At 38.5% G+C, this 461373-nt stretch carries 413 protein-coding genes, 9 pseudogenes and 2 other annotated features (2 of these 424 running past the window's edge); of the genes and pseudogenes, 65 read left to right on the forward strand and 357 right to left on the reverse strand.

The genetic code is table 11. From position 1 onward, the window contains the following. The 75 genes from MHH70_RS06310 to recG form a co-directional block, all read right to left on the reverse strand. A protein-coding gene (locus MHH70_RS06310; RefSeq protein WP_066170136.1) for a proline--tRNA ligase crosses the window boundary here: on the reverse strand, positions 1–1673 show its 5' portion. The gene continues 37 nt to the left of window position 1, outside the view; only the first 1673 of its 1710 coding nucleotides appear in the window; it begins with the start codon at positions 1671–1673; its stop codon lies off the left edge, out of view. Positions 1674–2029: 356 nt separating this feature from the next. After that, the gene (gene rseP, locus MHH70_RS06315) at positions 2030–3298 is read right to left on the reverse strand and encodes an RIP metalloprotease RseP (protein WP_107942299.1); all 1269 of its coding nucleotides are present in this window, start codon (positions 3296–3298) and stop codon (positions 2030–2032) included. 140 nt (positions 3299–3438) lie between these two features. Then, positions 3439–4584 (reverse strand): 1-deoxy-D-xylulose-5-phosphate reductoisomerase, encoded by a 1146-nt coding sequence (dxr, locus tag MHH70_RS06320; protein WP_342472840.1) that lies wholly within the window; start codon positions 4582–4584, stop codon positions 3439–3441. 18 nt (positions 4585–4602) lie between these two features. After that, positions 4603–5397: a phosphatidate cytidylyltransferase gene (locus MHH70_RS06325; protein WP_066170126.1), complete on the reverse strand. Its 795-nt coding sequence runs from the start codon at positions 5395–5397 to the stop codon at positions 4603–4605. Beyond that, positions 5397–6182, reverse strand: a complete 786-nt coding sequence (locus MHH70_RS06330) for an isoprenyl transferase (RefSeq protein ID WP_066170123.1) — start codon at positions 6180–6182, stop codon at positions 5397–5399. Before MHH70_RS06330 ends, MHH70_RS06325 begins: the two co-directional genes overlap by 1 nt. Positions 6183–6773: 591 nt before the next feature. Continuing rightward, on the reverse strand, positions 6774–7331 hold the full coding sequence (gene frr / locus MHH70_RS06335; protein ID WP_066170121.1) for a ribosome recycling factor: 558 nt from the start codon (positions 7329–7331) through the stop codon (positions 6774–6776). Continuing rightward, positions 7331–8056 carry a UMP kinase gene (gene pyrH, locus MHH70_RS06340; protein ID WP_066170118.1) on the reverse strand — a complete coding sequence of 242 codons (726 nt, stop codon included), beginning with the start codon at positions 8054–8056 and terminating at the stop codon, positions 7331–7333. Before pyrH ends, frr begins: the two co-directional genes overlap by 1 nt. Before the next feature lie 129 nt (positions 8057–8185). After that, a complete protein-coding gene (gene tsf, locus MHH70_RS06345) occupies positions 8186–9067 on the reverse strand; it encodes a translation elongation factor Ts (RefSeq protein WP_107942296.1) in 882 nt (293 codons plus the stop codon). A 102-nt stretch (positions 9068–9169) separates the two neighbouring features. Further along, entirely contained in the window at positions 9170–9898 is a 729-nt protein-coding gene (gene rpsB, locus MHH70_RS06350; RefSeq protein WP_066170113.1) for a 30S ribosomal protein S2, read from the reverse strand. Positions 9899–10320: 422 nt separating this feature from the next. Then, on the reverse strand, positions 10321–10881 hold the full coding sequence (locus tag MHH70_RS06355; RefSeq protein WP_235616005.1) for a hypothetical protein: 561 nt from the start codon (positions 10879–10881) through the stop codon (positions 10321–10323). Positions 10882–10889: 8 nt separating this feature from the next. Continuing rightward, positions 10890–11192, reverse strand: coding sequence for an RNA polymerase subunit sigma (locus MHH70_RS06360; RefSeq protein WP_066170104.1), 303 nt, complete (start codon positions 11190–11192; stop codon positions 10890–10892). 11 nt (positions 11193–11203) lie between these two features. Beyond that, a complete protein-coding gene (locus MHH70_RS06365) occupies positions 11204–11962 on the reverse strand; it encodes a FliA/WhiG family RNA polymerase sigma factor (RefSeq protein ID WP_107943076.1) in 759 nt (252 codons plus the stop codon). 252 nt (positions 11963–12214) lie between these two features. After that, a complete protein-coding gene (locus tag MHH70_RS06370; protein WP_066170095.1) occupies positions 12215–12592 on the reverse strand; it encodes a hypothetical protein in 378 nt (125 codons plus the stop codon). Further along, positions 12592–13089, reverse strand: a complete 498-nt coding sequence (locus MHH70_RS06375; protein WP_066170092.1) for a chemotaxis protein CheD — start codon at positions 13087–13089, stop codon at positions 12592–12594. Before MHH70_RS06375 ends, MHH70_RS06370 begins: the two co-directional genes overlap by 1 nt. Next, positions 13090–13722, reverse strand: coding sequence for a chemotaxis protein CheC (locus tag MHH70_RS06380; protein WP_066170089.1), 633 nt, complete (start codon positions 13720–13722; stop codon positions 13090–13092). It abuts the gene before it with no gap. Between the two features lie 56 nt (positions 13723–13778). Then, a complete protein-coding gene (locus MHH70_RS06385; protein ID WP_066170082.1) occupies positions 13779–14225 on the reverse strand; it encodes a chemotaxis protein CheW in 447 nt (148 codons plus the stop codon). Between the two features lie 24 nt (positions 14226–14249). Next, complete coding sequence (locus MHH70_RS06390; protein ID WP_107942295.1) at positions 14250–16292, reverse strand: chemotaxis protein CheA; 2043 nt, start codon at positions 16290–16292, stop codon at positions 14250–14252. Between the two features lie 17 nt (positions 16293–16309). Then, positions 16310–17437, reverse strand: a complete 1128-nt coding sequence (locus tag MHH70_RS06395; protein ID WP_268807848.1) for a chemotaxis response regulator protein-glutamate methylesterase — start codon at positions 17435–17437, stop codon at positions 16310–16312. After that, complete coding sequence (locus MHH70_RS06400; protein WP_066170077.1) at positions 17438–18310, reverse strand: MinD/ParA family protein; 873 nt, start codon at positions 18308–18310, stop codon at positions 17438–17440. Beyond that, positions 18307–19485: a flagellar biosynthesis protein FlhF gene (flhF, locus tag MHH70_RS06405; RefSeq protein WP_342472844.1), complete on the reverse strand. Its 1179-nt coding sequence runs from the start codon at positions 19483–19485 to the stop codon at positions 18307–18309. Before flhF ends, MHH70_RS06400 begins: the two co-directional genes overlap by 4 nt. Further along, a complete protein-coding gene (flhA, locus tag MHH70_RS06410; protein WP_342472845.1) occupies positions 19482–21515 on the reverse strand; it encodes a flagellar biosynthesis protein FlhA in 2034 nt (677 codons plus the stop codon). The genes flhF and flhA overlap by 4 nt, the downstream gene beginning before the upstream one ends. 14 nt (positions 21516–21529) lie before the next feature. After that, positions 21530–22618 (reverse strand): flagellar biosynthesis protein FlhB, encoded by a 1089-nt coding sequence (gene flhB, locus MHH70_RS06415; RefSeq protein ID WP_066170072.1) that lies wholly within the window; start codon positions 22616–22618, stop codon positions 21530–21532. 1 nt (position 22619) lies between these two features. Continuing rightward, positions 22620–23396, reverse strand: coding sequence for a flagellar biosynthetic protein FliR (gene fliR, locus MHH70_RS06420; protein ID WP_342472846.1), 777 nt, complete (start codon positions 23394–23396; stop codon positions 22620–22622). A gap of 3 nt (positions 23397–23399) precedes the next feature. Further along, the gene (gene fliQ / locus MHH70_RS06425) at positions 23400–23669 is read right to left on the reverse strand and encodes a flagellar biosynthesis protein FliQ (protein WP_066170064.1); all 270 of its coding nucleotides are present in this window, start codon (positions 23667–23669) and stop codon (positions 23400–23402) included. A gap of 13 nt (positions 23670–23682) precedes the next feature. Continuing rightward, positions 23683–24348, reverse strand: coding sequence for a flagellar type III secretion system pore protein FliP (gene fliP, locus MHH70_RS06430; RefSeq protein ID WP_066170061.1), 666 nt, complete (start codon positions 24346–24348; stop codon positions 23683–23685). Beyond that, positions 24345–25007 carry a flagellar biosynthetic protein FliO gene (locus MHH70_RS06435; RefSeq protein WP_342472847.1) on the reverse strand — a complete coding sequence of 221 codons (663 nt, stop codon included), beginning with the start codon at positions 25005–25007 and terminating at the stop codon, positions 24345–24347. Before MHH70_RS06435 ends, fliP begins: the two co-directional genes overlap by 4 nt. A gap of 4 nt (positions 25008–25011) precedes the next feature. Continuing rightward, positions 25012–25374, reverse strand: a complete 363-nt coding sequence (locus tag MHH70_RS06440; protein ID WP_066170053.1) for a response regulator — start codon at positions 25372–25374, stop codon at positions 25012–25014. Positions 25375–25395: 21 nt separating this feature from the next. Beyond that, the gene (gene fliY, locus MHH70_RS06445) at positions 25396–26637 is read right to left on the reverse strand and encodes a flagellar motor switch phosphatase FliY (RefSeq protein WP_342472848.1); all 1242 of its coding nucleotides are present in this window, start codon (positions 26635–26637) and stop codon (positions 25396–25398) included. After that, the gene (fliM, locus tag MHH70_RS06450; RefSeq protein WP_342472849.1) at positions 26630–27625 is read right to left on the reverse strand and encodes a flagellar motor switch protein FliM; all 996 of its coding nucleotides are present in this window, start codon (positions 27623–27625) and stop codon (positions 26630–26632) included. Before fliM ends, fliY begins: the two co-directional genes overlap by 8 nt. Positions 27626–27791: 166 nt before the next feature. Next, positions 27792–28220: a flagellar basal body-associated protein FliL gene (fliL, locus tag MHH70_RS06455; RefSeq protein WP_066170046.1), complete on the reverse strand. Its 429-nt coding sequence runs from the start codon at positions 28218–28220 to the stop codon at positions 27792–27794. Then, the gene (locus MHH70_RS06460; protein ID WP_066170043.1) at positions 28210–28431 is read right to left on the reverse strand and encodes a flagellar FlbD family protein; all 222 of its coding nucleotides are present in this window, start codon (positions 28429–28431) and stop codon (positions 28210–28212) included. Before MHH70_RS06460 ends, fliL begins: the two co-directional genes overlap by 11 nt. A 398-nt stretch (positions 28432–28829) precedes the next feature. After that, positions 28830–29804, reverse strand: coding sequence for a flagellar basal body rod protein FlgG (gene flgG, locus MHH70_RS06465; protein ID WP_066170041.1), 975 nt, complete (start codon positions 29802–29804; stop codon positions 28830–28832). Positions 29805–29908: 104 nt separating this feature from the next. After that, positions 29909–30283: a TIGR02530 family flagellar biosynthesis protein gene (locus MHH70_RS06470; RefSeq protein ID WP_107942290.1), complete on the reverse strand. Its 375-nt coding sequence runs from the start codon at positions 30281–30283 to the stop codon at positions 29909–29911. Between the two features lie 13 nt (positions 30284–30296). Next, positions 30297–31010, reverse strand: a complete 714-nt coding sequence (gene flgD / locus MHH70_RS06475) for a flagellar hook assembly protein FlgD (RefSeq protein WP_107942289.1) — start codon at positions 31008–31010, stop codon at positions 30297–30299. 3 nt (positions 31011–31013) lie between these two features. Continuing rightward, the gene (locus tag MHH70_RS06480; RefSeq protein WP_342472850.1) at positions 31014–32222 is read right to left on the reverse strand and encodes a flagellar hook-length control protein FliK; all 1209 of its coding nucleotides are present in this window, start codon (positions 32220–32222) and stop codon (positions 31014–31016) included. A gap of 20 nt (positions 32223–32242) precedes the next feature. Then, positions 32243–32845 carry a hypothetical protein gene (locus MHH70_RS06485; RefSeq protein ID WP_342472851.1) on the reverse strand — a complete coding sequence of 201 codons (603 nt, stop codon included), beginning with the start codon at positions 32843–32845 and terminating at the stop codon, positions 32243–32245. A gap of 4 nt (positions 32846–32849) precedes the next feature. Further along, complete coding sequence (fliJ, locus tag MHH70_RS06490) at positions 32850–33299, reverse strand: flagellar export protein FliJ (protein ID WP_201261918.1); 450 nt, start codon at positions 33297–33299, stop codon at positions 32850–32852. After that, positions 33296–34624, reverse strand: a complete 1329-nt coding sequence (gene fliI / locus MHH70_RS06495; RefSeq protein ID WP_342472853.1) for a flagellar protein export ATPase FliI — start codon at positions 34622–34624, stop codon at positions 33296–33298. Before fliI ends, fliJ begins: the two co-directional genes overlap by 4 nt. 5 nt (positions 34625–34629) lie before the next feature. Further along, a complete protein-coding gene (gene fliH / locus MHH70_RS06500) occupies positions 34630–35430 on the reverse strand; it encodes a flagellar assembly protein FliH (RefSeq protein WP_342472854.1) in 801 nt (266 codons plus the stop codon). Continuing rightward, positions 35414–36427 carry a flagellar motor switch protein FliG gene (gene fliG / locus MHH70_RS06505; protein ID WP_066170017.1) on the reverse strand — a complete coding sequence of 338 codons (1014 nt, stop codon included), beginning with the start codon at positions 36425–36427 and terminating at the stop codon, positions 35414–35416. The genes fliH and fliG overlap by 17 nt, the downstream gene beginning before the upstream one ends. A gap of 14 nt (positions 36428–36441) precedes the next feature. Continuing rightward, a complete protein-coding gene (gene fliF / locus MHH70_RS06510; RefSeq protein ID WP_342472855.1) occupies positions 36442–38037 on the reverse strand; it encodes a flagellar basal-body MS-ring/collar protein FliF in 1596 nt (531 codons plus the stop codon). Between the two features lie 280 nt (positions 38038–38317). Then, positions 38318–38623, reverse strand: coding sequence for a flagellar hook-basal body complex protein FliE (gene fliE, locus MHH70_RS06515; RefSeq protein WP_066170012.1), 306 nt, complete (start codon positions 38621–38623; stop codon positions 38318–38320). Positions 38624–38649: 26 nt separating this feature from the next. After that, positions 38650–39111 carry a flagellar basal body rod protein FlgC gene (gene flgC, locus MHH70_RS06520; RefSeq protein ID WP_066170009.1) on the reverse strand — a complete coding sequence of 154 codons (462 nt, stop codon included), beginning with the start codon at positions 39109–39111 and terminating at the stop codon, positions 38650–38652. Positions 39112–39113: 2 nt separating this feature from the next. Continuing rightward, a complete protein-coding gene (gene flgB / locus MHH70_RS06525) occupies positions 39114–39506 on the reverse strand; it encodes a flagellar basal body rod protein FlgB (RefSeq protein WP_342472856.1) in 393 nt (130 codons plus the stop codon). A gap of 349 nt (positions 39507–39855) precedes the next feature. Beyond that, positions 39856–40635: a GTP-sensing pleiotropic transcriptional regulator CodY gene (codY, locus tag MHH70_RS06530; protein WP_066170004.1), complete on the reverse strand. Its 780-nt coding sequence runs from the start codon at positions 40633–40635 to the stop codon at positions 39856–39858. Between the two features lie 107 nt (positions 40636–40742). Beyond that, positions 40743–42131, reverse strand: coding sequence for an ATP-dependent protease ATPase subunit HslU (gene hslU, locus MHH70_RS06535; RefSeq protein ID WP_107942284.1), 1389 nt, complete (start codon positions 42129–42131; stop codon positions 40743–40745). Continuing rightward, entirely contained in the window at positions 42128–42670 is a 543-nt protein-coding gene (gene hslV, locus MHH70_RS06540; RefSeq protein ID WP_066169998.1) for an ATP-dependent protease subunit HslV, read from the reverse strand. The genes hslU and hslV overlap by 4 nt, the downstream gene beginning before the upstream one ends. 12 nt (positions 42671–42682) lie before the next feature. After that, entirely contained in the window at positions 42683–43585 is a 903-nt protein-coding gene (xerC, locus tag MHH70_RS06545) for a tyrosine recombinase XerC (protein WP_066169995.1), read from the reverse strand. 164 nt (positions 43586–43749) lie between these two features. Next, a complete protein-coding gene (gene trmFO, locus MHH70_RS06550; RefSeq protein WP_066169993.1) occupies positions 43750–45063 on the reverse strand; it encodes an FADH(2)-oxidizing methylenetetrahydrofolate--tRNA-(uracil(54)-C(5))-methyltransferase TrmFO in 1314 nt (437 codons plus the stop codon). A 16-nt stretch (positions 45064–45079) separates the two neighbouring features. Further along, positions 45080–47164, reverse strand: coding sequence for a type I DNA topoisomerase (gene topA / locus MHH70_RS06555; RefSeq protein WP_342472859.1), 2085 nt, complete (start codon positions 47162–47164; stop codon positions 45080–45082). 273 nt (positions 47165–47437) lie between these two features. Then, positions 47438–48331: a DNA-processing protein DprA gene (gene dprA / locus MHH70_RS06560; protein ID WP_342472861.1), complete on the reverse strand. Its 894-nt coding sequence runs from the start codon at positions 48329–48331 to the stop codon at positions 47438–47440. A gap of 477 nt (positions 48332–48808) precedes the next feature. Continuing rightward, positions 48809–49711: a succinate--CoA ligase subunit alpha gene (gene sucD, locus MHH70_RS06565; RefSeq protein ID WP_066169986.1), complete on the reverse strand. Its 903-nt coding sequence runs from the start codon at positions 49709–49711 to the stop codon at positions 48809–48811. An 18-nt stretch (positions 49712–49729) separates the two neighbouring features. Then, a complete protein-coding gene (gene sucC / locus MHH70_RS06570) occupies positions 49730–50890 on the reverse strand; it encodes an ADP-forming succinate--CoA ligase subunit beta (RefSeq protein ID WP_066169983.1) in 1161 nt (386 codons plus the stop codon). A gap of 170 nt (positions 50891–51060) precedes the next feature. Further along, complete coding sequence (locus MHH70_RS06575) at positions 51061–51354, reverse strand: EscU/YscU/HrcU family type III secretion system export apparatus switch protein (RefSeq protein ID WP_066169980.1); 294 nt, start codon at positions 51352–51354, stop codon at positions 51061–51063. After that, positions 51351–53237: a hypothetical protein gene (locus tag MHH70_RS06580; protein ID WP_342472862.1), complete on the reverse strand. Its 1887-nt coding sequence runs from the start codon at positions 53235–53237 to the stop codon at positions 51351–51353. Before MHH70_RS06580 ends, MHH70_RS06575 begins: the two co-directional genes overlap by 4 nt. A 4-nt stretch (positions 53238–53241) precedes the next feature. Continuing rightward, positions 53242–53997 (reverse strand): ribonuclease HII, encoded by a 756-nt coding sequence (locus tag MHH70_RS06585; protein ID WP_342472863.1) that lies wholly within the window; start codon positions 53995–53997, stop codon positions 53242–53244. Positions 53998–54143: 146 nt separating this feature from the next. Further along, the gene (locus tag MHH70_RS06590) at positions 54144–57194 is read right to left on the reverse strand and encodes an S-layer homology domain-containing protein (RefSeq protein ID WP_342472864.1); all 3051 of its coding nucleotides are present in this window, start codon (positions 57192–57194) and stop codon (positions 54144–54146) included. A 123-nt stretch (positions 57195–57317) separates the two neighbouring features. Further along, positions 57318–58196 carry a ribosome biogenesis GTPase YlqF gene (gene ylqF, locus MHH70_RS06595; protein WP_342472865.1) on the reverse strand — a complete coding sequence of 293 codons (879 nt, stop codon included), beginning with the start codon at positions 58194–58196 and terminating at the stop codon, positions 57318–57320. A gap of 363 nt (positions 58197–58559) precedes the next feature. Then, the gene (lepB, locus tag MHH70_RS06600; RefSeq protein WP_107942278.1) at positions 58560–59123 is read right to left on the reverse strand and encodes a signal peptidase I; all 564 of its coding nucleotides are present in this window, start codon (positions 59121–59123) and stop codon (positions 58560–58562) included. 124 nt (positions 59124–59247) lie between these two features. Beyond that, on the reverse strand, positions 59248–59592 hold the full coding sequence (gene rplS, locus MHH70_RS06605; protein WP_066169967.1) for a 50S ribosomal protein L19: 345 nt from the start codon (positions 59590–59592) through the stop codon (positions 59248–59250). Between the two features lie 175 nt (positions 59593–59767). Continuing rightward, positions 59768–60496 (reverse strand): tRNA (guanosine(37)-N1)-methyltransferase TrmD, encoded by a 729-nt coding sequence (gene trmD / locus MHH70_RS06610; RefSeq protein ID WP_107943073.1) that lies wholly within the window; start codon positions 60494–60496, stop codon positions 59768–59770. Next, complete coding sequence (gene rimM / locus MHH70_RS06615) at positions 60496–61011, reverse strand: ribosome maturation factor RimM (protein WP_342472866.1); 516 nt, start codon at positions 61009–61011, stop codon at positions 60496–60498. The genes trmD and rimM overlap by 1 nt, the downstream gene beginning before the upstream one ends. 114 nt (positions 61012–61125) lie before the next feature. Then, positions 61126–61362, reverse strand: coding sequence for a KH domain-containing protein (locus MHH70_RS06620; RefSeq protein ID WP_066169962.1), 237 nt, complete (start codon positions 61360–61362; stop codon positions 61126–61128). Between the two features lie 16 nt (positions 61363–61378). Beyond that, positions 61379–61651: a 30S ribosomal protein S16 gene (gene rpsP, locus MHH70_RS06625; protein WP_066169959.1), complete on the reverse strand. Its 273-nt coding sequence runs from the start codon at positions 61649–61651 to the stop codon at positions 61379–61381. A 93-nt stretch (positions 61652–61744) separates the two neighbouring features. Then, positions 61745–63103 carry a signal recognition particle protein gene (ffh, locus tag MHH70_RS06630; RefSeq protein ID WP_066169956.1) on the reverse strand — a complete coding sequence of 453 codons (1359 nt, stop codon included), beginning with the start codon at positions 63101–63103 and terminating at the stop codon, positions 61745–61747. 13 nt (positions 63104–63116) lie between these two features. Further along, positions 63117–63449, reverse strand: coding sequence for a putative DNA-binding protein (locus MHH70_RS06635; RefSeq protein WP_342472868.1), 333 nt, complete (start codon positions 63447–63449; stop codon positions 63117–63119). 284 nt (positions 63450–63733) lie between these two features. After that, the gene (gene ftsY, locus MHH70_RS06640) at positions 63734–64945 is read right to left on the reverse strand and encodes a signal recognition particle-docking protein FtsY (RefSeq protein WP_066169950.1); all 1212 of its coding nucleotides are present in this window, start codon (positions 64943–64945) and stop codon (positions 63734–63736) included. Between the two features lie 2 nt (positions 64946–64947). Next, entirely contained in the window at positions 64948–68520 is a 3573-nt protein-coding gene (gene smc, locus MHH70_RS06645) for a chromosome segregation protein SMC (protein ID WP_342472869.1), read from the reverse strand. 1 nt (position 68521) lies between these two features. Next, a complete protein-coding gene (rnc, locus tag MHH70_RS06650) occupies positions 68522–69283 on the reverse strand; it encodes a ribonuclease III (RefSeq protein WP_066169944.1) in 762 nt (253 codons plus the stop codon). A gap of 155 nt (positions 69284–69438) precedes the next feature. Next, positions 69439–69675, reverse strand: coding sequence for an acyl carrier protein (gene acpP, locus MHH70_RS06655; protein WP_042471856.1), 237 nt, complete (start codon positions 69673–69675; stop codon positions 69439–69441). Between the two features lie 136 nt (positions 69676–69811). Further along, positions 69812–70555: a 3-oxoacyl-[acyl-carrier-protein] reductase gene (gene fabG, locus MHH70_RS06660; RefSeq protein WP_342472872.1), complete on the reverse strand. Its 744-nt coding sequence runs from the start codon at positions 70553–70555 to the stop codon at positions 69812–69814. Beyond that, complete coding sequence (gene fabD / locus MHH70_RS06665; protein WP_342472873.1) at positions 70555–71499, reverse strand: ACP S-malonyltransferase; 945 nt, start codon at positions 71497–71499, stop codon at positions 70555–70557. The genes fabG and fabD overlap by 1 nt, the downstream gene beginning before the upstream one ends. Next, positions 71499–72503: a phosphate acyltransferase PlsX gene (gene plsX / locus MHH70_RS06670; protein WP_107942273.1), complete on the reverse strand. Its 1005-nt coding sequence runs from the start codon at positions 72501–72503 to the stop codon at positions 71499–71501. Before plsX ends, fabD begins: the two co-directional genes overlap by 1 nt. Beyond that, complete coding sequence (gene fapR / locus MHH70_RS06675) at positions 72500–73078, reverse strand: transcription factor FapR (RefSeq protein WP_066169932.1); 579 nt, start codon at positions 73076–73078, stop codon at positions 72500–72502. The genes plsX and fapR overlap by 4 nt, the downstream gene beginning before the upstream one ends. A 93-nt stretch (positions 73079–73171) precedes the next feature. After that, entirely contained in the window at positions 73172–75214 is a 2043-nt protein-coding gene (recG, locus tag MHH70_RS06680) for an ATP-dependent DNA helicase RecG (protein ID WP_342472874.1), read from the reverse strand. A gap of 379 nt (positions 75215–75593) precedes the next feature. Between recG and MHH70_RS06685 the strand changes: the two genes are divergently transcribed. Next, a complete protein-coding gene (locus tag MHH70_RS06685) occupies positions 75594–75968 on the forward strand; it encodes a hypothetical protein (protein ID WP_066169924.1) in 375 nt (124 codons plus the stop codon). Between the two features lie 193 nt (positions 75969–76161). On the opposite strand, the gene sdaAA is transcribed toward MHH70_RS06685, so the two are convergent. From sdaAA to MHH70_RS06705, 4 genes are all read right to left on the reverse strand, one after another. Next, positions 76162–77058: an L-serine ammonia-lyase, iron-sulfur-dependent, subunit alpha gene (sdaAA, locus tag MHH70_RS06690; RefSeq protein WP_066169921.1), complete on the reverse strand. Its 897-nt coding sequence runs from the start codon at positions 77056–77058 to the stop codon at positions 76162–76164. 12 nt (positions 77059–77070) lie between these two features. Continuing rightward, positions 77071–77733, reverse strand: a complete 663-nt coding sequence (sdaAB, locus tag MHH70_RS06695) for an L-serine ammonia-lyase, iron-sulfur-dependent subunit beta (RefSeq protein ID WP_066169918.1) — start codon at positions 77731–77733, stop codon at positions 77071–77073. Positions 77734–78013: 280 nt separating this feature from the next. After that, positions 78014–79657 carry a DAK2 domain-containing protein gene (locus MHH70_RS06700; protein ID WP_342472876.1) on the reverse strand — a complete coding sequence of 548 codons (1644 nt, stop codon included), beginning with the start codon at positions 79655–79657 and terminating at the stop codon, positions 78014–78016. Between the two features lie 18 nt (positions 79658–79675). Next, positions 79676–80038, reverse strand: a complete 363-nt coding sequence (locus tag MHH70_RS06705) for an Asp23/Gls24 family envelope stress response protein (RefSeq protein WP_066169912.1) — start codon at positions 80036–80038, stop codon at positions 79676–79678. Positions 80039–80365: 327 nt separating this feature from the next. Between MHH70_RS06705 and rpmB the strand changes: the two genes are divergently transcribed. Beyond that, on the forward strand, positions 80366–80554 hold the full coding sequence (gene rpmB, locus MHH70_RS06710) for a 50S ribosomal protein L28 (RefSeq protein ID WP_004227417.1): 189 nt from the start codon (positions 80366–80368) through the stop codon (positions 80552–80554). Positions 80555–80768: 214 nt separating this feature from the next. Here rpmB and MHH70_RS06715 read toward each other — a convergent pair whose 3' ends face one another. The 14 genes and pseudogenes from MHH70_RS06715 to MHH70_RS06780 all read right to left on the reverse strand — a co-directional run bounded on the left by MHH70_RS06715 (position 80769) and on the right by MHH70_RS06780 (position 94766). Continuing rightward, positions 80769–81416, reverse strand: a complete 648-nt coding sequence (locus tag MHH70_RS06715; RefSeq protein ID WP_066169909.1) for a thiamine diphosphokinase — start codon at positions 81414–81416, stop codon at positions 80769–80771. Continuing rightward, on the reverse strand, positions 81413–82081 hold the full coding sequence (gene rpe, locus MHH70_RS06720) for a ribulose-phosphate 3-epimerase (RefSeq protein ID WP_342472877.1): 669 nt from the start codon (positions 82079–82081) through the stop codon (positions 81413–81415). Before rpe ends, MHH70_RS06715 begins: the two co-directional genes overlap by 4 nt. Positions 82082–82083: 2 nt before the next feature. Next, positions 82084–82965: a ribosome small subunit-dependent GTPase A gene (gene rsgA, locus MHH70_RS06725; RefSeq protein ID WP_066169903.1), complete on the reverse strand. Its 882-nt coding sequence runs from the start codon at positions 82963–82965 to the stop codon at positions 82084–82086. 324 nt (positions 82966–83289) lie between these two features. Further along, on the reverse strand, positions 83290–85251 hold the full coding sequence (pknB, locus tag MHH70_RS06730; RefSeq protein WP_107942267.1) for a Stk1 family PASTA domain-containing Ser/Thr kinase: 1962 nt from the start codon (positions 85249–85251) through the stop codon (positions 83290–83292). Positions 85252–85254: 3 nt separating this feature from the next. Beyond that, complete coding sequence (locus tag MHH70_RS06735) at positions 85255–86004, reverse strand: Stp1/IreP family PP2C-type Ser/Thr phosphatase (protein WP_066170309.1); 750 nt, start codon at positions 86002–86004, stop codon at positions 85255–85257. Positions 86005–86013: 9 nt separating this feature from the next. After that, positions 86014–87153, reverse strand: coding sequence for a 23S rRNA (adenine(2503)-C(2))-methyltransferase RlmN (rlmN, locus tag MHH70_RS06740; protein WP_066169897.1), 1140 nt, complete (start codon positions 87151–87153; stop codon positions 86014–86016). A gap of 5 nt (positions 87154–87158) precedes the next feature. Next, a complete protein-coding gene (gene rsmB / locus MHH70_RS06745) occupies positions 87159–88517 on the reverse strand; it encodes a 16S rRNA (cytosine(967)-C(5))-methyltransferase RsmB (protein ID WP_342472878.1) in 1359 nt (452 codons plus the stop codon). After that, positions 88514–89455 (reverse strand): methionyl-tRNA formyltransferase, encoded by a 942-nt coding sequence (gene fmt / locus MHH70_RS06750; RefSeq protein ID WP_066169887.1) that lies wholly within the window; start codon positions 89453–89455, stop codon positions 88514–88516. The genes rsmB and fmt overlap by 4 nt, the downstream gene beginning before the upstream one ends. A 1-nt stretch (position 89456) precedes the next feature. Continuing rightward, positions 89457–89951 (reverse strand): peptide deformylase, encoded by a 495-nt coding sequence (def, locus tag MHH70_RS06755; RefSeq protein ID WP_066169884.1) that lies wholly within the window; start codon positions 89949–89951, stop codon positions 89457–89459. Between the two features lie 17 nt (positions 89952–89968). Beyond that, positions 89969–92383, reverse strand: coding sequence for a primosomal protein N' (gene priA / locus MHH70_RS06760; protein ID WP_342472881.1), 2415 nt, complete (start codon positions 92381–92383; stop codon positions 89969–89971). Between the two features lie 41 nt (positions 92384–92424). After that, positions 92425–92946, reverse strand: a pseudogene (gene coaBC, locus MHH70_RS06765) (bifunctional phosphopantothenoylcysteine decarboxylase/phosphopantothenate--cysteine ligase CoaBC); the annotation flags it as partial. 76 nt (positions 92947–93022) lie between these two features. Then, complete coding sequence (rpoZ, locus tag MHH70_RS06770) at positions 93023–93247, reverse strand: DNA-directed RNA polymerase subunit omega (RefSeq protein WP_066169878.1); 225 nt, start codon at positions 93245–93247, stop codon at positions 93023–93025. 3 nt (positions 93248–93250) lie between these two features. Continuing rightward, a complete protein-coding gene (gene gmk, locus MHH70_RS06775; RefSeq protein WP_107942262.1) occupies positions 93251–93868 on the reverse strand; it encodes a guanylate kinase in 618 nt (205 codons plus the stop codon). 22 nt (positions 93869–93890) lie between these two features. Then, positions 93891–94766, reverse strand: coding sequence for a YicC/YloC family endoribonuclease (locus MHH70_RS06780; protein WP_066169871.1), 876 nt, complete (start codon positions 94764–94766; stop codon positions 93891–93893). A gap of 155 nt (positions 94767–94921) precedes the next feature. Between MHH70_RS06780 and MHH70_RS06785 the strand changes: the two genes are divergently transcribed. From MHH70_RS06785 to MHH70_RS06795, 3 genes are all read left to right on the forward strand, one after another. Next, positions 94922–96595, forward strand: coding sequence for an NFACT RNA binding domain-containing protein (locus MHH70_RS06785; RefSeq protein WP_342472882.1), 1674 nt, complete (start codon positions 94922–94924; stop codon positions 96593–96595). Positions 96596–96862: 267 nt separating this feature from the next. Continuing rightward, positions 96863–97003: a hypothetical protein gene (locus MHH70_RS06790; protein ID WP_161956376.1), complete on the forward strand. Its 141-nt coding sequence runs from the start codon at positions 96863–96865 to the stop codon at positions 97001–97003. 113 nt (positions 97004–97116) lie between these two features. Next, the gene (locus MHH70_RS06795; RefSeq protein WP_107942260.1) at positions 97117–97896 is read left to right on the forward strand and encodes a methyltransferase domain-containing protein; all 780 of its coding nucleotides are present in this window, start codon (positions 97117–97119) and stop codon (positions 97894–97896) included. 541 nt (positions 97897–98437) lie between these two features. On the opposite strand, the gene pyrE is transcribed toward MHH70_RS06795, so the two are convergent. The 12 genes from pyrE to lspA form a co-directional block, all read right to left on the reverse strand. After that, positions 98438–99067: an orotate phosphoribosyltransferase gene (pyrE, locus tag MHH70_RS06800; RefSeq protein WP_066169862.1), complete on the reverse strand. Its 630-nt coding sequence runs from the start codon at positions 99065–99067 to the stop codon at positions 98438–98440. 1 nt (position 99068) lies between these two features. Beyond that, the gene (pyrF, locus tag MHH70_RS06805) at positions 99069–99776 is read right to left on the reverse strand and encodes an orotidine-5'-phosphate decarboxylase (protein WP_342472885.1); all 708 of its coding nucleotides are present in this window, start codon (positions 99774–99776) and stop codon (positions 99069–99071) included. Next, positions 99776–100687 (reverse strand): dihydroorotate dehydrogenase, encoded by a 912-nt coding sequence (locus MHH70_RS06810; protein ID WP_066169855.1) that lies wholly within the window; start codon positions 100685–100687, stop codon positions 99776–99778. The genes pyrF and MHH70_RS06810 overlap by 1 nt, the downstream gene beginning before the upstream one ends. Further along, a complete protein-coding gene (locus MHH70_RS06815) occupies positions 100684–101457 on the reverse strand; it encodes a dihydroorotate dehydrogenase electron transfer subunit (RefSeq protein WP_066169853.1) in 774 nt (257 codons plus the stop codon). The genes MHH70_RS06810 and MHH70_RS06815 overlap by 4 nt, the downstream gene beginning before the upstream one ends. A gap of 2 nt (positions 101458–101459) precedes the next feature. Further along, entirely contained in the window at positions 101460–104654 is a 3195-nt protein-coding gene (gene carB / locus MHH70_RS06820) for a carbamoyl-phosphate synthase large subunit (protein ID WP_342472886.1), read from the reverse strand. After that, entirely contained in the window at positions 104647–105741 is a 1095-nt protein-coding gene (locus MHH70_RS06825; protein ID WP_342472887.1) for a carbamoyl phosphate synthase small subunit, read from the reverse strand. Before MHH70_RS06825 ends, carB begins: the two co-directional genes overlap by 8 nt. A 2-nt stretch (positions 105742–105743) precedes the next feature. Next, the gene (locus tag MHH70_RS06830) at positions 105744–107018 is read right to left on the reverse strand and encodes a dihydroorotase (RefSeq protein ID WP_066169844.1); all 1275 of its coding nucleotides are present in this window, start codon (positions 107016–107018) and stop codon (positions 105744–105746) included. Between the two features lies 1 nt (position 107019). Next, positions 107020–107898: an aspartate carbamoyltransferase catalytic subunit gene (locus MHH70_RS06835; protein ID WP_107942253.1), complete on the reverse strand. Its 879-nt coding sequence runs from the start codon at positions 107896–107898 to the stop codon at positions 107020–107022. A gap of 100 nt (positions 107899–107998) precedes the next feature. Beyond that, a complete protein-coding gene (locus MHH70_RS06840; protein WP_107942252.1) occupies positions 107999–109333 on the reverse strand; it encodes a solute carrier family 23 protein in 1335 nt (444 codons plus the stop codon). Between the two features lie 19 nt (positions 109334–109352). After that, positions 109353–109895 (reverse strand): bifunctional pyr operon transcriptional regulator/uracil phosphoribosyltransferase PyrR, encoded by a 543-nt coding sequence (pyrR, locus tag MHH70_RS06845; protein WP_066169837.1) that lies wholly within the window; start codon positions 109893–109895, stop codon positions 109353–109355. A 218-nt stretch (positions 109896–110113) separates the two neighbouring features. Continuing rightward, a complete protein-coding gene (locus MHH70_RS06850; protein WP_342472888.1) occupies positions 110114–111019 on the reverse strand; it encodes an RluA family pseudouridine synthase in 906 nt (301 codons plus the stop codon). Then, positions 111016–111495: a signal peptidase II gene (gene lspA / locus MHH70_RS06855; protein WP_066169831.1), complete on the reverse strand. Its 480-nt coding sequence runs from the start codon at positions 111493–111495 to the stop codon at positions 111016–111018. Before lspA ends, MHH70_RS06850 begins: the two co-directional genes overlap by 4 nt. A 524-nt stretch (positions 111496–112019) precedes the next feature. Between lspA and MHH70_RS06860 the strand changes: the two genes are divergently transcribed. After that, a complete protein-coding gene (locus tag MHH70_RS06860) occupies positions 112020–113102 on the forward strand; it encodes a 3-oxoacyl-[acyl-carrier-protein] synthase III C-terminal domain-containing protein (RefSeq protein ID WP_342472889.1) in 1083 nt (360 codons plus the stop codon). Positions 113103–113104: 2 nt separating this feature from the next. After that, complete coding sequence (locus tag MHH70_RS06865; RefSeq protein ID WP_342472890.1) at positions 113105–113626, forward strand: isoprenylcysteine carboxylmethyltransferase family protein; 522 nt, start codon at positions 113105–113107, stop codon at positions 113624–113626. Positions 113627–113799: 173 nt separating this feature from the next. Here the strand turns inward: MHH70_RS06865 and MHH70_RS06870 are convergent, their stop codons facing one another. The 36 genes from MHH70_RS06870 to MHH70_RS07045 all read right to left on the reverse strand — a co-directional run bounded on the left by MHH70_RS06870 (position 113800) and on the right by MHH70_RS07045 (position 151154). Beyond that, positions 113800–115029 carry an HDOD domain-containing protein gene (locus MHH70_RS06870; RefSeq protein ID WP_342472891.1) on the reverse strand — a complete coding sequence of 410 codons (1230 nt, stop codon included), beginning with the start codon at positions 115027–115029 and terminating at the stop codon, positions 113800–113802. A 367-nt stretch (positions 115030–115396) separates the two neighbouring features. After that, positions 115397–116626 (reverse strand): HDOD domain-containing protein, encoded by a 1230-nt coding sequence (locus MHH70_RS06875; RefSeq protein WP_066169821.1) that lies wholly within the window; start codon positions 116624–116626, stop codon positions 115397–115399. Between the two features lie 358 nt (positions 116627–116984). Next, the gene (ileS, locus tag MHH70_RS06880) at positions 116985–119744 is read right to left on the reverse strand and encodes an isoleucine--tRNA ligase (RefSeq protein ID WP_342472892.1); all 2760 of its coding nucleotides are present in this window, start codon (positions 119742–119744) and stop codon (positions 116985–116987) included. 46 nt (positions 119745–119790) lie between these two features. Next, positions 119791–120015 (reverse strand) — a binding site (T-box leader). A gap of 175 nt (positions 120016–120190) precedes the next feature. After that, on the reverse strand, positions 120191–120712 hold the full coding sequence (locus MHH70_RS06885; RefSeq protein WP_066169815.1) for a DivIVA domain-containing protein: 522 nt from the start codon (positions 120710–120712) through the stop codon (positions 120191–120193). Positions 120713–120804: 92 nt separating this feature from the next. Beyond that, entirely contained in the window at positions 120805–121593 is a 789-nt protein-coding gene (locus MHH70_RS06890) for an RNA-binding protein (RefSeq protein ID WP_066170305.1), read from the reverse strand. 445 nt (positions 121594–122038) lie between these two features. Further along, positions 122039–122299: a YggT family protein gene (locus MHH70_RS06895; protein ID WP_066169813.1), complete on the reverse strand. Its 261-nt coding sequence runs from the start codon at positions 122297–122299 to the stop codon at positions 122039–122041. A 19-nt stretch (positions 122300–122318) separates the two neighbouring features. Further along, complete coding sequence (locus MHH70_RS06900; RefSeq protein WP_066169811.1) at positions 122319–122813, reverse strand: cell division protein SepF; 495 nt, start codon at positions 122811–122813, stop codon at positions 122319–122321. A 16-nt stretch (positions 122814–122829) separates the two neighbouring features. Continuing rightward, the gene (locus MHH70_RS06905; protein ID WP_342472894.1) at positions 122830–123498 is read right to left on the reverse strand and encodes a YggS family pyridoxal phosphate-dependent enzyme; all 669 of its coding nucleotides are present in this window, start codon (positions 123496–123498) and stop codon (positions 122830–122832) included. A gap of 308 nt (positions 123499–123806) precedes the next feature. Further along, positions 123807–124046 carry a sporulation protein gene (locus tag MHH70_RS06910; protein WP_066169803.1) on the reverse strand — a complete coding sequence of 80 codons (240 nt, stop codon included), beginning with the start codon at positions 124044–124046 and terminating at the stop codon, positions 123807–123809. A 195-nt stretch (positions 124047–124241) separates the two neighbouring features. Beyond that, positions 124242–125018 (reverse strand): RNA polymerase sporulation sigma factor SigG, encoded by a 777-nt coding sequence (sigG, locus tag MHH70_RS06915; protein ID WP_066169800.1) that lies wholly within the window; start codon positions 125016–125018, stop codon positions 124242–124244. A 91-nt stretch (positions 125019–125109) separates the two neighbouring features. Beyond that, complete coding sequence (gene sigE / locus MHH70_RS06920) at positions 125110–125814, reverse strand: RNA polymerase sporulation sigma factor SigE (protein ID WP_066170302.1); 705 nt, start codon at positions 125812–125814, stop codon at positions 125110–125112. A 16-nt stretch (positions 125815–125830) separates the two neighbouring features. After that, a complete protein-coding gene (locus tag MHH70_RS06925; protein WP_066169797.1) occupies positions 125831–126655 on the reverse strand; it encodes a sigma-E processing peptidase SpoIIGA in 825 nt (274 codons plus the stop codon). 364 nt (positions 126656–127019) lie between these two features. Beyond that, positions 127020–128207, reverse strand: a complete 1188-nt coding sequence (locus MHH70_RS06930; RefSeq protein WP_342472895.1) for an IS256 family transposase — start codon at positions 128205–128207, stop codon at positions 127020–127022. A gap of 351 nt (positions 128208–128558) precedes the next feature. Beyond that, entirely contained in the window at positions 128559–129695 is a 1137-nt protein-coding gene (gene ftsZ, locus MHH70_RS06935; protein WP_066169794.1) for a cell division protein FtsZ, read from the reverse strand. A gap of 87 nt (positions 129696–129782) precedes the next feature. Next, positions 129783–131075, reverse strand: coding sequence for a cell division protein FtsA (gene ftsA, locus MHH70_RS06940; protein WP_066169791.1), 1293 nt, complete (start codon positions 131073–131075; stop codon positions 129783–129785). A gap of 89 nt (positions 131076–131164) precedes the next feature. Beyond that, on the reverse strand, positions 131165–131542 hold the full coding sequence (locus MHH70_RS06945) for a small basic family protein (RefSeq protein WP_066169788.1): 378 nt from the start codon (positions 131540–131542) through the stop codon (positions 131165–131167). Between the two features lie 3 nt (positions 131543–131545). Then, entirely contained in the window at positions 131546–132265 is a 720-nt protein-coding gene (locus MHH70_RS06950; RefSeq protein ID WP_066169786.1) for a DUF881 domain-containing protein, read from the reverse strand. Between the two features lie 12 nt (positions 132266–132277). Then, positions 132278–133006: a DUF881 domain-containing protein gene (locus tag MHH70_RS06955; protein ID WP_066169784.1), complete on the reverse strand. Its 729-nt coding sequence runs from the start codon at positions 133004–133006 to the stop codon at positions 132278–132280. Beyond that, a complete protein-coding gene (locus tag MHH70_RS06960; protein ID WP_066169782.1) occupies positions 132984–133805 on the reverse strand; it encodes an FtsQ-type POTRA domain-containing protein in 822 nt (273 codons plus the stop codon). The genes MHH70_RS06955 and MHH70_RS06960 overlap by 23 nt, the downstream gene beginning before the upstream one ends. Beyond that, positions 133802–134902 carry a putative lipid II flippase FtsW gene (gene ftsW / locus MHH70_RS06965; protein ID WP_066169777.1) on the reverse strand — a complete coding sequence of 367 codons (1101 nt, stop codon included), beginning with the start codon at positions 134900–134902 and terminating at the stop codon, positions 133802–133804. The genes MHH70_RS06960 and ftsW overlap by 4 nt, the downstream gene beginning before the upstream one ends. Positions 134903–134919: 17 nt before the next feature. Continuing rightward, positions 134920–136272, reverse strand: coding sequence for a UDP-N-acetylmuramoyl-L-alanine--D-glutamate ligase (murD, locus tag MHH70_RS06970; RefSeq protein WP_342472896.1), 1353 nt, complete (start codon positions 136270–136272; stop codon positions 134920–134922). Next, positions 136269–137243: a phospho-N-acetylmuramoyl-pentapeptide-transferase gene (mraY, locus tag MHH70_RS06975; protein ID WP_066169769.1), complete on the reverse strand. Its 975-nt coding sequence runs from the start codon at positions 137241–137243 to the stop codon at positions 136269–136271. Before mraY ends, murD begins: the two co-directional genes overlap by 4 nt. A 21-nt stretch (positions 137244–137264) precedes the next feature. Then, positions 137265–139193, reverse strand: coding sequence for a stage V sporulation protein D (locus tag MHH70_RS06980; RefSeq protein WP_342472897.1), 1929 nt, complete (start codon positions 139191–139193; stop codon positions 137265–137267). An 85-nt stretch (positions 139194–139278) separates the two neighbouring features. After that, on the reverse strand, positions 139279–141486 hold the full coding sequence (locus MHH70_RS06985; protein ID WP_342472899.1) for a penicillin-binding protein: 2208 nt from the start codon (positions 141484–141486) through the stop codon (positions 139279–139281). Continuing rightward, positions 141483–141869 (reverse strand): cell division protein FtsL, encoded by a 387-nt coding sequence (ftsL, locus tag MHH70_RS06990; RefSeq protein ID WP_066169761.1) that lies wholly within the window; start codon positions 141867–141869, stop codon positions 141483–141485. The genes MHH70_RS06985 and ftsL overlap by 4 nt, the downstream gene beginning before the upstream one ends. A gap of 23 nt (positions 141870–141892) precedes the next feature. Continuing rightward, positions 141893–142831 carry a 16S rRNA (cytosine(1402)-N(4))-methyltransferase RsmH gene (rsmH, locus tag MHH70_RS06995; protein WP_107942237.1) on the reverse strand — a complete coding sequence of 313 codons (939 nt, stop codon included), beginning with the start codon at positions 142829–142831 and terminating at the stop codon, positions 141893–141895. Between the two features lie 21 nt (positions 142832–142852). Further along, complete coding sequence (mraZ, locus tag MHH70_RS07000; protein WP_066169755.1) at positions 142853–143284, reverse strand: division/cell wall cluster transcriptional repressor MraZ; 432 nt, start codon at positions 143282–143284, stop codon at positions 142853–142855. 176 nt (positions 143285–143460) lie between these two features. Then, entirely contained in the window at positions 143461–145077 is a 1617-nt protein-coding gene (bshC, locus tag MHH70_RS07005; protein WP_342472900.1) for a bacillithiol biosynthesis cysteine-adding enzyme BshC, read from the reverse strand. Between the two features lie 190 nt (positions 145078–145267). Further along, the gene (locus tag MHH70_RS07010; protein ID WP_066169750.1) at positions 145268–145657 is read right to left on the reverse strand and encodes a DUF3397 family protein; all 390 of its coding nucleotides are present in this window, start codon (positions 145655–145657) and stop codon (positions 145268–145270) included. After that, complete coding sequence (locus MHH70_RS07015; protein ID WP_342472901.1) at positions 145654–146559, reverse strand: 2-dehydropantoate 2-reductase; 906 nt, start codon at positions 146557–146559, stop codon at positions 145654–145656. The genes MHH70_RS07010 and MHH70_RS07015 overlap by 4 nt, the downstream gene beginning before the upstream one ends. 93 nt (positions 146560–146652) lie before the next feature. After that, entirely contained in the window at positions 146653–148188 is a 1536-nt protein-coding gene (locus tag MHH70_RS07020) for an acyl-CoA carboxylase subunit beta (RefSeq protein ID WP_066169740.1), read from the reverse strand. A 21-nt stretch (positions 148189–148209) separates the two neighbouring features. Next, entirely contained in the window at positions 148210–148422 is a 213-nt protein-coding gene (locus MHH70_RS07025; RefSeq protein ID WP_066169737.1) for an acetyl-CoA carboxylase biotin carboxyl carrier protein subunit, read from the reverse strand. Positions 148423–148672: 250 nt separating this feature from the next. Next, on the reverse strand, positions 148673–149050 hold the full coding sequence (locus MHH70_RS07030) for a transcriptional regulator (RefSeq protein WP_066169734.1): 378 nt from the start codon (positions 149048–149050) through the stop codon (positions 148673–148675). 459 nt (positions 149051–149509) lie between these two features. Then, entirely contained in the window at positions 149510–150274 is a 765-nt protein-coding gene (locus MHH70_RS07035; RefSeq protein WP_342472902.1) for an enoyl-CoA hydratase/isomerase family protein, read from the reverse strand. Positions 150275–150423: 149 nt separating this feature from the next. Next, a complete protein-coding gene (rpmF, locus tag MHH70_RS07040) occupies positions 150424–150597 on the reverse strand; it encodes a 50S ribosomal protein L32 (protein ID WP_066169728.1) in 174 nt (57 codons plus the stop codon). 23 nt (positions 150598–150620) lie between these two features. Beyond that, entirely contained in the window at positions 150621–151154 is a 534-nt protein-coding gene (locus MHH70_RS07045; RefSeq protein ID WP_107942233.1) for a YceD family protein, read from the reverse strand. Between the two features lie 207 nt (positions 151155–151361). Between MHH70_RS07045 and MHH70_RS07050 the strand changes: the two genes are divergently transcribed. Beyond that, positions 151362–152561 carry a nucleotidyltransferase gene (locus MHH70_RS07050; RefSeq protein WP_342472904.1) on the forward strand — a complete coding sequence of 400 codons (1200 nt, stop codon included), beginning with the start codon at positions 151362–151364 and terminating at the stop codon, positions 152559–152561. Between the two features lie 228 nt (positions 152562–152789). On the opposite strand, the gene MHH70_RS07055 is transcribed toward MHH70_RS07050, so the two are convergent. Then, the gene (locus tag MHH70_RS07055; protein ID WP_342472905.1) at positions 152790–153827 is read right to left on the reverse strand and encodes a SepM family pheromone-processing serine protease; all 1038 of its coding nucleotides are present in this window, start codon (positions 153825–153827) and stop codon (positions 152790–152792) included. Between the two features lie 42 nt (positions 153828–153869). On the opposite strand from MHH70_RS07055, the gene MHH70_RS07060 reads away from it, so the two are divergent. Both MHH70_RS07060 and MHH70_RS07065 read left to right on the forward strand, forming a co-directional pair. Further along, a complete protein-coding gene (locus MHH70_RS07060) occupies positions 153870–154814 on the forward strand; it encodes a hypothetical protein (protein ID WP_066169715.1) in 945 nt (314 codons plus the stop codon). Positions 154815–155178: 364 nt separating this feature from the next. Next, positions 155179–155763 (forward strand): annotated as a pseudogene (locus MHH70_RS07065) (transposase); the annotation flags it as partial. 349 nt (positions 155764–156112) lie between these two features. On the opposite strand, the gene coaD reads toward MHH70_RS07065, so the two are convergent. From coaD to MHH70_RS07080, 3 genes are read right to left on the reverse strand one after another with little or no spacing between them, the layout of a single operon-like run. Beyond that, positions 156113–156598: a pantetheine-phosphate adenylyltransferase gene (gene coaD, locus MHH70_RS07070; RefSeq protein WP_201261917.1), complete on the reverse strand. Its 486-nt coding sequence runs from the start codon at positions 156596–156598 to the stop codon at positions 156113–156115. Then, complete coding sequence (gene rsmD, locus MHH70_RS07075; RefSeq protein ID WP_066169706.1) at positions 156594–157169, reverse strand: 16S rRNA (guanine(966)-N(2))-methyltransferase RsmD; 576 nt, start codon at positions 157167–157169, stop codon at positions 156594–156596. Before rsmD ends, coaD begins: the two co-directional genes overlap by 5 nt. Positions 157170–157226: 57 nt before the next feature. Next, complete coding sequence (locus tag MHH70_RS07080; RefSeq protein WP_342472906.1) at positions 157227–158654, reverse strand: RNA polymerase II; 1428 nt, start codon at positions 158652–158654, stop codon at positions 157227–157229. A gap of 55 nt (positions 158655–158709) precedes the next feature. On the opposite strand from MHH70_RS07080, the gene MHH70_RS07085 reads away from it, so the two are divergent. After that, on the forward strand, positions 158710–159105 hold the full coding sequence (locus MHH70_RS07085) for a methylthioribose kinase (RefSeq protein ID WP_342472907.1): 396 nt from the start codon (positions 158710–158712) through the stop codon (positions 159103–159105). On the opposite strand, the gene MHH70_RS07090 is transcribed toward MHH70_RS07085, so the two are convergent. Further along, positions 159100–159372 carry a YlbG family protein gene (locus MHH70_RS07090; RefSeq protein WP_066169696.1) on the reverse strand — a complete coding sequence of 91 codons (273 nt, stop codon included), beginning with the start codon at positions 159370–159372 and terminating at the stop codon, positions 159100–159102. The genes MHH70_RS07085 and MHH70_RS07090 overlap by 6 nt on opposite strands. Before the next feature lie 387 nt (positions 159373–159759). Between MHH70_RS07090 and MHH70_RS07095 the strand changes: the two genes are divergently transcribed. Then, positions 159760–160665 (forward strand): glycerophosphodiester phosphodiesterase family protein, encoded by a 906-nt coding sequence (locus MHH70_RS07095; protein WP_342472908.1) that lies wholly within the window; start codon positions 159760–159762, stop codon positions 160663–160665. A gap of 284 nt (positions 160666–160949) precedes the next feature. On the opposite strand, the gene MHH70_RS07100 is transcribed toward MHH70_RS07095, so the two are convergent. The 4 genes from MHH70_RS07100 to MHH70_RS07115 all read right to left on the reverse strand — a co-directional run bounded on the left by MHH70_RS07100 (position 160950) and on the right by MHH70_RS07115 (position 165205). Beyond that, entirely contained in the window at positions 160950–161396 is a 447-nt protein-coding gene (locus tag MHH70_RS07100; RefSeq protein ID WP_066169689.1) for a YlbF family regulator, read from the reverse strand. Between the two features lie 76 nt (positions 161397–161472). Next, on the reverse strand, positions 161473–162435 hold the full coding sequence (locus MHH70_RS07105) for a D-glycerate dehydrogenase (RefSeq protein ID WP_342472909.1): 963 nt from the start codon (positions 162433–162435) through the stop codon (positions 161473–161475). Positions 162436–162623: 188 nt separating this feature from the next. After that, positions 162624–164081 (reverse strand): UDP-N-acetylmuramoyl-L-alanyl-D-glutamate--2,6-diaminopimelate ligase, encoded by a 1458-nt coding sequence (locus MHH70_RS07110; RefSeq protein ID WP_066169684.1) that lies wholly within the window; start codon positions 164079–164081, stop codon positions 162624–162626. A gap of 47 nt (positions 164082–164128) precedes the next feature. Then, complete coding sequence (locus MHH70_RS07115) at positions 164129–165205, reverse strand: CAP-associated domain-containing protein (protein WP_342472911.1); 1077 nt, start codon at positions 165203–165205, stop codon at positions 164129–164131. A gap of 380 nt (positions 165206–165585) precedes the next feature. Between MHH70_RS07115 and MHH70_RS07120 the strand changes: the two genes are divergently transcribed. After that, complete coding sequence (locus MHH70_RS07120; protein ID WP_066169678.1) at positions 165586–165942, forward strand: YugN family protein; 357 nt, start codon at positions 165586–165588, stop codon at positions 165940–165942. A gap of 140 nt (positions 165943–166082) precedes the next feature. Here the strand turns inward: MHH70_RS07120 and MHH70_RS07125 are convergent, their stop codons facing one another. Then, a complete protein-coding gene (locus tag MHH70_RS07125; protein WP_342472912.1) occupies positions 166083–167006 on the reverse strand; it encodes a DMT family transporter in 924 nt (307 codons plus the stop codon). Positions 167007–167459: 453 nt separating this feature from the next. Here MHH70_RS07125 and MHH70_RS07130 point away from each other — a divergent pair, with 453 nt between their 5' ends. Then, positions 167460–167939, forward strand: coding sequence for an Lrp/AsnC family transcriptional regulator (locus MHH70_RS07130; RefSeq protein ID WP_066169673.1), 480 nt, complete (start codon positions 167460–167462; stop codon positions 167937–167939). Between the two features lie 228 nt (positions 167940–168167). Here the strand turns inward: MHH70_RS07130 and ctaG are convergent, their stop codons facing one another. From ctaG to coxB, 5 genes are all read right to left on the reverse strand, one after another. After that, entirely contained in the window at positions 168168–169082 is a 915-nt protein-coding gene (gene ctaG / locus MHH70_RS07135) for a cytochrome c oxidase assembly factor CtaG (protein WP_066169671.1), read from the reverse strand. A 179-nt stretch (positions 169083–169261) separates the two neighbouring features. Further along, complete coding sequence (locus tag MHH70_RS07140; protein WP_066169666.1) at positions 169262–169603, reverse strand: cytochrome C oxidase subunit IV family protein; 342 nt, start codon at positions 169601–169603, stop codon at positions 169262–169264. Position 169604: 1 nt separating this feature from the next. Further along, positions 169605–170240 (reverse strand): cytochrome (ubi)quinol oxidase subunit III, encoded by a 636-nt coding sequence (locus MHH70_RS07145; protein ID WP_066169663.1) that lies wholly within the window; start codon positions 170238–170240, stop codon positions 169605–169607. Continuing rightward, entirely contained in the window at positions 170240–172180 is a 1941-nt protein-coding gene (locus MHH70_RS07150) for a cytochrome c oxidase subunit I (RefSeq protein WP_066169660.1), read from the reverse strand. The genes MHH70_RS07145 and MHH70_RS07150 overlap by 1 nt, the downstream gene beginning before the upstream one ends. Before the next feature lie 36 nt (positions 172181–172216). Next, positions 172217–173284 (reverse strand): cytochrome c oxidase subunit II, encoded by a 1068-nt coding sequence (gene coxB / locus MHH70_RS07155; RefSeq protein ID WP_107942224.1) that lies wholly within the window; start codon positions 173282–173284, stop codon positions 172217–172219. Between the two features lie 799 nt (positions 173285–174083). Between coxB and MHH70_RS07160 the strand changes: the two genes are divergently transcribed. Beyond that, a complete protein-coding gene (locus MHH70_RS07160) occupies positions 174084–175007 on the forward strand; it encodes a heme A synthase (protein WP_342472913.1) in 924 nt (307 codons plus the stop codon). A 334-nt stretch (positions 175008–175341) separates the two neighbouring features. Here MHH70_RS07160 and pyc read toward each other — a convergent pair whose 3' ends face one another. Genes pyc through MHH70_RS07175 form a run of 3 tightly spaced genes read right to left on the reverse strand, consistent with a single transcriptional unit; the run spans position 175342 to position 180302 of the window. Continuing rightward, positions 175342–178776 (reverse strand): pyruvate carboxylase, encoded by a 3435-nt coding sequence (gene pyc, locus MHH70_RS07165; RefSeq protein ID WP_342472914.1) that lies wholly within the window; start codon positions 178774–178776, stop codon positions 175342–175344. Between the two features lie 15 nt (positions 178777–178791). After that, positions 178792–179964, reverse strand: coding sequence for an FtsW/RodA/SpoVE family cell cycle protein (locus MHH70_RS07170; protein ID WP_066169651.1), 1173 nt, complete (start codon positions 179962–179964; stop codon positions 178792–178794). Between the two features lie 56 nt (positions 179965–180020). Beyond that, a complete protein-coding gene (locus MHH70_RS07175; RefSeq protein ID WP_066169650.1) occupies positions 180021–180302 on the reverse strand; it encodes a YlaN family protein in 282 nt (93 codons plus the stop codon). A 260-nt stretch (positions 180303–180562) separates the two neighbouring features. Between MHH70_RS07175 and MHH70_RS07180 the strand changes: the two genes are divergently transcribed. Further along, a complete protein-coding gene (locus MHH70_RS07180; protein ID WP_066169647.1) occupies positions 180563–181060 on the forward strand; it encodes a hypothetical protein in 498 nt (165 codons plus the stop codon). Between the two features lie 14 nt (positions 181061–181074). Further along, complete coding sequence (locus tag MHH70_RS07185) at positions 181075–181278, forward strand: YlaI family protein (protein ID WP_066169644.1); 204 nt, start codon at positions 181075–181077, stop codon at positions 181276–181278. 88 nt (positions 181279–181366) lie between these two features. On the opposite strand, the gene MHH70_RS07190 is transcribed toward MHH70_RS07185, so the two are convergent. From MHH70_RS07190 to MHH70_RS07200, 3 genes are read right to left on the reverse strand one after another with little or no spacing between them, the layout of a single operon-like run. Beyond that, positions 181367–182212 (reverse strand): ABC transporter permease, encoded by an 846-nt coding sequence (locus tag MHH70_RS07190; RefSeq protein ID WP_066169642.1) that lies wholly within the window; start codon positions 182210–182212, stop codon positions 181367–181369. Further along, positions 182148–182918 (reverse strand): ABC transporter ATP-binding protein, encoded by a 771-nt coding sequence (locus MHH70_RS07195; RefSeq protein ID WP_342472915.1) that lies wholly within the window; start codon positions 182916–182918, stop codon positions 182148–182150. The genes MHH70_RS07190 and MHH70_RS07195 overlap by 65 nt, the downstream gene beginning before the upstream one ends. 1 nt (position 182919) lies before the next feature. After that, on the reverse strand, positions 182920–183882 hold the full coding sequence (locus MHH70_RS07200) for an ABC transporter substrate-binding protein (RefSeq protein WP_342473170.1): 963 nt from the start codon (positions 183880–183882) through the stop codon (positions 182920–182922). Positions 183883–184628: 746 nt separating this feature from the next. On the opposite strand from MHH70_RS07200, the gene MHH70_RS07205 reads away from it, so the two are divergent. Continuing rightward, positions 184629–185138, forward strand: coding sequence for a DUF3231 family protein (locus MHH70_RS07205; RefSeq protein WP_342472916.1), 510 nt, complete (start codon positions 184629–184631; stop codon positions 185136–185138). Positions 185139–185436: 298 nt separating this feature from the next. Here the strand turns inward: MHH70_RS07205 and MHH70_RS07210 are convergent, their stop codons facing one another. Both MHH70_RS07210 and typA read right to left on the reverse strand, forming a co-directional pair. Continuing rightward, positions 185437–185760, reverse strand: a complete 324-nt coding sequence (locus MHH70_RS07210; protein ID WP_107943069.1) for a YlaH-like family protein — start codon at positions 185758–185760, stop codon at positions 185437–185439. 113 nt (positions 185761–185873) lie between these two features. Continuing rightward, a complete protein-coding gene (gene typA, locus MHH70_RS07215; protein WP_342472917.1) occupies positions 185874–187721 on the reverse strand; it encodes a translational GTPase TypA in 1848 nt (615 codons plus the stop codon). 122 nt (positions 187722–187843) lie between these two features. Here typA and MHH70_RS07220 point away from each other — a divergent pair, with 122 nt between their 5' ends. After that, positions 187844–188059, forward strand: coding sequence for a DUF5325 family protein (locus MHH70_RS07220; RefSeq protein ID WP_066169629.1), 216 nt, complete (start codon positions 187844–187846; stop codon positions 188057–188059). A gap of 126 nt (positions 188060–188185) precedes the next feature. On the opposite strand, the gene MHH70_RS07225 is transcribed toward MHH70_RS07220, so the two are convergent. Together MHH70_RS07225 and MHH70_RS07230 are read right to left on the reverse strand one after the other, a co-directional pair. Then, entirely contained in the window at positions 188186–188977 is a 792-nt protein-coding gene (locus MHH70_RS07225; protein WP_342472919.1) for an inositol monophosphatase family protein, read from the reverse strand. A 116-nt stretch (positions 188978–189093) separates the two neighbouring features. Continuing rightward, positions 189094–189291 (reverse strand): hypothetical protein, encoded by a 198-nt coding sequence (locus tag MHH70_RS07230; RefSeq protein WP_066169624.1) that lies wholly within the window; start codon positions 189289–189291, stop codon positions 189094–189096. A gap of 97 nt (positions 189292–189388) precedes the next feature. Between MHH70_RS07230 and MHH70_RS07235 the strand changes: the two genes are divergently transcribed. Then, positions 189389–190006, forward strand: a complete 618-nt coding sequence (locus MHH70_RS07235) for a DUF1054 domain-containing protein (RefSeq protein WP_066169621.1) — start codon at positions 189389–189391, stop codon at positions 190004–190006. A 418-nt stretch (positions 190007–190424) separates the two neighbouring features. Here the strand turns inward: MHH70_RS07235 and MHH70_RS07240 are convergent, their stop codons facing one another. Next, positions 190425–191906, reverse strand: coding sequence for a DASS family sodium-coupled anion symporter (locus MHH70_RS07240; RefSeq protein WP_342472922.1), 1482 nt, complete (start codon positions 191904–191906; stop codon positions 190425–190427). A gap of 326 nt (positions 191907–192232) precedes the next feature. Beyond that, complete coding sequence (locus MHH70_RS07245; protein WP_342472923.1) at positions 192233–193051, reverse strand: SDR family oxidoreductase; 819 nt, start codon at positions 193049–193051, stop codon at positions 192233–192235. A 101-nt stretch (positions 193052–193152) separates the two neighbouring features. Between MHH70_RS07245 and MHH70_RS07250 the strand changes: the two genes are divergently transcribed. Then, a complete protein-coding gene (locus MHH70_RS07250) occupies positions 193153–193671 on the forward strand; it encodes a TetR/AcrR family transcriptional regulator C-terminal domain-containing protein (RefSeq protein ID WP_107942212.1) in 519 nt (172 codons plus the stop codon). Between the two features lie 346 nt (positions 193672–194017). On the opposite strand, the gene MHH70_RS07255 is transcribed toward MHH70_RS07250, so the two are convergent. From MHH70_RS07255 to MHH70_RS07285, 7 genes are all read right to left on the reverse strand, one after another. Further along, positions 194018–194452, reverse strand: coding sequence for a GNAT family N-acetyltransferase (locus tag MHH70_RS07255; protein ID WP_342472924.1), 435 nt, complete (start codon positions 194450–194452; stop codon positions 194018–194020). Between the two features lie 79 nt (positions 194453–194531). Continuing rightward, complete coding sequence (locus tag MHH70_RS07260; RefSeq protein WP_066169608.1) at positions 194532–194684, reverse strand: YpzG family protein; 153 nt, start codon at positions 194682–194684, stop codon at positions 194532–194534. A gap of 47 nt (positions 194685–194731) precedes the next feature. Next, a complete protein-coding gene (locus MHH70_RS07265) occupies positions 194732–195004 on the reverse strand; it encodes a UPF0223 family protein (protein WP_066169604.1) in 273 nt (90 codons plus the stop codon). A 20-nt stretch (positions 195005–195024) separates the two neighbouring features. Further along, entirely contained in the window at positions 195025–195984 is a 960-nt protein-coding gene (locus tag MHH70_RS07270; RefSeq protein WP_066169601.1) for a nitronate monooxygenase family protein, read from the reverse strand. 30 nt (positions 195985–196014) lie between these two features. Further along, the gene (locus MHH70_RS07275; RefSeq protein WP_066170296.1) at positions 196015–196704 is read right to left on the reverse strand and encodes an LrgB family protein; all 690 of its coding nucleotides are present in this window, start codon (positions 196702–196704) and stop codon (positions 196015–196017) included. After that, complete coding sequence (locus MHH70_RS07280; protein WP_107942209.1) at positions 196667–197071, reverse strand: CidA/LrgA family protein; 405 nt, start codon at positions 197069–197071, stop codon at positions 196667–196669. Before MHH70_RS07280 ends, MHH70_RS07275 begins: the two co-directional genes overlap by 38 nt. Before the next feature lie 132 nt (positions 197072–197203). Then, positions 197204–197986 (reverse strand): SDR family oxidoreductase, encoded by a 783-nt coding sequence (locus MHH70_RS07285; RefSeq protein ID WP_342472925.1) that lies wholly within the window; start codon positions 197984–197986, stop codon positions 197204–197206. A gap of 199 nt (positions 197987–198185) precedes the next feature. Between MHH70_RS07285 and MHH70_RS07290 the strand changes: the two genes are divergently transcribed. The 3 genes from MHH70_RS07290 to MHH70_RS07300 are packed head-to-tail and all read left to right on the forward strand — an operon-like array spanning position 198186 to position 200007. After that, positions 198186–198608 (forward strand): MarR family transcriptional regulator, encoded by a 423-nt coding sequence (locus MHH70_RS07290; RefSeq protein ID WP_066169595.1) that lies wholly within the window; start codon positions 198186–198188, stop codon positions 198606–198608. 17 nt (positions 198609–198625) lie between these two features. After that, the gene (locus MHH70_RS07295; RefSeq protein WP_342472926.1) at positions 198626–199792 is read left to right on the forward strand and encodes an MFS transporter; all 1167 of its coding nucleotides are present in this window, start codon (positions 198626–198628) and stop codon (positions 199790–199792) included. 50 nt (positions 199793–199842) lie between these two features. Further along, positions 199843–200007: a hypothetical protein gene (locus MHH70_RS07300; protein ID WP_161485107.1), complete on the forward strand. Its 165-nt coding sequence runs from the start codon at positions 199843–199845 to the stop codon at positions 200005–200007. A 77-nt stretch (positions 200008–200084) separates the two neighbouring features. Here the strand turns inward: MHH70_RS07300 and lpdA (MHH70_RS07305) are convergent, their stop codons facing one another. Genes lpdA (MHH70_RS07305) through pdhA form a run of 4 tightly spaced genes read right to left on the reverse strand, consistent with a single transcriptional unit; the run spans position 200085 to position 204921 of the window. Next, positions 200085–201497: a dihydrolipoyl dehydrogenase gene (gene lpdA, locus MHH70_RS07305; RefSeq protein ID WP_066169592.1), complete on the reverse strand. Its 1413-nt coding sequence runs from the start codon at positions 201495–201497 to the stop codon at positions 200085–200087. Positions 201498–201500: 3 nt separating this feature from the next. Continuing rightward, the gene (locus MHH70_RS07310) at positions 201501–202805 is read right to left on the reverse strand and encodes a dihydrolipoamide acetyltransferase family protein (RefSeq protein ID WP_342472927.1); all 1305 of its coding nucleotides are present in this window, start codon (positions 202803–202805) and stop codon (positions 201501–201503) included. A gap of 19 nt (positions 202806–202824) precedes the next feature. Continuing rightward, positions 202825–203802, reverse strand: a complete 978-nt coding sequence (locus MHH70_RS07315) for an alpha-ketoacid dehydrogenase subunit beta (protein ID WP_066169589.1) — start codon at positions 203800–203802, stop codon at positions 202825–202827. A 3-nt stretch (positions 203803–203805) separates the two neighbouring features. Continuing rightward, positions 203806–204921 carry a pyruvate dehydrogenase (acetyl-transferring) E1 component subunit alpha gene (pdhA, locus tag MHH70_RS07320; protein ID WP_066169588.1) on the reverse strand — a complete coding sequence of 372 codons (1116 nt, stop codon included), beginning with the start codon at positions 204919–204921 and terminating at the stop codon, positions 203806–203808. A 518-nt stretch (positions 204922–205439) separates the two neighbouring features. Here pdhA and def (MHH70_RS07325) point away from each other — a divergent pair. Both def (MHH70_RS07325) and MHH70_RS07330 read left to right on the forward strand, forming a co-directional pair. Beyond that, complete coding sequence (gene def, locus MHH70_RS07325; RefSeq protein ID WP_342472928.1) at positions 205440–205997, forward strand: peptide deformylase; 558 nt, start codon at positions 205440–205442, stop codon at positions 205995–205997. A 333-nt stretch (positions 205998–206330) separates the two neighbouring features. Beyond that, the gene (locus MHH70_RS07330; RefSeq protein ID WP_342472929.1) at positions 206331–211448 is read left to right on the forward strand and encodes an ATP-binding protein; all 5118 of its coding nucleotides are present in this window, start codon (positions 206331–206333) and stop codon (positions 211446–211448) included. Positions 211449–211719: 271 nt separating this feature from the next. Here MHH70_RS07330 and MHH70_RS07335 read toward each other — a convergent pair whose 3' ends face one another. Together MHH70_RS07335 and MHH70_RS07340 are read right to left on the reverse strand one after the other, a co-directional pair. Beyond that, positions 211720–212415, reverse strand: a complete 696-nt coding sequence (locus MHH70_RS07335) for a response regulator transcription factor (protein WP_066169583.1) — start codon at positions 212413–212415, stop codon at positions 211720–211722. A gap of 229 nt (positions 212416–212644) precedes the next feature. Further along, complete coding sequence (locus MHH70_RS07340; protein ID WP_066169581.1) at positions 212645–213415, reverse strand: Cof-type HAD-IIB family hydrolase; 771 nt, start codon at positions 213413–213415, stop codon at positions 212645–212647. A gap of 559 nt (positions 213416–213974) precedes the next feature. Between MHH70_RS07340 and MHH70_RS07345 the strand changes: the two genes are divergently transcribed. The 3 genes from MHH70_RS07345 (at position 213975) to MHH70_RS07355 (ending at position 216346) form a co-directional block, all read left to right on the forward strand. Continuing rightward, positions 213975–214184, forward strand: a complete 210-nt coding sequence (locus MHH70_RS07345) for a DNA-directed RNA polymerase subunit epsilon (protein WP_066169580.1) — start codon at positions 213975–213977, stop codon at positions 214182–214184. A 5-nt stretch (positions 214185–214189) separates the two neighbouring features. Then, positions 214190–215857 carry a ribonuclease J1 gene (gene rnjA, locus MHH70_RS07350; RefSeq protein ID WP_066169578.1) on the forward strand — a complete coding sequence of 556 codons (1668 nt, stop codon included), beginning with the start codon at positions 214190–214192 and terminating at the stop codon, positions 215855–215857. Positions 215858–216142: 285 nt separating this feature from the next. Next, the gene (locus MHH70_RS07355) at positions 216143–216346 is read left to right on the forward strand and encodes a hypothetical protein (RefSeq protein WP_066169576.1); all 204 of its coding nucleotides are present in this window, start codon (positions 216143–216145) and stop codon (positions 216344–216346) included. Positions 216347–216438: 92 nt separating this feature from the next. On the opposite strand, the gene MHH70_RS07360 is transcribed toward MHH70_RS07355, so the two are convergent. Then, a complete protein-coding gene (locus tag MHH70_RS07360; RefSeq protein ID WP_066169575.1) occupies positions 216439–217095 on the reverse strand; it encodes a TrkA family potassium uptake protein in 657 nt (218 codons plus the stop codon). Between the two features lie 61 nt (positions 217096–217156). Beyond that, positions 217157–217591, reverse strand: a complete 435-nt coding sequence (locus tag MHH70_RS07365) for a redoxin domain-containing protein (RefSeq protein WP_066169572.1) — start codon at positions 217589–217591, stop codon at positions 217157–217159. A 371-nt stretch (positions 217592–217962) separates the two neighbouring features. Between MHH70_RS07365 and MHH70_RS07370 the strand changes: the two genes are divergently transcribed. Genes MHH70_RS07370 through MHH70_RS07390 form a run of 5 tightly spaced genes read left to right on the forward strand, consistent with a single transcriptional unit; the run spans position 217963 to position 222300 of the window. Next, complete coding sequence (locus tag MHH70_RS07370) at positions 217963–218508, forward strand: XRE family transcriptional regulator (RefSeq protein ID WP_066169569.1); 546 nt, start codon at positions 217963–217965, stop codon at positions 218506–218508. Between the two features lie 15 nt (positions 218509–218523). Next, positions 218524–219630 carry an ABC transporter ATP-binding protein gene (locus MHH70_RS07375; RefSeq protein WP_066169566.1) on the forward strand — a complete coding sequence of 369 codons (1107 nt, stop codon included), beginning with the start codon at positions 218524–218526 and terminating at the stop codon, positions 219628–219630. After that, the gene (locus tag MHH70_RS07380) at positions 219620–220426 is read left to right on the forward strand and encodes an ABC transporter permease (RefSeq protein WP_066169564.1); all 807 of its coding nucleotides are present in this window, start codon (positions 219620–219622) and stop codon (positions 220424–220426) included. Before MHH70_RS07375 ends, MHH70_RS07380 begins: the two co-directional genes overlap by 11 nt. Next, positions 220426–221220, forward strand: coding sequence for an ABC transporter permease (locus tag MHH70_RS07385; protein WP_066170293.1), 795 nt, complete (start codon positions 220426–220428; stop codon positions 221218–221220). Before MHH70_RS07380 ends, MHH70_RS07385 begins: the two co-directional genes overlap by 1 nt. A gap of 3 nt (positions 221221–221223) precedes the next feature. Further along, positions 221224–222300 carry an ABC transporter substrate-binding protein gene (locus tag MHH70_RS07390; protein WP_342472932.1) on the forward strand — a complete coding sequence of 359 codons (1077 nt, stop codon included), beginning with the start codon at positions 221224–221226 and terminating at the stop codon, positions 222298–222300. Between the two features lie 46 nt (positions 222301–222346). Here MHH70_RS07390 and MHH70_RS07395 read toward each other — a convergent pair whose 3' ends face one another. Then, positions 222347–226852: an S-layer homology domain-containing protein gene (locus MHH70_RS07395; protein ID WP_342472934.1), complete on the reverse strand. Its 4506-nt coding sequence runs from the start codon at positions 226850–226852 to the stop codon at positions 222347–222349. 206 nt (positions 226853–227058) lie between these two features. Between MHH70_RS07395 and MHH70_RS07400 the strand changes: the two genes are divergently transcribed. The 3 genes from MHH70_RS07400 (at position 227059) to MHH70_RS07410 (ending at position 229299) form a co-directional block, all read left to right on the forward strand. Continuing rightward, positions 227059–228246 carry an MFS transporter gene (locus MHH70_RS07400; protein ID WP_066169556.1) on the forward strand — a complete coding sequence of 396 codons (1188 nt, stop codon included), beginning with the start codon at positions 227059–227061 and terminating at the stop codon, positions 228244–228246. Between the two features lie 168 nt (positions 228247–228414). Beyond that, positions 228415–228747, forward strand: coding sequence for a redox protein (locus MHH70_RS07405; protein WP_342472936.1), 333 nt, complete (start codon positions 228415–228417; stop codon positions 228745–228747). 39 nt (positions 228748–228786) lie between these two features. Next, positions 228787–229299, forward strand: coding sequence for a hypothetical protein (locus MHH70_RS07410; protein WP_342472937.1), 513 nt, complete (start codon positions 228787–228789; stop codon positions 229297–229299). A gap of 223 nt (positions 229300–229522) precedes the next feature. Here MHH70_RS07410 and MHH70_RS07415 read toward each other — a convergent pair whose 3' ends face one another. From MHH70_RS07415 to MHH70_RS07550, 28 genes are all read right to left on the reverse strand, one after another. Further along, positions 229523–232117 carry a VWA domain-containing protein gene (locus tag MHH70_RS07415; RefSeq protein ID WP_342472938.1) on the reverse strand — a complete coding sequence of 865 codons (2595 nt, stop codon included), beginning with the start codon at positions 232115–232117 and terminating at the stop codon, positions 229523–229525. After that, positions 232101–233846, reverse strand: a complete 1746-nt coding sequence (locus tag MHH70_RS07420) for a VWA domain-containing protein (RefSeq protein WP_342472939.1) — start codon at positions 233844–233846, stop codon at positions 232101–232103. The genes MHH70_RS07415 and MHH70_RS07420 overlap by 17 nt, the downstream gene beginning before the upstream one ends. A gap of 10 nt (positions 233847–233856) precedes the next feature. Then, on the reverse strand, positions 233857–234732 hold the full coding sequence (locus MHH70_RS07425) for a DUF58 domain-containing protein (RefSeq protein ID WP_342472941.1): 876 nt from the start codon (positions 234730–234732) through the stop codon (positions 233857–233859). Beyond that, positions 234729–235724 (reverse strand): MoxR family ATPase, encoded by a 996-nt coding sequence (locus MHH70_RS07430; protein WP_107942195.1) that lies wholly within the window; start codon positions 235722–235724, stop codon positions 234729–234731. Before MHH70_RS07430 ends, MHH70_RS07425 begins: the two co-directional genes overlap by 4 nt. Before the next feature lie 11 nt (positions 235725–235735). Beyond that, on the reverse strand, positions 235736–237154 hold the full coding sequence (locus MHH70_RS07435; RefSeq protein WP_342472942.1) for a hypothetical protein: 1419 nt from the start codon (positions 237152–237154) through the stop codon (positions 235736–235738). Positions 237155–237166: 12 nt separating this feature from the next. Then, positions 237167–238012, reverse strand: coding sequence for an ABC transporter permease (locus tag MHH70_RS07440; protein ID WP_082799091.1), 846 nt, complete (start codon positions 238010–238012; stop codon positions 237167–237169). Next, on the reverse strand, positions 238009–238944 hold the full coding sequence (locus MHH70_RS07445) for an ABC transporter ATP-binding protein (RefSeq protein ID WP_066169538.1): 936 nt from the start codon (positions 238942–238944) through the stop codon (positions 238009–238011). The genes MHH70_RS07440 and MHH70_RS07445 overlap by 4 nt, the downstream gene beginning before the upstream one ends. Beyond that, positions 238944–241343: a hypothetical protein gene (locus MHH70_RS07450; protein WP_342472945.1), complete on the reverse strand. Its 2400-nt coding sequence runs from the start codon at positions 241341–241343 to the stop codon at positions 238944–238946. Before MHH70_RS07450 ends, MHH70_RS07445 begins: the two co-directional genes overlap by 1 nt. Positions 241344–241783: 440 nt before the next feature. Beyond that, positions 241784–242650, reverse strand: a complete 867-nt coding sequence (locus MHH70_RS07455; protein WP_342472946.1) for an ABC transporter ATP-binding protein — start codon at positions 242648–242650, stop codon at positions 241784–241786. Continuing rightward, positions 242650–245121, reverse strand: a complete 2472-nt coding sequence (locus MHH70_RS07460; RefSeq protein ID WP_342472947.1) for a hypothetical protein — start codon at positions 245119–245121, stop codon at positions 242650–242652. The genes MHH70_RS07455 and MHH70_RS07460 overlap by 1 nt, the downstream gene beginning before the upstream one ends. A 109-nt stretch (positions 245122–245230) precedes the next feature. Beyond that, entirely contained in the window at positions 245231–245542 is a 312-nt protein-coding gene (locus MHH70_RS07465; protein WP_342472948.1) for a hypothetical protein, read from the reverse strand. A gap of 344 nt (positions 245543–245886) precedes the next feature. Next, positions 245887–246774, reverse strand: a complete 888-nt coding sequence (locus MHH70_RS07470; protein WP_066169532.1) for a LysR family transcriptional regulator — start codon at positions 246772–246774, stop codon at positions 245887–245889. A 78-nt stretch (positions 246775–246852) separates the two neighbouring features. Beyond that, complete coding sequence (gene cbpB, locus MHH70_RS07475) at positions 246853–247296, reverse strand: cyclic-di-AMP-binding protein CbpB (RefSeq protein ID WP_066169530.1); 444 nt, start codon at positions 247294–247296, stop codon at positions 246853–246855. 160 nt (positions 247297–247456) lie between these two features. Then, on the reverse strand, positions 247457–247699 hold the full coding sequence (locus tag MHH70_RS07480; protein WP_066169527.1) for a short-chain dehydrogenase: 243 nt from the start codon (positions 247697–247699) through the stop codon (positions 247457–247459). Positions 247700–247789: 90 nt separating this feature from the next. Further along, positions 247790–248557 (reverse strand): 2,4-dienoyl-CoA reductase, encoded by a 768-nt coding sequence (gene fadH, locus MHH70_RS07485; protein WP_342472950.1) that lies wholly within the window; start codon positions 248555–248557, stop codon positions 247790–247792. 448 nt (positions 248558–249005) lie between these two features. After that, entirely contained in the window at positions 249006–250649 is a 1644-nt protein-coding gene (locus tag MHH70_RS07490) for a bifunctional diguanylate cyclase/phosphodiesterase (RefSeq protein WP_342472951.1), read from the reverse strand. A 42-nt stretch (positions 250650–250691) separates the two neighbouring features. Beyond that, positions 250692–252836, reverse strand: a complete 2145-nt coding sequence (locus MHH70_RS07495) for an RNA degradosome polyphosphate kinase (protein ID WP_342473171.1) — start codon at positions 252834–252836, stop codon at positions 250692–250694. Positions 252837–252862: 26 nt separating this feature from the next. Continuing rightward, positions 252863–254407: a Ppx/GppA family phosphatase gene (locus MHH70_RS07500; RefSeq protein ID WP_342472952.1), complete on the reverse strand. Its 1545-nt coding sequence runs from the start codon at positions 254405–254407 to the stop codon at positions 252863–252865. 472 nt (positions 254408–254879) lie between these two features. After that, positions 254880–255782, reverse strand: a complete 903-nt coding sequence (locus MHH70_RS07505; RefSeq protein ID WP_066169515.1) for a chemotaxis protein — start codon at positions 255780–255782, stop codon at positions 254880–254882. Positions 255783–256126: 344 nt separating this feature from the next. Next, positions 256127–257692, reverse strand: a complete 1566-nt coding sequence (locus MHH70_RS07510) for an IS66 family transposase (protein WP_342472954.1) — start codon at positions 257690–257692, stop codon at positions 256127–256129. Positions 257693–257754: 62 nt separating this feature from the next. Then, positions 257755–258108, reverse strand: a complete 354-nt coding sequence (tnpB, locus tag MHH70_RS07515) for an IS66 family insertion sequence element accessory protein TnpB (RefSeq protein ID WP_342472955.1) — start codon at positions 258106–258108, stop codon at positions 257755–257757. 266 nt (positions 258109–258374) lie between these two features. Then, positions 258375–259760: a gluconate:H+ symporter gene (locus MHH70_RS07520; protein WP_107942187.1), complete on the reverse strand. Its 1386-nt coding sequence runs from the start codon at positions 259758–259760 to the stop codon at positions 258375–258377. 114 nt (positions 259761–259874) lie between these two features. Next, entirely contained in the window at positions 259875–260888 is a 1014-nt protein-coding gene (pdxA, locus tag MHH70_RS07525; protein ID WP_342472956.1) for a 4-hydroxythreonine-4-phosphate dehydrogenase PdxA, read from the reverse strand. Between the two features lie 312 nt (positions 260889–261200). Then, a complete protein-coding gene (locus MHH70_RS07530) occupies positions 261201–262493 on the reverse strand; it encodes a four-carbon acid sugar kinase family protein (protein WP_342472957.1) in 1293 nt (430 codons plus the stop codon). Beyond that, positions 262487–263260, reverse strand: coding sequence for a DeoR/GlpR family DNA-binding transcription regulator (locus tag MHH70_RS07535; protein ID WP_107942185.1), 774 nt, complete (start codon positions 263258–263260; stop codon positions 262487–262489). Before MHH70_RS07535 ends, MHH70_RS07530 begins: the two co-directional genes overlap by 7 nt. A 371-nt stretch (positions 263261–263631) precedes the next feature. Further along, positions 263632–264504, reverse strand: coding sequence for an NAD(P)-dependent oxidoreductase (locus MHH70_RS07540; protein WP_342472958.1), 873 nt, complete (start codon positions 264502–264504; stop codon positions 263632–263634). Positions 264505–264850: 346 nt separating this feature from the next. Then, a complete protein-coding gene (locus tag MHH70_RS07545; RefSeq protein WP_066169505.1) occupies positions 264851–265036 on the reverse strand; it encodes an aspartyl-phosphate phosphatase Spo0E family protein in 186 nt (61 codons plus the stop codon). A 36-nt stretch (positions 265037–265072) separates the two neighbouring features. Then, complete coding sequence (locus MHH70_RS07550) at positions 265073–265261, reverse strand: hypothetical protein (protein WP_066169503.1); 189 nt, start codon at positions 265259–265261, stop codon at positions 265073–265075. A 235-nt stretch (positions 265262–265496) separates the two neighbouring features. On the opposite strand from MHH70_RS07550, the gene MHH70_RS07555 reads away from it, so the two are divergent. The 3 genes from MHH70_RS07555 (at position 265497) to MHH70_RS07565 (ending at position 267250) form a co-directional block, all read left to right on the forward strand. Further along, a complete protein-coding gene (locus tag MHH70_RS07555; RefSeq protein WP_066169499.1) occupies positions 265497–265673 on the forward strand; it encodes a DUF2187 family protein in 177 nt (58 codons plus the stop codon). A 211-nt stretch (positions 265674–265884) separates the two neighbouring features. Further along, complete coding sequence (locus MHH70_RS07560) at positions 265885–266496, forward strand: type II CAAX endopeptidase family protein (RefSeq protein ID WP_066169498.1); 612 nt, start codon at positions 265885–265887, stop codon at positions 266494–266496. A gap of 64 nt (positions 266497–266560) precedes the next feature. Then, on the forward strand, positions 266561–267250 hold the full coding sequence (locus MHH70_RS07565) for a hypothetical protein (RefSeq protein ID WP_342472961.1): 690 nt from the start codon (positions 266561–266563) through the stop codon (positions 267248–267250). A 248-nt stretch (positions 267251–267498) separates the two neighbouring features. Here MHH70_RS07565 and MHH70_RS07570 read toward each other — a convergent pair whose 3' ends face one another. Next, entirely contained in the window at positions 267499–267945 is a 447-nt protein-coding gene (locus MHH70_RS07570) for a MarR family transcriptional regulator (protein ID WP_066169493.1), read from the reverse strand. 385 nt (positions 267946–268330) lie between these two features. Further along, complete coding sequence (locus tag MHH70_RS07575; RefSeq protein ID WP_066169490.1) at positions 268331–269734, reverse strand: ATP-binding protein; 1404 nt, start codon at positions 269732–269734, stop codon at positions 268331–268333. Between the two features lie 472 nt (positions 269735–270206). On the opposite strand from MHH70_RS07575, the gene MHH70_RS07580 reads away from it, so the two are divergent. Next, positions 270207–271946 (forward strand): B12-binding domain-containing radical SAM protein, encoded by a 1740-nt coding sequence (locus MHH70_RS07580; protein WP_107942181.1) that lies wholly within the window; start codon positions 270207–270209, stop codon positions 271944–271946. 210 nt (positions 271947–272156) lie between these two features. Here MHH70_RS07580 and MHH70_RS07585 read toward each other — a convergent pair. The 23 genes and pseudogenes from MHH70_RS07585 to MHH70_RS07695 form a co-directional block, all read right to left on the reverse strand. Further along, a pseudogene (locus MHH70_RS07585) lies at positions 272157–272741 on the reverse strand (transposase); the annotation flags it as partial. A 305-nt stretch (positions 272742–273046) separates the two neighbouring features. Beyond that, the gene (locus MHH70_RS07590) at positions 273047–274396 is read right to left on the reverse strand and encodes a TrkH family potassium uptake protein (protein ID WP_066169486.1); all 1350 of its coding nucleotides are present in this window, start codon (positions 274394–274396) and stop codon (positions 273047–273049) included. A gap of 207 nt (positions 274397–274603) precedes the next feature. Beyond that, complete coding sequence (locus tag MHH70_RS07595) at positions 274604–275368, reverse strand: TerC family protein (RefSeq protein WP_066169483.1); 765 nt, start codon at positions 275366–275368, stop codon at positions 274604–274606. A gap of 277 nt (positions 275369–275645) precedes the next feature. Beyond that, a complete protein-coding gene (locus MHH70_RS07600) occupies positions 275646–278714 on the reverse strand; it encodes an efflux RND transporter permease subunit (RefSeq protein WP_342472962.1) in 3069 nt (1022 codons plus the stop codon). A 155-nt stretch (positions 278715–278869) separates the two neighbouring features. Then, the gene (locus MHH70_RS07605; protein ID WP_342472963.1) at positions 278870–279880 is read right to left on the reverse strand and encodes an ABC transporter permease; all 1011 of its coding nucleotides are present in this window, start codon (positions 279878–279880) and stop codon (positions 278870–278872) included. Beyond that, positions 279853–281379 carry a sugar ABC transporter ATP-binding protein gene (locus tag MHH70_RS07610; protein ID WP_342472964.1) on the reverse strand — a complete coding sequence of 509 codons (1527 nt, stop codon included), beginning with the start codon at positions 281377–281379 and terminating at the stop codon, positions 279853–279855. Before MHH70_RS07610 ends, MHH70_RS07605 begins: the two co-directional genes overlap by 28 nt. 16 nt (positions 281380–281395) lie before the next feature. After that, positions 281396–282385, reverse strand: coding sequence for a substrate-binding domain-containing protein (locus tag MHH70_RS07615; protein WP_342472965.1), 990 nt, complete (start codon positions 282383–282385; stop codon positions 281396–281398). A gap of 20 nt (positions 282386–282405) precedes the next feature. Beyond that, entirely contained in the window at positions 282406–283482 is a 1077-nt protein-coding gene (locus tag MHH70_RS07620) for a Gfo/Idh/MocA family oxidoreductase (protein ID WP_342472966.1), read from the reverse strand. 13 nt (positions 283483–283495) lie between these two features. After that, positions 283496–283819, reverse strand: a complete 324-nt coding sequence (locus MHH70_RS07625; protein ID WP_342472967.1) for an L-rhamnose mutarotase — start codon at positions 283817–283819, stop codon at positions 283496–283498. Continuing rightward, positions 283816–284658, reverse strand: coding sequence for an amidohydrolase family protein (locus MHH70_RS07630; RefSeq protein WP_342472968.1), 843 nt, complete (start codon positions 284656–284658; stop codon positions 283816–283818). Before MHH70_RS07630 ends, MHH70_RS07625 begins: the two co-directional genes overlap by 4 nt. Before the next feature lie 12 nt (positions 284659–284670). Continuing rightward, on the reverse strand, positions 284671–285450 hold the full coding sequence (locus tag MHH70_RS07635) for an SDR family NAD(P)-dependent oxidoreductase (protein WP_342472969.1): 780 nt from the start codon (positions 285448–285450) through the stop codon (positions 284671–284673). A 13-nt stretch (positions 285451–285463) separates the two neighbouring features. Then, complete coding sequence (locus tag MHH70_RS07640) at positions 285464–286675, reverse strand: dihydrolipoamide acetyltransferase family protein (protein WP_342472970.1); 1212 nt, start codon at positions 286673–286675, stop codon at positions 285464–285466. Positions 286676–286691: 16 nt separating this feature from the next. Beyond that, entirely contained in the window at positions 286692–288080 is a 1389-nt protein-coding gene (lpdA, locus tag MHH70_RS07645) for a dihydrolipoyl dehydrogenase (protein ID WP_342472971.1), read from the reverse strand. Between the two features lie 11 nt (positions 288081–288091). Further along, positions 288092–288550, reverse strand: a complete 459-nt coding sequence (locus tag MHH70_RS07650) for a VOC family protein (protein ID WP_107942177.1) — start codon at positions 288548–288550, stop codon at positions 288092–288094. Beyond that, a complete protein-coding gene (locus tag MHH70_RS07655; protein WP_342472972.1) occupies positions 288547–289551 on the reverse strand; it encodes an alpha-ketoacid dehydrogenase subunit beta in 1005 nt (334 codons plus the stop codon). The genes MHH70_RS07650 and MHH70_RS07655 overlap by 4 nt, the downstream gene beginning before the upstream one ends. Then, positions 289541–290533, reverse strand: a complete 993-nt coding sequence (locus tag MHH70_RS07660) for a thiamine pyrophosphate-dependent dehydrogenase E1 component subunit alpha (protein WP_066166030.1) — start codon at positions 290531–290533, stop codon at positions 289541–289543. The genes MHH70_RS07655 and MHH70_RS07660 overlap by 11 nt, the downstream gene beginning before the upstream one ends. Positions 290534–290549: 16 nt before the next feature. After that, positions 290550–290738, reverse strand: a complete 189-nt coding sequence (locus MHH70_RS07665) for a tautomerase family protein (protein WP_066166032.1) — start codon at positions 290736–290738, stop codon at positions 290550–290552. A 1-nt stretch (position 290739) separates the two neighbouring features. Next, positions 290740–292086, reverse strand: coding sequence for an adenylosuccinate lyase (gene purB / locus MHH70_RS07670; RefSeq protein ID WP_066166035.1), 1347 nt, complete (start codon positions 292084–292086; stop codon positions 290740–290742). Positions 292087–292088: 2 nt separating this feature from the next. After that, positions 292089–293087 carry a LacI family DNA-binding transcriptional regulator gene (locus MHH70_RS07675; RefSeq protein ID WP_342472974.1) on the reverse strand — a complete coding sequence of 333 codons (999 nt, stop codon included), beginning with the start codon at positions 293085–293087 and terminating at the stop codon, positions 292089–292091. A gap of 307 nt (positions 293088–293394) precedes the next feature. Further along, positions 293395–294966, reverse strand: coding sequence for a peptide chain release factor 3 (locus MHH70_RS07680; protein WP_107942173.1), 1572 nt, complete (start codon positions 294964–294966; stop codon positions 293395–293397). Positions 294967–295444: 478 nt separating this feature from the next. Next, on the reverse strand, positions 295445–296026 hold the full coding sequence (locus MHH70_RS07685) for a VanZ family protein (RefSeq protein ID WP_066166044.1): 582 nt from the start codon (positions 296024–296026) through the stop codon (positions 295445–295447). Positions 296027–296348: 322 nt separating this feature from the next. Then, positions 296349–297818, reverse strand: coding sequence for a UDP-N-acetylmuramoyl-L-alanyl-D-glutamate--2,6-diaminopimelate ligase (locus MHH70_RS07690; RefSeq protein ID WP_066166047.1), 1470 nt, complete (start codon positions 297816–297818; stop codon positions 296349–296351). A gap of 3 nt (positions 297819–297821) precedes the next feature. Further along, positions 297822–298883, reverse strand: coding sequence for a M42 family metallopeptidase (locus MHH70_RS07695; RefSeq protein WP_107942172.1), 1062 nt, complete (start codon positions 298881–298883; stop codon positions 297822–297824). A gap of 196 nt (positions 298884–299079) precedes the next feature. Between MHH70_RS07695 and MHH70_RS07700 the strand changes: the two genes are divergently transcribed. After that, on the forward strand, positions 299080–300642 hold the full coding sequence (locus tag MHH70_RS07700; RefSeq protein WP_342472976.1) for a PAS domain S-box protein: 1563 nt from the start codon (positions 299080–299082) through the stop codon (positions 300640–300642). A gap of 637 nt (positions 300643–301279) precedes the next feature. Here MHH70_RS07700 and MHH70_RS07705 read toward each other — a convergent pair. Continuing rightward, positions 301280–302668, reverse strand: a complete 1389-nt coding sequence (locus MHH70_RS07705) for an aldehyde dehydrogenase (RefSeq protein WP_342472977.1) — start codon at positions 302666–302668, stop codon at positions 301280–301282. A gap of 192 nt (positions 302669–302860) precedes the next feature. Between MHH70_RS07705 and MHH70_RS07710 the strand changes: the two genes are divergently transcribed. Together MHH70_RS07710 and MHH70_RS07715 are read left to right on the forward strand one after the other, a co-directional pair. After that, the gene (locus MHH70_RS07710; protein WP_195891646.1) at positions 302861–303010 is read left to right on the forward strand and encodes a hypothetical protein; all 150 of its coding nucleotides are present in this window, start codon (positions 302861–302863) and stop codon (positions 303008–303010) included. Positions 303011–303303: 293 nt separating this feature from the next. Further along, the gene (locus MHH70_RS07715) at positions 303304–303783 is read left to right on the forward strand and encodes a hypothetical protein (protein ID WP_066166065.1); all 480 of its coding nucleotides are present in this window, start codon (positions 303304–303306) and stop codon (positions 303781–303783) included. A 125-nt stretch (positions 303784–303908) separates the two neighbouring features. Here the strand turns inward: MHH70_RS07715 and MHH70_RS07720 are convergent, their stop codons facing one another. The 9 genes from MHH70_RS07720 to MHH70_RS07760 all read right to left on the reverse strand — a co-directional run bounded on the left by MHH70_RS07720 (position 303909) and on the right by MHH70_RS07760 (position 312203). Further along, a complete protein-coding gene (locus tag MHH70_RS07720; protein ID WP_066166068.1) occupies positions 303909–304433 on the reverse strand; it encodes a YceI family protein in 525 nt (174 codons plus the stop codon). A 221-nt stretch (positions 304434–304654) separates the two neighbouring features. Continuing rightward, entirely contained in the window at positions 304655–305392 is a 738-nt protein-coding gene (srtB, locus tag MHH70_RS07725; RefSeq protein ID WP_107942167.1) for a class B sortase, read from the reverse strand. Positions 305393–305404: 12 nt separating this feature from the next. Further along, positions 305405–306175 (reverse strand): ABC transporter ATP-binding protein, encoded by a 771-nt coding sequence (locus MHH70_RS07730; protein ID WP_342472978.1) that lies wholly within the window; start codon positions 306173–306175, stop codon positions 305405–305407. A gap of 4 nt (positions 306176–306179) precedes the next feature. Beyond that, complete coding sequence (locus MHH70_RS07735) at positions 306180–307145, reverse strand: iron ABC transporter permease (RefSeq protein WP_066166077.1); 966 nt, start codon at positions 307143–307145, stop codon at positions 306180–306182. Positions 307146–307157: 12 nt separating this feature from the next. Beyond that, the gene (gene isdE / locus MHH70_RS07740; RefSeq protein WP_342472979.1) at positions 307158–308054 is read right to left on the reverse strand and encodes a heme ABC transporter substrate-binding protein IsdE; all 897 of its coding nucleotides are present in this window, start codon (positions 308052–308054) and stop codon (positions 307158–307160) included. A 128-nt stretch (positions 308055–308182) separates the two neighbouring features. Further along, positions 308183–309937, reverse strand: coding sequence for an NEAT domain-containing protein (locus MHH70_RS07745; protein WP_107942164.1), 1755 nt, complete (start codon positions 309935–309937; stop codon positions 308183–308185). Positions 309938–309953: 16 nt separating this feature from the next. Beyond that, a complete protein-coding gene (isdC, locus tag MHH70_RS07750) occupies positions 309954–310610 on the reverse strand; it encodes a heme uptake protein IsdC (RefSeq protein WP_235616001.1) in 657 nt (218 codons plus the stop codon). 179 nt (positions 310611–310789) lie between these two features. Then, positions 310790–311440, reverse strand: a complete 651-nt coding sequence (locus tag MHH70_RS07755; RefSeq protein WP_107942163.1) for a thermonuclease family protein — start codon at positions 311438–311440, stop codon at positions 310790–310792. 181 nt (positions 311441–311621) lie between these two features. After that, complete coding sequence (locus MHH70_RS07760) at positions 311622–312203, reverse strand: phosphatidylglycerophosphatase A (RefSeq protein ID WP_066166086.1); 582 nt, start codon at positions 312201–312203, stop codon at positions 311622–311624. Positions 312204–312307: 104 nt separating this feature from the next. Here MHH70_RS07760 and MHH70_RS07765 point away from each other — a divergent pair, with 104 nt between their 5' ends. The 3 genes from MHH70_RS07765 (at position 312308) to MHH70_RS07775 (ending at position 314059) form a co-directional block, all read left to right on the forward strand. Beyond that, positions 312308–313027: an alpha/beta hydrolase-fold protein gene (locus tag MHH70_RS07765; protein WP_107942162.1), complete on the forward strand. Its 720-nt coding sequence runs from the start codon at positions 312308–312310 to the stop codon at positions 313025–313027. Positions 313028–313113: 86 nt separating this feature from the next. Further along, the gene (locus MHH70_RS07770; protein WP_066166211.1) at positions 313114–313626 is read left to right on the forward strand and encodes a 2'-5' RNA ligase family protein; all 513 of its coding nucleotides are present in this window, start codon (positions 313114–313116) and stop codon (positions 313624–313626) included. Between the two features lie 4 nt (positions 313627–313630). After that, on the forward strand, positions 313631–314059 hold the full coding sequence (locus MHH70_RS07775) for a GNAT family N-acetyltransferase (RefSeq protein WP_066166208.1): 429 nt from the start codon (positions 313631–313633) through the stop codon (positions 314057–314059). 165 nt (positions 314060–314224) lie between these two features. On the opposite strand, the gene MHH70_RS07780 is transcribed toward MHH70_RS07775, so the two are convergent. From MHH70_RS07780 to MHH70_RS07805, 6 genes are all read right to left on the reverse strand, one after another. After that, complete coding sequence (locus tag MHH70_RS07780) at positions 314225–314473, reverse strand: stage VI sporulation protein F (protein WP_066166205.1); 249 nt, start codon at positions 314471–314473, stop codon at positions 314225–314227. Between the two features lie 12 nt (positions 314474–314485). After that, the gene (locus MHH70_RS07785) at positions 314486–314623 is read right to left on the reverse strand and encodes a YjcZ family sporulation protein (RefSeq protein ID WP_066166202.1); all 138 of its coding nucleotides are present in this window, start codon (positions 314621–314623) and stop codon (positions 314486–314488) included. A 65-nt stretch (positions 314624–314688) separates the two neighbouring features. Then, positions 314689–315051, reverse strand: a complete 363-nt coding sequence (gene spoVAE / locus MHH70_RS07790) for a stage V sporulation protein AE (RefSeq protein WP_066166199.1) — start codon at positions 315049–315051, stop codon at positions 314689–314691. Positions 315052–315060: 9 nt separating this feature from the next. After that, positions 315061–316056, reverse strand: coding sequence for a stage V sporulation protein AD (locus MHH70_RS07795; RefSeq protein ID WP_107942161.1), 996 nt, complete (start codon positions 316054–316056; stop codon positions 315061–315063). Further along, the gene (gene spoVAC, locus MHH70_RS07800) at positions 316050–316505 is read right to left on the reverse strand and encodes a stage V sporulation protein AC (RefSeq protein WP_066166193.1); all 456 of its coding nucleotides are present in this window, start codon (positions 316503–316505) and stop codon (positions 316050–316052) included. Before spoVAC ends, MHH70_RS07795 begins: the two co-directional genes overlap by 7 nt. Then, positions 316505–316903: a YhcN/YlaJ family sporulation lipoprotein gene (locus MHH70_RS07805; protein ID WP_066166190.1), complete on the reverse strand. Its 399-nt coding sequence runs from the start codon at positions 316901–316903 to the stop codon at positions 316505–316507. Before MHH70_RS07805 ends, spoVAC begins: the two co-directional genes overlap by 1 nt. A 357-nt stretch (positions 316904–317260) precedes the next feature. Here MHH70_RS07805 and MHH70_RS07810 point away from each other — a divergent pair, with 357 nt between their 5' ends. Further along, on the forward strand, positions 317261–317761 hold the full coding sequence (locus MHH70_RS07810) for a CotY/CotZ family spore coat protein (RefSeq protein WP_066166187.1): 501 nt from the start codon (positions 317261–317263) through the stop codon (positions 317759–317761). A gap of 88 nt (positions 317762–317849) precedes the next feature. On the opposite strand, the gene MHH70_RS07815 is transcribed toward MHH70_RS07810, so the two are convergent. The 6 genes from MHH70_RS07815 to MHH70_RS07840 form a co-directional block, all read right to left on the reverse strand. Then, the gene (locus MHH70_RS07815) at positions 317850–318185 is read right to left on the reverse strand and encodes a hypothetical protein (protein ID WP_342472982.1); all 336 of its coding nucleotides are present in this window, start codon (positions 318183–318185) and stop codon (positions 317850–317852) included. 48 nt (positions 318186–318233) lie between these two features. Continuing rightward, positions 318234–319610: a magnesium transporter gene (gene mgtE, locus MHH70_RS07820; RefSeq protein ID WP_066166181.1), complete on the reverse strand. Its 1377-nt coding sequence runs from the start codon at positions 319608–319610 to the stop codon at positions 318234–318236. Positions 319611–320071: 461 nt separating this feature from the next. Then, complete coding sequence (locus MHH70_RS07825) at positions 320072–320983, reverse strand: RluA family pseudouridine synthase (protein WP_342472983.1); 912 nt, start codon at positions 320981–320983, stop codon at positions 320072–320074. Positions 320984–320994: 11 nt separating this feature from the next. Beyond that, positions 320995–321792 carry an NAD kinase gene (locus MHH70_RS07830; protein ID WP_066166175.1) on the reverse strand — a complete coding sequence of 266 codons (798 nt, stop codon included), beginning with the start codon at positions 321790–321792 and terminating at the stop codon, positions 320995–320997. Further along, complete coding sequence (locus tag MHH70_RS07835) at positions 321789–322463, reverse strand: GTP pyrophosphokinase family protein (protein ID WP_066166172.1); 675 nt, start codon at positions 322461–322463, stop codon at positions 321789–321791. Before MHH70_RS07835 ends, MHH70_RS07830 begins: the two co-directional genes overlap by 4 nt. A 726-nt stretch (positions 322464–323189) precedes the next feature. Continuing rightward, the gene (locus MHH70_RS07840) at positions 323190–323573 is read right to left on the reverse strand and encodes a hypothetical protein (RefSeq protein ID WP_066166237.1); all 384 of its coding nucleotides are present in this window, start codon (positions 323571–323573) and stop codon (positions 323190–323192) included. A gap of 397 nt (positions 323574–323970) precedes the next feature. On the opposite strand from MHH70_RS07840, the gene MHH70_RS07845 reads away from it, so the two are divergent. The 4 genes from MHH70_RS07845 to MHH70_RS07860 all read left to right on the forward strand — a co-directional run bounded on the left by MHH70_RS07845 (position 323971) and on the right by MHH70_RS07860 (position 326989). Next, a complete protein-coding gene (locus tag MHH70_RS07845) occupies positions 323971–324558 on the forward strand; it encodes a CYTH domain-containing protein (protein ID WP_342472984.1) in 588 nt (195 codons plus the stop codon). A gap of 64 nt (positions 324559–324622) precedes the next feature. After that, a complete protein-coding gene (locus MHH70_RS07850) occupies positions 324623–325321 on the forward strand; it encodes a lytic transglycosylase domain-containing protein (protein WP_342472985.1) in 699 nt (232 codons plus the stop codon). Positions 325322–325787: 466 nt separating this feature from the next. Further along, positions 325788–326186: a globin gene (locus MHH70_RS07855; RefSeq protein ID WP_066166165.1), complete on the forward strand. Its 399-nt coding sequence runs from the start codon at positions 325788–325790 to the stop codon at positions 326184–326186. Further along, on the forward strand, positions 326183–326989 hold the full coding sequence (locus tag MHH70_RS07860) for a DsbA family protein (RefSeq protein WP_342472986.1): 807 nt from the start codon (positions 326183–326185) through the stop codon (positions 326987–326989). The genes MHH70_RS07855 and MHH70_RS07860 overlap by 4 nt, the downstream gene beginning before the upstream one ends. Positions 326990–327049: 60 nt before the next feature. On the opposite strand, the gene MHH70_RS07865 is transcribed toward MHH70_RS07860, so the two are convergent. The 12 genes and pseudogenes from MHH70_RS07865 to spxA all read right to left on the reverse strand — a co-directional run bounded on the left by MHH70_RS07865 (position 327050) and on the right by spxA (position 342678). After that, positions 327050–327880 (reverse strand): EcsC family protein, encoded by an 831-nt coding sequence (locus MHH70_RS07865; protein ID WP_342472987.1) that lies wholly within the window; start codon positions 327878–327880, stop codon positions 327050–327052. Between the two features lie 1029 nt (positions 327881–328909). Further along, positions 328910–330718: an oligoendopeptidase F gene (gene pepF / locus MHH70_RS07870; protein ID WP_342472988.1), complete on the reverse strand. Its 1809-nt coding sequence runs from the start codon at positions 330716–330718 to the stop codon at positions 328910–328912. Between the two features lie 185 nt (positions 330719–330903). After that, positions 330904–332520, reverse strand: a complete 1617-nt coding sequence (locus MHH70_RS07875; RefSeq protein ID WP_342472989.1) for an ABC transporter ATP-binding protein — start codon at positions 332518–332520, stop codon at positions 330904–330906. Continuing rightward, a complete protein-coding gene (gene lanKC / locus MHH70_RS07880) occupies positions 332513–335152 on the reverse strand; it encodes a class III lanthionine synthetase LanKC (RefSeq protein WP_342472990.1) in 2640 nt (879 codons plus the stop codon). Before lanKC ends, MHH70_RS07875 begins: the two co-directional genes overlap by 8 nt. Before the next feature lie 89 nt (positions 335153–335241). Then, the gene (locus MHH70_RS07885; RefSeq protein WP_342472992.1) at positions 335242–335373 is read right to left on the reverse strand and encodes a hypothetical protein; all 132 of its coding nucleotides are present in this window, start codon (positions 335371–335373) and stop codon (positions 335242–335244) included. A 125-nt stretch (positions 335374–335498) separates the two neighbouring features. Then, positions 335499–335630 carry a hypothetical protein gene (locus tag MHH70_RS07890; protein ID WP_342472992.1) on the reverse strand — a complete coding sequence of 44 codons (132 nt, stop codon included), beginning with the start codon at positions 335628–335630 and terminating at the stop codon, positions 335499–335501. A gap of 83 nt (positions 335631–335713) precedes the next feature. Next, complete coding sequence (locus tag MHH70_RS07895) at positions 335714–336574, reverse strand: helix-turn-helix domain-containing protein (protein ID WP_342472993.1); 861 nt, start codon at positions 336572–336574, stop codon at positions 335714–335716. Positions 336575–336846: 272 nt separating this feature from the next. Next, positions 336847–337423: pseudogene (locus tag MHH70_RS07900) on the reverse strand (transposase); the annotation flags it as partial. Positions 337424–337632: 209 nt separating this feature from the next. After that, a pseudogene (locus tag MHH70_RS07905) lies at positions 337633–338770 on the reverse strand (IS3 family transposase). Between the two features lie 992 nt (positions 338771–339762). Then, complete coding sequence (locus tag MHH70_RS07910; RefSeq protein ID WP_342472994.1) at positions 339763–340881, reverse strand: competence protein CoiA family protein; 1119 nt, start codon at positions 340879–340881, stop codon at positions 339763–339765. Positions 340882–341059: 178 nt separating this feature from the next. Beyond that, complete coding sequence (gene mecA / locus MHH70_RS07915; RefSeq protein WP_066166151.1) at positions 341060–341710, reverse strand: adaptor protein MecA; 651 nt, start codon at positions 341708–341710, stop codon at positions 341060–341062. Positions 341711–342279: 569 nt separating this feature from the next. Beyond that, entirely contained in the window at positions 342280–342678 is a 399-nt protein-coding gene (spxA, locus tag MHH70_RS07920) for a transcriptional regulator SpxA (RefSeq protein ID WP_066166148.1), read from the reverse strand. 551 nt (positions 342679–343229) lie between these two features. Then, positions 343230–343548 (forward strand) — a binding site (T-box leader). A 59-nt stretch (positions 343549–343607) separates the two neighbouring features. Between spxA and trpS the strand changes: the two genes are divergently transcribed. Next, positions 343608–344597, forward strand: a complete 990-nt coding sequence (gene trpS / locus MHH70_RS07925) for a tryptophan--tRNA ligase (protein WP_342472995.1) — start codon at positions 343608–343610, stop codon at positions 344595–344597. Positions 344598–345048: 451 nt separating this feature from the next. Here the strand turns inward: trpS and fabF are convergent, their stop codons facing one another. Beyond that, complete coding sequence (gene fabF / locus MHH70_RS07930) at positions 345049–346287, reverse strand: beta-ketoacyl-ACP synthase II (protein ID WP_066165173.1); 1239 nt, start codon at positions 346285–346287, stop codon at positions 345049–345051. Between the two features lie 19 nt (positions 346288–346306). After that, a complete protein-coding gene (locus MHH70_RS07935; RefSeq protein ID WP_066165170.1) occupies positions 346307–347245 on the reverse strand; it encodes a beta-ketoacyl-ACP synthase III in 939 nt (312 codons plus the stop codon). A gap of 207 nt (positions 347246–347452) precedes the next feature. Between MHH70_RS07935 and MHH70_RS07940 the strand changes: the two genes are divergently transcribed. Further along, on the forward strand, positions 347453–347644 hold the full coding sequence (locus MHH70_RS07940) for a YjzD family protein (protein ID WP_066165167.1): 192 nt from the start codon (positions 347453–347455) through the stop codon (positions 347642–347644). A gap of 58 nt (positions 347645–347702) precedes the next feature. Here MHH70_RS07940 and MHH70_RS07945 read toward each other — a convergent pair whose 3' ends face one another. Continuing rightward, positions 347703–349823: an AAA family ATPase gene (locus MHH70_RS07945; protein WP_107942153.1), complete on the reverse strand. Its 2121-nt coding sequence runs from the start codon at positions 349821–349823 to the stop codon at positions 347703–347705. Positions 349824–350098: 275 nt separating this feature from the next. On the opposite strand from MHH70_RS07945, the gene MHH70_RS07950 reads away from it, so the two are divergent. Beyond that, positions 350099–350791 (forward strand): Crp/Fnr family transcriptional regulator, encoded by a 693-nt coding sequence (locus MHH70_RS07950; protein ID WP_107942152.1) that lies wholly within the window; start codon positions 350099–350101, stop codon positions 350789–350791. 527 nt (positions 350792–351318) lie between these two features. On the opposite strand, the gene MHH70_RS07955 is transcribed toward MHH70_RS07950, so the two are convergent. Continuing rightward, positions 351319–351627, reverse strand: coding sequence for a metal-sulfur cluster assembly factor (locus tag MHH70_RS07955; protein ID WP_066165213.1), 309 nt, complete (start codon positions 351625–351627; stop codon positions 351319–351321). Between the two features lie 55 nt (positions 351628–351682). After that, positions 351683–352435, reverse strand: coding sequence for a prolyl oligopeptidase family serine peptidase (locus tag MHH70_RS07960; RefSeq protein ID WP_342472997.1), 753 nt, complete (start codon positions 352433–352435; stop codon positions 351683–351685). A gap of 251 nt (positions 352436–352686) precedes the next feature. Here MHH70_RS07960 and MHH70_RS07965 point away from each other — a divergent pair, with 251 nt between their 5' ends. Beyond that, a complete protein-coding gene (locus MHH70_RS07965; protein WP_107942150.1) occupies positions 352687–353493 on the forward strand; it encodes a Cof-type HAD-IIB family hydrolase in 807 nt (268 codons plus the stop codon). Between the two features lie 102 nt (positions 353494–353595). Here the strand turns inward: MHH70_RS07965 and MHH70_RS07970 are convergent, their stop codons facing one another. The 22 genes from MHH70_RS07970 to MHH70_RS08075 all read right to left on the reverse strand — a co-directional run bounded on the left by MHH70_RS07970 (position 353596) and on the right by MHH70_RS08075 (position 387690). After that, a complete protein-coding gene (locus MHH70_RS07970) occupies positions 353596–355431 on the reverse strand; it encodes an oligopeptide ABC transporter substrate-binding protein (RefSeq protein ID WP_066165156.1) in 1836 nt (611 codons plus the stop codon). Between the two features lie 358 nt (positions 355432–355789). Next, the gene (locus MHH70_RS07975) at positions 355790–356635 is read right to left on the reverse strand and encodes an ABC transporter permease (protein ID WP_082798990.1); all 846 of its coding nucleotides are present in this window, start codon (positions 356633–356635) and stop codon (positions 355790–355792) included. Positions 356636–356728: 93 nt separating this feature from the next. Continuing rightward, positions 356729–357691, reverse strand: coding sequence for an oligopeptide ABC transporter permease (gene opp4B, locus MHH70_RS07980; RefSeq protein WP_066165150.1), 963 nt, complete (start codon positions 357689–357691; stop codon positions 356729–356731). Between the two features lies 1 nt (position 357692). Continuing rightward, positions 357693–358643, reverse strand: a complete 951-nt coding sequence (locus MHH70_RS07985; RefSeq protein WP_342472998.1) for an ATP-binding cassette domain-containing protein — start codon at positions 358641–358643, stop codon at positions 357693–357695. Next, positions 358643–359653, reverse strand: a complete 1011-nt coding sequence (locus MHH70_RS07990; protein WP_066165144.1) for an ABC transporter ATP-binding protein — start codon at positions 359651–359653, stop codon at positions 358643–358645. The genes MHH70_RS07985 and MHH70_RS07990 overlap by 1 nt, the downstream gene beginning before the upstream one ends. 700 nt (positions 359654–360353) lie before the next feature. Then, positions 360354–361826: an alpha-amylase family glycosyl hydrolase gene (locus MHH70_RS07995; protein ID WP_342473000.1), complete on the reverse strand. Its 1473-nt coding sequence runs from the start codon at positions 361824–361826 to the stop codon at positions 360354–360356. Between the two features lie 176 nt (positions 361827–362002). Next, entirely contained in the window at positions 362003–362371 is a 369-nt protein-coding gene (locus MHH70_RS08000; protein WP_066165138.1) for a YisL family protein, read from the reverse strand. A gap of 237 nt (positions 362372–362608) precedes the next feature. Next, a complete protein-coding gene (locus MHH70_RS08005; RefSeq protein WP_107942147.1) occupies positions 362609–363511 on the reverse strand; it encodes a fumarylacetoacetate hydrolase family protein in 903 nt (300 codons plus the stop codon). A 314-nt stretch (positions 363512–363825) separates the two neighbouring features. After that, the gene (locus tag MHH70_RS08010) at positions 363826–365016 is read right to left on the reverse strand and encodes a DUF418 domain-containing protein (protein ID WP_342473001.1); all 1191 of its coding nucleotides are present in this window, start codon (positions 365014–365016) and stop codon (positions 363826–363828) included. A 199-nt stretch (positions 365017–365215) separates the two neighbouring features. Then, positions 365216–368908 carry a helicase-exonuclease AddAB subunit AddA gene (gene addA / locus MHH70_RS08015; protein WP_342473002.1) on the reverse strand — a complete coding sequence of 1231 codons (3693 nt, stop codon included), beginning with the start codon at positions 368906–368908 and terminating at the stop codon, positions 365216–365218. Next, positions 368877–372437 carry a helicase-exonuclease AddAB subunit AddB gene (gene addB / locus MHH70_RS08020; RefSeq protein WP_342473003.1) on the reverse strand — a complete coding sequence of 1187 codons (3561 nt, stop codon included), beginning with the start codon at positions 372435–372437 and terminating at the stop codon, positions 368877–368879. Before addB ends, addA begins: the two co-directional genes overlap by 32 nt. Before the next feature lie 106 nt (positions 372438–372543). Beyond that, on the reverse strand, positions 372544–373164 hold the full coding sequence (locus MHH70_RS08025; protein ID WP_066165126.1) for a TVP38/TMEM64 family protein: 621 nt from the start codon (positions 373162–373164) through the stop codon (positions 372544–372546). Between the two features lie 253 nt (positions 373165–373417). Beyond that, entirely contained in the window at positions 373418–374587 is a 1170-nt protein-coding gene (locus MHH70_RS08030; RefSeq protein WP_154098177.1) for a PDZ domain-containing protein, read from the reverse strand. A gap of 788 nt (positions 374588–375375) precedes the next feature. Then, entirely contained in the window at positions 375376–376797 is a 1422-nt protein-coding gene (locus tag MHH70_RS08035; protein WP_066165123.1) for a S41 family peptidase, read from the reverse strand. A 60-nt stretch (positions 376798–376857) separates the two neighbouring features. After that, positions 376858–377421, reverse strand: a complete 564-nt coding sequence (locus MHH70_RS08040; RefSeq protein WP_342473004.1) for a redoxin domain-containing protein — start codon at positions 377419–377421, stop codon at positions 376858–376860. Positions 377422–377632: 211 nt separating this feature from the next. Further along, complete coding sequence (locus MHH70_RS08045; protein WP_066165117.1) at positions 377633–378886, reverse strand: peptidoglycan DD-metalloendopeptidase family protein; 1254 nt, start codon at positions 378884–378886, stop codon at positions 377633–377635. 123 nt (positions 378887–379009) lie between these two features. Continuing rightward, a complete protein-coding gene (ftsX, locus tag MHH70_RS08050; RefSeq protein ID WP_066165205.1) occupies positions 379010–379906 on the reverse strand; it encodes a permease-like cell division protein FtsX in 897 nt (298 codons plus the stop codon). After that, positions 379896–380582 (reverse strand): cell division ATP-binding protein FtsE, encoded by a 687-nt coding sequence (ftsE, locus tag MHH70_RS08055; RefSeq protein WP_066165112.1) that lies wholly within the window; start codon positions 380580–380582, stop codon positions 379896–379898. Before ftsE ends, ftsX begins: the two co-directional genes overlap by 11 nt. Positions 380583–380987: 405 nt before the next feature. Then, positions 380988–382187, reverse strand: a complete 1200-nt coding sequence (locus MHH70_RS08060; RefSeq protein WP_066165109.1) for a DUF4097 family beta strand repeat-containing protein — start codon at positions 382185–382187, stop codon at positions 380988–380990. Between the two features lie 113 nt (positions 382188–382300). Further along, on the reverse strand, positions 382301–385171 hold the full coding sequence (gene uvrA, locus MHH70_RS08065) for an excinuclease ABC subunit UvrA (RefSeq protein WP_066165106.1): 2871 nt from the start codon (positions 385169–385171) through the stop codon (positions 382301–382303). 6 nt (positions 385172–385177) lie between these two features. Next, a complete protein-coding gene (gene uvrB / locus MHH70_RS08070) occupies positions 385178–387160 on the reverse strand; it encodes an excinuclease ABC subunit UvrB (RefSeq protein ID WP_066165103.1) in 1983 nt (660 codons plus the stop codon). 269 nt (positions 387161–387429) lie between these two features. Continuing rightward, the gene (locus MHH70_RS08075; protein WP_066165100.1) at positions 387430–387690 is read right to left on the reverse strand and encodes an IDEAL domain-containing protein; all 261 of its coding nucleotides are present in this window, start codon (positions 387688–387690) and stop codon (positions 387430–387432) included. Positions 387691–387886: 196 nt separating this feature from the next. On the opposite strand from MHH70_RS08075, the gene MHH70_RS08080 reads away from it, so the two are divergent. Beyond that, on the forward strand, positions 387887–388378 hold the full coding sequence (locus MHH70_RS08080; RefSeq protein ID WP_066165097.1) for a competence protein ComK: 492 nt from the start codon (positions 387887–387889) through the stop codon (positions 388376–388378). 88 nt (positions 388379–388466) lie between these two features. On the opposite strand, the gene prfB is transcribed toward MHH70_RS08080, so the two are convergent. The 11 genes from prfB to MHH70_RS08135 form a co-directional block, all read right to left on the reverse strand. Continuing rightward, a protein-coding gene (gene prfB / locus MHH70_RS08085) for a peptide chain release factor 2 (protein WP_342473174.1) occupies positions 388467–389571 on the reverse strand; the annotation gives its coding sequence in 2 pieces (ribosomal slippage) (positions 388467–389498 and positions 389500–389571; 1104 coding nt in all). A 144-nt stretch (positions 389572–389715) separates the two neighbouring features. Next, positions 389716–392223: a preprotein translocase subunit SecA gene (secA, locus tag MHH70_RS08090; RefSeq protein WP_066165091.1), complete on the reverse strand. Its 2508-nt coding sequence runs from the start codon at positions 392221–392223 to the stop codon at positions 389716–389718. Between the two features lie 586 nt (positions 392224–392809). Further along, positions 392810–393274 carry a nuclease-related domain-containing protein gene (locus tag MHH70_RS08095; RefSeq protein ID WP_342473176.1) on the reverse strand — a complete coding sequence of 155 codons (465 nt, stop codon included), beginning with the start codon at positions 393272–393274 and terminating at the stop codon, positions 392810–392812. 227 nt (positions 393275–393501) lie between these two features. Further along, on the reverse strand, positions 393502–394047 hold the full coding sequence (gene raiA, locus MHH70_RS08100) for a ribosome-associated translation inhibitor RaiA (protein ID WP_066165085.1): 546 nt from the start codon (positions 394045–394047) through the stop codon (positions 393502–393504). A gap of 130 nt (positions 394048–394177) precedes the next feature. After that, positions 394178–394573 carry a PilZ domain-containing protein gene (locus MHH70_RS08105; protein WP_107942137.1) on the reverse strand — a complete coding sequence of 132 codons (396 nt, stop codon included), beginning with the start codon at positions 394571–394573 and terminating at the stop codon, positions 394178–394180. 203 nt (positions 394574–394776) lie between these two features. Then, on the reverse strand, positions 394777–395181 hold the full coding sequence (gene fliS, locus MHH70_RS08110; RefSeq protein WP_342473006.1) for a flagellar export chaperone FliS: 405 nt from the start codon (positions 395179–395181) through the stop codon (positions 394777–394779). Positions 395182–395340: 159 nt separating this feature from the next. Next, positions 395341–395886 (reverse strand): competence protein ComK, encoded by a 546-nt coding sequence (locus MHH70_RS08115; protein WP_066165076.1) that lies wholly within the window; start codon positions 395884–395886, stop codon positions 395341–395343. Between the two features lie 732 nt (positions 395887–396618). Next, positions 396619–397023: a flagellar export chaperone FliS gene (gene fliS, locus MHH70_RS08120; RefSeq protein WP_107942136.1), complete on the reverse strand. Its 405-nt coding sequence runs from the start codon at positions 397021–397023 to the stop codon at positions 396619–396621. A gap of 83 nt (positions 397024–397106) precedes the next feature. After that, on the reverse strand, positions 397107–397469 hold the full coding sequence (locus tag MHH70_RS08125; protein WP_342473007.1) for a flagellar protein FliT: 363 nt from the start codon (positions 397467–397469) through the stop codon (positions 397107–397109). Positions 397470–397486: 17 nt separating this feature from the next. Then, a complete protein-coding gene (locus tag MHH70_RS08130) occupies positions 397487–399091 on the reverse strand; it encodes a flagellar hook-associated protein 2 (protein ID WP_342473008.1) in 1605 nt (534 codons plus the stop codon). 20 nt (positions 399092–399111) lie between these two features. After that, positions 399112–399507, reverse strand: a complete 396-nt coding sequence (locus tag MHH70_RS08135) for a flagellar protein FlaG (RefSeq protein WP_342473010.1) — start codon at positions 399505–399507, stop codon at positions 399112–399114. A 138-nt stretch (positions 399508–399645) separates the two neighbouring features. Between MHH70_RS08135 and MHH70_RS08140 the strand changes: the two genes are divergently transcribed. Next, positions 399646–400128, forward strand: a complete 483-nt coding sequence (locus MHH70_RS08140; protein WP_342473011.1) for a hypothetical protein — start codon at positions 399646–399648, stop codon at positions 400126–400128. Positions 400129–400177: 49 nt separating this feature from the next. Here the strand turns inward: MHH70_RS08140 and MHH70_RS08145 are convergent. The 35 genes and pseudogenes from MHH70_RS08145 to MHH70_RS08315 form a co-directional block, all read right to left on the reverse strand. Further along, positions 400178–401772: pseudogene (locus MHH70_RS08145) on the reverse strand (IS66 family transposase). Between the two features lie 47 nt (positions 401773–401819). Next, positions 401820–402176: an IS66 family insertion sequence element accessory protein TnpB gene (gene tnpB, locus MHH70_RS08150; RefSeq protein ID WP_342473013.1), complete on the reverse strand. Its 357-nt coding sequence runs from the start codon at positions 402174–402176 to the stop codon at positions 401820–401822. Continuing rightward, on the reverse strand, positions 402166–402489 hold the full coding sequence (locus MHH70_RS08155; RefSeq protein WP_342473015.1) for a hypothetical protein: 324 nt from the start codon (positions 402487–402489) through the stop codon (positions 402166–402168). The genes tnpB (MHH70_RS08150) and MHH70_RS08155 overlap by 11 nt, the downstream gene beginning before the upstream one ends. Positions 402490–402590: 101 nt before the next feature. Then, positions 402591–402921: pseudogene (locus MHH70_RS08160) on the reverse strand (transposase); the annotation flags it as partial. Between the two features lie 295 nt (positions 402922–403216). Further along, positions 403217–404041 (reverse strand): SDR family oxidoreductase, encoded by an 825-nt coding sequence (locus tag MHH70_RS08165; RefSeq protein WP_342473016.1) that lies wholly within the window; start codon positions 404039–404041, stop codon positions 403217–403219. Between the two features lie 3 nt (positions 404042–404044). After that, positions 404045–404986 carry a Gfo/Idh/MocA family oxidoreductase gene (locus MHH70_RS08170; RefSeq protein WP_342473017.1) on the reverse strand — a complete coding sequence of 314 codons (942 nt, stop codon included), beginning with the start codon at positions 404984–404986 and terminating at the stop codon, positions 404045–404047. Beyond that, complete coding sequence (locus MHH70_RS08175) at positions 404980–405765, reverse strand: SDR family oxidoreductase (RefSeq protein ID WP_342473018.1); 786 nt, start codon at positions 405763–405765, stop codon at positions 404980–404982. Before MHH70_RS08175 ends, MHH70_RS08170 begins: the two co-directional genes overlap by 7 nt. A gap of 2 nt (positions 405766–405767) precedes the next feature. After that, positions 405768–406481, reverse strand: coding sequence for an acylneuraminate cytidylyltransferase family protein (locus MHH70_RS08180; RefSeq protein ID WP_342473019.1), 714 nt, complete (start codon positions 406479–406481; stop codon positions 405768–405770). After that, positions 406482–407522 (reverse strand): nucleotidyltransferase family protein, encoded by a 1041-nt coding sequence (locus MHH70_RS08185; RefSeq protein WP_342473021.1) that lies wholly within the window; start codon positions 407520–407522, stop codon positions 406482–406484. It lies immediately after the preceding gene. A gap of 5 nt (positions 407523–407527) precedes the next feature. Next, positions 407528–408151 (reverse strand): acetyltransferase, encoded by a 624-nt coding sequence (locus MHH70_RS08190; RefSeq protein ID WP_342473022.1) that lies wholly within the window; start codon positions 408149–408151, stop codon positions 407528–407530. Next, the gene (gene neuB, locus MHH70_RS08195; RefSeq protein WP_342473023.1) at positions 408144–409211 is read right to left on the reverse strand and encodes an N-acetylneuraminate synthase; all 1068 of its coding nucleotides are present in this window, start codon (positions 409209–409211) and stop codon (positions 408144–408146) included. Before neuB ends, MHH70_RS08190 begins: the two co-directional genes overlap by 8 nt. Continuing rightward, complete coding sequence (locus MHH70_RS08200; protein ID WP_342473024.1) at positions 409208–409876, reverse strand: PIG-L deacetylase family protein; 669 nt, start codon at positions 409874–409876, stop codon at positions 409208–409210. Before MHH70_RS08200 ends, neuB begins: the two co-directional genes overlap by 4 nt. Then, positions 409873–410754 carry a formyltransferase family protein gene (locus MHH70_RS08205; protein WP_342473025.1) on the reverse strand — a complete coding sequence of 294 codons (882 nt, stop codon included), beginning with the start codon at positions 410752–410754 and terminating at the stop codon, positions 409873–409875. The genes MHH70_RS08200 and MHH70_RS08205 overlap by 4 nt, the downstream gene beginning before the upstream one ends. A gap of 10 nt (positions 410755–410764) precedes the next feature. Next, positions 410765–411919 carry a UDP-N-acetylglucosamine 2-epimerase gene (gene neuC / locus MHH70_RS08210; protein ID WP_342473026.1) on the reverse strand — a complete coding sequence of 385 codons (1155 nt, stop codon included), beginning with the start codon at positions 411917–411919 and terminating at the stop codon, positions 410765–410767. Next, entirely contained in the window at positions 411920–413074 is a 1155-nt protein-coding gene (locus MHH70_RS08215) for a LegC family aminotransferase (RefSeq protein WP_342473027.1), read from the reverse strand. Then, a complete protein-coding gene (locus MHH70_RS08220; RefSeq protein WP_342473028.1) occupies positions 413071–414066 on the reverse strand; it encodes an NAD-dependent 4,6-dehydratase LegB in 996 nt (331 codons plus the stop codon). The genes MHH70_RS08215 and MHH70_RS08220 overlap by 4 nt, the downstream gene beginning before the upstream one ends. Next, on the reverse strand, positions 414066–415904 hold the full coding sequence (locus MHH70_RS08225; RefSeq protein ID WP_342473029.1) for a 6-hydroxymethylpterin diphosphokinase MptE-like protein: 1839 nt from the start codon (positions 415902–415904) through the stop codon (positions 414066–414068). The genes MHH70_RS08220 and MHH70_RS08225 overlap by 1 nt, the downstream gene beginning before the upstream one ends. Position 415905: 1 nt before the next feature. After that, positions 415906–416262: a hypothetical protein gene (locus MHH70_RS08230; protein ID WP_342473030.1), complete on the reverse strand. Its 357-nt coding sequence runs from the start codon at positions 416260–416262 to the stop codon at positions 415906–415908. Positions 416263–416367: 105 nt separating this feature from the next. Then, positions 416368–417534, reverse strand: coding sequence for a flagellin (locus MHH70_RS08235; protein WP_342473031.1), 1167 nt, complete (start codon positions 417532–417534; stop codon positions 416368–416370). Between the two features lie 178 nt (positions 417535–417712). Next, positions 417713–418474, reverse strand: coding sequence for a DUF3226 domain-containing protein (locus MHH70_RS08240; RefSeq protein ID WP_342473032.1), 762 nt, complete (start codon positions 418472–418474; stop codon positions 417713–417715). Between the two features lies 1 nt (position 418475). After that, positions 418476–419558 (reverse strand): AAA family ATPase, encoded by a 1083-nt coding sequence (locus tag MHH70_RS08245; RefSeq protein WP_342473033.1) that lies wholly within the window; start codon positions 419556–419558, stop codon positions 418476–418478. A gap of 113 nt (positions 419559–419671) precedes the next feature. After that, the gene (gene csrA / locus MHH70_RS08250) at positions 419672–419890 is read right to left on the reverse strand and encodes a carbon storage regulator CsrA (RefSeq protein WP_342473034.1); all 219 of its coding nucleotides are present in this window, start codon (positions 419888–419890) and stop codon (positions 419672–419674) included. Then, entirely contained in the window at positions 419891–420334 is a 444-nt protein-coding gene (fliW, locus tag MHH70_RS08255; protein ID WP_342473035.1) for a flagellar assembly protein FliW, read from the reverse strand. Positions 420335–420351: 17 nt separating this feature from the next. Continuing rightward, a complete protein-coding gene (locus MHH70_RS08260; RefSeq protein WP_342473036.1) occupies positions 420352–420918 on the reverse strand; it encodes a DUF6470 family protein in 567 nt (188 codons plus the stop codon). A gap of 60 nt (positions 420919–420978) precedes the next feature. After that, positions 420979–421890 (reverse strand): flagellar hook-associated protein FlgL, encoded by a 912-nt coding sequence (gene flgL, locus MHH70_RS08265; RefSeq protein WP_342473037.1) that lies wholly within the window; start codon positions 421888–421890, stop codon positions 420979–420981. Between the two features lie 34 nt (positions 421891–421924). Continuing rightward, on the reverse strand, positions 421925–423496 hold the full coding sequence (gene flgK / locus MHH70_RS08270; RefSeq protein ID WP_066165034.1) for a flagellar hook-associated protein FlgK: 1572 nt from the start codon (positions 423494–423496) through the stop codon (positions 421925–421927). A gap of 150 nt (positions 423497–423646) precedes the next feature. Continuing rightward, entirely contained in the window at positions 423647–424141 is a 495-nt protein-coding gene (locus MHH70_RS08275; RefSeq protein WP_066165032.1) for a flagellar protein FlgN, read from the reverse strand. A 32-nt stretch (positions 424142–424173) separates the two neighbouring features. Beyond that, positions 424174–424434 carry a flagellar biosynthesis anti-sigma factor FlgM gene (gene flgM, locus MHH70_RS08280; protein ID WP_066165030.1) on the reverse strand — a complete coding sequence of 87 codons (261 nt, stop codon included), beginning with the start codon at positions 424432–424434 and terminating at the stop codon, positions 424174–424176. Between the two features lie 413 nt (positions 424435–424847). Continuing rightward, positions 424848–425261 (reverse strand): TIGR03826 family flagellar region protein, encoded by a 414-nt coding sequence (locus MHH70_RS08285; RefSeq protein WP_066165027.1) that lies wholly within the window; start codon positions 425259–425261, stop codon positions 424848–424850. 99 nt (positions 425262–425360) lie between these two features. Beyond that, a complete protein-coding gene (locus tag MHH70_RS08290; protein WP_342473039.1) occupies positions 425361–425963 on the reverse strand; it encodes a phosphoribosyltransferase family protein in 603 nt (200 codons plus the stop codon). Further along, positions 425956–427377 (reverse strand): DEAD/DEAH box helicase, encoded by a 1422-nt coding sequence (locus tag MHH70_RS08295; protein WP_342473040.1) that lies wholly within the window; start codon positions 427375–427377, stop codon positions 425956–425958. Before MHH70_RS08295 ends, MHH70_RS08290 begins: the two co-directional genes overlap by 8 nt. Positions 427378–427418: 41 nt before the next feature. Next, positions 427419–428261 carry a DegV family protein gene (locus MHH70_RS08300; protein ID WP_066165021.1) on the reverse strand — a complete coding sequence of 281 codons (843 nt, stop codon included), beginning with the start codon at positions 428259–428261 and terminating at the stop codon, positions 427419–427421. Positions 428262–428536: 275 nt separating this feature from the next. Then, complete coding sequence (locus tag MHH70_RS08305) at positions 428537–429058, reverse strand: nuclear transport factor 2 family protein (RefSeq protein ID WP_342473041.1); 522 nt, start codon at positions 429056–429058, stop codon at positions 428537–428539. Between the two features lie 718 nt (positions 429059–429776). After that, positions 429777–430451, reverse strand: a complete 675-nt coding sequence (locus MHH70_RS08310; protein WP_066165014.1) for a response regulator transcription factor — start codon at positions 430449–430451, stop codon at positions 429777–429779. Positions 430452–430481: 30 nt separating this feature from the next. Continuing rightward, on the reverse strand, positions 430482–431636 hold the full coding sequence (locus tag MHH70_RS08315) for a sensor histidine kinase (protein WP_342473043.1): 1155 nt from the start codon (positions 431634–431636) through the stop codon (positions 430482–430484). 309 nt (positions 431637–431945) lie between these two features. On the opposite strand from MHH70_RS08315, the gene MHH70_RS08320 reads away from it, so the two are divergent. Continuing rightward, entirely contained in the window at positions 431946–432578 is a 633-nt protein-coding gene (locus tag MHH70_RS08320; protein WP_342473044.1) for a YigZ family protein, read from the forward strand. A gap of 140 nt (positions 432579–432718) precedes the next feature. Beyond that, positions 432719–433786 (forward strand): LCP family protein, encoded by a 1068-nt coding sequence (locus MHH70_RS08325; protein ID WP_342473045.1) that lies wholly within the window; start codon positions 432719–432721, stop codon positions 433784–433786. A gap of 195 nt (positions 433787–433981) precedes the next feature. Here MHH70_RS08325 and MHH70_RS08330 read toward each other — a convergent pair whose 3' ends face one another. Continuing rightward, positions 433982–435025, reverse strand: a complete 1044-nt coding sequence (locus MHH70_RS08330; RefSeq protein ID WP_066165005.1) for an MraY family glycosyltransferase — start codon at positions 435023–435025, stop codon at positions 433982–433984. 467 nt (positions 435026–435492) lie between these two features. Here MHH70_RS08330 and secA2 point away from each other — a divergent pair, with 467 nt between their 5' ends. Continuing rightward, positions 435493–437862: an accessory Sec system translocase SecA2 gene (gene secA2 / locus MHH70_RS08335; RefSeq protein ID WP_066165002.1), complete on the forward strand. Its 2370-nt coding sequence runs from the start codon at positions 435493–435495 to the stop codon at positions 437860–437862. A gap of 2 nt (positions 437863–437864) precedes the next feature. Next, entirely contained in the window at positions 437865–438773 is a 909-nt protein-coding gene (locus MHH70_RS08340; RefSeq protein ID WP_342473046.1) for an accessory Sec system S-layer assembly protein, read from the forward strand. Positions 438774–439109: 336 nt separating this feature from the next. Here the strand turns inward: MHH70_RS08340 and MHH70_RS08345 are convergent, their stop codons facing one another. From MHH70_RS08345 to MHH70_RS08355, 3 genes are all read right to left on the reverse strand, one after another. Next, positions 439110–439598 carry a C40 family peptidase gene (locus MHH70_RS08345; RefSeq protein WP_066164996.1) on the reverse strand — a complete coding sequence of 163 codons (489 nt, stop codon included), beginning with the start codon at positions 439596–439598 and terminating at the stop codon, positions 439110–439112. Positions 439599–440043: 445 nt separating this feature from the next. After that, positions 440044–440901, reverse strand: coding sequence for a LysM peptidoglycan-binding domain-containing protein (locus MHH70_RS08350; protein WP_342473047.1), 858 nt, complete (start codon positions 440899–440901; stop codon positions 440044–440046). Between the two features lie 226 nt (positions 440902–441127). Continuing rightward, on the reverse strand, positions 441128–441316 hold the full coding sequence (locus tag MHH70_RS08355) for a hypothetical protein (protein ID WP_342473048.1): 189 nt from the start codon (positions 441314–441316) through the stop codon (positions 441128–441130). A gap of 320 nt (positions 441317–441636) precedes the next feature. Here MHH70_RS08355 and brnQ point away from each other — a divergent pair, with 320 nt between their 5' ends. Further along, positions 441637–442959, forward strand: a complete 1323-nt coding sequence (gene brnQ, locus MHH70_RS08360) for a branched-chain amino acid transport system II carrier protein (RefSeq protein WP_342473049.1) — start codon at positions 441637–441639, stop codon at positions 442957–442959. Positions 442960–442986: 27 nt separating this feature from the next. Further along, positions 442987–444330, forward strand: coding sequence for a S41 family peptidase (locus MHH70_RS08365; RefSeq protein ID WP_342473050.1), 1344 nt, complete (start codon positions 442987–442989; stop codon positions 444328–444330). A gap of 268 nt (positions 444331–444598) precedes the next feature. Here the strand turns inward: MHH70_RS08365 and MHH70_RS08370 are convergent, their stop codons facing one another. The 8 genes and pseudogenes from MHH70_RS08370 to MHH70_RS08405 all read right to left on the reverse strand — a co-directional run bounded on the left by MHH70_RS08370 (position 444599) and on the right by MHH70_RS08405 (position 457453). Then, a complete protein-coding gene (locus tag MHH70_RS08370) occupies positions 444599–446113 on the reverse strand; it encodes a lipid II flippase MurJ (RefSeq protein WP_342473051.1) in 1515 nt (504 codons plus the stop codon). A gap of 161 nt (positions 446114–446274) precedes the next feature. Beyond that, positions 446275–447362, reverse strand: a pseudogene (gene tnpB / locus MHH70_RS08375) (IS200/IS605 family element RNA-guided endonuclease TnpB). 3 nt (positions 447363–447365) lie between these two features. After that, positions 447366–447539 (reverse strand): annotated as a pseudogene (locus MHH70_RS08380) (transposase); the annotation flags it as partial. A gap of 15 nt (positions 447540–447554) precedes the next feature. Then, positions 447555–448652 carry a glycosyltransferase gene (locus MHH70_RS08385; RefSeq protein ID WP_342473052.1) on the reverse strand — a complete coding sequence of 366 codons (1098 nt, stop codon included), beginning with the start codon at positions 448650–448652 and terminating at the stop codon, positions 447555–447557. Further along, positions 448649–449791 (reverse strand): polysaccharide pyruvyl transferase family protein, encoded by a 1143-nt coding sequence (locus MHH70_RS08390; RefSeq protein WP_107942096.1) that lies wholly within the window; start codon positions 449789–449791, stop codon positions 448649–448651. The genes MHH70_RS08385 and MHH70_RS08390 overlap by 4 nt, the downstream gene beginning before the upstream one ends. A gap of 446 nt (positions 449792–450237) precedes the next feature. Continuing rightward, positions 450238–452340 carry a methyl-accepting chemotaxis protein gene (locus MHH70_RS08395; RefSeq protein ID WP_066168418.1) on the reverse strand — a complete coding sequence of 701 codons (2103 nt, stop codon included), beginning with the start codon at positions 452338–452340 and terminating at the stop codon, positions 450238–450240. Positions 452341–452576: 236 nt separating this feature from the next. Beyond that, positions 452577–455327 carry an S-layer homology domain-containing protein gene (locus tag MHH70_RS08400; RefSeq protein ID WP_066168416.1) on the reverse strand — a complete coding sequence of 917 codons (2751 nt, stop codon included), beginning with the start codon at positions 455325–455327 and terminating at the stop codon, positions 452577–452579. Positions 455328–455965: 638 nt separating this feature from the next. Next, positions 455966–457453, reverse strand: a complete 1488-nt coding sequence (locus tag MHH70_RS08405; protein ID WP_235615998.1) for an O-antigen ligase family protein — start codon at positions 457451–457453, stop codon at positions 455966–455968. 259 nt (positions 457454–457712) lie between these two features. On the opposite strand from MHH70_RS08405, the gene MHH70_RS08410 reads away from it, so the two are divergent. Then, positions 457713–459704 (forward strand): S-layer homology domain-containing protein, encoded by a 1992-nt coding sequence (locus tag MHH70_RS08410; RefSeq protein WP_342473053.1) that lies wholly within the window; start codon positions 457713–457715, stop codon positions 459702–459704. Positions 459705–460229: 525 nt separating this feature from the next. Here MHH70_RS08410 and MHH70_RS08415 read toward each other — a convergent pair. After that, a protein-coding gene (locus tag MHH70_RS08415) for an N-acetylmuramoyl-L-alanine amidase (RefSeq protein WP_342473054.1) crosses the window boundary here: on the reverse strand, positions 460230–461373 show its 3' portion. 875 nt of this gene lie beyond the right edge of the window; the window shows 1144 of its 2019 coding nt (coding positions 876–2019); the start codon falls outside the window, past its right edge — the gene reads right to left on this strand; its stop codon occupies positions 460230–460232.

A 461373-nucleotide genomic window follows, 5' to 3' on the forward strand; every position in this document is an offset into this window, starting at 1 on the left:
ACAACCTCTTCCTTCGCCCATTCAAATGTTTCACCTGTCGCACGTACCTTTACTTCCACGATGCCCTCTGAAGCTTTTTTGCCAATTGTAATTCGAATCGGTAAGCCTATTAAATCTGCATCAGCAAACTTTACACCTGGTCGCTCTTGGCGATCATCGAATAGTATGTCATAACGGTATGATTTTAAAATACTGTAAAGCTCATCTGCCAACTGGCTTTGCGTCTCGTCCTTCAAGTTAACAGGGACTAAATGTACATCATATGGCGCAAGCTGATTTGGCCAGATAAAGCCATTGTCATCTTGGAATTGCTCTGCCACAGCAGCTAGTATACGTGATACACCAATGCCGTAGCAGCCCATAATAAATGGCTGTGCCTTCCCTTGTTCATCTAAAAACGTGCCGTCCATTTTAGCCGAATAAGTTGTGCCTAGCTTGAAAATATGTCCTACTTCAATACCTTCAGCAAATTTAATTGTACCATGACCGTCTGGTGATGGGTCTCCCTCTTGAATAAAACGAATATCTTCATAGCTATTAATAGCGAAATCACGCTCTGGATTGACATTTGTATAGTGGAAGCCATCATCGTTCGCACCCGCTACACCATTGCGAATCGTTTTTATCGCATGGTCTGCAATAACCTTTACTTCAACAGGTAGTTTAATCGGTCCGATTGAGCCTGGCGTACAATTCAATAAGTTTTTAATATCCGCTTCTTCTGCTAATTCTACAGAGGTAGCACCTAAAGCATTTTTCAATTTAATATCATTAATTTCGTGGTCACCACGAGCTAACACAACAACAAGTTCCCCATCCACATTAAACACTAATGATTTAATGCAGTTTGCTGCATCAACAGAAAGGAAGTTACTTACCTCTTCAATCGTCTTCGCATTTGGTGTCGCCACTTTTTCAAGCTCTTTTTGTGCGACACTACTCGCTTTATAATCTACGATTACTTCTGCCATTTCGATATTGGCAGCATAGTCTGATGAATCTGAATAAGCAATTGTATCTTCACCAATTTTCGATAATACCATAAATTCATGTGTGCCTTTACCACCAATTGAGCCTGCATCTGCAATAACTGCACGGAAATTCAAACCAAGACGTGTAAAAATATTTGAATAAGCACGATACATATCCTCATACGTTTCATCTAAGCTCTCTCTTGATGCATGGAATGAATAGGCATCCTTCATAATAAATTCGCGACCGCGTAATAAACCAAAGCGTGGACGCTTTTCATCGCGGAATTTTGTTTGAATTTGGTATAGCGTAATTGGAAGTTTTTTATACGATTTAATTTCATCACGCACTAATGTTGTAATTACCTCTTCATGCGTTGGACCTAGTGCGAAATCACGTTCATGGCGGTCTTTCAAACGCATTAATTCTGGACCATACGCTTCCCAGCGACCGGATTCTTGCCAAAGCTCTGCTGGTTGTAATGATGGCATTAGTAGTTCAATTGAATTGATTGCTTCCATCTCTTCACGAATAATTTGTTCAATTTTTGTCAATACACGCTTCGCTAATGGTAAATAGGAATAAACACCACTCGCATTTTGACGAATAAAGCCTGCACGTAATAATGCCTTATGTGATTGGACATCCGCATCTGCTGGCGTTTCCCGCAATGTTGGAATGAATGTTAAACTTTGTTTCATATATAGTTCCACCTTTAAATTAATTATATAGATAGCTTAAACAAATTTTGCTTTAGATGCTACTATTTCAATTACACCTCTGCGTAATTGCGTCTAGATTTTTTCGAGCTAGCTCAAAAATTCCTCTTCAAAATCTGTAACATCCGCCGGAGGCTGAACTTCTTTCAGCGGGTATTTACACGCCCATTGCTATGAGCCTAATGAATTCATTCATCTCGCCGCCTATAGGTGCTTGAGATTTCTGAAGCTATACCTGTTGCCTTGCTATCGGGACAAATAAGATTTGTCGCTACGTTCTCAGTAAAAAGTAATTTACTTGCGCGGTTACTCGTCGCAGTAAACATTGATGAAAGATGTTAAAAGAAAAACTTCTGAATATCGTTCCATGTTACGACAATCATTAAAATCATCAGTAACACGATGCCAACAAAATGCACAAGCCCTTCCTTTTGACGATCAATCGGTTTCCCGCGCAATGCCTCAAAACCGAAGAATAATAACCGTCCGCCGTCAAGTGCTGGTAGCGGCAATAAATTCATAATTCCTAAGTTCATGCTCAGTGCTCCCGCCCAAAACATTAAATTAAATATGCCGTAGGATGTCGCTTCCTCCGTATATTTATAAATACCAACAGGACCTGACAGCTCATCAATCGACAATTGTGCTGTCACAAGCTTAATAACAGCTTTAAAAATCATTGTCGCTGTTTCATATGTCAGCTCTCCCGCGTAGGCTACAGCCTTTATCGGAGATTTTTCATAAGCTCGTGCCGCATAAATACCAATTTGTCCAACTTTTTCACCTTGGTCATTTTGTACAATTCTCGGTGTTAATTCAAAAGTTAATAGTTGACCGTCACGATTCACTTCCATTTGCATAGGTTGTCCCATTTTCGCTTGGATTGCTTGTGACAGCTCTTCCCATGTTGAAATACTTTTGCCATCAATTGCTGTTACAACATCGTTACGTTCTAAGCCAACAGCACTCGCTACACCGTCGTCTGCAACTTGTGCAATTTTCGGCAGCGATTCGTTTGTAGGCACACCTTGTAAAAGCCCCATCATTAAAAACAGGAAAAAGGCTAAAATAAAATTAAATAACGGTCCTGCAAAAATAGCCATTGAGCGCTGTCCGACCGTTTTCGCATTAAATGTACGGTCATAAGGAGCAATCATTGTTTCTTTGCCATTTTCCACAATCGTCGCCGTACGTGAAACATTGTAGCGCACTAGATTTTCATCCTCATCGTAGCCTTCAATCCATAGCTCATGCTCTAAATCTGCACGCTCAACTTCCATAAATAAAATATTCGGATGCTGGCTATTTTGATTTAAAACAATCTTCTCAACGACATTATCTTCATTCATTAATAAGCCAACACGATAGCCCGGCTGTAATTCAACCGAATCTAAATCATCGCCAGCCATACGAACATATCCACCTATTGGAAGTAGGCGTAACGTATAAACAGTTTCGCCTTTCGTCATACCAAAGATTTTTGGCCCCATCCCAATGGCAAATTCTCGTACCATAATTCCTGCGCGCTTAGCGAATAGGAAATGTCCTAGCTCATGGAAAAATACGAGCGAGCCAAAAATTACGATAAATGCAATAGCAGTTTGCATAATTACCCACCTTCATAAGCTTTTTATTAATTACTCCACAAATGTAGCTTTTCCTTTGTTGCTTCTCAATGCTAGTAGCATAAGCATATTTTTATGCTATGTTAAAACTCGGCGAAAAACATACTCATTATAGATTCATTCTATTTTACCATGTCTATAACCGTTTTTCTCGTTTCACTATCTACATGTAAAATTGTCTCCAAATCTGGTAGCATTATATTATTATGTGCAAGCATTACACGTTCAATAAGCTCCTCGATTTGTAAAAATGTTATTTTTTCTTGTAAAAACAACGAAACAGCTGCTTCATTTGCAGCGTTCATCGCTGTTAACATCGTTCCACCAGCACGCCCTGCATCATATGCGAGCTGCAATGCTTTAAAGCGCTCAAAATCAATCTCTTTAAATGATAATTGCCCAATTTGTGCTAAATTTAAACGCTGTCCACCTTGCACTGGTACACGCTCTGGATAGCTAAGCGCATATTGGATTGGCACGCGCATATCCGGCGTACCAAGCTGTGCAATAACGCTCGTATCATGGTATTCCACTAATGAATGAATAATGCTCTCGCGATGCAATAATACATCAATTTTATCGTATGACATGTCGAACAAAACATGTGCTTCAATCACTTCAAGCCCTTTATTCATCATCGTGGCAGAATCAATCGTAATTTTAGCACCCATTGACCAATTGGGATGATTTAAAGCATCCTTTACTGTCACATGCTGCAACTCTTCACGACTACGGTCGCGGAATGAGCCGCCTGAAGCGGTCAAAATTAAACGCTCAATATTGTTAGGATTTTCACCATTCATAGATTGGAATAAAGCGGAATGCTCGCTATCAACAGGTAAAATCGGCGCATTATATTTACGCGCCTCTGCCATTACTAGATGCCCTGCTGTAACAAGTGTTTCCTTATTCGCAATGGCAATCGTTTTCCCCATGCGAATCGCTGCTAAAGTAGCTTCTAAGCCAACGCTACCTAATACGGCATTAAGTAATACCGCTGTTTCTGGATGTGTGGCTACTTCCACAAGCCCTTTTGCACCATAGGTAATCTCAATATGTGGATATTCCTGTTGTAAGCGACGTGCATCCTCGGCATCTTGAACAGATACAAGCTGTGGCTGCAATTCATTTATAATTTGCTTTGTTGCCTCTATGTTTCGTCCTGAAGATACTGCAACAAGCTGAAAAGTCTCTTTTTGTGCTTTTAAAATATCAATCGTTTGTAAACCAATAGAGCCTGTTGCTCCTAATAAGCTAATTTTTTTCAACTTCTTTACTTCCCTTCATTAGTTAACGAAATGCAGCAAGTTTAATAATGGTAAAACGAATAATAAGCTATCAAAGCGGTCTAAAATGCCACCATGACCAGGTAAAATTGTACCTGAATCCTTAACATCATAATGTCGTTTAATAGCAGACTCTACTAAGTCACCCATTTGTCCGAATATCGAGCTAATAATGACAATGATGATTAATAAAAGCCATGAAATAGTAAACGGCACAATTAGCTGCATAATGATTGCCGCAATAACGGCAACTGCTATACCACCTAAAAAGCCTTCCACCGTTTTATTCGGGGATATTTCTGGCCATAGCTTATTTTTCCCGAAGCGACGACCAATAAAATATGCGCCAGAATCGGTTGTCCAAACAATAAGCAAGGCAAAAATAACAAATACTAATCCTGCTTCACGCGTTTCGATAAAATAATAAAAGCCAATGCCAACATATAATGTGCTTAAAATAACAAAGGCTACATCATCAAATGTAAAATGATTTTTCACAATAACCGAATAAACAAGCAATAAAATAACACCAATAATAAGAAGTTCAAATTTTGTATAGCTTGTTATTTCAAGCACTTTTTCCGCTACATTTTTCGGTAGCAAAATGGTAAACAATGTGAGTGCTCCTAATATTCCCGGTACAGAAAAAACCGCAATCCCTTTCATCTTTAAAATCTCATATAATCCTACTGCTGCCATTGCATAAACTAATAAAGCGAATGGCCATTGCCCATAAACGACGAAAGGTATAAATAACGCCGCTGCAATAACTGCTGTTATGATTCGTTGCTTCACTACTGCTCTTCTCCTTTCAGCCCGCCATACCGTCTATTTCGTTGCTGATACTGCTGGACTGCCTTTAATAAGCATTGCTCATCAAAATCTGGCCATAGCGTATCTGTAAATAAAAATTCAGTATAGGCTAGCTGCCACAACATAAAATTGCTTAAACGCACTTCTCCACTTGTGCGAATCAATAAATCTGGCTCAGGTAAATGGGAAGTCATTAGATTAGCACTAATATGCTCTTCTGTTACCTCATCAATTGTTAGCTTGCCTGCTGCCACTTCCTGCATAATATGCTTCATTGCTAGCACAAGCTCTGCACGACTACCATAATTCATCGCAAAATTTAAAATTAAGCCCGTATTATGCTTTGTTGTATTGATTGCATGGTGTAAAGCCTTCTGCGTATGCATAGGCAAGCTTTCCACATCTCCAATCATTTGCACTCGAATATTGCGCTCCATCAGCTCTGGTAAAAAGGAATTAAGAAATTGTTCGGGTAGCCCCATTAAAAACTCAACTTCCGATTTAGGGCGCTTCCAATTTTCCGTTGAAAAAGCGTATAATGTTAAAATATCCACACCTAAATCACAAGCATAGCGCGTAATTTTCCGCACAGTTTTCATTCCTTCATGATGTCCGGCAATTCTCGGCATCGCACGCTTTTTCGCCCATCTACCATTGCCGTCCATAATAATCGCAATATGCGAAGGAACCTCTGCATCAATTAAGCTCTTGCTATTATATTCGATTTCATTTTTATTTATTTTTTTTCCTAACAGCTTTTTAAACATAGCCTATTCCTCCAACTACTTGCATATCGGACCTATTTTATCGTATTCAGACATCATGATAGTATTGCATACACCTGCGGCACTCTATCTTGATTCAGCTTTTCCCACTACAGATGGCAAATTAAATGCCTACTTTGATTCAATCGTAATTAAATATTCATTGAATTAAGATATAGTTGTGGCAGATGTCATATATTTTGAAAAACAACTACTTACGCAAGCTCGAAAAAATCTAGACTAGAGTTAGTATAGGCATAATTGATTAAAGTAATAGAACAATCAATTATATCTCTAATATATTTTAACATACGCGTCTCATAATATAAGGTGTTTTATTATTAATTTCTTTGACATATGTCAACCTATTCGCCCTCGTTAGTAATTGCCATATTCCACCGGTCATAGCATGGAAATTTCCTAATTACGCCTTCCACCACAACATGTATTCATTATCTTTTGATAGTATGTAAATAATTTATGATTCAGCCTCTTCTTTTACCACTCATTGAATTAAGCAAAGGTCTATCCATCAAGATAAAAAAGACGTCCTGTTTGAAAGGACGCCTTAATTCACTTAAAGTTCTATCGTCATTATACAGATAAAATTTCTTGTTCTTTTTCTTTTGTTACATCGTCGATTTTTGTGATAAATTCGTCTGTTAGCTTTTGAATATCATCATTATAGCCGCGCAGATCATCCTCTGTAATTTCGCCGCCTTTTTCAAGCTTTTTCAATTCATCATTCGCATCACGACGAACGTTACGAACTGCGATTTTTGCATCCTCAGCTTCCTTTTTCACTTGCTTCACAAGCTCTTTACGACGTTCTTCTGTTAATGCAGGAATTGCTAAACGAATAACCGTTCCGTCATTTGTTGGTGTAATACCAATATCTGACTTCATAATTGCCTTTTCTATTTCACCTAATGCTGTTTTATCATAAGGTGAAATCACTAAAAGACGAGCTTCTGGTACTGAAATCCCCGCTAATTGGTTAATTGGTGTTGGGGCACCATAGTAATCGATAGAAATGCGGTCTAATAATGATGCGTTGGCACGTCCAGCACGAATAGATGCTAGTTCACGTGAATATGCGCTCAATGATTTTTCCATTTTATCTTTTGCTTGTTCTAAAACTTGCTTTGCCATTATGAATTCCTCCTAACAACAGTTCCAATTTTTTCGCCCGTGACAGCACGTTTAATATTTCCTTCTTCCATTAATGAGAATACTATTAATGGAATGTCGTTGTCCATACATAAAGTAGACGCTGTTGAATCCATTACTTGTAACCCTTGTTGAATTACATCTAAGTATGATAACTCATCGTATTTTACTGCGTTTGGATCCGTTTTTGGATCCGCTGAGTAAATGCCATCCACATTATTTTTCCCCATTAATATCGCTTCTGCATCGATTTCAGCAGCACGCAATGCAGCTGTTGTATCTGTAGAGAAGAATGGGTTACCTGTTCCTGCTGCAAAAATAACAACGCGCTTTTTCTCAAGATGACGTACAGCTTTACGACGAATGTATGGTTCAGCAACCTGTGTCATCACAATTGATGATTGTACACGTGTTTCGATGCCTAATTTCTCTAATGCATCTTGTAATGCTAAAGAGTTCATAACAGTTGCCAACATGCCCATATAGTCAGCAGCAGCGCGGTCCATTCCCATTTCGCTACCTACTTTGCCACGCCAAATGTTTCCTCCGCCTACTACTACTGCCACTTCTACACCAAGATCCACTACTTGCTTCACTTCAGCTGCAACATCTTTAATTATTTTTGGCGCTAATCCAAAGCCCGCTTCTCCAGCTAACGCTTCACCGCTTAGTTTAATTACTACACGTTTGTATTTTGGCACACTCATAGTAAACCTCCGTCACTTGTATGTTTAAAATATAGTTAAATTTGTTAATTCACTTGAATTTTGCTTGAAAAAGAGGGAACACGCTAGTGCTGTGCTCCCTAAATGTAGTTCTCAATTTGAGATATAAGATTAGTTACCTTTAACTTGGTTCATTACTTCTTCAGCAAAGTTATCTTCGCGTTTTTCAATACCTTCACCTACAGCATAACGAGTGAATGCAGTTACATTACCACCAGTTGATTTTACGAAGTCACGAACTTTTTGGTCTGAGTTTTTAACGAAAGTTTGGTCAAGTAAGCAAACGTCTTCGAAGTATTTGCCAAGGCGACCTTCTACCATTTTTGCTACGATGTTTTCTGGTTTACCTTCGTTTAGAGCTTGTTCAGTTAATACTTTGCGCTCACGCTCAACTTCTTCAGCAGAAACTTCGTCACGAGATACGTAAGTTGGGTTAATTGCAGCGATATGCATTGCGATATCCTTTGCAGCTACAGCGTCTGTAGAGCCTTCTAAAGTAACTAATACACCGATGCGACCACCCATGTGTAAGTATGCGCCAAATGCATCAGCATCTGTTTTAGTTTTGATTTCAAAACGACGTAAAGAGATTTTTTCTCCAATTGTAGCTGTAGCTTGAGAAATTTGATCAACGATTTTAACACCGTCTTTTTCAAGGTCGAAAGCAGCTTCTACTGATGCTGGTTTCGCAGCTAATAATTGCTCCGCTAAGCTAGCAACTAGGTCTTGGAACTTGTCGTTTTTCGCAACGAAATCTGTTTCAGCATTAACTTCAAGAAGAATTGCTTCGTTGCCATTTTCTAAAATATAAGTAGTGCCTTCCGCAGCGATACGGTCAGCTTTTTTACCAGCAGCCGCTAAACCTTTTTCACGTAAGAAATCGATTGCCGCTTCTAAGTTACCATCTGTTTCTACTAACGCTTTTTTACAGTCCATCATACCAGCGCCAGTTTTTTCACGTAATTCTTTAACTAATTGTGCAGTGATTGCCATTTTAAGTGTGCCTCCTCGAAATAGATAAAATTAATATTGTATTCTCAAAAAAAGGTGATAAGAGGGATCAGCCACTTATCACCATTGTGTAAAAAGGAATAATTACTCAGCAGCTACTGTTTCTTCTTCAACAGCTGGAGCTTCTGATTCACCTTGTTTAGACTCGATTAGCGCGTCAGCCATTTTTGCAGTTAATAATTTAACAGCGCGAATAGCGTCATCGTTCGCAGGGATTACATAGTCGATTTCATCTGGATCACAGTTTGTATCAACAATACCTACTAGAGGGATGTTTAATTTACGAGCTTCCGCAACAGCAATACGCTCTTTACGTGGGTCTACTACAAACATTACATCTGGAATAGCTGACATATCACGGATACCGCCTAAGAATTTAACTAGACGCTCATGCTCTTTTTTAATTTGAATAACTTCTTTTTTAGGAAGAACTTCGAAGATACCATCTTCTTCCATTTTTTCGATTTCTTTCATACGTGCGACACGTTTTTGAATTGTACCGAAGTTTGTTAAAGTACCACCTAACCAACGCTGGTTGATGTAGTAGTTACCTGAACGCTCAGCTTCTTCTTTAATCGCTTCTTGCGCTTGTTTTTTAGTACCAACGAAAAGTACTTTTCCGCCTTCTTCGCCAACTTGACGCATGAAGTCATAAGCCTCTTCTAATTTTTTAACTGTTTTTTGTAAATCGATAATATAAATACCGTTACGCTCAACAAAAATGTATTTTTTCATTTTTGGGTTCCAACGGCGTGTTTGGTGACCGAAATGTACACCAGCTTCAAGTAATTGTTTCATTGAAATTACTGACATGTTTAGTTCCTCCTAATTGTTTGGTTTTTTCCCTCCGTATTTGTCATCTGCAACAAGTAACTCTATAATATAGAGCACCACTTACTACATCAAAATACGTGTGTATTGTTAACACCGCTATAAAATATAGCATACTTTTGGACAGCTTGCAACTAATTAATAAAAGAGTGGTTCCTATTATTGTTTTGCCAGAAAACTATCCACAATGCAAAATTCTATAAAGTGAACCTTCAATCAGTGGGGGTTTTCTTCATCCCCCCACTGATTGGTAGTTTCACCAATCGGGTTTTTACAGGCTGTTGGATCCCCCACTTAAACATCTTGATTTTATCTGTTGTTTTGAAGTGAGGGTCTTACAGCCTGTTAATACGGGATAAATTTCTTAACAAAAAAAGTCTGACAAGCAGTGCTTTGCATGCTTGTCAGACGCTCTCCCCCTGATGAAATTTAATAAGGAGTTCGATTTCTGTTTTGCCTTTTTGAGCTTGTTTGGCGATTTCTTCAACAGATTGCCCGTTTTTATACATAGCAATAATTTGTTGCTCTGGTGTCAATGGCTCTCGTTTTGCTGCCGGTGCTTCATGTTTTTCAGGCTCCTTTGCCTTGTGCTGCCTATAGACACTTGCTGCAATATTTTTAGGGACAAAGGCTTTCTTTTCGATTTGCACTTGCTCCTTCAAAATATTTTCAGACAGCGGCTCATTCCTTATCTCCAACGTTGATGCAACTTCTTGTGTAGCTTGCTGGGCGCTTGGCATCACGTTTTTTGCCTCGTTTAATTCGCGCAGCAAGCGATCATTTTCCTCACGCATTTCAATTAAATAAACACCGATAGCATCGTCCATTTCCTGCATTAATTGATCTTGTCTAATTTCTAAATCTTTAAATTTAGCCACTTTATTATTCAGGATGATAATTAAATAAAAAATAATAAGCTGTGAAATAATAAGCCCTATCAATAAAACACTAATAACTGAATTCATACTTTCTCCTATCCGCTATAGTCAATAAAGTTTCCTTTAAACGGGTGATGTGCTTTTTCTTTTTCCTCTTTTGTTTGCTTTTTCTTTTTTTGCTGCTCAGCATTTGCCTCATTATGGCTTTCTTCGTCTGAAATGGCATCTAAATTTTCAGTATCATTCACTGTTTTTTGCTTTCGCTCTAATTCTTTTTTTAGTGCTTCATTGGCATGCATTTGTTGAAGTATATTATTTTGATGCTGCTGGTCAGCCATTTTCCCAGCATCAAAAGTTTTAGGAATTGCGATTTGTAATTCCACACCCTTTAAACTCATGCTAATCACTCCTATGAATTAATGACTTCTGACGATAAAAACTTCCTTAGCTTAAATAACGCCTTTGAGTGAATTTGTGATATTCGAGAAGTTGATAATTCGAGCATTTCGCCAATTTCTGTGAGCGTCATTTCTTCGGTATAAAATAAGCTCAGCACAAGCTGCTCTTTTTCATTAAGCTTTTCAATATTGCGCCCTAAATCGGCTAGAAGCTCGTTATGCACAACTTCCTGCTCTGGTGTACGCGTATCATCATCGCGTATAACAAATGTTTTTCCTTCTACCTCTTCTTGATCTTGCTGCTCATTAATCGACAACACATTTGAGAAAAAGTGCTCTTGCACCGTTTGATAGATTTCTTCAATTGGTAATTGCATATGCTCTGCTAATTCCTCTGGTGTGGCATGACGCATTAGCTTTTGCTCAAGTGCCTCAATTTGCGCCTCAAGCCTCTTGGCTTTTTCTCGGGCTGAGCGCGGTAGCCAGTCTTCCTTGCGTAAACCGTCTATAATCGCGCCTCTTACACGAAAGGACGCATATGTGTCAAACTTTAAATCTCTCTTTATATCAAACTTATTTAAAGCATCGAATAACCCCATCATGCCTAGACTATATAAGTCATCTCTCGAAACATTTTTAGGTAACCCAGCCCCGATACGCTGCACATGATAAGATACAAGCGGTTTATATTTTTTTATTAATTGATTGCCAGCTTCTACATCTCGCTCCATCGTCCAGCTATGCCAAAGATTTTGCTCATCATTTACCATCGGTTGTGTCACACGTATCCACCTCTCTTTGAAATCAATCGTGCCTCTGTCAACTTATTCAAGCGAATTGCCATAGATTTTATGTCGCTACAGTGAGAGCTGTGTCACTGTGTCGACATAAAGTATTATTATAATGATTATAACAAATTTATTCATATTTTTCATATGTACGTTAGACACATTTTAACAAAAAAAGAACTGTTCAGAAAATCTTTAATGCTTCTAAACAGTTCTATATTTCTTGATTTAGCATTAAGAAGAAGGGCTCTTTACCATTTCATCTTCCCTATGCATCATTGTGCGCACAACTTGTGCGATATCCTCTGTACTTTCATCAGCAAATTCGACTGTTGATGTAGCATTTTGCTGTACAAATGGTTGCTCCTCAGAAGTGGTGATTTCAGCAACTTCATCATGTTCTTCGCTAAAGACAATTTCTTCTGGTGTATAAAAAATATAGCCTAAGACATATCGCAGCGGGAATACGATGATAAAGCCAATCGCCGCTACACCCAATGACATTCCGATTGTTGGGATTGGTGTCGCTAATGGATTTTGAATTGCATAGACGAAATACGCCGTAAAACTAAATAGCGCAACCCAACAGTTAATTAAAATCGAACCAAGCATTATATTTCACTCACCCCTCGGTTCACTGTACGAATATTTAACATGCTCGTAACAGGGTTAAATTCAATTGTTCGACCACTGTTTCCACCTGTGTCCTCTGCAATAAGAGGAATTTTATATTTGCTCAGTTCATTTTTCACAGCTTCTACATTACGCGGTCCAATACGCATCGAGCTTTTATCAGACGTGAATTGGAACATTTGTGCACCACCGGCGATTTTAGCCTTTAGTTTAAATGTTTGAACGCCCTCAGCTTTTAGCAAATCTAATAACGCCTTAATACCTGTGTCAGCAAATTTTGCTACATTTGTTGCATCTACTTTACCTAAACTCGAATCAGGAAGCATAACATGAATTAAACCAGCGATTTGTTTTGTTTCGTCATAAATCACGACACCGACACACGACCCTAAGCCAGATGTGCGAATTGTGTGGGGAGCCTTTACTACATCCATTTGTGCAATACCTACTTTAACAATTGTGTTAGACACTAGCATCTACGATACACCTAACACCTTGAAAATTGTTGCAAACGAATCTGGGTCTGGTAACAAGAAAAAATGGCCATGTACAGCTTCGTCGAGTGCAATATCTTCTTCAAAAATGGATGTGTTAATAACGATAACATGGTCGCTTACTTGAGATAACTCGATTAAACCTGTACTAATAATAGCGCCGAACATATCAACACTTAATCCCGGTACAGTCGGATAGATTTTTAACTTCGTGAAATCTGATAAAGCCGATAAATAAGAGCCCGATAAAATATTGCCCATTTCCTGCATAGCTGACAATGCAAGCTCTGACACAGGGGTCTTGTAAAAATCAAATGTCTCATCATGAATTAAGCGACGAATAAAACGGTTCGCCTGCTCAATTGGTAAGATGAAAAACATACTGCCCTCAATATCCCCTTCGATTCTTAAAAAAACACCAACTACAACTGTTTCAGAGCCTCCTGCTAGCTCCATCATATGTTCAAAGGTTACCATTTCGACTTTAGGTACTTGCATATCAATTTTTTTATTTAATAAATCTGATAGAGCAGTCGCTCCGTGTGCAGCACCGATATTCCCGATTTCCTTTAATACATCTAAATGTAGTGAAGTAATTTTTTGATTAAAATTCATCTCATATCCCTACTTTAGTAGCCTCTAAACAGCTGAGGCTATTTAGAGGCATCATTTTAGCTTAATGGATTTAATACTCTGTCTAAATGCAATAAAATTAACAAGCGATTGTCCAGCTTTGCAACGCCTGAAATAAACTCTTCTTCCAAAGAACCAACTACCTCTGGCTGCTGTTCGATAGAGCCTGCTGCAATATCTAAAACGTCATTTGCCGAATCAACAACAAAGCCTACTTCCATATCTTCTAGCGTAATTATAATAATACGTGCTGCGTCTTCCTCTCCAACAATCGGCAAATTAAAGCGCTCGCGTAAATCGATAATCGGTGTTACAACACCACGTAAATTAATAACTCCCTTTACGTAGGATGGCGTTTTAGGCACTCGCGTAATATGCATTAACTTTTCAATTCCTTGCACATGTGATACCGGAATCGCATACTCTTTATCTGCTAATTGAAAAACAATTACTTTAATATATTCTTGTTCAACAGCATTTGTCATAGTTTACACCTCTTCTTATCCTTATCACTTCATTAGCGCATTACAATCAACAATTAATGCTACTTTTCCGTTTCCTAAAATTGTTGCACCTGAAATCGCAAAAATATTTGTTAAGTAATTTCCTAAAGATTTTAATACAATTTCTTGCTGACCAATAAAGGAATCTACAACTAAACCAGCAAGCTTTTCCCCTTTACGGACAATTACTACTGAATAAAATTCATCGTCCTGCGCTTCTGTACGAGGCACTTCAAAGATTTCATCTAAGAACACAAGCGGTACGACTTTACCGCGGAAATCAATTACTTTTTGATTATGTGCATTTAAAATTTCCGAATGGCGAATAATCGATGTTTCAATAATTGACGATAAAGGAATCGCATAAATTTCTTTTTCGATTTCTACAAGCATGACAGAAATAATCGATAATGTTAAAGGTAGCTGGATTGAGAATGTTGAGCCAACACCTTCAGTAGAGTCAATTGAAATATTTCCTCCTAATGACTCAATTGTTGTTTTCACCACATCCAGCCCTACGCCACGACCAGAAATGTCAGAAATCACATCTGCTGTCGAGAATCCAGAAGCTAGTATAAGCTCATTAATTTGTTTATCCGATAATGTTTTAGCCGTCTCTGCTGTTACAACTCCTTTAGCAAGAGCCTTTGCTAAAACCTTTTCTTGATTAATGCCCGCGCCATCGTCCTCGATTTCAATGAATACATAGTTTCCACTATGGAAAGCACGAAGTTGCACAGTACCTTCCTCTGGCTTTCCTTTCGCCATACGCATTTCTGGACTTTCGATTCCATGGTCAAGGGAATTACGAATTAAATGTACGAGTGGATCACCAATTTCATCGATAACTGTACGGTCTAATTCTGTTTCTGCCCCAATAATTTCCAAATTGATTTTTTTATTTAGGTCACGTGACAGTTGGCGCACCATTTTCGGGAAGCGGTTAAATACTGTTTCCACTTGCACCATGCGCATTGTTAATACAATATTTTGTAAATCGCCCATTACCCGACTCATACGCTCTACTGTTTCATTTAATTCAGGGTGATTGACTTCTGCCGAAATAGATTGCAGTCGACCTCGATCAATCACAAGCTCCTCAAATAAATTCATTAAAATATCGAGACGCTCAATATTTACGCGAATCATTTTGTTGGAAACATGACTACCTGATTTGCTATTCGATGATGGCGCCTTGTTATTTGTTGCCACCGGCTCTGCTGCAACTTTTACTATTTCCTGCTGCTCCTGTGGCGCTTCCTCCGCTACTTCTAGCTTTTTCTCTGACTTTAAAACATTTTCATTGAGAGGAATGACGATTACTTCTTCTACTTCTGAAACTTTCATTAGTTTCTTTTGTAAATCATCAGCTTGTTCCTTTGAAATATAGGCAATTTGGAATGTTTGATCAAACTGTTCTTCTTCCAAATTATCGACAGTTGGAACAGATTTAATGACATCACCATTTTTCTCTAAAATCTCAAAAACCATAAAGACACGTGCAGCTTTTAATAGACAGTCTTCACGCAATGTGACAGAAATTTCGTATGCAAAATGGTCTTGTTCAATTGATTGTGCCAACACTGTTTTTTCAAAATCATCATATGTTAATTTTGACTCATGCTGAACAATTGTCGCAGCTGTTTCTTCCGCTGCCTTTGCTAGCTCTTCACCTGCTTCAATGCGTTTTAACTGCGCTACTGTAGCTTGTACATCGCGCTTGCCGTCTCCGCCTTCCGCGATATCCATTACCATCTCTTCTAAATGATCAACAGATTCAAAAACGATGTCTAAAATTTCTGGCGTTACTTTAATTTTCTCATTGCGAATTGCATCTAAAACATTTTCCATTTTATGTGTCAAGTCTGCTAAGTCCTCGAAGCCCATTGTTGCAGACATACCCTTCAATGTATGGGCAGAACGGAAAATTTCATTCACAATTGATAAATCTTCTGGATTTTTTTCTAATTCTAATAAATGCTCACTGCACGCCTGTAAATGCTCTTTGCTCTCTTCGATGAACATTTCTAAATATTGATTCACTTCCATTATATGAAGGCACCCCTTTAATACATATATTTCATAATCGTTTGCGCGATATGATCTACGTCTACCACTTCATCAACAAGCTGCGTTTCTACCGCTGCTTTTGGCATACCATAAACGATACACGTATCAGCAGACTCAGCAATTGCCCTTACATTACCTGATTTTTTTAATGCTTTTAAACCATTCGCACCATCCTGTCCCATACCAGTCATAATAACTGCGATTTTATCCATATCATGACAGCTACTAACATCTTCAAACATGACATCCACTGATGGGCGATGTCCCGACCTCGGTGGCTCTGTTTGATCGAGAACGATAGCGTAAGTTGTTCCTATTTTTCGAAGCTTTAAATGGTAGCCTCCAGGCGCGATATAGGCAACGCCATCTTTTAAAATATCGCCTTGCTCTGCTTCTTTTACATGAATACTACTTAGTTGATCTAAACGATTGGCCAAAGATTTCGTGAAGCCTGCTGGCATATGTTGTACAATTAAAATTGGTGCATTAACATTTTCAGGAATTTTCGTAATCACTTCTTGTAATGCACGGGGTCCTCCTGTGGATGTACCAATTAAAATAATTTTTTTAGACGTTTTGCTCCATTCTCTTTTATTTGGAATGGGTGACGTGACTGGTTGCTGCTTTTTTATGTGCGGAATATTAAATGGCCTTTCCGCTTTAAAAGGCTCTGTTTTTCGAGCTACTTCTAGCGGTCTTTTTAGCTTCGTTACAGAAATATTGGCTGCCGATTCTACTTTCTGAACTAATTCCTCTTTAATTTTATGTAAATCGAGAGAAATCGTACCACTAGTTTTTGCGACAAAATCTACAGCACCATACTCCATTGCTATCAATGTATTTTCTGTTCCTTGCTTTGTTGTACTTGAGAGCATGACTACAGGAACTGGACAAATACTCATAATTTCTCTTAATGCATCTAACCCATTCATTTCAGGCATTTCTACATCCATCGTGACAACATTTGGCTGTAGTTTCTGTATTTTTTCAATCGCATCTTTTCCATTGCGCGCTGTTCCCACCACTTCAATATTTAAGTTACCATCAAAAAAGTCGCCAACTAGCTTTCTCATAAAAGCCGAGTCATCCACAATCAGCAACTTTTTTTTACTTGAGAATCCCAACTAATCACGCCCTTTCGAAAAAATACTTCTCAGTTTTGTTAACAAATTATTCGAATGTTTCGGTGCATGTATTTCTTCTGTTGTTTCCTGTAGAAAACGCTGGACAATTTGCTGCATCGTTTTCGAAATTGGAGCGTTCGGATATAAAATAGTAAACGGTACCTGCTCCCTAACAGCTTTTCTTACAACAGGGTCCTCTGGCAGTGAGCCAAGCGGTATTGTTTCTTTTGACATGAACTTTTGCATAGCTCCATTTAGCCGCCCTAGCGTTTCTTGCCCTTCTTCCTTAGACATTACGCGATTACATAATATATAAAATGTTTTTTCGCTGTCCTTTAGATGAATAAATTTCATCATCGAGTAGGCATCCATAATAGCGGTTGGTTCTGCTGTAGAAATAACGATTATTTCATCAATAGATGTTAGCAAGTCAAGCGACCAGTTTGTTGCACCAGCACCCATATCGAATAAAATATAATCGAAGGATTGCTGAAGCTGTCTAAAGGCTGAAATAAGCGCCTCAAACATCGCGTCAGACCATTCAACAAGCGCCGACATACCTGAGCCTCCAGAAATGTAACGTACCTCATTTGGCCCTGCAAACATCACTTGGTCAAGCGTTACACTACCTTGCAAATAATCTTTTAAACTATATTCTGTCGTTTTCCCAAAAAGAATATGAATGTTTCCCATACCGATATCCATATCTAAAATGACGACGTTTTTTCCTTCTTTCGCTAATAATGCCGCAAAATTCGTTGTAAAATTACTTTTTCCTACACCGCCTTTACCGCTTACAATCGCTATTGATTTTCCTAAAGCACCCTGACTTTCTAACATTTTCATTCGCAAAATTTCAGCCTGATCTCTCATTTAATTTCTCCTTGAAAGAACAACTCAAATAATTTTTCTAAACTTGGCTCCTCTATATCCTCTGGTACTTCTTGCCCATTTGTATAGTAAGCAAGTCCTTTCTTATATTTAATCATTAAATTGAACATTGTGCCAATAGAATTTGTTTCATCCAGCTTCGTAAAAATGAATTTTTCGACATGAATTTGATTAAACTGCTGAATGATTGTTTCTAAGTCTTGTTCTTTCGATGTTAGTGATAGTACTAAAAATGTTTGTACCTCATCACCGAAATTAATAAGGCGCTGCAAATCAGTAATATACCTTGCTTCTTTATAATTTCGCCCTGCTGTATCGATAAACACTAAATCTAAATGGGCAAACTTCTCAATCGCTGCTTTATAATCTTCAGCGCTGTAAACAATTTCAATCGGCACTTGTAACAAGCCTGCATATGTTTTCAATTGTTCAATTGCTGCGATTCGGTACGTATCCGTCGTAATAAAACCGACCTTTTTTTTCTTTTCGAGCACAGCTCGAGCAGCCATTTTTGCAATCGTTGTCGTCTTTCCTACACCTGTAGGTCCAAGCACATTAATATATTTACGGTCATAAGAAACAGCACCTATTTCAATACCTCTTAATTGCCGCTCTAAAATACGCTTTGTCGCTTCTTGGAAATCATCAAAGTCAATAGTAACAAGATTTTCTGTATGAACAAAAAGCTCATCACTAACTTGTGTGATGAGCTCTTCATTCAGCTCTTGCTGTTTCAAATAGTCGATAAAGTGCAAGAGTTCATCGGGATATTTTGACTGAATGGATTGTCGATGTAAAGATTGCATAATTAATTTTAAGTCTGCAATTTCCTTTTTTAATTCGTTTGTCATTGTAGAGTCTTCTTCTGCAGATGCTTTTTTAGAAATAGCCTGCTCTTGTTCTTTCATTATAGATGGTGCAGCAGCCTCTATTATCGGCTTCAAAGATTGCAAGTCTTGTAAAGGTGGAAAAACGGGCTTCGCTTCCACCTTATCAACTCCTGCCACAACTTCAAAGCTTTTCTTTTTCACTAGACCAAAAAACTTTTTATTGACGACGACCTTTGAATTTAAAATTACAGCATCATCACCGAGCTCAGCCCGAATCAATTTCATGGCTTCCGCAATTGATGGGGCATTATATTTCTTCATCTTCATTCAACATTCACCACTCCAACACTTTGAATTTCCACAGCGGCATCAAGCTCATTGTAGCTTAAAATAGGGATTTGCGGGAAATAACGTTCCGTTAATTGACGCAAATACATACGCACTCCCGGTGAGCATAAAATTAACGGGGATTGCTCCATATAGGAAACCCGCTCTACTTCTTTAGCAATCGTTTCAAGCACTAGCTGAGAGTCATGCGGGTCCATCGCTAAATAATTGCCGTGGTCTGTTTGTTGAATACTGTCTGCGATTAGCTTCTCTACTTTCGCCGAAACAGTAATTACTTTAAGTGCTGGTTGACCGTTGACGTATTGCGTCGTAATTTGTCTTGCAAGTGCTTGTCTTACATATTCAGTTAAAATATCTGTATCACTCGTTAGCTTTGAATAGTCTGCTAATGTTTCAAAAATAATTGGTAAATTACGAATGGATACATTTTCACGCAATAATTTGCTAAGCACCTTTTGAATTTCTCCAATAGACAATGGGGCAGGTGTTAGTTCTTCTACTAAAATAGCATGTGTTTCACGTAAATGATCAATTAATTGCTTCGTTTCTTGACGTCCAAGTAATTCGTAAGCATTTGCTCGAATCATTTCCGTCAAATGCGTTGAAACAACGCTTGGTGGATCAACAACTGTATAGCCAAGCATTTCGGCCTCTTCCTTCACCTGCTCTGTAATCCATTTTGCAGGTAGACCAAAGGAAGGCTCGATTGTATCAATGCCATCGATGCTATCATCATCGCCAGGACTCATTGCTAAAAAGTGGTCTAATAGAAGCTCTCCGCGCGCCATTTCATTGCCTTTTATTTTAATGCGATATTCATTCGGCTGTAACTGTATATTATCACGAATTCGTACAACAGGGATAACAATACCTAGCTCTAAGGCAAGCTGACGACGTATCATAACAACGCGGTCTAATAAATCTCCGCCCTGTACCGCATCAACAAGTGGAATTAAGCCATAGCCAAACTCAAATTCAATCGGGTCAACACTTAATAAACTAACGACATTTTCAGGACTTTTCATCGTATCCGTTGCTACTTCTTCCTCCAACTCGAGCAATTCTTCAGGGCTTTCTTCTTTTTTATGATCCATTAACCAAGCACCGATTGCTAAAGCTGCTGCAATTGGAATCGTAATCCAAAATGGAATAGGTGTGAATAGACCAAGTAGGAAAATAGTTGCACCCGCTACATAAAGCAGCTTCGATTGTGCAAATAGTTGCTTTGTAATATCTTCTCCAAGATTACCATCTGATGCTGCACGCGTTACAACAATACCTGTTGCAGTTGAAATTAATAGTGCTGGGATTTGCGATACAAGACCATCTCCGACAGTTAAAATCGAGAATTTATTGGCTGCCTCCGAAAAGCTTAAATCTAAGCTGACAATCCCTATAATCATACCGAATAATAGGTTAATAAATACCATAATAATAGAGGCGATTGCATCTCCTTTTACGAACTTAGTGGCACCATCCATCGCTCCGTAAAAATCCGATTCTCCTGCTACTTTATCGCGGCGTTCACGCGCTTCTTTTTCAGAAATAATACCAGCGTTTAAATCGGCATCAATGCTCATTTGCTTACCAGGCATCGCATCTAATGTAAAACGTGCTGCTACTTCAGCTACACGCTCCGCCCCTTTTGTAATAACAATAAATTGGATAATTACTAACAACATGAAAATAACTAAACCAACTAAAATATTTCCACCTGTTACGAAATTACCAAATGTATCAACAACATCCCCTGCATCCCCGTTTGCTAAAATTGCTCGCGTAGTAGATACACTTAATCCTAAACGGAATAATGTCAGTAATAAAATAACGGACGGAAAAATGGAGAAGTCTAAAGCTTCCTTCATATTCATTGCTGTTAATAATACGAGTAAAGCTAGCGTAATATTAATAATAATTAGAAAGCTTAATAACCATGTAGGTAGAGGGATAATGAGCATCGCTACTACTAAAATAACCGCAGCTAAAACCCCTATATCGCGAATTTTCATTACTTTCCCTCCTGCTAAATTTTGCGTTTAATACGATACACATACGCTAAAATTTCTGCTACTGCTTTAAAAAACTCTTCTGGTACGGCATCACCAATTTCAACTTGGTCATACATCGCACGCGCTAGTGGTCGATTTTCCACCATTATGACATCATGTTCCTTGGCAATCATTTTAATTTTTTGAGCAACAAAATCTGTCCCTTTTGCAATTACACGCGGTGCATCCATACTATTCTCATCATACTTTAAAGCAATAGCGTAGTGCGTCGGGTTTGTAATAACAACGTCAGCCGACGGTATTTCTTGCATCATGCGGCGCATCGCCATTTCACGTTGGCGCTGCTTAATTTTTGACTTAATCAAGGGGTCACCCTCGCTATTTTTATATTCATCTTTAATGTCCTGCTTTGACATTTTTAATTGCTTTTCATATTCATATTTTTCATAAAAATAATCTAGAATCGCAATAAGTATTAACATTAGTGCAGCGGCAAGTCCCATAATGCCTGTCAAATAGGCAACTGTACCCAAAATTTCCCATGGGCTTTTAAAAGCGAGCGATAAAACATTTTCTAAATTCATCCAAATAATAGTTGTCGTTACAGTGCCAATAAATGCAACTTTCAACAACGATTTAATTAAATTAATAATCGCTCGTGTCGAAATAATTTTCTTTATTCCCTTTATAGGGTCCATTTTTTTTAAATCTAATTTTAATGTTTCTGTTGTAAATAGAAGTCCAAATTGAAAATAGTTAGCTCCAATACCCGCAACCATCGCAACTACCATAATTGGCAAAACAAGCATCGCCATTTCTTTTAATGATTCAAAATACATCTCCATCACTGTATCAACTGTCATCGTATCGATTAGTAGATTACGTCCAAAAGCTTGATTCAAGAAGTCTATTAAACCGCTAAACATGAACGGAGCCGCAATGAATAAAAAAGCAAATGTTATAAGTAATAAAAAAGCGGCAGTTACATCTTGGCTTTTTAATACTTGCCCCTTTTTTCTAGCATCTTGACGTTTTTTAGGCGTCGCTTTCTCCGTTTTTTCACCTGCAAAAAATTGGAGGTCCAGTGTAATATAAAGTTTCATGTTAGCCACCACCTAAAAGAACCATTAAATCTCGTAAGTGCACAATCATCATTTCAATCAACTTTTGCATAACGCCTACCATTACACCCATCGTAATGACTAAAATGATAAAACCCACTGCAATTTTAATTGGGAAACCAACGACGAAAATATTCATTTGCGGTACAGTTTTCCCTGTAATTCCAAGTGCCACTGTAACTAAAAATAGTGTTGCAATTATTGGAGCTGACATTTGAAAGGCGATTGCAAATACAGCCACAAACATTTTAATAATAAAATCCACAGTCGACTCACTGCCGAAACTAGGGAAAAATTGATTCATCGGCATAAATTGATAGCTGTAATAAATACCATCTAACAGCAAATGATGTCCATTTATAGCTAGCATTGTTAAAAGCGCTAGGAAGTTAAAAAATTGACCCATTAATGGACTTTGAGTACCTGTTTGTGGATCAATAATATTGGCCATTGCAAAGCCCATTTGGAAATCAATGAAGCCACCGGCAATTTGGACTGCTGACATAATGATATAGGCGGTTAACCCTAGCATTAATCCAATAATAGCTTCTTTTAATACGAGTAATATGTAATAACCATCAAATGCAATTGCCTCGTTTGGAAATGCGTAATACATAATTAACGATAACGCAAACGCTAGAGCAATTCTCATTTGAGGCGGTATTGTACGATATGAAAATAACGGGACTGATACAAAAAAGGCAGATACACGAACGAACATCAATAGCAAAACGGTTATTTGAGGAACTAATTCTACCATCTTCTATCCTATGTAACGAACCAAATTATTTAAAATCTCATGAAAAAAGTTTGTCATCTGTGAAATCATAAACGGACCAAAAAAGACAATTGCTACTAACACGGCAACAATTTTTGGTACGAACGCTAATGTTTGCTCCTGAATGGATGTCGTCGCTTGAAAAATACTCACCATTAGCCCTGTCGCTAATGCAATAAGAAGTAGCGGTCCCGACGTAACAAGGACAACAAAAATTGCTCGCTCTGCAATTGAAATGACCATTTCCTGTGTCATTATGTATCATCCCCTAAAAACTTTGAAGTAATGATTTCATTACTAGATACCAGCCATCTACTAATACGAATAGCAAAATTTTAAATGGCAATGAAATCATAACGGGCGGTAACATCATCATCCCCATCGACATAAGTGTACTTGCGACAACCATATCAATAACTAAAAACGGAATGAAAATCATAAAGCCCATTTGAAATGCTGTTTTTATTTCACTTAATGCATAGGCAGGCACGAGCATTGTCAGCGGTATTTCCTCAATTGTTGTTGGTCGCTCTGCTTGATTGTATGCAATAAATAATTCTAAATCCTTTTGCCTCGTATGCTTAGCCATAAATTCCTTAAAAGGTATAGCGGCGCGATCATAGGCCTCTTCCAAATCAATTTCCTCGTTAAATAATGGTTGCAATGCTTGATCATTTACCTCCTGAAAGGTAGGTGCCATAACAAAAAATGTTAAAAATAATGCTAACCCTATAATCACTTGGTTTGGAGGCATTTGCTGTGTGGCTAATGCCGTTCTAGTAAAAGAGAGCACAATGACGATACGAGTAAAGGAAGTCATTAAAATTAAAATACTAGGTGCTAAGGACAGCACTGTTAATAAAAGAAGTAGTTTGACTGACGTTGAGACATTTGCTGGATCAAAATCAGAGAATGCAGTAATTAATGCCATCATTGCTTATCATGCTCCTTTTCTTTCCATTGCTCTAGTCCATTACTACGTTCTTTTTTTATTTCTGATAATCTTTTATCGAATATATTGCCAAAGCTTTCTACTTGTTGTTCCGTTTTTTGCTTCTGCTCTGATTTTTTCGTAAACAGCTCAACAATATGTGGTACTGTTGGCATCGTCAGTTGCTTATCTTCATACTGCGCCAAAATTTGCTCAATTTCTTCTTCATCTGAAAGCTCTTTTAATAGTTGAACATTGTCACCGACACCAATCATATAAAGATGGTTGCCTACTTGAATAATTTGAACGGATTTTTGTGCGCCAACCGAAAGTCCACCAACATTGCGAACAACACTATTTTGTTGGTATTTTACATTGCGTTTATTTAAAAATCTAAGCACACCTATCAATAAAGCAAGAACCAAAATAAGCGCAAACAATACTTTCATATAGCTCCATAAACTGAAAGAGCCAGATGCCGAGGCATTTTCATCTGTAACGGCATCTGTTTCAGCATCAATATCATCGGAAGATGGACTGTTCTTCAAATGATCAATAACATAGCCATCTTGCGCAGCGTATGCTTCAGTTGGTGAAAAAACGGCAATCAATACAAGCAGCATAACAAAAAAATACGCATGTAATGATTTATTTTTTAGCATTCTATTAACCTAAAGCTTTTTGGATTGCTTCAATTACTCGGTCAGCTTGGAATGGCTTTACGATGAAATCTTTAGCACCAGCTTGAATCGCATCAATTACCATCGCTTGCTGTCCCATCGCAGAGCACATTATTACAATAGCATTTGGGTCTGTCCCTTTAATTGCTTTTAGTGCCGCGATACCGTCCATTTCTGGCATTGTAATATCCATCGTTACTAAATCAGGACGTAATTCGCTGTATTTTTCGACTGCTTGTGCACCATCCGCTGCCTCGCCTACTACCTCATAGCCATTTTTCGTTAAAATATCTTTAATCATCATACGCATGAAAGCAGCATCATCAACAATTAAAATCTTTTTAGACATAATCAATTCCTCCAGTTTAAACTATCGTAAATTATTCAAGCGGTCAGCTTGACTTAAAATATCTGTAATACGAACACCGAAATTCTCATCAATAACAACAACTTCGCCTTTCGCAATTAAGCGACTATTTACTAAAATATCAACAGGCTCTCCTGCTAACTTGTCTAGCTCGATAATCGAGCCACTTGAAAGGTCTAAAATTTCTTTTACTGAACGCTTTGTTCTTCCAAGCTCTACAGTCACTTGCAATGGAATATCTAACAGCATATTTAAATTACGTGATTCTTGCTGTGATAAATTTGCTTGCTCAAAGCTTGCAAATTGTGCCGTTTGTACATTCACCTGCTGCTGTGGAGGCATTTGATATACAGGCTGCTGATACATTGGTGGCTGTTGATATGCCGGCTGTTCGTACATAGGTTGCTGATACACCGGCTGCTGCTGTTGTACAGGTGGCTGTTGCATTTGTTGCTGTACTTGCTGCTGCACCGGTTCGGAAGCAGGCTGTGTCGGCTGCGCTACAGCTTCCACTGCAGCTGATGCTTCCTCCTCATCAGTTTCCCCCATTAATGACTTTACTATTTTCTTACTAAAATTTAAAGGTAATAGTTGCATAATATTCGAATCGATTAATTCACCGATACGCAATCTAAAGGAAACGCGTACAAGGAAATCATCGTCCGGTATATTGTCTTTTCCTTCATCTTGAGCAATGTTCATTAAATCAATGGAAGGCGGTGAAATGTCTACTTTCTGATTAAAGATTGTTGACATCGATGTTGCTGCAGAGCCCATCATTTGATTCATTGCTTCCTGTACGGCACTTAATTGGATTTCTCCTAGCTCAGGCTTCGGATTTAAGCCGTCTCCACCAAGCATTAAGTCGGCAATAATTGCAGCATCTGACTGTTTAATAACGAGTAGATTAACACCTTTTAATCCAATCGTATATTCTACTTGAATTGCAACATATGGATGCGGGAATTCCTCATCTAATCTATTGCGATTAATCATTGAAATGCTAGGTGTTGTAATGTCTACTTTTTGACCAAGCAATGCAGATAACGCAGTTGCTGAACTACCAAAAGAAATATTACCTATTTCACCTAATGCATCCTGTTCCATTGGACTCAGATGGTCTTCTATTCTAACCTCATCAGCTAATACTGTTGCAGCATCCTCCGATGTATCTTTTTGATTTTCTAAAGTTTCACCTCTTAACAAGGCTTCAATCTCTTCTTGGGAGAGCATTTCATCACTCATCTTCGTCTCCTCCTTCCATAGGATCAATAATTTGAACAGCCATCTTTTTACCTAGTTTACCAGGTTGTATCGTGAATTTCGGCGTATTGCCAACTTTCAGTACGAGATGTTCATCAATTTTCTGTTCTAATGGTATAACATCACCAAGTTGCATCGTTAAGAAATCTTCTACTGAAATCGTTGTATTTCCAAGCTCCGCTACAACTGGTAACGCAGATTGCTTCACGCGTGATTGTAAAAAATCCATTTGCTCTGGTGAGTTTTGCTTCCTATTTGTCTGCATCCAATAGCGCACTGATAAATTAGGCACAATCGGTTCAAGTACAACGTGAGGCAGACAAATATTAATCATCCCTGTCGTCTCACCAATAACCGTATTTAGTGATATGACAACAACCGTTTCGTTCGGTGAAATCATTTGCAAAAATTGCGGATTTACTTCTAACTCAACAAGCATCGGGTCGATTTCTACAATACTTTCCCACGCCTCACGCATGTTATCAAACGAACGTTCAAATAAATTCGTCATAATTTTTTGTTCAATTTCTGTTAAATTATCGACATTGCTATGACTTGAACCTGCTCCCCCCATTAAACGGTCTAACATCGAGTAAGCGATGTTTGGATTAATCTCCATTAAAATATTACCATCTAACGGCGGTACTTCAAATACATTTATTAATGTCATATTCGGTATTGAGCGAACAAATTCTTCAAAAGGTATTTGGTCAACAGACACAACTGTTATTTGAACATAGGTTCTTAATTGTGCTGAAAACGATGTCGTTAATAATCTAGCAAAGTTTTCATGTATTCGGGTCAAACTTCGGATTTGATCTTTTGAAAAACGAAGTGCGCGTTTAAAGTCATAAATTTTCACTTTTTTCGTTTCATCTTCTTTTTTCATATCATCCGCTGACATTTCTCCTGTTGAAATCGCAGATAACAGCGCATCAATTTCAGATTGGGATAATACATCTCCTGCCATTTGCCCACCTCCATTTCAAAAGATGTTTCTAGTATGTTTATTCGGCAGTTATCTTTCGTTTTTAGCAACTGCCCTACCATAGGTAACGAGGGCGTTGCTATGTTTTAGAAATTAGTTGCAGCTAGTACTTTACTTATAAGTATGCTAGATTGCAAGTTAGCCAGCTCTACTGACTTATGAAAGAGGTTATATATACTTGTTGAACTGTACCCTCTTGCATAAATTCATTAATTTTCGTCTCTAGCGTATTTTCAAATGCTATTTTACCTTGCTTTCCTTCTAATTCTTTTAGCTCCATAGCCGATAGCTCTTGGATAGCGATGTTATTCACTTGAAATAGGCGCTTTTCTAATTCCGTTGCAGCCTCTTTGCTATCTGTTTGAATTTTTAGCTGCATAATAACAATGCGTTTATCAGCCAAATTCGTCCTAATTTCAGGAACATCTACGGACGCTTCTAAAATTTCATCAATTGTCGGCTCTGTATTTTGCGTTCCTTTATTTGCCTGTACATAAACGACAAACAGGATTGCTCCTACTAATATTATTGCTACTAAAATAATAATCATAATCGTTAACAGCTTATTATTCTTCATTCTCTTCACCTCGTAGATGCGGATTAGATAATATTTGTATATGTTGATAAAAGGTTTTTACCTTTTGGCGCACCTGCTCCTCTTTTTCTAAAACGATTAATTTACTGCCAGTTGTTAATGTAATCGTCGTATCCGGAAAGGATTCGACGGTTTCTATGTATAATGCATTTAACGTAAATGTTTTGCCATTTAGACGCGTCAGTTCAATCATTGAATTAGGGCCGGTCGAACGAAGTGCCGGCCCGACCCTCCCTTACAATGAATTATAATCAATCAAATTATCAGGCGTGTTGATTAGCTTTTTTTACAAGCAAGCCTAGTCACTCGTTGATTTCCGCTACGGAGGACACTTTCCTCGGGGTGCAGCTTTAACTAATTAATTTCGGTCAATGCCGAAATAAACGGATTTTCAGCACGAGGCCAATACGATGTTGGTCATGAAGACGTTGCTCCCTTGTCGTGGCGACCTTAGCCTCCCTATCTTTGTGTCCCGATGGAGTCCACCCCCTTCGTTCCAATCAACGAGTGTATGCCTAAGAGAAGGCATTTCTTCTAAAGAATACACGCTAATTAATAGACAATGTTTACATAATCAACACATCTGTCAAATTATCGTTTTAAATTTACAAGCTCTTGTAAAATTTCATCTGATGTCGTAATAATACGTGTATTCGCTTGGAAACCACGCTGCGCTACAATCATTTCTGTAAACTCTTCTGATAAATCAACATTCGACATTTCTAAAGAACCTGACACAACAGCTCCAATACCCGCTACTGTTCCTACTTGCGCGTATAATTCACCAGAGTTAGCTGTTTTTTGATAGTAGTTTGCGCCAACTTTCTCTAAACCACCAGCATTTGGGAATTTACCAAGGATTAATGTACCTGCATACATTAAATCTCCTTTATAGTCAACATAAGAGATTGTTCCATCTTTCCCGATACTAATATTTTGAGCAGTTGTAGGAATACGAATTGTTCCAATATCCCCCTCTTCAGGGTTTAAAGTCGCATCCTCTGGATCATATAAGTTTGCTCCTTCATCGCCAGATACAGCTGGTCTGTCGTCTAATAGTATCCCTTCATCTCCATCAGCATCAACAGAATATTCTTCCGCTCTAACACCAACTAAATATTTCCCGTCAGCATTTACTAAATAGCCGTTACGGTCCATATAGAAATTCCCTGCACGTGTAAATAAAATATTGCTAAATGCGTCTTCCCCTGTTTCCTCAATGATTCCTTCATCGTTTGGTGCAGTTGCATCTGCCACTAAGAAGAAACCATCTCCTCCAATTGAGAAGTCTAACGTACGTCCTGTATTTTGACGCGAGCCTTCTGTATGAATCGTATCAATTGCAGCAAGCTCTGAGCCTAAGCCTACTTGTTTTGGATTGACACCCCCGATAGTGTTCGTTGGACCTGAAGCACTACCTATACTTTGTGACATTAAATCTTTAAAAATTACGCGACCTTTTTTAAAGCCATGTGTATTTACGTTGGCAATATTGTTGCCAATTACGTCTAACTTTGTTTGGAAGTTTCTTAAGCCTGAAATACCCGAATACATCGAACGTAACATATTGTTTTGTTCTCCCTTCGTCTTATCAAATTCGTTTGTATTTTTTAGTGTGATACTACATCAGTCAGTCAGTAGCATCCAATAGGCCTCCTAAAAGGTCCAGCCTATAAAATAATTGTACCATCAATATTTGTGAAAATTTGTGCTTTCGCCTCTAAGCGGTCCATCGCTGTAATAACCGTCGCATTTTGGGAGCTGACAATAAGCGCTGCCTGCTCTATCAATACTAAAGGCTGCTTTACCCCTTTTTCATGTGCCTCAAATACTTTATCCGTTACTTGCTGCCACTCTGAATCCGAGATAATAATTCCACGCTCTTGCATGCGTTCTGTTGCATGCTTGCTAATTTTTAATTGCTGTCCATTGACTGCCGACTGTAAGTGCTCCATAAAGGATGTCGGTGCAGTTTGTTTTGCTCGCTGTGCTGGCTGTATCGGTGGATGATACGGAATGCGCTGAATTGAATTTATCTGCTTCATGTGCCCCACCACCTTACTCGTTATCAGCAGGCGATTCAGAATTTTCAGTTGGCTCTGTTGATTCTGTCTCATCATTTACTACTTCAAACTGATCTTGCGTTAAGCGAGTGCCATCACTTAACAAATAAAGAATTGAGCCATTTTTCATTGTGATTGCTTCAATAATTGCCTCAAGATTTTGTCCATCTACTTCATAACGAACGATTTGACCAATCAATTTGCTCGCTTCTGCAAATGGATTACCAGCTCCGGAAGTCGAATCCTTCCCGACAATCGAAGAAATATTACCGGCTGAAATCGTTTTGCCATCTTCTAGTACGAATTGTGGTTGGCCATCGACGAATTTCAACTCAACAATTGTTCCTACGCCCTCATTGGCAATTGGCATACCTTTTTCATCTAATTCTTCAGTCAACTCATGCCATTTTACCTCTTTACCAATAAAAGTAGTATAGGACATTAATTGTGTTTGTTGTTGTGATTCCACTAATACCTCTATTGCTTTTGTCATATTCTGCATCTGTTCTAGAGATGAGAACTGAGCCATTTGAGCTATAAACTCACGGTCACTCATTGGATTTGTTGGGTCTTGGTTTTGTAGCTGTGTAATTAATAGCTGCAAAAAAGCATCTTTACCTAACGTGCTATTGCCTGTTTCCTTTGTTGGCGGGTTGTAGCTCGAATGATAATAACTTTCTGGAATTCCAGTTGTGCTTGTATTTGTCATTCCTTACACCTCCTCGCTTAAAAATTCACTAAATGATTTTTTATCATCATCATCTTCATCGTTTTGTGTTTCTTGTTCTTCGTTTTGCTGTTGTTTAAAGAAGTTATTAAAGAAGCTTTGGTCACGCATATTGCGTTCTGCATCTTGTAGGGCTTGCGAAACATCAATACGCTCCATTTGAATGTTTTGTGCCGCAAATGCCGTCTTTAATTGTTGTAGATTCGAATCAAGTAATTCTTTTCCAACCGCTGTAGATGCAAGTAATCGCGCTGTTAGCATACCGTCTTTTTGCATAATTTCAATACGAATAGAGCCTAAATTTTCTGGATAAAGCTTTAGCATCAATCGCATCGTACCTTGCGTATTTGACAATTGACTGCGATTAATTAAATTTTGTATTTCTTTTAGTAAGGCTTCAGATTGTGCTGGACGCTCCGCTGGTAACGTTAATGTTACTGTTTTAACTGCTGTAGATGCTGGCTGTGATGCAATAGATGTCGGCTGTGAATTTTCTACTTCTTGCTTAATCACTTGCTGAAATACAACTGTTTTAGGTGCTTCCTGCACAGTTTGTTGTTGCGTTTGCGCTGCTTGCTGTAACTGTGGAGCGATTTGCTGGAACGCTTCCTTTACTTGTGCCAGCAGCCATTCTTGGTTATATACTGTATCTACTTTAGCGCCAATTACTTCCGCTAATTTCAATACAGCTAACACTTTTTCAGCCTGCTGTGGCGCTACTTGATGCTCACCTTGCAATGCTGACATGATTTGTGCTACTAAATTTGGTGCTTGCTCAATAAAAGTCCAAACATCCTCAATTTGTGCTTCCTCTCCAAGTAACTGTTGGACAATCATCATTAGCTCGTCTTTTTCAATATCTAAAGCTGCTGCCAAATCGTCTAAATTCATCATGCTTTCAACCGCTATAGCCTCACCTTCCACCTCAACAAATAAAAGTGCCTCGTCGTGGGGAATGCCCAATATTTCTAGTACGGATTCAAGTGAATCAGCTTTCATAAGCTGCTCAACTGCGCCCAGGTCCGTTTGAGCTGTAGTTGATGATGTCATTGTTGGTTGATTCGACGCTGCCAAAATTTCATTAAAGACCGAACCAAATTTTTCATTGCTAAGTTGGCCATTGGTAGCTGCTGACGCTGCCTGCTTTGGCATTGTCACTTTTGGAGACAATTGCTGAACCATTGCGATATTCATTTTTTTCCCCCCCTTTCAAATCATTGCTGTGCTAGTAATTCCGTATAGCGTGCTGCGTCTGCTGCTGGCATTTTTGTGAAAATAGCTGACAAAATATCCGGCTTCAAATTTGACATAATTCGCAGTGCCTCTTCATCGTTCATTTCTATTAAAATTGAGGCCGCTGCTTTTGCAGACATTTTTTCAAAAGTAGATAAAATTTCTTGGAAGTCCTTTTTCACTTCTTCTTGCTCGCGTTTTAGTTTATCGATTTCAAATAATAAACGCTCCTGCTCAATTAATAATTCTTCATTTTTTTCATTCGAAGCATCAATTTCGGATTGCAGTCGTGCCGTAATTGCTTCTTTTTCTTGCAGCTCTGCCTGCAATGCTACTATTTTTTGTTCTGTCATTGATGTGTTTTCTATTACTTCCTCTTTGTCTGTGTCAAGGAATGGAATTTTTTCTTTCATACTATCTGCGAATTGGAAAACATTCGTGTTCGTGAAATATGCTACGATTAATACAATCGTAATCGTAAACAACAATGGGATAATAAACAGCATAAAGAATTTTTGAAAAAATCCCGGTTTCTTGTCATCACGCTCTTCTTCATTTATGTTTTCAATCTGTTTTTTCGCCATGACATCACCTGATTTCCCTCTTGTTATACGCAAGCGATGATAGTTCATCTAACTGCTTTGCCTCGATGCGATTTTGTTCTTCTCTAAAGGCATCAAAATCTTTTTCACGCATTTTTTCAAACTTGCGTACTTCTAAATTTTTTTCCAGTAATTTTTGCTCATGCCAATTCATTTTTGAACGTGCTTGTACAACTTTTTCTTGGACATCCGCTATCGTTTTTTCCATGCTATCAATAAAGTTTGCATAATGGCTAATTTCATCTATCGAAGCGCCGATTGTTAAACGCTCCTGCTGAAAAGAAATTAAATCCTCTTTTTTCTTTAATAAGTCATACAGCCTTGTCGCTACTTCTTCAAAGACACGCACGGACTCCTTGTAAGCAATTTCTGATTCGTTTTTTTCCTGCTCACGCACTACTAATATTTTTTCGAATCGATATGTGTATTGCATTATGACGATACACCACCATTTGCTAAAGTAATTAATTCATTTACAGCTTGCTCTATTGACACATAATCCTTATAGCCTTGCTTTAAATAGGTTGTAATGAGCGGTTCATATTGGATTGCTTCGTCGATTTCACGCGACGTGCCTCGCTTATATGCGCCAATATTAATTAAATCCTCTGATTTCGCATACGTATAATACAATTCTCGTAAGCGCTCCGCTGCTTTTACATGCTCAGGCTCTGAAATATGGTTCATTAGTCGACTAACACTTTTTAACACATTAATGGCAGGATATTGCCCTTTATTTGCTAATGTACGGTCTAAAACAATATGACCGTCTAAAATACCACGTACTGTATCGGCAATTGGTTCATTCATGTCATCACCATCTACTAGCACCGTATAAAAGGCTGTAATAGACCCTTTTAAATTTGTCCCTGTCCGCTCTAATAAAGAAGGTAAAATAGCGAATACAGAAGGGGTATAGCCACGTGTTGCGGGTGGCTCTCCAACTGCTAAACCTACTTCACGCTGCGCCATCGCGACACGCGTTACCGAATCCATCATCAGCATGACATTCATCCCTCGATCTCGGAAATATTCCGCAATTGCTGTAGCTGTAAATGCTGCTTTTATACGCATCAATGCGGGTTGGTCACTTGTTGCCGCAACAACAATTGAACGACTTAATCCTTCTGGACCTAAGTCTCGCTCTATAAATTCTCGAACTTCACGCCCACGCTCGCCGACTAAAGCAATAACGTTTAAGTCAGCCTTTGTATTTCGGGCAATCATACCGAGCAATGTACTTTTTCCGACACCGGAACCTGCAAAAATCCCTACACGCTGCCCAGTGCCAATTGTCAACATACCATCAATGGCCTTTACACCAACTTCCATTCGTTCGCTAATTGGCGGACGTGTCATTGGGTTAGGAGGCTGTCGTTCTGTTTGTACTGATACAAGCCCTTTTGGCAATGTATAGCCATCGTATGGATTGCCCATCGAATCTAGTACTTTACCAATTAGCTCTGGACCCACTTTTATTTCTAACGGCTTGCTTGTCCCTTCCACTAAACAGCCGATTGAAATCTCACGCAATGAGGAGAATGGCATTAGGACAACAATTTCATCCCTGAAGCCTACTACTTCAGCTAATATTGTTTGCTGCCCATGCTGCACCGTTTGGACATGTATTTTACAGACATCCCCTATGGAGCTCTCTGGGCCTCGTGACTCAATCATTAAGCCTACTACTCTCGTTACTCGTCCAAATTTTTTGAATGTATTGAGATTGGGTATATGTTCAATTAATTGAGCCGTCTTCATCCATATCAGTCCTTGCTTGTTAAAATTTCATTTAGTTTCAAACGTAGTTCATTCAACTGTTCATCAATTGACACAACGATACGTCCGTGATTCGTTTCGATATAGCTTTCGGTATTTTCCAAGTCTTCATTCACAAAAAATAATAAAGGAACATCTGGCGGGAACATTTCAGCTAATTCATCACGATTTTTCGTAATTAGCTGATAATATGCTGGTGCTACATAAATTTTTATTTCCTTCATTTCCCGCGCCTCTTTTAAGCCGCGTTTTATGATTTCAGTAAATAATTCATTATCTCGTTCTAATGCCACACCAATAATGCGTTCAGCCGCAGTTAAAGCTAGTTCAAGCACAACAAACTCTTGATCATCGATATACTTTTCCGCATTTTGCTGCGCTTGTTCAATCGTCTTGTTGGCAATTTGCAGCGAATGCTCCATTGCTGCATTTGCTTTTTGAATACCTTCCTCATAGCCAGCAGCAAAACCCTCCTCATGGGCCTGCTGCTCTAGCATAAGCTTCTCTTCCTGCCAAATTTGCTTCAATTGCTCAATGGCTTGCAATTGTTCGTCACGATATTGCTCTAGCTGTTGACGTTCCAATTCAATTTGTTGTCTTGCCTCTTCTAAATACATTTCTCGCTCTGCATGAATATCTTCTAATGTTAGATTTTCGAGCTCTTCGATTTCGTTGTTTGCTTGAAAAACGGTCGGTTGAAAAAAATCCTTTATTTCAATTTTAACACCTTGCTCCGCTTCAGTTGACTGTGCTTGTATAGAGCGAATAATTCTAGACAATGACGTCATCCCCTCCACCACGAGCTATAATGATTTCTCCTGCGTCTTCTAAACGTCTAATAACAGCAACGATGCGAGACTGTGCATCCTCTACATCTCTTAAACGCACCGGTCCCATAATTTCCATTTCTTCTTTAAATGTATCTGCCATACGCTGTGACATATTGCGGAAAATAATATCTTTTACTTCATCAGATGATACTTTCATCGATAATAGTAAATCTTCATTTTCACAGTCGCGAATAACACGTTGAATTGAGCGATTATCAAGCGTAACAATGTCCTCGAATACGAACATGCGCTTCTTGATTTCCTCTGCCAGCTCTGGATCTTGAATTTCGAGTGCATCCAAGATTGTTTTTTCTGTTTGGCGATCAACCCCGCTAAGCACCTCAACAACTGCGTCAACGCCACCTGTTTCAGTGTAATCCTGCGTCACAGTAGAGGATAGCTTACGCTCTAAAACAGATTCAATTTCACTAATTACTTCGGGTGATGTCGAATCCATTACGGCAATACGCTTAGCGATATCTGCCTGAACTTCCTGCGGTAATGACGATAAGATGACACCTGCCTGCCCAGGCTCTAAATAAGATAAAATTAACGCAATCGTTTGTGGATGCTCATTTTGAATAAAGTTAAAAATTTGAGCTGGGTCTGCTTTGCGCGCGAAATCAAATGGTCTTACTTGTAATGATGACGTTAGGCGGTTTAAAATGGCCTGCGCTTGATCGCTACCCAACGCTTTTTCTAAAACTGTTTTTGCGTAGCCAATACCACCCTGTGTAATATAATCTTGCGCTAATGCGATATTATGGAATTCCTCAATAATCTCTTCTTTGACATTTGCTTCTACTTTTTTCACACTTGAAATTTCTAATGTTAAGCGTTCAATCTCTTCCTCGCTTAAATGCTTATATACTGAAGCTGACACCTCTGGTCCCAGTGAAATTAAAAGTAGGGCAGCTTTTTGCTTTCCTGTTAATTCCTTATCTCTCTTAGACATAGCCAACCCCCTAATTAATCCTCAGCAATCCAGCTACGCAACAACTTAGCAAAATCATCTGGCTTGTCTTTCGCCATTTTTTCTAATTGCTTACGACGTACTGTAGCTTCTGTTTCTTTTTCTTCTGCAATATCTTCAACAATGATTTTTTCCTGCTGTTCACCAATTGCTGATAGCTCCTCTTCCTCTCTACGCTTACGTGAACGTAGAATAAAGAATACGAGCAGTAAAATTGCAACTAATAACACCCCACCAATTACCCAAATCCACCAAGGAATGGCAGTTGCTTCTGTATCTGCCGCTACATCCTTACCGAAGAACGGTTGTACAGATACAACAATTTTATTAGCGATTGCTTCGTTCGTTAAGTCACCAGCAGCCTCTTTATCAAGCGTTGTACGAACAATCGACGTTAAAAATTGCTCGATATCTGCACGTGCCTCTTCTGATAATGAGGATAAGTCCTCTGGGTTCGGTGGCTCCACCATCACCTGAATACCAATATCACGAATTTTATAGGGACTCTCATGAATTTCTTTACGAATGCGATTGACGTCATTGTTAATTGTTTCTTCCATTCGTTCATACTCACCATCGCCAACAGCACCCTCTACATAATCAGTGAAATTATCTGTCACTTGACCTGCTTCAGGTGTTCCTGTAGCCGTAGCCCCCGAACCTGTATAGGTTTCTGTAATACGTTGGGCACTAATCGCAATTCCCGACATATTTTCTTCATCAACAGGTAGCACTAAGTTTTCTTGTCGATTTTCCTGTTTAAAGTCAATATCTGTCGTGACAGATACAAGCACTTTATCCTGCCCCATTAATGTGCCGAGCATATTTTGAACTTGACGCTGCAAGTCACGCTCAATTGTTTTCTTTATTTGCATCTGTCCATCAACAGTAGCTACAGAGCCAGCGCCAGATACCGCAGCATCCAAATCGTAATGCTCTGCATACTGATTCGTAATTTGAATATTATCTGTCGTTAAATTCGGAATGCTCTTTTCTACTAAACTATATAATGTTTTAATTTGAGCATCTGTAAACTGCTGCCCCGGTGCTGTTTCTAGCATGACCGCAGCCTTTGCTTCTCCTAGCCCATCCTGCAAAAAGACACCTTGCTTTGGCATGGAAATTTGTACGACAGCATTATTGACACCATCAAACTGTTTTAATAAATTCGCAATTTCGGTTTGCGTTGCAGCAAGCTTTAAAACATCGAACTCATTTTCCGTCATCCCGAATCCTGCGTTTTCTGCAAAAAACGAGGTGCTAATGCCACCTGATTGCGGAAAGCCTTGATTTGCTAATGATACTTTCAATGAATCAGCTTGCTTTGCTGGCACTAAAATATTAGTGCCACCCGCTGCGATTTCGTATGTAACTCCTTGCGCATCTAAAACATCTTTAATTTTTCCAACTTCGGACTGTGATAGGTTCGTATACATCGGAACCATTTCTGTACGTGTTGAAAAATATGTAAGCACACTTGCAAATACAATGATTGCAACAAGTGCGCCGAACATTGCACCTTTTTGTTTTTTTGTACGACTCGACCAAAAATTGGTCGAATCGCTTTTTATTTTTGTCAGTCGTTCATTCATTATGAATCCTCCGGTAATAGTGAATGCTATAATTAATTACACCTTGGCTGGCTAATCTTTAGGCAGATTTTTCGAGCGCGGGTTAGAACCAACTCTTTATAATCTACGACATTCGCCAGAGGCTTTAGCTTGATTCAGCGAGACTTTAAGTACCAGCTAAATAAAGAATGTGCTATTCTCGTAGCCATAGAAGTTGAAACCTTATGTACCTGATGCCTCGCTTTTTTGGCACAAAAAATTCTGCTGAATCAAAATAAATTCGCTTCGCTGTAACCGTTCATTATACACTCATTCGCATAATTTCTTGGTATGCCTCAACCGCTTTATTACGAATTTCAATTGTCGCATTTAGTGTAATGCTCGCCTTTTGTGCAGTAATCATTACCTCGTGTAAATCCACATTGCCACCATTAATCAACTTATTTGTCATCGTGTCAGATTGGATTTGTTGTTCATTCACTTGTGCAATGGCTTCTTTCAATGTTGCAGCAAAGTTTTGCTGTGCTTCATAAGGTGTTGCAGTAAGCTTATTTGTTTCTTGTAAGCCTTGCGTTGGAGTAAGCATCGATATAGAATTAATCGCCATATTTTATCACCTTTCCTTCCAATACGTTATTTACCTATTTCTAAAGCTTTTGTCAACATCGATTTATTGGCATTGAATACTGTTATGTTTGCTTCATAGGAGCGTGTTGCCGAGATTAAATCGACCATTTCTTTTAACGGATCTACATTCGCCATTCTTACATAGCCATTTTCGTCTGCGTCGATATGTGTCGGATCATAGACAAGCTTAAATGGCGTTTCGTTATCCTCTTTAATTTGTGATACTTTCACACCATTTCCGACACCTTGCTTCGTCGTTTTCCCCATCGCTACATTTAGGAAGTTGGAAAATTGCCCTTCTTGTGCTGTTAAAGTAACTGTTTTACGGCGGTACGGCTCCCATTCACCATTTACTTGTTTAGCGCGTGTCGTATCCATATTAGCCATATTGGAAGAAATAACATCCATACGGAGGCGTTGTGCGGTTAAAGCGGAGGCCGTTGTATTCATGCTGTGAAAAATTGTCATACTTATTTCCCTCCTTTAATGACTGTATTTAATGTATTTAGCTTTCCGTTCACGCGGTCTATAAGCGCGTTGTAGTAAATTGTATTTTCAGCTAATTTCGCTTGCTCTGCATCCATATTTACACCATTGCCATTATGACGAGCACGTAAATTTGCGTAATCAAATACACCTGATTCAAATTGCTTAAACTGAAAATCATAATGACGAATATCATTTTTATTTGCGGCAATTGTTGCATGCCTTGCATTCTCTAGCATGCTTTTAAAGCTTACATCTTTCGCCTTATAATTTGGCGTATCGACATTCGCTATATTATTAGCGATTGTTTTATGTTTTAAAGTTGCATATGAAAGACCGTTTTCTAAATTGCGAATTGTTCCTCCGAATAAATCCAAGCCATTCACCTCTTTTATATATATAGGGTATTCGTCACATTTCGATATAGGTGTTATTAGTTTAATTGTAATTAAGTTAATCCATAGTGTCTATTGTCTTTTAGCTTTTTTAGATAGTCTATAAGAACTATTTTGTTCCATTTTCTCCTCTCCCTTGTCGAAGATTAGAAATGGAATTTATTTGAAAATGATATTTTATTGTCAAGGTTCTACAAATTTTATCAAAAAACACATTATGTATCGCTTACCTCTTAACGAAATCTAAACCAAAAAACCCATTTTTTGTACCAGACTGTTTGGACTAAGTGAAAAAAAGGTCTTATGGGTTTGCCACAAGACCTTTTTACATTTACTTCATTTTGATTTCAGCTAATGCTACTAAAAATTTATCATTTAACACTTTAATATAAGTGCCTTTCATCCCAAGTGAACGAGATTCGATTACTCCAGCAGACTCTAACTTACGTAATGCGTTAACAATAACCGAACGCGTAATCCCCACACGGTCTGCAATTTTTGAAGCTACAAGTAACCCTTCATGACCATCTAACTCCTCAAAAATATGCTCAATTGCTTCAAGCTCAGAGTATGATAATGAATTAATCGCCATTTGTACAACAGCTTTCGAGCGAGCCTCTTCCTCAATAACCTCAGCTTTTTCACGTAAAATTTCCATGCCAACTACAGTTGCACCGTACTCCGCTAAAATTAAGTCATCATCGTTAAATTCATCGTTAATACGAGCAAGAATTAGTGTGCCTAGGCGCTCACCACCGCCAATAATCGGCACAATTGTCGTTAAGCCAGAAGCAAATAAATCTTTATTTTCAACTGGGAATGCCGTATGTTGATTGTTAATATCTAAGTTTGGCGACGTTTCTGTGATGTTAAAAAGGTTTTGCGTATATTCTTCTGGGAATTGACGCTCTGCAAACATTTTCTTCATGCGCTCATTTTCGATTTGTTGATGGATTGATAGACCTAAAAGCTTGCCTTTACGACTAACAATAAAGACGTTAGAATCGATAATATCGCCTAATGTATCTGCCATTTCTTTGAAATTTACTGGCTTACCAGCAGATGCTTGTAGCAGTGCATTAATTTTTCTTGTTTTTGATAATAAATTCATTTTTTATAGTCCTCCTAAGGCTATTTCTCTATTTACGTAATATTCTAAAGGTTTTTATAATTTATAGCAATTATCTATATTGTAAAGTTCTTTACAGCAATTGTTATCTATAAAATAAATTGTGACAAGTCTTTATTTTTTACGATATTGCCTAATTTCTGATCGACATAGGCTGGTGTTATCTCAATATGCGCTGGTGCAATTTCTGATGCTTCGAAGGAGAGCTCTTCTAATAGGCGCTCTAAAATTGTATGCAAACGTCTAGCACCAATATTATCCGTTTCTTGATTTACTTCCGTTGCAATTTCGGCTATGCGATCGATTGCATCCTCCGAAAAGTCAATCGTGACAGCTTCCGTTTCTAAAAGGGCTTTATATTGTAAAATAAGCGATTGGTCTGGCTCCTGTAAAATACGTACAAAGTCAGCCTTTGTCAGCTTCTCAAGTTCTACACGAATTGGGAAGCGCCCTTGTAGCTCAGGTATTAAATCGCTCGGTTTGGACATATGGAATGCACCAGCCGCTACAAATAAAATATAATCCGTTTTTACAGGACCATATTTTGTTGTTACTGTAGAGCCTTCAACGATTGGTAAAATATCACGTTGCACTCCCTCACGTGAAACATTCGCTGAGGAACCGCTATCCTTACTCGCAATTTTATCAATTTCATCAATAAAGATAATACCTGTCTGCTCAGCACGATGAATTGCTTCGGCAGTTAACTCATCCGTATCAATTAATTTGTTTGCCTCCTCTAACGCTAAAATGCGACGTGCGTCTTTTACCTGCACCTTTCGCTTCTTCGTTTTCTTAGGCATTAAATTGGTCAACATATCTTGCATGCCACTCATCTGCATTTCCATACCAGGCATATCAAGTAACGGTGCTGCCTGCTCAGTTACTTCGATTGTTACCCATTGATTTTCAAGCTTCCCCTCTGCTAAATCTGCTGCAATTTGACTACGGCGTGAGCGAACTTCCGCTTCTTCCGTCGAATTTTCATCTTCCGCCTGCTCTGGCTTTTGTCCAAAAAGCATTTCCCATGGGTTTTGCTGCGCTTTCGCTTTCTTTTTTGAAGGTGCAAGCAATTTAACAATTGCTTGATTTGCTAGCTTTTCTGCCTCATCTTGAACTGTAGCAAGCATTTCTTCTTTGACAAGACGCAAAGAAGCTTCAACTAAATCGCGAACCATTGATTCTACATCGCGACCTACATAGCCTACTTCTGTAAATTTCGTCGCCTCTACTTTAATAAACGGCGCTTTCGTTAATTTGGCAATGCGCCTTGCGATTTCAGTTTTCCCAACACCTGTTGGACCAATCATTAAAATGTTCTTTGGGATAATTTCATTTTTCATTTCATCATTCAACAAAGAGCGACGATAGCGATTACGAAGCGCAATAGCTACTGCACGCTTTGCCTCATTTTGTCCAACGATGTATCGATTCAAGTGCTCAGTAATTTGTCTTGGCGTTAAATTAGTCGTCATTATAGCGCCTCCACGATAATATTATGGTTTGTAAATACACAAATATCAGCTGCTGTCGTTAAAGCTGCTTCCGCTATTTGCTGTGCCGTTAAATGCTCACCTGCATGCTTTTTCAAGGCACGCCCTGCTGATAATGCATAGTTGCCGCCTGAACCAATTGCTAAAATGCCATCGTCAGGCTCGATGACCTCACCTGTGCCAGATACTAGAAGTAAGGTTGACTGGTCCATGACGAGAAGCATCGCCTCTAATTGACGCAACATTTTATCACCACGCCACTGCTTCGCTACTTCGACAGCTGCACGCTGTAAATTGCCGTTATACTCATTAAGCTTACCTTCAAACATCTCAAACAAAGTAAAAGCATCAGCCACTGAACCAGCGAAGCCTGCTAGCACCTTGCCATTAAACAGACGTCTGACCTTTCTTGCTGTATGTTTCATCACAACAGCATTTCCTAGTGTTACTTGACCATCTCCAGCCATTGCACAGCCACCATTATGGTGAATGGCAAAAATCGTTGTGGCATGTATTTGCCCCATATTGATTCCTCCTTAAGCTCTAGGATGTGTATTCATATAGGTGCTGCGTAAATGCTCCTTCGTTACATGCGTATACACTTGTGTCGAAGAAAGGTGCGCATGCCCTAATAATTCCTGCACAGTACGCATATCTGCACCATTGTTTAGTAAATGTGTGGCAAATGAATGCCTAAGCATATGTGGATAGAGCTTCGTATGCAGGCTTGCTTTATTCACCATTTCATTTAATATGTGACGTACACCCCGAGGAGTAAGTTCGCCACCTCTCATATTCACAAAAACAGAAGAATGATTCATATTTTTCATTATATGCGGTCGTGCTTCTTCAATGTAAGTTTGTAGTGCTCTATGAGCATATTCACCAAATGGTACGATACGCTCCTTACGTCCTTTTCCCATGACGCGAATAATTGAATAATGAAAATCGATATGTCCTATCTCCAATGCTGTGCATTCACTTACCCGAATACCTGTTGCATAAAGCAGTTCCAATAAGGCGATATTGCGGAGCGATTGAAAATCTTGGCCTTGATTTGCTTCAAATAATTGTGTTAGCTCTTCCTCATAAAAAAAGTTTGGAAGTCGTTCCTCTTTTTTCGGGTGGTACAATGAGCGAAAAGATGAATCATCCAAATTAAATTCTCGATGTAAATAGCGAAAAAAGGAACGAATCGAAGATATTTTTCTTGAAATAGAAGCCCTCGCTTTTTTTTCTTCGTAGAGCTTTGTCACGTATAATCTTGCATGAATATATTCTACATCTTGTAAATTGTCGATGCCTTCTGTCTGTAAAAATGTTAAAAAATGCTGAATATCCGCTTCATACTCCCGCACTGTGTGGACAGAGAAATTTTTTTCAATTTGCACATAGCGAATGAATTGGTGTAGTAATTCATTTTGCTGAGAACTTGACATAACGTAGCCTCCTTCGAGCGGAGCAAATTAATTACATACTGACACTATACCTTAACTAAAAAATTAGCAAGTAAAATGTGCATGAATTTTAAAAAATCAATACATTTTGTCAATTGCATAGATAAAGCCCTTCAAATTATACAATTCAAAGGGCTTTTTCACAATTAGATTGTTTTCGAGTTCACAAAATTACGAATTGTTTCCAATGCGCGATTGGCATGACGCTCTGCACGCTCCGCCTTTGCTTTAATGCGTTCACCTAAATCTGGGAACAAGCCAAAATTAACATTCATCGGCTGGAAGTTTTTTGAATCAGCTTCCGTAATATAGCGTGCCATTGAACCAAGCGCTGTTTCCTCAGGGAAGTATAATAGCTCCTCCCCCTTTGCTAAACGTGCCGCATTAATACCTGCAATTAAACCGCTACCTGCTGATTCAACATAGCCTTCTACTCCAGTCATTTGACCTGCAAAGAAAATATTTGGCTGCGCCTTTAATTGATATGTTTTCGTCAACACTTTTGGAGAGTTGATAAATGTGTTGCGGTGCATCACACCATAACGTACAATTTCAACATTTTCCAAGCCAGGAATGAGCTGTAGCACTTCCTTTTGCGGACCCCATTTCAAATGTGTTTGGAAGCCAACAATATTGTATAAAGTACCTGCTGCATCATCTTGGCGTAATTGAACAACAGCATATGGGCGCTTACCTGTTTTCGGATCTTCTAGACCGACTGGTTTCATCGGACCAAAGAGCATCGTCTTCTCACCGCGCGCTGCCATTACCTCGATAGGCATACAGCCTTCGAAATAGATTTCTTTTTCAAATTCCTTTAACGGTACAACTTCCGCTTCAATCAACGCTTGACGGAAACGCTCAAATTCTTCCTTTGTCATCGGGCAATTTAAGTATGCCGCCTCGCCTTTATCATAACGCGATTTCAAATATACTTTATCCATATCAATTGAATCTTTTTCGATAATTGGTGCTGCCGCATCATAAAAATATAAATAATCCTCGCCTGTTAAAGCTTGAATCTTTTCCGCTAATGCTGGTGATGTCAATGGCCCTGTCGCAATAATTGTAATACCTTCAGGGATCTCTGTTACTTCCTCTTGAATCACTTCTACTAGAGGATGATTTTTAACAGCATCTGTTACATAGCCAGCAAACTCATGACGGTCTACTGCAAGTGCACCGCCAGCTGGTACAGAGCAGCCATCCGCCGCTTTCATAATAACTGAATCAAGTATACGCATTTCCTCTTTAATAACGCCTACCGCATTTGTTAAAGTATTCGCACGTAAAGAGTTGGAGCATACAAGCTCTGCAAATTTATCGGTATGGTGAGCAGGTGTTTGCTTCACTGGACGCATTTCGTAAAGGCGTACTTTCACACCGCGCTTTGCTATTTGCCATGCTGCTTCACTACCAGCTAAGCCCGCACCAATAACGTTTACAATTTTTTCTGACATATTACTTACCAACTTTCTATTGTGATGGTGTTTCCTCATAATCACAATCTGTATTCGTACACTGAATTTGTACACCTTTTTTCAGTTTCTTTTCAACTAATAAGGAGCTGCATTTTGGACATGGTCGATTAATTGGCTTATCCCACGAAACGAATTCACATTCAGGATAACGATTGCAACCGTAAAATAATCGCTTCGTTTTGCTTTTACGCTCGACAATCTCGCCTTCCTGGCATGTAGGGCATTTCACACCAATTGGCTTCATAATTGCCTTTGTATTACGGCAATCTGGGAAGTTTGAGCAAGCCATAAATTTGCCATAGCGTCCAAGCTTGTATACCATCGGGGCTCCACATTTATCGCAATCTTCTCCTGCTGGCTCATCCTTAATTTCGATTTTTTCCATTGCTTCATCAGCATGCTTTACACTTTTTTCGAAATCTTTATAGAACGCATCAATTACCTGTACCCAGTTCGTAATCCCTTCCTCTACACCGTCAAGATCCTGCTCCATTTTTGCCGTAAATTCAATGTTGATAATTTCCGGGAAAAATTCAAGTACAAGCTGGTGAACGATTTCTCCAAGCTCAGTAGGTACAAAACGCTTCGCGTCAAGCTGTACATAGCCACGCTTTTGGATTGTATCTAACGTAGGCGCATATGTGGAAGGTCGTCCTATGCCTAATTCCTCTAAAGTTTTAACTAAGCGAGCCTCAGAGTAGCGAGGTGGTGGCTGTGTAAAATGCTGTTTCGGTTCAATTTCTAAAGCCTTTACTTCATCGCCCACTTCCATCTCTGGCAGAAGCTTTGTTGTTTCTTCTGTTTGGTCATCTGTACCTTCTATATAAAGCTTCATAAAGCCTGGGAATTTCACGTGCGAGCCATTCGCTCGGAATTTCACATCACCGTTTAATAAATCAACGGAAACGGTATCTAAAATAGCAGGGGCCATTTGACTAGCGATAAAACGCTCCCAAATCAAGCGATATAAACGTAGCTGGTCACGGCTTAAGACAGCTTTTAAATCATCTGGCGTGCGCATCGTACTCGTCGGACGTATCGCCTCATGCGCATCCTGTGCATTCGATTGCTTTTTCGCCTGTTTCGATCCCGTTGCAATATATTCTTTACCGTATTTCGTGTCGATATATTGCACTGCCTCCGTCTTTGCAGTTTCTGAAATACGCGTCGAATCTGTACGCATATACGTAATTAGACCGACTGTACCCTCTTTTTTACCAATGTCAATACCCTCATATAGTTGCTGTGCTAGCATCATCGTTTTCTTTGCACGGAAATTCAGCTTACGCGCTGCTTCTTGTTGTAATGAAGAGGTTGTAAAAGCAGGTGCGGCATTGCGTCTGCGCTCCTTTTTAATCACATCTGTGACTGTGAAGTACTCACCCTTTATATTTTTCAATATTTCCTTCACTTGCTCTTCGTTTGTAAGCTTAATTTTCTCCGCTCCAGTCCCATAATAAAGCGCATCAAATTGCTTTTTACTTTTTTCGAACATACCCTCGATTGTCCAATATTCTTCTGGAACAAAATGAGTGATTTCATGTTCTCTGTCGATAATTAAACGTAATGCAACAGACTGTACACGCCCAGCAGATAAGCCTTTCTTTACTTTCTTCCACAAAATGGGGCTAATATTATAGCCAACAAGACGGTCTAAAATACGTCGTGCCTGTTGTGCATCCACTAAGTCCATATCAATAGGGCGCGGGTTTTTAAAGGATTCCAAAATAGCATCCTTTGTAATTTCATTGAAAACGACGCGGCAATCCGATTCGATATCGATATTTAAAGCTGTTGCTAAATGCCAAGCAATCGCTTCTCCTTCGCGGTCGGGGTCAGATGCGAGATAAATTTTCTTCACTTTTTTTGCTGCCGTTTTTAATTCTTGTAAAACAGGTCCTTTACCACGAATGGTAATGTACTTAGGTGTGTAGTTATTATCCGTATCAATTCCTGTTTGACTACGCGGTAAATCGCGTACATGTCCTATAGAAGCTTTTACTTTATATTTTTTTCCTAAGTATCGTTCAATTGTTTTTGCCTTTGCAGGCGATTCCACTATTACTAAATAATCTGCCATTCATTTCTTTCCCCCTTAGAGAGGTTACTCATTTTATATTTAATACGCCATGGCGTCTCCATTACCTTTTTATTGGCGTCAAGTTTATTATAGCTTTGCTGAAATAAAGCTCTCGTTTACTGCATCTATTTGAAGGAGCAGACTTTTCTAGCCCAATCGAGCAGCCTGAAACTCCATGTAACCGAAGCTTAATTGATTGCACAAAATTTTGTGAACTACAAAGCATACCTGTTGCAAAATGTATAACAGATTGAGAGAGATTGCAACTTTTTTTCAATATTTCATTTGAAACATTTGTAACTCTTCAACAATTTGCTGTCCATTCCATACTGGAATTGCACCTTCTTTTAATAAATTATTCGTTCCTTTTGATTGCTCTGAATGAATGGGTCCTGGTACAACGAAAACATCTTTGCCATGCTCCAACGCATGGTCTGTTGTAATAAGAGTGCCACTTTTCATCGCTGCCTCAGTTACTACTAAAGCACAGCTCAAGCCACTAATTATTCGATTACGCATCGGGAAATGCCATTTCTTTGGTCCCATATACGGTGGGTATTCTGTCAATAATAGATGCTCGCTCACTATTTTAGCCGCAAGATTTTTATTTTCCTTTGGATATAGATGGGCAAAACCATGTCCTACGACAGCGATTGTACTACCGCCTAATTCAATTGTCATCTGATGTGCTAATGTATCTGCTCCTTTTGCAAGTCCACTCACTATTACATATTGCTCAGCAATTAAAGGTGGCAATATCGATTGTAGAGCAATTGACGAATAATTTGTCGAATTGCGTGATCCAATACAAGCAATTTTTTGACGCTGCAATAAATCAATATGCCCTTGTACATAGATGACTGTAGGAGCATCGCTAAGCTGCAACAGACTTTTCGGATAATTCTCACTCGTAAAAGGTATTGCATGCATATTATGCTGCTCATAATACACTTTAAAGGGTGTATTTGCAGCTTTATTATAATTTACTTTTAATATTTGAGCTGTTTGTAGTTGGATTTGAAGTATTTGTGCAAGCTCTTTTGCCGAAATGAATTGCAATTCGTGCAATGTCTGTATTGCACATAATAGGCGCTGAAGTTTATTTAATGGCAGGGGATAAACATAATGCAACGCTAATAATTGCTGTATTTCTTTTTGATTTAGCATGTCATCGCTCCTTCAAGCAGTGAAGTACTATGACCGCATAGCAATGTTTAGGGACGTTTCGTCTGAGTTTTATCAAAATTAATCACAGTAGGCAACCTGTTATAAAAGATAAATACTGAATCTAACAGATTTTTGAATTTATAACCAATTTTTCACTGCATTAAAGAATGAGTTAGATTTTGCAAACAGCCCCTAAAATATAGCGTATGGGGATACAGCTATATTAAGAAAAGTGTAGCTTAAATCTACAAGAAAAGCCATAAAATTGAGTACTTATCACCTTTACAAACTACATTCCTTTTATCAATTACACCTTGGCGTAATTGCGTCGGGATTTTAAATTGTACTTGCACATCTGTACCTGTCGCTACGCTTTCGGTATAAAAAACATTGCTGAATGGTTCGATTTTTAATAAAACACAAACAAAGCGTCCGAAAAGCGTGCTAAGCACTGTTTTTTCGGACGCCCCTATTCAATTAGTGTGTTTTACACTTCTCGTATAGACCTTTTTCTTTAATTACACGAATTAATGTTTCACCGATAACAGATGGTGTATCTGCTACTTCAATACCCGCTGCATTCATTGCTTTAATTTTTTCTGCAGCTGTACCTTTACCACCTGAGATAATCGCACCAGCATGTCCCATACGTTTACCTGGAGGTGCTGTTTGACCACCGATAAAGCCTACAACTGGCTTTGTCATGTTTGCTTTTACCCACTCAGCCGCTTCTTCCTCAGCCGTACCACCGATTTCCCCAATCATTACAACTGCATATGTCTCTGGGTCATCATTGAACGCTGATAATACGTCGATAAAGTTTGTCCCATTTACAGGGTCGCCACCGATACCAACAGCTGTTGTTTGACCGATACCTGCTTGTGACAATTGGTGTACAGCTTCATATGTTAATGTACCTGAGCGTGATACAACGCCAACATGTCCTTTTGTATGAATGTAGCCAGGCATAATTCCGATTTTACATTCATCAGATGTAATAACACCTGGGCAGTTTGGCCCTATTAGGCGTGTCTTTTTGCCTTCCATATAGCGCTTTACATTTACCATATCAAGAACAGGGATGTGCTCTGTAATACAAATTGCCATATCTAAGTCAGCGTCAACTGCTTCCATAATAGCATCTGCCGCAAATGGTGCTGGTACGTATATAACAGATACGTTCGCTCCAGTAGCTTTAACCGCTTCTTCAACAGTGTTGAAAACTGGAACTCCTTCTACTTCTAAGCCGCCTTTACCCGGTGTTACACCAGCTACGATTTTTGTACCGTATTCAAGCATTTGCTTCGTATGGAAAAGTGCAGTTTCACCCGTAATCCCTTGTACGATTACTTTCGTGTCTTTATTAATATAAACACTCATTAATTCTCCCTACCTTCCTTAGCCTACAAGTCCTACGATTTTTTGTGCGCCATCAGCCATAGAGTCTGCAGCGACAATATTTAAACCAGATTCATTTAATAATTTTTTACCAAGCTCTACGTTTGTACCTTCTAAACGCACTACTAATGGAATTGTTAACCCTACTTGTTTCGTCGCTTCAATAACACCCTCTGCGATAACGTCACACTTCATAATACCACCGAAAATGTTAACGAAAATTCCTTTTACATTCTCGTCAGATAGGATAATTTTAAACGCTTCTGTTACTTTTTCTGCTGTAGCGCCGCCCCCTACATCTAGGAAGTTTGCTGGTTGACCGCCGTAATAGCTAATCGTATCCATTGTCGCCATCGCTAAACCAGCACCGTTCACCATACAGCCGATGTTACCATCTAATGAAATATAGCTTAAGTCATATTTAGAGGCTTCGATTTCTTTTGGATCTTCCTCATCAAAATCGCGTAATTCAACGATATCTTTATGTCGATATAATGCGTTTGCATCGAAGTTGAATTTCGCATCAAGTGCTACAACTTCATCATCACCTGTTACAACTAACGGGTTGATTTCAACGATTGATGCATCTTTTTCTACAAATGCTTGATATAAACCTAGCATTAATTTAACCGCTTTATTCACTAATTTCGTTGGAATATTCATGTTGAATGCCATACGACGTGCTTGGAATCCTTGTAAGCCTACAACTGGATCAATAATTTCTTTGAAGATTTTTTCAGGTGTATTTTCTGCCACTTCTTCAATATCCATACCGCCTTCTTCAGAACCCATTAAAGTTACGCGAGAAGTAGCACGGTCAAGCACTAAGCCTAAGTAATATTCCTTGCGAATATCTGATCCTTCTTCAATGTAAAGTCGTTTTACTTCTTTACCTTCTGGACCTGTTTGGTGTGTTACTAATATTTTACCAAGTAGTTCTTTCGAGTAAGTACGCACTTCTTCAAGATTTTTTGCGATTTTTACACCGCCAGCCTTACCGCGACCACCTGCGTGAATTTGTGCTTTAACAACTGTTACGTTAGCGCCTAGCTCTTTTGCTACTTTCACAGCTTCATCTGGAGAAAACGCTACTTTCCCTTTCGGCACAGCAACGCCATACTTTCTCAAGATTTCCTTCCCTTGATACTCATGGATATTCATAATCCATCCTCCTATCAGACAATTTGGATATTATTTTAATTACCATCATCTATTCTATACAAACATTCTGACAATGTCTATAATTGTCTTTAATGCGGAATTTTCAATCAATTATACTGTATTATTCTCGAAATATTATTTGTATTTGTTATAAGACAGCAAAAATGCTACTAACTGCGTCGTTTTAACTCATTATGCTCACGGTCCAGATGATAAATAAAGGCGAATACTTCTGCCACAGCCTGATATAATTGCTCTGGTATCGTTTCGTTTAAATCAAGCTGCCCTAATAATTCGACAAGATTCGGGTCCTCATGAATTGGCACATTATGCAACGAGGCTTGCTCTAAAATATTTTCTGCAATTTTCCCTTTCCCTTTTGCAACAACCTTCGGACCAGCACTTTCAGATGGGTTATAAGTTAGAGCAATTGCTTCTTTTCTAACATATTTCCTTTCACTCATACGCGAATATCCACCCCACTACGCTCCTCAACTTGCTCTTTTATAGTTTGTCCAGCTTGCTCTTGTAGCGCGCTTTCAAACTGCTTTATAAATACACCAGACAATTGATAGTCCTTGCTAGCCAAGCCTTCTTTCAAGGATTTTTTTAGTGGTTCTGCTAATGGCGTTAACCCCAAGTTATCATTAAAAAGCGTCACCGTGACGATGCGATTTTGTACCTGCATATCGATTACCGTTTCTTGCAATGATTCCATATGCAAATAAAAGAGAACACGTGCGTAATTAGCATCAATTTTACCATCCTCTTTCATACGACCGTTCCACTGCAATGTTGCATCCATTCGCTTTCCAAAAAACTCTAGGGGCACTTGCATAACAAGCTGATGCTGATGTCCATTTTCACCCGATAATAACTGCATACCGTTCATGCGTGTCATCACCATTTCTGCTGCATCGCGCAATGCGGGTGGCGTTGTCATATCCTGAATAAGCGCTAATAGCTGCGGCTTTAACTGTCCTGCAATAGCCTGCATATCCGTTGCCTTATTTTGCAGTGCTGCCTCATAGCTTATACCTAGTCCCTTTAAAACTGTTTTCATCGCCTGTTCCATCGCCTTGCTATCAATAGCTGATTGAAGCTGGGCATCAGCTTGTGTTAGCTGTGACTGAATCACAGGCTGCGACATATTTTTTGCCTCCTGTACAATATTGCGCAGCAACAACTCTTGACTATGCGCTGTGAGCTCGGGCTTTATCATCGAAAGTATTTGCTCCTTCGTTGATAAGCCTTGCTCATTATTCGTAAAAAGCTGCGCTGTCGTATTATTCGCATAAGCTTTGAGTAGCTCTGTTTGCAGTTGCTGAGCAAAGGTTGTTAGTGCTTGCTGGCTTTGTGGTAGCTGTGAAAAGCGCGTAACAAGCTGCTGTAAATGCTCTTTTTGCGCTGTCATTAGTAGGCTGTCCCCTGCGATAAAAGCGCGTACCTGCTCCGCAATTGCAGCACTTTGCTCAGGTTTTACTTGTACAATTTGCGTTAATAACTGCCCTGCGCTATTTAAGGGGGCTTGCCCTTGTGCCTGTTGTCCTTGCCAATTAGCAAGAGTCGCATTTTGCGGTACAACGCTCGCTTGCTTGAGTAGCTGTAAAAACTGCAATCGCTCACTAATATTTGCTGTTGTATCGCTTAGTAATTGCACTGCACGCGCTAGCATTGTACCGCCTAGTTCGACATCAAAGGGCTTAGCAATTGCCTGCAACTGCTGTATAACAGATGTTTTTAATTGTTCATTGCCTGCTGTTGAAGTCGACAATTGCTGTAATAAATTTTGTAATGCTGTCGACATACCGTCTGTTTTTGCTCCTTGCACTAATGCCTGAAAAACTTGATTTGTAAAGGGCATTTTCAATTCAACCATGCGTTGCATCGCCAAAAGAGCATCCTGCTTCGACACACCTTCTGGCAAGCTTTTCATCCATTGCTCGGCCTGTATAAGCTGTTCCTTTGAAATCGGAATTTGCTGCTTCATAAAATAGCTTAGCACTTGCTGCATATCCGCTGTTTTTGGTAAATTCATTGTTTCTAACAACTGTGCCATTTGTTGTGTTGGTGTTAAAGTGGAGGACATCGGATTCGATACGACTTTTAGCTCCGTTTGTGTCCCACTCGTATTTGTCACCTGAAAGAAGTGCGCGTCACCAACTTTCAATGGCACTTCTAATTTCGCTATTAATTTATTATTACCCACCTGTATTTCTGCCATTTGGTCAGGATAAAGTTGTTTAATTGTACCGTGAAATATTTGTCCTTGCTTTAATGTGAGCGGCTGATTCGTTGCTGTTATTTGCGCTTGTTGCGCAATTGGATTAAATGATGTAGATGTCATACAATCACCCTTTCATCATAGATTTTATCGGCTCAAAGCTTACACGATGGTGAATGGTAGGTCCATATTTGGCAAGCGCCTCTAGATGCTGCTTCGTTCCATAGCCTGCATGCTGCCCGAATCCATATTGTGGGAATTCCTTTGCCAGCTCCTCCATATAATCATCACGCGCTGTTTTAGCTAATATAGAAGCAGCTGCAATCGCTAAGCTTTTTGCATCCCCTTTAATAATAGACTGTTGTGGTACAGTAATTGGCAATGTCATCGCATCCGCTATTACAAAATTTGGCTTCATTTTTAACGCTAATACACTGCTCGCCATCGATTGCTTCGTTGCCTCATAAATATTGAGTGTATCAATCATTTGGGCACTTTGAAAATGGATGCTGTAGCTAAGCGCATGTTCCTTCACTAATATACTCATACGTGCTCTCGCTTCTTTCGTTAATTGCTTTGAGTCATTTAAACCGAGTAAAGCCTGACAATTTTCAGGTAAAATAACGGCTGCCGTAACAACTGGACCAGCAAGTGGCCCACGTCCTGCCTCGTCTACACCTGCAACGAGTTGTCCAAACTGCGCATCAAAGGCAATCTTTGCATCATGTGTTTGCTGTAGTAGCTGCTGCTTATCCATGCGCTTTAAAAATTGCTGCCATGCTTTTTGCACACCTGCCCGCTCATCATATTGGATTGCCTTCATCCACGGCTCTTGCTTTGTGGCTGCTTTCAAAGCAACTGTAATTTCCTTAATCGTCTGCATATTTCATAACCTCGTCTCTACTACGTATATCGGCTTATTTTTCTTATTATAAAACAAAATCAATTACACTGCGGCGAACTTGCTCAATTAAAATAAAGGGCTTGTGAGGAAATGCTACACCTCACAAGCCCTTCTCTTTTTCAAAACTACTCTTCTTGAAACTGGGTTATCCGATATAAAAATGCGGCAAATTGGGCACGTGTTACAGGCTCGCCTGGTCGGAAATTCCCATTATCGCCAAATGCGATGCCTTCACGTTCTAACACTGCAATATAGCCTGCACTCCAATGCTGGCTGTCCACATCCGCAAATGAGCTTGTACCCTCTGGAGTTAAACCTAGCACACCAGCGAGCACCTTCGCTAGCTGTGCGCGTGTCATTTTTTCTGCTGGCAAAAATTCACCATTTTTCCCATCTATAATGCCTGCCTGTTGTAAGACAGTAATTTCTTTATAGTAGGGATGGGTTGGTGACACATCTGAAAAATGAATGGCTGTTCGCACTTTTTCAAATGCAAATGCCCTTGTTAGTAATGCCGTTACATGCATACGACTAATTGCCTCATTCGGACGGAAAGTACCGTCTTCATAGCCTTGAATAATGCCAAGTGCTACTAACTCATGCACAATTTCATTTGCCCAATGGCTTTCCATATCGCTAAATACCATGCTAGGTAGTGGCGACTCTTGCGCTGTTTCAGATTCCTCTTGCGGCAATTTTATCCACTTCGCATAAAGCTCGATATTTTCTCGAACAAGCGTCTCCTCTTCCCATCGTTTTGTTAATGCTTTATCTTGATACCAGCCATCAAAACGATAGCCCTCCCTTGTTGGTACAGGTAAATCGCTTATCTTTGTATTATAAGTAATTTCAATTGGTTCAAGTATTGTTCCATCATTCGTGTGCAAAATGATTTTTACCGTTGATGGAGGTGAATAGCTGCCTCGGATTGGCGGTACATCCTTTGATTTCACCTGTATTTTTACTATATTGCTAATTATTGCTGCTGTTTTAGTACCTGTTGCATTATTATCTGTATTTGTCACAATACAGTAATAATAGACTTCTTCTTCCACATTTGTTGGTGCTAAATATGTTGCATTTGTAGCACCGTTTATTAATGTGCTATTGTTCGTGTCATTTGTTGTACTGCTATACCATTGATAACTCAAGGAGACGCCTCCACTTGCCACTACACTCAATATAGCAGCCTCTCCTCTATTCACTATTTGATTTGCTGGCTGCGTAATAATGCTAGGTGTTGTCGCATTTGTTAAAGCATTTACTTGCACCTTTGCTACATCACTAGTCGTTGTTGTTATTTGATTGCCTGTTGCACTGCTGTCCGTGTTCGTTACAACGCTGTAGTAATAGGTAATTCCCTCTGTATTTGTTGGTGCTAAATAACTTGCATTTATTGCTCCGTTTATTGGCATCCCCTTATTTGCAACATTTGTTGCGCTACTATACCATTGGTAGCTGAGTGATGCACCTCCACTTGCTATTACACTTAATATAGCAGGCTCTCCTATATTTACAGTTTGATTTGCTGGTTGCAGCATAACGCTTAGTTTTTCTGCATGAGTTAAGGCATTTACTTGCACCTTTACTACATCACTAATCTCCGTTGCTGTCTTTTGACCAGTCGCATTGTTATCTGTATTCGTCACAATGCAGTAGTAATAGGTTGTTCCCTCTATACTTGTCGGTGCTTCATAGCGGGGATTTGTTGCTCCATCTATTAGCACACCATCGTTCGGGTCATTTGTTGTAGCGCTATACCATTGATAACTCAATGTTCCGCTACCATTTGTCGTTGCATCTACATGAAGCAATGGAGGGGCACTTCCCTCTAGAATTATTGCTCCACTTGGTTGCTTAGTAATCATTGGTGGGGCTACGTTTATTTTGGCTATAACTTCCATCTTAGCCGGATTACTCACTGCTGTTTTACCGCCGTTTCGATTTGCTACAACAGCGTAATAATAGGTAGTACCCTCCACTCCTGTTGGTACAATATAAGTTGGACTTGTTGCGCCATCTATAATTGTACCAGTTGTGTTATTATTTATTGAGTTACTATACCATTGATAGTTCAATGGCCCACCATCGCTAACAGTCGCTCCTACATTTATTGTCGGATTTGCATCATCTACTGTAACTGTTGCCCCTACAGGATGTAAATCAATAACTGGTGTAGCTAAATTGTTAGTAGAAAACGAGATAAGATGTTGAACTTTCCCAGGGTTTGTATAGCTTTCACTAAGCAGCCCTCCGCCTCTATCTTCAGATAATATAAAGCTAATTTGGTAATTATCAGTTGGTCTAATCTGTGAATTAATTATCTCAATATTTTTCCAAATTTGTTGCATTGTATTTATATTATTAAAAAGCTTCTTAGTTTGACCGACAGTTCTTGTAATAAATATATCATCTTCTAGCACTTCTTCTGTAATAAATACCTCCATACTAAAATCCCCTGAAATTTTTGATAGAAAGGAAGTATCCAATAATATTTTTCCATTCTCAACCTTCACAGTGGCATTTGTAATTTCTGCAAATTCCTGCTCCCCACCGTCAATGATTAATTGTATCCAGTCTACAGTGAGCGCCCAACCCGTATTAACATTGCCTGTGGCTTTATAATAATGATGGATTGTTAGCCCAGCATAATTATCCCCCTGCGCAATTCGGCTCCATTCATTCGCCTGAAAGGGCAGAACTGTGGTACTCCATTTATTATTTTCACCAACAAGTGTGCCAAGATACGATTGACTAGGTATTTCCCTTTTGTAAATGTCTGTGAGGGAAATCCATGGAAATGGTGTATAATTTGGACCAAGTACTATATCAGATGGATTACTTGAAAAATAAACTCGATTCCACTCACCAGTACTAGTTATTTGCGGCCTATATTCATCTACATCATAGGCGCGAATAAGTAGGTGAGCGTTTTTTTGCGGTAAATTTGTAACATTTTCAATTTTAACTTCAATTGGATATTTTGAATCAACATTTGAATTAGCATTTTTTAATTCAATATCTAAATCACCATCTGCCACACTATCAGCATTTCCCCCTCCCCAATTATCTGTGTCAGTAAAGTAAGTTGAACCAGTTGCATTTGCTGGGGTGGTTATTCCTAGCAGCGTGCCTATTACTAAAATGCCAACTATAAAAAAGAATTTTTTTCGCATTCTTGACTATCCTCTCTATATTTCATTTTTATATAAATCCAATATATACAACCAAGGTTAAAATTAGGTTAAAAAATAAAAATAGACGGCTATCGAAAAAAGTCACCTCGATAGCCGTCTATTTTATTGTTCTATAAATGCATCTTTCTCTAATTGCTCGTCCACAAAATCAAATGTTAACTTTCCTAAATGCTGGCTGCGAATGTCGCGCACAATTAGCTCAGCTACTTGGTCGTAATCAATTTCGCCACCTTGTCCGAATACACGACGCAGTTTTCCGATGTGGTCGAATGTTTCGACTAAGTCCTCATGTACAAAGGATAGCCCATAGCGTTCCTCCATACGTGTAGGATAGTGTAATGCTAAAAAGCGCAGGCCGTATACTGCTAAGTCTTCCATATTGGTAATCGTATCTTTAATGGCTCCTGTTAATGCTAGCTTATAACCAATTTCTTGATCTTCAAATTTCGGCCATAAAATGCCGGGGGTATCAAGCAGCTCTAGCTCTTTCGCTACTTTAATCCATTGCTGTGCCTTTGTAACACCCGGTGTATTACCCGTTTTGGCAATATTCTTCTTAGCTAAGCGATTGATGAGCGTTGATTTCCCTACGTTTGGAATGCCGACAATCATCGCACGAATAGCACGTGGCTTCATACCCTTCGCCTTCATGCGCGCCCATTTATCCGCTAAAATAGCTTGGGCAGCCTTTGTTACAGATTGTAGCCCTTTCCCTTCAAGCGAATTAATCGCCACTGCCTTATAGCCATGCTCTTCAAAGTATTGCAGCCATTTGCGCGTTTCAGTTTCATCTGCCATATCCTGCTTATTTAAAATTAATAGGCGTGGCTTTTGATGAATGACTTGGTCAATCATCGGATTGCGCGACGATAGCGGGAGCCTTGCATCGACTAGCTCAAACACGATATCGACAAGCTTTAAATTTTCAGACACCTCGCGGCGAGCCTTCGCCATATGCCCTGGAAACCATTGAATTGTCACAATAAATCCTCCTACCTTAAAAGGGGCTATCCAACAAATGTAACTCATCTTTTATACAGCTTATAAAGTGAAACTTCAATCAGTGGGGGTTTTCCTCATCCCCACTAAATGTTAGTTGAATCAATCGGGCTTTTACGGGCAGTTGAGCTCCCTCTTATCCTTAAGCCGGTTTTCACTTAAGTCTTGAGGTAGATGTCTTACTGCTCTTTAATGCAGGATAAATCCAACAAACTGTTACATTCAGCGTTTACAACCTTTTAAAACAAATTACCTACTTTTCTATGTGATGATTATTTTAATCAAACACAACTGAAACGTCCAAAAAGCGTGCGAGACACTGCTTTTTGGACGCCCTATGCCCTATTATTTCACTATCTTTATATCGCTTACAGGCCAAAAAATAATGCTTGTATTACCGATAATTTCCTTTTGATTGACAATGCCAATATGACGACTATCTTTACTAAAACGACGGTTATCACCCATCACGAATACATGACCATCTGGAATGACATCTAAATTTGGGTCAATATCTTGCAACTTAAAATTCCCTGTCAAATTACCTTCCACAATTTCGGCTTTATATTGATCTAAATATGGCTCGTCGATCGGTTCACCATTTATATATAGCTGATCATCCTTGTATTCAACATGATCGCCCGGCAGTCCAATCACACGTTTTATATAGTCCTTTTGCTCTGGTGCATGAAATACAACGATATCAAAACGATCAGGGCTACCGATTTTATAGCCTATTTTATTCACAATCATTCGATCGCCATTTTCAAGGGTTGGCATCATCGAATCTCCATCTACAACGATTGGTGTGAATAAAAAATAGCGAATAATAGCTGCAACAGCAAATGCGATGAGCAGCGCTTTTGCCCATTCAAAGAGCTCATTTTTTTCTTTTTTTGTTTGTTCCAAGCGAATATCCCCCTCGTTCTTCCATATTCATTGTATACGAAATTGTAATGACAAGCAAAAAAATCTACCGCTTGACGAAAAGAAAGAGAGCTTGTCGTAACAAGCCCCCTTCTTTAAATAAATATTAGCGACGTTCTTTAATACGAGCTGCTTTACCACGTAATTCACGTAAGTAGTAAAGTTTCGCACGACGTACTTTACCACGACGAGCAACTTCTAATTTAGCAATTTTTGGTGTGTGTACTGGGAAAGTACGCTCAACACCTACACCGTAAGAAATTTTACGAACAGTGAAAGTTTCGCTAATTCCGCCACCACGACGTTTAATTACTACGCCTTCAAATAATTGGATACGCTCACGTGTACCCTCGACAACTTTTACGTGTACCTTAACTGTGTCACCAGGACGGAATGAAGGTAAATCTGAACGAAGTTGTTCTTTTGTGATTTCTGCAATAATGTTTGTCATTGTTTTCTCTCCTTGGACAGATGCTCATGCACGCTCATTTTTGGCCACAGCGGAACACCGTAATTCAGTGCTTACTTAAAAGCACAGATTGAATATTATCATAAATTATTTCTACTTGCAAGCATTTTTACTTTACTGCATATGAATAAATAGATTCAATGTGTGAAGATTCGTTTTACAATTCACTTTTTAATTTTTCTAGTATTTTTCGCTGCTTGTCTGTTAATTCTAATGTTTCTAGTAAATCGGGACGGCGTAACAATGTTCGCTTTAAAGACTGTTCTTCACGCCACTCTTCAATTTTCCCGTGATTTCCAGATGTTAATACTTCCGGTACTGTCATGCCTCTAAAATCGGCTGGACGCGTATAATGTGGGTGCTCTAGCAAGCCTGTTGAAAATGAATCTAATATATGAGAATCCGCCTTTCCTAAAACACCTGGTAATAATCGGACTACTGCATCAATGACAGTCATGGCAGGAAGTTCGCCACCTGTTAAAACAAAGTCGCCGATAGATATTTCATCCGTTACTAAAAATTCGCGTATACGCTCATCATAGCCTTCGTAATGACCACATAAAAAGACAAGTTCCTCTTCCTGTGCTAGCTCCTCTGCCTTCTTTTGTGTGAAGCGTTCACCTTGTGGACACATTAAAATAACACGCGGCTTGCGCCCGGCTGTAATTTCCTCAACCGCTTGGAACATTGGCTCAGGCTTCAGCACCATACCTGCGCCACCACCATATGGATAGTCGTCCACCTGCTTATGACGATTATCGCTAAAATCACGGATATCGGAGACAGCAAGTGTAACAGCATCTTTTTCCTGCGCTTTTTTCAAAATAGATGTATTAAACACGCCCTCAAACATTCCTGGAAACAGGCTCAGCACATGAATCTTCATCATAATAAACCTTCCATCACATGGATAATAATTTTTTTATTATCAATATCAATTTCTTTTACAACATCCTCAATATAGGGAATGTAATGCATTTTTTTAGGGCCCTTCACTTCCCATACGTCGTTTGCGCCTGTTTCTAAAATATCTGTAATAACGCCGACACGCTCGCCATCTTCAGAAAATACTTCGCAATCTTTAATTTCAAAGTAGTAATATTCATTTTCTTCAAGCTCATCATCTTCAAGCTGGTCCATCGTCACTTTTAATAAGCCTTCTTTAAATGGCTCAACTAAATTAATATTGTTCATGCCCTCAAATGTTAATAAAATAAAGTTTTTATGGCGGCGAACACTTTCCACTGTCACCCAAATCGGACGCTTCTCATCCTTTTTAAACACCGCTAGTTTGCTGCCAACAGCAAAGCGCGTATCCTCAAAATCCGTCGTGGAAATAACACGAACTTCCCCGCGGATACCATGTGTATTAACGATGCGTCCTACATTAAACCATTCCATGTTTGTACACCTCTTATATAGTCTATCTTCGCTCATTATATAACAAAAAAGAGGAGGGAACTAGTGCGCTCCCTCCTCCTTTTTTATGTAGGCTAGCCAAATGCTTGGTCAGCCTTAATCATCCAATATATCGACGTAAGTCTTTTTCTTACGGTGACTGCCCGCCGCTGAATAAACAATTGTTCGAATCGCCTTTGCGACACGTCCTTGTTTGCCTATGACTTTTCCTCGATCCTCTGGATGAACAAAAAGCTTATAAACAATTCGATTGGTATTTTCATCCGTCTCAATACGGACTTCTTCTGGGTAATCGACTAACGGTTTAACGATTGTTTCAATCAGTTGCTGCATATCATGTCACCTCAGATTATTTACTGAATTTTTGGTTATGGAATTTTTCCATAATGCCTTGCTCTGAGAACAAGTTACGAACAGTGTCAGATGGTTTTGCACCATCAGCTAACCATTTAAGAGCTTTCTCTTCATCGATAGCTACAGTAGCTGGAACTGTAAGTGGGTTGTAAGTACCTACTGTTTCAATTTGACGACCGTCACGTGGTGAACGAGCATCTGCAACTACGATACGATAGAAAGGAGATTTTTTAGCTCCCATACGTTTTAAGCGAATTTTAACTGCCATTTTAATAGCACCTCCGAATAAGTTTCACACAAGATAGTATATTATCAATGTTTGTGTTGTTTGTAAAGTGTTTTTTCTTAACACCTAAAAATTTTATTTGAACAATGAGTCTAAACCAGGTAATTTCATCTTTTTCTTTCCTTTTCCAGATGCCATCCCTGTCATTTGCTTCATCATTTTTTTCATATCCTCAAATTGTTTCAATAAGCGATTCACTTCTTGAATTGACGTACCTGACCCTTGTGCAATACGCTTTTTGCGACTTGAATTAATAATTTCAGGATTTGTTTTTTCAGCCGGTGTCATCGAGTAAATGATTGCTTCAATGCGCCCCATTTGCTTTTCATCGACTTGTACATTGTCCATTCCTTTTACTTTATTCATGCCAGGAATCATTTTTAATAATTCATCAAGTGGACCCATTTTTTTCAGTGCCTGTATTTGTTCGATGAAATCGTCGAATGTAAAGCTTTGCGTTAAAAACTTTTCTTCTAGCTCCTTCGCTTTTTCCATATCGACATTTGCCTGTGCTTTTTCAATTAATGATAGCACATCACCCATCCCTAAAATACGGCTTGCCATACGCTCTGGATGGAATGATTCAAGCGCGTCCATCTTTTCACCCATACCGACAAATTTAATCGGCTTCTCTGTCACAGCACGAATCGATAACGCTGCACCACCACGTGTGTCACCATCAAGCTTTGTTAACACAACGCCGGTAATACCTACAGCTTCATTAAAGCTCTCTGCAACATTCACAGCATCCTGCCCTGTCATCGCATCTACAACTAAAAAGACTTCGTCTGGCTCTTTTAATGCACGAATATCCTTTAACTCCTGCATTAGCTCCTCATCGATATGCAAACGTCCTGCTGTATCGATAATAACAACATCTAAATGTTCTTCTTTCGCATGAGCCAATGCTTGTCGCGCAATTTCCACAGGTGAAACATCCGTCCCTAATGAAAAGACAGGTAATGCTAGCTGTTTCCCTAATGTTTGAAGCTGTTGCACGGCTGCCGGACGATAAACGTCAGCTGCTACTAAAAGCGGCTTACGATTATACTTTTTACGCAAAACATTTGCAAGCTTACCAGTTGTCGTCGTTTTACCAGCACCTTGCAAGCCAACCATCATAATGACAGTCGGTGGTCTTGAATTAAATTTGATTGGGCTTTGCTCGCCCCCCATCAGCTCTGTTAATTCATCCTGTACGATTTTAATAACTTGCTGGCCTGGTGTTAAGCTTTTCATTACTTCCGAACCGACAGCACGCTCACTTACTTTTTTTACGAATTCTTTTACAACCTTCAAGTTTACGTCCGCTTCAATTAATGCCATTCGGACTTCGCGCATCATTTCTTTTACGTCTTGCTCCGTTACTTTCCCTTTACCTGTAATCTTTTGAATCGTTCCTTGGAGCCGTTCTGCTAATCCTTCAAACGCCATTCGCCGTTGCCCCCTAATCCACTTCTTTCAGTTGTTCAATCAGTGTTAATTGTTCTTCAAGCGTCGTCTCCTGCTGTAGCGCCTTTGTCAGTTGTTCAAGTACTTTTTGACGCTCTTGAAACTTCTCCAACAACTGTAGTTTATCCTCATATTCTTCAAGCATCGCTTCAGTGCGACGTATATTATCATAAACTGCTTGACGAGACACTTCATACGACTCTGCAATTTCGCCTAAGGAGTGATCGTCTAAATAATACAGTTCCATATAACTGCGCTGTTTATCTGTCAATAATGCTTGATAAAAGTCGAAGAGAAAATTCATGCGTGTTGTTTTTTCCAGTAGCATTTTACTCTCTCCATTCATAATTTCTCTCTTGTATCATATGATGTTTCTCAATGTCCGTCAAGGAAAATCCCTTTATATCGCATACTTCAAGCGGGTTTATTAGCTGGCACTCGTGCATTCCGATTTTATTCCATGTTTTCGGAGATTTATTCCACGTTTTTTCGGTTTTCTTCTACGTTTTCAGCAGTTTATTCCATGTTTCTCTCATTTTCAAAGAGTGTTCTCTCTATCTATTAATGAGCAAATATTTTACCAAAACACCATCCGTTAGCGTCCGACTCTGCTTACTCTTCGATTTGCTCTAGTTCTTTCTCCAAGCCTTCTGCAAATAGCCCATATACATAGCGCTCTGCATCGAAAGGTTGGAGGTCATCCATTTTTTCACCCAAGCCTACATATTTCACAGGGATATGTAGCTTGTTGCGAATCGCTAAGACAATACCGCCCTTTGCTGTACCATCTAGCTTTGTTAAGACGATACCTGTTACATTTGTAACATCCTTAAACATTTGTGCCTGTACAAGCGCGTTTTGACCTGTTGTTGCATCTAATGCTAGCAATACTTCATGTGGTGCATTTGGAATTTCACGTGAAATAACACGGTGTACTTTTTCTAGCTCATTCATTAAGTTTACTTTATTTTGCAAACGCCCCGCTGTATCGCAAATTAAAACGTCCGCATGGCGGTTTTTGGCTGCGCGAATCGCATCATACATCACGGCTGCTGGGTCTGAGCCCTCCGCTTGTTTAATCACTTCACAGCCTACGCGGTCGCCCCATACTTGTAACTGGTCAATCGCCCCGGCACGGAACGTATCGCCCGCTGCAAGCATCACCGTTTTTCCTTCTGATTTTAATCGGTGTGCAAGCTTACCAATTGTCGTCGTTTTTCCGACACCGTTTACACCGACAAATAAAATAACTGTTAGCTCACCTTTTGGCTGCATCTGAATCGTCGTTAAATTCTCTTCACCCGCTTCATAAATTTCTACAAGCTTCTCAGAAATTACCGCTTGAATGCCCGCTGTATCTTTAATGTTTTTACGCTGTACTTCAAAGCGTAGCTTATCCATCAATTCCATCACTGTTTCAAAGCCAACATCTGCCTGTAACAGCACATCCTCTAATTCCTCGAAGAAGTCCTCGTCTACTTTACGGTAGCGTGCTACCAAATCATTTACTTTTGAAGTAAAGGAATTACGTGTTTTTTCAAGGCCTGCTTTAAATTTTTGTGTAATTGACCATGCTGATGGTTTTTCCTCTTCGACAGGCTGTTCTTCTGCGTCCTCCACAATCGCCAGTGGCTGTTCCACGATTATTTCAGGCTCCACAGCTGTTTGTTCTACCGTTTCCATTACTTCAGATGGTTGTTCATTTTCTATAACCTCGGCAACAGCCTGCTCTTCGCTTTGCTCTTCTAGCTGCTGTCGTTCCTTTAGCTGTTCTTCCTCAGCGCCGCCTATTAATTTTTCCTTTAATCGTTTAAAAAAACTCATCTTTATGTCCCGCTCCTTTGTTCTACTAATTCAACCTCTTCTAGCTTCACCGATACAAGTTTCGAAACACCCGATTCCTGCATCGTAATACCGTATAATACGTCTGCACCTTCCATTGTGCCTTTTCGGTGGGTAATCACGATAAATTGCGTTTGCTCGCTAAATTTTTTTAAATATTGACTATAGCGCATCACGTTCGATTCATCAAGAGCTGCCTCCACTTCATCTAAAATACAAAACGGCACAGGGCGCGTTTTTAAAATGGCGAATAGTAGAGCAATTGCTGTGAGTGCACGTTCTCCCCCAGATAAAAGGCTTAAAGTTTGCAATTTTTTCCCGGGTGGCTGTGCAACAATATCAATACCTGTTTCAAGTATATTATTTTCATCAAATAATATTAAGTCTGCTTGCCCACCACCGAATAATTCGCGGAATACAATTTTAAATTGCGCACGAATCGCTGTAAATGTGCTCGCGAAGCGCATCTTCATTTCCTCATCCATTTCCTTAATCGCTTCCTGCAATGTTTCTTGTGCTTCCACTAAGTCATTGCGTTGCTCTGTTAAAAATGAATGGCGCTCCTGCACTCGCTCATACTCCTCAATAGCCGCTATATTCACCGGTCCGAGCTCCTCGATTGACAGCTTTAATAAACGCACTGTTCGACGCATCTGCTCAATATCATCAATCGCTATCGCAGCCTCTTGTGCCTCTTCATAGCTTAACTCGTATTGCTCCTCTAATTGCTGTTCTAGTGTTTCTAACTCGTATTGTGTACGGTTGCGTTTTAATTCCAATGTGCGCAACGCATCAACAAAGCCTTTATGAACTCTTGATAGTTCTTGTAAGCTTTGCTCAAGGATTGTCGATTGCTGTTGATAAGCAGTCCTTGCCTCACGCTCTGTTTGAATAACATTTGTTAAGTCTTGCTTCTTCACAGTCCAATCAATGACTGCCTGTTCAATTTCCTCTATTGTTGGGCCAGCTCCCTCTTCGGATTGTAGCCATTTTATTTCTCGGGAAATATTTTCGCATTGTTGCTGTATTTTCGAACGCTTTAACGCAATGTCAGCTGCTGTTGCTTGCAATTGTGTTAGCTGTTCGCCAGCTACTGCTAGCTCTGAACGTTTTTGTGCTGATTGCTCCCGCAAAGCGTCCTTTTGTGTATCACTATAAACCTTCGCCTCTGTCAACTGCTCTACCTGCTCATTAATCTTTGCAAGTTCTATTGTAATTTGCTGCAAGCGCTCCTGTGCTTGATGCTGTTGTTGAGCTAGCTGCTCTTTACGTGTTGCTGCTGAACTGTGCTCCGAGGAAGACAAGGCAACTGTTTGTTGTAAATTTTTCTCTTGTACTTCGAGCTCTACAATTTTTGTTTTATGTTGCTGCAAAGCACTTTGCAAGCTGTTTTGAGTTAGCTTAATAGCATCTGCCTGCTCAGCTAATGTCGTCACTTGCGCTTTCAATTTAGCAACCGTTTGCTCTGCTGTTACAATATTTTTTTCAAGCTCTGAAAGCTTTTCGACAAGTGTATCGAGTTCTAACTTACGAGAAAATACAGATGATTGCTGCTTCATTGCTCCACCTGTTAACGAGCCACCCGCATTGACGATGTCGCCCTCTAAAGTAACTACTCGGTATTTATAATTGCATAGTCGCGCAATTTGACTAGCACCTTGTAAATGCTTTGCTACAATAACGTTACCTAGTAAGTTTTGGATAATTATTTGGTTCGAAATGTTATATTGCACTAATTCATCTGCAAAGGAAATAAATGCTGGGTGCTCCGCCACTTGTGGCAATTGCTCTGCATAAATTTTACGTGACCTCATAACAGTTTTTGGTAAAAATGTTGCTCGCCCAGCTCTGCGCTGCTTGAGCCAGCTAATCGCTTGCTGTGCGTGCTGCTCGTTTTCTGTCACGATATGCTGAGATGCTGCCCCTAATGCCGTTTCAATTGCGGCAGTGTATTGCCCTTCAATTTGGAGTAATTCAGCAACTGCACCGACAATGCCAGTTAACTGCCCACCCTCACGTGCCAATAAAATTTCTTTAACTCCCTGGAAGAAGCCCGAGAAATCAGCTTCTAGCTCCGCTAACGTTTCCTTACGTGCCTTTAATTGCTGATGGTGCTGGTACGCTTTGTAAAGCAATGCTTGCTTCTCATCAAGCTGATTCGTCGCTGAGCTGATTTCCATTTCTAGCGCTTCGAGCTGTGTCATTTGCCCATTATATTTAGCATCTAATTGTGTTAATTGCTCAATTTCGTTCTGCTTCAATGTCTGCACTTGCTGAAGCTCTTTTTCAGCTTCCTCTGAACGCCCTGTCATACGTAAGGCCGTTTCTTGATGCTGTGTTAATTGCTGCTCAAGATGCTTTAATTCGTTTTTAGTCGTTGCCTCTTCATTTAACAAATCAATATAATGATTTTTTGCCTGCTCAATATCCGCCTCTATTTCTGCTACAGATTTCGTTAATGATTGCTCTAGCTGTTTAATGGCTTGTTTGAGCTGTTGAACCTGCTTTTGCTTTAAAATGAATTGCTCTTTATTAGCTGATTCCTGCTGTATGAGCTGTTGCTCTTCCTCATTAGTCTGTACCAAAGATAATTGCAATTGCTGTAAGTGCTTCTCCGCATTTTGGCGCTTTTCATTGACAAGTGCCTTACGCCCTTCCCAGCGTTCTACTTCCGTACTTGCCTCAATCAATTGCTCCTGCGACTGGTCAAGCGCCTCATCAATTAGCTTTAATTGCGTGCGTATATCTCGCAATTGCTTATTTTTTTCTGCCATTTCACCTGCATGCTGCTGCTCGGTTTGTGCTAATTTTGTATATTCAATATCTGCTACCTGCAATGAACGGTAGCATTCCGTTAAATCATGAGCAATCAGCGCGATATCTGCATCCTTTAATTCTGCGGTCATGCGCAAATAATCCTTAGCAGCCGAGGCTTGCATTTGCAACGGCTCTAAGCGACTATTTAGCTCATGTAAAATATCTAATACTCTGTGTAAGTTTTCATCTGTTTCAACAAGTTTAAATTCTGCCTTTTTTTTGCGTAGCTTGTACTTTAATACACCTGCCGCTTCTTCGAAAATGAGGCGACGGTCCTCTGGTCGACTATTTAAAATTTCGTCTACTCGTCCTTGCGAAATAATAGAAAATGCTTCTTTTCCTAGCCCAGAGTCCATAAACAAGTCCGTAATATCCTTCAGGCGACACTGCTGGTTATTAAGCAAATATTCACTCTCACCTGAACGATACACACGTCTCGTTACACTTATTTCTGTATACGGTACAGCAATTCGCTCGTCTTGATTGTCCAAAACTAATGTTACTTCCGCAAAATTCAATGGTTTTCTTGAATCACTTCCCGAGAAAATGACATCCTCCATTTTTGCGCCGCGCAGCGACTTTGCAGATTGCTCACCTAGCACCCAGCGAATAGCATCTGTCACATTACTTTTGCCGCTTCCATTTGGACCAACGACAGCCGTTACACCTGGTACAAAATCAACGCCTATACGCTCAGCAAAAGATTTAAAACCAATTACTTCAAGTCGCTTCAGAAACACTTTATGCATCCTCCTGCTCTAGCTGTTTAAATGCATTCATGGCACTTTGCGCAGCTTGCTGTTCCGCCTCTTTTTTCGATTTCCCGCGTCCAATCCCAAGCTCCTGATCATTCAATAGCACGCGAGAAATGAAAGTACGATTATGGGCTGGCCCCTTTTCATCAACAATTTCATAGTGGAGTGGTCCATTGTTTGTTTGCTGAACCATTTCCTGAAGCTGACTTTTAAAATCCATCACATGCGAAAAAGCACCGACTTCTATTTTAGGAAATACGACACGCTCTAAAAATGCGACAACATTGTCTAAGCCTTGGTCTAAATAAAGAGCGCCAACGAATGACTCAAAAACGTCTGCTAATAATGCTGGACGCTCCCGCCCTCCTGTTAGCTCCTCACCTTTACCTAATAAAACAAACTGACCAAATTGCAGTTCATTCGCGAAAACAACCAGTGACGGCTCACATACTATTGAGGCACGAAGCTTTGTTAGTTCTCCCTCACTCATTTGAGGGTATTTTTCGAATAAATATTTAGATACGGAAAGCTCTAATACGGCATCTCCTAAAAATTCTAAGCGTTCGTTGTCTGTGTATAGCTTGCGTCGATGTTCATTCACATAGGATGAATGGGTAAATGCTTGGTACAATAATGCTGTGTTGTGAAATGAAATACTTAACTGCTGCTGTAAAGCCTGAAATTGATTTTTTACTTTTTCTGAAAATATGCCTGCCTTGTGCTGGCTTCCTTTTTTTCTAATCGTCATGCACATTCTGCCTTCCTAGTAGTTTCTAACTTTAAGTGTACAATGGAATAGCGGTTTTTTCAAAGGTGTAGCCGTAATTATTTTATTCAGCCTTCAAAAAGAAAAAGAGGCTGTGTTTATCGCCTATTTATGCGACAAACACACCTCTATATTCATTAGTTAACTTTGCTCTCAATATAGCTGATCGCATCACCAACTGTTGCGATTTTTTCAGCATCTTCATCAGAAATTTCCATGTCGAACTCATCTTCTAATTCCATTACAAGCTCAACTACATCTAATGAATCTGCGCCTAAATCGTCGCGGAAAGAAGCTTCTAATTTTACTTCGCTCTCTTCAACGCCTAGACGATCAACTACTACTTTTGTTACACGCTCTAAAACTGTAGACACATCGGTCACCTCCCCTCAAAGATATGCAGCAACCCCTTACTCAACCGTTCCGCTCTCAGCATAAAAAAATGTGCTTCTGCGGTTACTCGTCGCAATAAATATTGCTGAATCCAGATAAAAAATTGCTTATTTTCCACTACATTACCATGCCACCATCAATATGCAATGTTTGTCCTGTAATATAACCCGCTGCGTCTGAAGCGAAAAATACAACAGCCTTTGCAATGTCCTCTGGCTGCCCAAGCTTCGCTAAAGGAATTTGTGCAAGCATCGCTGCTTTTAATTCTTCTGGCAGCTCATCTGTCATTTCCGTCGTGATAAAGCCCGGTGCAATGGCATTCACTAAAATATTACGGCTTGCTAACTCCTTCGCCGTCGTTTTCGTTAAGCCTATAACACCTGCTTTTGCTGCAACATAATTTGCTTGTCCTGCGTTGCCAGCTACGCCTACGATAGATGAAATATTAATAATGCGTCCACTACGCTGTTTCATCATTTGACGTGTTACAGCTTTCGTACATAAAAAGACGCCTTTTAAATTCGTGTTCATCACATCATCCCATTCGTCTTCTTTCATACGCATTAGCAAATTGTCACGCGTAATTCCTGCGTTATTTACTAATATATCAATTGAGCCGAATGTTTCCAATGTTTTATTCATTAATTGAGTGACTGATTCTGCATCCGCTACATTTGCCTGTACTGCAATCGCCTCGCCGCCAGCTGCTTGAATTTGCTCTACTACTTGTAGTGCACGCGCTTCACTACCACTATAATTGACAACTACCTTTGCACCTTGCTTTGCTAACTCTAGCGCAATTGCTTGACCGATACCGCGTGACGCACCTGTCACAACAGCCGTTTTATTTTGTAATGTCATTATGCCCACCCCTTTGCCGCATCTAATAATGCTTGTAATGATTGTTCATCATATACACAATGTACCTCTGCTGCGCGGTCAATTTTCTTGACTAAGCCTGATAACACTTTGCCGGGTCCGCATTCTACAAAAACAGTAACGCCTTGCTCTAATAGTGTACGCACATTTTGCTCCCATAGAACTGGGCTCACAACTTGCTCAACCATTTCGCGGCGAATTGCTGCCTCCTCCGTTAAAAGTGCCGATGTTACATTGCTAACTACAGGAATTGCTGGCTGTTGAATCGTAAGCTGCTCAACTGTTCGTGCTAGCTTATCCGCTGCTGGCTGCATTAAGCTTGAATGGAATGGTCCGCTCACGACAAGAGGGATTGCACGCTTTGCCCCAGCCTCCTTTGCTGCAGCACAGGCTTTTTCAACACCTGCTTTTGTACCCGAAATAACAATTTGCCCAGGACAGTTTAAATTTGCTAATTGTACGGCATCGCCCGCTACCGATACAGCCTCACATACCGTTTTTAAAGCCGACGCCTCTAAACCAAGAATCGCCGCCATTGCACCTTGTCCTGCTGGCACTGCTTCATCCATATAAAGGCCACGTTTATGTACTGTCGCCACTGCCTCATCAAATGTCATTACTCCCGCAGCAACAAATGCGCTATATTCTCCTAATGAGTGCCCGGCTGTATAGTCTGGGCGAATGCCAACTTCCATAATTTTATTAGCAATCATCACACCTGTTGTCAATAATGCAGGCTGTGCATGATATGTTAATGTTAGCTCCTCCTGCGGGCCATTTAACATTAAATTTGTCAAAGAAAAACCAAGCACCTCATCCGCACGCTCATAAAGCGCCTTACTCGCTGCTGTCGTTTCAACAAATTCTGCCCCCATCCCTACTTGCTGCGAGCCTTGTCCAGGAAAAATAAAAGCGATTTTTGTCATTAGTCGTTCTCCTTTACTTGTTGCTGTTTTGCAATTGCGTCCTTAATTGTTGCACAAACATCATGTTCCACCATCATATGGGCTTGTCGAATTGCGCTATAAATCGCTTTCGCATTTGATGAGCCATGTGCCTTTATGACAGGTGCCTGTAAACCAAAAAGCGCGGCACCACCATATTCTGTATAATCCATTTTATCCTTTAGTGACTTTAAATCATTTTTCACGAGCATTGCTGCAAATTTTGATTTCGTTGTCGCCATAAGCGCTTCCTTGAGCATTGAAAAGATTGTGCCTGCTGTTCCTTCCAATGATTTCAAAACCATATTACCAGTAAAGCCGTCCGTTACGACAACATCAGCTACACCATTCAATAACTCACGCGCCTCCACATTGCCTTCAAAGTTTAACTCTGTTTCTTTTAATAGAGTGAAAGCCGCCTTTGTTAAATCATTTCCTTTATTATCTTCTGTTCCTATATTCAATAAGCCAACACGCGGTGCTTTTTGTGAGCGTACTTTTTTGACATAAATATCGCCCATAATCGCGTACTGCTGCAAGTGCTCAGGCTTGGCCTCTGCATTGGCTCCTAAATCTAGCATTAAAAAACCATTGCCATCAACTGTTGGCAATGTTGTCGCTAAAGCGGGACGAGCAACTCCCTCTATGCGTCCCACCTTATATAAGCCACCAGCCATTAATGCACCTGTATTTCCTGCTGATAGACAAGCATCTGCCTCGTTCGTTACAACAGCATCAAGAATTTTCGCCATAGAGGAATCTTTTTTACGACGAACAGCACGCGCTGGGTCGTCATCTCCCTCCACTACTTCTGAGCAATGAATTACTTTAAGACGTGGGTGCTCTTTTAAATAGGGTGCCATCTTTTCTTTTTGACCATATAATTGAATTTCAATTGTTGGGAAGTCCTCTAATGCAAGAAATACCCCATCAATAATTGACTGTGGAGCATTGTCGCCACCCATACCATCTATTGCTAATTTCATGTTGTTTCACCTACACCTTTCGTACGGTACATTTCAAACTCACCTAGAAATACAATTTCATTTTCTACTGTCGACTGCACATCGACATATGTACGATTTTTCACCTTATCCTCAGCACGTACGGTTGCCTTCGTCACAACACGGTCACCCGCTTTTACAGGTTTAACAAACGCAACATTCGATTTAACAGTAAGTGCCAATTCATCATTAATAACAGCTACTGCTAATGAATTTGCCTGTGCAAACAAATGATGTCCTCGTGCGATGCCGTTGCGCTGAAAAACGTGCTCCTCCTTCACATCGAAAATGGAAAGTGCGCGTTTATCTAATTCTATATCTATAATTTCCCCAATGACTTCGTCTAATGGTAAAGATTTCACTTCATTTTCATAGTTTTTAGCTGCTACATCTTTAATGCGCTCTCGCAGCTCTGGAATTGCCAACTCCATGCGATCTAAACGAATCGTTTGTACACTAACACTAAACTTAGCAGCTAACTGATCATCTGTGACGAATGGGTTATCTGCAATTGTTTCGACTAATAATTGTTGGCGTTCCTTTTTCGTTCTTTTCATCGTCACTTGTCACCTACCCATTAGTATTAGAACTTGGTACTAATACCAGTATACATTTTCAAAAATAAGAACGCAACCATTTTTCTTTTCTCGCTAATCAATCCGCTCACCATATAACACACCGCGCGCTTCCAATCTGTTACGCAGCGGCTTATATTCCCCTTCCGTCCAAAATGCCTCGCTATGCACTAGGCGCTCGGCATCCTGTCTCGCTACATCGAGCGCTCGATAATCATGCGCTAAATCTGCCATTTTAAACTCAGGTAAGCCACTCTGCTTTTTGCCAAAGAAATCCCCAGGCCCTCTCAATTCTAAATCCTTTTCAGCCAATTTAAAGCCATCATTCGTTTCTGTCATAGAACGCATGCGCTCCTGCCCCTCATCCGATTTCGGGTCAGCGATTAACACACAATAAGATTGATGCTCTCCACGTCCAACACGCCCACGCAGCTGGTGTAACTGAGCTAAACCGAAGCGCTCTGCATCGTAGATTGTCATAAAGCTAGCATTTGGCACATTGACACCGACTTCAACAACCGTTGTCGAAACAAGTACATCTATCTCACCATTGCTAAATGCCCGCATGATTTCATCCTTTTCAGTAGAGGTAAGTCGTCCATGCATTAAACCAACAGTAAAACGCCCTGCAAAATAGGCTGTCAGCTGATTATAGGCATCTACTGCGTTTTGAACGTCTAACTTATCTGACTCCTCAATTAACGGACAAATAACATAAGCCTGCCGTCCATTCTCAAGCTCCGTTTGCATTTTTTTTAACACTGAGCCGAGCTGCTCCTCCTTAAGCCAATGCGTTTCAATCTCCTTACGCCCTGCTGGCAATTCATCAATAACCGATACGTCCATCTCACCAAACACTGTAATCGCTAAAGTACGTGGAATTGGCGTCGCCGTCATAAATAGCACATCAGGATGCTCCCCTTTATCACGCAATATACGACGTTGCTCCACACCGAAGCGATGTTGCTCATCCGTAATGACAAAACCTAATTTATGAAAAGTTACATCAGGCTGTATTAAAGCGTGCGTTCCAATTAAAATATCTATTTCTCCTGCCGCTAATTGCTCTAGTAAAATGCGGCGCTCCTTCGTTTTTGTTGAACCTGACAAAATCGCAACGCGCACACCAACTGGTTCAAACCACTCTTGTAGTGACTGTGCATGCTGTTCAGCTAAAATTTCTGTTGGCGCCATTAATGCTCCTTGATAACCTGCTGTCACCGCTGCATATAAACCAATTGCTGCTACAACTGTTTTTCCAGAGCCTACATCTCCTTGCAAGAGGCGATTCATGCGCTGCGCTAACTTTAAGTCTTTGCATATCTCATTTACTACACGCTTTTGTGCAGAAGTAAGCTCATACGGCAATGTTTGAATAAAAGCGCGAAGCTTTTCAATGTCGTAATTAATTTCAAGCCCTCGCTCCGCCTCTTTTCGACTTTTACGTAATGCTTGAATACCTAACTGAAACTCCAATAGCTCCTCATAAACAAAGCGGCGCCGAGCTTGCTTCGCATGCGCTGCATCCTTTGGAAAATGCACGCCCTCCAAAGCTTCATGAACGTCAAGTAGCTGGTATTGTGAACGCAAATTTTGAGGTAAACTATCTTCAATATCTGTCGCTAAATCAAGCGCCTGTCGCATATATTTACGAAAGCGCTTTTGCTGGATTAAGCCACGTAAGCTATACACAGGCTCAAAATCAATCTGCTCCGTTTTCGGTCCAAATGTTACAGTGGAGCCGACAATAACTTGGCGCCCTCGATCCCATTTGCCTGTTACAGTGACAATAGTTCCCGGTAGCAATCTTTGACGCAAATAACCTTGATTAAAAAATACCGCCTTTACTAAATGTCGTCCTGCGCGTACTGCAACAGTTAAGCGCTGCTTATTTTTCCCTAGAAACATGACAGAGGGCATCGATTCGACCGTTGCCTCAATCGTTACGCGCTCATTATGCGGCGTTTCTGCCAAATCCTTCAGCCGAAAATCCTCGTGTCGATACGGGAAGGTCCAAATTAAATCGCCGACCGTTTCAATATGCAGTGACTGCAAATGTTCCGCTGTTTCCTTGCCAATGCCTTTCAGTGTTGATACAGGGTCGTTAAAGCTTGTCAAATCGCATCCCTCCTTCACTTAGTGAGTTGTTAAATAAGACGTGTTGATTAACCTTTATTCCACAGAGAATACCTAGCAATTCGCTGTTTTCCTTGACGTGTGGACGCTTTCCTCTGATACTGCTTCAACTAATTTATATCGGCGAATGCCGAAATAAATGGATTTCAGCTTGAGTGACCACAGGATGAGGTGCTCTTAGACCGAGTTCCTTTACGCCGCCCTCCACTTCAATTAACGAGTATTTGCCCAATAAGAAGCATTCCTCCATATAAAACACGTCTATTAATAGATAATTTTCATATAATCAACACGTTTATTGTTAAATATTTTCATCGTTCTATATAATTATTATACTACATACAAACAAAAGGAGATTCCAATGAACGACACTTCCCAACACATCGCAACGACCGTTTGGCATATAGATGTCGCTACATGCCAAACGATTCGTAATAGCGATAAAAAACTTGCTGCCATTACTTCAACTGACGGCACTCACCATATGCTAAAAGGTGAACGATACAATAATGATAATATGCAAAAAATTTGCTCCTTTGCAAATGAGCTGTCTGCAATTTTACCTGTCACAACATACTTAAAAACAGGTACAGGTGGCTATACTTTTGCAGAACAAAATATGATTTGTACGCTTGAGCATACACTTTCAGGAACAGCTATTGATTGTTTAACCGATTTGCATATTTTAAATGAAACATTACATATTTTACACAATCCTATTTCTAGCACTCTATAAGATTTCGGAAATTACTGAAAAAGTTCATTTTATTTTGACAACACATTTTCAAAGAAGTTCACTTTAATCGCATGCGTATACATCTCACTAAAACATGCTCGCGGCTGTGCAAGATTTTTTGGCAACAACTAGCTGTTTTTTGCACTAAAAAAGCTTTCGGGAAAACTAGTCTCTCCGAAAGCTTTTTAAATTTTTATTGTCCTTGCACAACTGCACCGCCAAAAATTTTGGCTGCTAGTGCTTTGCCTGTAGGCGTCGCAGCTAGTCCACCACGAGCCGTTTCTTTTAAGTCTGGATTCATCGATTCACCGATACGATACATAGCACCAATTACCTCATCACAAGGGATGCGGCTTGTAACACCAGCTAATGCCATATCTGCCGCAACAATTGCATTCGATGCCCCCATCGCATTACGTTTCACACATGGCACTTCAACTAAGCCCGCAACTGGGTCGCAAACAAGCCCTAGCATATTTTTCAAGGTAATTGCGAAGCCTTCTGCACATTGCTGCGCTGTACCTCCTGCCATTTCTACAATAGCTGCTGCTGCCATACCAGCCGCTGAACCAACCTCTGCCTGACAGCCACCAGCCGCTCCTGAAATTGAAGCATTATTCGCTACAACAAAACCAAATGCTCCTGATGTGAATAAATAACGAATCATTTGCTCACGAGTCGGATTTAATTTATGTTGAATGGCAAATAATGTACCCGGCACAACACCTGCTGAACCCGCTGTCGGAGTTGCGCAAATTGTACCCATTGCAGCATTTACCTCGTTTGTTGCAACCGCTTTACTTACCGCATCTAGTAATAAATCCCCAGCTAACGATTTACCAGAGGCAATATATTTTTGCAATAGTACCGCGTCGCCTCCTGTTAAGCCTGTAACAGAATGCACCCCCTGTAAGCCGCGCTCTACAGCCTCCTCCATTACCGTCAAATTGCGGTCCATTTGTGCCATAATATCGTCACGCGAACGCCCTGTCATAAGCATTTCCTGCTCAATCATAATTTCAGAGATGAGCTTTCCTTCTTGCTCTGCACGTTCTACTAATTCGCGTACATTTTGAAATAATACGTCCATTTTGCTCACTCCTTAGTTATTAATTCTTGATACCTTTGTAATATGCGGAATATATGAAATTTGCTCTAGCACACGGTCTTCGATATTTTGGTCAACTTCAATTACCATTAACGCAGTTAAACCACGTTCAATACGTGATACTTCCATATGTCCGATGTTAACATCGTGCATTGCTAAGCAATTAGCAACATTGGCAATGCAGCCCGCACGATCATCATGCACAACTAAAATTGCAGGCATACCACCTGTTAGACGAAGTTTGAAACCGTTTACTTCACTAATTTCAATTTTCCCTCCGCCAATCGAAATGCCTTCCACACTCATTTCGTTGTCATCATCCCCCATAACAATGCGCGTTGTGTTCGGATGCTCTTTATGCGCCTCCTCTGGAATAAATTCAAAGGTTAAACCCGCTTTTTTCGCATCCTCAAATGCCGTTTTAATACGCTCATCATACGTATCATAATCTAATAAACCACCAACAATCGCCACATCTGTTCCGTGCCCACGATACGTCTCTGCAAATGAGCCATACAAATGAATTTTCGCCCATTTTGGCTGGCGGCCGAATAAATCCCTTGCTACACGTCCAATTCTCGCCGCGCCTGCTGTATGTGAGGATGAAGGGCCAATCATGACAGGACCGATAATATCAAAAACGGAAGTAAATTTCATAACCGTTCCTCCTAAAAAAATGTGTTGTTTACTATGTAGTGTAACAGAATTATGACATAGACACAAAATATACTTATTTTCATGACACTATTTTTAAAAACGTCGGAAATCAATATGTTATTTTAAGCTTATGAGCGAATTTTTCTGGTTTATGAGCGAATTTGCATCTCTTATGAGCGATTTCACACGTTTTATGAGCGAATCAGGACTTTTCAACTATAATAAAAAACCGATTTCTTCTTAATATTTAAAGAAGAAATCGGTTTTTCGATGTTCTGTTCTATTCTACTGACAAAATAAATGGATATAGCGCTTGCTTACCTTCAACAATTTCCACTTCTGCATCGGGGTAACTTTCCTCGATAAATGCTGCTAATTGTGAAGCATTATCTGCTGTTGCGTCTTCACCGTAAATAATTGTGATGATTTCTGCATCTTCGTCAACAAGTGATATGACAACAGTTTGTGCCGCTTCCATTAGTGTCGGTGTCGATAAAACAATTTTGCCTTCTGCCAATGCCATAAAGTCGTCCTTGCGAATTTCTACACCGTCAATTGATGTGTCGCGCACCGCAAATGTGACTTGACCTGTTTTAACATGTGCAAAGCTCTCTGTCATATTCGCTTGATTTTCCTCGACAGTGCTTTCTGGATTGAACGCTAAAATAGCCGCCATCCCCTGAGGAATTGTTTTTGTTGGTACGACCGCCGCTTCAATATCTAACAGCTCTACGGCTTGCTCCGCTGCCATAATGATATTTTTATTGTTCGGTAAAATGACAACACGCTCTGCACCGATTTCCTTCACTGCTTTAACGATATCCTCTGTCGAAGGATTCATTGTTTGCCCGCCTTCAATAACATAGGATGCGCCGATTGAACGCAGTAAGTTAGCTACACCTTCCCCCATTGCAATCGTTACAACAGCGTAAGGATGCTGCTGGGCTTTTGGCGCTGTCGCAACCGACGCTTCACCTACAATTGCAGAATGTTGCTCCCGCATATTATCAACTTTAATTTTAATTAAGCTACCATATTTTTGACCTGCCGCGAGAACCGCACCCGGGGTTTCTGAGTGAATATGCACCTTCGCAATTTCGTCATCAGAAATGACAAGCAAGGAGTCTCCCATTGGATTTAGCTCTTGACGGAATTGCTCCTCATTAAATGGCTCTTTATCCGCTTCAAAGCGCACCATAATTTCCGTACAATAGCCGAATTCGATATCTTCTGTATTCATAAAGTCCTGCACACGATGATGCTCCGCATTAATTAAGTCATCTAAAGAAGATTCATTTTTTTGTGGTAGTGGCTCGCCTTTGAGAGATGCAAGGAAACCTTCGTAAACGAATAGCAAGCCTTGTCCACCGCTATCCACAACACCTACTTCCTTCAATACAGGAAGCAGCTCCGGCGTACGTGCAAGAGAAGCCTTCGCTTCTGCTACAAGCGCTTCCATTACAATAATGATATCATCTTCATCCTGCGCTACTTCAACAGCTTTTGCTGCCGCTTCACGAGCTACCGTTAAAATCGTCCCCTCAACAGGCTTCATTACGGCCTTATACGCTGTATCTACACCCGCTTGGAAAGCATCAGCAAAATTGATTGCATCAATTTCCTGCTCATTTTCAATTGCTTTGCTAAAGCCGCGGAATAATTGCGATAAAATAACACCTGAGTTACCGCGTGCTCCCATTAATAAACCTTTTGCTAACCCTTGCGCTGTTTTTCCGATATGCGCCTGCGCTTGTGCTTCTGTTTCCTTCGCACCTGATGACATAGATAAATTCATGTTCGTTCCTGTATCGCCATCTGGCACTGGGAATACATTTAACGAATCTACATAAGCCGCATTTTGGTATAAATGATGCGCACCCATTTGTACCATTTCTGCGAATTTTATTCCGCCTAAAGACTTCATTAGATTGATTTCCTCCTCTTACACATTCATCACGCGAACGCCTTGCACGAAAATATTAACCGACTTCACGCTCATACCCAATGTTTTATTTACTGTATATTTGACTGTTGACTGAACTTGGTAAGCAATTTCAGAAATTTTTGTACCGTAGCTTACGATAATATACATATCAATATGTAAATCTTCGCCTTCTTGACGAACTATCACACCTTTTGTAAAGTTCTCTTTACGTAAAATATCTGTTAATCCATCTCGAATTTGATGCTTGCTTGCCATCCCAACGATTCCATAGCATTCTACCGCTGCTCCACCTGCGATTTGTGCAATCACATCGTTCGCAATATCGATTTGTCCGAATTCATTGTGGATTTCTATTGACATAAATACGCCCCCTAAGCACTTTTAGACTACTCTTTATTGTACTACATAAACAATAATTATAAAAGAAAACGCAGTGATTCGTCTAGTGTGCTTTATATAAAGTGCTTCAAAAAGTAAGTCTAATAGTTAGAAAATCGACATTTTATCAGCTATGAATACAAATGTAAACTTATCTACAAACAAATTTTCAGGTGTAAAGGTTTTTTTCTTGAAAGGTTGTTGAAAAATTGTTGCACTCGCATAGAGTCTATGTTAAATTAATATGGTATGTGAAATATCGAACTGAAATAAATTGCTTTCAGATTCAACTGTAGGGAGGGAATTTACATGCCAAAACAATGTGTTATTACTGGCCGTAAAGCTCGTACAGGCAACAACCGTTCACACGCAATGAACGCTAACAAACGTACTTGGGGTGCTAACCTTCAAAAGGTTCGTATCTTAGTTGACGGTAAGCCAAAGCGCGTATGGGTTTCTGCTCGTGCATTAAAATCAGGTAAAATTGAGCGCGTGTAATCGCGATAAAAAACATCGACTACAAAAGTGGTCGATGTTTTTTGTTATACATACAAAAATGCAAAAGGGCTATAGGGAAAGACAGACTTGCACCTGCTTTCCCTATAGCCCTTTAATTTTTCTTCTCTCTCTTAAATAACTTTATACACGCACGTGTCATTGAGCTAATAAACTTCGGTAACTGAAATGTATATACCTTCACACTCGCTCCCCCTTAATCGGCACTTCTTATCATTAAACATATGCCAGAGGTAAAGGTAATATGCGCCTCGCCTATAATCTCATTGCTTGTAAAGCGCGATGACCATAAGCTAATTTCTTCATTCGTTGTTTCATATTTCACACCGCGCAATGTTACATTTTGCACAGCTTCGCCATAGGCAAAAAAAGATAAATAAGGATAATCTAAATTGTCTTGAATTGTGTGTGTGCCTGGCACCAAAAAGCGTAGCTGATTATGAAGATTATGAATCTCAAAAACAATATGCGGGTATGTCTGCTGAAGCCTACACACCGTCCTTAGTACCGCCTCGTAATGATCTAGACGCCCACCTGTGACACCTGTTAGTACGATTTTTTCTGGCTTATAGGTAATAGCTTTTAGCAAGGCTAAATCCGTATCTGTTTCATCCTTTTCGGCAGCGTATATTTCAATTGGCACGCCTGCCTGTGTCAATTTTTGACGCTCGCTTACTGTGATAGAGTCTAAATCTCCGACAATTACGGCTGGCTGAATCCCTCGTTCTAATAAACGATAAGCTCCGCGGTCAGCACCAATAAAAATAGTGTCCTCTTCATCCATAAAAGGCTCAAATGAACAAAGCTCCTCGCTTGGTCCACCTGAGCAAATTACGGCAATCATCGCACGTATGCCGCTTCACCGGCTGCTTTAATTTGTTGTAATGCAGCTGCGCGGTCCTCTTGATTATAAATAGCAGAGCCTGCTACAAAAATATTGGCACCAGCCTCAGCACACGGAACGATTGTTTCTGCTGTTATACCACCGTCGATTTCGATATCGATTGTTAAGCCGCGCTCCTTAATAATTTTTGATAGCGCTGCAATTTTAGGCACAACAGATGAAATAAACTTTTGTCCGCCAAAGCCTGGATTAACTGTCATAAACAATACCATATCAATATCCTCTAAAACGTGTTGAATTGATTCGATTGGCGTATGTGGGTTTAATACAACCCCGGGCTTCACACCATATGAACGGATTAGCTGAATTGTGCGATGCAAATGGCGACACGCTTCTACATGGACCGTAATATAATCTGCGCCCGCTTTCGCAAACTGTTCGATGTATTGGTCTGGGTTTTCAATCATTAAATGAACATCGAGCGGTAATGATGTCAAAGGGCGAATCGCATCAAGTACGATAGAGCCAAATGAAATATTCGGAACAAAGTGGCCATCCATTACATCAATATGAATAAGCTCTGCGCCAGCAGCCTCCACTTCCTTTACCTCTTGTCCTAATTTCGCGAAATTCGCAGCTAAAATAGATGGTGCAATTTTAATCATCTTTAATACCTCGGCTTTCGTTCCATAATTTCTTGTAAAAATTGTTCATAGTGCTCATAGCGATATGGGCGAATTTCTCCTGTTTCAAGTGCTTTCTTAATTGCACATTTTGGCTCTTTCATATGTAAGCAGCCACGGAATTTACACTGCTCACTTAATCGTAAAAATTCAGGGAAGCATGCTGTTAATTCCTCTTTGTCAATCATGTCAAAATCAAAGGAGCTAAATCCAGGGGTATCCGCAAGCAAGCCATTCCCAACTTCAATTAATTCGACATGACGTGTTGTATGCTTCCCCCGCCCTAAGCTTTGTGAAATTTCGTTCGTTTTTAGTTGTAATTCAGGCAGCAATGTATTTAATAACGTCGACTTGCCAACACCGGATTGTCCTGCTAAAACGCTTACTTTTTCTTCTAACAACGGATACAATCTGTCCATGAGCGAACCGTCATTTTGATACGTCGTTAAAACAGTATAGCCTATCGCTTCATAGTCAGCAATTAATAGTTGAAGCTGCTCCGCTTCATCTCCTGCTAGCAAATCCGTTTTCGTTAAGCAAATAACAGGCTGAACGGAAAATGATTCTAACACAACTAAGAAGCGGTCTAATAATAATGTATTAAAATCAGGCTCCTTGACAGAAAAAACTAAGATTGCTTGGTCGATATTAGCAATTGGCGGTCGCACAAGCTCATTTTTTCGAGGGTGAATTTTCATAATATAGCCGTCTGATTCACCCTCCTTTGTATAATCAACAATATCTCCGACGAGCGGAGATTCGCCGCGATTGCGAAACACGCCGCGCCCACGACATTGAATTAACTCTTCATCTTGATAAACATAGTAATAGCCACTTAATGCTTTACGAATTTGGCCTTGCGCCATCAAATGCCTCCTTTATTCCGTAGTAATAGCCTATAAAGTGAAAATTCAATCAGTAAGGGTTTTCCTCACCCCCACTGATTGTGAGTTGAACCAATCAGGCTTTTACGGGCAGTTCATCTTCAACTTATCCTTAAGACCATTTTCACTTAAGCCTTGAAATGGGCGTCTTACTGCCCATCAATGCGGGATAAAAATTCATTTTCAGTCAATATTCTCTTGTGAGAGTAGAAGAAGCATACCTTTTTCAGCTTCAAGTAGCTACCATCTTAAAAGTCGGCTCCTTTCGCTGAAGATAAGGCAATACAATTTAATCTAAAAGCTAGATTAGTTCGGTAAACTATCGAATGGTATCGTTCTTTCGGCAATTTTGAATGAATCACGATCTATGCGGTAAGCAGCAGAGCTTCCTTCCTCAATCGTTAGCTCAATACGATAGCTCGTCGACTCCGTAATCGTTAATGTGTCGTACAGCTCGGACATCGAATTATTTTTGTCTTGAATATAAATATGGACGATTTGCTCCGTTCGCTCCTCCTCGCCCTCTTCATTGAATGTCGGCTCATAAGGGATATTTATGGATTCCGTAAAGAATTTTTCCTTTTTAGCAGGTGGTCCTTTTGATAGAACGACCTCTAGTGTTCCACCTTCCACTATCTCCTCTCCCTCTTTCGGGGTATGGGAGATTACACTACCAGCCGGAATCGTTTCAGACGTTTCCTCCCCAACGACACGCCATTGTATATTATGGCGCTTTGTATATTCTTCAAGTGCCGCACGTGAGAAGGTAGCAAGATTGTCTATGCTAATCATTTTTTTCCCTTCGCTAATAACAAGTGTAACCGTTGTTTCTCCTACAATAATTTCCTCGCCAGCTTGTGGCTCCTGACGAATAATCGTCCCTGCCTCGACCTCACTATTTTCATATTCCAATTTGTAATCCTTAAAATTTTCAAGCAATGTAGTTACTTGCGAAAGCTTTTGGTCTACGTAGTTGGCCATTTTGGAAGTTTCTGCCCCTTGGCTAACGATTAGCTTTATTTCCGTACCTTTTACTTTCAAAGTACCCGTTCTTGGATTTGTTTCAATAATTGTATCTTTTTCGATTTCCTCATGATTTCGCTCTTCGATTTCACCAACGACGAAGCCTAAATTTTCAAGCTCTTGCGTTGCTTCCTCAACTGTCATACCAATTATCTCTTTCGGAATTTCAACTTTTTTCGGCTTCATGAAATAAATTGCAGCAACTGCTATTATAGCTAACAGGGCAATGCTAGCTGCAATTAGCGGCCACTTCTTCCTCTTTTTTGGCGGCGATTGCTGCTCTAAAGGAGGTGATTTTTTCACGGTCTTCATCTGCTTCGTTTCTGCAATATCATGCACCGGCATTTTTTCATCTTTAATAATCGGTAAAATTTTCGTTGCATCATTATCAAAAGGTAAAATAAATTTAGGTTCATGAATGCGCTCTGCTGATAGACATGTTTCTAAATCCTGCTCCATTTCCTCAGCATTCGCATAGCGATGATTTGAATCTTTTGCCGTAGCCTTTAACACAATATTTTCCACGCTTTGTGGAATCGAACCATCAAATGCACGAACAGAAGGTGTTTCCGCCTGCAAATGCTTCAAGGCAATAGCTACCGCTGATTCACCTGAAAACGGTAATTCCCCTGTTAATAGCTCGTAAAATACAATACCGAGTGCATAAATATCGGATTTTTCTGTTGCTATACCGCCACGCGCCTGTTCTGGGGATAAATAATGTACCGTTCCAATCACTGAATTCGTCTGCGTGTAGCTCGTTGCACTTAAGGTTGTCGCAATTCCGAAATCTGTAATTTTTACATTTCCATCTAAATCCATCAAAATATTTTGCGGCTTAATATCGCGATGAATAATGCCATTTTCATGTGCATGTGCAATCGCTGATGTAAGCTGCTTCATAATATGAACGCTTCGTGCAGGCGATAAAGGCGAAAACTCCTGTATGTATTGCTTTAGCGTTTTGCCCTTAATATATTCCATGACAATATAATGCATATCGCCATCTTCGCCAACATCATAAATGCTAACAATATTGGAGTGTGTAAGGCTTGTTGCCGAAAGTGCTTCACGCTGAAATCGGCGATGTAATTCTTCTTCATTTGTAAAATCATAACGCAAAATTTTAATCGCTACATCGCGGTTTAAAATCATATCGTGGGCCAAATAAACATTGGACATCCCACCACCGCCAATTAGTTCTATAATTTTATAACGATCACTAATTCTTTTGCCGATAATCATCCCTTACACCTCCCTATCCTCTAGCGTCAACAAAATAAGTGAAATATTATCCTCGCCGCCTAGCTCATTTGCAAGCTGTACAAGCTTTTTCCCCTTTTCCTGTAAGACGAGCGGCAACGTAATTAATGCTGCCATTTCATGTAGGCTAAGCTTATCACTTAAACCATCTGAGCAAATAAGTAAATAGGAATCCTGCTGCAGCTCCATGCTATAAAAATCAGCTTGAATTGTTAGCTCTGTACCTAAAGCTCTTAAAATAAAGTTTTTTTGCGGATGGTGCTGTGCTTCTTCCTCGCTAATTTCACCATTATCTACTAATACATTGACATAGGAATGGTCACGTGTAATGAGCTCGCCATCCTCCGTCGTAAAATGGTAGACGCGACTATCACCGATATGAGCAATTGTGCAGTGAGCACCATCAATCACAACGGCGATAAGTGTTGTCCCCATCCCTTTACAGCCTTCATGTGATAATGAATAATGATAAATGTCTTCGTTTATTTGTGATATTACGTTATTTAACCATTGCTGCCTCGCCTCTTCTGTCGCTAATTCGGCAGCTTCCACCTGTAAAAATACACGCTGTAATGCGGTAATTGCCATTTCACTAGCTACATCACCTGCATTATGTCCGCCCATACCGTCAGCTAAAACCGCTAGCTTATACTGATCTAGACGTTCACAAAAAGCTACTCGATCCTCATTTTCCGAACGCTTTAAGCCAACATCACTTTCAACTGTAAAGTTCACATTTTCCACCTACTTTGTTTCTTGTGCTCGCTCCTTTGCACGCAGCTGTCCGCAGGCTGCATCAATATCCGAGCCATGTTCGCGACGAATTGTCACGTTAATTCCGTGCTTCTTTAATGTTTTTTCAAAATCAAAAATTTGATTGCGTGGTGTTCTTACATAATTGCGCTCAGGAACATAGTTAACAGGGATTAAGTTGACATGACATTTTATCCCTTTGATTAACTTCGCTAACTCCTCTGCATGCTCAATAGAATCATTTTCTCCACCGAATAAACCATACTCGAAGCTGACACGACGCCCTGTTTTCTTCGTATAATAACGAATTGACTCCATTAATTGTTCCAGCTTATAGGCACGCGCAATTGGCATGAGCTTTTGACGTAATTCTTGGTTCGGTGCATGTAGTGAAAGTGCAAAATTGATTTGTAGCTGCTCGTTTGCAAAATCATAAATTTTCGGCACAATACCTGATGTCGATACAGTAATATGGCGCGCACCGATATTCAATCCTTTTTCATCATTAATTACTTTTAAGAAGTTCATCATCGCCTCGTAATTATCAAATGGTTCCCCAATCCCCATAATTACGATATGACTAACACGCTCGTCTACTTCATCCAAAGCCTGCTGTACTTTCACCACTTGCTCCACAATTTCGCCCGCAAGTAAATGGCGCTTTAAACCGCCTAAAGTAGAAGCACAAAACGTACAGCCGATGCGACAGCCCACTTGTGTCGTTACACAAACGGAATTACCATAATCATGGCGCATTAATACCGTTTCAATTGAATAGCCATCTTGTAGCTGGAATAAAAATTTGATTGTTCCATCTTTTGATTCCTGTTGAATAATTGTTTCCAAAGTCGTCAAGGCAAACTGTGCGTCTAATTTCTCACGCAATATCTTTGACAAATTCGACATTTCCTCAAATGTTTTTACACGCTTATGATATAACCAATCATAAATTTGCCCTGCGCGAAATGCTTTTTCTCCATTATTAACTAACCACTCTTGCAACTGTTCAGGACGCAATGAATAAATCGATTCCTTTAATTGTGGCTTTTCTTTTTTCTCACGGCGTGTGGGTTTTTCTTCTGCTTCCTCGACTAAGTCTAAAATGCGCTCATCGAATTTGTTTTGGTCCATAAAATTTATTTTGTCTCCTTTTTTACGAAGGCAGCGACGAAAAAGCCGTCACTATCCATATGTTGTGGGAATACCTGAAGCATTCCTTCCCGCTGCTCGTGAACAAGCTGCTGCGGTAAATTTTCCAATACAATAGCCTCCATATTCAGATGTTCTTTTAAAAAGGCTTGTACCGTTCCTTCATTTTCTTCTTGATTAATTGTACATGTACTATAAACTAAGCGACCTTCTGGCTTTAACAACTCTACAGCATTCGCTAAAATCGCAAGTTGAATCGCTTGTAAATTGGCAAAATCCTCTATTTTCTTCGTATATTTAATATCTGGTTTACGACGCATAACCCCTAACCCAGAGCATGGTGCATCGACTAAAATTGCATCGAAGCTGCCCTTTTGTAAAGTATTTGCCGCTTTGCGCCCATCTAACGGTGCCGTTTGCACAATATCAATACTTAAGCGTGCTGTATTTTCATCAATTAATTCAAGCTTATGCGGATGCAAATCTAAGGCAAGAATCGCCCCTTCATTATGCATTTTTTCCGCTAAATGCGTCGTTTTGCCACCAGGTGCTGCACACATATCTAAAACGCGCATACCTGGCTGTGGATTTAGCACATTTGCTGGTAACATAGAGCTTTCATCTTGAATCGTAATAAGCCCTTGTTTAAAAGCAGTTGTACGCGCCGCTTGCCCACCTGTAATTGTTAAACATTCAGGTAAAAATGCGCTTTGCAAAACAGTCAGCCCTTCTTGCTCTAAAGCAGCAATCGCTTTTTCAGGTGTTGCCTTTATTGTGTTGACACGCACTGTCTGCTTTGCGGGTAAATTATTATGCGTAAGCATAGCTGTTGTTCGTTCTATACCATATGCTGCAATATAACGCTCTACTAGCCACTGCGGATGGCTTGTTGCAATCGCAAGACGCTCTACCTCGTCCGCTATTTCCTCCGTTGAGCGCACGCCTTGACGTATAATCGAGCGTAGTACGCCATTGACCATTGAAGCAATGCCTTTATGCCCACGTCTTTTAGCAATTTCCACAGCCTCATTCACTGCGGCATGTGGCGGAATACGTGTTAAATAATGCATTTGGAATAGCGATAGGCGTAGTAACCATTGTACCCATACTTCCACTTTACCACGCACAAATGGGGCTAAATAATAGTCCAATGTTAATTTATGCTGTAGTGTACCATACGTAATTTCAGTTAATAACGCACGGTCCTTCGCCTCTATTTTATATTTCTCAATTGTTTGGTGTAATAATAGATTGCTGTATGCTTGGTTTTTATCGACCGCTAATAAAATACTTAAAGCTGCATCACGTACATTACCATTCCAAATTTGCTGCTTTTTCTTCGTCATTCAAAACGGTCTCCAATCTGCAATTTTGCCCCTGTGCCGCGCAAATACTCCTCTGCACTTAAACGTTTTTTCCCCGCCGGTTGCAAATCATAAACAGCAATTGAACCGCCTTCACCAGTCGCAATTTCAAAATAATCCTTAGCGATATGCACAACCTCACCCGGTGCAGCTTGGTGCTTCCGAGTACCAATTTGCGCCCACCAAATTTTCACATTGCTCTCTTCAAGGGTTGTGTAGGCAACTGGCCATGGATGTAGACCACGCACTTGATTGTATATCGTACGTGCATTTTGCTGCCAATCAATGCGCTCCTGCTCTCGGTTAATATTATGCGCGTAGGTTACCTTTGTTTCATCTTGTACTATACGATTATTTGTACCATCAACAAGAGAAGGTAATGTTTGCTTTAATAAATCACGTCCAACGATGCTTAGCTTGTCAAACATGCTTCCTGTATGGTCCGTTTCCTCAATAGCAATTGCCTGCTGGCTAATCATATCGCCTGCATCCAACTTTTCAGCCATATACATAATCGTTACACCTGCTTCTTTTTGTCCGTCGATAATAGCTTGATGGATTGGTGCTCCTCCCCTATATGCAGGTAGCAATGAAGCATGCACATTAACACAGCCTAGGCGCGGCGCATCAAGCAGCGCTTTTGGTAAAATTTGCCCAAATGCTGCAGTGATAACTAAGTCTGGTGCTAGTGCTAAAATTTGCTCTAGCTCCTGTGAGGCACGTAGCTTTTCAGGCTGAATAACCGGCAAGCCTAAACGCAGCGCCTCTTCTTTCACTGGTGGTGGTGTTAATACCTTTTTACGACCAACTGGGCGATCTGGCTGTGTAACAACGGCTAGCACATGATAGCCCTCCTCATGGAGCATGCGTAAAATCGGCACGGAGAAGGCAGGTGTTCCCATAAAAACAATCGATGTCATATTATTCCTCCTCATCCTCTTCCGCATACATTTCTTCTATTTCTTCCGCCGTTAGCACACGCGTTATTTTTGAATCAAATAAAATACCATCTAAATGGTCTATTTCATGTAAAATAGCACGCGCCTCAAAATCCTCTGCCTCCAGTTCATAAATACGCCCTTCACGGTCAGCGGCTTCGATTTTCACATACGTAGGTCTGTTGACCATTGCGAATAAATCGGGAAAACTTAGGCAACCTTCCACATCTTCCTCCTGCCCTTTCGTTTCTAAAACAATCGGGTTAATCATTTCTAAAATGTCTTCACCTAATTCCACGATTGCCACACGTAAACCAACATTAATTTGCGGTGCTGCAATACCAACACCGTCATATTCCACCATTGTGTCATATAAATCATCTAATAGCTGGATGATTTCTTCATTAATCACATCGACTTCCTTCGTAGGCGTCGTTAAAATTGCTGAGGGGCTTTTTACTACCTCTTTAATAGCCATATTTCGTTCCTTCTTTCTTAAATGACGACTGGATCAAGGTCTACGATAAGCTGTATGCCCTTCTTGCTCCAGTCTGTTCGATATATTTTGATCAATTGCAATAATGTATCAATTAAATTCGGTTCTATTTTGTATTTTATCAAACATTGATAGCGATATCTATTGTTGATACGGCTAATGCTAGCGGTTGTTGGACCGATAATAGCAACACCAAAAGATAAATTTGAACGCAAATAATCCGCTACTCGCCCAGCATATTCAGCCGCCAACATGACATCCTCATGCGACACTTGGACGAGCGCTAAATAATAATACGGTGGATAGCCCGCTTGATGACGCGCATGCATTTCTCGCGTATAAAACGGCTCGTACTGCTGCTCTTTCGCTAGTTCAATTGCATAATGCTCAGGTGTATACGTTTGGATAATTACTTCGCCTGGTAAATCATGACGCCCCGCTCGACCACTTACCTGTGTTAAAAGTTGGAATGTGCGCTCACTTGCGCGGTAATCAGGTAAATGCAAGGACGTATCGGCACTTAACACCCCAACAAGCGTTATATTAGGAAAATCAAGTCCTTTGGCAATCATTTGCGTACCAAGTAGAATATTTGCCTGCCCGCTCGCAAAAACGTCCAACAGCTGCTCATGTGCTCCTTTATGCGATGTTGTATCGACATCCATGCGCACAATTTTTGCCTCTGGAAAGAGCTTATAAATTTCCTCCTCGACTTTTTGCGTCCCTGTTCCGAAAAAACGAATATGCTCACTTTGACATTGTGGGCAGCTTTGCGGTACATACTCATCATAGCCACAATAATGACATTTTAATTTTTCATTATAGCGATGATACGTTAATGAAATATCGCAATTTGGACATTGCACAACTGTGCCGCAATCTCTGCATAGCACAAAGCTTGAATAACCACGACGATTTAAAAATAAAACAATTTGCTCTTGCCGTATTAATCTATCACGCATCGCTTCGATTAGGCTCGTTGAAAACATCGAGCGATTGCCTTGCTTCAATTCCTCACGCATATCGACAACTTCCACACTCGGCAAGGCCTGCTGCTTTGCTCGCTGTCGCAACGTTAGCAATGTATAGACGCCTTTTTTCGCCCTTGCGAACGATTCAAGCGCTGGTGTAGCACTGCCTAAAATAACAGGGCAGTGATGAAATTTGCTGCGCCAAATTGCCACATCACGTGCATGATAGCGAGGGGCATCCTCCTGCTTGTACGTTGATTCATGCTCCTCGTCTAAAATAATAAGCCCAACATTTTGAAAGGGGGCAAAAATTGCCGAGCGTGCACCTACAACAACCTTCACTTTACCTTGTTGAATTTTGCGCCATTCATCGTATTTCTCCCCGACAGATAGCCCGCTATGTAGTACAGCAACTAGCTCACCGAAGCGCGAGCGAAAGCGGTCTGTCATCTGTGGCGTTAGTGAAATTTCAGGCACGAGCATAATCGCCTCTTTGCCATCCTGTAACGCCTGCCAAATCGCCTGCAAATACACCTCAGTTTTCCCACTACCTGTTACACCGTGTAATAGAAAGGTTTCATTATGACGTCTTTCCATAGCTGCTGTAATCTGATTTAATGCTTTCTGTTGTTCATCTGTTAACTGTAAGGCGGTCGTCTGCCCTACATCCTTTGTAAAGGGGTCGCGATACACCTCTTCTTGAATATATTGTGCAGCACCACTTTCGATAAGTGCCTGTAAAACACTTGCTGTTACACCGACCTGCTCATAAATTGCATCAGGGGAAAACACTTCACCACAATGTGTCTGCATCCACTGTACTAATTGGATTTGCTTCTTTGCTCGCTTTGATAATTGCTGTTCAATTTTTGTTAAATAAGCAACATCAGCATGAATTTGCACTTTGCGAATTTCTTTAATATTTCCTTGTTGCCTTACTTCATTTTCAAGGCGCACCTGTTGCTGTTTTATCGCCTGCTTCAACTCTTTTAGCAGCCCTTGCTTGTCAAATTGCTTAAAATTCACTTTTGATGACTTTTGGAAAAGTGCTGCTATGAAAGGAGATAGCGCTTCAAGCGGCGCTTGTAAATGAACCATTTTTTCATATTTCGCTCTTAAAGCCGACGGCAGCATTACTTGCAATGCGTCAATTTCATAGCAAATTGTTTCTTTTTTTAACCACTTTGCTAATGCTAGCATTTCTTCTGTTAGCACAGGCTCCATATCTAATACTTGCGCCACTGGCTTGATTTTATCTAACGGTACATCTGTCTCACTTCCAAGCTCAACAACAAAGCCGAGCACATTGCGCGGTCCAAATGGTACTTTGACACGACAGCCACATTCGATTAAATCGTACCAATCAGCCGGCACGATATAATCGAATGGACGGTCGACAGGGTATGCTGCCACATCTACAATTACTTTCGCAATACGTGCCATTACTGCTCTTCTCTTTCATTTTGCGCGGCAAAATGCGCAAGCACAAGCGCTGTAATTTTTTCTGGCTCCTCCAAACGTCCTTTACCGATATAGCCGCACGCTAAAAATCCTTCCGAAGGTTCAATAAACTGATAGCCATCTTCGTGAAGTTGCTGGATATTACGTTTAACCGCTGGATGGTCGTACATATGGACATTCATTGCGGGCGCAATCCACACAGAGGCTGTTGTCGCTAGCAAAGTTGTTGTAACCATATCATCTGCGATACCGTTTGCTAGCTTTCCAATAACATTGGCTGTTGCAGGCGCGACAAGCACAAGGTCAGCCCAATCAGCCAAATCAATATGGGCAATAACACTCGAATCCTTTTCATCAAATGTATCAAAAAAAACATCATTTTTAGACATTACTTGGAAGCTTAACGGATTGACAAATTGCCTTGCCGACGCAGTCATAATAACTTTTACATTCATTCCTGCCTGCGCTAGCTTACTTACGAGAGCAACCGCCTTATAAACAGCAATTCCACCTGTCACACATAGTAAAATATTTTTTTTGCTCATTGATTTCCCACCCTTTCAAACGATAAGCTCCCAAAGAACATTTCCTCGGGAGCTAAATAGTAGTTTTTAAGTAGTTTTAGATTTCATCCTCGTAAACAGTTGAAGCATCCTGTGCCTCTTTGCGTAAAACACCTGCTGCTACTTCTTCTAATGCACGTCCTACTGGCTTATACGATACGTATTTACCAAGCTTCTCGCCACCTTGCTCTTGCATTTGGCGTGCTCGCTTTGAAGCTAAGCTCACAAGCGAATATTTTGAATCGATTTCTTTTTTTAACGCATCTACTGATGGGTATAACATAGATTATTCTCCTCTCAACATTGACAAGTATATTTTTTCGACGCGCTCACGTCTACAATGCTCTGCTTTAATAATAGCATTAATTTTATCACATGCATTTTGAACTTCATCATTTTCTACAACATAATCATAAAGGCTCATCATTTCCAGCTCTTCTCGCGCTGTGGCAATACGCTTGGCAATAATATCCTCCGTTTCTGTTCCTCGTCCAACTAGTCGCTCCTTTAATTCTGAAAGACTTGGCGGCGCTAAAAAAATGAATAACGCATCGGGAGCTTTCGTGCGAATTTGCGCTGCTCCTTGCACCTCAATTTCTAAAAATACATCTCGCCCCGCAGCGAGCGTATCATTTACGTAAGTAAGTGGCGTGCCGTAGTAATTGCTGACAAACTCAGCATGCTCTAGTAACCCCCCCTGTTCAATCAACGCTTCGAACTCCTCGCGCGTTTTAAAAAAATAGTCTACACCGTCTACTTCTCCTTCGCGAGGCTGACGTGTCGTCATTGAAATCGAATATTCATAATTTGTATTCGCTTGTGAAAATAGCTCTTTACGAACCGTTCCTTTTCCGACACCAGAAGGGCCGGACAATACGATTAATAAGCCGCGTTGTTTTTTCATTGATTATTAAATCTCCCTTTAGCTATTCAATATTTTGAACTTGCTCACGCATTTTCTCTAAAATGGCCTTCGCTTGCACGACTGCAATCGAGCTCTCGGAGGACTGATTTTTCGAACCAATTGTATTGATTTCTCGATGCATTTCCTGCATTAAAAAATCAAGCTTACGACCAATAGCCCCTTGCTCCTCCAACGTTTCCTCAAGCTGACCAAAATGACTATCAAGACGATCTAGCTCCTCTGTAATATCTACACGCTCTGCGAATAATGCCACTTCCATTAACAACCGTTCTTCTAGTAGCTGCCCACTAGCAATTTCTTCAATTCGTGTTTTTAAGCGCTCACGGTATTTCATTACCGCATCAGAAGATGTGGCACGAATCTTTGCTATTTGCTGCTGCAATTGTTCTTTATATTGTAACATAACTAGCTTCAACTCTTGTCCTTCACGCTCACGCATCTGCACTAAATTTTCAATCGCTTCCTGCATCGCTCGCTCTACAGAAGCAAGTAGACCATCCTGTACTGCCTCCCGTTTTTCTACGACAAGCACTTGGTCAAGCATCGCAATTTCCTGCATCGACCACTTTTCCTGCATAACGATTTTTTGTGATAATTCTTCTTTCGCATTTATGTATGCTTCGAGTAAAGGCCAATTTATTTGTACATGCTGCTCTTCTGCCTGAAGTTCTTTCATAACAATTAATACGTCTAACTTTCCGCGTGAAATAGCGGTGGAAAGCATTTTTTTTGCTAAAACCTCTGCTTCCATCCATTCTTTCGGAAATTTTGTGCTTATTTCTAAAAATCGATGATTCACAGCACGAACTTCAACCGTTAATTGATACGATTTTGTCGTTGTGACACCCCTGCCAAAGCCTGTCATACTACGCACCAAGGTCCGTCACACCTTCCTTTAAAATACTGCACACCATTATAACATAGGATGGTATATTTTTTCCTACATTTTAAAGAAAAACATTCAACTAGAGTATTATCGGTAAAAAATGCTATGATTAAGTGAATCAAGTATTGAACGAAAGAGGAATGAATATGGCTTTTGATGGATTATTTACACGCGCAATTGCGCAGGAGCTTCAACAATTAGTATCAGGACGTATTACAAAAATTCACCAGCCAAATGCCATGGAAGTAATGCTTCATATTCGGGCAAACGGCACAAATCATAAACTAATTATTTCAATTCATCCTTCCTACGCACGCATACATTTAACAGAGCAGACGATTGATAACCCACCCGAGCCGCCAATGTTTTGCATGCTGCTGCGCAAGCATTTGGAAGGGGGCTTTATTCATGCCATTACGCAGGATGGCACAGAGCGCATATTGCATATGGTCGTGGAGAGCAAAAATGAGGTTGGCGACAAAATTATGCGCAAGCTTATTATCGAAATTATGGGCAGACATAGCAACTGTCTATTAGTTGATGCGGTAAATGATAAAATTCTCGATAGCTTAAAGCATTTACCGCCTTCCTTAAATAGCTACCGTACTGTTTTACCGGGGCAGCCTTATATCGCACCACCTGCGCAGCATAAGGTAAATCCATATACAGTTACAGAGGAAGAGATAAAGGACTTTTTTGCAGAGCCCAAAAGCGCTAAGGAAGTAGTCGCACATTTTGCTGGCTTCTCACCGCTACATGCGGAGGAATTATTAGCACGTTTAGCACATGGAGTCGCAGCATTTCAGCTATTTTTACAGGAATTGACGAATGCCATGAGCCCTACTTATATTGATAAGGATGGCAAAGCTGTTTTTTCGCCATGCTCATTAACGCATTTAACTGGGCAAACTGCTACATACCCAACGCTAGGCGCACTTTTGGACCGTGTCTTTTTTGCACGTGCAGAGCGTGACCGTGTCAAACAACAAGCTGGTGATTTAGAGCGCTGGCTTAGCAATGAGGTAGATAAGCTCAAGCTGAAAACGAAAAAGCTTGAAAAGGATTACGAGCAAGCCTCTAAGCTAGACCAATTACAGCTTTACGGCGAGCTGTTAATGGCTAATATTTATCAATTTGAAAAAGGGCAAGAAAATGTAACTGTTGAAAATTACTATACTGGTGAATCAGTGACAATTGCCATTAACCCGCGCAAAACGCCAATTGACAATGCCCAGCATTATTATCAGCGCTATAATAAAGCGAAAAATGCACTTGTTATGATTGAGGAGCAGCTAGAAAAAACGCATGCGGATATCGACTATTTCGAAATGCTCGCACAGCAGGTGGCACAAGCTGCACCGAGCGATATCGAGGAAATTCGCGAGGAACTAGCTGAGCAAGGCTTTTTACGTCTGCGTGCCTCGAAAAAAAAGAAAAAGCCGACAAAGCCTATGCCTGAAGCCTTTTTATCTTCAACAGGTATAACTATTTCCGTCGGTAAAAATAATAAACAAAATGATTTTTTAACATTTAAGTTCGCAAAGAAAAATGATATTTGGCTACACACAAAAGATATCCCAGGCTCGCACGTTGTTATTCATAGCGAAACACCTGACGAAACGACATTACATGAAGCCGCAGTGCTCAGCGCCTATTTCAGTAAAGCACGAGAATCTTCATCCGTACCAGTTGACTACACAGAAATCCGTCAAGTCAAAAAGCCAAATGGCGCAAAGCCCGGCTTCGTCATTTATTTTGAGCAAAAAACATTGTACGTAACACCAGATGAGGAATTGGTACTACGCCTGAAGAAAAAATAATAGTTAGGTGGCATCCAACAAGCTGTGCAGTTGCTAGCTTGTTGGGTGCTGATGTTTCAATAAAATCGTCGCTCATTAAAAACACAAGAGTTTTATGATTTTCTGTTGAATTTAAAATAAAATAAATTTTTCACTACTTTGGGAAAACTTAACTTTTTCGAACATTCCTTATGGCGAAGTATTTTAGCAAACTTTTTTCACTTTTCTATTTCAAAAATATTCTGAATATTGTATAATGAGAAAATATTCTATTCGGAGGTGCTACATATGCCATATCAATCCTATTTAGACCAAGTACAAAGTAAGTATCCTTACACATATGAGGATTCTTGCGAAAATAATGATTCTTACTTACACGAGGAACGTTGTGAGGACACGTTCGACCATTTTGGCGACAATGATTTCTAACAGAGGGGTACTCGTTATGGCAATTAGTGATATTTAGAAAATGTATGGTGAACGATGCCATACATTTTTTAGTGTAAGTAAACATCATTTACAAAACGAAGGAGCAACGACTTATGACACTACTTAATCCAACATCTTTTCCTAATTGGTTAGCACCGCATTCTATTCCTTGGTATGAGCAGCTAAGCAATCTGCAACATCGTTACGAATATGTGTGGCGCTCCTCTTTCACAGAGCCAAACGGAGAAATGATTTTTGATGAAATGGTTGTTCAAAATATTATAGGTAAAAAAGTATTAGATATCGGCTGTGGTCACGGCGAGTTTACACTAAAATGCAGTGTATTAGCAAAAGATATCGTTGGCTTCGATGTAACAAATCGCTTTATTCAAACAGGCCTCCTTCATACTAAAGGAAATGTCTCTTTCATTACAGGCAACACGAAAAATGGGCTGCCCTTTCAAGAGAATGAATTTGATTGTGCCTACATAAGAAAAGGCCCGACATCTGGTTACCCCTCTCTTAAAAAAATTGTGAAACAGGGAGGTACAATTTTCGGATTGCACCCCGGAGATAAAACAGGTAAGGAGCTCCCCCTTTTATTTCCTAATCTTTTTGCACCGACAACAGGTACTCCTATTTTAGATACAATTAAAGCTAGGCTGGCTAGTAGCAAATTTTCAAACAAATCGATTGAAACAATTGATAGCTTCGAATACATACAATCCCCAGATGACCTATTAAAGCTACGCTGCTTTGGCCAACATCCGTCTATTTACAAGATTTTAAAACAACAAAACTTAGATGAAATCAAAACGATTTTTGAACAACATGCCACAGAAAAGGGTTTGCCCATTACACACTCTCGCTACATTGTGAAAGCAGTAATTTAACTTTTTTCAGCAATAATTTTTGCGACGAGTAACCGCAGGAGCACATAATTTTTGCGACGAGTAACCGCAGAAGCATATGTTTTTTACGTGTTTACTCCACGTTTAGACTATTGCGCAATTTTTATTCCACGTTTTTTAGCTTTTATTCCATGTTTTTAGAGGTTTATTCCACGTTTTCTATTTTTAAAGCTAAAAAAAGAGAGGTTGGGGCATAACTTTATTATTTTGAAAAATGATGAAAATAGATAAAAATTTATCCGCTTTATGGAGTTAAATATTCCGTCTTAAATCAAAAAAATGTTAGACCCATTAGATTACGGTCTAACATTTTTTCTTTTTGTCCCAGCCTCTTACATCTTTAAAGAAAGTTCAGCTATCTGCCAAGCTTTCTATTCATTGTGCTCCTGCGGTGGCTCTGCCATCCTCGTCGCATGTAAAACTTAAAGCTCTCCGGCTTTAAGTAATGGAGATTCAACTCTTGCTGAATCTCCTATTCATTGTGCTCCTGCGGTGGCTCTGCCATCCTCGTCGCATGTAAAACTTAAAGCTCTCCGGCTTTAAGTTTTACATGCCACTCCTTTAAAAATGGTATCTGTTCTTCTGAGATTGTGCCTGATTCCGAGGCTGCTTCTACTAAGTAATCGAAGTTTGTTAGTGATACATAGTGTACGCCGATTTCATCGAAGGCTTTTTCTGCTTTTGGTAGGTTGTATGTGTAGACACATACAACGCCTACGACTTCACAGCCTGCTGCGCGTAAAGCTTCTACTGCTGTGATAGATGAGCCACCTGTTGAGACGATGTCTTCTACTACGACTACTTTTTGTCCAGCTGCGTATTTACCTTCGATTTGGTTGCCGCGGCCGTGTTCCTTTGCTTTCGAGCGCACGTAGACCATTGGTAATTGTAAAATATCCGCTACCCATGCAGCGTGAGGGATGCCGGCTGTTGCTGTGCCTGCTACAACTTCTGTCTCTGGGAAAAATTCTTTAATATTTGCTGCTAAGCCGTTTGCAATTTGCTTGCGGATGGCTGGGTCTGAAATTGTTAGGCGTGTATCACAGTAAATTGGTGATTTAATGCCTGATGCCCATGTGAATAAATTTGTTGGATTTAATTCTACTGCTCCTACTTGCAACATTGCATGAGCGATTTCTTTTTGTAATGCCATGTTATTTTGCCTCCCATAATTGACAAACTTCTTTGTATGCCTGTACTGGATTTGCTGCACCTGTAATCGCACGTCCAACAACGATATGCGTTGAGCCGTCACGTTTTGCGCCATCTGGCGTAGCGATACGTTTTTGGTCATGTGCATCTCCGCCTAACATGCGAATACCCGGTGTTACACGTAAAAAATCTTCTCCACATACTTCAGCAATTGCCTTTGCCTCGTGCACAGAGCAGACGACACCGTTTAAACCTGCCTCTTTCGTTAATTTTGCATAATGCAAAACAGATTCCTGCAAGGATAATGCGATTTTTTGCTCCGCTTGCATTTGCTCTTCTGTTGTCGATGTTAATTGTGTGACAGCGATTAATATTGGGCGCTTGTTACCTGCCGCTGTTCCTGCCTCTAGACCTTCTAAAGCGCCCTCCATCATCGGTTTGCCACCTGCTGCATGGACATTGATTAAATCAATACCTAAGCGTGCTAAACCTTTCATTGCAGATCGCACTGTGTTCGGAATATCATGGAGTTTTAAATCTAAAAAGATTGCGTGCCCCTGCTCTTTTATTTTATTCACAATGCTTGGACCTTCCTGCATATAAAGCTCCATGCCGACTTTTACGAACAATGGCTCATTAAATTGCTGTAAAAAGTGAAACACTTCTTTCTCGCTTGGAAAGTCAAGCGCAATAATCGGTTTGTTGTTCATTAACGGTGACTCCTTCCGATAACTTCTGAAATATGACCTACACCTAGCTCATCTAGCTTTGCTGGCAATGCCTCGATAATATTTGGACAAACGAAATGGTCGACGAAGTTTGCTGTACCAACCGCTACCGCTGAAGCACCTGCCGACATAAAATCAATAACGTCCTGTACGTTCGTAACGCCACCCATACCGATAATTGGAATAGTAACTGCCTTATATACTTCGTAAACCATGCGAATCGCAACAGGCTTTACCGCGGGGCCAGATAGCCCCCCTGTTCCATTAGCGATTACAGGCTTTCCTGTTTTTTCGTGTAGACGCATGCCGACTAATGTATTAATCATCGTAATACCGTCTGCACCGCCCGCTTCTACTGCCTTTGCGATATCTACAACACTCGTAACATTCGGTGATAGCTTTACATAAACCGGAACGCTTGATACAGCCTTCACCGCCGCGGTTAATTCCTGTGCTGTTGCAGGGTCTGTTCCAAACTGAATACCGCCACATTTAACATTCGGACAAGAAATATTGAGCTCTAGTGCTTTAACATTTGCCGCGGTCGAAATTTGGCGTGCCACCTCTACATAGTCAGCCACCTCTGTGCCTGCTACATTGGCGATAATTGGCACATCATAGCCTTCTAAAAACTTCAATTCTTCGTTCATTACTTTTTCAAGACCAGGGTTTTGTAGCCCGATTGCGTTTAACATGCCCGCTGCTGTTTCGGCTACACGTGGTGTTGGATTGCCCGCGCGAGTTTCTAGCGTTGTAGCCTTAATCATTATAGCGCCTAGCTTTGATAAATCATAAAGCTGCGCATATTCACGTCCGAAGCCAAAGCAGCCAGATGCTGGCATAATCGGGTTTTTTAACGATAATCCGGGTAACTCTAAATTGATACGGCTCATAATTGGACAACTCCTTTCGGGAATACCGGCCCATCTGAGCACACCTTTACATAATCTTTCTCCACCTGCTCTGTCGTTTGGCAAACGCAGGCGAAGCAAGCGCCGATACCGCAGCCCATGCGCTCCTCAAATGATAAATAGCCCTCTTTATGTGGATAAGTATTTTCCATTGCTTTTAACATCGGCAATGGACCACAGCAATAAAACACATCAAATTCTGGCTTTAAGTCGTCTAACAATGTCGTGACAAAACCTTTCGTCCCTTTTGTTCCATCTACCGTTACATAATATGTGTCGCCTAGCTTGTTAAACTGTTGCTCATAAAATGTCACGTTATCGGATTGGAAGCCAAGAACGTGAATTGTGCGTACACCACGCGCATTAAGCTGCTTTGACAACTCATGGAGTGGTGGTACACCAATTCCCCCACCTACTAAAAGCGCTGTTCCACCAACAGGAGCTGCTTCAACAGGAAAACCATGACCAAGTGGACCGAGCACGTCAATTTCTTGACCGGCAACTGCTAATGATAGCACAGTTGTTCCTCGACCTTCCGCGCGATAAATCATTGTAAATTGTTGATTTTCCTTGTTGACATCAGCAATACTAATTGGTCGACGCAATAGCGGCTCAAGTGTATCCGATACTTTGACATGAACGAACTGCCCAGGACTCATATCCTGGACAAGCTCTCCTTGTAGTACAAGCTCAAAAATATTATGAGCGATTTTTACTTGGCGAACGACTGTCATACGCTCACTTCGAATCATGATTACTTAACCTCCGCTTTTGGCATTTCTTCTGCTGTAAATGTCATTGATTCAATAACGCGCAGCATCGCCTCCGCTGTATCTAGCGATGTTAAACATGGCACACCATTTTCTACAGATTCACGACGAATGCGGAAGCCATCGCGTGCAGGCTGTTTACCTTTTGTTAATGTGTTGATAACTAACTGTGCCTCACCATTTTGAATCACATCGATTAGTGTTTTGCCTTTTGCACCGATTTTTTCAACAACATCTGTGCGTATACCAGCGGCTTCGAAGCTTCTTGCTGTACCTTCTGTTGCCATAATGCGGTAACCGACCTTTGAGAAGCGTTTTGCGATAGCAATCGCTTCTTCCTTATCTTTATCAGACACAGTGAATAATACTGTACCGTATGTTTTAATCTCAGTTCCAGCAGCTACTAAACCTTTGTAAAGTGCCTTTTCTAATGTAGCGTCTTTGCCCATTACTTCGCCTGTTGATTTCATTTCAGGGCCTAATGTAATGTCTACGCGACGCAGCTTCGCGAATGAAAATACTGGCACTTTAACAAATACGCCTGATTGCTCAGGAGCTAAACCAGTTGGATAGCCTTGCGCTGGAATTGCTTGTCCTAAAATAGCTTTTGTTGCGATATTTGCCATTGGGATGTTCGTAATTTTACTTAAAAATGGTACTGTACGCGATGAACGAGGATTTACTTCGATTACATAAATTTCTCCTTCGCTCATAACATATTGAATATTCATTAAACCAACGATTCCTAGGCCCCTTGCTAGACGTGTCGTATAATCAACGAGCGTTTCCTTTTGCGCATCTGTTAGCTTTTGTGGTGGGTATACAGAAATCGAGTCACCAGAGTGTACGCCTGCGCGCTCAATATGCTCCATAATGCCCGGAATCAATACATTTTCACCGTCGCAAATCGCATCAACTTCAATTTCCTGCCCCGTTAAATAGCGGTCAACGAGCACCGGATGGTCTGGAGAAGCCTCAACTGCATGCTCCATATAATGAGCTAATTCTTCCATGTTATAAACGATTTCCATTGCGCGACCGCCAAGTACATACGACGGACGTACTAATACTGGGAAGCCAAGCTTTTCAGCAATTGCCATTGCACCTTCTGCTGAAGTAGCTGTATCGCCAAGGGGCTGCGGAATATTCAATTCTTTTAAGGCATGTTCAAATTTATCACGGTTTTCCGCGCGGTCGATATCTTCCAATGACGTACCTAAAATTTTCACACCGTTTGCTTCTAGTTTGTCCGCTAAATTAATCGCTGTTTGCCCACCGAATTGCACAACAACGCCGATTGGTTGTTCTAAGTCGATAATGTGCATAACATCCTCAATCGTTAATGGCTCGAAATATAGCTTATCTGAAATTGAGAAGTCTGTTGATACAGTTTCAGGATTTGAGTTAATAATAATCGCCTCATAGCCTGCCTCTTGAATCGCCCATACAGAGTGTACTGTTGCATAGTCGAACTCTACACCTTGACCGATGCGAATTGGACCTGAACCTAATACAACAACAGACGGCTTATCCGTGCGTACGGATTCATTTTCTTCTTCGTATGTGCCGTAGAAATACGGTGTTTGTGATTCAAATTCCGCTGCACAAGTATCAACCATTTTGTAAACAGGGATAATGCCATGCTCTTTACGGAAGTCATAAACAGCTTCTGGCGTTGTTTCCCAAAGCTCTGCAATCTTTTTATCCGCGAAGCCTAAGCGTTTTGCTGAACGCAATACGTCCTGATTATTTTTATTAGTAGCTAATGTGCTTTCCATTGCAACAATTTTTTCTAATTTTTTCAGGAACCATAAGTCGATTGCTGACCATTCATGAATTTGCTCGATTGTTACACCACGGCGTAACGCCTCACCGATAAAGAATAAACGCTCATCTCCTGCTTTGCGGATACGCTTTTCTATCCACGTATCTGTCAGTTCTTCAGGATGCTTCATTTCAATATGAACATGACCTGTTTCAAGTGAGCGAACAGCCTTTAATAACGCTTCTTCAAATGTGCGACCAAGTGCCATTACCTCACCAGTTGCCTTCATTTGCGTACCTAAATTACGCTTTGCTGATTCGAATTTATCAAATGGCCAGCGTGGAATTTTTGCTACGATATAGTCAATTGACGGCTCAAAGCATGCAAATGTTGAGCCTGTAACAGGGTTTTTAATTTCATCTAAAGTTAAGCCGACTGCGATTTTTGCTGCTAGCTTTGCAATAGGATAGCCTGTTGCCTTCGATGCTAGTGCAGATGAACGCGAAACACGTGGGTTAACTTCAATTACATAGTATTGGAAGCTATTTGGGTCTAGTGCCAATTGGACATTACAACCACCTTCAATTTTCAATGCCCGAATAATATCTAAAGAAATATTACGCAGCATTTGATATTCACGGTCAGATAATGTTTGGACTGGTGCAACTACGATTGAATCACCTGTATGAATCCCTACAGGGTCAAAGTTTTCCATGCTACATACAACGATTGCATTATCAGCAGCATCACGCATTACTTCATATTCAATCTCTTTAAAGCCCGCAATTGATTTTTCAAGTAAGCATTGTGTTACTGGTGAATATTTTAAACCTGACGTTACAATTTCTTCTAGCTCTTGGTCGTTATGACAAATACCACCACCTGTACCGCCTAAAGTGAAGGCAGGGCGTACAATAACTGGGAAGCCAATTTTTTCAACAAAGCGTTTTGCCTCTTCTAAATTGTGGATAATATCTGACTCTGGTACAGGTGCACCTAATTCATACATTAAATTACGGAATAAATCACGGTCCTCTGCTTTATGAATCGCATCAAGCTTCGTTCCTAAAATTTCAATGCCCAGCTCATCTAAAATGCCCGATTCATGTAATTCAATCGCCATGTTTAAGCCTGTTTGTCCACCTAATGTTGGTAAAAGAGCATCTGGGCGTTCTTTACGTAAAATACGTGAAACAAATTCTAATGAAATCGGCTCGATGTACACTTTATCTGCAATTTCTGTATCCGTCATAATTGTCGCAGGATTTGAGTTAATTAAAATGACGCGGTAGCCCTCTTCTTTTAATGATAAACAAGCTTGTGTACCAGCATAGTCAAACTCTGCTGCTTGACCGATAACGATTGGACCTGATCCGATAACTAAAATTGAATTTATATCTGTACGTTTAGGCATGTTTTTTCTCCTTTTCTGCTTCCATCATGTCAATGAATTCGTCGAATAAGTGATTTGAATCTTCCGGGCCTGGTGATGCTTCAGGGTGATATTGCACAGTAAAGATTGGGTATGTTTTATGACGTAATCCTTCAACTGTTCCATCATTTAATGCAATATGTGTAATTTCTAAATCAGTATTTGCTAATGACTCTGCATCCACTGCATAGCCATGGTTTTGAGATGTTAATTCAGTACGTCCTGTGCGCAAATCTTTCACTGGGTGATTAGCCCCGCGATGTCCGAATGGTAATTTAAAGCTTGTTGCGCCGCTTGCTAATGCAAAGAGCTGGTGACCTAAGCAAATACCGAACATCGGCACTTTCCCAATTAAATTTTTAATTGTTTCGATACCCTCTGTTACATCTGCCGGATTGCCCGGACCGTTTGATAGCATAATGCCATCTGGATGCCACGCTAAAATTTGCTCTGCTGATGTATTGTAAGGTACGACAAGTACATCACAATCACGTTTATTCAGCTCTCGCAAAATACCGTGCTTCATGCCGAAATTCATGACAACAACGCGCTTGCCACGCCCTGGTGATGGATAAGCTGCTTTAGGTGATACCTCTCTTACATGGTGTGTAATAAGTGGCGTCGCTTGTAAATGTGCGACGATTTCTTCTACATTCACTTCCTCATCCGTAGCAGTTAAAATGGCGCGTACTACACCTTTTGAGCGAATAATGCGCGTCAGTTTACGTGTATCGATGCCCTCAATTCCCGGGATATCTTGGCTTTTCAAATAATCATTTAATGTCATGTCACAGCGAAAGTTTGATGGATATTCCTCTAGCTCACGCACTACAAAGCCACGAATTGTTGGCGTAATTCCTTCAAAATCATCACGGTTAATACCGTAATTCCCGATTAAAGGATATGTTAACGTTACGATTTGTCCATAAAAGGATGGGTCTGATAATGTTTCCTGATAGCCAGTCATACCTGTTGTAAATACGACCTCCCCTTGTGAAGCTCTATCACTACCAAATGCGATACCGTTGAATACTGTACCGTCTTCTAAAATTAATGAGCGCTTTTTCATTATTATTGTGCCTCCTCGTATGCGATTTTGCCTTCAACCATCGTTAATATTGGCCAGCCCTTAGCGACCCAACCATTAAATGGTGTATTACGACCTTTTGTTACAAATCCTTCTGCATCGACTGTTTGCTCTTTCGTTAAATCAATAATTGTTAAATCCGCCGATGCACCTACTGTTAATGTGCCATATGGCAAATCAAAAATTTGAGAAGGCTTCACTGTCATCCAGTCAATTAATTGCTTTAATGTCCATTTCCCTGTTTCAACAAAGCTTGTATATAACAATGGGAAGGCTGTTTCAAAGCCTACGATGCCGAATGGTGCGCCTACCATACCGCAGCACTTTTCCTCTACTGTATGTGGCGCATGGTCTGTTGCGATGCAATCAATCGTGCCATCTAATAATGCTGCATGTAAAGAATCTTTATCATCTGCTGCACGTAGTGGTGGATTCATTTTCCAATTCGCATCATCTGAAGGAATGTCCATTTCCTCTAGCAATAAATGATGTGGGCATACCTCAGCCGTTACACGAATGCCTGCTGCCTTTGCATCACGTACTGCACGTACAGACTCCTTCGTTGAGACATGACAAACATGGTAGCGTGCGCCTGCTGCTTCCGCTAATAAGACGTCACGTGCAATTTGCACCGATTCACAAATCGAAGGAATACCCGGTAAGCCAAGCTCTTTATTACGTTTGCCCTCATGCATCACACCTTCGTAAATTAAAGAGTTATCTTCACAGTGTGCGACAACGATTGCATCAAGGCGAGCTGCTTCCTTCATTTGCTCATACATCGTTGCTGCTAGCTGAATACCTACACCATCATCTGAAAAGGCTACTGCACCATGAGCTTTAAGTTCTTCCATGTTTGTACGCACTTCACCGGAGATATCTTTCGTTAGCGAGCCATAAGGCAATACGCGAATAACTGCACTTTCTTTAATCAAGCCTTGAATTAATTGCATATTTTCAACTGAATCTGGTACTGGCTTCGTATTTGGCATGGCACAAATTGTTGTGAAGCCACCTTTTGCTGCTGATGCTGTACCAGTAGCAATCGTTTCTTTATGCTCAAAGCCCGGTTCACGTAAATGTGTATGAACATCGACAAAGCCCGGTGCTACTAAATTACCTTGACCATCAATGACTTGTGCGGAGGCTGGTTGTTCGCCACCAATTGCTGTAATTTTACCTTCTTCAATTGTAATGCTTGTCGTTACTAGCTCACTTGCTTCATTCACCATTTTTACGTTATGGATAAAAGTTGTCATGTTATTCTCTCTCCTTCAGAATTGTTTCTAAAATAGCCATACGTGCATAGACGCCGTTTCGCACTTGCTGGAAAATACGTGAACGCTCACATTCTACAAGTTGGTCGGCAATTTCAACATCGCGATTTACTGGGGCAGGATGCATAATAATGGCCCCCTTCTTCATTTGTGCCTCACGCGCTACCGTTAAACCATATTGCTCATGATAGCTTTCTTTAGAAAAGCTCTTACTTACTGAATGACGCTCATGCTGAATGCGTAGTAGCATAATGACATCACTATCTTGAATCAAATCATCCCATGAATGATGTGCTTCAAAGTGACCCGCCCATTCTGCCGGACATAGAAAGCGTACATTCGCACCTAGCCTTGTCAATGCAGCTGCATTCGACTTTGCCACACGACTATGAGATATATCCCCCACAATCGTAATATTTAAGTTTTCAAATGTGCCAAACTCTTTTTGAATCGTGTATAAATCAAGCAAACTTTGCGATGGATGCTGCCCTGCTCCATCCCCTGCATTGATTACAGCGCAATTAATTCCCTCTAAAAGCTCATTGTAATATTCATCTTCCTTTGCACGAATGATGACTGCATCTAGTCCAATCATTTCAAGTGTCTTTACCGTATCGTACATCGTTTCACCCTTTAGTGCACTTGAAAATTCGGCATCGAATGGAATGACTGTACAGCCTATGCGGCGCTCAGCCATTTCAAAGCTTGTTTTCGTTCTCGTGCTAGGCTCAAAAAATAAATTAGCGACATTGTAGGAGCGCAATAACTTTGACGGCTCCCCATTTTCAAAAGCTTTCGCTCGCTCTAAAATGTGTAAAATTTCTTCATTTGTTAAATGCTCCATGGATAATAAATTTTTCATTTGACTGCCTCCATTTACAATGTGCTAAATTCTCATTACAACGCTTCTTGAAGTCTAAAATTCTCGAAAATATTCGCTTCAATAGGCTTTTATTGTCCCATTACTTTTCCTCGAGGCTGTTAACCTCTTTTTCGCGACCAGGTAATAATAAGTTTAATAAGACACCGACAATTGCTGCGAGCGCCATTCCTTCTACTTTAAATGCGCTTGTGAAGTGGAAGGCTGCACCACCTATACCGATGACTAAAATAACGGATGAAATAACTAAATTACGATTGTTGCCGAAGTCAATATTATTTTCTACAAGCATACGTAGACCGCTTGAAGCGATAATCCCGAATAGCAAAATGGAAATACCACCGAGCACTGCTGTTGGAATCGTTTGAATTAATGCCATTGCTTTCCCAATGAAGGAGAAGATAATCGCAAGTACGGCTGCGCCTAGAATGACATAAACCGAATAAACACGCGTGATGGCTAGTACACCAATATTTTCACCATATGTTGTTTTTGGCGGACCACCGATTAAAGCACTTAAAAATGTGCCAAGCCCATCCCCTAAAATCGAACGATGCAAGCCCGGGTCCTTAATATAATTGCGATTAACAACCTTCCCTAATACGAGCTGGTGTCCGATATGCTCTGATAATGTGACGATGACAATTGGAACCATCGCCCAAAAGATTGTTGACGTAATAGCAAATTCATAATGCACGCCTGGTATTAAAAAGTCTGGCATTGCGAGCCAGCTCGCTTCTTTCACTGCTGTGAAATCAACAATTCCGATAAGTACCGCATAGATATAGCCGATAACTATGCCGAGTAAAATCGGCATTGCACTTAAAATGTTTTTGAAATAGACCGTGAAAATAATCGCTGCAAATAATGTGACTAATGCCACTGTGAAATGCTTAAAGCTATAAACGCTTGCTAGCACCGTTTCTCCTGTTGCCTCATCGAGCGTTTCTACCGTTATGTTCATCGCCATATCGACGGCTGTTCCTGCTAGTGCCAAACCGATGACCATAATAACAGGTGCGACAACGATTGGCGGTAAAATATTCATTAACCATTTATAGCCTGTTTTCCATATAATTAATGCAACAATTCCATATGTAACACCGACTAGCATCGCCCCAATCATCGCGTTTCCAGGGTTCATATTTTGGCCATTCTCTAGCCCGCCTGAGGCAACCAAAATCGGCGCAATAAAGGCGAAGGAGGAACCTAAGTATGCAGGTACTTTAAATTGAGTAATTAATAAAAATACAATTGTTGCAATCCCGCTCGTTAAGAGGGCAATTGCAGGGCTTAGCCCTACTAGCTTTGGCACTAAAATTGTCGCACCAAACATTGCGAACATATGCTGGAAACTTAATGTTATTAATTGAATAGTTGATGGTCTTTCACGAATATCTAACAGTGGCTTTGACATATTGTTCCTCCTAATTTTACTACTCATTATTTTTATGAATGCTTACTTGGTCTAATCCGTCTACTTCAACTAAGCTAACGACGATGCGCTCTTGTCCAGATGTCGGAATGTTTTTCCCTACATAGTCCGCACGAATTGGCAATTCACGATGTCCTCGGTCAACTAAAACAGCGAGTTGAATTTGTGCTGGTCGACCCAAATCCATTACCGCATCGAGCGCGGCACGTACTGTACGTCCTGTATATAGCACATCATCGATTAAGACGATTTTTTGTTCGCTCACTTGATAATCAATCGCTACTTGCTGTACTTGTGCTTCCTCTTGATTTTCTGTCAAGTCATCACGGTATAATGTAATATCTAGCTCCCCTGTGCGAATCGGTTGCCCTTCGATAGCTTCAATGCGCTCTGCTAGCCGCCTCGCTAAATAGGCCCCCCGCGTTTTAATCCCTACTAAAATACACTCTTCAATTCCTTTGTTACGCTCAATTATTTCATGCGCGATACGTGTTAAGGCGCGATTCATCGAGGCGCTATCAAGCAAAACATTTATATTTGACATACCGTATCCCCTTTCTAAATTATGCAAAAAAGCCTCTCAAGCAGTTGCTTGAGAGGCTGAAAATTCCATGTTGAAATAACGTGTAGCAAGAATTTTGCGCACAAAAATCCCCTACACTTCACAAGTTCCCTTCTCAGCCTCTCTGGACTGCCATTAAAGGTGCAATATTCGCTTTTACTGTTACTTAGTATAATACTATCGTTAGTTGATGTCAATAACTACTCGCGCAGCTCCGCAAGCAATTGTTCAAAATCCTTTGGTAGCGCTGCTGAAAATTCTAAATACCCGCCTGTTGCAGGGTGGACAAAGCCTAATACACCCGCATGTAGCACTTGTCCATTGAAATCAATTGTTTTCTTCGGTCCATATTTCGGGTCACCTACTAGTGGAAATCCAATATATTGCATATGGACGCGAATTTGATGCGTACGCCCTGTTTCCAAGCGACATTCCACTAAAGTATAATCCCCTAGGCGTTCTATCACTTGGAAATGGGTAACAGCATGCTTGCCATTATCAACAACAGCCTGCTTTTGACGATCCTTTGTATCGCGTCCAATTGGTGCATCAATTGTCCCTTTATCATGCGCGATATGACCGTGTACCAATGCTGTATATTTGCGTGTCACTGATTTTGCTACGAGCTGGTTTACTAATGATTCATGCGCCGTATCATTTTTAGCCACCATCAATAAACCCGATGTATCTTTGTCGATGCGATGGACAATACCAGGTCGCAATACACCATTAATTCCTGATAAATCTTTGCAATGATGCATTAATCCATTGACAAGTGTACCGCTCATATGCCCCGGTGCAGGGTGCACAACCATCCCTTTTGGCTTGTTAACAACGACTACATCTGCATCCTCATAAACGATGTCTAGTGCTAAATTTTCAGCAACGACTTCTAATTGCTCAGGCTCCGGAACATCGACTTCAATAATATCGCCCTCCCTCACCTTATACTTTGCTTTAACTTCCGCACCATTTACTTTTATTACGCCATCTGTTAGCCAATTGCTAATTTGTGTACGCGACCATTCTGTTTGTATATGTGCGAGCGCTTTATCTATGCGCTCACCTGCCCGCTCAGCTGCAATTGTATATTTGACTACTGTCATTGTTTCACCTTTTTCTTTTGTTGTTGATCATCTAAAATAATTGCAATTAATAACATGACAACTGCAATTGATAGGGCAGCATCCGCCACATTAAAAATCGGGAATTCGTAATTGATAATCGGTATAAGTACATCGACAAAATCGACTACTTCTCCTCTGAATAAACGATCGATAAAATTCCCTACAGCCCCACCAAACAGTAGCATTAAGCTTGCTTGCAATAGCGGCTTGCCCTTTGCCTCGGTATAGAAAAAATAAAGAATAGCAATAATGACACCAATCGTTACAATAGTAAATAACCACATTTGTCCTTGCAGCATTCCCCATGCCGCTCCTTTATTGCGATGTGATAACAGGCCAAGCCAAGGGTCCCAAAGGGCAATCCGCTCACCTATTTCCATATTTTTAACAACCATCCATTTTGTTATTTGATCCAATAAAATAGCAAGTATCGCTATTCCATAATACTTCTTCACAGATGCCGCCTCCGTTTACCCCGTATTAACAGGCTGTAGAATCCCCACTTCAAAACTAGAATTGAAAATCAGTTACACCTCGGCATACGTCCAGATTTTTTCGAGCTAACCAGTGGAAGTTAACCTAAAATCGTCACGTCCTGCGCCATCTGCCGGGGGCTTATGCTGGTCACTCAGTCGTCACACGTATAGCGGCGCTCTTAGACTGAGCTCCCTTTGATTTGAAATGCTTTTTTTGCATTCATCTCTTGTTGAATCAGATTAAATTGTTTGAGTGGGAAATCAACAGCTTGTAAAAATCCGATTTGTGAAATTATCAATCAGTGAAAGATTCCACTGATTGAAGGTTCACTTTACACAATATGTTATCCATTTTACCACAGTCCGTCTAAGACGAATAATATTATCTTTTAGGTGATGTAAAAGATAATATTATTCAAAACTTTATTCAATGTTCGAAAGGTATGTTCTTCCTTCCTCCTTGCATACATTACATCATACTTCGATTGGAGAGGAGTTTTTCTATGCCAAAAATTTGCTCAGTTAGTACATACCAAATGCCATACACACTAACACAGCAGGAGGCAAAGCAATTAACAGCGGACCTTTTTCAGCAGCACATGCCACGACTAGAAAGATTATTACAAGTTTTTCACAACGGCGGAATTGACAAGCGTCAGCTCTGCATATCGCCAGAATGGCATCGCACGCCACGCTCCTTTGCAGAGCGCAATCAATTATATGTGGAGCTAGCAACACAGTATAGCGTTGAAGTCATTCAACAATGTTTAAAAAATGAAGATTTTCTTGCCTCACCTATCACTCCTGACAGCGTGGATGCTATTATTTTTGTCAGCACAACAGGGTTAGCAACACCGAGTATTGATGCACGCATTATGAATATATTACCCTTTTCAGAGCGCTTGCGACGCATTCCGCTGTGGGGCCTTGGTTGTGCTGGTGGCGCAGCAGGCATTAGTCGAGCCTTTGATTTTTGCAAAGCTTATCCGACTGCAAAGGTGCTCGTCGTTTGCGTAGAGCTATGTAGCTTAACATTCCAAACTGAGGATATACGCAAAAGCAATATCATTGGTGCATCGTTATTTGCTGACGGAGCTGCTGCGGTTCTCGTCTGTGGGGATGAAGCGGAGATTGCACTGCAATGTGCTGTACCACATATTGTTCATAGCGGCTCGAAACTATGGCCACATTCCGAGCAAGTAATGGGCTGGGATATACAAAATAGCGGCTTGCATGTTATTTTTCAAAAAAGCATTCCTTCTATAATTAATCGCTGGCTCCGTCCATTTATAGCAGAATTTTTAGAGGAACAATACTTAACAGAGCGTGATGTTGCTTATTTTATCGCACATCCGGGTGGCAAAAAGGTGCTTGAAGCTTATGAGCAAGCATTATTTTTAACAACTGAACAAACGGCAACTGCCCGCATGATTTTGCAGCAATACGGTAATATGTCTTCCCCTACTGTTCTCTATGTACTGGAACAATTTATGTTAGAAAATAAAAAATCTGACGAATTTGGTATGCTTGTTGCGCTAGGTCCAGGCTTTTGTGGTGAGGCTGTATTAGTGAAATGGGGTGAATAAGGGTGATTTATTTATTTATATTGATTATTATTTTACAGCGCTTTGTTGAGCTTATAATTGCACGTTATAATGAACGTTGGCTACGTGCACAAGGGGCATATGAAGTCGGCACAAATCATTACCCACATATGCTTGCATTGCATAGCAGCTTTTTTATCGTCCTACTTTTAGAAATAACATTGAAAAAACCATCACTATCCCCTTTATTTCCTATATTACTTCTATTATTTGTCGTTGTACAAGGTTTGCGCGTATGGTGTATCTATTCATTAGGTCGATTTTGGAACACCAAAATTTTCATTTTGCCACATGCACCAGTCATACGAAAAGGACCTTATCGCTTTATACGCCATCCTAATTATTTTGTCGTCAGCCTTGAAATTCTGTTATTGCCCTTTATGTTCCAAGCCTATTTCAGCGCATTTATTTTTACCGTATTAAATGCCGTCATACTATCTGTACGCATTCCCATTGAGGAACGGGCATTACGACAAGCAACAAACTATAATGAAGCGTTTAAATAAATAATAAAGCTATACGTATTAATAAACCAATTATAAAGAACATTCTTCTTTCTAAAGTGACTATCATCTAAGCAAAAAAGCATGAGGTTGTCTGAAAAGCAGTGCATTCGCAATATATACTACGACGAGTAATCGAGGAACACACCTTTCAGACAACCCCATATAATTTCTGCTTACACTGATTTTTCCGCCCAAATCAATGCCTCGCTATACAACTCATCCATCTCATAGACATTCACCCCTAATTTTTCTCCAAATCCCTCGAGTTGGTCCCACTCTAACTTACTTAACGCAATGCTAAATTGTAAAAACGGCGTCATATCTGTTTGTTGACCTAAAAGTGTATGAACTACATTATCAGATAGGGGAAGATTTTGTACTATTTCCTCCAAATTTCTTCTTAACAATGTATCAATTAACGAAAACATACCAACTAAAAAATATTCAGAGGGATTTTGCTTCTTATTACGTTTTGCTACTATTTCGCAAACCTTCGCTCGAAAAAGAGATGTACGCATAATTTCTTCACGAAAATCCTGGCTATTTTCTATTTGTATTTCACTCATCGCTATAAAATAAATCCATTTTCTTAAATTTGGTATACCTATCATCATAATCGCTTGTCTTATTGATTGAATTCTCGATTTAAACTGCCCTGTTGCGATATTGATTGTTTGTAAAAGTTTATATGTTAAAGACAAATCACGCTCAATATTTTCCGCGATTAACTGAACATTTGGTTCTTCTTCATTTAACAATAACAATGTATTTAAATATTGAATCGTATTAGGGGGAATACTTACACCAGCCAAAATTTGTGGCTTCTCGAAAAAATAGCCTTGGAATAATTTATAGCCTAACGTAAAAGCACTATTAAACTCTCCATATGTTTCAACCTTTTCTGCAAGTAACTGAATATGTGGAAAATTCATTTTTACTTTTCTTTCAATTTTAAGCCGTTCCTCCATGTCGGATAATAGAAAGTCAATTTTAATAAAATCTACATGTCGAAAGAGCTCATCATATTCTTCTATTTGTTCATTTAAAATAAAATCATCTAGCGCAATTTTAAAACCTTTTTCTTTTAATGCATACACTCTTTTAATAAGCATCTTTGTAATAGGTATATCCTCAAGTATTTCTATTACTACTTGAGCTGGATCTAGCCAATCAAAAATAGAGCTATACAATAAATTTTCAGTAAAGTTTACAAAGATAGGCTTGTCCTTCATCACTCGTTCTGCACCAATATGTAAAAGGCTATTTACCAACACTTTTACGGTTGCTGTGTCGGAATCTATATTGGGAAATTCGTTTAAATTTTTACTTCTATATAATAATTCATAAGCTATAACTTCCTTCTTAGCATTAAAAATCGGCTGTCTTCCAACAAAAATATCCATTCAATACCCCTTCTTTTTACATAACCTATTGTATAATTAACCCAATTTAATTTTTAACAGACGCACTATTCAATATAAGCTATAGCTCTAAACAATTACTGAACAATAACAATGGATAGAATAAATTATCTAGGCTATCTAAGGGAAAGTTAACCGTAAATTTCTACATAAATTTTCAACTAACATTTTAAAAAGGCCCCTAATTAAATAGGATATTTTTCATCTACTTAATAAGGAGCCTACCTATTTTATTGATTACGCCTACGTTTTGTGGGAAATGCATTGCAATACTTTAAAAGTGGGATTAGAATAGACGAGATATTTTTTAACATAGCTTCATTCTATTAAACTGAAAATTCGAACTTCTTTACAATGATTTTTCCGCCCAAGCTAACGCCTCGCTATATAGCTCATCCATCTCATGTATATTTAATCCTATATTTTCTCCTAATGCTTGAAGCTTGTCCCACTCTAATTTGTCGAGTGCCATGCTAAATTGTAAGTATGGTGTCATTTCTGTTTGCTGACCCAGAATTGTATCAATAACACGATTAGATAAAGGTAACTTTTGGACAATTTCTTCTAATGTGCTCTTTAATAATATATCAATTAAAGAAAACATGCCGACTAAAAAATATTCTGGATGATTTTTCTTCCTGTTACGCTTTGCTAATATTTCACAAACCTTTGCGCGAAATAAAGAGGCACGCATAATTTCCTCAAAAAAATCCTCCTCGTCATCAATTTGGCGCTCACCCATTGCGACGAAATAAATCCATTTTCTTAAATTCGGTATACCAATCATCATAATTGCCTGTCTAATAGAATAAATTCTTACCTTTACATGCCCAGTTGCATTATTAATCATTTGCAGCAATTTATATGCTAGTGATAAATCCTTTTCAATGTTTTCAGCAATTAATTGTACATTTGGATTTTCCTCACTTAATAATAGCAAAATGTTTAAATACGGAATCGTATTTGGTGGGATGCTATTGCCTTTGACAATTTGCGGCTTTTCAAAAAAATAGCCTTGGAATAACTGATAATTCGAGGCCTTCGCTGTCTTAAATTGATCATACTCCTCCACCTTTTCAGCTAGCAGTTGAATATGTGGAAATTTCTCTTGTACTTTTCTTTCAATTTTTTTGCGCTCTTCAAGCGTTGTTGCCAAAAAGTCGATTTTAATATAATCGATATATTGAAACAACTCATTATAGCTTTCCACTTGCTTATCCAAAACAAAATCATCGAGAGCTACTTTAAAACCTTTTTCTTTTAACTCACGTACTCGTTGAATGAGTTTTGGCGTAATCTGTACGTTTTCTAAAATTTCAATAACTACTTGTGATGATTTTAAAAGCTGGTCGATGGAGCTTTCCAATAAATTTTCTGTGAAATTTATAAAGACAGGTTTCCCTTGAGTAATTTTTTCTGCTCCTATATGCAAAAATGAATTAATCAGTACTTTAATTGTCGCTACATCTTCATTAATCATTGGAAATGCAGTCAGATTTTTATTACGATACAATAATTCGTATGCGATAATTTGTTTATTCGCATTAAAAATTGGCTGCCTTCCTACAAACACTTCCACTATTATTTCACCCCCTTGTATTTACATATTTTTCACCCACTAGATGATTATATCAAACTTATATTAAAAATAGGTTAAAAAGACCCAAAAAAATTCCTATTAAAAAGAAGAAAAATAGAGTAATTATAAACTACACAAGCAATGCCTTTCTAGCTAATTTCATCCCTTTCTCTCACAAATAATCTATGTTTATGCTGTTATAATTGAAAATACTATATATTTATGAAAAAGAGGCTTCAAGTTTCGTATTTTCAACCTTTAAATAAATGTATACATTTTTGAACAATTTAATAAAACAAAAATTGCCTGAAAAGCATGCAAACGCATCACTTTTCAGGCAACTCCTTATTCTAAATTATTAAACATAATATTTCTCTACAACATCCGCGCAACGTGTACATAATGTAGGGTGATTCGCATTTGTGCCAACATTTTGTGAAATTGTCCAGCAACGCTCACATTTTTCACCCTGTGCTTTTTCAACAACAATCGCTGTTTTATCCAGTACTAATGCATGATTTGGTGCATCTGCCTTCGCACCAGCCACTTCGAACGCTGAAACGATTGATAATTGAGCAAAATTAACATTAGCATCTTGTAAGAGTACCGCTACTTCTTCATCTGCATAAACTGTTAATTTGGCCTCTAATGATTTACCTATTGTTTTAGCATTACGCGCTTCTTCTAATGCTTTTAACACCTCATCACGTACCGCGATTACTTTCGTCCACTTTGTGCGTAAGTCTGCAAAGTTTGCTTGCTCATCTACCTCTGGGAAATCTGTTAATTGAACTGAAGCTTCCTCTTGCCCTAAGTAAGACCATAGCTCGTCTGTCGTATGCGGTAAAATTGGCGTTAGCACTTTTAATAATGTCATTAACGTATCATACATAACTGTTTGCATTGCACGGCGGTCTTGTTGGTCTGCCCCCTCAATATAAACAACATCTTTTGCAATATCTAAATAGAATGAAGATAGCTCAATTGCCACAAAATTATTAACAACCGTATAAACTGTTGAGAATTCATAGCGGTCATATGCTGCACGTACAGTTTTTAAAACCTCCTGTAAACGCATATACATATATTGATCCATTTCACGTAGCTCGCTATAGGCAACACGGTCTGCCGCTGGATTAAAGTCAGAAACGTTACCATGTAGGAAACGCAGTGTATTACGAATTTTACGGTATACTTCTGAAACCTGCTTTAACATATCCATTGAAATACGTACATCACCTGTGTAGTCGACAGATGCCACCCATAAACGTAAAATATCGGCACCGTATTGGTCCATTACTTTTTGCGGGATAATGACATTTCCTAATGATTTACTCATTTTGCGCCCTTCACCGTCTAATACGAATCCATGTGTTAATAGACCTTTATATGGTGCATGACCATTAATAGCTACAGATGTGATTAATGATGAGTTAAACCAGCCACGGTGTTGGTCAGAGCCTTCTAAGTAAAGGTCTGCTGGATACTGCATTCCTCGCTCTACAAGCACACCCTGATGTGATGAACCCGAGTCGAACCAAACATCCATAATATCGTTTTCTTTCGTAAATTCACCGTTCGGACTACTTGGATGCGTGAAGCCTTCTGGTAATAATTCCTTTGCCTCTTTTTGGAACCAAATATTTGAGCCGTGTTGACGGAATAATGCTGCCACATGCGCAATCGTTTCAGGTGTAATAATTGCTTCACCATTTTCTCCATAGAAAATTGGAATCGGTACACCCCATGCACGCTGACGTGAAATAACCCAATCGCCACGGTCACGAATCATATTATAAAGTCGCGTTTCCCCCCATGCTGGTGTAAAGGCTGTTGCAGTTACCGCGCTTAATAATTCGTCACGGAACATCTCTACAGATGCAAACCATTGTGGTGTTGCACGATAAATAACAGGCTTTTTCGTACGCCAGTCATGTGGATAAGAGTGTGTGAAGAAGTTGAGCTTTTCTAATGCGCCTACTTCTTTTAGCTTTTCGGTAATCGCTTTATTCGCCTCGTCATAGAACATACCCTCAAAGCCAGGTGCTTCATTCGTATAGCATCCACGATTATCAACAGGCGATAACACAGGAAGTCCATATAGTTTCCCAACATTAAAGTCGTCTTCCCCGTGCCCTGGTGCAGTATGCACACAGCCCGTACCAGCATCTGCTGTTACATGGTCACCTAGCATTACTAATGAATCACGGTCATAAAACGGATGCGCTGCGACAACGCGGTCTAATGCCTCTCCTTTTAATTCCTGTACAATTTCATAGTTTTCCCATTGTAATTCTGTTGCAATTGTCTCTAATAAATCTTTCGCAATGATAAATTTGTTATCAGCAATTGCTACTACTACATATGTTAATTCAGGGTTTACTGTAATCCCAAGGTTGGCAGGTAATGTCCAAGGCGTTGTCGTCCAAATAATAAATTTTGCATCCGCTGGTACAGCACCCTTTGTATCTTTAATCGTAAAGCTTACATAAATAGATGGTGATTTCACATCTTTATACTCAATTTCTGCTTCTGCTAACGCTGACTCTGAAGAAGGTGACCAATAAACCGGCTTCAAGCCTTTATAAATATAGCCCTTCTCTGCCATTTTACCGAACACTTCAATTTGGCGTGCTTCAAACTCTGGCTTTAATGTAATATATGGGTTTTCCCAATCACCGCGCACACCTAGGCGTTTAAATTGCTCACGTTGATTATCGATTTGCTCATATGCATACTCTTCACAAAGCTTGCGGAATTCTGCAACTGACATTTCTTTACGCTTAACACCTTTATTTGTCAATGCCTGCTCAATCGGTAAGCCATGTGTGTCCCAGCCCGGCACATATGGTGCATTGTAGCCAGTCATCGAACGATGGCGCACAATCATATCCTTTAACACTTTATTTAAAGCGTGACCGATATGGATATCACCATTCGCATATGGTGGTCCATCATGTAATACATAATGCGGTCGACCTTTCGTGCGCTCCTCTACTAACTGATAAATATTTTGCTCGTTCCATCTTTCTTGAATTTTAGGCTCGTTTGCTGGTAAATTTCCGCGCATCGGGAAATCCGTTTTCGGCATTAATAACGTTTCTTTATACTCTACCATTTGTTAAAACCCTCCTTAATAAATAAAAAAGCCTCTCATCCCTCGAAAAAGGGACGAGAAGCTATAACTCGTGGTACCACCCTAATTTACACAAAAATTGTGTCTCTTAGAACGCTGTAACATAGCGTTAAACGAAATTACCTACTAGAAGTCGTTTTCAGTAATTTAGCTAAGAAGTGATGTTCCGTTTTAATTGTTTCGTCTGAGCTCCCACTATCCCCAAATCGCTAATCAGCAATTAAAACATACTGTCTTCCTTAAATGCTATTATTCATATGTATCCACAGTATATGAAAAACAGAAAAAAACGTCAAGTTCTATAAGCTAATCGATTTAGAAATTTTAATGTGGGCGTCCAAAATGCGTGCAAAGCACTGCTTTTTAGACAGCCCTATTAAAGTCTAGATTCGTGTCAGCTAAGACGTAATGGATATGGCAAGAAGCCTTTAGTTTTCGTCGTTTTCGCCTACTTTTACTTGCTCTTGAATATCAGTTAAGTCCACATCGTATTCAAGCAAATGCTCCCAGTCATCGGTATTTAATAAATCTAGCTGTGCTTCAACGAGCATTTTGAAGCGATTGCGGAAAACCTTTGATTGCTTTTTCAGCTCATCAATTTCAATTGTAATTTTACGTGCTTTTGTCAAAGCATCGTTAACAATGCGATCAGCATTTTTTTCAGCCTCTTTGACAATGAGCTTCGCTTCCTTTTGTGAATTACGACGAAGCTCCTCAGCAGCATCCTGTGCTACAACGATGGATTTTTGCAATGTATCTTCAAGCGTATTAAAATGATTAATTTGCTGTGACATCATTTTCACTTTCTCTTCAAGCTCTTTTTTGTCGCGCAAAATAATTTCATAATCTTTAATAATTTGGTTTAAAAATTCATTTACTTCGTCCTCCGCATAGCCGCGAAAGCCTCTCGTAAACTCCTTATTATGTATATCAAGCGGTGATAACGGCATTACATGACACTCCTTTATCTATTCGTCTTTTCGTCTATTATAAAGCTTTTATGCAATTATGAATATGGTAATTCATAAAAAACAAGCCATTTTTATGATTTTTGCTCTAAACGACCTATTTGTAAACGAATTTTATCCTTTTTTGTTCGTCCTTCCGTCATAAGTACCTTGAAGCGTCCAAAACCCCTGACAGAAACGATATCACCCTCTTGCAATTCAAAGCTTGCATTCTCGCGCACCGTCCAATTGACCTTCACTCTGCCTGATGATACTAAGTTTTGTGACTTTTGACGTGACATATTTAAAATCGTTGCAATCACAACATCTAGTCGCATCGAAGGTATTAAAACAAGCTGCTCTACCCATTGCTCCTCTAATTGAATAAGCGGTATTTGCTCCTCTACTTCCTCTAGATGAACCTTTACTTTTCCAATGCTCGTCAAATTAGCTCTTACGTAATCAGCAACTTCACCTGCAACTGCAAATTGAATCGTGCTCTCCGCTACTCGAATATCCCCAAACTTGCTTCTATCTATCCCTAGTGATAATAGTGCGCCAAGCACATCAGGATGCTTTAATTGCACAAATTTTGCGGGATATTGAACGCGGAAAATAGTAATTTGAAACTCCTCGGTTGTTGCTGCAAAATAGCTTGGTGCAATGATTAGGCGTTCGCGCTCTGCTGCATCAAATTTGCCCTCTGTCTTTACTTGTAAGTCATCCGTCTGTCCGATAATAGAAAATACAATAAAACGTTCTCGCGGGTCTAAAAAATCAGTTAGTTTCGGTGCATAACGATCCTCTACTTCTCGTTGCCAGCCCACAACTTGTTCAATAAATGGCTGCTCATCCTTCCTAAAATGCTGAACTAAACGCTCCATTTTTTTATCTCCATTTTCCAATATAATAAAAGAGCTGTCCCAAAGACAGCCCCCTTCTATCAATTATAGCTTGGCGTAATTGCAGAAACCGTCACGTTCTGTAATAACGGATAACTGACCTGCATCACGCAGGCCTCCCTTCAAAATCTGTGACATCCGCCAGAGGCTTTAGACCAACGCGATGTTGGTCACTCAGCCGTTGCCGCAGGATGCGGTAGTCTTAGACTGAGTTCATCTTTATCAGCAAGTATCCCGCCACCTATAGAGATGGGAGACTTCTTTACCTGTCACTACGCTTTCGGTACAAAAAACATTGCTGAAAGACGTTAAATGCAATAAAAACTTAATTCATTTTAATCTTAGGAAAAAGTCCCTAATCTAGTGTTATTACTTTACGAAACGTCCAAAAGGCAGTGCCTTAGCACGCTTTTTGGACGCTCCCTACTTAAATTATATAACTAATGACGATGAAAACACCTTGCTGAATAAAGCGTAATGCGAACAATGCAATAATCGGTGAAATATCAATCATGCCAAGCGGTGGAATGAATTTTCTAAAAAAGCCTAGATATGGCTCACAAAGCGTTGCTAAAAAACGCCCTACTGCTGAATCTTGTGCTGCTGGTATCCAAGACATTAAAATATAGCCAATTATCATAAATGTATATATTGTAAACACTTGGCCAATAATTTGATAAATAATCATATATATATCCTCACTAATTCTAAATATCTTCTAAGTAACTTGAGATTTCGCCCGACACTTCTACATTATCTGGTGTGCATAAGAAAATATCAACACCCACTCGTTGAATGTCCCCACCTAATGCATAGACTGTGCCGCTTAGAAAATCAATGATACGTCTACCTTGGTCAATGTCGATGCGCTGTAAGTTAACAATTGTCGCACGTTTATTTTTTAAATGCTCTGCAATATCCTGCGCTTCCGCATAAACACGCGGCTCAATAAGTATCACTTTTGAGCCTTTCGACGACGCAGCAGCTTGTAAACTAACTACATTATTGACCGTTTGTGGTGGTACAGGCTCTTCATGTATTGAAATTTTACGTTCTTTTTTTACACGATTATTAACGACAGGCCTTGGCTGGTCTTGTTGCTTCGGTGGCTCGTATGAAGTTTTCGGCGTTGTTTGAACTGTTTCCATCTCTTCTTCTTCATCTAAGTAAAAGAAGTTTTTTATTTTATTTTTCATACTCATTTTTTATCCCTTCCTTCTAGCCAACAAGAGCTGTGCCAATTCTTACAAATGTCGCACCTTCCTCAACGGCAATCTCATAATCATTTGACATCCCCATCGAAAGTTCTGTACAAGGTGCGTACGGCAGCTTTAGTGCCACAACTTCCTGCTGTAATTTTTTCAAATTGCGAAACACTGAACGGAGAAGCTGCTCATCAGCTGAATACGGTGCCATTGTCATTAAGCCAACAACTTCAATTTTTGTCATTTCACTTAAGCTATGGAGAAAGGCGATTGCTTCTTCAGCTGTCAAGCCATGCTTCGATTCTTCGCCTGATACATTTACTTGAACGAAGCATTTAACAACTTGCTCTGCTCGCTTTTCGATTTCCTCTGCTAAGCTTAAGCGATCCAATGAATGTAAGTAATCAATTTCGTTTATTACTTGCTTCACTTTGCGCGTCTGCAACGAACCAATATAATGCCAGCTTGCCGCTTGTTGTATAGCTTCTCTTTTCGCAAGCAATCCTTCTGGGCGATTTTCCCCTAAATGTAACAGGCCCGCTGCAATTGCTTCATTTGTGCGCTCTACGTCAACCTCTTTTGTCACTGCGACAATATGCACTTGCTGCTGCGCACCACTTCGCTCTTGCGCTTGTTTTATCTTCTTTTGAATTTGCTCTAAATTTTCAATAATTTTTGTCAATTTACTCCCAACTTTACAACAATAATTTATTTTACCTTGAATATCCGAAACCTACCTTGAACAGTACAATTAATTCTTTTTAAAAAACTTCATGTTTTTTGTAATGATTAATACGGAGATTGCTTACAATCTATTTTATTTCATTGTAACAAGCCTATTGTGATTTATCAATGAATAGCTTGCTCTATCCCGCATTAACAAGCAATATTATTTTCAATTAATTTGTGTCGAAAGTGCTAAAATCCTAAATGAGGGTAATAACATTAAAGTTCCATTGATTCACCTTATGTCCATTGTCCTAGCGCATGTTATGACATTATTCCTTTGACTAAAATAACATCCTTCCCGATAGTTAAAATATCTTGAATAGCGATTTTTCGCGTTGCTTCTTCCGCCTGAAAAATATGCAATATTTTTTTCGGTTCTGCAACAAGAAAGCCCGTAATCATCCCACTTTTTTCGCAAATTTCAGCATCGACAATATAGCCGATAAAGCGCCCGCTTCCTGCCTCAATAATTTCCTTTTGCTGCGCAACAGAAAAACGCATAACATCCCTCCTGAATTGTAGACAATTGTGTCTGTGCCTGGCACCTTTTTGTGAAACAACAAAAATCCACTTACAACGAGTGCGTCTAAGTGGATTAGGCTCATTCTAATTTTATTTTCAAAAAGTCATTTAACTACTAGCTGTATAATAACTAACTGAAAAGAGGTGCGCCAGCCTGCTTTCCGGTTAGCTTACTCACTGCTGTAAATAATCTGATTGCATGAGTTCAATGGCGCTTTTTTCTAAGCGAGAAATTTGCGCTTGCGATATCCCTAGTGATTTTGCAATTTCTGTTTGTGTTTCACCGTAGTAAAAGCGCTTTGCTACAATTAACTGCTGCCTTTCGTCTAATTTTTGTAGACTCTCCTTCACTGAAACATAATCTACCCACTGTTCTTCCGATACCTCTCCCTTTAACTGGTCCATTAAATACATTGCATCGCCGCTATCTGAATAAATAGGCTCCTGCAATGAAACCGGGTCTTGAATTGCATCAAGTGCGAATAAAACATCTTCAGGCTTCATTTCAATTGCAGCTGCTAATTGCTCAATCGTTGGCTCATATAAATTTTCAGTAACAAATCTTTCTTTCGCCTGCATCGCTTTATAAGCAATATCTCTTAACGAACGTGACACCCGAAGTGCATGATGGTCGCGTAAATGTCTACGAATTTCACCAATAATCATCGGTACAGCATATGTCGAAAATCGGACATTATGCTTTAAATCAAAATGATCAATCGCTTTTAATAAACCGATGCAACCTACTTGAAATAAATCGTCTGCCTGCTCACCACGATATGAAAAACGTCCAACAATACTCAATACTAAACGTAAATTACAAATAACTAGCTCCTCACGTACAGCTACATTTCCTGCTTGTAATTGTATGAATAACTCACGCATTTCTTCATGCTTTAAAACTGGAAGCTTCGATGTATCCACACCGCATAGCTCTACTTTTGTTCGCATCAACTATTCCCCTCCGAACGATTATCTTTCGTTCAGTTTGTCCTCTTGCGATGTAGGCTATGCGTAAAAATTGGCGGCAAATTCATCCAAGTTATGCAATTGGCGCATTTAGATACTCTCTTAATTCCAGTATTATTTTTTTCTCTAATCTTGAAATATATGATTGCGAAATGCCTAAATGATCTGCTACTTCCTTTTGTGTCATTTCTTCCTTGCCATTCAATCCAAAGCGACATTCCATAATGTATTTTTCGCGTGGGTTTAGACAATTAATAGCGCTGAACATATGTTGACGTTCAATTTTACGCTCGACATCATTTGTAATAATGTGTACTTCTGTTCCTAAAATATCAGATAATAATAATTCATTGCCATCTGCATCTGAATTTAACGGCTCATCAAATGATACTTCACCCTTCATACGGCTTGTTTTGCGTAAATGCATTAAAATTTCATTCTCAATGCAACGTGAAGCGTATGTTGCAAGCTTTATATTCTTTTCTTTATTAAATGTCTCAATTGCTTTAATTAAGCCAATTGAACCGATACTAATTAAATCCTCAATCGGTGTACCTGTATTATCAAAGCGTCGCGCAATATAAACAACAAGACGCAAATTTCGCTCAATTAATGTATCTCTTGCAGATAAATCTCCATTCATAAAGGCTTCAACGACAGTTAATTCTTCTTCTCTAGTCAATGGTACTGGCAATGAATCATGTCCTCCTATATAGTATGTTCCTTTGCGAAAGAACTTACTCCAAATATTTTGCAAATACGCTACTAGTTTTTGAATCAATCATTCTCCTCCTTTATTGTTGATTGGAAAGCGCTAAAACATGAAGCATCATATCGGCTTGCTGCGGAAAATTGGCATCATTTTTGGTTAGTACGACATAGTGTCCGGTCACCTTTTCTTCATTAATCGTCCATTCTGTTAAACGAAATGCAGGTACAATCGCCTTATGCTGTACAGTTGTCAGTGGAATAAGGCGAATAGATGTCAACCATTCACGTGGAAACATGGATAAATTATAAGGTGCTGCTGCGTCCCATGAATTAATGGCATCATTAATGGTTGCAGGTAGCTTATCCTTAATCATGCGATAGGAAATAAAATGCACCGGCTGCTGACTAATAGGCTCCGTACACATATTTCCGGTATCTATAAAACCACGTAGCTGCAATTCTGTATCACCTAAATGCAATTTGCATGTCACTACATAGCTTGCCTGTATTTTTTGCTGCCAAAAGTCTCTCCACTTTATTTCTGCCCACTTTGAACTAAAAATAGCAAGTAAGCTACAAAGCGTGATATAAAAAAGCAATGAACGACCTGCCAAAAAAGGTTGTACCGCTGTTAATAAGCCTCCTAGAAATATAGTTGCCACAACAAGTACCGCTATTTGTTTCAGTAAAATGCGATATCGGAATGAAAAAGCAATGCCTGCTAATAAAAGAGCACTTATGACACCTATGAATAATGATGGTGTAAAAATAGCACTAAATGTACCACTTATAAAAGCAGCAACAAGCGCTCGCTTTTTCGTCACATACACATTTGTTATTTTGCTAATAAACAAGACCAGTAAATAATTAAATAGTGTATTTATCAATACAAGCCATTCGCCAACCATGTATCGCTTCCTCCTGATTAGAAGCTTACCATTAACACTATGTTAGAAATTGTCACTTCATTGTATTCAACTAACAAAAAATTTAGACAAGAAAACGCAAAAAAATCGATGAAATGACAAAACATTTCACCGATTTTTTAATTTACAGTAGCTGCGCCGCTAGTTAGTTTGCAGTTGTTCATGGAATATTTGCAGCTTTTTAATTTTATTTGCGATTTCCTAAATATATTTGAGTCAAGTACAGAATCTTGTGTAAAATTCCCTGGGTACCTTTTGTATTTGTACTGTTTTTATATGTGTGGTGTATGGGAAAGGGCATGCCCTTTCCCATACACCACACATTTCGCGCGGGACCGTCCTCCTGTTATTCTTCCAAGTAAACATTTCTTACATTAAAGCAGCTTTTTTTCCCTCGAAGTCCATCTTCTATATCCATTAAAGTAGCACCAATCAAACGGAAAGCCGAATCATGATTTGGAAAAATGCGTATCACTTTTTCACGTCGGCGAATTTGAAGGTTCGTATTTTCTACACGGTTTGTCGTTCGAATGTGCTGATGCAATACGACTTTAAATTGATAAAACTGTGTTACCTCTTGAAAGCCTTCTTCCAAAGTAAGCATGGCCTTTTCATATTTTTCTACATCTTCATACTCATCTTGAAGAGCTTCATATTTTGCCTTGGCATCTTTTAGCGTGAGCTCCTTAAAAATAGCTGATACTTTGCGGCGGAATGCTTCGGATCCCTTCTTTGGCACTTTGGAAAAAATATTTCGCATGAAATGGAATAAACAACGCTGCCATGCCGTTCCTAGAAAACATTCTGAAATTGCCTTTTTTAATCCTTCATGAGCATCTGATACGACCAATTCAGGCTTTGACAATCCTCGTGCCTTGAGCTCTTGAAAGAACGTTTTCCACGCAGTAGCAGATTCTGTTTCACTAATTTTAAATCCTAAAATTTCTGTTTTTCCATCATTCGTCAGCCCAATCGCAATATACACAGCTTTAGCTATCACTCTACGAGCTTCTCGTACCTTAATATACATCGCATCTACATATAAAATTGGATACGTCTGGTAGTGAATAGGACGGTTTGCCCAAGTCTTCACAATAGGGTCTAGCTTCTTTGTCAGGCTCGAAATGAAAGAGGGCGATACTGATTCCCCAATCAGCTCTTCTATCACCTTTGTCACCCTGCGTGTTGAAACACCCTGTACGACCATTTCAATCATTGATAAAATAAACGCTTTATCTGTTCGTTGGTAGCGTTCAAATAATGTCGTGGAAAACTTTCCGTCACGCGTACGAGGCACTTTCAACTGAATCTTGCCAATCGCCAATGTATAATCACGTTCGTAATAGCCATTGCGTTGCCCTGTTCGCGTTTCATTGCGCTCGTACGCATCAGCCTTTAGATACTCATCACGTTCTTTTTCCATATACTCATTCAACGTTAAAATCACAAGCGATTTAATCGTACTGCTCATATCTGAATCAAGTATCGCCGCTTCAATTTCCCCTAAGTCTAGTGTAAGATTAAGTTGAGTCATATTAATTCCTCCTAATGTTTTGGTTGCACAATACATTTACCCAGGAATTGATATGACTTTTCACTTTTACACAATTATATATACATATTCATATATTTGCGCCCATGCCCCGCTCCATTTTATTCACAACCTCTAGGCAACTATAGTTTTTCGAACTAACTGTCGCTTGATTTTCTAGCTATCTAAAAGACAAAAAAATCGATTTACCTTGAAAATAATAGAGTAAATCGATTTTTTAGTGCGCTGCTTGAGCAGCAATAATTTTAATAAGCTAAAACCATTGCCAAAACAGAACGTATGTGCTAAATTTGATTTATAAGCCATTCATAAGGATACAAAAAGTAATCTTATTTATCCGCGATTTCTACGATTGCGTAAAAATGTTGGAATGTCTAACGTATCTTCTTGCTGATAGTTTTGTGTTTGGCGCGGTGCTTCTTGCTGAACGGCCTCTTGACGTGATGGCTGTTGCTGTGCAGGAGCTTGTTGACGTGCTCCCATACTTGGTCGCACATTTTGACGCTGCGTTAGTATATCATCTGAGAAGCCTGTTGCAATAACAGTTACAATAATTTCATCGTCAAGGCTATCATTAATAACCGAACCAAAAATCATATTTACCTCTTCATCTGATGCCGAAGCTACAATATCAGCTGCTTCCTGTACTTCAAATAAGCTTAGATTTGTACCACCTGTAATATTCATTATCACGCCTTTTGCACCATCAATTGATGTTTCAAGTAGCGGACTTGAAATAGCTTTTTTCGCAGCTTCTGTCGCACGGTTTTCGCCGGAAGCAATACCAATCCCCATTAACGCAGAGCCTTTGTCAGACATAATTGTCTTAACATCGGCAAAGTCTAAGTTAATTAAACCAGGTGTTGCAATTAAATCTGAAATGCCTTGTACACCCTGACGCAATACATTGTCTGCTTCACGGAATGCCTCTAGCATAGGCGTTGATTTATCAACAATTTGCAATAGCTTATCATTAGGGATAACAATCAGTGTGTCGACAGCTTCTTTCATTGCGCCGATACCGCCAACCGCCTGTGTTTGACGCTTGCGTCCCTCAAATGAAAACGGACGTGTAACAACACCTACTGTTAATGCACCTAAATCACGTGCAATTTGAGCAATTACTGGCGCTGCACCAGTACCAGTTCCGCCACCCATACCAGCAGTAACGAATACCATATCTGCACCGCGTAATACCTCTTCAATTTGCTCTCGGCTTTCTTCGGCTGCTTTTTTACCGACTTCTGGATTTGCCCCTGCGCCTAATCCACGTGTGAGCTTTCCACCAATCTGTAATTTATGTTCAGCTTTTGATAGATTTAAAGCTTGAGCATCTGTATTTACTGCAATAAAATCTACACCTTGTACACCATGTTCAATCATACGATTAACAGCGTTATTACCGCCACCACCTACTCCAATTACTTTGATGACAGCAAGCTGATCACTACTTGTATCAAATTCTAACATTATTTCTCCTCCCACTTCGCTCGACTTTTAGCCCGAATTACTTACGCTACTTCTACTAATTGAAGTTCCACAATTATCGTAAGTCAACTATTCAAAAAATTTATTAAAAATATTTTTTGCTCTATCAATCACGCTTACTTTATTACTATTATCTGTATATTCTACTTGCTGAGATTGCTTTTTAGCAGGAGTCGATTGTGTCGTTGCCGCAATATATGGTGATGCATCTGTTATTGGACTTCTTCCGTAGAACTTATCATCCGCATATGCATAACGAATTAACCCTACCGATGTTGTAAACGCTGGATCGCGCACGCCAATGTAATCTGGCACAAACACGCGCACACGCGTCTGCATCACTTCTCGTGCAAGCTGTGCAATTCCTTCTAGCTGTGCTACGCCACCAGTAATAACAATGCCTCCTGGCAAATCACGCACACCTAAGCGCGCTAATTCATCTAGCACTAGCTCAAACATTTCTTCTAAACGCACACCGATAATTTCGGCAATATAACGCTGGTTATATTGATCTGTTGTATCTGTTCCTACTACAGGAACTTCAAATAATTCGTCATCTGAAGCATCGTCATAGAAGGCATGTCCAAACTGTCTTTTTATTTTTTCAGCTTGTTCTGTCGGTGTTTTTAAGACAATTGATAAATCTTTTGTAATATGCTCTCCGCCTACTGGGATAACCCCTGTATGCTTTAATAAGCCCTCCTCAAAAACAGCGATTGTTGTTGAACCTCCACCTAAATCGATGTAAGCTGTACCTTGATTCTTTTCATCTTCTGTTAAAGCAAAATAACCTGCCGCTAAAGGCTGTAAATAAATTTCTCGAATTTGTAATCCAGCTCGTTCTACACAACGCAGCACGTTATGTAACAAAGTTTTCGAAGTCGTAATCATCGTTGCATCCATTTCTAAACGAATGCCTATCATACCGCGCGGATCTTTAATTTCATCAAGATTATCCACAATAAATTGCTTAGGTATTAAGTTCACTAATTCACGTTCTGGTGGGATAGACATCACTTGTGCAGATTCGATGACGCGCTCTAAATCATCATCGCCAATTTCACGATTTTCACTGTTTACAGCAACAACACCTTTTACCGGTTGTAAAAATGTTTGATTTGCTGGTACTCCTAGTATAACATCGTGTATTTTAATGCCCGTCATTCTTTCAGCCTGCTCAACTGCTTTTTTAATTGATTGTACTGTCGCATCAATATCAACAATGGCGCCTTTACGAATTCCAGTCGATTTTACGTGACCGACACCAATTACATGTAATTGTTGCTCGCTCATTTCACCTATTAGCACTTTAATAGAGGATGATCCGATATCCAGCGAAATATATATATCTTGTTGACTCAACTCGCTGCACCTCCTTCTAATACTCCTAATGTTCATTCTATTGCAATTTTTCGCTGTTGTCTAAGCTTATTCGCTTTTGTAACGAAATTTTAATGAGATTCATATATTTTCTCTTGCTTTTTTGCTTTTCGCTCATCAAGCTTCGTTAATACAATCCGTCGAATGACTGCTATATTTTGAAAAAGTCGAACGCCGAATGCAAAAATTGCCGCTAAATATAAATCAACCCCGATATGGACACCTAAAAAGGCAAGTCCTGCCGCAAGGGCTATATTAAAGAAAAAACCTGAGATAAACACTTTATCATCGTATACTTCCTGCAACTTTGCCCGTATACCACCAAACATTGTATCAAGGGCAGCTAATACAGCAATAGATAAATAATTTTCATATACCGCCGGAATTTGAATATCCGTTAGCAAACCTAGCGCAATACCTAAAATCAGTCCTAAAAGTGGCAGCCACATATTCTAATCCCCTTTATTCGTCTCACTCAAATAGCTGCTTGTTATTTGAGTTGCTATATTTTTAATTGAAATAGAGCTTTCTACCTCATTTACAACGAGCTCTAAGTTATCAATGTAAAACTCGTCCATCAATGAGGATGATAGTAAATAATTGTACAATCTTTGCGCTAGTTCTTCAGATGGCATAATTATTTTAATTTCTACATCAGTTTTACTGATTGGTACGCTATTTATTGTCGTGACGCCGTTAATCTCCCGAATAGCCGAGGTATGTAGCAGCCTTTGTTTGTCAATTTCGACATATTGACCACCATTACGGTAAATATCATTGACTAATCGAAAGAGTAGCTCTGGAGAGATGGCTTCAATCTGATAGCCATACTCAATTAATTCTTTAGCAGGCTTTATCTTCAATGTTAAACCTGGCCCTGTAACAGGCAGTAAGCCTATTTGACGATGCAAATCAGTTACTGTTTCTCGCAACACTAGCTCCGGGTCGCTTGATTCAACATCCTCATATTTCCGAACGACTTCATTCAATGCTTGAATATTCGTCAATAGCTCAGAATGTCGCTTTTTCTCCTCTGATAGTGCTTGCCGTATTTCCCAAATATCTCTTGTATCTCGCTCTTTCGGATTTTGCATCGTATTATATTGCACTGCTAGCATAAAACCAATGACAAAGGAAATAAGTGTAATATGCAGGTTTTTATTATTTTTCATTTACCTCCCCCCTCAACTTTCTGCCGTATTGGAAGGCATAGAAATGATACTGCTTTTTTCAAAAGTAACACTAATTCGTTCATTTAGTAATTGATCAAAAACTCCCCCTGAAATTTCTAAAGATGCAATTAATGTATCCGGCTCTCCAATCGCCTCAATAACAAAGGGGGCAGGTGATTGTTTTCCATCAATTGTAATTACAGGACCGTTACAGCTTATATAAGAGTTTGTTTTTAGGCGTTGACCATTAATGGCAATGGCTTCTGCTCCCGCAATCTTCAGCTCCGTTAGTACTTTGAAAATATGGCTTTCATGTACAATATAATCGTTTGGGTTTGTTGAATTTGGATCATATTCACCATCAGCTAGTGTTAGACGGATACCTTGTCCCTGTCCAGCAATGTCACCAAGTAAAAGCCGTAAACGCTCCGCCTCAGCGACTAAATCCTCATGCTGCTCTGCACTTGATGTTAACTGCTTTTCATAGTTGCGAATCGTTTGTTGCAAATAATTTAGCTCGTCCGTCAGCTCTTTATTACGTTCCTGCTGTGTAATGAGCTCTTCACGATACGTTTCCTGTTGCTGAAAATAAATCGGTGAACTTGAACTTAGTTTTTTATTATCCTTCGTCAAATTATAAGAAATACCGATAATAAAACCAATCATGATGGAGACGATGAGCATAATAAAGTATTTACGTTGAAACAAGGATGGTCTATTATTCTTCTGATTGTTCTTCATTTTGCTCCGCTCCTTGCTGCTCGTCCTCTGCTTCCTCTATCTTTTTATACTCCTCCAAATAAGAGCGATAATATGAGCCTACTTCAATATCAATAACACCCTTTTCATAGCCCTCTGTATTTTCAATCCATGCAACAAACGATGGATAATAGTTAAGCTTACTGGCAAGTGTTGTGATTTCTGCACGCACTTCATAGCCATCATTCATAAATAATGTTACAGCGTAAGGGTCTGTGCTTGTTGGTGTTGCTTTAATTTGCGAAATCATCGACAGCACTTCTTTATCGAGCTTTGCTAGTTCCTTTAATAAACGCTTTCGTATTTTCTCATCGTCAAATTGAAGGAATATTGGTGCATCGATCGGTAATAGCTGACCTTGTAAAGGTAAAATTATGCCATTTTCCAACATCGGGTAAAAGTCATTGTCCTTCGCAATATAAGCCACTTTGCTCCATTCCTCTATCGAGATGGAAACAGTCGTAAGCCATTTTCGTTTGACGGTAACAGCCTTTACCCAATCTAGCTTCAATATTTGCGCCTCGATATCTCCTTCCCGAAAGCCCCACATCGAGTCACCTATATTTAAGCCTGATTGCTCCTTATAAAATGTCGTATCTTCAATGCTTCCCCCGGTCACATCAATTGTTTTAATATCACTATAAGGTGATTGGAAATAAAGGAGTAAAAACAAAATAACACCGAAAACTGTGGTCAGTAAAATAAATTTAATATTCGAGCGACGCCGGCGTTTCGCGCGAAGTGTAGGGATGCGTTCTTCTATATCAATTACTTTTTTCAATTTTTACTCCTCCTTCCTGTTGTATTCGTGATTTTAATGATAAGAGCGACCGTTAACCAAATGACGATTAATGACGTTCCACCGTAGCTAATAAATGGTAAAGTAACACCCGTCACTGGCAGCAAGCCGATAACTACTCCGATATTTAAGCAAGTTTGTAAAACAAGCATCGTCGTTAAGGCGCTAATCATATAAAACTGCTCTAAGCTATATGCCCTGACAGATAGCGCATAGCCACAATAAAATAAAGTGGCAAATAAAGCTAAAATGACTGCTCCCCCGACAAACCCCATTTCCTCCAATATAATTGAGAAAATAAAATCATTTTGTGGCTCTGGTAAATATAAATACTTTTGACGACTTTGCAAAAAACCATGTCCAAATAAGCCGGCGGGACCGATGGCCATTAAAGATTGCACCGCCTGAAAGCCACTTCCTAGCGAATCAGACCACGGATCTAAAAAGGATTGAATTCGCTTTAAACGATATGGCGCAGAGATGATAAGCCCTGCTAAACCTGCAACACCTGCAAGCATTAAAAATATATAAAGCTTAATCGGATATTTTGCGATAAAAAGCAAAATAAAGGCCGCGACAACTAAAATAAATACAGAGCCAAAATCAGGCTGAAGCATTATTAGGAGAGCTGGTAAAAATAAAATAACAAAATGCTCTAGCTTAACGACTCTTTCAAAGGATTTAACCTTCGCTAAACGGACACTTAAATATAATAATGTCGTGATTTTTACAAGCTCTGCTGGTTGAATCGTTAAAGGACCAATTCCAATCCAGCTCCTAGAGCCATTACGCCAAATACCGATGCCGGGTATTAATACGATAATTAACAGCGCTAAAGAAAATAAATAGAGCATGAAAAGCTTTTTTTCTGTTAGCTCTGGCCCTTTTATAATGCTAAAAAAAACAATACACGCTAGAACAAAATAAATAATTTGCTTTATATAAAAAGGCGTTTGTCCTTCATAATGAACGGAGCTCCAATATGTACTGGCAGAGTACACAAACACAATCCCTATAAGTGTCAACATCAATGCACAAAAAACAAATAGCTTTTGGTAATGGTGCGTCAGTAAGGGCATCCTTTCTTATAGAACTTTTAAGTAAGCTTCATTACAGCGTCAATAAATACGTCGCCTCGGATTTCAAAGCTTGCATATTGATCCCAGCTTGCACAAGCAGGGGAAAGCAGCATAACGTCACCTGCTGTCACAAGCTTGGCGGCATACATTACAGCATCCTCCACATTCGTTGCAGCAACAGTTTGTTCAATACCACATGATTTAGCAAAATCGATAAAACGTGCACCTGTTTCACCAAAGGCAACAACTGCCTTCACATTGTCCATTACATCGCGTAGCTCTTCAAAGGAATGGCCGCGGTCTAAGCCGCCTGCTAACAAGACAATCGGCTGCGTAAATGCCGCAAGTGCACTTTTCGTTGCAAGGCAATTCGTCGCCTTTGAATCATTGTAAATTTGCACACCTTGCCAATTACGAACAAATTGTGTGCGATGCTTTACACCTGTAAATGTAGCTAAAGTATCTTTTATCGCAGCAATAGGGCAGTCCATTAACAAAGCAGCAGCAACAGCACATAAAATATTTTGTAAGTTATGCTCTCCAGGCAAGACGATGCCAGAACGATCCAATAAATGCTCACCCTGCCAATAAATAGCTGTCCTATCAGCACTAATTCCTGTAGCTGCCTTTCCATTTGTCGTAAAAGGTATTTTTTGTGCTCTAGACTGTGCTGCATATTGTTGTACAAGTGGCTGGTCTGCATTGTAAATGAAATAATCTTGCTCATTTTGATTACGTGTAACGGCAAATTTTGCATTTGCATATTCTTCAAACGAGCTATGATAATCTAAATGAGCCTCATAAATATTCGTTAAAATAGCAATATGCGGTTTAAATGTGCGTGTTCCCATTAATTGAAAGCTAGATAACTCCGTTACAAGCACCTGCTCTTTCGTTGCTGTAGCTGCAACACTACATGCAACGGTTCCAATATTGCCGGCAATTAACGGTTGTTTTTGACCATGCTCAAGTATTTTAAACAATAAGGTTGTCGTTGTTGTTTTACCATTAGAGCCTGTAATTCCAATAAAAGGAGCCTCACTTACTAAATATGCTAGCTCCATTTCAGTAATGACTGGTAATTCCCGATTAATTGCATCAGCTACAATCGGGTTGCTGTACGGGATGCCCGGGTTTTTGACGATTAATTCAAAGCCCTCATCAAGTAAGTCCTCTGGGTGACGTCCACAAATAACTGTAATTCCCTTCGATAAAAGACTTTGCGCCTCTGGATTTGCATCGAATGGCTTGGCATCATTCACTGTGACAAATGCGCCAAGCTCATGCAACAGCTCCGCTGCAGCAACACCACTTTTTGCTAGGCCTAATACAAGTATTTTTTTATATTGCAAACCTGTATATTGAATCATAAAAACGCCTCCATCATTACTGCGATTAATGCAACAGCTAACCCTGTAGACCAAAACACTAAAACAACCTTCCATTCTGACCAACCAGACAATTCAAAATGATGATGGATAGGGCTCATTTTAAAAATACGTTTTTTACGTAATTTAAAACTACCCACTTGCAAAATAACAGACAATGTTTCAATTACAAACACTAGACCAATCAACAGTAGTAAAAGCTCTGCCTTCACTAAAACTGAAATCATAGCAAGCGCGCCACCCAATGCTAGCGAGCCTGTATCACCCATAAAAACCTTTGCAGGATTGGCATTAAAAATCAAAAATCCTAACAGAGCGCCTGTAATAGCAAAGGCAACTAAAGCAATATCCGCCTGTTCATTAAATAAAGCAATGACACCGAAGGCAGCAAAGGCAATCGAGGCCGTTCCTGCTACAAGACCATCTACTCCATCCGTTAAATTGACCGCATTCGAGAAGCCTACAAGCCAAAAGATTAAAAAGCCAACATAAAATAAGCCGAAATCAATCGTGTAATCTGTAAACGGAATTTCAACAGCCGTATTAAAAGTTCCTAATCGTAATAACATAAATGCAGCGATGGAAATAATAATTTGCCCAATTAGCTTTTGCAGTGATGTCAAGCCTAAATTACGTTTAAAAATCACTTTAATCCCATCATCTAAAAAGCCAATCACACCAAAACCGACTAATACAAGTAATAGCACGACTGTTTGTGTCGTAAATAAGTTAAACATATTTCCTGTAACCAATGTAGTAGCAATAATTGCCAGCAAGAAAATAATGCCACCCATCGTTGGTGTACCTGCTTTTTTAAGATGAGACTCTGGTCCTTCTTCTCGAATACTTTGACCAAATTTTAATCGTCGTAAAAGTGGAATAGCAATGGGTGCTAAAATAACGGTTAATATGAATGCTGTTACTAGAATGGTCAATGTTGTTGCAAGTTTCATGTTAAATCTCCTTTAAATTCATCAATCTTCATTTTTTTCATCTGTTAAATATAAATGCAATGTTCCTTGCTGCTCAAGCTTACTTCCCGCAGCAGGCAATTGTTCGGAGACAATCGTTCCCTCACCGTGCCACTCAATCGTCAATGGATAGTGTTGCTGCACTACTTCATCCACAGTTTTCCCGACAAAATCAGCTACCTCTACCATAATAGGATCTGTCCAAACCGTTACTTTTTCAATTTGTTCTTGTGATTTTTCAATGCCAACAATCGGTGCTACATCTTCTATAATTTGCCCAACAATCGGTGCGGCAATCAGACCGCCGAATTGCAAATGGTTTTTCGGATTATCAATTGCTACATAGACGATAATTTCTGGGTTATCTGCTGGGGCAAAGCCAATAAATGATACAATATAATCCCCTTCTTTATATCGTCCATTTTCTACCTTTTGTGCTGTTCCCGTTTTTCCACCTATGCGCAAGCCTTCGCGAAATGCTTGCTTACCAGAGCCCTTTGCTACAACAGACTCTAATGCATGACGCACTTGTGCGGATGTTTGTTCACTTATTACTTGGCGTTTGGCCTCCGGTTTATTTTCTACAATCACTTCTCCATCATCTGCGACTATGCTTGAAACAACATATGGCGTATAAAGGGTACCACCATTTATTGCGGCTGCAACAGCTTGCATTTGCTGAATTGGTGTCACAGAGATACCTTGACCAAAGGATGTAGTCGCATGCTCAACAGGCCCAAATGCCTCTTTCGAAAATAAGATGCCGCTCGCCTCACCAGCTATATTAGAGCCTGTTTTTTGCCCGAAGCCGAAATCTTTAATATATTGCAGTAGCTTTTGTGCACCAACACGTTGTCCCAGCTCGATAAAGCCCGGGTTACAGGAGTTTTCAACAACTTCTAAAAAAGTCTCATCCTTATGCCCCTCCCGTTTCCAGCAGCGTAAGCGTGCACCTTCTACCATGGTGTAGCCCGGGTCATAAAAATGGTCATTTTCAAGGTCGACAACACCTTCTTCTAGCGCAGCACTCAGCGTAATAATTTTAAATGTAGAACCTGGCTCATAAGTCATAAAAACAGGCAAATTACGATTGTAAATCGTTGAATCAACATTTTTAAAATCTGCTGGGTCATATGTTGGGAAAGAGGAGAGCGCTAAAATCTCACCCGTATTCGGATTCATCGCAATACCAATTGCTTGGTCTGCATCATAGCGCTGCATCGCCTGTAATAATTCTCGTTCCATCACTTGCTGTATCGTTAAATCAATCGTTAGCTGTACTGTTGCTCCTGCCGCCCCCTCTTTCCACTCATCATCGACATGTGCCATTTCAACATTTTTAGCATCCGTAAATAAGCGAATCGCAGCATTATTACCTGTTAGCATTTCATTATATTCATATTCAACGCCAGCCAAACCTTGATTATCATAGCCTGTAAAACCTAAAAATCTTGATAACAAAGAGCCGTATGGATAATGTCTTATATAGTCTACTCCACTATAAACACCTTTAATGCGCAAGGCTTGTATTGCTTCCACCTGCTCCTCCGTAATGTTTTTACCTTCTGGCGCAAGCTTCACTAAGTAGGCAGGCTTTTGCATTTTTTCAAGCAATTCCGCTTCATCCGCCTTTAAAATAGATGCTAATTGCTTAGCAGCGAGTGCAATATCATCGCTTTGCTTTGGAATAAAATAAAGGGTCGGTGCTAGTTTATTCGTTACAATAATTTCATTTTCACGATCTACAATACTTCCACGCTCTGTCACAAACGGAATTTCTCGATCCCAGTTGGCCTTTGCAAGCTCTGTTAAATGTTCATGTTGGAAAATTTGTACATAGATTAATCGGACGATAATCGCCAGTCCATATAAGAAAAATGCATAAATAACAATCTTCAAACGTTTTTTGGAAGGCAGTGAAATCCACTTCATTCGACACTCTCCGTTTTTAACAAAGTATGTATAGAAGTGGACTTCTATTCAGCTTTCTCTCAATTACGTTTCTATTAACTAGCACTTAATCTTGCGGTAGCTGCTCGCCCTCCTCATCCGTCTCCTCTACTTGTGGAGCGAAGGATTCCTCAGGTGTCTTTAACTTCACAACAATTGGTGCTGCATCTTGAATCGGTGTATTTTCTGAAACGCTTTGACTATCTACATAACCCTCACCAACGATTTCAATTGACAATCCAGATAAGGCTTTATAAATTAATACATTGCGTAATGACCAACCAATAAATGATGGAAGCGTAATCGTTCCATCTGTCTTTAAAAAGATGACGCTTCCTTTCGCTACTTCCAAACCTTGCACTGGATATTGCTCAATAATTTGTCCACCTTCACCAATGATGATTGGCGTTAACCCTTGATTAATTAGCTCTACTTGTGCACTTTCAGCTGTTTGTTTCGTATAATCAGCTAATTTTGTCATTTGCACTTCTGCAACTTCTTCAGGATTAATATTGAAATATTTCAAGCTATTTTCCATAACCATTTTAAATACGGCGGAAGTTGGCTCTGAGCCACCCTCTGTTTCAGCTAGCTTCGGCTTTTTGACCGCTATATACATAATAAGTTGCGGGTCATCGACTGGAGCCATTCCTAAAAATGAATAAAGATAATTATTTTTCCCAAAATAATAACCTCCACCACTTTCTTTAGCAATTTCCGCTGTCCCTGTTTTACCAGCAACCTCATAACCATCCAATGCGAAGCGTTTTGCTGTACCAATTTCGCTCGTTACCGTCGATGCTAGAATGTCCCGCACTTGCTGCGCTGTTTCTGCTGATACAGGCTGACCTTTTACAATCGGCTCATCATCTAAGATGATTTCTCCTGAACTCGGGTCAACGATTTTATCGATTACATATGGTTGCATCATTTTTCCTTCATTTGCGATAGCAGTCATAGCTTGAATCAACTGCATTGGTGTCACAGTAGATCCTTGTCCGTAGGTTGTCGTTACTTTATTAATTGGATACCTAGATAGTAATGTACCTGTCGCTTCCCCCGGTAAATCAATCCCTGTTTTTTGACCGAAGCCAAAGCGATCTAAATAATTATAAAAAGTATCTGCTCCCATAATTGTTAACATATGAGCCATTCCTGTGTTAGAGGAACGCTGGAAGCCCTGTAAATAAGTAATTTCCCCCCAGCCCACTCTGTTATGGTCACGAATTGTACGGTCTAACACCGTATATTGACCTGATTGGAACGTTGCATTTGGATGCCAATTGCCTGAATCAATAGCTGCTGCTAATGTAAAAATTTTCATCGTTGACCCCGGTTCAATGACATTTTCAATCGTTTCATTCAACCAATTGCTTTCTAAGCCAATACGGTCTGCAGGGTCAAAAGTTGGACGCTGTGACATTGCTAAAATTTCACCTGTTTTTGGATTAGCCACAATAGCTGTCATCGATTCAGGTTGGTATTGCTGGTCAACCTGTGTCATCGCTTCTTCCAAAAAGTTTTGAATTGTTTTATCTAATGTTAAATAAATTTCCGCCCCATTTTTTGCAGGCTGAATCATTTTTTCACTGTTCGGCAATAAATAGCCTTTAATATCGCTATCATAGGAAATGGAGCCCGGTGTCCCCGTCAACTCTTCATTATACGTATACTCCAGCCCCATTTTACCAACTGTTTTAAAGGTATTATCCTCCTGCTTTTCTTCTAAAGCAAAGCCGATTAAATGAGATGCAAATGGACCATTTGGATAATAGCGCTTCGTATCCTCTATAAAAATAATACCTGGTAGCTTGTGCTCTGCGATGGCCATTCTCGTATCATAGCTAATTTTGCGCCCAGCTGCTCCAAACTCAACTTGATACGGATCTCCATCTCTCGTCAATATTTTATAAATATCTTGCTCTTCCATCGAAATATATTGGGCTAGCACTTTCGCTGTTTCTGCTGGGTCAACAACATGCTTTGGATTGTCAGAATTTGTCGTCACAGACTCTTTTACGACTGCGACAAGCTTATAAGCCAATGTATCTTCCGCGATAATATTATTATTGCGGTCTAATATACGCCCCCGGTTTGCTGCTAGTGGCACTTCGCGTGCATATTTAGCTGCCGCCTCAGCTTCCAATGAATAACCATTAACTTCATTGGCAGTTTGCAAATGAACAATGCGCCAAAATAATAACAAAAAGAGCCCTCCGTATATTAAAAACATCAGGAAGGCTCCTTTTTGGAAACGAAATGTACTCTTTTTCATTCTCCCGGCACTACCTTTACATTTTTCTCGTTAAGAGTTAAACCGAGTTCTTGTGCTTTTTTCAAAATTCGCTCATAAGCCGACAACTCACTAACCTGCACTTTAAAGCCTACATTTTCATTCGCAATTACGGAGATTTCTTTTTCTACTTGCTGTATTTCCATACTTGTTGTTTGGATTTTACTTTGTGTATGTAGGATTGCAACTGCCATTATTGCTACAATAATTACGAATAACATATAGAGTAATTTTTCGCGTTTAGAAATTAGTCCTTTATGTTTTTTGTAGCTCGTCTTTTTGCTAGGCTGTTTTTCTGGTTGTTGTGGTTGTGGTGATATTACTGGCTGTTGAATATACGGTTGTTGCCTTACGCGTACTGCCATGGTCATCCACTTCCTTTATTTATTTATTTATTTATTTTTTCGGCGATGCGCAACTTCGCTGAACGTGAACGGTTATTCGCTTCTAGCTCTTCATCCGTAGGTATAATCGGCTTTTTCGTAATTAATTTTAGTGTTGGTTTCATATCCTCTGGTATGATTGGTAAACCAGGCGGTAATTCTGGTAATGAAGAAGCTTCTTTAAAGATTGTCTTGCAAAGACGGTCCTCTAATGAATGGAACGTAATCACACTGATTCGTCCACCAATCGTTAATAAATCAATCGCATCTACGAGAGAATCCTCCGCTGCCCCAAGTTCATCATTTACAGCAATGCGAATTGCTTGGAATACACGCTTTGCAGGGTGACCTCCGGTGCGTCGTGCCGCGGCTGGTATACCCTCTTTAACTAGTTCCACTAATTGCCCTGTTGTTTCAATAGGAGAGAGTTTTCGCGCTGCTTCGATTTTGCGTGCAATTTGCTTTGAAAATTTCTCTTCGCCATAACGGAAAAAGATTCTTACTAAATCCTCGTATGACCATTCATTAACTACATGAAATGCTGTTAATTCCGCACTTTGATTCATGCGCATATCAAGTGGCGCATCATGATGGTAACTAAAACCTCTTTCTGGTGTATCGAGTTGTGGGGAAGATACACCTAAATCGTATAAAATTCCATCTACTTGTTGAATATTTAGTGCATACAGCTCGTCCTTTACATATCTAAAATTTGCATGGACAAACGTAACACGATCTAAATATTTTGCTAATCGCACTTTTGCATTTTCAATTGCCGTCATATCTTGATCAAAACAAATAAGCTTTCCATTTGGAGACAGTTGCTGTACGAGGTATTCGCTATGACCAGCGCCCCCTAATGTGCAATCCACGTATACCCCATCAGGATTGATGTTCAACCCATCAACCGTCTCCTTCAATAATACAGTTGTATGATTGAACATAGTCTTTACTCCTTTAACGCTTTAAAAATCAAAGCCTATCATATTTTCTGCTATTTCGTTAAATGATGCTTCAGATTCATCATAGTATGTGTCCCAAGCTTCCTTCGCCCAAACCTCTATCCTGCTTGATACACCTAATACAACACACTCTTTTTCGAGATTTGCATATTGGATTAATGTAGCTGGAATATTTATGCGACCTTGCTTATCTAGCTCAACCTCCGTTGCACCTGAAAAGAAGAAACGCGCAAATGCACGTGCATCCTTTTTTGTCATCGGTAAGTTTTTTAATTTTTCTTCAAGCTTTCGCCATTCATCCATAGGGTAACCAAAAATACAGTTGTCCAATCCACGTGTAATGACAAACGTTTCACCTAGCGCTTCTCGAAATTTCGAAGGCACTATGAGACGCCCCTTTACATCAACGGAATGCACGTATTCCCCCATGAACATGCTACTCACCCCACTTTACTAATTAATGTACCACAAGCCCCCACTTTTCACCACCTATTCCTCGCATTTCTTCCCCTATAATAAGAAATTACGTAAATAGACCTTACTTCAACGAGGTGAACTGATAATATAAGCATATAAAAAAGCTATTCCTCAATAGAAATAGCCTTTTTATATCAAAGTGTTATATAGTTATGCTGGTCAGAAGGAACTAAATCTAGTTCAATAAGACTACCTACTAATGTAGGTCCATATAGGTTCAAATATTGATAAGGATTAAAGTAGCGTTCCTGTAAATTTTGGTTAGGGAAAAGCTCTGTTATCATCAGATTAAACTGCTTTATTTTCACATCATGTTTACCCAATATTTCTTGACCAATTTTTGCTGCTAAATAATCAAATTGTCTACAATGATATTGTTTATTTTTTTCGATAATATTGTTTAAATCTAATTGCTGCTCTCGTAAATGCTGCTCTAGTTCATTATATTGAGCAAGCAAATTTCGCTGCATTTCAGCAAGCTTTTCTTTAGCATTTTCATCCTGGACTTCTTCAATAAAACGATTTTTTAGTTGCTCTGCTTTCCCTTTCATTACATCAAGCACCGTTAACTCATTTTGTGCTAATAATGGCTGGACTGTGCGTGGCACTAAAGTAATATTCAGTCGCGGAGCAAATACAGGCATTTGTAAATGCAGCAAAGAAAATGCTGGCTTTAATGTCGCCCAATATGCTAGTTCACCCGGTCCACCAACAAAAGCTAATACTGGCATCGTCATTTCCTGCATTAAAGGACGTGTGACAACATTATTGCTTAATTTTTCAGGTGTTTGGCGCGCAACTTCTAGTAGTTGCTCCTTTGTCAGCTTAATAGACCCAAGTGCGTTTGTATAATAACCGTCTTTTCTTTCTAATAAAAAGCGTTCGCCGCCCTGTACAAAAAATAAATTGGCATTGCTCGCCACCGCCTCAATCGGCTTGCCATAACCAGCTTGGTTGAACGCCTCTTCCTGTGCTACAACGACCTGTGCAATTTCCTCATTATGCTCTATTAATCTTACGAAAAAATCAGCCTCATATTGACGGAATGCTGGAAACGCTGCATCTAACATAAGCAAGCCATACTTTGCAAACAGCTCATTCATCAATGCAGTGAAAAAGTCAGTAAACGTATCGCTAGCGTGTAAATGTGTTAGTACATTATGTAGTAAATCTTTTGTATACTCACTTTCTCCAAAGTCTGCAAAAACAGTGCGTACAAATGACTCCATCTCTTCTTTATTGATAGCTGTTGTAGAAGCCATTGTTTTGCGCTTAGAGCGCTCTTTATAAACACGCTTCTTTAATGTTGCATCCACCGTTGTATACGTATGGTTTATTTCCTCTAAATCATGGTCCTCCCCAGCAATCCAAAATAGCGGAATGACCTTCTTCCCAAGCTTTTCACGTTGCTGTCTTGCAAGCAGAATAACTGAAATGGCTTTATGCACTGAATAGAGTGGTCCTGTTAATACCCCTGCCTGCTGTCCTCCTACAATGACATAGGCTCCTTCTGCCAACTCTTTTAAATGACGTTCACATGCCTCCGATAAACCAAACGGCGTCATATATAGCTGAATGATTTTGCTTAATTGTGCTGTGTCATATGTTTTTGTCGTTAAATATTGCGCGCGTGCGTGAAAAGCATCATCACTATATACGTAATCAAAAAAATTATGTATAGTAGATTGCTTATCCCAATACTGTGCTAATATTTTATTTTGTACTGGTAAAACGTTTTGTTCCAGCTTCATTATGAAAACCCTCTCTATCCCTTACTAACTTCTAAATGATATGCCTCTTACTATGAAAGCTATTCAAAATATTCATCTCACCATCTCTATTGACAGGCCTCTTCTGTATCAATCTTCGGCAAAAGCATTTTTTGCATAAGATAACTTACTACATTGTATACGTTCTGTGGCATTTCGAAAAAGAATTTGCTTACACAGCGACATACTCCAATATATTTAATGTTAATCCAGCAATGAACACCAAAAAATAACTTATGCTCAGCAGTATAAAATAAACACGCCATATTTTTTTTAGTAATTGCGGCACGACAATTTCTTTTTTCGTTCGCCAATCAATGTATGTAAAGGTAATTGCTATAAAAATAGCAATGATAATAAGTGGAATAACAATCGAAACACTCCAAATGCTTGCGACAGCTATTGGGACTGAGAAAAATAACAATAATGTAGCAATATCCGCAGCTAAACCAAATGCTTTTACATTGCTAAAACGCAGCTTTCGACATATAAAATAAGTGATAATAAGTGCAATTAAAGGGCAAATAATAATTATTGCTATTAAAAAAGCCAAAAACTTCACATTTTTTCACCGCTCTCCTCTATCGCTAATAATAAATAGTATAACACGCTAAGCGTTGGCACATCTGCACCCATTTTCTCAGCTTTTTTCATAATGGCACCAACAATCGTTTCAATTTCCGATTTACGTCCTGCTTGTCTATCTGCTAGCATCGACGATATATTATTTGCAGTACGTTCACATAGTTGATAAACGGTCTGAAACGGAAATTTCTGCTGCATATATGGAAATGCCTGCATTAACTCCGTATACAATTGCTGCAATAGATGATACGCATACTCATTATGAATTAATTGCCCGTTTCTCACTTGCAAAAGTGCCGTTAACGGATTTACAAAACAATTGAGCAGCGCTTTTTCTAACAGCATTTGCTCAGCATCTTGCAATTGTTCTATGAAAAATGCCTCATTACAAGCAGCCTCAAAAATCCGAATAAAGTCATCATTTCCTCGCCCAACCGCTAATTTCAAAACGCCTATCCCACGATGATAAACCGTTGTCTCACCAACTTTCTCCGCGCCAAATTGTGCGGACCCAAACATTATATGCTGCTGCTTCAGCGCTAGCGCCTGCTCATAATGCAGCAAGCCATTTTGCATAAATAATAGCGGAACATCCGGTAACGTCGTCAATGTTGGTAAAAGAGCCTGCAAAGCATCATACTTAGTCGCAACAATAACCATCGCTCCATCCTCAACAACTAACTGTCGCTCCGTCACAGCATCAACCTCAAAATTCCGCTGCTGCCCATCCATCTGAAAAAGCGTAACCCCATATGTACGAATTTCTACCGCCTGCTCCTCCCGCCTTGTCACAACCGTTACCGCATAACCCGCCTTACGTAAAAAGCTTGCTATTAACAAGCCTACCGCACCCGCACCAATTACATAAACACATCTCATCCACTCACCCTCCATCTCAAATTGTCAGAATTGTTTGCGTGCCTGGCACCTAAAAAGCTGCTCCTACTTTCAGAGCAGCTTTACATTGCACTATTAAACTGGATAAACAGGGTGCTTACGGTACGGTGGTAACACTTGCTTTGAACCGTAATAATGTAAGCGCTTCACTAATGTGTCGCGTAAATCCCCCGGCGCAATAATATCATCGATAACAAGCTCCGAAGCCAGCTTATATAAATCGATTTCTCGTTTGTATTCTTCGATTTTTTCTTTTACAAATTGCATACGCTCTTTCGGGTCTTCAATTGCTTCAATTTTATTTGAATATACCGCATTTACGGCTGCCTCAGGACCCATTACAGCAATTTGTGCTGTCGGAAGTGCGATACATACATCCGGCTCGAATGCTGGTCCACACATTGCATAAAGACCTGCACCATATGCTTTGCGCACAATAACAGAAATTTTAGGCACTGTTGCAGAGCTCATCGCTGAAATTAGCTTAGCCCCATGTCTTATAATACCCGCTCGCTCTACTTTTGTGCCAATCATAAAGCCTGGTACATCTGCTAAAAACAGTAGCGGAATCGAAAACGCATCACATAATGTTATAAATTTCGCAGCTTTATCTGCCGAATCGACAAATAGCACGCCACCTTTTACTTTTGGCTGATTCGCAATAATGCCCACGACCTGCCCGTCAATTCTTGCTAAGCCTGTAATTAATTCAGGTGCAAACAGCTTTTTAATTTCAAAGAAGCTATTTTCATCAATTAATTGGTCAATGCATTCATACATATCAAACGGCGCATTTTGGTTTTCTGGAATAATTTCCTCCAATGTTCGTCCCGCAACAGGCTGAATCGCCTCTTGTAGAGGTGGCAATTGCGCAAAATTACTTGGGAAATAACTAATATACTGTCTCGCTAGCCCGATTGCCTCTTGTTCAGATGTGGCTAAAACATCCCCGCAACCACTTACTGAGCAATGCATATGCGCTCCGCCCATTTCCTCTAATGTTACCTTCTCACCAATAACCTTTTCCGCCATACGTGGTGAACCTAAATACATAGAGGCATTACCTTCAACCATAATGACGATATCGCAAAACGCCGGAATATAAGCGCCACCTGCTGCGGAAGGACCAAATAAAATACAGATTTGCGGAACAAAACCGCTCATTTTCACTTGATTGTGGAATATTTTCCCTGCCCCACGTCGTCCTGGGAACATTTCAAGCTGGTCGGTAATACGTGCTCCTGCTGAATCGACTAAATATAACATCGGCACTTGTAGTTTTTCTGCCGTTTCCTGAATGCGAATAATTTTTTCAACTGTGCGTGAGCCCCATGAGCCTGCTTTAATTGTTGAGTCATTCGCCATAACGCAAACTGTTTCATTGTTTATTTTCCCGATAGCGCACACAACGCCGTCCGCAGGTAAGTCCCCTGCTTCACAATTGGCAAAGCGACCATCTTCTTCATATTGCCCGTCATCGAATAACAAAGCCAAACGCTCGCGTACAAATAATTTATTTGTTTCCACTAGTTTATCGTGATATTTTTGCGCGCCACCAGCATAAATTGCATCAATTTTTTGCTGTAGCTGTTCATTATATTGTTTTGTCATTTTTTTCACCTCTTCGCAGCACTATTCTAGCTCTACAAGGACCGCCTCTTCATCAATAAAATCGCCCTCTGCTACAAGTATTTTCTTTACAGTACCAGCAACTTCTGCTTCACATGGAATCTCCATTTTCATCGATTCTAAGATGATTAATGTTTGTCCAACAGTTACAGCATCTCCTTCTTTTACACTTACCTCGAAAACTGTACCTGCCATTGGTGCCTTTACTTGTGTCATTTGAAAATCCCCCTTTGTGTAATTGAACAAAGCTGTTCCTCTTTATTGTACGCCACTCGTATAATTGATTCCAACTATTTTTCATTTTTTCTTTAGATTCATTTCATATAACCTTCAAGCTTTTATAAAATGAAAATAGACTTGTAGTGGATTGCAGAGATTTTCTTGCGCAAGCTTTGCGAGGCTATCATGCATAAGCTTCATTGATAGCAAGCACTCTATTTTCTATTAAAACAGGCTGTGCTAGCAGTTATTTTTGAGTAAACTGCACGCCTTGTTTTAACCATTTAAGAAGGCGCTCATGCTCTGTTTGTAACTCATGATATTTTAATTCTAGCTGCCCATAAGCTTCGGTAAGCTCCTCAAAGCTCGTTAAAGCAAGCTTTAAATGACTACGCATTAACTGCTTCGGTCTCTTCTTTACATTGCCAAGCATTTGCCCATATTGCGCTCGCAATGTTTTATTCCAACGAAAACCACATGCCTGCTTCGTGCGATTTAACACGGTTGCCGCTTCCTCAAACGCCTCAAGCTGTGTTTTTCCATTTTGCACAAATTGAATAACAATTTCCGCTAATTTTTCATCATCAGCAATTGTCCATTGGTCTTTTCTTCTTTTTGCTTCCATCTCTATCACCTCTTATTTTTTTACTACTATATGCAGCAGATGAGGAAATAGAATCTTAATTCTATCGAAAATATCAAACGACAAGCCTTTCCATATTTTCATACTCCTTGATACCTTCCTATCGTTTGCACCTTATTAATTACAACTTAGCTAACTCTTTTAGGACGGGGCAGTCCAAAAAGCCGTGCATAGCCGGCATTTTGGACAGGAGCGATGATTTTTCACAAAATGTTGATTCATTTAAACAGAAAACGCCTCTTTTAAAAATGGGATGAACATTAGTTTTAGCAGCGTTATCCTTTAGTAAAGGGGAAGCGATGAAAACATTTATTTCAAAAAATGGACTTTTCGGACAACTCCTGAAAGAAGTTAAATATTCGCTAAAACCATCGCCTCCTGCATATACTCTCCGTCACAAAAAGAGCCGTCTCAAAATAGCTTTGTAGACGACTCCTTCATTTACTTTTTCGATTTTGTTAGGAAGCTATTTACCGCTTGGTGATGTGCTTCGCTTTCCCATAGCTTCGCGCAAGTGCGTACTTCTTCCATTACACGCTCATACATATTGCGCTCTCGCCATTTACGTAGCTCAATTTCTTTATATGCTTGATGCACGGCAGGATGAATTTTACGCATATCTTCTATAAAATCTGCCAATGCCTCTTGCTTCGTTCCTTCAAAAACTCGCATAGCCCAGCCAATCTCATAGAGCTTTTGTGCTTCGTAGGCCTGTGCATCGACAAGCATTTTTAACGCACGGTCATGGCGTAATCCTCTTTCAAACAAATATGTACCGCCACCCCAGCCACTCGTAATCGCAAGTGTCCCTTGAATAAAGCCCGCCTTTGCATGACGTGCAATCAAACGGAAATCGCAGGCTGTAGCGATTTCACAGCCGCCACCTACTGCTGTTCCATTTATTAAGGCAATCGTTGGCACAGGTAATGTAGCAAGCTTATACATTATTTTTGCCATTTTGCTAAGCATTCCGAAAGCCTCGTCCTCTGTTTCTAATGCATGAAAAACGGATAAATCCCCACCTGAGCAAAATGATTTTTCACCAGCTCCAGTAATAACGAAAAAGCGTACATCCTTCCTTTGCTCTATATATGTAATTGCTTCTTGTAGGCCATCCATCACCTCATCATTCACAGCATTCCTTTTTTCTTCACGATTGATTGTAAATGTTGCAATCCCGTCTTTATTTTCAAATAAATATGACATTATCCCTTCCCCCAGTCTACTTATACATCTTACCCATTAATTGTATCGTAGCGAATATTCCTTCATTTGACAACGGATGATAACAAATGAAAAAAGGCGAATGAAGAGCCATGGCCTCTTCATTCGCCTTCATATAGCGGAATACTGAATTATTTCGCTACTACTTCTTTACCTTTATAGTGTCCGCAAGCTTTACAAATACGGTGAGCTAATTTATGTTCACCACAGTTTGGGCAAGCTACCATACCAGGTACAGATAATTTGAAATGCGTACGACGCTTTCTTTTTGCAGTTTTAGAAGTTCTTCTAAATGGTACAGCCATTATTGGCACCTCCTTACAGATAGTTATTCATCTGTTTGATCAAAATACTTAGCTAAATCAGCCAGTCTTGGATCCACCTTTGGTTCGTCATCTTTACGACTAAGAGCTACATCTTCATCCGTTGTATAAGTCCAGCTTTTACCACCGTGCACTTGTCCTTCGGTATTTTCTTTAAATACTTGCATCGGTATTTCAAGAAGAATTAATTCCTCTAATACTGGCTTCATGTCGATTACTTCACCATCGATATAATGTATATCTCCGTCTAAATCGCCACGCTTATCTTCATCAATCCAGCTAAATACTTCAACTGCATCAATTTCAATCGGAAATTCAACATCTTCCCATGTTCTTGCACAAGGAAGAGTTAATGTCGCACTTAATGTAAATTGACAAGTCATTTGCGATGCACCGAATGTGCATAGCCCTTTTACATGTGCGGGTGAGATTGCTCGAATATCTTTGTTACGTGTCTTCACTTCGTCCAATTGAATTTGGGCATCAAGCGGAAGTCCGTCTTGACGATATTTCGACAGTTGATGAATTGACCATTTCATTCATTAATCACCTCTTAGACAACAATGTTGATTATATAGATTTCTAAATTAGATGTCAAGATAATTTCTTGTCACTCTATGAAAATCCATTGATACTGAATAAAGGCCCTAATTTGAAGGTTTACTTTATCAATTTCATTTTACCACTTATAATGTGTATATTATACAATTAGCAGCTAAATTCTATTGATTGTGAGGTGGGAGGATATGAAAGCTGTAGGTGTTGTTGTGGAATACAACCCTTTTCATAATGGACATGCCTATCATGTTCAGCAAGCAAAAAAACTAACAGGAGCCGATATAGTTGTCGCTGTAATGAGTGGGCAGTTTTTACAACGAGGAGAACCTGCCCTTGTTGATAAATGGGCTCGTACGAAAATGGCTCTCGCAAATGGCATTGACCTTGTTATTGAACTTCCTTATGTTTTCAGTACTGCACCAGCAAAGCAATTTGCCTATGGTGCGATTTCTTTACTTCGTGCAGTAGGCTGTCAAACATTTGCTTTCGGTAGTGAGGATGGGAGGCTTCAACCATTCCTTGATAGCTTTACACTTATTCAACAAAATCAAGCGCTTTATGATGCGCTTATTAAAGATTTAATCTCGACAGGCATTAGCTATCCAAAGGCTTTGCATGAAGCTTATACAACTTTGCAGCAACGCTTTCCCGGCACTTACATTGATTTAGCAAAACCAAATAATATTTTGGGCTTCCACTATATTGAGGCGGTGAGCCTACTGAAAAATGAAATACAACCTTTTACCATTACACGCATAGGCGCAGGCTATTATGATGCGATTGACGAGCATAGCCAAATCGCCAGTGCTACAGGAATACGGCAAGCATTATTTAACAAGCGAGCTTTACAGGATGTCGAGCAATTTGTCCCACCCTCTACATACACATTGCTAGAGGATTGGCAGCAAACATATGCGGCGTTTGCTAGCTGGAGTACATTTTGGCCCTTATTGCGCTTCACTATTTTACGCTACACACCAGAGCAGCTCACTACGTTCGCAGATGTGTCCGAGGGAATTGAGTATGCACTAATTAAACATGCAAAAGGCGCAGCCTCATTTAGCGATTTTATGAATAAAATAAAATCGAAACGCTATACTTGGACACGTTTGCAAAGAATGTTAACGCATATTTATACAGGTATTACGAAGCAACAGCTACATGCCTATACAGAGCCATCCTATATCCGTTTACTTGGTATGACAGAAAGTGGTCAACATTATTTATCCATGCATAAAAAGCACATGATATTGCCTCTTGTCAGCCGAGTTGCCGCTATGCAAAACGATATGTTAACGCTTGATATACGAGCGACGACAATCTATCAGCAAGGCCTTACAAGCCGGGGCATAGGCGATGACTATAATATACCGCCTATCCGACTGTAAAGCGTGACTTATCACATTTCCAACGCTATTCTCTTTAAGGGACCCATATTATTTCAGTAATGCATTATTTGCATCTCTCCTCTTTTACTTAAGAGAAACGCCGTTAAAGCCCATGTTTTTCTCCTAATCAAGGAAAGCACTCTATTTTCATCATCAATCATTTTCCCAAAACACCAACAAAAGCGTCCAAAACACCGGCAACTGCACGGTTTTTTGGACGCCATCTCCCTACTCCAAAGCTTGTAAATAAGCTAATGCATCATCAATTGTTTTTACTGGGACAATTTTCATTTTTGTCCCAATATCCTTAGCTGTTTTAACTGCGGCTTCGTAGTTTGATTCGATTTTCGGATTATATTGTAGCATTGCTTCCGTAATCTCATCATCAGGCGCAAAGAAAATTTCCATACCATCACGGTCAGCCGCAACTACTTTACGCTCGATGCCACCAATACGCCCGACAGTGCCGTCCTCATACATCTCACCTGTGCCAGCAACCGCATAGCCTTTTGTCAAATCCTCATCCAGCAATTGATTTAAAATTTCTAATGTAAACATTAAACCAGCAGATGGTCCACCAATATCTTCGGCATCGATATTCACTTTCGGGTCTGTTTTGATTGATTTACTTTCTGTAAACGTAATTCCTAGCCCTATGCGACCTTCCGATTCGGGAATCTCTTTTAATTGTACATTTTTTGTTAGTAATTCATTGTTGCGATTAATCACAAGCTCCACAAGGTCATCCTTTTGTGCTTTGCTAATCATTTCTATTAGCTCAGATTGTCTTTGAATACGCTGACCATCGACTTCCACAATTTCATCGCCTGCTTTTATAATGCCATCAGCAGCGCCCCCTGCTAAAACATTTAATACATAGACCCCTTTCAACGTAATCTGATAGTCTAGTCCAGCTTTTGAAAAAGCTACATAAAGCGCATTAAATTGTGAATCCGTCATTAGCTTCAATTGACGAATATTATATTCTTCATCATCTTCCTCATTTTGGCGTACTGTATTTAGTTGCATAATTTCCTGATGCTCTTTAAAAAAAGCAATAGCATACAAAATAGGTGTCGCCCTCATCATGGATACAGTCATTAAATTAAACGTTCCCTCATCCTCTGTATCGCCGTTTTGAACTTTTACAAATTCGCTGACATCATATGCGCTTCCAGGGCTCATAATGTATGAATCAAGCTTATAAAACATTAAAAAACTAAACACGACAAAAGCCGCTACAATAATGGCTAATCTCTTTTTCATGACGCCCCGACTCCTTTTACCTACGACTATTAAATAGCCTAAATGCATATAGTTAGTGTAACACTTGCGGCAAAACTTCACAAAATATTGAAAAGAGTTGATGTTATTACACATTTTTTTGCTATTTTTATTTGTTTTACATTAATTATTTTACTCCTTCTTTTTCCTGGTGTCGCACATGAAGGAGCAGATTTAGGTGTGCATTTATTTATGGAAGCTTTGTTTCCATATTTATTACCGTATTTAATTTTAACAAGCTGGCTTATACGCATTACAGGAAAATATACAACACACCCTTTTTTATTATATATAAAAACATATGTGATTAGTGCTTTAGGCGGCTTTCCAACAGGTGCGGCAGCCATTGCTCAGCTCGCTAAATCACAGGAGCTATCGCAAAAGGAGGCGGCTATTTTACTCGGTATTTGCCACTGTCCAAGCCCTCTCTTTGTCATAGGCTTTGTCAGTTTAGATTTAATCCATGACGTCACAATTGGATGGCAATATTTAATTGTGCTACATATTTTCTCACTCATACTACTTTGCATCGTTTATTTCTTTTTGCCACATCAAAAAAATCGGCAATCAGCACATTCCGTTACCGCGCGTCATGCTTTTGCGCACAGTATTAAAGATAGTGTGCCAACTGTATTAGTCGTCTGTGCAACCATCGTTTTTTTCACAACGATTTATGCTGTTTTATTGCATAGTATGAATCATTTATTCACATTGAATAACAATTTACAAATTTTCTTTGCGTCCTTACTTGAAATGACAAATGGTTTGCAATTAATGCAGCAAAATTATCAAGGCAAACTACTTTTATTAGCACTCGTAACAGGGTTAACCGCACAAAGCTTAAGCATCCATATGCAAGTACTCGTAATTGCTAAGTCAAATGCGATTGCCTTTCGTCCATATATATATATGCGTCTTCTTTATATAGCCATTGTTCCTGCATTGTATTGGTTGATTTTTTTATGGTGAAGGGGCGTCTAAAATGCCGTGCGGGTGCCCGCATTTTAGATGCTAGTGTTGGTGTTTTTATAAAATGAAGGCTTTGGATAATAGGCCACTGAAAAAGTCCCCATGAATCGGTATTACGCTAAAACGGTTGATTTCCGTTCCGAGCGCACGCTTTCCGTGGGGCGGGCGGTGAGCCTCCTCGGTCGCTTCGCTCCACTGCGGGGTCTCACCTGTCCCGCTAATCCCACAGGAGTCGGCGCCCTACACTCCAATCAACGAAGTAGCTTTCATAAAGATAAAATAATACTTTAAAAACAGCGATTCATTCCTAATTTAAATTGGGAATACATCGCTGTTTTATTATATAGTAGCGTTATCAAATGTAAAGAGTCAGGAAACAGGTATGGAAATTGATACCGTGATTGGGGATGCAGCTTATTCAGAGAAGGATAATATTCGCTATGCGAAAGAAAACGAGCTTCAATTAGTATCGAAATTAAATCCGCGAATCACACATGGAAGTCGAGCTAAAGAAGATGAGTTTGAATTCAATAAAGATGCAGGGATGTATGTTTGTAAAGCAGGGCATATGGCTATTCGAACAGCACGGACAGGAAAGAAAAACCAAGGGCAAAACCAAGCACAAACTTACTACTTTGATATTGAAAAATGTAAGGTTTGCCCGTTACGTGAAGGTTGTTACAAGGAAGGTACGAAAAGTAAAACCTATTCCGTAACGATTAAATCAACAGAACATGAAGAGCAGGAAGCGTTTCAAAATAGCGATGAATTTAAAGAAAAAGCAACATTGCGCTATAAAATTGAGGCGAAAAATAGTGCGTTGAAACATAGACACGGGTATGAAACAGCCAATTCCGCGGGTCTATTTGGTATGCAAATACAAGGAGCAACAACCATATTCGCCGTGAATCTCAAAAGAATTATAACCTTAATGAAGGAAGCAGAGTAAGAAATACCACTGAAAAAGGAGTTGATTCGTTCAAATTTGAACGAATCAACTCCTTTTTAACATTATATTCACTTATAAGTTTTCCAGTGGCCTATTGGATAAGGGGGCTTTCTTTGAAAGTTTGATAAACATTGGCTTTAGGTATATCCGAAAAGTCTATTTTGTTTTGACAGCACATTAAAATAAAAGTTTTCAGCGCTCCACTTTTACTGAGGGTGAACACTGTTAAAGCCAGTGTTCATTTTGCTTTTAAAAGATGCCTTCTCTGTTTAGTTAAGTCAGCATTTTTCCAAATATTATCGCTACTGTCCAAAATGCCGGCTATGCACAGCTTTTTGGACAGCCTTATTTATTTTCCGCTAAATTTTTCTTTTAGTGCCTGCTCGACAATTGGTGGCACAAGCTCTCCAATATCGCCCCCGTATTTCGCTACTTCCTTCACAATGCTTGAGCTTAAGAAGGAATATTGATTTTTTGTCATAATAAAAAATGTTTCGATATTTTCATCAAGCACACGGTTCATCGATGTAATTTGCATTTCATATTCAAAATCCGATACCGCACGCAAGCCTCGTACGATTGCCTGCGCCCCTTTTTCTTTCGCATAATCAACCAATAAGCCTGAGGAGCTTTCCACGCGAATATTGGGTCGCTCCTTCGTTATTTCCTTAATTAACTGAATTCGCTCATCAATCGTAAATAACGGATTTTTTGATGAATTATTGAGCACCCCTACATACACGATATCAAAAACATCTGCTGCCCGATTAATAATATCTAAGTGCCCGTTCGTTATCGGGTCAAAGCTACCAGGTACTACTGCAATTTTTTCAATCAATTGTTTCTCCCTCTTCCTGCACATAACGATAAATTGATACAACCGCTGCCCCATATGTTTCTTGTCTTATTAATTGAAATGGACCATAATTTTCAGGCAGTGCTACCTCTTTGGCATGCTCACAGACGATGATACCTGACTTTGTTATTTTTCCGTTTTCCACAAGCTGCATCACTAAATCATAATATACATCTTTATGGTAAGGTGGATCTACAAATACATAATCGAGCACAATTTCTCGTTTTAATAAGCCTTTTACTGCGCGTATCGCATCTGTTCGAAAAAGTTCCGTATTGTTCTCGTAACGGCATTTTTTTATATTTTCCTGTAATACTTGAAAAGCTCTTCCATCTTTCTCAACAAAAATGGCTTGGTCTACGCCTCGACTAAGCGCCTCTATCCCTAGACCCCCACTACCAGCAAATAAATCTAGCGCAATACCACCATCAAAATATGGTCCGATTATATTAAAAATAGATTCCTTTACTTTATCTGTTGTCGGTCTTGTTGTTGTACCGTCTATCGCCTTTAATGGCATCCCTTTTCGTTGTCCTGCTACGACGCGCATATTTTCACCAAACCTTTATTCCTTATTAACGATATTGTGCCTAAATTGGAACATCACTTATTCACTCGACTGTAACCCAACAGAAAGCAAATTAATATTTTGCTCTGTTTTCTGAATTTCTACTAAAAACAGGCGCTGTAGCCACGATTCCTCAATATAATATTGTCCAGCCACCTGTACAATAGGCTCTGAAACTGTATTATAACGTCGCTCATTAAATACGTAGAAGCCTGGCTCATTTGGGAATCTGAAAGCGCGTGTTGCACTTTCAACATAAAAACCTCTTTGACCTTTTTCCGCACTATAGCCTAGCCCATTCAGCAAGCTTTGTGCTGAGTATAATACAAGCCCATCTTTAAAAATAACATCCACTGCTTCTAATTGCTCTCCATCTAAATAAATAACCCGCTTATCATTGAATAAAAATGGGAATATTTCCTTAGAATCCACATTTAATGAGAAGTAGGATGTATGAATGCCAAATACCGTAGATAATGCTTCATCTAGTACATTTGGCGATACTTGCTGACCTTGCAATGCTTGCAACTGATGCAACCAATTTTTCAGTTGCTCGTCCGACATTTGATTTGTCAATGTTTGAACAATTGTTGTTGAGCGCTCGCCGCCAAAGGTATTACCTGTTAAATAACTTGCCATAACTTCCTTCAGCCACCTTGGTGTATCAACAAAGTCATACATCGCATTTAATTGTGCAAATATGACATGCTGCTGAATTTGCTGCGTTGTTATCTGAGGCAAAAATAAAATGCGCTTGCCTTGTGAATCTGAGTTATTTTCCCCCTCTACAACGGCAATATGCTCATCATTTAAAAATTCTAACTTTGCTAAATTGTCATTAAAGGCTGTAGAAGTTGGGTCTTTCGCGTAAACAGAAATCGTCTCTGTCACATGCTGTAATGCCAAATTATTTGCCTTCCAATAAAGGTCCTGCACTTCACCCTCTCCACTAAACATGGAATAATTGACAAGTGATAATGATTGTTGACCGATTAACGGTAATCCAGTTACCCACTGCCCACCAATATCACTATCAGTTGAAATATGTACTGTTGAAAACTTAACAGCCCCATTTTTCAATTTAATAAATAAGTCCTCCATCAGGTGATTAGATTTCAGTCCCCCCGCTAAAGGGATTATGTATGATAGTGATTGTGTGCGATTTTCACCGCTATGAAAAGCTGTTAAATCTTCACTTAAACGCACACAGCTATACTCTGTTTCGATAAAACAATTTGGATTTTCAGCCTTGCTTGGCCAGCTAATTGCTATTTCCTCATTCGGTAAATTTTTAAAATGATGACGAATATCTAAGCTTTCGCCGCGATAAACAATTTCAATTTCCTGTGAATAGCTAAATGTTTGCTCCTCCAAATCAAGATGATCTGAATAAACTTGGAATTGCATAAAAAGCAATGCACTGATTGTGCCTACTAAAACAACAAAAAAACCAATGGCAAATTTCATGTGCTCATCCTCCTGCATCATGATACTATTATGTGTGGAAAGGGTGTGACTTACAATGATTCAACAATTTATCGAATTAGGACAAGGCTATGGCGATGTATTTGAGCTTTGTGAGCTATTAAATACAAATAAAGCACGTATCCACCGTACATTTATATTTACTTCAAAGAAGGAAGGGAAAATGTACGCCTCGCTTGCCGTTGCATTACAGCCAGCGCAAGAGAGTAAATTCATGCCGGTATATATATGTCGCGAAGGTATTCCTTACAATGAAGAAAAGCTAGCGCAACGTCTAGAAATTTTTAAACAGGCTTCCGCGCAAGCAAATCAGCAAATACACTATCTTGAAGTAAAGCATTCTTCTAGCTTTACCGAAACAACTTTATTTTACCAATATTTAATTGGTATTTTGCGCTTAAATCATTACATTCCTGCAATGCACGCACTATAAACCTGATTTATAATCATATTCCTTCGCTTTATCAGGCTTAGCATTTTCAAATTCCGTTTTCAAAAACGGACGGAAGGATTCAACAACGTCTTTCACAAATGGAAGGCGTTGTAATTTATTTTTAACTAGCTCAATATCCTCACGCTGACAATACATCACGACATATTTTAATCTTCTAGAGATATAATGAACATGACCGTATTTACGTAAAGATTTAGCATGCTTCAACTGATTAACATACACAATGAGCCCTTGCCTTTCGTTCATAAATTCCCCTCTTTTCTTTATCGATTATACTGCGATAAAATTTAACTTAGATTTTTAAGTGTGTGACATCCGCCGCAAGTCTGGTCTTGGTCACGCTGTCGTTATTCAGTGTGCTATTTTACACTATCAGCAAATGTTTATACATACGCTGAATGAAGCACCAATAAAGCTTTTATCCCACCACTTATAGAGGTAAGCATTTAAAAGCTAAATCATGATAAAAGCATACCAAATGTCTTATTTGATAGCAACAGAGTTTAGACAGTAGGTAGCATTTTCAGCTATAATAAGCATTAATAGGCTTATTTTGATAAAATATTTTCTATACAGCTTATTTGTTTTCAGTTCACAATGATTAAGGTAAAAATCTGAGGAGGAAGAAGACATATGGGGAAAAAAGCGAAAGTTGCCATTGCAATTGCGGCAGCGAGCGCAGCAATCTGGGCTGGCTCTAAAGCAGTTGTAAAACCACGAAAACGTCAAACGAAAGATTTATTACAAGGAAGACCACTAATTTTTGCTCATCGCGGAGGCGCACATTTAGCACCAGAGCATTCATTAGCTGCATTCGATAGGGCTGCTGAACTCGGTGTGGATGGCTTTTATATTGATTTGCGCTTGACGAAGGACGAGGAAATTATCGTTTTTACTGACGAAACATTAGAGCGCACATCTACTGCTATTGGCTTCGTGAAAGATTTTACACTAGCTGAGCTTCAAGAAATTAATTTCGGCGAAAAATTTGAGGATTTAGAAGGTCATAAGCCATTTGCTAATGAGCATATTTCAGTTGTGACATTACAGCAAGTATTAGAAAAATATCAAGATAAAAAATTAATTTTAAATATTCAAGATAGCCCAGACACATATGAAGGTAGTTTAATTCCTTCAAAGCTATGGCGCATTATTGAAGAATTTGACCTTGCTTCACAAGTTATCGTAACAAGTGCCTATAATGAACAAATTGAACGCTTTAATTTGTATGCGCAAAACCAAATTGTCTTAGGGGCGGGCGAAGGAGAAGCGACAAAAGCTTATACATCTTTTACAAGCCAATTTGGACATTTATTCAACCCAAAGGTGGATGTTTTTACTGTCCCAACAAAATCAGCACTCATTCCGTTTGATTCAACAAGATTTATGCAATTTTTAAACGGACTAAATGTTGCTATTTTCTTTAAGGAAGTAAATGATTTAGTTACAATGAGCCGCCTAGTACGCACAGGTGCACAAGGCATTGTTACGGACCGTCCAGATTTAGCAGAGCCGATTTTATTGAAATATAAAGGGTAGAAAAAAGCGTCCCAAAAACCGTGCATAGCCTGCTTTTGGGACGTTTTCGGTAATGTTTCAGCAAAGGAGTCACTAGATAAAATAGCAAGTAATTTCTTAGAAAATGGGATAAACACTAGGTTTAGTAGCTTTTTTTAATTTAAAATGTAAAGCTGCATTTTCACTGCACCACGAAGAAGTTCGACTTTTGAAATAGCCTCTTTGAATCTATGGTTACAGCAAGTACACTAAAAAAATTAAATAAAAAAACCGTAGGGTGAAAAATCCCCCACGGATAGGTTGTTTTATGCCGAGCAAGAGCAGCTTCCGCCCGTGCCGCAGCCTGCGCCACAGCTACTACCACTATTAAAGAACGGATTGCTAACTGGCACCTTCACTGCTTCAGAAACCGAGCGTCCTATTATTAAACTAACTTCGTCTAATAAATCCTGCACATCATTTTCAGCAAGCTTTAAAGCCGCAATACGATCATCAAGATCAAGTGCACGCTTTTGTTCTCGTATTTTCTTCATAATTGTATGATAATCTGGGTGATACTTACCGAAGCGCTGCACATCCTCATAATGCTCCTTCATTCGCCCAAATGCTTGAATTTGACTAGCTAGCTTGCCATCTGTATAAACGGCTGTATATGCATCCTTCAGCCTTTTTACTGGGTCTGAGGAAAGAATCATTGCACTTAGCTCATCCGCTTCATCTAAAATAAATGCCCATTCAGAAGTCATTAACATTCTTTTTTCCTCCAGTCTGTCATTATCATAACAGAAATATAGATTGTATGGAATTGGAATGATTTTTCAATCCGAATTAATTGATTCTATTCAACACCTGTTCTCCCCGTGCATATGCACATAGCGCTTGAACATTTAAGTTCATCATTGCTGTTCTCGTTTGCAAGGAGGCACTGCCGATATGCGGTAAGGCCACAACATTCGGCAATGTTAACAGGGGATGCTGTAAATCAACTGGCTCTTGTTCAAAAACATCTAGACCTGCTGCCCATAGCTTTCCATTTTTTAATGCATGATAAAGAGCTACTTCATCAATAATGCCCCCACGAGCCGCATTAATTAGTACAGCATCATCCTTCATCAATGCTAGCTCCCGTTCCCCAATCAGCCCTTTTGTTGCCTCGCTATAGGGTGTCATTAGCACGATGAAATCAGCTTCCTTTAATACATCCTCAAATGCCCTATAATGAAAACCGTATTGCTCTTCAACAGCTATTTTTCGACTGCGATTATAATATAACACTTTCATATTAAAGCCTAATGCTCTTTGCGCTACAGCTTGTCCGATGCGTCCTAAGCCGATAATACCAATCGTCGCCCCTCCTACATCTTTACCAACAAGCTGTAAAGGATACCAGCCTTCCCACTGTCCTTCCCGCAAATAACGCTCTGCCTCTGGAATTCTTCTAGCAGTTGCTAACAGCAAAGCAAACACTAAATCAGCAGTTGTTTCCGTTAGAACATCTGGTGTATTAGTTGCAATAATACCTCGACCGCGTAGCGCGTTTATATCAATATTATTAAAGCCCACTGATAATGTGCTTACTATTTTTAAATTCGGTGCATGTGCTAAAAGCTCTGCATCCACTTTATCAGCTAATGTCACCCACAAAGCCTCACAATCCTTAACAGACGCCAATAGCTTTTGGCGCGGCATGCTAGCTTCCTCCTCACGCCATTCGGCAATATCATAATAAACGCCTAACGGCTCAACAATATGAGCGGGTAATTTGCGCGTAATTAATAATTTCTTTTTCAAATAAAAAACCTCCCCATTAAGCACATATTAGAGCAGAAATTAAAAACAAGCAAAGATACTCTGAATATTTAGATATTTCCCGATTTATTTAATAGATTCAGAAAGGGCTCCCCGAAAAGATATACCTATTTCAGACAGCCCTAGCTTCTATAATCAATTACAAAAAGAAGTAATTGTACTTTTTTTCATTATTCCGCAGTGCCTTTGATTTGCAAGGCGTTTTCTGCACATGCTTTATCTGAGAATGGAATGGTTGTAGAGCCAATGGTTTGCGTTTGCTCATGACCCTTCCCTGCAATTAGCACAACATCTCCCTGCCTCGCCTCGCGTATCGCCTTTTCAATTGCCTGTGCCCTATCCTCTATTTCCTCATACAACTGCTCGCTATAAAAGCCCGCCTTTATTTGAGCATTGATTTCTGCTGGCTTCTCACTTCTTGCATTATCTGTCGTCAAATAAATTTTATAGGCATACGTAGAGGCAATTGTCCCCATTTTACGCCTTTTATCCTTATCTCTTTCACCACCGCAGCTAAAGACTAGGCGCACCCTTTCTTGCTTTAATGCTTGAAGCACCGCCTTTAAGGCTGCGGGTGTATGTGCATAATCAATGATAATGCGCAAACCTTGGTCATTCTCTACTTCCTGCATGCGTCCCTCCGGTAGCCTCAAATGTAGGCATCCCGGAATAAGTTGGGCTATATCAAAGTTTAAGACATACAATGCGGCAAATGCAGCCATTATATTTTGAATTTGAAATTCGCCTACAAAGGGTAATATTAGTATATGTTCCTCTCCTTTGTATTGTAGACAGCATGTGCTATGCCCTTCACTTTCAGTTAGTAGTTGCCATTGCATATCAACTCGTCCCTTTGAGCCGAATAGCATTGTTTTTTTCTTTAAATTGATTCCAACAGAGCGGCTGAATGGATCATCTCCATTTAAAACGACATTTTTCGCCAAAACGGCAAGTCGCTGCTTCGCTTTTTTATAATTTTCTAATGAGCCATGGTCTTCAATATGCTCAGCTGATAAATTTAAAAAAATGCCGATATCAATCGCACAATCATCTAATCGATGGTGTGCTAACCCCATTGAGGATGCCTCTAAAATTGCATATCCCACACCTTGCCGTACCGCCATTTGAAAGATTTCCTGCAATTGCTTTGCTTGCAATGTCGTTAATGATTCATAGGAGGTCAACCAACGTTCGCCATTTAAAAAAACCCCGTTCGTCCCAATGACGATGCAGCTTTTCCCTTGTATTTGTAGCATTTGACTAATAAAATGACTCACTGTCGTTTTGCCATTCGTTCCAGTAATCGCAATAACAGTTAAAGCTTCCGCTGGGAAATTCCGCAATTTCGCACTTGCAAACGATAAAAATTGCAAGCTATTTGGTACCCATACAATCGGAACAGTAAGCTTTAAATCGAGTAATGTATCATCTTCAACAACGACAGCACTCGCCCCATTATTAATTGCTTGCTGTAAAAACGACTTGCCATTAAATTTCTTTCCCTTTCGCAGCACGTAAATATAACCTTGCTGAATATTTTGAGCATAATCCTCTATACCTGTTACTTGCACTCGAATTGAGCCTTTCACGATACATGGCCAATCTTTTAACAATTCAGCTAGCTGCACACTTAGTTCACTCCTTTTCATTACTGTATGAAAAGAAGCTATAAATGCTACTGCATGCCAGTTACATCTCGACTATTTTTGGTTATTAATATTTGCGTATAATAGTCCATATATGCGCCACTTCCTATATGCGTAAAGCTCTCATCAAGCAATACTTTTCGGTGCTCCTTAGAGTTTAACCAACCATGCATCACCTCAATGACGTCGATATAAGTTGTAGCGATAATTTCACTTGCTGACTTAAATTGAATATCTAAAGCGCCCAAGCGGTCCTTCAATGAAATATCTGTATTCTCAGTTTGCTGTGTAGTCATACTTTGTAAAAATAAATTTTCGCTATTTTCCATAGCTAAACTATTAAGCGCTGGGTCATTAACAAGTGTTAATAAGTCGTAACGTTCCCTGAAAACATTCGTTAAATCCGCAAGCTGTGCTGCATTTGCTTGATGAATATACAGCTGATTATAGGAGGAAGGAGCTGGCATATGAATGATTTCCCCTATAAATTGCATTTCATAAGGCTTATGTGTAACAAGCGTTTCCTTGTCTAAAAATCGAATACCTATTAATTTTTCGGTATCTGTATCAATATATAGCTGGGCAAAAATATCCTCGAACTTCACTAATATCCGACTGTGCAAATCATAATCATTCATCGCAAACATATAAGTGTTATCTCCAATATTTGCTGTCACTTCAGACTCGATAATTGTCATACGATAAATATCTCCTAGCATTTGTCCAATTTCATAAGGAGCAACATTCATATTCAAACTATTTGTATAAACTTGTACGACTTTATCATCAGCTATACCAAACATTTTAAATCCATCTTTATTATTATAAATCCACCATTTATAATGAAACGGTGTTTTATCAATGCGCGTAGGACGTCCGTATGTAGATAATATCGTCTTACTTGTTTCGCCTATATGTGTCGATAAGCCTTCAATAGGACGCGTTAAAGCATCGCCGTTATCTACAATGGCATTTTCCTCTAAAATTGGTTGTTGCACTATGTTTGGCCCTTCAAGTGGATCATGCTGCTTCGCATTAGGACCTGCATAGTAATAGATAATGCCTAAAAAAGCGATGATAATTAAAATACGGAAAAGGGCTTCCATTTCTACCTCCTCATCTTCAATTCTTATTCATCATTATAGCAAATCAATTACGCCTCGACTAACTCTCGTCCAGATTTTTTCGGGCTGTTTGGCGGAAGTCAGCCTAAAACTTTCACGTTCTAAGACAACGGTTAACTAACCTGTATCGCACGGATTTCTCTTCAAAAATTATGACATCCCCGGAGGCCAAAACGATGTTGTTATCTTAGTATGTGATGTTTTAGCCTAAATTCCTATTTTTCAGCGAATGTCCAAACACTGGCTGAAAGAAGTTAAAGCAAGCTTGACACAATGTTGTCATTGCAACAAAGCTAAATTTGCTCTATTATAAAATGGAGCATATATAAGTATGTACGATTTTTTTAGAGGAGGATTATACAATGCATTTTGAAAACACAAACCTTGAAGACGTAGTAGTTGATCAACAAGTGTTGACAAGAGTTTTAGAAAAACACGGCTTAGAATGCCACGGTGCTTGGGATTATGACCGTATGACTTTCGATCGTCGCTTTGATGTACGTGAAGGACGCTATTATTTACGTTTATTCTGCAGCGCTATTTCAGGCGATGTAGGCGCATACGATGCAACTTTAAAATTACACAAACCTGCAATTGGTAAATATTACTACCCACATGGTGTAGAATACACAGATGAAGTATTCCCTGCTCATTTAGTAAAGGATTGCGAAAAAATCTTAGCAGACGTGCGCAAAGATTTAGCTGAATTTGGTATTTAATTTTTTTGCGGTGAGTAATCGCAGGAGCACTTACTTTCTGTACCAGTCACTTCGCTTTTGGTACACAAATATCTAGCATAAAAACAGGGGCTGTTTGAAGAGGTATACCTCTTCAAACAGCCCCTTTCTGACAGCCATGCTCATTTATGGTGTGGCTGCAACTTTTTAAAATGATAACTATTTTGTAAAGAAGTCTTGCTTTGAAAGCGAGAAAATAAATAGCAGCCTCCTATAACGAGAAGCCCCCCGATTCCTTGTAGCCATGTTAATTGCTCACCTAAAAATAGAAAAGCCAAAATAGTCGTAAAGATAGGGTTAAAATTTAGAAAAACGCCTGCAGTTGTAGCTCCTAGTTTTTGTACACCAATATTCCATAGCAGCATGCAAATAACCGTTGAAACGATTCCTGTATAAAGCAATGCCTGAATAAAGGACATATTGATATTTGTAACAGAAAAGCTTGAAATATTAAACGGCAATAAAATCATAAGCCCAAAAATACCAGCATACAGCGTACATATTAATGGCGAAGCTGTTTGCATTGCCCATTTACTACAAATAGAGTATACGCCCCATACACATACTGCAACAATCATCCACAAATCTCCCGAGTTAAAATTGAGAGAGAGCAACAGTTCAATTTTCCCTTGCGAAAGCACTAAAATAACACCGAAAAACGAAAGTAAGATGGAAAGTATTTGTAGAAAGTTTATTCTTTCTTTTAAAAAGAGAAATGAAAAAATTGCAATTGATATCGTATTCAATGTAGAAATTAACCCAACATTTGTTGAAGTTGTATGCTCTAAAGCTATAAACTGAAAGATATTAAATAAAACGACACCAGTAATGCCCATTATAAATAAAGGCAATAATGCTTGTCGTGGAGGAAATAACCTTTTTTCTTTCCACCAGACGATAGGAAGAAGACATATAACAGCAATTAGCCATCTTAAACTTGTCAAAGTTAACGGAGAAGCATGCGCTATAAGTGATTTGCTAACAACAAAATTCCCTCCCCAAAATAAGCTTGTAATGAGCAATAACACTACATAGCGTTTAGGCATAGTATTTAGCCCCTTTCTTTTCAACGCTGAAAATAATCATATTGTATCGGTCTGGCAAGTGAGCTCAAAACCAGACAAATTATATTTATTAATTATTGGCTCTTTACCAAAATGTGAGCTTGACTATATATACCGTTACAGGTGGACGCTTTCTGCGGGCGTGGCTTCAACTAATTTTTTTCCGCATGTACCGAAAAAAATTGATTTTCAGCTCACGTTATTTCCGCTAGAGTCGCCACCTTTCACTCCATATATAGTCAATTAAATTGCAAGCGCATATTTTAGTGTTGACACTAATTATTATAATTGATTTATACATAACGCAAAATAACATTCTTTCATAATCAATAAAAACAAAATAAAATTAAACAAAATATGATATTGATGATATATCATTCAAAATATATACTGGATACATAGCATATTACGAACGATTATTAAGGGGGCAATAGGATGGAATCAGCTATCAGCAAAGTATTAGATGCAATTGATATTGAAATTTTAGACTTACTTCAAAAAGAATCGCAAATTAGTAATGCTGAATTAGCGAGGCGCGTTAATTTATCATCACCAGCTACACATGCAAGAATCAAGCGACTAGAGAGCGAAGGCTTTATTGAACGACAAGTGGCAATTTTAAATCAAGAAAAGCTCGGATTTGATTTACTTTGCTATATTTTTATTAGCACAAATATTCATCAATCAGAGCTATTGGAAAAAATCGAGAATGCTTTAGCCACAATGTCTGAAATATTGGAATGCCACTGCTTAACTGGTGAACATGATTATTTATTAAAGGTCGTCATTCGTGATAGAAAAGAATTAGATTATTTCATAAGAAAATTAAATAAGCTCGGTATATCAAGAATCCAAACAAATTTATCATTAAGAGAAGTTAAAAATTCAACTATATTACCAATAGGAAATAATTAATTTTTATAAAATGATACTTTAATTAGTAGGGATTTTTTCCTCATCTCCCACTTCTCCTTAGCATATTTTCACTCAAGGGGTCTTTCTGCCTGTTAATGCGGGATAAAAATAAAAAATCCCTCTAGCATAATTTTAACTAACATTTTGCTAAAGGGATTTACTTATTTTATTAATTTATGCTTGCTGTTAAACCTGCTAAAATACTAACAATGCCAACAAATTCCTTTATTATTCATATTTCACCTTTTGTTGGAATTCTTTTAAAGCATTCGCTGTAATTTCATCTGAATTTTTACGTTCACTATTCCACCACTTTCGGAAAACACTCACTAAAATAAACGCAAAAATAACTTCCTGGATAATTTTCATTAATACACCGCCAAGCTGTTGATCGCCAACAGGTGTCATTGATGTAAACAGCTCAGGTCCTGATAATGATAAACCTGATAAAGTTGATTTCGGCACACATAACTCCATCGCCCTCAACCACGCTTCACCATCTGTATACGTTGCATATAACGGTGCTGATGCAAAAATAATTAACCCACAGGCAGGTGTGATTAATATAGCGTTACCGATAATATAAGCAATTTTATAAAGCGGTTTTAACTGGTGCTGCCCTTCCACATTGTTGAATACTGGCCAATACATAAAAAGAGCTGCTAAAAATAAAATAAATGTAAATAAACCGTGTGTTGTTTCATCAAGCTTAATTCCATCGAAAACAAGTGGAATATGATATACCGAAAATAGCCCAATGAAAATGAAAATGGCAACGACAGGTTTCGTTACTACTTTTACAATCGGTTTAATAACAGGTGCATTCACTACGACGCGCCATATCCACCACGGAATACCTTTAATTAGTAATATTGGCGCCAATAGTAGTAAAAATGCCATTTGTGTCATATGCACTGTAAACATAATATGCCCCAACAAATCAAGTGGTGAACCTTTGATGATATAAAGTACAATCATCGCTAATATAAAATAAATAGCCTCGCTTTTTTTTAAAGGCTCACTTACCTTAAAATCCTTACGCCATGTGACAGTTACTAAAAAATATACAATCGTTAAAAATACTAAAACACCTATAAAATAAGGACTCCATAATGCTTGAAATCCAAAAATACTTAATGGCATAGCTACCGCACTCCTTTAGCTTCAATACTTCTATTATAAAGTGTCGCTAGCTATTACATCAATAGATGAACTATGACAATTACAGTAATTATTAATTAGATGTATAAAAAACTCGAACAACGGAGCTATCCGAAAAGATAGCAACTTGTTCGAGTTTTATTTTACTTACAATTTCTTAATTACCACCAAATAATTGTTAGGAAGCAAAGGAAGAATGTAAATGCGATGAATGCACCGCCCCACATGTAGAATGAAACTATTCCAATATGGTGAGTATTTTTATCTTCCATATGCATGAATGAATATAGCTGTTGTACTACTTGCACACCTGCAAGTAAAAGTACAACCGGTTTAACAAAGTTTGGAGCAAAGTCAGCTATTGCTGAAGCAAATGCTACAAATGTTAATAAAATCATTATTGCGAATTGCGTTACTTGTTGACGCATTTTCGCAGCATTTTCTTTACGATAATACTCTTGCTGAACGTGAGAACGAGCTTCGAAATGTGTATCGTGTGCCATATTATCCTAACACTCCCATCAAGTAAACTACTGTAAAGATAAATACCCATACAACGTCAATAAAGTGCCAGTATAAAGAAGCTATAAAGTACTTTGGTGCGTTATATAAGTTTAATCCACGCTTCATATTACGGAAAATTAAGCTTGAAATCCAAAGTAATCCGATAACTACGTGAACACCGTGCGTTCCTACAAGCGTAAAGAATGCAGAAGAAAACGCTGAATGTGAATAGCTAAAGCCCAGATGTACATAGTGATAGAACTCATAAATCTCTAGACATAAGAAGCTTAAACCTAAAATAACGGTAATTCCCATCCACGTTTGTACACCCTTGAAATTAAAGTTTTTCATATGGTACATCGCATAAACCGATGTTAACGAAGATGTTAAAAGAATCATTGTCATTGCGAATGCTAAAGGTAATTCATACAACGCTTGTGTTGAATACTTTGCTAAATCCATGCTAGCAGGACCAGAGTTTTTCAACGCCAAATATGTTGCGAAAAGACTTGCAAATAAAACTACTTCACAGGCAAGGAAAATCCAGAAGCCTACGACTTTGTTTTTTCCTTCCATCGTTGCTTGTTCAGCATGCGCAGGCCAGTTTTGAGGAGTGAATTTAGTATTTAAATCCATTATTTATTACCCCCTTTTTTACCTGTTGCACGGTAATGTGCTAAATCTTTTTCTGTTGCTTCAACTTCTGCTTTTGTTACGTAATAACCTAGGTCATCTTTTGCAGAACGTGTAATCATTGCTACAACCGTCATACCAATACCAAATATTAATAAACCTACAGATAATGCTGGTGATATACCCTTTGCTGTGCCTGCAATTACTTGGTCACCCCAAGGGCTATACAATGCACCAAATCCAGCAATAAACATTCCGATTGACATAACTAACGGTAAAATTGAGTTGTTCGGCATATGAATATCGCCTAGTGGCTCTGCATATACCATCCCCTCTTTATTACCTTCATGTTTCTCAATCCAGTATGGGTCATAACCACGCACAAGTGGCGTTTGTTTAAAGTTATAGAATGGTAGTGGTGTTTCTAATGCCCATTCTAAAGAACGTCCATCGCCCCAATAGTCGCGACGGTTTACTGGCTCTGACTTGATTGATAATAGAACGTTAAGCACTAATAAAATAACGCCGATACCCATCATAATCGCACCGATAGTTGAGATTAAGTTGAATAAATCCCAACCTTGATTAGGCATAAATGTAAATACGCGACGTGGCATACCCATTAAACCTAAGAAATGCTGTAAGAAGAATGTTAAATGGAATCCAATAAAGAATATCCAGAATGTTATAACTCCTAGTTTCTCACTTAATACACGGTTAAACATAATTGGCCAGTAGAAATGAGCCGCTCCGAATAAAGCCGTTACGATACCACCTACGATTACGTAGTGGAAGTGGGCTACGATAAAGTAAGAATCATGTAATTGGTAATCAAGTGGCGCAGCAGCCATCATAACACCTGTTACCCCACCCGCTACGAATGACGGGATAAAGCCTAATGCATAAAGCATTGGAACCGTTACTTTAATTGAACCGCCCCAAATTGTTAAAATCCAGTTAAATACTTTCATACCAGTTGGTACAGCAATTGTCATTGTTGCTACGGCGAAAATCGCATTCGCTGTTGCACCAAGACCTACTGTAAACATGTGGTGAGCCCATACCATGAACCCTAAAAATCCGATTAAAATTGTTGCGAATACCATTGAAGAATATCCGAATAATCGTTTACGAGCAAATACCGGAATAATTTCTGAGAATAATCCGAACGCAGGTAATACTAAAATATAAACTTCAGGGTGACCAAAAATCCAGAATAAATGCTCCCAAATAATTGTATTACCACCCATCAAATGATCGAAGAAGTTAGCTCCGAACATACGATCCACTAATAATAAGAATAAACTTACAGTAAGTGGAGGGAAAGCGAATAAAATTAATGTACTAGATACTAATGTAGTCCACGTAAATAGTGGCATACGCATAAATGTCATACCAGGTGCACGCATCGTAATAATTGTTACGATAAAGTTAATACCTGAAATTAATGTACCAGCACCAGAAATTTGTAAGCCTAGTATATAGAAATCAATACCATGACCTGGTGAATATAAAGATAATGATGCGTAAGAAGTCCATCCTGCATCAGGTGCCCCACCTAAGAAGAATGATAGGTGAAGAAACACTGCCCCTAAGAAGAACAGCCAAAATCCTAATGAGTTTAAAAATGGGAATGCTACGTCACGCGCACCTATTTGCAAAGGTACAATGGCATTCATAAAGGCAAATAGCAACGGTGTTGCTGCTAAGAATAACATCGTTGTACCATGCATCGTTAATAGTTCGTTAAAAGTACCCGCCGACATGAAAGTACTTTCAGGGAACATAAGTTGGAAACGCATAAATAACGCTTCAAGTCCGGCAATCGCAAAGAATAATGTACCGGCAGCTAAATACAAAATGGCAATTTTTTTATGGTCAACTGTCGTTAAAAAGTCCCATACTTGTGCGCCAAAGCTTTTTTTCTGTGCAACAGAGCTCACAACTTTAACCTCCTTCAAAGTTTCTATCTCTTGTTATTATTTTTCTACAGATAGTGTCATTAAATACTCAGCGATAGCTTGAGCTTCTTCTTCTGTAACGTTATACTTGTCAGTCATTAAGTTACCTGGCTTGTAGTACTCTGGGTCCATAATCCAATCTGCTGTTTTTTCAACAGTGTGGTCCATGAAGCCAGCTACACGGTTACGGTCTCCAAATGTTGTTAAGTTCGGTCCGAATGCACCTGCTACACCAACACCTGAAACAGCGTGACAGCCTAAGCAGCTATTTGCAAACGTTGCTTCACCTAAATCTGTTGATTCAGCAGAAGCTGTATTGCCCTCAGTAGCTTTCATAGAAGCTACCCATGCATCAAATGCCTCAGGGCTTAGAGTTTTTACTTTAAAGTCCATTAAAGCATGTGATGGTCCGCAAAGCTCCGCACATTTTCCGAAGAATACACCCTCTTCAAGGTCCTTAGATTCCTTTTCAAAATCTAAATAGAATTTGTTTAAGTTCTCAACGTTCGTATCCATTTTCCCACCTACAGCAGGAATCCAGAATGAGTGTTTTACATCTGCCGCCATTAAGTTAAAGTAAACTCTTTCGCCAGTCGGTACTACAAGCTCCTGTGCTGTTACGATTCCTTGGTTAGGATATTCAAACTCCCACCAATATAGCTTTGCTGTAACATTCACAGTTAAAGCTGTTTTCTCACCATTTTCATTTACATCTTCCATTGCTGAAACATCCGCAAATTTATAAGTAGCAGAAATTACAGGAATAGCGATAATGATTAATAAAATAATCGGAATAACTGCCCAAATCACTTCTAATGTGTGACTACCTTCTACTTGTTTCGGCATTACATTTTCACCGACTCTTGAACGACGGAATCTGAAGAATGCAAGTAAGTAAATTATCGACACAACAACGACTACGATTGTCATAATAATTGTTGTGAGCATTAAAAGATTGAATTGTTCTCTTCCGACAGAGCCAGCTGGTCTCAAAGTGGAAAGATGCTCTTCACCACAAGCGGCAAGGAATACTGTCATTACTGCTAAAAGTGAAAATAGACGCCATTTTTTAAGCCCTTTTATCATAGCCTAATTAAACCCCTCTTTCTTTATTGTATTTCCATGTGTAACTCGGACTGCGATTCTCCATAGAAAAAGAATTCTTAGCTAGTTGCTTAGTGTGACGATAACATCTCTTTATCGCACATTTTAATTATACAAACACCTTCTTCAAGTGTGCCCTAAATACGCAACTCGTATAAGTCAAAATATTCTTTAACTATAGCACCTGAACGACTATCAACTTAATCCTCATATTCCATCACATGTCAGCACTATTAAATGCTATAATTACAAAATTTCGCTTACATCGAATTAACAACTTTAATAATGTTACATTTGTTATATCCTTAAAACTTTTCATAATAAATGACTATCACATTTTTTTCTCTTGCTGTGCAGTTATTTATTTAAACGCTAAGAACCAGTCTAAATAAATGCGTGAAACGATTGAAAACGTTTTAAGTTTTTTTATCTACAATTGCAACATAATTGAAAACTGCCTTTCATTTTTGTAAGCATATTCCGCTAATATAACTATAGCGAAATTTCCGATTAATTTCTAGACGTTTGGTGAAATTTCAATGAAGAATGCGTGAAAGGTCCACAACTACTAGGAATATAGAAATACCATATTCTATACTAAGCTATTTTACAATGTGTTTTGTGAAAGGATTGGCACGAATTTATGAACAATTTGTGAAGAGCTTTTTATATTAAAATACTTATCCTGATTGAAGTTGTCTTTTATAATATAATCCGCTATTATCTAAAATGATAAACGCTTTTTGAAGGCGATAATGATGTAAAAGTAGGTGTATTATAATTGAAACATAGCAAATATTTAAAAGCGCTCGCAGTAGCAGCAACAGTTGGTATGCTCCTTATTTTACTCGGCGGTGCACTCGTTACGAAAACAGATAGTGGTTTAGGCTGTGGTCGAAACTGGCCAGATTGTAACGGTTCACTTATTCCGAAAGAGATTACAGCAGAAGTATTAATTGAATTCTCACATCGTGCAGTAACTGGCTCAGTATCAATTCTTATCGTTCTTTTAGTCGTATGGACATGGCGCTCACTTGGCCATATACGCGAAGTTAAATTTTTAGGTATACTCGCTATCTTCTTCTTAGTCGCACAAGCCTTAATTGGTGCAGCACAAGTACTTTGGGGACAAGGTGACTTTATTTTAGCGTTGCATTTCGGTATTTCCCTCATTTCTTTCGCAGCCGTCTTACTATTGGCACTCATCGTCTTTGAAGTCGACCGCAAATTTGATGCAGATAAAGTCCGCATTAACAGTAAGCTAAAAAAACATACAATTGCGATTACTATTTATTCATACGTTGTAGTATATACAGGTGCATTAGTACGACATACAAACTCAAGTCTCGTTTGTCCCGATTGGCCATTTTGTAATAACAATAATCCTACCGCATTACCAATCAATATGTATGAATGGGTACAAATGGGGCATCGCGTTGCCGCAGTATCAATCGCAGTTTGGATAGCATACATTACATGGCATGTTATTAAAGAATATAAAAATCAAAAGACAATCTATTGGGGTTGGATTTTAGCATCTGTCCTTGTCATTTTACAATCCTTAGCAGGTATGCTCGTTATTTTCACACACCTTAACTTATTTATGTCATTGCTTCACTCTCTATTTATTTCTTTATTGTTCGGACTGTTTTGCTATATGATTTTACTTGTATTACGCAGCAATTTTAACCAAAAAACAAATTGATTTGAGGCGTCGAGAAAGCTAGCTTTCTCGACGCTTTATTTGAAATCGGGTTTAGCGACAGCTCTTTTTTCAAGTTTATGAGCGAATTCGAGTGGTTTACGAGCGATTCCAACCGCTTTATGAGCGAATTTAGCCATCTTACGAGCGAATTAGTCCTTTCTACCCCCTTGCTCGAAAAACCACTTTGGTTCAGCAACATGATTAAGAAAGAGTTTTGGTAAACACCGTTAAAGCCAGTGTTCATAACACTTTCAAAGGAAATCAACTCCATTTTACCCAAACATCAAAAGCGTCCCAAAAGCCGACAACTGTATGGCTTTCGGGACGTCTTTATTTATTCTAATTCAATTAATAAATCACCTGTTGAAATCGCATCACCTGATGCAGCGTAAATTTCTTTGACAACACCATCTTTCGGCGCTTGCACCGTCGTCTCCATTTTCATCGCCTCTGTAATTAACAAGTGGTCGCCTCGTTTAACCGCGCTTCCTTTCGACACAACTACTTTCAGCACTGTGCCTGGCATCGTTGCCGCGATTTGATTTGGATTGGATGGGTCTGCCTTCAATGCCACACTGCCATCTACTTCGACTGTTAAATCTTGAATGACAAGCTCACGTGACTGACCGTTTAACTCAAAATAAATGATGCGCGTACCGTCATGCTGTGGCTCTCCTATCGACACAAGCTTAACGATTAATGTTTTACCTTTTTCGATTTCAACTTCAATTTCTTCTCCTAGCTTTAAGCCGTATAAGAAGGTTGGCGTATCTAACACGGATGTGTCACCAAATTGTGCATAAATATTCGCATATTCTTCAAATACTTTTGGATATAACGCATATGCTAGCACGTCTTTTTTCGTGACAGCGCGTCCGATTTTCTCTGTCAATTCTGCTGTTAGCTGTTCAAAATCAACTGGTGCCAATAGCTCACCAGGACGCACAGTAATCGCCTCTCGCTCCTTTAACACAACGCGCTGTAAGTCCTGCGGGAAGCCACCATGCGGTTGACCTAAATAGCCTTGGAAAAACTCGATAACAGAATCTGGGAAATCAATACCTTGACCTCGCTCCAAAATATTATCTTCAGTTAAATCATTTTGTACCATGAATAATGCCATATCCCCAACAACTTTTGACGATGGCGTTACTTTAACAATATCACCAAACATAAAGTTTACTTGAGAGTACATTTTTTTCACTTCATCCCAGCGGTCTCCTAGCCCAACCGCCTTTGCCTGCTGCTGTAAATTACTATATTGTCCACCTGGCATCTCATGTACATAAATTTCTGAATGCGGGCTGTTCATACCACTCTCAAAATCTTTGTAATATTTGCGTACATCTTCCCAGTAATAGTTTAATTGCTCTAATGACTCGATGTCAGCGCGGATTTCGCGACTAGCACCCTTCGTCGCATAGTACAGCGAGTTAGCGCTTGGTTGTGATGTTAAACCAGCCATTGAACCTAAAGCCGTATCGACAATGTCTACACCTGCTTCAATCGCCTTTGCATACAAGTAAATGCCATTACCGCTCGTATCATGTGAATGCAAGTGAATTGGTAAGCTTGTTGCATCCTTTAGCTCTGCAATTAGGCGATATGCTGCTTCAGGTTTCAATAAGCCTGCCATATCTTTAATCGCCAAAATATGTGCACCTGCTGCCTCTAGTTCACGTGCCATATCTTTATAATACTGTACCGTATATTTTGCACGAGTATCATCTAAAATATCGCCTGTATAGCAAATAGCTGCCTCTGCGATTTTCCCGCTATTCCGCACTTCATCAATCGCAACCTCCATACCTTTAATCCAGTTCAAGCTATCGAAAATACGGAACACATCGATACCAGATGCAGCCGATTCTTGGATAAACTCGCGAATTAAATTATCTGGATAGTTCGTATAGCCAACAGCATTTGCTCCGCGCAGTAACATTTGGAACAGCACATTTGGCATTTGCTGGCGCAGCTTTTCTAAACGTGCCCAAGGGTCTTCCTTTAAGAAGCGATAAGCAACGTCAAATGTTGCTCCCCCCCACATTTCAAGCGAGAAGAAGTTATGCATCATACGCGCCGTATGGTCTGCGATTTGGAACATATCCTGTGAACGCATGCGTGTCGCTAAAAGCGATTGGTGCGCATCTCTAAACGTTGTATCCGTCAAAAGTACATCATTTTGCGCTTTAATCCATTCAACTAAGCCATCTGCACCACGCTCATCTAAAATTTGCTTTGTGCCAGCAGGCGGCGGTGTTAATAAATCAATTTTCGGCTTATTTGGCTGAACAAAAATAGGCTTTGTTCGCTTTTCCACCCCTGGAAAACCATTCAATGTTACGTTTCCAATGTAGTTCAAAAGCTTTGTCCCTCGGTCTTTTCTTTCTGGGAATTCGAATAACTCTGGTGTTGTGTCAATGAAGCTTGTATCAAATTGTCCATTTAAAAATTTCTCATGCACAACAACATTTTCTAAAAATGGAATATTTGTTTTTACTCCACGAATACGGAATTCACGTAAATTTCGATCCATTTTAGCTGCTGCCTGAGCAAATGTCATACCCCATGTTGAAATTTTAACAAGCAATGAATCATAGTAAGGTGTAACAACAGCCCCTTGGAAGCCGTTCCCTGCATCTAAGCGTACACCAAAGCCGCCGCTTGAGCGATAAACCATTAGCTTTCCTGTATCTGGCATGAAATCATTTGTTGGGTCTTCCGTCGTTACGCGTGATTGAATCGCATAACCGAATAATGGAATTTTATCCTGCGCTGGGATACCAATTAATTCAGAGTGTAGTGCATGCCCTTCAGCGACTTTAATTTGCGCATGAACAATATCAATTCCTGTAATCATCTCAGTAATTGTATGTTCTACTTGAATACGTGGATTCACTTCGATGAAATAAAAATCATCGCCTGCTACTAAAAATTCCACCGTACCAGCATTAATATAGTTAACATTGCGCATTAATTTCACTGCTGCATCACAAATACGTTGACGTAAATCTGCCGAAATGGAATTTGACGGCGCAATTTCCACAACTTTTTGGTGACGGCGTTGGATTGAGCAATCCCGCTCATATAGATGGACAATTTCGCCTGTCATATCCCCTAAAATTTGCACTTCAATATGCTTCGGCTTAACAATGCATTTTTCTACATATACTTCATCCGACCCAAAGGCTGCTTTCGCCTCTGACTTGGCTCGTTCATATGCCGATGCAAGCTCATCCTTTGTTTGCACCATGCGCATCCCGCGCCCTCCACCGCCTAAAGCTGCTTTAATCATAATTGGGTAGCCATATTTTTCAGCAAATGCTTCTACCTCGCCTAAATCAGCTACAGGTCCATCTGTCCCTGGGATAACAGGAATATCTGCTTGAATGGCTTGCTCACGCGCTTTTACTTTATCGCCAAACATATCTAAATGTGCAGAAGTTGGTCCAATAAATTGAATCCCCTCTTCCTCACAGCGTCTAGCAAAATCAACATTTTCTGATAAAAAACCGTAGCCGGGGTGAATCGCATCCACTTGTGCATCTTTTGCAATTGAGAGTATACTTTCTATGTCTAAATAGGCATCAATTGGCTTTTTGCCAGCCCCTACTAAATAAGCTTCATCTGCTTTGTAGCGATGATAAGCGCCGCTATCCTCGCGTGAATAAATCGCAACGGTTTTAATACCTAGCTCATTACACGCCCTGAAAATTCGAATAGCGATTTCCCCTCTGTTTGCTACTAATATCTTGCTAATTTTCTTCATTCCTCAAAATCCCTCCTATGATTGCTTACGCTTATCAAATTTATAGTACATAGAAATATTAATTAATATTCCCATCGCTAACGATAGTAACAGTATTGACGTACCACCATAACTAATAAATGGCAACGTAACACCGGTTAAAGGGAAAATCCCTGATAAACCTGACAAATTTAAAAACGCTTGGAAGCCAATCCATACAGCAATCCCACCAGCAATCATTCGCGCTAACGGGTCTTTTGTCGTCATAGCAATATATAAGCCTCGTAATACAATAAAGGCAAGTCCAACAATAACAATTCCTACACCGAGCACACCGAGCTCCTCAGCTATAATAGCCATAATAAAATCCGTTTCTGGGTGTGGCAAATAACCGAGCTTTTGAATCGATTGCCCAAGCCCTCGACCTTCAAGCCCCCCCCCACCGATTGCCAAATAGCCATTAACAATTTGATAGCCAGAACCATTAGCATATTCAAATGGGTTTTTTAAAACTAAAAGTCGCCCCATACGACTTTCGTTAATAATATCATCTTTAATTAAAAAAACAGCCCCTATAATAACCGTGCCAAAAACCCCTAAAACAGTCGCAAACTTTCCTAATGTTTTCCCCTTTATACCGCTAAACATAAGGACAGACATGGCAATTACCCCAATAATCATAATCGCCCCTAAATCGGTTTCCATACCGACACTAAATAAAATGATTAACCAAATAGAAATTGGGTAAATGATATCATTCGGTTGCACATTTTGAATGGAGTTTTCCCGCAGTCCTTTTTTATAAAGTGAGCCTGCAAAGTATAATATAACGAATAGCTTTGCATATTCAGAAGGTTGGAAGTTCATGGCGCCAAATAAAGAAATCCAACTTTTAGAGCCACCTGCTTCAATTCCCTTAACATTAACCCAAAGGAGCAAAATCGCCATCACACTCATCAGTATAAAAAGAATGCTTTTATTACTGTAATGCTTGTAAGGAAAAAGTGCCCCAGCTAAAAATGCTAGCGCTGCGATTTTTAAATTGGTTAGCTGCTTCAAATAATAATAATCTGGAGGTCTCTCTTCCGTAATAGCTACCATCATGCTCGAACTGTAAATCATAACAAGCCCGAATAAGCACAAGAATAGATATGTAAAAAACAATGGATAGTCAAAATTGCGAAAATAAGTAACTAAATATTTTTTCATTTCAAAAAACCTCGTTTAGAAAAAAAACTCAAAGCGCGTAAAGCGTTTGAGTTTTTTTATTTTTCTGTATACGCATCATGTAGAAGAGATAATTCTTTTTCTAATGAATCAAGAATTTCTTTTCCTCTATCACGCTCAATTAAGCCGAGTTTCACAGCGAAATCAATTTCACGTGATAAGCCAAACATTTGTGTATCTAATACTTCTTCATATAAAGGACACTGTGGCATTGTTAAGTGGTCCATCTGCACTTTAATTAAGCGTGCAATTTTCTCTGCATCCGCCTGTAATAATGTTAATGCCTTTTCCTGAAAAGAAGATTGTGCTTTAGTATCCATGAGGACGCCCCCATTATCTGATATTTCTTGGATTGTATATTAATAAATTTTATCTTTTAGTGAGTAAAAATGCAAGTATCTATATAAGCAATCTACTCTTTTGTCATACATTGTTATGAAAAAGGTCTATTAAACTAGCAAAAATTGTGGAAAATAATTATTTTCTGATTTTCTATTTTCTTCTCATCACGAATTGATTATTAAGCTAGAAAAACGGTATACTATAGTTTGATGTAAGTAAGAAGGAGGATTTCATGAAGATGCAAGAAATAATTCCGATTAAAGGTGCTGTTACATATAACTTAACGCTAGATCCAACTGTTTGGATTTTTGATGACCGCAAGCTTGATTTAAAAACATACTTTGATGAAAAGCCTGCAGTGGAAGATGAAGAAAAATATTTACGTGAGGTTGGTGCACATTGGTCGCGTGAAATTATGGAAGGAGCTGTATTCCCTCCTACGTTAAAAACGGAAAGAAAATTCGACCGTAAAGGCATGATAACGGGGACATTCGGCATCGAGATTAAACCTTTTTTAAACAACGCTGGCATAAAAGAAGAGGCGACAGAAGTTGTTTTTGAATGCCGCAATGGGGAAGAACACACTTTTTCAATCGAGGAAGCAAAAACACTCATTTTTAAATACAGTCAAGATGGCAAACCGTTAACAGAAGACGGACCAGTCCACATTTTATTCGCTGATGGCTCAAACGTTGATAACCCAATTACACATGTAGATGCTATTCGTGTTCAATAGGAGGAAAATTAGTTATGCGTGTTAAATGTGTCATTTGTGATACAGTACAGCAGCTTGAGGACGATTTACCCCTCGCTAAAAAGCTGCGCAATCGACCAATCCATACGTATATGTGCGATCCTTGCTATACACGCATTGCCAACAATACAGAAAAAAGGCTCGCTACAGGAAAGTTTCAATTTTTCCGCACATCTTCAAAATTTGATGAGGAATTTTAATTAAAATCAAAAAACGAGGCTGTCTCACAAATATACTTGCTAGACAGCCTCACTCTATATAGGGAATAATCGTCAAATGACCTGATAGCTACCCCGTCTCCCCCTTTTTCACAAGCTTTCTTTCCACCAACTCAACAAGCTGATACATAATCGTTGCAAATACGGCAATAATCATTAGGGCTAAAAAAACAAGATTAAAATTAAATACTTGGAAGCCGTAAATAATCAAATAGCCTAACCCTTTGGCTGATACGAGAAACTCCCCAACAATTACGCCGACCCATGATAATCCAACATTCACTTTCAATGTCGAAATAATGGTAGGAAATGATGCTGGCAATATTGCCTCTTTAAAAATTTGCGCTCGATTTGCGTTAAATGTTTGTAGCACCTTCACATAATTAGCATCCACTTCAGTAAAAGCTGTATAAATGACAATCGTGGAAATAATAACGGAAATAATCGCACCCATTGTAATAATAGAGGGCATGCCTGGCCCCATCGCTACAATTAAAATAGGGCCTAGCGCCACTTTCGGCATGGCATTTAGCACGACAAGATAAGGGTCTGCTACTTTTGAGAAAAACGGAGACCACCATAAAATAGCTGCGATGATTGTACCGAGCAATGTACCAATAATAAAGCCAAGTACCGTTTCAAATAATGTAATATTAACATGGGACATTAGCGTTCCATCAGACCACTTCTCAATAAACAGATGCCACACTTTTGAAGGAGCGCTAAAAATAAGCGGGTCAATCCAGCGCATTTGTGAGGCCATCTCCCATAGTCCAATAAAGCCAATGATAATCAATAATTGAAAGCACCGAACGAGTCGCTTTTCTTTTCTTAACAATGCTCTATACTGCTCATGGAGAAGTTGAATGTTCAAGGCTTTCAAGCTCCTTCCAAATGCTTTGAAAAAACGCGCCATAGCTCGAATGTGTACGAGCCTCAAATGGTGTTAAAGCTGCTAATTCTAGTGGCACATCGAAAATCTTATGAATCGTCCCCGGCTTGGCACTCATTAAAATGATTCGGTCACTCATGGCGATGGCTTCGCCAATATCGTGGGTCACTAAAATAGCTGTCTTTTCATAGCTTTTTAACATCGCACAAACTAAATCCTCCAGCTTTAATTTCGATTTATAATCGAGCGCTGAAAAAGGTTCATCCAGCAATAATATTTTAGGGTCTACCGCTAATGTTCGTGCTAAAGCGACCCGTTGCCGCATGCCTCCCGATAGCTGTCTTGGAAATTTCTTTTCGATATTTGGCAAACCTACAGCCTGCAATAATTGTTGCGCCATATTTTTAGCCTGCATTTCATCACACTTTAATAATTTCAAACCAAGCACGACATTTTCCTCGATTGTTTTCCATGGAAATAAATAGTCTTGCTGTAGCATATAGCCAATGGATGTATTTTGGTCATCGACCGCAAATGTAACATCGCCTGCCGTTGGTTCAAGCAAGCCTGCAATAATTGAAAGTAACGTAGATTTTCCGCAGCCGCTAGCACCTAAAATGGAAACAAATTCACCCGGCGCAACAGAGAAATGAACATCATGCAATGCCTCCGTTGCTACCTCTTTGGAAAAATACGTATGATGTATATGATTAACTGTTAGTATCGCCATATTAATTCATTGCTTTCTCAGCAAATGAATTATCGACCAACTCATTGTAATCCATCCTTCGTGGTAGCTCGCCTGCCTGCTCCATAACATCTTGCAGCAGCTTCCATTCTGCCTCATCTAAAATAGGGTTTTTAGCATATGATTCCTGTGAACGATAACGTTCTACAACCGTAGCAATTAATGTGATCTCAGTATTTTCAAAATAAGGGGCAATGGATTTGGCAACATCTTCTGCGCTGTTCGCATACACCCAATTTTGCGCTTTTTGAATGGCGCGTGTAAAGCTTTCCGCAGTGGCTGCTTGCTTCTCTAGATAACTTTTCTTTGACATGAAAGTAGTGTATGGCAAATGCCCTGATTGTGCACCAAAAGAAGCGACGATATACCCAACACCTTCCAGCTCAAATAAGCTAGCAGTTGGCTCAAACAATTGTACAAAATCGCCTGTGCCTGAAGCGAAGGCTGTCGCAACATTCGCAAAATCAATGTTTTGAATGAGCTCTAAATCATTATGTGGGTCAATGTCATGCTTTCTGAGTACATATTCCCCAGCCATTTGAGGCATTCCACCTTTACGTTGCCCAAGAAAAACAGAGCCTTTCAACATTTCCCAGGAAAAATCGTCAATCTTCTCTCTCGCTACTAAAAATGTGCCATCCGTTTGTGTCAATTGAGCAAAATTAATAATGGCATCATTTGCTTCTTGTGCATTCACATAAATTGAAGTTTCCGAGCCTACAAGTGCTACATCAATACCATCTGATAATAATGCTGTCATCGTCTTATCGCCGCCTGCAATCGTCCTTAAATCAATTTTCAAGCCTTCGTCCTCAAAAAACCCTTCCTCAATAGCTACATAAAGTGGTGCATAAAAAATAGAGCGTGTCACCTCTCCAACCCGAACTTCCTTTAGCTCCTCCTCCTTACAAGCACCCATTGTTAGGAGTAATAAGCACGATAGCATCACAAGAAAACTTACCGTCCTACGTCTAAGCATTGTCAAACCTCCCCACATGCGACTGTTATATCTAGAGTAGCGTATGCACTGGAGGAAAAAAGTGTGCGCTCACATGAAATAACCTAGCAAAACTGCTATCAAGTCGGAGTTGTCTGAAAAATTCATTTTGTTTTGACACCGCATTAAAATAAATATTTTCATCGCTTCCCTTTTACTGAAGGGTAACGCTGCTAAAGCCAATGTTTACCTCATTTTTAAAAGAGGCGTTTTCTGTGTATATGAATCACCATTTTGTGAAACATCATCGCAACTATCCAAAATGTCGACTATGCACAGCTTTTTGGATAGCCCCGTGTTCAGATTTTTTCAAGCTAATTGATGAAGATTAGCCTAAAACTGTCACGCCCTGTGACATCCGCTGGAGTTTGGGCCAACACATTGTTTATCATTCTGTCGTTCCCGCAAGATGCGGTGGCTTTAGACTGAATTCCTCTTTATTAGCAGATGTTTGGAATCGGTCTAAGGCTTGTGTTCATCACGCCACCTATAGACGGTGAGATAAAGGTATTATTTTGAATAAGTTCAATAAATCTAGATGAAAATTAGCCGAAGCGTAATTGATTTAAGCATTATTCGAAAACGTGTAAATTAATTAAAATTAGAATGATATTTTAAATTTAGCTCTAATGAATTATTTTTTGTATTCCAACCATACTATCCTTGTTTGAAAAAATAAGAAAAGGAAGTGTAGTATGGGAATACTTACTGGAAATCCAAAAGAAGAGCCATTACATTATGGGGAAATATTTAGTATTTGGTCAAGTTTAGCGGCAAATTACGGCATGATTGCTGGTTATCAAACATTTTATAATCACGCTGGCGACGAAGATTTAAAAAAAGTAGTAGAAGACATTATTGATGTTTGTAAAGAAGAAATAAAGCAGTTAGAAAAAATACTAAAAGTAAATGGCATTGGTTTACCACCAGCTCCTCCTGAGCGACCTGTAGCAAGATTAGAAGATATTCCTCCAGGGGCAAAGTTTAATGACCCCGAAATAAGTGCGGCACTTAGTCTCGATATTGCCGCTGGATTAGTTGCATGTAGCCAAGCTATGGGTACTTCAACTAGGGAGGATGTTGCATTAATGTATGGTCAATTTCACACTGCAAAAGCTTTACTTGGTGCGAAATTATTACGCTTAAATAAAACAAAGGGCTGGCTTGTGCCTCCACCATTACACTTAAATTATCCAAAGAAATAAAAAGCCATTAAAAAATGAAAAAACAGGGGTGCTGTGCAAAAAGCGGCACCCTCTTTCAATGCAACGAAAATTTACCTTTAACTTGTTTCATTATTTACCTCGCTGTAAAATGGCTAAATTCAGTGTTTACTACATTTCTGAGGACATCCAACTTTCCTTTCATGAAACACAAAAAACGTCCCAAAACAGTGCTTAGCACGCTTTTGGGACGCCCCATCTGCTTTATTAAGAGAATAATTTTTCTACTCCGTTTAATAAAGTAGTAAAATCGCCCTCTCTTGTAGATTATCTTTACTCATTATTCTCCAGTAGCCTGCTCGCGCTTTTCTCGCCATAAGCGTGTTTTATAAATAATTAAAATTAACGCGGCGATGACTAAACCTTCAATCATCGGTAGGAAGAAAGCAAAGAATGTTAATAAAATACAACCTACAAATAGAAATGTATAAATAATTATATTTTTCATTAACGGCAGCTCACGTGCAAAGCCTAGTTTAAATACTAGTGCCGATAAAGCAAAAATTACTAACAGCGTAATATATCCGGGAACTGTATAATCTACTACGCCATTCGCATCGATACTTGCAAAATATTCATAAATAAAACGCGTAATTCCTGACATGCTTTCGTATACTTTCTTGTCATTAATCGTTGCAACAGATGTAGATGCTTGAATCAAGTATGGTGCTAAATTCAACAACATTACTCATCCTTTCACATATTCACGCGAAATTATTACTCCATTTCCGCGTATTTTTTCTTTTTCGCAATGCGTTCACGTTCGTTTTTATCTAAAATTTGCTTACGTAAACGAATTGACTCTGGCGTTACTTCTAAATACTCATCATCGCTTAAATATTCTAGTGCTTCCTCTAAAGTCATGATGCGAGGCTTTTTAATAACATTCGTTTGGTCTTTGTTAGCAGAGCGAATATTCGTTTTTTGCTTCATTTTTGTAATATTTACAGTAATATCGTTTTCACGCGTATTTTCGCCAACAATCATACCTTCATACACTTCTGTACCAGGTTCCACGAATAATGTACCACGATCCTCTACCTGCATCATACCATAAGTTGTCGATTTACCGTTTTCCATTGAAACAAGCACGCCTTGGTGTCGTCCACCTACTTTACCTTGTACAACTGGCTTGTATGAATCAAATGTATGGTTAATAATACCGTAGCCTTTTGTAATCGACATAAACTCTGTCGAATAACCAATTAATCCACGTGCTGGCACATTGAATATAAGGCGCACTTGTCCATTGCCATTGTTCACCATATCTAGCATTTCACCTTTACGTGTACCTAGTGATTCAATCACAGAGCCTACGCAATCTTCAGGTACATCGATTTGTACACGCTCGATTGGCTCACATTTTACACCATCAATTTCGCGAATAATTACTTGTGGCTTTGATACTTGCAATTCAAAACCTTCACGTCGCATATTTTCGATTAAAATTGATAAATGTAGCTCTCCACGTCCAGATACAACCCATGCATCTGGTGAATCGGTATCTTCTACGCGTAGCGATACATCCGTTTGCAATTGTGCATGTAAACGCTCCTCAATTTTTGAAGAAGTTACCCATTTTCCTTCACGCCCTGCAAAAGGTGAGTTGTTTACTAAAAACGTCATTTGCAATGTTGGTTCATCAATGCGTAATGGTGGCAATGCCTCTGGGTGCTCCACAGGGCATACAGTTTCCCCTACATTAATTGCTTCCATACCAGATACAGCAATTAAATCGCCTGCTTTAGCTGTTTGGATTTCTTCTCGCTTTAAGCCAAAGAAACCGAAAATTTTTGTTACACGGAAGTTTTTCACTGTGCCATCAAGCTTCATCAATGATACTTGCTGACCAACGGAAATTGTTCCGCGCGCAACACGTCCGATACCGATACGACCTACGAAATCATTATAATCTAAAAGAGCTACTTGGAATTGTAATGGCTCATCTGAGTTATCAATCGGTGCTGGAATGTGATCAATAATTTGCTCAAACAAGCATTTCATATTTTCCTCTTGCTTTGCAGGATTTGGATCTAGGCTTGCTGTACCATTTACACCCGATGCATAAACAACTGGGAAGTCCAGCTGGTCGTCGTTTGCATCGAGCTCGATTAATAATTCAAGCACCTCGTCCACTACTTCTGTCGGACGAGCTGAATCTTTATCCACTTTGTTGACAACAACGATTGGTGTTAAATTTTGTTCCAATGCTTTTTTCAATACAAAGCGTGTTTGAGGCATACAGCCTTCATAAGCATCCACTACTAAAATAACGCCATCTACCATTTTTAAAATACGCTCAACCTCACCACCAAAGTCAGCATGCCCCGGTGTATCTAAAATGTTAATGCGTTTGCCTTCATAATTTACTGCTGTATTTTTAGCAAGGATTGTAATTCCGCGCTCGCGTTCAATATCACCTGAGTCCATTGCGCGCTCTTCCACTTGCTCATTTGAACGGAATGTCCCCGATTGTTTTAATAATTGGTCTACTAAAGTTGTTTTTCCATGGTCAACGTGTGCGATAATCGCGATATTACGTAAATCTTGACGTAAGTTTGTCATTATTCCACTCCATATTCTTTTTTCGAATGTTTAACTGTGATATTATAGCATAAGAATAGTTAATTGTCTTTGTCAATTGATTGAACTGGTTTCATATAGAGGATAGTTTGGAGGTAAAAATCGTGAATAAAGCAAAATTTGTCATGTTCATTTATGCATTAGCTGCCATTTTGTCAATGGTTGGCATCGGCTTTTCTGTATCGCTAATCGGCGTAACAGGCACTGAATATGATAAAGCAGGCATTATCGGCGTTATCGCCTGTGTCATCGCTGTGTGCGCCATCTTTATCATGGCTTTCAAAACAAAGCGTAAATTTAAAGAGCAAGGGTTATTATAAAAAACAGCGCGAGAAAAAATTGATTTCTCGCGCTATTTTTCATTATATAGGCGATACTATTTATCAATGACGCCTCGTCTAACTCTAGTCCAAATTTTTTCAAGCTTGCGAGGGAAATTCCTCTTTTCACTTCAACTCCACATACTGCGCTAAAATCTCTCCATGAATAGATGGGTTAGCAATCATAAAGGTATCTGTAGTTAATAAATTAAATGGCTGTCCCTTTAAATTGCTTGCCAATGCGCCAACCTCCTGCGCGATAATAATGCCGCCTGCAACATCCCAAGGGGAAAGACGCATAGACAAATAGGCATCCAACTTGCCACTAACAACAAAGGCGATTTCCATTGCCGCCGCACCGTATGACCTTGTCCCGCGTACCATTCGCACAAGTTCAATTAACTTTTCATGATTAACCTTTTTATTAGGCGTCACCCATATTGTATTGATTCCAATAACAGATTCCTCTAATTTCACAGGCTTTAGCTTGCGTAACGGCGTATCATTATACCAAGCACCTTGTCCTACAGTAGCACAAAATAAATCCTCGCGCATCACATCAAATATGTAGCCCAATTTTCCAACACCGTCAACGAATATCCCAATCGTAATCATAAAATGGCGATGCTGCTTGACGAAGTTCATTGTGCCATCGATTGGGTCAATAATCCATACAACCCCATCTAATGATTCTACCTTTTCCCCCATACCTTCTTCGCCTAAAATTTTATGTGAAGCATCAAATGCCTTAATTTTTTCAATGAAAAATAATTCTGTTTCTCGGTCAATATTTGTCACTAAATCATTTGCATTTGATTTTGTTTCAATTTTTAAATCATAGGAAAATGCATTGCGAATTCGCTGCCCTGCCTGTTTAATAATCGTTTTCGCAAATAAATCTAATTGCTGTAAATCCATCACTATGTACCACCCTTCCCATTTCCAACTATCCCACTATATATTAAGTATAACAAAAATCACTTGCTATCTAATATTTTTAGCAAGTGATTTTTTATTTTAGATTCGATTTATGCTTATTCATAGGCATGTAAACTTTCCAGCTCTTCTTGAATTTCTTTTAGGCGCTTTTTCGATTTATCCATTTCTTTTTCATTTTTAACTTGCATTGCCTCAAACAAGGAAGCTAGCTCGTAATCAAGCTCTAATCTTAAAATGTATTCATATTGCTTTTCAACATCAACCTTGCGTATAATCTTAATCATCTGTTTCATACTTGTCACGCTCCTCCTAGTTTGATTTTTAGTGTTATTACTATTTTCCCAAAAAATAAATAAAATAAACCTCAATTTTAAAAGGAGTTCAAATAAAATGGAAAAAGTGCAATGGACTAATGAAGATTTTCAAGTATTTTCAATTGAAGGCCTAGACGAAAGAATGCAAGCATTAACAACAATTATTCGACCAAAATTTCACCTCTTAGGCGAGCATTTCGCTACATATTTTAGCGCTAAAACTGGCGATGAATTTTTCCCGCATGTTGCAAAGCATGCGCGCCGCACAATCAATCCTCCAAAGGATTCTTGGGTTGCATTTGCCCCTTATAAACGCGGTTATAAAGCATTGCCACATTTCCAAATCGGCTTGTGGGGGACGCATCTTTTCATCGTTGTTGCTGTTATTTACGAAGCACCTCAAAAGGCAGAAATGGCGGAACGCTTGCTTGCAAATATAAAACAATTCGAGAAGCTGAAAAATGATTTCGTCATTTCAGGTGATCATATGTCACCAAATGTTGAAAGCTTGGACAAAGAAAAGCTACAGAAACTACTACAGCGCTTGCGCGATGTGAAAAAGGGTGAGTTTTTAGTAGGGCGCCATTTAACGATTGAGCAAGCTACTGCAATGACGGCTGATGAATTTTTAACATTTGCTGAAGAAACCTTCGGTGCATTATTACCAATTTACAATACGATTATTGGAAAATAGCGCTATTATTTAATATGCACAAAGTAGTGATAAAATGAGAGCGAGGCTGGGACATAACTTTATTATTTCGAAAAATGACGAAAATAGATAACAATTTTTCCGCTTTATGGAGTTAAATATTCCGTCTTAAATCAAAAAAATGTTAGACTAATTAGATTGCGGTCTAACATTTTTTCTTTTTGTCCCAGCCTCGTTTCATAAAAGATATAACAATTTGAAAAAGAAATAAACACTAAATTTATCAGATGTTACCTTAACTTAAAGTGAAAAATTAAAATCACCCATACACTTCTGATAGAAAAAATTTGTTGCTGTTATGATAGGGCTATCCAAAAAGCACAACAATTTTTTTGAGTAGGTATATCTTTCATCATAAATATTTACTAAAAAGTTACTCGGCATAGAAAATACTACGCCATTAAGGTAATAGTCCTAGCCATTTCCAATAAGTAGCACTGAATAATAAAATTAAAATGAAACCTACGAGCGTCAACGGAATACCTGACTTTAAGAAATCCTTAGTTGTAAATGTACCTGTGCCATAAGCAAGCATATTTTGTGGCGCACTGACAGGTAGCAAAAAGCCAAAGCAAATAACGAACTGCTGAATAAGTACAAAACCAATTTGATTTTCAACAGGCATCGGCAAGCTCAAAGCAAGGGCAATAAATACTGGGATTAAAGCCGATGCTAAACTTGTCGCAGATGCAAAACCTAAGTGGATAACGATATTAAATACAGTAACTAATGCGATTGTCGCGATAATCGGCATTGATTGTAAGCCAAGCGTGCCAAAAATAGTATCAGACAGCCATGCTGCCCCTTTCGTATTTAACAACGTTGTACCTAGCGAAATCCCTACAGCAAATACAATAAGTGTACCCCAATCAATACGAGCGGAAGCTTCCTTCCATGTAAACACGCCTATTTTTGGAAGAAGTAAGAAAGCAATCGCTAAAATGGTAATCGTCGTTGTATCAAACGGGTGGAACTTTCCTTCTGTAGCCCAGAAAAATAACAATAAAAGAGAAACAATAATTAAGGTAATTTCCTTGCGTTTTAAGGTTCCAAGCTCCTCCAATTGCTCTCTAATCACATCTCTACCACCTGTAATATTATCTGTTTCAGGCTTAATTAATTTAATCATGACAAAAAATAAAACAAAGGACATAATAATAGAAAATGGAGCAGCATATAGGAACCATTCTCCCCATGAAATATTGACATCGAATTCTGAATTGATAAAGCCTAAAGCAACAAGGTTTTGTGCAGCTGCTGTTTTAATTCCGATATTCCATATCGAAACCGCTTGTGTCGCTGTAATAATTAGCAATGCGGCTAGCTTACTTTCCTTCGCTAATCCGAATGCGGCAACAACCCCTAATAAGATTGGTACAACAGCCCCAGCGCGCGCTGTCGCACTCGGTACAACAAAAGCTAGAACAATCGATACTAAAATTGCCCCAAATACAAGCGCCTTTGTTTTTGTCCCAACCATCGACAAAACCCATAAAGCAATACGTTTGTGTAAATTCGTAATCTGCATAGCTGTAGCTAAAAATAAGGCTGCCCCCACTAACGCAACAGAGGAGCTACTGAAGCCAACTAATGCTAGCTTCAAGGCATTGTTAGTCCCCATCGATACAGTGGCGTCCTCCATGCTCGGTGCCAATCCTAATAAAACAGCAATTAACGCTAAAATCATCGCCGAACTCACGGGGTAGGGCACTGCCTCAGTCACCCATAATATAACGGCAAACGCTAAAATAGCTAATGCACGTTGTCCCGCAACGGGTAGTGCCTCTGTTTCTGGTAAAAGCACAATCACAAATAAAGAAACAAATGCTAACACAATCCAAAGAGACTTCAAATTACGTTTTTTTGTTATTTCATCCGCCATCGTCAACCACTCCTCCTACTATAAATTTTTAAAATACAAAATAAACCATTTTCTAAATAAAACTGTTTCTCTTGATATATTAATAATAACCAATTATTCATTTCTCATGAATTTTAATTAATTACGCTATTCTCTCTTTACCCAAAAAACAAATTGATTAGCAAACTTTCTTTAAGAATTATCTGTCCACAAAAAAGAGAAGTTGCATCATACAACTTCCCCTTTTGTTTATTCTCTTAATAACATATATCGTGCATTTCCTTTTTATCCTTCGCTACTCTCTTAAATGAAAAAGGAAAAAGCACATTTCATGCTGTATTAGCGATTTATTGCATTGCTTGACGCATACGCTCCATATTAGCGATTGTTCCACCATCAACTAAAAGGTCAGTGCCTGTAATATACGAGGCTGCATCACTTAAAAGGAATTCTACTGCTTTTGCAATTTCATCTGCATCTCCTTCACGACGCAATGGCGTATGCGCTAATAAGACAGCCATTTGTTCACTTTGCTGTTTTTCTTGACGCCCCATCGCCGTATCAATTGTGCCTGGCGAAATAGAATTTAAACGCGCTCCCTTTTCTCCCCAAGCCCACGCTAAATCCTTTACCATTTCAATAACAGATAGCTTGGACAATGGATAAGAGGCTTGTGTAGTGCCTTGTGTCATTTGCTCCATTGTCGGCATAAAGTTTTCCGCTAATGGATTTTTTAATACCACACGCGTTTCTGGTGTTGCCGGAACCATATGTGCACTCATTGACGAAATCATTACCGCTGAAGTACTTGGTCCTGCAATTTTAATAAACTCATCTAAAATATAAGCTGTTCCTAATGCATTAATTTCCATAATCTTTTGCCAATCAGCCATCGTTGGGGAAACTCCTGCCGTATGAACAAGACCAGCTAGCTCTCCCATTGAAGCCGTTTTGTCCGCAAGCGCTTTCACTGATTCTCGCTTCGAAACATCTGCAACCATATACTCAACAGTCGTTGCACCTATCGCTTTTAATTGTTCTGCGGTTTGTGCCAAACGCTCTTCATTCATATCTGCTAATAAAAATGAATTCCCTTTTGCTAAGCGCATTGCTATCGCTTTTCCCATACCACCTGTACCGCCGGTAATTACATATACTTTTGTCATTTGTTTACCCCCAATAGTTAAATTACTTTCATTTTAACTAGCTTTTTCTTCCCCTTCAAACGACATTGTATAGTAAAGTGTCTATATAAGGAGCTGAACATATGAATGAGCGACAGATTATCGAACAACCAACAATTAGACAATATATTCTTACTTCTTACAAGGAACTATTAAAGCTATATTCCCCTGAAAAAATATCAGTGAAGCAAATTGCAACACAAGCAGGCATTAATCGTTCGACCTTTTATTTGCATTTTCAAGATAAATACGAAGTTTTATACACTATAACAGAAGAAAAATTGAAGGAACTAGCTTCCCATTATTATGGAAATACAAATCGCAATACAAGCCCCCTCCAAACAACGACAAAAATTTGCGAGCATATTTTTAACAATCGCCTATTTTATAAAAAGCTCGTAAATGAGGAGCATTTTAAAAATCGCTTATTTCATTATTTGTATGAAGCGCTTGCTATTCATTTAAAACACGAGGCATTCACTACCTTCACTGCCTATGGAACAATGGGCTACATGATTGAATGGATTAAAAACGACTGCCAAAAACCAATCAAAGTAATTGCAAATGACTTATCAAGTATTGCTGATTTTCGAATTTTATAGAGATAATTTTAACAACGTGCTATGCATCTAGTTGAACTACCAATATTTTATGTAAATGAATTTTCAATCTTTAACAAGCTACCACATATCGAAAAAACTAGATAATCACTTCAGTCATTGTGGCTATATCGTTAATGTCGAGCAAATAAAAAAATTCGACAAAAAGCAGCGCAGCCTACCAGCAAAAAACTTGTAGCGCCACGTTGCTTTTCTTTATGAGCGATTTTGGTCGTTTTATGAGCGATTTCTTCTTTTTATGAGCGAATTTCCACCTCTTATGAGCGATTTCACATCTCTTATGAGCGAATTAGGTCTTTTAACCTAAATGAATTTCAATACTCTTTCCCTAATAATTCAAGCAATAAACAATCTCCCCATCGATTACACGGCCATCTGGTTTAAAGCCTAATTTTTCATATAAACCTTTCGCTAAATTATTCTCTGGCTCAAAGCTTAAATAAATAACATTGTGCCTTGTATCTTCCTGAATGTGTGCAATCAACTTCTTCATTGCCTCTTTGCCATAGCCTTTCCCTTGGAATTTCTCATCAATCATTAAACGATAAATCCAATATTCATGGTCGTCCTCATCTAAACAATACATGACAAAGCCTACAAGCACTTCATCTGCATAAATTGCTAAACAAATACATTCTGGATAGGCTTTTGCCTGTGCAAGTGAAAATAGATTCGATGCAACAAAATCTTTTTGCTCCTCTGCTACCTTTAAATCAATAATATCCCAAAAGTTTTTTCTATCTATTTCTTTAAACTGAATCATTATATATTCCCCCTTAAAATCAAAAGCCTTCATAAACGATTTCTCGCTTATGAAGGCTGCCATTCACTTTAGTTAGAAGCTAGAGCTGTTTGGATTTGGCAGCGGTTCTCAGCATTTGGTTGTGGAGTGTTACCTCTGTTTCACCATTTACTTGAGATTTTTGCTGCTTGTTTCTCGTCCAGTTCTGGTGGATTTTTTGAGATTTCGGGTCTAGTTCATCCTTCTTACTCATTCCTTCCGCCTCCTCTGTTCAAAAGTGAAATCGTTATTAGTATGTGCTTATTTAATGCGAATCATCACACCATCCGCTGATTCTTTCGCCTCCTTGACAACTTTATAGCTGACATAGCCACTTGCCCTTTCAAAATCGCGGAAAATGGTTTTTTCCTCTGCTTGTGAAGGAACAATTTCCTTGAAGCGGTGATATTTTGCTATAATTTCCTCACGCTTAATGCCTTTTTCATAAGCTGCCTCGACGACTTCGAAAAAATGCACAACATCAACCATTTCTTGCGTTGACCAGTCTGTTGATAGTGGATAAGAATATTCCATTTCACTAACCTACCTTTTCATTATTCGCCCCATTTTACACGAATAGAGGCTGCCTCTGCAACCATTCGCTCGATTAACTCAGCAACTGTTGGCACATCCTGAATTAAGCCTGCAACTTGACCAGCCCAACCGAAGCCTTCTGTATCCTTTCCGTCATAAATGAAACGTCGATTAGCCCTTCCGCTAATGAGCTCCTTTAACGCTTCATACGTTGGTGTTTCACGCTCCACTTGTAAAATATGCTCTGTAAATTCATTGCGTAATGCGCGTGCCGGTGCACCGATGGAGCGTTTAATCACTGTTGTATCATATTCTGCACTACGAATAAGTGCCTCTTTATACGCTTCTGATGCATAGGTACATTCCTTCGTAGCAATAAAGCGTGTACCCATTTCGATTCCATCTGCGCCTAATGCATGTGCAGCCATCCAACCACGCCCATCACCAATGCCTCCCGAAGCGATAACTGGAATGGAAACATGGTCCACTACTTGCGGTACTAGCACCATTGTACCTACATCGTCACGACCTAAATGACCACCACCTTCTTGTCCCACGACCATTACTGCATCGGCACCAAGTTCCTCTGCCTTTTGTGCTTGGCGGCGTGCCGCCACAAGAACAAGCTTTTTACAGGGTGCACCTTGTAGCAAGTCAAAAATTGGCGCGGGGTTGCCCCCTGTAATTGTTACAACAGGCACTTCCATTTCTGCTGCGACCTTAACCATTTCTTCATAGCCTTTACCATGCTGACCAATTGCATAATTAACACCGAATGGCTTATCTGTCAATGTGCGTACCTTTTCAATTTCCCGGCGTAAATCATCGGCTGTTGCTAAACTCATAGCAGTAATTTGTCCGAGTCCACCCGCATTCGATACGGCCGCCGCTAAATCAGCATAAGCTAAATAGGCAAGCCCTCCTTGAATAATTGGATAATCAATATTTAAAAGCCTCGTTACACGTGTCTCCCACTTCACAAAAAATCCCCCTTTATTTCCTCGGAAATATTATAAAAACACCATTGCAAATAATGGACAAATAAATGCGCCAAGTACAGCACTCAAGCCCATTGCTAGCGAACCAATCGATACATCCTTTTCACCGTACTCGGTCAACTTTGATACGCCCACACCATGTGAAGCACTGCCTAATGAAACACCGCGGCTAATTGCCGTATCAATTTTAACTAGCTTATAAACAACCGGTCCTAAAAGTGCACCTGTAAATCCTGCAATCATAACAAGTAATGCAGATAATGGCACAATGCCATCAATTGTTTCACTCACCTGCATCGCAATAGGTGTCGTCAAGGATTTCGGCAATGCTGTCAGTATAAATGCCTGTGATGCTTTAAAACCTTTCAACAGTAAAAAGACACTGATTAATCCTGAGAACATGGCAACAATTAAGCTCGAAATGATGGAGTATTTATATTGGAAAACAAGCTTGCGCTGGTTGTATAGCGGATAAGCTAGCGCTACAACAGCAGGTCCAAGCATCTTATGAATCCATTGTCCTCCTTGCATATATGTAGCATATGGAATTTTAAATACGATGAGCAATATGATGAGCGTAATAGCTGTTGTTAATATAGGAAGCAAATAAGGCTTGCTCCATTTCATATAAAGTCTTTGATATACTAAAAATAAGCCAATCGTACTAACGATGGCGAGTAGTGCTTGCATGCTCCCTAGCATTTTGCTCACCTGCCGCTTCCTTTTTCTCAACCCAGCCACTCCACTTACCTGTCACTGCTATCGTAATGAGCGTGCTAATAATAACCGCTAAAATTAAATAAAAGCCTGCCTTCGTTAGTAGCTCTGGGTGATTGACTACTCCAACTGTTGATGGAATAAAAAACAATGTTAAAAACGCTAAGAAAAATGTTGCGCCGTCTTGAATGAACTGTACTTTTATTAGCTTAAAATATAATGATAGCCATAATAAAATTAATCCGATAATACTTGCAGGAATAAAAATATTTGTCACATTAACTATTAGGACACCTAAGTAATAATAGATTGTTAATATGCCGATTTGGGCAATTGTTCGAATAATTTGCATAGCTAGAACCTCTTTTCTTCCCCCATATTGTACGCCTTTCGAAATACTCTGTCTAGACAGTGGGATTGCTTCACCCCCACTGATAATTTTTATCGACTAAGCGTATAACTAGGGTGAAAAGAAAAGGTGGCGCTATAATGCCCCACCTGAACCACCATCAATATTTATTGAAGTACCTGTTACATAAGAAGATGCATTCGAGGCTAAAAATGTAATAACATTGGCGGCCTCCTCTGTATTTCCGATGCGCCCTAAAGGAATTCCTTCTCCCACTTTTTGTGAGTATTCCTCCCATGATAAGTTTGGTGCATCATTTTTCCAGCGTTTTTCAATTTGGTCACTGCGAATAAGTCCAATACATACCGCATTTACACGAACATTATATTTACCTAAATCCTTGCTCATTGCTTTTGTTAAAGCAAGCCCCGCTGCACGGCTAACAGTTGTTGGTAAAGACGATGCGGGTGGCGTTTTTGCTAATACGGCTGTCACATTAATAATTGAGCCACCGCCGACTGCTTTGAAATGCGGTAATGCTGCTTTTGAACAATGCACTGCACCAAATAGTTTTAAATCTAAATCACTTTGCCAAAGCTCGCTCCCTACCTGCTCAAAAGGATTGGCAGAAGAAGTCCCTGCATTATTGACTAATATATCAAGTCGTCCAAAATGCTCGACTGTTTTTTCCACTACCTCTTGACAGTGCTTTTCCTTCGTCATATCAGCAGGTACGATTAATACATCTGCTCCTGTTTTTTCTTTAATTGCAGCAGCAGCAACCTCTAACTGCTTTTCTCCACGCGCACAAAGCACAACCGATGCCCCTTCCTGCGCAAGCTGTAGCGCTGTATAATAGCCAATTCCTTTGCTTGCCCCTGTAATGATAGCTACTTTTCCTTGTAAACCTAATTCCATTCCCAATTCCCCCTATTTAATCATCTCCATCTATAATTATATGAAAATTCCGTAAACATTTCATCTGTTTGGTTCTATTATGATGTCAATTATATTGCAGAATATTTACTTAGGTAAGTATTTTATGATATATTTATCTAGGTAAACACTTTATCTATTTACTTATCACACAAAATTAATAAAAAAGAAGGTGTATAAATTGTTTCATCCACTATTTCATTTATTTTTTCAAAAGACTCGTCTTTTAAATAAGGAATTGAATGCTGTATTAAAAAGCTATCATTTATTTTCTTCCCAATGGACCATCATTTTTTGCGTGGAAAAGCATGGAGAAATGTCATTAACTGAGATATGGAAATATTTAAACGTTGAAGCACCAACAATTACGCGTACAGTGAATCGCCTATGTGAATTAGGTTGGTTGACAGTCGTACCGAGTGAGGATAAGCGTGAGAAAATAGTGAAACTGTCTGACGAGGGCTTAGAGCGCTATCCAGAAATCGCAACAACAATACAGCGCTTTGAGCAAGAGTATTTACAAGCCTTTACGCCTGAAGAATGTGAGCAGTTAATGCAATTGTTAAATAAAGTGAATTTCCAATCGGAACAAAATTCAATTTAAAGGTTGTGAGGTCAATTATGAAAGAACCTATTTGGACAAAAGGTTTTATCGCATTATTTTTTACGAATATCTCTATTTTCATTGTGTTTTACGCACTTGTAGCAGCATTGCCTCTCTATGCTATCGGTGTTCTCCAACGCACAGACGATGAAGCGGGATTATTGCTAAGTATATTTCTACTATCAGCTATTATCGTGCGACCGTTTACAGGGAAAATTTTAAATTACTTTGGTAAACAGAAAATGCTTTGGATTGGACTTGCTTTTTATGTTATTTGTACAATTCTTTATTATGTCATTCAATCATTTACATTATTATTAGCTTTACGTTTTTTCCAAGGGATTTGGTTTAGTATTATTACAACTGCCGCCATTTCCATTATAGTAGATATTATTCCAAAATCGCGTAGAGGTGCTGGTATAGGTTATTTTAATATGTCCACAAATATAGCTGTTGTCATCGGTCCACTTGTCGCATTACCAATTATTCAAAACTTTTCATTTGATTTATTATTTCTATTATTAAGTGGATTAATGCTATGTGGTACATTAGCTTCCCTAGTTACAAAAGGTGAAAAAATCTCAGAAGTAAGAGAAGCGTCTTTTTCCTTCTCGTTAAACGATTTATTCGAAAAAGCTGCATTGCCTACAGCCTTGCTATCATGCTTGGTAGCCTTTTCTTATGCAGGGATTTTATCTTATTTAACCCTTTATGCACAGGAGAAAAACATCTTATCTTTTGTTAGTGTCTTTTATTTCGTTGTAGCCATCGGTATGTTAGCCCCTCGTCCTTGGACAGGAAAGATTTTCGATGAAAAGGGGGCAAAATACGTTATTATCCCGGGGCTCATATTTTTCGCGATAGGCATTGCCTTATTAGCACTTGTGGAAACAAATTTAATGTTTTTAATTGCAGGAGCATTTATCGGAATTGGCTACGGAGCTGTTGTACCAAGCATGCAAACCGTCGCTGTTCAATCCACAAATGTCAATCGCAGCAGCTATGCAACAGCAACCTTCTTCACATTTTTTGACTTAGGAATTGCAGTGGGCTCCTATGTGCTAGGTATCCTCGCCCTACATTCAAGTTATCAAACAATGTATTTCACAGGCGTCAGCATTGTTATTTTTGCACTATTTTGCTATCTCATTAGTACGCGAGTCCGACCAAGGAGCCGCGCATAGCCGACTTTTATATAATATAAAAACAAAAGGGTTAGCAGTGTTTTGCCTAGGTGAAGGAAGAACCAACCGCTTTTTTGATGGTTTTGCCCGGGTTTATTGGTCGGGTTGGTGGTTCTATTGGCGGTTTTTCACTGTCTATTGGCGCTTTCTTTGATTCTATTGGCGATTCGGCTTTTAATGGTGCATTGCCGAGTTTTATTCACGGCTTGCCTTAATTTATCAATTTATCTTCAAAAAAGACATACTAAAGCGCCCGACAAGCAATTGCACTGCTTTTCGGGCGCTACTAGTATTATTTTGTTACGATATGGATTGGGTTGCCAAGTAATACTTCAGCAGCTTCCATTGTAATTTCACCTAATGTTGGGTGAGCATGGATTGTTAATGCGATATCTTCTGCTGTCATGCCAGCTTCGATAGCAAGACCCATTTCAGCAATCATATCAGAGGCGCCAGCACCTACGATTTGAGCACCTACTAATAAGCCGTCTTCTTTACGCGCAACAAGCTTCACAAAGCCGTCTGTTGCGTTTAATGCTAAAGCGCGACCGTTAGCAGCGAATGGGAATTTAGCAGCTTTTACTTCTAAACCTTCTGCTTTAGCTTGCTCTTCTGAATAACCAACCGTTGCAAGCTCTGGGTCTGTGAAACATACAGCTGGAATAGCTAAATAGTCAACTACAGAGTGCTCACCAGCAATTGCTTCAGCAGCAACTTTACCTTCGTAAGATGCTTTATGTGCAAGTTGTAAGCCTGGAACGATATCACCAATTGCATAAATGTTTGGCAATGAAGTACGGCATTGCTTATCAACTTCGATTAAGCCTCGCTCACCGAATTTAATACCGATTTCTTCAAGACCCATTTCATCCGTATTTGGACGACGGCCTACTGTTACTAAAACATAATCAGCTTCAACCGTTTTTTCTTCTCCGCCTACTTCATATGTTACAACAACGCCAGTGTCACTTTCCTCAACACCTTTAGCTGATGCACCAACTACTACTTCAACGCCTTTTTTCTTTAGACCTTTTTTAACGATTTGCGTCATTTGCTTTTCAAAGCCAGCTAAAATATCTTTACCGCCTTCGATAATCGTTACTTGTGAGCCAAGGTTTGCATAAGAAGAACCTAACTCTGTACCGATGTAACCGCCGCCGATTACAACTAACTTGCCTGGCACTTCTGGTAAAGAAAGTGCACCTGTAGAGTTAATTACGCGCTTCGTAAATTTGAATGTTGGAATCTCGATTGGACGAGAACCTGTTGCTAAAATAGCGTTTTTAAATGTATAAGTTTGAGCAGAGTCTTCGTTAATGACACGAACAGTATTCGCATCAACAAAATATGCTTCGCCTTTTACGATGTCTACTTTATTACCTTTAAGTAAACCTTCAACACCGCCAACTAATTTTTTTACAACGCCATCTTTAAAAGCTTGAGCTTTTGCCCAATCAAGCTTTACTTCTGACGCTACGATACCCATATCATCTGAATGCTTAGCTTGCTCATAACGGTGACCTACAGAAATTAATGCCTTTGATGGGATACATCCAACGTTTAAGCATACGCCACCTAAGTTAGCTTTTTCTACGATTGTAACTTTTTGACCTGTTTGCGCTGCGCGAATCGCTGCCACATATCCACCAGGGCCTGCTCCTACTACTAGAGTGTCTAGTTCGATTGGGAAATCTCCTACTACCATTTTTTACGCCTCCATTAATAATAAGTCTGGCTCACTTAGCAAACGCTTTAAGTAATTTAATGCATTTTGCCCAGTTGCCCCATCAATCATGCGATGGTCAAAGCTCAATGATAATGCTAACACAGGTGCAGCTACAATTTCACCATTTTTTATTACAGGTTTCTCTGCGATACGCCCGATTCCTAGAATTGCAACCTCTGGATGATTAATTACTGGCGTAAACCATTGTCCACCAGCCGAGCCGATATTCGTAATAGACATCGAAGCACCTTTCATTTCTTGTGGTGTTAATTTACCCTCACGTGCCTTCTCTGCTAGCTCATTAATAGAATTTGAAATTGCAAATAGCGATTTGCGGTCTGCATGTTTAATTACTGGTACAAGCAGGCCTCTTTCTGTATCTGCAGCAATACCGATGTTGTAATAATATTTTTGGATAACTTCTTGCGTTGCATCGTCAAGCGAACGGTTGAATTCTGGGAATTCACGTAATGTAGCAATTAACGCTTTTACTACATAAGGTAAGTACGTTAACTTCACACCTTTTTCCGCTGCAATATCTTTGAATTTTTTACGATGTGCTACAAGCGCTGTTACATCTACTTCATCCATTAATGTAACATGCGGCGCTGTTTGCTTCGAATGTACCATCGCTTTTGCAATCGCTTTGCGAATACCTGATAATTTCTCACGTGTTTCTGGGAAATCACCTTCTAAAACTACAGTTGGTGTAGCTTTTGGTGCTTCTACTGTAGTCTCTACCGCCACATCTTCAACAACTGGTGCTTGTTCAGCAACCTCTTGTCCACCTGCTAAGAATTTGTCGACATCCTCTTTTAACACGCGGCCATTTTTTCCTGAACCAACTACAGCGCGAATATCAACATTGTTATCACGTGCGTATTTGCGTACAGATGGCATCGCGATAATACGTTTATTATCCTCTACTTTTGCTGTTTCTTCAACAGGTGCCTTCTCAACATCTTGACCAGCCTCTGCTGTCGCTTGCACTTGTGCCTCAGTTTTAGCTTCAGCGTGCTCATCACCTTTTAATTTCATATCCTCGTAGCCTGGTGCATCTAAACGAATTAATATATCACCCACTACCGCTACTGTGCCTTCTGCTACTAGTACTTCCTCTACTGTGCCCTCTACTGGAGACGGAATTTCAACGACTGCTTTATCGTTTTGAACTTCACATAAAATATCGTCTTCTTTTACTTGATCGCCAGCTTTTACGAACCACTTAACGATCTCACCTTCATGGATTCCTTCCCCAATGTCTGGTAAACGGAAATTAAATGCCATATTTGTCACCCTCACTTCATTAGAATGTTAAAACTTTTTTCGCCGTTTCCATTACATCTTTATACGTCGGTAACCATACACCTTCCGCTTGTGGGAATGGATAAATTGTATCTGGTGCTGCTACGCGTAAAACTGGTGCCTCTAAGCTTAAAATTGCGCGGTCTGTAATTTCTGCTACAACATTTGCTGCAATACCCGCTTGTTTTTGTGCTTCCTGTACAACGATTGCACGGCCTGTTTTTTCAACAGAAGCGATAATTGTTTCGATATCTAAAGGTTGAATTGTACGTAAGTCAACAACTTCAACAGAATAGCCTTCTTTTTCTAATTCTTCGGCTGCTTTCAAGCTTTCATGTACCATTAAGCCATATGCGAAAATGGATAAGTCTTTTCCTTCGCGTTTTACATCCGCTTTACCAAGTGGAATTGTGTAAGATTCTTCCGGCACTTCTTCACGGAATGAACGGTATAGCTTTAAATGCTCTAAGAAAATGACTGGGTCATTATCACGAATGGATGAAATTAATAATCCTTTTGCGTCATAAGGTGTTGATGGAATAACAACCTTTAAGCCTGGTTGTTGTGCCATTAATCCTTCTAAGCTATCAGAGTGCATTTCCGGTGTATGCACACCACCACCAAATGGTGAACGGATTGTTACTGGTGCACTGTAAGTACCACCTGAGCGGTAGCGTAAACGCGCTAATTGTCCGCTAATTGAGTCCATTACTTCATATACGAAGCCGAAAAATTGGATTTCTGGTACTGGACGGAAACCTTCAAGAGCTAGCCCAATTGCCAAGCCCCCGATTCCTGATTCTGCAAGTGGTGTATCAAATACTCTGTCCACACCGAATTCTTTTTGTAAGCCTTCCGTTGCACGGAATACTCCTCCGTTTACACCAACGTCTTCTCCGAAAATTAAAACATTTTCATCGTCGCGTAATTCGCAACGTAGTGCATCCGTAATTGCTTGAATCATCGTCATTTGTGCCATAGCTTATTTCGACTCCTTCTCTTTGTAAATAGCATACTGCTCTTGTAAGTTATATGGCATTTCACCTGCATGCATATTTTCAATTAGTTCAGTTACTTTTTGTTTTGGTGCTTGGTCAGCTTGTTTAATCGCCTCTTTAATTTCTTCTTTCGCACGCTCGATTACTTCTTCTTCCTTCGCCTCAGACCATAAGCCCTTAGCCTCTAAGTATTTACGGAAACGTACGATTGGGTCTTTTGCTGCCCACTCATTATCCGTATCTGCTGTACGGTAACGCGTTGGGTCATCCCCTGCCATTGTATGTGGACCATAACGATAACACATTGTCTCAATTAATGTTGGGCCTTCGCCTCTTACAGCACGATCACGCGCATCACGCGTCGCTACATATACTGCTAATGGGTCCATACCATCTACTAACACGCTTGGGATACCTGCTGCAATCCCTTTTTGAGCAATTGTTTTTGCTGCTGTTTGCAATTCACGTGGTGTTGAAATTGCGTATTGGTTATTTTGTACAATGAAAATCGCTGGTGATTTGAACGCACCTGCAAAGTTGATACCTTCATAGAAGTCACCTTGTGATGAACCACCGTCACCTGTATACGTAATAGCTACTGATTTCTTACCGCGCTTTTGTAAGCCAAGTGCTACACCAGCCGTTTGAATATATTGTGCACCGATAATAATTTGTGGCGCTAAAATATTTACACCCTCTGGCACTTGGTTTCCGATAAAATGCCCACGGCTAAATAAAAATGCTTTCCATAATGGTAGACCATGCCATACAATTTGAGGTACATCACGGTAGCCTGGTAAAATCCAGTCTTCTTTTTCAAGTGCAAAATGAGAAGCAAGCTGTGATGCTTCTTGACCTGCTGTAGGAGCATAGAAGCCTAAGCGCCCTTGACGGTTTAAAGAAATTGAGCGCTGATCTAAAATACGCGTGTAAACCATACGTGTCATTAATTCCACAAGCTCTTCATTCGATAAATCGGGATTCGCTTCCTCGTTAACAATTTGCCCTTCTTCATTTAAAATTTGGAACATCTGAAATTTGTCTTCAATTTCATGTAATGTTGCTGCTGGATCAAATTTTTTCAACATATTTTCACCCATTTGTAGTACAACTCCCTTTCAACTGTATTAAAAAATAATTAATAATCATTAGTACAACAACTTCTTCTCCTTGAGTATAAATAATAAAACTTCATCGGTCAATTATTAGTTTTTCTTTATTAGACACATTTTTTCATATTTTGCTCTCGAAATGAAAACGCTCTCTCTGTTATACATTAGCGTTCATTCTGTATTATAACAAAGGTGAAATTCAACAATAACAAGCATTTCCCCCCGTATCAATTAGCAATAAAGCTTTTTAGCAATAAATTCCCCTTAATCGACAAAATATTTTTCAAGCTTCCTTGAAAACTCCCTTTCAAAATCTGTGACATCCGCTAAAAAAGTTATTGTTACTCTTTAAAAGTAAAGTCAGCATACTTTCTTTTTCAAGCAGCCCGAAGGTTCACTTTATATTGCACTTTTTTTCACAAAGTAATACGAGAAGCAAACATTTCACATTGAACAGACATACTGTATACTTAATAAAGAGAGTAAAATAGAAAGGGAGCTTTTTTATGATTTTAATGGAACATATTATTCGTGAAGGTCATCCGGTATTACGTACCCGCACTGAGGAAGTAACATTTCCTCTAACAAAAGAAGACCGCAAATTAGCTGAGGAAATGCTACAATATTTAATAAATAGTCAGGACGAGGAAATGGTTGAAAAATATAATTTACGCCCTGGTATCGGACTAGCAGCAAACCAAGTCAACAGCTTAAAGCGCATGTTTGCGCTACATTTAGAAGACGACAAAGGAGAACAATTAAGCTTTGTCGCTATTAATCCAAAAATCGTCAGCCATTCGGTTGAGCAAACATATATTGAATCAGGTGAAGGTTGCCTTTCCGTTGACCGAGTTGTACCGGGCTATGTACCACGCTATGCGCGCATCACCGTAAAATTTATGACTGTTGATGGGAAGGAGCAAAAAATGCGCTTAAAAGGTTTACCTGCTATCGCATTCCAGCATGAGCTAGACCACCTAAATGGCATCATGTTTTTTGACCGCATTAACGAGCAAAATCCATTCGCAGAAATACCAGATGCTACGCCATTTATTAGAGAATAATTTATCAATCACATCTCTGCTAACTTTAGTCTAGCTTTTTTCGTGCTTGCTCGAAAAAGTTTGTGACACCTGCCGCAAGTCTGACCAACACAGTAGTCGTTCTTGCAGGAGAGGATGTTCTTATAGTTTCTTTTTTATCAGCAAATGCTTGAATACTTGCTGTAATAGGCCTAATGCGTTTATTTACCACTTATAGGGTTGAAAGAAATTAATCGAAATACATGCACTCAAAGTATATTTGCACTTTGGTTGCATGTATTTTTTTAGTTTAACCTAATTTTAACCTCCATCTTTTATAATAAATAAAAAGCATATGAATTGAGGTGTTGGACATTGAAAAATCATATTATTTTACAAACTAATCAAGGTTGGCACTTACAGCGAATGTATATAGATAAATTTCATAATAGAATGCTCGTGAAAAGCATTCATCAAAATGCCGCTGAATATCGCGCTCGTCTAAATTATGAATTCTCGCTATTTTCTAATGATACAAACCCATGGCTCTTGAAACCAATTGCCGTTGATTATATCGATCAACGCTACGGACTTATTTATGAAGATTTCGACGGTATTCCTTTAATTAATTTCAAAAATATGACTGTATCTCAGTTTTTACAAATTGCAATTGAGCTTAGTAATATTTGCATAAGTCTGCATCAAAATCAAATTCTATTTTTAGCGCTTAGTCCATATCATCTTTTAATTCAGCCTGATTCCTTGAAGCTTAAGTTGCTGAGCAGTGAAACAAGTACAAAATATAATTTCCGCGCTACAATTGTAATGGACAACACACAGCCGCATTTGCAACAGCTTCATTATTATGCACCTGAACAAACAGGTAGATTAAATATCACTATTGATTATCGAGCAGATTTATACGCACTCGGTGCTATCTTTTACCAACTATTAAGTGGTGCTCCACCTTTTATCGGTGAGAATGCACACGATATTATTTACAATATTTTAACGAAAAAGCCTGCACCATTATTCACTACACAGCATAAAAACACTTTCGTTATTTGGCGAATTATTGAAAAGCTACTCGAAAAAAATCCGAGCGCTCGCTATCAAAGTGCAGTTGGTTTAAGGGAAGATTTACTTACTGTCCAAAAAGCACTTTCGACAGGTGAAACATTAGACAATTTCGTTTTAGGTGCTGAAGACATTACATTATCACCTACGCTAACGAATAAGCTTTACGGTCGTAAGCAGCACGCGGCAGCCCTTGCCAACTTATTTCAGCAAGTAATAGAGGGGGATAAAAAATTCGCGCTTATTTCTGGTGAAGCAGGTGTAGGGAAATCTCAACTTGTTTATGGATTAAAAGACAAGGTAGCTACAGTGAAAGGCTATTTTATTGAAACAAAATATAATCAATTGCAATTAGATAATGATTTTACTTACGTTATCCACCCATTGCGCGACTTATTAAAGCAAGTATATATGGAGGGTGAGATATCCGTTAAAATTTGGCGTCAGCATTTTGAAAAGCAGCAATTGCATGTAACGACAGACCTTGCAGTGCTTTTTCCAGAGCTTCGCTGGTTTTACGAGAAGGGCAGTATTCAAGATATCTATTACGAGGATAGCAAACAATTACAGGCTCATTTATTCAACAATATTAAAAAGATTTTACAAAGCTTTGCCCTACAGAAAAGACCTATTGTTTTATTAATTGACGATTTACACTGGGCAGATAAAAATACATTAAAAGCATTAATCGATATTTATGAACAACACCGTGAAGGCTTTTTAATGATGATTACAACATTGCGTAGTCATGAAAAAAATGAACCTGAGGAACAACAGCTAAAAGATGCGCTTCCCTTTTACAAACATATCGAGCTAAAAGAACTGGAAAAAGATGATGTTATGCTTTGGCTTAATGAATCAATCCATATGCATCAGACGACTACAGCCGAAATCGTTAAGCATCTATATAATTTAACAAATGGTAATCCATTATTTATTAAAGAAGCTTTTCGTTCTCTACAACAAGACAACACAATTTATTTAGATTTCGAATCTAAGCAATGGCATTTTGATATACAGAAATTTAATCAAGCTGCACTGAACTCAGAGTTACTACTGTTTCTTGAAAACAAGCTTGTTAATTTGCCAAAAGACACTTTGCATGTTCTACAAATTGCAGCCTGCTTGGGGACTAAATTTGATTATCATATATTACGACAACTGGTCAACTTTACCAACCAAGCACTGTTAACACAGTTGGATACACTTATAGCAAACGGATTTATTATCCCTTTAAATACCGATTTTAAATGGGCAAGCCAGCTTGAATTAGAGGAAGTCCTTTTGACACATACTTTGACTTTTCAATTTGTTCATAATCGCTTTCAACAAGCTGCTTATAAAAAACTATCTGAGGAGAAAAAATCGCAGCTTCATTATTCAATTGGTCAGCTTTTCACAACATTTATTGACAATTCCCAAGATAGCCATGAGTTGCATGAGGCGGTTAAGCATTTTAATTATTGTCGCTCCTTATTGAGCGATAAAGAAAAATATCAGCTCGCCATTTGGAATTATTATCTTGGCGTCAACGCTAAAAAAATTGGACTTTTAGAAAATGCGCTGTACTTTTTAATGACTAGCAGAGATTTACTTCCCTCAAACTGCTGGCAAGTTATGCGCAAGGAAACAATGGATATTTATATTCATCTAGGGGAATGTGAATGTTTATTAGGTCATCTTGACTCTTCTAATAAACATTTATCAGAGGCGTTGCTCCATTCTAAAACATTGCTTGAAAAGCTAGCCATTTACAATTTAAAAACGTTGCTCCATATAGAATCAGAGGACCCTCATACGAGTATTATTACTGGTTTAAAAGGCTTAGCTGAAGCAAAAATGGAATTGCCGGAGCGCCCCAACAAGCTCCAAGTATTAAATGAACTAATTAAACTACAATTTACCCTACGCACGAAAACAGATAAAGACCTGTTAGTAGCTGCAAATGATGAAAATAAAGAAATAGAAATCATTACTCAAATATTAATTAATATGGCTGCAAGCACTGTACGTGTTGATTCTAATTTAACAGGCATTGCATTAATGCGCGCTTTTCGCCTGCAATTAAAATATGGACTTGGTTTAAAAGGCGGCATTATTTTCGCTAATTACGCAATGCTCTTAAACTCAGGCTTTGGCAATATTAAGGAATCTATTCGCTTTGGCCAGCTCGCTATTGAAGTAGCAGACAATCAAGATAGCATTTATATAAAGGGACATGTCTATTATGTATACGGCTTATTTATTAGCCATTGGACAAATTCATATGAAACAAGCATCTATTATATGAATAAAGCGCAACAGTATTGTCACGAAATAGGACTACATGTAATTACAACAACCGCTTCTTGCTTCATCGTTGTCGCACAGCTTATTCGCGGTACATCAATTTCTGAGTTACAGCAGGAAATCAAGCGACAGCAGGATGAATTTTCATTACATGCAACATCTTTAACAATTGATTTTTTAGGTGAAATGGCTTTATGGATGAATGTACTTCGCGACCCCCATCACTTTATCGAATGGTCCTACCCATTTCAAATACAGGATCAACCGGCTATTAAAATGATGCATTATTCCGTTCGACTACAAATGTCATTTTTATTAAATAATGAGCAACAAGGGGCAAAGGTATTATCATTATTAAATCCTATCCATAAGGAAATTCTCGATTTACCAATTACAACACTGTATTACTTTTATCGAGCATTATGGCAATTCGATTGGCTTCATCAAGAAAAAGGTAGCCAGCAGGAGCAGAAAGGTTATCGCATAGAAATTAAAGAAAGCATTCAAAAGTTTAAAAAATGGATGAAATTCGCCCCTCAACATTACGAGCACTTATACGTATTGCTGCTTGCAGAAAACTGTCGTATTCACAATGAGCATAACAAGGCAGTGCTCTATTATGACCGTGCTATCCAGCTTGCAAAAATGCGCCATTTCATACAGGATAGCGCCATTGCTTGCGAGCGTGCAGCAAATTATTATCGAGCAAGACAAGATAATACGACGGCTCAATATTACAGTGTTCAAGCAATCAATGCAGCCCGTCAATGGGGGGCGGAAACAGTTGCAGAGCATTGGGAAGCTTTATACGATGTTCACGCACTACCAATGACAGTACAGCACAACCATTTAGGAAGCAATTTCGAATTGATGACGGTGCTAGAAACAACACAATCATTTGCAAAAGATATCCAAATGGAGGGGCTATTGCAAAATATTTTGTTCTCATTGCTCAAGCATGCAAGCGCAACGGTTGGCTATTTTATTCATAGACGTGCCGATGAGCTCATCGTATTAGCAAAGGCTGAGGCAGACCATACACTATTTGCCACATATGAGCAGCAGCATATTGAGCAATTCCATGAAAATATGCAGTCAATTGTGCGCTATGTTATTCAAAGTGAAGAGCCTTATATTATTCAAAACACAAATGCACCTAACGCATTATTGCGTTCATTGCCAACAGCTAAATCTATTTTATGCTTACCAATTCACTATAAAAGTGAAATTATCGCAATTCTCTATTTAGAAAACACATTAACAACGAATGCCTTTAATGCAACACATCTTGACTTGTTAAAAATGCTTTCTACGCAAATCGCCATTTCGATTGAAAATGCTCAAATATACGAGGAGCTTGAACAGCGCGTACAGGCAAGAACGAGGCAAGTAGATGAAACAAATCAGCATCTGAAAAAGGTAAATGAACAGCTCGCAAAAAATGAGCTTGAGCGCAAGAAATTATTGCATAGTATTTCGCATGAACTGCGCTCACCTATCACTTCTTCTTTAGGCTATATTGAACTCATTTTGGATGATGTTATTACCGATGAGGCAGAAAAAATAAAATATTTAACTCGCGGCAAAGAACGACTACTTTCTTTAAACACTTTAATTCAGGATTTATTTGACTTAGCAAATTTAGAATCAGGCAGAGCCGAATATCAATTTAGCAAAATAAGTGCGCAAGAGCTTTTCCAACAATTTGAGCTGCGCTATGAGCACGAAATTGAACAGCTCGACTTGCATTACAGCGCTAATTTTTACGGCTCACAGCATGCACAACTACTAGTAGATACCGCGCGCATACAGCAAGTATTCGAAAACATTATGTCAAATGCCATGAAATATACGAAAGAAGGCGGCATCGAATTGTCCATTTATACAAATAACGAACATCTTATTTGTTCTATTAAAGATAGCGGTATAGGCATACCCGCAAGCGACACCCCATTCGTCTTTGATAGCTATTACAGGGCATCAAATTCCAATATTAAAAACTCACATGGTATCGGTCTTGCAATCTGCCAACAAATTATTACACAGCATCATGGCGAAATAAGCGTAACAAGCTCCGAACACAACGGCTCAACATTCACCTTTAAGCTGCCGTTACTGAGAAACTAAAAATTAGAAGGTTAGCTGAAAAGCGATATGTCCCACATGCTACACCGCTTTTCAGCTAGCCGTTACTTCTTTGGCTGATTATTATTTTGTTGGATTTTTGATTTTATTTACGAGATTTATTGATATAATTGCGATTTTCATGCTTTATTTGCTTTTTATCAGATGTATTAGGGAGTTTTCTTCATACTTATCGGTGTATTTCATTTTTCAGCATTACTGCAAAAATACAAAAGTCATTGTACACTATTTTTTAGTGTGCAATGACTTTTTCTCATTGTTTTTCATCTTTATTGCTAAAAATATAACCAAAGCCTCGCACTGTTTGGATATATTTCGGCTGTGAAGGATTTTCTTCAATTTTTCGGCGTAATGTACTCATATGGACAGATAAGGTTTTTGCATCTGCTGTACCGTCAAATCCCCAAGCGTAATCAATTAATTGCTCTGCGCTCAGTACTTTATTTGCATTTTTTATTAAATAAAATAGCAGTTGTCTCTCCTTCGTAAATAAATTGACTAATTGCCCCGCCTTATACACCATCTTGTCATCTATATGAGCCTCCAACTGACCAAACCTCATAATTTGCTGACTAGCTGTAGCACCTCTTCTTTTTAAATGCGCTTGCACACGTGCTACCAGCTCCTTTGGAATAAAAGGCTTTGTTACATAGTCATCTGCCCCAACCTCAAAGCCTAGCAGTTTTTCCTCAATTAAATGATTCACAGTAACAAAAATAATAACAGCATCTGATAGTTCTCGAATTTTTTCAGCTAATTGAAAGCCATTACCGTCGGGTAAATTTATATCTAGTAATATTAAATCTGGTCGATGTTGTGCAGCAATGTCCCAAGCTTCTTGAAACGTCATTGCCTGCAATACTATGTAATTAGCACTTTTCATAGATAAAGCTAATACTTCCATAATATCTTCATCATCTTCAACTATTAATATTTTTTCACCTGCCACTTATGTCTTCACTCCCCCTCATCATCAATTCTTCTCCCCTATAAAGTGAAACTTCAATCAGTGGAGGTTCTCCTCATCCCCACTGATTGTTAGTTGAATCAATCGGGCTTTTACGGGCAGTTGATCTCCCACTTATCCTTAAGCCGACTTTTACTTAAGTCTTGTAGTGGGCGTCTTACTGCCCGTTAATGCGAGATAAATGCTTGTGCTTTTCTATTCGCAATCCGCTTTATATAACCCCTAATTCCTTCATTGCTTTGTATAAGCCATCCTCATCCACGTGCGGCGCTTGCACATCCGCTACTTTTTTTACCTCTGGGTGACTGTTGCCCATTGCAACACCAATTCCCGCAGCCTGTAGCATTTCTATATCATTTAATCCATCGCCAAATGCGATTGTATTTTCCATTGTATAGCCTATTTTTTCAACTAATTTTTGAATTCCTCGAGCTTTTGAGCCTCCCTGTGGTAAAATATCACATACTTCTGAATGCCAGCGTACAAATTGCACATTAGGAAACGCCTTAGCATACGCCGCTTCTTCATGCTCCTCCATAAAAAGTAATGTTTGATAAACTGGATTATTTTTATAAAAATCAGGCTCCACTTGCGGATAAGGGCAGTGCAATGTTGCCAAGCTTCCTCGAACACCTTCATGCCCTGGCATTGAAGCAACCATTTGCTTATCATCAATGAAAACAACAGGATGCCCTTGTACTGAGCTAAATTGAATGATTTTCTCCAAAAGCTCATTGCTAAGACCGTCTGAGAAAATAACTTCTCCTTTATGAACAACATATTGCCCATTTAATGTGACGTATGTATCAATGGCAAGCTCTTCAAGCAGCTCCTCAATCATAAAAGGTGCGCGCCCTGTTGCAATTGCTAATTCATAGCCATTCGCACGTGCCTGCAACAAAGCTTCCTTTGCTGAGCTGGGTAAATTTTTCTCACTATTATAAAGTGTTCCATCCACATCAAAAAATAAAATCTTCTTCATTATCTATTCATTCTCCTTTACAAATACCTGAAAATTCTGTATAATCATCACAAGGAGTGATGTGCCATGCTAAAACGGCTCAAAAAGAAATTATTGAAACGGTTAAATGGCGTCCTCGGAAAAAAATCAATTGCTTAAGCCCTTCTTTTGAAGGGCTTTTCTTTATTTTAAAGGAAACGCATGATAATATAAAGGAAATGTATTTATCTTCATTCCACAATTGTATGATGTTGCCTCTATTAAGATGAGCTAACACATGTTGAATTAAGATGAAGCCTCTAGCGGATGTCATAGATTTTTGAAGGAGAGGCGGTCAATTAACCATCGGGACGTGTCGTGATGGTTTTAGATTCATTTCCATAAGCAAGCTTGAAAATCTGGTCTAAAGTTAGCCGAGGCGTAATTGATTTTGTACTTGAGCTGACCTAAGCGATAAGTGATTTCACATTCATTTATTCCTACGATGCAATTTTTTCAGACATTCAATAATGCATAGTAAGAGGTAAATGGTGAATATAAAAATGCAACAATAATGTACGTAATTCAAAGGAGAGTCAATATGATTTACAAAGTTTATTATCAAGAAAACAAGCACGAAACTCCAGTTCGCGAAAACACTAAAACACTTTATGTAGAAGCTTCTTCAGAGCGTGAAGTACGCGCCTACTTAAAAGAACGAAACTACAATATTGAACTTGTTCAGCTTTTAGAAGGCAATTACTTAGAGTATGAGCAAGCAAGTCCAAACTACCGTCTGGAGAACGCATAAGCTTTATGAAATTTGTTAAAAATGATCAAGCGGCTGTTTTCGCGCTCGGCGGACTGGGCGAAATCGGCAAAAACACATATGGCGTTCAATTCCAAGACGAAATTATTTTAATCGATGCAGGCATTAAATTTCCTGAAGATGATTTATTAGGAATTGATTACGTTATTCCAGACTACACATATTTAGTGCGGAATGTAGACAAAATTAAGGGACTATTTATTACACATGGACATGAAGACCACATTGGCGGTATTCCATACTTACTGCGTCAATTAAATGTCCCGGTTTATGGCGGTAAATTAGCGCTAGGTTTATTGCGAAATAAATTAGAAGAGCATGGTTTATTGCGCACAACAAAGATGATTGAAATTAAGGAAGAAGATATTATCAAATTCCGAAAAACATCGGTTAGCTTTTTCCGTACAACACATAGTATTCCAGATGCATACGGAATCGTTGTAAAAACACCACCTGGCAACATCGTCCATACAGGAGATTTCAAATTTGACTTTACACCTGTTGGTGAGCCAGCAAACTTAACAAAAATGGCTGAAATTGGGCGTGACGGAGTACTTTGCTTATTATCAGATAGTACAAATGCTGAAGTACCGAACTTTACGATGTCTGAACGTAAAGTTGGTGAGAGCATTGATGATGTATTCCGCAAAGTTGAAGGCCGTGTTATTTTTGCAACATTCGCATCAAACATCCATCGTCTACAACAAGTTACAGATGCAGCAGTAGCACATGGTCGCAAAATCGCTGTATTTGGACGCTCGATGGATAATGCAATTTCAATCGGTCGAGACCTAGGCTATATTTCAGCGCCAAAGGAAACATTTGTCGATGCCGGAAGTATTAATCGCCTACCAGCCAATGAAGTGTTGATTTTATGTACTGGCTCACAAGGTGAACCTATGGCTGCTTTATCACGAATTGCTAATGGTACACACCGTCAAATTCAAATCCAACCTGGTGATACAGTGGTGTTCTCTTCATCACCAATTCCAGGAAATCAAATTAGTGTTAATAAAATTATTAACTTGCTCTACCGCGCAGGCGCGGAGGTAATTCATGGCTCGCTTAATAATATTCACACTTCAGGACATGGCTCGCAGGAAGAACAAAAGCTGATGCTTCGTTTAATGAAACCAAAATTCTTTATGCCAATCCACGGTGAATATCGCATGCTGAAAATGCATACACAGCTTGCTGAGGATTGCGATGTACCAATCGAAAACTCATTCGTGATGGAAAATGGGGATGTTTTAGCATTAAGTGCAAATGAGGCACATGTCGCAGGCCGAATTCCTTCAGGTGATGTTTATATCGATGGCAACGGCATTGGTGATATTGGCAATATCGTTTTACGTGACCGTCGCATTTTATCTGAGGAAGGTCTTGTTATTGTTGTCGTAAGCGTCGATATGGAAAAGCATAAAATGGTTTCTGGTCCTGATATTATTTCACGCGGCTTCGTCTATATGCGTGAATCGGGCTTAATGATTAATGAAGCACAAAAAATGCTAAATCAGCATTTAACAAAAGTGATTCAAGAAAAATCAATCCAATGGGCTGAGCTCAAAAATGAAATAACTGATGCTTTAGGTCCATATTTATATGAAAAAACAAAGCGTCGTCCAATGATTTTACCGATTATTATGGAAGTGTAAGAGAGGCGCCCAACATGCCGTGCAATTGCCGGCATGCTGGGCGCTTTTTGCAAATTTATAAACCTATCTTCTTAACTTGATGGCTATGGGGACTCCCTTTTACTTAGAAAAAACACCTTTAAAATCAGTATTTCTCTCGTTTTCAAAAAAGCATTTTAACGGGCGTCAAAACACTATCACTAGCGTCCAAAATGCCATCAACTGCACAGCATTTTAAACGCCCTCCTCTTGTTTATGTTTAATATTTCTTATTTCGGTGAAAAATATGAATGAGGTGATAGTAGCGTGAAAAATAATAAACAATTTAAAACAAGACATTTGCACAATCCGGATGTGTTGGATACTGAGAAAGAAAGTATTTTTGATATGCATGAGGATATGAAGACGGTGGATGCTATACCTGTCGAAGAGTTAAATGAGCAAGTAAAGGATGAAAGACATAAGCACAATACAAAGCACACTTCGTCCAGTGAAAAACGCTATGAATAAAGGCAATATGGGCGTCCCAAATACTGGCAATTAGCTGGTATTTGGGATGCATCACTGACATTGTTTTTTTATTCTACACCCGCAAATTCCCTTTACAGTGCTTTCTTTACAAAGCGGTTAATGTCGACATCTGCCCCAATTATTAATAAAATATCCCCTAATAAAATGGGGTCCTGTGGCATAGGTGAAACAATAATCGTTTCATCCCTTTTAATACCCACAATGTTAATGCCGTACTGTGCACGAATATCCAAATCAATCAAGCTGTGACCTGCAATTTTGTCACTTGCTTTAATTTCCATAATAGAGTATTCATCTGATAGCTCTAAATAGTCAAGCACGCTCGTTGACATCATATTATTGGCGATACGTATTCCCATATCTCGCTCTGGATGTACGACAAAGTCTGCGCCAATTTTTCTTAATACTTTTTCATGATAATCATTTTGGGCTTTTACGGTAATTTGTGGAACGCCATGCTCCTTTAAAATTAGTGTCGTTAAAATACTCGCTTGGATGTCCTCACCGATTGCCACAATAACATGCTCAAAATTCCATAAACCGAGCGATTTAATAACAGATTCATCGGTTGTATTAGCAACAACTGCCTGTGTAGCAATTTGAGCATACTCATCAACACGCTCACTCGTCGAATCAATCGCCATAACATTTGCGCCGAGCGAAACTAATTCCCTTACAATACTTCCGCCAAAGCGCCCTAGTCCAATTACAACAAATTCTTTTTTCATCATTGTCTCCTCCACTCTGCTGTCACCAGTGTAACGTATATTGCTTTATTTTTTCTAGTGTTTACTGCCTTTTCATGCGCACCAAATGCTGTATTTTATTTTCGATTAAGCGCATGCTGCCTGCCGTTTGAATATGGCGTAATTGTTGCTGCTCGTCAAATACATAGTATGTCGGTATGAAACGAGGATTATAAATATCTGCCAAATGCTTGTTATGGTCTAAAAAAATAGCTTCCTTCATCTCATATTGACGCACGGCTTCCCTTACTATTGCAAGTTCTTCATCTTCTGGTTGTCTCGGCATATGAACCGCTACTAAATCAACCTCATAATTTTTTGCTACTGCATAAAGCTTTGGTAAGAGTTCCTTGCACAAAGCACAGCTAACTGACCAAAAATGAACGATTGTAATATTTTTCAAATCACTTTTTCTTATTTTACGATTTAGCCATCCTGTTGCTCCGTGAAATTCTGGTAGTGCATCTTTCAATTTCATTATTATCTCCTCCTACTTTACAATATGTAAATACCCTAAAAATTTACCTTAAATTCTTTATCAATTACGCCTCGGCGTAATTGCGTCCAGATTTTTCGAGCTTGCTCAAAATCTGTGACATCCACCAGTGGCTTTATCATGATTCAGCGGGTGTTTGAACACCCACTAAATAAAAAGCAAGATAAGCATTCATCTTGACACCTGTGGAGGTGGGAGTTTTCTGCTGAATCGTGATAAAAACTTCTGAAATGACTTGTAATTTAGAAGGAAAGCTGTATAATTATCTTTGTTTTTGTAAACTTAAAGTTTTGTAAAAGTAAACTTTCATAACTAATAGTTTAAAATTACTAAACTTATAAGGAGGCAAAGAAATGCAAATCGGTATGAAAATAAAAGAACTTCGCTTAAAAAAAGGGCTCACTCAGGAAGAGCTCGGTGAACGAACAGATTTAACAAAGGGCTATATTTCCCAGCTCGAACGTGATTTAAACTCCCCTTCCATTGAAACACTATTTTCCATTTTGGAAGTGCTGGGGACAACGCCGAAGCAATTTTTCGATGACGAGAAGTGGCAAAACAAGCATATTGTTTTTACACAGGAAGACCGTACTAGCTTTACAGATAGTGAAAAACAATATGAAATCGAATGGCTAATTCCTACATCGAATGATAAAGAAATGGAGCCTGTTTTCTTAAAAATCCATAAAGGTGGAGCTTTTAAAGCTTTTGAGCCATCTCTTGCAGAAACTTTTATTTACGTATTAAAGGGTCGCATTCGTGTTGTCATTGGTGAAGAGGCTTATATCGCAACAGAAGGACATTCTGTATACTACGATGCTGTGTCAAACCACCAAATTTTTAATGTGCATGACGGGACAACAGAATTGTTGCTCGTTGCAACTGAATCTTATTTATAGTTTAGGAGGCTTGTTATGGACAACAATACAATTATTCGCTTTGAAAATGTGACGAAATCCTATGATGATGGGACAGTCGTATTAAAAAATATTAATTTTGAGCTAGAAAAAGGAAAGTTTTACACATTGCTTGGTCCGTCAGGCTGTGGGAAAACAACGATTCTACGAATTATTGCAGGCTTTACTGAGCCAACAGGGGGTTCTGTTTTCTTCCATGACAAAAAAATTAATAGTGTGCCTGCTAATGAACGTCAAGTAAATACTGTGTTTCAGGATTACGCGCTGTTCCCACACTTAAATGTTTTTGAAAATGTCGCGTTTGGTTTGCGCATTAAAAAAGTGAAGGAAGCTGAAATCAAGGAGCGCGTACAAGAGGCACTAAAATTTGTGAACTTAGCTGGCTATAATAGCCGTGAAATTTCTGAAATGTCTGGTGGTCAGCGTCAGCGTGTAGCCATCGCACGCGCTATTGTCAATGACCCAGAAATTATTTTATTAGATGAGCCTTTATCAGCGCTTGACTTAAAGCTACGTACAGAAATGCAGTACGAGCTGCGCGAATTGCAGCAGCGCCTAGGTAAAACTTTTGTTTTCGTCACGCATGACCAAGAGGAAGCACTAGCAATGAGCGATGAGATTTTCGTTTTATCAAACGGAGAAATTCAGCAATCTGGGACACCTGTTGATATTTATGATGAGCCAATCAACCGCTTCGTAGCTGATTTTATTGGAGAATCCAATATCGTGGATGGCATCATGCTTGAAGATTTTCGTGTTAGCTTTGCAGGTAAAGAATTTGAATGTGTAGACCAAGGCATGCAAAAAAATGAAAAAATTGATGTTGTCATCCGCCCAGAAGATTTGGAAATTACGGCTGTTGAAAAAGGGAAATTAGTTGTAACAGTTGATACACAATTATTCCGTGGTGTTCACTATGAAATTTCAACATACGACCAAGATGGGAATGAATGGCTTGTCCACTCATTGAAAAAAGCTGAGGTGGGACAAAAAATCGGCTTAGATTTTGATCCAGAAGCTATTCATGTTATGCGCTTAAACGAAACAGAGGAAGATTTCGACAAGCGACTTGAATCATATGGAGATGATGATGATGCAAACTAAAAATTCAAAAAGTGCATTATTTCCTTATGTTATTTGGATTGCACTATTTGTTATTGCACCCATTGCCTTAATTATTTATTATTCTTTACAAGACTTAGAAGGCAATTTTACATTAGGCAACTATGCTGCGTTTTTCTCAACTGTTTATTTGAAAATGACGCTATCTAGCTTTTGGTACGCCTTCTTAATTACATTTTTCACATTGCTCGTATCATATCCTGTTGCCTATTTATTGACGAAAACGAAGCATAAGCATCTATGGCTTATGCTCATCATTATTCCTTCTTGGATTAATTTATTATTAAAAACTTATGCCTTTATCGGTATTTTTGGTTTATACGGGCCTGTGAACGCAATGATTGAAGTATTTGGCTTTGATCCGCAGCAGATTTTATTTACTGATTTTAGCTTTGTGTTCGTATCAGTTTATATTTTCATACCGTTTATGATTATTCCCATTTTCAACTCGCTTGATAAATTAAACCCAACACTTGTTTATGCGGCACGTGACCTTGGTGCATCAAGTTTTACAACTTTCCGTCGCGTGATTTTCCCATTAACAATCGATGGCGTGAAATCAGGTATTCAAGTGACATTCATTCCAGCGCTGTCACTATTTATGATTACACGACTGATTGCGGGAAACCGTGTTATTACGCTCGGGACAGCAATTGAGCAGCAATTCCTTGTGTCACAAAACTGGGGAATGGGTTCAACGATTGCCGTATTCTTAATCTTTATTATGGTTTTAATTATGTTATTCACAGGAAAAAAATCGAAGGGAGGTCGCGTATGATGGAAAAGCTATCGCCCGCTTCTAAAATTTATTTAGTTCTTGTTTTCGCCATTTTATATGCACCAATCCTTTACCTTATTTTTTATTCGTTCAATAGCGCAGGTAATATGAATGAATTTGAATCCTTTACACTAGAGCATTATGCCGCAGTCTTCGGTGATTCACGCCTAATTATCATTTTAATTAATACGATTTTAGTTGCGCTACTTTCAGGCTTGCTTGCAACGGTCATTGGCACATTTGGCGCTATTGGCATCGTGTCTGTTAAAAATGCTAAAATGCGCAGTGTACTGCTTTCTTTCAATAACGTCTTAATTGTAAGCCCAGACGTTATTATTGGTGCTAGCTTCTTAATTTTATTTACCTTTATTGGGATAAAATTAGGCTTTACATCTGTGCTAATCTCACATATCGCCTTCAGCGTGCCGATTGTTGTGCTCATGGTGTTGCCAAAGCTACTCGAAATGAATACATCTTTAATTGATGCGGCGCGTGATTTAGGTGCAACAAAGCGCGATGTTTTAATGCGCGTTATTTTACCTTATATTTCTCCGGGTATTTTCGCTGGATTTTTCATGGCCTTGACTTATTCATTAGATGATTTCGCCGTTACATTTTTCGTGACAGGAAATGGCTTTAGCACATTGTCTGTAGAAATTTATTCTATGGCACGCACTGGGATTACTTTAACAATTAACGCGATTTCTGGTTTAATTTTCGTCATTACAGTACTTGTTGTCATCGGCTACTATTTTGTTAATAGTCGCTCAAAACAAGCAAAGGTGGGACGCTAACGAATGAAACAGTTACTTCAAGCTACAATTGCGATTATTATTACTTGTGCTCTACTATTTTTAGCTGTCAATCAATTGCAAGTCACTGGTGGCAAAGGGGGCAAGGATACACTAACTGTTTTCAACTGGGGAGAATATATCGACCCAGACTTAATTAAACAATTTGAACAAGAGACAGGTATCCATGTAATTTATGAGACATTCGATTCAAATGAGGCAATGTTAACGAAAATTCAACAAGGAGGTTCAGCTTATGACATAGCAACCCCTTCTGAGTATACAATTGAAATGATGAAAGAAAAGGGTTTACTCATTCCTTTAGATCACTCAAAAATACCGAACTTGCAAAATATTGACCCATATTTTTTAAATTTACCATTCGATCCGGGCAATGAATATTCGCTACCGTATTTTTGGGGAACAGTCGGTATTGTTTATAACCCTACTATAATTGGAGATGAATTATCCTTTGAATCTTGGGAAGATTTATGGCACCCTTCATTAAAAAATAAAGTCTTTCTCGTTGATGGGGCACGTGAAGTAATAGGTATGGGCTTAAATTCAATTGGGGAATCTTTAAACACAAAGGATGATAAAATCCTTCGGGCTGCAACAGATAAGTTAATTTCTCTTGCACCAAATGTAAAAGCGATTATCGGTGACGAAATTACCCCTTTAATGATTAATAATGAAGCAGCTGTTGCTTTAACTTGGTCAGGGCAAGCCGCAGACATGATGTATGAAAATGAGGATTTAACCTACGCTGTACCAGAGGAAGGTTCAAATTTATGGTTCGACAACTTTGTTATTCCAAAAACAGCAAGAAATATTGAGGGGGCACATGCCTTCATTAACTTTATGCTAGACGCAGAAGTTAACGCCCAAAATACAGACTATGTCGGCTACTCTACACCAAACGCAGCAGCCATGGAGCTACTGGACCCCGAAGTCGTAGAAGATGAACGTTATTATCCCGATGAGGAAACACGCGAGCATCTTGAAGTATACGAAAACCTTGGTCTTGAATGGCTAGGCAAATATAATGAATTGTTTTTAGAGTTTAAGATGAATATGAATTAAAAAGAAGCTTGTTTGGGGAAAATTCCAAACAAGCTTCCTTTTAATATTACTCTCTTTGCATAATACGATATAAAAACGCTACAAATTGCACTCTTGTCACAGGTTCATTTGGGCGGAAATTGCCATTATCCCCAAGTGCGATTCCTTCACGCTCTAATGTTGCAATATATTCCGCACTCCAATGCTTGCTATCCACATCAAGGAACGAGCTTGTGCCCTCTGGTGTCAATCCAAGTACACCAACCAACACTTTTGCTAATTGTGCACGTGTCATATTTTCTGTTGGTAGGAAAGCCCCATTTGTGCCATCAATGATTCCTGCTTGCTGTAATGTACGTACCGCCTCATAATATGTGTGCGTTGTCGCCACATCTGAAAATTGGCTTGCTTCCTTTACTTGTTCAAAAGGAAATGCTCTTGTTAGTAAGGCTGCCACATGCATGCGACTGATTGGTTCATTCGGGCGGAAAGTGCCGTCTTCATAGCCTTGAATAATACCTTGTGCCACTAGTTCTTCAATCATCTCTTTCGCCCAATGTTGTGCTATATCACTCAATATCACGACTGGCTCAGGTCGCTGTGGCTCTTGCGGTACTTCTTGTTCTTCCAATGACAATGCTGTCCATTTTGCATAAAGTGTTATGCTCTCTTTGACGAGCGTATCTTCCTCCCAAGGCTTTGTCAGTGCCTCATCTTTATACCAACCGTCAAAACGGTAACCTTCTCTTGTTGGGATAGGCAAGTCATTTATTTTTGTATTATAAGCAAGTTCAATTGGTGTTAGTGCTGTACCACCATTTGTACGCAATGTAATTTGAATAGGTGCTGATGCCGAATCATCATTGCCATTTGATATTGAGGGTGGCGTTGTATTGCCTCCTGTTGGTGGCACAGCAAACTTGATTGTAGCACTAATTGGGGGGCTGATATTCCCCGCCTTATCTCGAAAGCGGACATAGACCGTCTTCATACCGTTCCCTGCTGTCAAATTCCAATTGTACGATAATGCAATATTTTCCCATGCAGACGACCATGTATTAGCTTCATTTGATACTTGCATTGCTTCTGCATCCGCACTGACTTCAACAAACGATAGTGTTACATTTTTATCCTTCGTCGACTCGTCTCCGCTATTTATTATAAAGCTTCCCGTTGGCGCTACCGTATCTAGCTTGATTGTAGCACTAACTACGTTTCCAATATTCCCCGCTCCATCACGAAAACGGACATAAACTGTCTTTGCACCATCACCTGTTGGCAGACTCCAATCGTACGTTGGTGTGATATTTTCCCATGTAGCTGGCCATGTACCAGCATCATTCGATATTTGCATTCCTTCCGCATCTGGGCTGATTCCCGTGAACGATAAAGTTACATCCGTATCCATCGTCCACTCTCTCCCAGCATTAATTACAAAGGCTCCGGTCGGTGCTTCCGTATCCAATTTAATTGTCTGACTTATGGCATTACTTATATTTCCTACTTCATCTTTAAAGCGGACATAAACTGTCTTTACACCATCTCCCGCTTCAAGATTCCAGTTGTACGTTGATGTGATACTTTCCCATGTAGACGGCCATGTGCTAGCATTATTCGATACTTGCATTGTTTTCGCATCAAGGCTAACTCCTGTAAACGATAATGTTACATCTGTATCCATCGTCCACTCGTTGCCACCATTAATTATAACGGTTCCAGTCGGTGCTTCCATATCTAGCTTGATTGTAGCACTAACTGCGTTTCCGATATTACCCGCTCCATCACGGAAGCGGACATAAACTGTCTTTACACCATCACCTGTTGACAGACTCCAATTGTATGTTGATGTGATATTTTCCCATGTAACTGGCCACGTATCAGCATCATTCGATATTTGCATTGCTTCCGCATCTGGACTGATTCCCGCAAACGATAATGTTACATCTGTATCTATTGTCCACTCGTTTCCACCATTAATTACAACGGTCCCTGTCGGTGCTTCCATATCTAGCTTGATTGTAGCACTAACTGCGTTTCCGATATTCCCCACCCTATCACGAAAACGGACATAAATTGTTTTATCGCCGTCTCCTGTTGCAAGATTCCAATTATATACTGGCACAATCGGCATCCAAACCGCTGTGCTCCAATCTCCGTTCAAATTCGATACTTGGAATTCTGCAATATGGTCGCTAAGGTTATCAAAAGCAAGCTCTACTGCTGTTGTGTTTGCCCATGTAGCTCCATTATCAATTGTTACCGTTCCAGTTGGCGCTGCGGTTAGAAGTGTTATCGAATCCCTTACAATACCGCTAATATTGCCTGCCCTGTCCTTAAAGCGGACATATACCGTTTTCTCGCCATCCCCCGGCGTTAAGGTCCAACTTATCGTTGCCGCTATAGGCAACCAACCACCATAATCATTGAAGTCCGCTGGATTATTCGTTATTTGCAATTGATGAGTATCCGAACTTAAGCCCGATAGCCTCAATGTGACATTGACGTTGTTCGTCCACTGAATACCGTTATTTATCGTAACCTCCCCATCTGGTGGTGTCCGATCAATCTTAAATGAAACAGTCGTAGTATTACCGACATCGTCTGTAACAATGAGCGTATAATCACCTTCATCTGTGACCATATAAGGAGAGGTTACAGAGGTGCCGTTCAGTGTTGCTACTCCTTCATTGAAGCTCAATGTTACGGCGCTGTTATAAAGTCCCCCATTTACTACCCCAACTACTTGAGGAGGCGTTGTATCCAATTCAATGCTTGCACTTACTGCTGTGCTGACATTGCCTGCCATATCACGAAATTCTACATATACGGTTTTAGTTCCTTGCCCGCCAGAAAGCGTCCAGATTTTGGATGCCGAAGCGTATTCCCATACACCAGAACCCGCAGGCTGGTTCTCATTGCGCAATCGCATATGCACGGCAGAAAAATTGTCGCTATAATTGATTGTAAGGTTAACATTGTTATTTGCTGTCTTCAAAGTACCTTCCTCAATCATGATTGTTCCGGAAGGTCCCGTTATATCGAGAATAATCGTATCACTGATTATGCTCGAACTAATATTGCCCGCAGCATCTCTAAATTGGACGTAAACAGTGTTCTCTCCCTCTTGATTGACAATATTCCACGAGGCCGACGGATTAAATGGTTGCCATGCTCCCCACGAAAGGGGATCAAGGGAATTATTCGAGAACCGCATTTCTTTCGATCCGGTTGCTGCACCATCCGCATAGGTCAAACTTAGGTTAACGGCTGTCGAATTAGTAAAAATGGCGCCATCATTAATCTGCACTGTTCCAGTTGGCGCAGACGTATCCAAATAAACTGATGCACTGTAAGTAGCCGAAATTCCATCCCGACTGTCCTTCAACTGCATATAAATAGTCTTGTTACCATCCCCCGGCGATAGCTGGAACGACTTTGAATCAGTGAAGTTTTCCCATACAGATGGCCAATTTCCCAAATCTTCCGTAAATCTCATAGCCGTCACAGTATCTCCCGCATCGACATCGGATGCGGCAATATCAAGCGTAACAGTAGAATTATTCGTATGCGTTCCTTGTTGAACAGACAAAGTTCCGATTGGTGGCTGGTTGTCTGCATAAGTAACCGTTAACTGTGGTCGTACCGATACGGTCGGATATTCAGCCGAATAAATAAAGAACCGTCCATTAAGCGGACTCAACTCATTGCCTACTGCAACAAGCGTAATATCCCGGTCTGTATAGTCTGTATATGCCGTAACCATATCAGTTACATCTAGTGTGATCCTACCTCCCGGCGGTGTTACCGGCCTGCCACTGCCATCTGTCGGAGCGGTATAACGTACCGAAGCAGCTCCTGCTTCGACCGTAGGGAATGTACTTAATGGTCCATCAGCATTAGTAAGATTATTGTTCGGGGAACCGTAAACATCTATAAATAACGGATACCCCGGATTCACGCCATCTACAAACTCAACATATAAATCCAAAGTTGCAGCTACAGCCTTCTTCTCCGCATCTAGCTTGAAACGGAAGGCACTTTTATTTCTTGTATTCAGAAAATCAGGAGCTTCATGACTCATACCGACATATAGTCTTTGGGAAAAATCATTGTCGTACACGCCATCATAACCGACACTTCCTTCCATTGACATGACATCCGCTTGTGGATAATGCGTCACTACACTTCCCCCATTAGCCATTGTTTGAAGCATTGGCTGTGCGATGCGAATTGTGTATTTTTGTATCTCGCTTGATTTCGTTAGACGAAACCATAGAAAATGCTCACCAATATCTTCTACAATAAATTGTTTTGTTACATCAAAAGGCTGCCATGCTTGCCCGTCTTGTGAAAATTCTACCGTGGCACTGTCCGCAGAAGTTGAGGTCACTTGAATGGCTACAGGGCCTGTCGCTATATCGCCTTCTACATACGACTTGCCATCTGTGGTCATCGTAACCTGTAGTGTAGAGGTGGTACTTACCGCCATAACTGATAAACTACTAAATACAGTTTGTACTAGCAATACTATAATGGCGATAAGTGCTAATGTTTGCTTGTTTTTTTGTTGCATATTACTATCCTCCTTCATTTGTTTTCTCATAAATAGACTATATAGACACAAGGTTAAAATTAGGTTAAAAAATCAAAAATACTTTCTCATATTCATAATTTTTTATGCCGAAAATGAACTAATTGATGACACTGCTACAATCTTAATTAATAGCTGTTCATCGTCCCTTATGGTAGACTAAATTGAACTGAAAGGATGGACTCAATATGACACAACAAACGAATAAATCCGCATTATACATATTAATGTTTAGCTTATTTATTACAATGGGAGGCATTGGGATTATCATTCCTGTAATGCCTGATTATTTATTGCTTTTTGGGGTTGGCGGACAAGTACTAGGCTTCCTTATTGCTGGTTTTGCTCTCGCTCAATTTTTATTTTCTCCTATTGCAGGCGAGTTATCGGATCGTCATGGCCGAAAAATATTTATTATTATAGGTCTTGTTATTTATGGCTGTGCGCAAATTTTCTTCGGGCTTGCTACACAGGTTTGGATGCTTTTTGTCGCACGCTTTTTAGCTGGACTTGGTGCAGCACTAATCATGGCACCGACAATGGCTTATGTTGCTGATATTACAACAGTGGAGGAGCGAGGAAAAGGCATGGGGATGCTAGGCGCTGCCATGTCATTAGGCTTCACAATTGGACCTGGAATTGGTGGGTTTTTAGCAAAGGTTAACTTACATTTTCCGTTTTACATCGCAGGTGGCTTTGCGTTAGCAACTGCACTTATTTCCTATTTTGTTTTACCAAATGTAGCCGTGCAATTAAGACAGCAGATGAAAAAGGAAAACCTATTTAAACAATTAGCGAATTCCGTAAAAATGCCTTACTTCGTTGTGCTAATCGTTATTTTTACTTTTAGCTTCGGCATCGCTAATTTCCAAGCGACAATGGCCATTTATTTAGGCTATAAATTCCACTATACGCCTACAGATATTGCCATCGTATTAACTGTTGGTGGCTTTGCAGGAGTGGTTTTGCAAATGTTTGTCATCGACCGATTGTTTAAACGCTTCGGTGAAATGAAAGTCATTCTTATCAATTTATTCGTTGCAGCCATTACAATGCTTTTAATGATTTATATTAGTGGTTTCTTTATTATTTTAACTGTCGCTACACTGTTCTCAATTGCCACAACATTTATTCGCCCGGCAGTCAATACGCTCGTATCAAAGCTAGCGGGTGAAGGGCAAGGCTATGCTGCAGGTATGAATAATGCTTATATGAGCTTAGGTAATATGGTAGGACCTGCCCTTGCTGGTACTTTATTTGATTGGAATATGGATGCACCTTATATGTTCGGAACATTAATTTTACTCGCTTGCTTGCTGCTAGCCTTTATGTGGACAACACGCAAAGCCCCACATTTAATGCAGCCAAGTGAATAAACTAAGATTTATGAGCGAATTCAAGTATATTATGAGCGAATTTCGGGGCTTTCTGAGCGATTTTCCATACCTTATGAGCGAATCGTTATTTATAGCCTAAAAAAATCCGTTGTTCGGTTTTAGCAGCGCATTAAAAGCCCCTAACTATAACTTAAAGGATGACTATTATTGGAAGCGAAAAAAGTGATACAACAATGTGAGCAATGTGGAGAATCATTTACAATCGACTTTGCCACAGCTAATTTGTCTGTTCAAGTTGCACGTATCAATGGGAAAACAATTGAAAATCGTTTATTTATAGAGGCATGCCCAAATTGCGGGAAGGTTCATACTGTAGCAAGTGACAACCCAAAGGAATGGGGAAATCGCAAAATTCCTTCTCCAAAAAGGCTTATGTATGGCGTGCTATTTAGCTGTTTATTTATTATTATCGGTGCTATTCTCGCATTCTATTTTGCTGGGAGAGGAATCGCCATCATTTGGAGCTGGCTATTTCAATAATGAAAATTAATACCGATAGCAATAGTAGGAGGGATGCTAATGACAAATCCTATTACAAATGCACAACTATTAGCCAGTCAATGGTCAACAACGAAAGATTCTCGCTTTATTAATGAAGACGGCAAAGATTTTTATGACTCTTTATTAGATGTGTTTAATGCACGCGATAAAAAGCAGCAGAAAACGCAATCTGAATCGATGTTCAACATGTTCTCTTATGCTGGCTCTGTGGCGCTCGGAAAAGGACTTTTATCTGGCACACAAATACCGGAGGGCATTCATCCATTTCTTGACACGCATAATCAAAACGGTGTGACAGCAGAAAGCTTTTTACAAACAAAAATGCAAAACAGCATGCTGCAGTCACTTACTGCAGCTAAAGGCAATTTAGAGCAGCAACTGAACACCTATAAAAGCAATAGCATTATATCAACAGGACAAGTGCAAAAAATGGAAGCAAATATTGCGCTTGTTGAACAATTTCTTGTGGCTAAAAAAGAAGCGCAACAGCAGCGGGAAGTGATGCAACAATTGGCAGCAAGCAAGGGCTAAAGTAATATTTTAAAAGTCAGTTGCTTTAGCTAAATAGTTGTTTCTTTTATTGTCCTCTCGTAGTATTTACCACAAAAGATTTTCGTTGCTTTTCCTTAAGAGATACCTTTGAAACCAATGTTTCTATTGTTTTCAAAGAAAACTCCCTCTATTTTCATTTGATCAAAACGCCACATAAAAGCGTCCAAAAGCCGGCAACAGCACGGCTTGTTGGACGCCCTCCTTACCTTTTCTTCATTCCTTTTAAAAGCTGGGCAACATTTGTATCCTCTGCCTGTACAGGCTTTTGCTCTACAATCGTTGCGTCCTTTCTCGGCTTAACGAAAAAAACCCAGCCAAAACGACGTAGTGTAATATCAATAAAGAATAATAGCATACCTGCTAATAATAGCCATGTAGCAATATTTTGACGCTCCGCGCCCTTCGTTGTGAAGTCGCGGAAAATTTCGGCTGGCTCCTTCAAAATAGCACCGCCTGTTCGCTCCGTCAATTCTTCCACTAACCTGTCATTGACAGGCCTTAACTCGTACTCTGCACTGTATGGAACAGTTAAACCAGCCTGGTAAATGGCCTGCTCCTCATCAGCAATGCGGAAGAAAATAAGCCCTTGCTCTGCCTCCACCGTCGCCCTTACTTGGGATGCGGAAATCATCTCAAGTTGTGTTTCCAGCTCTTCTCCTGCTTCATTGACAGCAACAATATCTAAAAAAGCGGCCTCATTTGTCGGGTCTGTAATCATAAAGGTACCGTCTGCCTCTAAACGTACATCGTAGGCGATATCATTATAGCTTGGGAGCATTTGTGATAGCATCGTTTGCCAAAACATTCCCCAATCCTGCCATCTCGCAAAGTCGCCTGTCCATTTTCCCGTTGAATCAGACGTAAAGGCAAAAGTTTTCCCTAAGCCATATTGCCATTGCGCAAGCACAGGATCTTCCTTTGCGCTTTCTGCCACTACAATCGCTCCTTGCTTTGCTGTCGTTCCGATATAGGCATTCATCTCCGGTACACCTTGCGCGAACAACGCATTCCAGCCTGGCGCATTATAAATCGTAGGATAAAATGGATTATCCTCAATATAAGTGCGTGAAATCATCGCTGTTTCGCGCGATAAAATCGAAGGAATCATTTGCTCATCAATTACATCATAAAAGCGCCCACTTCCCATTTCACTTAGCTGTTGTAATAACGCACCATCTGCGTCACTACCAATCGCTACGGTTGATAGCGTAATGTTATTATTTTTGCCTTCTTCAATTAGCTCCTCATAATTACCAGACTGGGATTGACCATCTGTTAATAAAATAATATGTTTGCGCTGTAATTGTAAATCAGCTAAATTTTCATAGGCTAGCGATAATGAGCTATAAATTTCTGTACCACCACCCGGTGTCACCGATAATATCGTATCGACAGCATCCTCCTTGCTACCTAACGGACCTGTTTCGATAATTTCCCACGGACGGTCATCAAAGGCGATAAAGCCTAGTGTATCCTCCTCACGTAGCAATTCTACAGAACGTGCTGCCGCTTCCTTAGCAAGCTCTAGCTTATTGCCGTACATGCTCCCAGAACGGTCAAGCACAATAACAAGACCTAATGAAGGGAGCTGCTCCTTGCCCTTTATCTCCATTTCAACAGGTAATAATGCTTCAATTGGTGTTTTAAAATAGCCCCCTAAGCCAAAGCTATTTTCTCCACCAATCATCGCAAAGCCTACACCGAAGTTTTTCACAGCCTGCTCAATAACGAGCATTTTTGCTTCTCCGACTAAATGCCCTGATACATTATCAAAAATAATGGCATTATATTGCAAATAGCTTGAAAGGTCGTTTGGTAAGCTGGTAGCTGCGACCACATCGTAGTTAATAGCATGCTGGCCTAATGCAGCAGCTATTGGCGATGCCGTGTCATAGCCATTAACAATTAACAGGCGCGGCTCACTTTGTACCATCGTTATACTTGTCAGCTTATTATTTTCATAAATCGCATCTTCTCCAACTTGTACAACAGCCTCATATTTTACAAGACCTTCTGATTTCATACTATGCTTATAAGTAAAAACATTGGAGCCCTCTGTCAATTCAACTGCTTCTCGGTGAATAAGCTGGTCATTTTCGTATAATAAAAGCTCTCCTTGCCCAGCTTCGGTTGCGTAAATTTCTGTTACGAGTTGCTGTTGTTCGCCAGCATATGCAATTTGCGGTGTCACAAAGCTTTTCAATGATACGTCATTAGTCACTTTTTGCTGAAATGGCACGACATCTACGCTCATTGTAGAACCTTTGAGCTTGCTCGCAAATTCTAACACATCCCCCTTCGTTTCATTCCCATCTGTTAAGAGGACAAAGCGCGTTGCCTTTTGCGGATCAACAATTCCTGTAGCAATTTGCAAGCTTTGCTCAATATTCGTTTCACCATTATTTTTTAGTGCCGTAAACTTTGGTACTTCCTTTAAATCAGCCGCTAACATCGCTTCCGTTTGCATATTTGAAGCAAAAGAATAAATACCTACTGCTTGGTCATTTTTTTTCTCCTTTAAGCTTTCCACAATAAAATCAGTAAGCTCCTGCTCTGTTGTATTCATTGAGGCTGAACGATCAACTAAAAAAATGATTTGCTGCTCTTTAATCGGTAATAAAATATAGGGACTTGCAAGTGCAAAAACAAGACAGCTTGCTGCTACAATTCGAATCCCTAACACAACAATATGGCTTTTTTTCAGACGCTCTCGCTCTCGCCAATATGTCCAAATAAAATAAATTAATAGTGGAAGTAATAATAACAATGCAAGCGGTATATCAATTCGTAAATCCACGACGTCGTTGCACCTCCCATTCCACAATTAACAATAGTAAAGCAAGCACGATAATCCATGGCACAATGGATGATTTCGACATTTCCTCTCCACCATTATCTGGTAACGCGCCAATTGTATAGCTTGTCCCTTCTTCGATGATGCGCTCCTGTGCCTGCAATTGCACGATGAAGCGTTTCGCCTCATCAGCTGAACGCGCGATATAGGCTCCCGGCTTCATTGGGGCTGTTAAAATACCATTGGTAACAGTTGATAAGAATTCATCTTCCTGTGAATAGACAGACCAATCTCCCTGTGCTAATGCCACTACTCGTTCCTCATTCGGTGCAAAAATACCGAGTGAGCTAGAGGATTCGACTAGCTGCTGCTCCACACTCCATAAAAAGAGTGGAAAGGATGGATGCAATGGCCAATCCGTATCTTCAATATCCGCTAAAACAATAATATCTCCCTCAGAGGAAAGTTGAATAAATGGCTTCTCCCCAACGGAAGCAATCGTTTTATAGCTCTCAAAGCCCTCATACAATGCGCTTACATAGACATCTTTTAAGTCGCTAAAGGCAAATAGTGCATCATTCGTTGTCTTTACATTCCCTGCTGCTTCAAATTTTTCTGTGTCGTCCCTACCAAACAAAACGATAGGTTTTTTTGTTTGCCCTAGGAGGGATGTTTGATTCGTTACGATAATTGCATCTTTATTGTCAGCAAGTTGCAAAGCTGGAGCCATTTTGACATTTGGCTGTATTGCCTGAAATCCTTTTTGAATAAGCTGATGCAAGTTTTGATCAACTATTAGCGCCGCGCTTGCTGTTTGCAATAATGCTGTTTGCGTATTATCAACTACATAATCATCTTGCACAGCAATTTTAGCTGTCATCGTACTTGTCACCGCTAAGTTTTTAAAGGTTTTTGCAATGACTTCCTTCGGCGGTAAAGCAATTTCCTCACGAACAAGCTCTTTATTATCCGCATCATACAATGTTAATACTGCCTGTTGCTGTTCTTTCGTATCATTGCGAAGCTGCACAAGTGCCATTGCATGTTGTCCGTCTGTCGTCGCAGCAAAACGTGTAATGGCAATATTTTTTAAATCTTTGGCTGCCCCTTTCACAATCCACTGCACTGTATCTTTTTCAATTGGTAGCTGCATTTTATCAAGCGCATCCGTAAAAATATAAACCGATGTCGGCACATCTCCAATAAAGGCTTGCGCCACATCAAGTGATTTGTGCATTTGAGCTGTTTCATATGTGACTTGTAATGCTTGAATTGCCTGCTCAACCGCATTGGTATTCGTTTCCTGCTGTAATACAGCTGTTGGAGCATGCCCTGTTGTAATAAGAGTCACAGGTCTACCGTTTAATTCATGAACTAACGCTAGCATCTCCTTTTTATGTTGCTCGAATGTTGCTTGCTCTTTCCCCGCAAGCATTGTCGCTGACGTATCAACGATAAACACTACTTGTGCCCCAGCAATTTTCGATTTCGTAATAAATGGGTTCATCAAAGCAAGCATCAGTAGTAGTAATGCGAGCAATTGTAAATAGAGCAAAGCATTTTTTTGTAAGTGCTTTAAATAGGGTGATACACGCGTCTCCTGCATAATTTCTGACCAAAAAAGAGTCGAGGATACAGGCTGATCGGTATATTTTTTACGGAAGAAATAATACAGTAGGACAATAACCGGAAAGATGGCCGTCCAGCTATAAATAATTTGACTAAAGCCCATACGGCTCACCTCACCTAATCCAATGTGCTTTCAATAATTGATGGAATATGGCGTGCTGTAAGCCATCCTCCACCTTTAATTGCAATTTGCGAACACCGAAGCGATGGCAAATTGCATCAAATTGTTGCTCATGTAATAAGCGTCTTTCTGAATATGTGTCTAATACCTTTCTCGACATCGTTACATTAACATCATTTCCTGTTTCGCTATCTAAAAGTCGAACATCGCCTGCATAATGTGGGGCTAGCTCTTCCTCTGTAACAATTTGGATGATGCGTACATCTCCAGCAAAGCGTGGCAGCCGTTTCAATAACTGCTCCCATTCTTCAATAGGCTCTAGGCCATCTGTAATAATAAATAATATGGTACTATCTTTCGACAATGCTCTTAAAGCACCCTGTGCAAAGCGCTCGCTATAATTTGCCTGCTCAATTGCAGAAACGATTTGTAGAAAGGCGCGTCTATATGTGGCTCCTTTACGACGAAACGGTGGGACTAGCTCTTCCTGTAAATAAGAAAAGGAGAGTCGATCATCACGTCCAAGCACCATTAAACCTAGCGATGTGGCTATTTGCCTTGCAAAAAGCCATTTCGTCTCTGCCCCCATCGATTTTGTCGTATCTAGTAAAATATGAACACGCATTTCTTGTTCATCTAAAAAGCGTTTAATAAAATACTTTTCAGTTCTTGCGAAAACATTCCAATCTACCTGCCTAACATCGTCTCCTAAGTGATATTCACGAAAATCTGAAAAGTCGAGCGATGCCCCGAAGCGTTGCGAACGGTGCGAACCTTTATGCTGCCCACGTAATTTGGAGGCCGTTGCTACTTGGAAGCGGCCGATTTTTACGAGCCAATCTTCCGGTAAGACATATTTATTGCTCACTTGCTAACACCTTGCTGCACTTTTTCTAAAATAATGTCGATAATATCGTCTGCTGTCTTACCAGAAGCCTCCCCTTCATAATTCAACAGCATACGATGACGCAATACAGGCTTCGCAACCATCTTAATATCCGCTACTGACACATGAAAACGACCATTCATTAACGCTCGTGCCTTGGCGAGCTTAATTAAACTTTGCAATCCACGAGGACCGCTGCCATACAACGCATATTGCTTTACTTCCTCAAGGGCAAATTCACCTTCTGGATGCGTCGCCACAATAAGCTCTGTTGCATACTCTAGCATCTCCTCAGCTACCAATACTTCCTTGACCATATGCTGTGCCTCAACAAGCTGCTGTGCATCCATTATTTTTCGTAAACTAATTTCTGCAGCGCCAGTTGTGCGTTTCATAATTTCCATTAACTCTTGCTTCGATGGATAGGGTACGAGTATTTTACAGAGGAAACGGTCCATTTGTGCCTCTGGCAGTGGATATGTCCCTTCCATTTCAATCGGGTTTTGGGTAGCCAAAACGAAAAACGGCTTAGCCATCTTTTTCGTATCTCCTAAAATCGTTACCGTTTTTTCACCCATCGCCTCCAGCAAGGCACTTTGCGTTTTCGGTGTTGCACGGTTAATTTCATCTGCTAACACCATTTGACTAAAAATAGGACCTGGCTGAAAAATAAATTGCTGTTTGCCATCTGGCGTTCGTTCAATCATGCTCGTTCCTGTAATGTCTGCGGGCATTAAATCTGGCGTAAACTGAATACGTGAAAATGACAAATCTAGAACCTCTGAAATTGTGCGGATTAACATCGTTTTCCCTAAGCCTGGCAAACCTTCTAGCAATGCATGACCATCTGCTAGCACTGCATATAATGTATAGTCAATCGCTTCCTCCTGACCGACAATAAAGCGATGAATTTCTTCCTTTACTTGCTGTAATTTTTTACTCATTTCCGTGTACTGCTGTTCTGAAAATGCCATGAAAATTCCTCCTAGCGCGACTCGATTGACGTAAAATAGGATTGTACAACTGACTGTAAATCTTTTGGTAATTGCAAACGCTCTGAGCTTTCTAAATAGCTATCTTTATACGTGCCAATCACCTCTTCATATGGGCGAACCGTTCCTTTCACAACAGGACCATCTGCCTCTTGCTCTGAAACATGCGAACCTTGACCTAATGCACCACCATCAACAGTTGTCTCGCCTTGTCCCCCTATTCGATTAGGGATTGTTAATAAATCTCGGCTTCCTTGACCCGTTCCTGCACCAGAGCCTTGGCCTTGACCCTGTCCTTGACCTTGTCCCTGTCCTTGTCCTTGACCTTGTCCCTGTCCTTGTCCTTGACCTTGTCCCTGACCCTGTCCTTGTCCTTGACCCTGTCCTTGTCCCTGACCCTGTCCTTGTTGACCTGACTGCCCCTGCTGACCAGATTGGCCTTGTTGCCCTGGCTGTCCCGCTTGACCTTGTTGACCAGCCTGACCTTGTTGGTTGTTTTGATTTGCAGCATTCGCATTGGAATTATTTGCTGCTGCAATTGCATTTTGTAGCGATTTACTTAAAGGTTTTCCTAGATTCCCCATCGCAGCCTGTGTAGCGTTGGCGTTTTTCGTCAATTGCTGTTGTGTTTGTGCCAGCTCCTTCAACTGTTCTACCTCTTGAGCGGTTAAGCCATCGCTTGCATCGCCAGCATTTTGTGCAGCTGTCTGCTTATCCTTTAGTTGCTGCTCCTTTAGCGCCAGCTCTTTTTGCTTTTTCACCATCTCATGCAAAGCTTCCTCCGCCGTCGTCGCTTCTTTCAATTTATTTTGCAATTCCTTCAATTGCTCTTTTACTTCTTTTGACTCTGCTTTTTTTTCCAACTGCGCAACTTCTTTTTTAATATCCTCTATTACTGCTTGCTCTTTTTCCACTTCAATCGCTTCCATTTGTGACTTGGCAGGGAACATATACATCACAGCCAGTAAACAAACAGTAACGATAACGCCAATTAGCGCTTTCGGGCGAAACAATTGCTTTTCGCGTTGCTTAAATGCCGCAAATGCTTGCTCCATATTGCGTATCGCCTTTTGCAGCAATGATTGCACAAGCGGCTCCTGGTCATTTTTAAAAGATAGCGACGTCACAAGTTCATTATGAGCAAAATAACTATCTAGCTTAAACAAAGCCTCCTGTTCACGTACCCGCTTCCACCAAATGATGATAAGCGTTACAATAAAACAGGCAACAAACGCTAAAAAAGCTGTTTGGCGATAATACGGCCAGACGAACAATCTTGAAATAATCATGATTGAAGCGCTCGCAAGCAATGCAAAAAACAAGCCATATTGCGCAAGCGGTATGCTTTTTTCTAGTCGTAAACTTCTTTTTGCACGTTGAATATAGCTTCGTAATTGCTTACGCTGCTCCATGTCCATTCCTCCTTATCGATTGCTCTTCATATTGGCACGCAATTTTTTGATTGCAACCGTTAAAGTAAATAAAATAATCACACTATAAAAAATTAAATACGTTACCCAAACAGGTAGCTTAATGCCTGACAATTCCGCTAATTGTCTGCCCATTTCTGGCTCAATTAATGTCAGTATTAAAGCACCGGGATTAATTGCTGCCCATAAATAAGCCATAAAGGAACTCGATGTGCCTGTTGGGACCATCATTTGACTAAACGCAATCGTGACGAAGAAGAAAAATGCTGTTATGCCTCCTAAAAAAATGATGGAGCCATATGTAGCAATCATCGCGACAATTGTTTTTTTCGTAATTGTCGAAAACATCACGCCGATACTACCAACTGCTATAACTGTTAATAAATAAAACAAAAAGATAGAAGCAATTTGCGATGGCGATACACCACCAAATAAGAAAACTAGGCTATATAAAGGCAAGCCTGCAATAAGCATTAATACAAGAAACGACACTGATGATAATAATTTACCTACTACAATTTGCGTGGAGCTTTGTGTTGTCGTTAATAAAATATTTAATGTTTGCTTTTCTCGTTCACTGCTAATTGCACCTGCTGTTAAGCTCGGTGTAATAAATAAAACAAGCGCCATTTGAATAATTGTTAGCACGGCAAACATCGCAAAGCTCGTATCAGGTCTGAAGAAGCCCTTGCCTGTAAAGCCTGTTGTAATTAATAGGAAGCCTGCAATAAAAATCACTAATACTGCCAAATAAAACATTAAACCTGAGAAGCTTTTAAAGGAACGGAAGCGCAATTTCAGCTCCTTTACAAATACTGGATTATATAAGCGTTCCATCACTCTGCATCCGCTCCTTTCGTAATTGCCATGAAGACATCCTCCAAGTCTTTTTCTTCTTCCGTTAAAGCATAAATCGGTAAATCTGCTAAAATTGCCTTCTTTAGCAATGCTACCTGCTCCGCATCAGTTCCTCGGTAATTAAATTCAAGTTCCAGCTTACTTTCAATAATATCAATTGTAGAAATTTGCGGGTCTTCCTCTAAAAAAGCACGCACTTCATTTAGACGGTCCGTCACTTTTACCACAATGCGCTTTTCACCCTGTAGCTGCGCTTGAATTGTCGCTACATTTCCATGTGCAATCAGCTTCCCATTATCAATTACACCGATTTCATCACACATTTCCGCCAGCTCAGGTAATATATGCGAGGAAATTAAAATTGTCTTCCCCATCGTTTTTAAATTGCGCAAAATATCGCGCATTTCCACTCTTGCACGTGGGTCTAGTCCAGATGCCGGTTCATCTAAAATAAGCACCTTAGGGTCATGAATTAAGGCTCTTGCTAAACATAATCGCTGCTTCATACCACGCGATAATAAGTCAACATATTCATAGCGCTTGCTCGTTAAATTGACCAGCTCTAATAGCTGTGGAATTAACAGCGCACGCTCCGCTACCTGAATGCCGTAGCTTGCACCATAAAAGTCTAAATATTCATCTACCTTTAACTGGTCATATACACCAAAAAAGTCTGGCATATAGCCAATTTGCTTACGCACCTCCTTCGGTTCCTTTACGACGCTCTTTCCATTAATAATAGCATCTCCCGAAGTAGGTGAAAGCAATGTTGCTAAAATGGAGAAGGTTGTTGATTTACCTGCGCCATTTGCGCCTACAAAACCGAACACAGTTCCCTCTGCTAATGACAAATTTAATTGATCTAAAGCGATAAAGGAGCCGTATTTTTTCGTCAAATTTTGAATCTCAATCATTATTTCGCCACTCCCTTCAGCTCAACATTCGGTAATGTCGTTTCAAGTGCCCCCTGATTAGTTGAAAATGCAAGCTCTAAACGAATTTCACCAATTTCATTAATGTAATCGTCAGCATTGGCTGTTATTGCCGTACGCGCTTCTTCCAAAGGCTCATAGGCATTTGTGCTGTTATTCCAAACCGTTAGCTTCATATTAATCGTATCTTTATTAGCAATATGAATTTCATCTAGTCGCTCAATATGCTGCATAAAATTATGTGGCAATGAAACGATTAATTCATACGTGCCATCAGATAAATACCATTTATTCACTTGTTTATCATATAGCTCGTAATAGCCATTTACCGCTAGAGGAAGTAGCTCATAATTTAAGTTACTTTGCTTTATTGTAAATGGTCCTGATAACTCTACTTTACCTTCAAAGGGCTGTACGAAATAAGAAATCGTCGACATATTAGCACCAGTCTCAAGCTCAACACCTACAAGTGCTTGCTCTGCCCATGCGCTAATGATCGGTTGCTCCTCTTGTTCAGTTACAGTACTTGTCATCGCTTGTAAACGCTCAATTCGAATAGGGTCTATATCCTCTTTCGCTGTTGGATAAGTATAATTATATCGGTTGTAGTAGGTCGGCTTTTGCAATGTTGTTAATTTCACATCTTTGTCGACAGTAAGCGTACCATTCGCTTCAATATCACCTAAATTTACTACCTTTAAGCCCGAATGTAGCATTACATCCTTTAAATCAAATGGGAAATTATTTTTAATTGTCCCTGTAATTTTTTCATTTTTTAAAGTTAAATCAATATCCATTTTTCCAACATCTTGCGCAGTTGTTGTACCCATAAATGATTGTACAGACCAATAGCTTAAATTGCGCATTGTTAACGTCGTACCATCTGCGTGTTCCTTAATATACGAGTTTTCATATAAATTACCTGAACGACCACCTGCAAAACCACCACCATAATTGCGCATAGCAATTGCCGATGTATTATTATTTGTATTGACGACAAAATCACCACTACGATTTGTTAAGATGGATTCGATATAGTAACCATTTAAACTATTATCCTCGTTTACTTTATAAACGGCAGATTGCTGTACTTGCGGCTGCATAATACGCCCCTGTGCCCCTATAATGAAGAGCGCTATTGACACAACAACAGATATTACAGGAATAACCCACCAAGCATGTTCACGCTTATCAAATTTTCTTAAAATAAAGTAAAGAATAGGCCCAATTAAAATAATATAAATAACAATGACAATCAATGTGAAGCCCATTGAAACCTCAAATGATGGGAATAATTCGTTCACTGAGCGTAAGTCATACATAATTTGTTCAAATGGTGATTGATAATACATTCCCGAATTATAATTAGAAAACTTCTGAATGTTTAACATTTTCGCCGTTAATGCTGCGTAGCCATCCATCGATGCAAGTGGTTGGTCTCCTAATGAAAACGCTGTTTGAATTACTTCACCACTACCAACTTTTTTCCTAGCAGCTAAAACTGTTCCTTCATCCGCAAGCACAGCAGTACTATCATTATTTAGAGTATTTGCATATGCTTGAATTGAATCTGTAAAAGTTCCACCATTTGATAATGTTGACAATGTCTCTGCCGAAACCGTCAGCATTTCATTCGATAATGTTAATGGCAAATAATCTTGAAAAATGCCTGCCGCCGTATTTATTTGCTCCATCGCACCAATCACAAGTGTGCCGCCATCCTGCACCCACTTTAACAATGCTTGCTGCTGCTTTTGTGATAAATCTGCAACGGACACTTCATCCAAGACAATAATATTGGCCATCGCTAAGCCCAATGCATCCTCAGGCAATGAATACCCTTTGATTTGATTCAAGTGTATTACTTCCGTTTGATAGTTTGGTGAAAATTGCGATAGTTTTAAATATTCACTTAAGCGATCACTGCTATCCGTTACAGTAAAAACAAATGTCGACATCGGGTCTAAAAAATTCGTTTGTAGTCGCTTTGTTCCTTTATATTTTATTTTCTTATCCTTTTCAATCCCGCCTTCAAAAAAGGTGAATATTTCTTCCTCAGAATAACTATAATCTGATAAGCCATTCAAATATAATTCAAATGTCTTTTCCTCACCACTTGCTATCGAAATAGGGATAACAAGGGCTGAGGCTGCTTCATAGGAATACGACGCATTGACAACCATATCCCCGTTGAAATCATCTCCAGTATTTTTAACTGTTACATATAAAGGTGCAGGCTGCATATGCTTCGCCTTACCGTTAATGCCTGCCTTCGCATCCACCTCTAAAGCTGGTGCCGCGCTAGCTTGTCCAGCTGGTAAAAGCAAGCTAACCATCAGCATCACTACGAGTATGTATGCCGCTATTTTTACACGTCTCAAAAGCTCAACCCCTCTTCATATTCATTGGTTACTATCAATAATTATACGTTTTTAAACCCCATTAGTTCCAATTATTATGAAATTTTCAGAAATTCTTAAGAAAAGCTTCATTTTCATAATGAAAATAACGAATTGGTATTTATATTATTAGACGAACGGTGAAGTACTTTGTTACATGAGGAAAAGTAGAAGCACAAAAAAATATCATGAAAAACGTCCCAAAAGCCAGCTACTGAAAGGCTTTTGGGACGCTACGAGAAGTGTTGATTCAGCTTCCAAACAAGTTTTGAAGTTTTATGAGCAAATTTAAGTGTTTTACGAGCGAATTTTCATAGTTTATGAGCGAATCGCTACTTTGGACCTAAAAAAGTGCCGCTGTTCAAAGAAAACTAACCGTACATTTTATCAAAACATCATTAAAAGCGTCCAAAATGTCAGAATTACACATCGTAAAAATACCTATAGACATCTTCTAAATTTTGTTTACTACGATTGACTGAATTAATTTGTGCACCATTTTTTAATAGCCATTCAAGATATTTTTCCATACTATATGCTGGGTCTGTAAGTAGAAGTTTGCCATTCATTTGGAAAGGAAGTTGAATATTTTCTAGCAGTTGCTCTATGCTGTGATTATATGAAAATTCAATTTCATACCGTGCATCTATGCTTGATATAATATCCTTTGTAAACAATTCCCCATCTTTAATAAACCAAATTGTATTTGTTAAATCCTCTAATATATCCAAATTGTGTGTTGATATAAAAATACTTATTCCTTGTGAATGTAATGTGCGAATTAATTGTTTTAACTCAATAATACTCGTTGGATCAAGCCCGTTAAATGGCTCATCCATTAAAATAATAAGTGGCTTCGTTAATATGCTTAAAGCAATGAATAGATGCTGTCTCATTCCGTAGGAGTATGATTTCACAGGCTGATTGACATAGGAACGCATACCGATTAAATCAATGACCTCATTTATTTCCTTTTGCCCTAAGTTATAAATATTTGCTACAAAAGATAAATGGTCATAGCCAGTTAGGTGCATATATAAGTAATTATCACTCGGTAAAAAAGAAACATATTTAAAAAAATCAGGCTGAGTATTAGGGATATCTTTCACTGTAATTTTGCCATTTTCAATATCCTCTAATGCAAGTATAGAGCGCATTAAAGTAGTTTTCCCTGCTCCATTCGGCCCAACGAGACCGATAATTTCTCCTGCATTGATAAAAAAGGAGATATTTTGTAGGACAGTTTTGTTTTTATACTTTTTTACCAATTCATTGACTTGTAATACCATTATAATGCCCCCTTCCTGCTAGATAGAAGTCCTATACAAAACAGTATGCTTCCGCCAATCAGCAAAATAATACTCCCATTAAGGTAATTCACTTTTGTATCATTTGCCAAAATAGATTTCCAACCATCCACAATATTCCATGTATCGAAATAAACGAACGGATTGATGTGCATACCGTTCATAGCAATATAATGGTTTGCCAAAAAATAACCTATAGCTACTACAATTATTGTCATAATAATTGTGGCATAATGATTTTTCATCCATTTTCCAATCAAGCTAAACAAGCTATTTAAAAAGAAAATTTGCGCAACAATTAACAAACTACTTCTTAAAATTAATGTGGATAAATTTTCAAAGTAAAAAGAGGTGTCATCTATTATTGAATAAAAATAATTATCGTGAATTTTATCCGTTGCATAGACTAAAATAGGATATTCATATTCGCCTAAACCACCAATCATAGTGCTTAGGAAGAAGATACAAGCACCACTTATCAATAACAAGCTATAAGCAATTACAATATTATACAACCATTTCGTCATATAAATGTATTTGTAGCGAATCGGCTTCGTAGCTAAAAAATTAATTGACAGATTCCATTGCCTTTCATCAGACATTGCTGTCCATAGTAATAGCACGAAAATGGCTAACACGAATAGCATGATGTTCCAATCTAAATATTTATAGATGGAAAATAAGCTACTATTTCCGTATTTTGTATTTCTCTCCTCCAAGAGATGCAATGCTTTATACTGATCACTACTAGTTGCATTGCTTGGAGTATTAAAATTAGAAATCCATTGATGCCCAAGTGGCCATGCTGTTATTCCTTTTTCATCTAAAATATTTTGCTGTTCTTCAGATGCCATCACAGTTACAGTCCATAATGCACCATCTATTTCTTTATATGTTGGTGCATCTAATGACTTCAATGCTGCCCTAAATTTTTCAGGGAAATCATGAGAATCAATCTCGCTTTTTAAATTTTCCAACATATTGTAGCTATCACTCAAATCATTAACGATAGCAGTATAAGGATTTTTCTCTAAAGCTTCTATTTCTTCACCTGATTGCAGTTGCATTTCCTTTTCCAATTCAAAATCCTCTTCAGATATTTCCCAACTTGTACGAAGTTCGATTAAGAAGTTTTGGAAACCTTCAATTGTGCTCAATGCCTTTATAGGAATTGCTTGAAATTGCTGATTCACTACAACGACAGTACCACCCATAATACCAAATAACAGGATGAGTGTTAATAGAATATGCCCTTTACGTTTCTTTTTCAAATGTTCAAATTGGATAAGCTTCCACCTATTTTGGAAGTGGTATTGTTTTTTGTTCATATAAAAAGTAGCTATTTTGAAAGGAATCCATTGCGATTTCATAACTGGATAAGAAATAATAAAACTTAAGATAAGTAAGGTAAACATCCCTATTAAATAGCTAATATAACGATGGGTAGTCAATAAATTTGCTTCATATGAGATTAGTAAGTGAATTGGGTTAATCATATAAAAACCATAATGTAGTGAAGTAACATAGCCGATAATCAGTAGCATACTTATAAACGCTAAGGTCATGCCTAAAGAAACACGCTGTTTTAGTAAACAAATTGCCAAAATTAATAATAATACAACAAAAAAACTCCAGCTAATCGGAAGGAAAACTAACCACTTCCATACAGGTACCATGATGATAGAAGTCCCAACAGCTACTTCAATTGGGTAATAAAGCGTATTTATATTGCCCATGATGAGTGGTGGCAATAATGATAAAGCGCCTGCTACCACTATGTACATAATCATAGCTAGTAAAAAAGGAATTAAGTAACTATAATGTGCTACTGTAGAAGATAAAGAATTCATTTTAAAAAAATCGAATAATCGATTCTCCCTATCAAACAAATATTTATAGCAAAAAATGAGCAGAAATAATAAGGCTGTCACAGGGCTGAATAATAGTTGGAATAGCTGTTTTGTAAACAATGCTGTGTTAAATGGTGCCATTTGCTCCGTGTAAGGCAAACCATGTTCTATCAATTTTTCGGCCTTCCGTTGTTCAATTTCTAATAAATTTTTATTATTGTAAGGAATGGAATCAAGATGAATATACTTTTCATATTCATTTATATAGGCTAGATGTGCTGAAGCAATTTCTAAATCATTTTCCTTAAGCTTGTTTGAAATTTCCTTTAAGTGCTCCTCCTGTATTAGCAAACTCGCTAGTGATTGTCGCTGCTCTGCTGTTAAGCCAACATGCCTTTCTTTGCCAAGCGCCCTCCCAATTAAAAAATCCACAGTGATTTTTCGATTTTGAAAGGTTTCTTCTAGCTCTCGCTGAGTTGTTCCTGATTGAGTCTGATTAATGATGAATAAAGAAATGATTAATACAATGATTATGATTGGTAGAAATAAAGTATATTTGCTTTTCATGATTCCCTTCATAATAAAATGGACCACAGCTTTCATTTATTCCCCCCCGGATTTTTTAGCTATTTATAAAACATCCCCTTTAAGCTATGTTGTTTGACAATAATGAATACTTAAAGAGGATATTAAAAGTTTAATCGTTTATAAATTAATCAAATTCTAGAACGTATGGTTCTACATGTGGACCTGCAGAGATGTAACCCTCTAAAATATATCGTCCATATATATCTATTTTACCGTTATAATAAATATAGCCTGAATATGTTTTTCCATTTCTAGACTCAGTTACCCATAGGGCTGTTGTATATGTTGTTAGAGTTCTTGAAACGAAAATTGTATCTGCTACTGGCGCTATTTCCTGCTCTAAATTTTCAGAAGCTTGAACGCTTAAAAGTGTTGTAGGCACGCTGAATGTGAAGGCTGTGATTAAACTCAAACTTAACATTTTAAATTTTCTCATAAATTCTCCTCCATACATTGATAATTTTCAAAACTTAAAATTTTCATTAAAGTGATGAATATTGGCCAAAAATTCCCACAGCCCGATATTCCCATATAAATACTTTTTTGTCAATATAAAAACATTTTTAATGGGCATATATTTTATCAAAACTCCACTGAAATCCTTTGAGATTTTGTGAGCGAATTTAAGTGTTTTACGAGCGAATTTTCATAGTTTATGAGCGAATCGCTACTTTGGACCTAAAAAAGTGCCGCTGTTCAAAAAACTAACCGCATATTTTATCAAAACATCATTAAAAGCGTCCAAAATGCTGGCTATTGCACGGCATTTTGGACGCTTTCTCACTTATATTCATATAAGCATCTTGCATGGTCTTGCACGACTTCTACAAATGCAGCTACTTGGCGCAACTCAAAGGAAGATTCATAGCCAATCAACCATGTATCTCGTGTTAGCCCTAAATCGTTTTCTGTATTTGTTAACGGCATTTTGTTCATATGCTCCGCGCCATTCAGTGTAATGGATGGCAATATTGCGTAACCAATACCGTTCATTACCATTTGCTTGCATGTCTCAATTTGGTCGACGACAATTTGATGGCGGGGATTGGAATGAAAATGTCGCTGCCACCATTGCTGAATTTCCTGATAGTAATTTGAGTCACTTTTAAATTGGATGAATGGGCGGTCTGTCGTTTCAATTTCCTTTAAGTTCGTAATCTCAGTATCCACAAAATACATCATGTCTCGGAATAAATGCAGTTTTTTGCCCTTCCAATCAACTTGCCCACGTACAATGCCAACATGTGCCTCGCCCTCATAAAGCGCCTTCACAATTTCTGAGCTCCAACCTGTCATTAACGAAATTTTCGCATCTGGATATTGAGTGACAAAATCCTTCAACACTTTCGGTAGCCAATTTTGCCCTACAATAGATGCACAAGCGATTTTTAACGTACCATGGACTTTCGAATTTAGTGCCTGAATCATTTCGAAAATTTCCTCTCGCTTCGCAATTGAATCAATCGCATATTGAATAACAAGCTCACCAGCCGGTGTCGGGGATAAGCCTTTTGGAGAACGCAAAAATAGCTGTATGCCCCAATCTTTTTCAATCGACTGTAGTCTTTGAGATAGTGCTGGCTGCGTTAAAAATAAACGCTCTGCCGCTTTTCTCATGTTGCGCTCCTCCGCTAATATTTTAATAATTTCAGCCTCCGTCGCGGTCATCGTTTCACCCCTAATTCTTTAAGTAGACTTATAGGGGGTGTCAGGAAAACTTTCTCTCCCGACACCCCCGATTTCTGCCTATATTTCACTTGAATAGATATGTTTTTTTAATTGTTTTAAAATAACTCGGCGCGTCATAATGCCGGCAAATGTCCCATCTTCCTCTATTACACATAGAAAAGCATGATTAATTACTAAATCTAATGCTCGTCGAAATGTATCCGTTATTTTTAAATAGGCAACGTCTTGATCCATGACATCCTCTACTCGAATTGACCCAAGTCGATCATATTCAATACGCTCTAGTCCCAAAATTTCCTCTGTAATCATCTTCGTACTAAGCAAACCTTGTAATCGGTATTTCACATCTAACACTGGCACCGATGAATAACCTGTTTTTGTCAAAACTAACAGGGCATGCTCTGCACTGTTGCCACTTTGAACATGCGCAACCTTTTCCGCCGGAATGACTAATTCAGCAATTGGCATCTCAAGTATAGCTTTATTATTAATTGAAATCATGACATCATAACTCCTTTTTGCGTTCTTTCACTAGAATCGCACCCTTACTACTATCATATCACACTTTATTTCATTATGACTATGTGAAGGTCGGAGAAGTTGCCATGTAAAAATAGGATGTCTGAAAAGCAGCGTGTTAGGTTGCTTTTCAGACATCCCCTCAGTAAGAGCCAGTAGTTGCCCAGTAATAAAATATAATAATGCCTAGAAACAGGTTCATAATAAAATACATAACGATAATCGGATTTAAAAGAAATGGATGGTCTTTTATTGCCTCATTTATTGGCGTGTCTTCAATAGTAGACTGTCTTTCCGTTTCTTTTGCAATACGCACCGTTGCATAATAACTCCAAGCAAGCAAGAGTACACCGACAAAAATAGCTGGATAAAGCCACATGCCCAACAGAAACACTCCTTTCGTTTCATTTAGTATGAGCTTATCCAGCTAAAATTTATTCAATTTTCAAAGTAGGTCTAAAGTGTTAATTCTCACCTAAAACGGAAATTGATTTAACCACGCGCCACCATCTAAAGTGACACATTCACCGTTCATATACGCTGCTTTATCAGATAATATAAATGTCGCTAAATTAGCAATTTCTTCTGGCGTGCCAAGACGTTTTAATGGTACAGATTCAATTGTACGTCGTGCTTGCTCCTCCGATTCCCAAAGCTTATCAGCTCCACCCGTGCGTTCAATTGGTCCTGGGGCAATGGCATTTACGCGAATGCCATATTGTCCCCCCCATTCAACTGCTAGAGAGCGCGTTAATGATAAGACACCTGCTTTAGCAGCAGCGGAATGAATAACCCCTGCACCTGCTCCCCATGCGTACGTTGCAACCATATTTAGAATGGAGCCTTTAATATTATTTTCAATCCAGTAGCGACCTAGTTCAGAGGAACAATAAAAAGTACCATTTAATACAATATCGATTACTGCCTTCCAGCCATTTGGTGATAAATTTTCAGCTCTCACTAAAAAATTCCCCGCCGCATTATTAACAAGTCCATCTACCTGTCCAAATTTTTCAATTGAGAAGGACAACATTGCCTTCACATGCTCCGGCTCGCGAACATCCATTTGAAATATTTCGATAGTGTCGCCAAAGCCTTTTATTTCTTCCTTTGCCTTTGTTAAGCGCTCTACATCTCGTCCTGTAATAATGACATTTGCCCCATCTTGTACAAATTGCTTTGCCATAGCTAGCCCCATCCCACTAGAGCCACCTGTAATAATAATTGTTTTATGCTGTAACATACATACGCCCCCTTGTAATAGATAATGAATGAATTATCATTCATATTTTGTGCAACAAAAAATTTATTTGCTACACTTACTTATATATTACTACGGGCAAATCCAAAAATATACTGCAATTATCAATTATGCCTCAGCTAACTCTTACTCAGATTTTTTGAGCTAAATTGGTGGAAGACCACCTCCACATATGTCAGCAGTTAACTGACCTGCATCACGCAGCCTTTCTTCAAAATCTGTGACATCCGCCGGAGCTTATGCTCACTTAGTCGTTATGCTAGTATGCGATGTTCTTAGATTGGTTCCTCTTTGATAGCGGGTGTTTGGACACACATTGAAATTGATTTTATCTCGTTGCAGAATACATGTGTTGAAAGAAGTTAAAGCTAGGCCTATCTCATTTGAAATTTGTCTGCCTAGCTTTATTATTGCTTTTAAATTGAACAGTTTAGTGAAAATATTGCTCCACTATTTGCTCAGCTGGTAATGGGCGGTTGTACAAGTAGCCCTGCACTTTTTGACAGTTGCTTTCCCTTAAAAATTGCTCCTGTGCAGTTTCCTCTACGCCTTCAGCAATCACTTCTAGCCCTAGGTTTTGGGCTAATAAAATAATTGTTTCGACAATCGCTTTATTTTTTTGATCCTTCTCAATATCTGTAATAAACGACTGATCTATTTTGATAATATCGATTGGATACTCCTTTAAATAGCTGAGCGATGAATAGCCTGTACCAAAGTCATCAACCGATACATATACACCGAGCTCTTTTAAGCGACGTAAAATAGATGTTGTTTCATATAAATCTGACATGGAGCTTTCCGTAATTTCAAGTTCTAAATAGCGTGGTTCAATATTATACTCTGTTAATAATGCTGCAACGCGATTTACAAAATCCTTTTGCTTGAACTGCTTTGGTGAAATATTAACAGCGATGCGCACCGGTTTAAAGCCACACTCTCGCCACTCTTTTTGATATCGGCAAACGCGTTCTAAAACCCACTCACCAATACTAATAATCAGACCAGAAGATTCAGCAATTGGAATAAATTGAGCTGGTGATACCATACCAAATTTCCTATTTTTCCAGCGGATAAGTGCTTCAAAGCTATCAATTTTATTTGTTTCTAAATTCACTTGTGGCTGAAAATAAATCGTAAATTCGTTTAATTCAATTGCTCTGTGTAAATGGGCTTCCATTAGAGCTTCGTTAGGGAAATAATGATTTAATTCCTCACTATAATAACAATAATGTCCTCTTCCATTATTTTTCATATAGAACAAAGCTTGATCAGCTTGATGAAGCAATATATCTAAATCTCTTTCTTCAATTGTCGCTAAGGAGATTCCTACTGAAGCAGTAATAAAATATTCTTGATTATCTACAATAAACGGCTCTTGCAAACTTTGTAAAATATTGTATGCAATCGTCTCTACTTCATCTAACTCTTCATAATGGAAAATGATTACAAACTCATCCCCATTATGTCGAAACACTTCACAATACTCACTACGCAAGCCTTTAAAGCGTTCACTAACCTCAAATAATAATTGATCTGAGCGCTGTTTGCCTAAAGATTCGTTAAATTTTTTAAAGCGGTCTAAATCCACAAGTAGTAATGCAATATTCGATGTTTTTTTGAAATTATCATCATCTGTCCATTGCTTATTTAGTGCACGTCGATTGTAAAGCTCTGTTAATTCATCGTAATAGGCTGAGCCCATAATATGCAAACTTTGTTCATCTATAATCGGTGATGCAACTAAAGAGCGCATAATAACAACAATGTATTCCTCGTCCTGCTCTATAATTGTTTGTAATACAACCGCTATTTCTGCATCATCAATTCTAATTCTTTTTATTTCTTGGTCATTTTGTAAAATGAACTGCTTTACTTCAGGCCAATTTATTTGATGAAAAAACTGCTCGGCATCCATTCCCTCGTTAAATGAACAATTAAATAAATGGACTGCTTTACAATTCGCACACTGAACAACATATTGTTGCTCAGTATGTTGTAAAACTACAATTGCATCAAATGGATTTAGTTGAATAATTCTTTCGAGCAAATTGCTCATATTCTGCTTCATCATGTTGTTCTCGAATCCTCCAGACAAATGTTATTTCGCGTCTGCCTATTCCTCAAGTTTGACTGTACCAATCGCTTCTTTTAAAAATAGCTCCTGACTGTTAATGCGCTCTACGCCCGTATATCCTTCTTTATAATGATATTTGCCATTTGCATCTTGAATACGCGCCTTTTGATTATCTTCTAATTGCAAGTCCATAATATCCATAATGCGTTGTTTAATATCCATTGAATAAATTGGGAATAAAATTTCTACACGATTCACCATATTGCGCGTCATCATATCTGCAGACGATAAAAATAGTTTGTTTTCCCCGTTGTGATGGAACCAAAAAATGCGTGAATGCTCTAAAAAGCGTCCGACAATACTCGTTACGCAAATATTTTCGCTCACACCTTTTATTCCTGGACGCAAGCAGCAAATACCACGAATAATTAACTCAATTTTCACTCCCGCTATTGAAGCCTCATAAAGCTTCACCATTAAGTCCTTATCTGTTAATGAATTCATTTTCGCTTTTATAGAGCCGTTGCCGTACTTTTTATGACTACGGATTTCCTCATCAATTAACTTAATAAATTCATCTCGAATATCATAAGGCGATACAACTAAATGATGGAATTGTGGCTTTTCCGTATAACCGCTTAAATAATTAAAGAAGTTCGTTGCATCAATACCGAATTCTTTATGCGATGTAATAATGCCCATATCCGTATAAATTTTAGCTGTTGCGTCATTGTAGTTTCCTGTTCCTAAATGCACAAAGCGCTCAATTTTCCCAAGTCGTCTGCGCACAACCAATGTAATTTTAGAATGGGTTTTTAAATTATTCATCCCATAAATAACTAAGCAGCCTGCCTGCTCAAGTAACTTTGCCCAATGCACATTATTTTCCTCATCAAAGCGAGCTTTTAACTCTACTAAAACTGTTACCTGCTTGCCGTTTTCTGCGGCCTGCTTCAACGCTTGAATAACTGGAGAGTTTCCACTTACTCGATACAATGTTTGTTTAATTGCTAGAACGGATGGGTCATTCGCTGCTTCTGTAATAAAATCAACAATCGGCACAAATGATTCATACGGATGATGGAAAAATAAATCTTGCACTAGAGCCTTTTCGAATAAATTCTCCTCGGAGCTTAAATCCTGTGGTGGCTGTGGAATAAAGCTTTCGTACATTAAATGTTCGCGCCCCTCAGAAATAGCTTTAACAAAGGAAAACATAAATGTTAAATCAAGTGGTCCGTCAATTTTAAATACGTCAGATTCTTCGATTTCAAATTCCTCTAATAAATATTCAAGCACATCGTCAGCCATTTCACCATCTCGAACTTCTAGACGGCTTCCAACTCCCCACTTGCGCTTCTTCAACTCTTTTTCGATTTCCACTAATAAGTCTTGTGCGCCTTCTTCGTGAATTGTTAAATCCGCATTACGAGTTAAACGGAAAGCCTGTGAGGATTTCACTTTGTAGCCATAGAACAGCTTATCAATTTGGCTCATAATCACATCTTCAAGCAAGACATACACCGTCTCACCATTATTGCTAGGTACTTGAATAACACGTTCTAACACAGATGGCACTTGAACGATGGCAACTTTATCGAAATGCTCCAACTCTGTATCATTGTTATTTTCTAGCATAACAAGCAGGTTTTGTGTACGACCTAAAAGAGTTGGAAAAGGACGATAAGCATCTACTGCAACTGGTGTCAGTACAGGGAAAATCGTTTCTTCGAATAGCTCATGAATGTATTTCTTTTGCTCACTAGTCAATAACTTTAAATCGCGAATAAAAACATTTTCTTTCGACAGCAGCTCATCAATTAGGTGGCGATACACTTCCATTTGACGACGAACCAATGCCTGTGTGCGCTCGGCAATTTTTGTTAATTGCTCTTTAGGTGTTAAACCAGATTTATTCTCTGCCTTATGAAAACCTGCTCTTACTTGATCTTGCAGACCTGCTACACGCACCATAAAAAACTCATCCAAGTTAGAACTAAAAATGGCTAAAAATTTTAAACGTTCAAGTAGTGGGTTCGTAATATCTTCTGCTTCTTCTAGTACACGTTCATTAAATGCTAGCCAACTTAACTCGCGATTATTATAATATTCAGGCTTGCTAATCTCTTCAAGTAAAGCTTCGTTCGATATGTTAGTATCTACATTTTCATGATTATTATTCATTTGCTCTGTACTAAAATTTGCTGGCATTATTCGTTCCACCCTTCCACTTCAAATTTAATTTTTAAATCGCACTTAAATAAGCGTTCAAGATGCTTTTTATGTCTATTCGCTTGATATTCCTCTGCAACAGCGTTTCTCTTTGTTGTGACGATACAGACGATTTCTTCATCTGTTTTTTCGAGTGTCACTCTGCTAGCCGCGTTTCTTTTCGAAATATTCAAGCCATAAACAAACTTTAAAATTGCGCCGAAATCACGTAAATCCTTCTGTTCTTCCTTGGAAAACCAGTTAAAAAACGGCTGTACAAAGCGCTCAAAATACTCTTTATTTTTATAAGAAGCTAATAACGCTATTTTCATTCGCTCTATTTGTGTTATCCCTGGTATAGCCTGATTGGCAATTAAGTAAAATGTGTGCTGGCTTGCTGAATCAAGCTCAATATACTCGCCTATCGCATATAGCTTGGCGGCACGTTTAATAAGCTCCAAATGGGCTTCATTATAATGAAACACTTCTAAATGACAGACCTCTCGATATAATTGCTCTGCTAAATTACTTAGTAGCATGACTTCTTCTTCGGAGCGCCCATACTCAAAGGCGATGCGGCGAGCATTAATATTAAATACATTATATTTATCGAAGGCGGTCACATTACTGCCTGCAACTCGATTAATAATTAAGCCTTCACGCAGGCCTTTTTTACTTATTTGGAAATGCTTCGAGTTCACCACTTCCATTAATGCGGCAAATGCTTCAAGTGCAAGCACAATAATATCCGCGCGATCTGCAGATAGGCCATCTAAGTTTTTCAGTTGCTCATAGCTCATACTTCCAAGCTCCAATTTCAATGTGTCAATATTTTGCTTCGTCATTTCAAAATGATGTACGTCTGAAATCGGATAATCTATTTTTTGCTGATATACCTGTCCAATATTCCGGCTACTTCCCCCGATTCCGATAATGGGTAAAGTCACATCCACAATCCATGGCAATGACATAAATTGCTGACGTAGGAAACTGCGCAATCGCTTCTTTTCTTCCTCCGTAATAATTGTGTTTTTGACATAGTTTTGCTTGAGCGATACTGTTCCAAATGGAAAGCTATGTGTTTTAAGTAGCTTTTTGTTTTTAAATAAAGTAATTTCTGTAGAACCACCGCCTATATCGATTGTTACTGCTGATGGTGTAGACATTGAATTAACAACAGCTAGAAAGCCAAAGTATGCCTCCTCTTCCTCCGATAAAACATCCACCGTCATTCCAAGCTGCTGTTGCATTCTTTGTACAATTTCCGTATTATTCGTCGCCTGACGCACTGCAGCAGTTGCCGCAATTTTAATGTCCTTAATATTATAATCCTCTAAAATTTGTTTAAATGACTGCAATAAATCCTGTAATAATTGAATGCCTTCCTCAGACATTTCGCCACTTGGTAAAATATATGTACGCAGTCTTGCAACCTTTTTCATATTTCCGAATTCTCGTAAACCTTCATCCTTGCTATAACGATACATAACGAGACGGACAGTATTTGAACCAATATCAATAATCGCTGTTCGCATATCTTTCATAAATCTCGCTCCTTTTCATCTATTCAAATTATTCGTCATATGCTTTAACATTTTTTATGCGAAATAGCTACTTATCCGTCAATTATTTTTGATTCGTCATTTGAATCTACTACGTCTTTGTTAATGTAGATGTCCAAAAAGCCGGGATAGCTTGCATTTTGGATACTTTTGGTAGTGCTGCTTCAAAGAATTCACTTGCAAGAGGGTTCTTTGAAAAGGGATAAACACTAGGTTTAACAGCTTATTTTCAAATTTAAAATAAGCGTAAGTTCATTTTTCACTACACTGAGGAGAAGTTCGTTGTTTGAAACAACCACTAGAAATTATGTACCTTTCGCCTTGCTTTATATACCAAAATGATGTGCTTCTACGGTTACTTGCCGTAAAATTACCGCTTTATCAAGATAAAAAAGTCGGAATACCTTTATGTAAGCATCCGACTTTTCATTTACGTATCAATGATAGGTGCTCACTACAAAATAAATTGATCTACACGTAAAATTAGCTCTGCGATTTCTGGCTTTGAAATTTGATCCTCGGCACCAACCTGATCTCCTTTATGTCGCAAATCATCTGTAATTAAGCTAGAGAATATAATAACAGGTAATATCTTTAAATCAGGATGTGTTTTAATTCGCTTCGTTAAATGATGTCCATCCATCTGTGGCATTTCAATATCTGTAATGACTAGCTGTACATGTTCAGCGATATTTCCGCCAGCCCTAGCTAACGCTTCTAAATAATTTAAAGCGTCTTGTCCATTTTCAAAAAAATCAATATTATCGTAGCCAGCTTCATGCATCGTATCATGCAGGAGCTTACGCAGTAATGGTGAGTCTTCCGCAATAATAATTTTCTTTTCGGAACGTTCGCGCTTACCTAATTTTTTCACTGCCTCCACGCTTATACCTGAATCTGGGTTAATATCTACCATAATTCTTTCAAAATCAAGCAGTAGAATCATCTCATCATTATGCTTAATAACACCAATAACTTGCGAAACTCCACCTTGATACATATCGGACGGCTTTTCAATTTGATTCCATGAAATGCGATGAATTTGTGTCACATTGTCCACATGGAATACGACGCGCTGCTTATTAAACTCCGCAACGATATATTTTTGCTGTGGACCATGTTGTAAATGATTCAGCCCTAATACCTTTAACATATCGACAACAGGCAGCACCTCACCGCGCAGTTGAATAATCCCTTCTACATGCGCGTGAGCATGTGGAATAAATGTGACAGGTATCGGTTGAATGATTTCTTTCACTTTAATAACGTTAATTCCAAACTTATTATTGGCCACTTCAAATTCAACGATTTCTAATTCATTAGTACCACTTTCTAATAAAATACCTTTATGATCCAAGGTCGCTCGCCCCTCTCTTAAAGCCCCTATTTTTATACTCCAATTGTATCACAGCAAGGCTATTTGTCATATCACCGTTTTTAATTTTTACAATTGCTATACTTTTTTAAGCATGCTTAAATTGAACTATCTAGAAAGGGTAAATCTTATTACTAATACAATCGAAAATTTTACTTTACTCGCTCTTTTAGAAATTAAAAGAATAAAGAGTTGTCTGAAAATAGCATGCTACTTTCAGACAACTCCAAAATTACATAGTAAGCCCGAATTCAATTAAAAAAGGCGCACCTTACGGCACGCACGACAAGTAGCCGACTTTCTGAAGTTTTTCAGAAAGTCGGCTTTTATGCTGCTAAATTTTTCCCACATGCGACCTGTATTTTTTCAGACCAGGGCATGTAATCTTTTAGAAGCTCTGGTTGCTGATGAATCGATAAATTTGGCAGGTCCGTAAAAAGCTTGACAAGATACTGGTAGAAATCGATGCCATTTGCTTTTGCGGTTTCCACTAAGCTTAAACAGATCGCATTCGCTCTTGCACCAGCTTCACTGACAGAGAAAAGCCAGTTTTTTCTTCCAACTACACTTGGACGAATCGCGTTTTCTGCCGGGTTATTATCAATTTCAATCTGCCCGTTGTATAAAAATGCTTTGAGCGCGTGTTTCCGGTTCAAAGTATACTCCGTTGCGGTTGCTAAGGCATTCTTCCCGTAGAATGGAGATTTTTCCAACCACTTAAAGAATTTACGAATGATTTTTCGCGCATACTTCCAACGCATTTTTTGCCGTTGTTTCGGTGGTAAGCCTTTGAAACGGCGCTCCAGTTCATACAACTGATTGCAGTAAGCGAGCCCTTTCCGTCCATTGGCACTCTCGACTTTTAACCAATAACGTCGAACGTGTGACCAACAATTGGCGAATTGAATATTCGACAGCTTATCATAAGCCGAATAGCCGTCGCATATTACAGTGCCCTGAAAATCCATTAAATATTCCTTTAACACCTCACGACTTCTTGTTAAAGCGTGATGGAATAAGATGATGACTGGTCCTTCTGTTGGCACTGTTCGGAATACCCAATTATACGCGTGCGATTGTGCCTTTTTACCGTCCGAGCGATTCAATACTTGAGCGGTTGTTTCATCAATATGAAGTAATGTTTTTGCAGAAAGTACGTTTTTCATTTCTTCATAAATTGGCCGTAACCAATCATCCGCTACACGAATCACCCAATTGGATAGGTTTCTATCATTCGTTTCGAGCCCCATTCGTTTCAGTTCGTTTACCTGGCGATAAAGCGGTAAATACAACGAGAATTTATCACTTACAATCTTTGCGAGTAACTCGGGACTGGCGATACTACGTGGAATCACCGCTACAGGAGCTTTCCCTTTGGCGATGAAAGCAGCACGTTCTGTGTCCTTTTTACAATGTTTGCACTCATAGGCATGCTCAAAATGCTGCACGCGAATCAGCTTGGCCGGAATAAATTTCGCTTCTTCACGGGCAAGCGTTGAACCGATTTCGTGCAGTTCGCTTTGACAGCACACGCACGTCAAATCAGAAGGGTGATGATGAATCTCTTCGACCATCACACCTTCTTTAAATGAATCGTTGCGCTTTTTCTTTTTCTTAGAACGCGTTACCGAGTAAGTAATCGTTTCCGTGCTTTCATATCCTGTGTGCTCAGGTTCGCTAAAAGACGAATCATCATCGAAAAGTGAACACTGCCCATCTGGCGCTTGGTATTTCGACTTTTCAGAACGTGAGCCGTAAATCATTTTTGTGAGCTGACGAACTTGTTCTGTTAACACGTCAATTTGATTTGTTAACTGTTTATTTTGTTCTTTTGTAAAAGCTAATTGTTCTTCTAATAATCGAATTAACTTGGCTTGAGAAGGATTGTTCATTTCGCTCACCCCATTTCCGTTCAGTTTATTTATAGATAATTATATCACCGGAAATACTGTGATTAAAAGACACTTTTCTTCGATTTTTGGATCGCTTTTGGCTGCGAAAGGGATAACCCTTCGAGCAACCAGCGCAATTCCTGTTGCGTTAAGTTTCGTACTTGTTCTTCATCTTTTGGCCATTGAAGTCGGCCTTGATCTAATCGTTTATACAGTAAGGCAAAGCCATCCCCATCGAAATACAGACATTTATAGCGGTCACGCTTCCAACCGGAAAAGAGAAAGACCGCTTCACTGTACGGATCCAGTTTAAAGTTCTCTTGGACAAGCGAGGCTAATCCATCGATCCCTTTGCGCATGTCCGTTCGACCGCAAATAATGTAGATGTTTTTTACCTTGGTGAAGTCATGAATCATTCTTCATCAGCTCCTGCATAACGGTTTGGATAACGTGATTCTTTACGCCATGATAAAAGGAGACTTTTAGTTGATTGGCTTGAATGACGCAGATTGGTTTTAACGGAGCTCGGTCCGTTGAAGGTTTAGATGGAGTTGGTTCCAAATGAACTGGAACGATGGATACTTTGTTCGTTGGCATAAGAATGCACCTCCCTTGATTTGATACTTTAATAGTACCGAGAGGTGCGATCGAAAAATATGCGTATTTTGATTACGGGCTTACATTACATAAACATATTAGCAATTAATAAAACGATTAAACCTGTAAACCACATTAATGTCGTGGGAACTGACCAAACTAAAATTTGCTCTCTTACATTAGTAATACCTGACATACGGTTTACAACCCAGAAAAGGCTATCATTAAAGTATGAAAATACTAATGCCCCCATCGCCGCTGCTTGAGCAGCCAGTGCCATATTAACATCCATTTGCGATAAAATCGGTGCTGAAATAGAGGCAGCCGTAATCATCGCCACAGTACCACTTCCTTGCACAAGGCGAACGAGTGAAGCGACGAAGAACGGAATTAAAAATGCTGGCAATGGTAATTCAGCAATTAAATTGGCAATATAGTCACCAGCACCATTTTCACGTAATACGAAGCCTAATGCCCCTCCTGCCCCTGTGACAAGAATAATAATACCTGCCGACTGAATGCCTTCCTCCATACGCTCAAGCGTTTCTGAACGCGAAAGATTTCTCGCCAAGCCGTATATTGCGAATAATAAACCGATAGCAACTGCGATAATTGGCTTACCTAAAAAGATTAAAATACCGTAAAAGCCATCTACTAATTCTAACGCAGCCAAAGTTGTATTTAAGAATATTAAGATAATTGGAACTAAAATAGGCAATAAGGATAACATTAATGAAGGTAGTTCCTTTGTTTGCTCCCTTTCATCTATTGCATCGAGTAATTCAGAATAACCAACCTTTTCCTTTGGACGAATAAAGCCTGTTTCAGATGTTTCATCTGGTAATTGATAAATTTTATTGCCTAACCATTTTGCATAAAGAATACCGACAATCATCAATGGTATACCGAATAATAAACCGAGACCAATCATAATCCCAATGTCTACGCCAAAGATTCCAGCAACACCAAGTGGTCCAGGTGTTGGCGGCACAAGTGAATGCGTAATAACAAGACCTGAAGCCAGTGCAACACCAATAGCAATAACAGATTTTCCTGTTTTCTTTGATAATGATTTTACTAATGGATTTAAAATAATAAATGCTGAGTCAACGAAAATTGGAATTGATACGATAAACCCTGCAATTCCCATCGCCCACTCCTCTTTCTTTTTTCCAACAAAGCGAATTAAAGCATAGGCTAGCGTTTCAGCAGCGCCCGAAACCTCAAGTATTCGTCCCATCATTACACCTAAACCGATAATAATACCGACAGAGGCAAGCGTACTGCCAAAACCTGCTGAAATTGTATCTGCGACAGCTGCTGGCGCCATTCCACCTACAATCCCTGCGATAGATGCTGCAATAAGTAACGCTACAAATGCGTGAACTTTCGTTTTTAATACTAATAAAATTAAAGCGATAACACCGAGTAAAAGCCCGGCCATTAACTGAGTACCTGATACTGTGTCCATCATAATCCCCCTTAAATGTAAGTGTTTTCATTGTTGTTCAATGAAATGGAGCTATCTGAAAATAATATTTCAGACAGCTCCACTCATCGAGAAGAATGCCATCTAAATGCAAAATTATAAATTATTTTTTGTAAAATTAGGTGCATATTGTGCTGCAACTTTAATACATTCTTCCATGCTGACACTTTCAGCAATATTTTTCCCTGCGATATCAAATGCCGTACCGTGGTCAACAGATGTACGTAAAAATGGCAAGCCATTTGTAATGGAAATTGTACGGTGGAAGTCTGTCATTTTTGCTGCAATATGCCCTTGGTCATGGTAAAGAGATAGTACCGCATCATACTTTCCGTTTAATGCTTGGAAGAATACAGAGTCCGCTGGCACTGGACCAACTGCATCAATACCTTCCACGACAGCAGCTTCAATACCTGGTTTAATTTCTTTTACTTCTTCCCAACCAAATAATCCATTTTCACCGCTATGTGGGTTTAAGCCTGCTACTGCAAAGCGGCGATTTTCTACACCTAAGCGTTGTAACGCCTTGTCGCAGCGAATTAAATAATCACGTACACGCTCCTTCGTTATTTGGTCAATTGCATCCTTTAATGAAAGGTGACGAGTTAAGAAGAAAATTCTCATTCCTTTTACTTCAAACATTGTTAATGGGTCCTGTGAACCTGCTAAATCTTCCAGCATTTCAGTATGTCCAATATATGGGACTTTGGCAGCCTGTAAAGACTCTTTATTAATAGGTGTTGTTGCAATTGCTTGTACTTCATCCGCCATGGCAAGCTCCACCGCTTTTTTAATATATTCGAATGCCCCTTGCCCACCTTGCGCCGACACCTCGCCATATTGTAATTCATCAATATTAATATTATTTAAGTTAATAACATCTACGGTACCAAGCTCATATTTACCCTCAGATGGTTTATTTACTTCATTAATTTGCAAATTAGCTCCCACGATTGCAATTGCTTTTTTAAGCACTGCTGTGTCGCCAATTACGAGCGGCTTACACACATCGTATATATCAGCTTTTGTTAAAGATTTCATCGTAATTTCTGGTCCAATGCCTGCTGGATCTCCCATTGGAATCCCAATAATCGCTCTTTCGTTTGCCATGTTTTATTCCTCCTAATTTTTCGCTTTAAAGTTTTTTATCATGCGTGTTGATTAATCTTTATTTTACAAACAATATTTAACAATTTATTAATTTCAACTGAGGGGACGCTTTCCTCGTGATGCGGCTTCGACGAATTTATTTCGGTGAATGCCTAATAAAAAGCGTTTCCCCTTAAAAACACGCTAATTTATAGACAATACTTATATAATCAACACACTTGACTTTCTATTTAAAAAATTTTTGCTTCTTCTCTTTCACTAAGCAGAAACACCGCTAAACCTTATACTAAAACGCCATCACCAGCATCTAAGTTAATTAGATGACATGGCAATCAAATGGCGTACACTTGTATAAATCGCCTTTTTATCGCCTGCCATACCGCCTTTTGTTACAAGTGGGATACCATCGAAATGTCCCCCAATAAATTGACCATAGGCAATTAACGGTAATACTTCATCATTTAATTTAATACCCTCTGCTCCGCCAATTGAACAAATGGAGGCTGTAACATCACCACCACTTGAAAAGCAACCGCCAATTTCAAACTCGCTTTTTTCAATGACAAGTCTTGTAATCTTCCCTAAACCATCCGCGATTCTTTTAGCTAAAAATTCCTGGGTCATACCTTGTTGCTGTGCAATATCCTTTAGATTTAATGGCTCTGAACCGGGAATATAAGTAGTGATAATAATAATTTCCTGCTGCTGCATTTCCTTGAGCGCCATATCGACAACCTTTTGTACTTCCTGTTCCCAAAGCTCCACACTTCCAGTCAATTGTACTGTTTCCACATAAATTGGCTGTGCATCTGTTTTTTCAAGTAAATAATGGAGCTGATTTGCGCTGTTCGTTGTCACGCTCCCCACTGTTACGATAAATTTTTTATTAGATAACGCATTACTGAAATAGGCTTTTGAATATGCTGCTGTCAATGGACCTGGGTCACATGGAATCATTTGGTGACTTTTTAACATTGCCATAGCATTCGCAATTATTTCAATATCCTCGTTTGTCACAGCGTCTACTACAAAAACACGATTTCCTACAGCGATTGATTGCTCGAAGGCTTGCGCTAATGTTTTCTCGCCTTCTAGCACGATATTTAAACCTAGATGGGTGACTTTATATTTGCTTTGTTTTTCCACAATATTTGGTACGTAAGATTGCGTTAAAGGAGCCACAGGGTCTTTTGCTACGTCAGTTGCTTGTAAAGGTATCCCATTTACTAATAAATAGCCTCCAGACACTACACGTCCCGAATCTGGAAAGGACGGTGCAATAACCGCAATTGCTGTTTCACCAAGGTAATCAAGTACCGTATCAATCTCGACACCGATATTTCCTCTTACTGTGCTATCAATTCTTTTACAAACAACTTCTACTCCCCATGCAGATAAGTTTTCAAGCACTTTTGAAACGCGCATCTTCGCTACATTACTATCTGCATATCGGCTATCCGTATCTACACAAACCGAACGCTGTGTATGAGGAGGCATTTGATTAAAATGTACCATCGTAGATGTTTGAAATCCTGATTTTGTCAAACGAACACCCGTTGCATTTGCTCCTGTTAAATCATCTGCAATGACGCCAATTTTCACCATTCTTCCCCTCCTTCTGCAATTATCACTTCACATTTCTCTTTTAATGTTTCCATATAATGAGCTGGTATTCCGTCATCTGTAATAATTCCGTCTATGCTAAATAAATCACAAACTTTTGCTAATGATTTTTGATCAAATTTACTTGAATCTACTACAAGCAAAGTTGCTTCAGCACATTCAATCATTAATTGCTTCATAGAAGCCTTTTCAAATGTTGGCGCAGTAATTCCAGCATCTATATGAACCGCATGGGAGCCTAAGAAAAACTGATCTACATGAATATTTTTCAATACTTGCTCTGTCAAAGGACCGAAAATTGCACCTGTATTATTTTGTAATTCTCCACCAGTCACTATTACCTTAATATCCGAATCCATCAATTCAACTGCAATGCGTATATCATTTGTTAGAACAGTTAAATTGCGCTTACCTTTTAGACGCTTTGCAATTTCCAAATTTGTTGTTCCTGCATCGAGCAAAATCGTAGAATGATCCTTTATATATTGCAAAGCAGTTTGAGCAATTCGCTTTTTTTGCTGGCTATATTTTGTTTCTTTAATTTGAAATGAAACTTCGTTAACAAGAGGCTTGTTTAACACCGCACCACCGTGTGTGCGAATAATTTTCTCTTCTGCCTCTAAAATATTTAAGTCTCGTCGAATCGTCATAGCGGAAACATTTAATTGCTCCACTAACTGATCGATTTCTATTTTCTCATTGACATTTAATTGTTCCAAAATCAGCTCTCTTCGATCTTTTGGTTGCATAAAAAGTACTCCCTTCGGTAATTTCGAACAACTAATAATTATATTATGTTCGTTTTAAACAAAATAATCAATAGTTTTTTATTTATATGTTCATTTCGAACATCTTTTTTATCTTATAATACTATCAATTACGCCTCGGCGTAATTGCATCCAGATTTTTCGAGCAAGCTCGAAAAAATCTGTGACATCCGCCGGGGGCTTTATCATGATTCGGCAGATGTTTGAACACTCACTGAATAAAAGCATTCATCTCGCCATCTGTGAAGGTGAGAGTTTTCTGCTGAATCGTGACAAATTCCAACAAAACAGCAGAGAGCCATCTGAAAAGTGCGCCAACGCGCCGCTTTTCGGATAGCTCTCCTCCCATTCATTTAATTAGCATGCATTTGATAATATTTGATTAATGCCTGTGTTCCTTTGTCCCCATATCCCTCTGTTAATAAAACATCGTACATTTTTTTCGCTAAGTGTAAACCCGGTAATTGTAAATTCATTTTTTCAGCCTCATCTAAAGCAATTTTCATATCTTTTATAAAATGCTTTATATAAAAGCCTGGTTCTAAATCTTCTTTTAAAATACGTGGCGCTAAATTCGAAAGTGACCATGAACCAGCTGCTCCTGATGAAATCGATTTTAATACTTCCTCCATCGTCAAACCAGCCTGCAAACCATAAATAATGGCTTCACATGTGCCTAGCATTCCACCTGCAATAGCGATTTGATTACACATTTTTGTATGCTGACCTGCACCAGCCTGTCCTTGGTATACGATATTTCCTCCGAATGCCTCTAAGATTGGGCGAATCGACTCCACAATATTTTGATTACCACCAACCATAATTGATAGCGTGCCGTTCTGCGCTCCAATATCGCCTCCAGATACCGGTGCATCAATACTATGTATACCCTTTTCTAGTGCTAGCGTGTACAATTTTTTGGCTAACGTTGGTTCAGATGTTGTCATGTCTACGATAATTGCACCTTTTTTCGCCGTTGATAAAATACCGTTAGCTCCGCAATACACTTCCTCTACATCTTGTGGATAACCGACCATTGTAAAAATAACCTCTTTGTTTACCGCCGCCTGTGCGGGTGAATCTGCCCATTCCGCCCCTAGCTCTATTAACGGCAATGTTTTTGCTTTTGTCCTTGAATAAACAGTTACTTCGTGTCCAACATTTAATAAATGCTTAACGATGCTCGCCCCCATAACACCCGTTCCAATAAACCCAATTGTTGCCATAATCAAATCCTCCTCATAATTTCTAGGCTTGTCATAAAAAGCAGGCTAGCATCCCGCTTCTTGTAACAACTCTTTTCTATTTTGTAGAAATGCTCGCCATCTAAAAAAGATAGACATTCAATAAAAAGTAAATTTTTGTTACGCTAAAAATAGTTATATCTTTTTGGACAATTCTCTCCTCTATACTGTACTGCAAAAAGAGGAATTATTATAGTAGCTAAACAAAAAAAGAGCAGAAGCTTGAATTTGCTTCTACTCAAAAAGGGGGAAATGAGAATGTTGCTGTGTTCATTCATACTATTCCCACGATTTCATAAAGTTAAACATGATTTATAAAAATTATATTTTAATTCATTAATTGATCATCTAACATATTTTGATTTTCTTGCTTTTGCTTTGCATATTTGTTCATCAATCGATCTAGTTGTCTACTCAAGCGAATTGTTTTGGCATTTCGCAGTCCGTTTTCAATCCCCGAACGAATCATCTGTTCACGCGTGCGTTCAAGCTGCTTTAAAATACCTTCCTCCACTTTTGTCCCCCCTATTCATTGATCCAAATAACTTGCCTATGTTCTAGCAATATCTAAATAAGTAAATATAATATTGCCTCCCTGCTTTGCCTCTCCTCTAAAATGTTTAAAATCAGGCTCACTTACTAAAATTTGGCGAAAAGCTAAAAAATCACTTTTTTCTATTTCTATTGATTGTACTTCCCGATTTCTTAAATCATTAATCATTTTTCTATATACTTCCATGGAAAATTCATATCTCCTTCAAAATAAATTTCTTTTTCCAGGTTCATTTACTTTAAAATCATTTTATTGCTATTATACAATATTTCCCTACAAAATACAGCTCTATTTAACACATTTTAGTAAAATAATACAAGCCTTACCGATATAATTGATTTCTATACTATTATTATGTTATTCTTAAAAACAGTTATGGTAATGACGTGAATTATGAAGTCATTAAAGGAGTTGACTGCCTGTGAAAATTGCCGAAGTTGGAAATATCATTGAATTTAAGGATGGCTTACAAGGTATTGTTGAAAAAGTAAATGAGAATTCTGTTATCGTTGACTTAACCATTATGGAAAATTTCACGGACCTAGAAATAGAAGAAAAAACAGTCGTTAACCATAAACGCTATAAAATTTTATCTTGATTCAGCACATGTTTCTTTGCTGTTTCAATATGTTTATCGAATGCCACAAAGTTTGCTACAATCGGCTCTTATAAGCCTTGTTTAGTATTATATTATGGCATTATTTACAATTACTATACCTACATTGTTTAGAAAAACTCCCTTTCGTCATAAAATTGATGATGAAGGGGAGTTTTTTTGTTAGTATTACGTTAGGAGGTTGATACATTTTATGAAATTCATTAAACAAGCTCCAGTACTGTTGCTTTCTTTAATTTTCATGTACGCAATGCTGTTTTATACATTTTCTGAAAAAACGATTTTCTGGTATTTATACACATTCACTTTATTAGTCGGTATTGCCATTTCACTCGTAACAGAAAAATTTGAAGATAGCTTACCTACATGGCAATATTTAATATTCGGTATTGGTTATGGCACAATCACATATGGTATCGTCAAAGCAGGCTATTTAATATTGCCACTAATAAGTCCGAATACTTCGCAACAAATTGCTAGCTTCTTAGGAAAATATGGACCATCTACAGTTTGGCATTATTTACTACTTATCTTTATTATCGTTGTTGGAGAGGAAATGTTTTGGCGGGGCTTTGTTCAACAACAATTAAAGCGATTTGTTAAAAGTAGCTATGCGGTTATTATTACTGCTGCCCTCTTCTCTATTTCGGTCGCTATTAGTGGCTTCATCCCCGGTGTAATCGCAGCCTTTGTTGCAGGGCTATTATGGGGCGCTCTATATGAATGGAAAAAAAGCTTACCGCTAATTATTGTATCTCATGTTGTCTTTGTTTTATTATTATTCTTAGTTTTACCACTCACATAATTGCTTTTTTGCAGGAAACTTATTTTAATTAAGTACGTCCTTATACTGTAAGGAGGAATGTTAAATGAAAAAATATTTATTAATTCTCTCTATTTTAACTGCTCTATTATTAGCAGCATGCAATACAGAGTCAAAAACAGAAGAACCATCGCCAAACATTGATTCGAATGGTGCAACAAATGAAGAACCTAACAATCAAGAGGAAATAGACGTTGATGGTACAGTAGAAGAAAATGAGGATGAAGAAGAAAATTCAGAAATCAGCACACCAGAAGAAAATTCATCTAGCAACGCGCAATCAATTACGTATAAATCCAATAATCAGGAAATAAAAGGTTCAACAATTAATGTAAAAAGCCCTCAGCAAGATTATTCTATAAACTTAATGGACGGCTTTACAATTACTGCTGAAGAGCCCGGTCGAGATATCGTAATGGCGGATATCGATCCAGATGTATCAATGCGTATCGAAGCGTTTCCAAAAGCAGACATAGCATTTGATGAATTACTCACAAATACAAGTGATGCAGTAAATGCCATTGCTCCTGAAGAGGGCTATAGTGAATACGATTTATCTCCGATTCAATTAAATGAGCAAATTACAAATATGCAGACATTTTACGTAGAATTGGAAGGCGAAACGGTACTGACGCTTTTATATGAATTGCCCGATAATTTTATTCGCTTAACGATTTTTGATAATCAAGCCGATTTAAAAGATGCGTTAGCACAAATGGGCTTAACAATTAAATAATGAAAAGATGTAGGCTGTCCAAAAAGCCGAGCATAGCCGGCATTTTGGACAGCCTTTGCTTTCGACACATAGAAGATGTACTCCTACAGTAGTCACAATAAATTGCCACTATCCTTATCCTCATCGCAAAGGGCGTGTCTCAAAATAACTTTTCAGACACGCCCTTTATTATTTTTTATTAAAATATTAACTAAAAAAGAATAAAAGGTGGCAAACACTAAAGTGAGCGTCTTTTCAGACGCCTCCCTTTAGTATGATAAATCTTTCACTGATAAGCCTAATTTCTTTAGTAGCTCAATTGCTTGCTCCTTTTCCTCTGGGGATAATACACTTACTAATTCATGCAAATTTTTCTCATGCTGAGGAAATAGTTCTGCCATAAAGTCGGAGCCTGCCTCTGTAATTTCCGCATACGTTACACGGCGATCTTCTGCACAAGATACACGTTTTAAGTACCCTCTTTTTTCAAGCTTATCTACCACATAAGTAATCGAGCCACTTGCTAATAATATTTTATTCCCAATATGCTGTAATGGCTGTCTCCCTTTATGATATAAAAGCTCTAATACAGCAAATTCAGTTTGATTCAACCCGCTTTTTTGGCAAAAGTCATTCGTTATTTCATTAATTGCTTTATACGCACGTGATAGTACAATAAATAATTTTAATGATTGTTTAATTTCTTCTGAAGCCATGTAATCCATCCTTATCTGAAATCAATTACGCCTCCGCAAGCTATCGTTTATCCAATAACGTCACCTTCTGTAACAGCGACTGACTATTTTTCGTCATCCAGCCATCTTTAAAAACCTGTGACATTCGCTTGGGGCTTTATCCTGCTTCAGCATGTTTTTAAATTGCATGCTGAAAAAACATTGCTGAAGCAAGATAATATATACAAAGCATTATAGCTATTGCTTGAGAGCCTTGTCCAATTTTTTAATCTTATTTTCTAAAAATAGGGCTTTTAAGATAGCGTAATTTAATAGATACTTTCTCTTAGTATTGATAACTACGACCAAGAAGCTGCGGTAAAATCAGACTGGTATCTGACTTTACCGCAGCCTCTTTCTGAAATCATCAAGTTAGGCTTATCGATTCATGTAATGGAATATTCATTACATATTTATATGGATCAACAGGAATCGTAAAGGTGAATTCTGTACCTATGCCTTCCTTGCTCCAAACATTAATATCGCCATTATGCTCCTCAATAATTTTCTTGACAAGAGGTAAACCAAGCCCAGAACCTTGCTTCTTTGTAGTGAAGAAAGGTGTAAATAACCCTTGCATCGTTTCCTCACTCATCCCGTAGCCTTCATCTTTAATAGTTAACTCAATATTGCCTTCCACATTATAGCCTAAAGCAATTGTGATAGTTCCACCTAATGGCATTACTTCAATTGCATTTTTAATAACATTTATAAGCAACTGCTTTAAACGCACTTCATTTCCTAGCATTTTGAATTCATCAACTAAAGAGTATTGAAGCATTAATAAAATATTGCTTTGAATTGCTTGTGGCTGCATAAGGTCAACAATTTGTTGAATAGCTTCCACTAAAGAAATCTCTTCCATCGCATATTTAGGTGGCTTCGATAAATATAAGAAGTCCTCTAAAATAAGCTCTAGGCGCTCAAATTCAGCATCAATAATTGAAAAGTATTGCTTGCCATCTTCACTCATATTCAACTTTAATAATTCTAAAAAGCCCTTTAAAGAAGTCATTGGATTTCGTATTTCATGGACAATTGTCGCAACAAGCTCGTTTAAGTTCGACAGTATTTTTTCTTCTTCCAAATGTGTGTCCTTTATTTCAGCAGTCACCTCTTTAAATATTGTAACAATTATATTCGTAGAACTGATAGCGAGTGCTGTCAGTTCATAAGTCATTGCCTTCTCAGCAATACTACGCTCAAAAATGATAGTGCCTGTGGAGCTATGATCAATATTTTCAAGATACTCAAAAATTTGCTGCTTTGAAAAGCCTAAGTCGCACAACAACTGTTCATATGTTTGTTCATTTTTATACCCTAAAATTTCTAAAGCACCCTGTGTCATCCCTATAATATAGCCTTGCTTGTCCGACAAAATTGCATCGTAGCACGCACAGTCTATAATAGAGCATAGAATATCTTTAGTGAATAACTCGTCCTCATTGAAATTTGGACTTAGCCATACGATAATGGATTGTTCTTTTTCAAAATAACAACCAAATGCACTAGTAGAAATTGTATTATTTTCTACAATAATGTTTACATTACAAAACGCTATTCCTGAATACTTCACCTGTTTCATAAAAGCATCCCATGTTGCACTGGACATTTCATCAAGCATCAGCTGCTCTACCATATGATTCCAACTTAATAACTGCGCTGCTTCTTGATTCATTTTTTGAATTTGACCTGATTCGTGCATGACAATCATCGACTCTTTACACTCGTCAAAGAGTCTATCAAGCTTAGAAATATCAATATAACTCAAAGAAAACGAACCTCCTGTTGTAAAGTAATCGCGCTATCAATTAGTATGCTATTTATATCCTATTAACTATATTACATTTTTATTACCTAATATTCTATATTTTCCGAAAAATTATTTAGCAATAAAGACATTTTATTTTAATTTAGCAAATATTTTTTATCTTATAGTTAAATACTAATTTAACATTTAATTGAGCAATTGTCCAAATTTTAACTAAATTAAATTGAATCTTTCAAAAGTTTTGATGGTACAGAGTTGTAATTGAACAAATAACTTTTCACTTACATATCTCAAAAAACTAGTAAGTTGTCGCCTTTTTGATACACTGCTACAATGATAAAGTGAATCTTCTGTCCGTAGGGATTGGAAGCCTCACTATTCGAGTTTTACAGACCGTCCTCCCACTTCATATTTTTATGTGGGAATCTTACAGCCTGTTAATACAAGGATAAATGTGAAGAGGAGAGAAATTATGAAAATTGTATTAGCAACATTAAACGCCAAATATATTCATACGAATTTAGCAATTCGCTACTTAAAAGCAAGTGCCTACCCTGAATTTATACCAGAGCTTGCTGAATATACAATTAAAGACCCCGCATTTAATATCGTTTCAGATTTATTCCAAAAGCAGCCTGATATCGTGGGCTTTAGTTGTTATATTTGGAACATTGAAGAAACGCTGCATGTAGTGAAAATGTTAAAAACTGTTTTGCCTAATACGAAAGTTATTTTAGGTGGACCTGAAGTATCTTATGACGTGCATCATTGGCTAAAAAATCATACTGAAATTGATTTCATCGTTATGGGGGAAGGGGAGACTTCCTTTAAGGAATTAATGCATTATTTCAATGGCAAAATTCCTTTAGAAGATGTACGTGGTATTTGCTATTTAGCAGAAGGCAAAGTAAAAATCCACGCACAACCAGCAAAAATTGATTTGCGTGAGCTCGCATCACCATTCCGCTTTGCTGAAGATTTACCTCATCTTGGCAAGCGTATCCAATATATTGAAACAAGTCGTGGTTGCCCTTTCCAATGCCAGTTTTGTTTATCGAGCATCGAAGTAGGTGTGCGTTATTTTAATCGCGAAAAAATAAAAGAGGATATTCGCTTTTTAATGGAGCATGGTGCGAAAACAATTAAATTTGTAGACCGTACCTTCAATATTAGCCGTAGCTACGCAATGGAAATGTTTCAATTTTTAATTGATGAGCACAAGCCTGGCGTTGTGTTTCAATTTGAAATAACGGCGGATATTATGCGTCCAGAAGTAATTCAATTTTTAAATGACAATGCGCCAAAAGGCTTGTTCCGTTTTGAAATCGGTGTACAGTCGACAAACGATTTAACAAATGAGCTTGTCAAACGTCGACAAAACTTTGAAAAATTAAAACGCACTGTTACGATGGTCAAGGAAGGCGGCAAAATCGCTCAACATTTAGATTTAATTGCTGGTCTACCAGAGGAGGATTACGCTTCCTTCCGCGACACATTTAACGATGTTTTTGCCATGCGCCCCGAAGAATTGCAATTAGGGTTTTTAAAGCTATTACGTGGGACCGGTCTACGCCTAGAAGCTAAAAAATACGGTTACACATACGTCGACATTGCCCCATACGAAATTTTTTCAAATAATGTGCTAACGTTTGATGATATCGTTCGTATTAAGCATGCCGAGGACGTACTTGAGAAATATTGGAATGCTCATCGTATGGATTTCACAATTGAATATTTAGTAACTGAAGTGTTCGAAACTCCGTTTGACTTTTTCCAAAGCTTCGGTACATATTGGGAAACACGTGGCTGGTCTCGTATCGGGCATCAGCTAGAAGATCTGTTCCGCCGCTTGCTAGAATTTTTACAAACAGTACCAAACGTCGATTTAGATATTGTACAAAATATTATGCAGCTTGATTACTTACAGGAGCAGCAATTCCAACCGCGTAAAATTTGGTGGAATAAGCGAGTAGATGACGTAGAGCAAAAAAATATTTATGCACAGCTCCGCCAAAACCCTGCTATCGCAGGACAAGAGTTTGCGGCAATGGGAATAACCGAGCGTGATTTATTCAAGCACTCGCTCATCATTCCAGCAACGATTTCTTATGGCGATTTCGTTAATGGTCAAATTACAAAGCACAAGGGCTATTTATTCACTTATTTCCGTCAAGGTCAGCAACCCTATTTTGCAGATATTAAGGCACTGTAGAAAAAAGGCTGTCGCGCTGCTGTTTGATTGAAATGTTCATCATTTATTAGGTAACTTTTTTGTTCTATTAGCAACTTCAAAAAAGGCTAACCAGAAAAATCTAGGCCACTGAAAAACTTACGTTTTTTCAACTTATAAGTGAATGTAATGTTAAAAAGGAGTTAATTCGTTCAAATTTGAACGAATTAACTCCTTTTTCAGTGGTATTTCTTACTCTGCTCCCTTCATTAAGGTTATAATTCTTTTGAGATTCATGGCGAATATGGTTGTTGCTCCTTGTATCTGCATACCAAATAGACCCGCGGAATTGGCTGTTTCATACCCGTGTCTATGTTTCAACTCACTATTTTTCGCCTCAATTTTATAGCGCGATGTTGCTTTTTCTTTAAATTCATCGCTATTTTGAAACGCTTCCTGCTCTTCATGTTCTGTTGATTTCATCGTTACGGAATAGGTTTTACTTTTCGCACCTTCCTTGTAACAACCTTCACGTAACGAGCAAACCTTACATTTTTCAATATCAAAGTAGTAAGTTTGTGCTTGGTTTTGCCCTTGGTTTTTCTTTCCTGTCCGTGCTGTTCGAATAGCCATATGCCCTGCTTTACAAACATACATCCCTGCATCTTTATTGAATTCAAACTCATCTTCTTTAGCACGACTTCCATGTGTGATTCGCGGATTTAATTTCGATACTAATTGAAGCTCGTTTTCTTTCGCATAGCGAATATTATCCTTCTCTGAATAAGCTGCATCCCCAATCACTGTATCAATTTCCATACCTGTTTCCTGACTCTTTACATTTGATAACGCTACTATATAATAAAACAGCGATGTATTCCCAATTTAAATTAGGAATGAATCGCTGTTTTTAAAGTATTATTTTATCTTTATGAAAGCTACTTCGTTGATTGGAGTGTAGGGCGCCGACTCCTGTGGGATTAGCGGGACAGGTGAGACCCCGCAGTGGAGCGAAGCGACCGAGGAGGCTCACCGCCCGCCCCACGGAAAGCGTGCGCTCGGAACGGAAATCAACCGTTTTAGCGTAATACCGATTCATGGGGACTTTTTCAGTGGCCTAGAAAAATCTGGCTAGCCTTTTTTCAGCCAATTATTACGCGTTCCTTGGGATAATGGTATTTTAATTTCTTCGTATTGCCACCTAAAGTATATAAAAATGAAATTAACCCAACACGACCAATAAACATTAAAATCATAATAACGATTTTTCCAAATGTCGATAAATCACTCGTAATGCCAAGTGACATTCCACATGTCCCGAACGCTGATGTAATTTCAAAAATTAGCTGTGTAGCCGTTGCATGAGGCTCCGAAATAAGCAGCATAATGGCAGCCAAAAACACCATGAAAAGCGCCAATGTAATCACAACAAAGGAACGGAATACATCAATCATATGAATTTCCCGCCCAAACACTTGAATTTCTTCTCGACCATTTGCATACGTAATTAAAAATAAAATAGCTATAGCAAAAGTGGTTGTACGAATTCCTCCACCAACAGAGCTAGGGGATGCCCCAATAAACATTAAAAAGCTCATAAAAAGGTCTGTCGCCTCACCGAATGTTTGCACATCATAGGTTGTCAAGCCTGCTGAGCGTGTCGATACCGAATGATACATGGCGGAAAATAAAGCCTCATGCCAAGTCATCCCTTTAAATGAGTGGAAGCTCTCAAGTGCTAGAATGCCTAATGAGCCGATAATAAATAATATCCCATATGTCGCTGTCGTAATTTTAGTAAACAGACTGAATCGGAATGTCCGGTCTTTTTTTGTTAAAAAAATCTTTAATTCAATTAAAACAGGGAAGCCAATTGCTCCAAGCACAATTAATAGCATGGTTACAAATTGAACGAAATAATCTAAATGAAACGGCTGCAAACTCATACCTGTAATGTCAAAGCCGCCATTTGTCGTTGCTGAAATCGATGTAAAAACACCATGTATTAAAGCTTCCTGCCACGTATCAAAATAACGTTGAAAGTGCAAAGTTAAAATTATCGCACCAGCAGCTTCAATGAAAAATAATATTTTTACAATCTCACGAATTAATTGAACAACCCCAGATAATTTGTATTGATTATGGTCAATCATAATCAACTGTCTTTCACGCATACCAATGCGCTTCCCAACAAGCAGCCAAATAAATGTCCCAAGTGACATAATGCCAATAGCACCCAACTGCAAAACGATAAGAAGCATAACAAGTCCAAATGTCGTATATGTTTCCGAAATATCAAAAACAGTTAAACCCGTAACACTTACTGCACTAACCGCTGTAAATAATGTATCTAAATAAGCTACCTCTATCCCTTCTCGATGTACCCCCGGGAGTCGCAGCAAAAAAAACGATGTAGCAATTGCTATAAAATAATACGACACAAGCAATTGGAATGGCGTAACTAATCTTAGTTGCTTTTTTTTCTTTTTCATCTAAATGCCCTTCCTTCTTTAGGTAGTCATTAGTATAGACAATGTAACGAAAAAAGAAAAGGGGCAATAGGAAAGTGATGGTATATTTCAACTTCTTTCAAAAATGTTCACTGGTGAGTTATCTGCAATTTTCATTAACTATTCTAACAATAAAAAAACAACTGCCGTAAAGTTTTTGTTCTTTGCTCGACAGTTGCTTTTTATTGTTTAAGAAATTTGTTGTTTTTTGTTTTTTGCTACACTGAAGAAATAGCCACCTGCTGCAATCGCAACTAGCACAATCCAGAATGTCGCCTTCCACACCGTTGAATGAGGGAAATCATGAGGGATTAATGCCACTTTTTCATGCGCTAATGTTAACACGACTAATTTTACTCCTACCCAGCCAACAATTAAAAAGGCAGCTGTTTCAAGTGATGGGAGCTTGTTCAAGATTTTCACAAACCATTGTGCTGCAAAACGCATGATGATTAAACCGATTAGACCACCTAGGAACATAACAGAGAACTGCCCCGCATTGATACCGCCAATGTGATATTCTGTTAAATGCGGTAATGTTACTGCAATTGCTACTGCTGCAAGCATTGAATCGATAGCGAATGCAATATCGGCTAGCTCTACTTTCACAACAGTCATCCAGAAGCCAGAGCCTTTCTTTTCCTTTACCTGCTCCTCATCCTTATCTTTCTTAAACTTCGCATCATAAATATGTTTGAATGAGATAAATAATAAATATGCTGCACCAAGCGCTTGAATTTGCCAATAGTTCACTAAAACTGTAATTAAAAACAATGCTGCGAACCTGAAAATAAACGCTCCAAATAATCCATAAAATAGTGCTTTCTTTTGTTGTTCCTGTGGTAAATGTTTGACCATAACCGCCATAACCACTGCGTTATCTGCTGCAAGTAAACCTTCTAATACGACAAGGACTAAAAGTACCCATGCATATTCTAATAAGATTGCTTCCATCATCAGTTCCTCCTCTAGTTATTGTATACCCATTTTCATGCACTTCGAATACCTTTTTAAGGCAACAAAAAAGACCTATGCCTAAAAAGCAGGCAAAGGTCTTGCTAAGCAAATTTCATTGCTATCACACCCGATGGCAGAGCCATGTAATGACGAATGTGAAGTAAGTTAGTTGTAGGCTGCTGTTAGATTCAACAGTCCTATCAATACTTATAGCTACTCCCCTTTGACATAATGTCAATGGATATTTTAATGTGTACTTAGTATAAGTGAAATACTATATTTTTGCAACAGATTTCTTTAAATGGCGTGTTTCTTTATCCATTAGGCTATAAATAATCGGTACAATTAATAAAGTGAGCAGTGTCGATGCGAATAATCCACCAATCACAACAATCGCCATTGGCTGATTTAGCTCTGTTCCCTCTCCTATACCTAATGCAAGCGGAATTAAGCCAAGCATTGTTGTTAAAGCGGTCATTAAAATCGGACGTAAGCGGTCACGACAAGCGCTTAAAATCGCCTCAAAAGATGGCTGTCCCTGCTCTTTTTGCTGATTAATATAATCTACAAGTACAATGCCATTATTCACAACAATTCCTACAAGCACTAATATACCAATAATTGCTGTTATACCAAGCAGCGTATTTGTCATAAATAGAGCGAGAGCGACTCCTATCACCATTAATGGCACACTAAATAGCATAACGAACGGATATTTCAATGATTCAAATTGTGCTGCCATAACGATATACACTAAAACAACCGCAAGTAATATTGCCAATATCATATCGTTTTTTGCACTATCAAATAACTCTCTATCTCCACTAAATATTATGCGTGTTGCGTCATTCAATGCTACAGTGGCGATTGCTTTATCAACCTTTGATGAAATGCCACTTAATGATTCCGTCGTTGCATATTTAACGAAAAAGGCTACAGCCGAAGCTTGGTCTGAACGTCTAATCGCTGTCGCTCTTTGCGCTAGCTCAATCGTCGCAACATCTTCTAATTCGACAAAAAGACCTGCTGGGGTGCGGAGCTTCATGTTTTTTAGCGCTTCAATATTCGTATTAAATGCATCACCGAAACCTGTTGTCACAGGTAGTACAACGCCATCCTCTGCAATAATTTGCGTCGTATAAAGACCGCGTGTCATGCTGCCTACCGCCTGTGCAATTTGAGCAGGTAATAGACCATAATCCTTTGCCTTCTTCGAGTTTACCTCTATCTGAACCTCCTCTACAATGCTATCTAAATCTGTCGTCACTTCGCTCACTGTATCAATTTCTCCTACAGCTTGTTGAATCGCTAGCACGGCTTCCTGTAATCGCGCCTCATTTGTATCGGTAACACGAAATGTCAATGTATTTGGGGTTGAACCAGAGGATGAGGCTAATGAAAATTCCATTTCTGCACGCTCTCCTATAATAGCTGCTAAATCCTGCTCCATCACTTCAACAAGCTCAAAAATTGAGTTGTTGCGCTCAGCAATTGGCACAAGCTTAATGTAAAGCTCTGCCTCGTTTGCCCTAACTGTACCGCGCGATATAGATTGCTGATTGCCACCAATTACGCTGACGACAACATCCACTTCCTGAAGCGGCTGTATATAATCTTCAATATCCGCTACGACACTCTCGGTTTGTTCGATAGAAGTGCCATTTTTCAACTGTACTTGCAATGAAACATAGCCCTCATCCGTTGAAGGTATAAATTCTGTTCCCGTACGATAAAGCATAAAGCTAGTCACCACAAATAATAGTGCAGTCGTTATTAATACGAGCGCTCGGTTATATAAGCCCCAGCGAATAAGTTTTTCATAAGCTTGATAAAATTTCGATTGCTGACGTCGCTCTATTAAGTTCGTCATTTTCGGCTTTAATAAATGACTAGCTAGCATCGGCACAACTGTTAATGCAACAACTAACGAAGCAAATAAGCTAAAGGCAATCGTCAAGGCAAACTCGGTGAAAATTTGCCCAATTAAGCCTGAAATAAAGACAACTGGTAAAAAAACAGCTACCGTCGTTAATGTCGATGCAATAATAGCAAGGCTTACTTCCTTCGTTCCATATAAAGTCGCCTCTCTCGGTGATTTGCCTAGTGCCATATGACGCTCAATATTTTCAATAACAACAATAGCGTTATCCACAAGCATCCCGATGCCTAACGCAAGGGCTCCGAGTGTCATAATATTCAATGTAAAATCAGCAAAATAAATGAGAACGAACGTCACAATCACTGAGTAAGGAATTGCAATACCGACAATTAAAGGGCTAATCAAGCCCCGTAAAAAAACAAATAAAACGAGCATTGCAAAGATACCACCAAATAATAGCGATGATGCGATATTATCAATGGCAATTCTCACATAATCACCTTGGTCAAATAATAAATGTGCTGTAACATCCGCATATTGAGGCTGTGCCAATAGCTTTTCTAAAGCCTCTTGAAAGGCGTCCGATACTTGCGCCGTATTGGCATCCGATTGTTGGAGTACTGAAATTAATAGTGCTGGATAATCATTAGCGCGTGTAATTGTCGTTTGCGGCTGTTCGCTTCGCGCTACTGTGGCAATATCTCGCAGCAGTAATGCTTCACCTGTCAACGGATTCACCGAAACAATAAGCTCGGCTATTTGTTCAGGGGAAGTCAACAAACTAACAATACGCGTTGTTAATTGCTGTCCATCTATAGATACTGTTTCACCAGGCAAAGAAATATTATTAGCCTGAATAAGCTGGATAATATCTGTTTGCGTTAATCCCTTTGCTTCCAATTGTCCAGCATCTAATACAATGCTAATTTCCTCTACAATTTTCCCTGATACATTAATGCTCGCTACGCCTTCTGTTCGCTTCAGCTCCTGCTCTAACGCCTCCGCCATTTGTCGTATATCGACATCCGCGCTCTCTGCCTGCAAGCCTAATTGAATAATCGGAAACTGCGATGGGTCGAACTTCATAAAGCTCGGCTTTCCAACCCCATCTGGTAGTGTTACCATTTCTAAACGTTGCATGATTTCCATCTGCATCACATTCATATCAGTCGTCCAGCTAAATTCAATAATCGTTAAATTAGCCCCTTCTTGCGCTGTAGATTGTAGCCGCTTAATACCAGGTAATGTTGCCAAGCTACTCTCCAAAGGCTTCGTCACTTTTTCACTCACCTCAAGCGGGCTAGCAGCAGGATAGCTTGCCACTACAACACCAATGGGCGGATTCAAATTAGGTATAAGGGTTACAGGTATTTTAAACAGTGAAACAAATCCTAAAATGATAACGAGCGCCATCGTTACTATCGTAAAAACAGGACGTTTCACAGAAAACTCAGTTATTCTCATGCATAATACTCCTTCATCTCAGTTACTCTATTTTCACCTTCTTGTTTCGTATTTATTCGACATGATGTGCGTGATTACCTGTCTAAAAAAAGCACAGGCAATTATGCCCGTGCTTAGTTTTAATAAAAAGAAAAGTATTTGATTAGTTTGATTTATTAACTAATATCTTTTTGCATTCCTCTGACACCATAAATTTGAATTGCATTTATAATTACGGCAATGACGATAATCGACCCTTTTACAACTAATTGCATGTAGGAAGATACGCCGATTAATACCATTCCATTACTTAAAATTGCAATAAATAAAGCACCAATAAATGTTCCAACAATTGAACCTCTTCCCCCCGCTAAGCTAGTCCCTCCAATAATAACAGCAGCAATAACATCTAGTTCCCAACCGTTTGCAACAGTTGGGTTTCCAGACATTAGACGTGAGGACAAAATAATACCTGCTAAAGCAGCCAACATACCAGTAATAACAAATACTAATGTTTTTACACGTGCTACGTTTATACCTGATAATTGAGCAGCCTTAATATTACTTCCAACCGCATATACATATCGACCAAATGGGAATTTCACCAAAACAAAGTAAAATATCACGTAGAGTAAAACCATTAAAATCACAACAAATGGAATTGAACCAATAAATCCACTACCGATAAAACTAAAGCTTGCTGGAAATGGAGCAATTGGGAATCCACCGGTTATTAAATACGCCACACCTCGCCAAACTGATAACCAGCCAAGACTCGTAATAAATGTAGGAATACCGTAACGATTACGTAAAAACGCAATTGTCCAACCGCTTATTCCTCCTAGCATAATTGTTAAAATAATCGCTAGCCAAATATTTAAACTCATTGTAATAGATAAGTAACCTAGTACCGCGCTACTCGCAGCTACCAATGAGCCAACCGAAAGATCAATTTCAGCGGTTATAATAACCATTGTCATTCCAATCGCAATAATTGCTATCATCGACATCTGTCTTAACACATCTATTAAATTTGACGTTGTAAAGAAATTAGGAGCAATAAATGAAAAAATTAAAATTAAAAAAATTAATACACCTGTTAACCCTAAAATGTTGCGATTTTTCTTTAAAAAATCTGTCAATCTACTCTCTTTTCGCTCTATGACGACAGTTGCTTGTCCTTCCATTCTGCTCCCTCCATTATTGCTGTTGTAAGCTCATTAACTGTTAAATTTTCATTCAAAATTTCATTTACTAATCGCCCTTTTTCCATAATAAGAATCCGATCCGCAATTTGAATAAGCTCTTCAATATCTGAAGACACGACAATTAATGAGATTCCTTTAGAGGAGATGTCCTCTAATAATTTATAAATTTGTCCCTTAGCACCGACATCAATTCCGCGTGTTGGTTCATCTAACAATAATACTTTTAAATTTTCGATAACAAGCCATCTTCCTAGTATGGCTTTTTGTTGATTTCCTCCGCTAAAAAACTCTATTTCCTTATCTGGTAAATTAGGGAAAAATCCTGTTTGTTTAATTGCTTGCTTTGAATATTTATCTTCTTTGCTGTTACTAATTACAAATCTACTCGTAATCTGCTTCATAATTGAAACTACAATGTTTTCTCTGACGCTTCGTCCTAATAAAATACCTTCATTTTTTCTATCTTCGGTTACAAAGCCAATACCATTTTGAATCATTATATGCTGCTTAGGATTTGTAAACAATTTCCCATTTAATTCTATTTGACCTTGCAAAATATATTCATACCCGAAAATAGTTTTTAACAGCTCCGTTCTGCCAGAACCCATTTGCCCTGTAATACCTAATATTTCTCCTTCTTTTAAGTTAAAAGAAATATTTTCTATGTCTTTTGTTGTTAAGTTACGAATAGATAAAACATTTTTTCGGTTAACCTTATCAATTTTTTCCTTAGTATGAATCTTATTTACTGCACCTAGCATTAAATCTACCATTTCACTAATAGATTTCTCATTTACTTTATATGTTCCAATATTTTTTCCGTCCCTAAAAACACTGATGCAATCGCAAATTTCTGATAATTCATTCAATCTGTGTGTAATATAAATAATTCCTACACCGCTCTCTTTTAAACGTGCAACAATTTCAAATAACTTTTTTGTTTCCTTTGCATTTAATGCAGATGTTGGCTCATCTAAAATTAGTATTTTTGCATCTAATGAAATAGCTTTGCATATCTCCACTATTTGTTGCTCTCCAACAGGTAAATTCTCAACTAATTCCCTAGAGTCAATATCGACTCCAACACGTTTTAAAAGTTCGTCCGAATCTGCATAAAGCTTGTCGTAATCAATTACTTTTATACCTGTATTTTTTACTGGATATCTGCCAGCAAAAATGTTTTCAGCAACACTTAGATGATTAAATAAACTAAATTCTTGATAAACGATTGAAATACCCATTTCCTTTGCTTTTTGTGTTGATTGAAATTTTATTGGAGATCCTTCTAGAAGAATCTCCCCTGAATCTGCTTGATATGCTCCTGAAATCATTTTTACTAGGGTTGACTTTCCCGCACCATTTGAGCCTAGAATAGCATGTACTTCTCCAGCATTCAGTTTAAAATCAATTTCTTTTAATACATCTACCGTACCAAAGCTTTTGCATATTTTTTTCATCTCTAGTAATGTACCAGTCATGATTATCACCAAACTTCTACAAGTTTTTATACTTCTCGATATATTGTTCTAACTTCTCTTTATCCTCTTTCGTAAAGAAATCTAAGTCCACAACAATATTACTATCAACAGATTCACCTTTTAATGCTTTTACTGCGGCTTTCACAGATTCATAGCCAATCTTTTCTGGGTCTTGAGTAGAAACTGCCTGATATGGATTCGCTGGGTCTAATAAAGCATTTGCTGACTGCAAGTCCATATCTGTCCCAAAGAATTTAATTCTATCTTGAAGACCTTTTGAAATAATCCCTTGAACTACTCCGTGTGTTGTTCCACCATTTGCTGCCCACATCACATCAATATCTGGATTTGCTTGAATCATAGTTTCTGCAACAGACATTCCATTCTCAGGTCCATTGGCATCTTGCTGGCTGACAATTTCAATGCCTGGTACCTTTGAAATTTCTGCTAAAAAACCCTCTGCTCGTTTAATTCCTACTTCAAACATCGAAAGTGTCACCATGCCAATTTTAGCTTGGCCACCCAGTTCATTCTGTACATATTCAGCTACTTTACGGCCAGCTTGTGCACCTAATTCAAAGTTATCAATTCCAACATAATATTCCATTACGTCTTCATCAACATTTGTATTATAGTTAACTATTAATACATCTTTTTCTTGTGCACGTTTAATTGCTTCCACTGATGATGAAGAATCGATTGCTGAAACAATGATTGCGTCCATTCCTTGAGATGTGTATGTGTCAAATAAACTAGATTCTGTTGCTAGGTCTAAGTTAGAATTGCCGATTTTCAAATCAACATTATATTCTTTGGCTGCCCGTTCCATCCCATACTGAATTTGCTTAAACCATTCAACATCAGATTGCATTAGTACGCCGGCAATTTTAAATTCTTTGTCGCCTCCGTTACTACCTTCTGAACTCCCACCTTTATCACTACATGCTCCCAACATCAATCCACTTACTAGTAACATACTTCCAAATACTGCTTTAAACTTTTTCATAAATATTTCCCCCTTTTTAGCTATTTGATTTCATCTAGATATACTGGTCGATTTTCCTTCATTGATTGATAGGCTGCATAAACCATTTGCAATGTTTGTAAATTATCTTCTGCACTGTTCTCTGGTTCTGTATTATTTACAATTGCATTCATTAATTCACCCATTGTTCCAATAAATGCATCTGGAAACCATTTTCCTTCAAGCTGTGGAGTAATCCATGTTCCTTTTTGAAGAATATTTGAAGTAAATGTTAAACTATCCTCTCGCCCTATTGGGTAGTTATATAGTGCCCCATTTTCTCCCTTAATTACTCCTTCAGTTCCTTCAAAGCGATATTCTGCAAACCAGTCGTCTTGTGTAAACTGATTATTATGTGTGTCATAAATTAGAGCTCGAACCTCACCTTTAAACTTCATATGAATCATTGTTCTTGTTTCTCCCTTAACTTTTTGCCCAGGGAATCTTGCTCCATCTGCGTAAATATATTCCGGAGCCCCAAATAAGAATCGAATTGAATCCATGTAGTGTATACTGTGGTACATTATTTCTAAAGTCTCTATTTCTTTTAAAAATGGCCAGTTTTCAAATTGAGTTTGAACGTTTACTTGAATAGAAGCATTAACTAAATCCCCAATCCATCCTCTGTTAATGATATTTGATGCTGCTCTAATTGATGGCGCCCATCGCATTTGCTGATTTACAGCAATTTTAACACCGTGTTCTTTTCCCAACGCTACAATTTCTTTGGCATTTGTGTAGGTATCTGCTAATGGCTTTTGACATAAAATATGCTTTTTAGCCTTTACCGCTTTTTCAACAATTGCCAGTTGCATTTCCGCTGTTAAAGCTATATCAACAATATCAACCTCTGGATGATTAATTAGTTCATCAATTGAATCAAAAACGTATGGTATATTATACCTTTTTGCCAATTGTTCTGCTTTTTCAATAGTTCGGTTATAAATAGCGGTTACTTTGAAACCCGCTTTCTCATAGGCAGGTAAATGAGCCTCACGTACAATTTCCCCTGCACCAACTATCCCTATTCTAAAAGTTTTATTATTAGGTATAGGTGGTTTATAATTTAATTCTTCCATTACTGCATCTCCTTTACTTTAAATAGAATAGCTCCTCCATTTCCAGCCACCATTCTTCTGACTTTCTAGTTTCATAAGGTGTTTGTAAAGGCTTACAAATCTCCCACCATTTTTGAGTTGCTGAATCTTGAGCCATCTTTTCCATATCTTTTTGATAATCGGTCCCTGTATATTCAAAATAACTAAATAACTGTCCATTAGAGTAATAAATAGAGTAGTTTTGTATATTACATTCTTTTATCATTTGAAGCACTTCAGGCCAAACTTCACTGTGTAACTTTTTATACTCTTCATAATTTTCTTTAGATAATTGAATTGTACTAGCTACTCTTTTCAATAGATTCCCTCCAATTTATAAAATTCAATTGCCGTTTTATACCAAATGTCTTCTTGTTGTTCTTTTGTATATTGATTTAAACATCGCTCAGTTGCATCCACTACTTGTTTATATGTTCCAGCAAGGTTTAATACTGGCCAATCACTTCCGAACATTAACCTATTCGAGCCAAACATGTTTATTACTCGATCAATATATGGCTGAAAATCATCAGCTTTCCAATCGTAAGAAGCAGCCGTATTTAAACCTGAAATCTTCGCATATATATTCGAATTCTTTGCAAGTTCCTTCATTTGAGATTCCCAAGGTTCGAAAACCTTCTCTGCAATTTTAGGCTTTGCTAAGTGATTTATAACCATTTTTAAATTCGGAATCCTCTCACTTACGATTAATGCTTGCTCTAAATGAATTGGTTCTACTGCAACAACATCAAAAGGTATGTTTTCCTTCGCTAAAATTTGAAGTCCATTCATTGTTGCAGGATGAGTTAACCATGTTGAATCCCCCTCATTATGAATTAAATGCCGCATTCCTTTAAAATAAGGATTTGCTTTATATTTTTTAATCGCTTCCCTCAGAGCTGTTTCATCTCTCAAAGGTAACCACCCAACCACACCTGCAACCCAATCATACTGCTTCGCAATTTCAAGCATATAGTCAGTATCCTCGAAACTATCGAAAGCTTGAACAATTATTGTTTTATTAACGTTCACAGTTGGTAGTATTTGCGCTAATTCATCAGGTTCAATATTACGATATATTTCCTTTTCAGCAGAGGTCGGCCATTTATACGGCACTCTTTGAAAGTTCCAAAAGTGCTGGTGTGTATCAATTTTCATATCATCACCTCATCAATTCATCTCATACCCACCACAAACATTTATCGCTTGTCCATTTATATAGCTACTTAAGTCTGAGCTTAGGAATAATGCTGCTTTTGCAATGTCTTCTGGTGTTCCTAATCTGTCTAGCTTAATGCGTTGTAAAAATGTATCACGCGGGTCTTGTTTTTCGATAATCTTTCTTTTTTCAAATATTTCATCCATCATTGGTGTAGAAATTACGCCTGGACATAATGCATTTGTACGAATGTTAAATTTCCCGAATGCCTCAGCACTTGACTTTGTTAAGCTAATTACCGCAGCTTTACTTGCTGCATAATGTGGTGCTAAAGGTCGCCCACTCCTTCCAGCAATAGAAGACATATTAATGATGGACCCCTCGATTTGATTATCCTTCATGTATGTTGCTACAATCTGTGTTAAAAAGAACATGCCCTTTAAGTTAATGGTCATTACTAAATCCCACTCTTCCTCAGATACCTCAAGGAATGGGGTCGTTCGCATAATGCCTGCGTTGTTTACTAAAATATCTACTCGAGCGAATTTATCCATCGTTTTTACGAATATCTCTTCACATGATTTTTTCGTGCGAATATCCCCTTGCACAGCATAAACTTGGTTTGGAAATTGCTCCGCTAAACGGTTAGCTGTTGCTTGAATTTCTTCGTTTAAATCTACAAGAACACATTTGCAACCTGCATCGAGTAAAGCAATAGCAATTTGTAAGCCAATTCCTTGATGTGCCCCCGTTACTATTGCAACCTTTTGTTGTAAGTCAATGGTGTACATAGCCATCCCCCTATTAAAATAAATACCAGCTATCTTTAATCAGCACTTCCTCAAGCGTATTCATAAATTGAGCACCATCTGCCCCATCCACTAAACGGTGATCAAAGCTAGCTGTTAAGTTCAGACGTTTTTGTGATTTTACTTCTCCCTGCTCCAAGTAAAGATAATCTTCCACTTTGCCTACAGCTAAAATGCCACTTTCGGGAGGGTTAATGATTGCGGTAAATTGCTTAATATTAAATGAGCCTAGAGATGAAATTGTAAATGTTGCACCCGACATTTCTTCTGGTGATAGCTTTCCTTGCTTCGTTTTTTCAATTAGACGCTTTCTTTCCTGCATAATTTCTACTAATGATTTTGCCTCTACATTTCGAATAACTGGAACAAATAGCCCCTTCTCTGTTGCAACCGCCAACCCGATATGAATTGACTTATTATTCTGAATATAATGCTCGTTATTTTTTACGATATAATAGTTATTAAATTTTGGATGAACAGCAATTGTATCGGCAATTGCTTTAATTAAAAAGTCATTCATCGATAATCGCGATTCACCACTACTGAACGTATTCATCTCAATTCTTGAATGTTCTAATTTTTCAACAGCTACTTCCTTTGTAATTGTAAATTGCGGAATTTCTTGAACACTCTTCGTTAAATTTTGAGCAATTGCTTTACGAATAGCTGTCACCTTTTCCAAGCTTGCTTCCGTATTTACTAGCCCTTGCTCAAGCTTTTGTAATTTGTCAATTTCTCGGTAGACATCGCGTAAAACAATTCTTCCTAAAGGCCCTGTCGCGTCAATTTTTGTAGGGTCTAAGTCATGTTGTGCAATAAGCTTTCTTGAAACTGGTGAAATGCGTAGCCTTGCAGCATTGGGACTTTTTTTAATCTGTATTAATTGTTTTTGTACCACTTCTTCTATAGAGGCTACTTTTGCCTTCTCTTCTTGCACAGGCTTTAGCTCCTCCGACTGTTCAGCAAGGTCATCTACTAGCACCCCTACCGCTGTTCCAACTGCTACCGTTTTTCCATCTTGCACTAAAATTTCTCTTAAGTAACCGTCCTTATTAGCCTCAACTTCAGATATAGCTTTATCAGTTTGAACTTCAAAAAGAGCATCGCCTTTTTGCACCTGCTGACCTTCTTTTACTAACCAGCTAACAATCGTTCCTTCTTCCATATTCAAACTCATTTTAGGCAAGTTAATGGATGTTATTGTCATTCTTTATTCCCTCCTATTAACTATGAATCTCTTTTCCATCAACAGCTAAAGCTGCCTCATTAAATATTTCACTTACGGTTGGATGTGGATGAACAGTCATTCCAATTTCTGAGGCTGTTGCTTCAAATAACATGGCTAAGCTGCCCTCACTAATAAGCTCTGTTGCTTTATCGCCTATAATATGCACTCCCAAAATACGGTCTGTCGCCTTATCAGCAATTACTTTAATAAATCCTTCTGTTTCACCAGTAATTAACGACTTACCATTGGCATTTAACTGGAATTTACCTACCTTTACCTCGTAGCTTTCCTTTGCCTCTCGTTCTGTAAATCCAATCGAAGATACTTCTGGGACACTATAAATACATTTAGGTACTAGAAGCTCATCATATGGATTTACTTCGTGTCCTAATATCCTCTGAATGACTATCTCCGCTTGATATGCTGCGGCATGTGCTAATTGGACGTTGCCAGAAGCATCACCGATAATGTAGAGGTTTGATACTTTTGTCTTTAAATATTTATCTACAGGAAATTGCTCATTCTCTTTCTTTAAACTTGAAAAATCTATGTCTCCATAATGCCCTTTTCGACCAATTGCGACGAGCACATATTGTGCCTTTTCCTCTAGAATTTCCGCACCTTGCCTTAGCTTCAAAGTGACCTCATTTTCGGATTCTTCAATTTGATTGAATAAAACCTCACAGCCGGTTTTAAATTGCACACCTTTCCTCGTCAATGACTGCTTCAAGTGCTGCGCAATTTCACTATCAACTGCTCCTAAAATAGTTTCTTCCTTTTCTACAATTGTCACAGGAATATTTAATTGACTAAAGAAAGTTGCAAATTCGATTCCTATAACACCCGACCCTACAATAACGATTGATTTCGGTAATTCATGTAAGCTAAGTAATTGGTCACTAGATAATACGTTACTGTACTTTTTATGTACATTTAAAGGAACAATTGGCTTACTTCCTGTTGCTAAAATTACATGCTTTGCCTGCACAACTCTGTCTGCCGTAGAAATGGAAAATGGCCCTGCCTTTGAAATGGCAGTTACTTTTTTAGGGAATAGCTGAATTTTATTTTTTTGAATTAAATACTGTACACCTTGAAATAATTGATTTACTACTTGATTTTTATACTGAAGAAATTGGCTCCAATCAAGCGTTGCAATTTCAGGAATTTGCAATTGACCAAAGCCCATTTTTTGTAATTTGTAAACATCCTGATATTTATTAGATAGCTGCAAAAATGTTTTGGTTGGTATACAGCCTTCATGTAAACATGTTCCACCTAATTTATCTTTTTCAAATAACGCTACTTTCAAGCCTTCTTTCGCAGCCTTTATTGCGGCAGTATAGCCTCCTATCCCTCCGCCTATAATCGCTATATCAAACATTTAGTCACCCCTTATTTCGGTGGCTGTACAAGTTCGAGTGTAATGTCATCCGGGTCAAAGAAATAAACTGTATAACCACCCTTATTTCTCCCAGCCTCAATACTCACGACATCAGATTTGAATCGAACGCCAGCATTTTTTAATTTTTCTACCATGGCAAAAATATCCTCTACTTCAAATGCAAGGTGAGCACTTCGCGTATGCGCTGTTCCTGTAGGCACATATTCTCCCTTTGGATAGACATACTCTACAAGTTCAACTACATGACCTGAAGCCCTTTCATGTCCACCCTTAATTGCAAACATCGCTACTTTTAAATGTGCGTTAGGATAATTAACTAGCTTTGCTGTATATTCATTGTGCTGTACTTGCTCATGAACAAGCTCTAAGTTTAATATATCTCGATAAAACTCTATCGACCTTTCTATATTTTCAACAGTGAAACTTGTATGCCAAATATCTTTAATCATTGTGTACCTACCTTTGTATAAAGCACCTCTTCAATCGCTTCGACAATTCTAGCCTCTGTTGGTAATACTTCCTTTTCTAGTGCCATATTGTACGGAATTGGAACAGACAGTGAACCAACTCTCTTTACTGGAGCATCTAAATAATCAAATGCTTGTTCTTGAACAATAGAGCTAAGCTCTGCACCCCATCCAAAACTTTCAACCGCTTCATGAACAATTACTAAACGATTTGTTTTTTTCACTGAATCGATTACTGTTTGTGAATCCATTGGTACTAATGTTCGCAAATCAATTAACTCCGCTGAAATGCCCCTTTCCTTTAGTGAATCTACAACCTTTTTACATTCATGAATTGTTCGAGATAGACTTACAACCGTTACATCACTACCTTCGATTACAATATTGGCTTGACCAAATGGGATTGTGTATTCCTCCTCTGGAACTTCACCTTTCATGTTATAAAGTAATTTATTTTCAATAAACATTATTGGACAATTATCACGGATTGCCGATTTCAATAAACCTTTAGCATCATATGGGTTGGAAGGTACAACAACTTTCAAGCCTGGCACATGAGCAAAAATTGTTTCTAAACTTTGTGAATGCTGTGCTCCATTACCTCGCCCTCCTCCGCCTTGTGTACGGAATACAATCGGTACTTTCGTCTGTCCCCCCGACATATAAGTCATTTTAGCTGCTTGATTCAATATTTGATCTAATGCTACAAAAGTGAAATCAATCCACATAAACTCTACAATGGGCTTTAAACCTGTCATCGCTGCACCAATACCCGCTCCTGTGAATCCCGCCTCTGAAATAGGTGTATCAATAATGCGTTCTTTACCGAACTTATTAATTAAATCCTTTGTTACATTAAAAACACCCCCATACTGACCAATGTCTTCACCTAAAATAATGATATTTTCATTCGCAGCCATTTCCTCATGAAGTGCTTCATTTAATGCTTCTGCATAAGTTATTTGTCTTCCATTAGTAAACATCTGTAAATACCTCCTCAAGACTAGGTTGCTCTGATAGCTTTGCACGCTCAAATGCATTATCAATACTAGCCTTTACTTCATTTTCAATTGCTAGCATTTCGTCCTCTGTAAGTAGATTATATTTCTCGACTGCTTGCTTAAATTGAATAAGCGGCTCTTTTTCCTTCCAGCTTGCTACTTCCTCTTTTGTACGATAAATTTCTGTATCACCAAACATATGTCCTAGTAATCGGTATGTTTTCGCTTCAATAAATACAGGCCCATTTCCCTCTCTGACAAATGCTGTTACTTCTTTAGCTAGTTTTCTGACAGCAAATACATCATTACCATCCACAACATAGGACGGAATTCTATACGCTAATCCTCTTTCTGCTAAATGCTCATTCAATACCGAATCACTAATAGGTGTCATTTCCGAATATAAGTTATTCTCACAAACAAAAATCATTGGTAGCTTTAATACCGCTGCTAAATTTAGTGCCTCATGGAAAACTCCTTGGTTTGTAGACCCATCGCCAAAATAAGTAATGGCTACATGATTATTTTTTAATGTTTTTGCAGTTAATGCTGCCCCCACTGCAATAGGGATACCCCCTGCAACAATTCCATTCGCACCAAGCATTCCTAGCTTGCTGTTGGCGATATGCATTGGACCGCCTTTTCCTTTACAGTAGCCATCAATTCGACCAAACATTTCTGCAAATAACTTAAATGGGTCTGCCTTTTTAGCAAGCGCATGTCCACGTCCACGATAAGTAGTCGTCATATAGTCAGATTCATTTAAAAAGGCACTCATCCCTGTCGCTACTGCTTCTTGACCGATATATGGATGTAATGAACCGCCAAGCAAGCCCTCTTTATATGCCTCAATGCTTTTTTCCTCAAAGCTTCTAATTTCAATAAGCTTTTGCCATAATGCCTTCGCTTCATCCTTTGTTACTTCATAGTCTGAATCATTTGTTTGAATAAAATTGATTTCCATGGATATTGCCAACCCCCTATTTTTTTTCAATAATTAATTGCCCAGCTCTTGCAAACATGCCATATTGTAATTCCTCTAATTCAATCCTCACATCATCTGCTGTAATATCTAAAGAATTCACTAAAGCATCTGTCACTTCTTTTACCATTTGCTGCTTTTTTTCAATAGAGCGCCCTTCCATCAACTTAATTGTTATGTATGGCATCTTAACCCTCCATCTCTAAAACATTATTAATAAATTCTTTGCAAAGACCTAAATATCGACCTGGGTCTAATATTTCATCAAGAATCTCTTCTGAAATAAATTTGTTTACATTTTCATCTGCTGCTATTTCATTACGCAAGCTTGTTCCCCTTTCATAGGAACGCATAGAAGCTGCATACACTACTTCATGTGCAGTTTGTTTCCCTATCGCACTTGATAGCTCGAACATTACTTTCTCACTTAAAATTAATCCTTGTGTAATATCGATATTTTCTCGCATGCGATTTTCATATACACGCATATTTTGTAAGACACCTGTCATATCAGAAAGCATTTTATTTAAGTAAATGCTAATTTCTGGCATTACCTCTAATTCGACAAGCCACAAACCCATATCGCGCTCATGCTCTTGTACTAATGAATCGTATAATAAAGGAATTTGCATACGAATTAATCGAGATAGCCCCACTGTATATTCACAAACCATTGGATTACGCTTATGCGGCATTGTACTGCTACCTATTTTCCCTTCTTCGAAGCCCTCTTCTACCTCAGCAATTTCAGTTCGTTGTAAGTTGATAATTTCATTAGCAATTTTTCCAACTGTCCCTGCAATTAATGCATAAACATTTGCTAACTCTGCAATATTATCTCTGCTTGTATGCCACGTAATTACCGGCACATGCAATCCAAGCTCTTCAATAACCTCTTGTCGCACCTTCATTGCCATATGACCAAGTGATGCTAATGTGCCAGATGCTCCTGAAAATTGCCCAATAAATACTCGTTCCTCGATTTCACAAAGGCGCTTATAATTGCGTTTCATTTCTGCTAACCAGCAAGCTAGTTTATAGCCAAATGTTATTGGTAATGCATGTTGCCCATGTGTTCGTCCTGCCATTATCGTATTTTCATATTTTTTCGTAGCGACCGACAACACCTCGATTATGTCACTTGTTTGTTTGCGAATAATTTCATATGCATCTTTTAACTGTAAAATAAATGCGGTATCAATTACATCCTGTGTTGTAGCACCGAAATGAATGTATTCTCCATAATCTTTTGAACACAGTTCCTCATATTGACGAATAAATGGGACAAGCGGATGACTTGTAAATACAATCCCTCTACAAATCTCTCCTAAATCAAAACTTTCAAGCTTCCCTTGCTGTTGAATTTCTTCAGCCGCCTCTTTCGGAATAATCCCAAGTTTTCCTTCGACTTTCGCCAATGCAGACTCAAATAAAATCCATTTTTCTATCATTGCAGTATCAGAAAAGATTGCACGCATTTCTTCCGTACCATATAAATCTTTATACACCTCAGAATCTATCATATGAGATTTCAAACTTATCTACCTCCCGTACTTTTTCGCTTTAATAACTCGAAGCTTTCCAAAATAATATGCTGATTGCTAGCATCTTTATTTTTCATCATGTTCATTAGTAGCTCTGTTGATTTGACACCCATTTCCTTTAAGTCTACTTTTACCGTTGATAATGTTGGGTCAAAAACCTCACACATTGGCGTATGATGGAAGCCCATTACCGCGATATCTTCAGGAATTCGCTTCCCATTCTTTTTAATAGCAGCTATTGCTCCAAATGCAACACGTACGTTAGATGCAAATACGGCTGTAACAGTGCTGTTTTTACTGAGTAATCGCTCCATCGCCTTATAACCGCTTTCTTCTGTAAACATCGCCTGCTCAATTATTTCCTTATTGACTGTTAAATTATTTTGAAGCAATGCTTTTTCATATCCGATATAACGGCGGTTGCTTGTATCCATCTCTTGGTTCGCTGTAATGAATGCGATTTTCTTATGCCCACCTTTAATTAACATTTCAACAGCTTCCTTTGCTGCATTTTCATCATCTGCAGCGACAAATCCTTTAGCATACTGATTCATTCTGTTAATTAATACGTACGGTATATTCGATTGATTAAAATTAACAATATCTTGGTCAGTTAAAATATTGGATGCAATTAATAGGCCATCTGCTCTACCTTCAGTAACTAAGTCAATATAAGCTTTACTCGTTTGATTTGTATCACTCAAAACTATCAAATGGTAGCCATATTTCTGCACTGTTTCTTCTACCCCTGAAATAATTTCACTGTATACAAAGTTTGTAAAATCCGGAATGATAAGCGCTATGGTTTTAGAACGCCCCAATTTTAAACTTCTAGCAACAGCATTGGGCTTATAATTTAATTTTTCTACCGCCTTCACAATTCTTTCCTGTGTCGCACTAGGTATATTTAAAGTTGTATCTTTATTTAAAAATCGAGAAACAGTAGTAATACCAACGCCCGCCTCTTTAGCAACATCTTTAAGTGTAACCATGAATAATGACCGCCTCTCAGATAAAACGTTTCAGTGTATCGTTTTAGTGAAACGTTTTACTTGTTTTTTAAACAATAGCATATTGCATTTAAAAAAATCAATATAAATTTTAGATTTTTCTAAATTTTTATTCTCTTTATCTTTATCTAGGAATAAATATTTCACAGAAATACAAAATGGGCTGTCCGAAAAGATGTACACTTTTCGGACAGCCCCTAATACTTGCTCCTGCGGTAGTCACAATAAATTGTCACTATCCTCGTTGCAAAGGAATCGTCTCAAAATGACTTTTCAGGCGACTCCTTTTTTATAATAAGCTATACAATTTAATATTTTCGTTTTTCTCAGAGAACCAACGCATAGCGAATTCGTTTTCGAATAAAAATACTAAGTTATCGTAGCGGTCCTTCACCAGCATTGAGCGCGAAGATGACATGGATTCCTTCACCTCATCCTCATTCTCAATCCAGCGTGCAATTTTACTACCGACAGGCTCCATTTTTACTTCCACATTGTATTCATTCTTCATGCGATGCTCGAACACTTCAAATTGCAGTTGTCCTACAGCACCTAACAATACTTCTTCCGTATGCAATGTTTTATAGTATTGGATTGCCCCTTCCTGCACAAGCTGTAAAATCCCTTTATGGAATTGCTTCGATTTCATAACGTTTTTAGCCGATACACGAACGAATAGTTCCGGTGTAAATTGCGGTAATTTTTCAAATTGGAATGCTTTCTTCCCACCGACAACTGTGTCACCGATTTGATATGTGCCTGTGTCGTATAAACCAATAATATCGCCTGCAACTGCCTCATCAACCGTTTCACGGTCATCCGCTAAAAATTGCGTCGATTGTGTTACTTTGAAAGATTTACCTGTGCGTGCTAATGTCATGTTCATGCCGCGCTCAAACTTACCAGATACGATGCGTACGAAAGCAATACGATCACGGTGTGCTGGGTTCATATTCGCTTGGATTTTGAAAATAAAACCTGAAAACTCCCCATACTCCACTGGGTCAATAAATTGCTCATCCTCTGTTATACGAGGCTGTGGCGCTGGTGCAAATTGCAAATATGTTTCTAAAAACGTTTGCACACCAAAATTCGTTAATGCCGAGCCAAAAAAGACAGGTGTCAACTCGCCACGGCGAATTTTCTCCTCCGAATATTCATTCCCTGCCTCGTTTAATAATAAAATATCATCCATCGCCTGTGAATAGTACGACGTTACCTTCATTGGATGGTCGATTGCTAGCTCACCATTTTCATTCAGTGGTAAAAAACGCTCTGCTTCCTCTGTACGGAATTGCTCCACACGCTTATTATAGCGGTCATAAATACCTAGAAACTCTTTCCCCATACCGATTGGCCAGTTCATTGGATAAGCGCTAATACCTAGCACTTCCTCTAGCTCCTCGATTAATTCTAAAGGCTCTTTCCCTTGACGATCCAATTTGTTAATAAATGTAAAAATGGGAATCCCACGCATTTTACACACTTTAAAGAGCTTTAATGTTTGCGCCTCAATCCCTTTTGCTGCATCCACTACCATGACCGCACTATCAACCGCCATCAATGTACGATACGTATCCTCAGAGAAATCTTGGTGCCCTGGTGTATCTAAAATATTAACGCGATGCCCATTATAATCAAACTGCATTACTGACGATGTTACAGAAATACCACGTTGCTTCTCAATTTCCATCCAATCAGAAGTAGCAAATTTCCCTGTTTTCTTTCCTTTTACTGTACCTGCATCTCGAATTGCTCCACCGAATAATAGCAGCTTTTCAGTAATCGTCGTTTTCCCAGCATCTGGGTGACTAATAATCGCAAATGTGCGACGTGCCGATATATCTTGCTCCAAAGCCATAACTTTTCCTTCTCCTTTTTATCCACATTAACAGGCAGTAGGGGGCGCCCGAAAAGTCATTTCAGGCCCCCCTTAGCGCTGCTTTATAAAACTACCGAGTGCTGATTTATCCACCCATTCTTTTTGATGATAAAAAAGCTTTCACTTTTAATATTTTCAAGCCTCTTCTTTTATGAATTACGCCTAAGCTAACTCTAGTCCAATTTTTTCAGGCAACCTAGTAATAGTTAACCTCCAACCGTCACGACACGCCCCAATAGTTAACTGACCTGCATCAAGCAAGCCTTCTTTCAAAATCCGAGACATTCGCCGAAGGCTTAGGCCAACACGATGTTGGTCATTCAGTCGTTATCTTAATATGCACTTGTTTTTGGCTGAGTTCCTATGATTCATTGAGTGTTCGGACACTCATTAAAATAAGTTAAATGGCTATTTTGCTATCAAAATGCAGATTGCTTTCTTCTGAACTCCATCCTTTTTATTTTAAAAGACTTTCCCCTATTGTTACAACCTTTTTTCTTAGAATTTGTGCAATATCATACAAAATATAGCCAATAATGATGGCAATAGTATTTAATAGCACATCATCAATATCCGTACTACGTCCGATAAAAAGCTGACAGCTCTCAATAAACAAAGGAATTGCTAATGCCATAAATAGCATTTTCCACATACTGCGCATTTTATGCCACAATAAAGGGATAAAAAAGCCAAATGGAATAAATAAAACAATATTGCCTGCTAAATTATAAAAGGCAATTTCCGCTAGTGGTCCATTTAATTGGGCTATGTACAAGGAAATTGTTCGAAACGGGGTAAAATTATGCCTTAAAAATAGCGATTGCTCTATTTGAAAAACAATGCGGCCATTTTCAATCCAATAAGCTGGTAAAATCGTTTGTGAAAAAATACTAATGGAGAAACAAAAAAATAATAGCATCATGATTTCACGCCATTTATGTGTAGGACGTTTCCGCATCCAAAGAAAACGTAACAGCACATAAATCGGTAACGTTATCATGCAGTAAAACAGCATGCTTTCTATAAAAGACTGAATCATATACGTTGCTCCTTTATTTGCTCTATGAGATGACGTCCGACAAGCAATGCAGTTGCCTACTTGTCAGACGCTTTCGGTGATGTTTTAGTAAAAAGTTAGCTTATTGAAAGAATGACGAATTACTTTGAAAATGAAAGTAACATAAAGTTTAGCGGTGTTTCTCATAAGTAAGAGAGACTGTCCTAAAAGACAGTCCCCAATGAAACTTATTCACTTTCACTTGGCGGAAAATCCACTAAATTAGGCATTTTCCCCAAGTGAACCCTTTGAAGAAACACCCTCTCCGCCAAATACTGGCAACTACATGGCATTTTGGATGCGCCTAAACAAATTTCACTTTTCCTTCAGCAATTGCAATTTCAGCATCGCTATGAGGGTATTTTGTATTTTCAATAATTTGGTAATCCTCATGCCCTTTGCCAGCGAAAATAATAATATCGCCTGCTTCCGCAATACGGATAGCATGGCGCACGGCTTCCGCACGGTCACCTATACATGCATATTGGTCATGTAGCATGCCCTTCGCTAAATCGCCCGTAATGCTAGCGTACTCTTCGTAGCGAGGGTCATCTGTCGTTAAAATGACATAGTCTGCAACGGACGCTTTTGCGGCCATTGTTGGACGCTTGGATTTATCACGATTGCCCCCCGTACCGATTAAAAAAATTAATTTGTTATTTTCCCCTTTATAAGGCATTGCCGCATGAATTGCCTTTTCGATTGCATCTGGTGTATGCGCATAATCGATAAAGATTGAAATTGGTAAGTCGGTTTGTACTTTTTCCATACGCCCTTTTACTGGTGGGAGCTGCTCAATTTGCTCAATAATATCAAATAATGAAAACTGACGAGCATATAAGCATGCTGTTGCAGCTAATACATTGTAAATATTGAATTCTCCAAGCAAATGCATCGAAACATCATAGCTACCTTCAGGTGTCTGCATTGTGAAATATGTCATGCCATCTTCATAGCGGCAATTCAAGGCACGGAAATCAGCGTTATTTTGTAAACCATAGGTCCAAATAGGATATGGTGTTAGTGTTTGATAATGTGCTGACCATTCATCATCAGCATTTAATACAATATGTTTATCCTTGCGTAAATCTTGGCCTAACTGTGAAAACAATAACCCTTTTGTATGACCGTAAGCCTCCATCGTACCATGAAAATCTAAATGGTCATGTGTTAAATTCGTAAAAATCGCCACATCATAATCGACGCCTGCCAATCGACCTAATGCAAGACCATGTGAGGACACTTCCATCACCATTGCAGCACAATCTTCTTTCTTTGCACGATAAATCATTTGCTGTGTGCTTAGCGCGTCACTCGTCGTATTGGCAGATTCGTAAAGCGTACCATTTAGATTAAAGCCAATCGTCCCTGCCAATGCTGATTTTTTGCCTAAGCCCATCAATATATTATGAATGATGCCTGTAACGCTCGTCTTACCGTTTGTTCCTGTTACCCCTATCATTAACATTTCTTCAGATGGGTAGCCAAAAAATCTAGCTGCCAACAAGCCAAGTGCGCGTTCTGTGCTCGGAACGATTACCTGTGCTACATTGCCTGTAAGCTGTAACTCTCGCTCCGCTACAATCATTGTTGCACCTGCATCGACAGCCTTTTGTGCATAATCATGACCATCGACTGTATAGCCTTTTATACAAACAAACAAGCTTTGCGGCTGCACGCTGCGCGAATCAACCGCTAAATCCTCAATATAGCTAGGTAATACACCCAATATTTTCTTTTGTGGAATAGCACTTATCAATTCCTCTACGCGCATTCACTATTCCCCCATTTCAACCATTGGCGATGTCACATATGCATATAATAATGCAGCCGTTGCCTGTAATGAATCAATATGTGTGCGCTCATAAGCATGTGAAGACTCGATACCCGGACCAAATAAGGCATGGCGAATATCATAGCCTGCGCGGATTGCCGCCGAAGCATCAGAGCCATAATATGGGTAAATGTCTAGCTTATAAGGAATGTCCCCAGCCTTCGCTAGCTGCACTAAATGCTGTGTTAGCTCATAATGATACGGACCTGTCGCATCCTTTGCACAAATCGAAACTGTGTACTCGTCGGAAGTTTGACCGTCCCCAATCGCCCCCATATCCACTGCGATATACTCCACCACTTCATTTGGAACATTCGAGTTACCACCATAGCCAATTTCCTCGTTGTTAGAAATATAAAAATGCGTTGTATATGGCAGCTTTACACCATGCTCTTTTATATATTTCATTAGTTGTAAAAGCAATGTCGTGCTCGCTTTATCATCCAAATGACGCGATTTAACGAAGCCTGATGTCGTTTCCTCATAGCGCACATCAAATGATACAAAGTCCCCCACCTCAATGCCTAATGCACGTGTATCTTCTGCGCTCTGTACCTTTTCATCGATGCGCACTTCGATATGATTTTCATCACGCTTTAAACTATCTGCACCACGATACACATGTACCGTCGTTTCATGCATTAAAATCGTTCCGCGCACAGTTTTACCGCCCGCTGTATGAATTGTGCAATATTCACCCTCTACAGCATTCCAATTAAAGCCACCAATCATCGCTAGCTTCAAGCGACCGCTTGGCTTCACTTCCTTCACCATTGCGCCAAGCGTATCCGTATGAGCTGTCAATAAGCGATGCTGCTCATCATTTTCCCCCTGGAAAGTAACGATAATTGCGCCTTTATTCGTTTTTTTATAAGCAATGTCATGTTCTTTTAAAAACTGTCCCATAAATTTCATAATATTCGTTGTATAACCAGAGGGACTTGCAATATTTACTAATTTCTCTAATAATGATAATGTCTGCTGTTGATTGAATAAATTTGTCATAAAATCCTCCTAATGCTTTTTATCCTGCATTACTTAGTAGCCTGTAAATGCAAGGATAAGCGAAACTAGTAATTAGTGAGGTTTAGAAAGCCCCAACTAATCAATATTTTATTTTATCATATCAAACTTTAGCGCATATCGACAGACAGATGTAGCCCGATTTTTATCAACACTTGCACATGATTAGGAGAATATTATGCAACCACTCACCATCATACATAAGCGTAATTTATTTATATATTACTCGCTCTTTATTTTTGCGATTTTTTTTATTGCGCTCCATTTATTTGATATTGTGCACCTTACACATAATTATACACTGTATATTATTGTGAATGTCCTATTGATTGGCTTTTTACTTTATAAAAAAGTACATGCGCGCATCGTTCAAATTTTTTTAATTTTAGCATGGAATATATTACTCATCGCTTTAACAATTGAAAGCGGTCAATTATTGTTTGTATTTAGCTTTTTATATTTACTACTTATCGTCAATGTTTATCAATCGCATGTGATAAATACGCTATTAGCAATCATTACAGCAGTAGAAATCGCCTTTCTTGTCATCTATATGCAGTCAAATATTAACATTACCCATCCTGTTGAAAGCTTTATTTTTCTTACATCATTTTTATGTATCATTGGCTTATTACAAACTGTATACGTCAAGAAACTTTGGTCTCATGAGGAAAAGAGAAACATGGAGAAGCAACTAGAACTTTCTTCAACAGAAGCCTATTTAAAACTGTTTTTCGACCATGCCGAAGATGCGATGGCAGTGTTCGATTTAAACAATAAAATCATTGAAGTGAATGCAGCGTTTGAAAAAATGTATGGCTGGACAAAAGAGGAATGTATCGGTCAGTCCATTCAGCTCGTAGCACCTGAATACGTGGAAGCGGCACATAATCGGTTTTTAAAGCTTTTGCAGGGCGAGCGTTTCCGTCTGCTTGAAACGAAGGATATGCGCAAGGATGGCTCCATATTTGATGCACAAATATCGCTTGCACCAATTTATAATTCTTACGGAGATATGTTAGCCGTCTCAGTTATTGCACGAGACATTTCCTACTTAAAGGAAAATGAAAAACTCGCTTTACAATCAGAGAAATTAAAATTGGCAGGGGAAATTGCAGCAGGTGTCGCACATGAAATTCGTAATCCAATGACGGTTGTATCAGGATTTATTCAAATGATGAACGAGGACCAACAATCCCCATACCAAGCATATACAGGCATTATTCAATCTGAAATCGAACGCATTGATTTAATTATTTCTGAGTTTTTAGTGCTATCCAAGCCACTTGCTGAACAAAAAAGTACACTTGATTTATCAGAAATTCTGCAGGACATCGCCACGTTTTTCGAATTACAGCTAGAACAGTGTCAAATTCAATTGATACAGCACTTTAACAGGAATTCTCTATTTATTTACGCCAACAATAATCAAATTAAACAAGTGTTTATTAATATTGTCAAAAATGCTATCGAAGCAATTGAGAAGGACGGTACTATTACACTTATTTGTCAAAATGATGAACGCTTTGCATACATAAAAATTTCCGATACGGGCGAGGGCATTCCACAGCATTTAATCGATTATGTATTCGAGCCGTTTTATACGACAAAGGCTACTGGTACAGGCTTAGGTATGATGATTTCCAATAAAATTATTCGAGAGCATGGTGGCGTGATTCTTATTGAAAGCGAAGAACATATCGGCACAACCATCACTATTAAAATTCCATTACAGAATTAAAGAAGGCGCCAGAAAAGCTTGCTAAAGTACAGCTTTTCCGGCGTTTTTCATAAAAAGGATATTATCTTTAGCGGCGAGATGAATGCTTATCTTGCTTTTGATTCAGCGGGTGTCACAGATCTTTTTCGAGCATGTTCGAAAAAAATCTGGCCGCAATTACGCCGAGGCGTAATTGATGACTCTCAAACAGTGAAACGAGTAAAAGCAATAATAACAGCAGAATCCATATTGCAGATGCATTCATCTTCTCTGATTGTTGCATATTAATGGCAGAAAGCCCTATAAACAACATGCAGTAGCAAAATACATTTGGGTTAATCCAAACAAGCCTTAGTTTATTATTTTTCAAATAGACGCCCCTTATTAAAGTGAAACTCTTGTATTTCACATATATTTGGAGTTTGCCTCGTTTTATTTGCGACTTTTCAAATATATTTGCGACTTGCCCCAGTTTATTTGCGACTTTTCAAATATATTTGCAACTTGCCCCGGTTTATTTGCGACTTTTCAAATATATTTGCAACTTGCCCCGGTTTATTTGCGACTTTTCAAATATATTTGCGACTTGCCTCGATTTATTTGCGACTTTTCAAATATATTTGCAACTTGCCCCGATTTCTTTACAACATGTATTATATTATTTCATCACTTTGCGAATCAGCTTTACCTTTTGTTTATACGGTGGAAATAATATATTTGTAGCTAGCTTTGTTGAGCGCTGTAAAATTGATTTTTGATGTGTGAAGCATTCAAAGCTTGCGTGCCCATGATAAGCGCCCATCCCTGATGGTCCAACGCCACCAAATGGTAAATGTGTGTTACCTACATGTGACACAATGTCATTAATACAGCCTCCTCCAAACGGTAGCTCCTCTAAGAAATATTCACGCGCATTGTCGTTTTCTGTAAATAGATAGGCAGCTAAAGGCTTCGGCAGGCGACGAATTGCCTGAATCGCATTTGCTAAATCATTGTACGCCATAATCGGTAAAATCGGTCCGAATATTTCATCCTCCATTACTTTACTATCCCAGTCTGCACCCTCAATAATTGTTGGTGCAATATATAAGTCATCACGGTCTACAGTTCCACCAAATGTAATATGTGCTGCATCAGCATCTAATATCGCCTTTAGCTTGTCAAAATGACCAAGGTGGATAATGCGACCATAATCATCGCTTTGCTGAGGATTTTCCCCATAAAAGGAAGTAATCGTTTGCTTTAAAATCTTAATAAATTTTTTATAAATAGAGCTGTGCACAAGCACATAATCTGGAGCGACACATGTTTGCCCATTATTCGTAAATTTCCCCCAGACGATGCGCTTTGCTGCTACTTGCAAATTCGCTGTTTGGTCAATAATAGCGGGACTCTTGCCACCAAGTTCAAGTACGATTGGTGTCAACCTTTCGGCAGCAGCACGCATAATTACTTTTCCAGTTGCCACACTACCTGTAAAGAAAATAAAGTCAAAAGAGGCATGGATGAGCGCCTCCACCTCCTTTTTCTCACCTTCTACTACACGCACGTAATGTTCTTCAAATGTTTCTGCAATTATTTTTTTTATAATTTTAGTTGTATGAATAGTTGCTTCAGATGGCTTAACGATTGCCGTATTACCACCAACAATTGCCCCGAGCAATGGCTCCATTACGAGCTGGAATGGGTAATTGAATGGACCAATAATTAAAACAACCCCATACGGTTCACGCACAATATAGCTTTTTCCCGGCTGAAAATGAACAGGTGTTTTAACAGCAACTGGCTTCGTCCACTCATCAATATTTTTCACCATATGTGAAATGCTATCTAAAACAATTCCGATTTCTGTCGCATATGCTTCAAACTCACTTTTGTTTAAATCTAATTTTAGTGCATCTAAAATTTCTTTTTCATACTTTTTAATCGTCTCTTTTAAATTTATTAATTGTTGCTTGCGAAATTCTATATTTTTTGTAGCGCGTGAAAAATAGTAGCTACGCTGTGCTGTTATCATATTTTCTACATCTTGAGCAGTAAAATTCATAAAAAACTTCCTTTCCATTTTTAATTTTTATGCATAATTTCATCATTGCCACACATATTAACTACTATAACGAATGCTTACTTTCCTTCATTATAACTTTATATTGGCTTGTTCGGGAAATTTAAACAGTGAACAATAATTTAGGATAAGCATTCTATTATTTATTTTTACATCGACAAGGAGGCAATTTCAATGATTATTACTGAAACATGGTGGGAAGCAATTTTTTCGGGACCTTTATCAATCGGTATTAATGAACAAAAGCTACTAGAACTTGAAGATGAATCTTTTTTATATTTCACTATGCCGCCTTTACAGCAAGAGGAACTTCAAACATCATAAAAAAATCCCCCCTCAACATATTAAGGGGCTGTTGGAAAAAGATATACCTTTTTTGGACAGCCCTCGCGTCTATAAGAAAGTATGTACTGCTGCGATAGTAACAATGAATTGTCGCTATCCTCAGCTCTTTCCTATCATAATTGATTTTTTTTACAAAATCCCTTATAATGTGTCACTAGGTGCCAAACCTAATGTATTAGTCGGAACAACTAATACACATAAAAGACCCCATTGACGGCACGGATTGCCGGGGGTCTTTTTTACTATTTTTTCAAATATAAGGGATGAGTATCATGAAAAAATTCGTTAACTTTTATTTATTAATAGTCGTGCTATTTATTATTGTCGGTCTTTCCGGCTTTTCTTCCTCTAAAAAGGAAAATCCTGAGCAGGCAGTTGAAGAAATTGCTTTAGAAAACACGCCGGGTTATGCCACAATGCGTGCAATTGAAGCTATGACAAAGGAACAACAACTAGAAAATGCGATTTTAGATATACAAGTAATCCCAAAACCAAATGAAGAAATTGTCATTGTCGAAATGCAAAGCTCAGAGTTTATGTCACTTGATACATTGTTAAAGGATAGCTACAACATGCTAATTAAAATAAGTGATGTCCCACAAATCACAGAATTCACATTTATTTGGCAGCAGCCTGTCAATAATAAAAATCATGTCGCGTTATCAATGACATTCGATCGCGCTGGTCTAGATAAAATTCCAACTGTTGCATATAGCGATTTAGCATCAATTGCAAAAGACTTTAAACAGTAAAATTCTTTTTGAAAGGGCTAATCTTAGCAATAAATAATTTTTTATTGCTAGCATCAATTAAAAACAAAGCTGTCCAGAAAATGTATTACTTTCTGAACAGCTTTTATTATGAAAAAAATCATTAATTACGCTGGGTTTACTTCTAGTTCTACTGAAATCTTAATGTCTTTTCCTACTAGTACGCCACCTGTTTCAAGTGCTGCGTTCCATGTTAAGCCAAATTCTTCACGATTGATTGATGTTTCTGCTTCAAAGCCGTATACTGCTTGACCCCAAGGGTTTGTGCCTTTACCGTTGAATTCCACATCGAATGTTACAGGTTTTGTTACATCCTTAATTGTTAAATCGCCTGTTACTTTGTAATCATCGCCTGATTTTTCAATTGAAGTTGATTGGAATGTAATTTTCGGGAATTGTTCTGCATCAAAGAAATCTGCTGATTTTAAATGATTGTCACGGTCTTCGCTACGTGTATTAATACTTGCAGCATCAATAGCAAACGAAATATTTGCTGTTGATAAATCCGCTAAATCTGCAGCCTCGATTTGCGCTGAGTAAGAATCAAAAGCGCCTTTTACCTTTGATACCATCATGTGTTTTACACTAAATCCGATACTTGAGTGTGATTGGTCTACTGTCCAGTTTGCCATAGAAAAAACCCTCCTGTTTTTTATCTCGATTTCGAGATATGTTATGAAAATAAAGCAGCCTACATCCGTACATATATCCTATTTGTTTAAATGTTAAACATTGATTCAAATTTTTTGAATCAACATAAGTTATATATGTAAAATGGCTGAGCTTTATTACTTACTATTTGTAACTTAGTATAATTCACACTTTCATCTACGTCAAGAAAATTCTTTCGAATTCAAGATTCTTTTTCATGCTTATTTTGTGCTACGATTTTCGTATGTACGACGAAGCGCTCATTATCATTTGGAGATGTCGTACATGTAGAAAGCGTAAAAATTCTGTCGTTCGTTGTCACATCAACTGGCATATGAATAGCTGATTTTTGTTGAATTGTCTGGAGAAATGCGGCATACGACTGCTCTGTAAACTCCGTTTCGATATAATAAAAATCCGTTGTCGTTTCATAGGCTGCAAATACTTCGAGGTGATATGTTGCACTAGGTGTTTCATACACAAAGTAGGGGTGCTCCTCGGCATAATGTTGCTTAGCAAATTTCGCTAATTCACCAAACATCGTACCGTTTCGCATAACATGACCATACAAAATCGTATGCCTAGCATTTGTATCATTGCGATAATCCATGAAAATACTGCCTGCACGACTCTTTTCCCCTACATAATTATGCTGCAAATAAAATTCATTATTATCGTTTTGAACGACAGGATTGTTCAACTGCGAATCGTTTAACTGAAGCCAGCCGACAATATCCGTATTTATTTTTTGTAGCTCGATAAATTTCGCGCTGATGGCAGCCTCCTCTATCGGCATCGCCTGTTGCGCTTGCTCATACACTTCCTGTATTTGCTGCAGCTCCTGTTCCACCTGTTTATAGCTAGAAAAAAAACGAATAAGTCCTACACTGGAAATAATAAAGACGATAATACAAATGACTCTTATTATTTTCACCTTCATATGATTGTCTCCTCAAATCCCGATTGGCACCATATATAGTCCAAGCGCAGCATCTTCTTGAAATATTGCCTCCACACCGTAAACTTGTTTCACCGTTTGCTGGGTAATGACATCGCGTGGCGTTCCTTCTGCGACAATCTGCCCTGCACTCATTAAAATAATATGGTCGCTGTAGCGAATCGCTTGGTTAATATCATGTAACACCATCACAATCGTTAAACCATGCTTTTCATTTAGTTCTTTTACTAGCTCTAAAAGCTCTAGCTGATAATAAATATCTAAATACGTCGTCGGCTCATCTAAGCATAGAAGCTCGCTCTGCTGTGCCAATGCCATGGCAATCCATACGCGCTGTCTTTCTCCACCAGATAACGCGGATAAATCATGATGGCGTTTTTCGCCTAGACTTGTACAGGCTAATGCCCAATCAACTGCTTTATTATCCTCGACATTATTCTTTTTTAATAAAGAATGATAGGGCATACGCCCGTAACTAACAAGCTTTTCAACGGTTAAATCTTGCGGAATATCGTTTTGCTGATAAACAATGGCAAACTTTTGAGCAAACTCCTTTGGCTTATAATTGACTAAGTCTTTATTATCTAATAGTGCCGTGCCTTGTAGGGGAGAATGGTTGCGTGCCATGACGTTTAATAATGTCGACTTGCCGCAGCCATTTGGACCAATAATCGTTGTAATTTTGCCGCGCTGAATGGACGTTGATACATTTTGTAAATGCTGCTTCTTACCGTCATGTGATACAACAATTTTTTGTAATTCCACAGTGTCACCCTTTTCTCAGTAAAAATATTAAAAACGGACCACCAATAATGGCCATAATGGTTGATGCAGGGATTTCTAATGGTGCAATGACTGTACGCCCAATTGTATCCGCTAATAAAATAATAAATGCTCCAAGCAAGGCTGTAAAAGGCAATAGCACTTTATGGTCATGTCCAACAATGCGGCGGGCAATGTGTGGGACTAGCAGGCCAACAAAGGCAATAACACCTGCGACAACAACTGAAATTGCTGATAATAATACGGCAGTTGCCGCAATTGCTAAACGTGCCAATGTCACATTAAAGCCAATACTTTGTGCCGTTTTATCAGATAATGCTAGGACATTACACCATGAATACATGACGAACGCAAAAATTAAGCCAATCGAGCCGTAAATAGCGATGAGCGTCACATCATCCCATGTTTTAAATGCTAGGCTTGAGCCAAGCACACTGCTAGCCGATGCATTTAAAGAGCCGCCAAAGCTAATAAATGCCTCTGTAAGTCCTGTAAACATAGCGTTGATGGCAATCCCTACTAAAATCAAGCGCAACGGATTTAAGCCTGACTTCCATGCCAACGCAAACACTAAAAAACAAGCAAGGGCGCCGCCAATAAAAGCAAAAATCGGCGTCATGAAAAATAAAGTTGGAACAATTGATACAATAAATAGCTTTGTAAAAGCCGCACCTGATGAAATACCGATGACCCCTGCATCAGCAAGTGGGTTGCGCATAATTGCCTGCAATAGTGCGCCTGCTACTGATAGGGCTGCACCTGCAAAAATTGCCACAATAATACGTGGAAAGCGCAAATCACGAATCGCTGCCATCGTATCATTATTTGTATCAAATAATGCCCCTACAAATTCCCAAAACCCCATTTTTATACTGCCTGTTGTAGCAGCAAAAATAGCTGTTATTACTAGCAATGCAGCAACAATAACAGTGCTTATTATTTTTTTCATCACCTGACAACACCTCTACTGCTCATAAAAAATTTCAATTAACTGCTGTAATGCCTCCGGTACATTTAACGCAGCCGTTGTCCCGAACAGCTCTTCTTCTAAATCATAAACGCGATTGTTTTTCACTGCATTAAAATGCTTCCAAACATCGTTTGTTTTAAATTCCTCGTCAAACATTTTAATTACTTCGTCTGGCATCCCATGTGCCATACGTAAAATAATATCTGGGTTACTATTATATAAATGCTCTGTATTTGAGGCTAAATATTCAGCTTCCTGACCAGCCATCACATTGACAGCGCCAGCTCTACGTGCTAAATCCCCCACATATGAATGTTCTGTCGCTACTAAATAGCTACCAGGCACACCTAATAAAATAAGAACGCTTGGCTGCTCATGCATACTCGCCACATTTTCCACTTGTGCAATTTCATTTTTCAGCTTGTCAACAAGCGCATCCGCCTGTTCCACGCGCTTATAGCGCTTGCCTAGCTCTTCAATTTCTGCGAGCATCGTATCAATGCTCGTTAAATCAACAAAGTCGACAGGGACTTGCAATTGCTCAAATATTGGTGCTAAATCATATTCTAATGTAGAGACGGATAATACTTCTGTTGGATTTAAAGATTTAACCACTTCCATATCAGGCTGCATCGCATTTCCAATAGAGGGTAAACCATCAAAGCGAGCAGGCAATTGTTTAACAGTATCTGGAATTGCAATAGCATCCAGTTCTAAACGGTCCATAATATCTGCTACAACAACTGTCCCTGCTACAATACGCTGTGTCTCTTCCTGTTGCTGCTTCTCTTTATTATTTTCTTGTGGCTGCTCTGGAGCCGCCGTTTTGCCACCGCAAGCAGCAAGCAGCAGTATTGCTACAAGCAGTAAACATTGCATATATTTTTTCATTTTTAGTTTCCTTTCTTCCGCTTTATCTTGACTTGTGCGGGTGTAGCTAGACACCCGCACAAGTCAAGATAACAACAGCGGGCTCCCTCTCATATATCCGAGAGGAAGCCTGCTTTCCCATTATGCTCCTAGTTTTCTACTACATAAAGAGTGTTTAAAATCACCTTTGCCATTTGGCTGCGTGTTAAAGTATTCGTTGGATTGAATTTGCCTTCATTCCCAGTCATAATACCTAATGCATTTAATTCAGCAATTGCAGTCAACGCTTCTTTATTTGAAGTTGTCACATCTTTAAATGGTACGCTTGCCCCTGTTGCTTTATAGCCTGCACCCTCTAAAACGCGGTAAATAATAACTGCCGCTTGTTGACGTGTAATTTCTTTTGTTGGCTCAAATGCAGTAGCAGATGTGCCGTTCATAATGCCGTAATCGCTTAATGCTGTTACCGCCTTTTGTGTTTCTGCATCAAAGCTCGATACATCTTTAAATGGATTTTTCGCAGTTGTATCTAAGTTTAAGTAACGATTTAACATTAATGCAAATTGTGAACGCTTCACTTTTCCGTTTGGATTGAATTTATCCGCTTCTTTGAAAAGACCTATAGAATATAATGTTACGATATTACCATAGTCACCTAATTTCGTAATATCTGTAAATGGATTTATCTTGCCACCAAATTGCAATTGTACAGGGTATACTGAATCGTATTTTACAGGACCAGCATCTACTGATACATCAACTGTTGCTGTATAAACAGCATCTAAGTTTGTTGTAGCAATTGTGTAGATTTTCACTGTGTTGCCATCCACTTCCGTAGTTTTTTCATCTGCAATTGTTGCGCCTTCAATGTTAAATTTATTTAAGTATTGTCCTTGTACGAATGTTAAGTCTACAAGGAATTCGTTTGCTGTTTCTGTTACTGTAACAGTCGGCTTTACATACGTCGACATAACAGAAATTTCGTTTGTTTTATCTTTATAAATGTATAATGGAAGCTCTTCTCCTACTTCTACAGGCTGCTCCTCTGTTACTTCAGGTAAATCAAGGTTCGCTGTATTGATAGCAAAGCCGAACTCATACCATTTGTCCATATTTGCCGCAGGAACAACAACATGAATTCCCGCTTCTACTAAATCGCTAATTGATTTCAGTGTAAAGCTATAAACCTTTTTCCCTTCCTCTGATACTAATGTTGCATCTGCACCAGCTACTTTTAAGCCAGCAATCATCGGGCTACTTTTTTCCGTAACTGTTAATTCTACTGAGTACTTACCATCTTTCACGATTAATTTTGCATCTTTTTCAAGATGGTTTGTAATCGCCGCATAATCACCTTTATTTGTTTTTGGATCATAGGCATCAAAAGTAATTGCATATTCACCGTCTTTTACTTGCTTAAATGTTTTACCTGGTACAAACTCTACTTTTTCTTCTTCTGCTGCTTCAGGCGCTTTAATTGTTGTTGGGTCTAATGTTAATTCAAATGCTGTTGGAATTTCTTTGCCACCAACTGCGACAGCGCCCTCACCCTTCACTGTACCGCCTGGACGCTCTACAGGAATATAAATAACTTTTTGTCCATTTACTTCTTTAATTACGCTAACGCCATCTACTTCTACTTTTGTCAGCATGTTCATCACAGTAGCATCCGCTGATAGCTGAATGAAATACTTGCCATCTTCAATAATAAGTGTAGCTGGTCCTTGAATGTATTTCGCTAATTGCTGTGTCGTATCTGTAATTGTGAAATCAATAGTATACTGACCATCTGGCATAGAGCGTGATGGTGTTTCAGCAGATGCCGCTACTGCTGGCACGATAGCAGATGTTGCTAACACTGAAGCTAGCGCGATTTTTGTAGAACGAGATTGGAATTTTGACATTTAACATTTCCCCCAATTAATTCATTTTTTTTGTTTTATAAAATACAAGCACCGAAGCAATAAGCATAAAGATGAAAAGATATGGTAAAGAATCACTTGTTTGTGGATTTTCTACTTTTTCACTAGCACTTACTGTTCCGTCAGCTTTATTTCCATTATCTTCAACATTTGAAGAGCTTGGCGTCTTACTCACATTGTTAACAGCCTTTGAAGATTCTTTATTTGTTTGCGCATTTTGCTCCGTTGCTTGTGGAATACCCGCTGCGTCAAATACAAAATCAACGCTATAACCGTGATGATAATTAATATCATCAATATCGATTTTCATTGCCACTGTTACAGGATTCCCCAAATTAGCTACAGCAAATTGCACAACACGCGTATCAGCAGCGGCATTTTGGCTAATTACTGTCGCACCACTCGGCGGGTTAAACTCCGTTACCCATGCACTATTTTTAATCGTCAATTGCACAGTTGCTTTGCCATTTTTCATAATTACCTTTGCAGGCTTTAAAAAATAATCATTGGCCATAGAAGCGGAAATACTACTTGGCTTATTGACTTGATATTGAATATCGTATGTTCCATCAGCTAATTGTGCATGAGAATAATTAGGCGCAAGTATAAATACCCCTAGCATAAGCACAAAAAGAGTTAGAAAAAGCTTTTTCACAGCTCTATTCCTCCCTTTACTAATAATTAGTACCTTTACAATTATGACACAAATGAGGATAATTCTCAATTAGATTTTTTATTTTCATCGAATTGTCAAATTATCGATTACGCCAAGGCGAAATAGATTGACTAGCATTTTCTTTTGTGTCAAAAATAATCGCCATCTCTCATACTTATTTAGCGAACAGCATCCTCATGAAATTGCTTGCCATCAAAATAGCCTTCATGTGCCCAAATATTGAGCTTTGCATCCTGTGCCCTTACTTGAATTTCATTTAATTCTGCTTCAAGCGTATTATTCGGTTTGTTAATATAGCGCATAACTGCAAAGCCATTTTTCAATAAAGATTCCTGTAATAATACATTATCGACAAAAATATACGCGAGCAAACGGTCATATTTATCTGTTTCTGGTCCAACATCGAATAGAAGCTCAATTTTCGAGGCATTTTTCAGTAAATTTTCTGTAAACACTTTAGCATCTTCTGCATAAGGCATCGGTTTTCCTTTGTCATAGTTCATTTCGGGCGTATCCACCATTAATAAACGAACTTTATGCTTTTCACCATTCATTTCTATGCTAAATGTATCGCCATCATTAATTGATAAATAGTTAATCTCCTGTAGCTGATTTCCTGTCACTTGCTGGGCATATTGTGCTGAAATATGATTTGTCGCAGTTTCATTTGTTTCTTGTTGACTATGTGGCGGCGTCTTAACTTCATTTGTAGTCTTGTCCTGCGGTTCTGGACTAAATATTAAATAAAGTGCGACCGCTATAATAATAGTTCCGCTCGTAATAAGCGTTTTAATATCTGTTGGTTTCATAAGTTATATTATTCCCTTTCTTCAATTAGCATATCTTTTATTTTACCAAACTTTTTAGGTGTTAAAAATGTCTGAAAAAAGGCTTTTTCAAAATTACACTTTAAACATAAACACTTTTCCAACGAAAAACGCTACCTTCCCTATATTGAAGATAGCGTCGTTTAATATTAAATGTTTTTCGTTAAATATCTGTATTTGTCTTCGGCTGTGGACCTAGCTTCTGCGGTGGAATGGCTGCAAATGTTTCGCCTTCCTCTTCCAAATCGCGCATTCGATGGGCAATACGGGATGCTGCACTCGCTGCAATGCTCGCAACCAAATCATCTAAAAATGTATTTACACATTTCCCGGCTTTTGTATCCAATTTATCAATGATACCTATTTTCTTCTTATCTAAATGACCAAAAGTCGTCACTGCAATACTGCCGTACGTAAAGACAGAGCCAAGGGCAATTGTTTCATCGACACCGAACAATCCTTCATCTGACTCTACAATTGATTGTAGGGGCTCTGATAGCATTTTCTTTTCGGCCAACTCGTCTAGCTCAACGCCTACTAATACCGCATGCTGTACTTCACGCTTATGCAATACACGCTCAACAGAGCTAATGCAATGCTCCATTAATAGCCCTTCATTGTAAAGACTTTGCATTTCATAAACGATTTCAGCAATATCCTCCACCTTTACTCCTCTGCGCTCTAACGCAGAATAAGTGGCTTCTGTTACTTTATCAGAATGAACACGAACTGCTCGATTATGCATAATTTACACCTCTATTTATGTTTTTTCTTCCTACACCATATTACACCTTTCGTAGTGATTATGATACAATTTCGTTACATCTTACTAGAGAAGGAATGAGTATTTTGGATAAGGGAACAGTAAAAGATATCAATTTTTATAGTGAGGCACTTCAGGAAGAGCTGCAATTACTTATTTATATTCCAGCAAATTATTCACCATTATATAAGTATAATCTACTCATCGCAGCAGATGGCAAAGACTATTTCCAATTAGGCAGCATTCCCCGTCTCGCCGATGAACTAATCGATAATTATGAGATGGAAAATACAATTATTGTAGGCGTTCCATATAAAAATGTCGCGGATCGCCAAAAAAAATATATCCCCTCTGGTGAACAACATGAGGCATTTTTACGCTTTTTAGCGCATGAGCTTGTACCTTATTTAGATGAAAATTACGCGACTTTTCAGCTTGGGCAAACGCGTGGCATGATTGGTGACTCAATGGCTGCAACAGCCGCGCTAATGGCTACATTAAAATATCCAAACGTTTTTTGTAAGGCTATTTTGCAATCGCCATATGTTGATGAGCTTGTACTAGAAGCAGTAGCAAACGCTACAAATTATAGCGCAATATCAATTTATCATATTATCGGTAAAGGTGAAGACAAAGTCGTTACGACAAGCAAAGAAATAAAGGATTTTCTAACACCGAATAGGGCGCTTCATCAATTATTCCTTGAAAAAAACTTCAATACATTTTATGAAGAATTTGACGGTGATCATACATGGAAATATTGGAAACCAGACTTAAGACGAGCACTTATAGAAAATTTCGGATAAAAACGGCGTAATAAATGTAGTAAAGAAACAATTTCTGTTATACTTATTAAGAGAAAAAAATCGAATTATTCCAGGAGGTTATGAATTTGAAATATGGTATTGTTGCTTTTCCTTCTAAAAACTTACAAGATTTAGCGAATAATTATCGTAAACGTTATGACCCACATTATGCACAAATCGCTCCGCATATGACATTAAAGGATGCGTTTGAGGCTGATGAGAGTGCAGTACAAGACATCGTTGCAAAATTAACGGAAATTGCGTCAAATTTTGCCCCATTAAAAATTCACGCATCACGCATTAGCTCGTTTTTCCCTACTACGAATGCGATTTATTTCCGCATCGAACCTACAGAGCAATTAACAAATATTCAAAATGCAATTCAGGAGAAAATTGCTTTCGGTGAGCAAAAGCATGTTTTTGTGCCACATATTACTATTGCACAAAAACTAACAGCATCTGAACACGATGATATTTTAGGTCAATTGCGCATGTCTGGTGTTGATGTACAAGAAGAAATTCAGCAAATTCATCTACTAAAAGAACAGGACGGTAAATGGGAAATCGTCGAATCATTTAGTTTAAATGGAGCTGAGTAACCGAATGTTTGAAGTACATTCTGCAATATCTGAAGAACAATTACAGCGTGCGTTTGATATCCGCAAAAAAGTGTTCGTTGAAGAACAAGGGGTACCTATCCACCTTGAATTAGATGAATATGATAAAACATCCTATCATTTTATCGTGACGGAGGGCGAACGAACAATCGCTGCGGCTCGTCTAAGAGAATACGAGCCATTAGTGGGGAAAGTGGAGCGTGTTTGCGTATTAAACGAATATCGCGGAAAACGACTAGGCGCTTTATTAATGGAGCATATCGAGCAAGTAGCTAAAGAGAAAAACTGGAAAAAATTGAAACTGAATGCACAAAGCTATGCAATTCCGTTTTATGAGAAATTACAGTACACAGTAACCTCTCCTGAGTTTTTAGATGCAGGTATTCCGCATCGCGCGATGGAGAAATCGATTTAACAAAGGGGGCGTCAGAACAGCCGTGCAGTTGCCGGCTGTTCTGACGCTTTTTTATGATGTTTTTGCTTAGGAGCAATAAGCAAACATTTATCTAAACACCAATTAAAGCGTCCAAAATACCAGCAACTGCACGGTTTTTGGACGCCTTCTTTTTTAGATAGCAGTCTAACGCATCATTCGCTCGATTTTACTCAAATCTAGTGATTTGCCATCCTTTATAATGGACTGCACAATTTGCTCTTCTAGCTGTGGTGATACTTTCCGCTTTGCTACTTTGCTTACTTTTTGTACAATTTTCCTTACTTGTTTTTCACTTGTAAAGTCTGCATATTGTATGGCGCGAGCTAATGCGAACACTTCATCCATTTCAACACCCGTTTTACGCTCGAACTGTTTAAAAAAACTTTTGTCCATTACTCGCCCTCCTTAATAAAATGCAGTACCAACAATAATTAGTAGAATAAATAATACAACGATTAACACAAATGTTGAACCATAGCCGCTGCCGCCTCCACAATAGCCTGGCTGTACATTGCCACATTGATTCCATCCGTATCCAGACATGAATAACCCCTCCTTTCTACAGTGTAGTTTATGCTAAGCCAACTGTCATAGGAGGGGTAAATGCCCTAATTCACTTTTCCTTTTGAATGAAAAATAAGTGCCGCGATAAACCCGAAAATAATCGCTGCGCTAATACCTGAGCTCGTCACTTCAAACATCCCTGTCACGACTCCAACTAAGCCGTGCTTCTCGGCCTCTGCAAGCGCACCATGTGTTAACGAATTGCCAAATGAAGTAATTGGAATCGTTGCACCAGCACCAGCAAAATCAATAAGTGGCTCATATAAACCAAATCCATCTAGAATGGCGCCCGCTACAACTAATATGGATAATGTATGCGCCGGCGTTAGCTTGGCCACATCCATTAATAGCTGACCAATCACACAAATAGCGCCACCAACTAAAAATGCAAATATAAAAGTATACATTGCTCTCCCTCAGTTCATCGCAATTTCAATCGCATGTGCTGTACATGGAATCGTTTCTCCTTGCTGATAGGACAGCGGAGATAGTAGAGCACCTGTTGCTACAAGTAAGACTCGTTTAAAGCGTCCTGTCATAAATTGACTTAATACATAGCTATAATAAACAGCGGCTGAACACCCTGCCCCACTTGCTCCAGCTTGAAATGCCTGGTCGTCTCCATAAAACTCTGCGCCAGCATCACGAATTAGCTGTAGCTCGTCATTTTTAATACCATCCTCAGCTAACATCGCTTTTACTAGCTTTAGCCCAATTTTCCCTAAATCCCCTGTCATCACCATATCATAATCGCTTATTTTCTGTTTTCTATGCTGTAAATGTCTTTTAATTGTGTCGTAAGCCGCAGGAGCCATTGCTCCCCCCATATGAAATGGATCTGTTTCGTGATAATCAATCACCTTTCCTACTGTTGCTGCTACCATATAGGGGTAGTCTGGTTGATGCGGACCGACCAACGCATAGCCTGCTGCGGTTACTGTCCACTGTGCAGTTGCAGGCTTCTGCGCACCGTAATTAACTGGGTAACGAAATTGACGCTCGGTTGCATTATGTTGGCTAGAAGCACCAGCAATTGCAAGCTTCGACGCCCCTAATTCCGTTAATAAACCAGCAATAATAACGGACGAAACGGATGTCGAACAAGCTGAAAACATCCCGATAAAAGATACTGCTAATTCTCGCGCTGCAAAGTTAGTTGGTGTCATTTGATTGACTAAATCACCACTTAAAAAATAATCGACATCTAAATTTTTTATCTTTGCCTTGTCCATAACAAGCTGACAGGTGTTCATAATTAGGCGCTTCTGTCCTTGTTCATTCGTTTTTTCTTGAAAGCGTTCATCATCGGCTATCATATCAAAATAAGAGCGAAAGACGCTTTTTTCCTCTAACGGGCCAACTGCCGCAGCGCCCGCTAATAATGCTGGCTTCGTCTGAAACAAAATTACCATGAGACAACCCCCAGCATAACCAGTACCGTTTTCACTAAAGCTACAGCGAAGGCAGACACCGTTCCGAAAACGATAACAGAGCCAGCTAGCTTGAACATATTGCTCCCTACACCTAGCACATAACCCTCTGTTCGATGCTCAATCGCTGCAGATACAACGGCATTGCCAAAGCCTGTAACGGGAACAGCACTACCTGCACCTGCAAACTGCCCTAGTCTTGTGTACAGTCCTAAGCCCGTAAAAATCATCGCTAGCAATATCATTGTCGCAACAGTTGGATTGCCTACCGTTTTTTCGGTAAAATCAAAAAAAATCATATAAAAGAAGGAAATAGCTTGTCCAATCACACAAATAATGCCACCGACGAAAAATGCCTTTAATATATTCATTGCATATGGTGGGGTCGGTGTCATCTGCTGTTCAATCGTTTCATATTGAGATTCTTTCATCACGTCTCCTCCTTCGCTAATTTTTTTAAATGCTCTATTTTTTCATTGACCTTTTGTTCGTCTTCCTCTGACATCAATTTATCTGTTTCCCATAGCAACTTAAAATCTGAAGAAACAAGTACATCATAGTGTGACCATTTTTCTTCTAATTTTTTTTGCAATTCGCGTGCGATTTTTTGCTCTTTAAATGATTGCCATGGTTTTACTTCAATTGCCACAAGGATATCCTGACCAGTAACAACGATTTTCGCTTTGTGGATATTATTCATTTTCTCAATTTCTTGCTTAATCTCTATTGTTTTTTCGTCCTGCTCATCATATGCGACAATCTGTTCCTTTGCGCCACAGGCAGATAGTAAGAACACACATATTCCAACGCTTAAAAATCGCCTTACCATTACATGCCTCCCTTTTCAAATTGTAGATAGACTTATGAATTCATTTGTCCCGCATTAACGGGCAGTAATCTTATTTTGTTCCAAAAGTGAAGTGACAGGTACAAAACTCCCGCCTGTAGACTTTTATTAACGAGATAGCTAGCTAAGTAATTATCTGCCCGTAAAATCCCGATTGGGAAAGCGAACAATTCTTAGGAAGTAGTGCTTCTCCCAAGAATTGTGGTTTCACTTTATCTAGTATGGGCATATTTTTTTTGCTTTATTCAAAATCTAGGCAATCATTTCTATGCGAACGCCCTGTTCCCTTGGCAAATTACTCATATTGTAGAGAGAACTTAAATTAGGAGGTGAAAGAGTATGGGTTGTGGTAAAAATATTGGCCCAAGCTCGAGTAATGGTTGCGTTTGTGAAGTAGTTCGTGCGATTTTAGATATTCAAAATCAATCAGTTCGTGAAGAATGCTCTCGTTGTACAACAAATTGCTTTTTAGAGCCTTTAGGCGGCATCGTTAGCCCTGGTAGATCTTCAGTGGATACAAGGGTATTTATGCTTTTAACAAAATTCGGAACGCCATTTGTTGCAACATTTAGTGCTGAAGACTGCATGGATTGCGCATCTGTCTTCTTCCGTGTAGAAGATGTATTCGATGATTGCTGTGCGACATTACGAGTATTAATGCCTTTAGATCGTGGTGGAGATACAGTTGATTTATTAAATAGCGACGGCACTGCCGTGTCATTGCGCGCTATTTGTGATGTAACAAACTACGCAGTGACAGATAGCTGTATTACAGTCGACTTAAACTGCTTCTGTGCTGTACAATGTGTTGCCGATGTAAACCTAGGAATTTGTAACTAAATTGTGTGTAAATTGTTTGCGTGCCTGGCACCCAAACAATTTACTTACAAAAAAAGGCATGAAACCAAATTTGATTTCATGCCTTTTTCTATCTCGTTGCGTGTATTGTCGCAATATCATTCGCATTGACAATAATTTTTTGCTCAAATACTTTCATAACAACATCTATCCCATTCAAATGCTCTATCGTACCGATAAGACGCTCGCCATTTTTAAGCACGACAAGCAACATGCGATTTTTTGCAACTGGTCGTGCGAAAAAGCGCAGTTGATGTGCAATCAGTGAATTAACAATATTATTTGGCAGTGGCTTTTCATAAATTGAGGTGCTCTCCTCTAGCTCTGGTCCTTGCTGTTTAGCCGCTGTTAGTTCAACCGCATAAGACGGTGTTTTGATGAAAAGCAGTGGTTGATATTTCATCAACAATCGCCCACCTTTTTTTCATACGATATGCATAGTAAATATTTTTTGTTACAAAATTTGATTAATAAACGTCGTCGCTAAGCCTAAATAAATTAAAATACTCGTTACATCATTCAATGTTGTAATGAATGGCCCTGAGGCAACAGCTGGGTCAATGCCTAACTTATGCATTAGTAAGGGGATAAATGATCCCGCTACTGTGGCTACTAAAATGGAACAGCAAATAGCTGCGCCAACTAATAAGCCAATCATAATTTGATGCTTCCAAAAGAAAATAATCGCCACAACAGTTAGACCGCAAACTAAGCCTGTTAATAGACCTGTTAAGCACTCCTTCATGAGCAGCTTTAACTTACTTTGCTCATTCACCTCGCCTGTCGCAATACCACGTACCGCAACCGCTAATGCCTGCGTGCCACTATTACCAGACGTCCCTGAAATCAGCGGAATAAAGACAGCGAGTAATGCTACCTTCTCTAATGTCGCCTCAAACTGCCCCATTAAATTTGCTGTAAACATTCCTAAAAATAATAACACGATTAACCATGGTAAACGTGTCACCGCCGCTTTAAATGGACCTGCATCAATATCGTCCGCATCTGAAATACCGGCTAGCTTAGAGTAGTCATCAGAAGCCTCTTCATCAATAACATCGATAATATCATCGACTGTAATAATTCCTTGTAATTCATTATTATCATCTATAACAGGAATTGCTAAGAAATTATAGTCACGCATAATTTGCGCAACGTCCTCTTGGTCATCGCCTACTTTTACCGACACGACGCGCTCGCTCATAATATTATGAATAAGCGTATCCTCATCCGCGATAATCAAATCACGTAACGACATGACACCAGCCAATTGATGCTGGTCATTCACTACGAAAATATAGTAAATCGTTTCTGCGTTTGGCGCTTCATTGCGCAACACTGCCATTGCTGAACGGACAGTTGAATTTTCTAGAATCGTTACATACTCGGTCGTCATAATCGCCCCGGCAGTATATTCAGCATAGCTTAATAGTTCATTAATTTCTTCAGCTGTTTCGCTATCCATCATTTCTAAAAAGCTCTCACGCTGCTCATTGTCCAGCTCATTTAATACGTCTACCGCATCATCGGTGTACATATGCGATAGCATCGATGCACCATATGCAGGGTCCATCTCACCTAAAAATCGCTCGTACTCGTCATCTTCTAGCTCGATTACTTCAAAAATCAATGCCATTTCTTCGGGAGACAAGTATAAATAGATAGTTTGACGTATGTCTGGTCCCACCTTTTTATAAAATTGGGCTTGATCATACGGGTGAAGTGCTAAAAAATGCTCACGAAAAGCATCAATTTCTTGTTCAATTAAAAGCATTTGTAAAAATTCTTCATTATAGCGCACTTCGTTATTTTCGCGTTTTTGTTCTACCATCCTTGTCCCCTCCTCTCAAAGTTCATCATACAAGCAATATAGCAAGTTCGTAAATCAATATTTCAAAAATAACATAGAAATTTTACAATTATAGTAGGGTCTTTTTACAACTACTATAGGTAGTTACTACAGCAACTGCATCCAGTCTAAATAAAACGATAAAAATCCACCTCGATATACGGTTAGACCGTTGGAATCTACGTGGATTTTTCACAATTAGTATCATAGTAAATCCTTGCCCTAATAGCCGATAGACGCTAGTTTTTCTTTAATCAATTACACCTCGATTAACTCTAGTCCAGACTTTTTTGAACAAACTCATGGAAGTCAACCTAAAACCGTCACGACACGTACCAACGATTAACTAATCTGTATCTCGCAGTTGGCGATATCCTTTGACTAAGTTCCTCTTTGTTAGCAAGTAGTTTGTACATCCACTGAATTAAAATATTGTCTCATTGCTATAAAGGTGGGAGTTTTTTACTGAATCTAGATAAATTCCGCAATTCCTCAGGTAACTCACTGCTAAAAGATAACAGTTTCTTCGTTAACGGATGCAAAAATGTCAATGATACACAGTGCAATGCTTGGCGATCTAATACTCGCTTATCACCACCGTACAGCTCATCACCAACAAGCGGATGACCTATATGAGCCATATGCACACGTATTTGGTGTGTACGCCCTGTGTGCAATGTTAAACGAACATGTGATATGATGCAATCGTTTAGTCTACCGTATTCTAACACTTCAACATCTGTATGTGCAAACTGTCCATCCTTACGCACTTCTCGTTCAATAATGCTCGTCTCTTTACGTCCGATTGGTGCAATAATGGATTGGCTTTTCGTTTGCCCGTAAACAATCGCCTCATAGTGCCGTATCACATCCCCTTGTTGCTGTGATGCGCTCATTAAATGATGGATATGTCGATGCTTTGCAATACATAACAAGCCCGACGTATCTCGATCAAGCCGTGTTACGATATGTACAGTTGAAGCAAGACCTTGCTCCTGTAAATAACCGAGAACAAAATTCGCTACACTACTTTCTGGATGCTCCCTTGAGGGAATTGTACTCATATAGGCTGGTTTATCAATAACGAGCACTGCCTCGTCCTCATAAACAATGTTTAATTTGCCGTGCTGTGGCACAAGTCCCTCACTCGCTTCTTCTAATGGGAACACAATCGTAATAATATCTCCTACTACCACTACATGACGTACATTGCGCCGAACGCCATTAACAAGAATATCACCGCCACCAAACTTAATCGCCGTTAATGCTCGTTTCGAAATTCCCCATAAAGCAATCGCTTCACGCAATAGCATTTCCTCTTGCGCTTCAAACTGTAATACAAATCTATTTTCCATATAATCCTCAGCTACTCATTTGAAATGAAGGAATCATGCACGCGTTCCCAAAATGGGAAAGGACGAAATCTTGCAAAACGCACGCGCTCCTCAGCAACATTAAAGGCAATTGATTTAACATCCTCTTCTGACAATTGAATATGATCAACCGTAATATTAAAGCGTTGGTTATTGACTGGCTTTAATACGCATGTGTGATGTGCTGGGAACACAAGTGACGAGCCGACCGTACGAAACACCCGATTATTAATTGATGCCATTTCTGTTAGCTGAAAAGCTGGTAATGTCGGATGAATAATAGCCCCACCTAACGCCTTATTGTAAGCCGTACTGCCAGATGGTGTCGAAACACATAGACCATCTCCACGGAAGCGCTCAAACTGAGTACCATTTAACTCAACATCCATTACAAGCGTCACATCAGGTGATTTTATTGTCGCCTCATTCAAAGCTAAATAATGGCTTGTTTCTGACTGATGACGGTGAACATGTACTTTCAACAATGGGTATTCAACAACATTAAAATCCTTTTTCGCCATCGACAATACAAGCTTCTCCAATTCAGATGGCTTCCAATCTGCATAAAAGCCTAAATGCCCTGTATGAATCCCGACAAATGCAACCTTGTCTAAGCGATGTTTATAGCGATGAAAAGCATGTAAAAGTGTCCCGTCTCCTCCAATAGAAAGAACAATATCAGGCTCTTCTTCATTGAGCTCCAGCCCAAAATCTTGCAAATACGATGTCGCCAGCTCCATTAACTCATTAGACTGTGCATCGCGACGTGATTGAATTGCAAATGATGTCATGAACTTACCCCCTTATCTTTTTCAGCATGCAGCTTAACACTCGGCGCTTCCTTTACTTCACTGAAGTATACCTGTGCCTCCTGTATTTCATTGCGAATTTGTGACATTTCCTCATCGAGACGAAATGCTGCTTCTGCAGCACTTTGCAAGCGATTTTGAATTTCTTCTGGAAAAGCCCCTTTATATTTATAGTTTAATGAGTGCTCGATGGAAGCCCAAAAATTCATTGCCAATGTTCGAATTTGAATTTCAGCTAAAACAACCTTTTTGCCATGTATCGTTTCAACAGGATATTCGACAATCATATGATGTGAGCGGTAGCCACTCGGTTTACTATGTGTAATATAATCCTTTTCCTCCACTACATTCAAATCGACTCGTTGCCGAATCAGCTCAGTTACTGTCGCAATATCATCGACAAATTGGCACATAATTCTTAGCCCTGCAATATCTTGTAACTCTGTTGCTAATTGCTGAGAAGGTTCAAATGCAATTCCTTTTTCTAATGATTTATCGTAAATACTTGCTAAAGGCTTTACGCGCCCTGTGACAAATTCAATTGGCGAGTTTGCGCCGATAATATTGAACTGCGAGCGCATACCTTTAAATTTTATTTTTAGCTCCTCTACCGCTTGCTTATAAGGGCTTAAAAAAACATCCCATTGGCCCATCACAACAACCTCCTCATATGAAATAGCATGCCTATTTCAGCCATACATTACGTGTTTTTCATTTACCACACAAATCGTAATATATGCAATCGAATTTATTGATTATGAGTAATTAATTCATTACGCCTTGGCTAACTTTAATCTGGTTTCGGCTGACTTCCTTTTAAGAACCCTTCACTGAACCCCCGATATTCGTCGGAGACTTTAGGCCAACTTAATGTTGGTCACTTAGTCGTTATCGCAGAAGGCGATGTTTTTAAACTGAGTTCCTATGATTCAGCATGCGTCCCACCATAAACCATTTCTGTATCTGTCACCTTACTTTCGATACAAAATAGTGTACTTCTGCGATTTCTTATCGCAGAAAACATTGCTAAAACAGGCGTGTTGATTATCCTTTATTTCACAAAGAAAACCTAAAAATTCGTTGATTTCCGTTGCGGGGGACGCTTTCCTCGGGGTGCGGCTTCAACTAATTTATTTCGGCATTCGCCGAAATAAATGGATTTTCAGCTCGGGGCCAACACGATGTTGGTCATGGAGGCGTTGCCACAGGACGTGGCGACCTTAGCCTCTCTACACTTTTGTCCCGATAGAGTCGCCCCCTCCACTCCAATCAACGAGCGTATGCCTATGAAAAAAGCATTTCCCCTATAAAATACGCTAATTAATATGCATTATTTACATAATCAACACACCTGTTGCTAAAAGAAACTAATCACAAAATTAATCTGTTGATTCTAAATAAATACTTGTAAATTGTGCCTCCACAGCCTCAACAAATGCCTTACCGTAATTTTCATTATCTTGAATATTCCATAATAAATACTCAAGCTCCTCTGCAAAATTAGAGAGTGCTAAGTCAGGCGTTAAAAATGGATCGCGCTTCTTTTCGACAATTTGCACTAACGCTGGCCACGTCGTTTGAGGGAAGCTTAAATAACTATACGTCCCCTCATCCTCTACAATATAAATAAATGCCATATTATCTGAATCGACAATCACTTGCCCTGTCGGTTGAATTTGAATGTCCTGCTCACTATCGTGTAAACTAAAATAAAAATCATTATGTATTTGTTCGAATTTTTGAATTGTATATACTTTACGCACTTTTTTCGTACTTCCCTTCCATTCATTCTCTCCCTATTTTACCATACGATGAAGGGGGATGCAGTGTGGTTTTTATTAAACAATATGATGAACTTTTAAGTGCGGTAATGAACCAATTATTATTTATTAAATCGACGATTTCCATTATAGTTAGCGCTATGCGCCGGGTGTGGGTTACAATTAATTTCTTTCGTGTTACTACGTTTGCCCCCACACTTTTCTCTTTGAAGGAGCGCTTTTTCCATTCCAATCGGCTAGTAAATTACCCGTTAGTAGAGATTAAAAAACACTCAATACTTCCATAATTTGCAGATATGATTAACTTTATACTTATATTAAATTTGCAAATAATTACTTCTTAATCTTCCTAAAAAATGACGAAAAAAGGAGAATTATAATGAATCATGAAATTGAAATCGAATTTAAAAATATGCTGTCGAAAACAAAATACGACGAACTACTGACGATATTCGACATTCAAGAGGGAGAAGCTGTGCGCCAGGAAAATCATTATTTCGACACAGCGGATTTTCAATTAAAGGCGATTGACAGCGGATTGCGAATTCGCATATTACCGAATAAAATTGAATGTACATTAAAAGAAAAAGCTACTGAGCATACATATATCGAAACAACAGATATTTTAACAGAGGAAGAAGCGAGCCGAATTTTACAGGGCAGCACATTCACAGCGCCTACTGTTATTGCGAGATTACAGGAACGCGGTATTGCCTTTGAACAGCTTATATTGTTCGGCACACTCGCAACAGAGCGTGTAGAAATTCCCTACAAAGGAGGATTGCTCGTACTAGATCATTCTTTTTATTTGCAGCGCGAGGATTATGAGGTAGAATATGAAGCACAAGATGAAACCGTTGGACGTACTGTTTTCCAACAATTTTTAACAAACTATAATATTCCAATTGCACATGCAGATAAAAAAATTGCCCGTTTCGCAGCGGCATTGGCGGATAAAAACAACTAGATTACGAAATTTAAGTAGGCCGACAGAGGGCGTAAATGCGAAGAAGGAAAGAAGGAGCATAACGATGGATATTCGAGCAATGAAAACATTAATGGAAATACAAGCAATGCAATCGGTTGGTAACACTACACTAAGTGATTCCAACAATGCCTTATTTAATGAATTGCTAGGTGATATTTTACAATCACAGCAAACAAATTCTATTACTGGATTGACAGAAATTTTAGGAACTGAGCATACACTAATGCAAACAAGTAATGGGTCAGTATCTCAAACAAAATATTTAGATGCCTTTTTATACGAAGGGGCTATGACTAGCTCGCCAATTGAGCAATACATTAAAGATTACACGGGACAAGAGGCTTTCAACAATGTGTTAGCAGGGGCAAACCATTACAGAGATAGCATTGCCAAAGCTGCAGCAACATATGACTTACCCGAAAAACTAATTGCCGCAGTGATGAAGCAAGAATCCAATTTTAACCCTGAGGTAATTAGTACAGCAGGGGCTGTCGGCTTAATGCAATTAATGCCAAGTACAGCAAAATATTTAGGTGTACAAAACCCTACTGACAACGAGCAAAATATAATGGGTGGTGCAAAATATTTACGTCAAATGCTCAATCAATTCGGACAAAACCTTGAAACAGCGTTAGCCGCCTACAATGCGGGACCTGGCAATGTGAAAAAATATAACGGCATTCCGCCATTTAAAGAAACACAAAACTATGTTCAAAAGGTTTTAAATTATTATAATACGTAACGCTTTTTCTTTTCCCTAAAATTGTTAAAGAGCGCTTTGTTTGAGAAAACAGATAGACGTTGTTATTATGAGTATAATGTAATAATAAAAAACACTTTAACTTCTTTCAACAATTTTTTTGCAACGAGTAACCGCAGGAGCACGTGTTTACTATGACTAGATGAATGCAAGCATTAGACTCATTTCGGCGGAGGCTCAAACACCCGCTGATGAAGGGGAACACAGTCTAAGAACACCGCATCCTGCGACAACGACTGAGTGACCAACATCGTGTTGGCCTAAGCTACGACGGATGTCACGGAATTTGAAGAGAGGCCTGCGTGATACAGGTCAGTTAACCATTGTCACAGGACGTGACGTTTTCAGGTTCACTTCCATCAAACAGCTCGAAAAAATCTTGGCGCAATTATGCCAAGGTGTAATTGATTATAGAAAATGTAATTGCAAGTATAAAGGAGTATCACCTATGAATCGAAAGTATACGATTCCTTACGAGGAACTTGGTGCTGAAAAACTGGCTGAACTAATTCATGCTTTTTATGCTCGCGTAGCAAAACATCCTAAGCTTATCCCTATTTTTCCTGAAGATTTAACGGACACAATTCGTAAGCAAATTCAATTTCAAACACAGTACTTAGGTGGACCTAGCCTATACACCGAAGAACATGGTCATCCAATGATGCGAGCTAGACATATCCCTTTTAAAATTACGCCAGATAGAGCACAAGCTTGGCTTGAATGCATGGCAGAGGCAATGGATGAAGTAGGCTTGGACGGAAAATTCCGTGACACTTATTATCAACGTCTTGTGCTGACTGCTCATCATATGGTCAATTCACCAAACGAAGAGGAGGAAATGGAGTGAATAATATTCAGATGATATCACAGCCTACTGCCTCCTTACCGACGAATAAACCAGTAGAACTGTATATTTTCATCGACCCGCTGTGTTCAAACTCCTTCACTATGCAATCGATGCTGCGTAAGCTTCAATTAGAGTACGAGCATTATTTTTCTTGGCGTTATGTATTAAGCACTGAATTAACGTCATTGAACTGCTTAAGCAATCGCATTAAAGGTTGTTTATCAGGCGATGAACTAGATATTACGCACCCTGCATTACCTTCAATTGCAATTAAAGCAGCTGAGTTGCAAGGCAAGCGAGCTGGCTCGCGCTATTTGTCAAAATTACAGGAGCACGCTGCATTACAATCAAAAAATATTTTGTCACATGCAGCACTTACAGAAATTGCATTTGAAGTGCAATTAGATATGAATGAATTTACTGTTGATTTTGGCTCAAAGGAAGCAGCTCACGCATTCCAATGTGATTTATACATTACGCGTGAAATGGAAGTTGATGAAGTTCCAAGTATCGTCTTTTTCAATGAAAATGTTGAGGATGAGGGATTAAAGGTAAGTGGTTTATATAACTACGAGGTATACGAGCATATTTTACAGGAAATGATTCAAGAACAGCTTGTACGTCAGCCTCTTCCTTCATTAGATGAATTATTCATTCGTTTTCAAACACTTACAACAGCCGAAGTTGCTGCAATTTATCAAATTGCAGAATCGGTTGCAGAACGAGAATTAAAGAAACGTATGCTACAACAAAAAATCGAACGATTAATGAAAGACGACATTGCATTATGGCGTCAAAAATGAAATATCTAACCCATATTGGCTGACAGGAAATGACGCTGATGAGATAGGAATAACCTTTTCTCAGACAGCCCCTTCCCCGTCAGCCTTATTTGTTACTTCCTTTAGCTTTTCATAAATTCTTCGTTTTCTATACAGCATATTTCCTACTTCTGCAATATCCTGCATCATCCCTTTATTAGCATATGCACCAAAAATAATCCCGACAATCGGAATCATCTGAAATAGCTTTTTCCACCCAAAATGGTCACGATAAGTATGGAAAACCTCTTGCCACCCTTGCAATTGAGCTATCATATCTTCAGACACATGCTGCATACTATGCATGGAGGAAATATCCTTTAAAATTGCCTCTTTACCAACAATATCAGCACTAGCAAACTGCAAGCATTTTATTATAAATATCCGCTCCATTTTATCATGTGGATGATAACCATGAATAATAGCGATTTCCTGCAATGTTTTCAGCGCAACACCTAAAATAAACGGAATATCAATGGCTAACGTAAAAATGCCGCCAATACCTGTAGAAGCCCCTTGCAAAGTAGCTAATTTCACGCGCTCTTTTTGCAACTGCTCACTCAATGCAATCATATCTTGCAACGGAATTTGCCCAATATCCCGAACATCCTGAATAGTCCAATGCGATGAATAATGTCTAATCTTCGCAACCATTGCCTCTTCATTAATTAAATATTTACCACCAGACTGAATATAACTCGCCAGCTCATCCATTAATAAAGCAATCTTCTTTTGTATAAATGAAGGTGTTAATTTATCAAGTAATACAAATGGGAGTCTCCCTAACTTCTCCCAAAACCAAAGCCCTTGTTGCTCTCTCTCCCATCTCTCTATATCCTGTAAATATTGTTGTAATTGCGCTCGATCCTCCATCTCTTCCCACTCCTCCGATTTCAAATCATTAACAAGCCTTAGATTCATATACGTAAAAATCAAAGGAAAGTTTCATTCAGCTAGAGGATTGCGTATATTCAAAATAATTTAATCAGATGGGAGCTAAATATAGAGTGGTGGTATCAAAAACAAAAGAGGCGCCCTACTCTCGACAATAGGACGCCTCTTACACAAAAGGGGATGGGAGAAATGTTCACGTTCAAACAAAGGGGTGTATGTTTGTTATGTGATGTATTTCACATGTATTACTTTATCACGGAACAACAGCCGTTGCAACGCTTTACAACTTGTTTCACAAATTCGTCATATAGTAAGCGGTTGCAAGGAAAAATCTGAAAGGGACTTTCAGATTTTTCCTTGCGACGAGGATGGCATAGCCACCGCAGGAGCACAAATCACTACTTTTTACTCTAAAAGTTCACCTCTTAAATTAAACTATGCACCTTTCAGATATTTCCTTGCGACGAGGATGGCATAGCCACCGCAGGAGCACAAATCACTACTTTTTACTCTAAAAGTTCACCTCTTAAATTAAACTATGCACCTTTCAGATATTTCCTTGCGACGAGGATGGCTTAGCCACCGCAGGAGCACAAATCACTACTTTTTACTCTAAAAGTTCACCTCTTAAATTAAATTATGCACCTTTCAGATTTTTCCTTGCGACGAGGATGGCATAGCCACCGCAGGAGCACAAATCACTACTTTTTACTCTAAAAGTTCACCTCTTAAATTAAACTATGCACCTTTCAGATATTTCCTTGCGACGAGGATGGCACAGCCACCGCAGGAGCACAAATTACTACTTTTCAACCTAAAAATCTCTCTCTTAAATTAAAACTATGCATCTTTCAGATTTTTCCTTGGGACTACCTCTGAAATTTTATGTATAATACAGACCTAAATAATGATTTATCGATTTTGCTCGTGAACTACTTCACTTCTCTCGATTCAAAAATAAAAAAGGATGTTGGGTAGCTTTTCACTTCCCCAACATCCCTTTTCAAATTAGTTTGCTAAAAGCAATTTTTCAAGCTCGTTTAATTTTTCTTCAAACACTTTACATGCTTCTGCAATTGGAGCTGGTGATTCCATATCCACACCTGCTGCCTTTAATACTTCGATTGGGAAGTTTGAGCAACCTGCTTTTAAGAAGTTATTAATATAACGCTCTACCGCCGGTTGACCTTCCTCTAAAATTTGCTTGCTTAATGCTGTTGCAGCACTTTGACCTGTCGCATATTGATACACATAATAGTTGTAGTAGAAGTGTGGGATACGTGCCCACTCTAAACCGATTTCCTCATCCACTACCATCGCATCACCAAAATATTGCTTGTTTAAGTTATAGTAAATTTCTGTTAGCTTCTCTGCTGTTAACGCTTCACCATTTTGATCCATTTCATGAATAATGTGCTCAAACTCCGCAAACATTGTTTGACGGAAAACAGTGCCGCGGAACCCATCTAACCAGTGATTTAATAAATAAATCTTTTGCTGTGGGTCCTCTAGCGTATTTAATAAGTAATCAAATAATAATTCTTCATTACATGTTGAAGCAACCTCCGCTACGAAAATAGAGTAGCTCGCGTATGGGTAAGGTTGGTTAGCACGTGAATAATAGCTATGTAAGCTATGGCCAAATTCATGTGCTAATGTAAATAAATTATCCATATTATTTTGCCAGTTCATTAAAACATAAGGATTCGTGCCGAATGTGCCTGATGAATAAGCACCACTGCGCTTTCCTTTATTTTCAAGAACATCTACCCAACGGCTATCTAAACCTTTTTGTACAATTTCCTGATATTCTTCGCCAAGTGGTGCAAAGCTTTTCACCATGAGCTCCTTCGCTTTATCGTATGGCATATCCATTTTCGCTTCCTTCACAAGCGGTGTGAATAAATCATACATATGCAGCTCTTCTAGACCAAGCACCTTTTTACGTAAAGCTACATAGCGATGAAGCAACGGTAAGTGGTCATGGATTGTTGAAATAAGTTGGTCGTATACTTTCTCTGGAATAAAATTATTGCTCATTGCTGCATGGCGAGCTGATTGATAATTACGCACTTTTGCATTGGCATTTTGCGCTTTTACATTCCCTGCTAATGTCGACGCAAATGTGTTGCGGAATTTACCGTATGTGCTGTACATTGCTTTAAATGCACCTTCACGAACTTCACGTTTATCGCTCTCTAAAAATGAAATATAAGAGCCATGTGTTAATGGCACTTCTTCACCATCATCATTTTTCACTTTCGGGAACTCGATATCTGCATTGTTTAATGCACCGAATGTCTCACCTGACGCGTTTGAAACTTCAGACAATTGTGCAAGTAGCTCTTCCTTTTCAGCAGATAAAATATGGGGACGGCCTAAATTTAATTCTTTTAAGCTTTGCTCATATAATTTTAACTCATCGTACTGTGCAACATACGCGGCAATTGTCGCTTCATCTAAAGCTAAAATTTCAGGCGTAACAAAAGAAAGTACCGCATCTAATTTCGCTTGGAGAGATTTTACTCGACTATCCATGGCTTGATATTTACTATTTACTGTATCTTGATCATGCTTTAAGTGACTGTATACGTACAGTTTACCAAATCGTTGATTAACTAAATCGCTAAATTGCAACGTATCCAATAATCCCTGTGCTCCTGTCGCTACTTTTCCTTTATAATCTTCAGCTTGCTCTAATAAACCCTGAATTTCTGCAAACTCTTGCTCCCATGCTTCATCTGTTGGGAAAATAGATGTCAAATCCCAAGTTAATTCTACAGGAATTTCTTCACGTGTTAACACTTGTTTTGCCATTATAAATGCCTCCAAAAATTATATTACGAAATACCCTTTTATTTTCTCAATTCTTTTCAGAAAATGCAATTAATTATAGCCTAACAAGTCGTTATCCCTAAAAAATTTCTTTAATCGTTAACTTAAGAAATAGTTTAAATTATCAATATTAAAATAACATGATAATTTTGTAAATAAATCATCGCCTATACCAATCTAGAACTCGCTATCTCTACCAACTCTTTATCTGTTATTTTTAAAACTTTATTGTATCTCTTTTCAAATTTTTCATCAATATAATGAGCAATTTCTACAACAGCACAGGGTAAATTCAGATATATCTCTCGAAGTGCCTCTGCACTTCTCTTATCCAAATTTGATGTTGCCTCATCAACAAACAGAAAATCCTTTTCCCTTAACAATGCACGTGCAATTTCAATTCTTTGTCGCTGTCCCCCTGAAATTCTATTGCCATTTTCCCCAACAGAGAAATCTATGCCTTTTTCTTTTACAAATTCCTTTAAAGAAGTTTGTTCAAGTATATTTTCTAGCATGTTTGGTGTTACACCATATCCAAGTAGAATATTATTTTTAATACTGTCGTTAAACATATGGATTCTTTGTTGAATAAAAGAAATATGGGATAATAACTGTGAATCGTCAATTTCATCACGATTAACACCGTTTACTAAAATTTCTCCAGCCATAAGTATATTAGGTGATTTAATTGCGTTAATTAGCGAGGACTTGCCAGATCCTGATTCACCAATAATTAAAATTTTATCGCCCTTATTAATAGTTAATTCTACACCGTTCAATACTTCTATATCTTTATATCCTATTTTTGCTTTATTAAATTGAATAGATTGTATACTGTCCCAAGTATTTATATGTTGTGCAGGCATTTCATTTGAATCTACGAGTAAATTTTCTGCAATATGCTTCGATGACTGAATTGTATTATAGGATTTAATAAAAGCTAAAAAAGGACCGACAATTGTGTTACTCACTTGCATTAATGCGAGTAAAACACCAAAATTCAGATTACCATTTACAACCCAATAAACACCAATGAATTCAGGAAACAAAAAGCAAATGGTGGCTACAAATCCTATCGTCCCATTGGAAAAACCCATCCAAATCATCATTTTACAATAACTATGTTCCATTTTTTCAGAAACTGAATTTAACTTCTTTATAACAAAATTTTCTGATTGGTAGTTTGTTACTGCTTCCTTCCCTAACGAATAATCATTTAAAGTTGATGTATAAATAGCCGTTTTATTACTCCATGCTTTAGATAATATTTGTGTTCTTTTCTGAAATAACTTAGGAAATAATGCAGATATAATCGAGAAAATCACGAAAATAATAGCCATTTTAAATTCCAATGTGAAGGCATATATTAATGAAAAAACAACATAGAAACTGTACTGGATTGACTGAAAGATAAGTCGTAAATAATTTTGGTCAAAATAGCGATAATCATTTGTTAAAAGAGATGTAATATTACTAGACTCACTATTAGATGACGTACTTTTTATATATCTTGAAAAAGCATTATTTCGAACTTCAATATTAAAAGATTCAATAATTCGCGATTGAAAGTATTGATACAAAAAGTTTGCTACCATTGTAATTAAATAAAAAAATACAAGTTGGACAAATATTTTCAATAAATTGTCCGTATTTTTAGTTTCTACTATTTTATAAAGTTGTTTGAAAATCTCCGCCACTAAAATATTATCTAAAGTGGAAACACTCAAAAGAAGAATTGTGATTCCTGTCAATAGAGGTCTATGTGTTAAAAATTTTCTAATCAAACACAATCTCCTCCTTTGCTAATAAGTATCCGTCATTTATAAAAATCTCATTTGGATGATTATAGAGATAACGATTAAATAAAGATACTACACCTGCTGATCCTCCGCCAAAATCTAACGAGATTTTCTCTAAATAATCACCAGGGAGTAGTAAATCCCCATTCATATCAACTGCAAAAAGACATATTCCATCTATAACTTCTTTTGCCATGCCCTTGAATTTATCTTGTCCAAAAAATTGATACAAATCTAGTAATGTGTATGCTAAACCTGCCCCTCCATTAAACAAACCTGGATATACAAAATATTTGTATTCTAGATATGGATACATCTGACTTATTAATTCCAAATACTCTTTTTTATTGCTAACATATGCCAATCGAAGTAAAACAGCAACAATGCCTGATGTTCCATTTGAAAGATATGGCTGTATTGTATTTATATTAATACTATCCCTAGGGAATCCAAAATTCCCCTTTTCATCAAAAGATTTGAAAGAGAGGTCTAGTTCAATTGCTTTTTCTGCATAAGAAAAGTAGATTTCTTTTTCTGTAGCGCAATAAAGATCCAACATAAATTGTGCTACCCCAGAGAAACCATAAAATAAGCCAATGTTAAACTTTTCCTTAACTCTAGTAGTACCTAGATTACATGAATAATAATCCAAAATTCCTAATAATGAAGTTGCCAAAGTTTCAGCCTTTTGTATATATATATCCTTTTTCAGTTTATTACCAAAGTAAATCAAAACCATCCCATATCCTGATTTTCCCTTAAAAAAATCATAGTCTTGACTATCAAAATTATCAATAGAAATTGAATCAAGTAATTCTTCGGCCAACTCATCAAAACCAGATTGAAGTAATTTGAGTGAAATTCCAGAAATTCCAGTAAATAATCCAGGTGGAATCAAAGGGTTCTTTAAAGCTGTTTGAAACATCTTCTGATAATAAGCTTTTTTCTCCTTTAAATTGCTATGGTGTTTAATTCCTAAACTATATATTCCATGAGATATATTGAAAGGATTATGTGACTTAGGAGTATATGGTTTAGTAGAGAAGTCATCTTTATTTATAAAATCTAAAGCAAATTTATTATGAGCTTCAATGATTTTTTGTAGTTGGTCATTTGAAATAAATGAGCATTTTTTCCTATTAAGATTTTTTTGGAAATTATGGAGTGCATTGATAATTGATTTAATTTCCATTAAATCAATATTTTCATCTTGAGTAAGATGTTTAAATATATCAAGTATTTCATTAGGTAGCATAAAATCAATAGATAATTCTTCAAGGAAATTTAAGATAGTTTTCTCACTCAAATTATATAAATTCCCTTTTGTAACAAACAAATCTGAAAATAGAATTCCTAAACTATATATATCCCCTGAAAATATATTGATATAATCTCTATTAACTCTAATTGTTGACATTGCATTTGAATTATTGTCATTTTTCTTTATATTTATTGCCGATTCTAAATCTATAACAAACACTTTTAAATCATCTTTTATTATCAAATTATCTAATGATATATCATTTAGAACAATCCCCTTTTTATGAAACATTATAACTACGTCTAAGATATTATGAAATATCATGAAAATTTCTTTAATGTAGGTATTAACATGTTGCATAGACGGTTTGTAGTTTATAAAAGGAGTATTTTTATTAACATATTCACGTAAAGTAACCCCTTTGATTTTTTCAACTACTAAAAAGTAATGTTCCCAACAATAAAATGATTCCAAAACTTTTGGTGTACAAGAACTAGATTGCAAACTTTTTAATATTTCTTCTTCATTTCTTCGATAATCTATTGCATCCAATTTAAAATCTAAAGAAATAGTTTTTCCTGGCCTTGCCTCTTTAAGTATAACTTCTTTATTAGTAAGATTGGAAATGGCAGAATATACTCCACCACTATTTGTTAATTTCAACGCTTTAATATTATTATACTTTACAAATAAAGCATTGTCCTCTTCATTAATTATTTCAGTATCCAAAAAAGGTTGCTCAACAAATGAAGGTAATTCAAATTTTGGTGATCTTTTGTCTAAGATTAACTCACCATTAGTTGATTGAATATACAAATTTAGATTTCCTTCTATATCAATTTTAGGAATACTTTTAAATGCGCCATATCTATAATATAGAACTTTACAATCTTTATACCTTTTATCACTTAAAATATAAGGGCCTTCAAACCCTTTTAATAAATGATAGATTTTTTCTATTAGTTCCTTAAAATTTTCTTCAGATTCAGGATAAATAGTTATGAATTTCCCGGATTGTGATCTAGAATACGGCTTTTCTGTAGTAATCTGATGTATGTAACTATCCATGTAAAATTTAAAATTGAATCTCTCTTTTTTTGCCAACTTAGAGACAATTCCTAATATTTCATATGCATTACAAACATTACTGGAAATATGAATTTTCCAACCTTGTTTGGGCAACGAACTAACTAGAGTATTATGGAGGTTTATATATATATTACTTCTACTAATTCTCCATTCATCTTCATTATCTTTCAAAATATCTTTCACGATATTTATGTATTCATCTTTTGCACTTATTTTAGATACATCTTCATAAAAATAGCGATTATTAAGCGACTCTAAAAAGTTCATTTAACTAATACACCCACCTCATATTATAAACAAGATGCACCAAGTGTTAGATGCATCTTGTTTATTAAATCATTTTATAGTAATGTCGATTAAGTTGTTTCAAAGTGACCGCCGCCACCGCCGCCACCACCGCAATGGTGATTACTAATAGTGCTCCATGAATTTAATTCAAGTAAATTTGATTCGATTTCTTGCTCCTGCAATTTTAAAATCATTGACATAATTTTCCCTCCTTCCATATGTATTTAGTAGACGCCTGCTAACATTAAGCTTAAATCCAAATAAAAATAGTTTTTTAAAGAAAATTGATTTCATGATTTATTATCATTTTGATAAATAGTACTGATTATGTTGTTTCAAAGTGACCACCGCCACCACCACCACCACCGCAATGGTGATTACTAATAGTGCTCCATGAATTTAATTCAAGTAAATTTGATTCGATTTCTTGCTCCTGCAATTTTAAAATCATTGACATAATTTTCCCTCCTTCCATATGTATTTAGTAGACGCCTGCTAACATTAAGTTTAATTCCAAATAAGAACAGTTTTGTATTTTTATCATAAATGAAAATTTAGTTTTTCATGAAGATAGATTTCATGGTTTATTTTCATTTTTTCATCCCCCAATAATTCCATTATATTCAAAGAATCATTCACTAATTTTCTTCCTTTATGTTTATCCCCGTATTTTAATTCATATACCCCCTTTAAATATAAAAACTTTACCTTTTCGAAATAAAAAGATACTTCATTTAACGAGTGTTTTAAAATCATCAATATCTCACTAAAATCATTTTTTTGTTGATGTTCAAATGCTGCAATAGCAGTATTTAATAAGATTCGAATGTATTCTTTCTGCAAATATTCAGATTTTTGCTCCAAATTAACCTTTCTAGCTATCTCTTTTGTCATTGACATAATCATAGGATATTCAAGGGAACGATAGGAATTACCGAATAATGCAATTTCATATGTTCCAATATACTCTACGGCAAATAAATAATCGTTAATAGCATTTTTCTCTTCTTTACTTAAAGTGGCTTTTGTAGAATCAATCCCCATTATTAATCCTTTAATCATAACCGCATTATAATAATGAAATGGAATATTATTAATATTATAATTTTCTATTTCTTTATTATATAATTTAGTCAGCATTTGGATATTATTGTTTTCAAAGGCATTTTTTATTTTAGAAACAAGCTCTTTAAATGGCATGCTATATTCATTCATAGCTAAAAATTCTTCTATAGAAGTATTTAAGCGTTCTAATAGTGCTAATAAATTGGCTACTGTTATCTCAGATTCATTTCTCTCAAATTTAGAAAGAAATGACACACTAATAATGTCTTTTGCTGCTTCTTTTAATGTAAACCCCTTACTTAAACGTAAGAGTTTATACGCTTCTCCAAATGTCATTCTAATCCCCTTACTAAATATAAAACTTATTTTTCATTATTCTATTCAATTGATTGATTTTCTTTATGACTTCCATACAAATAGGGAGTGTTAATATTTTTGTGTAAATGATTTTTCATCCTTTTCAAGGTGAATGTCACTTTCGTATTATATTAGACTTGTTCGGAGGTTTGAGTTTGGTTTTAGGCAAGGGCTCGCCCTTGCCTAAAAACCAAAATTGCGCGCCAAAATTTCCCCTCGCGAATTAAGTTTCCGAACATTTCCTCTAACGCTGCACGGACCTTGTTGAAGCCAATATGACAACGTGTGGCGAAGCGTTCGTTATAATCTTCAAATTGCGTCACTAAGAAGCGTTCCAGCGATTCTTCGTTTGGGAACTGCTCTTTGCATTTTGTATATTTCTTGATTTGTTTATTAAATGATTCAATAAAATTTGTCGAATAAATGCTTCGCCAAATTTCTTTTGGAAACTGATAAAATGTGAGTAGATAAGCATTTTCAAGTAGTGATCGCGTTACTTCTTTATACGATTTGCCCCATTTTTCACAGAACGTATAAAGCGCTTGTTGAGCTGCTTCATCATCCTTTGCGTGGTGGATCGATTTAAAAGCTTCACAAACTTCTCGGCGATCTTCTACACGCACTTTATGGGCAATAGTTCGACCGACTTGTACAAGGCATACTTGGTATTTTGCTTTTGTAAAGACTTTAAAAACAGCGTCAGCCATACCCTTTAAGTCATCCGAGATGAATAATAATACATCTTCTACTCCACGCTCTTTTAATTCCTCTAGCAGCATCCTACCAGTTATAAGCAGACTCTGTTGGAGCGATTGTATAAGCCAACACTGGATCTATGTCAATATCCTGGACACAAAAATATTAAGTCGTTTACCAGAAACGGCATCCATTCATGGGTGGTCCTGTATCCAGCGAAACCAGTCAAGTGGAAGCCCGCACCTGACAGCTTTCGCTGGATACAGGAAGGACAGCCAATGGATATCGTTCCCGAAAAATGTGTAGGTAGGGTGAGTCGAAGTCTTAATGTTTTCCTCCGATCAAGCAGTCACCTGTCTGCACTGATTCTCTAATTGTTGCGGTGTTAAGTAGTTAATTGCCCCATGGATCCGTTTCCGGTTGTACCATGATTCAATGTATTGGAAAGGGCAAATCGTGCTGCTTCAAAGTCTATATAGGTTGTTTGATAGACTTCTTCCTTCTTTAAAGTCGCATGAAAGGACTCAATGCAGACGTTATCATAAGGACAGCCTTTTCGACTGAAAGAGTGTTCGATTCTCGCTGTGTTTATTGCCTTTTCAAAGTCTTCGCTTGTATATTGGCTGCCTAAATCGGTATGAAGAATCAGCCCCTCCCCAGGCTGCTGGACATCCATTGCGTTCGTCAATGCTTGTAAGACAAGCTCGGTTGTCATGGACTTGGAAAAGGAGTAACCTACAATTTTCTTGGTATGTAGATCAAGGACGGAAGCTAAATAGCACCAACCGTTCCTAAGCATGTGGATATACGTAATATCCGCAACCCATTTCTCATTGATTGTCGTCGTTTCAAAATCCTGTTCCAATAAATTATCGCGTTCTTCTATTTGGCTAGCCGACGAAGCTGGATGGTATTTCTTCGTGATAATAGATCGGATTCCTTCTGCTTTCATGAGGCGCTGGACACGTTTCAAGCTGACATCGAAGCCTTCCATCTTGAGAACTTCATGGATTTTAGGTGCACCATAGCGACCTTTACTCTCCGCGTGAATGATTTTTATGCGTTCTAAAATAGCCTCGTTCTCAATTTGATACGAAGATTTCACTTTATGGAAGGATTGATAATACGTACTTCTGGGCACTTCGAGTACTTCACACAAGACTTGAACCGGATGGCTCTCCTTTTTCTGTTCGATATGGTCGATAATCTCTTGGTCGGTTACTTTTTCACGAATATGGTCATAGCCTTTTTTAGGATTTCTACCTCCTGTTGAAGGCAAAGGTTTTCCTTCTGAATTTCCGTAATTTCAGCAGATGTCAAACCACCACCATTTTCAATCGGGGAATGTGCTTTAATCCATTTATAGATTGTTACTTCTGATACACCATATTCACGGCTGAGATTACTCACAGATGTGCCAGACCTGTATAGTTCGACGATTGTTTGTTTAAATTCCTGGTTATAACGTTTTTGTTTCATTCCGAACACGTCTTCTCTATTTATTAGGATAGAGACTTAACCAACTTATATCCATATATCTATACTAGCTCCATTCCACAGCTTCAGTATCAAGGGTTCCAAATAAATAAAAATGAGGTATCTCCCCAAATTCGATATAATGGTATCGACTAAACAACCTAACCTAAATGGAGTGATGGCTCAAGACTATTGTAAATCAAATCAGCCTATTCTACACCTAAAAAACACCATAAATAGAGATTTAACACCAATTTGATATTTGATACGATTTTCGACACTTTCGATGTACAACCGATTTTTCAGCTCTTTTCTAAAAAAAACATTGCTTGGCACTCCATACGAATGTAACTACGGTGCGATGATTCAATCACTAATTATTCGGATTGTCGAACGTATTCCAATGATAAAAGATTTAGTAAAACGTTTAGTCAACGATCCTTTTAAATAATGTCCGTCATCTGACAGGTAAAAAGGCAAAATTGCATTTCAATCTCGTAACGTTTTTATAATGCCTGCAAGTTACCAGTCAGTCGTATCATTGCGCTGTTAAGCAAATTACAAGCAACTGCATAAATTTTTAAAAACGTAAGTTTTCACAACCGAGCAGTCCAAGCTATTTAAAAATTGAATAATGAAATTGATATATTAATTTAACATTGTCATTTTTATTAAAATCAACTTAAAAACCCTTAAATAATTATGATTAATTGAAAATGTGGTAATAAATAGTCAATATACTAAAAAATATATTGAAAATTCTTTTTTATTTTCTCAATTAACTTATGATATGCAATCAATTTTGCTTTAATTATTACTCATATCTGGAAACTTAATTGATTATAATTTATTTTTAGACCATATTCTTACCAATCAAAAATTTTATAAATTACATACCCTAATAAAAACACTCAGATTATATGTGCAGAATAGCTAACTATTAAAACTTCAGAAGTTGGTCGTTCATCATGCATTATATACAACGACACTATTTCTTATATTTTGGATTTACCAAACAAACAATGAAATAACGTCGTATCTTCTACTTTATCAGCAAGCGATTCTACACCAATTGAACGCAAAAAAGTAACATACTGCTCAACTACTAAAAATGCCTTCACAGATTGCGGCAATCTCGCCCATCTTAAAAAAGCATATATTTTTTGTTCATTTAGCTGCGCAAGCTGTAATTTAAAAATATGCAAAAAGAAAAATAAATGACTTTGCCATTCAACACTAAATAAAGAGATTGCCTCATCCCCTTTTATTGGTATGCCAATATAATTTGGTAGCTGCTCAAAGTGCAGGCGTTGCTCATAAAGTCCTCGTAAAAATAAATCCTTTAAACCTTTGCGGTTAAAGAAGACCTTCCTTCGAAAAAAATTAATTTTATGCTGCTCATATAAATTTAACATTTCTCGCATCTGTTGCTTTGTTAATAAATTAGGGACAAAAAAAGGAAAGTGCTGCTTGTCTAACGGTAAAGGTTGTATATGCGCAAGCCATGTACGTCCTTGTACATATTGTAAATTGCTAAAATAGACAAAGCGGCTGTGCACAGCATCATATGTGAGTAAATAAAGCTGTCCTTTATAACGCTTAAAAAATTGTTGATAAAATTGACTTAATATTATTTTTCTTATGCCAAATGTAGGAAGTTTATTCGGAGTTTTTGTAATCCAAAGTGGAATTATTCCATACCTTTCATAACCAGCTGTTCGCTCATCGATTTGTTCTGATGGAATAACACTACATTGAAATTCAATCGCATATTGTCTGTTTTGTTGTATAAGAAATAAATCAGGTCTTTGCTGTAATGGGGATAAATAGCTTTCAAGCGCTATATGCTCTACTCGTTTCTGGAAAAAAGAAAATAGTTGCTGCTTTCCTAATAAATGTATGGGGGATTCTCCCTCTGAAAATGAAGCATCACAATCATTTAAACGTTTGTGGGCAAAATGTGGAATTTTAACTCGTCCAATTTTCAACTGTAAAGGCTGTTTGCATTGTGGACAATAAAATGTGGTAGTTTGGCGCAAATACTGTAATTGCTTTAAACATATATCTTCTGTAATAACTATTAGCTCTCCATGTTCGTTGTGAGCAACTAACAAAATCTCTCCTCCTTTCCACCTTCCATTATAAAATAAATATTTGATTTTTCAAATATTCCATTAAGGAAGTCAAAGATTAAATAATTTGCTGAAAGAAGTTAAACGGTGAATATTTTAATAAAACATAAACAAAACGTCCGAAAAGAAGTGCTTTAGCACGCTTTTCGGACGCCCATTCTTATGCGAAATATTGAATAACTGTTTCGAAACAATCCTCTGGCATAATTGGTTGACCATATTCTTCAATGCGGTGAATTGTTAATTTCGTTGGCTGTAGATGCTCCTTTAAAATAGCGATTGCATTTCGACGCTCATAAGCATCTGCCATCTCCGAAAAATCGACCGATAAATAGTATTCATTGTCCAATTTATATAGTGATGATGCCGTTCCATATGTGATTAGGCGCTTGGCAACAGGGATTAATTCATCAATATCTTTAAATTTATAGCGAGCATTTAAAATGCTTGTGCCTTCTTCATTGTCTTCACTTTCCATCGTTTCTAAAAGTGTTTCTTCCATTTCGCGTAACTGTGCTGCGATATCTTGATTTTCATCAAAGCCATTTGTTAAGCTCTCCCCATCATTGCTCATGTTCGCACGTGTAACAATTACTTCAAGCCCCTGCTCTGATGCGTTAACATGAATCCAAATCGGTCCTTCTAAATCAAAATAATCGTCTGTATTGACTTCAGCCATGACATCCCAAAATAGCTCTTCACCCTTGGAACGATTATACCAAATCTCTTCTCTGCTATAACCACGATCCTCAATATCTCTATACGTAATGAACAGCTTTAATGTATTGTCATTGATGCGTTCGATGTCCATTCGACCTCAACTCCCTTCACAGTCATTTGCTAAACGAACATGTAAAATTATCATTCAACTTTTGAAGCTTTTTCATACATGCTCTTAACAGTGGAGCATTGCACAGATTTTTTATAGGAATTACAAAAGACATAATTCACTTATAGAAAGGCCAATACTTTTCTATAACTCTATTGTATGATGTTCCCGTAAAAAATGAAAAGGAAAAACACCAAAAACGTTAAAATTACTGAAAATTAGCCCTGAAATTATTAGAATATTGAGATTACATTGTACTATTTTCTCAATAGCAAGGCAAGTCCAAGTAAATTGTGAAACAAAAAAGATGCTGCCTAGAAAGATAATACTTTCCAGACAGCTAAAACCTTTTATCCCGCATTAACGGGCAGTAGAACACCCACTTCAAGACTTAAGTGAAAGTCGGCTTAAGGATAAGTGGGAGTTCAACTGCCCGTAAAAGCCCGATTGGTTCAACTAACAATCAATGGGGGATGAGGAAAACCCCCACCGATTGAAGTTTCACTTTATCTTGATTCAACAGAAAACTCCTGCCTCTACAGGTCCCATCATTAATCGACCATTCTTTGTGCTTCTTGCAATTGGAATGCACGAACACCACGTGGTAAAAAACGTCGAATCTCATCTTCATTATAACCGACCTGTAAACGCTTCTCATCTAAAATAATTGGACGACGTAGTAGCCCCGGATATTCTTGAATAAGCTCGTACAATCTTTGTAACGGTAAATTTTCTACATCTACATTTAACTTTTGGAAAATCTTCGAGCGAGTTGAAATAATCTCATCTGTTCCATCTTCCGTCATGCGTAAAATTTCTTTAATTTCACTAATTGTTAAAGGCTCGGAAAAAATATTACGCTCTGTATAAGGGATATCATGTTCTTCAAGCCAAGCCTTTGCTTTACGGCAAGATGTACAGCTTGGCGATGTAAACAAAGTAACTCTCATTTGTAACACATCCTTTCATTTTGGAATCAACTATATTATTGAATTCTTAATTTAGAATTAATTTAATTTAAGTGCTACGGTTATTATACACTATTTGACTTACTTTGAATATAGGATGTCAATAAAAAACCCTTCTATTTTAAAAAATAATAAGATTTAACTAATAACAACTATGACTAGTGTATGAATGATTATTTATAACAGTATGTTTATACCCAAACTGTGTTACAACAAAACATGCGTTTGACTGATTTTTCTCAATTAGTTATAAATAATCGAGAAAAATTTCACTTGCGGGTGCCCTAATGATGAGCTATGGCACTGTTTTTAGACGTTTCATTAAAAAGGTTTTAGCATTTTCTTTCAAATGTAAAAGAATAGACAAAAGTTATACTTCCATTGCCCGAAAAACCCTTTTCTTTTCAGACCGCCCCATTCTTCAAAAAGTTCCCTTGCATTACAATAAGATTAACCTTTTTAAATTTACTTTATACAAAGGTATTGCATTTTTTTATACATCTATACTATAATTTCAGTCATAATAGATATAACTAAAAACAATGAAGAAGAAGAGTACGTTTGAGCTTTGATGTTTAGAGAGTCTGTGGTTGGTGCAAACAGACCATCATACAAACGGAATGGGCTTCTGAGTTAGCTTTATGAACAATAATTTATCGTTCAGCCATTTCTGACAATGACTCACTTGTAGCTGAATGTAGAGATAGCCCCATAATTTTTTCAAGCAAGCATGAAAAAATTTAGAGGCATAGTAGTAAAGCTCGGCATACTTCACGTTACGAAGGTTAAGTGGCTCAGATTTATGGGCAAGCTGGGTGGTACCGCGGATTCCGAACATCATTCGTCCCTACTATTTTTAATAGGGATGCATGATGTTTTTTGTATTTATTTAATAATTAGGAGGAATTTTAATGACAACAATTTTTTCAGGTGTTCAGCCTACAGGTACTATTACGCTTGGTAATTATATCGGGGCAATTAGACAATTCCCTGCTTTACAAAACCAAGGCCAGGCAATTTACTGCATCGTTGACCAGCATGCCATTACAGTGCCGCAGGAGCGATTAGAGCTACGCAAAAGTATTCGAAGTCTTGCAGCGATGTATATTGCTGTTGGTATCGACCCAGAAAAATCCATTTTATTTATTCAATCTGAAGTTCCTGCACATGCACAGGCCGCATGGATGCTTCAATGTGTGGCATCTATCGGGGAGCTAGAGCGCATGACACAATTCAAAGATAAATCGAGTGGAAAAGAGTCAGTATCTGCTGCATTATTAACGTATCCGCCATTAATGGCAGCAGATATTTTGCTTTATAATACAAATATTGTGCCGGTTGGTGAAGACCAAAAGCAGCATATCGAATTAACACGTGACTTAGCAGAACGCTTTAATAAGCGTTACAACGAGATTTTAACGATTCCTGATATTCAATTGCCGAAAGAAGGCGCGCGCATTAAATCGTTGCAGGAGCCAACGAAAAAAATGAGCAAGTCCGACCCGAATACGAAAGCGACAATTCGCGTGTTGGATACGCCAAAGGAAATTGAAAAGAAAATCAAATCCGCCGTAACAGACTCTGATGGTATTGTGAAATTCGATGTCGAAAATAAACCAGGTGTGTCCAATTTACTAACAATTGAATCTGCTTTATCTGGCATTTCAATTGCTGATCTAGAGAAAAAATATGAAGGCAAAGGCTACGGTGATTTTAAAGCAGGTGTAGCTGTTGCTGTAATTGAGCATTTAACGCCAATTCAAGAACGTTACTACGCATTGATTGATTCTCATGAATTAGACGATATTTTAGATGCTGGAGCAGAAAAAGCGAATGCCATCGCCTCTAAAACACTTAAGAAAATGGAGAACGCCATGGGTTTAGGTCGAAAACGACGATAAATAGCACGCAAAGTGAAGCGATAGCTATATAAAGCTCGTATGTACCAAGTAAAAAGTTCCATACTGCCGACCATGAGTAGCCGAGCGTTCGATAGTTTAAATACAAAATGCAATTGCTAATGGATACGACACTAATACCGTAGCAAAACAAAAACAAAACAAAGCGTACGATAACACCATCCTTTCCTTACAGAAATATTCAAGTAAAATGCTAAAAATGCGTCTATTTGAAAAGAAAAACAGGGCTGTCCAAAAAAGACTATCCCTGTTTTTAAGTGCATTGAAAGTTTAATTTGCGCCCTTTGCTTACATCTAGGCTAAACACTGCTAAATCTAGTGTTTCTCTCATTCCCCAAAAAAACCCCTCTTTATTTTAACGTATGAACTCTTTGAAAAACAACATTAAAAGCGTTCAAATAACAGGCAATGCACTGCTATTTGAACGCCACTATTAATTATACTTTTTGAATAATAAACATGCATTATGGCCACCGAAGCCAAGTGAATTACTTAATGCGTACTCAACAGAAGCTTCCCTCGCTTCGTTCGGTACATAATCTAAGTCACACGCTGGGTCTGGTGTGTGTAAATTAATTGTCGGTGGTAAAATTCCTTCATGTAATGCTAGCACCGTAAAAATGGCTTCCACTCCACCAGCAGCACCTAATAAATGACCTGTCATCGATTTCGTTGAGCTCATTGCTAGTTTATAGGCATGCTCGCCGAATACCGTTTTTACTGCCTGTGTTTCAAACAAATCATTGTATGGTGTACTTGTACCGTGTGCATTAATATAACCAACTACATTCGGCTCAACACCTGCGTCATTTATTGCTTGCTGCATTGCACGCGCAGCCCCTTCACCCTCTGGCGCTGGCGCTGTAATATGATGTGCATCACCTGTTGTGCCATAACCGACTACTTCACCATAAATCTTTGCACCACGCGCTAAAGCGTGCTCTAACTCTTCTAAAATCACGATACCTGCACCTTCACCGATAACGAAGCCATCACGCTCCTTATCAAATGGGCGGCTTGCCGTCTTTGGGTCAGCATTTGTCGTCAATGCTGTATTTGCTGTGAAACCAGCAATTGCTAAATTAACAATCGGCGCCTCTGCTCCTCCAGAAATCATTACATCTGCATCCCCACGCTCAATTACTTTGAATGCGTCACCGATAGAGTTCGTACCAGAGGCACAAGCTGTTACAGAGCATGAGTTTGGACCTTTAGCCCCTAAATAAATCGATACTTGACCTGAAGCCATATCTGGAATAAGCATCGGAATAAAGAATGGGCTTACGCGGCGTGCTCCACGCTCTTGGAACGTTAAAAATTGTTGCTCGTATGTTTCCATACCACCGATACCAGAGCCAATCCAAACACCTACACGCGGTGCCATATCCTCAGTAATATTTAGGTTTGCATCCTTTGTCGCCATCATAGATGCTGCAACTGCATATTGTGTAAAGCGATCCATTTTACGAGCTTCTTTACGCTCTACAAATTGTTCAATATCAAATTCTTTCACTTCTGCTGCTACTTTCGCGGTAAATTTCTCTGCATCTACACGTGTTAATGGACCAATACCCGACTTACCTGCTTTAATGGCATCCCATGTTGCTTCGGCAGTCGCTCCAAGCGGTGTTACTGCTCCAATTCCTGTTACTACTACTCTACGTTTTGTCATGTCTCTTCCCCCTCTAGTATTATCTTCCCCAACGTAGTGTGACAGCGCCCCATGTTAGACCGCCACCAAATCCAACTAATACGATTAAATCATCGTTCTTAATTTTGCCTTCTTCTAAATCATCGACTAATGAAATGCCGATAGATGCTGCTGATGTATTACCATATTTATGAATTGTTTTTGACATCTTTTCTTCTGGTAAGCCTAAACGCTCACGAGCAGCCTCCATAATGCGAATATTCGCCTGATGGGGAATTAAATAGTCTACGTCCTCTTTACGATAACCTGCTTTTTCCACAACATTCATTGCTGATTCACCCATTTGACGTACAGCAAATTTGAATACTTCGCGCCCATTCATCGCAATCGCCTTGTTTTGATCTAGACATAAGTACTTACCACCTGTGCCGTCTGCTCCTAGCTCAAACGATAAAATTCCGCGCCCTTCAGATACTTTTGATACAATAGCCGCACTTGCGCCATCACCAAATAATACAGCCGTATTGCGATCTTGCCAATCAATAATTTTTGAAAGCTTTTCAACACCGACAACGAGCACATTGTCATAGCTACCACTTTCAACAAATTGCTTTGCCGTAATTAAACCATACATAAAGCCTGCGCAAGCCGCAGATATATCCATAGCTGCTGCATTTTTAGCACCAAGTGCCTCCTGTATTTGACATGCTACAGTTGGAAATGCTTGATCCGGCGTCACTGTTGCTACCAAAATTAAACCAATTTCCTCAGCCTGAATACCTGCATTTGTTATCGCCGCAACAGCTGCCTTATACGCCATATCTGATGTTTCTTCATTGTCAGCCGCAATTCTACGTGCTTCAATACCTGTACGCGTACGAATCCACTCATCGCTTGTATCTAAAATTTTCTCTAAATCCTCATTCGTTACTACTTTTTCCGGTACGTATTTTCCAACGCCGATAATACCTGCATTCATATAGCGGCCCCTTTCTTGGTTAACACTAATTATTAATACTTGGTACTAATTATAGCCAACAATTTTTTGAATCGCAAGAAATTCTTTTTCAAACAACCTTCACAATTGTTTAAAAACAGTAATTTTATTTTTACCTAACGTGTGGTATTATATTAAAGATGTGATTTAATGAAAACGATATACAAAGTCTAAATAGAGGTGAATCAAATGCAATACATCATGACATTTATTTGGTCATTCCTACTAGTATCAATGTTAACTTATGTAGTGAGCTCGATTTTAGGTGTAGACCCTAACTTCGGTTTAGCAGCTATTCTTTCTGTAGCAGTAAGTATTTTAGTATTTATCATTTCTGCAATTATTCCAAACGACCCAATAGCAGACGCTGATAGTCATTAAAAGAAATTGCCTGAAAAGTGTGCTAATGCACTACTTTTCAGGCAATTTTTTGATTAAGTTAACTTTTTTCAATATGCACTGCATTATTTTCAAGTGTTACCTCTAATGTGTCTCCTGGCAATACATCACCTTGCAATAATGCCTTTGCCACCGCTGTTTCAATATGGCGCTGTACAAAGCGTTTTAATGGACGAGCACCGAATTGTGCATCAACTCCCTCTTTGACAGCCCAATGAACGACCGCCTCATCCACATTCACTGTAATTTCCTGCTCCGCAATTCGTTCCTGTAACTGGCGAACGTATTTCCAAGTGATTGCATAAAAATGTTCATCTGTTAATGCATGGAAAGTAATAATATCGTCAACACGATTCAGTAGCTCTGGCTTAAAATGCTGACGAAGTGCTGCCGTGACAAGCTGCTCTGTCTGCTCATTCGCCTCAAGCAAATAACTTGAACCAATATTCGATGTCATAATAATGACCGTATTACTAAAGTTGACATTGCGTCCTTGGCTATCTGTAATACGCCCATCATCTAGAGCCTGTAATAAAATATTTGCTACGTCTGGATGTGCCTTTTCAATTTCATCCAACAATACAACTGCATATGGATTGCGACGAACCGCCTCTGTTAGCTGTCCCCCCTCCTCATAGCCAATATAGCCTGGAGGTGCCCCAACCAGCCGTGAAACGCTATGCTTTTCCATATACTCACTCATATCAATGCGAATAAAATGGTCTTCTGAGTCAAATAATTGTGCAGCTAAAGCTTTTGCTAACTCTGTTTTCCCTACACCTGTCGGACCTAAAAATAAAAATGAGCCAATTGGCTTTGTTGGGTCTTTAATGCCCGCACGCGCACGCCATACTGCCTCTGATACAAGTGTCACCGCATTATCTTGCCCTACGACACGCTCATGTAAAACGTCCTTTAAACGCAGTAGCTTTTCGCGTTCTCCTTCTACAAGCTTCGTTACAGGAATGCCTGTCCAACGTGCAACAATGGAGGCAATTTCATCCGCTGTCACTTCCTCACGTAATAAGCGTGCCTCTTCACCGTTTAAAGATACTTCAAGCGTAGCTAGCTCCTTTTCCAATGTTGGTATTTTACCATGGCGAAGTTCAGCCGCTTGATTTAGGTCATACTTGCTTTCTGCTTCTTCTAATGCACGACGGTATTTCCCGAGCTGCTCACGCTTTTGCTGAATTAATTGCAAATCGGCCTTTTCAGCCTCCCATTGCTTCATCATCTCATTTGACGATTCTTTTAACGCCTTAATATCGTTGCGCAATGCTTCAAGACGCTTTTTACTCGCCTCGTCCTTTTCCTTTTGTAATGCTTGCTCTTCAATTTCAAGCTGCATTAAGCGACGTTTAATTGTATCTAGCTCCTGTGGCATTGAATCAATTTCTGTCCGAATCATCGCACACGCCTCATCAATCAAATCAATTGCTTTATCTGGTAAAAAGCGCTCAGTAATATAACGATTTGATAATTCCGCTGCCGCTATAATGGCACGGTCATGAATGCGCACAGCATGATGTAGCTCAAAGCTTTCCTTCAAGCCACGTAAAATTGATACCGTATCTTGAATGGATGGCTCACGCACTAAAACCTGCTGAAAGCGACGCTCTAATGCAGGGTCTTTCTCAATATACATGCGATATTCATCTAATGTCGTTGCGCCGATGCAATGTAGCTCACCGCGTGCTAGCATCGGTTTCAACATATTGCCCGCATCCATTGCGCCATCCGTCTTGCCTGCTCCGACAATTGTATGAATTTCATCAATAAATAAAATGATGCGTCCTTCTGAATCTTTTACTTGCTTTAGCACAGCCTTTAAGCGTTCCTCAAATTGACCACGATAGCTTGCCCCTGCAATTAATGCACTCATATCAAGCTCGTAAAGCTGAGCCTCCTTTAATCCTTCAGGAACATCCTGACGCACAATGCGCTGCGCCAATCCTTCGACAATGGCCGTTTTTCCTACACCAGGCTCACCGATTAACACCGGATTGTTTTTTGTTTTGCGCGTTAAAATACGTATTACATTGCGAATTTCCTCATCTCGCCCGATAACAGGGTCCATTTTCCCCTTTTTCACTTCTTCAATTAAGTTACGTCCAAATTGCTCTAAAGGGGGACGATTATCTTCAGTTTGTTTAAATTGCATAAAATATCCCTCCAAACCAATTTTTTTAGGCAAACTCAAGTATCCACTTTTGTCATTGTTTTTTGGAAATCAAAACAATTTGACCTTTACTGACTAATTGAATTATAAAATATTGAAATTTAGTTTGCAAAAAAATGCTCCAAGAACTATTAATTTCGAGTAAATTAATGAAGAAGCTGTATTTTCCTTATACATATTATGTTATTATAACCTTAATCAATTTTGAAAAACGTTTATCTTAGCTTTTAGATTACGTAAGAAAGGAATGTATTTACATGTCTTTTCAAACAATACCTACAGGAATTTTCCAACTTTTTATAGAACATGGTTCGTTAATAAAAATAGATAAAGGTCACCAACTCTTCCAAGAAGGAGAAAAAGCCGAAAACATTTTTCTGATTAAAAAGGGCGTTATCCAACTTAGCAAAGAAACAGAACAGGGCAAAGAAATAACATTGCGTATTTGTGGTAATGATGTATTAATTGGTGAGAGCTCCCCGTTTTGCCAATTGAATTACCATATGGCAAATGCTAGAGCGCTAGAAACGGCTACGCTATTATCACTTTCACACCACACATTTGAATTATTATTAACAGAGCGTCCTAAATTAATGATGGAATATTTGCAGTGGGCACAAATTGAAATAATGAAACACCAAAGTCGCTTACGTGATTTAATGCTTCACGGAAAAAAAGGGGCACTCTATTCCACATTAATTCGATTAACAAATACGTATGGTCAAAAACAAGAGGATGGTTCAATTTTTATTAATTTTGCTTTAACAAATACAGAACTAGCCAATCTTTGCGCCACAAGCCGAGAGCTGATTAACCGCATGCTTAATGATTTGAAAAAACATCAGATTATTTCCTTCCATAAAGGTCATATTACAGTACACGACTTGCCTTTTTTAAAAAATGAAATTAATTGCGAAAATTGTCCCTTAACAATTTGCCGAATCGATTAAAGCGTGGGGGGAGCTGTCCAAAAAGCCGTGCATAGCCGGCATTTTGGACAGTAGCGATGATGTTTCGCAAAATGTTGATTCGTATCAACAGAGAACGCCTCTATTAAAAATGGGATGAACATTGGCTTTAACAGTGTACTCCTTCAGTAAAAGGGAAGCGATGAAAACATTGATTTCAATGCAGTGTCAAAACAAAATGGACTTTTCGGACAACTCCTGGCGGGGTGGTGTTTTGGTAAAATGTTTGCTCATTAAAATTGAGAGGGCCCTCTTTGAAAATGAGAAAACACTGACTTTTTCCTAAAATAACCTTTAAAAAACGGGGCTGTCTTTTCAGACAGCCCCGACTTGCTTGTGTAACAAAAATTCAATCTCCATTTTCATCCAGGAGAAAATCCCCTAAAACATGTGTTTTTCTATTTCCAAAGAATAATTCGCCATTTTTTTCAAGTAAATTCCTTGACAAAACACTATCGCTAGCGCTCCAAAAGTCGGCTACGTACGGCTTTTAGAGTACTTTTTTTCCTTTAGCGAACGCCTAATGCCATCTTCGCATAGCGTGACATCATATCTTTTGACCACGCTGGTGTCCATACAATATTTACTTCTGTATCCTTTACTTCAGGTAGCTCACCTAAAGCTGTTTTTACTTGGTCTACAATAACAGGGCCAAGTGGGCAACCCATTGAAGTTAATGTCATCGTTACTGTTGCTAAACCTTCTTCATCTAAATCTACATCATATACTAAGCCTAAGTTAACAATATCAATTCCTAACTCGGGGTCAATTACGTTTTCTAAAGCGCCATACATACTATCTTTCATATCTTGGTCAATTGCCATTTTTAACACTCCTTTCTATGTTATATTTAATGATAGCAGAACTCCATGCTTATGCCAAATGCTGTGCTAGCCAGTCTGTTACAGCAAGCATACCTGCTCTTGATACAACATGCCCCGCTTTTTCATCAATCATGTATGCAGAACGCGAATTTTCCCCGTGCTTTTCAAAATATGGATAACTCATCTCAAATGGGACAACTTTGTCTTCTTTGCCATGCCAAAAAAACGTTGGCACTTGCTGTAAAATATTCGCCTTGTTTTCTAAATCATAGGCATCTAGCATTGCCATTGTCTCTGCAAGCTGCTGCTCGGTAAAAGGTAATTCAATACCTGCCTTTTCAAACTGAGCAAGCTGATGCTGCGCAAATTTTGGATAGCTCGTTGCTCCCATGCAAATCCCCGCTGTTTGTATCCAGTCATATTTGCTTAAGCATCCTACAGTCGTAATTCCTCCCATTGAGGTCCCTGCAATACCTATTGCCTTCGTTGTTAACAAACCTTTATCTTGGAGCTTTTTATAGAGGATTTCTACTTCCCCTACCGTTCGCATAACAATTTCCCAAAATATTGGCTCTAGCTGCTCTTTCGTTGTATTAGGCTCGGCACGCTCACCATGCAAATGTGCATCTGGCAAAATTACACGGACACCTTTTTCTACTAACTGATAGGCGAAATGTAAGTTATGCTCCTTCCCACTGCCGAAACCATGAATAAAAATAACTGTCGGATTTTCAACAGTCATTTCCGACGTATGCACATGTAATAACGGTATGTGCTCCCATACTTCACGCTGTACAATCACTAATTCTCACTCCTACGAAATATCTCTATACTAAGAGTAACAAAAATTGAATGATATGACAAAACTTTGACGTATAATAGTAAAAGACAGTAAAATAGAGTGAAACTTCAATGAGTGAGGATTTCTTCACCCTTCTGATTGTTTGCTTTACCAATTAGCTTTACAGAAAATTAATTTAGAAATAACCAATCTACTTTTGGTTCAAATTAATAACTATCTGTGAATGCTTGAGAAAGGGGACTTAAACTAGTATGAAGCAACATTTAATCGTCTTAGACTTAGACGGCACATTATTAACGGACCAACAACAAATCTCCTCCTATACAAAGGATATTTTGACGAAAGCACAGCAGGAAGGTCATGCCGTCATGATTGCAACGGGTCGCCCTTATCGTGCAAGTGAAATTTATTATCGGGAGCTCGGCTTACAAACTCCGATTGTTAATTTTAATGGCGCATTAGTGCACCATCCTACAAATAGCGCTTGGCAGCAACTGCATTCACCGCTTGCGATGCGTGTCGTTCATGATGTTGTCGATTCAGTTGACCAATATAATTATGAAAATTTAATCGCTGAAATAATGGATGATGTCTACTTGCATAATGAGGATGAACAAATGATGCATATTTTAGGGATGGGCAATCCACGTGTCACAACAGGTAACTTAAAAACACATTTACTTGAAGACCCAACAAGTTTACTCATTCAAGCAACTGATGCACATGCAGCAGCAATCCGTCAGCATTTAGAAGATGTACATGCCGAATTAATCGAGCATCGCCGTTGGGGTGCGCCATTCAACATTATTGAAGTTGTGCGCAAAGGCTTGAACAAGGCTGTTGGTATTTCACATATCGCCCATAATATGCAAATTCCACGGGAGCGCATTATCGCATTTGGTGATGAGGATAACGATTTAGAAATGATTGATTATGCTGGAATAGGCGTGGCAATGAGCAACGGCATAGAGCCACTAAAAAATATCGCGAATGAAATTACATTATCCAATAACGAAGATGGCATTGGGAAGTTTTTAGCAGAGCGTTTAAAGCTTTAACGAGCTCTCCTCCTAGCTTAATTTACTACTTTGCTGTAAAGAAATTAAAAAACCCTCCCTTGTAAATGCAAGGGAGGGTTTTTTTCAGCTTCACACGAATTATTATTTAATTGGTGCGTCAGCTACTAATTCTACTAATTCTAAATCATCGATTGTTGAATTGCTATAGTCGATGCTCCAGTTTTTAACGCGTTTGTTAACTGGTGTAAGCTCTAAACGGTACATCATTGGTACCACTGGTGCTACTTCAGCCATTTCTTTTTCGAATGCTGCGAATTGCTCAGCACGGTAAGAAGCGTCAAATGATTTGTTAGAGTCGATGTTGCTTAAAATTGTTTGTAAGCTATCTGATGTGTAACGAGAGAAGTTGTATGCCGCTGTATGTGCATAAATACCAGATGGTGATGGGTTAGAACCTACGCCCCATGCAGCCATAAAGATATCAATGTTTGGATCATCAGCTTCTACTTTGTCATAGAATGAGTTGAACTCGATTGTACGACCATCTGTGTACACAACATTTAAACCAACGTCTTTCCAGTTTTGTAACCAGAATGCAGAAATTTGCTCAGCTACGTCATCACCTGACATTGTAGCAAATTTAATTTCAAGTGGATTACCGTCTTTATCTTCACGGATACCGTCGCCGTCAACATCTTTGAAGCCAGCGTCTTCTAATAATTGTTTTGCTTTTTCTGGATCATAGTTGTATCCTTCTAAGCTTGCATCGTGGAATGATGAGAATACTGGAGGAACGATTGCGTTTGCACGCTCACGTAAACCTTCATAGAATACTTCTGTTACTTCTTCAACGTTTAATGCATAAGCCATAGCTTGACGTAAGTTTACATCGCCCATTTTAGTGTTTTCTAAATCAGTTGCTACAGCTTTTGTTTCTGTATCCCATTTACCTACTTTGAAACCTAGGTATGAGTAGTAAAGCTCAGGACGAGCTAAAACATCAATATTTGTTAAATCTTTAATTTCAGCATATTTTGCTGAACCGAATGATAATGCTAAATCATATTCACCAGATTCTAATGCTTTCGCGATAGAAGATGATGGTACTACTTTCACGATTACTTCGTCTAATTTCGGACGACCCTTCCAGTAGTTTTCGTTTGCTTTATATTGTACAGACTCACCAGGAACAACACGGTCAATTACGAAAGCACCAAGTGTAACTGGGTTTTTACGAACTGCATCATGTTCAACTAAGTCAGCAACAGGAACATCACCAAGAATGTGGCTTGGCTCAGCATAAGTTAAGATACCATCTCCACCTGAGAATAAACCTGGAGATACTTCAATAAGTTGTAATTCTAAAGTTGTTTCATCAATTTTGTTAAGACCAGAAATTGTTTCTGCTGTACCATCATGGTATGCTTCAGCACCTACGATGTTACGGAAGAATGAGTTATAACGTACACCTGTGTAATCTTTATGACCAATAATGTTATATGGTAACATTAAGTCTTCAATTTTTAATGGCTCACCATCAGACCATTTTACACCTTCACGAATTTTAATCGTTACGATGTTTGGTTCACCTTCTTCTAAAGTAAAGCTTGCAATACCTTCGTCAGTCAGTAAGAAGTCACCGTCTGCGCTGAAAATCGTGTTAGATGCAAAAGCCATTAAATCTGAATCATATGCATCTTCATATAGTGCGTATGAGAAAATACCTTGGAAAGGCTCATCTTTCTGCATAGCTACCATTAATGTACCGCCGTCAATAGCAGTTCCTTCGTTTTCAACAGATAACGCGAAGCCATCTTCTTGCTCATTATTAGCTTCTTCATTAGTCGTTGTGCCACCGTCAGTTTTACCTGTATCAGTGCCCTTGCCTGCGTCTTCATTTTTATCTCCGCCACATGCAGCTAATACTAACATTAGTGCAAATAACATTGCTAGAAGAGCCCAACGTTGTTTCTTCATTTTTTTTCCTCCCTTTTTTGCCTCAGCTAGAAATTGTACCTATAAACACTAGCCATATTTATCAAAACACATTTATCAAGTGATGATAAATGTGATGGTACCAATTTTTTTGTACCTAAAGCGTTAGCGCCGTTTACAGAAGCTTAACACTTATTCTAGTAAATCTTTTCAAAAAAATCAATTTTCAGTTTTTTCTGAATATAATATTTTAATAGTTTCCGAAAGAAATATCCATAACTGGTTACTTCTTTCATATCTTAACTATTTTATATGCAAAAAGTCTAGCATATTTTCATAAATTGTGAGGGAAATTTAGAAAATATTTTCTAAATCCCTACACAATCTTCTCCCTAAGAAATTAACCTAAACGTTGCTTAGCATCTGCTGCACGGCGTAACGCTTGCCCAACATAGTTGATTGAAAGCATTAAAATTAAAATAAATAATGCTGCTGGTAGCCAAACCCACCAATATGTTGACATAACTAACGGGTTATTTGCATATGCTACAAGTGTCCCTAATGAAGGCGTTGACGGCGGTAAACCGAAGCCTAAATAAGTTAAACCTGTTTCAATCCCGATATTCCCTGCAAAGTTTAATGTTGCTTCAACAATTAAAATCGAACTAATATTTGGCATTACTTCCTTGAAAATAATAACAAAGTCGTTTGTTCCAAGTGTTTTTGAAGCATTTACATAGTCACGACGGCTTTCTGATAATGATTTTGAACGCACGAGACGTGCAATACTCGTCCAGCCGAATAAACTAATAATTAAAATAAAAGTTAATACAGTATATTTCGGTACAATTGTAATAAATACAATAATAATCATTAATGATGGTAATGTAATAAAGAAGTCAATAATACGCATGAACATATTATCAATCCATCCACCGAAATAACCACAAGCTAAACCAATGAAAATACCAGCTGTACCTGTAATCAACGTAATTGCAATCGCAATTAACAGCGAGTTTTTCGCACCGATAATTAGCTGTCCGAAAATATCACTACCACCAACATCGGCACCAAGCCAGTGCTCAGCGCTTGGAGGTGCATATTTACCACGTAATGAAATTTTCATTACCTCTGCTGGGTCGAAAAATAATGATGCAATGAATACACCAGAAATTGTTACAATCATAATAACTAAAGATATCATTGCAATTCTATCTTTTATAAATTCACGCCATACTACCTGCATACCAGTTGGTGGAGCGCTTATTACTTCTTGCTCTTTTTTGTTGTCTTTCTCTTTAACCACTTTTTTTCACCTCTCCTTAACTTATTATTTTGTCTATTCAATCCTAATTCGTGGGTCAACAATACTCATAATAATATCGGATAATAGACTACCTAATAACGCTAAGAAGCCGTATAGCATAACGAGTGCTGTAATAACACTATAGTCACGAGATGAAATAGATGAAATAAATAGTTGTCCCATACCTGGATATGCGAAAATTGTTTCAATGAAAATAGATCCACCTAATAAGCCCGTAATTGTAAAACCGATAAACGCAGCTACTGGTAATAGCGAGTTACGGAAAATATGTCTTGAGTAAACCTTGCGTGCTGGTACCCCTTTTGCACGCGCTGTACGTACATAGTCCATGCTCTTTGCATCTACTACTTCTGTACGTAAATATTGAATAATCCCTACTGTACCTAATACCGCTTGCGTAAATGCAGGTAAAATCATATGGTAAACTTTACTCATATAAAAGCCGAGAGTACCTGGTGCTTCCCGAACGTCAACAGAACCGCCTGCTGGGAACCACTGCAATTTATAACCGAAGAAGTATAGCATAATTAATGCTAGTACGAATGTCGGTATCGCAAAGCTTATAAAACTATATAAAACTACCCCTCTATCAAACAAGCTATTTTGGAAACGCCCTGCCAATACCCCTAATGGCACTGCGATTGCATAAAGCATAATAGCTGTTAATAACGATAACCAGAATGTGTTCATTGCACGTTCACCGATTAGCGTCGATACTTTCACCTTGTACGTGTAACTGTTCCCAAATTCCCCTTTAAAAGCATTGCCCATCCAACGTGCATATTGCTGATACCATGGATCGTTCAAACCATTTATTTCACGCAATTCTTCAATACGCGCGGGATCTGTTTCTGGCGTAATTTTACCTGTGAATGGGTCACCAGGCATGTTTTTCGCCATAATGAAAATTAATAAACTTAGCACAAATAATTGTGGAATCATAATTAAAAAACGTCTAACAACCGTTTTCCACATATTAATTGCCTCCCTTCAGTGCTGAAGAAGTTGCAGCTACAAAATGCGTGTCTGAAATTGGTGATAAATCGTATACTCGACCGTTCTCATCAAAATACTGCTTATGCTCTAATTGATAATTACGTTCCACTTCTATACGCTCAAGTTTACGTTCTTCACGTCCATTCGGTGTAACATCTGGAATCGCAGATAGTAGACGCTTCGTATAAATATGCTGTGGATTACCGTAAATATCCTTTTTCGAGCCCGTCTCTACGAAACGACCTTTATACATAATAGAAATATAGTCACACATATGTTTTACTACACCTAAATCATGTGAAATGAATAAATAACTTAAGCCATATTCATCCTGAATATCCTTCATGAAGTTTAACACTTGTGCTTGTACAGATAAATCCAGTGCCGAAACTGGCTCATCCGCAATAATTAATTTTGGATTTGTTGCAATAGCACGCGCAATACCAAGGCGTTGCTTTTGACCACCAGAGAATTCATGTGGATATTTTAATTTCGCATCTTCTGGCATACCAACAATCGCCAAAAGCTCATTAATTCTACGACTTTCTTCCTGTGGCGTTAGCTTCAAAAAGTTGCGAATTGGCTCTGCTAAAATATCTTGTACGCGCTTTCTCGGATTTAAGCTTGAATGAGAATCTTGGAAAATCATTTGAATATCACGATTATAAGCAGAGGTACGGTCACGACGCTTATTCGTTACATTCTCACCCTCATAAATAATAGAGCCTGCTGAAATTTTCTCTAGGCCGATAATTGATTTACCAGTTGTAGATTTACCACAACCAGATTCCCCAACAAGACCGTATGCTTTCCCTTTTTCAAACTCCATTGAAATACCATCAACGGCATATACATTATCAATTATTGTATTAAAAAATCCACCGCGAATTGGGTAATGGACTTTTAAATCGTTAATTTGCATAAAGCTCATTATGCACGTCCTCCTTCTTCGCCTTTAAAGTAGAATTCCTTGTAGCATGTACATCTTACAAAATGATTTGGTGCTACTTCATGCAACACAGGATCTTTCTCATGTGCGCTTTCTGGAATCCAAGAAATACGCGGTGAGAAACGGCATCCTTGACGTGGTAATTTCAATAAAGAAGGTACAATTCCTTCGATAACATTTAACTTTTGCCCATCTGAGTTCATCTGTGGAATTGAGTTAAATAATGAACGTGTATATGGGTGTTTCGGATTATTAAACAATTCTTCTACTGGTGCCTCTTCAATAATTTGACCCGCATACATAACAGCTACGCGATCAGCTACTTCAGCTACAACACCTAAATCGTGTGTAATTAAAATAATTCCTGAGCCCGTTTCTGCTTGTAAGTCTTTTAGTAAATCTAAAATTTGGGCTTGAATTGTTACATCAAGCGCCGTTGTCGGCTCATCCGCAATAATAATTTGCGGCTTACAAGAAATCGCAATCGCAATAATAACACGCTGACGCATACCACCAGATAATTGGTGAGGGAATTGCCTTGCAACACGCTGTGGATTTGGAATTCCAACTTGCGTTAATAGTTCGAAAACTCGAGACACACGCTGTTCTTTTGTTAATTTAGTATGATAAATTAAACTTTCCTCAATTTGCTCTCCAATACGCATTAATGGATTTAATGCAGAAAGAGGATCTTGGAAAATCATTCCTATATCCATACCACGAACATCGTTGAACTCATCCTCGCTTAATTTTGCAAGATTTTTATTTTTATATAAAATCTCACCCTGCACTCGCGTTTTATTATGATCGTGAAGTCCAATAATCGATGTGGCTAGTGTACTTTTACCACAGCCCGATTCGCCAACAATCGCCAGGATTTCGTTTTTTCTTAATGTCAAAGACACGCCATCAACTGCGTCAAAATACGTATCCTTAATTCGAAAACCTGTATGTAAATCTTTAATTACTAAAAGCTCTTCTGACGTTTTCAAATTCTTTCTCCTTTCAAGCAACCAGTTAAGAATATTACGACAATTTACTATTCAGCAAAAATCAATCATTCAAAACTGTTTCCCAATTCTTGATGGCATAATGAAAAAGCTGACTATACCGCTTCACATTATACTCTTTGTAATTCTTTAAAGTCAATATCTCCATGTTTAGCTATTCTGACATAACATGATTCTAAAATTAAATAATATTTTTGACAAGCTTTTTTTTATTTTTCTCTTACTTCAGCACTTTAAAGTGCTAGTTAATGCATTATATTCTACATAATACGCTAATTTTGTACATTTTTTTACAAAGAATAAATTATACAAAAATAATTATTATAAGTTTTTTCATATATAAGAATATTCAAACATTAGTTTTCTAAAATGGCAATATCTGCGTTAAACTGAATTTAGATTCACTATTAGAGTTAGAAATTATCATCATATATAACACTTGTAGCATAATTAAATAGTTATGAAAAAATAATAATTTACTTACCACTAAGCTACCGTATTTTAATTCACTTTCCCTACTATTTCTTCATATTTATAAAGAATACTCTTATATAATATGTTATATTTCACCTATCAAACCAATATTTCCGCACTTATTCATAGAAAAAGTTTTTTTAAATTTTTTTCTATGAATAAAAAAACAACCCTATCAATTCCCATAAAAGGAATGATAAGGTATTTTTTATTTTGCATTACTGTCCTGTAGCTTACGATTTTTTCGACCACGTTTTACGAATACAATCACAAAAACTATAAATAATAAATAGACAATACTTAGCGCTGCTAAATAAGGGATATTCCAGCCTCGCTTATCTATAATTTGAAACACATCTGAAACTTCTCTGTCTAATACAACAATATATTCCCCATTTTTATTTTGCTTAACAATTTCACTACTTAAAACAGCGCGTAATTCCTTGTCTTCACCAATTTCCTGTGCTGTTAAAACTACGTGCTTCGTTTTACTCGTGTTATTCGATATTACTAGCCATTGTTCTTCTTCAGACGTACGAGTAAAAGCAATCAATCCATTATCGTTTTCAACTAAATTAAAATCACCGTGACGCATAGTAGTTGATTTCTTCCGTATGCTTTGTAAGTCTCCGATAAAATCGACAAGCTCCTCATCTGTTTTAAAATTATAAACTTGATGTGCTTGTTCACCTGCCTCACCATTCATAGCAATTTCTGTACCATATTGCATAACAAACACGCCAGGTAAGAACATGATTGGTAACAACGCTGTTTTCAAACGTGTTGGCGGGAACATTTTTTGCTCTGTTGCATCGAATACAAAGCGATCTGTTTGTAATGAATCTATCATTAACTGTGGTGCTATTTGCTCACCCGCCAAGTATGGCTCAACATATTTTAAGAAATCCGTTGTTGATAAATCCACATTTTTAAACATCTCGCGGTATAAATCGGTTGCATCTGAAGCAAATTTTGCATCGAAGTTAGCATCGCTGACTTCATTTGAAATAACATACATCGCACTATTTTGTGCCTTCAATGCTTCAATCAAGCTATTTAAAAACGTTGTATTGGCATCACCAATATTTGTTAAGCGAATACCACCAAAATTATAGCTTTGGGCAAATTGCAGTAGCGCTTCTTGCAAAGCAGCTTGAACCTCCACATTTGCTAAATCCCAATGTACAATGCCATCTTGCTGTGATTTAATCCAGTCTTTTTTAGCTGAATCTTTCACCCATTCATGCTCTGCACTTACATTAGATAGGGGGAAATCAACCATTATGGAAATTTCCTCTTTATTATAGGCAGCAATTACATCCTTTAGCTCCTGCTCAGTGCCAAAATGTGGCTCAATTTTTTCATAGCTTGTAGGTGTCCAACCATCATATGTTTCAGTTGTAAACACTGTTCCAATGGAAGCAATTGTAAAACCCATTTTTTTTATTGTGGAGAGCTTTTCAATTAAGCCAGCAAAATCACCGCCAGCAAATTGTGTTGCATTCTGCCTATCTACATTAATATCGTTTTCCGCTGTTTTATTAAAATAGCGGTCGATTAGTACGTCATATATACTTTCATCTGCAATCGTTCGTGCTTCCTCCGCATAGCTAACAGCTGAAAATGGAGAAATTAATAAGATTGTCACTATCATTGCAGAAACCCATTTCATCATCTTCATTCGAATGTCTCTCCTAATTTAACAATAGTCCATCGTCATTTTATCAAACTTCCGGGCACTTTTACTATTACAATACTGTAAATTAAAATGAAATACGTCAAATACGTGAACAACACAAAGCAAAAGGTGTCTAAAAAGTGGCTTGCTAGCCTACTTTTCAGACACCTTTATCTTTTTTAGAAATTCACACCAATTCCAACTGATAATCCTAGATAAAGCGTTACTAATAACACGATTGCGAATAGTACCCAGAACATTGTTGTTGGCTTGTCTTTTTTCTTGCGTACTAAAATCATTTCCATGAATCCAATAACAAGTATACCGAATAAAGCTTTGATGTCATAGTACATGCTGCTTTCTGTAATGACACCACGCCATTCCATAAGCAATGCTGCACCTGTAATGACAATTAAAATGTACATAACACGCAACGCCATATGCACACCTTTGTTTGGTTTACTTGCTAATGCGCCAATGAAAAATAGTACAAGTGCAAGTACCCATGTTGTAATATGGAGATGCGTTGTGCTAGTTAAAAAATCCATCATATCCCACCTCATTTTTTCTCTTCAAGACATATCCTATCATGTGAGGTAGGTTGTTTCAATGAAATGGTGTTGAGGCTGTCCAAAAAGCCGTGCATAGCCGGCATTTTGGACAGTGGCGATGATGTTTGACAAAATATTAACTCAACTAAATAGAGAAGGCATCTTTTAAAACACGATAAACATTCGCTTTAGCAATGTTTATCTTCAATAAAAGTGAAGCATTGAGGTTTCACTTTATGCAAAACGGTTTGCTAACGTGCCAATTCCTTCGATTGAAATTTTCACCTCATCGCCAGCTTTTAAAAATACTGGTGGGTTCATTCCTTTTCCAACTCCCGCTGGCGTGCCTGTTAAAATAATATCACCTGGCTCTAATGTAACGTACTTTGATAAGATTGCAATTAAGTCTGCTACTTTAAACATCATATCTTTTGTAGAGCCATTTTGACGTAGCTCGCCATTTACTTTCGTTACAATTGTCAACACTTGTGGATCTGGAATCTCATCCTTTGATACTAGGTAAGGGCCTAACGGGCAAGTTCCTTCTAGACTTTTTCCTAGGAAGAACTGTTTGTGCTTTTGTTGTAAGTCACGAGCTGTCAAATCGTTAGCTATTGTGTAGCCAAACACATAATCATAGGCCATTCCTTTAGGAATATCTTTTCCGCGCTTTCCAATGACAACAGCAAGCTCACCTTCATAATCTAGCATTGACGTTTTTTCCGCATGAATTGGTAGTGTTGCTTCATCCGCAGCGATGGCTGTTGGTGATTTTGTGAACACAATAATATCCTCTGGCACTGCGTCTGCTCCCATTTCCTTTGCATGGTCCTCATAATTTTTCCCTACGCACAAAATATTTTTCGGCGTGCGTGGAATTGGGGCTAACCATTCGATTTCACTAAATGTATGTTTAAATTGCTCCGCGTTTTCACTTTTTTGTACGGCATCGACTAACTTTCTCATTTTTTCTACAAAATCAAAACCTAATGCAATACCATCAATAATTGTTGACGGAAAAGAAGGAAAAACTTGTAGTGCTTCTTGAATTGCTAATACATCCCAAACTGCTTCTTCTTTTTTTACTTTCGGTCCAAATTTTACTTGTCCATTTAATTTAAAAGATAATAATTTCATAATCGCATCTGCACTCCTTCTTTTTATCCCGCATAAACAGACTTTTATTAAAAAGTAAGCATAGTCCCTTTTCAATAATTCTGTAAATGTCTGATTGATGAAAGCTAGCCAACAGTAGAAAAAGAGTGTCCACCGATGGAAGTTTCATTTTATACATCATACATTATTATACGACAAAAAGCCTTATTTTTCTGATAATTTTTTATTATAAAGTGAACCTTCAATCAGTGGGGGCCTTATCCCCACTGATTGGTAGTTTCACCATTCGGGTTTTTACAGGCTGTCGGATCCCCACTTCAACCCCTTGATCTTACCTACTGTTTTGAAATGGTGGTCTTACAGCCTGTTAATACGGGATAAGTTAACTTTTTCATAGCTGCCTCAATTGGACCTTGTGAAAACTTTGATAGCCATAACTCTGCAAGTATAAGCTGCACGATAAAAATACCTAATGCCATATATACGCCCATTTGCACAGTCATTTTCCCGTATAATCCGAATCCAAAACTATAGAAAATAAATGTTGCCACGACGGATTGCATGATATACATCGTCATCGACATACGACCTAGTTTCGCTAGCGGTGATAGCAGTTTTATTGCAAATGGCAATAAACAAATAACGATGATAGCAGCCATATAGCCAACTGCTAAAATCGGCCCCCCAATGAATACTTTTAAATAATCTAATAAGTACGTGCGATTATACATATATGGCGCACTTTTAATAAATAAACCTAGACCGATACCAACTACAGCGAAAATTAGCCACATTATTTTCAGCTCTTTTGCTCGTTCAATTAAACGCCATTTAGCTGCTGCTACGCCGACTAACATATACGGCAAAATAGTAAACAATGAGATTATCCACATATCTATTCGCATTTGTATAGATAAATCTGCTATACGCTGTGTTAATGCGTCCATCCATGTTCCTGTACCGTAGGCTGTAATGGCGTTTTGAATCATAACAATATTAACGGATATTTGCTCGACTTCCATATTTAAAACGCCGGCAAGCTGATAAATAAATAAAATAAAAGCGTGCATCATCGCGTTGAGTACTAGCGCTATCGTAATTAACCATGGGCTTTTCAAACGCATGAATACGATTAAAAAGAAGCCGCAAAATGCATACATAACTAAAATATCTCCCCACCAAATGAGAAAAGCATGGATGAGACCGATTGTTAATATAATAAGTAGGCGCTTTGGTGCAAATTTGTAAAAATTAATGCCTGTTTTTTGCGATTTCATATACTGCATCGCTAAACCATAGCCAAATAGGATTGAGAATAACGGGTAAAAGCTACTTTGCACATAAATATCCAAAGTTTGCTGCCATATAATATCTTTTGCCTCAGTAAACCAATAAGCTAAATCTATATGCGGCTGCGGCAAGTAAAATCCATACATATTGACTAATAAAATGCCAAGTAAGCTTACACCACGTAAAACATCAATTGTATGTACACGTTCTTGCATTAGTGTAGGTTGAAATTTCACAATCTCGACTCCCTTCCAAGGCGTCCAAAAAGCGTGCTATAGCACTGCTTTTTGGTCGTTTATGTTTTAGCCCGTATCAATTACGTCTCGGTGTAATTGCGTCCATATTTTTCCGATTTTTTTGTGGAAGTTAACCTTAAACCGTCACGTCCTGTGACAACGGTTAACTGACCTGCATCATGCAGACCTCCCTAACAGTTTACAACACAATCGCCTCGCCAATATCGTAAAGATATAGTATTTTTTCTTTTACCTTTACTTTATTAACCATTTCAATTGCCTCGCTATAAATTTGCAGTTGTATTTGATAACGTTTTGCCATTTCCTCTGTTAAAGCTGGCTCAACGTTAAATGGAGGACGAATTTTATCTGTTTTATAGTCTAATAATATCCATTGTCCATCTTCCTCAAACAAGCAGTCAATAACCCCTTGAACAATTTGGCTATCACCTTCATGATCCGTTCTACTTATTGTAAAAGGTACTTCTCTCAAAAGTTTCTTCGCATTCTTAAAACGTGTTCCGACTGGGGAGTTAAAAAACGCCAATACTTTTTCCATATTGATAAGAGCAGCCTCGTCCTTTGTTAATAGTTCTCGCTCCACTAAACTAGCGACAAACTCATTTGCCGCATCAAGTGATACAAAGCCCTGCTGTGGCACATGTTGCATAATCGAGTGAACAACTGTCCCCATTTCTGCGGCACTTAGTGCTTTCGCCTGTATAAAACTTGGACGTTTTGCAATGGATGCTTGTTGCATCACTTGTGGATTATAAACGATATCTTCCTCCTGCTGCAATGCCTCGAAGCGTTTAATTTCGGATACAGACGTTTTCGATTTTTTAACTGTCGCTTGTCTATGCGGATATGTTGCAGTAAAGCGTTCTGTCAGTACTTCAACAAGCTGCTCGTCCACCTCGTCATCGACTAGCATTTGCACGAAAGATTCCTGCTCCTCTGTCCCTTTCAATAGCGTTGCTGATAAAACTTTGACTGACCATAGTGAAGCTTTTTGCCCTGTGACCTCACTTCCTCCAAATACCTCGTCCTGTACCGTTCTTGTTAAAAAATCGGGGTGGCTAACGAGCGCAGGAGCGACCCAATCTAAAAATGAATTGGCACTAGCTCGCAAATAATTTGGTAACAATGTTTTCGGTGCTAGGTTTTGTAACGCTTCCCATTTGTCTAGCTTTCTTTGCCAGTTTTTCACTGTACCTAGCAAAATTAAATGCTCTTTTGCACGTGTCATTGCTACATAAAGTATACGCATTTCCTCTGCTTTAAGTTTTGCTATTTTCTTCTCTTTCATAGCTAAATACGGCAAGGATGTAAACATCGTGCGTTCTTCTGTATTAATCGCCTTTACAGCAAGACCGAAATCTTGATCAAATAAATAGGAGCCTTTAAAATCCTGCTGATTGAAGGGTTTCGCCATACCAGCAACAAAAACAACAGGGAACTCTAATCCCTTTGAAGAGTGAATCGTCATTAAACGCACGACATCATCACCTTCTCCAATCGATTTGGCAATACCCAAATCATCCCCTCGCGATTTCATTCGATCTACAAAACGTAAAAACCGAAACAGACCGCGGAATGAAGTTTTTTCATATGCAAGCGCGCGGTCATGCAATGCTCTTAAGTTTGCTTGGCGTTGTTTGCCATTTGCCATTGTGCCAACAAGCTCATAATAATTTGTATCTAAATAAATAGTCCAAACTAAATCCGCAAGCGAGCCTCGCCGTGCTAGCTGACGCCATTTTTCTAATAATATTAAAAAATGTGCTAGCTTCTCTGCAAGTTTTGCATTGGATGGCTGCTCCATAAAAGCTGTCAAGGCTTCAAAAAACGGTACATTGCGCTTAGCTAAACGCACTTCGGCTAGTTCATTTTCAGTTAAACCGAAAAATGGCGCGCGCAATGTTGAAGCGAGTGGGATATCCTGATACGGATTATCAACAATTTTTAAAACATTTAATATAATCATTACTTCTAATGCCTCAAAATAACCTTTGGAGGATTCTGAATAGAGCGGAATACCTGCCAACTTGAATTCCTCAGCAAAATCAGCAGACCACGTCATAGAGCGCATTAAAATAACAATATCGCTGTAGCGAATAGGTCTTGTAGTACCATCCTTCGGGTTAAAAATAGGCAGCTCTTTCTCAATCATATATTGAATTTTTTTAATCATATAGCGAGCTTCTTGCTGCGAGATTTTGAGCTCCTCTAGCTCTTCATCAAGCTCTATCTCCTCCTCTTGCTCTGTATATTGGTCAAGTACAACAAATTCGACAGGAATATTTGCCTCGCTATAGTGCGCACGGAATTTTAACGCTGCTTGCTCATCATAGTCAATCTCCCCAACTGTTTCATCCATCACTCGCTCAAATATATAGTTCGTTGCCTCTAGCACCTCTTGGCGGCTGCGAAAGTTCGCATTTAGATCAATTTTCAATCCTGTATTTTGCGGGTTTTCAGCAAATTCTTTATATTTGCGTAAAAATAAGCGTGGTTCAGCTAATCGAAACTGATAAATGGATTGTTTAACATCGCCGACCATAAATAAATTCCCATTCGCTTCATCATTACTTTTCACAAGCTGTAAAATCGTTTCTTGTAATAAATTTACATCTTGATATTCATCTACAAGCACTTCTTTAAAACGCTGCTGAAAATCCTTTGCTACTGCTGACGGCTGCATGCCCTCCTCTGTTTGCTCAGTCAATATTTCCAAGGCATAATGCTCCAAATCGGAAAAATCCACTAATGCGCGTTCCTGCTTAGCTACTTTAAACGCTTCACTAAAAACTTTCACAAGCTTTACAAGCGTCTCGATAACTGGCTTCATCTGTCTTATTTCACTTAATAAATGATGTGGTTGGCGCACAAAAAATGTTTCTTTAAGGGCTTTGACAATGTCCTTCGCCTCGTCCCGATGATTTTTAGCAATATCCTTAATTTCTGGGTCTGCCTCATCCGATTTCTTGATAGACGGAAGCCTACTCCATTGTGCTTTTTGCATATGCTCATGCACATCTTGCCATGTGCTATTATTTAGCTTGTCAATTGCTACTTGTACGAAGGCTAACTCCTCCGCTACTAAGGCGCTATATGCACCTAATCCAAAATTACCATCGGCATAGCGCTGCATTGCTAATAAATTATTTTCAGCAGCATGTAAAGAATGTAAAATTGATGTTTTTAACTGTGGAACAAATGCTAAATCATCAATGGCAGCATCCTCTGCAATATCATATTCCCGCGCTAATGTGTCGAGCCATTTATATGGCTCAGGTTGTACACGTGACATATTGTAAAGCTGCTCCAATAGCACTTCTATTTCTTGATCATGACGATCTGAAGAAAAGCTATCAACAAGCTCGTACACCTCCGCCTGCGCTAAATTCCCGTCATCACTATACGCCTGCTCCAATATAGTAGAAAGCACATCATCCTGTAATAAAGCTACCTCATCTTGGCTTGCTATGCGGAACCCAGGATCAAGATCAATCATATACGCATATTGACGACAAATTGCTAAACAAAAAGAATGTAATGTTGAAATTTGCGCTTTATTTACTAAGCTCAATTGACGTCTTAAAAATCGGTTATGTGGGTCCTTCGTGATTTCTTTCTCCAATGCGGCAGCTAAGCGACTACGCATCTCAGCAGCCGATGCGTTGGTAAAGGTTACGACTAGTAGCTCATCTACATCAAGTGGCTCCTCTTTAGCGATAATTTTTTGGATAAGGCGCTCAATTAAAACAGCCGTTTTTCCCGAGCCGGCTGCTGCCGATACGAGCGTATCCTGACCAGTTGCCCAAATTGCCTTCCATTGCTCATCTGTCCACTGCGCATCAGTCGGTTTCTTCGGTATCATTAATGTCACTATAGCCACACTCCTTTTTTACTCGTGCAATCAATTCATCAGTCTTTTTCACCGTGAAATGATTATATTGTTGCTGTCCATCTGATGGATCGAATTGGCATATTGCCTTGAACTGACAATAATCACAGGCTGTCCGATTTTTTAATTTATATGGATAAATTTCAGTAGCACCTGTAAATATTTTATTGCCCGCCTCCTTATGCTTTTCAATCACGAAATTCTGCAAAATCGGCATCGTCTGCACATCAACAGTTTTTGAATATGCTCCAATTGCACCTTTTGATGTCATACTCACAGGAATAACTGGTGACTTTTTCTGTTCTAATAAATTTTCATCCATCGCCTCTAACACGGGAATTTCATTTATTAAAAGCCCTTGCATTCGGTATTTTTCAAGGCGCTGTAGCTCACGCATCTGCTCATCCACATATTCCTCCAAGCGCACGAGAGGGTCATGAACATGCACATATAATACTCCAGCAGGCGTCACAGTCACTTCCTGATTTTCAGGCAATGCCAATAACTCTTTCGCATTTTTCACAGCGACATCTAAATACGTTAGCAACTGCAACGAAATCCCATGATAGACCTCATTTAAGTCTAAATCGCGACTTGACGATTTATAATCGACTATACGTAAATGCAATTGACCATTTTCCTCATAAGCATCAATGCGGTCAATTTGCCCACGCAAATACATTTTGCGCTTATTTTCAAGTGGTATTTCTAACGGAGGAAGTGGAGTTATTCCTTTTTTTGTCGTTTTATCATCCGCTTTACCAAATGGTTTTTCATGAACAATCGGTTTAAATTTTGCAACTTTCGCATGCTCTGTTAAAGCAAATAACGTTCGTGCAACAACTCGAATGAGCTTCTCCTTAATGTATAAATAACGTGAATTGCTCTCTAAAATACGATAAGAAAATATATGAACAAGTGGCTCCACTGCCTCTCTTGCCTTTTGCAAGCATTCTCTATAGTTTGCTGGTGGCACCTCGTTCCCCGTTAAAATGCTGCGTAGCGCTTCATGAAATAAATCACCCATTGCAAAAGTTTCCAAGCGATATTCAGCACGTTCCTCTAATCGCAACCCATAAGTAGCAAAATGCGCGTATGGACAGCGATAAAATTTCTCGATTCGGGAAACACTTGCCTGCAATTCCTCACCATAAAGCCTATCGGTAATAGTAGGCTGTAAGGGCTCAGCTTTATTCATTGTATATAAAGGCTTCGTTACAAATTGCAACATTCGCTCCCATTTTGGGTAACCAAGGTAAAATGCGTGTAGTGCACGCCACTCTGCAGATAGTGCTTTTGTCTGCTCAGCCTCTTTTAACTGTGTCGCTAGAAAAGCAAGCGATGCCCTCGGATGGCGTAAATAAGATAAAAGATGACGCTTATCAAACTCCTCAATCGGGTCTATGAATACACGTCTATGCGATAATGTACGCTTGTCCTTAACGGTAAATAATTTATGCAAACGATTAATATAGAGCGACGGTAGCAGGCTTTTTCCTTCTTCATCCGCACTAGCAAATGTAATGTACAGTCTGTCAGTTGGAGAAGTAAGCGCACGATAAATTAAAAATGCCTCCTGCAATAGCTTACTTTTTGCATTTGGTGCTAATTCATAATCAAGGCGCTCAAAATAAGCACGATCGGCATCTGTTAATAGCCCCTCTTGATCGATGCGCATCGGATAAACACCATCATTCACACCGATAATAAACACAGCTTTCATATTATCAAAGCGTGAATATTCTAATGTGGCAACAGTCACCTCATCAATTGCCGGCGGGATATTGGAAAATTGCAATGAATCATAGCCTTCATCAAGTATTTGTGCCGCCTCTTGCAATGTTATTTGCTGCTCACCAAACATTAAAACAAACTGGTCAAGTATATTCACCCAACCATTCCATACTTGGTCATGCTCACTTGCAAAATCAAGTGCAGCCGTTTCAAGCTCTTGTTCTTTCATTATTTGTAACTTTTCATAGAGCTGTAAATGTTCAGCATAGTCATACAAAGCCTGTCCTATTTCTAAGCCTGTTTGCGCTTCCTTCAGAGCTTGTTCTAACATAAACAACGGCTCACGTACAATGTCACGCGCCTGCTGTAACAATTGCTGCATTTCAAGCTCTTTATCGGTTTGTATTGCCCCTATTTTATCTAACACACGGAATCTGCGATATTGCCAAATCTCTTCGTCATGCCAACGCTTACCGATAATCCCCTTCGCTATAACAAAATTTTCAAGCCTATCTAGCTGCTCCCGATTGTATTTTTTTTCCGCATGTAATGGGAAAAATAAATCTGTTTTCACTGCTCGAAAAACAGGCTCATATTGCCAATTTGAAATTACTGCCTCTAAGGAAGAACGCATAAATTCAACAAATGGATGATGCAGCATTGGTCGCTTTTCATTCGTAAAGAACGGAATTTCATGCTGCTTGAAAATTGTCGCAATAAGTGGATCATAGACATCCGCTTGACGATACATAATACCAATATCTTTATAACGCATTTGCCCCTCTGTGACGAGAGCAATTATTTCCCGCGCAATACTTTGAACTTCCGCACGTCGATTTGTACCTTCAATAATATGCACTGCTCCTGATGCCGATTGTACTGCGGGTACCGCTGCATGAAAATTCGTCTCAATATGTAATAAATCGGCTTGTGCTGTACGATAATTCACTGCTAAATGCACGCGGTTTTCCACTTCAATATGATGCTGTGTTGCAAAATCTATTAATTTATCATAGGTGAAAGCCGCACGATGAAATAATGCTTGTGGATCTGCTGCATCTTGCACATCCTCAAAAGGCAAAACAATCGTTACGCGTTTTGCTAGCTGCAATAATTGCTCAACAATCGCAAACTCCCTTATTGTAAATGCCGTAAAGCCATCTATAAATATTTCTGCCTGCTGTATTTTTTCGGAATTTTTCAATTGCTCAACTAAAATTGGATAAAAGCCTTCTCCGTCTACATAGCTCTCTCCAATGCTTTCCTCTAGCTGCTGCAAAATAATTTGGAAGTCCTTCATTTTTGCAATTAATGTATGAGCTGCTCCATATACCTCAAGCTCGTTTATTAAATTAACAATGGAATTGCTCGTCACATCATATTGACTGAACTCACGTAATAACTGCTCAATATCCTGCGTGAATCCTCGCTTACTAGCAGCCTGCGTAAAAATCGAAAACTGCTCCTTATTATCCTGTAAAATACGACGTATTAACATTCGATAGCCAAAGCTATCAATTTTATCGCGAGCAACGCCTCCAGTTTCCTGCAAAATAAACCAAGCTAAGCGTTTAAATGTTAATACTTGCGCTCGTATCATTCCATTAATATCATAACGATTCGTCAAATCATACTCTGTTTTAAATGACATTTGATCAGGAACAATGACAAATAACGGCGCACCGAAAGGATTATCCTTTAAATGCTGCACAATTTCTTGATGAAGCAATGTCGTTTTTCCCGTTCCAGCTCGACCTGAAATAATGCGTAAAGACATATTGTCCCCCTCCTCGTACTACTATTATATAACAGAACACATGTTTTACCATAATGAAAAATAAGGCTGCTGGAAAGCAGGGATGTCCTACATTTCCAACAGCTCACTAAGAGTGACTTTCTTTACTTACTGCTCGTAAATCACGTTCCACTCGTTTATTTAATTTATTTTCAATCCATTTTCCAATAATCCATAGCAGGAAAACTCCACATATTGTGAGAATTAACTTTAATGGATGTGTTAATATTGCACGTAAATCATAGCCCAATCCACCTGTCACAGCAATCATAACAAATTTCCCGATAATAAGCCCTATTAAATAGTAGTGCTTGCGGATATTGGATAATCCTGCCACGATATTAATGATAAAGGCTGGTGAAAACGGGAAGCAAAGAAGCACTAATATTGGGGCTAGTCCCCTCATATCTACCCATCTAATTAATGTTTGCACACGCTTATTTTGTACAACTCGTTGTAGCTTCGGGTGCTTTCCAAATTTGCGTGCTATTAAAAATAATCCGTAAGCTCCGATTACAGCACCAAGCCAAGAAATAAGACCTCCCACAACAATGCCATATGCATTCACATTGGCTACGACGATAACAACGAGCGGTAATACAGGAATAATAGCTTCGATAGCAGTTAAAAAGATGCCAAAAATCGGCCCTAATAAATGATAATGCTCTATTAAATTTTCTAAATTTGCAATTGTAAACCAATCCTTCATTGGCTGTCACCTCTATATCTATTACAGGGTCGCTCCCTATTTCATCGGGTTGCGAATCGGTCGAAGCTTCACTTTATAGTTATTTTAACATACGAATGTCTAATTATTTTCTAACATTGTTCAACATTTTTCGCCATTTTTACAACTATATTTTACACAATATAGACGTGAAACATACACTTTAGTTGCGATGAAAATTACAAAGAGCTGTCGAAAATGGCGGGTTCAAGCCTGCTTTTTCGACAGCTCTTTGTTAATTTACTAACAGTAAACCTATTTTATAATGATCGTTACTATGAACAACATGCTGTGCCAAACGCACTTCATTTTGGTGATTTAATATTTCTAAGCGACAGTGAGCAGCATTCACCTGCAGCGCCTCGTATAATTCACTTTCAGTAAATACTTCCTTACCATTCACTTTGCGAATAACTTCCCCAGCAACTAAGCCCATTTTTTCAGCCGGTGAGTTTGGCAGTACGCCAGCGATAATAACACCGCTAGATAAGGGAGCGACTGCATAACGGTCCGTTCGCTCCTGAATTTTATAATAAAGACTAATAAATAAACGTAAAATAGCTGCACTAATTAACGTTATAACACCAACTAAAGGTATAAAGTACGAGGCTAAACCGCCAATTAATACGAGCTGTGCCAAAATAAAAACGGAGCGACTATATTTCGGATAAAAATAGACTGGTAAAGTACGTTTTGTCATTTGCTGAAAGCCAAAAACAAATGGAAAAAGCACGAGCGAAAATTCTTTAGCACCTAAGCTAAATTGTGGCCACCAAGGAATATAAGCAGCAATTGCGTCACCTGGAATAATGAAAAAAAGTGGTACGACCGAAATGCTCTTACTAAAATAAGTGACGGCATTTCTACCTCGCTTTGTTTGCTGCACTACAGGTGAAGCAAATCGTGGTCCAGCAAGACGAATAAAGCGTGCCTCTACAATTAATAACATTCCAGCTAATAAAGCAACCGTCATTGCAGCCCCATTTTCATATGAAAAGCCCTTGAATGTAAAGTTTAGTACAGTAAATGTTTGACCAAAGTAAGCCATCCCAGCAAGCACACTAAAGCTAATCGCAATTGTTACGATAGGTGATAATAAATGGAATATAAAAGCGATAGTGGCTAATATGCTGACAGCTATTAATAACAATAAAAATTCATTTGGAACAACTAAGCCAATCGCCAATATAAGGACAGAAATAATGAGGCTTTCCATCCAGTTTATTTTCAGAAAGCTCGTTAGCTCTGACCATCCATTTAAAATTCGAATTCTAAAAAAACGGCGCTCCCTTTTCACGCGGCGATACCCAAGATAAACTGCAAAAAAAGCAGCAATATACAATAATGGATTCATAACAAAGCGTAAAACTGCCATAAGTACTTCTATAATGATATCTATATACACAACTTCACCTACCAAGCTTCATCTTTTTCATCAAATATGGGATATCCGATAAGTCATACAGTTGCCTGCTTATTGGACATTAACGATAGCGTTTTGGCAAAGAATTGCCTATCGAAAAAGTAGGCTTTCTTTGACAGCGAGAAAAACACAGCGTTCAGCGATGCTTCTCTTAAGTACAAAAGGACGGGATGAAAATTATCAATCACGCCCAAATTTTTTTAAGCTAATTAAAGGAATCTGCTGAAAAAAGTGAAAATTCATTCGCCTTTTCAAATAGCCCTATAACTTCTTATTGATTGAAGGTTCACTTTATATTGTAGCAAAACACCCGCCTATTGCGTAGCATAATTTGTAATAGGATTATCCACTGAAAATCGACTCCCGCAAAATCTCTTGATATAAAGTGAAACTTCAATCAGTGGATGGTTTTCTCCACGGATTGTTAGTTGAACCAATCGGGCTTTTACAGGCAGTTGACCTCCCACTTATCCTTAGCGTATTTTTTACTTAAGTCTTGAAGTGGGAGTTTTAATGCCTGTTAATGCGGGATAAAGTGAAACTTCAATCAGTGGATGGTTTTCTCCACGGATTATTAGTTGAACCAATCGGGCTTTTACAGGCAGTTGACCTCCCACTTATCCTTAGCGTATTTTTTACTTAAGTCTTGAAGTGGGAGTTTTAATGCCTGTTAATGCGGGATAAAGTGAAACTTCAATCAGTGGATGGTTTTCTCCACGGATTATTAGCGTCCGAAAAGCTATGCATGGCTTTTCGGACGCCCTATCGCCTTACTTGCGGCTATCTAATTCATGCAATAAAAAGCTAATTGCCATTTCTAACTGCAAATCGTGCTCTGGCTTTTCCTTATAGGAAAGGGCCTCCTTTTGCAATGCAGCAAAGAAGCTTTCCTCTAACTCTTCTCCCGCTATCAAATTGTGTTTTTTGCGGAACTGCTGTACCACTTCGGCTGTTTCCTCATCGAAAAACCCATCCTGCCGAGCGACTGAATAGCCAAGTTCATTTAACACGTTTTGAACGTAAGCAATTTCCTCACTGAAATCACCTTGCTTGAAAGTCCCTACTAACGGCATCATTTCTAGCGCGAAGAGCGGATGTTGCTTTACCTCGATATCTGGTAAAACGCCCTTTCCATGAATCCAATCCTTCGTTGGTGTTAACCATTTATTCGTTGAAAGCTTCACTTCACCGCCATTTTGTAGCTCCCAAGATTTTTGGACTGTTCCTTTGCCAAAGCTTGTATTGCCAATAATCGTCGCCCGCTCCCATGCCTGCATTGCAGCGGCAAATACTTCACTTGCAGAAGCACTTCCTTCATTTTGTAAAATGACAATCGGCTTTGTTAACGAGGCAATTTGCTCTGGTTTTGTCGCAAGAGGCTCTAATGCCCCCGTATTGTTTTGCATATAGGCAAAAATACGCTCCCGATTTTCCAATGTACTAATAATTTCTGCAACACTATGCAAATAACCACCCGGATTATCACGCACATCAACAATCCAGCCTTGCACGTCACTCTTTTCTACTTCTGCAACAGCATTCTTCCATTCCTCTGCTGTTTTTTCACCAAACATGCTAAGTGATAAATAACCAAATGATTCCTCGGCACGCTCTATAACAGCGGCCTCCACAGTTTCATTTTTTAGCGCTGCACGCTCAATCGTCAGCTTAATATGACGTTCTGCCTGTGGTCGGTATAAAACAAGCGTTACCTTTTGTCCAATTTTGCCTTGCATTAGGCGCATAACATCGCCCATCGTTTTACCATCAAGTCGCTCGTCATCAATTTGAACAATTTCATCTAATGGACGCACTCCGGCTTGCTCAGCAGGTGAATCTTTAACAGGTGAAACAATGACAAATTTACCGTGCGTTTCCGCTAGCTCCACACCGATGCCGACTCGTTCGCTTGCAAGTGACTGTCTATGTATAGCAGCCTCCTGTTCGCTATAATATGTGCTATACGGATCTTTAATTGCTGATGCCATACCACGCAATGCACCTTCTACTAATACATTCGAGGTTGTATCATAAACAGATTGCTGTGAAATAATTGAATACAATTCATCTACAACTGCGAGCTCCTCAGTTGGGGCCTTTTTAGCAAATAAAAAGTCATTATTCCATAAATACAAACTACCTCCCACAATGGCAACGACACAAAATAATAAAACAATTCGGCTTTTGCGCATCTACTAACCTCCTACTAAACAAATTATGAATAATAGTAGGAAATGATACGTCCTGTTGCTTTATTTTAATTTCGATGCATATAGTTGCAATGCCTCTAAATCAAGTGGACCAGTAATTTGATGCTGAACACGCCCTTCCGAATCAATCATAAATGTGGTAGGAATCGCAAGTATTTTATATGTTTCCGCAATGTCTTTTGATTGTGCAAGTAAAACAGGAAACTGCACATCAAAGCCATTAACGAATTGCTGAATTTGTTTATTAGAGCCATCCTGATACGTTAAATTAACAGCTAAAATTTCTACATTATCTGTAGCGGCATACTTTTTATAATAATTTTGCATATGTGGCATTTCTGCTTTACATGGTGGACACCAAGTTGCCCAAAAATTAATCATTACTTTCCTTCCACGATAATCTTCCAATGACACCGTTTGTCCATCAAGTGTTTGCAATGTAAAATTAGGTGCAAACTGCCCTTTCTTCAAACCTACCAACTCAACTTCTTGTCCAATCGTCGCCTCAGCAAGCCTTTGACTATCTTCAACTTGCCCTTTTATATATGTCACTAACGCAATCGTTACTAGTAAGAGCACGAGCAGCAAACTCATTGTTTTTTTCATCAAGTATCCTCCCAAAATATGAAAGGCTACCTTGGAAGATTTAAATTTCCTCGGCAGCCTTTATGCTCTTCAAATCAGTTCCGCCTTAGCTAACTTTAGTCTGGATTCAGCTTTAGGTCCATTCGATGTGGGACAGTCAGCCGTTATTAGAACTAAGTGTGTGCGTCCCGCCAGCTATTGAGGTGGCAGTGTTCTGCTGAAAGAAGTTAAATTATAGCGGAATATAGCGCAGTGGATTTACCGAACCTACACTTTGTCCACGCCAAGGTCCAATATGAATTTCAAAATGTAAATGAGGTCCTGTTGAACGACCCGTACTACCCATCGAACCAATTCTTTGTCCTTTACTTACCGTCTCACCTACACTTACGTTATAGCCACTTAAATGGGCATATACCGAAGTGAATATTTGACCATCAATTGAATGCGTTAAAATAATCACATTACCATATGTAGATAATGGGGCAGCATAGGAAACAACTCCGTCTGTTGCTGCAACAATTGGCGTTCCTGTTGCATTTGCTAAATCAACACCATAGTGGAATTCTGTACCATAGCCAATATTACGCCAGCCATAGCCAGATGTTAAACGTCCGTTTGTAGGCTTTGTCCACGTACCAGAGGACACGACAGGAATATTATTATTTGCCATTTCACGTCGACGCTGTAATTCTTGCTGACGAGCAATTTCTGCAAGGCGGTTTTGCTCTGCAATAATTTGCTTCTGCAATTCCTCCTCTATTTGCAGTGCTTCTGAATACTCAGCCTCTAGTAAGCGCTTTTCATCTTTCAGCTTTTCTTGCTCACGCTCTAGCTCATCAATTAATTTATTTTTATCCTTCTTTTGAGTATCTAAAGAAGCACGTAACCTTTCAAGCTCTGCTTGATTTTCTTGCAATTTCTTTTTCTTATTTTCTAAAATAAGCTTTTGTTCCTCTAAGCTTTCAATATCTCGTTTTTGATCGCGCATAATTTGGCGGTCCGCCTCCATTAATGTGCTAACAGCCGAGAAACGGTCAATAAAATCAACAAAGCTATTGGCGCCAAGAAGCACGTCCAAATAAGAAACTGTCCCATTTGCCTGAATTGCGCGCATACGCTCACGCAATAATTCATCGCGCTGCGCAATTTTGTCCTCTAGCTCCGCAATCGCTTCCTCAAGCACGGCAATCTCTTGATTAGCTATTTTGATTTCTTCGACAACAGCATCAATTTCATTATTTGTTTGCACAATTTTTTGATCAAGTGCTTCAATTTGTGCCAATATCTCCTGCTGTCTTTTTTCGTTTGAACTAATTTCAGAGCTTGTTTCATTAATGGAGTTCGTTATATTTGTTCTCTGCTTTTCTACTTCATTTTTTTTGCCCTTTAAATCATTTAACGTATTTGCCGAAACTGCTGGCATTTGCACAACAAGCAATAACGCTAGAATGATTGCTAGCCACTTAAATGTTGCTGACTTCAATCCGATAAACTCCTTTCTACTATTAATTACACCTCAGCTAACTCTAGTCCAAACTTCTCGAGCTAGTTGGTAGAAATTAACCTAAAACTGTGACGACACATGCCAATATTTAATTGAGAAATGTTAAACTTTTAAAAACTTGCGTACGGACATAAAGCTACCCCATACCCCAATTAATATACCAATAGCGAGAATTAAGCCGTTTACTTGATAAAGTAAAGGGGTCGTAGGCAAAATTTGCAGCATTTGCCCTTTTAAACGTGGCAACAGTATTTGATAAATATTGTAATAGGCAACCGATACTGCAATGATTGGAATGATTGAGCCTAAAATACCAAGCCACATACCTTCTAAAACAAATGGAATACGCACAAATGAATTCGTTGCACCGACAAGCTTCATAATTTCAATTTCATCTCTTCGTGCAACAATCGTAATGCGAATCGTATTTGAAATTAAAAACATTGCTGTGAAAAGCAGGCCTAAAATAAGCGCTAAACCTACGTTTCTACTAATTTTAATAAAGTTAAAAAGATTCTCTACTTTTCCTTCACCGTATTTCACTTCATATGTATTATCGAACTTATCAATCGCTTTTGCTACATTTGCTGTTTCGTGTGGATCGACTGCCTTTACATATAAAACGTTGTGTAACGGGTTGTTTTGCTCATACAAGCTAAGCTCATCTCCAAAATCTTTAATGAGCTTATCAAGTTCTTGTCCTTTTGAAGAGTAGACAACTTCAGCTACTTCAGGTAGGTTATGGATTTCATCTATAAGCTGGTCTTCGGCTAGCTTTGCCTCTTCAGGATCCGCGATTATATCAATATAAACACGTATTTCAACATCATTTTCTAAATCTGTTGCAACTTTATTTAAGTTCATCATGATGACTGCGAATACACCAACAAGTAGCAATGTTACAGTTACTGCACTAATCGAGGCAAATGTCATCCAGCCGTTGCGTCCTAATGATTTAAAACTTTCTCGGAAATGTCGGCGAATTGTTCTACCCTTCATAGCCATAATCACCTCCGTACTCATCACGAGCAATCATACCGCCCTCAATCGCAATTACACGTCGACGAATCGTATTGACAATTTCTCTATTATGCGTCGCCATGACAATTGTCGTACCACGCGCATTAATTTCTTCAAAAATATTCATAATTTCCCATGACGTTTCAGGGTCGAGATTTCCTGTAGGCTCGTCCGCAATCACAACTTTAGGCATGTTCACAATAGAGCGAGCGATAGCTACACGCTGTTGCTCCCCCCCAGACAACTCGCTAGGAAGCATACGTACTTTATGCTTAAGACCAACAAGCTCTAAAACCTCTAGCACGCGTTGACGAATCTTTCTAGGCTGTTCTTCAATAACCTCCATTGCAAACGCCACATTTTCATACACTGTTAGCCGTGGCAATAGCTTAAAGTCTTGAAAGACAATCCCTAAATGTCTGCGCATTTTCGGAATGCGGCTTTGCTTTAATGTCGTTAAATTTATACCATTTACAATTACATCACCAGAAGTTGCTTTTTCTTCACGATACATTAATTTTATAAATGTAGACTTCCCTGCACCACTTGGACCGACAACATAAACGAATTCACCTTGTCTTATATCAACAGTGATACCATTAGTAGCTACAACACCATTCGGATATTTTTTTACAACATTGTTCATTTGAATCATTTTTTACCACCTAAATTTCGTCATATCACAAGTTGACAATTTTTTTACTCTTCCTCATTATAACATTGTATACGCTTCTTGCTATTACATTTTCATGTCAATATAGATTGATTTTCACGTACCCTTGCAAACTACGTCTTAGAGCGTTTTAACGCCTCCTACTTTGCAACAATTATTACAAAATATTTCGCGATAAAGTGCATTATAAATCAGCGTTATAGTTATGTATAATACTAAAGTCATAATTCGCTCATAAAAAATAGGCTGCCCGAAAAGGCAGCCTTGTTTTGCAAAGACAAATTAATTTACGTTTCTTCATTTAGGTGAAACACCACTAAACACAGTGTTTCTCCCTTTTCCAAAGAAAGCTCTCTCATTTAACGGGCGTATCTTGAAGACGCCCTTTTAATTATTATGGTAGCGAACGATTACTGAGCCTGTACGTGTTTCACCTAGTAGTTTTAAAACAGGTGCACCTTCAACTGTTTTGCTGAAGTGTGCTGTTTTTAATAAAAATTGGTCTTCGTTTGTGCTGACAGTGACATCTGGCAGACCAACATCTGTTTTTCCAAAGTTTGTCGTTACACGCCCATCTAACGATAAGCCTTTTGGTACATAGAGCTCCACTGTACCAGCTACAGCCGAGCCCTTTAATTTACGAGCTTTGTCAGAGCTTGTCGTTAATGTAACAGCACCATTAACAGATTCCGCTTCAATTTCCTGAATATCCCCATCGATATAAATGCGACCATTTACTGACTCTGCCTCTAAATCTTCCCCCTTCACTAAACGAGCTTCAATCATGCCATTACCAGAATTTAAGTCTGCACGCTGGAATTCTGATTTTTCAATGCGAATTGCCCCATTATACGTTTTTAATTTTAGTAAAGTAGAGTGAATATTGCTTGCCGTCATACTACCATTCAATAAACGAACGATTAAAATATCATAGTGCTTTTCCGGTACATGAAGGTGTAAATCAACAGATGACATTTTTACTGCTGTTGCAATCGTCAGCTTGCCATCATTCAATGTGACAAAATCATTTGTAAACTTAGCAATTGTTTGTTCCTCATCATTATCGGATTTCGTTACTTTTACATGAGCTTCCACAAGCACCTTATCATCTGCCGCTTTTTCAAGCGTCAGCTTACCGCTTGGTAAATCAATTTCAAAACCTTTTACTTGCTCTGCATCGTACACATATGTTTTATTAAACTCTACTTTTTCGCCAAATGGAAACTCAAAATCGAATTCCTTCACCTTTGAAAAAGCACCGTTCATTAGGCCCATCATGCGATTGCTAAATTGAGATAAATCTTCTTTTAAATCATTCATAAATTCGTTCATTTTATGATTTGCTTCTTTATCATTGAACGCTTTATTAAATAGGTCCTCAAAACCGGATGTTGTACGCTTTTCTGAATCATCAACCTTACTAAAGTCCTCGCTTTTCGCCTGCTGCTCCTCTACTTTAGGTGCGACTGGCATCGTCGCTTGTCCAGACTCATCTTTCCCTAATGCTTCTAGTAATACAATGGCCTCTTCTGCTGAAATTGTTCCGTTTTCAACTAATTTTAAAATACGTTGACGTTCACTTTGCATATTAAAAAGCCTCCCTCTGATTTGTATACTAAGTTATACGCCCGAGGGAGGAAAAAGGTTTCATGTTTTTTTATCAAAAATAGCTTAGAAAAAACCTATACAATCTACAGAATTTACGATTTTGCTACCATATTAGCAATTTGCTCTGCCATGCGCTTACGATCGCGCTCTAAAATCGGCTTTAAATAACGTCCGGTGTGGCTCGCCTCATTCGCACAAATTTCCTCAGGTGTACCTGTTGCAACAATAGTTCCACCTTTGTCGCCACCCTCTGGACCTAAATCAATCATATAATCAGCTGTTTTAATCACATCTAAATTATGCTCAATTACGAGTACTGTCTCACCATTATCAACAAGTCGCTGTAGCACGACTAATAAGCGAGCTATATCGTCCGCATGTAAGCCTGTCGTCGGCTCATCTAAAATATAAAATGACTTTCCTGTTGAACGACGATGCAGCTCAGAGGCTAACTTTACGCGCTGTGCCTCTCCTCCTGATAATGTCGTTGCAGGCTGTCCTAGCTTCATATAGCCTAAGCCAACATCCACAATTGTTTGTAGCTTGCGATGAATTTTTGGAATGTTTTCGAAAAAGACGACCGCATCCTCAATTGTCATATCAAGCACTTCAGCGATATTCTTATCTTTATATTTCACTTCTAGCGTCTCTCGATTATAGCGTTTGCCGTGACATACCTCGCATGGCACATATACATCTGGTAAAAAGTGCATTTCAATTTTTATAATACCATCACCACGACAAGCCTCACAGCGACCACCTTTTACATTAAAGCTAAAGCGCCCTTTTTTATAGCCGCGTACCTTCGCCTCATTCGTCACAGCAAAGACGTCGCGTATATCATCAAAAACGCCTGTATAAGTTGCAGGATTGGAGCGTGGTGTACGTCCAATTGGTGACTGGTCAATATCAATGACCTTTTCTAACTGCTGAATACCATCTAGCGATTTATGCGCTCCAGGCTTTACCTTTGAGCGATTCAATTTTGACGCGAGCGATTTATATAATATCTCATTAATAAGCGTAGATTTACCAGAGCCTGATACACCTGTTACAGCAATAAATACGCCAAGTGGAATATCGACATTCACTTTTTTCAGATTATTTTCGCTCGCACCTTTAATGACAAGCTTGCGGCCATCCGGTTTGCGTCGTTCAGCAGGTAGAGGAATAAATTTTTTACCGCTCAAATACTGCCCCGTCAACGATGAATCATTGCCCATGACCTCTGTTGGCGTTCCTTGCGCAACTATTTGTCCACCATGCACACCTGCTCCCGGTCCAACATCAATAATATAATCTGCTGCAAGCATTGTATCTTCATCATGCTCTACGACAATTAATGTATTTCCCAAATCACGCATGCTTTGCAGCGTCGTGATTAAACGGTCATTATCGCGCTGATGCAAGCCAATCGATGGCTCGTCTAAAATATACAGTACACCTGTTAAACGTGAGCCAATTTGTGTAGCTAAGCGTATGCGCTGTGCTTCCCCACCTGACAAAGTCCCAGCCGCACGTGATAAGGTTAAATAGTCCAAGCCAACATTTACTAAAAAGCCTAGTCGTTCATGAATTTCACGTAAAACTAAACGCGCGATTTGCAAATCTTTATCCGATAATTTTAAGCTATCAAAAAACGCATTTGCTTCCGAAATAGAAAACTGCGTTACTTCACCGATATGCTTGTCGCTTAACTTCACCGCTAGCGTCTCTGGCTTTAAGCGGTACCCCTTACAGGCTGGACATGGCTGCTCTGCCATATACTTTTCCATTTGCTCACGCACATAGTCTGAGGACGTATCACGAAAACGACGTTCTACATTATTCAATACACCTTCAAATTCAATTAATTGGCTACGCTTATGCCCAAACTCATTTTCATAATCAAACTGAATTTTTTCCTTTCCAGAGCCTTTTAACACTTTATCCATTTGTGGCTTTGGTATATCTTTAATTGGTACATCCATTGGAATACCGTAATGGTTACATACCGCTTTTAATAATTGTGGATAATATTGAGAACTCGTCGGCTCCCACGGCGCAATAGCATGCTCAAGCAACGTTTTATCCCAATCTGGCACAACTAAATCCTTATCTACCTCACGCTTCATCCCTAGCCCATCACAAGAAGTACACGCACCAAATGGGCTATTGAAGGAGAACATGCGTGGCTCTAGCTCTCCGATAGAAAAACCACATTGTGGACATGCGTGATGCTCGCTAAATAAAAGCTCCTCATGCTCCATCACATCGACAAGTACACGTCCCTCAGCTAGACGTAATGCAGCCTCTAATGAATCACTTAAACGTGCGGCAATCCCTTCCTTCATTACAACACGGTCAACGACAACCTCAATAGTATGCTTTTTATTTTTATCCAACTCAATATTGTCGTCTAAATCGCGAAGCTCCCCATTAATACGCACACGCACATAGCCTTGCTTTTTCAAGTCCTCCAATAGCTTTACATGCGTTCCTTTACGTCCTTCAATCATCGGTGCAAGAAGCTGCATTTTTGTGCGTTCAGGGTATTCTATTAAGCGGTCAACCATTTGTTCAACTGTTTGTGACGTAATAGGCGTTCCATGTGTTGGACAAATAGGTGTACCGATACGCGCGAATAATAATCGTAAATAATCATAAATTTCCGTTACTGTTCCAACAGTCGAGCGTGGATTACGACTCGTTGTTTTTTGGTCAATTGAAATTGCTGGCGACAAGCCCTCAATCGTATCAACATCCGGCTTATCCATTTGTCCTAAAAATTGGCGTGCATAAGCAGATAGTGACTCAACATAACGGCGCTGCCCCTCAGCATAAATTGTATCAAATGCTAATGAAGATTTTCCTGAGCCAGATAACCCTGTTAAAACGACTAGTTGATCACGAGGAATTGTTACGTCAATGTTTTTTAAATTATGTGCCCGGGCACCTTGTACAACGATTTCTGTATTTTTCAAGTGGAATCACCTTTCTGCCTTCAATTCAAAGATTGTGTCTCGAAGCTCTGCTGCACGTTCAAAATCAAGCGCCTTCGATGCTTCTTTCATCTCTATTTCCAATGATGCAATCAATTTATCAATTTCAGCCTTCGTTAATTTTTTACCTTTTGTCACTTTCGTTACGTATGTTTCCTCTTCCTCTGCTACTTGTGTTGCGCGAATAACATCTGGAATTTTCTTAATAATCGTTCTAGGTGTAATACCATGTTCCTCATTATAGGCAATTTGAATGGAACGACGGCGCTTTGTTTCCTCAATCGCTTTTTGCATTGAGTCTGTCATTTTATCTGCATACATAATCACATGGCCATTCGCATTCCGTGCAGCGCGCCCAATAGTTTGAATAAGTGAACGCTCAGAGCGAAGGAAACCCTCTTTATCAGCATCTAAAATCGCTACAAGTGATACTTCTGGAATATCAAGTCCTTCTCGCAATAAATTAATGCCAACCAACACATCGTATGTCCCTTTGCGCAGCTCGCGAATAATTTCAATGCGCTCTAGCGTTTTAATTTCAGAGTGCAAATATTCTACCTTTAAGCCTGCTTCCTTTAAATAAGAAGTTAAATCCTCCGACATTTTTTTCGTCAATGTCGTTACAAGCACTCGCTCTTTGCGCTCCATGCGTTGATGGATTTCATCTATTAAATCATCAATTTGCCCTTCAATTGGACGCACATCAATTAGCGGGTCTAATAAGCCTGTTGGACGGATAATTTGCTCAACCATTTCCGGTGTATGCTCTAGCTCATACGGACCTGGCGTCGCTGATACATAAATCGCCTGACTAATCTTTGAATCGAACTCTTCAAACTTTAGTGGACGATTATCCAAAGCTGATGGCAAACGGAAGCCATGCTCCACTAACACTGACTTTCTCGCTTGGTCACCATTGTACATTCCACGCACCTGCGGCAATGTTACATGGCTTTCATCAACAATGAGTAGAAAATCGTCGGGGAAATAGTCGAGCAATGTGTATGGTGTAGCCCCCGATTCGCGCAATGTTAAATGACGTGAGTAATTCTCAATACCTGAACAAAAGCCCATTTCTTTCATCATTTCTAAATCATAATTTGTACGTTGCTCTAGGCGCTGTGCCTCTAACAATTTATCCTCCGCACGAAACTTTGTTAACTGCTCGTCCAGCTCCACCTCAATGTTTTTAATGGCCTTAAGCATCTTCTCCTCACGTGTAACGAAGTGAGATGCCGGAAAAATAGCTACATGCTCACGCTCCGCTAAAATTTCACCCGTCAATGCATCGACCTCGCGAATACGGTCAATCTCATCTCCGAAAAACTCGACGCGAACACAATGCTCATCACGAGATGCTGGGAAAATTTCAACTACATCACCGCGCACCCGAAATGTTCCACGAATAAAGTTAATATCATTGCGCTCATATTGCACATCGACAAGACGACGTAACAGTTCATTACGCTCTATTTCCATCCCTGTGCGAATAGAAACAACCATTTCTCGGTATTCCTCTGGCGAACCTAAGCCATAAATACAAGAGACTGAAGCAATAATAATTACATCATTACGCTCAAATAATGCGGATGTTGCTGAATGTCGTAGTTTATCTATTTCATCATTGATGCTCGAATCTTTCTCGATATACGTATCCGTTTGTGGTACATATGCCTCGGGTTGGTAGTAGTCATAATAGCTGACAAAGTATTCCACTGCGTTATTTGGGAAAAACTCTTTAAATTCGCTATAAAGCTGACCTGCCAATGTTTTATTATGTGCCATAACAAGTGTAGGCTTATTTATTTGCTGGATAACATTCGAAACGGTAAATGTTTTCCCTGTACCTGTTGCACCTAGTAACGTTTGATGCCGCTTTCCTTCTCGAATGCCTTTAACAAGCTCCTGAATGGCACTTGGTTGATCACCATTAGGTTTATAAGCCGATTGTAAATCAAAAATTTCCGTCATGCTTTTTCGTCCCTTCTTGCCAATCTAGTTAGTTGTATTTTAGCATATTCATTTTCAAATATCGACAATTAAGCGAACATATATTCCTTCGTTTTTTAAAAATCTACTTTTCAAGCAAGTTTAATTCATCGCAGCGTCCCAAAAGCATTGTATTTCCTGCTTTTGGGACGCCTCAATTAAATTTAGCTTTTTAATGCAAATAAAAACAGCATGTTAGATTTTCACTTTTCTAACATGCTGCCCTATTTTTTTGCCATCCTTTAAGTGATTCACATAAAGGCAATGCTTTCTTCATTTGGTTGCTCCTCCAGCTCGCGTAATTCGCTTGTATAATTATAAAAATCTTGTTCATTCCTTTCATCTAATGCCACATCGATTAACTCTTTCAATTTTTCAATTCTTTGCAGCCTTTGGAGCCTACTTAAGAATAAGTCCAGATAAATATCACTCAACAATTGCTCGCATTGATTTTTAGTACCTTGCTGACCCACTGCGCGTAAAAACTCAGTGTATGAATAGAATTTATCCATGTTAATCACCTCGATGCTCTTTTTTCTATTATATAGAACAGAAAATCAATTTGCAATATTTTCTGATAATTTTATCTTTTCTAAATATTTTTATTGCTTTATCATCATTATTGTTGATTTCATTAACATAGATGTATTATACTGGATATTATAGAGGATAGGTGGATTGTTCTATTTTATTGGAGGAGATTCTAATTTGAATACAAGCATTAAACATCTAAATTCTTACTGTGTTACAAATGCAACTTATTTACTTTTACCAATAAAAAAAGACAAGCGGTTGCATACACTCGTCTTTGATAAAGCCGGTTGTCTCTACGTTTCACAAAGTCCCATGAAAATCATTCGCGCCTCATGCAGACAAATGGGAAGCAGCTACCAATCAGCGATAGAGCTTTCCAAACAATACTTCGGCGCAAACAAGCATAAACTCCCCATTGTCGTCGCAATCAATTACGGAGACCCTTGTGTTATGTTTCCTTTAATGTCTCCAAAATCCCCTTTGAACGGCTGGGTATCATTCAACTCCTTAATCAATATCCGAGACCAAGAAGGTCAAATTAACGTCACATTCAAAAATTTTTTAGATTCCGATTTAGATATTCAATATACATCTTTTTGTAAACAGTATGTCAGTGCAGCGATGTTACATAAGCACTTAACATCAAAATGGACGCATTTATATTAATTTAATGTATGAGCACCCCTCTATCCTCTACACTTGAAAAAAGGCTTTTCAGAAAAGTGTAACCTCCTCTGAATAGCCCCATAGCTTTCTATTTTATAATGCGCGAACGTAAATAAGCATTAATAAACGCATCAATATCTCCGTCCATTACCGCGCCAACATTTCCTGTTTCCTCGTTCGTACGATGATCCTTCACCATCGAATATGGGTGGAATACATAAGAACGAATTTGCGAGCCCCAGCCAATTTCCTTTTGCTCACCACGAATTTCATCAAGCTGCGCCTGTTGCTTTTCAATTTCTAATTGGTAAAGCTTAGCCTTCAACATTTGCATTGCTTTTTCACGGTTTTTAATTTGTGAGCGCTCCGCCTGACACTGCACTACGACACCTGTTGGTATATGCGTAATACGAACAGCAGAGTCCGTCGTATTAATATGCTGTCCACCAGCACCTGTCGAGCGATACGTATCAACTTTTAAATCCTCGGAACGCACTTCTATTTCAATATCGTCGTTAAACTCTGGCATTACTTCACATGATACAAATGATGTATGGCGACGACCTGAAGAGTCAAATGGCGAAATACGTACAAGACGATGTACGCCTTTTTCCGATTTCAAATAGCCATATGCATTATGACCTGTAATCGAAAGTGTAACGGATTTAATCCCCGCTTCCTCACCAGGTAAATAATCAATTGTTGATACTTTAAAGCCTCTCTTTTCAGCCCAGCGTGTGTACATACGAAGCAACATAGAGCCCCAATCTTGAGATTCCGTACCACCTGCACCGGGATGCAGCTCTAAAATCGCATTATTTTTATCATATGGATCGGCTAACAGCATTTGCAATTCAAAGTCTTCCATCTTTTCTTCAAACTGCTCTAGTTCGCTTTCTAGCTCCATTTGTAAATCTTCATCTGGCTCCTCACGTAAAAGCTCCAATGTCATCTCTAAATTCTCATGTGTCGCGAGTAATTCATTGTAATCATTGACAATTGCTTTAATACCATTTGCTTCGTTAATAACTGTTTGTGCCGCTTGCTGATCATTCCAAAAATCAGGCATGAGCATTAGTTCATCAAGCTCCTGAATACGTGCCTCTTTATTTTCTAAGTCAAAGAGACCCCCTAAAATCAGCTAATTTCCCCGCTGTATTTTCTAAAATGTTTCTTGCTTCTGCTAATTCGATCATATTTATTCCTCCGTTGATTTTCTTCTATATGAAGAAGTAGAAAAGGACTGCCTAAAAAGCGTGCTGCTGCGATTGCTCATCGCAGAAAATATAGCTAGCGCACTACTTTCTAGACAGCCCGACTTCCATTTTTATACCTAGTTAGTTCGCAACACCGTGACAGTTTTTATATTTTTTTCCGCTTCCACATGGACAAGGCTCGTTACGCCCGATATTTTCTGCTTTACGAACAGGCGCCTTTTTCTTTGGTGCTGCCTCTTCCTTTGGATTAACAGCCTGCCCTTTAGCTACTTCTTCACGTTGTAAATTACTGCGAATTTCAGCCTTCATTGCATATTTCACTACATCCTCACGCACAGCCGCAACCATATCCTCGAACATCGCAAACCCTTCTTGCTGATATTCGCGAAGTGGATCCGTTTGACCATATGCACGTAAATGAATCCCTTGGCGCAGTTGATCCATCGCATCAATATGGTCTATCCATTTCGTATCAATGGAACGAAGTAAAATAACCTTTTCAAATTCACGCATGCGCTCAGGCGTTAACTGCTCTTCCTTATCGTTATAACGCTCTTGTACAGCTGCATAAATGACCTCAATCATCGCATCTGGCGCTTTGCCCTGTAAATCATTCACAGTGACTTTTCCTTCATCAAGTAAATTTGCTGCGATATAATCTTCAAGCGGCTCTAGGTTCCAATCCTTTTCCTCACCTTGCGTATGAAGCGCCACGGCATTTTCAATTGATTCACGAATCATCGTTTCAACAAGTGCGCGCATATTTTCAGATTCAATTACATCTTGACGCTCTTTATAAATAACCTCACGTTGCTGACGTAATACATCATCGTATTGTAATAATCGCTTACGTGCATCAAAGTTATTACCCTCAACACGCTTTTGTGCTGATTCTACAGCTCTCGACACAATTTTCGATTGGATTGGCTGTGAGTCATCCATTCCAAGCTTTGTCATTACCGATTTCATATTTTCCGAAGCAAAACGACGCATTAAATCATCTTCAAGCGACAAATAAAATTGCGTCACACCTGGATTTCCTTGACGACCAGAACGCCCACGTAGCTGGTTATCGATACGGCGAGATTCATGACGTTCAGTACCGATTACAGCTAAACCACCTAGCTCTAGAACACCTTCGCCAGGCTTAATATCTGTACCACGTCCAGCCATGTTCGTAGCGATTGTTACAGCGCCTTTTTTACCAGCATCTGCGATAATTTCCGCCTCACGTTCATGGTTTTTGGCGTTTAATACGTTATGTGGAATTTTATGCTTCGTTAACAATGTAGAAATAATTTCCGATGTTTCAATGGCAACAGTACCTACTAACACAGGCTGTCCTGCTTTATGGCGCTCAGCGATATCACGTGCCACCGCCTCAAACTTCCCTTTCATTGTAGCGTAAACTAAATCTGGTCGGTCATCACGTGCAACTGGCTTGTTTGTAGGAATAACTATAACATCCATATTATAAATATTACGGAATTCCTCTTCCTCTGTTTTTGCTGTACCTGTCATACCAGCTAGCTTTTCATACATACGGAAATAGTTCTGGAACGTAATCGTCGCCATTGTCATCGACTCGTTCTGAATTTCTAAGCCTTCCTTCGCCTCAATCGCTTGATGTAAACCATCTGAATAACGACGTCCCTTCATTAAACGACCCGTAAAGCCATCAACGATAACAACTTCACCTTCCTGCACCACGTAATCAACGTCCACATGCATCGATACATGTGCCTTTAACGATTGGTTGATTGCATGATTTAATCGAACATGCGTTAAATCAAATAAGTTGTCAATCCCAAATGCTCGCTCTGCCTTCTCAATCCCATTCTCAGTTAGCGTCACACCCTTTGTTGACTCATCATAGTTAAAATCTTCCTCCGCCTTTAACATCCGAACAAAAGCATTTGATTGTACATAAAGTTGCGCTGTTTTACCGGCCTGTCCTGAAATAATTAATGGTGTACGCGCCTCATCAATTAAAATCGAGTCAACCTCGTCAATTACAGCAAAATGCAACGGACGCTGCACACGTTCCTCTTTATAAAGCACCATATTATCACGTAAATAGTCGAAGCCGAGCTCATTATTTGTAGAATAAGTAATATCAGCCGCATAAGCCTCTCGTTTCTCCTCTTTAGATAAACTATTTAAGTTTAAGCCTACCGTTAGGCCGAGCCATTGGAACAGCTCGCCCATTTCAGAAGCATCTCGACTCGCTAAATATTCGTTCACCGTAACAACATGCACACCTTTGCCAGTTAATGCATTCAAATAAACGGCTAATGTAGAAGTTAGGGTCTTCCCTTCACCGGTTTTCATCTCCGCAATATTTCCATCATTTAAAGCAGAAGCACCCATAATTTGCACACGGAATGGATACATCCCAAGCACACGACGTGATGCCTCACGCACAACACCAAACGCCTCCGGCAATAAATCCTCCAGTGTCTCTCCTTTTTGGAAGCGTGCTTTAAATTCTTCAGTTTTCGCCTGTAAAGCACTATCAGGCAATGCTTCCATTTGACTAGCTAACGCCTCAACAGCATCCGCCTTTTTCTCCAAACGCTTTAATTCTTTTTTATTAAAGTCAAACATTTTATTTAATATATTTAACATCTATTTTCACTTCCTGTATTTTCTCTAACCTTCATTTTAGCATTATATATATATGTGGTGCAAATGGACGCGCGTGTTTTTTGTATTTTTCTCAATTGCGAAAAAGTTTGTATTGGTGACATATTTTTTGCGTTGGCTACATGGGGATTATTCTGGGGTTGCTAGCACTTCCCACGGGAGGCATGGCACTTGCTGGGAGGGCTATTGGCGGTTTCTTGAGTCTATTGGCGATTTCTGTGATTCTATTGGCGTTTCACTATTTAATTATTTTATATCTCCGATGTCTTTTTTGTCCTTCGTGTGGTAAATTTAGTTTTTTTAGTAAGCGCTTGGCGGCGTGGATGGAGTCGATTTTGAGGAAGACTCTTAATTTTTCATTGGAAATCCACTCATCGACTAACAAGGCATAGTCATGTAGCGCTTCTTGTACTAAGGTACCATTACATTTAGGGCAAGTAAATTGACCGTGCTTATAATACATCGTTACAGAACAATTGTTGCAAAGTACGCCTTTTCGTATGGAAGAGATATTAATATTTAATCGTAGACTGTGAGTAGTACACATTTGAAGTAATTGATGTAATAGCTACTTAAGCTGTTCATTGGATAAAATAGATTTATGAGAGGCCAAAAGCTTGCGAACATGCAACTCTAGTCCACTGCTATGAATAATTGGGGTATTTGGTGGCATCTGCTCGATGATTGTTTTGTAGTGAGCCAATACAACAACATAATAAATTGGCAATGTAGAAATATACTGTGCAAGCATACGTTGATGACGCTGTGCCTGATTCAGTGGGTTGCGAAAACCTTGCTCGCTGCCGTCGCCGAGCTTGCGAGTAAATTGATGGGTCGCTCCATCTATATGAATCCGTCCTGCAATATTTTTTATTTCTAATAGGAGAAGAAATTTTCGACAAAGGAAAATAGTATCAATTTGATGGGCATCTATTTGAAAATCGTGGAGTAAAAAATAAGGTTCATGCAATTGCATATCTTGCCATTGACGGTCAACATAAAACTCGCCAGCTAACCCTTGCTGTACGCGAATAAGCTCCTCTTTAAATTCTGAAAAGCCTCGACGAACTGCGGCTGCTAGTACCGCCCCCTTACCGGTCTTTCACGTGGCAAAACAATCATCTAATTCCTCCTAACTAAATATTTTATAGAATATTGATTTCCGTAGCGAGTAGTGCTCGCCAAATCGCTCAAAATACAAAATATTAGCGCCCAAAACTCCGGCAACTGCACGGCTTTTTGGACGCCCTCTTCATTCATTTAATTTGTTTCGATTAGACCATACTTCCCATCTTTACGTTTATAAACGATGTTTGTGCTGTCTGATTCTGCATCTGTAAAAATATAGAAGTCGTGACCAAGCATATTCATTTGTAAAATAGCTTCTTCTTGGTCCATAGGTTTTAAGTTAAATTGTTTCGTACGAACAATTGCGTACTCTTCTTCTTCAGCAGGCTCACTTTGTGTAACATTTGCGAAAAATATCCCTGCTCCTTCGCGTTCACGGAATTTACGATTTACCTTTGTTTTATGTTTACGGATTTGGCGCTCTAACTTATCAACGATTAAATCAATAGCTGCATACATATCGCCATTGCGCTCCTCAGCACGAAGCGTTAAGTTTTTCATCGGAATTGTCACTTCGACTTTTGTTTGTTTATCGTTATACACTTTTAAGTTAACGTTAGCGCTTGCGTTCATATCATCGTTGAAATAACGCTCGACCTTCTCGATTTTATTTTCAACATACTCACGAATCGCTGGAGTTACCTCGATGTTCTCTCCACGAATATTAAAGTTTAGCATATGAACTCCTCCTTCATTTAAGGCTATATTAATTTATTTCGACATTGTAAAGAATTCTCCTTCTTTTTTTAAAATTCTTTTTCAAATATCGACATTTTTTTATTACCCTAAAAATGAAATCGAAAAACAATTACATTTTTGACATTTTTGCTTGTATTACTTCTTTTTTCCGTCGTACTTTTAATTCGCTAATAATCAAATCTTCCAGCGACGATTGATTTTGAAAAATAATCCCGTACTGCTTTCCTTGCCCAAATACTTTAGTCCAAACAACCTCACCAACCCCAGTAATTTCACTTGAATCTAAAATAAATTGAACTTCAAGAAGCGGGATTTGCTTGCCGCTTTCATTAAAATTTACTTCTGAAAACACTTTAACACCGCGGGGACTTATATCTAATATACTTGCATCAAAAATTTCGACACCATCTTTCATAATTGGCTGTCCATCTACAAGCATTTTCACCTTCGCTGGTATCGGCTCATCAAATGAAAAGCGAAAACTTTCTTGCCTTTTAAAAAACATATAAACCCTCCTAACGATTACTCATACTCTCATTATTCATAAAGAGCTAGCAATCGTCTATCATCTTTATCACTATTTTACAAACACACCTGATATGTCTTTATACCTAAATATAAAAGACTGAAATATAGTGAAATAATTACATTGAATAATATGTAAATACCCACAAAGCATATTTAATGCCTTGTGGATATTGATTCTTTCTATACTCGCTGTGTATTTCTATACTGCTGCTGACGTGTAATTTTCAACACTTCTTTCCACGTATCACGAAACTCTGTCACAAGCCCTTCAACTTCCTCTAAGATTGCTAAATCATTTTTTGTATTTGCTTCTATTAAACGACGATTCATATATTCATATAATGGCAGCATTTGCTTAGAAATTTCAATATCCATATTTAAAGTTGACATTAATTCAGCAATAATAGCCTGTGCCTTTAAAATATTTGTATTTTTCTCTTCGAATTTCTTCTCTTCAATTGCCTTTTTTGACTTTACTAAAAACTTTAAACAACCATTATATAACATAAGTGTTAACTCACCCGGCGATGCTGTTGTAACGCTATTTTGCTTGTATGCATTATATGCAGATGTATGTGCTGACAATGGTTGACATCCCCTTTTTGCTTTATTCACTATATTTTACACTATAAAAATAGCATTAGATAGTAAAAAAGCAACAATTCTGTGAAATGATAAGGATGATTTACCCTAATATTTGAAAATACTTCTGAGTATTTAGGGGTAAAAGCTTTGTGAAATGTCTTAACTAAGAGGGAGATTCCCTGTTTTCAAATCAATTGTTTCATATTCCGATAAGCGCTCTAAAATAAGCAACGCCATATGCTGAGCACGTTGCTCCATCTTCGATTTTAATAAATGAGCATGGTCTACACGCTTCTTAAATGCTTTGTAGTAAACAGGTACAAAATAACTTCGGCCATTTGTTAAAATAATTTTCGTTCGCTCATTACCAGCATCTTCATAATGGCAGAGGCAATGTAATGCAATCCAAATACTTGACGAGGAGGTAATAGATTCACTTGGAAACCAATAAATATTTTGTGCTGGGTTAACCGCAATTGGGTACATATGCACATTCCCTAAAACCGCACGTGAACCATCCCTTGCTCCTCGATAACTCGACCCAAAATGCTTTAAATTATACTCCAATAACTTCTGCTTCGACATAGCGACATACACCACACGATGCTTTTCAATAACAATGGAAAAAGGCTCTGCAAACTCATTTGTAGCCTCATATAACATTGCTGTTTCAGTAGTAAAAATATAATTTTTCAATAATTCCATGCCATTTCCCCCTCTACTGTTCCTAAAAGGAATATACTTTAAATATTATTAGTATACTTTGCACCGAAAATTTTTAAGAAAGATATATTTTACTAGGCGATTTGATTAACTTCTATTTTACAAAGAATACTACAAATCTGTTGATTTCCGTTACGTGAAAGCTTCAGCTTCAACTAATTTATTTTGGTCCGTACTGTTCATACTGAAGACGCCCTATCTTACAATCAACTGATGAGTGTCCTATAAAAAATGTTTTTCTCTGCTAAACATGCCTAATATTTCGTCTTATATAGACCTAAAATACCCTTCACTATGAAAAACTGCTACTACAAAAAAGTTATTCGAAAATAATTCTATCTGATTTCTTGTGCGACATGCCCTCCTCCTACAATCTTTTTTGGTCATCTATAGCTCTCATTTGTAAAGACCAATAAATTAGATGAACAGGTAAATTGTGTAATATTTCTCTGATTTTTTATATAGTATACCATTGTACCTATTGTGTCTACATATTTTATTAACAATTTCTTAATCCGACAAAAGCTTTCAAAATTAGACAAAATGAATTGTGCTTTTTGACTCATTTTTTGCTATTTGAAAAAATAGTCACTAAAAAAGGAAATCCATATTTTTATCGAATTCCCTTTGATAAGCAGATGTTTCTTGAAATTATGCAAAACAAAACCGCATAAAACCGGATTTACTCCGTTTCATGCGGCCAAATAAAGCTAATTATACTTGCTGTGCGCCACCAAATTGCTGCTGACGCGTAATTTTTAGTACTTCCTTCCATGTATCGCGGAATTCTGTTACTAAGCCTTCTACTTCTTCGATAATTGCTTGTTCATTTTTAATATTTGCCTCTGTAAGGCGACGATTCATATATTCATATAATGGTAACATCTGTTTTGAAATTTCGATATCCATATTGAGCGTTGACATAAGTTCTGCAATAATCGCCTGAGAACGCTGAATATAGTGGTTTCTTCCCTCAATATTCTTTTCATCGATTGCTTGCTTTGCTTTATTTAAAAACTTTAAGCACCCATTATACAGCATTAATGTTAACTCACCTGGTGAAGCGGTTGTTACACTATTTTGTTTATATGCATTAAAAGCATTTGTTTGTGCTGCCAATCTAGACACTCCCTTTGAAGCTACTATTATAATTATATCTTAATCTGTTCCAACGTTTCAATACTATATGTTTTATCGTTTAACTATTTTTTCTTATCATAGTACATGCCATCCATCGTTTGAATATGCGAATAAGGATTTAGATACTGCTGTTCAGATTTTTTAGAAGTTTGTAGCTCCTTCATGTCTGCCTTAATTGATGACATAACACGTTCAAGTCTATTTCGAATTCCTTTATCTAATTCAAGTAACATTTGATGGGTCTTATCTCCCGAATTATAAGCGAATCCAGATTGTACGAGTTCCTCCATAATTTTGCCTCGTTGATCTAATAAGGCATTAATCTCCTCAATGAACGCATCACGTTTGGTTTCTTCCGGGTTCGAAATTAATTTTTCATATAATTTTGCAGAAATTTGAAGTAACTGTTGTAATTGTTGTTCCATTTAGAAATTAGCTCCAATTATTGAGTTTGACCTGCGAAAAACATTGACGACTGCTGGTTTGCTTTATTAATTGCCGTTTCCATAGCAGTGAACTGCTTCCAGTAACGTTGTTCAATGTTAGCTAGCTTAGTTTTCCAAGCTTCAATACGTGTTTCCACATCATTCAATGTAAGACCAAGATTAAATGTGTTATTAACAGAATCTGCTTTACCAGCCTTTTTCTCAATATTTATAGTAGCTGTTTTAATTGACTTTTGTAGTCGATCCGCAATTCCGGGATTTTCTACCGTACCTGAAAATAGGCTATAAACAGCGTCTGGATCCTTTTCAATAGCAGCACGTAATTTGTCTTCATCAATTTCTAGTTTACCATTTTCCGAAGTTTTACTTGATGTCGTGATACCGATTTTGAAGAGCGCGTTAAATTCCTCATTTGAAGCTGCACCTTTAGAGTACATGTCTGTACGCATATTTGATAATACACTTTGGATAATAGAATCGCCACGAAGAAGACCTGATTTTGCTTTTTCTTCCCATGCTTCAATTTCCTTCTCTTTCATATCTTTCTTTTGTTCATCTGTTAATGGAAGGAAATCCCGATACTTCTTCTCTTTAATTTGCGAGTTTAAAGAATCAATTAAACTGTTATATGTTTCAACAAATTCTTTAATTTTATCAACCATATTATCAGTATCTGTTTTAGCAGTTAATGAGATTGGCTGTGAACCAGCGCCATTAAATGTATTATTTAATGTGATTGTAAAGCCATCTAATTCAAATGTATTCGACTGACGTTCAATCTCCATACCATTCACTGTTAACTTTGCATTCTCACCATTTGTAATTAAACTCTTACCTACGCTTGGTCCCTCTTTATCTGCTGGATCACGTAATTCTTTCGTTCCAAAACCAAGGCTATCAAAGAAATTATTAGCATCAGACTTAATGACAACACTAGCTGATGTATCAGCAAATGTATACTCGCTTGAAGCTTGATCCCATCTTGCCTCTTTATAATTCTCGCCTGCACCCGTAGCTTGGGTAGATATAGAAATTTTCCCTGATGCCTTATCATAAAAGGCATTCAAACCTGTTCCCTTACCATCATCACCATTTTTAATTTTTGAAATCACATCATTGATTGAATCGTTCTCAGAAAACGTAAGTGTCACATCTTTATATGTTCCATCTGTTTGTAGAACGGACATTTCAACCGTTCCAGGTGTAATGCCGCCAATTTCACTTAACTTTTTCGTTCCTTCAGTACCTGCAGCAATAATGCCATCTCCGCCAGTTGTATTGCCAGCACGCGCAATCTTTTCAATATGATCAATATTTAATGTTTGTCCATTTTGAGCAGATGTTGGTGTTGCAGACACTGCATTATTTGAACTAATTACAACTTTCTTCGCAAAGTCTTTTTTATACATCATGTTTTTTTGTATATAATCATCGAAAGCTTTTAATTGCTTGTTTACATCACGATAGGCATCACGTTGCCATTCATATTTCTGTTTATTTTGATATAATTTATTTAATGGAGCTTTTTCTGCTTGCATTAACTTTTCTACAATACTATCAATATCCATCCCAGATGCTAAACCACCAATACGCATTACCATAACTTATTTCCTCCTAAAAATTAAATTTTTTCGTCTACAATCATACCTGCTAGTTTTTTCAATTCATAAAAAGCATTTAAAATTTGCTCAGGCGGAATTTCTTTAATAACTTCCTCTGTATCTGTATCTACTAGCTGTACATAATATTTATCTAGCCCTTCGTGATAGACAAATTTGGAAGCCTTATGCTGTATTTGTAAAAATTCATTGATTGAATCTACCGCTTCTTGTAGCTTATCCTTGGAAACAACATCCTTTTGCTCCTCTGTACTTTGTGATTGAACTACTGGTTTTTTAATTGCATTTTCAGTCACTGTATTTTTTTGCACTTCAACTTTTTGCACATCAATTTTATTTGATGCTGTTGGAAGTTTAGTAGTTTGAATAGCTACATCCCCTTGAGTTCCTATGCGCATTTAATTAACCTCCCTGTTTCAAAATGAACTTAGTTATTACTCATATCGGTCATTTTTTTCAATTTTATAGGACTAAAAATACTTTTCAGTACATTTCACCTAACTTATAATATCGTTTATGGAAATACTACAGAAACAGTGATTGTTTCTGCCATTAAAGAGGCAAAGAAGACTTTATACAGCGGAACATTCGCAACAAATCAATTTGATGAAATAAAAGCGAATGTTTTAGAAGCTTTGGAGTGGACTACGTTTGCTAGCCATACGTTAAATGAAGCATCAACAATTTTGCATATAGAAGGTAATGATATGTATGGACTAGCAGTTGGTGAAGAGCACATTACGTTCAAATCACCAAATGGACTAGAACGTACATTAAAGATTATTGTCAATGCAGACTGTACAATCACAGTGACAGCCGAAACACCGCATATGTTAAAATATAGCATATCAACATCAACTGTCAGCTTAGATGAAATTACCTTTACGTTTACACTAAACATTCCAGAAAGTGTACAAGTCTTAACGATTATGCCAAGTGGTTCTAGCCCAGATGCTACTGTTCTTGACAATAAACTAAAAGTCATAATCACACTAGGCATCCCAGCCACATCAACGTAAGCGACAAATAATGCCCACCTAGTTTTTCAGGTGAGCATTAGTGTATTCTTTATTTAAGTTTAGCTGGAATCCGGCATTCCTCCGGAATAGTCTTTGACCACGGAAGGAACTGATCAAGTGCTTCTTGATCATCTATATCTATTTGTGGCAGCTGTTCAAAGAGATAAGTTAAATAATTTAAAGGATTTAGTTGATTCTCTTTGGCAGTTTCGACAATGCTGTAGATGATCGCACTGGCAGTTGCACCTTTCATCGATTGGGCAAATAGCCACGCTTTTCTTCCCATAACGAATGGTTTAATTGAACGTTCTGCTCGATTATTATCGATTTCGAGTCGTCCGTCTTTCATAAAGACTATGAGTTTTGACCATTGGTTTAAACTATAATTTATGGCATCGCCTAACTTACTTTTAGGTGGGACTTGAGGGCGTTTGGATTTTAGCCATACCAAATAAGCGTCCAGCACAGGTTGACTGCGTTTTTGACGTTCTTCCATTCGTTGTTCAGGGCTACAGTTTTCAAATTTCTCTTCTATCTGTTTTTCAATCTTAAATAATTGAGTACAGAATTGAAGTCCTTCAGCCGCAAGACTCGTAGATTTATCTACATTTGCAGGCAAAGATTTAAGCGATTCGTCGTATTTTCGACGTGCATGCGCCCAACATCCAACTAACTCTACCTCCTTCATATCATGGTAACCCGCATAACCATCGACATGAAGATAGCCCGTAAATCCTTTGAGAAATGCTTTCGGGTGTTTACTATGACGAGAAGTTTTATAGTCATATAAGACAATCGGTGAAACTTCACGACCAGATCGATATAACCACATATAGGATTTGGAAGTTGCTGCTTTACCGGGTTCTGCTAATACTTGAACGGTTGTTTCGTCTGCGTGTAAGAGTCGAGATGAAGCAGTAACTTGTGCAGGCGATCGTATAACGGCGAGAGCCATTTCGTTGCACCATATATTACCCAATTGGCAATCGTTTGGCGTGATAGAAAGACACCAAGCCGTTCAAATTGTTTTTCAATTCGATACAACGGCATTCCCTCTACGTATTTTTGATTCATGATATAGGCCATTGAAGAAGGTGAAGCCAGACTTTTTGGAAAGACTGCCGCAGGCACTTTAGCAGTGGCAATCGGTGTTTCGATTCCTTCACGTTCACATTGGCGACAGCTGTAAATATGTTGTACATGCTCAACGACTTTTACTTGAGCAGGGATGATTTTTAATTCTCTACGTGTTTCCGTACTCATTTCATGTACTGCTTCACCGCAACACAAACAGACTTGCTCTTCTTCGGATAAACGATAATGAATCGTTTCCGTAGGCAAGTTTTCTAGTTTCGCGTCCCGTTGTCCTACATACTTCTTTCGATTATAAGTAATCGTTTCAAGTGTAGGTTCTTTCACTTTTTCATCCGCCGTGATTTCTGCTTCATTAAAAAGAGATAGTTCGAGTGGATCCGGATTGTTTTTTTCACTCGAAGTCCCGAATTTTTGATGTTGGCTTAGTCGGAATTGTTCTTCAAACCATTTGATTTTAGCCTGTAGGACTTCATTTTGTTTTTCCAGCGCCGCATTTTTCGCTGCTAATTCTTCAATTGTAGGTGAGTTTACTTCTACATCTTTTTTCATAAAAATAGGATACCATAAAGAGAGGTGACATGGGTGGTCAATTCTCTCTAAATGATAAATTTTGCATTCATTTTTGGGTGTGCTTGTTTTTGTTCGAATTGAAGTCCATCTAGTAACCAGTTTAATTGACGTGGACTGATAGAGAGTGGTGTAGCTGTTTGTTCATCTGGCCATTGAAAAACACCTTTTTCAAGTCGGCGATAATACAACCAAAAACCATTATGATCCCAATGAAGAATCTTTAATTTATCTCGTTTTCGATTACAGAACACAAATAGATTGGAGGAGAAGGGATCCAGTTGAAAACTCATTTGAACAATAGCTGCCAATCCATCAATCGACTTTCGCAAATCTGTTGTACCTGTTGCTAAATAAACTCGGTCAATTGGAGTTTTACTTAACATGGGATTGAAGAACCTGAATCACTTCATTGAAAAGTGAATGATTAAATCCTTCTTTTATTTCAATTGATACATCTCCTACCTTCACTGTTATAGTAGAAGTTTCTTCAATCGAGTTGGATGAATCAATGGCAACCCATTTTGTAAGAGGATAAGCGACGTGAGTCGATTCAGTATCCAATCTTTTCATCCAGTTATACATACTTTGAACACCTACATGATTTTGTTTACACCAAGCTTTTACACTTGTCGCTCCACTAGATCTGTAGGCATCGATGCGATCTTGCCACATCTGTTTTCGTTCATCTAATGACATAGAAAAACCTCCTAATAATTGATGTTAGTGTGATTATCACAAAACACGACAATTATTAGAAGGTGTGGAGTATTTGACGCTTACTCCACAATGCTTTTTTAGCCATGAGAAATAAGCAGAGGGACTTCTTCGACTTCACGTTCCTTAAGCTCTGTGAGAAGTTTCTGCTAATTGTATACAGATTCAGTTGGGTGAATCGTATAAAGCTAGTACTTCTTTTAATCCGACCTTACGAATATCAATAGCGATATAAACAACCTTTTTGAACACTGTTTCATGACGTACCGGAATATATGTACTATCTAAGTATACACAGACATTACTCCTATTTAATGGACGTTTTTCAACCTGTTCTTTAACCACTTTTGTCATGTTCTAAATCGTCTGCGGTGTATAATGAAGAACATAGATCTTTTCAATTAAACCAGCAATTCCTACCATTGCAATCACTTTTCACAAGAAACGAATGGCCATTCATTTTTCCGAAAATGTGCATAACTGCATCTTTAGAAGTTAGCAATACTATGGGTGTAATAGAATGTTACTGCTCGAATAGATATTTTCATAAGTAACAATTCTACATTCTCTCCTATAAGGTTTGATTTATCTCCTAAATTCTCCACATAAATTTAGAATTAAAAAAGTAAACAGCTATTAAAATATCTGTTCCAACTCATAGGTAGCTTTATTACATTTTATTCATTTCAAGACTTCTTTTTATATTCTTTTACCACGCACTTAGACCGCCATCAATTAAAATATTCTGCCCTGTTACGTAGCTCGAAGCGTCTGAAGCTAAATAAATTAAAGCTCCCACCATTTCCTCTGCTTGTGCCATTCTTCCTAAAGGAATACGATTCGCATAATTTTTCTTGAATGTTTCGTTTTGACCACTTTCGACTCCGCCAGGTGTAATCGTATTGACACGGATACCGTCTTTTGCCCAATAAGTGGCTAAATATTTTGTTAACGCCACAACGCCACCTTTGGAAGCTGAGTAAATAGCAGGTGTATTGATTTGACGATCTAAATAATAGGAACCTTCATAAATACGATTATCTGGTCCCATCACACCATAAATAGAGGCAGTTTGAATAATTGAGCCTCCGATTTCTTGTTCCTTCATTACTTTTCCCACATATTTAGCAACAAGAAACATACTATCTAAATTGGTACTCATTATTTCCTTCCACTGATCTAATTCATATTCCTCAAATGGAGCAAAAAAAGCTTCTAGATTACTTGACTTCCCTGCTGCATTATTATGAAGGATGTTAATAGTACCAAATTCATTTACAACGGTTTCAACCATCTCTTTTATTGACTGCTCAGACGTTAAATTACAATATATCCCTTTGGCTTTCACACCATAACTTTGTCTAAGTTCGGCTGCTATTAATTCAGCCTTTTCAATATTTATATCCACCACTGCCACATTAGCACCTACATCTGCTAACCCCATACAAAAATAGTTACCTAAAATACCTGCTGCACCAGTTACAATTGCATTTTTACCTTTCAAATTGAACAGACTTTTGAATTCTTTTTTCATCTCTTAACCTTCTATTCCTAATTGAGAATATAACTCATCTAATATAATTTTTTTATCATTTTCTCTCGAAATTTTACCAGCAATCAATAATGCAATCGAAATAAGTGTATTTTCTGGATTATAAATTACTTTATTCTCTTCTACTAGTTTAACAAAACGATATAACATTCTTCTAAACATAGAAAAATTATCTTGAATTTCAACTGTGGCTCTTTTACATTCACTCCAAATTTCTATATTAAAAGTTTTTACACTGTTCCCTAAAGTATTTATTGTCCATGTTAATCCACTTTCAAAGCCGACTACATATAATCCTGCACCATCGGAAACATATTTGATATATTTTGGTTTTTCATTAATGATTCCTAACACACCATCAATGATATGTATCCCGTATTTTTCCCAATCCATAATTACTGAAGAGTGGATAGTTTGCAATTTCCCAAAAGAGTCAATATCAGCTTTTACATCATCTAACTCCTTTGCAAACCTTAAACCTGCAACAGACATTAATTGCCCATTCAAGAGATAGTTTTTAAAATATATTAGCTCTGATAAATCTAATGTTAAAGGCTTATCTACTAACACCTTTATGCCTGCTTCTAAAAATGGTTTTGCCATTTCAAGATGATTTTCATAATCATCTCTGGCAATAATAACAGCGTCAACTTCATCAACCATATCCATATAATTTTGTACGACATGCTCTGCATTAATAGCACTAGCTAAATTTTCGCTAACAATATTATCTTGGGTCCAAACATGAGATATTTTTATATTATCGAACCCAAACTCTGATATATCACGTTTTCGTACATAATTATAAATAATATCCCAATTAGCCTTTGCTAATGCGTCTTTATTATATCCATTTATAATAGCTCCCCATGAATATGGATGCCCATTTCCTTCAGTTAGCCCTATTAGCCCTAATTTAGTTACCACACACCCCATCCTCCATCAACACAAATATTTTGCCCTGTCATATATGAAGATGCGTCAGAACATAACAGTGCAACTACTCCTTTTAGTTCATAAGGTTGCCCTATACGATTTAAAGGGTTTTTGGATTTTAACCTTCTCATAAATTCTTCATCTTGTTGCGTTTCTGGAAATGGAAAAGGGCCTGGGCTAATACAATTCACTCGAATATTATATGGTGCTAAGAAACTTGCTAAATATTTGCTAAATTGTATAACTGCTGCTTTAGCTGCTCCATAGCTTGGGGGATTTGTATATTTATCTTCATTATATAATCTATAATCTGGAGCTACATGTCCATACATAGAAGCTGTATTTAAAATAACTCCTTGTGATTCTTTTAATAAATGCTGCATAGCTTTAACAAGTCTAAAAACAGAATTTAGACTCATATCAATATCATACTCCCAATCTTCATTAGTAATAGAATCGAAAGAATTCTTATTCCCCGACCAAGCATTATTTATTAAAATATCCAATTTATTTATACTAATTACTGCATTTTTGATTGACTCTTTATCCATCAAATCTATTTCTATAGCTGTAAATACTTGAGTAGGATATTCTATTGATAATTTTTCCGCCAGCTTTTGACATCTGTTGATATTCCTACTGCCAATAATAATGTCCGCTCCTTGTTCAGCCAATGCTTCACACATTGCAGTACCTAAGTATCCAGCTCCCCCAGTAATTAAAGCTGTTTTACCTTCTAAATTAAAAAGCTCTTTCAAAGTAATATCCATATTTAATGTCCCTCTTTTTCAATTCGTTTTTTTAATAAAGTTTCCGCTATTATAAAATCAGTCAAATCATCTATATCTATTGATCGATCTTTCGGCATTATTATTGCTCCTGATTTCCCAACTACTAAACCAAGTGTTTCTTCATTAATCGCTCCAACTTTTGTAATATAAACAGCACCGTTTAATTGATAAGCTTGAGGTAATTTTTGTCTTGGTAACCATGGAATAACTCCATCTATAAAATTAATAGGTTCGTCACTTTCTATTTTCCATGCTCTATGTGGATTTAAGTCTGCTTCTTTAAATGTAGCAACTGAATCTAAATCCTTTGATTCTATCATCTTTATACAACCCTCTACATCTTGAACTGAACGTAACGGACAGGTTGGTTCTAATAATAATAAATAATCCTCCTCTTTCAATTCTCTAGACATACTACTAATTACATAACGAATTGTATCAATTACTAATGATGTATCACCAGCTAATTCATTTGGTCTAACTTGTACCCTTGCACCAAGTTTTGTAGCAACATTCGCAATTTCTGAACAATCTGTAGAAACGATAATCTCATCAATAAAATTACTAGCCTTCGCTACATCAATCGACCATGCTATTAATGGCTTATTTCCTAACAAAGTTATATTTTTCTTAGGGACTGATTTACTCCCACCTCTAGCTGGTATTAATGCAATAACCTTTTTTCCATTAATCATTTAAAAAACTCCCAACTCATCATTTGCTCTATTATAATCATCCATTTGTCCAATATCTAACCAATATTCGTGAATAGGAAAAACAGATACTTGTTGCTCTTTTACAAGCAGTTGTTCAAAAAGCGCAGGCATATCATAAAATTCATCATGTGGAATAAAGTTGAATATTTCAGGGCTCAGTACATAGATACCCGCATTGACAAAACTACGATGGATTGGCTTTTCTTTAATATTAATTAAATCCGTACCCTTTGTTTCAATAACACCATAAGGAATTTGATATTCATATTCCCTTACACACATTGTTGCAATAGATTGATGCTCTATATGAAACTTCATCAATTGATCAAAATTCACTTGTGTTAAAAGGTCACCATTCATTACAAAAAACGGATCTTTTGGTCTTTTTTTAAGTAAAGAAAGTGCTCCTGCTGTGCCCATTCGCTTTTCTTCTTCTATATAGTCGATCGTTACATCAAAGGCCTCGCCATTTTGGAAATAATCTTGAATAATCTCTTTTTTATAATTAACTGAGAAAATAAAATTCGTATAGCCATATTTCTTAAACCCTTCAACAATTGTTTCTAAAATCGGTTTATTTCCTACTTTTAACATTGGCTTTGGGATATCATTTGTAAGGGGACGAAGGCGAGTTCCTAATCCACCCAGCATTAAAATAACCATATTTTTATTTGGAGTTATATCTACTTTATCCATAAATATAATATCTATAATTTTATTATTCTCGTCCACGATAGGGAGCTGCTTTAACTTTTTAATATGCATAAGTTTGTTATATTCATGCACCTTTTGATTGTTTTTCGCACTAGTTGGATTGGGATTCATAATAGCTGTAATTGGTACATCCAAACCTTTACCATGTAAAATCCCTCTACGAATATCTCCATCCGTCACTGTTCCAAGTAAATGCTGTTCTTCATCCACGACTACAGCAAATTGCAGGGAAGTTTCATCTATAATTTTCATTGTTTCTAATAATGTTTTATCTTTATTAATGATTATACTCTGCCACCGCTTCATATCTATTACACTTCCTTTGCAGGTACACCTATCGCTTTCATTCCACTTGTAATATTTTTGACAACAACAGCACCAGCACCTATTAAACAATTTGCACCAATTTCAATTCCTTGTATTACCGTAACGCCTGTTCCGATATGTGTTCCCTCTTGGATATGCACGTTCCCTGATAATATTGATCCTGGTGCAATATGTACGTGCTGGTCAATTTTACAGTCATGATCAAGCAATGCACCTGTATTTATAATACTATTATCGGCAATTACACTATTAGTTTGAATAATTGCTCCAGCCATAATTTGAACTCCTTGTCCAACTGTAACAGATGGTGCAATAATAGCGGAGGGATGAATCACCGTTTTAAATTGATATCCTCTGTTAACGTAATGATGAAACATCCATTGGCGTACTGATAAAGGTTGTATCATTCCTAACCCCATTACTAATCCAATATCCTCTGGTATATAGTTTAATATTGTTTCATCTGTTCCTAAGTACTGTATTGAAAACAAATTTTTTTCTTTTTTAGGCGCAGTAAATCCTATTATTTTTTCACCTTGAGTTAGTAAAATTTCTGTCAAAACCGAAGCATGCCCACCATTACCAATAACAATTAATGGCTTATTCATTGATAAGTTCATCCTGTTCATATGCTTTTTCTGCTTCTTTACCGAGATACGCCCAATATTTTGAAGGGGTAATCCCGCTTCCTGGACGTTTTACAGTTAGATTTTCAGCAGTAAACATCTCACCTTTTTTAATAGCTGTGTTTGCTACTAAACTCTTTCTTGCCGGAATTCTATTTTTTAATTCCACTACCGATGGCTCCTTATGTCCATTTCCTAACGCTTGCTCAATCTGTCGAATTTGCTTCACCATTTGCTGCAATTCGTCAGGCTCTAAGGATGCAACATGGTCAGGTCCCCCTAGTGTTTTGTCCAATGTAAAGTGTTTTTCGATAACAGTTGCCCCTAAAGCAACTGCTGCTGTTGGAACCGCTATTCCTTCAGAATGGTCAGATAAGCCAATTGGTACTTGGAACTCCTGTTGCAATGTCGACATCGCGTGTAAATTAATTGTATTAAAAGGAGCTGGATATTCGGTTGTACAATGTAAAATGGTTACATATTGTTTTAATAGTTTTTTTGCATCTTGTGTTGCATAAAACGCTTCGACTTGTTGCATGTCATTTTTCTCCGCTAAACCAAAAGCAATATAGCTTAGGGCCTCATGAATATCCTCGATTGTCGCCATGCCCGTTGATAAAATAATCCGCTTTTTCTTCTTAGCGATTGCATAAACAAACGGAGCATTTGTCAATTCGCCGGATGGAATTTTTGCTGTTTGTATATGTAACTCATTAAATAAAAAATCGACACTTTCATAATCAAAAGGTGTCGATAAAAACTCTATTCCTTTGTCGACACAATATTGTTGAAGTGCAGTGAATTCCTCAAATGTCAGCTCTAGCTTTTTCAGCATAGCGAATTGCGTGGTAGCCTCTTGCAAATTTTCTATTTGATAGTCCGCCTGCTTAGCATTTTTAGTTACGAGATTTTCTGCTATAAACGTTTGAAATTTTACAGCATCAGCACCAGCAGTCTTCGCCACATCTACTAGTTGCTTTGCCATGTCGAAAGAGCCGTTATGGTTGACACCTGCTTCTGCGATGATATAGGTTTTTTTCATTCAACTCTCTCCTTTAATAGCATAAATGCTTCTGCTGCTTCATAGCCACTTGCTGCTCCTCTTATATGTGCTAACGCTCTAATTGCTTTTTCGCTTCTGGGAAATGGAAAGTCACTCACTTCCGATTCATAAATATTCATAATTTCTATTTTTTTGTCTAAAAACTTATCAATATTTACAAAAACATTTGGTCTAAAATTATTTGCATCAGGATTAATTGTAAAGTCTGTTTCAGAAAGTGTTTCATAAGCAAATACTTTCTCAACTGAAGGGTATCTAAACCATTTTGTGCAAGCCATTGTTGCATCAAATACAGCCTTGTGGTCCGAATGAATATCACTTGGATAGGGTACATAAACAATATTTGGTTGAATTTCTTTAAATGCCTCACTAATTCCCGCGATTAATCTGCTACAGGAAACTTGGTCTAATGCAGCAGCTTCAAAATTAAGCTCAATCGTTTTAGTAAATTTATAATATTCAGCTACATGCCCAATTTCCTTGACTCTCTTACTCTTCCATTCATCAGACAAAAAATTTCCAGCTTTCGTTACAATCAACCAAAATACTTTGTAACCTTGTTCAATGTATTTTAAAATAGTACCACCACACCCTAAAGTTTCATCATCTGGATGGGGGGTAATAATAATAATGCTTTTCGTCATAAATAAATTCCTTCTTTCGGTACAAACTCACCTTCAAAATCTAAAACTTTTATTAATTTATCTCCCGATCTGATTATAAAACTATCACTATTAGCTTCGATAATTTTTCCAGGTTCGATATTTTGAATATACGGAGCATTCAATTGTTCTACTTTCCAAACAATTATATCTTTACCCTCATATTCAAAATGTGCGCCTATATATGGTCTCGTTAAAGCATTTACTAAATTCCTGATTGCGTTTGAACTCATTCTCCAGTCTATGCGACCATCATGCTTACCTCTTTTTCTCCAATAAGTAGCTTTAGATTCATCTTGGCTAATTGGAATTAACGTTCTATCTATCAAAGAGTTTGTTAAGTCAATTACTTGTTCTTTCCCTATAAACAATAATTTTTCATATAAAGTATTAGCATCTTCAAATTCATCTAAAACTAATCTTCTTTGGCTTAAAATATCACCCGCATCAGGAACATCGGTTAAATAAAAGAATGATGAACCTGTTTCTCGTAAACCCAGTGCGATTGTCCAAATGATGGGATGTCTGCCTCTATTTTGGGGTAAAAGTGTAGGATGGTATCCCACAGCCCCTAACATAGGCAATTGGTAAATTTCATTTGGTAACAAGTAAGACCAGCCAAAACAGTAGATTATATCAGGTTCTTTTACTTTTACCCATTCTAAGAGCTGTTCATTATCACGATAATCTAACCAATCTATTTGGTTTTCTTCACAAAAATGATGTAATGAGCAATGATCAGCATTATAGTTTGACTTTGTCTTTGTTACTACACCAATAATTTCAGCATGTGTATTGTTATATATTGCATCCAAAAACACAAAGCTTGATCTTACACATCCAATATATAATATTTTCATATTTATACCTCTATAAGTCGTAAAATTTCTTAATAGTAATCCCTTCTAATTCCACTTTCTTTAATATTCTTAATATGCTTTTAGAAGTATTTCCTTCACCATAAACCATTGGAATATGTTTTAAACGTTCATTAAAGTTTGTCGAAATAGCTTTATTTATTGAATCCTTTAATTCAGTAAATTTAAAAGAGCTGTCAATTACTGATTTAGCCTTTAAGCGCCCCCCCTGGCGAATTCCAATATTTACTGTAGGCTTTCTCAAAAATGGCACTTCTAATAATCCACTTGATGAATTACCTATTACAGCTTCACAATGCTGAATTGCACTTAAATATCTTAGTTGTCCTAATGAATCAAATACACAGCACCTCGTTGAATTTTCTAGTACATATTCTTCAATACATTGATTAATAATTCGCCCATCAGTATCAGCGTTTGTTTTTGTAAAAATGACTTGGTGCTTCGGGAAGGTATCTAATACTTTTAATAGCGATTTGATTTGCCATTCAGCAGTTCCACTTTCTAATGTTGTTGGGTGTAACGTAACAAGGAAATATTTATTTAATTTAAAATTGATACTTTCAGATAATTTTTCTTTTGAAAGTAACTTTATATTTTTTATTCCTTCTAAACCTAAAGTGCCAACATTATAAACTGTATTTGGCTGTTCACCCATCTGTATAACACGCTCACGATACTCATTTGTAGCAGTAAAATGTATTTGCGACATTTTAGTGATTGAATGACGAATCGACTCATCTATCAGTCCTTCTGTTAATTCTCCACCATGTATATGAGCAATCGGAATACGCAAAATCATAGCTGCTTGCGCTGCTGAAAAAATTTCAAAACGATCACCTAATACCACCATAATATCTGGATTTAATCTACTTAAAGCATCGGAAAAAGTGATAACCCCTAAACCTATCGATTTTGCAATTGCGGTTGGCGTATCACTGGATAATAGCATTTCCAATTTTTCATCAATTTTAAAGCCATCCTGCTCTATTTGCTTTACAGTCAATCCAAATTCCGGTGAAAGGTGCATTCCTGTCGCAATAATCTGCAAATCCACATTTGTATCCTCATATAGACGCTTTATTAGCCAATATAATAGACCATATTCTGCTCTTGTGCCAGTTACTACACATATTTTACGTTTCATCTATTTCACCTCAACAGGTGTACTTGCTATATTCACTATGCGCTTTTTCAACTCATTCGTCACAGTCAAATCCGTACTTGGACAATGCTTGTACATATCCAGCTCATGCATCGGTCGCCAAATTGGGCGACTCATAACACCTTGCTCATTTAAAAAAGCTAAAACCTGATCACGCTCTAATGAAGCATCTAGGTCCAATGTTTGTAGCCAGTAGTTGCTATTGCTATGCGCTGGCTCTGTAAATAATGTCACACCATCTAACTGAGCGATAAGCTCCTCATATTTGCTCGTTAATGCTTTTTTTTGGACTAAAAACTGCTCCAACTTTTCTAATTGCGCACAGCCAAGTGCTGCATTCATATTTGGCATACGATAATTATAGCCCACCTCATCATGTGCGTATTCCCATTTATGCGGTACTTTAGCAGTTGTCGTTAAATGCTTAGCATAATTAGCTAGTGCGTCATCGTCTGTTAAAATGGCACCCCCACCTCCAGTTGTAATGATTTTATTGCCATTAAAGCTCATCGCATTCACTTTTCCAAAGCTACCTGTATGCTTGCCTTTATAATAAGTGCCTAAAGATTCTGCCGCATCTTCCACAAGCACTAAATGATATTTATTAGCTAATGCCACAAGCTCATCTAAATGGGCTGCATGGCCAAATGTATGCATTGGCACTAATGCCTTTATGCGGCGGTTTGTCTGCTTATTGTATAATTCATTGCCTCGTACTTCAGCAATTTTTTGTAAGTACTTCTCCAGCTTAAATGGGTCCATCCCCATTGTGTCCTCATGTACATCCACTAAGTGAGGAATGGCGCTACAATAGCTTATGGCATTTGCGGTTGCAATAAAAGTAAGCGAAGGCATCAGCACCTCGTCTTCTGCCTCTACCCCCGCTACTTTTAATGCAATATGCAGTGCTGCCGTTCCATTGACAACTGCTACAGCACGCTTCACACCGACAAATTTCGCAAGCTCTTCCTCAAATTTTGTTACATAAGCACCAACAGAAGATACCCAGCCTGTTTTTATACAATCAGTTACATACTCCAGCTCTTTATCGTTAAATGTTGGCTCATGTAATGGTACAAAATCTTTGCCATACAGTTGTCTTACTTGCTCTGCAAATTGTATCCATTGATTATTCATATATTATATACATCCGCCTTATATTGAGATAAATTTTTTGGATTTGTAAACCATTCAATCGTTTCTTCTAAACCTCGACGGAAGCCCTCCTTGCCACCATATTGTGGCTCCCAGTCAAGTAAATTCTTCGCTTTTTGGTTCGCTGCCCAAAGTCGCTCTACTTCACTTTTCTCTGGGCGGAGACGCTGCTCATCTGTTTCAATTGTTAAATTCACACCCAGAATGTCGGCAATCATTTCAGCTGTTTCACCGATTGATATTTCATAATTAGAGCCAATATTAATGACTTCACCAATCGCTTTTTCAGATTTCATAACAGAAATAAAACCCTGTACCGTATCTTTTACATAGTTAAAATCTCGGGTTGGACTAATTGCACCAAGCCTAATCGTGTCCGCACCATTAGCCAGCTGGCTAATGATTGTTGGTATTACTGCACGTGCTGATTGGCGTGGACCATACGTATTAAATGGGCGAATAATCGATACAGGTGTATCAAATGAGCGATAAAAAGATAGTGCCATTTGGTCTGCCCCGATTTTTGATGCTGAATATGGCGACTGCCCTTGTAATGGATGATTTTCGTCGATAGGTACATAAAGCGCTGTTCCGTAAACCTCACTTGTAGATGTATGCACTACTTTTTCCACACCTAGCTCACGCGCTGCCTGTACGACATTTAATGTACCATTAATATTTGTGTCAACATAAGTCGCTGGTGAATGATAAGAATATGGAATTGCAATCAGTGCCGCCAAATTTAATACATGTGTACAGCCTTTCATTGCTTCCTTTACACCATAGGGGTCACGAATATCACCTGTAAATACGTCTAGCTGTGATTTAATCTCCCGAGATGCGTGATCTAGCCACCCCCATGAATTAAAGGAATTATAATAGCAAAAAGCTCGCACATCATGTCCTTCACGTACTAGTTGCTCTGTTAAATGCGAACCGATAAAACCATCGGCTCCTGTGACTAATATTTTCATTATACATCTTCCTTTTTAAATAAGTCAGATTTTTTTAATTCGCCAAATGCTGGTTGGATTTGGACAATTCCAACATACATTGTACGAATATATTTCGAATAAACATTAATATATTTCTCCATTTTTTTTAATGGTCGCTTTTCAAAGCGCACCCCATCCGATTTATCGACTAATTGTTTATACTGTGTGCGCGTAATAGGTGCCAATGTTTGTAGGAAAAACGGATTTTTTTCAATTCGATTAAAATATTTATCGAATTCATTAAAATAGCTTTGTGTATTATTAATAAGCTTCTTACTATAGGCCTCTTGTATCTGCTTATCAACGGCTACAAGCTTTTTAAAATCCTCAATTAATGCATCAAAATAATTTTCATATTGTTTAAAACGATTAAGTGTGTCTTCAATATTATAATCGTTTTCTACATCGAAAATGGATGAATCTACAATATTATTTTCTTGCAAATGTGTTTCAAGTAACGATTCTAGCGGCACAAAGGGCGCTCCTTCAATAGGTAGTCCATTTTTCGTAGTATTAAACACATTCTTCTCTAGTCCTACTTGCTTAATATAAAATTGAATAACATCCCTCATTGAGAGATACCCGCTTCCTGTGTAAATTTCATCACCAGTCGTGCTTGTAGCTACCTTATACGCTTTTAGCTTATCTTCTGTTACGTCAGCATCATCTATATAGTCGATGCCATCCGCATATGTTTTTTCCTTTGTAATTGAGAGATTTTGCCCTACTAACATAACCGGTCCCATCTTAATACCACCAACAATATATAAAGCAATGGCTGCAATCGTCGGAGCATCTGGAATAATGACATGGCTATTATGGTTAATAAGATTACTGTTAATTGAATCTTGTGATGTAAAGAAATGCACTTTCTTTCCTGGATAATTTTTTAATACTTCAAATCCAATAGATGAACCGAAAATTAAAGGGATATCTAGCTCTAATTCCTTCACCCTTTTTACAACCTCGGCATTTTTAGGTGTTGGATCATAGCTAAATAATGCATCTGGCAAAATATGATTTTTTATTAATGTGTTTATCGCTGAACCTACTGCAAATATATAAGCCTTTCCCTGCTCTTTAATCAGCCTAATATTTTCTATCTCATCATTTAGTGAAGGACCTGCTGCCACGATTAAAACGGGCTTATTTTCTAGTTTTTTAAGGTCAATATGTTTAAAAAAGTTTGGCGATTTTAATATTTCAGCAAAATTTACAATCGAGTTAATTGTCCATCTCGCCTGAAATCTTAAATCAGTAATCGTACTATCTTTATATGATGTTAAATAATTCTTAAAACCACCTATAAATTGTTTAATTTCATTAGCATATAATGTATTAGCAATTGGACTAATAATAATTTGTGCCCTATCTTCTGCCAAATCATTATAAAGCTTATTTAAATTTGTCAATTCTGATGGATGACTAAATAATTGCTCAAAATTTTTCGAACGAACTTTCGATAAATTGAAAGTATTTAAAAAGCAACTTAAAACATCTAAATTCGGCTCATAAATGGAGAAACGAACATCGGAACGCTGTTCAATAAGCTCTTGCACAACATAACCTAAGCCAACACCAATTAACAATACATACCCAGTTTCCTCATTCAATTGATTAGATAAAATTGCTTTCGCTTCCTGCATAGGGTTATACCGGCTATGATAAAATATTTTCTGATCTCCCTTTGTCACAATGAGTGTAGAAATACCTGTTTTTGCATCACTCACTTCGCAAAAGCGATTTTCATATTGCTCTAGTTTCTGAACTAATTGCTTGTTTTTAGACTGTAAAATACGTTTATTATCAATTAACATATTACTTTACCTCTTCTTGGAATACCCATTCTGATGCACTTGAAAAGATAGGAATCAATTCGTATTCCACTAAATCTTTTAATAAAATAAAATCTTCATTTGCTAAACTATCATTAAGGTTTTTAAAAATAGTTATCGCCTCCGCAATACGGCTATTAGTAAAAATCCCTTGTTCTTTAAAGGCTTGTTCAACTTTCAATAAAAACTCGATGCCCTCTGCTAAATCTGCAATACTGTTAAATACTTTCTCTAATTCATTATTCACTAATAAATTAATAATTGTTTGAAGCCCTTGAGGAATTTTTGCTATGTATTCATAATAACTATTTTTCAATTCGTTTATCTGCACTTGTTCCATCTGCCAAACCACCTTTAGTTTTATATATTTATTATCGGCAGAATTACAAAAACATCAAGAAAAAGCGTTTGAGAAAATTCCCAAACGCTTTTAGATTATCAGAGATTAACCCAATAATTGTAATACACCTTGTGGTTGTTGGTTAGCTTGAGCTAACATAGATTGTGCAGCTTGCATTAAGATATTGTTCTTTGTGAACGCCATCATTTCAGCAGCCATATCTGTGTCACGGATACGAGACTCAGCAGCTGTTAAGTTTTCAGAAGTTGCACCTAAGTTGTTGATTGTATGCTCTAAACGATTTTGTACAGCACCTAGGTTAGAACGTGTATCTGAAATTGATTTTAATGCAGCATCAATAGTTGCGATTGCATCATTTGCACCTTTTTGGCTAGTTAAATCTACAACAGCTGCACCTGAAGTACCTGCAGCATGTACTGTCGAACCAGATGCTAATGCAGTTGCCGTGTAGAATAAGTTTTGACCACCTGAAGTAATATAACCTGCTAAACCATCACCTAAAGTAGTACCTGATGCTACTTCTACTTCATTTGAACCTTGACCATTTAAGTAAGCAATTGCCGCTGCACCTGAAACAGTAACACCTGAAGTTGCTGTACCAGATACACCTACCCAGTTACCTGATGCATTTTTCGTATATTCACCTTTAGCAAGACCAGTTGCTGTATCGCCAGATATAAATGTAGCAATTCCTGATCCAGAAGCATTTACTAGTGAAGAACCACTTACTTTTACTTCTTCAGCTAATTTTAATTCAAACGCAGAAGTATCACCGATTGATAATTTGATATTTTGGTCGCCGTTAGCACCGATGTGGAATACTTTGTCTTCGAATGAACCGTTTAATAATTTTTGCGTGTTGAACTCAGTGTCTGTAGAGATACGAGTTAACTCTTCTTTTAATTGTTGTACTTCTTTTTGTAATGCGATACGGTCTTCAGTTACGTTTGTATCGTTTGAAGCTTGTACTGCTAATTCACGCATACGTTGTAAGATTGCGTGTGACTCGTTTAATGCACCCTCAGCTGTTTGGATAAGAGAGATTGAGTCGTTAGCGTTTTTCGTAGCCATGTCAAGACCACGAATTTGTCCGCGCATTTTTTCAGAGATTGCTAAACCAGCAGCGTCATCGCCAGCACGGTTGATTTTGTAACCTGAAGATAATTTCTCAAGGTTTTTAGACGCTTGAGTGTTGTTGAAAGCAAGGTTACGGTGTGTGTTTAAAGCTGAAATGTTGTGTTGAATTCTCATGATAGAATTCCTCCTTGAATTGTTTTTGTATAACCCACATCCATGTGGGAAAGTTTGGTGTCAGTAGTATGTACTACCTTTACCTTACACTCTATATATCGTAAGTTATTTTAAATGTTTAATAGTTTTTCAAAAAAATTTTAAAATTTTTTAATTCTGAAGACAAAGCTAACTAACCTTAGTTTAATAACTTTTCCAAAAAATCATTTAGACGGGATTGGCTATTTGTTGTAATTGTTTCTTCGCTAATCCATTGATTATCTTGAATTGATACTTGATTTGCCTTTCCTGGCTTTAATGCATTTGCCATAACACCAAACAATACTTTTGGCTCACTAGAAATGGACCAATGCTTTTGACGATAGTCTAGAGAAATGCGCTTCACATATTCTTTAGCACTTGCCATTAAGTCAGAATAAACAATTTCGCCGCCTTCTAACAATAAATTTTCTAAAGTCCCTTCACATTCATTATTAGGAAATATATAAACACCAAAACTCGGACTTCCAAAAGTTACTTCCCCAAATACAGCCTCTTTAAAAATCGAATGATACTCCTCATCCACTTCATTAAGCATGCGGCTAATTAAATTATTAAAGCATTGCTCAGCTGGCTTTGTATCTGCATCGCAAAATAGAGCAACTCCTGATAATTGTTCATAATCTAAATTCAAAAGACTGTCAAAGGCTTTTACAATTCCCGAATCGCCTCCTGCCGTCTGAATAGCAATCGAGTACTGCTCGTTGCTATAAAACATTGGTACTGGCATACGCTTTAATAAATCGCCATTGAATGGAAAACTTTTAGGGATTATCCTCTCCCAAAACAAATCTACCTGTTCAATTTTTCGAATTAACGATATGTTTTTTCTTTTTAAGTAACGCCCTAAAGCTGCCGAATCATGAACGCCCTCTACAATAAAATAAAAGTACTTTTTCATTTTAGCGCACATCCTGCCCTAGCTCATATCTTAGTACTTTTAGCCTTTCGCCAGAAAAATATTTTGATTTCTTTTTATCTTCCCCTAAGCGATATACAGAAAGTTGATTGTAGTCTGCTTCAGCCGCTTTTAGCATACCATCTAACGCTTCCAAACTATGTGTTGTTGCAAAAAGCTGAATATTATATTGATTACAAATTTCCGCTAGCCATGTGAAAAAGGTTGGAATGAGTTTTGTATGAATACCTGTTTCGATTTCATCAATTAAAATAATTCCATCTTTAAAGCGGATTGCTTGCGACGCAATAACAAGTGCCTTTCTAACACCATCACCGAACATAGAGATAGGCACTAACCCCAAATCTTCATGCTGAATATAAGGGATAGGTCTTGTATTTCTTCCTTTATCATTTGCCATAAGCAGTTCGATACCATTTATTTTTTTATCAAATTGACGCAAAGCCTCAATAAGCATTGGTCTTTCTCCATCTTTTACAAGATCATCAATTATATAAGGGGATAAAGGGGCAATACGATGATCAATCGCTGAAATAAAATGGCAATTAAATAGACTGTCACCTTTCTTGATAATTCCAATTACTTTTTCATTTAAAGTGCCAAATTGATATACGATTGGCTTGCCTATACTGTCCTCATTATCATATATTTCAATCGATTGTTCTTTAACAACTTGCTCTCTATCTATAATATCTATATTTTCATCACTGCTATCATTTAATATGAGGTATTCTTCTTCTTCTAAAGTACATTGAATATATTTATGCATACCTGCCCATTCGTACTCTATTTTAATGGGCTTTATAGTTTCACTAAATAACCAACTAATTAACTCCTCAGTAGATAGTGTACGAGCTAAGCCGCCAATATATTGCTCCCTCATTCTCGCTAATCGTAAAAAACCTTGTTTAGTGGAATAGTTAGCAATTAAATAGATTGCCTCCAACAAGGATGTTTTTCCTGCATTGTTTTCTCCGACAAACAAATTAATTTTAGAAAAATGGTCTAACGTAACATCTGTCAAGCCACGAAAACTATGAATACGCATGGCCTCTAATTTACTCATATTAAATTCTCCTTTACATGAGTGTTTTACTTTTATTTATACTATACACTTCTTTCCTATATTCTAAAACTTATAAAAGAGATACCTCAAAATTTCGTAGGTATCTCCTTTTCTTAGTTTCTCTTCAATTTTTTCAAGACATCACTCGGTGTTGCTAATGCCTCTTTATTTTGCTCCTGTATCGATTCAAATACTTCTGAACGATGAACTTTTACTGATTTGGGTGCGACAATGCCTAGCTTCACTTGGTCACCATCGACCGACAGCACCTTTACTTCAATTTGGTCACCAATCATTATCGATTCGCCTGTTTTTCTTGATAATACAAGCATTTACTTGGCACTTCCTTCCTCTAATCCAATTGGATAGCGTAAAGGATAAAGCTCGCTGTCCTGCAAAACAATTTGCTTCCCAAATTTTTTCTTCGTATTAATAACAATTGGGGCTAACAAATTCATCGTCGATTCTTGGAAAGTTTCTTTTAAAGTGACGATTGCATAAGCAACTACATCATCTTCTTGCTCAATTTGTAATGCTCTTTTTTCTTCTTCACTAATATCAAAAGAGTAATCCTTTTTAAAAGCAAATGGGTAAGCAAGTATGAAGCCTAATTCCTGTTTTTCAATAGATTGTAAAACGACTAATGGTAAATCAGCGTCTAATGGTAGAAGTACAAACTTTTGTGCGTCTGGGAAACCAGGTACTCCTGCCTCAAAAATTAAAATATCTTCTTTTTTAATTGCTACTTCCCCGAAGAATTTTGTTTCAATGTTCATTGCGGTGCCCTCTCCTTTTAACCGATAACATCTATATCCACTCGTGGTCTTTGTATCATTGTACCTTTTACTTTCCCAGGTGTATAGTCATGGATTGGTTTATTCACCTTTACGTCGATTTTTGGTTCGTTACGCTGAATATTGACATCAACTGTCGCCGGTCTGTAGTTTACTTTCACAGAGCCGACTGAAGGTACGAATTTGATATTGTATGGTCCCGGTCGTTTTGGCCCACTATTTTGCATTGCTATTTGTTGAATGATAGCGCCTCGCTGTCCCTTACCTGCATTTAACATCATTTGACGTCCTTCTCGCACGCGTCTCGAAATCCCTTTCATCATCTCTTGGCGTCCCTCCTGCGCATAACGCATAATCATTTCGCTAGTAGGATAGTTGCCTAACTCACGGCGTGCCTGTGACGAATCAATTGATAGCTTTCCTTTTTGTGTATGGATTTCCACAGTAGCTGCGGGCTGAGAAATTCTTTGCTCTGCTCTCGGTTGCTTAATATGCTGAATTGGTTTATGAATTTGCCAATCCATCTGAATATCGGTCGTGTGAATTGAAATTTGTGGGAGTCGCATATTTTCACACCTTTCATTTCAAGAAAAGCGTCTGAACATTTGTTCAAACGCTTTTTATTTTTATCGAATAAAGTCTACTAGTGTTTGTTGAATAATTTTTGCGCCAACTGATAAGCCCGCTTGATGAATAGATTCTTGCGTCACAAGCTCTGTAATTGTAGCCGCATATTCAGTATCTTCATTCATCGACATTTGCTTTGTGACATTAATTTCATGCAAATCTAGTCTTTGCTCCATTAATTCTACTCGATTTTGTCGAGCACCTACATCTGCACGACTTTTAAGTAGCGTACCGTGTATATCAGCCAATGAGTCATTTGTTCCGGCAGCTATATCACCTAATAATTCACCAATTTCTTCTCCTGTACCAGTTTGAAGAGTGGTAATAATCGTATCCATAAAATTATCAATCTCTTCAAACATATCTTTCCCTGGTGTATTGACATTAATGCGCACTGCTTCGAAAACATCAATTTCAATATCTGCATCTAGACCTGTAGTCCCCGGCACAATGTTTGGGTTTGGAACTCCATCCACATATAACGGTTTATCCGTTTGAGTGCCAGAGAAAATATATTTATCGCCAATTTGAGTATTAGCAATATCCTGAAGTTGGCGTTTTAACTGTTCCATTTCTTTTTGCATTTTTTCTCGGTCTTCTACAACATTCGTATCATTAGCCGCCTGGACAACAAGCTCTTTCACACGATTTAAAATCTCTCCTGCCTGTCCTAATGCATCATCAGTAGTGTCCAACCAAGTATTTGCTTCACCAATATTGCGTTTGTATTGCGATGTGCGGTCTAGCTCTGTGCGATAGGACATACCTTTAATTGCAATCACTGGGTCATCAGAAGGACGAGTAATTTTTTTACCAGAGTAAAGCTGTTCCTGTAGCTTTCCTAGTTTGCCGTAGCTTGTGTTTAAGTTACGTAGCATATTGTTTGATAGCATCGATTGTGTAACGCGCATTTTCCTTCTCCTCTCGTTTATCTATTTAGCGAGGTTATAAACCTACGCGCCCCATTCCGTTAATAATTTTATCTAATGTTTCATCAACTACTGTAATCATACGCGCATTCGCATTGTATGCTTGTTGGAACATAATCATATTTGTCATTTCTTCGTCAAGTGATACTGAGCTCATCGCAGCACGCTTGTTTTCAACACTTAAGCGCAGTGTCCCTGAGTTATATTCACTGCGAATCGCTTCCTCTCCTCTAACTCCTAAATCACCAATCATTGATTTGAAGAAACCTTGGTATGTCGCGCCATTCAGTCCTACTTGAACTTCTGTTTGCGACTTTGCCATATCGAGAATATTTTTATTATTTCCTTGTTCGCCAAGTTCACTTGATGCCGCAATATCCTCTGGGAGAATATCATCTCTTACTTTGATTGTTGCTGCTGTTAAGCCTCCTGCTTCAAAGAAATCCTGACCTGTTGAATCGTTTAACCCATATCCGCTCTGATGAAGTGCGTTGAATGTAGTTACAAAAGTTTCAACTAATTGATCAAGCTTATCGAGCATCTCTGGATATAACCCTTGTCCATTACTATGGCCATAAGAGTTAATATTGGATAAAAGCTTGCCTTTTCCTGGTTCAAACGTGCTGTAGTCATAGCTTTCATTTATGGCTAACACAGCACCTGAATTCAACTTATCGATTGGCGGCACGATATCTGCTAGTGCACTACCTTTCCAATCAACAAGCATTTCTGTAAAGGGCTCGAGCGGTTCTGTTCCATTGATTTTACCACTAGCATTATTGATGCTAATTTCTGCAAACTCTTTACCATGTACAAGTATTATTGGCTCCGCGCTGCCTACTGGGCGGTATGTAATAGTTAAACTCCCTTCCGATACAGGGCTAGCGTTTCCACCTGACGGTACACGCTCCACTTGTACAGGTAAATATTCGTTCAACTTATCTACAAGTACATCGCGCGCATCATATAAATCATTTGTCACATAGCCATTCGGTTCAACCGCCATAATTTGTCTGTTGATTTCTGCAATTTGTCGAAGCAAAGAATTTACTGTGTTCGTATCCGCTTCGATTTGCGCTCCTAGATTGCTCTGAACTGTTTTTAATTGCTTGTCCGTATAGTTAAAGGATTCTGCTAACGCACGTGCTTTTGCAATAAGCACCTGTCTTGCTGCTGTATCTTTTGAATTTGCAACAACATCTTCCATTGCCTGCCAAAAGTTATCGAATGATTTATTTATACCAAATTCAGAAGGCTCAGATAAAATATCTTCCATTTGCTCGATTGCCTTTGTTTGTTCCTCCCAATAGCCAAGTTTATTCGTTTCTTGGCGATATTGGCGGTCGATAAATTCGTCACGAACGCGTTGAACAGAGTGAGCCTCTGCCCCCGTTCCTAAGTGTCCAGGCATTTTGGGTGAATTTAAGCCCGGTGATGGGTAACCTGGTAATGCTTGCATATTTACACGTTGACGTGAGTAGCCTAATGTATTAGCGTTAGCGATATTATGACCAGTTGTATAAAGTGCTGATTGCTGTAAAAATAGGCCTGATTTATTTATTTCTAGTCCCATAAATGTTGAACGCATAGTGTTCCTCCTTTAAATTCATAAGAAAGTCGCTAAATCTAGTGTTTTGCTATTTTCAAAGAGCACTCTCTATTTTAAAGGGTGTGCTCTTTATAGAAGCACACCCGGCAACGTCCCAAAAGCTATACACAGCTTTTGGGACACTCCTCTTTATGCTTGTGAGTCGAAGTATGTTACTTTTTTTTGATTTGATTGACCGCGCACTTCATCGCCTGAATAGTTAAAGGCATCTGGACGTGCGGGGCGGAATGGCTCTAATTGGATATTGATAAATTGCAAAGATTGATAGACGAGCTTTTGGTTTAAATCGTTTTGCACTTTAAGCTCAGTTAATAATGTGAGCAAGCGTTCCCTCGTAGCGATTAGCTGCTGCTTTTCCTCTTCACTATCGATGGCGTCAATTAGCTCGGCTACAGTTGGGTTGTCAGTGTAAGCAATTCCTTTTGCTCGGAGGTAATCCGTTACCATCAACTGACGCTGTTGCTCAAGTGTAGTGATCGCCGCTACATGTGCCTGCTCCGTTTTAATTAATTCATCTAGTGCTTCTATATCGTTCGCTTTAATAATGTCTGTTTTTTTATGTGCAAGCTCCAATAAGCTTTTGTGCATGCGCTCTAGTTTTTCAAGTGTGGATAGCACTGACATATCATATGAGCTCCTTTATTTCAAAATTATGCTTAGAATCGGTAATATTTCAGCATATCCTCAGCCACTTGCCTTGCATTCACTTTATATTCACCTGACTGAATATCAGCCTTTAGCTGTTGTACGCGAACAGCACGCTCTGTATTGTAATCAGCCGTTACTTGCATTTCCTTAGCAGCTGAAGAAATCTCAATTTTATCTGCAAAAGATGCTGCTTTTTCTTCGTTTTTAGTAACTCGTGGCTGGGCATTATATGGATTAATCGCTCTCAAATTTAATGGATTAATTTTCATACTATATATCCTCCCTTCAATTTCCTTCTACATTATATTTCGGTTTGTAGATGAAATTGTTTAATTAATATTTTTTGATTAAGGATTTAACACGCCCACGCGAAAAATATAATCATCAGTGCAACAGGCAGAGAATTGTTTCTTCGTTTAATATTTATTTACCCTTTTGAAAATTTCGGATAGTTATTCTACGTTTTATGGGATTTATTCTACGTTTTATGGGATTTATTCTACGTTTTTCAGGGGGATTCTAAATTTCTGAGGGTTTCTTCTACGTTCTCAAGATTATTCATAGCACTCACTTCAAAAGCGGGTGTTCGTTTTGTTTCTTTCACTGAGGTTTCTCTCATTCTAGCTTGCGTCCAAAAAGCCGGCTATGCACGGCTTTTTAAACGTCTCCACGGTTTCTTTATTTATTTCTTTCTATCTGCTAAATATGTGCCTTTCTCACGTTGCACTACATTTTCACGGAATTCTTTTGCTGCATCAAATGTGCGTAACTCGGATTTCAATTCATTTTGACAATTGTCACAGAGCTTGCCCGATGTCGTTAAACGCCCACAGTTATCACAAGGATAGCCTAAGTTTGGAAATAATGCTGGATGCAAGCGGCCTTTACGTACCCATTTATAGAGCAAATCTTTTTTTACACCTGTCGCCTCTTCAATTCGGTCGACATTAGCCGCACGATTTTCACGTTTACGTAAAAAGCGATAGACAATTTGATACATGTCTTCTTCCTTTTGTGCACATTTGTAGCATACATCTCTTAAACCTGTGTAATTAAAAAACTCATTGCATTCTGGACAATTTCTAATCTCCGCCATAATGTTTTCCTCCTAAATGCTACGTTTAATTTCCTCCATTATACAATAAAGTGAATCTTCAATCCATGAGCTTTTCATACATCACGGATTGTTTGAATTTTATCCTTTTATTAAAACTATCGCAGTTACGCTTTCTGCCCCTGCGTCAAGCAACGCCCTTTTGGCATGTGCAATCGTCGTACCAGTCGTTACAATATCATCTACAATAATATAATGCTTAGCAGTTAATTGTTTTTGATGAGCGATACGAAAAAGCGGAGCTACTTGTTGCCGCTCCAGTTTGCTTTTACCAACTTGCGTTTCTACCGTTGTTTTTTCAAGTAAATGCTCATAAGGAATTTCAGCCGCATGCAGTAGCTCATCAATGTGAGCAAATGTACGCTCCTTCTTTTTTAGTGGATGCATTGGTATCGGTACAATTATTTCGCTACGCTTGCTTAATAATTCATGTAATTCCTGTCGAAAAACTTTTGCTAGTATAATATCTTGTAAAAACTTATATTGCCTTAAAAAGTTTTTCATTGCTTCATTATAATGAAAAATAGCATAGAGCCCCTCCTTTTGATAATTTACAAGCTCAAATTTCAGCTTGCAGCGTTCACAAATAACAGGAGCTAATCTTCGTTCAAATAACGTTTGCCAAGTTATTATTTGTTGTAGCTCTCGCTCACAAAGCAAACAGTTTATTATTTCTTTATTCATTCGACACCTCATTTAAACGCAGAATTTCTCGCTTCGCTAAATCCATTTCTAGCGAGATACCATGATAAAAAAATACGACATCCCCTGTCGGATACAGCTCACTACGCCCAACACGCCCTGCAATTTGAATAAGTGCGTCTGCAGTAAAAATGGGACTTTCTGCACCAACAACAGCGACCTGTACGTTAGCAATCGTAATGCCTCTTTCTAAAATTGTCGTCGTTAATAAACCTAGGATTTCTTCGTTGCGTAATTGCTGGACTTTTTCTTTACGTGTCGGATCTTCAGCATGCACAGCTAAAATATTCGTATCTAGCTGTTGAAAGAGCGAGTGAGCTTGCTCTAACATTTCAATCGTTGGGAAAAAAATGAGAAATGGTTTCTTTGCAATAATTTGTTGTTCAGTCCAATGCTGAAGTGGCTTTGGTAGCTTACCTTTTTTTAAGTGCTGTTTATAGCCCCATAATGGCTGAAATCGTGGAATAGGTAGTGGATAATCATGGTAGCGCTTCGATATAAACGAATAACCCTCACAAATTTGGAGTAATTTAGCGTCTGGAGTGGCGGTTACAAAAGCAACCGGGGCATCCTTCTTTTTCGCTTTATACACAGCTTTTTGCAGTACTTCATCAAAGCGATAAGGAAAGGCGTCAGCTTCATCGACAATCATCACATCAAAGGCGTCAACAAAGCGATATAGCTGATGGGTGGTCGCAATAACAAGCTGTGCATAGCCATGCTGATTTTGCGCTCCTCCGTATAATGCATGAATTACTGTTGTAGGAAATGCTTGCTGAAGTCGCGGGGCTAATTCTAACACGACATCTGTACGGGGTGTCGCGATGCAAATGCGCTGTCCCTTTTGTAGTGCTCTATAAATAGGCTGAAAAAGAATTTCACTTTTCCCTGCTCCACATACCGCATGTAATAGATGCGAGCGCTTGTTCATAATGCTACTCGCTAACTCAAGCGATGCTTGTTGCTGCAATTTTGTCAGTGTGCCAGCCCAATTAAATTGATGTTTTTTTAAAGCACGGAAAATTGACCTCCCCCATGTCAATAGCTGTGTACAGCTAGAAATTCTCCCCATTACAATGCAATGTCGACAATAAGTGCAAGTTTGCTCACATTTCGCACAATAAAAATGAATGAATTTTCTCTGCTCTTCATTGAAACAACGCTCACACCGATAACGCCTCCTCCAAAAACTATTCGTTACCGAAATTGCTTCATGTGTTTTAAAAAATCCACGCTTTATATATAACTCGATTACTTCCTGTCCAAAAGGTAGGTCTTCTCTACGCATAATACGACCTTCCATTAGGTTTACTAGCGCAGGGTCAATAAGCAGCCCTGTATAATGCGCTTTTTTTGTTTTTCTTAAAATATATATCAACTCCTTTTTACTACTCAAAACAAAAAGCCTCTACATTCAATGTAGAGACTTTTGAAATGTTATTTTTTTAACCAGCCTACTGCGAGTGCGCCTTCGCCTAAATGCGTGGCAATGACTGGACCAAAGTAGCTTAACTTGAAGCTTGTATTTGGGTGTTTTGCCTGCAATTGCGCCATCAGCTCTGCTGCCTCTTCCTCACAATTGCCATGGATTACTGCTACTTGCAGGTCACCATGCTTTTCAACCGCCTCGGCCAGCAACTCTTCCACACGACGCAGTGCTTTTTTGCGCGTGCGAATTTTTTCATATGGCACGATTACTTTGTCCACAAAATGTAGGACAGGCTTTACCTGTAGCAAGCCACCAATCAATGCAGCTGCCGCAGATAAACGACCGCCGCGCTGTAGATGCGCTAAGTCATCAACGATAAAGTAAGCATTCAACGTTGGTCTTAAATTTTCTAAATGAGCTATAATGTCCTCTACAGTGGCGCCCTGTTCGACCATTTTAGCTGCTTCCAACACATACATCCCTTGTATTGCACAAGCTATTTCGCTGTCAAAAGCTGTTACTTTAATGCCTTCAACCATATCAGCAGCTTGTACTGCCCCTTGGTATGTACCGCTTATCCCACTAGATAAATGAATGGAAATGACTTCATCATAATCTTTTGCAAGCTGTTCGAATAACTCGACAAATTTGCCAACTGGTGGCTGTGTTGTTTTTGGGAAAACCTTTGAGTTTCGCACTTTATCATAAAATTCAGAAGTCGTAATTTCGACCTCTTCTTCATAGCTACCATCTTCTAAATTGACACTTAGAGGAATCATATGAATATTATAACGGCTACGTTCCTCTGCTGTTAAATAGGCTGTACTGTCTGTTACAATTGCAATTTTCATCAATTATTCCACTCCTCTGCCATCCTCAATTACGCCTCAGCTAACTCGAGTCCAGATTTTTTCGAGCTAATTGGTGGAGTTAACCTAAAACCGTCACGTCCTGTGACATCCGCCGGCCGGAGGCTTTATTTTGATTCAGCCATCCGTTGTATGAAAAGCCATTTAAGCATTCATCTCGCCCTATGTAAGGTGGGAGCTTTTTTGCTGAATCAAGATAATTCTACCTTATGTAGCTTCAAAGTGGAACATGAATTTATATGAAACATTATATTGGCTTATTCATTACCGATATAAAAAACGCTCGTTACTTTCCATGCTCCGTCTTCATTTGCTAAAACTGTTACTTGACGGCCTTTACTAGAAAGCGCTGTTCCAGTTTCATCCTCAGTCATTTCAATTTCTAAATTTGCATATACTTGTGCTTCATTTTCTTCATATTTGATAATCGTAATATTGTCCGCTTGACGATTAATTGTATAGGAATTAAAAACTTTTGTCGCCTCTACTAAATCCTTTTCATAATCAAAGCCTGTTGCATTTTTGGAAAGTGTCGAACTGTAGCGATCAAGATCCTCATCATTAAACGCCGCAATATACTCATTGAAGACCCCGATTATTTTCTCTCTTTCCGCATCTGGTACATCCGGTGCAGCTTCGACTTTGTCCCCCATTACCTCAAAGCCAACCGTACCCTTTTCAATAATATCAGCTGTTTGCTCCGCGCTTAGCTGTTCCTCTGTATCTCCACATGCTGCTAACCCAAAAGCTGCTATTAGCATTATCAACCATTTTTTCATCTTCCTCAAAACCTCCTGCGCACATATTGTAGCATATATCATGCACATCTGCTTATTTAATATTCCGTTTCATATAGACGCATTAGCTAGTAGGAGGTTTCATCTCGATTTCGAAATTTTTTAGCATTTATGAAGCTGTACCTTGCACTTTGGTGGCTCCTCGCTCCTCAAGTTGCTGGGAGGTTCATTTTATTTGCGACTTGCCACGTTTTATTTGCGGCTTCTCGATTATATTTGCAACTTGCCCATTTTATTTGTGGCTTCTCGATTATATTTGCGACTTGCCCATTTTATTTGCGGCTTCTCGAATATATTTGCGACTTGCCACGTTTTATTTGCGACTTCTCGATTATATTTGCGACTTGCCACGTTTTATTTGCGGCTTCTCGATTATATTTGCGACTTGCCACGATTTATTTGCGGCTTCTCGATTATATTTGCGACTTGCCACGTTTTATTTGCGACTTCTCGAATATATTTGCGACTTGCCACGTTTTATTTGTGGCTTCTCGAATATATTTGCGACTTGCCACGTTTTATTTGCGACTTCTCGATTATATTTGCGACTTGCCCATTTTATTTGCGACTTCTCGAATATATTTGCGGCTTGCCTTGTTTTTAGACGGCTAGCCGGATTTTATCAGTTTCCCCTTGTTTTCAGGTAGAATAAAATTAGGGCTAGGGAGAAAGTTTAAACTTTCTCCCTAGCCCTTTGTTTTTAGCGTACCTCTACCCAGCCGCTCTTAATTGCTGTTACTACAGCTTGAGTACGGTCGTTTACATTCATTTTTTGTAAAATGCTTGATACATGGTTTTTTACCGTTTTTTCAGAAATATAAAGTGTTTCGCCGATTGTACGGTTGCTTTGTCCATCCGTAAGAAGCTGTAATACTTCACATTCACGCTTCGTTAACAAATGGAATGGTCGGCGAATTTCTGTTTGATGGAAGTTGCCATTATTTTCGTGCTCAGACAGACGACGGAATTCGGCAACTAAATTTTTCGTTACTTTTGGATGTAAGTAAGAGCCTCCGTTTGCTACAACTTTAATCGCCTCTACAATTTCATCTGCATCCATTTCCTTTAGCATATAGCCAAGTGCACCTGATTTTAATGCATGCGTAACATAGGATTCGTCATCATGAATCGATAACATAATTACTTTTGCATCTGGGAACTCATCGATTAATTCACGCGTCGCCTCTACGCCATTTTTACCTGGCATATTAATATCCATTAAGACAACATCTGGCGTATTCGTGCGATATAAGCTTACCGCATCCACACCATCATCACCTTCTGCTACTACATCGAAAGTATCCTCAAAATCTAAAATGCGTTTGACACCTTCACGGAAAAGTTGATGGTCATCTATAATTACAATTTTCGTCATAAATATTTCCCCCTAATTTTCACTTATAATCTATATTTCGTCATTTTGAAAAGGTATTTTAAATGTTACAAGTGTGCCTTTTCCAATTTCGCTTCGAATATTCATTTTACCATTTAAAATGTCAATTCGTTCCTTCATACCGATAATGCCAAATGACTGGTCCTTTATCAGTTCCTTATCGAAACCGACACCATTATCTTTCACGCTAATATTAACGTCGCGCTTTAACCACTCTAGCTTTACGGATATTTCTGTGCTTTTTCCATGCTTAATAGCATTTGTCGTACATTCTTGAATTAATCGGAAAATCGCCACTTCATAATTTGTATCCAATCTTTTTTCCTGATTAAACGTTTGGAATTGAATATTAACACCCTCATTATACTCCATAACCGTTGATAAATACTTCTTCAATGTCGGTAAAATACCTAAATCATCCAATGCCATTGGGCGTAAATCGTAGATGATACGGCGCACCTCTGACAAGGCCTCACGCACATTTAACTTCAAATGTGCAATTTCCTCAATTGCCGCATCCATACCTTTTTCTCGGTAAATACGCTCGATTAAATCTGAGCGCATTAAAACATTTGCCATCATTTGTGCAGGTCCATCATGTATTTCACGCGACAGACGTTTTCGCTCTTCTTCCTGCGCAGCTAAAATTTTTATGCCAAAGTCCTGCTTAATTTTCGCTTGCTCAAGCGCTTGACCTACATCCCTTAAATCTGATGTTAAATAATTGACGACAACATTTACTTGATTGACAATTTGATCAGCCCGTTTTATCGTATCATAGAGTATTTTCATTCGTCTTTCCAAATCATCGCGTCGTTCGCGCAACTGTTTTTCCTTTTCTTGAACGAGCATATATTGTATTTGGAAATTATTAGCCGTTTCGTATGCTTCACGCACCTGCTCTTCTGTGAACGTATTGAATGCTTTACTTACTACAACAAGGCGCTGCTTTGCGAGCTGTGTAGTTCTTTCTAAGCAATCTGTTTCATCGATAACTACTGCGATTTCTTCTCGAATAGCTGCCAATTCTTTTTGCATTTCTTCGAAGTTTCGTTGACTTTGTTCACTTATAATAAATATATCATTTTTAGAGCTCATAATTGTTTCAAGCATGCGATTAAAAATAACATCGAGTGAGGCGATATCAAATTTTTCATTTAAAAACACCAAATCTCCCCATTCTCATTGGACATCTATATGCGCTGTATTGAATCAAACTTTACATATAGTTCATGATTATTGTCAAACAATAACACCCTAATTTAGACCGATAGAAGATCTATTTTTCCAGCCGCAATAGGAATTTTAGCCTTTATTTTCAAAAGTAGCTTTCCGCATTAGCTACTATAAAAATATCTTATAATATAGGGCAGAAAAAATAAATCTTATTTATATGTATCGTACTAATTATTATACTTTTAAATTATTACTTCACAAATACATTATTTTCTATACATTTTTAAGGGAGGAAATACAATGCGAAAAGATTATTCAACTGTTAAAGGTTTTGGTGAAAGGGAGATTGTCATTTCAAAATCACGCTTTATTGCTTATGTCGAGCGTGCCGAAACAGAACAGGAAGCCATTGATTTTATAGATAAAATAAAAAAAATGCATCCTTCTGCCACACATAATTGCTCCTGCTATTTAATAGGAGAGCATGACAATATTCAAAAAGCAAACGATGATGGGGAACCAAGTGGTACAGCAGGCGTCCCTATGTTAGAAGTGTTAAAAAAGCAAGGCTTAAAGGATACCGTCGTTGTCGTAACACGCTATTTCGGTGGCATAAAGCTTGGCGGCGGTGGATTAATTCGCGCTTATGGGAGGGCAACTACTGAAGGACTCGATGCCGCAAAAGTCGTAGAGCGCAAATTACATCATTTGATGCAAGTGTCTATTGACTATACATGGCTAGGTAAAGTAGAAAACGAGGTACGAAATTCGCACTATACTTTAAAAGAAATCCAGTATGCAGATGCTGTCGAAGTATTTGTTTACGTTTTAAAGGATGAAGAAGAAGCTTTTGCTGAATGGATGACTGAATTGACGAATGGGCAAGCGCAAATCGCCTGTGTCGACAAACAATTTATTGAGTTTATCCTTTAAAGCATCAGGGGATTTTGAAGACTCTCCTTATTTTCGCTTTTTTCGTTTACTGATACGGTACAGCATAGTATAATTAATAGTATTGTAAATTTGCACAAAGTTAAATGCTATATTCCTAACATATTTAGAGGAGAATGAAAATGAAACGGTCAAAGCAAAAAGAGAAGAAGCCTTCGAAGCTTTCTCTCGCTCTTAAAATAACATTAATATTAGCCGCATCTTTATTAATTTGCGTCACAACTTACGGCATGTACTTAACGAAAAAAGCAGAACATGCGGTTGAACAAGCATATGAAGAAATTGAAAATCGCGAAGTTTCAACAAAACGTCCTACTGAAGTGAAGGTGGAGCCTATACAAGATAATGTTTCTGTATTATTCGTAGGGATTGACGATAGTGAACAACGTGGTCAAGGTGAGGGCTCTAGATCAGATGCATTGCTGCTTGCTACATTAAATAGAACGACAAAAACAGTAAAGCTTTTAAGCATTCCACGTGATTCTTATGTTTATATTCCTCACATAGGCTATAAAGATAAAATTACCCATGCTCACGCATTCGGTGGTACGCTTGCAACGATTGAAACGGTCGAAGAATTATTCGATATTCCCGTTGATTATTATGTTCGTATGAATTTTAACGCCTTTATTGATGTTGTAGATGCTCTTGGTGGTATCGAGGCAGAAGTACCATATGCTATGCTTGAAAAGGATGAATTCGATCGCAATACAGTCAATTTACAGCCTGGCATACAGCATTTAAACGGGCGCGAGGCATTAGCACTGGCACGTACACGTAAACTCGATAGTGACGTAGAGCGTGGTAAACGTCAGCAGGAGATTTTAAAGGCTATTGCACAGCAAGCGGCTTCCGTATCATCAATCATGAAATATGATGAAGTAATTGATGCGGTTGGCGCAAACATGAAAACAAACATGACATTCAAAGAAATGAAAGGTTTCTTCAGCTATTTAACACAAGGTGTGCCTCGTATTGACTCGCTGTCAATAGAAGGCTATGACGATATGTCTACTGGTATATATTACTATCAGCTTGATGGGCAATCCTTAGAAGATACAAAAGTAATTTTAAAAAGCCATCTCGGCCTAACAGATGATGCAATAAACTCTTCGAACGGTTCATCATTAGCAGGCAATGGCTCGGAGCAAACACAATCTGAATCATCTACAGTGCCTAACCAGCAATAATATATTTGAAAAGGACTGTTTAAAAGCAGGCGCATACGCCACTTTTAGACAGTCTTTTTATTTGCCAAGCGGGCGAAGTCTAAAAAAATGAGGTCCCCTTAATGTATCAAAAATATAGCATTTATTTATTCTAGTTAAGAAAACAAAAAACATCTGAAAAGCGTGCAAAGCACTGCTTTTCAGATGTTTCTCATTTTATTTATTAAAAATGCGTACTAAGTTTAACAATGGTTTGTAATTTTTCCCTGCTAAGCCGATTACTTCGACAAATAACTCAATTGCCACTAAGATGACTGTTACTAATAAAATAGCGCCCCATACTGTCGACATTGAGAAGATAACTGCCGCTAAACCAAACATACTTGCAATACCGTAAATAATTAACACTGTTTGACGGTGCGAGAAGCCCATATCAAGCAAGCGATGATGTAAATGTGATTTATCTGGATCCGACCATTTTTGCTTCATGCGCAATCGACGCACAATCGCGAAAAATGTATCAGAAATTGGTACACCTAACATAATAACAGGAATAATAAATGAAATAACCGTTACATTTTTAAATCCTAATAAGGAGAAAACGGCAATCATAAAGCCTAAAAATAGCGCACCTGTATCACCCATAAAAATTTTAGCTGGGTGGAAATTATAAAATAAAAAGCCCAGTGTACTCGCTGCTAAAATAGCCGCCATTACAAGTACAAAAATATTACCCATACTTAAAGCCATTCCTGCAAGTGTAATTAAAGCAATCGTTGATACACCTGCTGCTAGACCATCAAGACCATCAATTAAATTAATGGCATTCGTAATTCCTACAATCCAAATAATTGTAAATGGAATGCTTAAAAAACCAAAATCTAAAATACCACCAAACGGTAAATTGATGAAATCAATATCAATACCGCCTACAAATACGATAACTGCCGCAGCAGCAATTTGTCCGATTAACTTAGCCTTTGCGGAAATTTCATACATATCGTCGATAACACCAGTTGCAACAATAATCGTCGCTCCTAAAATAATTGCTAGCGTATATTCACTCTCTGGTCGCAATACAGCTACTCCGATTAAAAACGCACCAAAAATAGCTAGTCCACCTAACCTTGGCATAATTCGAGCATGCACTTTACGGTAGTTTGGCGCATCAACAGCACCTATTCGAAAGGCTAAACGCTTCACAAGTGGAGTTAGTACAATGGCCGCAATAAACGCGACAATTAAAGACACGTAAATCATGTCTCTCCTCCTTAAATTTAATCGTCATAATCAATTACGCCTCGGCGTAATTGGTCCAGATTTTTTCGAGCAAGCGTGGAAAAGTGCTTCAAAATCCGTGACATCCGCCGGGGGCTTTATTTAGATTTAGTGAGCATATCGCTGCTCACGTTAGTGAAATGTCAATTAGCATTCATTTCACTATCCGCAGGGCGGACGTTTTGTATTTGCCGCTTCCTTTTCTAACCAAGATAATATACTGAATCTAAATAAACCATGATAATTATAACACGTTTAATATACAAAATATAGCGTTTCTCTCGCAAATTACTGTATATTATCTGCAATTTGGTGAAAACTATACCTTTGCCTCTTTCTCTCACTGATTGTTCATGCAGCCATGAGTAGTAATATAGCTGATTTTCTGATAAAATAAGCTAGTGTCTGCTAGCTATTTTAAGGAGACAACTTTAAAGGAGCGTAATAAAATGTTCTCAATTTTTAAACGGAATAAAGAGCAAACAAGTGCTCGCGAATTAAAACGATACTATAAAATAGTAGATCAAATTAATGCACTTGAAGCAACATATGCTGCAATGTCAGATGAAGAACTACAAGGCATGACTTTGAAATTTAAAGAACGCATTGAAAATGGCGAAGAAGTTACAGCAATTATCCCTGACGCATTTGCTGTCGTTCGTGAAACATCTAAGCGTATTTTAAATATGCGCCACTTCGATGTGCAATTAATCGGTGGTTTAGTATTAACAGAGGGTAATATCGCAGAAATGCCTACAGGTGAAGGGAAAACATTAGTCGCATCCCTCCCATCTTATGTGCGCGCACTAGAAGGTAAAGGCGTACACGTCATTACTGTAAATGATTATTTAGCAAAGCGCGACTTCGAATTAATTGGACAAATTCACCGCTTCCTCGGCTTAACAGTCGGCTTAAACGTACCGATGATGGAGCAAGGTGCAAAAAAAGATGCTTACAATGCTGATATTACATACGGTGTCGGCACAGAGTTTGGCTTCGACTATTTACGTGACAATATGGCACATTCGATTGCTGATAAAGTACAGCGCCCATATCATTTTGCGATTATCGATGAAGTAGACTCGGTATTAATCGACGAAGCAAAAACACCTCTTATTATTGCAGGTAAAATGTCGGCAAATGAAGAGTTGCATCGTATCGCTGCGATGCTAGCGAAGCGCTTTGTAAAGGATGAGGACTACGATTTTGATGACGAAACAAAGGCCACTTCTTTAACAGATCAAGGTATCGAAAAGGTAGAGGCGGCATTTGGTGTTGACAACCTTTACGATTTAGAGCATCAAACACTTTATCACTACGTTATTCAAGCTGTACGTGCCCACGTAATGTTTGAGCGCGACGTTGACTATATCGTGCGTGATAATAAAATTGAGCTTGTGGATATGTTTACAGGTCGCATTATGGAAGGCCGAACATTATCTGACGGCTTGCATCAAGCAATTGAAGCAAAGGAAGGCGTCGAAATAACAGAGGAAAATAAAGCACAAGCACAAATTACCATTCAAAACTATTTCCGTATGTATCCGAAATTGTCAGGGATGACGGGTACAGCAAAAACTCAGGAAAAGGAAATTTTAGAAGTATACAATATGCGTGTCATTCAAATTCCAACGAATAGACCACGAAAACGTATCGACCAAACAGATATCGTCTTCGAAACAATTGAAGACAAATATGAGTATGTAGCGCAAGAAACGCTGCGTCGCCATGAAAAAGGACAGCCTGTACTAATTGGTACAACTTCTATTTTACAATCTGAAAAAGTATCACAGTACCTAAAAAAATATAGCTTACCGCACCAGCTCTTAAACGCAAAAACGGTGGAGCAAGAAGTAGAGCTTATTTCTGAGGCTGGGCAAAAAGGACGTATTACTGTTGCGACAAACATGGCGGGACGAGGTACTGATATCGTTTTAGGTGAAGGTGTTGAGGCGCTTGGTGGTCTTTTGGTTATCGGTACAGAAAAGCATGAAAGCCGTCGTGTGGATAATCAATTACGTGGACGCTCTGGTCGTCAAGGCGACCCTGGTGAAAGCCAGTTTATTTTATCAATAGAGGACGATATGTTTAAACGCTTCGCTAAAGATGATGTGGAAAAGTTCCGTAAAAAAATGATTGTCAACGATATTAAGCGCGTTGAGAATAAAGATATTATCGAGCTTATTAATCGCACACAGCGCATCGTAGAAGGTGCTCATTTCTCCATGCGTGAATACAATTTAAAGCTAGATGATGTCATTAATGACCAACGCAAAATCATTTATGATTTACGCGATAGAGTGTTAGCAGGTGAAGATTTACTTGCACTCATTACACGTATGATGTATGAAACGGTTGATTTTGCAGTACGCGATAATGCACCAGAGGAAGCCGACCCGCTTGAATGGAATTTTGATAAAATGGAGCAGACGGTTAACACTTTATTTTTAACAGACGTTACTATCGACCGAACAGAAACAAAAGTAACTAAAATTTTAGATTCGTTGAATAGCAGTGTATTTGAGTTACGTGACTTTATCGAAAGCTATGAGAGCAACGAGCAAGTGATGCGTGTCATCCCACAAGTTGTATTAAGCTATATTGACGCAACATGGGTAAAACACTTAGAGCAAATGACGCATTTAAAAGAAGGTATCGGATTACGTCATTACCAGCAAGAAGACCCAATGCGTATTTACCAACGTGAAGGCTTAGAGTTATTCGGTAAAAACTATCAGGAACTGCGCCGTAGCATTGTAGAAGAACTTGTAGCATTTATGAAAAATCTTTCAATGATTGAAGAGCAGGAGGAACTATAAACATGGGCTTATTCGATTTTTTCAAAAAAGGTGATAAAGTAGGAGCAGACAGCGCTGTTGACTCAAAGGAATTATTAAAGGATACGAAGCAATCAGGTGACGAACGTGATGTCGTAACAAAATTATCCTTCCATCCACAATGGAATGTGCCATTAGAGCAACAATACGTATTTAATTTCTTAGCAAATGAATTGCAGCCATTAAAACCTAATCAGCTATCACTATCAGCAATTAATATTGAAGAAAACCCACGCACGGGTGCATGGAATGTCAAAGTATTTTTCCGTTCTTCATTACCAGAACCGATTGAACTTGGAGAAATCGAATTACTTATTTTAGATAAGGATGACAAGCGTCTAGCGTCTAAAACGTTCCACTTCCAGGATTTAGGAATTATTCCCGCTGAAAGTGCCCGCCCTTGGGTATTTGAGTTTGATAAAGGCTCTATTGAAGAAGGTGTAAAGGAAGTACCAAAAGAAGACGAATGGAAAATTGCCTTCAACTTAATTTCTTTACGTGGGCATCAGCTTGATTTAGATGAAACGTGGAAAAAACAATTGCCAGAGGATCAGCAAGAAGCGTTAGAAAAAATCGTCAAGGACTTACCAAAGCTAGGTAAATCAGAGGTCAACTTTACTGGCTTACAGGCAAAGCTTCAAAACGATAAAAGCTTACATGTATCCATCTTTATTCGTAACGGTAACGACAAAGCAATTAACTTAGAGCAGCTACCACTTGAAATTATCGACGCGCGCGGTAAGCAAGTAGCAAAAGGCTCATTCAAACTTGACCCTGTTTTAACAGTACTGCCAAATACAACAAAGCCGTGGACATTTATTTTCCCTGCCCAACTAGTAAACGTAAAAGGAATTGACCTTTCACGCTGGACAGCACGTGTACCACAGCAATAAAAACAAAATGTTAGACCGAGATTAACTTGGTCTAACATTTTTTGTTTGATTGAGAGGGTTGTGGATGGTCTGTTTCTATTGGCGTTTCAGCATTTGTTATGACTTGCTGAATTTTATTTGCATGCGGTCCCTCTTTATCAGCGACCTGCCGTGCTCTATTGGCACTCACCTCATATTTTTGCAACTCTCCCTAGAGTCATGTCCTATGGTATATTTCACAGCACTCTATCATACATTGGGAAATGGGTCATATAAAAAAGATTGACACGTGAAATAGTTCTCACGCACCAATCTTTATTAGCTGTATATTTTACTATGTATAGAGTATGTATAATATTATTCGAATGAAACATTCGCAACTCGTTTTGCACCTACATAGCGGTTACCCCAATACCATTTGTCATTAATATCTGTAACACTTACACCAATATTCGTTTGGGAGTGGATGAATTTGCCACCGCCTAAGTAAACACCTACGTGAGAAATACCACTACCTGAAGTATTAAAGAATACTAAGTCACCTGGAATTAAATCGTTTTTACTAACCTCTGTTCCTACACTGTACATAGATGCTGAAGTGCGAGGTAATGTAGTAATGCCTAAATCACTGAATACAGCACGAACATATCCAGAGCAATCAAAGCCTCTTGTTGTAGTACCACCATATGCATATGGTACACCTAAATATTTTTGAGCTGTTGATTTAAAATCGCTTGAAGTAAAATCCGCAGCAGATGCTTTATCGTTCCCAATAGGTGATAAGAAGATAGCTAATGCTGCTAAAAATGTTAATAATGTATTTCGTAAAATATTGTTGTAACTCATTAATAATCCTCCACACAGCCGAATAATTTTCTGATAATTTAACTGTTCTAAGATTAACATGAGTTGCTCCACTGTAACATTACAGTTCTGTAACAATACAGTTACACATATAAAAAGCTGTGTTAAATGACGACTTCCTTCTATACCCTGTTATATCAACATTTAAACATCTTTTTTACAAAAACATTGCAGTTCTATGTAAAACATTAGAGACATTCCCCTAATTTCATCTTACACCTTTGTAACATTTGTAATATAACATAGGTTAATTTAGTCTTAATTTTCAACGCATCTTCAAAACCTATAACAGTTGCTTGTACATACTTTTCACTTTTTGTTCAGGGAGCCAAAAAGGGTACTTCTACGCACTTTTTAGGCATTTACTTAACAAAAAGAAAGACTACCAAAAAGCCTCGTTTCCTAGCTTTCTAGCAGTCTGATTTAATTATTCAATACCATTAAAGCGCTTGAACGCAACAAAACGCTCCGCCCAATAGCTATGAGTTACTTTAGAGATTTCAACACCTGTTGTCCCCGCATGAATAAATTGATCTTCACCTATATAAATACCCATATGTGAAATATTTGGTATGTACGTATTTTTGAAAAACACTACATCCCCTGGCATAGGCTCCTCTACTGCAGTTGTATCCTGTAAAAAATAATCTAAGCTACTTTTACGAGAAATATCTAAGCCCGCATTGCTATAAACATATTTGACAAAGCCGCTACAATCAAAGCCCTCTATCGTATTTCCAGCAAACAAATAAGGTGTCCCAAGCAATTCATGAGCAAGTTCAACAACACGGTGATAAACAGCTTGTCCATTTGTTCCCGGCGCAACTGTTATAACTTGCTCCGATATTAAATTTGATTGCGCCACGTTATTTACTTGTAGCTGCTGATTAATATAGATAAAATCCGATTGCAGCTTATTCAGTTCTTTTAGCTGCTCAACTGTCATATTATTTTTTTGAGCGATAACTGTTAATGTATCGCCTCTCTTAACTGTATAAGTAGTTGCATTCGTTGTCTTTTCCTCAACTACAGCTTTTTCGACTTTCTCCACTTTAGTTGCTTTTACTTCTGGACTTGCTAGCATTAGCTTTTGATTTACAAAAATAGCATCTGATTTCAAACTATTCCATTGCTTTAATTGCTGTACTGTTAGTTCATGTTCTTTGGCGATTTTCGTCAATGTGTCGCCTTTTTGTACTGTATAAGATGCTGCCTCTGCTGCTGGTACTACGAGCGCTGACAATATTAGCGTACTCGCAACCGCAGCGTGCCATTTACTTGCCATTTTCAAAACCCCGTCCTTTCTAGATTACATATAACGAACTTTTTACTATAATTAATGTTATTGTAACGAATATATATAACTATTCACAATAGCCTATTTGCCCTTATTGTGATTTTTTATTTTGTCTAGCTAATTTTATAATTCCATCTCAAGTCCTAAATGGGAGTGACCGCTTTTCCATTAAAAAAATCAATTTGTCTCATAAATTTTGTGACAAATCGATTTTTCAGTGCCCTCTTCCTTCGGGTAACTCCTTCTTAAAATCTCTTGCTAATTGACTAAGCCATTCTTCTAGCATAGCTAACTCCTGCTTTGTTTCTATTTTCTCTTTAAGGTACTCTATATCTATTGATTCATAGTTACTCGATAATATTTTTAATAGTTCGATTTGATATTTAGCTTGATGATAACCCATTTCCCTCTCCTAACTCACGATTAAAGCGAGCTAATATTCTTTCTTCTGTTGGATCTTTCAGTCTTACTCGACCACGTCTTAGGTTTTTACGTCGAATTTCTAATGTTACATGTTTAACAGCTTCTTCAGACTTTTTTGTATTGGCTGCAACTCTTTTATAACAATTTTAAAAAGCCTTTTCGTAAACTAAACATAATCAATATTAATTATTTGAAACATTTCGTTAAATTCTAATAATGGCATTTCCAAGCCCCCCAAAAAAGTGTATGCTAGTATACATACTACTTGTGTCAGTCACTATTTTAAGGAGAGAAAGTACCATGAAATTTATTCGTGAAAACCTCGTTGTAGGCTTCATGCTATTCGCACTGTTTTTAGGAGCTGGAAATATTATTTTCCCACCATTATTAGGCCAACAGGCTGGTGAGCATATTTTAATCGCAATGATTGGCTTCTTAATTACAGGGGTTGGCTTACCGCTTATTGGGGTGATAACGGTAGCAAAAAGCGGAGGAGATTTACATGAATTATCCAGTAAAGTTAATCCTCTTTTCGGTATTATTTTCACATCGATTGTTTATTTATCAATTGGGCCATTTTTTGCGATTCCTCGAACAGCAGCCGTATCCTATGAAATCGGAATTAAAGCACCATTTTTAACTCAGCAAATGGCTGAAAGTCCACTTTCCCTACTCATCACAACCCTTATATTTTTTGTGATAACGCTATATTTAGCGTTTAATCCTACAAAAATTGTAGATCGTATCGGGAAAATCTTAACGCCTGCTTTATTGCTAATTATTTTAGCACTTGCCCTAAAAAGTGTGATTACACCACTTGGACCAATCGGCGAATCACAGGGAGCTTATCAAACTTCACCATTTTTTGAGAGCTTTATTAAAGGCTACTTAACGATGGATGTGCTTGCTGCTCTTGTATTCGGTATTGTTATTGTCCAAGCGTTAAATGGACGTGGTTTAACACAAAAAGCACAGCAAATTAAAATCGTTATTTTTTCAGGTATTGTAGCAGCACTTGGTTTAGCGTTTGTTTACGTATCACTTGCGTACATCGGTGTGACGAGCACAAGCGTTATCGGCTTTCACAATGATGGTGGGGTCATTATTGCAGAAGCGACGAATGTTCTCTTTGGTAAAGCAGGCAGCATTATTTTAGCTGCAACGATTATTTTAGCCTGCTTAACAACCGCTGTTGGACTATTATCAGCTAACGCAGCATTTTTCAACAAGCTATTCCCACGTGTTTCATACCAGGTTTTCTTAATAGTGTTCACTATACTAGGTTTAACCATTTCGAATTTTGGTTTAGAATCAATCATTTCTTATTCACTACCAGTTTTATTAGCGATTTATCCAATTGCCATTGTGCTTATGCTATTAGCGTTATTCGCAAATCATTTCCAGCACAGCTCCATTGTGTACGGGCTACCTTTGCTAGTAACTGCTGCTATTAGTATATACGACGCTTTAAAAGCGTTAGGAATTGAAATTAGCACATACGAAAATATTATTAGTTACCTCCCATTATACGAGCAAAGCATCGGTTGGTTAATTCCTGCCTGTGTTGCAACAATTATTGGCTTGATGATTCATAGCGTCAAAAATAAGTATCGCAATGCTTAAAATATCACTTATAAAGGTGTGGAACGAATGAAAAACTTACTAAAAGCAATGCTTTTTAGCTTCTTTTTATTAATACCAATAACAGCAAATGCGAGCACTTTAGATGAGGTAAAATCACTAATTAAAGCAGAGTATGTTGGCAATATTAACGGTAGCTTACAAAATGCCTCTTCCATCGAAGAGGTCATGGATATGCTTGATGCCTATTCTACCTTCTTCACTGCAGCTGAATTCGAAAAATATATAAATTCGATTGAAATGACCTCCGTTGGTATTGGAGTTGTCGTAGAAAAGCACGATAAAGGTGTGTTAATTAAAGAGGTAATTGAAGGTGGTAGCGCACATAAAGCCGGCATAAAAAGCGGGCAAATCATCGTCAGCATCAACGGACAATCAACTGTCCCAATGTCTATTCAAGAAGCAACGTCCTTGATTATGGGAGAGCAAAATACATCTGTGCGCCTTGGTATACTGCATAATGGACAGACAAAAATGATGACGCTCATTCGTCAACCATTCAGCATTCCAAACGTCACAACAAAGCTGCTTTATGGAAATATAGGCTTTATTCATTTAAGCTCTTTTTCAGAGGATGCAGCAAAGCTTGTAAAAAAAGCATTTAACGAGCTGAAATCACAGGGAGCAACTTCCTTTATTTTAGATGTACAGGATAATGGCGGTGGCTATGTAACAGCCGCCGAGCAATTAATTGGCATGTTTCCTAAATCACCATATGCTTACAAGCTGCAAACAGCAACAGGTACGACGAAATACAATTCTAGTTTCCAGCCTACAAAATTCCCTACGGACACGCGCGTACTCGTCAATCGCTTTAGTGCCAGCGCATCAGAAATGCTAGCTGCGGCATTAGTTGATCAAAAGTCAGCGGTTGTCTATGGCGAAAAAACATACGGTAAAGGGACAATGCAAGGATTTTTTGAGCTTTCCGATGGCAGCTATTTAAAGCTGACAGTAGGAAAATTCTCTGGTCCAAATGGTAGTGCAATTAATGAAGTTGGCGTAAAGCCACATATTACAACGACTACGCCAATAATGACAGCACATTTCGATTCGCTTGTAGGCAAATTTAAGCTTTATAGAGCATTGCCAGCAGTTACAGTGAAGGAAAGTAAAACAGTAACTCTTTCTTATAGCCAATTGCTTGCCTCGAAGCTTCCAGCAAGTTCCATCGAGCTTGTAGCTTTAGGTAGCGAAGCTGTTCCAATAAAAGTTGTTCAAAAAAATAAACAGCTCGTTATTACAACAACAGAGCTGCTTGCTGAACAAACACAATACATGCTCATCATTCACCCTGCAGCCTTAAAAGATTCAAAAACGAAAGGGCAATATGTGCATATTACAGTAAATTAAAGGAAAGAAGGGACGTCCCAAAAGTAGTGCATTGCCTGCTTTTGGGACGCTTTCGTTGATGCCTCACCAAAGGAATTCACCAAGTGTTTAGCATCTTTCTTTTGAATTTAAAATAAAATAAGCGGAAAGCGAATTTCTCCCTACAATAGGGCGAAAACAAACTTTCGAAATAGCCCCACGCTTTCCAAGTGACAATTTATTGTGATTAATACAGTTTTAGCGATAATATAAATGCTTAAAATGTTTACTCGAGTGACATTGCCCTTTATTATTTCTTGAATAGCTTCTTTTTCACCTTCGCTATGATTTGCCGGAGCTCCTGCAAGCGGAATAGTGCTAATAATAAAACATAGCTAATTAGCAAAATCATAAATGTGACAATCACATGTAGCCAAATAAAATTGATATGGATATATGTTGATACAAGCCATGCAATAGCAATATAAATCACTGTTAATGTAGCAAATCTCATAAATTGCGACATATTTTTATCAATAAGCTTTAACTTGTATTTCCATTGTAGCCATATGACAAGTAACAGGAAATTGACTGCTGCACTGACAACAGTTCCCCAAGCAATAGCATGTGCCGCATACTGCCCTATCATTAATTGAATAACTGCGATATTTACACCAAAAACAGTAATAAAGCTAAAAATAACGGGCGTCATCGAGTTACCTTTCGCATAATAGAAACGTGTTACGTACATATTAGCAGCAAGGAAAAACATCGTAAGACTGAATACTGTAAGCAATGGTGTCATCACAGCTGTATCTGTAGCACCCCATTGATTCCGCTCAAAAACAATACGAATAATTGGCTCTGCTTGGAAATAAAAATAGACAGAAACCGGCATTACTAATATGTAGAGTAAGCGCAGTCCGCGTAAATACAAAGCTTTTACAGCCGCTGCATCCTCTTCTCCCTCCTTTTTACTAAGTAATGGGAAAATTACTGTCGTCACAGCCGTCATTAAAATCGCTTGTGGAAACTGTGACATTTTCGTCGCGTAGTTCACAGCAGTTACAGCACTAGCATCCAACATATTTGTAAAGAAGCGCTGAATTAAAATATACATTTGTGCTGTCGCCCCACCAAGCATAATCGGTAAAGCCACTTTCCACAGCTCCTTTTGGTCATCTGCATTGGGAGGCATCAGCTTAAACGACATGTGCTCTGCTTTGCGCACGCCAAATACGAGGAAAAAGAACATACAGGCTGCCCCAAGCAATGCCCCAACACCATAGCCAATCGGTCCAATGACAAGCGATAGCCCAACTGAAATAATTAAAAAAGATAAATTATAAATAAGCACCGAGAAGCTCGATAAATGGAACTTGCCTTGCACGTTTAAAACACCGCTTAGCCAAGTCGAAAGCACGAGCATAATTGTTGATGGCATCATCCAATAATAAAGTGATTTCAGCCGCTCATATTCCTCGCCTGTCGCCGCTTGGAAATACCAATGCAAAATCGGATTTGCAAAAATGATAAACAGTAACGAAATAATCGAAATTGATACGATAATTGTCGTAAACGTACGACGAATATAGTCTGTAAGTGAGGCAGATGTTTTATGGTAAATCGAAATAAAAGCAGTCGTAAACGCACCGCCTATTACTAAATATAAAAAATTGGGAATGGTGTAAGCATTAATGATGCTAGCAGCAAGCTCTGTTGTACCATACTGCCATCCAATTATCACCTCACGCAAAAACCCAAAAAGTCGAGCGAGTATATTAATAACCGCTACTGCTCCGACAATTTTTAAAATGCGGTTCACGCTGCATCAATCCTTATCTTTGGCAATTGTGAACTACTCCCACCACTTACCACCCTTACAGGTCGCTTGAAGTGGGGGCTTCTTGGGAAGTAGATACTTTTACTAGCTATCTATATTTACCAAGCTATGAGGACAGTTCCTGCCCCTATGGAAGATACCAATTACATGGCTAGTTTTAGCAGATTTAGACTTGCATTATGGTCTCTATCGTGATGGCTATTACATTCAGGACAAGTCCACTCTCTAAGGTTTAGTTTCTTGACTTCCTTGTTCTGATAACCACAGCAAGAACATAATTGACTACTTGCATAATTCTTAGGTGCAATTATCAAGTCACGACCTTTCCATATTGCTTTGTAGTCAAGGTATTCCCTGAATTTAGCCCAAGATACTTCACTGATTGCTTTTGCTAAATTGTGATTCTTTTGCATATTCTTCACTTTCAAGTCCTCTATCACAATTACTTGGTTTTCGTTTGTGATTTCATTACTTATTTTGTGAAGAAAATCATTTCGTTGGTTAGCAATCTTTTCGTGAAGTTTTGCGACTTGTAGTCTAACCTTATTGCGATTTTTAGAACCTTTCTTTTTGCGTGATAAAGAACGTTGCAAAAAAGCTAATTTTTTTTCAGCTTTTCGTAACCATTTAGGATTTTCATATTTCTTTCCATTGGATAATATGGCGAAGTCTTTCAAGCCAACATCAATACCAACCCTAGTATCAATCTTAGGGAATAATTGTTCATTTTCTTCCACCAAAACAGAAGCAAAATATTTGCCTGTTGGTGCTTGGGAAATGGTTACAGACTTAATCAAGCCTTGGAATAATCTATGTTGCTTGATTCGTACCATTGTTTTTAGTTTTGGCAACTTCATATAACCATTATCAATATATATGGTTCCTTTTTGGTGTTCGTCTTGTAGCTACGGTGATTATCTTTTTTGCTTTTGAATTTTGGAAATCCCACAGATTTATCACGAAAGAAATTAGCATAAGCCTTGTCTAGATTTAATTGGGCGTTAGCCAAAGCAAGACTATCCACTTCTTTTAGAAACGGAAATTCAACTTTATATTTGGCTGGTGTAGGATATTTGATGGACTTATCAATGTTTTCTTGAGATTCCTTATAAGAATTGATTCTATCGGCAAGCATTTTGTTATAGACAAACCGCACACACCCAAAGGTTTTTACGAAAAATATTCGCTGTTCTTTGTTCGGGTAGATACGATATTTGTATGCTTTCAACATTTCCTACACCTCCTTTTTTCCTTGTGTTTCAATGTATTGCTTTAGGATTTCTAATGGTGCACCGCCAACAGTTAGCAAACAATAGCTTTGTGACCAGAAATATTCTTTCCATAGTTTCTGTCTGATTTTAGGAAATTCGTTTTTGATTTTTCGTGAACTAGCACTTTTAAATATATTTGCAACTTCTTCTGTTTATTTGTGATTGACCTTAGAACCTGCTATATCTAGGTAAATCTTCTTTAATCTTTCGGTAATATTTTGAGCATCATGGGTAATTAGCAGTTCTTGCACTTTTTCTTCGTTGAGAGCTATGCCAGTTAAAGCTTGCTCCATTGCGTCTTGTAATGCTTTGGCATTCTTTGATGGTACAAGCACACCCGCTCCATCTGCTAGCATATATTGCAAGCCACCCACACTCGATGCTATAACAGGTGTCCCACAGCTCATTGCCTCTAATGCAACAAGCCCTAATCCTTCGATGTAAGATGGTAGTACAAATACATCTGCTGCTTGGAAATAACGAGCTAACTCTGCTTGTGGCATTGGCTCGATAAAATGGATTTGCTTGCTTTCCACAAGCGATTTTATCTTCGCTGTAAAGCCTGTGTCCTTTGTAGAGCCAATACAGTAAAGTGCAATCTTTCCAGCATGCATTTTCTCTAGCTGTTGAAATGCAGTTACAAGCTCAAGCACGCCTTTTTCTTCAATAATATTGCCGACAAATAAAAAATTTGTACACGCACTATCCATCGCAAGGGTTTGTTGCATTTGCTGCTTGTCCGTCTGCTGAAATACGTCGCGATTAATTCCCATGCTCATAATGGATATACGACTAGCTTCAATGCCGTAATCTGCTTGTATCGTTTGCGCTAGTTCCTCGCCGACTGCAATTACATGGTCGGCATGCTGTAGAATCTTTGTAGTATAGCCTTTAATACGAGCGCTTTTCTTCGCCATTTTATTAATATCACCGCCATGTGCAGTCACAACATACGGTACATTATAGCGCTTCTTTAAGTAATAGCTAAACATGCCGCTTGGAAAAACATAATGCGCATGTGTCAAGCTGATGTTGCGTTTATTTTTGCGAAATGTTGCCAGCACATTTAAAGCCCATTTCGCATATTTTTTCAATACATTTTTTTTACCTGTTGCAGGATTATCATTTACTGCAATAAGCGTTTCAACGCCTACTGCATTTAATTGTGTTACTTGATTCTTTACAAAAACGCCATAAGCTAAATGCTCCTTTGTCGGATACATATTGCTAATAATTAACGCTTTTTTCATCGCTTTGCACCTGCCTGCAATAGCTGTAAACCAAGTGCCGACTTCTCTTTAAAGGCATCATTTGTTACCTTTGCTAGCGCTTTAGCTGCTGGCCAATCTGCCTGCAACTGATTGAATAATGTGCTGAAATAATCATCGCGGGCATGCAATGTATCGATAGCTAATGAATAGTCTCCAAGCCCGGCCATTTGTAAAAAATCATTGACCTTCACGTGATATGATACGCCAATAATCGGTGTTTTTGTGTCTGTCGCCAAAATAAGCGAATGTAGACGTGTACCAATCAATACATCAAATGTAGCTGTTAGCTCCAATATTCGCTGTGGCGGGCAATTCTCATCAATAATCGTTGTACGCTCTCCGTGCTTCATCAGCTTTTGAATATCCTTTGTTACATCTGCATCCTGTGGGTATTTCGTAGCAAAAAATGTTATTTCCACATTTTGTTCTTCAATTACACGGTCTAAATTTTTTGCCATACCCGCAATATAATTATGATATTTTTCCTCGTCGCCTGTTGGCCAGTAAGATGCATTGTAATAAGGCACAGCAGTTACACCAATTTTCTTCGGTTGCTCGCTATAGTGCTCACGCTCCACCTCTAAACTAAAGGCTGGGTCGCCAATGATATGAACATCGCATTTCACGCCAATTGATTCAAGCAATGCCTTCGATTGGGGGTCACGCACGGAAATATTTTGTGAATGCTTTGCCATATAACGAATGAACCATTTGCCAAGTCCTGTATATAAGGGACCCGCACCACAGCCATAGACAACATACGGCACTCCTGCATTTTTCGCCATCATCGCATAGGAACCATAGAGCGGAGCCTCACGTTTATATAAATCCATTAAAATACCACCGCCGCCAATCACGACAAAATCTAATCCTTTTACAATTTTCGAGTTTTCTCGATATGTTTTAATAAACGTTTTTGGCGCATTGCCGTTTTTATGATAGAGCGGATAGCTTTGAACATTATAGCGCTGTGCTGTTTGCTTCGGGTTATTACTGAATACAACGATATTTTCAGTTGGGATGCTAAAGGCTTTTTCAAGCTGACGTATAATGCTTAATAAAATTGCCTCATCTCCATTATTATCATTTCCGTAGTTACCAACAATTCCTATTTTCACTTATGCATTCATCCTTTTTAATTCAATGTCTCTAAATATATGACGCTTTTTTCTTCGCTTAGTTCTATCATTTAGTATAGCATATATGCCGTTTAAGAAAGAAAAGAAAGAAAGGCCTGCCTGACTAAAATTGTCGTAATCCCATACGCATTACATCTTGATTTTTTATGTATGGCTTGCGTTGATTTATTTGCAGTTTCTCGGATATATTTGCGACTTGCCTTGATTTATTTGCGGCTTTCTAGCTTTTGAGAGTTTTAAAAAAAAAGGGTAAGGCTGTCTGAAAGGTCTAATTTGTTTGGGCAACGCATTAAATGAAAGGTAAATATCGTTAAAACTAGTGTTCACCACATTTTCAAAGGAAGCCCCTTTATCCAAACATAAGTAAAGACGTCCAAAATACCGGCAACTGCACGGCTTTTTTGGACGCCTTCAACCTCAATCTCCTAATTTAAAGTAAAGCGTTGAACCGCCTCTTGTAGCTCTTTTGACGTTTTCTCTACATTCATTACAGCTTGTGACACATTGAATAGCTCGTTTTGCTGTGATTGCGCAGTAGCGCTTACCTCTTCTGCTGAGGCTGCCGTTTGCTCTGATATTGCAGAGATACTTTGAATGGCCATCGTTGCTTGGTTTTTATGCTCTAGCATATTTTCAAGCTGCTCTTTTAGTTTTTCAATAGCAGTTGTAAGCGACAATGTTAGCTCGCTATTATTTTTAAATGCCTGCTCTGTACTATGCACAGATGCATTTTGCCTATCTAATAATTGCGCATTGGCATCAATTACTTCCACAGTTTGTCGGGAGTTTTCTAAAATTCCCGCAACTGTTTCGCGAATAATTTCGGTTTCCTTCTTCGATTGCTCCGCTAGATTACGGACTTCCTCTGCTACAACAGCAAAGCCTTTTCCATGCTCGCCTGCCCGAGCAGCTTCTATACTTGCATTCAATGCGAGTAAATTTGTCTGTTCTGTTATCCCCTGTATTGAAGCGATAATATTATTGATATTTGAAATATCTGTCGCCAATGTATGCATTTGTTGTTGAATACGTGTATTCATGTCATTTGTTTGTGCATTATGCTCACGCAAGCTAACAACTTCATTCATTCCATTCGAAATCGTCTCTTGTGTTTGCTTTGATAGCTCGTCCATATTATTTGAAATAGAGGATAATGTATCGAGTTCATCTGATAAATCCATCATACGGTAGTTTGTTTCCTCCGTATCCTCTGATTGCTTAGATGTTCCTTGTGCAATCTCATCAATTGCCGTCGCTACCTCCACGCTAGAAGCTGTAATTTCATTAAAGGAATTCGTAACATGTGCCGTAGCATCATTCAATGTTTCCGTTGAATTTTGTACAGTTTTAATAATTTCACTAGTCTGCTCAATCATATTATTATAAGCCAGCGTCACAGTACCAATTTCATCAGGCTTAATATATTTTGGGTCAATCGTTTTTGTTAAATTACCAGATGCAGCTGCCTCCATAGATTCGCGTAAATATTTCAACGGTCGAAGCTGCTTGAAAATATACCAAATACTAATTAACGCCATTACAGAAATAATAATGACCGCAGAAATTACCGCAATCCATACGATTTGATTATATTGCTCTAAAATAACCGATTCTGGTAGGACAAATTGCACTGCCCATTTCTCCTCGATTCCCTCCAATACCATCGGCTTGAAAATCATATAGGACGTATCCTTTAATTGTTGAGAATATTCATACATACTTGCCGTTTCGCCACTTGCTATTTGTTGCTTAATAGATTCCCATGCAATTCCGCTGTATGACTCCACGTTGCCACCACTTTCCCCGAGGCTATCTGCAACAAGTTCACCAGCGTTAGAAACGATTGCTGCATAGCCTCCTATAGGTGTGTCTGCTGCAATCAATTCATTTAAAAATTCAATTGAAATATCGGCAGTTAATGCACCAAACACATTACCTCGTGAATCAATTAAAGGAACTGCAACAGTCGTCATCGGCACAATTTGTCCATTTACCTCATACGGATATGGCTCAACTAACGTCATACGCTTTTGCTCTTTCGGTATCCAATACCACTCCGATACCTGTCTATCATCTAAATCATTTAGCATCGTTATATCAATAGATTGCTCTTCCTTCCACAAATATGGAATAAAGCGACCTTGCGAATCAACATAACGCCCTGCAGATACTGCATCAACCTCAAATGAATTGCGCTCAAGTACAGCACCTGCCCCCATAATATCTTCATTATTATGTAAGTTAGACGCAATAATTTCTAATACGTCATCTCCATAAAGATCATTATTATTTCTTAAATTCTCTAATATCCCCTTGGTTGTAATTAGCGTCGTACTCGCCTTTTTAAAGCGCTCACTCATTTTTAAAGTAGATTGCTCTGCGGTTGTTAATGTTAATTTTTCAGCATCAGCGACATTTTGATTTTTAATAATAGCCCCTGTTACCAACATATAGGTAATAAATAATAAAATAAATACTCCGATAATAATAGAAGATAACTTTAATGGGATACTCTGTCTCTTCTTCATAATGCCCCCTCCTTATGTAAGCTGATGAAAATAGTAAAATAAATTAATTACTTTCCACTTATCTAGATATTACTTTTTTGTAAAAATCACCCCCTGTTAGTTTTATCGGCTGTTTGTTCAGTATATCATTAAAATTTCATGATTTATTCAAGATTTCCTCTTTTTTAATGTAATATTTGCTAAATCAAAAGAGCTGTAGGATAGTAAATCTTTCCTAACAGCTCTTTTCACATATTTTATTTTGTTATTGTTCGATATAAGAATAAGCTAAAGTGGACACGAGATACTTCTAAGCCCGGCTTGAATGTGTTATCCTCATAGCCTGTTGTAATTTTGTTTGCCGCCAATGTGTGGACAAAGTCATATGACCAGTGCTGTGTGCTCACATCTTTAAATTTAGTCGTTGTTGTGCCTTTTAAATCATAGGCCATGACTAAAATTTTCGCCATTTGTGCACGTGTTAGCTTCGCATTTGGATCAAATATCCCTTGCCCCGTACCATTCATAATTCCTGCGTTGACGATTGCTGCGATTTCCTTATAGTAAGGATGGCTTGTTGCCACATCTTTAAAGCCTGGGTTGGAAATCGACTTCGTGTCTAAATCTAACGCTCGTGTAAGCAGTACAGCTGCATGTGCGCGTGTTAATGCTTGCTCTGGCTTAAAGGAACCATCACCGTAACCGTTAATTAAACCCGCTTCTACTAAATATTGAATCTCTTTTTTATAATTATGCTTCACACTAATATCTGTAAATGGTGCTTCCTCATAATTAGACGAGTAAATTGCTTGTAGCTTATCAAAGTATAATGTACCTGCTTTTTGCTTCTCCAAAGTTGGCTGGACAATATAAATAGATTCTAGTGATATTGGCTTCGGAATGTCTTTCGGGATGTCTGCCTCAATATATTTCCAACCTGTCCACGTTTGGCCGTTTTCTTCCGTGAAGTCAATCGTATGCTTTCCACCCGCTACGTCGCGAATTTGTCCGCGCACCCAAGTGCCATTGCCATCACCATATACCCATACACCAAGTTTAATCGGCTCTGCTGGTAATTGAATTAATGAATTCAAACGTAAATATGCAGCAGCTGTTCCTTCCTTATTGCCTGTCATATCGTATGTTAACTTCATTGAATAATTGCCTTGCTTACCAATTGTTTTTGAGCTTTCTAACGTTGCTTTAGCCGTTGTTAATGCCGTTTCTACACGCCATTCATCAGACTTCTCAAAATTAGAAATAGCAAATACTTGTTGTGTAAATGTTTGTTTTACATCGATTTCCTGCGTTACTGTTTTTGTACCTAGCTTCGCGCTAACTAATGCTTTGCCAAGCTTGCCATTTGACTTAAATAGGCCTGTTTGGGAAATTGTTCCGTATTCACTATCCACAGACCATTCTAGTTGAGACGCTGCGTAAATTAAATTTTCATTGTTTTGCCCTGTTGCTGTTGCTTTTAATTGCAATGAGGCACCCGGGTCAATTGTTGTTGCAGGCGCTGAAATTTTCAGGCTTACTGGTGCATCTAATACGTTGAATGCCATTGTTTGTGCCGCATTACCGTATGTTACTGTAACACGTTCACTCCCTGCACTCACCCCTGTGAAGCTAAGTCCATCTACTGAAACGAGTCCATTTTGTGCTGTCACAGCAAAATTACTTGCATTTACTGGTAGTGGGTTGTAATGCTCATCTAATACATACTCAGGTGTCAGTTTAACACTTGCTCCTACTAATAAAGAGCCCACCTGGTCACGCGTAACTTTCATTGTTGTTGCAGTACCCGTTGCCCCTGTGCTCACTGCTTGTAAAATAGCTGATACGCGACGCTGTGAGCCACCTGATGGACTATTCGCTAATACGACTGTATTGCTGCCATATTTACGAATTCCCATCGCTGTGGAACCACCACCATCGAGGTTAATCGCTCGGTCTACGCCCAGTCGCACTAAATAATTGGCGAACTGTGTTAATGTCATCCCGTTGCTTGAACCTTGTCGTCCATCAACTGTAATAAGATGTACAGTCTTTTTATCTTTACTAATAGCAACTGCTGTACGCGGTGCTATTTCTTTTGCACGTGAACTATTCGCATCCATCGTCAAGTTCACTTTACCATCTAGCACTAATAGCGGACCACTTGCCATCATAAATTGGGCATCCATCCAACGATCATCAATCGAGAAGGTAACAGAAATATCATCACCGACTTTAATATTTCGGAATTTATCGCCCCATTTTGAACCATTAAATGATAGAACAAAGCCATTACGTGGGATTTTTGCTTTTTGCTCATCATCATAGCCACGAATTGCTGTTACTTTCCCTGCCATTGTTTGCCCAAAGCGAGTAGCACCTATTGTATTGCCTGTTTCAACAACAAATTCCATACCCTTACCACCATTTGGTGTTTGCGAGCTATGGTGCTGAGGTGTATAAATGACAGCTTGGTCTGTGCCACGCGTAACGTTCAAGCCACTTACTTTAATATCCTCACCTTTATAGTTAACAATGATATTACTATTATAGTAAGCAATTTCTGCATTGCCATTCGCTGTAATACCGAAAGCAATCGGCTGACTCACATAATTAGAGCTAGATGAAGATATAACGCTCGGTGTCACAATTGCGTTATTTTGCGATAATAAATAAAGTGGATAACCGTCTCCCATATTAAAAAAGTTAGAGTTGATTGCCCCTACTACACGATTGCCTTCCTTTGAATTACGATTTGCATGATCTGTCGTCGTCAGTAATGAGTTAATTGGTGACGGTAAGCCGACTGTTAATTTTGTATACGGATTCGACAAATCCACTTGTAAATGATTTATCTTTGATTGCGTATATGTATAATTCGAATACTTTACTCCTTGCGACAGTGGGTATGTATCATTCGTCGTTTGGAATGCATATCCGCTAGTTGCTCCTCCAAAAACAATTGAAAACATCAGCATTGCACTAAATAACCTTAAAAATATGCGTTTCATTTTTCCGCTCCAATGAAAATCGAAGCAAGTCACTTCCTCTCGTTTGATTAAATGCTTTATCTCGAATTACCCCAAATCAAGATAAGTTTTCTACTCTATTACATTAACAAATTTTTCAATGAGATTCTATTACAAACATATGTCTTTTGTTGAAGCCCATTGAAATAATTACTAGCGTAACTTTTTTAGATATCAATTACAGCTCTACTAACGCTAGTTTGGAATTTTTTGAAGATTCCTTTTCAAGGGGGCTGTCCAAAAAGCCGTGCATAGCCGGCATTTTGGACAGTAGCGATGATGTTTCGCAAAACATTGATTCATATAAGCAGGGAACGCCTCTTTTAAAAATGGGATGAACATTGACTTTAGCAGCTTTATCCTTCAGTAAAAGGGAAGCGATGAAAAAATTGATTTCAATGCAGTGTCAAAACAAAATGGACTTTTCGAACAACTCCCTGAGTTTTTCGATTTTAACATGCCCATAAAAGTGGGAAGTGCCTAAAGAACATTGCGATTGCTATGTTTTTCAGGCACTTTTATTATGATTTATTTGAAGTTGTTAGAATATATTTGCGACTTACCTATCATATGGGTGTTTCTTAAATATAACAGAGCCTCGTCCACAGTACTTTATCGATTTATTCCCCATCCTTATTCAAGTCGAGCATTGGGTATAAATGACGATTGCTTGCAAAAATGGCGAAAATCATAAAGAAGAACATCGTATACACTTTAAGTTCCCAAATATTATAGAAGAATCCGCACACACCTGTTGCAAACCATAAAGCAAACATATATTGCCCAAAAGTTGCACGGCGCTCCTTCCAAAACAGCCACACCATCAATAATAGGAAGCTGGCAAATAACAAGACGCCTAGCGCGCCTGTTTCCGCGATTACTTGAATGTATTGATTATCTGAATAGAAGTTTTTACCGCCATAAATATCTGAGCGAATATTATATTTTTCATAAATCGGTGAATCATAGCTCAATGTTGCCGAGCCGCCGAAAGTACCAAAGCCCGCCCCAGCAATTGGGTAATCCTTCAACACTTCAAAGCCTTTTTTAATATAGAAAATACGACCGCTTTCATTCATTAAAGCTAAATTATCCTCGTCTAACGTTTCAGCAAAGCGGTTGCTAATTCCGCCCCCAATATCTTCAGGTGCTACATCGTTTTCTATACCGATGCTTTGCAAATATTGCAACCCTAAATTTGTCGGTAAATAAACGAGTAGGATAGATGCAATAAGCGTAATCGCAATACTTTTTAACATTTTCCAATTGCGCGCTAGCAATATAAAGAATATAGCGAACGTAATTGAAGCAATCCATGCACCACGTGATAAAGTGAGTAGCAGCATACCTGTAAATGCTACTTGCGATACAACTAATAAATATTTGTACTGACCATCCTTATAAACAAAGCGTAAAAATACAGCGGCACAAATGGCGAAGAACATAACTAATGCTAATGAGTTCGGGTTGTTCAATAGGCCATAAATACGCACAAAGTTTGTCGATGATAATACCTTTTGCGTCCAGACTTCCGGCATCCACATCATACGCATCGATAATTTCTCCACAATCCCTTGCACAAATAGTACAATACCTGATATCACTGTAATCCATGCAAGTTTTACAAAGAAATTAGCTGGAAGCTTACTGCGGCTTAAAACGTAATATAATAGGTACATAATTAAAAATGTACGTACTTGGAATATAATAGAGCCTAGACTTACCCCATTCATATAACCAACTATTGCGCCTAAAATTAAAAATAAGAAAAATGCTAACTCAAACTTTTTAAAATGGAAAAATGTTTTGAAGTTTTTAAGGTTGAATAAAAGCAATCTTCCTAGCACAACAAATGTAATCAAATCCCCAATCAATTTCATTCCTGGGTTCAATTCAATAAAGAATGACCTAAAAATAACGTATGGGATTAATATAACTAAGCTCTGAAATGGCTTAAAGAAAGCAAATAACGTGAAAAATACAGCCGTACTTATTAACGCAATTTTAGAAGGGATAATCGTCGCTGCAATTAACACGGCAATTGCCAACGCTATTTCAAGCCACTCCTGCTTCCCAATTTTCACTGACAAATCTTTCATTATAGACATGAACCCTCTCTTTCATTTTCTCTCCTTAAGTGAAACGCGCCTTCTATGTATATGGTTGCAACTACTAACTATTATAATATAAGACGTTTCTAAGTATAATATGGTTACGCTATTATTACAACGGAATTGCGAGTGAGGCAATGATTTCTCCGTTACCATTCTACCATCGGAGATTACAATATTATTACAAACTATTTCCCTCCTATCCATCTATTAAAAATGCTGTTAAACTATTATAGATTGGAAGGAGGATCTTTTTGTGATAAAAAAAATAACAACCCTCGTCATCACTATTATTTTAGCGCTAACAGTGGTCATGCCATCTACATCTTATGCGAGTGATATTAAAGGGCATCAGATGGTAAATGAGCTGACGCATTGGGCAAACCTAGGTGTCATTTTGCCGGATAGTAAAGGAAATTATAATCCTAATCGTGCTGTAACACGTGGCGAATTTGCTGCCTATATTACACGTGCTCTTAATTTACCTGCATCAGATAAATTTCAATTTTCAGATTTAAAAGTCGGTGATTCTTTAACATTTGAAATACAAGCAGCAGCAGGCTCTGGCATTTTAGGTGGCTACCCTGATGGAACATTTAGACCAAATGAAAAAATTACGCGCCAGCATATGGCTGCAATGCTTTACAAAGCTTTGCGTTATTTGAATGTTCCACTCAAAGCAGCACCATTAACTTTTAATGATAATAATAAAATTAGCAAACAATTCCATGAGGCGGTTGCTACATCTGTTTACTATAATATCATTCGTGGTTCACACGAGAAAAAGGGTGTGTTTTTCAACCCTCAAGGTTCTGCAACAATCGCACATGCAGCAGCATTTTTATATCGTATGAACGTCACAGCACAGCAATATGGACAAGACGACACAGTGAGTCCTGAGCCACCACCTGTCGAAACGAATAATAACAGCTATTATGTAGGCACTATTTCTGACACAACTATAACAAAGCAGCCAACTGTATACGTTACATACGAACAGGCAGAGGCCGCTTATGAAGCATCAAAAAATGTTAATCTGCTTTTCCAAGGCGATAAAATTATTAAAATGAGCTCTGGCATCGCCTCTGCCGCTGATGTGGCAGCAAACACAGTAACAATCTATGGTAATAAAGACTTTACTAACGCTTTAACATATGTCGTTGAAGGCTCTGAGCTTAAATACTTTGGCAGCAATGATACGTATGCAATCGTACAAGCTGGCGATACAAAGGGCTATGCAAAAATAAGTGAAATTACGCTAACACCTACTTCACTTATTAAAGGGCGTGACTATTATTATGTACTTAACGGCATGCTATCGCACAAGCTCTACGATCATATTAAACAAGCCTATATTGGTGAATATGTAGTAGGTGAAGCACCAAGCTTTATGGCACCGGGTGTTCATTATTACGGTACAGACGGAGTGCATTTCTATAATACAAACGGACAGCTTGTTGGTAAGCATTATCAATACTTCCAATTTGCATCCTTACGCCAGCCAACGAATTACACGGCTGAAGAGCTAGATTATATGATTAATACAATTCTTGAAGAGCGTCGCACAGTTGCGCCTCGCTATGCAAATATTTTAACTGAGTCTCGCCTACTTGGACTTGGCGCATTTTTAAAAACGGTGGAACAAGAGCATCATGTCAACGCATTATTTATTTTAGCAACAGCAGTACATGAAAGTGATTATGGTATAAGCACAAACGCACTTCAGAAAAATAATATTTTTGGCATACGTGTTTTTGATGCCAATGAAGAAGCAGGTTCAACTTACGCAACGCCAAATGATAGCGTCTTAGCGTTTATTAATCAATATGTCAATAAAAACTACACACCTCAATCAGGTGGTTACGCAAAGGGCGCTGTTCCAGGTAATAAAACAACTGGTATGAATGTCCATTACGCATCAGACCCGTTTTGGGGTAGCAAAATCGCAGGTCATATGTACCGCCTAGATAATCGCTTCGGTCGGAAAGACTATAAACAAGGTCGTTTAGCTATGGTTCTTAATGATGGTAGCACTGTCAACGCACGTATGGAGCCCTCTACTTCCTCACCAATTGCCTTTACATATAAAGCGAAGGTCATTGGTGAATCAGGCGCATTCGGCTACCCTGTAGCAATTGTAGAAGAAGCAACGGGCAGCGACGGCTACATCTGGTACAAAGTCTACTCGGACGATAACCCACCAGCTGACTTCGTCTGGATTCGCTCCGACTTAGTCAAGCCTTTATAAAGCGAGCTAGCTCAATCAATAAGCCCGAACAATAAAGTGGTTCTATCAAATTGTTCGGGCTTTAAGATGCCTAAAAACAGGGTGATATTGGAGTGAAAGTAACAAAGTGAGGCTGTGTAAAAAGGTGGTAAGCAATGCCCCCTTGGAAATCTAGGACCTTGGGACACAGTAAGACCGCAAAAAGAGGCGTGAAGACTACTAATTAGGGAATCTACCTTATTAATTGGCGGGACATACGGATATATTTGCGACTTCTCGGATATATTTGCGACTTCTCGGATTTATTTGCGACTTCTCGGATTTATTTGCGACTTCTCGGATTTATTTGCGACTTCTCGGATTTATTTGCGACTTGCCCTGTTTTATTTGCGGCTTTTTACGATTTATTTGTGGCTTCTCCTGCCCTACTTATTAACGGATGATTCTTCTAAGTTACCGACGACTCTCTCCAATTCATAGCCAATTATTTAATTTTATGTACATCCTCAAAAAACCTGTAGACTTTTCAAAGTCTACAGGTTTTTATTATCGACTATAGTATTCTACAATGCCGTCATAAATCGCTTGGGCAAAAATTTCAATATATTTATCGTCTGTTAATTTACTGCGATCCTCTTCATTTGAAATGAAGCCTAGCTCAACTAAAACAGCGGGAAGTACAAGACCTTTAATGACATAATAGTCCACGCGCTTAACACCACGATTGTTCATCTTAGCTTGCTTAACAATTTGACTGTTAATTGCTGTTGCCAAAGCAAAGTCTTCCTTCTCATTATCATTCGAACTAACACTATAATAAGTTTCTGTGCCTTTAGCTGACGAGCTAGCAGAGTTTACATGAATGCTGACAAACATTTCTGCATAATTATTTTTAGCAAAATCGACACGATCCTGTAATGATGGATACGTATCTCCTACACGTGTCATCTTCACTACTGCCCCACTTGCTTCAAGCTTTGCTTTTACTAAATTCGATACTTTCAACGTGATTTCTTTTTCTTGAATTGTTTTGCCATGCGTCGTTCCTGGATCTTTACCGCCATGACCTGGGTCAATGACGATGATACGACCCGCTATTTTAGAGCCGGTTTGGTTAATAAAGCGCAAATATGTTTTATGCACATAACCTGTTGTTCCATTATATGTGATATTTGCCCAGTTACCTGAAATTGAATGTACTTCTACTAGCGTACCACGATTGATTTTGCCTAATGAGGCTGCCGAACCTGAGGCAGATGCACGAATATGCAGTCCATCCACCGTTGCACTACCAATCGTTGTTGTATTAAGCGTTGGTGGTATTATCGTTTCTGGTTCTTCAACAGACGGCTCCTCTGGTGTTGCAGGTTCCTCCGGCTCTGGATCAGGTGTTCCGACAACCGGTGGCGTTTCCTCCTCACTACTATCGTTAGGAGCTTCTGTTTCATCATCATTATTAGCTGGTGGTTCAACAGCAATTTCCTTCGTTTGTGAAATTCGTACATAGCCTGGAATGCCGTTTTTCTCTGTTAAATACCAATTACCCGTCGTGCCATAGACTTTAATCGTCGCATCGTCTGTGATTGTAGCCATTGCTTGGCTACTCACATCGCGCGCTTTATAAAGGTTGATATCTCCTAATGCTTTAACTTCCTTAATTACCTTATCCAAAGCTTGTCCATCTGCTGCT

Origin of the sequence: Metasolibacillus sp. FSL H7-0170, from assembly GCF_038593115.1 — a bacterium.
Lineage (GTDB): Bacteria > Bacillota > Bacilli > Bacillales_A > Planococcaceae > Metasolibacillus > Metasolibacillus fluoroglycofenilyticus.

Bases quoted from the DNA above. Each gene is read 5' to 3' on its own strand.
- MHH70_RS06790 (WP_161956376.1), top strand. From the start codon at position 96,863: ATGCCATATCAATCCTATTTAGACCAAGTACAAAGTAAGTATCCTTAC.
- MHH70_RS07745 (WP_107942164.1), bottom strand. From the start codon at position 309,937: ATGTCAAAATTCCAATCTCGTTCTACAAAAATCGCGCTAGCTTCAGTG.
- MHH70_RS07265 (WP_066169604.1), bottom strand. From the start codon at position 195,004: ATGGAATATTCTTATCCACTATCAACAGACTGGTCAACGCAAGAAATG.
- MHH70_RS07430 (WP_107942195.1), bottom strand. From the start codon at position 235,724: ATGGCATTTTCAGAACAGCAGTACACGGAAATGAGTAAAAAATTACAG.
- rseP (WP_107942299.1), bottom strand. From the start codon at position 3,298: ATGCAAACTGCTATTGCATTTATCGTAATTTTTGGCTCGCTCGTATTT.
- MHH70_RS07830 (WP_066166175.1), bottom strand. From the start codon at position 321,792: ATGACATCATTTGCAATTCAATCACGTCGCGATGCACAGTCTAATGAG.
- MHH70_RS07175 (WP_066169650.1), bottom strand. From the start codon at position 180,302: ATGGATACTAAAGCACAATCTTCTTTTCAGGAAAAGGCATTAACATTA.
- MHH70_RS07785 (WP_066166202.1), bottom strand. From the start codon at position 314,623: ATGTCTGGATACGGATGGAATCAATGTGGCAATGTACAGCCAGGCTAT.
- brnQ (WP_342473049.1), top strand. From the start codon at position 441,637: ATGAAATTTATTCGTGAAAACCTCGTTGTAGGCTTCATGCTATTCGCA.
- MHH70_RS08005 (WP_107942147.1), bottom strand. From the start codon at position 363,511: ATGAAATTATTATCTTTTAAATTAAATGGACAAGTAAAATTTGGACCG.
- srtB (WP_107942167.1), bottom strand. From the start codon at position 305,392: ATGAAGGTGAAAATAATAAGAGTCATTTGTATTATCGTCTTTATTATT.
- rpmF (WP_066169728.1), bottom strand. From the start codon at position 150,597: ATGGCTGTACCATTTAGAAGAACTTCTAAAACTGCAAAAAGAAAGCGT.
- MHH70_RS07780 (WP_066166205.1), bottom strand. From the start codon at position 314,473: ATGGACAAAAGTTTTTTTAAACAGTTCGAGCGTAAAACGGGTGTTGAA.
- ftsE (WP_066165112.1), bottom strand. From the start codon at position 380,582: ATGATTCAAATGAACAATGTTGTAAAAAAATATCCGAATGGTGTTGTA.
- MHH70_RS07310 (WP_342472927.1), bottom strand. From the start codon at position 202,805: ATGGCATTTAATTTCCGTTTACCAGACATTGGGGAAGGAATCCATGAA.
- rsgA (WP_066169903.1), bottom strand. From the start codon at position 82,965: ATGGCGCAAGGCCAAATTCGTAAAGCATTAAGTGGCTATTACTATGTT.
- MHH70_RS07130 (WP_066169673.1), top strand. From the start codon at position 167,460: ATGGAATCAGCTATCAGCAAAGTATTAGATGCAATTGATATTGAAATT.
- MHH70_RS07170 (WP_066169651.1), bottom strand. From the start codon at position 179,964: ATGAAAAAATATTTAGTTACTTATTTTCGCAATTTTGACTATCCATTG.
- MHH70_RS06355 (WP_235616005.1), bottom strand. From the start codon at position 10,881: ATGAATTCAGTTATTAGTGTTTTATTGATAGGGCTTATTATTTCACAG.
- rsmB (WP_342472878.1), bottom strand. From the start codon at position 88,517: ATGACGAAGAAAAAGCAGCAAATTTGGAATGGTAATGTACGTGATGCA.
- MHH70_RS08310 (WP_066165014.1), bottom strand. From the start codon at position 430,451: ATGACGAAAATTGTAATTATAGATGACCATCAACTTTTCCGTGAAGGT.
- pdhA (WP_066169588.1), bottom strand. From the start codon at position 204,921: ATGGGTGAAAATATGTTGAAAAAATTTGATCCAGCAGCAACATTACAT.
- MHH70_RS07590 (WP_066169486.1), bottom strand. From the start codon at position 274,396: ATGAAAAAGAAAAAAAAGCAACTAAGATTAGTTACGCCATTCCAATTG.
- MHH70_RS07210 (WP_107943069.1), bottom strand. From the start codon at position 185,760: ATGTCAGGAATTACGCGTTTTATTTATGAATATTTTGCAAGTATCGAT.
- MHH70_RS07080 (WP_342472906.1), bottom strand. From the start codon at position 158,654: ATGAAATTTGCCATTGGTTTTTTTGTTGTTTTAGTAGGCACAATCAGT.
- flgG (WP_066170041.1), bottom strand. From the start codon at position 29,804: ATGTTACGTTCGATGTATTCGGGTATTTCAGGCTTAAGAAACTTCCAA.
- MHH70_RS06480 (WP_342472850.1), bottom strand. From the start codon at position 32,222: ATGAATATCGCAATGGTTCAGCAATTGTCTCCAAAAGTGACAATGCCA.
- MHH70_RS06440 (WP_066170053.1), bottom strand. From the start codon at position 25,374: ATGTCTAAAAAGATTTTAATTGTTGATGATGCTGCTTTCATGCGTATG.
- MHH70_RS08220 (WP_342473028.1), bottom strand. From the start codon at position 414,066: ATGAAAATATTAGTCACAGGAGCCGATGGTTTTATCGGTTCGCATTTA.
- typA (WP_342472917.1), bottom strand. From the start codon at position 187,721: ATGACAAACTTACGTCAAGATTTACGTAATATCGCGATTATCGCACAC.
- MHH70_RS08320 (WP_342473044.1), top strand. From the start codon at position 431,946: ATGCGAAAAGATTATTCAACTGTTAAAGGTTTTGGTGAAAGGGAGATT.
- carB (WP_342472886.1), bottom strand. From the start codon at position 104,654: ATGCCTAAACGTACAGATATAAATTCAATTTTAGTTATCGGATCAGGT.
- spoVAC (WP_066166193.1), bottom strand. From the start codon at position 316,505: ATGAAAGAATCTCAATATGAAACGATTGAACAGCAGATGACACCGACC.
- MHH70_RS07865 (WP_342472987.1), bottom strand. From the start codon at position 327,880: ATGGAGGATCGAGCGCAATTACAACAATATTTACAGGATATAGAGAGA.
- MHH70_RS08185 (WP_342473021.1), bottom strand. From the start codon at position 407,522: ATGAAGCGGTGGCAGAGTATAATCATTAATAAAGATAAAACATTATTA.
- MHH70_RS07610 (WP_342472964.1), bottom strand. From the start codon at position 281,379: ATGACTGGTACATTACTAGAGATGAAAAAAATATGCAAAAGCTTTGGT.
- MHH70_RS07635 (WP_342472969.1), bottom strand. From the start codon at position 285,450: ATGTACACCATTGACTTACAACAAAAGGTTGCAATAGTAACGGGGGCA.
- MHH70_RS06700 (WP_342472876.1), bottom strand. From the start codon at position 79,657: ATGAAGTCTTTAGGCGGAATAAAATTCGCAGAAATGGTACAAATGGGT.
- MHH70_RS08345 (WP_066164996.1), bottom strand. From the start codon at position 439,598: ATGAGTTACAACAATATTTTACGAAATACATTATTAACATTTTTAGCA.
- MHH70_RS08040 (WP_342473004.1), bottom strand. From the start codon at position 377,421: ATGAAAAAAACAATGAGTTTGCTGCTCGTGCTCTTACTAGTAACGATT.
- dprA (WP_342472861.1), bottom strand. From the start codon at position 48,331: ATGCTAAATCAAAAAGAAATACAGCAATTATTAGCGTTGCATTATGTT.
- fliR (WP_342472846.1), bottom strand. From the start codon at position 23,396: ATGGTAGAATTAGTTCCTCAAATAACCGTTTTGCTATTGATGTTCGTT.
- MHH70_RS06945 (WP_066169788.1), bottom strand. From the start codon at position 131,542: ATGTGGCTGCCACTTTTAGGACTGATTTTAGGTATTGCGCTAGGTTTG.
- MHH70_RS07520 (WP_107942187.1), bottom strand. From the start codon at position 259,760: ATGGACACAGTATCAGGTACTCAGTTAATGGCCGGGCTTTTACTCGGT.
- MHH70_RS07240 (WP_342472922.1), bottom strand. From the start codon at position 191,906: ATGGCGGATGAAATAACAAAAAAACGTAATTTGAAGTCTCTTTGGATT.
- MHH70_RS08125 (WP_342473007.1), bottom strand. From the start codon at position 397,469: ATGGAACAACAATTACAACAGTTACTTCAAATTTCTGCAAAATTATAT.
- pyrF (WP_342472885.1), bottom strand. From the start codon at position 99,776: ATGAACAACAAACCGATTATTGCGCTTGACTTTCCAAGCGAGAAAGAA.
- addB (WP_342473003.1), bottom strand. From the start codon at position 372,437: ATGTCTTTACGCATTATTTCAGGTCGAGCTGGAACGGGAAAAACGACA.
- MHH70_RS08165 (WP_342473016.1), bottom strand. From the start codon at position 404,041: ATGAAAAAAGAATTCAAAAGTCTGTTCAATTTGAAAGGTAAAAATGCA.
- MHH70_RS07675 (WP_342472974.1), bottom strand. From the start codon at position 293,087: ATGGTTACACTTAAAGATGTTGCTAAAGAGGCGGGCGTTGGTATTACT.
- MHH70_RS07410 (WP_342472937.1), top strand. From the start codon at position 228,787: ATGACAAATCCTATTACAAATGCACAACTATTAGCCAGTCAATGGTCA.
- MHH70_RS06590 (WP_342472864.1), bottom strand. From the start codon at position 57,194: ATGCGAAAAAAATTCTTTTTTATAGTTGGCATTTTAGTAATAGGCACG.
- MHH70_RS07090 (WP_066169696.1), bottom strand. From the start codon at position 159,372: ATGAACGAAAGGCAAGGGCTCATTGTGTATGTTAATCAGTTGAAGCAT.
- cbpB (WP_066169530.1), bottom strand. From the start codon at position 247,296: ATGATTTCAATTAATAATAAAGCTATACTTGAGATGCCAATTGCTGAA.
- mraZ (WP_066169755.1), bottom strand. From the start codon at position 143,284: ATGTTCATGGGGGAATACGTGCATTCCGTTGATGTAAAGGGGCGTCTC.
- MHH70_RS06485 (WP_342472851.1), bottom strand. From the start codon at position 32,845: ATGGCGAAAAAACAGATTGAAAACATAAATGAAGAAGAGCGTGATGAC.
- MHH70_RS08215 (WP_342473027.1), bottom strand. From the start codon at position 413,074: ATGAATAATCAATGGATACAATTTGCAGAGCAAGTAAGACAACTGTAT.
- fliP (WP_066170061.1), bottom strand. From the start codon at position 24,348: ATGATGGCATTAATTACTGCATTCTCTGATTTTGATCCAGCAAATGTC.
- rsmH (WP_107942237.1), bottom strand. From the start codon at position 142,831: ATGTTCAATCATACAACTGTATTATTGAAGGAGACGGTTGATGGGTTG.
- MHH70_RS06575 (WP_066169980.1), bottom strand. From the start codon at position 51,354: ATGAGTGAAAGGAAATATGTTAGAAAAGAAGCAATTGCTCTAACTTAT.
- MHH70_RS08305 (WP_342473041.1), bottom strand. From the start codon at position 429,058: ATGAAAAAATGGTTGATAATGCTAATAGCAGCTTTTGGGTTAGCAGCA.
- MHH70_RS07045 (WP_107942233.1), bottom strand. From the start codon at position 151,154: ATGAAATGGTCAATTCATCAACTGTCGAAATATCGTCAAGACGGACTT.
- ctaG (WP_066169671.1), bottom strand. From the start codon at position 169,082: ATGCCATTAAGTATTTTTGGATTTCAAGCATTATGGAGTCCTTATTTT.
- pepF (WP_342472988.1), bottom strand. From the start codon at position 330,718: ATGGCAAAACAAGTGTTAACACGTGAAGAAATTCCTGTAGAATTAACT.
- fabG (WP_342472872.1), bottom strand. From the start codon at position 70,555: ATGACATTACAAAATAAAACGGCTGTTGTGACAGGTGCGTCACGCGGT.
- plsX (WP_107942273.1), bottom strand. From the start codon at position 72,503: ATGAAATTAGCAATAGATGGTATGGGTGGCGACAATGCTCCACAGTCA.
- MHH70_RS07650 (WP_107942177.1), bottom strand. From the start codon at position 288,550: ATGATTAAAGATATTTGGCATACAAGTTTCACTGTTGAAAATATAGAA.
- MHH70_RS07825 (WP_342472983.1), bottom strand. From the start codon at position 320,983: ATGGAAAATAGATTTGTATTACAGTTTGAAGCGCAAGAGGAAATGCTA.
- def (WP_066169884.1), bottom strand. From the start codon at position 89,951: ATGGCTATTAAAGAGGTAGTAAAAAGCCCCTCAGCAATTTTAACGACG.
- rplS (WP_066169967.1), bottom strand. From the start codon at position 59,592: ATGACAAACATTATTGCAGAAATCACAAAAGAACAACTTCGTTCAGAT.
- trpS (WP_342472995.1), top strand. From the start codon at position 343,608: ATGACAACAATTTTTTCAGGTGTTCAGCCTACAGGTACTATTACGCTT.
- tnpB (WP_342473013.1), bottom strand. From the start codon at position 402,176: ATGTTAAGTAAAACTCCAATTGACCGAGTTTATTTAGCAACAGGTACA.
- MHH70_RS08290 (WP_342473039.1), bottom strand. From the start codon at position 425,963: ATGAATAAAGAAATAATAAACTGTTTGCTTTGTGAGCGAGAGCTACAA.
- ftsY (WP_066169950.1), bottom strand. From the start codon at position 64,945: ATGAGTTTTTTTAAACGATTAAAGGAAAAATTAATAGGCGGCGCTGAG.
- MHH70_RS06895 (WP_066169813.1), bottom strand. From the start codon at position 122,299: ATGATTATTTATCAAATTATTGGCCAAGTGTTTACAATATATACATTT.
- MHH70_RS08340 (WP_342473046.1), top strand. From the start codon at position 437,865: ATGGGCTTATTCGATTTTTTCAAAAAAGGTGATAAAGTAGGAGCAGAC.
- MHH70_RS07255 (WP_342472924.1), bottom strand. From the start codon at position 194,452: ATGATTCAGTTTAAAGAAATAGATAGAAAAAACTTTTGGGATATTATT.
- MHH70_RS07975 (WP_082798990.1), bottom strand. From the start codon at position 356,635: ATGCAGGTAGTATGGCGTGAATTTATAAAAGATAGAATTGCAATGATA.
- tsf (WP_107942296.1), bottom strand. From the start codon at position 9,067: ATGGCAATCACTGCACAATTAGTTAAAGAATTACGTGAAAAAACTGGC.
- MHH70_RS08275 (WP_066165032.1), bottom strand. From the start codon at position 424,141: ATGTCAGTGCTATCCACACTTGAAAAACTAGAGCGCATGCACAAAAGC.
- MHH70_RS07595 (WP_066169483.1), bottom strand. From the start codon at position 275,368: ATGGAAGCAATCTTATTAGAATATGCATGGGTACTTTTAGTCCTTGTC.
- MHH70_RS07700 (WP_342472976.1), top strand. From the start codon at position 299,080: ATGCAACCACTCACCATCATACATAAGCGTAATTTATTTATATATTAC.
- MHH70_RS08060 (WP_066165109.1), bottom strand. From the start codon at position 382,187: ATGCAAAGTGAACGTCAACGTATTTTAAAATTAGTTGAAAACGGAACA.
- MHH70_RS06435 (WP_342472847.1), bottom strand. From the start codon at position 25,007: ATGCTAAAAAATAAATCATTACATGCGTATTTTTTTGTTATGCTGCTT.
- MHH70_RS08130 (WP_342473008.1), bottom strand. From the start codon at position 399,091: ATGGTAATGCGTATTGGTGGTTTAGCATCTGGGATGGATATTGATAGT.
- secA2 (WP_066165002.1), top strand. From the start codon at position 435,493: ATGTTCTCAATTTTTAAACGGAATAAAGAGCAAACAAGTGCTCGCGAA.
- ftsL (WP_066169761.1), bottom strand. From the start codon at position 141,869: ATGGCAGTACGCGTAAGGCAACAACCGTATATTCAACAGCCAGTAATA.
- MHH70_RS07015 (WP_342472901.1), bottom strand. From the start codon at position 146,559: ATGAGATGTGTTTATGTAATTGGTGCGGGTGCGGTAGGCTTGTTAATA.
- MHH70_RS07560 (WP_066169498.1), top strand. From the start codon at position 265,885: ATGAAATTCATTAAACAAGCTCCAGTACTGTTGCTTTCTTTAATTTTC.
- MHH70_RS06850 (WP_342472888.1), bottom strand. From the start codon at position 111,019: ATGACAGTAGTCAAATATACAATTGCAGCTGAGCGGGCAGGTGAGCGC.
- MHH70_RS07250 (WP_107942212.1), top strand. From the start codon at position 193,153: ATGAATGAGCGACAGATTATCGAACAACCAACAATTAGACAATATATT.
- MHH70_RS06840 (WP_107942252.1), bottom strand. From the start codon at position 109,333: ATGTCAAAGCCACTGTTAGATATTCGTGAAAGACCATCAACTATTCAA.
- MHH70_RS06810 (WP_066169855.1), bottom strand. From the start codon at position 100,687: ATGAGCCGTATCAATTTAGAGTTACCCGGATTATCGTTAAAAAACCCG.
- MHH70_RS08260 (WP_342473036.1), bottom strand. From the start codon at position 420,918: ATGCGACTCCCACAAATTTCAATTCACACGACCGATATTCAGATGGAT.
- sucC (WP_066169983.1), bottom strand. From the start codon at position 50,890: ATGAATATCCATGAGTATCAAGGGAAGGAAATCTTGAGAAAGTATGGC.
- MHH70_RS07755 (WP_107942163.1), bottom strand. From the start codon at position 311,440: ATGAAACCAACAGATATTAAAACGCTTATTACGAGCGGAACTATTATT.
- xerC (WP_066169995.1), bottom strand. From the start codon at position 43,585: ATGTCAAGTTCTCAGCAAAATGAATTACTACACCAATTCATTCGCTAT.
- MHH70_RS06900 (WP_066169811.1), bottom strand. From the start codon at position 122,813: ATGAGTATGAAAAATAAAATAAAAAACTTCTTTTACTTAGATGAAGAA.
- MHH70_RS07615 (WP_342472965.1), bottom strand. From the start codon at position 282,385: ATGAAAAAGTTTAAAGCAGTATTTGGAAGTATGTTACTAGTAAGTGGA.
- MHH70_RS07985 (WP_342472998.1), bottom strand. From the start codon at position 358,643: ATGAGCTTTATGCAAATTAACGATTTAAAAGTCCATTACCCAATTCGC.
- MHH70_RS07115 (WP_342472911.1), bottom strand. From the start codon at position 165,205: ATGGAAGCCCTTTTCCGTATTTTAATTATCATCGCTTTTTTAGGCATT.
- sdaAA (WP_066169921.1), bottom strand. From the start codon at position 77,058: ATGGACGTATTATTTCAAAATGTACGCGAATTAGTAGAACGTGCAGAG.
- MHH70_RS08155 (WP_342473015.1), bottom strand. From the start codon at position 402,489: ATGTCATTAGATGAACGAAAACAGATGTGGCAAGATCGCATCGATGCC.
- MHH70_RS06910 (WP_066169803.1), bottom strand. From the start codon at position 124,046: ATGCGTTTTTCTGTTGCGCAGCAAAAGGAAATTATTGAGGCAGGAAGC.
- MHH70_RS08385 (WP_342473052.1), bottom strand. From the start codon at position 448,652: ATGAAAAAAGCGTTAATTATTAGCAATATGTATCCGACAAAGGAGCAT.
- MHH70_RS07855 (WP_066166165.1), top strand. From the start codon at position 325,788: ATGAATCGAAAGTATACGATTCCTTACGAGGAACTTGGTGCTGAAAAA.
- MHH70_RS07580 (WP_107942181.1), top strand. From the start codon at position 270,207: ATGAAAATTGTATTAGCAACATTAAACGCCAAATATATTCATACGAAT.
- flhA (WP_342472845.1), bottom strand. From the start codon at position 21,515: ATGAAAATTCGCGATATAGGGGTTTTAGCTGCGGTTATTTTAGTAGTA.
- MHH70_RS07375 (WP_066169566.1), top strand. From the start codon at position 218,524: ATGGACAACAATACAATTATTCGCTTTGAAAATGTGACGAAATCCTAT.
- MHH70_RS08285 (WP_066165027.1), bottom strand. From the start codon at position 425,261: ATGGCGGAGATTAGAAATTGTCCAGAATGCAATGAGTTTTTTAATTAC.
- sdaAB (WP_066169918.1), bottom strand. From the start codon at position 77,733: ATGAAATTTACTTCCGTTTTTGATATTATCGGTCCTGTCATGATTGGC.
- MHH70_RS07795 (WP_107942161.1), bottom strand. From the start codon at position 316,056: ATGGTAATTTTGTTTCAGACGAAGCCAGCATTATTAGCGGGCGCTGCG.
- fliQ (WP_066170064.1), bottom strand. From the start codon at position 23,669: ATGACACAGGAAATGGTCATTTCAATTGCAGAGCGAGCAATTTTTGTT.
- MHH70_RS07565 (WP_342472961.1), top strand. From the start codon at position 266,561: ATGAAAAAATATTTATTAATTCTCTCTATTTTAACTGCTCTATTATTA.
- MHH70_RS07550 (WP_066169503.1), bottom strand. From the start codon at position 265,261: ATGGAAGTATATAGAAAAATGATTAATGATTTAAGAAATCGGGAAGTA.
- MHH70_RS06620 (WP_066169962.1), bottom strand. From the start codon at position 61,362: ATGCAGCAACTGATTGAAACAATCGTTAAACCGTTAGTCGATTACCCA.
- MHH70_RS07095 (WP_342472908.1), top strand. From the start codon at position 159,760: ATGGGGAAAAAAGCGAAAGTTGCCATTGCAATTGCGGCAGCGAGCGCA.
- MHH70_RS07630 (WP_342472968.1), bottom strand. From the start codon at position 284,658: ATGAAAATTGATACACACCAGCACTTTTGGAACTTTCAAAGAGTGCCG.
- MHH70_RS07055 (WP_342472905.1), bottom strand. From the start codon at position 153,827: ATGAAAAAGAGATTAGCCATTATTGTAGCGGCTTTTGTCGTGTTTAGT.
- MHH70_RS06980 (WP_342472897.1), bottom strand. From the start codon at position 139,193: ATGAAGTGGATTTCACTGCCTTCCAAAAAACGTTTGAAGATTGTTATT.
- MHH70_RS06715 (WP_066169909.1), bottom strand. From the start codon at position 81,416: ATGATTGCCGTAATTTGCTCAGGTGGACCAAGCGAGGAGCTTTGTTCA.
- fliM (WP_342472849.1), bottom strand. From the start codon at position 27,625: ATGGCAGGAGATGTATTATCCCAATCTGAAATTGATGCGCTGTTATCT.
- MHH70_RS08115 (WP_066165076.1), bottom strand. From the start codon at position 395,886: ATGGAATTATTGAAAAATTATATTTTTACTACTGAAACAGCAATGTTA.
- MHH70_RS07835 (WP_066166172.1), bottom strand. From the start codon at position 322,463: ATGGGCCAATGGGATGTTTTTTTAAGCCCTTATAAGCAAGCGGTAGAG.
- neuB (WP_342473023.1), bottom strand. From the start codon at position 409,211: ATGAAAAAAACCTATATCATCGCAGAAGCAGGTGTCAACCATAACGGC.
- opp4B (WP_066165150.1), bottom strand. From the start codon at position 357,691: ATGTGGAAAACGGTTGTTAGACGTTTTTTAATTATGATTCCACAATTA.
- hslV (WP_066169998.1), bottom strand. From the start codon at position 42,670: ATGGGGCAAATACATGCCACAACGATTTTTGCCATTCACCATAATGGT.
- codY (WP_066170004.1), bottom strand. From the start codon at position 40,635: ATGAATTTATTATCAAAAACAAGAAAAATTAATGCACTGCTACAAGCA.
- fliG (WP_066170017.1), bottom strand. From the start codon at position 36,427: ATGTCTAAGAGAGATAAGGAATTAACAGGAAAGCAAAAAGCTGCCCTA.
- MHH70_RS07145 (WP_066169663.1), bottom strand. From the start codon at position 170,240: ATGGATTTAAATACTAAATTCACTCCTCAAAACTGGCCTGCGCATGCT.
- MHH70_RS08175 (WP_342473018.1), bottom strand. From the start codon at position 405,765: ATGGATATTACTTTGAAAGAGCTTTTTAATTTAGAAGGTAAAACAGCT.
- MHH70_RS08035 (WP_066165123.1), bottom strand. From the start codon at position 376,797: ATGCGCAAAAGCCGAATTGTTTTATTATTTTGTGTCGTTGCCATTGTG.
- spoVAE (WP_066166199.1), bottom strand. From the start codon at position 315,051: ATGTATACTTTTATATTTGCATTTTTAGTTGGTGGCGCTATTTGTGTG.
- flhB (WP_066170072.1), bottom strand. From the start codon at position 22,618: ATGAAACTTTATATTACACTGGACCTCCAATTTTTTGCAGGTGAAAAA.
- MHH70_RS07140 (WP_066169666.1), bottom strand. From the start codon at position 169,603: ATGGCACACGATACACATTTCGAAGCTCGTTCTCACGTTCAGCAAGAG.
- spxA (WP_066166148.1), bottom strand. From the start codon at position 342,678: ATGAGAGTTACTTTGTTTACATCGCCAAGCTGTACATCTTGCCGTAAA.
- MHH70_RS07605 (WP_342472963.1), bottom strand. From the start codon at position 279,880: ATGGAAGGACAAGCAACTGTCGTCATAGAGCGAAAAGAGAGTAGATTG.
- MHH70_RS07890 (WP_342472992.1), bottom strand. From the start codon at position 335,630: ATGTCAATGATTTTAAAATTGCAGGAGCAAGAAATCGAATCAAATTTA.
- tnpB (WP_342472955.1), bottom strand. From the start codon at position 258,108: ATGATTCATGACTTCACCAAGGTAAAAAACATCTACATTATTTGCGGT.
- MHH70_RS07295 (WP_342472926.1), top strand. From the start codon at position 198,626: ATGAAAGAACCTATTTGGACAAAAGGTTTTATCGCATTATTTTTTACG.
- trmD (WP_107943073.1), bottom strand. From the start codon at position 60,496: ATGAAGATTCATGTGCTGAGCCTGTTTCCAGGAATGTTTGAGGGCGTG.
- MHH70_RS07200 (WP_342473170.1), bottom strand. From the start codon at position 183,882: ATGCTATCGTGCTTATTACTCCTAACAATGGGTGCTTGTAAGGAGGAG.
- rpsB (WP_066170113.1), bottom strand. From the start codon at position 9,898: ATGTCAGTAATTTCAATGAAACAATTACTTGAAGCTGGTGTACATTTC.
- MHH70_RS07190 (WP_066169642.1), bottom strand. From the start codon at position 182,212: ATGGCGCGTTTTTTCAAAGCATTTGGAAGGAGCTTGAAAGCCTTGAAC.
- MHH70_RS07540 (WP_342472958.1), bottom strand. From the start codon at position 264,504: ATGGCAACAATTGGGTTTATTGGAACGGGTGTTATGGGGGCGAGCATC.
- MHH70_RS07225 (WP_342472919.1), bottom strand. From the start codon at position 188,977: ATGGATTTACAGCAATTAGATTTATTTGCGAAAACGATTATTAAACAG.
- MHH70_RS07235 (WP_066169621.1), top strand. From the start codon at position 189,389: ATGGAAAAAGTGCAATGGACTAATGAAGATTTTCAAGTATTTTCAATT.
- MHH70_RS07455 (WP_342472946.1), bottom strand. From the start codon at position 242,650: ATGGTATTACAAGTCAATGAATTGGTAAAAAAGTATAAAAACAAAACT.
- ileS (WP_342472892.1), bottom strand. From the start codon at position 119,744: ATGGTAGAGTATAAAGAAACGTTATTAATGCCGAAAACGGATTTCCCG.
- MHH70_RS07180 (WP_066169647.1), top strand. From the start codon at position 180,563: ATGCAAGAAATAATTCCGATTAAAGGTGCTGTTACATATAACTTAACG.
- lpdA (WP_066169592.1), bottom strand. From the start codon at position 201,497: ATGGTAGTAGGAGATTTCCCAATCGAACTAGACACTCTAGTAGTAGGA.
- MHH70_RS06890 (WP_066170305.1), bottom strand. From the start codon at position 121,593: ATGGAGCGTTTAGTTCAGCATTTTAGGAAGGATGAGCAGCCATTTATT.
- frr (WP_066170121.1), bottom strand. From the start codon at position 7,331: ATGGCAAAGCAAGTTTTAGAACAAGCAAAAGATAAAATGGAAAAATCA.
- MHH70_RS07245 (WP_342472923.1), bottom strand. From the start codon at position 193,051: ATGACAAAAGTATATGTAATTACCGGCGGTACAGGTGGTATGGGAAAA.
- MHH70_RS07030 (WP_066169734.1), bottom strand. From the start codon at position 149,050: ATGGAAGCAAAAAGAAGAAAAGACCAATGGACAATTGCTGATGATGAA.
- MHH70_RS07950 (WP_107942152.1), top strand. From the start codon at position 350,099: ATGTCTTTTCAAACAATACCTACAGGAATTTTCCAACTTTTTATAGAA.
- MHH70_RS07195 (WP_342472915.1), bottom strand. From the start codon at position 182,918: ATGGCGATACTAACAGTTAATCATATACATCATACGTATTTTTCCAAA.
- MHH70_RS08025 (WP_066165126.1), bottom strand. From the start codon at position 373,164: ATGAAGGATTGGTTTACAATTGCAAATTTAGAAAATTTAATAGAGCAT.
- MHH70_RS07940 (WP_066165167.1), top strand. From the start codon at position 347,453: ATGCAATACATCATGACATTTATTTGGTCATTCCTACTAGTATCAATG.
- MHH70_RS06825 (WP_342472887.1), bottom strand. From the start codon at position 105,741: ATGAAAAAGCGCTCATTAATTTTAGAAGACGGTACAGTATTCAACGGT.
- flgD (WP_107942289.1), bottom strand. From the start codon at position 31,010: ATGACAAATACAAGCACAACTGGAATTCCAGAAAGTTATTATCATTCG.
- MHH70_RS07025 (WP_066169737.1), bottom strand. From the start codon at position 148,422: ATGACACAAGTAAAGGCACCAATGGCAGGTACAGTTTTCGAGGTAAGT.
- MHH70_RS07535 (WP_107942185.1), bottom strand. From the start codon at position 263,260: ATGCAACCAAAAGATCGAAGAGAGCTGATTTTGGAACAATTAAATGTC.
- MHH70_RS07470 (WP_066169532.1), bottom strand. From the start codon at position 246,774: ATGACCGCGACGGAGGCTGAAATTATTAAAATATTAGCGGAGGAGCGC.
- murD (WP_342472896.1), bottom strand. From the start codon at position 136,272: ATGATTCAATATACAGGTTTGCAATATAAAAAAATACTTGTATTAGGC.
- fliH (WP_342472854.1), bottom strand. From the start codon at position 35,430: ATGACGTCATTGTCTAGAATTATTCGCTCTATACAAGCACAGTCAACT.
- MHH70_RS06470 (WP_107942290.1), bottom strand. From the start codon at position 30,283: ATGAAGCAGATAAATTCAATTCAGCGCATTCCGTATCATCCACCGATA.
- gmk (WP_107942262.1), bottom strand. From the start codon at position 93,868: ATGAAAAAACAACGCGGCTTATTAATCGTATTGTCCGGCCCTTCTGGT.
- MHH70_RS07500 (WP_342472952.1), bottom strand. From the start codon at position 254,407: ATGAAAGATATGCGAACAGCGATTATTGATATTGGTTCAAATACTGTC.
- MHH70_RS07125 (WP_342472912.1), bottom strand. From the start codon at position 167,006: ATGCCTAAACGCTATGTAGTGTTATTGCTCATTACAAGCTTATTTTGG.
- MHH70_RS07805 (WP_066166190.1), bottom strand. From the start codon at position 316,903: ATGGTAAGGCGATTTTTAAGCGTTGGAATATGTGTGTTCTTACTATCT.
- MHH70_RS07420 (WP_342472939.1), bottom strand. From the start codon at position 233,846: ATGGGCTTTAGTCAAATTATTTATAGCTGGACGGCCATCTTTCCGGTT.
- MHH70_RS07275 (WP_066170296.1), bottom strand. From the start codon at position 196,704: ATGCTAGGGAGCATGCAAGCACTACTCGCCATCGTTAGTACGATTGGC.
- MHH70_RS08350 (WP_342473047.1), bottom strand. From the start codon at position 440,901: ATGGCAAGTAAATGGCACGCTGCGGTTGCGAGTACGCTAATATTGTCA.
- MHH70_RS07260 (WP_066169608.1), bottom strand. From the start codon at position 194,684: ATGAGTAAGAAGGATGAACTAGACCCGAAATCTCAAAAAATCCACCAG.
- MHH70_RS08400 (WP_066168416.1), bottom strand. From the start codon at position 455,327: ATGAAACGCATATTTTTAAGGTTATTTAGTGCAATGCTGATGTTTTCA.
- MHH70_RS08180 (WP_342473019.1), bottom strand. From the start codon at position 406,481: ATGATTAATGGAAAAAAGGTTATTGCATTAATACCAGCTAGAGGTGGG.
- MHH70_RS08245 (WP_342473033.1), bottom strand. From the start codon at position 419,558: ATGAGTAAATTAGAGGCCATGCGTATTCATAGTTTTCGTGGCTTGACA.
- MHH70_RS07665 (WP_066166032.1), bottom strand. From the start codon at position 290,738: ATGCCATACATAACAATTAAGTTGATGGAAGGGCGCTCTATTGAAAAA.
- MHH70_RS07285 (WP_342472925.1), bottom strand. From the start codon at position 197,986: ATGGAATTAGGTTTACAAGGAAAAGTAGCTATCATTACAGGGGCAAGC.
- MHH70_RS06985 (WP_342472899.1), bottom strand. From the start codon at position 141,486: ATGAAAAAGAGTACATTTCGTTTCCAAAAAGGAGCCTTCCTGATGTTT.
- MHH70_RS08405 (WP_235615998.1), bottom strand. From the start codon at position 457,453: ATGTCTATAATGAAAGATTTGTCAGTGAAAATTGGGAAGCAGGAGTGG.
- neuC (WP_342473026.1), bottom strand. From the start codon at position 411,919: ATGAAACGTAAAATATGTGTAGTAACTGGCACAAGAGCAGAATATGGT.
- ftsW (WP_066169777.1), bottom strand. From the start codon at position 134,902: ATGCCCTTACTGACGCACCATTACCAAAAGCTATTTGTTTTTTGTGCA.
- MHH70_RS07360 (WP_066169575.1), bottom strand. From the start codon at position 217,095: ATGAAAAAAGAATTTGTTGTAATTGGACTAGGGCGCTTTGGCGGAAGT.
- MHH70_RS07395 (WP_342472934.1), bottom strand. From the start codon at position 226,852: ATGCAACAAAAAAACAAGCAAACATTAGCACTTATCGCCATTATAGTA.
- rlmN (WP_066169897.1), bottom strand. From the start codon at position 87,153: ATGGACCAAAACAAATTCGATGAGCGCATTTTAGACTTAGTCGAGGAA.
- fadH (WP_342472950.1), bottom strand. From the start codon at position 248,557: ATGTTACAGCATAAAACAATTATTATTACAGGTGGCTCTAGTGGGATG.
- fapR (WP_066169932.1), bottom strand. From the start codon at position 73,078: ATGAAAAGAACGAAAAAGGAACGCCAACAATTATTAGTCGAAACAATT.
- MHH70_RS07060 (WP_066169715.1), top strand. From the start codon at position 153,870: ATGCATATAGTTAGTGTAACACTTGCGGCAAAACTTCACAAAATATTG.
- sigG (WP_066169800.1), bottom strand. From the start codon at position 125,018: ATGCGAACAAAAGTAGAGCTATGCGGTGTGGATACATCGAAGCTTCCA.
- MHH70_RS06385 (WP_066170082.1), bottom strand. From the start codon at position 14,225: ATGACAAATGCTGTTGAACAAGAATATATTAAAGTAATTGTTTTTCAA.
- MHH70_RS07445 (WP_066169538.1), bottom strand. From the start codon at position 238,944: ATGATTGAGATTCAAAATTTGACGAAAAAATACGGCTCCTTTATCGCT.
- flgC (WP_066170009.1), bottom strand. From the start codon at position 39,111: ATGACAATTTTTCACAGCATGAATACAACGGCCTCCGCTTTAACCGCA.
- MHH70_RS07380 (WP_066169564.1), top strand. From the start codon at position 219,620: ATGCAAACTAAAAATTCAAAAAGTGCATTATTTCCTTATGTTATTTGG.
- MHH70_RS08365 (WP_342473050.1), top strand. From the start codon at position 442,987: ATGAAAAACTTACTAAAAGCAATGCTTTTTAGCTTCTTTTTATTAATA.
- flgM (WP_066165030.1), bottom strand. From the start codon at position 424,434: ATGAAAATTAATCCATTAAATTTGAGAGCGATTAATCCATATAATGCC.
- MHH70_RS06380 (WP_066170089.1), bottom strand. From the start codon at position 13,722: ATGAATTTTAATCAAAAAATTACTTCACTACATTTAGATGTATTAAAG.
- pknB (WP_107942267.1), bottom strand. From the start codon at position 85,251: ATGATTATCGGCAAAAGAATTAGTGATCGTTATAAAATTATAGAACTA.
- MHH70_RS08235 (WP_342473031.1), bottom strand. From the start codon at position 417,534: ATGAGAATTCAACACAACATTTCAGCTTTAAACACACACCGTAACCTT.
- MHH70_RS06955 (WP_066169784.1), bottom strand. From the start codon at position 133,006: ATGAAGAACAATCAGAAGAATAATAGACCATCCTTGTTTCAACGTAAA.
- MHH70_RS06365 (WP_107943076.1), bottom strand. From the start codon at position 11,962: ATGGTAAATGATGAGCAAAATCTTTGGCATAGCTGGACGATGGAGCGA.
- fliE (WP_066170012.1), bottom strand. From the start codon at position 38,623: ATGGCGATTAATTCTATATCGATGCTTACTCCAACGCAAGGCTTACAA.
- MHH70_RS07885 (WP_342472992.1), bottom strand. From the start codon at position 335,373: ATGTCAATGATTTTAAAATTGCAGGAGCAAGAAATCGAATCAAATTTA.
- MHH70_RS06370 (WP_066170095.1), bottom strand. From the start codon at position 12,592: ATGCTTGGTTCGATTTTAATTAACTGTTGGGTTGCGCTATTTAGTTTT.
- flgK (WP_066165034.1), bottom strand. From the start codon at position 423,496: ATGCGTTCAACATTTATGGGACTAGAAATAAATAAATCAGGCCTATTT.
- MHH70_RS06400 (WP_066170077.1), bottom strand. From the start codon at position 18,310: ATGAGAGATCAGGCTGAAATTTTGCGAATGAAAATGTTAGAAAGTCAG.
- mecA (WP_066166151.1), bottom strand. From the start codon at position 341,710: ATGGACATCGAACGCATCAATGACAATACATTAAAGCTGTTCATTACG.
- MHH70_RS06870 (WP_342472891.1), bottom strand. From the start codon at position 115,029: ATGGATATTTTTGTTGGAAGACAGCCGATTTTTAATGCTAAGAAGGAA.
- MHH70_RS08225 (WP_342473029.1), bottom strand. From the start codon at position 415,904: ATGTTAATTGATAATAAACGTATTTTACAGTCTAAAAACAAGCAATTA.
- MHH70_RS07490 (WP_342472951.1), bottom strand. From the start codon at position 250,649: ATGATGAAGCAGAATATGAGCAATTTGCTCGAAAGAATTATTCAACTA.
- MHH70_RS07530 (WP_342472957.1), bottom strand. From the start codon at position 262,493: ATGGTGAAAATTGGCGTCATTGCAGATGATTTAACAGGAGCAAATGCA.
- MHH70_RS07185 (WP_066169644.1), top strand. From the start codon at position 181,075: ATGCGTGTTAAATGTGTCATTTGTGATACAGTACAGCAGCTTGAGGAC.
- MHH70_RS08135 (WP_342473010.1), bottom strand. From the start codon at position 399,507: ATGCGCATAGGAACTCAAGGGGATGTAGCTATTCAAACTACTAAACTT.
- MHH70_RS07510 (WP_342472954.1), bottom strand. From the start codon at position 257,692: ATGAACAATCCTTCTCAAGCCAAGTTAATTCGATTATTAGAAGAACAA.
- MHH70_RS08325 (WP_342473045.1), top strand. From the start codon at position 432,719: ATGAAACGGTCAAAGCAAAAAGAGAAGAAGCCTTCGAAGCTTTCTCTC.
- MHH70_RS06930 (WP_342472895.1), bottom strand. From the start codon at position 128,207: ATGACTCAACTTAATCTTACACTAGACTTAGGGGAAATTGAAGCGGCG.
- pyrE (WP_066169862.1), bottom strand. From the start codon at position 99,067: ATGGCATTACAAAAAGAAATCGCTCATGCAATGTTGCAAGTAGGAGCA.
- def (WP_342472928.1), top strand. From the start codon at position 205,440: ATGATTTTAATGGAACATATTATTCGTGAAGGTCATCCGGTATTACGT.
- MHH70_RS07895 (WP_342472993.1), bottom strand. From the start codon at position 336,574: ATGACATTTGGAGAAGCGTATAAACTCTTACGTTTAAGTAAGGGGTTT.
- fliY (WP_342472848.1), bottom strand. From the start codon at position 26,637: ATGAGTGATGAAATGCTCTCCCAAGAAGAGATTGAAGCCTTGTTAAGA.
- MHH70_RS08000 (WP_066165138.1), bottom strand. From the start codon at position 362,371: ATGGATTTTTTAACTAGCACAACGCATCTCCATATTACAACATGGGTA.
- MHH70_RS06330 (WP_066170123.1), bottom strand. From the start codon at position 6,182: ATGTTTAAAAAGCTGTTAGGAAAAAAAATAAATAAAAATGAAATCGAA.
- MHH70_RS07845 (WP_342472984.1), top strand. From the start codon at position 323,971: ATGAATCATGAAATTGAAATCGAATTTAAAAATATGCTGTCGAAAACA.
- MHH70_RS06795 (WP_107942260.1), top strand. From the start codon at position 97,117: ATGACACTACTTAATCCAACATCTTTTCCTAATTGGTTAGCACCGCAT.
- lanKC (WP_342472990.1), bottom strand. From the start codon at position 335,152: ATGAACTTTTTAGAGTCGCTTAATAATCGCTATTTTTATGAAGATGTA.
- MHH70_RS08075 (WP_066165100.1), bottom strand. From the start codon at position 387,690: ATGGATAAATTCTATTCATACACTGAGTTTTTACGCGCAGTGGGTCAG.
- fabF (WP_066165173.1), bottom strand. From the start codon at position 346,287: ATGACAAAACGTAGAGTAGTAGTAACAGGAATTGGAGCAGTAACACCG.
- rimM (WP_342472866.1), bottom strand. From the start codon at position 61,011: ATGGAATGGTTTAATGTAGGACGCATCGTTAATACACATGGTATCCGC.
- MHH70_RS08330 (WP_066165005.1), bottom strand. From the start codon at position 435,025: ATGATTTACGTGTCTTTAATTGTCGCGTTTATTGCGGCCATTGTACTA.
- fliL (WP_066170046.1), bottom strand. From the start codon at position 28,220: ATGAAGAATAATAAGCTGTTAACGATTATGATTATTATTTTAGTAGCA.
- MHH70_RS07435 (WP_342472942.1), bottom strand. From the start codon at position 237,154: ATGGAGCAGCGTAAGCAATTACGAAGCTATATTCAACGTGCAAAAAGA.
- MHH70_RS07680 (WP_107942173.1), bottom strand. From the start codon at position 294,966: ATGGCTTTGGAGCAAGATATATCGGCACGTCGCACATTTGCGATTATT.
- MHH70_RS07620 (WP_342472966.1), bottom strand. From the start codon at position 283,482: ATGGAAGAATTAAATTATAAACCACCTATACCTAATAATAAAACTTTT.
- MHH70_RS06785 (WP_342472882.1), top strand. From the start codon at position 94,922: ATGGCTTTTGATGGATTATTTACACGCGCAATTGCGCAGGAGCTTCAA.
- MHH70_RS07685 (WP_066166044.1), bottom strand. From the start codon at position 296,026: ATGATTCAGTCTTTTATAGAAAGCATGCTGTTTTACTGCATGATAACG.
- pyc (WP_342472914.1), bottom strand. From the start codon at position 178,776: ATGAAGAAAATTAGCAAGATATTAGTAGCAAACAGAGGGGAAATCGCT.
- MHH70_RS07050 (WP_342472904.1), top strand. From the start codon at position 151,362: ATGAAAGCTGTAGGTGTTGTTGTGGAATACAACCCTTTTCATAATGGA.
- MHH70_RS06830 (WP_066169844.1), bottom strand. From the start codon at position 107,018: ATGACAACTTTTATCCATAACGTAAAAATGGTGAATGAAGCAAGTGAG.
- MHH70_RS07020 (WP_066169740.1), bottom strand. From the start codon at position 148,188: ATGACAAAACAATATAATGAACAGCTACAGCAAAAAATTGATGCAATT.
- mraY (WP_066169769.1), bottom strand. From the start codon at position 137,243: ATGAAACTTGCAACAACATTGACCATTCTAGTAACAGCATTCATATTA.
- MHH70_RS07640 (WP_342472970.1), bottom strand. From the start codon at position 286,675: ATGACAATAACATCCATTAACTTGCCTAAAATGAGTTTGAATATGGAA.
- MHH70_RS07230 (WP_066169624.1), bottom strand. From the start codon at position 189,291: ATGAAACAGATGATTAAGATTATACGCAAGGTTGATGTTGAAAAGCAA.
- MHH70_RS06950 (WP_066169786.1), bottom strand. From the start codon at position 132,265: ATGAAAAATAATAAAAACCTGCATATTACACTTATTTCCTTTGTCATT.
- MHH70_RS07810 (WP_066166187.1), top strand. From the start codon at position 317,261: ATGGGTTGTGGTAAAAATATTGGCCCAAGCTCGAGTAATGGTTGCGTT.
- MHH70_RS06375 (WP_066170092.1), bottom strand. From the start codon at position 13,089: ATGCTAGTGTCTAACACAATTGTTAAAGTAGGTATTGCACAAATGGAT.
- MHH70_RS07600 (WP_342472962.1), bottom strand. From the start codon at position 278,714: ATGAGAATAACTGAGTTTTCTGTGAAACGTCCTGTTTTTACGATAGTA.
- sucD (WP_066169986.1), bottom strand. From the start codon at position 49,711: ATGAGTGTTTATATTAATAAAGACACGAAAGTAATCGTACAAGGGATT.
- MHH70_RS07570 (WP_066169493.1), bottom strand. From the start codon at position 267,945: ATGGCTTCAGAAGAAATTAAACAATCATTAAAATTATTTATTGTACTA.
- ffh (WP_066169956.1), bottom strand. From the start codon at position 63,103: ATGGCGTTTGAAGGATTAGCAGAACGGCTCCAAGGAACGATTCAAAAG.
- MHH70_RS06460 (WP_066170043.1), bottom strand. From the start codon at position 28,431: ATGATTGAACTGACGCGTCTAAATGGCAAAACATTTACGTTAAATGCA.
- MHH70_RS07390 (WP_342472932.1), top strand. From the start codon at position 221,224: ATGAAACAGTTACTTCAAGCTACAATTGCGATTATTATTACTTGTGCT.
- rpmB (WP_004227417.1), top strand. From the start codon at position 80,366: ATGCCAAAACAATGTGTTATTACTGGCCGTAAAGCTCGTACAGGCAAC.
- MHH70_RS06390 (WP_107942295.1), bottom strand. From the start codon at position 16,292: ATGGAAGTGAATCAATATTTAGAAATGTTCATCGAAGAGAGCAAAGAG.
- MHH70_RS06580 (WP_342472862.1), bottom strand. From the start codon at position 53,237: ATGACATCTACATCATTTAATCCAATTGCGCAACAAGCGCAAATAACA.
- MHH70_RS07995 (WP_342473000.1), bottom strand. From the start codon at position 361,826: ATGAAGATGATGAAATGGGTTTCTGCAATGATAGTGACAATCTTATTA.
- rpoZ (WP_066169878.1), bottom strand. From the start codon at position 93,247: ATGTTATACCCATCAGTAGATGCGTTAAAAAAAGAAATCGATTCAAAA.
- MHH70_RS06685 (WP_066169924.1), top strand. From the start codon at position 75,594: ATGAACGACACTTCCCAACACATCGCAACGACCGTTTGGCATATAGAT.
- MHH70_RS07710 (WP_195891646.1), top strand. From the start codon at position 302,861: ATGATTATTACTGAAACATGGTGGGAAGCAATTTTTTCGGGACCTTTA.
- MHH70_RS06885 (WP_066169815.1), bottom strand. From the start codon at position 120,712: ATGCCGTTATCACCGCTTGATATACATAATAAGGAGTTTACGAGAGGC.
- MHH70_RS07465 (WP_342472948.1), bottom strand. From the start codon at position 245,542: ATGAGAAAATTTAAAATGTTAAGTTTGAGTTTAATCACAGCCTTCACA.
- MHH70_RS06705 (WP_066169912.1), bottom strand. From the start codon at position 80,038: ATGTCAATAGAAATCCACAATGAATTCGGACAAATCGATATTGCGAAC.
- MHH70_RS07400 (WP_066169556.1), top strand. From the start codon at position 227,059: ATGACACAACAAACGAATAAATCCGCATTATACATATTAATGTTTAGC.
- MHH70_RS07345 (WP_066169580.1), top strand. From the start codon at position 213,975: ATGATTTACAAAGTTTATTATCAAGAAAACAAGCACGAAACTCCAGTT.
- fliI (WP_342472853.1), bottom strand. From the start codon at position 34,624: ATGAAGACGGCTCAATTAATTGAACATATACCCAATCTCAATACATTC.
- MHH70_RS06585 (WP_342472863.1), bottom strand. From the start codon at position 53,997: ATGCAGACGATTAAGGAAATTACAGTTGCTTTGAAAGCAGCCACAAAG.
- bshC (WP_342472900.1), bottom strand. From the start codon at position 145,077: ATGAAGCTGGAACAAAACGTTTTACCAGTACAAAATAAAATATTAGCA.
- MHH70_RS08105 (WP_107942137.1), bottom strand. From the start codon at position 394,573: ATGTTTTTTAAAAGGCAAGAAAGTTTTCGCTTTTCATTTGATGAGCCG.
- fmt (WP_066169887.1), bottom strand. From the start codon at position 89,455: ATGACATCGATTGTTTTTATGGGAACACCTGCCTTCTCCGTGCCGATT.
- MHH70_RS07720 (WP_066166068.1), bottom strand. From the start codon at position 304,433: ATGGCAAACTGGACAGTAGACCAATCACACTCAAGTATCGGATTTAGT.
- pyrH (WP_066170118.1), bottom strand. From the start codon at position 8,056: ATGAGTGTGCCAAAATACAAACGTGTAGTAATTAAACTAAGCGGTGAA.
- trmFO (WP_066169993.1), bottom strand. From the start codon at position 45,063: ATGTCAGAAAAAATTGTAAACGTTATTGGTGCGGGCTTAGCTGGTAGT.
- MHH70_RS07965 (WP_107942150.1), top strand. From the start codon at position 352,687: ATGAAGCAACATTTAATCGTCTTAGACTTAGACGGCACATTATTAACG.
- rnc (WP_066169944.1), bottom strand. From the start codon at position 69,283: ATGACGATTAGAAAAAAAGGAAGCCAGCACAAGGCAGGCATATTTTCA.
- csrA (WP_342473034.1), bottom strand. From the start codon at position 419,890: ATGCTTGTATTATCAAGAAAAACAGGCGAATCGATAATGATTGGTGAC.
- secA (WP_066165091.1), bottom strand. From the start codon at position 392,223: ATGTTAAATATATTAAATAAAATGTTTGACTTTAATAAAAAAGAATTA.
- MHH70_RS08240 (WP_342473032.1), bottom strand. From the start codon at position 418,474: ATGAAAAAGTACTTTTATTTTATTGTAGAGGGCGTTCATGATTCGGCA.
- pdxA (WP_342472956.1), bottom strand. From the start codon at position 260,888: ATGGCAAACGAAAGAGCGATTATTGGGATTCCAATGGGAGATCCAGCA.
- fabD (WP_342472873.1), bottom strand. From the start codon at position 71,499: ATGACAAAAATCGCTTTTATTTTTCCTGGACAAGGCTCGCAGCAAGTA.
- lpdA (WP_342472971.1), bottom strand. From the start codon at position 288,080: ATGTTTGATATAGCGATTATAGGCGGAGGGATAGGAGGCTATACTGCC.
- MHH70_RS07100 (WP_066169689.1), bottom strand. From the start codon at position 161,396: ATGTTAATGACTTCTGAATGGGCATTTATTTTAGATGAAGCGGATGAG.
- MHH70_RS07280 (WP_107942209.1), bottom strand. From the start codon at position 197,071: ATGCAAATTATTCGAACAATTGCCCAAATCGGCATATTAACAATCTAT.
- MHH70_RS07085 (WP_342472907.1), top strand. From the start codon at position 158,710: ATGATTCAACAATTTATCGAATTAGGACAAGGCTATGGCGATGTATTT.
- fliF (WP_342472855.1), bottom strand. From the start codon at position 38,037: ATGAATGAACGACTGACAAAAATAAAAAGCGATTCGACCAATTTTTGG.
- MHH70_RS07690 (WP_066166047.1), bottom strand. From the start codon at position 297,818: ATGCGCGTAGAGGAATTGATAAGTGCTATTCCACAAAAGAAAATATTG.
- fliW (WP_342473035.1), bottom strand. From the start codon at position 420,334: ATGAACATTGAAACAAAATTCTTCGGGGAAGTAGCAATTAAAAAAGAA.
- rsmD (WP_066169706.1), bottom strand. From the start codon at position 157,169: ATGCGCGTCGTAGCAGGACAACGAAAAGGGATGCCATTAAAGGCGATA.
- pyrR (WP_066169837.1), bottom strand. From the start codon at position 109,895: ATGTCAAATATAAATGTTTTGCTTGATAGCGCCTCGATGAATCGCGCC.
- MHH70_RS07495 (WP_342473171.1), bottom strand. From the start codon at position 252,836: ATGAATAATAATCATGAAAATGTAGATACTAACATATCGAACGAAGCT.
- rpe (WP_342472877.1), bottom strand. From the start codon at position 82,081: ATGATTAAAATTGCACCATCTATTTTAGCTGCGAATTTCGCGAAATTA.
- MHH70_RS07120 (WP_066169678.1), top strand. From the start codon at position 165,586: ATGCATTTTGAAAACACAAACCTTGAAGACGTAGTAGTTGATCAACAA.
- MHH70_RS07385 (WP_066170293.1), top strand. From the start codon at position 220,426: ATGGAAAAGCTATCGCCCGCTTCTAAAATTTATTTAGTTCTTGTTTTC.
- MHH70_RS08300 (WP_066165021.1), bottom strand. From the start codon at position 428,261: ATGAAAATTGCAATTGTAACAGACAGTACAGCCTATTTAACAGCAGAG.
- MHH70_RS07935 (WP_066165170.1), bottom strand. From the start codon at position 347,245: ATGAATGCAGGTATTATCGGCGTTGGAAAATACGTACCGGAAAAAGTA.
- MHH70_RS07365 (WP_066169572.1), bottom strand. From the start codon at position 217,591: ATGAAATTGAAAGATGCACTACCAGAATTTCACGGAGCAACAGGATGG.
- MHH70_RS08230 (WP_342473030.1), bottom strand. From the start codon at position 416,262: ATGGAACAAGTGCAGATAAACGAATTGAAAAATAGTTATTATGAATAC.
- isdE (WP_342472979.1), bottom strand. From the start codon at position 308,054: ATGAAAAAATATATGCAATGTTTACTGCTTGTAGCAATACTGCTGCTT.
- topA (WP_342472859.1), bottom strand. From the start codon at position 47,164: ATGGCAGATTATTTAGTAATAGTGGAATCGCCTGCAAAGGCAAAAACA.
- MHH70_RS07655 (WP_342472972.1), bottom strand. From the start codon at position 289,551: ATGTTTACTAATGGAAGACAAATAACTTATGCAGAAGCATTAAATGAA.
- MHH70_RS08395 (WP_066168418.1), bottom strand. From the start codon at position 452,340: ATGAAGAAGAGACAGAGTATCCCATTAAAGTTATCTTCTATTATTATC.
- MHH70_RS07035 (WP_342472902.1), bottom strand. From the start codon at position 150,274: ATGTCATATTTATTTGAAAATAAAGACGGGATTGCAACATTTACAATC.
- MHH70_RS07775 (WP_066166208.1), top strand. From the start codon at position 313,631: ATGTTTGAAGTACATTCTGCAATATCTGAAGAACAATTACAGCGTGCG.
- MHH70_RS07970 (WP_066165156.1), bottom strand. From the start codon at position 355,431: ATGAAGAAACAACGTTGGGCTCTTCTAGCAATGTTATTTGCACTAATG.
- MHH70_RS07715 (WP_066166065.1), top strand. From the start codon at position 303,304: ATGAAAAAATTCGTTAACTTTTATTTATTAATAGTCGTGCTATTTATT.
- flhF (WP_342472844.1), bottom strand. From the start codon at position 19,485: ATGAAGATGAAGAAATATAATGCCCCATCAATTGCGGAAGCCATGAAA.
- MHH70_RS07205 (WP_342472916.1), top strand. From the start codon at position 184,629: ATGGGAATACTTACTGGAAATCCAAAAGAAGAGCCATTACATTATGGG.
- MHH70_RS07945 (WP_107942153.1), bottom strand. From the start codon at position 349,823: ATGCAATTTAAACAAACTGAAGATAATCGTCCCCCTTTAGAGCAATTT.
- MHH70_RS07695 (WP_107942172.1), bottom strand. From the start codon at position 298,883: ATGACAAATTTATTCAATCAACAGCAGACATTATCATTATTAGAGAAA.
- MHH70_RS07315 (WP_066169589.1), bottom strand. From the start codon at position 203,802: ATGGCACAAATGACGATGATTCAAGCAATTACGGATGCACTACGTTGC.
- MHH70_RS06860 (WP_342472889.1), top strand. From the start codon at position 112,020: ATGCCAAAAATTTGCTCAGTTAGTACATACCAAATGCCATACACACTA.
- MHH70_RS08205 (WP_342473025.1), bottom strand. From the start codon at position 410,754: ATGAAAATATTATATATTGGATGTGTAAGATCAAGCTTTGTGTTTTTG.
- MHH70_RS06925 (WP_066169797.1), bottom strand. From the start codon at position 126,655: ATGGTTGGCGAATGGCTTGTATTGATAAATACACTATTTAATTATTTA.
- rnjA (WP_066169578.1), top strand. From the start codon at position 214,190: ATGAAATTTGTTAAAAATGATCAAGCGGCTGTTTTCGCGCTCGGCGGA.
- MHH70_RS07370 (WP_066169569.1), top strand. From the start codon at position 217,963: ATGCAAATCGGTATGAAAATAAAAGAACTTCGCTTAAAAAAAGGGCTC.
- MHH70_RS08355 (WP_342473048.1), bottom strand. From the start codon at position 441,316: ATGGGTTATCATCAAGCTAAATATCAAATCGAACTATTAAAAATATTA.
- mgtE (WP_066166181.1), bottom strand. From the start codon at position 319,610: ATGGTAGAACAAAAACGCGAAAATAACGAAGTGCGCTATAATGAAGAA.
- priA (WP_342472881.1), bottom strand. From the start codon at position 92,383: ATGGCACGTATTGCGAAAGTAATTGTAGATGTGGCAGCATACCCTGTC.
- MHH70_RS07850 (WP_342472985.1), top strand. From the start codon at position 324,623: ATGGATATTCGAGCAATGAAAACATTAATGGAAATACAAGCAATGCAA.
- flgL (WP_342473037.1), bottom strand. From the start codon at position 421,890: ATGCGCGTTACACAATCGATGCTATCAAACAATATGCTACGTAACTTA.
- MHH70_RS07460 (WP_342472947.1), bottom strand. From the start codon at position 245,121: ATGAAAGCTGTGGTCCATTTTATTATGAAGGGAATCATGAAAAGCAAA.
- raiA (WP_066165085.1), bottom strand. From the start codon at position 394,047: ATGCTAAACTTTAATATTCGTGGAGAGAACATCGAGGTAACTCCAGCG.
- MHH70_RS06815 (WP_066169853.1), bottom strand. From the start codon at position 101,457: ATGATTCGAAGTGAGCGTATGACAGTCGTTCGCCAAGTAAAAATCGCT.
- MHH70_RS08190 (WP_342473022.1), bottom strand. From the start codon at position 408,151: ATGAATAAGCCATTAATTGTTATTGGTAATGGTGGGCATGCTTCGGTT.
- MHH70_RS07760 (WP_066166086.1), bottom strand. From the start codon at position 312,203: ATGCATAATCGAGCAGTTCGTGTTCATTCTGATAAAGTAACAGAAGCC.
- MHH70_RS06360 (WP_066170104.1), bottom strand. From the start codon at position 11,192: ATGAGTTTAAAGGGTGTGGAATTACAAATCGCAATTCCTAAAACTTTT.
- MHH70_RS07705 (WP_342472977.1), bottom strand. From the start codon at position 302,668: ATGAATTTTACTGCTCAAGATGTAGAAAATATGATAACAGCACAGCGT.
- MHH70_RS07340 (WP_066169581.1), bottom strand. From the start codon at position 213,415: ATGAAGAAGATTTTATTTTTTGATGTGGATGGAACACTTTATAATAGT.
- uvrB (WP_066165103.1), bottom strand. From the start codon at position 387,160: ATGACGGAAATTTTTGATTTACAATCGGCTTATAAACCTAATGGTGAT.
- rpsP (WP_066169959.1), bottom strand. From the start codon at position 61,651: ATGGCAGTTAAAATTCGCTTAAAACGTATGGGAGCTAAAAAATCTCCT.
- coxB (WP_107942224.1), bottom strand. From the start codon at position 173,284: ATGATAAAAGGGCTTAAAAAATGGCGTCTATTTTCACTTTTAGCAGTA.
- ftsZ (WP_066169794.1), bottom strand. From the start codon at position 129,695: ATGTTAGAATTTGATACAAGTAGTGATCAGCTTGCTGTCATCAAAGTA.
- ftsX (WP_066165205.1), bottom strand. From the start codon at position 379,906: ATGAAGGGTAGAACAATTCGCCGACATTTCCGAGAAAGTTTTAAATCA.
- MHH70_RS06635 (WP_342472868.1), bottom strand. From the start codon at position 63,449: ATGCTACTGGAAAAAACAACACGCATGAATTTTCTCTTCGACTTTTAT.
- MHH70_RS07660 (WP_066166030.1), bottom strand. From the start codon at position 290,533: ATGGAAATCAATTTTATTCAAACAAATGATTCAGACTATGAAGTAACA.
- MHH70_RS06835 (WP_107942253.1), bottom strand. From the start codon at position 107,898: ATGAAAAATTTATTATCCATGGAGCATTTAACAAATGAAGAAATTTTA.
- MHH70_RS08200 (WP_342473024.1), bottom strand. From the start codon at position 409,876: ATGACGAAAAGCATTATTATTATTACCCCCCATCCAGATGATGAAACT.